Consider the following 455982-nt stretch of genomic DNA (forward strand, 5'->3'; position numbering starts at 1 on the left):
CTTGCCGCCGTTGTATTGCATGACGATCAGGCGCGGTGGCTGGGCGCTGCCCTGGCCGACGGCGTAGAACGAGCCCATGCCCAGGTCCTTGATCTTCTTCTCATCGAGGACTTCGACTTTCAGGCTCTTGAATTCCTTGCCCAGGTTCTTGGCTTGTTCGCCGAGGAACGTCGGGTGGCAGATGTTCGGCGGCAGGTTACCCAGGTTACGGGTGAAGGCCATGCCGTTGGCGATGGCGGTGGCGTGGGCCACGGCGCGCTCGACTTCGGCCTGGGCGGCCTTGATGGTCACCAGGGTGACTTTTTTCAGGGCGCGGGGTTCGGCTTTCTGGCTCTTGAACTGGTCGAAGGTGTATTCGCCGTCCACCAGGGTTTCGGCCAGCAGGCGGGTCTTGCCGTAGCTGTCGCGGCCCTTGACCACGATTTCATCCAGGGCCAGCACGGCATCAACGCCACCCAGGCCTTTAAGGGTATTGAGGATGCCGGCGATGATTTTACGGAACGGGCGGTCGCCCAGCTCTTCGTCCTTGCCCACGCCTACCAGCAGAACGCGGTCGGCCTTGAGGTTCGGCAGGCTGTGCAGCAACAGGCTCTGGCCGACTTTGCCGGCCAGGTCGCCGCGCTTGAGTACGGCGCTGATGGCGCCACCGCTCAGTTCGTCGAGCTGTTTGGCGACGGCACCAAGTTTGCGGCCTTCGCCGACGGCGACTACCAGAGTGGCGGTTTTCAACGTTTCTGGGTTAACGCTTTTTACAACCAGTTCCATGTCCGGGTCCCTGAATTAGGTCAACACGCAGCGTTCCACGGTGTGCGCAAACGTCTGCTGCTATAGATGAAAAGACAGATAGAAAGACGCAGGTCACGGCCCGCGACAAAGGCCGCAGTTTGAACCTCGCCACCAGCGCCTGACAACCCTCGGTTGTACGATCTTCGATGCTTTGGGCACGTGCTTGAGCATGCGCAGTGACAGGCGCACCCAATCACAGGATAATGCGCCATCTTTTTCGGCGGCCCTGCCTTGCGGGCCGGTCGATACGTTTGTTTGTTTGGCCGCCTTAGCCTGACAACCCTGGAGTGTCTGGTTTGATCGTCTTCCGTTATCTATCCCGCGAAGTCCTGTTGACCTTGAGCGCCGTCAGCGCCGTGCTGCTGGTCATCATCATGAGCGGTCGCTTCATTAAATACCTCGCGCAGGCGGCTTCGGGCCAACTGGACCCGAGCTCGCTGTTCCTGATCATGGGCTTTCGCCTGCCGGGTTTCCTGCAACTGATCCTGCCATTGGGGCTGTTCCTCGGGATCCTGTTGTCCTATGGCCGGTTGTACCTGGAAAGCGAAATGACCGTGCTGTCGGCCACCGGCATGAGTCAGCAGCGTTTGTTTCGTATCACCCTGTTTCCGGCGACCCTGGTGGCGCTGGTCGTGGCGTGGCTGAGTCTGAGCCTGGCGCCGCAAGGGGCCAACCAGTTCCAGTTGCTGCTGAACAAGCAGGACGCCCTGACCGAGTTCGATACCCTTGAGCCGGGTCGCTTCCAGGCGTTGCGCGACGGTACGCGGGTGACCTACACCGAAACCCTGACGGACGACCGTATCAACCTGGGCGGCGTGTTCATTTCGCAAAAGAATATTTCCTCCGATCAGAAGGACCGCGGGATTTCCGTACTGGTGGCCGAGAAGGGCCGCCAGGAAATCCGTCCTGACGGCAACCGCTACCTGATTCTCGACAACGGCTACCGCTACGACGGCAACCCGGGGCAGGCCGACTACCGCAAGATCAAGTACGACGAATACGGCGTCTTGCTGCCCAAGCCGGATGTCAGCGACGAAGTGACCGACCGTGACGCCATGACCACCAGTTCCTTGCTGGGCAGCGATGACATTCGCTCGCGCACCGAACTTCAATGGCGCCTGTCCCTGCCGTTGCTGGTCTTCATCGTGACCCTGATGGCGGTGCCGCTGTCGCGCGTCAACCCGCGCCAGGGCCGTTTCCTCAAGCTGCTGCCGGCGATTCTTCTTTATATGGCTTACCTGACCATCCTGATTGCCGCACGCGGCGCCCTCGAAAAGGGCAAGATTCCGCCGGCGCTGGGCTTGTGGTGGGTCCACGGGATCTTCCTGGCCATCGGCCTGGTCTTGCTCTACTGGGAGCCGATGCGCTTGAAACTGGCGAGTCGCCGCGATGCGCTGGAGGTGGCTCGTGGTTAAGCTCGATCGCTACATTGGTAGCAGCGTTTTCGTGGCGATCCTGGCGGTGCTGGGGATCATTCTCGGCCTGGCGACGCTGTTCGCCTTCATCGATGAAATGAGTGACGCCAGCGACACCTACACCTTGATGGATGTCCTGAGCTACGTGCTGCTCACCGCGCCACGGCGTCTGTACGACATGTTGCCGATGGCCGCGCTGATCGGTTGCCTGATCGGCCTCGGCAGTCTGGCCAGCAACAGTGAGCTGACCATCATGCGCGCCGCTGGCGTGTCGATTGGGCGGATCGTCTGGGCGGTCATGAAGCCGATGCTGGTCTTGATGGTGGTTGGGGTGCTGATTGGCGAGTACGTGGCGCCAGCCACAGAAGTGACCGCTCAGGCCAACCGTTCCCTGGCCCAGGGCAGTGGCGACGCGCAAAGCGCCAAGCACGGTCTGTGGCATCGCCAGGGTGACGAGTTCATTCACGTCAACTCCGTGCAGCCCAATGGCCTGCTGTATGGCGTGACCCGCTATCACTTCGACAAAGAGCGGCACATGCTCTCGGCGAGCTTCGCCAAGCGTGCGGAGTTCGACAAGGACCACTGGCAGCTGAGCGATGTGACGACCACGCTGTTTCATGAAAAGAACACCGAGGTCGTTAACACGCCAGTCGAGCGCTGGGAAATTGCCCTGAGCCCGCAACTGCTGAGCACCGTGGTGATGGCGCCCGAGTCGCTGTCGATCAGCGGCCTGTGGGGCTACATCCATTACCTGGCGGACCAGGGCCTGGCCAACGGTCGTTACTGGCTGGCATTTTGGGTCAAGGTGTTGCAACCGCTGGTCACTGCCGCGCTGGTGCTGATGGCGATTTCTTTCATCTTCGGTCCGTTGCGTTCGGTGACCCTCGGTCAGCGGGTCTTCACTGGCGTGCTGGTGGGCTTCACCTTCCGTATCGTCCAGGATTTGCTTGGGCCTTCAAGCCTGGTGTTCGGTTTCTCGCCGCTGTTCGCGGTGCTGGTGCCGGCCAGTGTCTGTGCACTGGCCGGGGTCTGGCTGTTGCGTCGGGCCGGTTGATTCCGGGGTTTTCCTGACCTTGCCGTTGGCAAAAAACGCCCTTGTCGCAAGACCGGGGCGTTTTTGTATTCGCCGTCTGACCTGCGAACGTGACGCTTGCGCCGTGGATCAGGTACAATTCCCGGCTATTTTTCGGCGGGCTATGCCTGCAGCCTTTTTGAGTGTTGATCCGTGAGTGATTTGAGTCATATCCGCAATTTCTCCATCATCGCCCACATTGACCATGGCAAGTCGACGCTGGCCGATCGCTTCATCCAGATGTGCGGCGGCCTTGCCGAGCGCGAAATGGAAGCCCAGGTCCTGGACTCCATGGACCTGGAACGTGAACGCGGGATCACCATCAAGGCCCACAGCGTCACCTTGTATTACACCGCCAAAGACGGCATCAAATACCAGTTGAACTTCATTGACACCCCGGGCCACGTCGACTTCACCTATGAAGTCAGTCGGTCGCTGGCGGCCTGTGAAGGTGCGTTGCTGGTGGTCGATGCCGGTCAGGGTGTCGAAGCGCAATCGGTAGCCAACTGCTATACGGCGATTGAGCAGGGCCTGGAAGTGATGCCGGTCCTGAACAAGATCGACCTGCCACAGGCTGATCCGGATCGCGTCAAAGAAGAAATCGAAAAAATCATCGGCATCGATGCCACCGACGCGGTCGAGTGCAGTGCCAAGACTGGCCTGGGCGTCGACGAAGTGCTCGAGCGCCTGGTCAAGACCATTCCCGCGCCGACCGGCAACTACGAAGATCCGCTGCAAGCGTTGATCATCGACTCCTGGTTCGACAACTACCTGGGCGTTGTCTCCCTGGTACGTGTGCGTCACGGTCGTGTAAAGAAGGGCGACAAGATTCTGGTCAAGTCCACCGGCAAGATCCACCTGGTGGACAGCGTCGGTGTCTTCAACCCGAAACACACCGCCACCGTTGACCTGAAGGCCGGCGAAGTGGGCTTCATCATTGCCGGTATCAAGGACATTCACGGTGCACCGGTGGGTGACACCCTGACCTTGAGCTCCACCCCCGACGTTGACGTGCTGCCCGGCTTCAAACGCATTCAGCCGCAGGTTTACGCCGGTCTGTTCCCGGTCAGCTCCGACGACTTCGAAGATTTCCGTGAAGCCCTGCAAAAGCTCACGCTCAATGACTCGTCCCTGCAATACACCCCGGAAAGCTCCGACGCCCTGGGCTTCGGCTTCCGTTGCGGGTTCCTCGGCATGCTGCACATGGAAATCATCCAGGAGCGCCTCGAGCGCGAGTACGACCTGGACCTGATCACCACGGCGCCGACGGTAATTTTCGAGCTGTTGCTGAAAACCGGCGAAACGATTTACGTCGACAACCCGTCCAAGCTTCCGGACCTGTCCTCGATCGAAGACATGCGTGAACCGATCGTGCGGGCCAATATTCTTGTGCCGCAAGAGCACCTGGGCAACGTCATTACCCTGTGTATCGAAAAGCGTGGCGTACAACACGACATGCTGTTCCTCGGAACTCAGGTCCAGGTGACCTATGATTTGCCGATGAACGAAGTGGTCCTGGACTTCTTCGATCGTCTGAAATCCACCAGCCGCGGCTATGCTTCGCTGGATTACCATTTCGATCGTTATCAATCAGCTAATCTGGTGAAACTGGATGTGCTGATCAACGGTGACAAGGTCGACGCCCTGGCGTTGATCGTGCACAAGGATAACGCGCACTACAAAGGTCGCCAGTTGACCGAGAAGATGAAAGAGCTGATTCCGCGCCAGATGTTCGACGTCGCGATCCAGGCCGCCATTGGCGGGCAGATCATTGCGCGGACCTCCGTCAAGGCACTCAGAAAGAACGTATTGGCCAAATGCTACGGCGGTGACGTTAGCCGTAAGAAAAAACTGCTGGAAAAGCAAAAGGCCGGTAAGAAACGCATGAAGCAAGTGGGCAACGTGGAAATTCCACAAGAAGCCTTCCTTGCAGTGCTCAGGTTGGATAGTTAGGTCCTATGTCACTAAATTTCCCGCTGTTGCTGGTCATCGCCGTGTTCGTCTGCGGCCTGTTGGCGTTGCTCGATCTGGTTTTCCTGGCGCCGCGTCGGCGTGCCGCCATTACCTCCTATCAGGGCAGCGTCAGCCAGCCCGATGTGGTGGTGGTCGAGAAACTGAACAAAGAGCCGCTGCTGGTCGAATACGGCAAGTCGTTCTTTCCGGTGTTGTTCATCGTGCTGGTGCTGCGTTCGTTCCTGGTGGAACCGTTCCAGATTCCTTCCGGTTCGATGAAACCGACCCTGGACGTTGGCGACTTCATTCTGGTGAACAAGTTTTCTTACGGGATCCGCCTGCCGGTGATCGACAAGAAAGTCATCGAAGTCGGTGATCCGCAGCGTGGCGATGTGATGGTGTTCCGCTATCCGAGCGATCCGAACGTCAACTACATCAAGCGTGTAGTGGGCCTGCCGGGCGACCAGATTCGCTACACCGCCGACAAGCGCCTGTTCGTCAACGGTGAGTCGATCGCCGAGCAACTGGTCGGCTCCGAGCCGGGCACGTTGGGCAGCGCCGAACTGTACGAAGAAAAACTCGGTGCAGCGGAACACCAGATCCGCAAGGAAATGAGCCGCTACCGCGCCACGCCGGACCATACCTGGACCGTGCCTGCCGGGCACTACTTCATGATGGGCGACAACCGCGACAACTCCAACGACAGTCGCTACTGGGATGATCCGAACATTCCCAAGGATCTGCTGGGCATGGTTCCCGACAAGAATATCGTCGGCAAGGCCTTCGCAGTCTGGATGAGCTGGCCGGAACCCAAACTCAGTCACCTGCCGAATTTCTCGCGGGTTGGCCTGATCAAGTAATCACACACGGCGCTGTTGAACACAGCGCCGAATGCATTTCTGGAGTCGCCACAATCGACCCCGAAGGCATGAAGCCAATGATATTCAGGACGTAATTTTTGAACACAGCGTTAATTGTCCCAGGCCTGCGCCGCATCACGGCGATGGCGGTGGAATCCAACCACGAACTCAGCGTGGGTAAACCGTGAGCGCCTCCTTAAGTCGTCTAGAGCGTCAGCTCGGCTACACCTTCAAGGACCAGGAACTGATGGTCCTGGCCCTGACTCACCGCAGCTTTGCCGGGCGTAACAACGAACGCCTGGAATTCCTCGGTGATGCCATCCTCAACTTCGTCGCCGGCGAGGCGCTGTTCGATCGCTTCCCGCTGGCCCGCGAAGGCCAGTTGTCGCGTTTGCGCGCACGCCTGGTGAAAGGTGAGACCCTGGCCGTACTGGCCCGCGGTTTCGATCTGGGCGATTACCTGCGTCTGGGTTCCGGCGAATTGAAGAGCGGCGGTTTCCGTCGCGAGTCGATTCTGGCCGATGCCCTGGAAGCGCTGATTGGTGCGATCTACCTGGACGCTGGCATGGACATGGCGCGTGAGCGCGTGCTGGCCTGGCTGACGGGTGAGTTCGAGGGCCTGACCCTGGTCGACACCAACAAGGATCCGAAAACCCGTCTGCAGGAATTCCTGCAATCCCGGGGCTGTGAGCTGCCACGTTACGAAGTGGTGGATATCCAGGGTGAGCCGCACTGTCGAGTCTTCTTCGTCGAATGCGAAATCACCTTACTGAACGAAAAAAGCCGAGGTCAGGGTGTGAGTCGTCGTATTGCCGAACAGGTAGCGGCCGCAGCAGCACTGATTGCCCTGGGTGTGGAGAATGGCAATGACTGATTCAACCGCAACACGCTGTGGCTATGTTGCCATCGTCGGCCGTCCCAACGTGGGCAAGTCCACGCTGCTGAACCATATCCTGGGTCAGAAGCTGGCGATCACCTCGCGCAAGCCGCAGACCACCCGTCACAACATGCTGGGCATCAAGACCGAAGGCGCCATCCAGGCCGTCTATGTCGACACCCCGGGCATGCACAAGGGCGGCGAAAAGGCCCTGAACCGCTACATGAACAAGACCGCTTCGGCGGCGTTGAAAGACGTCGACGTGGTGATTTTCGTGGTTGATCGCACCAAGTGGACCGACGAAGACCAGATGGTTCTCGAGCGCGTGCAGTACGTGACCGGCCCGTTGATCGTGGCGCTGAACAAGACCGACCGCATCGAAGACAAAGCCGAACTGATGCCGCACCTGAGCTGGTTGCAGGAACAGCTGCCGAACGCGCAGATCATGCCGATCTCGGCCCAGCACGGGCACAACCTCGAAGCGCTGGAGCGGGTGATTGCCGGTTACCTGCCGGAAAACGAGCACTTCTTCCCGGAAGACCAGATCACCGACCGCAGCAGCCGTTTCCTCGCCGCCGAACTGGTGCGCGAGAAAATCATGCGCCAGATGGGCGCCGAGCTGCCGTACCAGATCACCGTCGAAATCGAAGAGTTCAAGCAGCAGGGCAAAACCCTGCACATCCACGCCTTGATCCTCGTCGAACGTGACGGCCAGAAGAAGATCATCATTGGCGACAAGGGCGAGCGCATCAAGCGTATCGGCACCGAGGCGCGCAAGGACATGGAGCTGCTGTTTGACTCCAAGATCATGCTCAACCTTTGGGTGAAAGTGAAAGGCGGCTGGTCCGATGACGAGCGCGCACTGCGTTCGCTGGGTTATGGCGACCTGTAACACTCGGTTTTGAAACACCGCAGTACCCCTGTGGGAGCGGGCTTGCTCGCGAATACGATGTAACATTCAGCATTGATGTTGACTGTTGCACCGCTTTCGCGAGCAAGCCCGCTCCCACATTGGTTTTGGGTTGCCTGAAAAACTGCATTCCTTCATTGAGATCTCCATGTCCCAACCCCTCGGCCAACTCGCCTACGTGCTCCACAGCCGCGCCTACCGCGAGACCAGTGCGCTGGTGGATTTCCTCACGCCGCAAGGTCGGTTGCGGGCGGTGTTGCGCAGTGCGCGGGGCAAGGCCGGGACGCTGGCGCGGCCATTTGTGCCGCTGGAAGTCGAGTTCCGTGGGCGTGGCGAGCTGAAAAATGTCGGGCGCATGGAGAGTTCGGGGACGTCGACCTGGCTGATCGGTGAAGCACTGTTCAGCGGTCTCTACCTCAATGAACTGCTGATTCGCCTGCTGCCGGCGGAAGACCCGCACCCCGGTGTCTTTGATCACTATGCGGCAACGCTGCTTGCGCTGGCCGAAGGCCGTCCGCTGGAGCCGTTGCTGCGCTCCTTCGAATGGCGCCTGCTGGATGATCTCGGCTACGGTTTTGCGCTGAGCACCGACATCCACGGCGATCCCATCGCGTCGGACGGTCTCTACCGTTTGCAAGTGGACGCCGGGCTGGAACGGGTTTATCTGCTGCAACCCGGTCTGTTCAACGGCACCGAACTGCTGGCCATGGCCGAAGCCGACTGGACTGCGCCCGGTGCGTTGTCCGCTGCCAAGCGTCTGATGCGCCAGGCCTTGGCCGTTCATCTGGGCGGTCGTCCTTTGGTCAGTCGCGAACTGTTTCGCAAGCCCTGATCACCCCGTATGCTGTGCGCCGAATCTTTCAATTCAGGAGCGCTTCCGTGACCACCAGCAATCGCATTCTTCTTGGCGTGAACATCGACCACGTTGCCACCCTGCGTCAGGCCCGGGGCACTCGCTATCCGGACCCGGTCAAGGCAGCACTGGACGCGGAAGAGGCGGGCGCTGACGGCATCACCGTGCACCTGCGCGAAGACCGCCGACACATCCAGGAGCGCGACGTGCTGCTGCTCAAGGACGTGCTGCAAACCCGCATGAATTTCGAAATGGGCGTCACCGAAGAAATGATGGCGTTCGCCGAACGCATCCGCCCGGCGCACATTTGCCTGGTGCCGGAAACCCGCCAGGAACTGACCACCGAGGGTGGTCTGGACGTCGCCGGGCAGGAAGCGCGGATCAAGGCGGCGGTGGAGCGCCTGTCGAAGATCGGCTGCGAAGTGTCGCTGTTCATCGACGCGGACGAGCGGCAGATCGCGGCGTCCAAGCGTGTTGGCGCGCCAGCTATCGAGCTGCACACCGGCCGTTATGCCGATGCCGAGACGCCGACCGAGGTCGCCGAAGAACTCAAGCGAGTCGCCGATGGCGTGGCGTTTGGTTTGACCCAGGGCTTGATCGTCAATGCCGGTCACGGTTTGCACTATCACAACGTCGAAGCCGTGGCGGCGATCAAGGGCATCAACGAACTGAACATCGGCCATGCGCTGGTGGCCCATGCGTTGTTCGTCGGGTTCAAGTCGGCTGTTTCGGAGATGAAAGCGCTGATTCTGGCGGCGGCACTCAAGGGTTGAGATAGGCGGCGCTACCTTCGCGGGCAAGCCTCGCTCCTACAGGTTAGGTGATCTCCTGTAGGAGCGAGGCTTGCCCGCGAAAGCGTCATTGAATACACCAAAGATTTAAAGCGGCGGCGTTTCCTGGCTCGGCTTGGACTTGTCGATCCCGGGCACATGCAGGTTGCCTTCGGCCACTTGATCGCCTTCAAGCTGCGGCTGTGTCACCCAGGTCAGGATGTCGTAGTAGCGACGGATGTTCGCCACGAAGTGCACCGGCTCGCCGCCACGGGCGTAGCCATAGCGCGTCTTGCTGTACCACTTCTTCTCGGACAGGCGCGGCAGGATCTTTTTCACGTCCAGCCATTTGTCCGGGTTCAGCCCTTCCTTGGCCGCCAGTTTGCGTGCGTCATCCAGATGGCCGCTGCCCACGTTATAGGCCGCCAGGGCAAACCAGGTGCGATCCGGTTCCTGGATCGATTCGTCCAGTTGATCCTTCATGTAGGCCAGGTACTTGGCGCCGCCCATGATGCTTTGCTTGGGGTCGAGGCGGTTCGAGACGCCCATGGCTTGCGCGGTGTTCTGGGTCAGCATCATCAGGCCACGCACGCCGGTCTTGGACGTGACCGCCGCTTGCCACAGCGATTCCTGATACCCGATGGCCGCCAGCAGGCGCCAGTCGACTTTCTCTTTCTTGGCGTAGTTCTTGAAGTGCTGTTCGTATTTGGGCAGACGTTGCTGCAAGTGCTGGGCGAAGGTGGTGGCGCCCATGTAGCCGAGGACATCGACGTGGCCGTAATAACGGTCTTTCAGGCGTTGCAGGGTGCCGTTCTTCTGCACCTTGTCGAGGTAGGCGTTGATTTCGTTGAGCAGGCTGTTGTCTTCGCCAGCGGCCACGGCCCAGCTCTGGTTGCTGGCGTCACCCAGGTCGAAGGCAACCTGGATGTTGGGGAAGTAGACCTGGTTCATTGCCACTTCATTGGAGTCGACCAGGGTCAGGTCGATCTGGCCTTCATCCACCATCCGCAGCAGGTCGACGACTTCAACGGCGTCGGACTCCTCGTATTCAATGCCGGGGTATTTCTTTTTCAGCTCCGCCAATTGCTCGGCGTGGGTGCTGCCCTTGAGTACCATGATCTTCTTGCCGACCAGATCACCCGCATCGGTAGGCCGGGACTGGCCGTTGCGGTAGATGACTTGGGGGGTGACTTCCAGATAGGAGTGGGAAAACCGTACCTGCTTTTTGCGTTGTTCGCTGCTGACCAGGCCGGCAGCCGCCAGGACCGGGCCTTTGGGCTTGCCCACCTGGTTGAACAGGTCGTCGAGGTTGTCGGCGGTTTCGATTTCGAGCTTGACCCCCAGATCTTCGGCAAAGCGCTTCACCAGCTCGTATTCGAAGCCGGTTTCGCCGTTACGATCCTGGAAGTAGGTGGCGGGGCTGTTCCGGGTGATCACCCGCAGCACGCCATCCTCCTTTACGCGCTCCAGCGTGTTGGGTTTATCAACACAGCCACTGAGCATCAGGAAGAGTCCGGTTGCGATCAGCCATTTGGCGTACCGCGGACGCAAAGCCGTTGGGGAAAACATCTGCGCAGTATACGCAAAGGACCACGAGCGCCATATCTCGACAGCGAAGGGCGAGTCTGCTAGAGATTCGAAAACCACCCCGGAGCCCGCAGGAATGGGGCCGGACGGCATTTTGTGACAGAAAAAATAAGCCCTGGTATGCGCCTGTTTTGGGCCCGAATCCACGGCCCGACGTTCGGGTACGGCCGTGCGTACCGTTTCGGGTGATGTCGCGGGCGGTTTAGGCTAGAATGCACGGCCTCAAAGCACACCCCTTCCCGAGGCTGTCCCGAAGATGTTGATCCTGCGCGGCGCTCCTGCCCTTTCTGCCTTTCGCCACAGCAAACTCCTTGAGCAACTGAGCCAGAAAGTTTCGGCTGTCAGCGGCTTGTATGCTGAATTCGCTCACTTCGCCGAAGTTACCGGCGTCCTGACCGGCGACGAACAGCAGGTGCTTGCGCGCCTTCTGAAGTACGGCCCAAGTGTCCCGGTGCAAGAACCGACCGGTCGTCTGTTCCTGGTGTTGCCGCGTTTCGGCACCATCTCGCCATGGTCCAGTAAAGCCAGCGACATCGCTCGCAACTGCGGCCTGAGCAAAATCCAGCGCCTGGAGCGCGGCATTGCGTTCTATGTGGCTGGCCAGTTCAGCGACGCCGAAGCGCAACTTATTGCTGACGTGCTGCATGACCGCATGACGCAAATCGTGCTGGGCAACCTCGAACAGGCCGCCGGTCTGTTCAGCCACGCCGAACCCAAGCCCCTGACCGCGATCGACGTGTTGGGTGGCGGCCGCGCCGCGCTGGAAAAAGCCAACACCGAGCTGGGCCTGGCCCTGGCCGAAGACGAGATCGACTACCTGGTCAACGCCTTCGTCGGCTTGAAGCGCAACCCCCACGACATCGAACTGATGATGTTCGCCCAGGCGAACTCCGAGCACTGCCGTCACAAGATCTTCAACGCCAGTTGGGACATCGACGGCCAGAGCCAGGAAAAAAGCCTGTTCGGCATGATCAAGAACACCTACGTGATGCACAGCGAAGGCGTTCTGTCGGCTTATAAGGACAACGCTTCGGTGATCGTCGGCAACGTCGCCGGCCGTTTCTTCCCGGACCCTGAAACCCGCCAGTACGGCTCGGTGCAGGAACCGGTGCACATCCTGATGAAAGTCGAGACCCACAACCACCCGACCGCGATTGCCCCGTTCCCGGGCGCATCCACGGGTTCCGGTGGCGAGATCCGCGACGAAGGCGCGACCGGTCGCGGCGCCAAGCCCAAGGCTGGCCTGACCGGTTTCACCGTCTCCAACCTGCAAATCCCGGGCTTCGAACAGCCGTGGGAAGTGCCGTACGGCAAGCCTGAGCGCATCGTTACCGCGCTGGACATCATGATCGAAGGCCCACTGGGTGGCGCCGCGTTCAACAACGAATTCGGCCGTCCAGCCCTGACCGGTTACTTCCGTACCTTCGAACAGTCGATCACCACCCCCCGTGGTGACGAAGTTCGCGGTTACCACAAGCCGATCATGCTGGCCGGCGGCATGGGTAACATCCGTGCCGAACACGTCCAGAAAGGCGAAATCACCGTCGGCTCCAAGCTGATCGTGCTCGGCGGCCCGGCGATGCTGATCGGTCTGGGCGGCGGCGCGGCTTCCTCCATGGCCACCGGCACCAGCTCGGCGGACCTGGACTTCGCTTCGGTGCAGCGCGAAAACCCTGAGATGGAACGTCGCTGCCAGGAAGTCATCGACCGTTGCTGGCAACTGGGTGACAAGAACCCGATCAGCTTCATCCACGACGTGGGTGCGGGCGGTCTGTCCAACGCCTTCCCGGAACTGGTCAACGACGGTAACCGTGGTGGCCGCTTCGAACTGCGCAACATTCCAAACGACGAGCCGGGCATGGCCCCGCACGAAATCTGGAGTAACGAATCCCAGGAACGCTACGTTCTGGCGGTGGGCCCGGCGGACTTCGAACGCTTCCAGGCGATCTGCGAACGTGAGCGTTGCCCGTTTGCCGTGGTCGGCGAAGCCACTGCCGAACCGCAACTGACGGTCACCGACAGCCACTTCGGCAACAGCCCGGTGGACATGCCACTCGAAGTGCTGCTGGGCAAAGCCCCGCGCATGCACCGTTCGGCCGTTCGTGAAAACGAACTGGGCGACGACTTCGATCCTTCGACGCTTGAGATTGCAGACTGCGTTGAACGCGTTCTGCATCACCCGGCCGTGGCGAGCAAAAGCTTCCTGATCACTATCGGCGACCGCACCATCACCGGCCTCGTGGCCCGTGACCAAATGGTCGGCCCGTGGCAGGTTCCGGTGGCTGACGTTGCCGTGACCGCCACCAGTTTCGACGTCTACACCGGTGAAGCCATGGCCATGGGCGAGCGTACTCCGCTGGCCCTGCTGGACGCTCCGGCGTCGGGCCGCATGGCCATCGGCGAAACCCTGACCAACATCGCGGCTTCGCGCATCAACAAGATCTCCGACATCAAGTTGTCGGCGAACTGGATGTCGGCGGCCGGTCACCCGGGTGAAGACGCGCGTCTGTACGACACCGTGAAAGCGGTCGGCATGGAGCTGTGCCCGGACCTGGGCATTACCATTCCGGTGGGCAAGGACTCCATGTCCATGGCCACACGCTGGACCGACGAAGGTGTCGACAAGACCGTCACCTCGCCAATGTCCCTGATCGTGACCGGTTTCGCGCCAGTGGCTGACATCCGTCAGACCCTGACCCCGGAACTGCGCATGGACAAGGGCACCACCGACCTGATCCTGATCGACCTCGGCCGTGGCCAGAACCGCATGGGCGCCTCGATCCTGGCCCAGGTTCACGGCAAGCTCGGCTCGCAAGCGCCGGACGTCGATGATGCCGAAGACCTGAAAGCCTTCTTCGCCGTGATCCAGGGCCTCAACGCCGACGGCCACCTGCTGGCGTACCACGACCGTTCCGACGGTGGTCTGCTGACCAGCGTCGTGGAAATGGCCTTCGCCGGTCACTGCGGTTTGAGCCTGAACCTCGATGGCCTGGCAGAAACCTCCGCCGACATCGCCGCGATCCTGTTCAACGAAGAACTGGGCGCCGTGATCCAGGTTCGCCAGGACGCCACCCCGGACATCCTCGCGCAATTCAGTGCGGCAGGCCTGGGCGACTGCGTGTCGGTGATCGGTCAGCCGATGAACAACGGTCAGATCAACATCACCTTTAACGGTGAAACCGTGTTCGAAGGCCAGCGTCGTCTGCTGCAGCGCACCTGGGCGGAAACCAGCTACCAGATCCAGCGTCTGCGTGACAACGCGGACTGCGCCGAACAAGAGTTCGACGTGCTGCTGGAAGAAGACAACCCGGGCCTGAGCGTCAAGCTGAGCTACGACGTCAACCAGGACGTCGCCGCGCCTTACATCAAGAAAAACATCCGCCCACAGGTTGCCGTACTGCGTGAGCAGGGCGTCAACGGTCAGGTGGAAATGGCCGCAGCCTTCGACCGCGCCGGTTTCAACGCGATCGACGTGCACATGAGCGACATTCTGGCCGGCCGTGTCGACCTGAACGACTTCAAGGGCATGGTCGCTTGCGGCGGTTTCTCCTACGGCGACGTACTGGGTGCCGGCGAAGGCTGGGCCAAGTCCGCGCTGTTCAACAGCCGTGCTCGCGATGCGTTCCAGGGGTTCTTCGAACGTAACGACAGCTTCACCCTCGGCGTGTGCAACGGTTGCCAGATGATGTCCAACCTGCACGAACTGATCCCGGGCAGCGAGTTCTGGCCGCACTTCGTGCGCAACCGTTCCGAGCAGTTCGAAGCCCGCGTGGCAATGGTTCAGGTCCAGGAATCGAACTCAATCTTCCTGCAAGGCATGGCCGGTTCGCGCATGCCAATCGCCATCGCACACGGTGAAGGTCATGCCGAGTTCGAAAGCGAAGAAGCCCTGCTGGAAGCCGATCTGTCCGGTTGCGTGGCAATGCGTTTCGTCGACAACCACGGCAAAGTCACCGAAAACTACCCGGCCAACCCGAACGGCTCGCCGCGTGGGATCACCGGGCTGACCAGCCGCGATGGTCGCGTAACGATCATGATGCCGCACCCGGAACGCGTATTCCGCGCCGTGCAGAACTCGTGGCGTTCGGAAGACTGGAACGAAGACGCACCTTGGATGCGTATGTTCCGTAATGCTCGGGTCTGGGTAAATTAAGAGCGGGTGAACTAGGCCTGTGTACAAGCTCTGCTTTTTTGTTCCAACCAGTCACGTCGAAGACGTGAAAAGTGCCGTATTCGCCGCCGGTGGCGGGCGGATCGGCGCTTATGGTCACTGCGCATGGCAGGTGTTGGGCCTGGGTCAGTTTCGTCCACTGGATGGCAGTCAGCCGTTTATTGGCGAAGCGGGCCAGGTCGAGCAGGTTGAGGAATGGAAGGTTGAGCTGGTGGTGGCGGATGAGTTGATCGTGGCCGCAGTGGCTGCGTTGAAACTCAGCCATCCGTATGAGACGCCGGCTTATGAAGTGTGGCGGCTGGAGGATTTCTGATCCTACCGGCTCGCTGAAATGAGAAACCCGCTGATGCAGATCAGCGGGTTTTTTATTGCCCGCAGGTATGAACCTGTGAAGGTCAGCGGGCTTTTGATTTTGTAGTGTTTGTCAGGGCCTCTTCGCGAGCGAGCCCGCTCCCACAATGGTTCGGTGTACATAGCGCCAATGTAGGAGCGGGCTTGCTCGCGAAGGCGGACCATCAGGCGCCAGGGATCTTCACGGTGCGGGGACCAGGTTCACCTCCTGTTCGAGCATGTCGAGCAGGTCGAGCAGGTGTTTGAACCGGCGCGCCTGCTTGCCCCAGCGATTGATAAAAAACAGCCCGTTATCGTCGATCTCGATCGGGGTCGAAACGATGTCCCCGGATTTGGATTTGTGCAGCAAATTGATCTCTGCCGTGGACGGGCGTTCGATCAGGTAGTGCCCGGCGTGGATCAGTCTTGACCTGTCGACAGGGACGATGGCCGCCGCTCTTGGCATGGCGGCAATGCCCACTTCCAGTGTGTAGTCGCTGCGCAAAGCCCTCGTCGTCAGTGACTTGAGGTCGGTTTCCCAGAAGCCACGGTGGATGCTCCTGGCCCGTGCCAGCGTGGTATCCCTGACATGCAGGCTGGCCGCGCCGAGCATTTCCGCCAGCCCCGGGACCCCAAGGTTACTGTTGGTGTGGGCGCTGCCGACGAAGGCGATCCATTTGTGCTGGCCCTGTGTCGTCTGATCGGCGCGGATGACCTGGGCGGCGAAGTAGCTGAACATCTGGTTGCGGGCAAAATCCCCGTCCTCCATGCCTTTGATGTGATAGCTGGCGGTGCAGTCGATGGCCCTGACGCGGATGCCGTACTTGCCGGCCGCCTGGATCACTTGCGAATAAGTATCGGGGCCGCTGTAGAAGGGACCCATGTGGCCCACGTCCTGGTTTCTGAGGTAGGTCTTGAGCCGGTTGGGCATTTGTTGGGTCAGGTGAAATGCATCCAGGTGGGCCTGGTGCAGGTCGGTCAGCAGGTGTTCCACGTAAAGTGTTTTGAATCCCAGCTTTTTCAGGTTTTTCATCTGCTTTCTGAGCAGAGCCTTGCTCGACTCATGGCCATGGCCCTCGCCGATCACCAGCCCCGTCAGTGGGCTGTCGGCCACCTGTCTCAAAAACGATTCCACCGTTGTATTCGCCGTGACCTCGGGCAGTTCCGGCCTGGCGGGCGGCACGTAGTCGGCGAAAAAGCGCTCGGCGGTGGTTTTCAGGCTGGAGCGTCGCTCGAGAAAGGCCACGAACGGAACTTGCCCACTCTGACTCAAAGGCGCGTAACGGCTGTCCAGGCCATGGGGCCTGCTCGATAGGCGAGCAATGTCTTCCCGCAAGGGCGGGTCGATATCGAAATCGCTGAAATGCTGAACGCCGGGTTCGGGTGCGATGGCTGCTGGCGGGGTGCTCGGCTCGGGCGCCTTGTACGCAGTGGGCAGTGTCATGCGGTAGTCACCTTTGGCCAGTGCATCCCCGGGTATCGCGCCTGGGGTGTCGACCCAAATGCCCGCAGGTTGATCCAGCCCAACGTCTTCGACTCGCAGCGCCACAGCGTCTTGCAGGTCCGCCAGGCCAGGTGTCTGTTTGAATGTGCGCAGGCGCGACTGTTCAACCAGGGCGATCCAGCGTTCATCCGGGGTGTCGGCGACATCGGCGGCAATGACTTTGTGGGAATAGAAATTCCTCACGCCGTTGTCCCGTGGCGTGGTGGGCGAGGTCTCGCCCATGAGCAGGGCATCCTCCAGTTGATAACAGGTCGAGGCGTCCAGGGCGCGTATTTGCAAGCCCTTGTCCCTGGCCTTGCGCACCAGGGCGAGGTAGGAATACTCCGCGTCCGCCGCGTAACCGAGGGCTTTGTCCATGGCTTTGAGGTGCTTCTCGATGTGCTGCCAGGATTTGCCCGAGTTGAGTTTTTCCAGTTTTGCCGGGAAGACGTCACCCGGCAGGTATTCGACGTACAGACGCTTGAATCCCTTTTCGATCAGCCCATCCATATGCGCGATCAACAGCTGTTTGCTGGCAATGGAGCCCGGTACGGCGCCGATGATCAGGCTCTTGTTGCCGCTAAAGGTGTCGCTGGCGAGCCACTGCGCCATGGACAGGTCGGTCGGGACAGGTGGAACCTGGGTGACGGCGGGCAGGGGGACGTAATCCCTGAAAAACGCCCGGGCGTCTGTGCTCAGGCGCTCGACCTGTTGCAGGTAGGCGATGCGCGCATTGCCCAACTGTTTAACGGCGCTGTCCAGTACCGGTTGCGCCGAGGGGAACATCGATTCGCCCATATTGAGGATGCCGGCCCTGAACTGCGGGTCCAAGACGCCTTCAAGCTGATCCCGGTGTTGCGTCGGTATCCCATAGTCTTTGTGCGGCCCAGGGGTTTCCTGCACCGGTTGATATTTCGGTCGGCCGCCGGACACACCGCTGCGCACCAGATTACCGTCGGCATCCGGCGTGACCAGGCGCCCGGTCGAGGCCAATTGACCGTGCGGGTCCAGGCGATACAGCAAGTAGCGGCCGATGGCATCCGGGGTGTTCGTCGTCCAAAGGGCCCGCCCTTCGAAAAATACCGGGCGTATCTGCGTAGGGTGCAGCGCGGCGGGTTCCAGTTGGTGGATCAGTTGCATCGCGCGGCTTTGCTCGGCACTGGCGCTACTCAGGCGCAGCGATCGCGCCACGGGTTTGAGTGAGCGCAGGGCGGGACGCAAGTCGGTGAACAACGCGCCGGCACTGTTGAGCAGGTAACCGGCGAAATGCTCAAGCGCCGCCGACGTATCGCCCTGGTTGTACGCATGCAACGCGAGCATGGCGTCCTTGAACGCCAGCAGCAGGCCGGCGCTCAGGCTCAGGATCGGGAAGGGCGCGGTGGCAATCGCGGTCACCCATTCGACGCAAGTCCAGAGGATGCCGCCGATCATCTGGGCGCGGTTGGCGGTGGTCGCGGCAACGTCATCGATCTTGCGTTGCAGCTTCATGTTGTACAGCGCGTTGCGCAGGTCGGGCACCGGGGCCACCGTGCGGGTCGAATCGTAGCGCGCAGGGCTGACGCTGGTGCTGTCCAGTTGTTCGGGCAGTTGTTGTTTGGCGTCCTCCAGAAAGGCGCGAACCCGGGTCTGGGATTGCACGCCGACCCGTTGGGTGAGGTAGGCGAGCATGCCGGACTGTTTTTTCAGCAGGTAGTTGAACAGCCTGGCTTGGCGGAAGCCGATGCCGTCGGGGGCCTGCGGGGTGTAGAGCAGGACCGGGTTGTCGCCATGGCTGAACAGCCAGGTGTCGATGACCCATTCACCGTCGATCATCAAACGATGGACTGCGTAGCGGTGGCGCGTTTGCGGCGAGGTCTCGCCGAGGCTGGCGATGCTGCGCTCGAGCCATTGCAGGTCGGCGCTGCTGAGGTGTCCTTGTTGCTGGCACTCCAGCGCGGCACATTGCATCTGGTGCTGGGTGATGACCAAGGTGACGTTGCGTCTCAAGTCATAGCCGGGGCTTTCAGGGCTTTGCAGTTCAGCCTTGACCTTGTCGATGTAGCGCTGGCCGATCCACACGCCGGTGATCGAACGCGCAACTTTTTCGGCAGTCAGCAGACTCAGGTCCACACCCGGCGGGCCTTTGAATCGTGCCGAGCGCGAGAATTTTTCATCGAGAAAACCCACGCCGTCGGCGTAGCCATCGCGGTACAACTGGGTATACGTCAGCGGTGCAGGTGTCCAGTTGCCGACAATCGCGGGTGGCGACAAGGCCCACACGGTATCTGGATCGACATCATTGGCGGTGCGCTGGAGCAGTGCGTTCAAGCTTTTCCTGGCCTGCTCATGCAGGTAAGCATCGAAGCCCGGAAAGCGCTTTTGCGACAACGGATGATCGTCGAAGGTACGCAAGGTACCTTCGGCGTCCTCGGCCAGTGTCGCGAGCTTGCGCCGGGTTTCGACGCTGGCCGAGCGATACCAGAGCGGCGTGCTGAAGTCGTAGTCGTCGACCCGCGTGGCCAACAGATGGGCGGCCATCGACTTCAGGCAATCACCCTGGCTGGCGGCCACCGCGAAGGTGACCTCGTTTTGCTGCTGCGCCCCCGGCTTGTCGCTGAGGCCGGACAAGACCTGTTGCATGCTGTGACGAAACCGCAGGGGGGCGCGGCTGATCAAGTAGTCGCCCATGCCGCCAACTGCGACGTCCCGGGCCCAGCCGAGCAGATGCTGCTGACAGGCGAGCTCAGTGTCGAAAGCCTGGAATTGCTGGTCCCGTGGCGCCTGCGGCGTGCAAAGCAGCAGGCGCGTGATCGCCCCGCCGGCGTCAACCTGGCGCAGCACCCACAAGTCCTGAAGCTGCGCGCCGTGCAGTGACAGCGTGCCCGCGCCGAGGGTGGCGGCGCTCAGTTGCGGATCGCTGCCGGCGCGCAGGCGCTGGATCAGCTGGAAGTCATCCTCCTGCAAATGACCTTGCATCACGGCGGTGAAGGCCAGGGCATTGATCCGCTGATCGAGCATATGTTCGATGGCTTGCTGGAGTTCGGGCCGGGCATGCAGTTGTGTTTGCACGTTGGCAAAGTCGACTCGGGGTTGCAGGGTCGCCAGTTGTTGCGCGAGCCACGCCGGGGTCAGGTCCTTGTACGACTCGGGCAAGGACGCGTCGCGGTAGCGCAGGGTGGTTTTTTCCAGGAAGTCCGACCCCGGGAGGTCGTCGCCGGTGTGCAGGCCACGCAGGGCCAGGTCGATCAGGTTGTGCTGATGTTCATAAACGCCGAAACCGGGGACGTGACGACGGGTGCTGATCCACAGGTGTTGCGGCTCCAGGTCATGAATCTCCAGATCATCGCCGAGCCGTTCAAGCCATTGGTGACGGGCCAGGGATTGAGGATCGGTTGCCGGCCCCAGCAGATCCAATAGACCCTGGCGCGCCTGATTGTAGTGCCCGAGGTGAACGGCCAATTCAGCCCGCCGGGTTGCACTGGCGCTGCGATACCAGTCCGGTGCGCTCATTCGCAAGCTCCGTTCGAGCAGGGTTTGCGCACGCAATTCCAGACGCAGGGTGAGGTCCGGCAGGGACGAACCGATGGCGCGGTCGAGGGCGCTGGTTAACCGGGCCGGGTCTTGCTCCAGGTTGTCGTTGAAACTCAACGCCCGCTCGATGTCCTGAGTGCGCTTGGCAATCTTGGCGTCGTACAGGTGTTCAAACAACGGCGCGCTGTCGATGGGTGACAGCTGCAACGGCCTGATCCCCGCCGCACTCAAGGCGTGAAAGCGTACAGGCAGCATCTGCAGGAATTCGTCCCGGGCGGCGGCGTGCAGCATGTGTTGCTGCAGATGACGGTCCAGCTCGGCCAGGGAATCGAAGGACTCAATCCCCCGCGAGGGCGTGAACAGCAAGACATGGCCAACGTTTTGCGCGTCGGACAAGTCGTTTACCACCGGGCTGTTTTTTTCCGTGGCGACAAAGGCACCGGCCAGTTCGACGGTGTGGTCCTGATAACTGAACTGCAAGGCGTACAGACCTGGACGCAGGGGCGGCGCCAGCGTCAGGCTCGCCAGCATCTGGCCGGCCTGGGGATGCAGCAGGCGATCCTGCACGTCCAACCGGGCTTCGTTTTCGATGGCGGTGAACCCGGCCTCAAAAATCATGAATGACTTGGCGGGCTTGCCATCGATCAGCTCGCGCAGGTCCATGTTCGCCAAGTGCGTGTTGAGCGAGGTCTTGACGGTGGCGAGCAGCGCCTTGCCCGCCGCGCTTTGCAGGTCGCTGCCTGCCAGCGCTTGATAGTGGGTACGGCTGCGACGCATAAACTGCTCGCGGTAATTCTTCAAAAGCCCGTTCAGGCGATTCAGGTAGACCTGCTCGGCCGAAGGTTTCGGGTCGGGCAGCAATGGGGTTTCGGTCTTGAGCAGATGATGACCGATCTGATTGAGATAGCCCTTGATCTCTTCAAAGGACGGTGCGGCGGTGGGTGTGCTCATCGGCACAATCTCCAGGCTGGTGGGAATTACCTTCAGCTTGGAGTGGGGGGCGTGGGCGATGGCGGTACATAGTTACCGCCATTTGCTGCTTGGGATGTGTATGTCAGACGGTTAAACATCGGTTGTTTAAAACGTGTTCGAAGTTACTTCCCGAGACCTACAAAATCTTGCGCCGTTGCCTACGGCTACGCCAGAATCCGCCGGCTTGTGCGCCTCGGGGCTGCTCGGTAACTTTATTCCCGTCACTGCCCATCAGTGATCGGGTTTAGCAGCCCGGGAGATTTATCTAACAAGTTGCACAAGCGCCATCAGTCAGGCATCCCCACGCTTGCACTCAATGGTAGCTGTGCGCAGGGCGCCTTCGGGCGCGCCGGCTTTGTTAGATTCCCCGGTCTGCTAACCTGCGTACAGCTGCCTCCCTCTCGTTTAGCAGCAGGAGGGCTGGCACCGCATCAGAGAGAATCTGACCTATGTCTGAAGTGACCCCCGATCCGCCAGAAACCGACCCGACATCCCCGCAACAACCCGAATCACAACCACGCGACATCCCCTCATTCGCCGACATCAAAGCCACACCGCGCAAACCCTGCACCCTGTTTGCCGTTAATCCAAACGCCAGCAGCGAAACCCTGATGACCTACCTGGTCGAGACACTGGCCTCGGTCGACGTGATGGTCCACAACCTGGTGGACCTGCTGGACGGCAGCTCACGCAACGCCCTGCTGGGCATCTCCAACAGCGTGATGCTGGCGGAAATCACCGCGAACCGGGTGCTGGATCAGATCGACCCGCGTGAATAGACCCGGCCCCTTCGCGAGCAAGCCCGCTCCCACATTTGTCCGGTGTACGCAGTTCCAATGTGGGAGTGCTCAGCACTCTCACCAATATCCTGCAAGACTACCTGGAGACCACAGATGGCAACGCCCCATAGCGGTCACATCCTTTCATCCGCCTTGGACACCCTGGTCAAAAAGCCTTTGAATCAAGCCGATGACGCGGCACTGGTGAGTGCAGCTAAGGTTGTCTGGTATTCGAAGGATGATCTGGTGAGTGAAGTCGAAACCTTCCTCAGTCGTCACGGGGATGAGCTCGAAGTTCGCCGTGCTGGGTACTTGCTTGAGCGGTTCACGCGCTTTGCGTGTGTTTCTGAAAGCCGTGTATTGGAAACTTTCGGCGCTCTTAAGCTTTTTTTAAGCTCGACACCCAGGCTGGAGGTGCGGTCGCAGGTAGCGGCTGTTCCGCTTCGCAGGCGGCGCGATGAACTGGCGGTTTCCTGGGGGCTGAGTGAGGGGTTGGGGCTGAAGGCTCAGACGCTGATGCCTTTCCAGACTCGACATTACGAAGCTGAGCAGCATGCGTCGTCTGTTTGAGCTGATCTGCCTGGAGGTTTCGGTGTTGGTCAGGGCCCCTTCGCGGGCAAGCCTCGCTCCTACAGGGGAATGCAATCAACCTGTAGGAGCGAGGCTTGCCCGCGAAGACGGAGGGTCAGGCGCCGAAGATCTAAACCTTTGCACTCACCTCACTGCGATTGACCAACGCCTCCAACGCCCCACTCAAACTCTGTGCCTTGTCGCCAATCAGCAGATGCCAAACCCCACCCTCCAACTGGCTGACACCCTGGCAGCCCAGCTCCTTCAACTGACACTCCGACAACGCCTTGCCATCCGCCAGGTGCAGGCGAATCCGGGTCATGGCGACGCAATCCATTTGCAGCACATTGTCGCCACCGCCCAAGGCATTCAGCCATTGCTGCGCTTCCGGCACGGCGACAGGTTTTGCCTCTTCGACTATAGCGGCAGGGGTGCTGATCACTGCGCGACCCAACGCCGGCATCGCCAGTCGAATTTCATCGGCAATGCTGTCCGCCATGGGGCCGACCACCACCTGCAAACTCCCGCCCTTGCCCGGACGCACCACGGCCATCGCACCCAGTGCTTTCAACTCGGCATCGTTGGCCTTGTTGCGATCCACCATGTCCAGGCGCAAGCGCGTGGTGCAGGCGCCGACGGTGATCAAGTTCGCAGCACCACCCAACGCCTTGATATAGGCCCCGGCGCGCTCGTTTTCCGTGAACACGACCCGCTCGGCTGAAGCCACGTCTTCACGCCCCGGCGTCTTCAGGTTGAAGCGACGAATGCAGAAATCGAACACCAGGTAGTAGATCGCCGCATAGGCCAGCCCGACGGGAATCACCAACCAGCCATTGGTGGATTTACCCCAGCCCAGCACCATATCGATGAAACCACCGGAGAAGGTAAACCCGAGGTGGATGTTCAGCATGTTGGTGATGGCCATCGACAAACCGGTCAGCACGGCGTGCACCAGATACAGCATCGGCGCAAGGAACATGAACGCAAACTCAATCGGCTCGGTCACACCGGTCAGGAACGAGGTCAGCGCCATCGACAGGAAGATCCCGCCCATGACTTTGCGCCGCTCCGGCAAGGCATTGCGGTACATCGCCAGGCACGCGGCGGGCAGGCCGAAGATCATCATCGGGAACATGCCGGTCATGAACTGGCCGCCCTTCGGATCGCCAGCAAAGTAGCGCGACAGGTCGCCGGTGACGATGGCGCCGGTGGTCGGGTCGGTGAAGTTGCCGAACACGAACCACGCCATGTTGTTAAGGATGTGGTGCAGGCCGGTGACGATCAGCAAGCGGTTGAACACGCCGAAAACGAACGCGCCGAAACTGCCGCTTTCCATCATCAGCGCACCGAAACTATTGATGCCTTGCTGGATCGGTGGCCAGACCAGGCCGAAGACCAGGCCCAGGCCGACGGCGGCAAACCCGGTGACAATCGGCACGAAACGCCGCCCACCGAAGAACGCCAGGTACTCCGGCAATTTGATGTCCTTGAAGCGGTTGTACAGCGCGCCGGCCATCAAGCCGCTGACGATCCCGGCGAGCATGCCCATGTTGATGCTGGCATCGAGCACCTTGAGGGTCGAGACCATCACCAGGTAACCAATGACCCCGGCCAGACCCGCCGTGCCGTTGTTGTCCTTGGCGAAGCCGACCGCGATGCCGATGGCGAAGATCATCGCCAGGTTGGCGAAGATCACCTGGCCGGCGTCGTGGATGATCGCGATGTTCAGCAGATCGGTGTCGCCCAGGCGCAGCAACAGACCGGCGATGGGCAAGATCGCGATCGGCAGCATCAGCGCGCGACCGAGGCGCTGCAAGCCTTCAATGAAGTATTGGTACATGGCGTTTCTCCCTGGATTCTTGTTTTAGTTGTTCAGCTCAGAGGCCAATGTTGGTGGCAGGCGTGACGCACCGCGCTGGCGCTGCTCAACTTGAGCAAGCCTTGGCTGATGCGTCGGCATTCGCTGGCGTCCAGGTGCCGGACGCGGTCCTTGATTTCACCGATCTGCACCGGGCTCACCGACAACTCGCTGACCCCCAGACCAATCAGTACCGGCGTGGCCAGCGGATCGGAGGCGAGTGCGCCGCACACTCCGACCCAACGGTTGTGCACCGCCGCGCCGGCGCAGGTCTGCGCGATCAATCGCAGCAACGCCGGGTGCAAGGCATCGACCCGGGAGGCGAGGCCGGCGTGGTCGCGGTCCATGGCCAGGGTGTATTGGGACAAATCGTTGGTGCCGATGGACAGGAAGTCCGCATGCTCGGCCAGTTGCTCGGCCAGCAGCGCGGCGGCCGGGACTTCGATCATCACGCCAAGCTCCGGGCGTTGAGTCAGCTCCAGCTCGGTGCACAAGGCATCGAGGCGTTGGCGGATATGCAGCAACTCATCGACTTCGGTGACCATCGGCAACAGGATCCGGCAGCGCGACAACGGGCTGACGTGCAGTAGCGCCCGCAGTTGCTGATCGAGCAGTTCCGGGCGGACCTGGGCCAGGCGAATTCCGCGCAGGCCGAGCACCGGGTTCGCTTCGGCGGGCAGGGGAAGATAGTCGAGCTGCTTATCGCCGCCGACGTCGATGGTGCGGATGATCACCGACTTGTCGCCCATGGCGTCGAGTACGGATTGATAGGCGAGGCGTTGTTCCTGCTCGTCCGGCGCGGTGTTGCGATCCACGAACAGAAACTCGGTGCGCAACAGGCCGACGCCATCGGCGCCGTTGGCCAAGGCATCTGCCGCTTCCGCGCTGGAAGCGACGTTGGCCGCGACCTCGACGTGCAAGCCATCGAGGGTCAACGCCGGGGTGTGGGCCTTGGCTTGTTGCTGGGCGCGGCGTTGTTGGTGATCGAGTTGCGCCTGCTGCACCTCGGCCAGACGTTCGGTGCTCGGCGTCAGTTCGAGGCGCCCGCCGTCGGCATCCAGCACCACCGCTTGGGCTTGCACCTGATCCAGCAGCGTCGAACCCAATGCCACTAGGCATGGCAAGCCTTTGCCCCGCGCCAGAATCGCCACATGAGAGGTCGCACCACCAGCCGCCATGCACAGGCCCGCAACGCCATGCTGACTGAGTTGCAGCAAGTCGGACGGGGTCAGTTCATGGGCGGCGACGATGGCGCCGGGCGGAATGTCGTAGTGCCAGGTTTCCCCCAGAAGGGCGCGCAGCACCCGTTGCTTGAGGTCGCGCAGATCGTTGGCGCGCTCGGCCAGCAATGGGCTGCCGAGTTGCTGCAGCACCTCGCACTGCACGTCGATGGACTGGCTCCAGGCGTGAGTCGCGGCGCTGCCTTGGTCGATGGAGTGCGCCGCTGCGTCGAGCAGTGCCGGGTCTTCGAGCAAAGCGAGGTGCGCGGCGAAGATCGCTTCTTCGTCGGTGTTTTTGTGCTTGCGGGCCTGGGTCAGGGTGTGGTCGATTTCGCTGCGCACGACGCTCAATGCCGTGTCGAGGGCTTGCAGTTGTTGCGCGGGATCGTGGCTGCCGGCGTCCACCGGCAGGCTGATTGCGTTCAAGCGAAACAGCGGCCCGGCGACCAGACCGGGTGCGGCGCAAACGCCGTGCAACACGCCCGCTTCGGCAGGGCGATTGCGCTGGGCAATCGGCGCTGGCGCAGCGGTGTGACTGTCCTGCGCGAGTGCTGTGGATAACGCGGTCAACAACGCTTGCAACGCCGCTTCGGCATCCGGCCCCTGGCTGCTGACCTGGACTTCTTCCTGCTCGCCGACGGCCAGGCTCATGATCCCGATCAAGCTGTCGCAGGACGCCGACTTTCCAGCGAAATGCAGCTGCGACTTGCTCTTGAAACCTTGCGCGGTCTGCCGAATCAACGCCGCTGGCCGGGCGTGCAAACCACCGCGATGGGCGATGCGGATATGGCCGTGGACCTCGGCGCCGGACAAGTCAACTTCAACCGGCACGCCACTGGCCAGTCGCCGCACGATATGCAGTAACGGATCGCCGACCTTCACCGATTTCAACGTGATCGGCCGCGCCTGGAAGTCCTGGCTGTTGGTCAGGATCATCAGGCTGACCAGGCTTTTGCACTGCTGCGCGACCTTGTCCAGGTCATAGCGCAACAGCGGCTGGCCGTTGGCGACGCGTGCGCCTTCCTTGACCAACATCGAAAAGCCTTCTCCCTGCAACTCGACGGTGTCGAGGCCCAGGTGCAGCAGCAGCTCGGCACCGTTGTCGGCGCGCAAAGTCACCGCGTGGCCGGTACGGGCGACGTGTACTACCACCCCGGCGCAAGGGGCGTGGAGGGTGTCGTTCAATGGATCGATAGCAATCCCGTCACCCATGGCGCCACTGGCGAACACCGGGTCCGGGACTTTGGCGAGCGTGAGCACCGGGCCGCTGAGCGGGGCGCTTAAGGTCAGCTCTTTATTATTGTTGTGCATGGCTCGGTACTCATCATTAAACAATTCGGTTCGGATAAACGCGTCCCCGTAGGAGCTGTCGAGTGAAACGAGGCTGCGATCTTTTGATTTTGATGTTTAAAAGCAAGATCAAAAGATCGCAGCCTTCGGCAGCTCCTACGGGTTATTCATCCGCCATCAAAGACGCGATCGACTCAATGGGTGCGGGTCACTTTGCTCAAGTACCGTGGCTGGTCCGGGTCCATGCCCCGGGCGACGGCCAGACCGGCGGCCATGACGTAGAAGCTCTGGATCGCCAGGATCGGATCGAGGACCGGGTGTTCGGCGCGGGTCAGGGTCAGGTCGCGTTCAGTGACGTCATCGGGTGCGGCCAACAAGACGCGGGCGCCGCGCTGGCGCATGTCGGCGGCCAGGCTGAGCAAACCGGCCTGTTCGGCGCCACGCGGGGCGAACACCAGCAATGGGTATTGCTCGCCGATCAACGCCATCGGGCCGTGACGCACTTCGGCGCTGCTGAAGGCTTCGGCCTGGATCGCCGAGGTTTCCTTGAATTTCAGTGCGGCTTCCTGGGCGATGGCAAAACCGGCGCCACGGCCGATCACCATCAGGCGCTGGCAGTCGCGCAGGGCGTCGATGGCCAGGCTCCAGTCCTGTTGCGCCGCTTCGCGCAAACCTTCCGGTAGAGCATTGCCGGCTTCGAGCAATTCCACGTCGTCTTTCCAGTGCGCGATCAACCGGGCGCTGGCGCTGAGGGTGGCGATAAAACTCTTGGTCGCGGCGACGCTGCTTTCGGTGCCGGCCAGCAGTGGCAGGCTGAATTCACACGCGGCTTCCAGTGGCGAGTCCGCCGCGTTGACCATGGAAATGCTCAGGGCGCCACGCTTGCGCAACAGGCGCAGGCTGTTCACCAGGTCCGGACTTTGCCCCGATTGCGAGAAGGCGAACGCTACCTGACCGCTGACCTTTAACGGCGCCTGCTGCATGGTCACCACCGACATCGGCAACGACGCCACCGGAATCCCCAGTTGCTGCATGGTCAGGTAGGCGAAGTAACTCGCCGCATGGTCGGAGCTGCCACGGGCCACGGTCATCGCCACTTGCGGCGGCTGACGGCGCAGGCGCCCGGCGATTTCGATCATCTGCGGGTCGAGTTGCTGCAGTTGGGCTTGCACGGCCTCGAACGAGGACAGCGCCTCTTCAAGCATTTTTGAAGTCAATGTCTTCTCCTTCGACCATGACGGCGGTCAGTGTGAGTGAGCGATCCAGCCGCACGCAGTCGGCCCAGGCGCCGGGTTGCAGGCGTCCGCGTTCGGTGATGCCGAGGTAGTCGGCGGGGAATTGCGAAAGGCGTTGCGAGGCTTCGGCGATGGGCAAACCGATCTTCACCAGGTTGCGCAACGCTTGATCCATGGTCAGGGTGCTGCCCGCCAGCGTGCCGTCGGCCAGGCGCACGCCGCCCAGGCATTTGGTCACGGTGTGGCTGCCGAGCTTGTATTCACCGTCGGGCATACCGGCGGCTGCGGTCGAATCGGTGACGCAATACAGGCACGGGATCGAGCGCAGGGCCACGCGCATGGCGCCGGGGTGTACGTGCAGCAAATCCGGAATCAGCTCGGCGTATTTGGCGTGGGCGAGGGCTGCGCCGACGATGCCGGGCTCGCGGTGATGCAGCGGGCTCATGGCGTTATAGAGGTGGGTGAAACTGCTGGCGCCGGCCTCCAGCGCCGCCACGCCTTCCTCGTAACTGCCCAGGGTGTGGCCGATTTGCATGCGCACACCGCGAGCGCTGAGGGCGCGGATCAATGCGTCATGGCCGGCGATTTCCGGGGCGATGGTGATCACGCGAATCGGCGCCAAGGCCAGGTACGCTTCGACTTCGGCCATCAGCGCGGTGTGGGCGAAATTCGGTTGGGCCCCGAGTTTGCCGGGGTTGATGTACGGGCCTTCAAGGTGCACGCCGAGGACCCGGGCGCTGCCAGTCGGGCGCTGCTCGCAATACTCGCCGACGGCTTTGAGCACGCTGGAAATCTCTTCGCTCGGCGCAGTCATGGTGGTGGCCAGCAGCGAGGTGGTGCCGAAACGCACATGGGTTTTGGTGATGGTTTCGAAGGCCGCGGCGCCTTCCATGATGTCTTTGCCGCCGCCGCCGTGAACGTGCAGGTCGATGAAACCCGGCAGCAGGTAAGGCAAGTCGTTGTCCGCCGGATCGCAGGGCACGCCTTCGATGGACACGACTTTGCCGTGTTGGTGAATCAGCCGGCCGCGAACCCAGCCGTGGGCGGTGAGGATGTTGTCTTCGGACATGATCGGTTCTCGGTAGCGTACTTAGCGGCGAAGCTCTGCGACAAAGTCGTAGTAGTCGTTGCGGCAATAGGTGTCGGTGACTTCGATGGGCGTGTTGTCTTCCAGGTAGCCGACCCGGGTCATCAGCAACATGGCGGTGCCCGGCGCGATGCCCACCAGCGCGGCGAATTCGTCCGAGGCGTTGATCGCCTGGATGTGTTGCAAGGCGCGGACAATCGGTTTGCCGATGCCGTCGAGGTATTCGTAGAGGGAATCGCCCACCGCTTGCGGCTTGGGGATGATCGAAGCGGGCAGGGTGCTCATCTCGATCGCCATCACCGTGTCGTCGGCTTTACGCAGGCGTTTGAGCCGCGCGACTTTGTCGTTGGGCGAGAGGCCGAGGCGGATCAGTTCTTCGTGGGTCGGCGGGGTGATTTCCCGCTCCAGCCATTGCGAACCGGGGACGAACCCCTTGAGCCGCAGCATTTCGCTGAACCCGGAGAGACGCGACAGCGGTTGTTCAAGGCGTGGGGTGATGAAGGTGCCGGAACCCTGGTTACGGCGGATCAGGCCTTGCTCGAACAGCACTTCCAGCGCCTTGCGTGCGGTGACGCGGGAGATGCCCAACGATTCGCAGAGGCTGCGCTCCGACGGCATCGCCTGCTCGGCTTTCCATTGGCCGGCGTGGATCGCCGCTTCCAGATTGCGCGCCAGTTGCAGGTACAGCGGCGTCGGCTGGGTCTCATCAGGACGTAGGGCCTGGATGTCATTCATGTAGGTCTTTTCCGATGCGGATATTGGATTGTTGTCGCCCGGTTGTAGGACGGAAGCTAATACCACTTAAATACCATGTCAATGAGACCACTTTCCTTCAGGCTTAGGAAAACCGGGCCTGTTGGGCTTGTTTAGAGGGGGGTGGTTTTAAGTGGTATTAGCGGTGGGGGTTTTTGAGGCAAAGATCGCAGCCTTCGGCAGCTCCTACGGAGGGAATTGGTATCAACCCTGTAGGCGCTGCCGATGGCTGCGATTTTTTGATTTATTTTTTCGAAGGGCGACGGAAGGTAGCGGGCAGACCACGATTGTTGAGTCTGCGCAGGACTCTGTGGCGAGGGAGCTTGCTCCCGCTGGGGCGCGAAGCGGCCCTGAAATCAGCGAATGCGGTGCCAGATCAGATTGGGGGGCCGCTTCGCAGCCCAGCGGGAGCAAGCTCCCTCGCCACAGAAGCTCACTCGCCATTTGCGAAGGGGATTACGGCCGAATCTCGATCATCGTGCCATCCGGCACCAATCCCCATACTTCGCGCATGTCCATGTTGCGCATGGCGATGCAGCCGTCGGTCCAGTCCAGGGTGTGGAACAGGTTTTCCGGGTAGTCGTAGGTATCAGGCGTGCCGTGGATCATGATCATGCCGCCGGGATTGACCCCTTCGCGCCGGGAGCGGTCGGCATCGTCGCGGTTCGGGTAGGAAATGTGCATCGCCAGGTTGTAGCGGTCACTGACCTTGCGCCAGTCCACCCAGTAAAAGCCCTCGGGCGTGCGCTTGTCGCCTTCCATCAGCTTGGTGCCCCGGGGGTTTTTACCCAGGGAAATGCGGTAGGTCCGCAGCGGTTTGCCGTCGGCGATCAATTGCAATTGATGGGCGGATTTGAGCACCAGCACTTTTTCGATGGGTTTGCCGTCCAGGGTGACCACGGTGGAGGCCTGGGACACCACAACGAACGACAGGCAAAACAGGGCAAGCAACCAGCGCATTGAAACGATATCCCTAGAGGTGTCGCGACTATTTATAAGGTGCAGCTAATTAAGAGCTTAGATGATGGCTGGTTGCGCAAGCGGCGGAATCGACTCGGAACGCACCGGGTAGACCTCCGTCTGCCGGTCAGCGAAGAAGCATTCTAAGGTACGGCCCACCGTGCGGAAAGCCAGCTCAGACCAAGGGATGTCGGCTTCATCGAACAGCATGACTTCCAGGCTCTCGGGGCCGGCGGAAAAATCCAGGTCCACCAGTTCGGCGCGGAAGAACACATGCACCTGGCTAATGTGCGGCACGTCGATCAGCGTATAGATGCTCAGGTTGCGCACCCGGGCGCAGGCTTCTTCGGCGGTCTCGCGCACGGCGGCCTGCTCGATGGTCTCGCCGTTTTCCATGAAGCCGGCGGGCAGGGTCCAGTAACCGAGTCGCGGCTCGATGGCGCGGCGGCACAGCAACACCTTCGAGCCCCAGGTCGCCACGCAGCCGGCGACGATATTGGGGTTCTGATAGTGAATGGTCTGACAGCTGTCACAGACAAATCGCAGACGCGAATCGCCTTCGGGAATGCGCTGGGTGACCGGGTTACCGCACTGACTGCAAAATTTCATGCTTGGGTTCCTGGAGACTGCGCCTATCTTGGCGTGCGGCGGTATCAGTCGGCAAGTTGTCGTTTCGCGACATGGGTCGGATATGGGGTTGGGCGGTCGTTAGGTTTGGTGCATGATGCAAGGTAGCCAACAGATCGAGAAGACTCATGCTGGACGAGCTATTGCACCGGGTTAGCAACCACACGCCACGCACCCTTGAAACCGACAAGCGTTTCCCCGAGGCTGCAGTTTTGGTGCCGATCACTCGCAGTGATGAACCGGAACTGGTTCTGACCTTGCGCGCCAGCGGGCTCTCGACCCATGGCGGCGAAGTCGCTTTCCCCGGCGGACGACGCGATCCCGAAGACCCTGACCTGATTTTCACCGCCCTGCGCGAAGCCGAAGAAGAAATCGGCCTGCCGCCGGGTCTGGTGGAAGTGATCGGCCCGCTGAGTCCGCTGATCTCGCTTCACGGCATCAAGGTCACGCCTTATGTCGGCGTCATTCCCGATTACGTCGAATACCTGGCCAACGATGCGGAAATCGCGGCGGTGTTCAGCGTGCCCCTGGAGTTTTTTCGCGAGGACCCGCGAGAACATACCCACCGCATTGATTACCAGGGCCGCAGTTGGTACGTGCCGAGCTACCGTTATGGCGAGTACAAGATCTGGGGTTTGACGGCGATCATGATCGTCGAACTGATCAACCTGCTGTACGACGCCGACATCAGCCTGCACCGCCCCCCGAAAAGCTTTATCAATACCTGAATCCGAACCCGCGGCTGCCTGAGCCTTGAGGACAACAAGATGAAATATCGCCTGGGCGATGCCCGCGTCGAAACCCATCCGCAGAGCTGGGTCGCCCCCAACGCCGTGCTGGTGGGCAAGGTCAAACTGGAAGAGGGCGCCAACGTCTGGTTCAACGCCGTGCTGCGCGGCGACAACGAACTGATCCTGATCGGCAAGAACAGCAACGTCCAGGACGGCACCGTGATGCACACCGACATGGGCTACCCGCTGACCATCGGCACTGGCGTGACCATCGGCCACAACGCCATGCTCCACGGCTGCACCGTGGGCGACTACAGCCTGATCGGCATCAACGCGGTGATCCTCAACGGCGCCAAGATCGGCAAGAACTGCATCATCGGCGCCAATTCGCTGATCGGTGAAAACAAGGAGATTCCCGACGGTTCATTGGTCATGGGCTCGCCGGGCAAGGTCGTGCGCGAGCTCACCGAGCCACAGAAAAAGATGCTCGAAGCCAGCGCCGCTCACTATGTGCACAACTCGCAGCGCTATGCCCGCGACCTGGCCGAGCAAGAAGAATGAACACCCCCGAACGACCGGTGCTATCGCCCTGCGTAAATATCTGCGCGCTGGATGACGACGACATCTGCACCGGGTGCCAGCGCACGGTGGAAGAGATTACCCGTTGGAGCCGGATGGACAACGAAGAGCGGCGCAGGGTGTTGGGGTTGTGTCATGAGCGGGCGAAGTCCAGTGGATTGATCTGGATGTTGCCGTCCAAATCCAATAATTGAGGTGCTGCCTTCGCGAGCAAGCCCGCTCCCACATAGGGTCGCGTCCGCCAAGACAACTCGGTCTACTGTGGGAGCGGGCTTGCTCGCGAAGAGGCCATTACCTTCACCGCCTCTCTTGGCCCACTTCACTTGTCTGAAGTACCCTGTGCGCCAAACTGACAGGTATTCCCAAGCCCCCATGCTCTTCCTGATTTCGTACATCAGCAGCGTCGTGCTGATCAACTACGCCTTTTCCACCGCCCCGCACCTGGACATCATCTGGTCGGCCTGGGGTGGCTTGGTATTCGTGCTGCGGGACATGGTGCAAACCCGCTACGGCCATGGCGCCATCGCGGCGATGCTGGCGGCGCTGGTGCTGTCCTACGTCACCTCCGATCCGTCCATCGCCCTGGCCAGCGCCACGGCGTTCGCGGTGTCCGAGTGCATCGACTGGCTGGTGTTCAGCATCACCAAGCGTCCGTTACACGATCGCCTGTGGATAAGTTCGGCCCTGAGCATTCCCCTCGATACCTTCATCTTCTTCGGCATGATCGACGCCTTTACCCCGGCCGTGATCCTCACCGCCATGGGCTCGAAGTTCGCTGGCGTGACGGTTGTCTGGCTGATCATGGCCTGGCGCCTGCGCAAACAGGCCGTCGCCGGCTGAAGCCAAACCCCGCAGTTCATGTAAAATGCCGCGCTTTCTCCCCATGGGAAGCGCGCCCGGCGCCGCGACCCTCGATGATCCGCTTCTTTGAGGACCTTCAGATGACCCGTATCGGAACTCCATTGTCGCCCACCGCGACCCGCGTATTGCTGTGTGGCTGTGGCGAGTTGGGCAAGGAAGTGGTGATCGAGCTGCAACGCCTGGGCGTTGAAGTGATCGCCGTCGATCGCTACGCCAACGCGCCGGCCATGCAAGTCGCGCATCGCAGCCATGTAATCAACATGCTCGACGGCGCCGCCCTGCGTGCGGTGATCGAAGCCGAGAAACCGCACTTCATCGTGCCGGAAATCGAAGCCATCGCCACCGCGACCCTGGTGGAACTGGAAGCCGAAGGCTTCACCGTGATCCCGACCGCCCGCGCCACGCAACTGACCATGAACCGCGAAGGCATCCGTCGCCTGGCCGCCGAAGAGCTGGACCTGCCGACCTCGCCGTACCACTTCGCCGACACCTTCGAGGACTACAGCAAAGCCGTTGAAGACCTGGGCTTCCCGTGCGTCGTTAAACCGGTGATGAGTTCCTCGGGCAAAGGCCAGAGCCTGCTGCGCAGCACCGCAGACGTCAAAACCGCCTGGGATTACGCCCAGGAAGGCGGGCGCGCCGGTAAAGGTCGGGTGATCGTCGAAGGCTTTATCGATTTCGACTACGAAATCACCCTGCTGACCGTGCGCCACATTGGCGGCACCACGTTCTGCGCGCCGGTCGGTCACCGCCAGGAGAAGGGCGACTACCAGGAATCCTGGCAGCCGCAAGCCATGAGCCCGATTGCCCTGGCTGAATCCGAGCGCGTCGCCAAAGCGGTGACCGAAGCCTTGGGTGGTCGGGGTCTGTTTGGTGTCGAGTTGTTCATCAAAGGTGATCAAGTGTGGTTCAGCGAAGTCTCGCCCCGCCCACATGACACCGGCCTGGTGACCCTGATTTCCCAAGACCTGTCGCAATTCGCGCTGCACGCCCGGGCGATCCTGGGCCTGCCGATTCCGTTGATCCGTCAGTTCGGTCCATCGGCGTCGGCGGTGATCCTGGTAGAAGGGCAGTCGACCCAGACCGCTTTCGCCAACCTGGGCGCGGCGTTGAGCGAGCCGGATACTGCATTGCGTTTGTTCGGCAAGCCTGAAGTCAACGGCCAGCGCCGGATGGGCGTGGCGTTGGCGCGGGATGAGTCGATTGAAGCGGCGCGTGCGAAAGCGACCCGCGCTTCTCAGGCGGTTGTTGTAGAGCTGTAACCGAGGCGCGCCCTTCGCGAGCAAGCCCGCTCCCACATTGGATCTGTGTTCACGCGCGATCAGTGTAGGAGCGAGGCTTGCCCGCGAAGCTTTTTCTGTCAAACCACCCGATTCAAATCGTTATGCCGCGTCTCTTTCAGGCACAGCACCGCGATCAAACTCAGCACCGCCGCCCCCGACACATACCCCCCGACATAACTCAAACCGCCCATCGCCACCAGTTTCTGCGCGAAGAACGGTGCCGCGGAGGCCCCGACGATGCCGCCCAGGTTGTAGGCCGCCGACGCCCCGGTGTACCGCACGTGGGTCGGAAACAGCTCCGGCAGCAATGCGCCCATCGGTGCAAATGTCACGCCCATCAGAAACAGCTCAATGCACAGGAACAGCGCCACGCCCCAGGTCGTGCCGTGGGTCAGCAGCGGTTCCATCAAGAACCCGGACAAGATCGCCAGCACGCCACCGATGATCAGCACCGGTTTGCGTCCGTAACGGTCGCTGGCCCAGGCCGACAACGGCGTGGCGGCGGCCATGAACAGCACGGCGAAACACAGCAGGGCGAGGAAGGTTTCCCGGGTGTAGCCGAGGGTGGAAACCCCGTAGCTCAGGGAAAATACGGTCGAGATGTAGAACAGCGCGTAGCACACCACCATCGACCCGGCCCCCAGCAACATCGGCGCCCAGTACTGGCTGAACAGCTCGACCAGCGGAATTTTCACCCGCTCCTGGCGCGCCATGGCATTGGCGAACACCGGGGTTTCGTGGAGTTTAAGGCGCACGTAGAGGCCGACCATCACCAACACCGCGCTCAACAGGAACGGAATGCGCCAGCCCCACGAGCGGAACTGCGCGTCATCCAGGGTCATGGCCAGGGTCAGGAACAGACCGTTGGCGGCCAGGAAGCCAATCGAAGGGCCGAGTTGCGGGAACATGCCGAACCAGGCGCGTTTGCCCTTCGGCGCATTCTCCGTCGCCAGCAACGCCGCGCCACCCCATTCACCGCCCAACCCCAGTCCTTGGCCGAAACGCAGCACGCACAGCAGGATCGGCGCCCAGGCCCCGATGCTGTCGTAACCCGGCAACACGCCGATCAACGTGGTGCACACGCCCATCAGCAGCAGCGAGGCGACCAACGTCGATTTACGCCCGATACGATCGCCGAAGTGGCCGAACAGTGCCGATCCCAGCGGCCGCGCCAGGAAAGCGATGCCGAAGGTGAGAAACGCCGAGAGCATCTGTGCCGTGCCCGACGTCTGCGGGAAAAATACCGGCCCGATCACCAGCGCCGCGGCGGTGGCATAGACGTAGAAATCGTAAAACTCGATGGCGGTGCCGATGAAACTCGCGGTGGCCACTCGCGTGGCGGAATTCGTTGGCTGGGCAGGCGTGGTGTCGCTCAAAGCGGTGCTGGTGGTCATGCGGTGATCCCTGACAGTCATGCTCCAGTGGAGCGAATTATTATGGTCGAACACCCAGGGATGTGGGTTTGCAGCAGCGTGCGGGTAGCACTGGGGTAGGGCGGCGCTTGGGTAAGCGGCTCGATTATAGGAAGGCGGCTAACGATTCAACAAGGGGCTTGAGGCTGGCGAGGTTTTTTGTGGCGAGGTGAAATCCATGTGGGAGCGGGCTTGCTCGCGAAGGCCGACTCTCAGTCAATATCTCTGCCGAATATGAATTCGCCTTCGCGAGCAAGCCCGCTCCCACAGGTTTTGTGCGTGTCAGATTTTGGAGAGCGCCGGAACCGAACTGGTATGCCAGACCATCACCCGCGTCACGCGGTTGTCCTCGGTCTCCAGAATTTCCAGCCGATAGCGCCCGATCTTCAGGCAAACCGCGCTCTCCGGAATGGTTTCCAGCGCTTCGGTCACCAGGCCGTTAAGGGTTTTCGGGCCATCGCTGGGCAGGTGCCAGCCCAGGCTCTTGTTCAGGTCGCGAATCGATGCCGCACCATCGATCACCAATCGGCCGTCGGCCTGGGGGTGGATGTGCGGGTTGTCCAGGCTGTGCTCGCTTTCGAATTCGCCGACGATTTCTTCGAGGATGTCTTCCAGGGTGACGATGCCGAGCACTTCGCCGTACTCGTCCACCACCATGCCCAGGCGCCGTTGTTGCTTGTGGAAATTGAGCAGTTGCAACTGCAGCGGGGTGCTTTCCGGCACGAAGTAGGGTTCGTGGCACGCCGTCATCAAGGCTTCTACGGTCAGGCTGGCATCCGCCAGCAGATGACGGATCTGCCGGGTGTTGAGCACTGCTTCGACCTGGTTGATGTCGCTGTGGAACACCGGCAGGCGCGTGCGTCGGTTGTCGCGCAGTTGTTCGATGATCTCGCCGAGGGAATCGTCGAGGTTGATGCCGTCGACGTCACTGCGTGGCACCAGGATGTCGTTGACCGTGATGTTATCCAACGCATGGATACCCGACAGGGCATGCGGGCGGACAGGCGCGTGGTCGTGTTCGTCGTGGCGATCGGTTGGGGCTTCGTCTTCGCTCTTTTGCACCACTTTGACCTTGCGCGCGAACGGGCGCATCAGCAATTGGCTGAAACCGTTGAGCAGCCACGCAGCGGGGTAGATGATTTTCAGTGGAGCGCCGAGCAGGGTATTGCCCAGGCTCAGGATGGCATCCGGATAGCGCACGGCGAGGGTGCGCGGCAGGTAGTCGGCGAACACCAGCAAGATGATGCCGGCGCCGATGCAAGCAGCCCATGGCCCGTTTTCCGCCCAGGTGAAAATCGCCAGCAAGGTGCTGATGACCATGACCAGGGCACGGCACAGGGTGTTGCAGAGGATCAGGCTGTTGAGCGGGAAGCTCAGCTTCGCCACCGGCTTGTCGCTTGAGCGCGAGGCGGTGCGTTGGGCCAGCAAATGCTGTTGTGCGACTTCGATGGCGGTAAACAGCCCCGACCACAAAATCAGCAGGGCGATCACTGCGAGCATCGGCCCTATGGGCAAGTCGTCCATTATTGCCGCCCGTCAGATGTGCAGAATGTATTCACGAACCAGCTTGCTGCCAAAATAGGCCAGCATCAGCAGGCAGAAACCGGCAAGGGTCCAGCGGATCGCCTTGTGTCCGCGCCAGCCGAGGCGGTTACGGCCCCACAGCAACACGCTGAACACGATCCAGGCCAGGCAGGCCAGCAGGGTTTTATGCACCAGATGCTGGGCAAACAGGTTCTCGACGAACAGCCAGCCGGAAATCAGCGACAGCGACAGCAGGGTCCAACCGGCCCACAGGAAACCGAACAACAGGCTTTCCATGGTTTGCAGCGGCGGGAAGTTCTTGATCAGCCCGGAGGGGTGCTTGTGCTTGAGCTGATGATCCTGCACCAGCAGCAGCAAGGCCTGGAACACCGCGATGGTGAACATGCCGTAGGCCAGGATCGACAAGAGAATGTGGGCGAGAATGCCCGGTTCTTCGTCGATGATCTGCACGGTGCCGGCGGGAGCGAACTGCGCCAGCAGCACCGTTGCCAGCCCCAGCGGGAACAGCAGGATCAGCAGGTTCTCCACCGGAATCCGGTAACAGGCGAGCAGGGTCAGGGCGATGACCGCTGCGGCGATCAGGCTGGCGGCGCTGAAGAAGTCCAGGCCCAGACCGATCGGCGTCAGCAGATGGGTGAACAGGCTGGCGCTGTGAGCCAGCACGGCCAGCACGCCGAGCGTGACCAGCAGGCGTTTGTTCGCCTTGGTGCCGTTGGCCAGGCGAGTGCCCTGATAGATAGTCGCAGCGGCATATAAGCAGGCGGCGGCGAGGGTGGTAAGCAAACTGGGTGACAAGGGGAGCATAAATCCTGTTAGGCAAGCCCGAAAGGCGCTGAGTTTGGCATAGAACCCACGCGACACGAAAGACCATCCAATCTGACAGCGAGGTGGGCGCCAGACGCAGTCTTCGCTATAATCCGCGACCTGCCCACGCCGCAGGCTCGCCGAGCACATGTTTATTCCGGTCTGGGCCGCCATTATCCCGGTCTACACAGGGCCTGAAAGGATCGCGCAATGTTTGAAAACTTAACCGACCGTCTCTCGCAGACGCTGCGCCATGTCACCGGCAAGGCCAAGCTGACCGAAGACAATATCAAAGACACCCTGCGCGAAGTGCGCATGGCGTTGCTCGAAGCCGACGTCGCCCTGCCGGTGGTCAAGGACTTCGTCAATTCGGTCAAGGAACGCGCCGTCGGCACCGAGGTGTCGCGCAGCCTGACGCCGGGCCAGGCCTTCGTGAAGATCGTCCAGGCCGAACTCGAAAGCCTGATGGGCGCGGCCAACGAAGACTTGAACCTGAGTGCCGTTCCGCCCGCCGTCGTGCTGATGGCCGGTTTGCAGGGCGCGGGTAAAACCACCACCGCCGGCAAACTTGCGCGCTTCCTTAAAGAGCGCAAGAAGAAGACGGTCATGGTCGTGTCCGCGGACGTTTACCGTCCGGCGGCGATCAAGCAGCTGGAAATGCTCGCCGGTGAAGTGGGCGTTACCTTCTTCCCGTCCGACCTGAGCCAGAAGCCGGTCGAGATCGCGCAAGCGGCTATTAAAGAAGCAAAACTGAAATTCATCGACGTGGTGATCGTCGATACCGCCGGTCGCCTGCACATCGACGAAGAGATGATGGGCGAGATCAAGGCGTTGCACGCCGCGATCAACCCGGTCGAAACCCTGTTCGTGGTCGACGCCATGACCGGCCAGGACGCCGCCAACACGGCCAAGGCCTTCGGTGATGCACTGCCGCTGACCGGTGTGATCCTGACAAAAGTCGACGGCGACGCCCGTGGCGGTGCGGCCCTGTCGGTGCGCGCCATCACCGGCAAGCCGATCAAGTTCATCGGTATGGGCGAGAAGAGCGAAGCGCTCGAACCGTTCCACCCCGAGCGTATCGCGTCGCGCATCCTCGGCATGGGCGACGTGCTCAGCCTGATCGAACAGGCCGAAGCGACCCTCGACAAGGACAAGGCCGACAAACTGGCCAAGAAGCTGAAAAAGGGTAAGGGCTTCGACCTCGAAGACTTCCGCGATCAGTTGCAACAGATGAAGAACATGGGCGGCCTCGGCGGCCTCATGGACAAACTGCCGAACATCGGCGGCGTGAACCTGGCGCAAATGGGCAATGCCCAGGGCGCGGCAGAGAAGCAATTCAAGCAGATGGAAGCCATCATCAATTCCATGACCCCGGCCGAGCGTCGTGACCCTGAGCTGATCAGCGGTTCGCGCAAACGCCGGATCGCCATGGGTTCCGGCACCCAGGTGCAGGACATCGGTCGCTTGATCAAGCAGCACAAGCAGATGCAGAAGATGATGAAGAAATTCTCCGCAAAAGGCGGAATGGCCAAAATGATGCGCGGCATGGGCGGTATGTTGCCCGGCGGCGGCATGCCCAAGATGTAAAGATTCCGCGCCGGCAGTCATGTCGGCGCAGACCCGCAGCAATGCGGGAACTCCAGCAAACCCGCACTTGGCGGGAGCTGACTGGCCGTTTTCAACGACGGCTCTATAGCAAATCTTGATGGCGACCGGAAGGCCGCCGGAAAAAGACATTTGCAAAAGTCCGGATATTCCTTAGAATATGCGGCCTTTCGGGCACCTATGCCCGCTGTGCCTTTAGATTTGCAGCACCGACTACAGGAACGATGTTCACATGCTAACAATCCGTCTTGCCCTTGGCGGCTCCAAAAAGCGCCCGTTTTACCACTTGACCGTAACCGACAGCCGCAACCCGCGCGACGGTTCGCACAAGGAACAGGTTGGTTTCTTCAACCCTGTTGCTCGTGGTCAAGAAGTTCGTCTGTCCGTGAACCAAGAGCGCGTAGCCTACTGGCTGAGCGTTGGTGCACAACCTTCTGAGCGTGTTGCTCAGTTGTTGAAGGACGCTGCTAAGGCTGCGGCCTGAGCAATATGAACGCGACGCCTGCTGTTGCTGATGATTTGATCGTTATCGGCAAAATTTATTCTGTTCATGGCGTTCGCGGCGAAGTGAAGGTGTATTCCTTTACTGATCCAACAGAAAACCTGTTGCAATACAAAACCTGGACGCTCAAGCGCGAAGGCAGCGTAAAGCAGGTTGAGCTGGTCAGCGGACGCGGGAACGACAAGTTCCTGGTCGCGAAGCTCAAGGGTCTCGATGATCGTGAAGAAGCGCGTCTTCTGGCCGGTTATGAGATCTGCGTGCCACGCAACCTGTTCCCTGAACTGACCGACGGCGAATACTACTGGTATCAGCTGGAAGGTCTGAAGGTCATTGACCAACTCGGGCAATTGCTCGGGAAGATCGATCATCTTCTGGAAACCGGCGCCAATGATGTAATGGTGGTCAAGCCTTGCGCTGGCAGCCTGGACGATCGCGAACGCCTGTTGCCCTATACGGAGCAATGCGTGCTGGCCGTCGACCTTGCCGCAGGCGAGATGAAGGTGGAATGGGATGCGGACTTCTAAGCGTGGCTAACTTGCGCGTAGAAGTGATCAGTTTGTTTCCCGAGATGTTCTCCGCCATCAGCGAGTACGGCATCACCAGTCGTGCGGTGAAACAGGGGCTGTTGCAGCTCACCTGTTGGAATCCGCGAGACTACACGACGGATCGACATCACACTGTGGACGATCGCCCATTTGGCGGTGGCCCGGGCATGGTGATGAAGATCAAGCCCCTGGAAGATGCTCTGGTTCAGGCCAAGGCAGCAGCCGGGGAGGCGGCGAAGGTTATTTACCTGTCCCCCCAAGGCCGTCAACTGACTCAGTCGGCGGTACGCGAGTTGGCGAATCTGGATGCATTGATCCTGATTGCCGGCCGCTATGAAGGCATTGACGAGCGTTTTATTGAAGCTCATGTCGATGAAGAGTGGTCGATTGGCGACTATGTACTGTCTGGCGGCGAGCTGCCGGCGATGGTCCTGATCGATGCGGTTACACGACTGCTGCCTGGAGCTTTAGGGCATGCGGACTCCGCCGAGGAAGATTCCTTTACGGATGGTTTGCTGGATTGCCCGCATTACACCCGACCGGAGGTGTATGCGGATCAGCGTGTTCCCGACGTGTTGCTAAGTGGCAATCACGCGCATATCCGGCGTTGGCGTTTACAGCAGTCCCTTGGTAGGACCTTTGAACGACGCGCCGATCTTCTGGAAAGCCGCTCGCTTTCTGGAGAAGAGAAGAAGCTGCTCGAGGAATACATCCGCGAGCGGGACGATAGTTAACAACGTATCGATGGTAAATCCGACGATTTACCTTAGGAGCACAGCATGACTAACAAAATCATTCTTGCACTCGAAGCAGAGCAGATGACCAAAGAGATCCCTACCTTTGCCCCGGGCGACACTATTGTCGTTCAGGTGAAAGTGAAGGAAGGCGACCGTTCGCGTCTGCAAGCGTTCGAAGGTGTTGTTATCGCCAAGCGTAACCGCGGCGTAAACAGTGCATTCACCGTTCGCAAAATCTCCAACGGTGTTGGCGTAGAGCGTACTTTCCAGACCTACAGCCCGCAAATCGACAGCATGGCCGTTAAACGTCGCGGTGACGTACGTAAAGCCAAGCTGTACTACCTGCGTGACCTGTCCGGTAAAGCAGCTCGCATCAAGGAAAAACTGGCTTAAGTCCAGCTTCCGATGCAAAAAAAAGCAGCCTGCGGGCTGCTTTTTTGTTGCCTGCGATTTATTGGTTGTGCCGGGTATGCGTGCCGGGATCGGGACCGCGTCGCGGCATTCGCGGGCAAGCCTCGCTCCTACAGATCGAAGAGCGAATCGGTCCTGTAGGAGCGAGGCTTGCCCGCGAACCGATCTACCCGTCACCGCAATTGCATCAGGCTCTATAAAGCCACGACAGGCTATGAAAGACTTGCCCTCAGTTTTCCCGTGACCTGAGCCTCTATGCCCGCCATCGACCACCCACTGATAGATCAATTCCTCGACGCCCTATGGCTGGAAAAAGGCCTCTCCGATAACACCCGCGATGCCTATCGCAGCGATCTAGCCTTGTTCAATGGCTGGCTACAGGAAAAGAACCTGGAGCTGATCAACGCCGGCCGCGAATTGATCCTCGATCACCTGGCCTGGCGCCTCGAGCAAAACTACAAACCCCGTTCCACCGCCCGATTTCTCTCCGGTGTGCGTGGCTTTTATCGCTATCTGCTGCGGGAAAAGCTGATCGCCGTCGATCCGACCTTGCGCGTCGATATGCCCCAGCTCGGTAGGCCATTGCCCAAATCACTGTCGGAAGCCGACGTCGAAGCCTTGCTGAATGCACCGGACCTGAGCGAAGCCATCGGCCAGCGTGACCGCGCCATGCTCGAAGTGCTTTACGCCTGCGGCTTGCGGGTGACCGAGCTGATCAGCCTGACCCTGGAGCAGGTCAACCTGCGTCAAGGCGTGCTCCGGGTGATGGGCAAGGGCAGCAAGGAACGGTTGGTGCCGATGGGTGAGGAGGCGATTGTCTGGGTCGAGCGTTACCTGCGTGACGGCCGTGGCGAGTTGCTCGGCGGGCGGCCCAGCGATGTGATGTTCCCGAGCCAGCGCGGCGAGCAGATGACCCGCCAGACCTTCTGGCACCGCATCAAACACCAGGCCAAGGTCGCCGGGATCGGCAAGTCGCTGTCGCCGCACACCCTGCGCCACGCCTTCGCCACGCATTTGCTCAACCACGGCGCCGACCTGCGGGTGGTGCAAATGCTGCTCGGCCACAGCGACTTATCCACCACCCAGATCTACACCCACGTCGCCCGTGCCCGCTTGCAAGACCTGCACGCCAAACATCACCCACGCGGCTGATCGTATCCCCCTTGTGGGAGCGGGCTTGCTCGCGAATACGCTGTGTCAGCTTAAGATGATGTCGACTGACCCAACGCCTTCGCGAGCAAGCCCGCTCCCACTGAAAAGGGGGACACCCTTGATGTCGTGCATCACCCGCATTCGGCCCCACCAGCCTTATGTGGTAGGCTTTGCCGGTTTGCACGATGGGCGATTATGACCCGGTGTTTCGGCACGGGCGTTCTGATCGTCCCATTTGTCCGCCTTCAGGAGTTCTCATGCGTCTGACCCAGATTTTCGCCGCCGCAGCCATTGCGTTGGTCAGCACCTTTGCCGTCGCCGATGACGCGGCCGACAAAGCTATTCGTAAAAGCCTGGAAAGCCTCCAGCTGGAAACCCCGATCGACAGCATCAGCGCGAGCCCGCTGGCCGGCCTGTACGAAGTGAAACTCAAAGGCAGCCGCGTGCTCTACGCCAGCGCCGATGGCCAGTACGTGATGCAGGGCTACATGTTCCAGCTCAAGGACGGCAAACCGGTCAACCTGACCGAGAAAACCGAGCGCCTGGGCGTTTCCAAACTGATCAACGACATCCCGGTTGCCGAAACCGTGGTCTACCCGGCGATTGGCGAAACCAAGTCGCACATTACCGTGTTCACCGACACCACCTGCCCGTACTGCCACAAGCTGCACGCCGAAGTGCCTGAGCTGAACAAGCGCGGTATCGAAGTGCGTTACGTCGCGTTCCCGCGCCAGGGCCTCGGCTCGCCGGGTGACGAACAACTGCAAGCGGTCTGGTGCTCCAAGGACAAGAAAGCGGCCATGGACAAGATGGTCGATGGCAAGGAAATCAAGGCCGCCAAGTGCGATAACCCGGTTTCCAAGCAATTCGCCCTGGGTCAGTCGATCGGTGTGAACGGCACGCCGGCCATCGTTTTGGCCGACGGTCAGGTCATTCCGGGCTACCAGCCTGCGCCACAAGTCGCCAAACTGGCGCTGGGCGCGAAATAATTCGCATCGTCACGGTCAGCCGTTGACGATCATGGCCGGGCGGTCACCCGCCCGACCATTAATAGAGAGCCGCTAGCTTGCGGCTGTTTTCACGGCCGACCTTGCGTCGGCCGTTTTATGGGGAGTTCACAGTGAAACCGGTCAAAGTAGGCATCTGTGGGTTAGGGACCGTCGGTGGCGGGACCTTCAACGTACTTCAGCGCAACGCCGAGGAAATTGCTCGTCGTGCCGGGCGTGGAATCGAAGTGGCACAAATTGCCATGCGCACGCCAAAGCCTCAGTTCCAGACGACCGGTATTGCGATTACCAACGATGTGTTCGAAGTGGCCACGAACCCTGAGATCGACATCGTGATAGAGCTGATGGGCGGCTACACCGTTGCCCGCGAGCTGGTACTCAAGGCCATCGAGAATGGCAAGCATGTGGTCACCGCGAACAAGGCACTGATTGCCGTTCACGGTAATGAAATTTTCGCCAAGGCGCGCGAGAAGGGCGTGATCGTTGCGTTCGAAGCGGCCGTGGCTGGCGGTATCCCGGTAATCAAGGCGATCCGTGAAGGCCTGTCCGCCAACCGTATCAACTGGGTCGCCGGCATCATCAACGGCACCGGCAACTTCATCCTCACCGAAATGCGTGAGAAGGGCCGCACCTTCGAAGACGTCCTCGCCGAGGCGCAAGCCCTGGGTTACGCCGAGGCCGATCCGACTTTCGACGTTGAAGGCATCGACGCGGCCCACAAGCTGACGATCCTGGCGTCTATCGCGTTCGGCATCCCGCTGCAATTCGACAAGGCCTACACCGAAGGCATCACCAAGCTGACCACCGCTGACGTGAACTACGCCGAAGCCCTGGGTTATCGCATCAAGCACTTGGGCGTGGCCCGCAGCACCGCCGCCGGTATCGAGCTGCGCGTACACCCGACGCTGATCCCGGCCGATCGCCTGATCGCCAACGTCAACGGCGTGATGAACGCGGTGATGGTCAACGGTGATGCGGCCGGTTCGACCCTGTTCTACGGCGCCGGCGCCGGCATGGAGCCAACCGCTTCGTCAGTGATCGCCGACCTGGTGGACGTGGTTCGCGCCATGACCTCCGACCCGGAAAACCGCGTACCGCACCTGGCCTTCCAGCCGGATTCGCTGTCGGCCCACCCGATCCTGCCGATCGAAGCCTGCGAAAGTGCCTATTACCTGCGGATTCAGGCCAAGGACCATCCAGGCGTGCTGGCCCAAGTGGCGAGCATCCTGTCGGAGCGCGGCATCAACATCGAATCGATCATGCAGAAGGAAGTCGAAGAACACGACGGCCTGGTGCCGATGATCCTGCTGACCCACCGTGTGCTGGAACAGCACATGAACGACGCGATCACCGCCCTGGAAGCCTTGGCGGGTGTCGTTGGGCCGGTTGTGCGGATCCGTGTCGAACATCTGAATTAACAGCAGTTGCAAGCTTTAAGCTGCAAGCTGCAAGTAAAAAGCCAAACTGCTTTTGTCTTGCCGCTTGTAGCTTGCAACTTGTAGCTCAAACCAAAGGTTTGCCCCTATGCGCTATATCAGTACCCGCGGCCAGGCACCGGCCCTGAATTTCGAAGACGTCCTGCTGGCCGGTCTGGCCACTGACGGCGGCTTGTATGTGCCGGAATGCCTGCCACGTTTCACCCAGGAAGAAATCGCGTCCTGGGCCGGCCTGCCGTATCACGAGCTGGCCTTCCGGGTGATGCGCCCGTTCGTCGCCGGCAGCATCCCCGATGCCGATTTCAAAAAGATCCTCGAAGAAACCTACGGCGTGTTCGCCCACAGCGCTGTGGCGCCGTTGCGTCAGTTGAACGGCAACGAATGGGTGCTGGAGCTGTTCCACGGCCCGACCCTGGCATTCAAGGACTTCGCCCTGCAACTGCTCGGTCGCCTGCTCGACTACACGCTGGAAAAACGCGGCGAGCGCGTGGTGATCGTCGGCGCCACCTCCGGTGATACCGGTTCGGCCGCCATCGAAGGCTGCAAGCACTGCGAAAACGTCGACATCTTCATCCTGCACCCGCACAACCGTGTGTCCGAAGTGCAGCGTCGGCAGATGACCACCATCTTCGGCGAGAACATCCACAACATCGCCATCGAAGGCAACTTCGATGACTGCCAGGAAATGGTCAAGAACAGCTTCGCCGACCAGAGCTTCCTCAAGGGCACGCGCCTGGTGGCGGTGAACTCGATCAACTGGGCGCGGATCATGGCCCAGATCGTTTACTACTTCCACGCAGCGCTGCAATTGGGTGGCCCGGCACGTTCGGTGTCGTTCTCGGTGCCTACCGGCAACTTTGGCGACATCTTCGCCGGTTACCTGGCGCGCAACATGGGCCTGCCGATCAACCAGTTGATCGTCGCCACCAACCGCAACGACATCCTGCACCGCTTCATGAGCGGCAATCAGTACGTCAAGGAAACCCTGCACGCCACGTTGTCGCCGTCCATGGACATCATGGTCTCGTCGAACTTCGAACGCCTGCTGTTCGACCTGCACGGTCGCAACGGCGCAGCGATTGCCGGCCTGATGGACAACTTCAAGCAGGGCGGTGGTTTCAGCGTCGAACAAGAACGTTGGACCGAAGCCCGCAAGCTGTTCGATTCCCTGGCCGTGGATGACGCACAAACCTGCGAAACCATCGCCGAGGTCTACGAGCAGACCGGCGAGGTGCTGGACCCGCACACTGCCATCGGCGTCAAGGCTGCCCGCGAGTGCCGTCGTAGCCTGGACATCCCGATGGTGATCCTCGGCACGGCCCATCCGGTCAAATTCCCGGACGCTGTGGAAAAAGCCGGTGTAGGAAAAGCTCTCGAACTACCTGCACATCTTTCTGATTTGTTTGAGAGAGATGAGCGTTGCACCGTGTTGCCAAATGACCTGAAGGCCGTGCAGGCCTTTGTCAGTCAGCATGGCAACCGCGGCAAGCCGCTCTAAGCCGCAAAACCTGTCACATTTTGAAGCCCGTCTCCTGACGGGCTTTCTTGTTTCTGCGTGCCACACTTGTCGCGTTTTCGCCCATGAAGGACGGGCGAGTTGATCACGAAGGAAGTGGCAATGTTGTTTTTGAGAGGGTTGAAACCAGCCATGTGCTGGGTTTTTTTGCTCGGCGCGATGGGCTGTGGACAGTGCGCGTGGGCGGCACAATTGATGGCTTATGAGGCGACCGTCAGCACCATTGAACTGAATGCCGAAGAACAGCAATGGATGCGCGCTCACCCGCAAGTCATCGTGGCATCGAAGCAGTACCCGCTTTACCAGTTCAAGGACGAGCACGGTCAATGGATCGGTTTGAACATCGATGTGTTGAGCCGCATCAGCGCAATGACGGGGCTGAGTTTCGTCCATGAAGAGTCATTTTCCACCGAGCATTTGCTTGGTCGCCTGGAAAGCGGCGCGGCGGACATGACCACGACCCTGGCGATGAATGACGAGCGCAAGCTGTTCCTGGATTTCAGCCATGCCTTTGGCGGTTCTCCCTGGGTGTTGGTCGGGCGGGCCGGGGCTCCGCTTTTACATTCCCTGGAGCAACTGTCGGGACGGATTCTGGTATTGCCGGCCAGGCACGCCATGGAGCAAACCATTCGGCGTGATTACCCGGCCATCGACTTGCGCACGGTCAAGACCTACGCCGAAGCCAGGGCGCTGGTCGAAAGCGGCGAAGCCTATGCCACCATCGAGAACGAAACCGGGGCGCAGCTCTACCCGACCGGGCAGTTGAAGATAGGGCATACGGTAGAGGGGTCGTGGGAAGCCGACCATTTGGCAGTACGAAAAGGGCAGCCGCAATTGTTGAGCATCCTCAACAAGGCACTCGAAGCGTTCCCGCCGGCCGAGTTGCGGGCCATTCGCCTGAAATGGCTCGATGGCATTGCCCCCAGACCCACGCTGTCGTTCTGGCAGCGGGCCACCCAGTGGGGCTGTTGGGGCATGTTTATCGTCAGTCTGTTCGGTCTGCTGTCCTTGCTCTGGAATCGACGGCTCGCGGCGCTGATCAGGCAGCGCCGGGACGTCGAGAAAGACCTCAGCGATCAACTCGCCTTCCAGTATGCGTTGATCGACGCCATGCCCGATCCGATGTTTGTACGTGATCTGCAGGGGCATTTGATCATGTGCAACAAAAGCTATGAGGAGGGCTTGTCGATCCGTTTCGATCAGGTACAGGGGCGGCGATTGATCGAGGTCGACGTCCTGCCCAGGGAGACGGCGGAGCTGTTGCACGCCGAGTTCATCGTCCAGCTCGAAACCCGCAAGCCCCGGTTCACCAAACGTCAGTTGAAGTTCAATAACGGGGTAAGGGATATCTATCAGTGGACGGTGCCGTTTTACGGGGCGGACGGGCAGGTACGCGGGTTGCTGGGCGGATGGACGGACATCGGGCGGCGCAAGAGCGAAGGGGAGTGCCAGTGTCCTAAGTGAGTTTCGGAATTGTCCTATAGGATGCGGCTACTTTTCCGATGGGAGGCTGAAGGATGCTGTCCTAGAGTGGTCGACAACTGCGGTGAGAGCCCGCGTGTGTCGTTCCAGAGGCCGCTTATGCGCACGCTGAAAACCCTGATTCTAGAACCCAATCCATTCCAGATGATTGCGTTGCACCAGATGCTCAACGCCATCGGTGTCTATGACGTGCTCACGGCGCCGTCGATGTCGGCGGCGCTGTGCTCCCTGGGACGGCGGGGCATGGTGGATATCGCGTTTTGCGATCCGCAACTCAAGGGCGGCGATGGGCTGGCGCTGGTGCGACATCTGGCGGAGCAGCGGGAGGCGCGGGCGCTGATCCTGCTTGGCAACGTGGTGCCGAGTGTCATGTCGGACGTGCAGGCGATGTTGGCGGACAGCGAGGTGAAACTCCTGGGGCACCTGCACACACCGGTGTCGGCGGTGTTGATGCGCCGGCTGCTGGACGTCTACCTGCTGGAGTCGATGCTTCAAGCCCGGGCCTGAAGACGGCTGTTTTTTCCCTGTCATCTTTGCGGTGCATGCTCAATTTCCCCAGAGATGCATGTACCGCTGCCATGCGGTATTCAGAACTTTCTTCTCGGGCCAAGGGTCATTAACTGTAGACACGCCCTCCCAGGCACTTCGTTTTCGGACTATTGAGTGGTGATCGCGAGATGGAAAGTATCAGTCTATTGCTCGGTGAGGCTCTGAGCCCGTATCAAGTTTCGTTGACCCCGTCGGGCGCCCATGGTGAATGCCTGGTGACCTTGAAGAATGCCGTCGGCGCGATTGTCGTGGAGCGTGAATTCAATCAGGCGCAGTTGAGCGACAAGTGGCAACTGACCGATGTCGTCGACGGATTGCATCGTGATGTGCTGATCGCTGAAGGTCGCCTGGAGCCCTGTGTGATCGCGGCGTTGCGCAACGCGGCCCAGGACAAGATCCTGGCCAATCGAAATTGAATTGTTTTTTGTGGGAACCTTCCTGCTCCAAGGTCAGTCAGACCATGTAACAGCAGGATCAAGCATTGTGCTCCGGTGCTTGTAGCTTGCTGCCACTGGTCTTTATGTAGGCCACGTTTAACCCCGAGTCGTCTCCCCACTTCTCGGGGTTTCTTTTTGCCCGAATTTTGTCATTGCCCGGCCTGTTGATCGAAAAACGCCTTGGCCGCTTCCAGGTAATCGACGCGCCGTTCCGGATCCAGCCAGTCGGCATACGCGTTGGCCAATCGCTCGTGGGGCAGGGTGCGCAACAGTTGATTGATCTCACTGATGGCTTGCTTGCCCTGGGCGGTATTGGAGCAGCCGATGTAAGTGGAGATGTACTTGCCCGTGCCCTTGATCGGATAGAACACCAGCTCGTTATCGGCAATTTTTTCTTGCTGGGCCAGGTAGCGGATTTCCGGCCAGTAGCCCAACACCCCCAGCAACCGCCCCAGGCGCTGCATCTGCAACAGGCTGCCGAGTGCGTCGTTGCCATAATGCAGGGTCAGGGTATTGGCAGGTGCCTGCTTCAATTCGGCGTCGAGGAACTGCCCGTAACTGCGCTCCGCCACCGCACCGAGCTTCTGGCTGCCATCGGCCAGCAGCGCCGCCAGATCAACTTCCCCGTCCACCAGAAACGGCTCCAGTTGCGGGCGATCTTCCTGCCGCACCGCAAGGCCATTAGTGACCGCCCGAAACACCGGAATGGAAAACGCGATCCACTGCTCCCGCTCCTTGCTCCAGATCAGCGAGGGATCACAGGTGAAGGATTCTTCGCGCAGCATCTGCATGCCACGGGCGCGATTGACCCGCATCAGCGTGTGATCGTATTGCGGCATACCGGCGATCAACAATGGCATCAGTTGATCGATGACTCCCTGGCCTTTTTGCGGACCCTCGAAGATTGTCACCGGCGGCAAATCCCGCAGCAGCCAGATCAACGTTTCTTTCGGTTGGGCTCCGGCGGCTGAACTCAATCCGAGCAACAGCGTCAGTACACACGGCCCGCGGGCACGTTTAATGAAGGCTGAAAGCAGGCGCTTCAGTTTAGATGGCCCCGTCTTCACGCAGCTTTGCGATCCGTTCCTTGTCATAGCCAAGATCGTTGAGCACCTGCGCATTGTGTTCACCCAACTGCGGTCCGACCCATTCGGACGTGCCGGGTGTCTCAGAGAGTTTCGGCACGATCCCCGGCATCTTGAAGGCTTTGCCGTCCGGCAGCTTGGCCTGCAGGAACATTTCCCGGGCCAGGTACTGCGGGTCGCTGAACATGTCTTCGGCGCTGAAGATCCGGCTGGCCGGGACGTCGGCCTGGTTCAACTGCTCGATCACGCTGTCCAGTGGCAGCGAATTGACCCAGCGATCGATCACCCCATAAATTTCGTCGCGACGGCTGTCGCGGCCATCGTTGCTGGCCAATACCGGGTCGTTGGCCAAATCTTCGCGACCGATGATCAGCATGAAGCGCTTGAAGATCGCATCGCCGTTGGCGCCAATCTGCACATGTTTGCCGTCGGCGCTGGTGTGGATGGAGGAGGGCGTGATGCCGGGCATGATGTTGCCGGTGCGTTCGCGGATAAAACCGAACACATCGAACTCCGGGACCATGCTTTCCATCATCGCGAAAATCGCCTCATACAGCGCCACGTCCACCACCTGGCCAAGGCCGCCGTTCACCTCGCGATGACGCAGGGCCATCAATGCGCCGATCACACCCCACAGGGCGGCAATCGAATCGCCGATGGAAATCCCGGTACGCACGGGCGGCCGGTCCTCGAAACCGGTGATGTAGCGCAGGCCGCCCATGGATTCACCGACCGCGCCAAACCCCGGTTGGTCTTTCATCGGTCCGGTCTGGCCGAAGCCCGACAGGCGCACCATCACCAGTTTCGGATTGAGGGCGTGTAAAACGTCCCACCCCAAGCCGAGCTTTTCCAACACGCCGGGGCGAAAATTCTCGATCAGGATGTCCGCTTCGCTGAGCAGTTTTTTCAGGATCTCCAGGCCGTCCGGGTGTTTCAGGTTCAAAGTCAGGGACTTCTTGTTGCGCGCCTGGACGAACCACCACAGCGAGGTGCCTTCATACAATTTGCGCCATTTGCGCAACGGATCACCGCCATCCGGGGATTCGATCTTGATCACTTCAGCGCCGAACTCGCCGCAAATGCGCGAGGCAAACGGCCCGGCAATCAACGTACCCAATTCGATGACTTTCAGACCTGAGAGCGGTTTTCCGGTGAATGGCATACGGGATCCTGTAGGACAAAGTCGTGTGAGTAGTGCGTTTTAACATAGCCGCGTGTCAGTCGCCCAAAGTTGATGGCCGTCAATTGGTTGATTGCCTACCGCATCGGTTAGACTTGCCGCCTTTCCTCGTATCAAGAAGCCCGTTCATGGCCCAGCCGTCCACGACCTACAAGTTTGAACTGAACCTCACCGACCTCGACCGTAGCGTGTACGAGAGCGTAAAGCAGACCATCGCCCGTCACCCTTCGGAAACCGAAGAACGCATGACCGTGCGCCTGCTGGCCTACGCCTTCTGGTACAACGAGCAACTGTCGTTTGGTCGAGGTCTGTCAGACGTGGATGAACCGGCCCTGTGGGAAAAGAGCCTGGATGACCGTGTCCTGCACTGGATCGAAGTCGGCCAGCCGGACGCCGATCGCCTGACCTGGTGCTCACGCCGCACCGAGCGCACCAGCCTGCTGGCCTACGGCAGCCTGCGTGTCTGGGAAACCAAAGTGATCCCGGCGATCAAGAACCTGAAAAACGTACACATCGCCGCCGTGCCTCAGGACATCCTGGAAACCTTGGCCAAAGACATGCCCCGCGTTATCAAGTGGGACGTGATGATCAGCGAAGGGACGATTTTTGTTACCGACGACCGTGGTCAGCACGAAGTCCAATTGCAGTGGCTGAGCGGCGAACGCGGCTGATTTTTCGCCGCTTTCCCGTTTCACCCGGTTTTATCCTACGTATTCAAGAGAAGCACCTGTCACCCCATGCGCATCGAACCTCGCCTGTTGCCCGACACCCTGCCATTCCTTGGTGATCTGCCGCCGTTGCTGACCCGTCTGTACGCGGCGCGGGGTGTGCAGAGCGAGGCTGAACTGGACAAGAGCCTGAAGCGCCTGATTCCATTCGAGCAGCTCAAGGGCATTGACGCGGCGGTTGACCTGTTGGTGACAGCGCTGGAACAGCGTCAGCGGATTCTGATCGTCGGTGATTTCGACGCTGATGGCGCGACCGCCAGCACCGTCGGCGTGCTCGGCTTGCGCCTGCTCGGCGCGGCGCATGTCGATTATCTGGTGCCGAACCGTTTCGAGTACGGCTACGGCCTGACCCCGGAAATCGTCGAGGTGGCGCTGACCCGCACCCCGCAACTGCTGATCACCGTGGACAACGGCATTTCCAGCGTCGAAGGTGTGGCGGCGGCGAAGAAGGCCGGGCTCAAGGTCTTGGTCACCGATCACCACTTGCCTGGCGATGAACTGCCGCTGGCGGATGCCATCGTCAATCCGAACCAGCCTGGGTGCGAGTTTCCGAGCAAGGCGCTGGCCGGTGTCGGCGTGATCTTTTACGTGTTGATGGCCCTGCGCGCACGCCTGCGCAGTCTCGGCTGGTACGAGAGCAAGCCGCAGCCGAACATCGGCGAGTTGCTGGACCTGGTGGCGCTGGGCAGCGTCGCCGACGTGGTGCCGCTGGATGCCAACAACCGGATCCTCGTGCATCAAGGCCTGGAACGGATTCGCGCCGGGCGTGCGCGGCCGGGGATCAAGGCGATCCTCGAAGTGGCCAAGCGTGAACCGGCGCGCATCACCTCCACCGATCTGGGTTTTATCGTCGGTCCTCGCTTGAACGCAGCCGGGCGTCTGGACGACATGAGCCTGGGCATCGAATGCCTGCTCACCGAAGACGCCGGCCTCGCCCGGGAAATGGCGGGCCAGCTCGACGGCATGAACCAGGACCGCAAATCCATCGAGCAAGGCATGCAGCGTGAAGCGCTGGCCCAGCTCAAGGACTTGCCGGTGGAATCGATGCCGTTCGGCTTGTGCCTGTTCGATCCCGAGTGGCACCAGGGTGTCATCGGCATCCTCGCTTCGCGGATGAAAGAGCGTTATTTCCGCCCGACCATCGCCTTCGCCGATGCCGGCGATGGCTTGCTCAAGGGCTCGGGGCGTTCGGTTCAAGGCTTCCATATTCGCGACGCCTTGAGTGTGGTGGCGGCGCAGCATCCGAACCTGATCAGCAAATACGGCGGCCACGCGATGGCGGCCGGTTTGACCTTGCCGGAAGCGAATTTCCCGCTGTTCGCCGAAGCTTTTGACGCAGAAGTGCGTAGGCAATTGCGCGAAGAAGACCTGACCGGACGCCTGCTGTCGGACGGCACCCTGGCGGTCGAGGAATTCCACCTGGAACTGGCCCGCGCCCTGCGCCACGCCGGGCCTTGGGGCCAGCACTTCCCGGAGCCGCTGTTCCACGGCGTGTTCCAGTTGGTCGAGCAGCGGGTGGTCGGTGAGCGGCACCTTAAAGTGGTGCTGAAAAGTGAATGTGGTTCGGTGAAGCTGGATGGCATCGCTTTTGGGATTGACCGCGATATCTGGCCGAATCCGACCATCAAGTGGGTGGAATTGGCCTACAAACTCGACCTCAACGAGTTTCGCGGGAATGAGACGGTGCAGTTGATGATTGCTCACATCGAGCCGCGGTGACCCCTTCGCGAGCAAGCCCGCTCCCACATTGATTTTGCGCACGACTCAGATCCACTGTGGGAGCGGGCTTGCTCGCGAAAGCGATCTCCCACGCGCCAAATATCCCCGGAACCCTCCCTCATCCCCCGTTGTCGACTAGGCTCTAAGCACTGCTTGATTGGCCTTGTGACGTCTTGTCGAATTTTTTACCCGCGGGGGCGGGTGTTGCACCTTTTCCTGTCACTCGTCGACTTTTCAAACAGAACCCTGGAGCCTGCCCACTGATTCGAGAGGTGCCCCATGAGTCTGCTGCTTGAACCCTATACCCTTCGCCAATTGACCCTGCTCAACCGCATCGCCGTATCACCGATGTGCCAGTACTCCAGCGTCGATGGCCTGGCCAATGACTGGCACCTGGTCCACCTCGGCAGCCGCGCGGTCGGCGGGGCCGGTCTGATTTTTACCGAAGCCACGGCGGTCACCGCCGATGGTCGCATTACCGCCGAAGACCTCGGCCTGTGGAATGACGAACAGATCGAACCGCTGCAGCGCATCACCCGGTTTATCGCTGCCCAAGGCGCGGTGGCTGGTATTCAACTGGCCCACGCCGGCCGCAAGGCCAGCACCCATCGCCCGTGGATTGGCAAGCACGGCAGCGTCAAACCTGACGATGGCGGCTGGACCCCGGTCGGGCCTTCGCCGATTGCTTTCGACCCTCAGCACACTCCGCCCAAGCAGCTCGACGAGGGGCAGATTGCCGAAGTCATCCAGGCCTTTGTCGAAGCGGCCCAGCGGGCGCTGACCGCCGGTTTCAAAGTGGTCGAGATCCATGCGGCCCACGGTTACTTGCTGCACCAGTTCCTGTCGCCCTTGAGCAATCAACGGCGCGATCAATATGGTGGCTCGTTCGAAAATCGCATTCGCCTGGTGCTGCAAGTCACCGAAGCGGTGCGTGCGGTCTGGCCTGAAGAGTTGCCGTTGTTCGTGCGTGTGTCGGCCACTGACTGGGTGGAGGATGGCTGGAACCCGGATGAAACCGTGGAACTGGCGCGACGCCTCAAGGACTTGGGCGTGGACTTGATTGACGTCTCGTCGGGCGGCACGGCGGCCAATGCGGAAATTCCTACAGGACCGGGTTATCAAACCCGCTTCGCTGAGCGCGTGCGTAAGGAGTCCGGCATCGCCACCGGCACCGTGGGCATGATTACCGAGCCGGCGCAGGCTGAGCACATTCTGCGGACCTGTCAGGCGGACATCATCTTCCTGGCCCGGGAGCTGCTGCGCGATCCGTACTGGCCGCTGCACGCCGATGATGACCTGGGCGGGCGCAAAGCGGTGTGGCCGGCGCAGTATCAGCGGGCGACCCATCGGGACCAGCCGATTCATGAGTCTGATTTGCGCGACTGACTGCTGCCGTAAAAACAAAAAGCCCCGGCTGAGTTGGTCGAGGCTTTTGCGTTTCTGAAGCGGGATTTTTGTTGTCGGTCAGGCCGTCTTCGCGGGCAAGCCCGCTCCCACAGGGGAATGCATTCCAAATGTGGGAGCGGGCTTGCTCGCGAAGAGGCCAGCCCAAACAACCCCCTGATATCAGGTGTACTTACGCTTCTCCGGCGCCGGCGGGAAGTACTGGTACAACCAGGTTTCACTCAACGTCCGGTCATTGGTGCGGATAAACAACCGCAGCTCCACCGGGGCCACGCTGTCATTGGTCGGGAACCAGTCAAAGGTAATCCGGTAACCCTTGATGTCATCGAGCACCAGCACGTTGAAATCCTTCACCTCGCCATTCGAGCATGTGACCACCGGTTCGATCGCCGCGCCTGCCGGCAAGCGGTCCAGACCGCCACCGGTGAAGTCCACTGCAAAGCGTCGCGCCCAGACCTCAGGGTAATGCTCACCCGGCGCCCAGCCTTCGATAAAGCCGCCCATGCCCGAACGGGTCGCATTGACCCGTGCCAGCGGCGTGCTGACCGGTGGCAATGCGCTCCAGTACAGCTTGTAGCCATAGTTCAGCGAATCACCGGCGGCCACCGGTTTTTTCGGCGTCCAGAACGCGACGATGTTATCCAGGGTCTCGCCGGTCGTAGGAATTTCCAGCAAATCGATAGAGCCTTCGCCCCACGCGGTTGTCGGTTCTACCCACAGGCTCGGACGCTTGCTGTACCAGTCCACGGTGTCCTGATAGCTGGCGAACTCGTGATCGGTCTGCACCAGGCCGAAGCCTTTTGGGTCGGTGTCGGCGAAGGCGTTGAACTGCAAAGTCGCCGGGTTGTTCAGTGGGCGGCAGATCCACTCGCCGTTGCCGCGCCACATGGCCAGGCGATCAGAGTCGTGGATTTGCGGGTGAATGGTGTCGCACATACGCCGCTCATGGGTGCCGCAGCTGAACATGCTGGTCATCGCCGCGATGCCCAGTTGTTCGATGGCAGTACGCGCATTGATGTGGGCATCGATGGCCATCACCACCTGGCTGGCCTGGCAGTCGATGTCGAAGCGGTAGGCGCCTGTGGCGCTTGGCGAATCAAGCAGGGCGTAGACCACGAAACGGGTGCTGTCCTTGTCCGGCGTCTCGAACCAGAACTTGGTGAAGTCCGGGAATTCCTCACGCTTCTTTGCGTAAGTGTCGATCGCCAGGCCGCGCGCCGACAGGCCATATTGGCCAGTAGCATCTACCGCACGGAAATAGCTGGCGCCGAGGAAAGACAGTACGTCGTGCTTGTCCAGCTCCGGAGCCTTGAACAACTTGAACCCGGAGAAGCCCAGGTCGCCCGTGAGCTGCTTGGTGTCGACCGTGGTTTTTTCATAATTGAACAGCGACGGGCGGAAGTGCACTTCCCGGGCCTGACGCGTCTTGGGATCGACGCTGTACATGCGCACGGGTTGCTTGAACCCCATGCCGACGTGGAAAAACTGCACGTCGAGCTGACCATTCAGGTCGTTCCACAGCGAGTGCTCGCCGTCGTACTGGATTGCGTTGAAGTTCTGCGGCGTCATGGTCGCCAGAGTCGGCGGCAACACCTGCTTGGTGTCCTGATAGCGGCTGCCGGCGAGCTGCTTGGCCTGGATCTTCAGCGATTCGAAATCGAACGCCTGGGCGTCGCCATCAGCGGCGCCATCCGCGGCCCAGGCACGGGCGGCCAGCAGCCCGGTGGCCGACAAACCGGTGTAGGCAGCGATAGCCATGGACGCTTTGAGCAAATTCCTGCGGTGCATAAGTACAACCTGTCGTGAACAATCCCGCGCCGTACCTGGCACTGCTGGGATCAAAAAAGGAGGTTCGGACATGCCTTCGGCCAAACGCAACGGACTCTAAACAGATGCCAAATAGCTTAAACCGTTCGGTCATCAAGAAAAAATGATTGATAGCACAACGATGTTGCGGCAATGAAACAAGACATGTCCGGTAACCTTTCCCACAGTACTTTCTGTTTTATAGGCCATTTCTGCCTTTTTCGACTAATTACTCTAAAAACCTCTTTTCAGCGCCGATTTAATTCCTATCCTATGGGCATAGCCGGTTTCGGCCCTTCAGGCCGGCGGGTTCAGCACGCACCAAGCGACGGCTGAAAAGAGTGGTAGGGCGATGCGGTTTTCTGAAGTTTTCTTTGACGTATTAGAAGGACATCGTCCATGTCGAAAGTACAAGGCATCACCGAACTGTTGGGGATTTTTCCGTGCCTGTCCATTGGTCGGCGCAGGCGTCGGCTCAATTCGGAGGAAATGAAATTGGTGGAGCGGTATAGGGAGCTGTCCGAGAGTGATCGGATTGCGATGAGGTATCTGGTGGATGCGATGAGGAGTGTTTCGAGGTTTTGAGGAGGAGGACTGTTCAGCCGTGACAATCGTGTCGCGGCTGGACTTCATTAATTACCAATCCTGAGTTCTTTCCGTGCGTTGATGTAGAACACGCAGGACCTGTATTTGACTATGCATCAGTCGATAGGGGGCAATGAACGGATAACGGCCAAGTACTAGTTCACGCACATCCGGGACAACCGATGGTCTGCCAGAACCCGGGAATCGTTCCAATTGTTGGAAAGACTGCAGAATCGTTGAAATCACCTCAAGGGCTGAGCCAGTTCCAACGACGCCGTGATAGTACTCATAAATCGCGTCGAGATCGCTTTCAGCTTTTTCAGTCAGTACTACGCTCGGCACGTTCTGCCCACTTAGCCTTCACGGCTTCCAGATCGGTAAGTTTTCCTGCATCGGCATCAGCAATGCCTTCGCTTATGGCCTGTAGATGCCATGACTCGGCTTCCACATATCGAACCAGTGCACGCTTGAGATGATACTGGCGGTCTCGATCGGTGGCGGCTGCAAGTTGGTCCAACTGTTGGGCCAAAAGCTCTTCAACTCGAAAAGACAAAACGGGCGAGGCCATGGTGGCTCTCCTGAGAGGGTGTATACGTTGTAAACGACGTAAACACCCTAGGCCGTGCCAATGTGTTCGTCAACCAATTTGGCGTGCATTGGTTGAGCAAACTTTAGCGGCAGAATACAAACCGAACAGGGGCGATGTATTTCGAAACGCAAAGATTGCCCCGGTGCCTTCAACAGCCCCGGGGCAAAATCCTTACCGACTAACCTTCCAAGCATCTCCCGCAGGCGCAGTCCCGTGGTCATACGGCTTGGCAATCCACATGTAGATCAACCCCAACCCAATCACAATCGCCGTACTCAACACCATCGCATAGTTGATATACCAAGCCGCATCCGGCGTACGCGGCCACGCCATGTTGATGATCGCGCCGACGCCGTAAACCAATGCGCCAATGTTCACCGGCAAACCCCAAGCACCCAGGGTGAATTTGCCGCTCGGTTTCCAGCCTTTCATCCGTGCGTACAGCGCGGCCAACACGATCATTTGGAACGCCAGATATATCCCGATCGCGGCGAAGCTGACGATGGTTGCCACCGCATCTTGCAGGAAGAATCCGAGCACGATGATCAACGCAGGCAGGACACCCGACACAAACAGCGCCGCCACCGGCACTTGAGTCGTAGGAGAAATCTTCTTCAGCAGTTTGCTGCCAATGACCATTTCATCCCGGGCGTAGGAATACAGCAGACGACTCGCCGCCGCTTGTAGGCTGATGACGCAGGAGATGAAGGAAATCATCACCACGCCCATCACCACTTTCGAGCCCACCGGGCCGAAGGCGTTGTTGAGGATGGTGGTGACCGGGTCTTTGTCGGTGCCGTTGATCACGGCTTGCATGTCCGGCACGGCGAGGATCAGCGCCAGGCAGGCGAACATCGCCGAGATGCCGCCGATGTAGATGGTCATGCGCATGGCAATCGGGATTTGCTTGCTCGGGTTCGGGGTTTCTTCGGCGACGTCGCCGCAGGCTTCGAAGCCGTAGTAGAGGAACATCCCGGCCAGTGAGGCGGTGAGGAAGGCCGGCAGGTAGGAGCCGTCGATGCGGATGTCGAAGGTGTTGAACAACACGCTGATGGGTTGATGGCGCTCGAAGACCAGCAGGTAAACGCCGACGACCACGGCGCCGATCAACTCGCAGAGGAAGCCGAACATGGCGATCCGCGCCAGCACTTTGGTGCCGCTGAGGTTGACCAGGGTGGCGAACAGCGTCAGGCACAAGGCGATGACGATGTTGGTGTTGTTGCTCGGTTCAAAACCCATCATCGCGGCCAGGTAAGGGCCGGCACCGACGGCCACGGCGGCGATGGTCACGCACAGCGCGATGGAGTAGATCCAGCCGACCATCCACGCCCATTTTTTGCCCACCAGGCGGCGAGCCCACGGGTAGACGCCGCCGGAAATCGGGAATTGCGACACCACTTCACCGAAGATCAGGCACACCAGCAACTGGCCGCAACCGACCAGCAAGTAGGCCCAGAACATCGGTGGCCCGCCGGCGGCGAGGCACAGGCCGAACAGGGTATAAACCCCGACGACCGGTGAAAGGTAAGTGAAGCCCAGGGCGAAGTTTTCCCACAGGCTCATGCTGCGATTGAAGTTCGAGGTGTAGCCCAGTTTGCGCAGTTGCTCGGCATCGCTGTCGGCTGCGGCGGGGGAGAGTTCGGGTGATGCACTCATGGTCTGTCAGCTCCGGAAAATCGGCAGATTTCGGATGTCCGAAACCGTGGCGGGGCCGTGAAGGCGCTGCCCGGGTCGGTGGTTATTGTTTTGGTTTGTTTGAGGTGAAGCCTGGTGGTGCTGGGTGCCGGTTTCTTCCTTGATATTGCGGTGAGGCCTTCGCGAGCAAGCCCGCTCCCACATTTGGAATGCATTCCCCTGTGGGAGCGGGCTTGCTCGCGAAGCTTTTAAGCTTTCAATGCTTGAACATCACATGCCGAACAACGGTGTAGTCCTCCAGCCCATACATCGACATGTCCTTCCCGTAACCGGACAATTTCTGACCGCCATGGGGCATTTCGCTGACGAGCATGAAGTGGGTATTCACCCACGTGCAGCCGTACTGCAAACGCGCGGCCAGACGATGGGCGCGGCCGACGTCCGAGGTCCAGACCGACGACGCCAGGCCATAGTCCGAATCATTGGCCCAACCCAGCACTTGGGCTTCATCGTTGAACTTGGTCACCGACACCACCGGCCCGAACACTTCGCGGCGAACGATTTCGTCGTCCTGTTGCGCGTCGGCCAAAACGGTCGGTTCGAAGAAGAACCCATTGCCTTCCACAGCCTTGCCGCCCGTGACCAGACGAATATGCGACTGCGCCACGGCACGCTCGACAAACCCGGCCACGCGGTCGCGGTGTTGCGCGGTGATCAGCGGACCCAACTCCGTCGCCGGGTCATCCTGCAAACCGTACTTGATGCTGCTGACCGCCGCGCCAAGCTTCTCGACGAATTTGTCGTAGATACCTTTTTGCGCATAGATGCGGCACGCGGCGGTGCAATCCTGGCCGGCGTTGTAAAAACCGAAGGTGCGAATGCCTTCCACGGCTGCGTCGATGTCGGCGTCGTCGAAGATGATCACCGGGGCTTTGCCGCCCAGTTCCATGTGCATGCGTTTAACGCTGTCGGCGGTGCTGGAAATGATGTTGGCGCCGGTGGCGATGGAACCGGTCAGCGAGACCATGCGCACCTTTGGATGGGTCACCAATGGACTGCCGACCGTAGGACCACGGCCGAACACCAGATTGAGCACACCCGCCGGGAAAATGTCCGACGCCAATTCCACCAAACGCAACGCGGTCAGTGGCGTTTGTTCCGACGGCTTGAGCACCACGGTATTACCGGCGGCGAGGGCCGGGGCGATTTTCCAGGCGACCATCATCAGCGGGTAGTTCCACGGCGCGATGGAGGCGATCACACCCACCGGGTCACGGCGGATCATCGAGGTGTGACCGGCCAGGTATTCTCCACCGGCAGAACCGCTCATGCAGCGGCTGGCGCCGGCGAAGAACCGGAACACGTCGGCAATCGCCGGGATCTCGTCGTTCAGCGCGGCGCTGTAAGGCTTGCCACAGTTGTCCGACTCCAGTTTCGCCAGTTCCTCACCGTGGGCTTCGATGGCGTCGGCGAGTTTGAGCAGCAGCAGCGAGCGTTCTTTCGGCGGGGTTTGCGACCAGGCTTCGAAGGCGTTGTCGGCGGCGCGTACGGCGGCATCGACCTGAGCTTCGCTGGCTTCGTTGATTTCCACCAGTACGCGGCCGAGGGCCGGGTTGAACACCGGTTGGGCGGGGCCTTCGCCGTCAATCAGTTGGCCGTTGATCAAGAGTTTGGTTTGCATGACATGTCCTCATCGAAACTATTGTTTTTGTCGGCTATGGAATTCGGTCCCCTGTGGGAGCGGGCTTGCTCGCGAAAGCGGTGTGTCAGGCGCCATCAATGTTGAAGGTGCTGGCCTCTTCGCGAGCAAGCCCGCTCCCACAGGGGATAGTTGTTGTCCGTGATTGATCTATTTCCCGCCACTGCCCGCCACGCTTTCACCACCTCGGGTCAGGTAATAAGCGCCGAGGATCGGCAACATGGTCACCATCATCACCAGCATCGCGACGACGTTGGTCACCGGCACGTCCCGTGGGCGGCTGAGTTGATTGAGCAGCCACAGCGGCAGGGTGCGTTCATGGCCGGCGGTGAAGGTAGTGACGATGATTTCGTCGAACGACAGGGCAAAGGCGAGCATGCCGCCGGCCAGCAACGCCGAGCCAAGGTTCGGCAGGACGATGTAGCGGAAGGTCTGCCAGCCGTCGGCGCCGAGGTCCATCGAGGCTTCGATCAAACTGTGTGAAGTACGGCGCAACCGGGCGATGACGTTGTTGTAGACGATCACCACGCAGAAGGTCGCGTGGCCGACGATGATGGTGAACATCCCCGGCTCGATCCCCAGCGTCTTGAAGGTCGCCAGCAACGCGATCCCGGTGATGATCCCCGGCAGTGCGATCGGCAGGATCAGCATCAGCGAGATGCCTTGTTTGCCAAAGAACTCCCGGCGGTACAACGCCGCCGACGCGAGGGTGCCGAGGACCATCGCAATCAATGTCGCGATGGCGGCGATTTCCGCCGACAACTTGATTGCTTCCAGCACGTCCGGCCGCGAGAACGCCACGCTGAACCACTTCAAGGTGAAGCCCTTGGGCGGAAAGCTGAACGCTGCTTCTTCGGTGTTGAAGGCGTACAAAAAGATGATCAGGATCGGGAAGTGCAAAAACACCAACCCGCCCCAGGCTGCGATGCGCAGACCTATAGAAGCTTTCTCAGAGTGCATCGAAGGCCCCCAGTCGTTTAACGATAGTCAGGTAAACGGCGATCAACACAATCGGCACCAGAGTGAACGCAGCGGCCATCGGCATGTTGCCAATCGCGCCTTGCTGGGCGTAGACCATGCTGCCCACGAAGTACCCCGGCGGCCCCACCAATTGCGGCACGATGAAGTCGCCCAAGGTCAGGGAAAACGTGAAGATCGAACCGGCGGCAATACCCGGAATCGACAGCGGCAGAATCACTTGCATAAAGGTTTGGCGCGGCTTGGCTCCAAGGTCCGCCGAAGCTTGCAAAAGCGACGGTGGCAGGCGTTCCAGCGAGGCCTGGATCGGCAGGATCATGAACGGCAGCCAGATGTAGACGAACACCATGAAACGGCCAAGGTGCGAGGTCGACAAGGTGCTGCCACCCACGCCGGGAATGCCAAGGATGAATTGCAAAACCGGCTCCAATCCCAGGTGCTGAACAAACCACTGCGCCACGCCGCCCTTGGCCAGCAGCAAGGTCCAGGCGTAGGCCTTGACGATGTAACTGGCCCACATCGGCAACATCACCGCGATGTAGAAAAACGCCTTGGTCTTGCCGGTGGTGTAGCGCGCCATGTAGTAGGCGATCGGGAACGCGACGATGGCGCTGGCGATCGACACCACAATCGCCATGCTCAGGGTTCGCAGGATGATGTCGAAGTTCGATGGCTGGAACAGTGCAGCGAAGTTCGCCAGGGTCAGGTCCGGGGTGACCGCCATAGTGAAGTCGTCGAAGGTGTAGAAACCTTGCCACAGCAGCACCAGCAACGAGCCGAGGTAGATCGCGCCAAACCACAGCAGCGGCGGCACCAGCAGCAGCGCCAGGTAAAAGTTCGGCCGGCGATACAGCAGGTTGGAAAACCGCCGCAACGGCGAACCATTGGCCGGGGTTTGAGAAATCGCCAAGGTGTTCATCTCACACCCCACCCACAACATTGTCGTGCAGCGGAATCATGGCTTCGCGAGCCCAACGGGCGCTGATGCGTTGCCCGGTCTGGTGCTGGGCGCTGGTGTCCAGCCACTGCACGTTGGCCTGGCTGATGCTGAGGACCTGGCCGTTTTCCAGCTTCACTTCATAGCGGGTGGCGCTGCCCTGGTACTGGATGTCGTGGAGCAAGCCGCTGACTTCAATTTCATGGCTGGCCAGCGGACCTTCGGCGAAACGCACGTGTTCCGGGCGAATCGAGAACGGCTGCGGGTTGCCGCTCAACTGCTTGGCCAAATCGCCGCGAATCACGTTCGATGTGCCGACGAATTCAGCGACGAAGGTGGTCGCCGGTTTCATGTACAGATTGCGCGGTGTGTCGACCTGTTCGATGCGCCCCTTGTTGAACACGGCCACGCGGTCGGACATCGACAGCGCTTCAGTCTGATCGTGGGTGACGAAGATAAAAGTGATGCCGAGCTGGCGTTGCAGTTTCTTCAGCTCGCCCTGCATTTGTTCGCGCAGCTTGAGATCGAGAGCACCCAGCGGCTCATCAAGTAACAGGACGCGGGGACGATTGACCAAAGCGCGGGCCAACGCCACACGCTGGCGCTGACCGCCGGACAGTTGCACCGGTTTGCGCTCGCCGTAGCCGCCGAGGGCGACCATGTCGAGGGCTTCTTCGGCGCGCTTCTGGCGTTCGGTTTTGCCGACACCTTTGACTTTCAAACCGTAGGCGACGTTGTCGCGAACGTTCATGTGCGGGAACAGCGCGTAATCCTGAAACACGGTGTTGACGTCACGCTGATACGGCGGCAGCCCGGCGGCTTCTTCGCCGTGAATACGGATCGAGCCGGTGCTCGGTTGTTCGAACCCGGCGATCAGGCGCAGGCACGTGGTTTTGCCCGAGCCGGAAGGGCCGAGCATGGAAAAGAACTCGCCGTCCTGGATATCGATGGAAACCCGGTCAACGGCCTTCACTTCGCCGAACTGCCGGGAAACGTTGGTGAACTGGACTGCAAGCGTCATGGTGCGGTGCTCCGAAAACTGAAAAGCCTTAAAAGCTTCGCGAGCAAGCCCGCTCCCACATTGGAATGCGATCAAAATGTGGGAGCGGGCTTGCTCGCGAAGGGGGCCTTAACGACCGCCCATAATCGCGATGTAATCCTGGGTCCAGCGGCTGTACGGCACGAACTTGCCGCCTTCAGCCTGCGGGGTTTTCCAGAAGGCGATTTTTTCGAACTGGTCGAAACCGTTGGTCTTGCATCCCTCGGCGCCGAGCAATTCACTGCCGGTACACGCCGCCGGCACCGCTGGCAACGAGCCGAACCACGCCGCTACGTCACCCTGGACTTTCGGTTGCAGCGACCAGTCCATCCACTTGTAAGCGCAGTTCGGGTGCTTGGCCTCGGCGTGCAACATCGTGGTGTCGGCCCACCCGGTGGCGCCTTCTTTCGGGATGGTCGAGGCGATTGGCTGTTTCTCGTTGATCAGGCCGTTGACCTGATACGGCCAGGCGCTGGACGCGACCACGCCTTCGTTCTTGAAGTCACTCATCTGCACGGTGGTGTCGTGCCAGTAGCGGTGGATCAGCGGTTGCTGGGCGCGCAACAGATCGAGTACGGCTTTGTATTGCGTTTCGGTGAGTTGATACGGGTCTTTGATCCCCAGTTCGGGCTTGGTGGTTTTCAGGTACAGCGCCGCGTCGGCGATGTAGATCGGGCCGTCATACGCCTGCACGCGCCCCTTGTTGGCTTTGCCGTCCGGCAGGTTTTGCGCGTCGAACACCACGCCCCAACTGGTCGGCGCAGTCTTGAACACATTGGTGTTGTACATCAGCACGTTCGGGCCCCACTGGTACGGGGTGCCGAAAGTCTGTTTGTTGACCACATACCACGGCGCATCCTTGAGACGCGGGTCAAGGCCTTTCCAGTTCGGGATCAACGCAGTGTTGATCGGCTGCACCCGCTTGCCGACGATCAAGCGCAACGAGGCATCGCCCGACGCAGTGACCAAGTCGTACCCGCCCTTGGCCATCAGGCTGACCATTTCATCGGAGGTGGCGGCGGTTTTCACGTTGACCTTGCAGCCGGTTTCCTTCTCGAAACCGGTGACCCAGTCGTAGGCTTTGTCACTCTCGCCACGTTCGATGTAGCCGGGCCAGGCCACGATATCCAGCTGACCTTCGCCGGCGCCGATGGCTTTCAGCGGTTCGGCGGCCTGGATACTGGCACTGGCGAGCAATGCAGTGGTGATTGCACTGAGCAGTGCGGTCTTGTGCACGAACATGGGGATTCCCTCTTCTTTAATTATGGTCGGGGCAGTTGTGAACGTGGTGAAGCATGCCGTTGGCGGCTTGTTATTAGCGTAGTCAGAGATGCTGGCCGTGGCGGGCCATGATGTGCCGCACCACGCTGTAGTCCTGAAGCGAATCGCTGGATAAGTCTTTGCCGTAGCCCGAACGCTTCAGGCCGCCGTGGGGCATTTCGCTGACCAGCATGAAATGGCTGTTGATCCAGGTGCAGCCGTACTGCAAGCGCGCCGCCACCTGCATGGCTTTGTCGAGGTTCTGGGTCCAGATTGACGAGGCGAGGCCGTATTCCGAATCGTTGGCCCAGTCCACGGCTTGGGCGAGTTCGTCGAAGCGGGTGACGGTGACCACCGGTCCGAACACTTCGCGCTGCACGATTTCATCGCTCTGCTTGCAACCGGCGAGCAAGGTCGGCTGGTAATAGAAGCCTGCGCCGGAATGCACCGCCGCGCCGGTGACCCGTTCGATGTGCGGCTGGCCCAGGGCGCGTTCGACAAAACTGGCCACGCGGTCGCGCTGACGGGTGCTGATCAGCGGGCCGATTTCATTGTCGGCGTCGCGTTTACCGGCGAAACGCAGGCTGCTGACCGCCGCGCCCAATTCCGCCACCAAGCGATCATGAATCCCGGCCTGTGCATAAATCCGGCACGCCGCCGTGCAATCCTGACCGGCGTTGTAATAGCCGTAGGTGCGCACGCCTTCGACCACCGCTTGAATGTCCGCGTCGTTGCAGACGATTACCGGGGCTTTGCCGCCGAGTTCGAGGTGGGTGCGCTTGAGGGTTTTTGCCGCGGCTTGCAGGATTTTTTGCCCGGTGACGATATCCCCAGTCAGCGAGACCATGCGTACCTTCGGGTGGCTGACCAAGTGGCTTCCAACCCCTTCACCGCCGCCGCAGATGATGTTGATCACCCCACGCGGCAGAATCTCGGCCAGCGCCGGGGCCAGCGCAAGGATCGACAGCGGCGTGTGTTCGGACGGCTTGAACACCAGGGTGTTGCCGGCGGCCAGTGCCGGGGCGATTTTCCAGGCGGCCATCATGATCGGGTAGTTCCACGGCGCAATCGACGCCACAACGCCAATCGGATCGCGCCGCACCATGCTGGTGTAGCCGGGCAGGTATTCGCCGCTGAGCTGGCCGGTCTGGCAGCGCACGGCACCGGCGAAGAAACGGAATACATCCACCGTGGCGCTCAAATCGTCCTGGCGGGCCAGGTGCAACGGCTTGCCACAATTCAGGGATTCGAGACGGGCGAGCAGGTCGGCGTTTTTTTCGATGGCGTTGGCAATGTCCAGCAACAGATTGGAACGTTGCTGCGGTGTGGTCCGTGACCAACTGGCGAAGGCGTGGTGGGCGGCGAGGATCGCGGCTTCGACTTGTTCGGTGCTGGCTTCGGCGATGTGCGTCAGCACTTCGCCGGTGGCGGGGTTGAGGATCGGCTCGACAAAGCCCTGGCCCTGGACCAATTCGCCATCGATCAACAACGCGGTGAACAACGGGGTCTGCGCGCCAGCCATTTTTCGGGTTCTCTTTTCTTGTGTGGCCATGGTGCTCCCAGTGACTGGGGCCCGGCCGTCTTATAAAGATGTAACAAGACTAGTGCGCGAGCCCGAGGTCGACAAATTCTAAATACTGAAGGTGGCGTTCGATTAAATAGATGGCTTGCGCCCGCCGTGGGGCTGCTCGCGGGCGACCGTCAGGAATGGATCGACAAGGGCCGGGCGCGCAGTGCCGCGCCGCCACGCCAGGCCGACGTCAAGGGTCTGGCTGAGGTCGGCAATGGGGCGGGCTTCGATGATGTCGCCCTCCAGGGACCAGGGGCGATAGGTCATGTCGGGCTGGATCGATACGCCCAAGCCAGCGGCAACCAGGCTTCGCACGGCTTCCGTGGAGGCGGTGCGCAAGGTGATGCGCGGTTGCAACGAGGCCGCCGACCACATGCGCTGGGCGTTTCGGTCCATTTCATCGACATTGAGCTGGATCAGCGGCTCTCGCGTGACATCGGCAAGGTTGATGCTGTCGTGTTCCAGCAGCGGATGCTGGGCTGGCAACCACAAGCGGTGGGGCGAGTGGGTCAGGACTTCGGTCTGCAAGGCGTGGCGATCTTCGAGGTTGGAAAGGATCAGCACGCCGACATCGATCTCGCCGCTGACCAGCAAATGTTCAATGTAGGGGCGCTCGTCTTCCATCACGCGGATTTCGACGTTGGGGTAGGCGCGCTGGAATCGTGTGAGCAGGTCCGCCAGGTAGTAACCGGCGACGAGACTGGTTACGCCAATGATCAACTGTCCGGCAACCTGATCGGTGCTTTGTTGCAGGCTGCGTTTGGCGTTGTCCACCGTCGCCAGAATCAAGTGCGCCTGACGTAGGAATTGATGCCCTTGGTGTGTCAGGGTCATGCCTTTGGCGTGTCGGTTGAACAGGCTGATGCCGATTTCCTGCTCCAGTTGCTGGATCGCCAGGGTCAGGGTGGATTGGGAAATAAATGCGGTTTGCGCAGCGGCGGAAATCGAGCCGGTCTCGGCCACGGCGATGAAATGACGGATCTGACGCAAGGTCATCATGGGAAAAGTACCCGGTGGGCGGTTTTTATAGATTTGATCGAGTGTATATCTTTTTAATCGATGGCCAGGGTTGAGGCTTCGGCCAACAAGCAACATCTCGAAGCACTCTCGTCTCCGGTTCCAAGGCACTTTCGATCTAGGCTGGTGGCCTGAATGATCCGGTTACCCCGAATTCGTGGAGGCAACAAATGAACACCCGTGGATTGCTCGATCAGCTACTCAAGTCCGGTCAGGACATGTTGCAGAACAAGTCTGGCGGTCATCAGAACAAGGCCTCCGGTGGCGGGCTGGGCGGCTTGCTCGGCGGCAGCGGTGGCGGCTCGGGTGGCCTCGGTGGTTTGCTGTCGGGCGCGGGCGGCGGGGCCCTGGCGGCAGGGGCGATGGGACTTTTGCTGGGCAGCAAGAAGGGTCGCAGTGTCGGCGGCAAGGTCCTGACCTATGGCGGCCTCGCGGCGCTGGGCGTGATCGCCTACAAAGCCTACGGCAATTGGCAGGCCCAGCAGGGCGCAGCACCGAAGATTGAACCGCGAACCGTCGACCGAGTCCCGCCGGCGCAGGTTGAACAGCACAGTCAGGCGATCCTCAAGGCTCTGGTGGCAGCGGCCAAGGCTGATGGCCATGTCGATGAGCGCGAACGCGCATTGATCGAAGGTGAATTCACCAAACTCGATAACGACCAGGAACTGCAGCACTGGCTGCACGCCGAACTCAACAAACCCCTGGACCCCACCGACGTCGCCCGCGCAGCCGCCACCCCGGAAATGGCTGCGGAGATGTACATCGCCAGCGTGATGCTGGTGGATGAGGAGAACTTCATGGAGAAGAGCTACCTCGATGAACTGGCGCGGCAACTGAAGCTTGAGCCGGGGTTGAAGGCGGAACTGGAGAAACAGGTGCGCCAGGCTTCTATGTAATCCCTTGAACCGCCCTCGCGGGCAAGCCTCGCTCCTACAGGTTGATTGCGTTCCTCTGTAGGGGCGAGGCTTGCCCGCGAAGGCGTCCTCAACCCCGACACATCCCCCCTCTATGACCATTTCACGGCCCATTTTTGCCGATACGCCACTGGCACTTTTTCCCCGAGATAGCGGAAAGTCCGCGCTCTACACCGCCGCCTTCAACGGTACGGAAACTTGATATTGCCGACGCCACAGCGCAGGCATCGCAAAGGATGCACTGCATGACCTCGCAGAATCGCCTGTCCCACCTGGATGCCCTGAGAGGCATCGCTGCATTGATGGTCGTAGTGGCTCACTTCATCGAACGAACACCGCTCAAAGACACGTTCTTTTTCACCTACGTGAACCTTGGGCAAATGGGTGTCGTCATCTTTTTCCTGCTCAGCGGGATGGTTATTCCCTATAGCCTCAAAGAAGGGAAACATGCGCTGGTTGCCTTTGGTATTTCCAGGTTTTTCAGACTGTACCCGGCTTACTGGTTCTCCATTGCACTGGCCGTCACCAGTTCGTACTGGTTTTTATCGACGCCGGTCCCGACTAAGTCCGTGCTGATCAATATGACGATGTTTCAGGCGCTCCTGGGGACGCCCGATTTATTTGGTGTCTATTGGACACTGATCATGGAGATGTTTTTTTACATGTCCTGCGCCGCGTTATTTAGCGTCGGCTTGCTGGGACGTGTCTCCGTACGTTTTGGCGCGGCGGTCGGGCTGTTGGTGGTGGCGCTGGTTTTCGCAACGGCCCGGTTCTATCTGGCGAAAAAAATCCCCGTGGGTTTGCCTTTATGCCTGTCGATCATGTTCTTTGGCAGCTTCTGGCGAGACGTCAGCCTGGGTTCCAACAGCCAGTTGGATCGCAAGTACGTCTATGCGTGGCTCGCCCTGTTCTTCGTTGCCCTGCCTTTCATTTGTTTTCTCGCCTATAACGCCAACTATGGGCACAACGAAAATCCCTATTCCTACTGGGTCAGTTACCTCGCAGGCTTGGCGTTTGCCATCGCCATGACCCTGTTTTTGCGTCGGCCAATAAAAGGCCTGGTGTATCTGGGCACCATCAGCTACTCGGTTTATCTCGTGCATCCCTTCTTTCTGGAGTGGGCGGCGTACACAACAAACCTGCCGGCGGCGTTCAACGTGGGTGTTTTTCTGTTGTACATCCTGGCAACGCTCGCGCTATCGAGCATCAGCTACGCCTTGTTGGAAAAGCCTTGCGTCAGCCTGGGAAGAACCCTCAATAAAAGGCTGCAGACCGGCGCCACACAACGGGTGCCGCCGCTGAACACACCGGCAAGTGACAGCAACGCTGGAAGGTAGGGGTTTCAGATTGAGAAGTGGCAAGTCTGCCGTCTTATAAATGAGACACCCTCAGCTATACTCCGCAGCATTTGAAAATGGCCCCGAGGACATACTGTGAAGAACTGGACGTTGCGCCAACGCATCTTGGCGAGCTTTGCGGTCATTATTGCCATCATGCTGTTGATGGTCGTCGTCTCGTATTCCCGGCTGCTGAAGATCGAGGCCAGTGAAGAAAGCGTGCGTGAAGACGCAGTGCCCGGGGTGTATTACAGCTCCACCATCCGTGGCGCCTGGGTCGACAGTTTTCTCCAGACCCAGGAAATGCTCGGCTTGAAGGAAGGGCAGGGCATCAGTGCCGAAGACGCCGCCGACTTCAAAAGCTTCGAAGCACGCGTGGTCGATGCGATGGACAGCTATCGCAAAACAGTCACCACGGATGAAGACCGGGTTGAATTCGCCGCTTTCGAAAAGCTCCATGAGCAGTACAACAAGATCCTTGCCACGGTGCTCGAATTGCATAAACGCAATGAGGAAGCCGAGGCCATCAAGATGTTCAACGAGCAACTGACCCCGACCTGGACGGCCGGGCGCATGAAGCTCAACGATATCCTGCGCGAAAACAAAGCCGTGGCCGATCAGGACATGGCCAACATCGATGACGCCGTGCTCACTGCGAAGATCATCATGGGCGTGTCCCTGCTGATCGCGGTGCTGGCCGCCGGCCTCTGCGGCCTGCTGCTGATGCGCGCGATCATGGCGCCGATGAACCGCATCGTGAAAATCCTGGAAATCATGCGCACCGGCGACCTCAGCAGTCGCCTGAACCTGGAGCGCAAGGACGAATTCAACGCCGTGGAAACCGGCTTCAACGACATGATGACCGAGCTGACCGCCCTGGTGTCCCAGGCCCAGCGTTCGTCGGTGCAGGTCACCACGTCGGTGACGGAAATCGCCGCCACTTCCAAGCAACAACAAGCCACCGCCACCGAAACCGCCGCCACCACTACGGAAATCGGTGCGACCTCCCGTGAAATCGCCGCCACGTCCCGTGACCTGGTGCGCACCATGACCGAAGTCTCCACCGCCGCCGATCAGGCCTCGGTGCTGGCTGGTTCCGGGCAGCAAGGTTTGGCGCGCATGGAAGACACCATGCACTCGGTGATGGGCGCGGCGGATCTGGTCAACGCCAAACTGGCGATCCTCAACGAGAAGGCCGGCAACATCAACCAGGTGGTGGTGACCATCGTCAAGGTCGCCGACCAGACCAACTTGTTGTCGCTCAACGCCGCCATCGAAGCCGAGAAGGCCGGAGAATACGGTCGCGGTTTTGCTGTGGTCGCCACCGAAGTGCGACGTCTGGCGGATCAGACCGCCGTGGCCACTTACGACATCGAACAAATGGTGCGTGAGATTCAGTCGGCGGTGTCCGCCGGGGTCATGGGCATGGACAAATTCTCCGAAGAAGTGCGTCGCGGCATGTCCGAGGTGCAGCAGGTTGGCGAGCAGTTGTCGCAGATCATCCATCAGGTCCAGGCGCTGGCGCCGCGGGTGCTGATGGTCAACGAAGGCATGCAGGCCCAGGCCACCGGCGCCGAACAGATCAACCATGCGCTGGTGCAGTTGGGCGATGCCAGCAGCCAGACCGTCGAGTCCTTGCGCCAGGCCAGTTTCGCCATCGATGAACTGAGTCAGGTGGCGGTCGGGCTGCGCAGCGGCGTTTCGCGATTCAAAGTCTGATGAGCGAACTCACGGCCAAACGCCACGCCGTGACAGCGACCAGACTGGCGCTGTTCCTGGTGTTTCGCGTCGGTAACGAGCGTTATGCCCTGCAAGCCATCGAGGTGGCGGAAGTGCTGCCGCGCCTGCCGTTGAAGCCGATTGCCCGGGCGCCGGATTGGGTGGCCGGGGTGTTTGCCTATCGCGGCGCGGTGGTGCCGGTGATCGACCTCAGCGCCTTGACGTTCGGTCAACCGGCCCAGGCCCGCACCAGCACGCGACTGGTGCTGGTGCACTATCGCCCGGACGAGCACGCGCCCGCGCATTTGCTCGGGCTGATTCTGGAACAGGCCACCGACACCGTGCGCTGCAACCCGGCGGATTTTCAGCCCTATGGCCTGGACAATCCCCAGGCGCCGTACCTCGGCCCGGTACGCAAGGATGCCCAGGGTTTGCTGCAATGGGTGCGGGTTGCCGATCTGCTGGACGATCAGGTGCGGGCGCTGCTGTTTCCGTCCCCGCCCCTGGACCTGGCATCGCTAGGGGAGCAGCCATGAGCAGCGACCAGCGCTTTTTTGATTTCCTCAAGGACCGCATCGGTCTCGACGTCGCGTCGGTCGGCCCGGCAATCATCGAGCGCGCCGTGCGCCAACGCACCACGGCGTCCCAGGCGCTGACCGCCGATGAGTATTGGCACACCTTGCAAGGCTCGCGGGATGAGCAGCAAGCGCTGATCGAAGCAGTGATCGTCCCGGAAACCTGGTTTTTCCGTTACCCGGAATCCTTCGCGACCCTGGCGAAACTGGCGATCAAGCGCCTGGCCGACATCAACAACATGCGCGCCCTGCGGATTCTCAGCCTGCCGTGTTCCACCGGCGAAGAGCCGTACTCCATCGCCATGGCCTTGCTCGATGCCGGGCTCAAGCCCCATCAGTTCAAGGTCGAAGGCATGGATGTGAGCCCGCTTTCGGTGGAGAAAGCCAAGCGCGCGCTGTACACCAAAAACTCCTTTCGCGGGCAGGACATCGCTTTTCGCGAGCGGCATTTCAGCGCCGAAGAGGACGGCTACCGACTCAGCGAACGGGTGCTGGAACAGGTGCGTTTGCAGGTCGGCAATCTGCTGGATCCTGCCTTGCTCGCCAGCGAGCCGCCCTATGACTTTGTGTTCTGCCGCAACCTGCTGATCTACTTCGATCAGCCGACCCAGCAACAGGTGTTCGAAGTGCTCAAGCGCCTGACCCATGTCGACGGCGTGCTGTTTATCGGCCCGGCGGAGGGCAGTTTGCTCGGGCGTCTGGGCATGCGCTCGATCGGCATCCCGCAGTCGTTTGCCTTCAGTCGCCAAAGTGCGCCGAAACCCGAGCCTCTGCCGACCTTCGTGCCGACCCCGCTGCCGGTGCGCCAACCGGTGCGCAGCGTGACCCCGCCACCAGTGCGCAGCCGCCCTTTCGCCAGCGGCGTGCCGTTGCCGACGACGGTGAAAACCGCCAACCCCGACGCCGCCTCGCTGCTGGCGAACATCGCCGCGCTGGCCAACGAAGGCAAGAGTGCCGAAGCCCGCACCGCCTGCGAAAGTTACCTGCGCAGTCACGAACCGGTGGCCCAGGTGTTTTATTGGCTGGGGCTGCTCAGCGATGTCGCCGGCCGGGCGCTGGAGGCCCAGGGTTTTTATCGCAAGGCGTTGTACCTCGAACCGCAACATCCCGACGCGTTGATGCACCTGGCGGCTTTGCTGCAATCCCAGGGCGACACGGCGGGCGCCAAACGATTGCAGGACCGCGCCGCCCGCAGTGAGCGCGCCGCCGACAGTGAGCGTAAACGATGATCGTCTCCGACACCTTGAGCGTCACCCACGAAGATGCCCAGGCCATCGACGACTGCTGGAATCGCATCGGTATCCATGGCGACAAGTCCTGCCCGTTGCTGACCGAGCACATTCATTGCCGCAATTGCGCGGTGTACTCCGCCGCCGCTACGCGCTTGCTCGACCGCTACGCCTTGCAGCAAGAAGATCACGAGCAGGTGGCGACAGCGGTCGAAACCGACGTCAAAACCCGTTCGCTGCTGATGTTCCGCCTCGGCGAAGAATGGCTGGGCCTGGCCACGCGCAGCCTGGTGGAAGTGGCGCCGCTGCAAACCATTCATTCCTTGCCGCACCAGCGCTCCCGGGCCTTGCTCGGCGTGGCGAATGTGCGCGGTGCGTTGGTCGCGTGTTTGTCCCTGGTGGAATTGCTCGGCCTCGACGCGACCAACAACGCGCCTGCCGGTGGGCGAGTGATGCCGCGCATGTTGATCATCGCCGCCCGGGGTGGCCCGGTGGTGGTGCCGGTTGACGAAGTGGATGGGATTCACGCCATCGACGAGCGCATCCTCGATGCGGCGTCCCAGTCCGGCGCCCAGGCCAGTGCGAAATACACCCGTGGCGTATTGCAATTCAAAGGTCGCAGCCTGCGTTGGCTGGATGAAGAACAGTTGTTGTCCGCCGTGACCCGGAGCCTCACATGACCCCCGAGCAAATGCGCGACGCCTCTTTGCTGGAGCTGTTCAGTCTGGAAGCCGAGGCCCAGACCCAAGTGCTGAGCGCCGGGTTGCTGGCCCTCGAACGCGATCCGACCCAGGCCGATCACCTGGAATCGTGCATGCGCGCGGCGCACTCGCTCAAGGGCGCGGCACGGATTGTCGGCGTGGATGCCGGGGTCAGCGTGGCCCATGTGATGGAGGATTGCCTGGTCAGCGCCCAGGAAGGGCGGCTGTATCTGCGGCCCGAGCATATCGATGCGTTGCTGCAGGGCACCGACCTGTTGATGCGCATCGCCACCCCACACAATGCGCCTTCGGCGGTGGAAATCGACGCCTACGTGGCGCTGATGGGGCGCTTGCTCGATCCGATGGCGCTGGCGCCGCCGATCAGCACACCGATTGCACCGTTCATGGACCAGCAACAGGCGCAGCCGCCGGCGATCGAGGTGCCGATCCCGGTGGTCGAGTCGCTGCCGATTGCACCCTCCGAGCCGCCGCGCAAGACCCGGCGCACCACCGAAAACGGTGAGCGTGTATTGCGGGTCACCGCCGAACGCCTGAACAGCCTGCTCGACCTGTCGAGCAAATCCCTGGTGGAAACCCTGCGGCTCAAGCCGCATCTGGCGACCATGCAGCGCCTCAAGCGCATACAAAGCAACGGTCTGCGGGCCCTGGAAAACCTCAACGTCCACCTCAAGGATCAGAACTTGAGCCTGGAAGCCCAGGAAGCGCTGGACGATGCCCGCCGGTTATTGGCCGAATCCCAGCAGTTGCTGGTGGAAAAGAACGCCGAACTGGATGAATTCGCCTGGCACGCCAGTCAGCGTGCCCAGGTGTTGTACGACACAGCCCTGGCCTGTCGCATGCGCCCGTTTGCCGACGTGCTGACCGGGCAGGTGCGGATGGTTCGCGACTTGGGACGTGATTTGGGTAAACAGGTGCGGCTGGAAATCGAAGGTGAAAAAACCCAGGTCGACCGCGATGTATTGGAAAAACTCGAAGCACCGCTGACCCATCTGCTGCGAAATGCCGTGGACCATGGCATCGAAACCCCGGAACAACGGCTATTGGCCGGCAAGCCAGCCGAAGGTTTGATTCGTCTGCGCGCGTCGCACCAGGCCGGTCTGCTGGTGCTGGAACTGAGCGATGACGGCAATGGCGTCGACCTGGAAAAGGTCCGCCGCAGCATTATCGAGCGCCAATTGTCCCCGGCGGACACCGCTGCGCAGTTGAGCGAAGAAGAGCTGCTGACCTTCCTGTTCCTGCCGGGTTTCAGCCTGCGGGACAAGGTGACTGAAGTGTCCGGGCGCGGTGTCGGCCTGGACGCGGTGCAGCACATGGTCCGCCAGTTGCGCGGCGCGGTGGTGCTGGAGCAGACGGCGGGCGAGGGCAGTCGTTTCCATCTGGAAGTGCCACTGACCCTGTCGGTGGTGCGCAGTCTGGTGGTGGAAGTCGGCGACGAGGCCTATGCCTTCCCGCTGGCGCACATCGAGCGCATGTGCGACTTGGAGCCGGAAGACATCGTCCAGCTCGAAGGCCGCCAGCACTTCTGGTACGAAGGCCGGCACGTCGGTTTGGTCGCGGCCAGTCAGTTGCTGCAACGTCCCGCGAGCCAGACCAGCCAGCAAACCCTCAAGGTCGTGGTGATTCGCGAGCGCGATGCGATCTACGGCGTGGCGGTTGAACGCTTTATTGGCGAGCGGACCTTGGTTGTATTGCCGCTGGATGAACGGCTGGGCAAGATTCAGGACATTTCCGCCGGGGCCTTGCTCGACGACGGTTCGGTGGTGTTGATTGTCGACGTCGAAGACATGTTGCGTTCGGTGGACAAACTGCTCAACACCGGGCGTCTGGAGCGCATTGCCCGCCACAGTAATCAGGCCCCGGAAGCGGCGCGCAAGCGGATTCTGGTGGTGGACGATTCTTTGACCGTGCGCGAGTTGCAGCGCAAGTTGCTGCTCAATCGCGGCTACGACGTGGCCGTGGCGGTGGACGGTATGGATGGCTGGAACGCCCTGCGTTCGGAGGATTTCGATTTGCTGATCACTGACATCGACATGCCGCGCATGGACGGCATCGAACTGGTGTCTTTATTGCGCCGGGACAACCGCCTGCAATCGCTGCCGGTGATGGTGGTGTCCTATAAAGATCGCGAAGAAGACCGTCGTCGTGGACTGGACGCCGGAGCCGACTATTATCTAGCCAAAGCCAGTTTTCATGACGACGCCCTGCTCGATGCAGTGGTTGAGCTCATCGGAGGAGCGCGGGCATGAAAATCGCTATCGTCAACGACATGCCCATGGCGGTGGAGGCTCTGCGCCGCGCCTTGGCATTCGAACCGGCGCACCAGGTGATCTGGGTTGCCAGCAATGGCGCCGAGGCAGTACAACGCTGTGCCGAACAAACCCCGGACCTGATCCTGATGGACCTGATCATGCCGGTGATGGATGGCGTGGAAGCGACCCGGCGGATCATGGCCGATACGCCCTGCGCCATCGTGATTGTCACAGTGGACCGCCAGCAGAATGTGCACCGGGTGTTCGAAGCCATGGGCCACGGCGCGCTGGATGTGGTCGATACCCCGGCCATCGGTGCCGGCAATCCGGCGGAAGCGGCGGCGCCGTTGCTGCGCAAGATCATGAACATCGGCTGGCTGATCGGCGACAAAGGCAACCGGGTGCGCTCGGCGCCGAGCCCGCTGCGCAGCTCGGGTTCCCGGCAAAAACTGGTGGCCATCGGTTCGTCCGCAGGCGGGCCGGCGGCACTGGAAGTCTTGCTCAAGGGCCTGCCACGGGATTTTTCCGCGGCCATCGTGCTGGTGCAGCACGTGGACCAAGTGTTCGCCGCCGGCATGGCCGAATGGCTCAGCAGCGCCAGCGGCCTCAACGTGCGTCTGGCCCAGGAAGGCGAACCGCCCCAGGCCGGCACGGTGTTGCTGGCCGGCACCAACCACCATATTCGCTTGTTGAAAAACGGGACGCTGGCCTACACCGCCGAACCGGTCAACGAGATTTACCGGCCCTCGATCGATGTGTTTTTCGAGAGTGTGGCCAGTTACTGGAACGGCGACGCCGTGGGCGTTTTGCTCACCGGCATGGGTCGCGACGGCGCGCAGGGGCTCAAGCTCATGCGTCAACAGGGCTACCTGACCATCGCTCAGGACCAGAACAGCAGTGCGGTGTACGGCATGCCGAAAGCGGCTGCGGCCATCGACGCCGCCGTTGAAATTCGCCCACTGGACAAGATAGCGCCACGATTGCTGGAGACTTTTCCCAAATGACGACTTTTCTCAGCAATCCTGGCCCAAGTAGTACTCAGGTGACCGCACATGAATGACTTACAGCTCGACGACTTCAAGACCGACGAAAACGCCGCCATGGTGTTGTTGGTGGACGATCAGGCGATGATCGGCGAGGCGGTTCGGCGCGGTCTGGCGAATCAAGAGAACATCGATTTTCACTTCTGTGCCGACCCGCACCAGGCCATCGCCCAGGCGATTCGGATCAAGCCGACGGTGATCCTGCAGGACCTGGTGATGCCCGGTCTCGACGGTTTGAGCCTGGTGCGCGAATACCGCAACCATCCGGCCACCAAGGACATTCCAATCATCGTCCTCTCGACCAAGGAAGACCCGCTGATCAAAAGCGCGGCGTTCGCGGCCGGGGCCAACGATTACCTGGTGAAACTGCCGGACAACATCGAGCTGGTGGCGCGCATCCGCTATCACTCACGCTCCTACATGACCCTGCTCCAGCGTGACGCGGCTTACCGGGCGTTGCGGGTCAGCCAGCAGCAGTTACTCGACACCAACCTCGTCCTGCAGCGGCTGATGAACTCTGACGGCCTGACCGGCCTGTCGAACCGCCGTCACTTCGACGAATACCTGGAATTGGAGTGGCGACGTTCACTGAGGGACCAGACTCAACTGTCTTTGCTGATGATCGACGTGGACTACTTCAAGTCCTATAACGACAGCTTCGGCCACCTTGAAGGCGACGAAGCCCTGCGCAAGGTCGCCACCGCCATCCGCGACGCCAGCGCCCGACCTTCGGACCTGCCGGCCCGCTATGGCGGTGAAGAATTTGCACTGGTACTGCCCAACACCTCGCCGGGCGGTGCACGGCTGGTGGCGGAAAAACTGCGCCAGACCGTGGCGGCGTTGAAGATTCCCCATGTGTTCCCGGTTGAAGGTTCGAATCTGACGATCAGTATCGGCCTGTCGACGATTACCCCGCAGGCGGGCAGCGATTGCCGGGAGTTGATCTCGGCGGCGGATAAGGGGCTGTATCTGGCGAAGAACAATGGGCGCAATCAGGTGGGGATTGAGTAACCACCGGCCTCGCTTCTAACTGTGGGAGCGGGCTTGCTCGCGAAGGCGGTGTGCCATTCAACATCCATGCTGACTGACAGGGCCTCTTCGCGAGCAAGCCCGCTCCCACAGGCTGGATTTTTTGACAACCTCGGCGGCGAGTGACTCAGGCTGCACCCAAATCATTCACCCCTAAAGCCGCCAGGCGGGCTGCCGTGACAGCTTGATTACGTTATACTCGCCGGCTTTCAAAAGTTCGCCAACGAGTGCTGCCCGCCATGGAAATCAACCCGATCCTTAACAGTATCAAGGACCTGTCCGAGCGCTCCGAAACTATTCGGGGGTATCTTTGACTACGATCAAAAGCATGAGCGTCTGACTGAAGTCAATCGCGAGCTTGAAGATCCGGCTGTCTGGAACAACCCGTCATACGCCCAGGAACTGGGGCGCGAGCGTTCGCTGCTGGCGCAGATCGTCGAAACCCTCGACGAAATGCACACCGGCCTGGCCGATGCCAAAGAACTGCTGCTGATGTCCGCCGAAGAAGAAGACCAGGGCGCCGTCGATGACGTCGCGACCGAGGTCGAGCGTCTGCGCGAATCCCTGGAAAAACTCGAATTCCGTCGCATGTTCAGCGGTGAGATGGACGCCAACAATGCCTACCTGGATATCCAGGCCGGCTCCGGCGGCACCGAGGCCCAGGACTGGGCCAACATCCTGCTGCGCATGTACCTGCGCTGGGCCGATAAACGCGGTTTCGACGCGACCATCATGGAGCTGTCCGCCGGTGAAGTCGCCGGGATCAAGGGCGCCACGGTCCACATCAAGGGCGAATACGCCTTTGGCTGGTTGCGTACCGAGATCGGCGTGCACCGTCTGGTGCGCAAGAGCCCGTACGACTCCGGTAACCGTCGCCACACCTCGTTCTCGGCCGTGTTCGTGTCGCCGGAAATCGATGACAACATCGAAATCGACATCAACCCGTCGGACCTGCGCATCGACACCTACCGCTCCTCCGGTGCCGGTGGTCAGCACGTAAACACCACCGACTCGGCCGTACGTATCACCCACGTACCGTCCAACACCGTGGTCAGTTGCCAGAACGAACGCTCCCAGCACGCCAACAAAGACACCGCGATGAAAATGTTGCGGGCGCGCTTGTACGAGCAAGAAGTGCAGAAACGCAATGCCGCCTCCCAGGCCCTGGAAGACACCAAGTCGGACATCGGCTGGGGTCACCAGATTCGCTCTTACGTGCTCGATGCGTCGCGGATCAAGGATCTGCGCACTAACATCGAACGCAGTGACTGCGACAAGGTGCTCGACGGCGATATCGACGAATACCTGGTAGCAAGCTTGAAACAAGGGCTATAAGGCACGCCCTGCAGGATCATCCTGCAGGCGCGAGGCTCGCCCGCGAACCCCGGCGAATGCCGGGGGCAACGAACCTGATGGAATATTTAAAGACATGAGCGACCAAGAACTCGACCCGCAAGCCCTGCAACAGGAAGAAAACTCCCTGATCGCCCTGCGCAAGGAAAAGCTGGCTGCCGAGCGCGCCAAGGGCAATGCCTTCCCCAACGACTTCCGCCGCGATAACTACTGCGAAGACTTGCAGAAACAGTACGCGGACAAGACCAAGGAAGAGCTGGCAGAGGCTGCAATCCCGGTCAAGGTTGCCGGTCGCATCATGCTCAACCGTGGCTCGTTCATGGTGATCCAGGACATGTCCGGGCGCATTCAGGTTTACGTCAACCGTAAAACCCTGTCCGAAGACACCCTGGCCGCGGTGAAAACCTGGGACCTGGGCGACATCATCGCCGCCGAAGGCACCCTGGCCCGTTCCGGCAAGGGCGACCTGTACGTCGAAATGACCAACGTGCGCCTGCTGACCAAATCCCTGCGCCCGCTGCCAGACAAGCACCACGGCCTGTCCGACACCGAACAACGCTATCGCCAGCGCTACGTAGACCTGATCGTCAACGAAGACGTGCGCCACACCTTCCGCGTGCGTTCGCAAGTGATTGCCCACACCCGCGCCTTCCTGATGAAGCGTGACTTCCTGGAAGTCGAGACGCCGATGCTGCAAACCATCCCCGGCGGCGCAGCGGCCAAGCCGTTCGAAACCCACCACAATGCGCTGGACATGGGCATGTACCTGCGCATCGCGCCGGAGCTGTACCTCAAGCGTCTGGTAGTCGGTGGTTTCGAGAAGGTGTTCGAGATCAACCGCAACTTCCGTAACGAAGGCGTTTCGACCCGTCACAACCCAGAATTCACCATGTTGGAGTTCTACCAGGCCTACGCCGACTACGAAGACAACATGGACCTGACCGAAGAACTGTTCCGCGAACTGGCGCAGCTGGTTCTGGGCAGCACCGACGTGCCTTACGGCGACAAAGTGTTCCACTTCGGCGAACCGTTCGTGCGTCTGTCGGTGTTCGACTCGATCCTCAAGTACAACCCTGAGCTGACCGCCGACGACCTGACCGACATCGACAAGGCCCGTGCCATCGCCAAGAAGGCCGGCGCCAAGGTGCTGGGCTTCGAAGGTCTGGGCAAGTTGCAGGTGATGATTTTCGAAGAGCTGGTCGAGCACAAGCTGGAACAGCCGCACTTCATTACCCAGTACCCGTTCGAAGTGTCGCCGCTGGCCCGTCGCAACGATGACAACCCGAACGTCACCGACCGTTTCGAGCTGTTCATCGGTGGTCGCGAAATCGCCAACGCCTACTCCGAGTTGAACGACGCGGAAGACCAGGCCGAGCGCTTCATGGCCCAGGTGGCCGACAAGGACGCCGGTGACGACGAAGCCATGCACTACGACGCCGATTTCGTTCGTGCGCTGGAGTACGGCATGCCGCCAACCGCCGGTGAAGGGATCGGCATCGACCGTCTGGTGATGTTGCTGACCAACTCACCGTCGATTCGAGACGTGATCCTGTTCCCGCACATGCGGCCGCAAGCGTAAACGTTTCAGTTAAAAAGCCGCCTAAAACAGGCGGCTTTTTATTGCCTGTCTGGTACAAACGTATCAATTGGTTACTTTTGACGTAAGAGGGAATACCTGTCGTGAATCGTGCATTGGCTCAAGAAGGTGCAGTGGGTGTCGCCACTGCGGTCGCTGAAAGTGTTCAGTACCAGGGCCGCAAGGCCAGCCGACAGGGCAGTGAGCAGCGTCGACAGGACATTCTCGATGCGGCCATGCGCATTGTCGTGCGCGACGGCGTGCGGGCGGTGCGCCACCGTGCCGTGGCGGCAGAGGCCGGTGTGCCGCTGTCGGCCACCACTTACTATTTCAAGGATATCGATGACCTGCTCACCGATACCTTCGCCCAATATGTGGAACGCAGCGCGGCCTACATGGGCAAGCTGTGGGCGAGTAACGAAGGGTTGCTGCGCGAAATGGTGGTCAGCGGCGACGGGACTCCGGAGTCACGCTCGCAATTGGCCGACGATATTGCGCGGCTGATGGCTGACTATGTTCATCGGCAACTGATCAATCGTCGCGAGCACTTGATGGCCGAACAGGCGTTCCGTCAGGAGGCGTTGCTCAACCCGCGCCTGGCGGTATTGGTGCGCTCCCATCAGCAGATCCTGTTGCAGGGCACCTGCCTGCTTTTCGAAGTATTGGGTTCCCGCGAGCCACAACAGGATGCCAAAGTGTTGACGGCCATTATCGGACGGATGGAATATCAGGGCCTGCTCAACGACGCCGAGCCTGCGACCGAAGCCGAAATGCTCGGGATCCTTACGCGCTACATGCATCTGGTATTGGCGTCGGTGTAACCCCGTAAACCTGTGGGAGCGGGCTTGCTCGCGAAAGCGGTGTGACAGTCGATATAAATGTTGAATGTTAACCCGCCTTCGCGAGCAAGCCCGCTCCCACATGGGATTGGTGGCCACATGAGGTCTGCGTTTGTTCATAGGGAGTGTTGAATGAAAGCCTGGCGCGTCGTTGTGATCGCCTTGTCGTTCCTGCTGCTCAGTGGCTGTCTGGTGACCTTCAAGGACCCGCTGCCTTCGAGCGAACCCGCGCCCAAAGGGCTGCTCGGCAAATGGACCAGCACCAACGCCTGGGGCGAACCGATGAACCTTGAGTTGACGCGCATCGGCAACAATCGCTATCAGGCCGTCAGTTATTTCAAAGCCAAGCCCCGCGAGCGCGAGGCCTATCCCTTCACGGTGTCGCGCCACGGCAGTCGCTGGTACTTGTCAGCGCCGGTGCCGGCCAGGTTCGGCGGCCACTTCACAATCGCCGGGTTCGAAGTCAACGAAAAGCACGAACTGGTGGTCTACAACCTCGACCTCGAGCAGATCAACCAGGCCATGGGGCAAAAAGCCCTTAGCGGCGAAAGCTTCCAGACCGACGACGGCGACGGTGTACTGATCAATACCAACATGGATCAGGTCTTCGCTTACCTCGATGACCCGGCCAATTCCGACGTGTTCGTCGAAGCGGTGCGCTACCAGCGCCTGGCCAAAGCCAAAGCTACAGTCAAATAAAGCCAGCACCTCACGGTTTTTCTACAGGAGTTTCGGGTGGACGATTACCAGCAGACGATACGCATTTTGTCCGATCGCATAGTGCTGGCGCAGACGCCGATTCGCGTCCTCGATGCGGTCAAGTGGGACGACAACATCCGCAAGGGTTTCCTCAAGGCCAAGGGCAAGGAAATGCCCGCCGTGGACCGTGACTATTACCTGAACCGGCCGCTGTCCTTCGACTCGAGTAAGGTGAAACTGGAATTCCAGAACATCGAGCGCGATATCACCCGCCAGCTCGGCCAGTTCAACCCGGTCGGCCAGATCATGCGCCGCATGTGCAAGGAATACCGGATGGTGGTGCGCATGCTCGAGGCGCGCGGCACCGAGGATTTCGGCCTGATTTCCCAGGAACTGTACGGCGCCGCGTCCGATGCGTTCCACGCCGGCGACCCGACCCTGGCCGATCTCGGCCTGATGATGTCCGACTACCTGAACAACATCGACGGCCGTGGCGATCTGAAGGATGAACCGAAAATCCTCACCGCCAAGGACGCCGTGCACTTGCTGCAAACCCGGCTGAACAAGGTGTTTGGCGAGGCGGAGGAAACCATTCGGGTGTTCGAGTCCGACGGGATCGTCGCCGATGCCGCGGCCGGTGCCGACTACATCAAGATCCGCACCGATGCGATGTTCAACGAGCGTGACGTGCGCGCCCTGGAAGTCCACGAAGGTCTGGTGCATGTGGGCACCACGCTCAATGGTCTGAACCAGCCGATTTGCACCTTCCTCTCCAAAGGCCCGCCATCGTCGACGGTGACCCAGGAAGGCCTGGCGATCCTGATGGAAATCATCACCTTCGCCTCTTACCCGAGCCGCTTGCGCAAACTGACTAACCGCACCCGCGCCATTCACATGGTGGAGGAGGGCGCCGACTTCTTGCAGGTGTTCGAGTTCTTCCGCGAGCAAGGCTTCGAAATGGCCGAAAGCTACGGCAATGCCAGCCGGGTTTTCCGTGGTTCAGTACCTAATGGCCTGCCATTTACCAAAGACTTGTCCTACCTCAAGGGCTTTATCATGGTTTACAACTACATTCAGTTGGCCGTGCGTAAGGGCAAGCTGGAACAGATACCGCTGCTGTTTTGCGGCAAGACCACGCTTGAGGACATGCGGACCTTGCGCCAACTGGTGGACGAAGGCCTGGTGGTGCCACCCAAGTACTTGCCGGACCAGTTCCGCGACTTGAACGCATTGTCGGCGTGGATGTGCTTCTCCAACTTCCTCAACCACCTGAGTCTGGACCGGATCGAAGCCGACTACTCCAACATTTTGTGAGAACCACACTGATCGTTCCCACGCTCTGCGTGGGAATGCCGCCATGGACGCTCCGCGTCCTCTGTGACGCAGAGCGTCACGGGATGCATTCCCACGCGGAGCGTGGGAACGATCAATCATCACTTTTTCGCGAGGTTTCAACGGATGAGAATCCTCGGCATCCTCTGCCTTCTTCTGACCTTGAGCGGTTGCAGCTCGCTGTTGTTCTACCCCGAACCCGGCCAGCCGTTCACTCCGGACAAGGCCAAGCTCGAATTCCGCGACCTCACCCTGACCACGGCCGACGGCTTGAAGCTGCACGGTTGGTGGTTGCCAGTGGCCAAAGGCGTCGAGGTCAAAGGTACAGTGCTGCACCTGCACGGCAATGGCGGCAACCTGTCTTATCACCTCGGTGGGAGCTGGTGGTTGCCGAAAGAGGGTTACCAAGTGTTGCTGGTGGACTATCGCGGTTATGGCCTGTCCGAGGGCAAACCGAGCCTGCCAGAGATCTATCAGGACATCGACGCCGCGTTCAAATGGCTTGACCAGGCGCCGGAGGTCAAGGGCAAGCCGTTGGTCATTCTCGGCCAGAGCCTCGGTGGCTCGATGGCCGTGCATTACCTGGTCCAGCACCCGGAACGCCAGCCTCAAATCAAAGCATTGGTCCTCGACGGTGCGCCCGCCAGCTACCGCGATGTCGGTCGATTCGCCCTGACCACCTCGTGGCTGACCTGGCCATTCCAGGTGCCGCTGTCGTGGCTGGTGCCGGACGGCGACAGCGCGATCAACTCCATGGCGCAGCTCAAAGGCGTGCCGAAACTGATCTATCACAGCATCGACGACAACCTCGTGCCCCTTTCCAACGGCATTCGTCTGTATCAAGCTGCGCCGCCGCCGCGGGTGCTGCAACTGACCCGTGGCGGTCACGTGCAGACCTTCGCCGACCCGGTCTGGCGCCAGGTGATGCTGCGCTACCTCGAAGACCCGCAGCATTTCAATGGTCTGCGCCGCCTGGGTGAAATCCCCAATTACCCGGTGCCCGTGAATTCAAAAGATGAACCACCAGAGAGTCCGCAATGAGTGAAGAACGTAACGCCATCCCGCTGATCATCACCGGTATCTGCACCATCCTCGGCACCGTCGGGGTGCTGTGGTACTACGGCTACCTGCACTTCGCCAAGCCTGAGGATGCGTTGCTGCTCAACGAATTCACCATGCTCAAGACCGTGCCCGGCGAAGACTACAAAGTCGCCCTGGAACCCGCCCCGCAAGTCGCCCAGTGCATCGATGGCGTGCTGGTGCTGTTCGACACCGAGCAAAAAGGCCTGACTGGCGTGTTGATCAACGGCCAGAAAAAAGCCGTGCGCTGCATGGGCCAGGAAACCCCGCAGAAACTCGAGCAGTAACCTAAATCCTGCGATCACGACGATCCAATGTGGGAGCGGGCTTGCTCGCGAAGGCGGTCTGACATTCAATATATTCGTCGCCTGATATACCGCTTTCGCGAGCAAGCCCGCTCCCACAGGCCGCTCCCACAGGGGTGAAGTGTATGCCCAGCAAAAAGCCCCGCCTGATCACTCAGGCGGGGCTTTTGTGTTTCAGCGTGACGCTTAGTTCGAGCTAACCGCCGAACGTGGCACCACTGGCTGGTTGTCGTTGGAAATGGTCACTTCCACCCGACGATTCATCGCACGGCCAGACACACTGGTGTTTTCCGCAACCGGGTATTCCTTGCCATAACCCTGGGCAACGATGCGCGCTGGATCAACACCCATCTTCACCAGTGCGGTGCGTACGGAATCGGCACGACGCTCGGACAGCGTCTGGTTGTGGCCGGCGCTACCGGTGCTGTCGGTGTAGCCTTCGACAATCACTTTGCGATCCGGGTTTTCCTGAAGGAATTGCGCCAGTTTGTTGATGTTCACCAGACCGCTGGACTTCAGGTCAGCACGGTCGGTGGCGAACAGCACGTCACCGAAAGTCACCAACGTACCGCGATCGGTCTGCTTGGCGTTCAGGCTGTCTTGCAGTTGCTTAATCTGCTGGTCGCGAGCGTCCAGACGGGCCTGGGCACGTTGGGCGGCGGCGTTTTTCAGATTGGCTTCAGCGGTGCGCAGGGCGATGGTCTGCTTGGCCACTTCCACGCGCTGGTTGGTCAGGTAAGCCAGTTGGTCAACCTTGGCCTGGTCCTGTTTGTCCTGGTAAGCCTTGTCGGCCTTGTCCAGGTAGTCACTGGCGTCTTTGGTCTCAAGGGCCGCGACTTTGCTCGCTTGCGGGTTGGCTTGCAGGCCGGAGTAGTTCACGCGGGCCTGTTCCAGGTTCGCGTTCGGCGGGGTGGAGCAGGCAGCCAGGGCGACGCTTGCGGCCAGGAGAGCGGGGATCATCAATTGTTTACGCATAATGGTTCGTCCTTTCTATCGATAAGAGCTTCAGGCGTGTGGTCCGGATGCGCGCTTACTGCACAGAGCGCTGACTTTCCTGACGCAGTTCCTGAACACCTTTCTGGGAATCCTTGACAGCCTGTTCGGCCTTCATCGCCTGGGCCTTGCGTTCAGCGACGCGAGCGTCCCACTCGGCTTGTTCGGCCAGGGTGCGGGCCTCGTCATACTTCTTGTCGTGCATGGCGATTTCGGCTTGTTTCAGTTTGTCCTGGGCGGACTTCATTTCCACGGCTGCGAATTCAGTACCACCGGCGCTGACGGCGCTGTTCACGGCGGATTGGGTCACGGCGTATTGCTCGGTCGGCGGGTTGCCAGCGCAACCGGCGAGGACGAAGGTGCTGCCGATCGCCAGTGCAGCCAGTTTCAGACCGCGCAGGTGGGTGAACGAGGATTTGGCAGTGCTGGTCTTCATGGTCTTCAACTCCATTGGATATCTCCTGAAAAACATCTAAATCCATCCTGGTGTGAGGAGCCGTAACCGAATTTTCAAAACGTGATTTGAAACGGCCGTACCAGGCGTGGTTACTGGGTACGACCCGAGGCGTTTTTCAAAAGTTCAGAGAAGATGGCCTATTGCCGAAAAAAACTTTGACCGAGCGGACAAGGCTCTAGGACGGGAACTTTCGCGGTGCGGGGAGGTATTGACGAGTTTTTGCAGGCTCGAAATCACGCCATTTTCGAGACGATATACAGGCCAATGTGGGAGCGGGCTTGCTCGCGAAAGCGGTGGGTCAGACCTATCAATATCGACTGACACCACGCCTTCGCGAGCAAGCCCGCTCCCACAGGTTCAGCGGTAAATTCAGTGTTTCGGCTTGTCGTCGTTCGCCGACAAATCATGCAAATGCCGCCGGGACAACGCGAGAAAGCGCGGGGTCGGGCCAACGTCTTCATACAGCGGATCACCTTCCTCATCGGTGGCCACCACAGTCTGTCCTTTCACGTACGGGAAGCTCGCTTCGAGTTCTTCCAGCGCCGCGCCAATCAGTTCGCCCAGCAGCTCTTCGGGATGCCGTTTGGGGTACATCTCGGTGATCGCTGCCAGCCGGGCGGCGGCTTCCACGTCCAGGTGAATCGTATAGCCAGTGTCGGTCAGGCGACCTTTGGCGTTTTCTTCCCAATGCTGGGCCAGCTCACGGATTTTCATAATGACCTCATGACGCTCCTGCTCATGGCAGGCGGTGTGAGTGTCCGGCGGTGTCCGCCGGTAAGCCGTTGTGCGGCTTACAGTTGAGACTAGCTTTAAGCCACAAGGTTTAAAGTCCCTTTGTCGTGTGGCTTGTAAGAACCGGTCTGGAGCGGCACTCTTGAAGTTCGTAGCCGCCCGGATTTTTTGCTGGAGAACTGCTGATGACCGATATTGATGCACGCTTGCGCGAGGACGTTCACCTGTTGGGTGAGCTGTTGGGCAACACCATTCGTGAACAGTATGGGGACGGTTTTCTCGACAAGATCGAGCAGATCCGCAAAGGCGCCAAGGCTGACCGTCGCGGCTCGATGGACGCCGAACTCAGCGCCAGCCTCAACCAGTTGAGCGAAGACGAGTTGCTGCCGGTGGCGCGGGCGTTCAATCAGTTTCTCAACCTGGCCAATATCGCCGAGCAATATCAGTTGATTCACCGCCGGGAAGAGTCACAGCCCGCGCCGTTCGAGTCTCGCGTGCTCCCCGAAATACTGGCCCGCCTGCGCGCCGAAGGCCACAGCGCCGAATCTCTGGCCCGGCAACTCGGTCGCCTGGAAATCGAACTGGTGCTGACCGCGCACCCGACCGAAGTGGCGCGCCGCACCCTGATCCAGAAATACGATGCCATCGCCGCGCAACTGGCCGCCCAGGATCACCGCGACTTGACCAGCGCCGAGCGCGAGCAGATCCAGGCCAAGTTGCAGCGCCTGATCGCCGAAGCCTGGCACACCGAAGAAATCCGCCGCACCCGCCCGACACCGGTGGACGAAGCCAAATGGGGCTTCGCGGTGATCGAACATTCCCTGTGGCAAGCGATCCCCAACTACCTGCGCAAGGCCGATCAAGCCCTGCACGCCGCCACTGGCCTGCGTTTGCCCCTGGAAGCGGCGCCGATCCGCTTCGCCTCGTGGATGGGCGGCGACCGCGATGGCAACCCGAACGTCACCGCGACGGTCACCCGCGAAGTGTTGTTGTTGGCGCGCTGGATGGCGGCTGATTTGTACTTGCGCGATGTCGATCACCTGGCTGCCGAGTTGTCGATGCAACAGGCCAGCGAAGCGTTGAAAGCCAAGGCTGGCGACAGCGCCGAGCCGTATCGTGCGGTGCTCAAGCAATTGCGTGAACGGCTGCGGGCGACCCGCAATTGGGCGCATGCCTCGCTGACGAAGAGCACACCGGCACCCGCCGATGTGCTGCAAAACAATCGCGACCTGCTCGATCCGCTGGAGCTGTGTTTCAACTCGCTGCACGAGTGCGGCATGGGCGTGATCGCTGACGGTCCGCTGCTGGATTGCCTGCGCCGGGCCGTGACCTTCGGCTTGTTTCTGGTGCGCCTCGACGTGCGTCAGGATTCGTCCCGACACACCGCGGCCATGACCGAAATCACCGATTACCTGGGCCTCGGTCGCTACGAAGACTGGAGCGAGGAAGAGCGCATCGCCTTCCTGATGCGCGAACAGAACAACCGCCGCCCATTGCTGCCGGCGTACTTCAAACCATCTGCTGACACCGCCGAAGTGCTGGCGACCTGCCGGGAAATCGCCGCTGCACCGGGGGCTTCTCTCGGCTCTTATGTGATTTCCATGGCCGGCGCCGCTTCCGACGTGCTTGCCGTGCAACTGCTGCTTAAAGAGGCCGGCGTATTGCGGCCAATGCGCGTGGTGCCGCTGTTCGAAACCCTCGCCGACCTCGACAACGCCGGCCCTGTGATCGAAAAGCTGTTGCTGCTGCCGGGCTATCGCGCGCGCCTGCAAGGGCCGCAGGAAGTGATGATCGGTTATTCCGACTCGGCCAAGGACGCTGGCACCACGGCGGCGGCCTGGGCGCAGTATCGGGCGCAGGAACGTTTGGTGGATATTTGCCGCGAACAACAAGTGGAACTGCTGCTGTTCCACGGTCGCGGTGGCACCGTGGGGCGTGGCGGCGGTCCGGCGCATGCGGCGATTCTGTCCCAGCCGCCGGGGTCGGTGGCGGGGCGTTTCCGCACCACCGAGCAAGGGGAAATGATTCGCTTCAAATTCGGCCTGCCGGACATCGCCGAGCAAAACCTAAATCTGTACCTGGCCGCCGTGCTCGAAGCGACGTTGCTGCCGCCACCGCCGCCGGAGCCGGCCTGGCGCCATTTGATGGATGAATTGGCCGCCGATGGCGTCAAGGCTTACCGCGCCGTGGTGCGGGAAAATCCGCAGTTCGTTGAGTACTTTCGCCAGTCGACCCCGGAACAGGAGCTCGGACGTTTGCCGTTGGGCAGCCGCCCGGCCAAGCGCCGCGCCGGTGGGATTGAAAGCCTGCGCGCCATTCCGTGGATCTTCGGCTGGACCCAGACACGCCTGATGCTGCCGGCCTGGCTCGGCTGGGAAGCGGCCCTGAGCAAGGCACTGGAGCGTGGCGAAGGTGAGCTGCTGGGGCAGATGCGCGAGCAGTGGCCGTTCTTCCGCACCCGCATCGACATGCTGGAAATGGTGCTGGCCAAGGCCGACGCCGATATCGCTCGATCCTACGATGAGCGGCTGGTCGAGCCCGATTTGCTTCCTTTGGGGGCACATTTACGCGACCTATTGTCGCAGGCCTGCGCGGTGGTCCTTGGCCTGACCGGGCAGTCGCAGCTACTGGCACATAGCCCAGATACCCTGGAATTCATTCGCTTGCGCAACACCTACCTCGACCCGCTGCATCTATTGCAGGCCGAACTGTTGGCCCGTTCCCGGCAGCAGGAAGTGGCCCAGGGCAGCCCGGTAGAACAGGCGCTGCTAGTGTCTGTGGCGGGTATTGCCGCCGGTTTGCGAAATACCGGCTAAGGTTTTCGCTGTGGGGTCAGGCACCTGGCGCGAGCACCGGGTGCCTGTGGGCGAGCAGCGCCAGATGTCTGGCAGGCGACAGTTAATGACGGGGTTGCGACTAGGGACACCTCGTTCCCGGGTCACGATGGGCGCGGGTTTCTCCGACTTTCGGCGGCTTGTGTGGTCAGGGCCTGCTGTGTATCTTGATCAGCCTTTGGCCGTTTGGGCGGCCACGACCCTATTTTTGAGATTGGCCCAACGAGGCGAATCTGACGTTATCTATATAAAAAATTGAGGAGCACATCGATGCGCGTCATTCTGCTGGGAGCTCCCGGGGCCGGTAAAGGTACTCAGGCTAAGTTCATCACCGAGAAATTCGGCATTCCGCAAATCTCCACTGGCGACATGCTGCGTGCAGCGGTCAAGGCCGGCACTCCACTGGGCGTTCAAGCCAAGGGCATCATGGATGCCGGCGGCCTGGTATCCGATGACCTGATCATCAATCTGGTCAAGGAACGTATCAGCCAGGCCGATTGCGCCAACGGTTTCCTGTTCGACGGTTTCCCACGCACCATTCCGCAGGCAGAGGCGCTGGTTACTGCCGGTGTCGAGCTGGACCACGTGGTCGAAATCGACGTTAAAGACGAAGACATCGTCCAGCGTATCGCCGGTCGTCGTGTGCATGAGGCTTCCGGCCGCGTGTACCACATCGTCTACAACCCGCCGAAAATTGCCGGTAAAGACGACATTACCGGTGAAGAGCTGGTGCAGCGCAAGGACGACACCGAAGAAACCGTGCGTCATCGCCTGTCGGTCTACCATGCCCAGACCGAGCCACTGGTGAAGTTCTACCAGGAGCTGTCCGCCGCTCAAGGCAAGCCGAAGTACAGCCACATCGAAGGTGTTGGCTCGGTTGAAGCGATCACCGGCAAAGTGCTTGAAGCGCTGAACTGAAAAGTCTGAATCGCTTCATCTTCTACGGCCCGCTTGCGGGCCGTAGTTGTTTATACTGGCGCACTTTTACTGACCTCTCTTACGGAAACATCGATGAGCACCTTGCTGGCCCTGGACACCGCGACTGAAGCTTGCTCCGTTGCCTTGCTGCATGACGGCAAAGTGACGAGCCATTACGAGGTGATCCCGCGCCTTCATGCGCAGAAATTGTTGCCGATGATCCAGCAGTTGTTGGCCGACGCCGGCACCACCCTGCAAGCGGTGGACGCCATCGCCTTCGGCCGTGGGCCGGGCGCGTTCACGGGCGTGCGGATCGCCATCGGCGTGGTTCAAGGTTTGGCCTTTGCCCTGGAGCGCCCGGTGTTGCCGGTGTCGAACCTGGCCGTGCTGGCCCAGCGCGCTTATCGCGAACACGGTGTGAGCCAGGTCGCGGCGGCCATCGATGCGCGGATGGATGAAGTGTATTGGGGCTGCTACCGCGAAACGGCAGGGGAGATGCGGCTGGTCGGCAATGAAGCAGTGTTGGCACCCGAAGCGGCGGCGTTGCCGGCGGATGCCAACGGCGAATGGTTCGGTGCGGGCACCGGTTGGGGCTATGTCGAGCGCATCGGCGTCAGCCTGAGCGGCCAGGATGCGGCGATGTTGCCTCACGCTGAAGACCTGCTGACCCTGGCGCGGTTTGCCTGGGAGCGCGGTGAGGCGATTGTCGCGGATGAGGCGCAGCCGGTGTATTTGCGCGACAAAGTCGCCACCCCGAAAGCGCGCTGATTCACACCAAACCTGTGGGAGCGGGCTTGCTCGCGAAGGCGGTTTAACATTCAACATTTATGTTGTCTGGCACACCGCTTTCGCGAGCAAGCCCGCTCCCACAGGGTTGGTGTTAACTCCTGTAGGAGCGAGGCTTGCCCGCGAAAGCGATCTAACAGAGGCCGCCAATCGTCAGTTTCTAATCCCCAGGCTTAAACCTTTTTCCTTTTATGTGTTCTAGTTATCACTCGACAGTTTGCGAAGTGGCTTGTGCGCCACTAAACTGCCATCACTGATACCGAGCATGCACTTATGCGTATAGACGGCCTTTCCTCTCAGTCGTACCCCATCAAGCGAAAGCCTCGCAAAGGCAATGTCTCGCTGGATGAATCCGTCGATGATATCGATGGCGAACTGGAAATCCCGTCCGAAGAGCAACTGGCCGCCCGTGCCGCCAAGGCTTCCGCGCAACGCTTGAGCAATCTCCCCGCCCGTCAGCAAGACATGATTTATCACCGCGCCATGAGCAAAAGCGTGGCGATGGCCCTGGCCAGCTACCTGAGCACCGCCGGTTTTGTCGATTGGGACGCTGATGTGCTGGGTCTCGACCTCTACATCTGATGTTGCTGCCTTACTACCTCGGTTGCCCGTCCTGGAGTGAAAACGCCTGGCGCGACTATCTCTACCCGCAAGACGCCAAGCCCGCCGAGTTCCTCAATCTCTATTCCCAAGTGTTCAACGCCGTTGAAGGCAATACGACCTTCTACGCGAGCCCGGCTGCCTCCACCGTGCAGCGCTGGGCCGAAACCATGCCCGAACACTTTCGCTTCACCGCCAAGTTCCCCGGTGACATCAGCCACGGCGGCGACCTGCGCGAACAACTGACCGCCGTCGATACCTTCCTGCAATTGCTCAGCCCGTTGGGCCAGCGGGTGTCGCCGCTGTGGTTGCAATTGTCGAAAAGCTTCACCCCGCAACGACTGTCCGAACTGGCCGGTTTCATCGATGCCGTGGACCGACCGCTGGCGGTGGAAGTGCGGCATGACGAATTCTTCGCCAAGGGTGACGCTGAGCGCATGCTCAACCGTTTGCTGCTGGATCGTGGCGTCGAGCGCATCTGCCTCGATCTGCGGGCGCTGTTCAGTTGCATCTCGACCGATCCGTCGGTGCTCCACGCCCAATCGAAAAAGCCCAAGGTGCCTCCGCGCCCGGCGGCGTTCACCCAGTTCCCGCAAGTGCGATTCATCGGCCATCCGCAACTGGAGGCCAACGACCCGTTCCTGGTGCCTTGGGTCGAGAAAATCGCCCAGTGGATCGAAGAAGGCCGCACGCCCTATATTTTCCTGCACACCGCAGACAACCTGCTGGCGGCGAAACTGGCGCAACGTTTTCACGCAAAACTGATGCTGCGTTTGCCTGGCTTGCCGCCGCTGCCTGAGCTATACAGAGAGCCCGCCGCCGAGCAACTTGGCTTGCTCTGAGGCGGTTTCCTTCCTTTTCTCAGGAGCCTGCCAATGGATGCGCAAACCCTTCGAGCCCAGGCGTTCAAAGCGCTGCATGAACGCGCGGGGGCTTTTGTGATTCCCAACCCGTGGGATGCTGGCTCGGCGAAGATGCTCGCCAGCCTGGGCTTCGAGGCCCTGGCGACCACCAGCGCCGGTTATGCCTTTTCCAATGCTCGTCCCGATGGCGGGTTGTCGCTGGAGGATACCTTGGCGAACGTTCGGGCGATTGTCGCGGCGACTGATCTGCCCGTCGCTGTCGATCTGGAAAACGGCTTCGCCGATGACCCTACTGAATGCGCCCAGAGCATTTTGCGTGCGGCCGAGGCAGGGGCGGTCGGCGGCTCGATTGAAGACGCGACCGGTCGTGAAGAGGCGCCGATCTACTGCTTCGAACATGCCGTGGCCCGTGTCGAAGCGGCCGTGAAAGCGGCTCGTAGCCTGCCTTTCCCTTTTATGCTGACGGCCCGCGCCGAGAATTTCCTGCACGGCAATCCTGATCTGGATGACACCATCCGCCGCTTGCAAGCGTTCGCCGAGGCGGGCGCCGACGTGTTGTATGCACCGGGTCTGCGCAGTGCTGAAGACGTGTTGGCAGTGGTTCGCGCCGTGGCGCCGAAACCGGTCAATGTGTTGATGTCCGGCGGCCTCAAATTGACGGTCGAGCAGTTGAGCGAGATGGGCGTCAAACGCATCAGCGTCGGTTCGGCGCTGGCCCTGGCGGCGTACGGCGAGTTCTTCCGCGCGGCTGAAGAGATCAAGACGTCCGGCACCTTCAGCTTTACCTCGCGTTCCATGCCCTACGCCAAGGCCAATCAGTTCTTCAAGGACTGACGATGCGGTTTGCCAAGGGATTGCTGCTGGTGCTGTTGATAATTGGGGCGGCGGGAATAAGCGTCTGGCGTGGCTGGATTCCCGTGCCCGCGCCGTGGAATCCCTGGGCATCACTGGACGTGAACGCCGCGCCGAATTTTCTGACTCGCTACAAACTGATGCGCCTGCGCAATGATCCGCAATTGTGCGACCAGGCGCTGAGCAGCTCCGGCCTGCGCGTCACGCGCCAGGCCGACAGTCCCGATGCGACGTGTCCGCTGACCAACACCCTGCGCGTGCAGGGCGGCGAGGTGGCCCTGAGCAGCAGTTTCCTCGCCAGTTGTCCGTTGGCAGTGGCGTTCGCCCTGTTCGAGCGCCACGCCTTGCAGCCGGCGTCACAGGCGGTTTACGGCCAAGCGGTGACGCGGGTCGATCACCTTGGCAGTTTCGCCTGCCGCAACATGTACAACCGCGAGAATGGTGCCCGGAGCCAGCATGCCGGCGCCAATGCGTTGGATATTGCCGGTTTTCGATTGGCGGACGGCCGAACCATCAGCGTGCTCAAGGATTGGCCCAAAGATAACCGCGACGCAGCGTTTCTGCGCCAGGTGCGTGATGGCGCCTGCGACATGTTCAATGTGGTGTTGAGCCCGGACTACAACGCCGCCCATCGCAATCATTTTCATGTGGATGTGGGGCCGTGGTGGGTGTGTCGCTGAGGGGTCAGGCGGCGATGCGCAGGTTTTGCAGAATGATCGGGCGTGCCCAGCCATTGTCGAAATCGAGTTGTTTCTGTTGCTCAACCAGTTCTTCGGGCGAGAACGGCGGGAACGGTTTGTCCAGCAAGTGCAGTTCGAATTCGGCAATCGGCAGGTGCAGTGGACGCGGCTGCGGCGCCGGGCCGGCTGCTGGCACGGGTTGACCAGCGGTGAGCACGATCGGGCGAACCCAGCCGCTTTCGAAATTCTGTTGTTGTTGCTGGGCGACGATTTCTTCCGGCGGGAACGGCGGGAAAGGTTTGTCGGCCAAGTCCATTTCGAACTCGGCAATCGGCAGGAACAGCGGCTCAGGTGGCTTGACCTGGGTTTCCGTCACATCGCATTCGCGCTGGGAAATGATGTGCGCGTAGAGCTCGCTGCCGACGGTCGGTTCTACCGGGCTTGCCAGATCCACCGGTGGAAAAGTCCCGCAGGCTGGCACCACATCGCTCGACTGTTCGGCCAGGGCCTGAGCAAAAAAATCTTGCCACAGGTGACTGACGCCGCTCAGTGCTTGGGAGTTTCGCAGGCCATAATCGCCATGACGCGATAGGTAGCCAACGGATGTGGTTTGAATGTCTGACATTTTTCTCGGTCGACGCTCAGCTCTGGCAAAATGCTCGATAGTTTTGTTATCGGACGTTTTTGGCCGATCATTAATTTTTTGAGCACCTTTTCCCATGATTGAACAACCCGCGGCCTGCCGCATCCATGTCGAGGCCTCGGCCCCGGCGTTTCAGCCACAGGCCGAGCAATGGGCCGAGCGCCTGGGCTTGCCCCTGCAGGTGGATGATGGCGAGTTTGCCTTGCAGGTGGGCGAACAGGGTTTGCAACTGCAGCAGTTGGGGCCTGACGCGCCTGGGCCGGTGCGGGTGGATTTCGTCGAGGGGGGCGCGGCCCATCGTCGGTTGTTCGGCGGCGGCACCGGGCAGATGATCGCCAAGGCCGTCGGCATCGCCCAAGGCGTGCGCCCACGGGTGCTGGATGCCACGGCGGGGCTGGGCAAGGATGCGTTCGTGCTGGCCAGTCTGGGTTGCGAAATGAGCCTGATCGAGCGTCAGCCGCTGATCGGCGCGTTGCTCGAAGATGGCCTGGCCCGCGGCGCGGAAGATTTCGACGTGGCGCCCATCGTGGCGCGCATGCGTTTGCTCAAGGGCAATTCGATTGAAGTGATGCGCAATTGGGAAGGGGAGCCGCCGCAGGTGATCTACCTCGACCCGATGTTCCCGCACCGTGAGAAAACCGCTCTGGTGAAGAAGGAAATGCGCCTGTTCCGCCCGCTGGTGGGGGATGACCCGGATGCCCCGGCGTTGCTTGAAGCCGCGTTGGCCTTGGCCAGCCATCGGGTGGTGGTAAAGCGCCCGCGCAAGGCGCCGTGCATTGCGGGGCCCAAGCCCAGTCATGCGCTGGATGGGAAATCCAGTCGGTATGACATTTATCCGAAGAAGGCGTTGAAGCCTTAGGACCGCGTCGCTCCATTCGCGAGCAAGCCCGCTCCCACAGGGGATCTATGCAACACCGTAGATCCCCTGTGGGAGCGGGCTTGCTCGCGAAGGCGCCAGACCAGACAACCCAAATCTATCCGGCTGATGCAGGCCTGTAAGCCCGCATAAACAACCCCACCACTTCCCGCACATGGCTCTCCGCCGCGTCCCCGATCAACGGCTCTCCACAGCCATACAACAATCGAAAATTCCCCGCTCCCTTGAGCAAACAAAAGAAATGCTCAGCAGCATTGCGCGGTTTATCGATGCTCAGCGCGCCGGTCTGATCGATCCGGCTCAGCAACCGCTCCATGCCATTCAGCATGCGCTCCGGCCCGGCCTCGAAAAAGATCAGTGACAGTTTCGGGTCCTGGCTGCCCAGGCTGATCATCAATCGATGCAGGTTCACCGATTCATCGCTGTTGATCAGGTGATGAAAGCCCCGGGCGATGTTCAGCAGCACCGTGTCCACCGCGATGCCGTCCGGCAATTCGAAGAACAGCGGTGGCAGTTGTTCCTCGCACTTGGCCACCACGGCGGCGGAGAACAGGGTCTCTTTGTCGTTGAAATGGCTGTAGACCGTCAGCTTCGACACCCCGGCCTCGGCCGCCACGGCATCCATGCTGGTGTTGGCATAGCCATTACTCAGGAACAGAATTTTCGCCGCATCGAGGATCGCCTGGCGCTTGGCCAGATCCTTGGGACGGCCCGGACCGTTAGGTGCTGAAAGATTGTTCGACATTATTCGCTTTTAATACTGGACTGGTGAGTTTGCTATTAATAACATACCGGCCAGTATAATTATTCCAAGCACCATTAGCGAAAGGTCGTTCACCATGTTCCGCTATGCCTTGCCCCTCGCGTTGCCAGTCAGTCTGGCTTTTTTATTGTCGGCGTGCGGTCACGAAGAGGCGCCGCAAGTCAGCGTGCGACCGGCCATGGTGGTGCAGCCAGAGCCTTCGGCCCAAGCGATGGAAAGCTATCCCGGTGAAGTTCGCGCCCGTTATGAGCCGGACCTGGCGTTCCGTATCGGCGGCAAAGTCAGCCGACGACTGGTCGAAGAAGGCCAGCGGGTCAAGGCTGACCAACCGCTTGCCGAGCTCGATCCCCAGGACGTGCGCCTGCAACTGGAAGCCACCCGTGCCCAGGTCACCGCCGCCGAAGCCAATCTGAACCTGGTCCGCGCCGAGCGGGATCGCTACAAGACCCTGATGGACCGTCAGATGGTCAGCAAATCCGCGTACGACAATTCCGAAAACCTTTACCGATCCGGTGAAGCGCGCCTCAAGCAAATCAAAGCCGAATTCAACGTCTCGACCAATCAGGCGAGCTACGCCGTGCTGCGTGCGCCCCAGGACGGGGTGGTAGCCAAGCGAGCGGTGGAAGTCGGCCAGGTGGTCGCCGCCGGGCAAACCGTGTTTACCCTTGCCACCGATGGCGAGCGCGAAGTGCTGATCAGCCTGCCGGAGCAAAGCTTCGGCCGTTTCAAGGTCGATCAACCGGTGTCGGTGGAGCTTTGGACCCAGCCCGATCAACGTTTCACCGGGCGCATCCGTGAGCTGTCGCCCGCCGCTGATCCAAAATCCCGGACCTTCGCTGCGCGCATTGCCTTCACCTCTGGGAAGGTCCCGGCCGAACTCGGCCAGAGCGCCCGGGTGTTTATCCAGACCGCCGCCGTAGTCTCATTGGCCGTGCCACTGTCTGCGGTCACCGCTGAAAACGGCGCGACTTATGTGTGGGTGGTCGGCGCCAACAACACCTTGAAGAAAGTCCCGGTGCGGGTCGGTGCCTTCGGCGAAAAAACCGTTCCGGTGCTGGAAGGGTTGAACGCCAGCGACTGGGTGGTCGCTGCCGGCGTCCATGTGCTTCACGACGGGCAGCAAGTGCGCCCGGTGGATCGCTCCAACCGCGTGGTCAATCTGGCGGACAAGGAGTAATCCCCGATGGGTTTCAATCTTTCCGAATGGGCGCTGCGTAACCGCCAGATCGTACTGTTCCTGATGCTTTTGCTGGCGATCGTCGGCGCACTTTCCTACACCAAGCTCGGACAAAGCGAAGACCCGCCGTTCACCTTCAAGGCCATGGTGATCCGCACCAATTGGCCGGGTGCCACGGCCCAGGAAGTCTCGCGCCAGGTCACCGAGCGCATTGAAAAGAAGCTGATGGAAACCGGCGAGTACGAACGCATCGTCTCGTTCTCCCGTCCGGGGGAATCCCAGGTGACCTTCATGGCTCGAGATTCAATGCACTCGGCGCAGATTCCGGAGCTGTGGTATCAGGTCCGCAAGAAAATCAGCGATATCCGCCAGACCCTGCCGCCGGGCATTCAAGGCCCGTTTTTCAACGATGAATTCGGCACGACGTTCGGCAACATCTACGCCCTGACCGGCGACGGTTTTGACTACGCGGTGCTCAAGGATTACGCCGACCGCATCCAGATTCAGCTGCAACGGGTCAAGGATGTGGGCAAGGTCGATCTGCTCGGCTTGCAGGACGAGAAGATCTGGATCGAACTGTCCAACGTCAAACTCGCCACCCTCGGCTTGCCACTGGCTGCCGTGCAACAGGCACTTGAAGAACAGAATGCGGTGTCCACCGCTGGCTTCTTCGAAACCAGCAGCGAGCGATTGCAGCTACGGGTCACCGGGAATTTTCAGACAGTCGAACAGATAAAAAGCTTTCCGATTCGGGTCGGTGATCGCACGTTCCGCATCGCCGATGTCGCGGACGTGCGTCGCGGTTTCAACGATCCACCGGCGCCGCGCATGCGTTTCATGGCCGAAGACGCTATCGGTCTGGCCGTGGCCATGAAGGACGGTGGCGACATTCTGGTGCTCGGCAAAGCCCTGGAAGTCGAGTTCGACCGCATCCAGAAAAACCTCCCGGCCGGTATGCAATTGCGCAAGGTCTCGGACCAGCCTGCTGCGGTGAAAACCGGGGTTGGCGAGTTCATCCAGGTGCTGGTCGAAGCCCTGGCGATCGTGTTGCTGGTGAGTTTTTTCTCCCTCGGCGTGCGCACCGGGATGGTGGTGGCCCTGGCCATTCCGCTGGTGTTGGCGATGACGTTCGCCTGCATGTATTACCTGGGGATCGGCCTGCACAAGATTTCCCTCGGCGCGTTGGTGCTGGCCTTGGGTTTGCTGGTGGACGACGCGATCATCGCCGTGGAAATGATGGCGATCAAAATGGAGCAGGGCTTCGACCGCATCAAGGCCGCCAGCTATGCCTGGACCAGCACCGCATTCCCGATGCTCACTGGCACGTTGATCACGGCGGCCGGGTTCCTGCCCATCGCCACCGCGCAATCGGGCACCGGCGAATACACCCGCTCGATCTTCCAGGTGGTGACCATCGCGCTGCTGGCCTCGTGGATTGCTGCCGTGGTGTTCGTGCCGTACCTGGGGGAAAAACTCCTGCCGGACCTGGCGAAAATTCACGCAGCCAAACATGGCACTGGCCACGGTCAGCCCGACCCTTACGCCACGCCGTTCTATCAACGGGTTCGGCGCCTGGTGGAATGGTGCGTGCGTTGGCGCAAGACCGTGATCACACTGACGGTCATCCTGTTCATCGCCTCCATCGTGCTGTTCCGCTTCGTGCCCCAGCAGTTCTTCCCGGCCTCGGGCCGTCTGGAACTGATGGTCGATCTGAAACTGGCTGAAGGCGCGTCTCTGAGCAACACCACCGAAGAGGTTAAACGCCTTGAAGGCCTGCTGAAGGATCACGCCGGCATCGATAACTACGTGGCCTACGTCGGCACCGGTTCGCCGCGATTTTACCTACCGCTGGATCAGCAACTTCCTGCGGCGAGCTTCGCCCAGTTTGTCGTCCTGGCCAAGACCATCGAGGAGCGCGAAACCCTGCGCACCTGGCTGATCGAAACCCTCAACGAACAATTCCCGGCCCTGCGCTCCCGGGTCACACGCCTGGAAAATGGCCCGCCGGTTGGCTACCCGGTGCAGTTCCGCGTCACCGGCGAGCACATCGAAGAAGTCCGTGCCCTGGCGCGTAAAGTGGCGGAAAAAGTTCGCGAGAATCCCCACGTGGTCAACGTCCATCTGGACTGGGAAGAACCGAGCAAAGTCGTGTACCTGAACGTCGATCAGGACCGCGCCCGGGCTCTGGGCGTCAGCACCGCCAACCTGTCGAAGTTTTTGCAAAGCTCCCTGACCGGTTCCAGCGTCAGCCAGTACCGCGAAGACAACGAGTTGATCGAAATCCTGCTGCGCGGCACCGTGCATGAGCGTACCGAACTGTCGCTGCTGCCAAGCCTGGCGGTGCCCACCGACAACGGCAAAAGCGTCGCGCTGTCGCAGATCGCGACCCTGGAATACGGCTTCGAAGAAGGCATCATTTGGCACCGCAATCGCCTGCCCAACGTGACCATCCGCGCCGACATCTACGGCAAGGAACAACCGGCCACGTTGGTGCAGCAGATCTTGCCGACCCTCGACCCGATCCGCGCCGAACTGCCGGATGGCTACTTGCTGGAAGTCGGCGGCACCGTCGAAGACTCGGCCCGCGGGCAGAACTCGGTGAAGGCCGGTGTGCCGCTGTTCATCGTCGTCGTGTTGACCTTGCTGATGCTGCAACTGCGCAGTTTCTCACGCACCGCGATGGTGTTTCTGACAGCGCCACTGGGATTGATCGGCGTGACTTTGTTCCTGATGGTGTTCCGCCAACCGTTCGGCTTCGTCGCCATGCTCGGCACCATCGCCCTGTCCGGGATGATCATGCGTAACTCGGTGATCCTGGTGGACCAGATCGAACAAGACATCGCCGCCGGGCTCAAGCCTTGGCAAGCGATCATTGAAGCGACGGTGCGCCGGTTCCGGCCAATCGTGCTCACGGCACTCGCGGCGGTACTGGCAATGATTCCGCTGTCGCGCAGCGTGTTCTTCGGGCCGATGGCAGTGGCGATCATGGGCGGGTTGATCGTCGCGACGGCACTGACGTTGCTGTTCCTGCCGGCGCTGTATGCGGCGTGGTTCAGAATCAAGAAAGACCCCGCGTGATCTCAGCGGCCCCCGGGCCGCCAGCTCTTTACAGCCGAACACGGCTCAAAATTGTGGGAGCGGGCTTGCTCGCGAAGGCAGTGTGCCAGGCAAAGTTGATGTCGACTGACACGACGCCTTCGCGAGCAAGCCCGCTCCCACAGTGGGTTTCCTTGTTCCTACAACTTTTTCAGAATGCTCTGATATTGAGTCGCAGAGGGCCAAATGCTGTACTTCTGACTCGGTTTTGATGAGTTTTTGAGAAAGTCGTAATGAAAAAGCCCCCCGCGCTCAAGGGCAGGTCAGACCCGGTGTTTGCCTTGCTGGCGCAATCACCGCACAAGGAACGCCTCACGGATTACCTGGCACTGCTAAAACCTCTGGATGAACAGGGGCGCTACCTGCCGTTTGATGAATTGCGTTATCGCTGGGCACCGGGGCTGGATAGCCATCTTTGTTGGGCGTTGGTAAAGAAGGCCCGCACCGCCCAGTACACCCACCTATTGCCATTGGGGGAGCCGATACATTGGGGCAAGTTCGTGCTGACGCCCATCTCGCAAAAAGCGATTTCGGCAGTCGATCGGCAAGCCACCACCGCCGCGCTGGAATACATGACCCGTCAGATCGGCGAGCACATGCAGTTCAGCTATCTGCTCAATGATCTGATCGTAGACGAAGCCATCAGCAGCAGCCAACTGGAAGGCGCGGCAACCACCACTCGGGTGGCCAAGGAAATGCTCAAGCGCAAGCGCCTGCCGCGCACGCCGGATGAACGGATGGTCATCGGCAACTACAAAATGATGAATTTCGCCTGGGAAAAGCGTTGTGAACCCCTGAGCGTCGAGCTGATTGCAGCGATTCATCGGGTAGGTGTCGAAGGCATCGATGACCCGCAATATGCGCCGGGTACGTTCAGGACCAGAGATGACGTCGTGGTACAGGACGGTGAGGGCAACACCGTTCATACACCGCCGCCCGCATCGGGGCTTGCGTCACGCTTGCAAGCGTTGTCGAAGTGGATCAACCAAGCCGATAACGACCCCTTGCGCAGGGACTATGTTCATCCATTGATCAAAGCCATCGCACTGCATTTTGCCTTGGGCTACGAGCATCCTTTTCGCGATGGCAACGGTCGGGTCGCCCGGGCGCTGTTTTACTGGTTCATGTTCAAGAATGACTTTTCGGCTTTTCGCTACATTGCCATCAGCACGCTGCTGCGCAATGCGCCGGTGAAGTACGGACGCTCGTATCTGTACACCGAGGCGGATGAACTGGATTTGACGTATTTCATCGATTTCCAGTGCTCGGTCGTGTTGCGGGCGGTGACTGGCTTTACCGAGGTCTACCGCACAAGCCTGACTTATTGTAGGCGCGAGCCTGCTCGCGAAGGCGTCGTGTCAGGCAATGCCTGTTCGACTGGACAACCGCCTTCGCGAGCAAGCCCGCTCCCACAGTAGATCTCCAGTGAATATGACATTTGCGTATGCCACTGAACCCTTGTGGGAGCGGGCTTGCTCGCGATGGCGTCGTGTCAGGCGATGGGTGTTCGACTGGGCGACCGCTTTCGCGAGCAAGCCCGCTCCCACAGTAAATCTCCAGTGGCCCCGGCATTTGCGTATGCCAGCGATCCCTTGTGGGAGCGAGCTTGCTCGCGATGGCGTCGTGTCAGGCGATGGGGGTTCGACTGGACGACCGCCTTCGCGAGCAAGCCCGCTCCCACAGTAGATCTCCAGTGAATATGACATTTGCGTATGCCACTGAACCCTTGTGGGAGCGGGCTTGCTCGCGAAAGCGGTGTGCCAGACAACAGAGATGTTGAATGTTAAACCGCCTTCGCAAGCCCGCTCCCACAGGGTTTTGCGCTGGGGTTTAGAGCGTGCCGAAGACTTTCTTGGCGAGGCTGGTCGCCGCTGCTGCCGGGTTCTGGCGGATGGTTTCTTCCTGTTTACCGATCATCTCGAACAAACCGTTCAGCGCTTGCTCGGTCACGTAGCTTTCGATGTTGGCGCTTTTCGCGTCCACCACGCCCAGGGTCGCGGCTTGGCCGGCGAACGAGTTGTATTGCTTAGCCAGGCCAACCTGGTCGGTGGCTTGCTTGACGATCGGCAGGAACTTGGCGCGGATCTGTTCGCGGCTGGATTTGTCCAGGTACTGGGTGGCGGAGTCTTTGCCGCCGCTGAGGATGCCCTTGGCGTCGGACACACTCATTTTTTTCACCGCATCGACGAGGATGGGCTGGGCTTGGGTCACGGCGGTTTCTGCCGCTTTGTTCATGCTGGTTTCCAGTTGATCAACCTGGGCGCCCATGCCGAAGGCTTTCATTTTGCTGGCGACTTTGCCCAGTTTGCCCGGCAGTTCGATTTTCACGTCCGGGTTATTGCTGAAACCGCCTGGTGTACCGAGTTGTTTGACGGCCAGTTGCGCGCCTTGGGTCAGTGCGTCCTTGAGGCCGCCGGTGGCATCGTTTTGCGACAGGTCATTGAGGGACAACGCCAGGGCGCTGGCGGAAATCATCAAACCTGCGCACAGGCCGGCGAAGCGAAGGGTAGGGCGGAACATGGCGGCTTCCTTGTACGAATAAGGGAAATTAGCGAACGGCGTCGACGCGGATTTTCAGTGGCTGCGGATCATTGCCATCGAGTTGCACGGCATGGTTTTCGGTGGTGATGAACATCAGTTCACCGTTCACCTCAATGCGCGCGCTGACCGAATAGCGATGGCCGGGTTTGACCTGCGCCGGGTCGTAGCTCAGGTGAAACGGCAGCGGGACCTGGCCTTTGACCGGGCCTTTCTGCTCATCGAGCACCACGGCGGGCGCGTCGGCCAGGGACACGTCCTGCAGGCTGACGCTCAAGGTGGCGCTCGGCGGCAAGGCGATGCGTTGCAGGTAGAACACTTCGCCATCGAGGCTGGTTTTGGCGCCAGGGTGCAGGGTTTGGCAGGCACCGAGCAGAGTGGTCAGGCAAACAAGCATCAGTTTTTTCATCGAGGGCCTCTAAGACGTTGGCGCCAGCAGGAACCTGGCGCCCGGGGAATTTAGCGGATTTTGCGGTGCACGTCGAAATTCAAAAAAACGGCTGGCCGACAAATGCTGATCAACGGGACGAAGCTTCTTTAAATCCAAAAGGCACTAATACCGCGAGATCAGGGTAAACAGAGATATCCCGGCCAAACCTGTTTTCCATGCCTTTCAATGTGTAACGTTTGCCGGGAACTGCTTGCGCCGGATCGTAATTGAGATAAAACGCCGTGGCTGTTTCTTCATCGCACTGTAGACGAACAAGTTCAGCGCCCGGCTCATTATGTTCATGGGCGCGGATGGTAATCGCTTGATCGCGCTCGACGGGTTTCGGCTGTTGCGCCTCGACATAAAGTTGCCCGATCGGACTCAGGTGAAGTGTCTGGTGATGGGGTGCCTTGGCGACTGTGACGAAGTAATCCAGGTCCAGCAACAGGGGAGCGCGATTATGGCTTAGTTGGACATTGACCTGATATTTGACGCTTACATCTTCATAGTTGTGCGGAATGAAAAATTCCACTGTCCGTCCGCGATGTCGGGACGAATCCAGTTCATGACGGTGATGGGGCGGGGGGTATTAATGATTTGAATGTTGATGCGTGTCTCACGCTCGCCCTCCGTCGGCACGGAATAAAAAGGCGGGAGCTTGAATGTCAGGGTGATAGTCGAGTTGTTATCCATCGCGATGTCCTTATCGTGATAATGAAAAAACTCAATTTATCCGCTAATTAACTAATAAGGAAACGTCCGTGTTTCCTTGTTAGTTGTCGGGAAGTTACAACGGGCTGGCGTCCGCCGCATCTTCACTGCGATGCAACGCCACCTGACGGATCGACAAGCGAATCTCCGCCGGCAATACGCGCTTGGCCGCGCCTTCTGCCAACTCGCCTAGCAACTCGTGGTAGCTCAGCTTGCCGGCCTCATCGCGCTTGAGTACGTCGAGGTCGAGCATGGTCTGGATAAAGTGACGGAACAGGCTCTTGTCGAAGAATTCCGGAGCGTTCAAGCCATGCAGGATCGACAAGCGCTGGGCCATGACCGTGCACAGGTCTTCCAGCTCTTCGGCGCTGATGCTGTTCTGGCCGCTGTTGAGCAGCAGGGAAACCGTCATGTAGAAACGTTGCAGGGTCTGGGCGATGCTTTTCGACAGCAGGGTCAGCAGTACGAAATGCCGCGAACTCGGCGCCGGGCGCAGGTATACGTCGTTTTCGAAACGCAGCAGGCCTTGCTCGACGAAGGCTTCGAGCCATTGATCGACCACGCCGTCCAGCTCATCCATGGACCAGCGAATGAACAGCTCCGATTGCAGGTATGGATACAGCGCCCGGGTGTAGCGCAGGATCTGTTCGCGGCTCATGCGCGACGCGCTCTGGAAGAAGCTCGCGAGCAACGCCGGCAGCGCGAAGATGTGCAACACGTTGTTGCGGTAGTAGGTCATCAGGACGGCGTTCTGCTCGTCCAGGTACAGAATCTTGCCCAGCGCATCGCTTTGCTCGGACAGCAGGTCCATGTCCTTCACGTGCTCGATCAGCGCCCGGCCGTCACCTTCCGGCAACGTGGTGTGGGGCGAGTACGGGACCTTGCGCAGCAGCGCCAGATACAAATCGAGCACCCGCGCCATCGCCCGATCATCCAACGCCAGACGGCTGGTGGACAGCAGCGCCAGCGCCACGAGGTTCACCGGGTTGATCGCCGCTGCTTCGTTCAGATGCTGTGCGACTTTCTCGCCGAGGCGGTTGGTGGTTTCGTTGAGCCAGGCCGGTTTGAACTGCGGGCCGAGTTCCTGTTGGCGCCAGTCCGGCTGTTCGCTGTCGAGGAATTCCGCGAGTTTGATCGGCTCACCGAAGTTCACCGCCACCTGGCCGAAACGCTGCTTGAGCGCGCCGATGACTTTGAAGATGTCGAAGATCGACTCTTTCTTCTTGCTCGCGCCACGCAGTTCGCCGAGGTAGGTCCGGCCTTCCAGGACACGTTCATAACCGATGTACACCGGGATGAACACGATCGGCATGCGCGACGAACGCAGGAAGCTGCGCAGGGTGATCGCCAGCATCCCGGTTTTCGGTTGCAGCATGCGCCCGGTGCGCGAACGGCCGCCCTCGACGAAATACTCGACCGGGAAACCTTTGGTGAACAAGGTGTGCAGGTATTCGTTGAACACCGAGGTGTAGAGCGGGTTGCCCTTGAAGGTACGGCGCATGAAGAAGGCGCCGCCGCGACGCAGCAGGCTGCCGATCACCGGCATGTTCAGGTTGATCCCGGCGGCAATGTGCGGCGGGGTCAGGCCGTTGCGGAACAGCAGATACGAAAGCAGCAGGTAATCGATGTGGCTGCGATGGCACGGCACGTAGATCACTTCGTGACCCTGGGCGACTTTCTGCACGCCTTCGATGTGGTTGACCTTGATCCCGTCGTAGATCTTGTTCCAGAACCAGCTCAGCACCACTTCCAGAAAACGGATCGCGGTGTAGGTGTAGTCCGAGGCGATCTCGTTGCCGTAGCGCAGGGCCTGGGCCTTGGCTTTTTCCGGCGAAATGTTCTCGCGCTCGGCTTCATCGAGGATCGCTTGCTTGACCAGGGGCTGATTGAGCAAGCCTTTGACCAGATTGCGGCGGTGGGAAATGTCCGGGCCGATCACTGCAGCTTTGAGGTTACGAAAGTGTACCCGCAGGATGCGCTGGGCCATGCGCACGGTGCGTTCGTGGCCCTTGTTGTGCTCGATCAGTTCGCGCAAATGGATCGGCGCCGAGAACTGCACCCGGGTCTTGCGCCCCAGCACGATGATGCTGAGCAAACGGCGCAGACGCCCGGTGACTGCCCAACTGTCGGCGAACAACAGCTTCCATGGGCTCGACTCGCTGTCCGGCGATTGGCCCCAGAACACGCTGACCGGGATGATCTGCGCATCTTCGGCGGCATTCTGGCTCAGAGCGCTGACCAGACGGGTCAGAGTCGGTGGCGCACCGCGCTTGTCCTGGCGGCCGAGCCAATCGGGCTCCGGCGTCAGGTAAAAGAACGCGGCAGGTTCCAGCAGATTACCCACCGACACTGGCAGCACCGGGCGCGGCAGGCCGGCCTTGGTGCACTCGGTGTCGACCACGGCCAGGTCGGTCAGTGAAGGGTTTTGCAGGACGTAGAACACCGGACGGCTGCGGTCGAGGTTGAGGGTAAAGGACGACTGGTTGATCGTCTCCGAGCGAACCCAGAGGTACAACAGTCGGCGCAGGGTGCCAAACACAAGACGGCGGAACGGGGAACGGGTCATACGGCATCTGCGTGAGTGAATAAAACCGAGCAGTTGCTCGGGGGGCTGACAGTGTGCCGTATTCGCCGAAAATCGGCAAAAAAGCACTCATCCAATCTGTAGTTGAGAGTTTTGGCGCCTGTCATATACTCGACCGCTCAAAATAAAAAGAAGAGGGACTGATACATGGCTACGCGCGAAACCGGCAGTGTGAAGTGGTTCAACGACGCCAAAGGCTACGGCTTTATTCAACGCGAGGACGGGGTGGACGTGTTCGTGCACTACCGCGCGATCCGCGGCGAAGGCCACCGTTCGTTGGCTGAAGGCCAGCAGGTTGAATATGCCGTGGTGACGGGGGAGAAGGGGCTGCAGGCTGAGGATGTTGTAGGTCTGTAAACCCGATTCCAAGATCACAAATCACCTGTAGGAGCGAGGCTTGCCCGCGAAGCTTTTAGCGCCAGTGATGACGCCTTCGCGGGCAAGCCTCGCTCCTACAGGTTTGTGGTGATGCTGGTTTTACGCGGTCTTCCAGGTGATTTCTTCTTCGCCATCAGCGCTGATACGCATCCAGCGATCCGCTGTTTCTTCACCTTCTTCCTCGACCCACGTCCCCGGCGCGCAACGCACTTCGACGTTTAGCGCGGCGAAGGCGGCGCGGGCGCAGGCGATGTCGTCATCCCATGGGGTCTGGTCGCTTTCCAGGTACAGGCTGTTCCATTTGCCCACGGCTTTCGGCAGCCAGGTCACTGGCACGTTGCCGGCCTTGCACTTGTAGGTCTGGCCCTTCTTGACCCATTCACTGCACTGGCCTAACGCGGTGCTCAGCCACTCAGCGACGGCTTTGTAGTCGACGTCGGCGTCTTTCAGGTAAATCTCGATATCGGGTTGGCGCATGGATGTCCTCACTGCGGTCTTGAAAAATCCATTCGCGGATTTAGCCGGCCTCAAGCTGTTGCTCAAGACCAAAAATTATTGAAGTACGAAGTAATCGTAACGCATCGACACGGTGACCTCGAACGGCTCGACCTGCTCGATGACCGCCGCCCGGCGTTCGGCACTGGCGCGCCAGCCGTGGGGCGTCATGGCCAATAGGTTGGCACGATCCTGACCACTTTCCAGTATCAGTTTGAACTCCAGGGTTTCGCTATGCGCCAGCGCCATGCCTTCCGGCACCAGGGCCAGGTGCTTGTCGTCGGTGTATTCACGCACTTCGTCGTACAGGCTTTCGCGCAATTCCATCAGATGGCCGCTGGTCGGCCCGACTTTCATCAAGCCACCGCCAGGGCTGAGCAAGCGCTTGGCTTCTTCCCAATCCAATGGACTGAAAACGCTGGCCAGAAACTGGCAACTGCCGGACGCCAACGGCACTCGCGCCATGCTGGCGATCAACCAGGTCAGCTCGGGGTTACGTTTGCAGGCGCGTTTGACCGCTTCCTTGGAGATGTCGAGGGCGTAGCCGTCAGCATTGGGCAAGGCTTCGGCGATTTGCGCGGTGTAGTAACCCTCGCCACAACCGATGTCGAGCCAGCGCTGGGGCGCGTACTGCGCCGCGAGCTCTGCCAGGCGCTTGGCCACTGGCGCGTAATGGCCAGCGTTCAAGAAATCACGACGGGCCTCGACCATCGCCAGGTTATCCCCAGGGTCGCGGCTGTTCTTGTGCTGCACCGGCAGCAGGTTCAGGTAACCCTGGCGCGCGCGGTCGAAACGATGCCCGGCGGGGCAGGCCACGCCGTTGTCCACCGCGTTCAGCGGTTCGCTGCAGATCGGGCAGGCGAGCATCAGGCGAGCAACTTGATCAGGGTCTGATAGTAAATTTCGGTCAGCACGTCGAGATCAGCCGCCAGCACCCGCTCGTTGACCTGATGGATCGTCGCGTTGACCGGCCCCAGCTCAACCACTTGAGTGCCCATGGTCGCGATAAAGCGCCCGTCGGACGTGCCGCCGCTGGTGGAAGCCTTGGTTTCGCGACCGGTGATGTCCTTGATGCTCGACGCCACAGCGTCCAGCAGGGCGCCCGGCTCGGTGAGGAATGGCAGGCCCGACAGCGCCCAATCCACGTGCCAGTCCAGGCCATGCTTGTCGAGGATGTCGGCCACGCGTTTTTGCAGGCCTTCCACGGTGGATTCGGTGGAGAAGCGGAAGTTGAACACCGCCACCAGATCACCGGGAATCACGTTGGTCGCGCCGGTGCCGGAGTTGACGTTGGAAATCTGGAAGCTGGTCGGCGGGAAGAAATCGTTGCCGTGGTCCCAATGCTCGGCGGCCAGTTCGGCCAGGGCCGGGGCGGCGAGGTGGATCGGGTTTTTCGCCAGGTGCGGATAGGCCACGTGGCCCTGGATACCGCGTACGGTCAGCTTGGCGCCGAGGGAGCCGCGACGGCCGTTCTTGACCACGTCACCGACCAGGGTCGTGCTCGACGGCTCGCCGACGATGCACCAGTCCAGACGTTCCTTGCGCGCGGCGAGGCGTTCGATCACAGCCTTGGTGCCGTGGTGCGCCGGGCCTTCTTCGTCGCTGGTGATCAGGAAGGCGACCTTGCCCTTGTGGTCCGGGTAGTCGGCGACGAAGCGCTCGGCGGCCACGGTCATGGACGCGAGGCTGCCTTTCATGTCTGCCGCGCCACGGCCGCAGAGCATGCCGTGCTCGTCGATCAGCGCGTTGAACGGGTCGATTTGCCACGCCGTCACCGGGCCAGTCGGAACCACGTCGGTGTGGCCGGCGAAGCACAGCACCGGGCCGTCGTGTTTGCCGTGGGTGGCCCAGAAGTTATCCACATCTTCGATGCGCATCGGTTCCAGTTGGAAACCGGCATCGCCCAGGCGCTGCATCATCTGCTTCTGGCAATCGGCGTCGACCGGCGTCACGGACGGACGGCGGATCAGGTCGATGGCGAGTTGAAGGGTCGGCGAAAGGTCGGCGTGGGCCGTCATGGAAAACTCCGAAAAACATGAATTTGGGCGCGGACTAAATGTGGGAGCGGGCTTGCTCGCGAATGCAGTGTGTCAGTCAGCATAAATGGTGATTGTTACACCGCCTTCGCGAGCAAGCCCGCTCCCACAGGGATTGGGTTCGATCGGCAAACCGTATTCCGCCAAGCCCTGCAAAATGGCGGTTATCTTAAAGCAAAACGGCGGCCATTGGCCGCCGTTTAGTGCATCTGGACTGATTTAGACGGCTGGTAGCGGCTCAGGCTCGGCGGCCGGTTTCGGCAGCGAAGACAGGAACGCCATGATCAGCGCCGCCAGGTACGGCAGCGACTGCACCAGCAGCATGATCACCCAGAAGCGGATGTCGTTGCTCGGCAGGCCCTGCACCAGGAAGATCCCCAGTGCCGCGCCCCACAACAGCAGCATGATGAACACCTCTTCCCGCGCCTCCGAAATCGCCACCCAGAAGCCGTGGTTATCGGCGTTTTTCGGCGTGCGGAAGAACGGAATGCTGCTGGTGAAGAAGCCGTACAGCACCGCTTTGGCGATGGTGTGAGACAACGCCAGCCCGGCCAGTGCGGCGCAGAATGCATCCTTCAGATTGACCCCGACCGCACGGCGGTACAGGAAGATGATCTTGGCCACTTTGAATACGAACAGCGCCAACGGCGGGATCGCGAAGATCAGCAGCGGTGGATCGACCCGTTGCGGCACGATAATCATCGCCGCCGACCACAACAGGGCGCCGACGGTGAAGAAGATGTTCATGCCATCCGCGACCCACGGCAACCAGCCCGCGAGGAAGTGGTAACGCTGGCCACGGGTCAGCTCGGTGTCCTTGCCGCGCAGCAGGCTGGCGGTGTGACGCTTGATGATCTGAATCGCGCCATAGGCCCAGCGGAAACGCTGTTTCTTGAAGTCGATAAAGGTATCCGGCATCAGGCCTTTGCCGTAGCTGGTGTGGTAATACGCCGCCGACAATCCTTTTTCGAATACCCGCAGACCCAGTTCGGCGTCTTCACAGATGCACCAGTCGGCCCAGCCCAGTTCCTCGAGCACCGAACGGCGGGTCATGGTCATGGTGCCGTGCTGGATGATCGCGTCACGGTCGTTACGGGTGACCATGCCGATGTGGAAGAAGCCTTTGTATTCCGCGTAGCAGAGCTTCTTGAAGGTGCTTTCGTTCTGGTCGCGATAATCCTGCGGCGACTGCACCACAGCGATTTTCGGATCGGCGAAGTGCGGCACCATGTGCTTGAGCCAGTTCGGGTCGACGCAGTAATCCGAGTCGATCACCGCAATCACTTCGGCATCCTTGGCGGTGTGCGGGATCAGGTAATTCAGCGCGCCACCCTTGAAGCCAGCCAGCGGGGCGACGTGGAAAAACTTGAAGCGCGGGCCGAGGGTTTCGCAGTAATCGCGCACCGGTTCCCAGACCGCCGGGTCTTTGGTGTTGTTGTCGATGATCAGGACTTCGAAGTCGGGATAGTCGAGGTTGGCCAAGGCGTTGAGGGTCTGTTTGACCATCTCCGGCGGTTCGTTGTAGCACGGTACGTGAATCGAGACTTTTGGTCGGTAGTCCGAATCCCCCACGACCGGCAGGAATTCTCGCCGGCGCTTGTGGGTCCAGACCGCTTCAGCCAATTCATGGGCCTCGGTCAGCAACACGATAAACACCCCGAGCGCACCGAGGGCAAGCAAGAAGCCCACCGTCAGGCTGAACCAGGTGCTGTATTGCTGGCTGTAGTCGTAACCGATCCACACCAGAACCGAACCGCACAAAAACGCGATAAAGGTCAGGAACGTGCGGCCCCGTTGGCGCAGGGCCGAACCGTCGATCATCAGCAAGGTCAGGGACAGCAAGGCCAGTACGGCCGAGCCGATCGCCAGCACGCGCCATTGCGGTATCGCGACCACCGGGCCTTCGAAGTTGAATTTCTGCTGGCGCGCCGCGTTGAATACGCCCCAGTAAGCGCCCACCGAACCTTCGTCCGTGGCCTTCCACGGCTGGTCAAACGCTTCGATCACGAAGTAGTTGAAGCCTTGGCGATTGAGCTTGTTAACCAACGTGCGCAGGTAGATCGCCTGGTCCGCCGGGCTCGAATCGGTGCCGCCACGCATGCGGCCGTTGCTCGGCCAGCCAACCTCCGAGAGCAGCAGCGGTTTTTTCGGGAACATCTTTTTCAGGTCCCGGGCGCGGTCGAGAACGAACTGACCAGCCTTGTCCACCGGGATGAATTCCCAGTACGGCAGAACGTGGGCGGCGATCAGGTCGACGTGCTTGGCCAGTTCCGGGTGTTCTTCCCAGACGTGCCACTGCTCGGACGTGGTCACCGGCACTTTCACGGCGGCGCGCACGCGATCAAGGATGACGCTGAGTTCGGCGGCGGTAATTTCCTTACGGAAGATCGCCTCGTTGCCTACAACTACGCGAACCACGCTGCGGGAGGTGTTGGCCAGTTCGATGGCGCGCAGGATCTCGCGCTCGTTGCGTTCCTGGTCCGGGCTGATCCAGATCCCCAGGGTCACCCGCAGGCCGAACTCTTCCGCCAGTTTGGGGATGTCCTGCAGCGTGCCGTCGACCGAGTAGGTACGGATGTTGTCCGTCAGCTTGCTCATGATCTCCAGGTCGCGACGCATTTCATCGTCGGTCGGGTACTGGTCTTTCTGTGGGTACTGGCCTTGTTGGAACGGCGAGTACGAAAAACCGGAGATCTGTTCAGGCCAGTTGGGGGCGGTGACCGGGCGGTTGATCAGCGCCCAGAAGCCGGTAAACAAGGCAGCGATGGCGAGCACCACAACCAGGTTGAGTCCAAATTTACGCGATGACATAGCTATTTCAGGTTCCAAAGGCTGTGGAACGAAGGAACGGGTCGGCGGTTGGCCAAGGGGCGCGCATCCTACACCGTGCTTTCACTTACCGTACAGCAGGCAAGGAAAAGCCTCACATTTGGCACTGAAGTTTGTCTTAAGTTCTTACACTTATAGCCGGATGGTTAAAAGTTCTCCCGTTGTGGCCCTATAATGCGCGCCGGTTTTTGGGGTAATGGTCATGAGTACAGAAGATCCGCGGTTTGCCGGCATCGCTCGGTTGTATGGCATTGAAGGCCTGGAGCGCTTGCGCGCGGCCCATGTGGCGATTGTCGGCGTCGGTGGTGTCGGTTCCTGGGCGGCGGAAGCCGTGGCCCGCTGCGGCGTGGGCGAGATTTCGCTGTTTGACCTGGACGATGTCTGCGTCAGCAACGCCAACCGTCAATTGCATGCGCTGGACAGCACCGTCGGCAAGCCCAAGGTCGAGGTGATGGCCGAACGCCTGCGCGGGATCAACCCGGACTGCACGGTGCACGCGGTGGCGGATTTCGTCACCCGCGAGACCATGGCCGAGTACATCACGCCGAATATCGACTGCGTAATCGACTGCATCGACAGCGTGAACGCCAAGGCTGCGCTGATTGCGTGGTGCAAGCGGCGCAAGATTCAGATCATCACCACCGGCGGCGCGGGCGGGCAGATTGACCCGACGCTGATCCAGGTCTGTGACCTGAACCGGACCTTCAACGATCCGCTGGCCTCGAAAGTGCGCTCCACGCTGCGCCGCGACTACAACTTCTCCCGCACCGTGACCCGCCATTACAGCGTGCCGTGCGTGTTCTCCACGGAGCAACTGCGCTACCCGAAACCGGATGGCAGCATTTGCTTGCAGAAGAGTTTTGTCGGCGATGGCGTGAAGCTGGACTGCGCCGGCGGGTTTGGCGCGGTGATGATGGTAACGGCGACGTTCGGCATGGTCGCGGCGACCAAGGCTGTGGATAAGATTGTGGCGGGCGTGCGGCGGCCGGCGGATCGGGTCAAACCCGAAGCTTGAAGTAGCCCCCTGTAGGAGCGAGGCTTGCCCGCGAAGGCGTCGAACCTGACACACCGCCTTCGCGGGCAAGCCTCGCTCCTACAGGGGCGTGGCCAACTCATTCATTCGCTGTAACACGGCATTCAAGCCATTACTGCGCGAAGGCGACAACTGCCGGCTCAATCCAAGCTGATTAAACCACTCCGGCAAATCCACCTGCTGCAACTCAGCCGCTGACAACCCATTGACCCGCGCCAGCAGCAACGCGACCAACCCGCGAATCAACCGCGCATCAATGCTTGCGGCAAACTGCCATTGGCCTTGATCCAGTGCGCCCACCAGCCACATCCGGCTTTCGCAGCCGTGCACCCGGTTGGCGTCGACCTTATCCACATCACTCAGCGTTGGCATGCGATCGCCCCATTGCAGCAGCAGTCGCGCCCGCTGTTCCCAGCTCATCGCTTTCTGAAAAGTCTCCAGCGCCAGAATGGCATCGGCCGGCAAACTCATCGCAGCAACTCCAGCGCCTGATCCAGCGCTTCAAAGAACCGCTCCAGATCCTCGGAATCGTTGTACAGCGCCAGCGACACCCGAATCGCCCCGGCCAATTCGAAGCTTTTGAGCAACGGCATGGCGCAGTGATGACCGGCGCGCACGGCGATGCCCTGTTCGGTCAGCAGATGCGCCAGATCGGAGTTATGCACACCCTCGACGACAAAACTGGCCAGCGCCAACTGTGGTTTTCCCAGCAGATGAATGCCATTGCGCGCTTCAAGACCTTTGAGCAAATAGTCATGCAACGCTTCTTCATGGGCGGACACCGCGTCCTGATCCAGGCCCGTCAGGTAATCCAGAGTCGCCCCCAGGCCGATCACGCTGGCAATCGGTGGCGTACCAGCCTCGAAACCCAGCGGTGCCGGGCGGAAGCGGGCGTCGTGGTAGTTGGCGTCCAGCACCATCTCGCCGCCGAATTGCCACGGACGCAACTGTTCAAGGGCTGCATTGCGCCCGAACAGCACACCGAGGCCATCGGGGCCGTAGAGTTTGTGACTGGAAAACACATAGAAGTCGCAACCCAACGCCTGCACGTCATGCCGGCCGTGGACCACGCCTTGGGCGCCATCGACCACGGTCAGCGCGTTGTGCGCCTTGGCCAGCGCCAGCAATTCGGGCAACGGTTGCCAGACGCCCAGTACGTTGGACAACTGACTGACCGCCAACAACCGGGTGCGCGGGCCGATCAACTGTGCGGCGACGGCAACGTCGATCACGCCGTCAGCATCCAGCGGCAAAATCACCAGTTTCAGGTCGCGGCGCAGGGCCAGTTGCTGCCAGGGCAACAGATTGGCGTGATGCTCCAGGGCGCTGATGACAATTTCATCGCCCGGATTGAAGAGGTGTTCCAGGCCATAGGCCAGGAGGTTCAGCGCGGAGGTCGCGCCGTGGGTAAAGATGATCTGCCCGCAATCGCCAGTATTGAGCCATTGCGCGACTTTGCTGCGGCTGTCCTCGAACGCCTGGGTGGCGTGGGCGCCGGGCAAGTGCTGCGCCCGATGCACGTTGGCCGCGCCATTGGCGTAGTAATGCGCCAAGGCATCCAGCAGGGCTTGAGGTTTTTGCGTGGTGGCGGCGTTGTCCAGATAGGTCTGGTCTTGCCGTTGCAGAGCGGCGATGGCCGGAAAATCGGCGCGCCAGGGAGAGGCAATCATCATGTCATTCGGCCCTAATGAACATGAGCGAGTGTACGCCTGACCTCCTGAGCCAGTAGGAGCGAAGCTTGCTCGCGAAGCCTTTGGCGGCCTCAAGGGCCCCTTCGCGGGCAAGCCTCGCTCCTACACAAGTGCAGGAAGCAGGTGATCGTTTGACGTGTTGCTTAGTTGTGAGCGTGCAGCGCTTCGTTCAGTTCGATGGCCGATTTGTGGGTTTTGCATTCCACGGCACCGGTCTCCGAATTGCGACGGAACAGCAGGTCCGGTTGACCGGCCAGTTCACGGGCCTTCACGACTTTGACCAGTTTGTTGTGCTCGTCCAGCAGCGCCACTTTAGTGCCAGCGGTCACGTACAGGCCCGACTCAACGGTGTTGCGGTCGCCCAACGGGATACCGATACCGGCGTTGGCGCCGATCAGGCAGCCTTCGCCGACCTTGATCACGATGTTGCCGCCGCCCGACAGGGTGCCCATGGTCGAGCAACCGCCGCCCAGGTCCGAACCCTTGCCGACGAACACGCCAGCCGACACACGACCTTCGATCATGCCCGGGCCTTCGGTGCCGGCGTTGAAGTTGACGAAACCTTCGTGCATCACGGTGGTGCCTTCGCCCACGTAGGCGCCCAGGCGAATCCGTGCGGCGTCAGCGATACGCACGCCGGCCGGGACCACGTAGTCAGTCATTTTCGGGAACTTGTCCACCGAGAACACTTCCAGCAGCTCGCCGCGCAGGCGGGCTTCGAGTTGATGCTCGGCCAGTTCGGCCAGATCGATGGCGCCCTGGCTGGTCCACGCGACGTTCGGCAGCAGCGGGAACACGCCAGCCAGGTTCAGGCCGTGGGGCTTGACCAAGCGGTGGGACAGCAGGTGCAGCTTGAGGTAAGCCTCAGGCGTAGAAGTCAGTTGTACGTCTTCAGCCAGAATAGTGGCGACCAGCGGTTTGTGGCTTTCGGCCAGACGGGTCAGCAGTGCGGCTTGGCCGGCATCGACGTTTTTCAGCGCTTCAGCCAGTTGCGAGGCCTGGGCGGTGCTGAACGCGATGGCCTGGTTGCCTTCGGTGTAACCCAGGACTGGCGCGATGGCCGCGACCAGCTCGGCCGACGGGTTGAGCAGTGGCTGTGCGTAAAACACTTCCAGCCAGGCGCCTTGACGGTTTTGAGTGCCGACACCGAAGGCCAGGCTGAACAGGGAATTGGACATGTTGATACCTCTAACAAAAAGGAACGGGCTGCCTTACTTGAGTGCGGCCGCGTAGATATCTGGCTTGAAGCCAATCAGGGTTCGGTCACCGAGATCAAGCACCGGGCGCTTGATCATCGAGGGTTGTGCGAGCATCAGTTCGATGGCTTTCGCTTGATCGAGATCGGCTTTGCGTTCGTCGTCGAGTTTGCGAAAGGTCGTGCCTGCACGGTTCAATACCACCTGCCAGCCGTGCTCATCGCACCATTGGCTCAGGTGTTCACGGTCGATTCCGGCCGTTTTGTAATCATGGAAGTCATAGGTGACAGCGTGTTCATCGAGCCAGGTGCGCGCCTTTTTCATGGTGTCGCAGGCTTTGATGCCGAAAAGGTGCAACGTTTTACTTGAAACGGTCAAGGAATTGCCCCCTTTACAGGTGCTGGAAAAAAATGGTGACGGATTATGCCATGGCCTTCCGGTTAAAGCGCAAAACCTGTGGGAGCCGGGCTTGCTCGCGAAGGCGGAGTCTCAGTCGCCATCAACGTTGCCTGACACACCGTCTTCGCGAGCAAGCCCGCTCCCACACGGATTTGTGGCGTTTCAGGGGGGATGCGATATTGATGCGACGGCCGGCTATCAGTCTAGGCGGCTAATATGGCACTTCAATGCTGTCGATTGCCTGGGCAAACGCTTTTTGCACGCTGGGGGGCGGCGTGAGGCGTCATCACCACAAGGGTGATGACGTAATGGGGGACCTGGATTCAGGCGAGGTCAACTGGGTCAGGTCAAATAAGGCCCAGTTCAATGGTGAATCCGGTGCTCTGTGGGGCCGGGTAAGGGTAGGCCTCGGCCATGAACGCCTTGTCCTTTTCACTGAGCACCAGATTGAGGTCAATCTTGAAGTCGCCTTCGGTCCATTCCTGCCGGATCGCGTAGTGCATGATCGACTTCGGATCATAGTTGGAATGACGGACGTCGCTGCCGTCGAGGCGCTGCAGATAATGTTCGTCAAGTACTGAGCGTGCGTAATGATCCTCGTCACTGTGTTCATCCAGGCCATGGGCCGCGTATAACGCGCCTCGGTCCCACGGGATAGTTGTCTCGGGATGCAGGTGCTCATGTTGGGCGCCCAGTACGTGGCCAAACTCGTGCATGACATTGGCGGCGAAAAAGGCTGGCGCACGCAAGTCCGGTGACAGACCCATGGTTGGCTCCTCTCCGCGCAGCAACGCATCGGTGCCGACCAGCGACCAGTAAGTACCGGGTGTGCAACTGATACGGATGTCGCCTTCATGCCCTTCGACAAAATCAAACTTCAGGTTGATGTGCGGCAACCAGTTGCTGGCGGCAGCGATAGTCGCGTCCTTGAAGGCTTGATCGCCGTCCAGAAAGGCAATGCGCAAAGTTCGGCCTGGTGCCCAGAAGTGGGTATGCCTGGCGACCGCACGTTTACCCCGACCCGATGCAGAAGCAACGCGGTTGGCGGGGTTTTCGGCGACGGCAGCTTCGTAAGACGCATTGATGTCATTGGCTTTTATAATCAGGCAGGGTACTTCGTTAAGCATATTCAAACTTCCATGTTTGTTGGGGAGTAATGCGGCGTAACGACTATCGTGTAGGTTTTGGCGTATTTCAAGGTGGCGAGTTGACTGGCTTTGGATACGCCTTGCGCATAGTTCGTCTATCGAGCTTGCTTATTCGCGTGTTGCGGCGAACTTCCCAGTCACCGAGCGTCAGCTCATTATCGATAACGTAGTGCATGATTGAATCTTTATCATAAGGTCCAAGCAGGAGATCAGTGCTCAGCGGCAAAAACAAGTTGTAATCGACATCTTCCTCGGTCCATTGAAAGTTATCTTTGTAAAATTCATACACTTTGGGTTTGTCCCAGGGGATATTGGCCTTGGGGTGCAGGTGTTCGTGTTGCAGTCCCAGCGCGTGACCGAACTCATGGAGGACGGTCAATTCAAAATCCGGGTCTTCGTGGTCAACGGCCAGTCTGAGCGTAGGCTCGTGTTCAGGAGCCAATGTTGAATCGGTGCCGACATAAGACTCGTTGGTTTGTGCATCGGCTTGAATGCGGATATCACCCTTTACGGCGTCGTTGAAAGTAAAGGTCAGGTTGGTGGAGGGTTCCCATTGCCTGATGATTTTTTCGATTATTTTTTTGATGTCCTCGGGCACTTCGTTGATAAAAGTAATGTTGAGCGTTCTACCATTCCCCCAGAACTTGTTCCATTGGCCGACCGAGCGTTTTTGCCTTCCGCCGCGCAACACTGTATTCCCGTTAAGCGGATTTTCCTCTATCGCTGATTCGTAAGAGGCTAGGGGGTTGGCTGGTTTTATAACTTTGCAAGTGTTCATTGCTAACGTCCATGTTCGCAGGAAATGTTTGGTATTTAACGAGCAATGAAAGGCTAAGCGAGATCAGGGGGCTTGTTAAGTTTAATTTGGCTGAGGCTGTTACTTGATGTTTAAAAAACCGCACGGCATTGCACCGTGCGGGCTGTTATTTGATTACTTGTTGGTAATAAAGGCGCGAATTCGTTCGGCGGCTTCAACGCATTCTGCCAGCGGTGCAACCAGGGCCATACGGATGCGCCCGGCGCCTGGATTGAAGCCATCCACATCGCGGGACAAATAAGAACCCGGCACTACCGTCACGTGTTCTTTGACGAACAAATCACGGCAGAACGCCTCGTCATCACCGTCGATATTCGGCCACAGGTAAAAACCGCCGTCCGGGCGCTGCACGTCCATGACAGGGCTGAGGATTTCCAGTACTGCATCGTACTTTTCGCGATACAACGCACGGTTCGCCCGTACGTGCACTTCGTCGTTCCACGCGGCGACGCTGGCCAGTTGCGTCTGAACCGGCATCGCGCAGCCATGGTAAGTGCGGTACAGCAGGAAGCCTTTGAGAATGTCGGCATCACCGGCGACAAAACCCGAACGCAGGCCCGGCAGGTTGGAGCGTTTGGACAGGCTGTGAAAAACCACGCAGCGTTTGAAGTCCTGGCGACCCAGTTCCACGCAGGCGCTGAGCAGGCCCGGCGGCGGGGTTTGTTCGTCGAAATAGAGTTCGCTGTAGCACTCGTCGGCGGCGATCACGAAGTCGTATTCATCGGCCAGGGCGATCAGTTTTTTCAGGGTGTCGACCGGGATCAGTGCGCCGGTCGGGTTGCCCGGCGAGCACAGGAACAGGATCTGGCAGCGTTTCCAGATGTCTGGCGAAACGGCGTCGAAATCCGGGTTGAAGCCGTTTTCGTCCAGACACGGCAGGTAGTGCGGCTTGGCGCCGGCGAGGAACGCCGCACCTTCGTAGATCTGGTAGAACGGGTTCGGGCTGACCACCAGGGCATCGTCGCCACGGTTGACCACGGTCTGGGTGAAGGCGAACAGCGCTTCGCGGGTGCCGTTGACTGGCAGCACATTGCGCGCCGCGTCGAGCCAGCCGTTCGGCACGTTGAAACGACGTTCGCACCAGGCTGCGATGGCCTCACGCAGGGCCGGGATGCCGAGGGTGGTCGGGTACACGGCCATCTGATCCAGATTGTTGGCCAGGGCTTCGGCGACAAAGCTTGGCGAACGGTGCTTCGGCTCGCCGATGGACAATGCAATCGGGCGCTTGTCCGGGTTTGGCGTTACGCTGCCGAGCAGGGCGCGGAGCTTCTCGAACGGGTAGGGCTGCAACTGGTTCAGAGCGTTGTTCATGCGGGGCCTCGTATAATGTGGGGGGCTCCAATCTCAGTCAAGACACAAAACCTGTGGGAGCGAGCTTGCTCGCGATGAGGGCGGCACATTCAACATCAATGTGTGCTGATCCGCCGCTATCGCGAGCAAGCTCGCTCCCACATGGGATTTGCTTAACTGAGCATTCTTGGGGTTGCCCATTCCCACAGGGAAAGTTTGTTAGTTCAGATACTCAGTCGCGACAATGCAATTCCGGGTTCGTGGCTGACGCTGAGCTGTTCAACGATCGCATCCTGCAAACGGCTGCACAGCAGTGGGTCGGACAGCGGCTGGTTGTGGGCGTCGGTGATGAAGAACACGTCTTCCACCCGCTCGCCCAAGGTCGCAATTTTGGCGTTCTGCAGCGACAGGTCGAACTCCAGGAAAATCGTGCCAATCCGCGCCAAAAGCCCCGGGCGATCCGGCGCGCTGAGTTCCAGCACGGTCACCGGACGCTGAGCATCGTTGTGGATCGTCACCTGGGGCGCAAACGCGAAATGCTTGAGCTGGCGCGGCACCCGGCGCTGGATGATCGTCGGGTAGTCGTCCGGGTTGCGCAGGGCTTCGGTCAGACCGTCGCGGATCTGCTTGACCCGCGCCGGGTTGTCGCCGATCGAGTCGCCGTCGGTGTCGAGCACGATGTAGGTGTCGAGGGTGAACTGGCTGCTGGAGGTGATGACCCGGGCGTCGTGGATGTTCAGGTTGAGCTGGTCCATCGCCGCCACGGTCACGGCGAAGAAGTCATGCTGATCCGGCGCATAGATGAAGATCTGCGTGCCGCCCTCGAATTCGCGCTGGGTGGTTTCCTTGATCAGCACCAGCGGCCCGCCATCGGCTGGCTGCTGCAGGATCGCGTCGCTGTGCCAGGCCACGTCGCCGGCGGTGTGGCGCAGGAAATAGTCGTCGCCCAATTGCGACCACAACTGCTCTACGTCATCCGGATCGGTGCCGCCGCGCACCAGGATGTCCAGGGCGGCGCTCTGGGTCTGGCGGATCTGCTCTTCGCGGTCCACCGGGTTTTCCAGGCCGCGGCGCAAGGCGCGCTTGGTTTCGGTGTAGAGCTGGCGCAACAGGCTGGCGCGCCAGGAATTCCACAGCGTCGGGTTGGTGGCGTTGATGTCGGCGACGGTCAGCACGTACAGATAATCGAGATGGGTTTCATCACCGACAATCTGCGCGAAATCGTGGATCACCTGCGGGTCGGACAAGTCCTTGCGCTGGGCGGTGGTCGACATCACCAGATGGTTCTGCACCAGCCAGACAATCAGGCGGCTGTCCCACGACGGCAATTGGTGGCGCTGGCAAAAGGCTTCGGCATCGACGGCACCGATGTCCGAATGATCGCCGTGGCGACCCTTGCCGATGTCGTGGTACAGGCCGGCCAGGTAGATCAATTCAGGTTTGGGCAGCTTGGCCATGAGCTTGCTGGCCAGCGGGAATTTTTCTGACACCTGGGTGTACTGCAACTTACGCAGGTGCTTGATCAGGTTCAGGGTGTGGGCATCGACCGTATAGATGTGGAACAGGTCGTGCTGCATTTGCCCGACAATAAAGCCGAACTCCGGCAAATAGCGCCCGAGGATGCCGTAACGGTTCATCCGCCGCAGGTTGCGATGTATACCGATCTTGCACTTGAACAGCTCGATAAACAGGCTGGTGTTGCGGATATCGTTGCGGAAATCGTCGTCGATCAGGTGCCGGTTTTCCCGCAGCAGGCGGATGGTATCGGCGCGAACACCTTTGATTTCCGGCTGTTGGGCCATCAGCACGAAGATTTCGAGCATGGCGAACGGCGTGCGGCGGAACACGTTGTTGTTGCGCGCCTCGATGTACCCATCGTGCAGTTGGAACCGCGAATTGATCGGCTGCGGCGGCGCTTCATCTTCCGGCGCGAGGATGACTTCCTCGAAATGCTGGATGATCAGGTCGCTGAGCTGGGCGATGCTCATGACCACCCGGTAATACTGTTGCATGAAGTTTTCGATGGCTTGCTTGGCGTCATCGCCTTCAAAACCCAGCAGCCCGGCAATGGAGCGCTGGTGGTCGAACAGCAAGCGGTCTTCGGAGCGCCCGGCGAGCATGTGCAGGGCGTAGCGGACCTTCCACAGGAATTCCTGGGACGAAGCCAGCAGGGCGTTTTCGCTCTCCACCAGAAAACCTTCGCCGGCCAGGGCCCGCAGGTTCAGGGTGCCGTACTCGCGACGGGCCACCCACAAAATCGTCTGGATATCCCGCAGGCCACCGGGCGAGCCTTTGACGTTGGGTTCCAGGTTGTATTCGGTGTCGTTGTACTTGTGGTGACGGGCCTTCTGCTCGGCGCGTTTGGCCAGGAAGAAGTCCTTGCTCGGCCACATGTGCGCGGTGCTGGTGACGTCGAGCATGCGCTGGCGCAGGCGCTCGGGGCCGCAGATGGTGCGGCTTTCCATCAGGTTGGTGACCACCGTCAGGTCGGCGCGGGCCTCGACGGCGCATTCGTCCACTGAGCGAACGCTCTGACCGACCTCCAGGCCAATGTCCCACAACAACGTGAGAAAACGCTCGATGGAATCGCGGAAAACTTCGTGGTCGGCGCTGTCCAGCAGGATCAGCAGATCGATGTCGGAATACGGGTGCAACTCACCGCGACCGTAGCCGCCGACCGCCACCAGCGCGATGTCGGCGTCTTCGCTCCAGTTGAACTGCTCCCAGGCCTTTTGCAGGATGTTATCGACGAACCAGGCGCGATCCTCTATCAGCCGGCGAATGTCGCGGCCGCTGCGAAAGCGCCCGTCGAGCACCTCGCGGGCCTGGCGAATCGCCTTCTTGAAGGCCGCGATCGGGCTGGCCTTCAGCGCCAGTTCCGCCTGGAACTGGCCACGGTCGAAGAGTTCGGGATCCACCTGCGGCATCGATTGGCTTTCCTTTCTATAAGGCTGGGAACGGTGCGGGTCGATCAGGCCGAAACGCGTGGGATGGTGTCATCGGCGCGCAGGGTGAAGATCTCGTAGCCGGTGTCGGTCACCAGCAGGGTGTGTTCCCACTGGGCGGACAATTTGCGGTCCTTGGTGATCGCGGTCCAGCCGTCGCCCAGGACCTTGGTGTCGGCCTTGCCCTGGTTGATCATCGGCTCGATGGTGAAGGTCATGCCCGCTTTCAGCTCCATGCCGGTGCCGGCGCGGCCGTAGTGCAGGATCTGCGGCTCTTCGTGGAACACCTTGCCGATGCCGTGGCCGCAGAACTCGCGAACCACCGAGAAGCCGTTCTTTTCCGCGTGCTTCTGGATCACTTCACCGATGTCGCCCAGGCGGCAGCCGGGTTTGACGATTTCGATGGCCTTGTACATGCATTCCTGGGTGACCTGGGACAGGCGCTCGGCCCAGACCGGCACGGTGCCGACGTGGAACATGCGGCTGGTGTCGCCGTGGTAGCCGTCCTTGATCACGGTGACGTCAATGTTCACGGTGTCGCCATTCTTGAGCGGCTTCTCGTTCGGGATGCCGTGGCAAACCACGTGGTTGATCGAGGTGCAGATCGACTTCGGGAAGCCTTTATAGTTGAGCGGGGCAGGGATGGCTTGCTGCTCGTTGACGATGTAGTCGTGGCAGATGCGGTCCAGCTCTTCGGTGGTGACGCCCGGTTTGACATGTTCGGCAATCATTTCCAGCACATCGGCGGCCAGTTTGCCGGCGATCCGCATTTTTGCGATGTCCTCGGGGGTTTTGAGGGTGACGGTCATACAGGCTCTCTCTGCGCTCATCGGCGCTTACTAATTCGGGATGGGCATTGCGCGATCGATCTTCGCGGCCCTGAAAAACGCGATTCTAACAGACGATCAGCGCAAATCTGAGCCTCTGTGCATCGCTTCTCTCTATAGATAGGCGCATTCTTGGGGGATTCCAAGGGCGCGGATAAAGGCGCGCGCCAGGAATTGAGAATCCGGGTTCCGTTTTTTGCAGCCCTGTGATATAAAATGCGCCGCTTTCCGGGGATACCCTGGAACGCTTAAATCCACACACGTGTCGACACGATGACCTGGGTGCCTTCAGCTGATGCTGCTGGTTGGTCATTGGGATACGTGGAGGCCAAACCCGACTTATTAAGGAACTATCATGTCCCAAGTCAACATGCGCGATATGCTGAAGGCCGGTGTGCACTTCGGTCACCAAACCCGTTATTGGAACCCGAAAATGGGTAAATACATTTTCGGCGCGCGTAACAAGATCCACATCATCAACCTTGAAAAAACCCTGCCAATGTTCAACGAAGCTCTGACTTTCGTAGAGCGCCTGGCCCAGGGCAAAAACAAGATTCTGTTCGTCGGCACCAAGCGTTCCGCTGGCAAGATCGTTGCTGAAGAAGCAGCACGTTGCGGTTCGCCGTACGTCGATCACCGCTGGTTGGGCGGCATGCTGACCAACTTCAAAACCATCCGTGCTTCCATCAAGCGTCTGCGTGACCTTGAAGTGCAAGCCGAAGACGGTACTTTCGCCAAGCTGACCAAGAAAGAAGCGCTGATGCGCACTCGCGATCTTGAGAAGCTCGATCGTTCCCTGGGTGGTATCAAGGACATGGGCGGTCTGCCAGACGCACTGTTCGTTATCGACGTTGATCACGAGCGCATCGCGATCACCGAAGCCAACAAGCTGGGCATCCCGGTTATCGGCGTAGTCGATACCAACAGCAGCCCGGAAGGCGTTGACTACATCATCCCAGGCAACGATGACGCAATCCGCGCTATCCAGCTGTACATGGGTTCGATGGCTGACGCTGTAATCCGCGGTCGCAACCACGTTGCTGGCGGCACCGAGCAGTTCGTTGAAGAAGCTCCGGTAGCAGCAGCTGAGTAATTGACGCCTTGGCGTTGACTCAGTAAGCAAAAAGGGGGCTTGGCCCCCTTTTTGCCACCTCGAAAACCATTTGTCGGCAGCGCAGCTACAGCCTTTGTAACGTGCAGCGGCTACAAGAAGGTTCGGGAAGAATTGAACGCCCGTTAGATCGGGTGGAATGGTTGAAAACCTATCCAAGAGGATTTTGAAATGGCAGAGATTACTGCAGCGTTGGTTAAAGAACTGCGTGAGCGTACTGGCGAAGGCATGATGGATTGCAAAAAGGCCTTGACCAAGGCCGGCGGCGACATCGAAAAAGCCATTGATGACATGCGTGCTTCCGGCGCTATCAAGGCTGCCAAGAAAGCTGGCAACGTTGCCGCTGAAGGCGCGATCGCTCTGAAAGAAGACGGTAAAACCGCCGTTCTGCTGGAAGTGAACTCGCAGACCGACTTCCTGGCTTTGCAGGATGACTTCAAGGCATTCGTTGCTTCCAGCGTTGAAAAAGCATTCGCTGACAAGCTGACTGATGTTGCTCCGCTGATCGAAGCTCAAGAAGCTGCTCGCCTGGTACTGGTCGGCAAGGTTGGCGAAAACGTCAACATCCGTCGCCTGGCACGCGTTGAAGGTGACGTTGTTGGTGGTTACCTGCACGGCAACAAGATCGGTGTTGCAGTTGTCCTGAAAGGCGGCACTGTTGAGCTGGCCAAGGACATCGCCATGCACGTAGCGGCGACCAACCCTGAATTCCTGCTGCCATCGGAAGTTTCCGCTGAAGCGGTTGAGCGTGAGAAGGGTGTGTTCCTGACCCTCAACGCTGACAAGATCGCTGGCAAGCCAGAAAACATCGTTGAAAACATGGTCAAAGGCCGTATCAGCAAGTTCCTGGCTGAGGCTTCCCTGGTTGAGCAGGCGTTCGTCAAGAACCCTGAAATCAAGGTCGGCGAACTGGCCAAGAAAGCCGGTGCTGAAATCGTTTCCTTCACCTACTTCAAAGTAGGCGACGGCATCGAGAAGCCGGTCGACAACTTCGCTGAAGAAGTTGCTGCCCAGCTGGCTGCCGCCAAGCAATAAGACGGTTTTTTTAACTGTCGCCCTGAAGAGGCTGCCCGCTTACGCGCGCAGCCTCTTTTCAGATGGGGCACCAATTTTTAATTGGTTTCCCTTTGGAACTGGCTTACAAAGCCGTGTTCCGATGGCGCTGAAGCAGCGCCAAGCTAGAGTGAACGCCAGCTGTAAACAGCTCGCAAAGAATTTTTAAAATACGCCGCAGGAGAGATTCGCAATGGCTCAGCAGGGCAGTGGTTATCAGGCTCGCTATAAACGCATTCTACTCAAGCTTAGCGGCGAGGCCCTGATGGGCTCGGAGGAGTTCGGGATCGACCCGAAAGTTCTGGATCGCATGGCGCTGGAAGTGGGCCAATTGGTCGGCATCGGTGTGCAGGTCGGTCTGGTGATCGGCGGCGGCAACCTGTTCCGTGGTGCAGCGCTGAGCGCAGCCGGCATGGATCGGGTAACCGGTGACCACATGGGCATGCTGGCCACTGTGATGAACGCCCTGGCGATGCGCGACGCGCTGGAACGTGCCAATATCTCGGCCATCGTGATGTCGGCCATCTCCATGGTTGGCGTGACCGATCACTACGATCGCCGAAAGGCCATGCGTCACCTGAACGCCAAGGAAGTCGTGATTTTCGCGGCCGGTACGGGCAATCCGTTCTTCACCACGGATTCGGCAGCCTGCCTGCGTGCAATCGAAATCGATGCTGATGTCGTGCTCAAGGCGACCAAGGTCGATGGCGTCTACACCGCTGACCCATTCAAAGACCCGCATGCCGAGAAGTTCGATCATCTGACTTACGATGAAGTACTGGATCGCAAGCTGGGCGTGATGGATCTGACTGCTATCTGCCTGTGCCGCGACCACAAGATGCCGTTGCGCGTATTTAACATGAACAAGCCCGGCGCCCTGCTGAACATCGTGCATGGCGGCGCTGAAGGGACCCTGATCGAGGAAGGCCAACAATGATCAACGAAATCAAGAAAGACGCTCAAGAGCGCATGAAAAAATCCGTCGAGTCGCTCTTGCACAACTTTGGCCGTATTCGTACCGGCCAGGCGCATCCGAGCATCCTCGAAGGCGTGATGGTGCCGTACTACGGTTCCGACACCCCGATCAAGCAAGTGGCGAACATCACCGTCAAGGACGCCCGTACCCTGCAAGTCGTTGCCTTCGAGCGCAACATGCTGGGTGCCGTCGACAAGGCTATCGGTAGCGCTGGTCTGAACCTCAACCCGACCAACCTGGGTGAGTTGCTGCTGATCTCCATGCCGGCCCTGACTGAAGAAACCCGCAAGGGCTTCACCAAGCAGGCTCGTGATGTCGCTGAAGACGCCCGTGTTGCCGTGCGCAACATCCGTCGTGATGCGAACAGCCAGCTCAAGGATCTGGTCAAGGAAAAGGAAATCAGTGAAGACGAAGAGCGTCGCGCCACTGGCGAAATCGACGACCTGACCAAAAAATACGTGGCTGAAATCGACGCGAATTTGGCGCAGAAAGAAAAAGACCTGATGGCCGTATAAGGGTCGATCTTTCATGGAAAAGACCAAGCAGACTGCGCCGTCCGCGGTGCCGCGCCATGTCGCGATCATCATGGATGGTAACAATCGCTGGGCGAAAAAACGCTTTATGCCGGGTGTCGCCGGGCATAAAGCGGGTGTGGATGCGGTTCGTGCGGTTATCGAAGTGTGTGCCGAGGCCAAGGTCGAGGTGCTGACGCTGTTCGCCTTCTCCAGTGAGAACTGGCAGCGTCCGGCCGATGAAGTCAGCGCGTTGATGGACCTGTTCTTCAAGGCGTTGCGTCGCGAGGCCAAGCGCCTCAACGACAACAACATCAGCCTGCGCATCATTGGCGACCGTTCGCGTTTTCACCCCGAGCTTCAAGCAGCCATGCGCGAAGCCGAGGCGATTACCGCCGGGGCCAATCGCTTTATCCTGCAGATCGCCGCCAACTACGGCGGTCAGTGGGATATCGCGCAAGCCGCGCAGCGTCTGGCGCGGGAAGTCCAGGCCGGGCATTTGCGCCCGGAAGACATCACCCCGGAACTGCTGCAAACCTGTCTGGTGACCGGCGACCTGCCGTTGCCAGACTTGTGCATTCGTACCGGCGGTGAGCATCGCATCAGCAATTTCCTGCTCTGGCAGTTGGCTTACACCGAGCTGTACTTCTCCGACCTGTTCTGGCCGGACTTCAAACACGACGCCATGCGCACCGCGCTGGCCGATTTCGCTTCTCGTCAGCGCCGCTTCGGTAAAACGAGCGAGCAGATCGAGTCTGGAGCCCGGGTTTAATGCTTAAACAACGAATCATCACCGCACTGATCCTGCTGCCGATCGCCTTGTGCGGGTTTTTCCTGCTCGAAGGTTCCGGTTTTGCCCTTTTCATCGGGCTGGTCGTGACTCTCGGTGCGTGGGAATGGGCTCGCCTGGCGGGTTTCACCGCTCAGCCGATTCGCGTCGCCTACGCGGCTGTGGTCGCGCTGATGCTGTTTGTCATGCACGTCCTGCCGGGGCTCGCGCCTTGGGTGCTGGGTGCCTCGGTGCTCTGGTGGGGCGTGGCGACGTACCTGGTGCTGACTTACCCGCGGTCCAGCGAACACTGGGCCAGCGCCGCGTGCAAGTTGGTGATCGGCCTGCTGATCCTGCTGCCGGCCTGGCAAGGCCTGGTACAGATCAAACAAGAGCCTTTGGGCAATTGGCTGATCATGGCGGTCATGGTGCTGGTCTGGGGCGCAGACATCGGGGCGTACTTTTCCGGTCGAGCGTTCGGCAAGCGCAAATTGGCACCGCAAGTCAGTCCCGGCAAGAGCTGGGAGGGCGTCTACGGCGGTCTGGCGCTGAGTCTGGTGATCACGTTGGTGGTTGGCCTGGTTCGCGACTGGACGGTGGCGCAGCTTTTTAAAGGTCTGATCGGCGCGGCGTTGATCGTGTTTGTTTCGGTGGTGGGTGACCTCACCGAAAGCATGTTCAAACGTCAATCCGGGATCAAGGACAGCAGCAACCTGCTGCCGGGTCACGGTGGCGTGCTCGACCGTATCGACAGCCTGACGGCGGCGATCCCGATCTTTGCGGTGCTGTTGTGGATGGCTGCGCCGTGAGCCGCCCTCAGCAGATTACCGTTCTGGGTGCGACAGGCTCGATTGGCCTGAGCACCCTGGATGTCATTGCCCGGCATCCCGAGCGTTATCAAGTTTTCGCGTTGAGCGGCTTCACTCGGTTGAGTGAGCTGTTGGCCCTGTGCGTGCGGCATACGCCGCGCTTTGCCGTGGTGCCGGAAGCAGCGGCTGCCCGGGTTTTACAGGACGATTTGCGCGCTGCAGGCCTGGCGACTCGCGTGCTGGTGGGGGAGGAGGGGCTGTGTCAGGTCGCTTCCGATCCAGAGGTCGATGCGGTCATGGCGGCCATCGTTGGTGCGGCGGGCTTGCGCCCGACCCTGGCGGCGGTCGAGGCTGGCAAGAAGATCTTGCTGGCCAACAAGGAAGCGCTGGTGATGTCCGGCGCGTTGTTCATGCAGGCGGTGCGCAAAAGCGGTTCGGTGCTGCTGCCGATCGACAGCGAGCACAACGCGATTTTCCAGTGCATGCCCAACGATTTCGCCCGAGGCCTGGGTGCGGTCGGTGTGCGTCGGATTTTACTGACAGCCTCTGGTGGCCCTTTCCGGCAGACGCCGCTGGCGCAATTGGCGCATGTTTCCCCTGACCAGGCGTGTGCACACCCGAACTGGTCCATGGGGCGCAAGATCTCGGTCGACTCGGCCAGCATGATGAACAAAGGGCTTGAGCTGATCGAAGCCTGCTGGTTGTTCGATGCCAAGCCTTCCCAGGTCGAAGTGGTGATTCACCCCCAGAGCGTGATCCATTCCCTGGTGGACTACATCGATGGTTCGGTATTGGCCCAGCTAGGCAATCCGGACATGCGCACGCCGATTGCCAACGCTTTGGCGTGGCCGGAGCGCATTGATTCGGGCGTACCACCGCTGGACCTGTTCGCCATTGCGCGCCTGGACTTCCAGGCCCCCGATGAAGAGCGTTTCCCGTGCCTGCGCCTGGCGCGGCAAGCAGCCGAGGCGGGTAATAGCGCGCCGGCCATGCTCAATGCGGCAAATGAAGTGGCGGTCGCTGCCTTTCTCGACGGACGGGTTCGTTACCCTGAAATCGCGAGTATCATCGAGGAAGTCTTGAATCTTGAGCCTGTGGTTGCGGTGAATGATCTCGAGGCGGTGTTTACCGCAGACGCAAAAGCGCGTGTGCTGGCCGAACAGTGGTTGAGTCGTCACGGGCGATAAGTGCTGCCGTACGTTGGCCCCATGCAGCACTGGATAGGATTGCGGAGAAAGTAGATGAGCGCGCTCTATATGATTGTCGGCACCCTGGTAGCCCTGGGCGTGCTGGTCACCTTCCACGAATTCGGCCATTTTTGGGTCGCACGTCGCTGTGGGGTCAAAGTGCTGCGCTTCTCCGTGGGCTTTGGCATGCCGCTGCTGCGCTGGCACGACAAGCAAGGCACCGAATTCGTGTTGGCCGCCATTCCACTGGGCGGCTACGTGAAGATGCTCGACGAGCGTGAAGGCGAAGTGCCGGCCGACCAGATCGATCAATCCTTCAATCGCAAATCCGTGCGCCAGCGCATTGCTATCGTCGCCGCAGGCCCGATTGCCAACTTTCTGTTGGCGATGGTGTTTTTCTGGGTATTGGCCATGCTCGGCAGCGAGCAGGTGCGTCCGGTTATCGGTGCGGTCGAGTCGGGCAGTATCGCCGCCAAGGCCGGCTTGAGCCCGAATCAGGAAATCGTCGCCATTGATGGCGAGCCGACCTCCGGTTGGGCTGCGGTGAATTTGCAACTGGTCCGTCGCCTCGGCGAGAGCGGAACCTTGCAGTTATTGGTGCGTGAACAGGGTTCTACCGCCGAGTCGCCTCGTGAGCTGGTGCTGGATCACTGGCTCAAGGGCGCCGATGAACCGGACCCGATTCGCTCGCTGGGTATTCGTCCATGGCGCCCGGCACTGCCGCCGATCCTGGCGGAGCTCGATTCCAAAGGGCCGGCGCAAGCCGCGGGCCTGAAGACCGGTGACCGGTTGCTGGCACTTGATGGCAAGGCGCTTGATGACTGGCAACAAGTCGTCGATACGGTCCGTATTCATCCTGATACCAAAATCATGCTGCGTGTCGAGCGTGATGGTGCTCAAATCGACGTCCCGGTGACCCTGGCGGCCCGTGGTGCAAGCAAAGCGCCGACGGGTTACCTGGGTGCGGGGGTGAAAGCAGTCGATTGGCCACCAGAGATGATTCGCGAGGTCAGCTACGGTCCGGTAGCCGCAATTGGGGAGGGTGCTCGACGCACCTGGACCATGAGTGTACTGACCCTCGATTCGCTCAAGAAAATGTTGTTCGGCGAGCTCTCGGTAAAAAACTTGAGTGGACCGATAACCATTGCTAAAGTGGCGGGCGCTTCTGCCCAGTCGGGCGTTGCTGATTTCCTGAATTTCCTTGCTTATCTGAGTATTAGCTTGGGCGTTCTGAATTTGTTGCCCATTCCTGTACTGGATGGGGGGCATTTGTTGTTTTATCTGATCGAGTGGGCGCGTGGTCGTCCCTTGTCAGATCGGGTGCAGGGTTGGGGGATACAGATCGGTATCAGTTTGGTGGTCGGGGTGATGTTGCTTGCTCTGGTCAATGATCTGGGTCGACTGTAACGCTTCGCTGAATTGCGAATCTGCCGCATTTTGCGGCAGTTTGTTTATTGCCAGTTGGAATAAGAAAGGACTTCATGAAACGTCTGCTGCTAACTGCGGTTCTCACCGTATTGATGATCGCCGAAGTTCACGCCGAGTCCTTCACTATCTCTGATATTCGCGTCAATGGCCTCCAGCGGGTCTCCGCGGGTAGTGTCTTTGGTGCCTTGCCGTTGAACGTCGGTGAACAGGCGGATGATCGTCGCCTGGTGGAATCCACTCGTGCGTTGTTCAAAACCGGTTTCTTTCAAGATATCCAGCTGGGTCGCGAAGGCAATGTCCTCGTTATCACTGTAGTCGAGCGGCCTTCGGTCGCCAGTATCGAGATCGAAGGTAACAAGGCCATCTCGACTGAAGACCTGATGAAGGGCCTCAAGCAATCCGGCCTGTCCGAAGGCGAGATCTTCCAGCGCGCTACCCTCGAAGGTGTACGTAACGAACTGCAGCGTCAATATGTCGCTCAGGGCCGCTACTCGGCTACCGTCGACACCGAAGTGGTGGCGCAGCCGCGTAACCGCGTCGCGCTGAAGGTCAACATCAACGAAGGCACCGTTGCCGCTATCCAGCACATCAACGTGGTGGGTAACACGGTCTTCCCGGATGAAGACCTGATCGACCTGTTCGAACTCAAGACCACCAACTGGCTGTCGTTCTTCAAGAACGATGACAAGTATGCTCGTGAGAAGCTCTCCGGTGACCTGGAGCGTCTGCGCTCCTACTACCTGGACCGCGGCTATATCAACATGGATATCGCTTCGACCCAGGTGTCCATCACCCCGGACAAGAAACACGTCTACATCACGGTCAACGTCAACGAAGGCGAGAAGTACACCGTTCGCGACGTGAAGCTCAGCGGTGACCTGAAAGTGCCTGAAGACCAGGTCAAGTCCCTGCTGCTGGTCCAGAAAGGCCAGGTGTTCTCGCGCAAGCTGATGACCACTACTTCCGAACTGATCACCCGTCGTCTCGGTAACGAGGGCTACACCTTCGCCAACGTCAACGGCGTGCCCCTGCCACACGACGAAGATCACACCGTGGACATTACGTTCGCAGTGGATCCGGGCAAGCGTGCCTACGTAAACCGTATCAACTTCCGTGGCAACACCAAGTCCGAAGACGAAGTGCTGCGTCGTGAGATGCGCCAGATGGAAGGCGGTTGGGCTTCGACTTACCTGATCGACCAATCCAAGACCCGTCTCGACCGCCTGGGCTTCTTCAAGGAAGTCAACGTCGAAACCCCGGCCGTGCCAGGTGTTGACGACCAGGTTGACGTGAACTACAGCGTTGAAGAGCAGGCTTCCGGTTCGATTACCGCCAGTGTCGGTTTTGCCCAGAGCGCCGGTCTGATCCTCGGTGGGTCGATCACCCAGAACAACTTCCTGGGTACGGGTAACAAGGTCAGCATCGGCCTGACCCGAAGCGAATACCAGAGCCGCTATAACTTCGGTTATGTCGACCCGTACTGGACTGCTGATGGCGTGAGCCTGGGTTACAACGCTTTCTATCGCACCACTGACTACAAAGACCTCGATGTCGATGTTGCAAGCTATGCGGTAGACAGCCTGGGTGCTGGTGTAAGCGTCGGTTACCCGATCAGCGAGACGTCGCGCCTGACCTTCGGCCTGACAGCGCAACAAGACAAGATCAAGACTGGCTTGTACACCGTTGACGAGATTTTCGACTTCGTTAACAAGGAAGGCGACAGCTACCTGAACTTCAAGGCGTCGGCCGGTTGGTCCGAGTCCACCTTGAACAAAGGCGTGCTCGCTACCCGCGGTCATTCCCAAAGCCTGACCCTGGAAACCACAACGCCGGGCAGCGACCTGTCGTTCTTCAAGCTCGACTACCGTGGCCAGTTGTTCCAGCCACTGAGCGAAAACTACACCATGCGCCTGCACACCGAATTGGGTTATGGCGATGGTTATGGTTCGACCGACGGCTTGCCATTCTATGAAAACTACTATGCTGGTGGTTTCAACTCGGTTCGTGGCTTCAAGGACAGCACCCTGGGTCCTCGCAGTACGCCAAGTCAGGGTAACAACCCGGGCACGGCGAAAGACCCGGATCAGGATCCACTGCCATTCGGCGGTAACGTTCTCATCCAGGGCGGCGTAGAGCTTCTGTTCCCTCTGCCATTCGTCAAAGACCAGCGGTCCCTGCGGACCTCGGTATTCTGGGACGTAGGTAACGTTTTTGACTCGCAGTGCAAAGACACCACCAACGCAAACGGTTCGTCGTCCAACACGAAGTGTAACGACATCAGCCTGAGCAACATGGCCAGTTCCGTCGGTGTCGGCGTGACCTGGGTTACCGCACTGGGCCCTCTGAGCTTCGCGTTGGCCATGCCGATCAAGAAACCGGATGACGCTGAAACTCAAGTGTTCCAATTCTCCCTCGGCCAGACGTTCTAAGCGTCTGACCCAAGATAACGACAATGGATTTTGTAGGAGTGCATCGTGCGTAAGTTGACTCAATTGGTTCTCCTGGCGACCGTACTGGTAGCAGGCCCGGCTTTTGCCGACATGAAAATCGCCGTTCTGAACTATCAGATGGCTCTGCTGGAATCCGACGCGGCCAAGAAGTACGCCGTGGATGCCGAGAAGAAGTTCGGTCCGCAACTGACCAAACTGAAAACACTGGAAAGCAGTGCCAAGGGTATCCAGGATCGTCTGGTTGCCGGTGGCGACAAGATGCAGCAAGGCGAACGCGAACGCCTGGAGCTTGAGTTCAAGCAAAAGGCCCGTGACTTCCAGTTCCAGTCCAAGGAATTGAACGAAGCCAAAGCCGTTGCCGACCGTGAAATGCTGAAGCAGCTCAAGCCGAAACTGGACAGCGCTGTGGAAGAAGTCATCAAGAAAGGTGCTTTTGACCTGGTCTTCGAGCGTGGCGCAGTGATTGATGTCAAACCTCAGTACGACATCACTCGCCAGGTTATCGAGCGCATGAATCAGCTGAAGTAATCCATGACAGCGACTATAAAGCTCGGCCAATTGGCCGAGTTCCTCGGCGCCACCCTACGTGGCGACCCGGAGAAAGAAATTACTGGGCTAGCCACTTTGCAAGAGGCTGGCCCAGCTCAGTTGAGCTTTCTGGCAAACCCTCAATACCGTAAATACCTGCCGGACAGTAAAGCTGCAGCCCTGTTGTTGAAGACGGCTGACGCTGAAGGTTTTGTCGGTAATGTGTTGGTCGTGCCTGATCCATACCTGGCGTACGCCCGGGTTTCCCATCTGTTCGATCCCAAGCCAAAAGCGCCTGCCGGTATTCATCCGACAGCGGTGGTAGCTCCGGACGCGGTGGTGGACCCGGCAGCAAGCATCGGTGCCTTCGCTGTGATCGAAAGCGGTGCGCGGATTGCGGCAGGTGTGACCGTCGGGGCGCATTGCTTCATTGGTGCGCGCTGCGAGATTGGCGAGGGCGGTTGGCTGGCTCCGCGGGTCACGCTGTACCACGACGTGCGCATTGGCAAGCGCGTGGTGATTCAATCCGGTGCCGTGCTTGGTGGTGAAGGTTTCGGTTTTGCCAACGAAAAAGGTGTCTGGCAGAAGATCGCCCAGATTGGTGGTGTGCTGGTGGGCGACGATGTGGAGATTGGCGTGAATACCGCCATCGACCGTGGCGCCCTGGCCGATACCATCCTTGGCAATGGTGTGAAGCTCGACAATCAGATCCAGATCGCTCACAACGTCCAGGTCGGTGATCACACCGCCATGGCGGCGTGCGTGGGCATCTCCGGCAGCACCAAGATCGGCAAGCACTGCATGCTGGCCGGCGGTGTCGGGCTGGTGGGGCATATCGAGATTTGCGACAACGTTTTCCTGACCGGGATGACCATGGTGACCCACTCGATTACCGAGCCGGGCTCGTATTCTTCCGGTACAGCCATGCAACCGGCTGCCGAGTGGCGCAAAAGCGCGGCACGCATCCGTCAGCTCGATGACATCGCGCGACGTCTGCGACAACTGGAAAAGCGAGTAGGGGAAGTGACCCCTGGCGGTAATGCTTCATCAGATGGCTGATACCATTTCCATATCAAGTGTGCACAGCCGCTAGACTGCCTCCTTGATTTGCTAGAGGGGTGCGCGTCCGTCGCGCGCTCCCAATCTTTACATAGGCTTCCCCCCGAAATGATGGACATCAACGAGATTCGCGAATACCTGCCTCACCGTTACCCGTTCCTGCTGGTGGACCGGGTCGTGGAACTGGATGTGGAAGGCAAGCGCATTCGCGCCTACAAGAATGTCAGCATCAACGAACCTTTCTTCAACGGTCACTTCCCTGCGCATCCAATCATGCCGGGCGTACTGATCATCGAAGCAATGGCTCAGGCTGCCGGTATCCTTGGTTTCAAAATGCTCGACGTGAAGCCTGCTGACGGCACGCTTTACTACTTCGTCGGCTCCGACAAGTTGCGTTTTCGCCAGCCTGTCACCCCAGGCGATCAGTTGATCCTCGAAGCCCGCTTCATCAGTTGCAAGCGCCAGATCTGGAAGTTCGAGTGCCAGGCTTCGGTCGACGGCAAGCCAGTCTGCTCCGCTGAAATCATCTGCGCGGAACGCAAACTATGAGTTTGATTGACCCTCGCGCAATCATCGATCCTACGGCCGTACTGGCTGAGGGTGTCGAAGTCGGCCCTTGGTCGATCGTCGGCGCAGGTGTGGAAATCGGCGAGGGGACAGTGATCGGGCCGCATGTGATTCTCAAGGGCCCGACCCGAATCGGTAAGCACAACCGCATCTACCAGTTTTCCTCGGTAGGTGAGGACACACCCGATCTGAAATACAAAGGCGAAGAAACCCGCCTGGTCATCGGTGACCACAACGTCATCCGCGAAGGCGTGACGATTCACCGTGGCACCGTGCAGGACCGCTCGGAAACCACTCTGGGTGATCACAACTTGATCATGGCCTATGCCCACATCGGCCATGACAGCGTGATCGGTAACCATTGCATCCTGGTCAACAACACCGCGTTGGCCGGCCATGTGCACGTTGAAGACTGGGCGATCCTGTCCGGCTTCACCCTGGTTCACCAGTATTGCCACATCGGCGCCCACAGCTTTTCCGGCATGGGTACTGCCATCGGCAAGGACGTTCCGGCGTACGTCACGGTATTCGGCAACCCCGCCGAAGCCCGCAGCATGAACTTCGAAGGCATGCGCCGTCGCGGTTTCAGCGAAGACGCGATCCACGCCCTGCGTCGTGCCTACAAGGTGGTTTACCGCCAGGGCCTGACGGTCGAGCAGGCACTCGCAGAATTGGCCGAACCTTCGGCGCAGTTTCCGGAAGTCGCGGTGTTCCGTGATTCCATTCAGTCTTCGACCCGCGGCATCACTCGTTAATCATGGCTAATCTGCGTATTGCGCTGGTAGCGGGTGAGGCTTCCGGTGACATTCTGGGCGCCGGTTTGATGCGTGCGCTCAAGGCCCGGCATCCGGCGGTGGAGTTCATCGGTGTCGGCGGCCCGCTGATGCAGGCTGAAGGCCTGACTTCCTACTTCCCGATGGAACGCCTTTCCGTGATGGGCCTGGTAGAGGTGCTGGGTCGCTTGCGCGAGCTGCTGGCCCGACGCAAGAAGCTGGTCGCGGACCTGATCGCCGAGAAGCCGGACGTGTTCATCGGTATCGATGCCCCGGACTTCACCCTCAATATCGAACTCAAGCTGCGTCAGGCCGGGATCAAGACCGTGCATTACGTCAGCCCGTCGGTCTGGGCCTGGCGGCAGAAGCGCGTGCTGAAGATTCGCGAAGGCTGCGACCTGATGCTGACGCTGTTCCCGTTCGAAGCGAAATTCTACGAAGAGAAAGGCGTGCCGGTACGGTTCGTCGGGCATTCCCTGGCCGATGCGATTCCGTTGCAAGCCGATCGCGCTGCGGCGCGGGCCGAGTTGGGCTTGCCCGATGGTCCGCTGGTGGCGCTAATGCCCGGCAGCCGTGGCGGCGAAGTGGGGCGCCTGGGGGCGTTGTTCCTCGACACCGCCCAGCGCCTGCGGGCCTTGCGCCCCGATGTGCGCTTTGTCATGCCGTGCGCCAGCCCCGAGCGTCGCGCCCAGCTCGAAGAGTTGTTGGCCGGCCGCGATCTGCCGCTGACCTTGCTTGACGGCAAATCCCACCTGGCTCTGGCGGCCTGCGACGCGGTGCTGATTGCTTCCGGCACGGCGACCCTCGAAGCGTTGCTGTACAAACGGCCGATGGTGGTCGCTTATCGCCTGGCACCGCTGACTTTCTGGATCCTCAAGCGCATGGTGAAAAGCCCTTACGTCTCGTTGCCGAACCTGCTGGCCCAGCGCCTGCTGGTGCCGGAGTTGTTGCAGGACGATGCCACGGTCGAAGCCCTGGCCCAGACCTTGTCGCCGCTGATCGATGGCGGAGAAGAACAGACCCGTGGCTTTGATGAAATCCACCGCACCTTGCGTCTGGATGCCTCCAACCAGGCGGCGGACGCCGTGCTGAATCTGATCGGCCAAGTACAATGAGTAAGACAAGCATGCAAATGGGGCTGGATTTCACCTTGGTCGCGGAAGTGGAAGATTTGGTTGCCGGTGTCGACGAAGTCGGTCGCGGTCCGCTCTGCGGCGCCGTGGTCACGGCTGCGGTGATTCTCGACCCGAATCGGCCGATCCTCGGCCTGAACGACTCGAAGAAGCTCACCGAAGCCCGCCGCGAAAAGCTCTACGACGAAATCTGCGAGAAGGCCCTGAGCTGGCACATCGCCCGGGCCGAAGTCGAAGAAATCGACGAGCTGAACATTCTGCACGCCACCATGCTGGCGATGCAGCGCGCCATCGAAGGCCTGCACATTCAGCCGAAACTGGCGATGATCGACGGCAACCGCTGCCCGAAACTGTCCATGCGTGCCGAAGCAGTGGTGCAGGGCGACGGCAAGGTGCCGGCCATCGCTGCCGCGTCGATCCTGGCCAAAGTCAGCCGTGACCGTGAAATGGCCGCTTTCGAATTGATCTACCCGGGTTACGGCATCGGTGGCCACAAAGGCTACCCGACCCCCGTTCATCTGGAAGCCCTGGCCCGTTTGGGGCCAACGCCGATCCATCGGCGCTCGTTCGCCCCGGTACGCCTGGCGTACGAGGCGCGGGAAAACCTGATCGAGAGTTAGTCGCAAGGCTGATGTTTTTTCCAAGGCCCGGTACAATCCGGGCCTTGTTGTTTTCATGACATAACGCAGGATCACTATGCCGGCTTCATTCGTTCACCTACGCCTGCACACTGAATATTCCCTGGTCGACGGTCTGGTGCGGATCAAACCGCTGGTCAAGACCCTGGTCGGCATGAACATGCCTGCCGTGGCGGTCACTGACCAGAACAACATGTGTTCCCTGGTCAAATTCTATAAGGCTTCCATGGGCGCAGGGATCAAGCCGATCTGCGGCGCCGACCTTTGGCTGTCGAACAAAGATCCGGACAACCCCCTGAGCCGGATCAGCCTGCTGGCGATGAACGCCGTGGGTTATCGCAACCTCACCGAACTGATCTCCCGTGGCTTCATCGACGGTCAGCGCAATGGCTCGATCATCATCGAGCGCGAGTGGGTGGCCGAAGCCAGCGAAGGCTTGATCATGCTGTCGGCGGCGAAAGAGGGCGAGATCGGCCTGGCCATGCTCGGTGGCAACCCCGCCGAAGCCGAAACCCTGGCCCGCGAGTGGATGGCGGTGTTCCCTGATCGCTTCTATCTGGAAATCCAGCGCACCAATCGCCCCAACGACGAAGAACAATTGCACGGCGCCGTGGCCCTGGCCGAGAAAATCGGCGCACCGCTGGTGGCGACCAACGACGTGCGCTTCATCAAGCAGGAAGACTTCGAAGCCCACGAAACCCGCGTTTGTATCGGTGAGGGCCGCGCCCTCGACGATCCGCGGCGTTCGAAAAACTACAGCGATCAGCAATACCTCAAAAGCGCCGAGGAAATGGCCGAGCTGTTCAGCGACATTCCCGAAGCGCTGGAAAACACCGTCGAGATCGCCAAGCGCTGCAACATCGAAGTGAAGCTGGGCAAACACTTCCTGCCCAACTTCCCGATCCCCGATGGCATGACCATCGACGAGTATTTCCGCAAGGTGTCCTTCGATGGCCTGGAAGAGCGCTTGAGCGTTCTTCTGCCCAAAGACACCACCGAAGACTACGAAGCCAAGCGTCAGGTCTACGTCGATCGGTTGAATTTCGAGCTGGATATCATTATCCAGATGGGCTTCCCCGGTTACTTCCTGATCGTGATGGACTTTATCCAGTGGGCCAAGAGCAACGGCGTGCCGGTAGGTCCGGGCCGGGGGTCGGGTGCCGGGTCGCTGGTGGCCTATGTGCAGAAGATCACCGACCTCGACCCGCTGGAATATGACCTGCTGTTCGAACGTTTCCTTAACCCGGAACGGGTATCGATGCCCGACTTCGACGTCGACTTCTGCATGGACGGGCGTGACCGGGTTATCGAATACGTGGCCGAGAAATACGGGCGCAACGCGGTCAGCCAGATCATCACCTTCGGTTCCATGGCCGCCAAGGCTGTGGTCCGCGACGTGGCGCGGGTGCAGGGCAAGTCCTACGGTTTGGCGGATCGTCTGTCGAAGATGATCCCGTTCGAAGTCGGCATGACCCTGGAAAAAGCCTACGAACAGGAGGAAATCCTGCGTGACTTCATCAAGGTTGATGAAGAGGCCGCGGAAATCTGGGAAATGGCCCGCAAGCTTGAAGGCGTTGTGCGTAACGTCGGCAAGCACGCCGGTGGTGTGGTTATCGCCCCGACCAAGTTGACTGACTTCTCGCCGATCTATTGCGATGAGGCCGGTGACGGTCTGGTCACCCAGTTCGACAAGGATGACGTCGAGGCCGCCGGTCTGGTGAAGTTCGACTTCCTCGGTCTGCGGACTCTGACGGTTATCGACTGGGCGCTGAAAACCATCAACCGTGATCGCGCCAAGGTTGATCAGCCGCCGCTGGACATCGCCTTCATCCCGCTGGATGACAAGCCGACGTACCAGTTGCTGCAAAAAGCTGAAACCACCGCCGTATTCCAGCTTGAATCCCGCGGCATGAAAGAGCTGATCAAAAAGCTCAAGCCCGACTGCCTGGAAGACTTGATCGCACTGGTGGCCCTGTTCCGTCCGGGCCCGCTGCAGTCAGGCATGGTTGACGACTTTATCAACCGTAAGCACGGTCGCGCCGAACTGGCGTACCCGCACTCGGACTATCAGTACGAAGGCCTCAAGCCGGTATTGGCACCGACTTACGGCATCATCCTGTATCAGGAACAGGTGATGCAGATTGCCCAGGTCATGGCCGGTTACACCCTCGGTGGTGCGGACATGCTGCGACGGGCCATGGGTAAGAAAAAACCCGAAGAAATGGCCAAGCAGCGCGGCGGTTTCATTGAAGGTTGCGCCACCAACAACATCGACGCCGACCTGGCCGGTAACATTTTCGATCTGGTAGAGAAATTCGCCGGTTACGGCTTCAACAAGTCTCACTCCGCCGCTTACGGTCTGGTGTCCTACCAGACGGCATGGCTGAAAACCCACTACCCGGCGCCGTTCATGGCCGCGGTACTGTCGGCGGATATGCACAACACCGACAAGGTCGTGACCTTGATCGAAGAAATTCGCACCATGAAGCTGCGTCTCGACGCGCCGGATGTGAATACTTCGGAATTCAAGTTCACGGTGAATGAGGAAGGCCGGATTATCTACGGCCTCGGCGCGATCAAAGGCGTGGGCGAAGGTCCGGTGGAAGCGATCACCGAGGCGCGTCAGGCCGGTCCGTTCAAGGATCTGTTCGATTTCTGCGCCCGGGTCGACCTCAAGCGCATCAACAAGCGCACCCTCGACGGTCTGATCCGCAGCGGTGCGCTGGATCGTCTCGGTCCTTACTTCCATGACGAGCAGAAGGCCTACCAGGCCAACATCGACCGTAACCGGGCAGTGTTGCTGAACGCCATGGAAGGGGCGATCAAGGCCGCCGAACAAACCTTGCGTACCAAAGACAGCGGTCACGTTGACCTGTTTGGCGGTCTGTTCGTCGAAGAAGACGCCGATGTCTACGCCAATAACCGCAAGGCCAAGGAACTGACCCTCAAGGAACGCCTGAAAGGGGAGAAAGACACCCTGGGCCTGTACCTGACCGGTCACCCGATCGACGAATACGAAGGCGAGATCCGCCGTTTCGCCCGCCAGCGCATCATCGACCTGAAACCGGCGCGGGACACCCAAACCGTCGCGGGGATGATCATCGCCCTGCGCGTGATGAAGAACAAAAAGGGCGACAAGATGGGGTTCATCACCCTTGACGACCGCTCGGGCCGGATCGAAGCTTCGTTGTTCGCCGAGGCGTTCCATTCCGCGCAGTCGCTGTTGCAGACCGACGCGATGGTGGTGGTCGAAGGCGAAGTCAGCAACGATGACTTCTCCGGTGGCTTGCGCCTGCGGGTCAAGCGGGTGATGAGCATGGAAGATGCGCGCACCAACCTGGCCGAAAGCTTGCGCCTGAAGCTGCATACCCAGGATTTGAAAGGCGATCAGCTACGCTGGCTGGGTGAGCTGTTCAAGCGTCACCGCGGTGCGTGCCCGATCACCATGGAGTACACCAGTCCTGATGCGAAGGCCTTGCTGCAGTTCGGCGAGACCTGGCGGATCGACCCGGCGGATGCCTTGATTCAAGCCCTGCGTGACCAGTTCGGGCGAGACAACGTCTTCCTCCAATACCGTTGACGGTCAGGCTCTGTTGAAAGGGCCTGATCTCGACCTGAATTTTTAATCTCGACCTGAACGCGCCTCTCCCTTAAGGTAGGGCGCGAATAGACAACCGGCCGGCCCAAGCTCTCTTGGATGTCGACCCAAGACGGACGCCTATGAACCCGAATTTTCTAGATTTCGAACAGCCGATCGCCGACCTGCAAGCCAAGATCGAAGAGTTGCGCTTGGTCGGTAATGACAATTCGCTGAATATCGGCGATGAGATCTCCCGCCTGCAAGACAAAAGCAGCACGCTGACCGAAGACATCTTCGGCAAGCTGACCAGCTGGCAGATCGCACGTCTGGCGCGTCACCCGAAACGTCCATACACCCTGGACTACATCGAACACATCTTCACCGAGTTCGACGAACTGCACGGCGACCGTCACTTCTCCGACGACGCTGCCATCGTTGGCGGCATTGCCCGTCTGGACGATGAGCCGGTGATGATCATCGGCCACCAGAAAGGCCGTGAAGTGCGCGAGAAGGTTCGCCGCAACTTCGGCATGCCGCGTCCGGAAGGCTACCGCAAGGCCTGCCGCCTGATGGAAATGGCCGAACGTTTCAAAATGCCGATCCTGACCTTCATCGACACCCCGGGCGCGTACCCAGGCATCGACGCCGAAGAGCGCAACCAGAGCGAAGCGATTGCCTGGAACCTGCGTGTCATGGCCCGTCTGAAGACCCCGATCATCGCCACCGTCATCGGTGAAGGTGGTTCCGGTGGTGCTTTGGCGATTGGTGTTTGCGATCAGTTGAACATGCTGCAGTACTCGACCTACGCGGTGATTTCGCCGGAAGGTTGCGCTTCGATTCTGTGGAAAACCGCCGAGAAAGCACCAGATGCCGCTGAAGCCATGGGCATCACCGCCGAGCGCCTGAAAGGCCTGGGCATCGTCGATAAAGTGATTGGCGAGCCTCTGGGCGGCGCCCACCGCGACCCGGCCGCTGCTGCTGCCTCGATCCGCGCCGAGCTGAGCTCGCAACTGGCGATGTTGAAGAAGTTCGATAACGAAGCGCTGCTCAAGCGTCGTTACGAACGACTGATGAGCTACGGTCTCTGATCTGACCTCGGCTTCAATGTGGGAGCGGGCTTGCTCGCGAAAGCGGTATAACAGTCGACTAATGTGTTGAATGTTGAGCCGCCTTCGCGAGCAAGCCCGCTCCCACATTTGATTTGTGCGAAGTGATCGATATGAGTCAGCCCCATGATTGATCTGTCTTCCAGGCTCCTGTTGAACCTCGAACCCTGGCGCACCGCCAATTCCTGGCGCATCGCCTTCTCCGGCGGCCTCGACTCCACCGTCCTGCTGCACCTTCTCGCACACCTCGCCAAAATCCATTCGCTGCCAGCGCTCAGCGCCCTCCATGTTCATCACGGTCTTCAAACTGTGGCCGATGCATGGCCGCAGCATTGCCAGTCCGTCTGTGACGCTCTCGGTGTACCGCTGCAGGTTGTCCGCGTTCAGGTTCAACCCGGCGCCAGCCTTGAGCGCGCCGCCCGTGATGCGCGTTATGGCGCCTTCATCGACGCGACTCGCGTCAATGACGTGCTGCTCACCGCCCAGCACCGTGACGACCAGGCCGAAACCCTGTTGTTTCGCCTGTTGCGCGGGGCCGGGGTGAGGGGGTTGTCGGGGATGCCGTGCGAGCGAGCCTTGGGTCAGGGGCATTTGCTTCGCCCGCTGCTGGACGTGACTCGGGCGGAGCTGGAGGCCTATGCCGCCGAGCATCAATTGAGCTGGATCGAAGATCCTTCGAACGAGGATCGGCAGTTCTCGCGTAATTACCTGCGCCATCAGGTGTTCCCGGTGTTGACCGAGCGCTGGCCGCAAGCGCATTCGACCATGGCCCGCAGCGCAGCGCATCTGCGCGAGGCCCAGGGGTTGCTCGATGAGTTGGCTTTGATCGATCTGACCGATGCGGGCAATCCCAGTGATTTCGATTGGCTGGGCTTGCGGTCCCTGGAACTGGCTTCATTGGCAAAGCTGTCCGACGCCCGTCAACGAAATGTCCTGAGTTACTGGTTGAAAACGCGAACCCGCCTGCCCGACAGCGACCATTGGTCGGGTTGGGAAAATCTTCGTGATGCCACGGGCGATGCGCGTCCGATCTGGCGACTGGCGGACGGTGAATTGCACCGGGCGGGCGGGCGAATCTGGTGGCTGTCCGGTGCCTGGTTGCGCACGCCGCCGGAGGTCGGGCGCTGGGCTGATCCCACGCTGCCGCTGTCGTTGCTCGATAACGGCCGGCTCACGCTGACCGGCCAGCTCCCCGATGGCCCGCTGCATATCCGCTATCGTGAGGGCGGTGAAATCATGATTTTGCCTGAGCGTGGTCACCGCGACTTGAAGCGTTTGCTTAATGAAAGAGGCGTACCGTTGTTTGCCCGTGGCAGATTGCCGCTGCTCTATCGCGGCGAGCAATTGCTGGCTGTGGCGGGGTTACGGGGGTTGGACGGCAGTGTGCCGGACGGCTGGAATTTGCATTGGTGGCCGCCGGGCGAAGATCAAGGTTTGAGCTGAAAGGGGCTTTCCGGTAGACTACGCTCCCTTCTTGATACAACTTCTGTGGATTCGCCTGAATTGCAGGAGTTGCCGATTACCAAGCAGTCTTTGCTGGGCGATTCCAAAAAATGTGTAGCGAGCAACGCACCGGTGTTTCATCTCCCGGTCTGTCCCAACGCGGCGGTTTTTTTGAAAGATGCACTGTGATTAATGCAGGTGATCGGGGGCTTCGGCCTTCCTTCGCTTTCCCCGGCGGCTCGGACCGCTTTAACGCAGACTTCTAGGGTTTTTCATGACGCGCTACATATTCGTCACGGGCGGTGTTGTTTCTTCATTGGGGAAAGGCATTGCCTCGGCTTCATTGGCGGCCATCCTGGAGGCGCGGGGACTTAAGGTCACCATGCTGAAGCTGGACCCGTACATCAACGTTGACCCGGGCACCATGAGCCCGTTCCAGCACGGTGAAGTGTTCGTCACCCACGACGGCGCCGAGACCGACCTGGACCTGGGCCACTACGAGCGGTTCATCCGCACGACCATGACCCAGAACAACAACTTCACCACCGGCCGTGTCTACGAACACGTGCTGCGCAAAGAGCGCCGTGGTGATTACCTGGGCGCTACCATCCAGGTGATCCCGCACATCACCGACGAAATCAAGCGCCGGATCATCAAGGGCGCCGGCGATGCCGACGTGGCCATGGTCGAGATCGGTGGCACCGTGGGTGACATCGAGTCGCAACCGTTCCTCGAAGCGATCCGTCAATTGCGTTTCGAAGTCGGCGCCAAGCGCGCGATGCTGATGCACCTGACGCTGGTGCCGTACATCGCCACCGCCGGCGAAACCAAAACCAAGCCTACCCAGCACTCGGTCAAGGAACTGCGTTCCATCGGCCTGCAGCCTGACGTGCTGGTCTGCCGCTCCGATCACCCGATTGATATCTCGTCCCGTCGCAAGATCGCGCAATTCACCAACGTTGAAGAACGTGCGGTGATTGCACTGGAAGACGCCGACACCATCTACAAGATCCCGGGCATCCTGCACTCCCAGGGCCTGGATGATTTTGTCGTCGAGCGTTTCGGCCTGCAATGTGGCGGCGCTGATCTGTCCGAGTGGGAAGCCGTGGTCGACGCCAAGCTCAACCCTGAGCACGAAGTCACCATCGCCATGGTCGGCAAGTACATGGAACTGCTGGACGCCTACAAGTCGCTGATCGAAGCGATGAGTCACGCCGGCATCAGCAACCGCACCAAGGTCAACCTGCGCTACATCGATTCCGAAGACATCGAAAACCAGGGCACCGCGCTGCTCGAAGGTGTCGACGCGATCCTCGTACCGGGTGGCTTCGGTCTGCGTGGCGTGGAAGGCAAGATCACCGCCGTCCAATACGCTCGCGAAAACAAGGTTCCGTACCTGGGCATCTGCCTGGGCATGCAAGTGGCCGTGATCGAGTTCGCTCGTAACGTGCTGGGCTGGAAAGACGCCAACTCCACCGAGTTCGATCGCACCAGCGGTCATCCGGTCGTGGGTCTGATCACCGAGTGGGAAGATGCCACCGGCGCCGTTGAAACCCGTACCGAAGCGTCCGACCTGGGCGGCACCATGCGCCTCGGCGCACAGGATTGCCTGCTGGAACCGGGTTCGCTGGTTCACGATTGCTACGCCAAGGACGTGATCGTCGAGCGTCACCGTCATCGCTACGAAGTGAACAACAACCTGCTGCCGCAAATCATGGAAGCCGGCCTGAAAATCTCCGGTCGTTCCGGTGATGGCGCGCTGGTTGAAGTGGTTGAAGCCCCGGATCATCCTTGGTTCGTCGCTTGCCAATTCCACCCTGAGTTCACCTCGACCCCGCGCGACGGCCACCCGCTGTTCACCGGTTTCGTCAAAGCAGCGCTGACTCAACACCAGAAGAAGGCATAAATCCGATGGCGCAGAAGATCATCCGTGTAGGCGATATCGAGATTGCCAACGACAAGCCAATGGTGCTTTTCGGTGGCATGAACGTGCTGGAAAGCCGCGACATGGCGATGCAGGTCTGCGAAGAGTACGTGAAGGTTACCGAGAAACTCGGTATCCCTTACGTGTTCAAGGCCAGCTTCGACAAGGCTAACCGTTCCTCCGTGACCTCTTACCGTGGCCCCGGCCTGGAAGAAGGCATGCGGATCTTCCAGGACATCAAGCAAGCCTTCGGCGTGCCGATCATCACCGACGTCCACGAGCCTGAGCAGGCCGCGGTCGTCGCTGAAGTCTGCGACATCATCCAGTTGCCGGCCTTCCTGTCGCGCCAGACCGACCTCGTGGTCGCGATGGCCAAGACCGGCGCGGTGATCAACATCAAGAAAGCCCAGTTCCTTGCGCCGCACGAGATGAAACACATCTTGAGCAAGTGCGTGGAAGCGGGTAACGATCAGTTGATCCTCTGCGAACGCGGTTCGAGCTTCGGCTACAACAACCTGGTCGTCGACATGCTCGGCTTCGGCATCATGAAGCAGTTCGAATACCCGGTGTTCTTCGACGTGACCCATTCGCTGCAAATGCCTGGCGGTCGCTCCGATTCCGCTGGCGGTCGCCGTGCCCAGGTCACCGATCTGGCCAAGGCTGGCATCAGCCAGTCGCTGGCGGGCCTGTTCCTCGAAGCCCACCCGGATCCGGACAATGCCAAATGCGACGGCCCTTGCGCCTTGCGTCTGGACAAACTGGAGCCATTCCTGGCCCAGCTCAAAGCTTTGGACGAACTGGTGAAGAGTTTTCCGACGGTAGAAACCGCGTAATCCTCATTTCTCCGGTAAAGTACCGCACGAATTAATGCTCAGGCCCTCGGGTCTGAGCCTTATCGTCCGCAAGTCTGCCCGCTGCACATTACTTGCCGGCGATACAAGATTTCCTTCAGCTGCGTCGTTTTCGTCAACTTTGGAGTGTTTACAACAATGGCAAAAATCGTCGACATCAAAGGTCGTGAAGTTCTCGACTCCCGTGGCAATCCCACCGTCGAAGCGGACGTGCTTCTCGATAACGGCATCATCGGCAGCGCTTGCGCGCCGTCCGGTGCTTCCACTGGCTCGCGTGAAGCACTCGAGCTGCGTGATGGCGACAAGAGCCGTTACCTGGGCAAGGGCGTACTCAAAGCCGTAGGCAACATCAACGGTCCGATTCGCGACCTGCTGTTGGGTAAAGACCCAAGCGACCAGAAAGCCCTCGATCACGCGATGATCAAGCTCGACGGTACTGAAAACAAAGGTTCCCTGGGCGCTAACGCGATCCTCGCCGTTTCCCTGGCCGCAGCCAAGGCCGCAGCACAGGACCAGGATCTGCCGCTGTACGCTCACATCGCCAACCTGAACGGCACGCCGGGTGTTTACTCGATGCCGGTTCCGATGATGAACATCATCAACGGTGGCGAGCACGCCGATAACAACGTCGACATTCAGGAATTCATGGTTCAACCGGTTGGCGCCAAGTCTTTCTCGGAAGGCCTGCGCATGGGCACCGAGATTTTCCATCACCTCAAAGCTGTGCTGAAGGCTCGCGGCCTGAGCACTGCCGTCGGCGACGAAGGTGGTTTCGCACCAAACCTGGCTTCCAACGAAGACGCGTTGAAAGTAATCTCCGAAGCCGTGGCTAACGCCGGTTACAAGCTGGGCACCGACGTGACCCTGGCCCTGGACTGCGCGGCCAGCGAATTCTACGAAGACGGTAAATACAACCTGGCCGGCGAAGGCCATGTGTTCACCTCCGAAGGTTTCGCTGATTACCTCAAAGGCCTGACCGAGCGCTACCCGATCATCTCCATCGAAGATGGCCTGGACGAGTCCGACTGGGCAGGCTGGAAAGTACTCACCGACAAAATCGGCGAGAAAATCCAACTGGTGGGCGATGACCTGTTCGTGACCAACACCAAGATCCTGAAAGAAGGCATCGATAAAAAGATCGCCAACTCGATCCTGATCAAGTTCAACCAGATCGGCACCCTGACCGAAACCCTGGAAGCCATCCAGATGGCCAAGGCCGCTGGTTACACCGCCGTGATCTCGCACCGCTCCGGCGAAACCGAAGATTCGACCATTGCCGACCTGGCTGTGGGCACCTCGGCTGGCCAGATCAAGACCGGCTCCCTGTGCCGTTCCGATCGCGTTTCCAAGTACAACCAACTGCTGCGTATCGAAGAGCAGTTGAACGGCAAAGCCAAGTACAACGGTCGCAGCGAATTCCGCGGCTAAGCGGTACGTGGTAAAAAAAGACACCGGATTGTGTCGGAAAAATCGCTACAGCGATGGATTTGCCACTAATCTGATGCCTTAAGAGCACAAGCCTGGGTCTACCAGGCTTCGTGCTATCAGAAGCTTCATAGTTTTGGCATGGCTGTCTTTTTTCACTGGATACCTGATATTCGATGCGCAGTCCCAATTGGTTGTTCCTCGTCTTGCTCCTGCTGCTGGCTGGCCTGCAGTACCGCCTGTGGGTGGGAAATGGCAGCCTGGCGCAAGTCGCCGAGCTGACTCAGCAGATCGCGGATCAACACGCTGAGAATGAAGGCTTGCTGGAACGCAATCGGGTGATGGACGCCGAAGTCAGCGAGTTGAAAAAAGGCATGGAGACCGTTGAAGAACGGGCTCGTCATGAGCTGGGCATGGTCAAGGACGGTGAAACCCTTTACCAGTTGGCTCAATGATCCAGACGTTACCGGCCTTCTGGGCCGTGATTCCTGCCGCGGGCGTCGGTGCCCGTATGGCCGCGGACCGTCCCAAGCAATACTTGCAACTGGGCGGGCGCACTATTCTCGAACACAGCCTCGGCTGTTTCCTTGATCATCCGTCCCTGAAGGGGTTGGTGGTCAGTCTTGCGATCGATGATCCTTATTGGCCTAACCTGGCTTGTGCTTGCGACGCTCGCATTCAGCGGGTCGAGGGTGGCGCGGAGCGTTCCGGGTCGGTGCTCAATGCGTTGCTGCATTTGCACGCGTTGGGGGCTGACGATGAGGATTGGGTGTTGGTCCACGACGCCGCCCGGCCGAACCTGGCCCGGGACGATCTTGATAAATTGCTGAGTGAACTGGCTGACGACCCGGTCGGTGGTTTGTTGGCAGTGCCTGCCCGGGACACCCTCAAGCGTGTCGACAAAAACGGGCGTGTGGTTGAAACCGTGGATCGAAGCGTGATCTGGCAGGCTTATACGCCGCAGATGTTTCGCCTGGGGGCGTTGCATCGGGCTTTGGCGGACAGTCTGGTCGCGGATGTGGTGATCACTGATGAAGCTTCTGCGATGGAATGGTCGGGGATGGCGCCGCGCTTGATCGAGGGGCGATCCGACAATATCAAGGTCACCCGGCCTGAAGACCTCGAATGGCTACGTCAGCGTTGGGCTAACCGTCCCTGAAAGATCGCAGCCTCGTTGCACTCGACAGCTCCTACAGGTGCCGTACGGTGAACGCGAACAGTGTAGGAGCTGTCGAGTGCAACGAGGCTGCGATCTTTTGATCTTCAATCCTCACACTCGGTATTCCGGCCGCTCCGCCAACCCTTCCTTCAAATAATCCACCAACTTGCGCACCTTCGGCGACAAATGCCGTTGCTGTGGATAAAGCGCCCACACCGCTGTGTTCGGCGGTTGATGCGCTTCCAGCAGTGAAATCAACGCACCGCTGTGCAGGTGCTCCAGCACGTAATAATCCGGCAACTGACACAACCCGACACCTTGCAGCGCCGCATCCAACACCGCTTGCCCACTGTTGCAGCGCCAGTTTCCCTGCACCCGTTGCGAAAATTCCCGCCCGTTCTGTTCCAGTTGCCACAGGTCCGAACTGCCGATGAGGCAATTGTGCCGGCTCAATTCCGACAAGCTGTGTGGGCGGCCGTACCGTTCCAGGTAGGAAGGTGACGCGCACAGGTACATGCGCCGCGGTGCCAGGCGTGTTGCCACGAGTCGTGAGTCTTGCAGGCGGCCGAGGCGGATCGCCAAGTCCAGGCCTTCGTGCACCAGATCGAGTTGGCGGTTGCTCAGTTCAATGTCGATGCGCAATTGCGGATAGAGCCCCATGAAGCGGGTCACCAGCGGCACGATAAATCGTTCGCCATACGCCACGGCGCAAGTCATGCGCAACATGCCCTTGGGTTCGCTGGTCAGGTCACCGACCGCGCGCAGCGCTTCTTCTCGTCCGTCCTGCAAACGCTGGCAATGTTGCAGGAAGGTTTGTCCGGCCTCGGTCAGGGTGACCCGGCGGGTGCTGCGGTACAGCAGGCGCGTCTGAAGGCGTTCTTCCAGGCGTACGATTTGTCGACTCACATGGGAGGACGAAACCCCAAGACGTTCGGCAGCAGCGGTGAACTGGCTGCATTCGGCGACGGCGACAAACTCGTCGATCCCTTCCCAGCGGTTTTCGGACATTTAGGATTATCCCTGTACGGCAATAATATTTTGCATTTGTCCCGATTATTCATCGTACGGCTGTGTATTACACTCCTTGTCTCGTTTTTATTCACTGGAGAGTCAGCATGATCAAGTCGCGCGCCGCCGTTGCCTTCGAGGCCAAGAAACCCCTCGAGATCGTTGAAGTCGATGTCGCCATGCCGAAGGCCGGTGAAGTCCTGTTGCGCGTCGTCGCTTCCGGTGTTTGCCACACCGATGCCTACACTTTGTCCGGGGCTGACCCGGAAGGCATCTTTCCGTCGATCCTGGGTCATGAAGGTGGCGCCATCGTCGAAGCCATCGGCGAGGGCGTTACCTCGGTCGCTGTCGGCGATCACGTGATCCCGCTGTACACCCCTGAGTGCCGCCAGTGCAAATTCTGCCTGTCAGGCAAAACCAACCTCTGCCAGGCCATTCGCGCCACCCAGGGCAAAGGCCTGATGCCAGATGGCACGTCGCGTTTTTCCTACAAGGGCCAGCCGATTTTCCACTACATGGGGACCTCAACCTTCTCCGAATACACCGTGCTGCCGGAAATCTCCGTGGCCAAGATTGCAAAAGAAGCACCCCTGGAAAAAGTCTGCCTGCTGGGTTGCGGCGTCACCACCGGCATCGGCGCGGTGCTCAATACCGCCAAGGTAAAACCCGGTGACACCGTGGCCATCTTCGGCCTCGGCGGCATCGGTCTGTCCGCCGTGATCGGCGCGGTGAAAGCCAAGGCTGCACGGATCATCGCCATCGACATCAACCCGGCCAAGTTCGAAATCGCCAAGCAACTGGGTGCAACCGATTGCGTGAACCCGAAGGACTTCGATCGTCCGATCCAGGAAGTGATCGTTGACATGACCGATGGCGGTGTCGACTTTTCCTTCGAGTGCATCGGCAACGTGCAGTTGATGCGTGCGGCCCTGGAGTGCTGCCACAAAGGCTGGGGCGAGTCGGTGATCATCGGCGTGGCTGGTGCCGGCCAGGAGATTTCCACCCGTCCGTTCCAGCTGGTCACCGGTCGCGTCTGGCGCGGTTCGGCGTTTGGCGGCGTGCGCGGTCGTACCGAGTTGCCAAGCTATGTGGAAATGGCCGAAACCGGCGAGATCCCGCTGGATACCTTCATCACCCACACCATGGGCCTGGAAGATATCAACAAGGCGTTCGACCTGATGCATGAAGGCAAGAGCATCCGTTCCGTCATCCATTTCTAAGAAGCAGCGGTTAGCTGCAAGCCATAAGCTGCAAGAGAGCGCGCCTCGACTTGCAGCTTTAAGCTTGTGGCTTACAGCTGGGAGCACTCCCATGAGTCTGGAAAACATCTCCTGCCAGAAAAGCTTCGGCGGCTGGCACAAACGCTATCGGCACCGCTCCGACGTGCTCGGCTGCGACATGGTGTTCGCCGTGTACCTGCCGCCGCAAGCGGAGCAGGGCGGCAAGTTGCCGGTGCTGTACTGGCTGTCCGGCCTGACCTGCACCGACGAGAACTTCATGCACAAGGCCGGCGCCCTGCGCATGGCCGCTGAACTTGGGCTGATTATCGTTGCGCCGGACACCAGCCCCCGTGGTGCCGATGTGCCGGGTGATCCGGACGGCGCGTGGGACTTCGGGCTCGGCGCCGGGTTCTATCTGAATGCCACGCAGGAACCGTGGTCCCGGCACTATCGGATGCATGACTACGTGGTGCAGGAATTGCCGGCATTGGTCGAAGCGCATTTCCCTGCTTCGGAGAAACGCGGCATCAGCGGCCACTCCATGGGCGGCCACGGTGCATTGGTCTGTGCGCTGCGCAATCCGGGGCGTTATCAGTCGGTGTCGGCGTTTTCGCCGATCAACAATCCGATGGATTGCCCGTGGGGCCAGAAGGCTTTTTCTCGCTACCTGGGCGAAGACCGTTCGAAATGGCGCGAATGGGATGCCTGCGCCTTGATCGCCGAGGCCGATGAGCAGCTACCGTTGCTGGTCGACCAAGGTGATCGTGACGATTTCCTCGCTACCCAGCTAAAGCCTGAAGCCCTGCAACAAGCGGCTAAACTGGCGGGTCATCCGCTGACGTTGCGCCTGCAACCGGGCTACGACCACAGCTATTTCTTCATCGCCAGCTTCATTGACGACCACTTGCAGCATCACGCACGCGCCCTAGGCCTTTAATGCAGGTAGAATCACGCCCTGACAAAAATCGGGGCGTTTTTTTATGCGTATTGGCCACGGCTATGATGTGCACCGTTTCGCTGAAGGCGATTTCATTACTCTGGGCGGCGTGCGAATCGCACACGGCTTCGGGCTGCTCGCTCACTCCGACGGTGACGTCCTGCTGCACGCCTTGAGCGATGCCTTGCTCGGCGCCGCTGCGCTGGGTGATATCGGCAAGCACTTCCCGGACACCGACCCGACATTCAAGGGCGCCGACAGCCGTGTGCTGTTGCGTCACGTCGTCGCACTGATCCATGCCAAGGGCTGGAAAGTCGGCAACGTCGATAACACCATCGTCGCCCAGGCGCCGAAAATGGCCCCGCATATCGAATCGATGCGCGCGCTGATTGCCGCGGATCTTCAAGTTGAGTTGGATCAAGTGAACGTGAAAGCTACCACCACCGAAAAGCTTGGCTTTGTCGGTCGCGAAGAAGGCATTGCCGTGCATTCCGTTGCCTTGTTGCTGCGCGCATGAACGAGGCACAACTGCTCGGCCCGCGTGCCTATGGCGAAGCCCTCGGCACAGCGGTACTGAAAGCCACGGCTGAAGATTTCCAGGTTGACGAAGTGCTCAATATTCCTTTGAGTGGCGATGGCGAACACCTGTGGATCTGGGTGGAAAAGCGCGGTCTGAACACCGAAGAAGCAGCACGGCGGATAGCCAAGGCTGCGGGCGTGCCATTGCGCACCGTCAGTTACGCGGGTCTCAAGGACCGTCAGGCGCTGACTCGCCAGTGGTTCAGCGTGCAACTGCCGGGCAAGGCCGATCCTGATCTGTCGGCAGCGGAAAACGATACGCTGAAGATCCTCAAGACCGGCCGGCATAAACGCAAGCTGCAACGCGGTGCTCACTCGGCCAACGGTTTCACCTTGCGTCTGACCCAATTTTCCGGTGACAAGGCCGCGATTGAAGAACGCCTGCAACTGATCGCCGAAAAAGGTATTCCCAATTATTTCGGCGCCCAGCGTTTCGGGTTCGACGGCGGCAACGTGGTCGATGCCCGGGCCTGGGCGGCGCGCAAGGCGTTGCCGGAGCAGCGCAACGTGCGTTCGCGCCTGCTCTCCACTGCCCGCAGTTTTCTGTTCAATCAAGTGCTGGCGGCACGTGTAGCGGATGGTACTTGGCAGCGTGCCCAGGTCGGCGATTTACTGGCCTTCACCGACAGCCGCAGCTTTTTTCCGGCAGGTGAAGCCGAATGCAGCGATCCGCGCCTGGCGATTCTTGACCTGCATCCGACCGGCCCGCAGTGGGGCGAAGGTGACTCGCCGACCACGGGCGCTGTCCATGAACTGGAGCAGGCAATCGCCAGCCGCGAAGCAGACTTGCGCGATTGGTTGATTAACGCCGGTATGAGCCACGAACGTCGCATCCTGCGGCTGCCCATTGGTGGGTTGACGTGGCATTATCCCGAGCCTGACATTCTGCAACTGGAATTCGTCCTCCCGGCCGGATGCTTCGCCACCGTATTGGTGCGCGAACTCGTCGATCTGGTGCCGGTGGGGCAGACGGACAGCCCATGCGTATTCTGATTTCTAACGACGATGGGGTAACCGCACCCGGTCTCGCCGCGCTTTATGCTGCGCTGGCGGATTACACCGAATGCGTGGTTATCGCCCCGGACCAAGACAAAAGCGGCGCCAGCAGCTCGCTGACGCTCGACCGTCCGTTGCACCCGCAAACCCTGGCCAACGGCTTTATCAGCCTCAATGGCACACCCACCGATTGCGTGCACCTGGGCCTTAACGGCTTGCTGGAGCGCGAACCGGACATGGTGGTTTCCGGTATCAACCTGGGCGCTAACCTGGGGGATGACGTGCTGTATTCCGGCACCGTGGCGGCGGCCCTTGAAGGTCGCTTCCTGGAGCGTCCTTCGTTTGCCTTTTCGTTGGTCTCACGGCAAATAGAGAACCTTCCCACAGCCGCCTACTTTGCGCGCAAACTGGTCGAAGCCCATGCTGACCTCCGGCTGCCACCGCGCACGGTGCTGAACGTGAATATTCCCAACTTGCCGCTGGATCATATCCGTGGCATCCAGTTGACCCGCCTCGGGCATCGCGCCCGCGCGGCGGCGCCCATAAAAGTCGTCGATCCACGGGGCAAGTCCGGCTATTGGATTGCCGCCTCAGGGGACGCCGAAGACGGCGGCCCGGGCACTGATTTCCATGCGGTGATGCAGGGCTATGTCTCAATCACTCCACTACAACTGGATCGCACCTTCAATGATGCCTTCAGAAGTCTCGATGGCTGGCTGGAGGGGCTGCGTTAATGTCTCGTGAACAAGACGATATGCTGCGTCGCGGCATCGGGATGACCTCTCAACGCACCCGCGAACGCCTGATTCAGCGGCTGTATGAAGAGGGGATTTCCAACGCCAAGGTGCTGGAAGTCATCCGCCGTACTCCGCGCCACCTGTTCGTCGACGAGGCGTTGGCCCACCGCGCCTACGAAGACACGGCGCTGCCGATCGGCAACAACCAGACCATCTCCCAGCCTTATATGGTGGCGCGCATGAGCGAGCTGCTGCTGGAGGCCGGTCCGCTGGACAAGGTGATGGAGATCGGCACCGGTTCGGGTTACCAGACCGCCGTGTTGTCGCAACTGGTGGAGCGGGTGTTTTCCGTGGAGCGCATCAAGGTGTTGCAAGATCGGGCCAAGGAACGCCTGGTGGAGCTGAACCTGCGCAACGTGGTGTTCCGCTGGGGCGATGGCTGGGAAGGCTGGCCGGCACTGGCCCCGTATAACGGCATTATCGTCACCGCCGTCGCCACGGATGTGCCCCAGGCACTGCTCGATCAGTTGGCGCCGGGCGGGCGCCTGGTGATTCCGGTGGGTTCCGGAGAGGTCCAGCAATTGATGCTGATCATCCGCGAAGAACAGGGCTTTTCCCGGCGCGTTTTGGGGGCGGTACGCTTCGTGCCATTGCTCAACGGGCCACTGGCCTGAGCATTTGTTTTGCCGCGCTGAATTCTCTGCGATTGCCCCTGTCTTACAGCGGCATCGATTCGTTAAACGGGATTTATCGGCAGGCAGCAAACGTGTGCGCGAAGCGATTTCGCTTCATTAAAGGTAAAGCCTGTTCGGCCCGTTATACTTGCGACATTTCGTGCCGGATCACGGCAATCCACATTTTCAGCCACCACAAAGGGAGCGGCGGGTGAGTCTCACAGTCATTGCGCAGCGTATGGGTACAACAAGCTTTCAGCGCCTGGTGACTGGCCTTGTCTTGAGCACGTTGCTGGCCGGTTGCTCCAGCACCAAATCGAGCACTGTAGGCGTCGTGGACCGCAACAATTCCGTCGCCCAGCGTCCGGCAGTTACTACAGGTCAATATGTCGTCCGACCTAAAGACACCCTGTTCTCGATCGCTTTTCGCTACGGTTGGGACTACAAAGCCCTCGCCGCCCGGAACAATATTCCTACGCCGTATACGATCCATCCGGGTCAGACAATTCGCTTCGATGGTCGCACCGGTTCAACGCCGACGGCAGTTGCCAGCGCCTCGGATTCAACGCCTTCTTCGTCGCTGAAAACCACGGTAATCCGACGCCAGCCGAATGGCACAACCACCAGTACTGCGGTGGTTGCACCGTCCGTCGCGAGCAAGCCGACACTCGCTCCACTGCCTCCTGCGGGCCCAGCCCCGACCGGCTGGGGATGGCCTTCTAATGGCATATTAATTGGAAAATTCTCTTCAAACGGTAGTTTGAATAAAGGAATTGATATCGCCGGAGATTTGGGACAGCCTGTTTTAGCTGCGTCTGATGGGACGGTGGTATACGCCGGGAGTGGCTTAAGGGGCTACGGCGAATTAGTCATCATCAAACACAGCGATACCTACGTCAGTGCCTACGGACATAACCGCAGGCTGTTGGTTCGGGAGGGGCAGCAGGTCAAAGTCGGACAGACAATTGCCGAAATGGGGTCAACGGGTACAGACCGGGTGAAACTGCATTTTGAGATTCGCCGACAAGGTAAACCTGTAGATCCGCTGCAATTCCTGCCACGTCGTTGATTTGTTGTCAGCCTGTTCCGTCACGTAGAGGGAACAGGCTCCAGCGTTGCCAAGGATAAAGGCGCCGCTTGGGCTTGAGGTCGAACTCACCAAAGGACTATAACAATGGCTCTCAGTAAAGAAGTGCCGGAGTTTGACATCGACGATGAGGTTCTCCTTATGGAGACCGGCATCGCTACGGATTCGATGTCGAATGATGAAGGGGCTGCACCACCTTCCGTTCGTGCCAAATCCAAACACTCCGCTTCGTTAAAGCAACACAAGTACATCGACTACACGCGGGCACTCGATGCCACGCAGTTGTATCTCAATGAAATCGGCTTTTCCCCGCTGCTCTCCCCGGAAGAAGAAGTTCATTTTGCGCGGTTGTCGCAAAGTGGCGATCCGGCAGGGCGCAAGCGCATGATCGAAAGTAACCTGCGGCTGGTGGTGAAAATCGCCCGGCGTTACGTCAATCGTGGCTTGTCGCTGCTGGACCTGATCGAAGAGGGCAACCTCGGCCTGATCCGGGCAGTGGAAAAGTTCGACCCCGAGCGCGGCTTCCGCTTCTCGACCTACGCAACCTGGTGGATTCGTCAGACCATCGAGCGCGCGATCATGAATCAGACCCGGACCATCCGGTTGCCGATCCATGTGGTCAAGGAACTCAACGTGTACCTGCGGGCTGCACGGGAGCTGACGCAAAAGCTCGATCACGAACCCTCACCCGAAGAAATCGCCAACCTGCTGGAAAAACCGGTAGGCGAGGTCAAGCGCATGCTCGGCCTGAACGAGCGGGTTTCTTCGGTCGACGTCTCGCTGGGTCCGGATTCGGATAAAACCCTGCTGGACACCCTTACCGACGATCGTCCAACCGATCCATGCGAACTGCTACAGGACGATGACCTGTCCCAGAGCATCGATCAGTGGCTCTCGGAGCTGACCGACAAGCAACGCGAGGTGGTGATACGCCGCTTCGGCCTGCGCGGTCACGAGAGCAGCACGCTTGAAGACGTAGGCCTGGAAATCGGTTTGACCCGGGAGCGGGTCAGGCAAATCCAGGTGGAAGGCCTTAAGCGACTTCGAGAAATTCTCGAGAAGAACGGCCTGTCGAGTGAGTCGCTGTTTCAATAAGCGCTCATTCAGTGGCAACAAGAAGCCCCGACTGGTTCGGGGCTTTTTGTTGCCTGGAGAAAATCTCAGGTTCGTAGTCTCGCGTTGTAAGACTTCGCTTACTCTTTCGTAAGTGTTCGTTATTTTTACAGGTTGGTAGTTGTCCATTCTTTCAATGAGATTGTTTTAACTGGCTGACTTATATAGATATTTTGTTTTATGAAGTGCATATGACAGCCAGTTTTGGCCCCGGAGTGCGGTTGCTCATGCCGGGGAATTCTCTAGTATCTGGGTTGTGTCGACGGATAGACACGCCCTTCAAGGAAGAGGGGAAGGACATCGCAGGACGCGATTCATCAGGACGATGAAAAGGAATACAGGGAATAGGGAAAAAATGTGGGCGGGTCAAACCGCCCCTTTTTTTTGCCTGTAGAAAAGCAAAAAGGCCCGCAAGGGGCCTTTTCGGGAACGCGGGGTAATTAGCGTTCGAGTTCTTTCAGCTTGCTGCCTACAGATTTGTTGAGCACGCGATCCCACTCTTCTGCACCGGGCAACGAATCTTTCTTCTCGGTGATGTTCGGCCAGATTTCGGCCAGATCAACGTTCAACTGAATGAACTCCTGCATGTCTTCCGGGACTTCATCTTCGGAGAAGATGGCCACGGCCGGGCATTCAGGTTCGCACAGGGCGCAGTCGATGCACTCATCCGGGTGAATCACCAGGAAGTTCGGGCCTTCGTAAAAGCAGTCCACCGGACAGACTTCTACGCAGTCGGTGTACTTGCACTTGATGCAGTTGTCGGTGACGACGAAGGTCATTTCTAATTCTCTCCTCAGGCGGCGGCAGCGGAGCCCCTTCACGTTGGGGTCGCCAGGTTCGGGAGCGATAGTCTGCAGGCGGGCTAAACGCCGGCAGCATCCCAAACCGCGCGAGATTCTAACAGCTTGCAGGCAAGTGCGTTAGATCCGTGTCTTTAGTGTATAGAGCATTTCCAGCGCACGACGCGGACTCATGTCGTCCAGATCCAGTTTGGCCAGCTCATCGAGCACCGGATGGGGCAGGCTGGCGAACATGTCGCTCTGCAGCGGCGCAGCCGGTTTGCCTTTGACGGGCTTCGGCACTTCGTGGGGCAGGGCGGTGGCTTCCAGCCGCCCGAGGTGCTCGCGAGCACGCACGATCACTTCGCTTGGCACACCGGCCAACTGCGCAACGGCCAGGCCGTAGCTTTGGCTGGCCGGCCCCGGCAGCACGTGGTGCAGGAACACGATGCGTTCGTTGTGCTCGGTGGCGTTCAAATGCACGTTGGCCACCAGCGGCTGGGCTTCCGGCAACACTGTCAATTCGAAGTAGTGGGTGGCGAACAGCGTATAGGCGCGCAGGTGCGCCAGTCGCTCGGCCGCGGCCCAGGCCAGGGACAGGCCGTCGAAGGTGCTAGTGCCGCGACCAACTTCGTCCATCAGCACCAGGCTGCGTTCGGTGGCGTTGTGCAGGATGTTCGCGGTCTCGCTCATCTCGACCATGAAGGTCGAACGCCCGCCGGCCAAGTCATCGCTGGAACCGATCCGGGTAAAGATGCGATCCACCAGGGACAATTCGCAACTGGCCGCCGGCACGAAGCTGCCGATGTGTGCCAGCAACACGATCAATGCGGTCTGGCGCATGTAGGTGGATTTACCGCCCATGTTCGGACCGGTGATCACCAGCATGCGCGTGTTGTCGTCGAGGCTCAGGTCGTTGGCCACGAACGGCGTGCTCAGCACTTGCTCGACCACCGGGTGACGACCCTGGGTGATGCGCATGCACGGCTCGCTGACGAAGCGCGGGCAGTTCAGATCAAGGTTCAGCGCCCGCTCGGCGAGGTTGCTCAGCACGTCCAGCTCGGCCAGTGCGGCGGCGGTGTCTTGCAGCGGTGGCAACTGGGCGATCAAGTCTTCGAGCAGCGCTTCGTAGAGCATCTTCTCGCGGGCCAGGGCACGGCTCTTGGCCGACAGGGCCTTGTCTTCGAACGCCTTCAGTTCCGGCGTGATGAAGCGCTCGGCGCCCTTGAGTGTCTGGCGACGGATGTAGTCCGCTGGCGCCGATTCGGCCTGTTTGCTCGGCAGCTCGATGAAATAACCGTGGATGCGGTTGTAACCGACTTTCAGGTGCGACAGGCCGGTACGGGCCTTCTCCCGGGCTTCGAGGTCGATCAGGAACTGCCCGGCGTTTTCGCTGAGCGATTGCAGGTCGTCGAGTTCGGCGTCGTAACCGGTTTTCAACACGCCGCCGTCACGGATGACCGCTGGCGGGTTGTCAATAATGGCTTTTTCCAGCAGCGCCGCCAGTTCCGGGTAGGTGCTGGTGGTCGCGGCCAGTTGGATGATGTGCGGGGCTTCGAGCTCGGCCATCGCCACTTGCAACTCGGGCAGTGCACCGAGGGCGTCGCGCAGACGCGCCAGGTCGCGAGGACGAGCATTGCGCAAACCAATCCGCGCCAGGATCCGCTCGATATCGCCGATTTCCTTGAGCTGTGGTTGCAGCTTTTCGAAACGGTAGCCATCAAGCAGGCAGGTAATAGAGGACTGACGCGCCAGCAGCACGGTCAAGTCCCGCAGCGGACGGTTCAGCCAACGGGTCAGCAAGCGGCTGCCCATGGCGGTCTGGCAGCGATCAACCACCGATTGCAACGTGTTCTCGCGACCGCCAGCCAGGTTGGTGTCCAGTTCCAGGTTGCGACGGCTCGCGCCGTCCAGCACCACGGTGTCGTCCAGGCGTTCATGACGCAGGCTGCGCAAGTGCGGCAGGGCGGTGCGCTGGGTTTCCTTGGCGTAGCTGAGCAGGCAACCGGCGGCGCCGATGGCCAGGGTCAGGTTCTCGCAGCCGAAGCCTTTAAGGTCTTGGGTCGAGAATTGTTGGCAAAGACTTTTCAGCGCCGTATCGCGCTCGAAATCCCACGGCGCACGACGACGAACCCCACGGCGTTTTTCCGCTGGCAGGTCTTTTGGCCAATCGTCCGGGATCATCAGCTCCACCGGATTGACCCGCTCCAGTTCTGCCAGCAGGTTTTCCCAGCCTTTGATTTCCAGCACGGTGAAGTTGCCGCTGGTGATGTCCAGCACCGCCAGACCGAACAGACGCTCGTCACCCAGCACCGCCGCGATCAGGTTGTCCCGACGCTCATCCAGCAACGCTTCGTCACTGACCGTCCCCGGCGTGATGATCCGCACCACCTGACGATCCACCGGCCCCTTGCTGGTCGCCGGATCGCCGACCTGCTCACAGATCACCACCGACTCGCCGAGCTTGACCAGTTTCGCCAGGTAACCTTCGGCGGCATGGTAAGGAATCCCACACATCGGAATCGCCTGGCCCGCCGACTGCCCACGGGCGGTCAGGGTGATGTCCAGCAACTTGGCGGCCTTCTTCGCGTCTTCATAGAAGATCTCGTAGAAGTCGCCCATGCGGTAGAACATCAGCTGGTCGGGGTGCTGATTTTTCAGGCGCCAGTATTGCTGCATCATCGGCGTGTGCGAGGACAGATCGGAGATAGCTTTATTCATCGGAAATCAGGAAAACTCGTTGAAAGGTGTAGGGCAAAGGAGGGGCATCGGCCCGGCTTTTCCGCGATGGGCGCAAGGTTACCATGGGTGGTCGGGTATCGGGTCTGGTTGGGGAGTTGCGGCCGGATGACTAGCGTTAATGGATCGCGGACGATTTTGTGTTCCCGGTTTCGCAGATGTGAGGATGTGTAAAAAACGTATAGAGGGCGGCTAGTTGAATATCTTGTTGCACAGACTGTCGAGTGACGGCCTGTTCGCTTGGGGGGTGTCGAACTACCACATAAGAGCCATAACGTTCCGTTTCTATTGTTTCAGTTTTGTGATTCTGGGTTTTGGAAGCAGTCCACTGAGGAAGTCACGGCAAGGTTTTTCTACGACTAAATGCAGTCCGATGGACATGGTTATTATCAACCCCAGAAAAATCAGCTCAAAAGCCAAGTTGATAAGGGGAGAACTTTGCGTTTTTAATGTAAATATCGGAAGGGTAATGAGATGAGTCATGTAAAACGCAAACGATGCTTCCCCCCTAGGAAAACAATATTCCTTTTTGAAAGGAACTTACTTATGCTCCCGGCTTGATCCATCGCCAACGATAGAATAATCAAGACGAACGCGCCAGCGTAGACGGCATCCCAACTATAAGCGGAGAAGTACAATTGTTTTGATGACATCACCGCTATGACTGCTGCAAGGCTGGCATATGATGTCAGTCTCCATATTCGCTCATTGGTTGCAGAGTGTAAGTGCCGGGTAAAGAATATCGCAGCCAGTATGCCCAGGCTTAAATCAAGAATGCGTGACAGTGGAAAATTGGAAAGCCAGCGATGAGCTGAGTTCGGGTCTGCGGCAGGGAGAGCGTCTCTTGGCGGCATGGAAAGGTACGCTGCCAGTCCAAACTGGATTGCGACTATCAAGACTGCCGAGCATCAGGCGGCCTTTGGACTGAATAATTTTAAATTTATCGAATAAGGGTAAAAGAAGTGGAAAAATAAGGTAGAGGAACGCTTCAACGCTAACGCTCCAAGCGGGCCCGTTTAGCCCGCCAATGACGCTTATATCTGGATGCCAAGACTAGGGCCAGCAAATAGATTGCCACCGGACCTTCAGCCCCTTGATGAAGCCAAACGAATGCCATCGTCAGGAAATAGATGGGATAAACTCTGCAAAATCTCGCCCATAGATATCGCGGTGTATTGATTAAAGGGGTGGACTCAAATCTGCCCAAGTAGTTATAGGTGATAATGAATCCGGAAAGCACAAAGAAGAAAACAACACCGGAATAACCTGAGGTTAGAAAAGTGCCGATACGATCGTTAATGCCGGAAATGGGTTAATGCGAGAAAAACACCAACAATGCGGCGAAGAAACGCAGTCCGGTGAGGGATAATTCCCGGGCGTAACGGTGAAGTCGGCATCTGGTCCTCCTAGATTTGCGCCGGATTCTACAGCAATTTGATCCCGGAATGCGCCCGTCGAGGCAGTGTCACGTGGGTACTAATGATGGGTGGCCGAACGCCGATATTCTGACGGGCCCCCGGTGTGAGTGAATTTTGCGAAGACGCCACGCCGTGAGCACGGATCAGTTGCGTGGGCGCGCGGATGTCGCGCCGGCCGCAGGTGCCGGACGCGAGCCCGCCGTAGTGAACCGGACCCTGCCAGGGAAAAACTGCGCAACGTAAGTTCTCCGGATCGTACATGACGACGCGTTGATCCTGCTGACGAGCGCCCCCCCCGGATTGACCTACTCGGAGTGTCGCCCGTACATCGATTGCCTTAGCCCACTCGCCAGCACTGCATGCTTCGTTTCAAACGGTAGCCCAAGCATGTACAATCCGCGAAAATAAGGAGCGGTTATGGATAGTAGTAGTTCAATTCGGCATGTGGCCGCTCTGGATGGTATCAGAGGGTGGGCGGCACTGGCAGTTACGTTCTTTCATGGAATACTGCATTTTAATATTGGGCTTATTGAACGTGTGCTTTATGCACCCGTCGCTGCGATGCAAGGCGGGAGGGATTTACTAAGTAAGTTTCTTCTTGCTGTTTTTAACGGCGATAGCGCTGTTATGATTTTTTTTGTATTGAGCGGATATGTACTTAGTGGATCGCTTGATAGGACTTTAGATAGAGATGGTCGACCCCTCATAAATTCTGCTGATTTTCTTGTTAAAAGATTGGCTAGGATATATCCGGCCATGTTTGGATGTATGCTTTTATATTGGGCTATCTTTCTTTTGTCCAAAGGATGGATTGTTTATCCTGCGGTCACATTTGATGTGTTTTGGAAAAGCTCTACGCTCTATGATATTACTATTCATGGGCCTTCCTGGAGCCTTCTTGTTGAGGTGTTGGCGGCACCGTTTGTTGTTGCCTTTGTCTTGTTGAGAAGGAAATACGGCTTTTTCGCCCTTGTATTAGCGACATGCTATTCCATGTTTGCGATTGATTATCCTGTATTGGTTGGATATTTGGGTAATCTTTGGCCCTATCTACTTGCCTTTGCAGTCGGAGTAGGTGTTGCCTCACCTCAAATCAAAAGCATTCGATTTGATGCTAAACCTTGGCATTTGTCGGTAGCTATTATCGCCTTTGTTTTTGCCCGCCATGTTGTGCCTAGAAGCGGAGTTTCTGGTCTGATTGCTCAGACATTTATCGGCGGCTTTGTGGTGTATTTTGCTTCGATAGTCTCAAGTGGGGCCGTGTACAGATTTTTGGTGTCCAAGCCGTCACTGTTTATGGGAAGGGTCAGTTATAGCTTCTATCTTATAAATGTACCGATTCTGTATCTTGTTTGGGGTGTGATGGAAACTTACTTTGTTCAATTTACTATCGATCATAAGCTGGCTGCAGGGTTGGGGTCGGCGATTATTTCCACGGCGATCACGATTCCGTTGTCTGTGTTTTCTGAAAGATTCATAGAGCGACCTGGGATTAAGTTTGGAAAAGTGATCACCTTCTGGAGTTCTTCACCAAGTCGACAGACTGTATAGATGCACTGGGATTAATGAACCGCCTCCGGGCGGTTTTTTATTGGGTGCGCCAGGCATGGCGCGTTGCGCGCAAGCGCAATCAGCTTGGCTGTGGTGGCCACGCTGGTGACTTGGAGGTGAAAGTCCTCTACACGCCCGGCAAGGGGAAGTGTTAGCCAGAGGCAAGGGTGTCGCGGGTGATTGCGAATCTGAAGGAAGCCCGAGGCAAAATGCTGGCCTGACGAACTGGAAGCGGATAGAGGCGGCGCAGCGGGATGAGACGGCCCAAACCGTCAAAGCCCGATACTTGCACGGAACGCTGTGCCGTAGATCCGACAGGCATAAGCAGGAAGGTCACGCGAATTACCCTGGGAGATCTGCACGTTTGCCATTGTGCTACCGAGCGTCGAGAGGCGACGGGATGAACGTGCAGAAGTCAGCTGAAGCCGTAGTAAGTGGCGAATGACCACGCCACCAAGGGCCGAACAGGTTATGCCGCCAGTAGGCGTCGAAGTCTCGTTGAATACCGAAATGCAGAAATTTCTCCCAGAGAAGACTGTTACTCCGAGTCCCGGACAGAATCCGAGGATGACGGCTGACAGCGCACAGGTATCGACGGCATCTGTGATGTGGACGAAAGCGGAGCCGGACACTCTGATGGCGCGGGTGCTTGCACCCGCCAACGCTCAAGCGTGCGTATCAACGCGTAGTCAGCCACAAGGGCGCGCCGGGTGCCGATGGCATGACGGTCGAGTATTTGTCAGGTTACGTGAAACAGTATTGGCCGATCCTTAGGGCTCGGTTGCTGGCCGGTGAGTATCACCCGCAAGGTGTGCGCGCCGTCGACATCCCCAAACCCAAAGGTGGCACAAGGCAACTTGGCATTCCCGGCGTCGTGGACCGCTTGATCCAACAGGCACTGCTGCAACAGCTCACGCCGATCTTCGACCCGCTGTTCTCGGACCACAGCTACGGTTTTCGTCCGGGCAGAAGCGCTCACCAAGCCATCGAAATAGCCCGCGCCCATGTGGCGGCGGGTCACCGTTGGTGCGTGGAACTTGATCTGGAGAGGTTCTTTGATCGGGTCAACCACGATGTCCTGATGGCCTACGTGGCGCGTCAAATCGAAGACAGGTGTGTACTCACGCTGATCCGTCGTTACTTCGAAGCGAGAACGATGTCAGGTGGACTCGTCAGTCGACGGCAGGAAGGGACGCCGCAAGGCAGCCCGCTCTCGCCGTTGCTGTCGAACATCCTGCTCAACGAACTCGACCGTGAGCTGGAACGGCGGGGCCATCGCTTCGTGCGTTACGCCGATGACGCGAACATCTATGTGCGCAGTCGCCGTGCCGGCGAACGAGTGATGGCCGGCGTCGAGCGTTTCCTGAGCCAGCGCCTGAAACTGACGTTGAACCGGGAAAAGAGCCGTGTGGCACGGCCTTGGGCCTGTGATTACTTAGGCTATGGGATGAGCTGGCATCAACAGCCGAGACTAAGAGTGGCGACGATGAGTCTAGGTCGCTTGCGCGACCGATTGAGAATACTGTTACGTCATGCTAGGGGCTGCAAAATGGCGACTGTCATCGAGCGGATAAACCCTGTACTGCGTGGCTGGGCAGGATACTTCAAACTAAGTCAGAGCAAGCGGCCGCTTGAGGAAATTGACGGTTGGGTGCGTCACAAGCTTCGCTGTGTCGTATGGCGTCAATGGAAGCGGCCCTCTACGAGGGCGCGCAACTTGATACGTTTGGGACTCGGTGAGGCACGGGCGTGGAAATCGGCAGTCAATGGCCGAGGCCCATGGTGGAACTCGGCAGCGCCACATATGAATCAGGCGCTACCGAGGAAGGCGTGGGATCGACTAGGGCTGGTCTCGATACTGAATACGATAAACCGGCTTAACCGCATAGCCTGAACCGCCGTATACGGAACCGTATATACGGTGGTGTGAGAGGACGGCGGATGTGAATCCGCCTCCTACTCGATCTGGACAACAGTGATGAGTGCAACCGATAACGACTGGGCATCCTCCCCTGCAAAATTTTTGGTGGGAGCGCAGCGAGAGCCTAGCCAGTCCGGCGGTGTCGCGACTGGCAAAAATAATCAGGCTCGGTCTGCCCGACGCCGGCATGACAGTATTGCTGCACCTTTTTTGCCTGTGTACGGGATTTATGTGGATTTTATGCAATTATGCATTTGTCTTCTGAAAAAAGATCAAGCACTATTCGCGTTATGCAAAAACGCAATGTTTCTTCAGTCTTAAGAGCGCTGCTCGATCAGCACGGGATCTCCCCCACGGAGCTTCACCGTCGCACCGGCGTGCCTCAATCCACACTCTCGCGCATTCTCAGCGGGAAGATCGTCGATCCTTCGGATAAGCACATCTCGAAGATCGCCGAGTACTTCGCCGTGAGCACCGATCAGTTGCGCGGGCGCGCCGATGTCGCGCCGGCCGGCGGTGCGGGGCGCGAGCCCATACATTCCGAACTCAAGGACATAAGCTTGTGGGACGACGATACCCCTGTCGATGACGACGAGGTCTCGGTCCCCTTTCTTCGCGAGGTTGAATTGGCTGCTGGATCAGGAAGATTCGTCATCGAAGAAAGCGAGCGCTCCAGCTTGCGCTTCGGCAAGCGCAGTCTGCGTCACAACGGCGTGCAGTTCGACCAGGCCAAGTGCGTGACGGTACGCGGCAACAGTATGTTGCCGGTGCTGCGCGACGGGGCCACCGTCGGGGTCAATGCGGGCAAATGCGGGATTGGCGACATCGTTGACGGCGACCTGTACGCCATCAACCATAACGGCCAGTTGCGGGTGAAACAGCTTTATCGCCTGCCCTCCGGCATTCGCCTGCGCAGCTTCAATCGCGATGAGCATCCGGATGAGGACTACACCTTCCAGGAAATCCAGGAAGAGCAGATCGTCATCCTTGGACACGTCTTCTGGTGGGGCATGTACGCCCGCTAACCTCACCGCTATCCGATAAAACCCGCCACCCGGCGGGTTTTTTTTCGCCTGCCGAAAACCACCAGCGCCTTTGCTGGCGGGGCTTTCATGCGTCAGCGCAAAATAAATGCATAAATAAATGCATTTACGCATTGACTGTATATGCATCCATGCATATTCTTTGTCTCAAGCCGCTCAACAAAGCGGCTCGAAACGAAGCTCTTTAGTTCCACCACAAAGGCAGCGATGAACCGGCCTCAACGGTTCAGAGGGTTGGCAACTGACCCGGGTGTGCAGCGTAAAGCACCAGAAGCAGTTATCCGGCGGGCAGGGACCGCGGTCGGAAAAACAATTTGAATGGATCCGTACCGCGCCAGTAGCGCCGAAAGATCAACGCGAAGGACCGCATTACTGAAAAGCCCGGCAAGTGCCGGGCTTTTTGGAATGCCTACCTGACACAGGCAGATCACGTCATGCCGTTTAGCGGCAACCAGTAAGGATATGCAAATGAAAAAGTACGCACGCATTGTTGATGGCCTAGTCGACAACATCTATGAAACCAACAACCCCATCACCGAAGAGTTTCCGGCTGACCAGTTCTGGGTCGAAGTGGTCGGCGATACCGTGGTTGATTATTCCTTTAAAGCCGTCAACACCAACGGCGTCTGGAGTTTCGACGGCTCCCCTTACTGGCAGTCCGAACTGGGTAACCAACTGCGCCGTGAGCGAGCAGCGCGGCTCGACAAAGTCATCAACAGCGTTACCGCCGCTGCGTTGCTCGCCAAGGTCGATCTGGGGCTCGCCACTGCGGCCGATCAAGCGTATTTGCTGGCTTACAAGCAGTACTGCGTTGCTTTCAGCGAGGTCAATAAACAGCCGGGTTTCCCGCTGACCATCGTATGGCCGGAACGTCCTTAAGAAAGGCACCGCAGACGAAAGCAGGACCGCATTACTGAAAAGCCCGGCAAGCGCCGGGCTTTTTGGAATGCCTATCTGGAGCAGTCGCCGTTTTTTTTCGATGCGCGACCAAGTATTCGGCATGCAGTTACAACAATTGAAGATTCATCAACAAGGAGTTTTACATGCGCCGATATGCACGCATTTCGCAAGACCGGGTCGTGGAGTTTTTTGAAACGGATGGCGACATAACGCAGATGTTTCCTCCGAGCCTGATCTGGGTCGAGATCACTGGAAACACGCAAATACAACAGGGTTGGGTGGCCACCAAAACAGATGGTGTCTGGACGTTTGCCGCCTATGTTCCGCCCCCGCCCACCGAGCAGGAATTGCGCGAACAGGCCGAGTTGCAGAAGTGGCAACTATTGAACGTCGCCAGTGGTTGGTTGTTGCTCAACTCTCTGCAGTTCAAGGCGGATACCGGCGTAGCGACGCCGGAAGATGAAACGCTGTTGCTTGCGCACAAGCAGTACTGCATCGCGGTCAGCGACATCGATAAACAATCCGGATACCCGGTGACTATCGACTGGCCAGTTGTTCCTTACTGACAGGCGCAAAAAACGCTGGTTTAGAGCCCGGACCGCATTGGCGAAAAGCGTGTGGCCTGAGCGGCCTTAAGTACGCATCTAGGGATCGTCACTGCAATAAGGAAGGATCCGGCATAAGCCAAAGGCATTGCAGATGTTGAAAGATTGCAGATGTGGATATTGCAAAAGACTGCTCGCCCGGTTGGGCGAGTACACCGAACTCCAGATCAAATGTTCCCGCTGCGGGACGTTGAATCATGTGAAGGCCACGAACCTCGAGTCATCGCCTGTGAGCGACATGTGCGCTGCATCCGCCGCGCACTCAACTCATTTAACTAAATAGGTGAACCATGAACGGTTTCAAAAAATACGTGGCCCCGTTGTTGCTGTCTGTTGCGCTGTTTGGCGGGGGCAACGCGGTTGCCGCCAACCTTTTGGTCAACGGCAGCTTTGAACAGCCGGGCTGCAGCGGTAGTTGCATCCTGGATACCACTGCGAAAACCAACTTCATCAACGGTTGGACGACGTTTCTGTCCGGTGCCGAGTACTTCAACATGCCGGCCTCGATCGGCGGTTCGGTAGCGGCTGATGGCGTGGTGATTGTCGACTTGGCCAACTACGTCTACGGCAACGGCGGAGGCATTCAGCAGAACTTTGCCACCACGCCAGGCGCTAAGTACCGATTGACCTTTAGTGCAGGCAACTCGCGATACGCCAGCCGCTCCGGCGAGGGTGTCATTCAGGTGAAAGTGGCCGGTCAAACCGCCTCCTTTAATACCCCGGTCGCCAAAGGCGTCACGGTCGAGTGGAGCACCATTACTTATGACTTCACAGCGAACGCGGCGCAAACGACGTTGGCTTTTTTCAACGAACAGAACCCGTACAACAACTTCGCTTTTATCGACAACGTGATCGTTGAGCGTCTTTAAACCCTTTTCGCCTGACATCACACAAGGCTGTGTGCAAAACATACAGCCCGACCACTCATCAATCACCCCCGGAGGCGTGACATGACAAACGAGCAACAAGCGTTGCTGGACATGCCGATCTGGCTTGTCATCGTCCTCGCCCTGGTGGGCGGGGTGTCTGGCGAAATGTGGCGCGCCGACAAGGAAGGCGCCCGCGGTTGGGCACTGTTGCGGCGCCTGGCGCTGCGCTCCGGAGCCTGCGTGATCTGCGGGGTGTCCGCGATCATGTTGCTGTACGCCGCTGGCGTTTCCATCTGGACCGCATGCGCATTTGGCTGCCTGACAGCGATGGCCGGAGCGGACGTGGCCATCGGTCTTTATGAGCGATGGGCGGCGAAGCGCATTGGCGTCTGCGACGTCCCGCCCCGTGATTCTCATCCGGATCAACCATAAAACGACGGCACAGGAGGTTACTAATGCCCGTTGTCATCGAAAAACCGTCGCAGCTTGTTTCCGCCATCGCCGAGGCATTGCGCATCGCCTTTCCCGGCGTGAAGGTCGGCAGCCATCAAGACTTTGACAGCACCGTCGATTCGACCTGGGTGCTGATCGCGATCGACCACGATGCGCCGGGCAACCGCGCCAATAACGGACGCATCGCCCATGTCCTGACGGTTTCGTTGCAAGTTGTGTTGCCGACGCCGGGGCCGCAAGTGTGCGACTTGGTCAGCGAGTTGAAAAACCTTGTCACCGACAATCGCTGGCAACTGCCGGCCGATCAATGCGATCTGCCACAGGACATCGATGGCCTCCCGACCACATCCCTCAGCGGCACACGGGAATACAACGCCTGGACCGTTTCATTCACCCAGACGCTGTACCTCGGGCCATTGCTGCTGGAGGACCCGACAGGCATCCCGAAATTCGCCCGCACCTGGGAAGTGTCGAACATCGACGACCCGGATCAATACACCGCACTCGAGGGCTGATCCATGTTTGACGCGCTGCTACGCATGCAACTGGGTCCGATCATCGAGCGTCTGGCGCAGATGGAGACTGAACTTGAAGACCTCTATCGGCGCGCCGACAGCTTTTGTCGGATCGGCGTGTGCCAGGAAGTCGATGCGGCCAGCAACACCTGCAAGGTGCGCCACGGTGAATTGCTGACCCCGGCCATCCGCTTTTTCAACCCGAGTGCCGGTGCTCAAAGCGAGTCGCGAATCCCCTCCGTCGGCGAACAATGCCTGTTGCTGAACCATGGCAGCGGCGAGGGCGGTAGCCAATCCGTTGCACTGTTCGGCCTTAACGGCGACCGGTTTCCACCGGCCTCGACACTGGCTTCGCTGACCCGTCGCCTCTATCAGGACGGCACGGAAAGCGGCTACGACGATGCCAGCCATGTCCTGCACTGGAACAACGGCCCGGCGGCTTTCAGCGGTTCTCGCGAATCCCTTGAGCTGAGCATCGGCCCAGCCCGATTGGCGATGACGCCCCAGGCGATCACCTTGCAACTGGGCGCGGTCGGTTTGCTGATCGACGCTGCCGGCGTGCACCTGAGCGGCCCGGTGGTGGATCACCAAGGGCGTGTCATCAGCCCCAAATAAAGGGTTTCCCATGATCGGAATCGATAGAAACACCGGCGCCACCGTCGACGACTGGCTGCAGTTTGTACAGCGCGCCACCCGCGCACTGACCACGCCGTTGGGCACACGCCAGAAACGACCACTGTATGGCAGCACACTCCCGCAGTTACTGGGCCAGAACCTCGGCGACGACGTGCTGATCCTGGCCCAGAGCCATGCGGCGCAGGCGTTCTACAACAAGCAGAACGGCATCGACGATTTTGAGCCGCAAGTCATTGTGGCCAGCCGCCAGGGCGCGGGTTTGTTGCTGCGCTTCGCCGGCACCTGGAAAAACCGTCAACAGACCTTCGAGGTGGTGACATGAGTATGTTGATCCCCGGCCAGAACCAGTTGGCCGAGCCGGCCATCGTCACCGTCGAAGCGTTTGAGGACTTGCTCGCCGAGTTCAAGACGTTCGTCGTTGAATACGTCGGCGCTCGTTCCCCCGAGAGCGCGACAAAGCTTGTGGTCAGCCTGGAAAACGAAAGTGAATTGCTGACCCTGGCCCTTGAAGCGTTTTGTGTGCGACTGCAAACCCACGAACGCAAATACAACGCCCGGATCAAGCAGATGCTGGCGTGGTGGGCCACAGGCAGCAACCTCGATGCACGGTTGGCGGACATGGGCCTTGAACGTCAACTGCTGGACCCGGGCGACCCGGCGGCATTCCCGCCGATCCCGCCGGTTTTTGAAAGCGACGACGACGCCCGGTTGCGTTATTACCTGGCGCCCCATGCCCCGGCGGCGGGTTCGCGGATGCAGTATCGCCGGGAGGTTTTTACCCTCGGCGAACGGCCTGCGGTGAAGGTCGAAACCGCTGCGGCGGGCGTGGTGACCGTCACCTACACCTTCGATCCGGACGGCTATGCCGCACAGGTTAAGGACGGCAACGGACGCCGCACTGCGCCCGGCGAGGTGATGGTCACCGTGCTGGCCAGGGAGGGCGATGGCACGCCGTCCGCAGACCTGCTCGATGGCGTTCGCCAGCATTTCGCCCGGCCTGATGTACGCCCCGAAACCGACCTGGTCACCGTGCAGGGCGCGCAAATCAAGACCTACAAAATCCGCGTCGTGGCGAAGATCAACGCCGGTCCCGATTCGGGGCTGACCAAGGTCGCCGCGCAACAGCAATTGCAGGCCTATGCCGACTCCTGTCATCGCCTGGAAGGGCGGGTGGACCCGAGCTGGATCGACTACACGCTGCACAGCGCCGGCGCGGTTCAACTGCAAATCCTTGAACCGTTGGCGCCGATTGTAACGACGGCGTTCCAGGCCCCGTATTGCACGGGTGTCGAGGTTGAGGTGGACACGTTATGAGTGACGACACACCTCGTCCGAGCCTGTTGCCGGCCAACAGTTCGCCATTGGAACGGGCGCTGGATCTCGGTTTCGGCAAAATGCTTGAGCGCATTACGCCGCCGTTTCCGAAGTTGATGAACCCCGCCGAAACACCGTTGGCGTTCTTGCCGTACCTCGGCGCGGATCGCGGTGTCAGCGAGTGGAGTTCCGAAGCGCCTGAAGCTGAGAAGCGCTTGACGGTCGAACTCGCGTGGCCCACCGCACGGCAGGCCGGTACTCGAAAGGCGTTGGAAAACGCCGCCAAAGGTTTGCGGCTCCAACCCGATGTGCGGGCCTGGTACGAACAAACACCACCGGGCGCGCCTTACAGCTTTTCCGTCAGGGCTTTTTCCGAGCAGCCCTACAGCGAAGAAATCGATGCGCGTCTTGATCGACGCCTGGCGGACGCCAAAAGTGAGCGCGACACCTTAAAGGTCTCCGTCGGCCTGAGTGCCTTCGGCAATCACGTCATCGGCGCCGCCACCGTGTGCGGCGAGCTGACCACGGTTTATCCGATTGTCATCGAAGGGCTCGAAGCCTCGGGCCAGTTCTTTATGGCCGCCGGGCTTTACGCCGTCGAAACCACCACTATTTATCCTCAGGGGTCCTAAATGGCCGACTACTACACCCTGCTTACCAACGCAGGGATCGCCTACGAAACTGCCTGCAAAGCGGCGGGCCTGCCGATCAAGTTGTCACAGATTTCCGTCGGTGACGGTGGTGGCAGCGTCTACAACCCGGCCGCCACGGCCACCGCACTGAAACGCGAAGTCTGGCGCGGGCCGCTCAATGCACTGTTCCAGGATGAGAAAAACCCGAGCTGGTTGCTCGCTGAAGTCACCATCCCGCCGGAGGTTGGCGGCTGGTATGTGCGTGAGGCCGGGATCTGGACCGATACCGGGGTTTTGTACGCCATCGTTAAATATCCGGAGTCGTTTAAACCGGTATTGGCAACGTCGGGATCGGGGAAAGAGTTTTACATTCGCTCGATTTTCGAGACCAGTAATGCGTCGTTGGTGACGCTTCTGATCGATGACACTGTAGTCAAGGCCACCCGTGCCTGGGTCATGAGCTACCTCGCCGAAGAACTCGGCAAACTCGACGGCAAGCAATCGGTTCGCGTTGCCGCAACTGGCAACCTAGTGTTGAACGGTGCGCAACAGATAGATGGTGTCGCGGTTGTTGCTGGCGATCGCGTGTTGCTGACGACGCAGACGTTGGCCAAGGACAACGGCCTTTGGGTAGTTGCCAACGGCGCCTGGGTCCGCACGACTGACGCCAACACCAGCGCCAAGGTAACGCCGGGCCTTACGGTGATGGTTGAAGAAGGAACGGCGAATGGTGACTCGCTGTGGCACCTGACCACCAACGGGCCTATTACGCTGGATGCAACTGCGCTGACGTTTGAGATGTTGGCGGGGCGGACCGGGATTCAGCCTGGCACCTACAAGAGTTTGACCGTTGATAAGTATGGACGGGCAACCGGTGGGGCGAATCCTGAAACGCTGGCCGGATTTGGTATCAAGGATACCTATACCAAGCCTGAAATCGAGGCGCTGATTGCCAAGGCTTCGGCGTTGCCGGTGGGGGCGATTGTCGCGTTCCCGGTTGATACGCCACCGCCGGGGTTTCTTGAGCTGGATAACAGCGTCAAGAGCAGTGCGGTTTATCCCGATCTGAGCGCGTATCTAGCGGGCAAATACAACAAGGGAGATGAGGGCGTCGGTAATTTCCGTTTACCTGAGTCTCGGGGTGAGTTTCTACGCGGTTGGGATCACGGACGGGGAGTAGACGCTGGCCGAGACATCGGGACGTTCCAAGGCGAAGCCTTCAAGGCACACAACCATCGCTATTTTGATGATACCGCTGCGACGTTCGATCCGGCCGGAGTCTGGCAGGGCGGTAATATTAATGGTGCACCGGCCAGTATTTCAGCCGGAGCTTTTCTGTCTGGTGTAGATAGCGGCACCACCATGCAATTGGTGAATGCTGGCAACACCGTAAACACGGGCGGGACTGAAACGCGTCCTCGTAACCTTGCCGTTATGTGGTGCATCAAAGCCTGGAACGCACCCGTCAATCAGGGTGTTATCGATGTTGCTGCACTGGTAGATGAGGTTCGAAAAGCTTCGGGCCGTTATTTGAGAACTCGGGTTATCAAGGCAAATGAGGTCTATCAGTCCGGACCCGGCACCGGAAAAATCAAGTACAGGCTGGTGGGCGGCGGAGGTGCCGGAGGCGGCGCATTTTCGACCACCAGCGCACAACTCTCCGCCGGTTGTGGCGGTGCTTCAGGAGCCTATGCAGAAGGTTGGCTTACCCAAGGATTCGACGGCCTGCAGGTGACTGTCGGCAAAGGAGGTGCAGGCGCTCTTGCTGCTATCGGTGGCAATGGAGGCCGGACCTCTTTGGGTAGCGTCGCGGCGGCCCCGGGAGGTGGAGCCGGAGGACTGGCTGCTAACGTAGCGCCTCCACTGTATTTGGGCCAATCACCCAACTCGGAACGAGCGACAGGTGGCTCGACGATCAACGCAAGCGGCAAGGGCGGTGGCGGAGTTAACGGCCCTGTGCTCACTTTTTGCACGTCTGGTGAAGGTGGCGCCAGCGTGTTTGGGGCGGGTGCGAGCCCGCGAGGTCAAACCACCGAGGGCGAAAACGCGTTCTCCCCTGGATCGGGCGGAGGTGGCGCTTTATCTAGACCCTCCTGCCCGGTAAACCTGAAGGGCGGAGATGGCGCCGACGGTGTGGTGATTATCGAGGAGTGGACTTGATGAGTATTTATGTTCATATCTTTGCCGGCACGGTTGTAGAGCAGATCGAAACAGAGGGCGACATCGATGTACCCACCGTCCCTGGTCTGGGTCTGTGTCGATAAGGTCTATCCAATGCCACTTGTAAGTTGGAAGGCTGCTCAAGTCGATGGCGAGTGGGAGTTTTTGCCCGTAAAAACAATCGTTGCTGCACCAGAGGAACGTGCCCAAAAAATTGCCGCTGAGCGTTTCATTCGTGAAGCCTCCGGTGTTTTTGTCGATGAGATGAATATTGAGACAGCCCGAGACAGCCAGGCACTGATTGCCAGCACCGGCCTCTCGGCCATCCTTGACCCTGCGTATCGCTGCAACTTCAAAACACTCGACGGTTTTTTCGAGATTGGTTCCAAGCAAATTATCGCCATCGCGAAGGCTGTTCGTGCCCATGTCCAGGCCTGCTTTGACCGCGAGCTGCATTTGCTCCGCGCCCTCGAAGCGGGAACCTATACAGATGAAATGCTCGCTGAAGGGTGGCCGGATTCAACGCTGCCCACACCGATCACCGCGCCTCAATAAACGCCCCGCACCGCCGGGGCGTTTTCTTATCCGCTACATCCCAACACCACCCGAAAGCCCCAATCGAATGGGGCTTTTTCGTCTCTGGAGAAACCCAAATGGCAGAACGCCAAACCTACACCGTCCTCGTCCCGTTCCCCGTCGGACGTGGTCACTGGTCCACCGCCGGCCAGGACCTCGACCTGCTCGACGTCGAAGCCAACGCACTGCTCAGCGCCGGTCGCCTGGAGCTGAAATCCACATCCACCAAGGCCTTGAAGGCCGCTGCCAAGAAGGCTGAATAACATGGCTGAGGTTTTGAACTTCGAGCACAACGGCATTACCGTCAATGCCACTGAATCCCCTGAGGCCATGGGTAGCCTGGGTGACAACGTCATTGGCCTGGTCGGCACCGCGCCGAAAGCCGATCCGCTGATTCCGCGTAACTCCCCATTCCGCATCAACAGCTTCACCACTCAGGCACTGCTCGATCCGACCGGCGCCGAGTCGGGCACGCTGTACCACGCGGTGTACCAGATCCTCAAAGTGGTGAAGGTGCCGGTCTACGTGGTCATCGTCGAAGAGGGCACCGCCCCGGCGGACACCATCAACAACGTGATCGGCGGCGTCGAGCCGGTGACCGGTCGCAAACTGGGTCTGGCCGCGTTGGGCGGTGTGCCGGAAGACCTGACCATCATCGGTGCGCCAGGCTTCACTGGCAGCAAGGCTGTGGCCAGTGAATTCGCTTCGTTCGGCAAACGCATCAAGGCCCGCGTAGTGCTCGACGGCAAGGACGCCGCGGTCGCTGATCAAGTGACTTACAGCCAGGAACTGGGCGGCGCCGACCTCGGTTTCGACCGTTGCCTGGTCGTGCACAACATGCCGGCCGTTTACTCCAAAGCGGCGAAGAAAAACGTATTCCTCGCACCTTCCAGCCTGGCCATCGCCGCACTGGCCAAGGTCAAGCAATGGGAGAGCCCGGGCAACCAGGTGACCTACGCCGAAGACGTGTCGCGGGTGGTGGAATACAACATCCTCGACACCTCCACCGAAGGCGATCTGCTCAACCGTTATGGCATCAGCTATTACGCCCGCACTGTCCTCGGCGGCTTCTCGCTGCTGGGTAACCGCTCCGTCACCGGCAAGTTCATCAGCTACGTCGGCCTCGAAGATGCGATCAGCCGCAAGTTGGTGAAAGCCGGCCAGAAAGCCATGGCCAAGAACCTGACCAAGTCGTTCATGGATCAGGAGGTCAAGCGCATCAACGACTGGCTGCAAACCCTGGTCGCCGACGAAACCATCCCGGGCGGCAGCGTGTATCTGCACCCGGAATTGAACAGCGTCGAGAAGTACAAGAACGGCACCTGGTTCATCGTCATCGACTACGGCCGCTACGCGCCGAACGAACACATGGTTTACCAACTCAACGCCCGCGATGAAATCATCGAGCAGTTCCTGGAGGATGTTCTCTAATGTTTACCAACCGTGTAAGACAGGCCATCGCGGCCACCCTGCAAGGCTTGCCGTTGTCGGCGACTGTGGAAGACTTCACCCCGCCGAAGATTGAATTCGACATGGAAGAGATGCGCGGCGGGCGCTTTATCGGCGAGGAGATGGCCAAGAGCGGCAAAGTGCTCAATGCCACGTTGACCCTGCAAGGCGCTGGCCCGGAAATCATGCTGGCCCTCGGTGTGACCTTGGGCGACGACATTCTGCTGAACGTCCGTGAAGCCGGCCAGGATCAGGATGGCAACACCTGGTTCACCTACCACACCGTTGGCGGCAAATTGAAATCCCTCGAAGAGACCAAGTTGAAGATGGGTGACAAGCCCACCACCACGCTCGTGCTGTCCTGCCGTACCTACAACCGCCTCGAAAACGGCATTCCGGTGATCGACATCGACGTGCGCACTCAGAAGTTCATGCTCAACGGCGTCGACATTCTCGGTGATGCCCGCCGCGCCGTGTTGATGCCGTAAACACTATCCCTGTGGGAGCGAGCTTGCTCGCGATGAGGCCGGCAGATCCAACACTGTGTTGCCTGACCCACCGCCATCGCGAGCAAGCTCGCTCCCACAAGGGGCTTTGCAATCCCTTTGATCTGCATTCTCCAATCGGCATTTACGCAACACCTCCCCATGATCCACCAAGGAATTCATTTCATGCTCTGGACGCCTCCCGTTCACGTCTTGCTGTCGCCGATCACCGCCGACAATCAGGTGCAGATCGAGCAGATTCAGCTCAAACCCTTGTTTTACGCCGCGCAGAAAGAGGCCTTGGCCCGTGCCGGTGATGATGAGGACGATCAGTTTTTCGAACTGGCGAAATTGGCCACCGGGCTGTCGGTCAAGGAACTCGACCAACTCAAGCGCCCTGACTACGTGAGCATCGCCCAGTACGTGCACGAAATGTCGACCCGCCCGGCTGCTTACTTTCTGGAACAGGAAGGGCAGGGCGAGCCATCGGCAGACCCCGATCAAGTGCAACTGCTGCAACCGCTCAATGCCGGTGGCCGCAGCATGACCGCGCTAACCCTGGAAATGCCGGTACTGCGCGCCACCAAGGCGATGAAAAAACTGAAAACCGCCAAGGAACGCGCCGAGTTCATCACTGCCCATTGCACCGGGCTGATGATTCCCGATCTGGACCTGCTGACCGTGCCCGACTGGACACAGCTTCAGGTACGCATCGACGATTTTTTAAACAAACCGGCGGACTTCTTTCGGAGCGCGACATCGAAGTAATTCTCGATGTGGTGCCGCTCATTTACCCGGTAAGTGAAGCGGAAATTCTGGAATGGGACGCCGGCAAGGCATTGCGCCGCTACGACATCGCGATCACTCGCCTTGGCGTGAAACAGGAGTAGAGCGGGATGGCGGACGATAGATATTCGCTCAAATACGCAACCCTTGATGGCAGTGGGTTGGCGTTCGGTAATACCCGCCTGGCCTCGGCCGGTACGGGCGAAATGTCAGCACAAGGCATGGGCACGTCCGCCAGGGATCAATGGTCTGGCCTCGGCCTGGCGCTGGAAAGTGTCGGGCTCAAGCTCGGTCTGTTGACGATGGCGATTGAGTCGCTGACCTTGAAAATTGCGTCGCAACGTTTGTTGTCCCAATCGATGGGAACCGGTGCCAGGAATGAGCCGGCAAGCGAGAAGAGTGCGGGCAAGTCCGGTAACCGTATCGAACCGCCGGACCTGCTCAAACCCGCGATAGAGATGGATTCGGCCATGGCCGATTTGAACCAGGCCGCGCAGTTGAGCCCGCGTCAGAGCGCGCAAATGGCGCAGTCAAACCAGCACATCGCCAGCGCTCCGCTAGTGGCGGCCGGCGGGACTAAAGCGGTTGATCTGGTGAAGATTGAAAGCCTGGCGGCCAAGGCCGGGATCGCCAGCGATCTGCCGAATGCTTCGGACCGACAGTTCGAGCTGTTGCGCTTCGCCAGTGACGCTGGCGTCACCGCGTCGGCGTTCAAAATGCCGGCGCTGGATGTCGCCGAGATGATGGCCGCCTGGCGCACGTCGATGAAGCTCAGCGGCCCTCAGGCTTTTGATCTGGCGGACGCAACCAACCATCTGGGCAAAATCCCCGGTGGTGCGAAAGCGGCGGATATCGGTGCGGTCTTGCAGCGTGACGGTGCAGCCGCTACCACAGCAGGGTTGATGCCTGCCCAAGCCGCAGCGCTGACGGCGGCATTGTTGACCACGGGGACGCAGAAGTCCGATGTCGGCACTGCACTCAATAACATCACCAGCGCCATGGCCAAGGGGGATCAGGTTTCCGCAAGCGAGCGAGCAGCCTGGCAGCAGTTGAAGCTTGATCCCGTGGAGGTGGCTGGCCTTTTACGCCAAGAGGACAAGGCGCCGGGCGCGGTCATGTCGGTGCTTGCAGCGTTAAACGCACAACCAGCCGAGAATCGCTCAACACTGGCCACTACATTGTTTGCCAACGGGGACGAAGCTGCGGTGCGTATGTCGCGCAATCTGCCTGACGTCAACCAAGCCTTCTGGCAGGTGTCCGACAACCGCCAGTACGCCACGTCGCAGTTGGGTGACAAGAGCTCGGTGAAGCAAGACGCGCTTTTAGAGTCCAAGACCCAGCAGGGTCAGTGGAATGTCTTGAATGCGCGCAATGATCGTCTGTCGGTGGCCACCGGGAATGCGCTGGCACCCACAGCTAATAGTGCGCTGGGTGCTGCCGGTTCGGTGACTGACAGGCTGAGTGAATTGGCCGAAACCCATCCGAAAACCACGGCGGCTGTCGTCATTGTCACGGCAGCCATCAAGCCGTTGGTGAGTGCGCTGTTCAAAGCCATAACGGATGAGGTGAGCAACCAGGCGGCCAAGGGGGTGTTGGGCAAAGTGGCACCTCGGCTACCTGGCCGTTTGGGGGAACTGATCTCCGAGGACTTCAGAAAAACCGGTGGCACGCCCAAACCGGATCTCAAGCTCGCGAACGCCGCCATGGCAGATGTGGAGCTCGGTCCTATGCGAGGGCTGAGCGGTTCCTTGAGCCCCGTTAAACGCTTGATACCGTTGGCGACCGCGTTAAGTGTTGCCCCCATGGTGGTGGAAGGCGCAATGAACGGAGACACCCGGACGATGGGTGCTGGCCTTGGCATCGCTGGCGGCGTCTGGGCAGGTGCTGAGGCGGGTGCTGCCATGGGCGCCATGGCGGGGGCCTTTCTCGGTCCGCTCGGCGCCGCCATTGGCGGGGTGGCCGGCGCGGCTGTCGGCGGACTGGCCGGCAGCTGGATCGGCCAGGAAACAGGTGCCTGGCTGGGTGAAAAGCTCGCCACGCCCGCCGACAAACTTCCCCCTCCGGGCCAAGCCGTCAACGACCTGACCAGTACCCAGGCAACGAGCCAGCAAAACACGGTGAACGCCAACATCTACATCAACGGCCACGATTCACCCAATGCCACTGAATTGGCCAACCTGGTCGTGCAACACCTTTCCAACCAATTCGCAATGATGACAACGACCAATCAACTCGCCGTGCGACGTGACACGGCCCTGACCGATGGGGTGGCTTGATGAGGCAGCAAATGGCACTCGGCACATTCATCTTTGGCTTGTCGAGCAACTTTGCCTACGACGGCCTGTTGCGCAAATCAGACGGTGGCTGGGTGAAGGTAGACATTCTCAGCAGCAAACCCAAGTCCAGCCAGACCGGTCAAGGCCTGCAGACCCTGACGATTAACGGCAAGGCCATGTACGCGGTGGCCATGGACCGGCTCGATGAGTTGCGCGCCTTGCAGGCGCTGCGCATACCGTTGCCGTTGGTTGATGGCATTGGGCGCAACTGGGGTTTGTGGCGGATCGACGATGTGACGGAAACCCAAAGCTGCGTGATTGATGACGGCACCGCGATGTTGATCAGTTGGACGATTACGTTGGGGGAATACGTCAATGCGTAAGGTACGAACCATTGCCGGTGACTCGGTGAATCTGTTGCTCTACCGCGAAATCGAGCGTTGTGATGATGCGGCCGAAGAAGCGCTGTGGCGCCTCAACCCGACATTGGCCGAACTCGGCCCGGTATTGCCCGCAGGCGTCTGGGTGGTGTTGCCGGAACTTGAATCCAGACCTGTGGCAAAAACGCCGGTAACGGCTTGGGATTAAGGAGGTTACATGGCACTGGGGTTCACGCCAGCGATAGAAATTTACGGGGCCAATGAGACCCTGATCAATCAACGCCTGATCAGTTGGGAGCACATCGATGCTGCCGGTATCGAGTCCGATCAACTGACTCTGGTGCTGGATCTGGAAGGCCTTGAAGGGTTGCCGAACCTGGGCGGTAAAGTCGGTTTGCGCGTGGGATATCTGGAATCAGGGCTGGTGAATAAAGGTCAGTTCCTGGTCGCCAGGCGCACGCCGACGCTGTTCCCGTTTCGTGTGTCGCTGGTGGCCACCGCCGCACCGTTCACTGCGACGGACGAAACCGGATTTCTGTTACGCCGCTCGGCCAGTCATGGCCCGACGACCGTCGGTGCATTGTTTCGCGAGCTGACGTCCAGGCACGGCTTTTCGCCAAGGGTGGATCCGGCGCTGTCGCTGATAAAGATCGATCACATGGATCAATCGAATGAGTCCGACATGGGCTTCATTACGCGTTTGGCGAACAAGTACCGGGCCGTCACCAAACCGGTTGATGAACTGTATGTGCTGGCCATGCCAGGCCAGGTCAAATCGTTGTCGGGCAAAGTGCTGGCAGACGTCAGGCTGTCGGTCACCCGCAACAATCGTCCCGGCGACCATGGGTTTATCAGCGCCACGCTTGATGACACGGCCCGAGACAAAAGCCAAGGCTGCAAAGTCAGTTGGTGGGACGCCGCAGCGGGTGTGTTTCGGGAGGTCACAGTGGGGAAAGCGCCATTCAAGGTCGTGCGCCAGGGTTGCCAGAGTGAAAACGAAGCACGGGCCGTTGGCGAAGGTGAAGTGCGCAACATGGCCCGTCAAAAACTCAAGGTGAAAATCAGCTGTCCGGGCAATCCCAACTTCTCGGCTGAAGGCCTGGTACTGCTGGACGACACCTGGCCGGACTTCATGCGTGGGCGCTGGTCGATCGACAAAGTCACGGCCAGCGGTGATCGCACCAGCAGTTATCGCTGCATGATCGAAGCAACTTGCCTCGACCCGGATGCGGTTGCCTTTGACTGATTCAAGCCTGTAGCCAACACACAGGATTCCTGTGGGAGCGGGCTTGCTCGCGAAGACGTCAGTCCATCCAGCACCGATGCCGACAGACCCACCGCTTTCGCGAGCAAGCCCGCTCCCACATTTGTTCAGTGTTTTGCACAAAAACCTGCACACAACCGAAATCCCTGTGGGAGCGGGCTTGCTCGCGAAGGCGTCAGTCCATTCAACACCGATGCCGCCAGACCCACCGCTTTCGCGAGCAAGCCCGCTCCCACATTTGCTCAGTGTTTTGCACAAAAACCTGCACACAACCGAAATCCCTGTGGGAGCGGGCTTGCTCGCGAAGGCGTCAGTCCATCCAACACTGATGCCGCCAGACCCACCGCTTTCGCGAGCAAGCCCGCTCCCACATTTGTTCAGTGATTTGCACAAAAACCTGCACACAACCGAAATCCCTGTGGGAGCGGGCTTGCTCGCGAAGACGCCATCACATTCACCATCGATGTCGTCAGACCCACCGCTTTCGCGAGCAAGCCCGCTCCCACATTTGTTCAGTGTTTTGCACAGAAACCTGCACACAACCCAAATCCCTGTGGGAGCGAGCCTGCTCGCGAAGGCGTCAGTCCATCCAACACCGATGTCGCCAGACCCACCGCTTTCGCGAGCAAGCCCGCTCCCACATTTGTTCAGTGTTTTGCGCAAAAACCTGCGTACAACCGAAATCCCTGTGGGAGCGAGCCTGCTCGCGAAGGCGTCAGTCCATCCAGCACCGATGCCGCCAGACCCACCGCTTTCGCGAGCAAGCCCGCTCCCACATTTGTTCAGTGTTTTGCACAAAAAACTGCGTACAACCGAAATCCCTGTGGGAGCGGGCTTGCTCGCGAAGACGCCATCACATTCACCATCGATGTCGCCTGACTCGCCGCTTTCGCGGGCAAGCCCGCTCCCACAGTTTCCGACCGTACTTTTCATACCACTGGAGCGCCCTCATGAAGATCACTCCGATCCTCACGCAACTGCGTGCCCAATGCCCAGCCCTGGCCAATCGCATTGCGGCGGGCATCGATCTCGCCACGCTACAAGCCAACACCCCCCTCACCACCCCCTGCGCCTACATCGTGCCTCTCGCCGATGTGGCCAGCAAAAGCCTCGCGCAGAACCTGGCTTTGCAGCCGATCCGCGACCGCTTCGAAGTGACCCTGGTGCTCGACACCACGGACGCGACAAAAGCGCTGGATCTGTTGCACGACCTGCGGGCCGAGCTGTGGCGTGCACTGGTGGGTTTCAAGCCTGGCGCGGACTACGACGCCATCGAATACGACGGTGGTGAACTGGTTTCGATCAACAGCACCCGTGCGTTGTATCGACTGGGCTTTTACGCCGAATTCCAGCTCGGCCGCAATCTGCCAAACCAACCGGCAGAGAGTTGGCACGAGCGTGAACTGGACGGTTTGTCGTCCTTTACCGGGGTCACGGTGCGGGTCGATGCCATCGACCCGGCGGACCCCAATCTGAAACGCCCAGGCCCCGACGGGCGCCTGGAAATGACTTTCTCTGGAGATGTAACCCCATGAGCAAACGCATCACCGTGCTGCCGGCCCCAGGCCGTGTCGTGCCGGACCCGGAAGCGGGCGATCTGTTGCCCCTCGAGGGCCGTGAAGTGCCGGACAACGCCTGGTGGCGTCGACGTCTGGCCGATGGCGATATCACTACCAAAGCCGTGAAAGCGGCCAAACCACAGGGAGCCAAATAATGGCGATCGGATTCAGCAACATCCCCGCGGACATTCGTGTTCCGCTGTTCTACGCCGAGATGGACAATTCGGCGGCCAATAGCGCGTCGTCGGCCATGCGCCGGTTGATCGTCGCTCAAGTCAACGACAACATCGCCCCGGCCGACGTCGGCAAACTGGTGCTGGTGTCCAGCGTTGCACTGGCCAAAAGCATTGGCGGCCAAGGTTCGATGCTGGCCTCGATGTATGAAGCCTGGCGCAAGACCGACCCGATCGGCGAGATCTGGTGCCTGCCGCTGCACAACACCACCGGCAGCATCGCCAAAGGTGTGGTGACCCTGACGGGCGCAGCGACCCAGAGCGGCGTGCTCAACCTGTACGTAGGTGGCGTTCGCGTTCAAGCGGCCATCGTCAGCGGTTTCACGGCGGCCCAAGCGGCCAGCGCATTGGCGCTGAAAATCAACGCCTCTGCCGACCTGCCGGTGTCCGCTGTTGCGGCCGACGGCATCGTGACCCTGAGCGCCAAATGGACCGGCGACAGCGGCAACGACATCAGCCTGCAGTTCAATCGCCTGGGCAAGAGCAACGGCGAAGAAACCCCGGCTGGCCTGACCTCTGCTGTTACCGCCATGACCGGCGGCGTCGGTGTACCGGATCAAGTCGCTGCCGTCGCGGCGCTGGGCGATGAGCCGTTCGAGTTCATCTGCATGCCGTTCTCGGACCTGAGCACCCTCAACACCTGGCAAGCCGTCATGGATGACAGCACCGGTCGCTGGTCCTGGGCCAAGCAATTGTTCGGTCACGTCTACAGTGCCAAGCGCGGCACCATCGGCACCTTGGTCGCTGCGGGCCAGGCGCGCAACGATCAGCACATGACCATCCAGGCCCTGGAGCCGGGCGTGCCACAGCCGTTCTGGGTCCAGGCCGCTGCATTGGCCGCACGCACCTCGGTGTTCATCTCCGCCGACGCCAGCCGTCCGACCCAAAGCGGCAGCCTGCCAGGTCTCGATCCGGCACCGGCCAGCGAGCGCTTCACCCTGACCGAGCGTCAGTCGCTGCTCAACTACGGCATCGCCACCGCGTACTACGAAGGCGGTTACGTGCGCATCCAGCGCTCGATCACCACCTACCAGAAGAACGCGTACGGCCAGGCTGACAACTCCTACCTGGACAGCGAAACCATGCACCAGTCGGCGTTCATCGTGCGCCGTCTGCAAAGCGTGATCACCAGCAAATACGGGCGCCACAAACTGGCCTCCGACGGCACCCGTTTCGGCGCCGGCCAGCCAATCGTCACCCCGAGCACCATTCGCGGTGAGCTCATTGCGCAGTACGCCAAGCTCGAACTGGAAGGCCACGTGGAAAACGCCGAGCTGTTTGCCGAGCACCTGATTGTCGAGCGCGACGTGCAGGACCCGAGCCGGGTCAACGTGCTGTTCCCGCCGGATTACATCAATGGCCTGCGGGTGTTCGCACTGCTCAACCAATTCCGCCTGCAGTACGACGACGCGGCTTGATCGCTGCGTTTGATTGCGTGATTTCAGCCCACCTCGCGTGGGCTTTTTATTTGAAGGGAGAAACACCATGGGTCAACTGATTGCGGGCACCTGCTACGTCAAAGTGGACGGCGCTCAACTGACCATCAATGGCGGCTGCGAAGCACCACTGATGTCCACCAAACGTGAAACCGTCGTGCCGGGTTTCTACAAGGAAACCGACGTCGCGCCCTCGTTCAAAGTGACGGCGCTGCACACCCCGGACTTCCCGCTCAAGCAGTTGGTGGCGGGCGTGGACATGACCGTCACTTGCGAATTCAGCAACGGCAAAGTCTACGTACTGGCCGGCGCCTACCTGGTCGATGAGCCTGCATCCAAGGGCGATGACGCCTCGATCTCGCTGGTCTTCAACGGCGTGAAAGGGACCTGGCAATGAGCGGCGCCGTGAAGCTTCAAGTTGCGATCGAAGCCCACGGCGAGCCCCTGACCGAACTCAACCTGCGCCGTCCGACGGTGCAGGAAGTGCGGGCGATCAAGGCGCTGCCGTACAAGATCGACAAGAGCGAAGAAGTCAGCCTGGACATGGACGTCGCGGCCAAATACATCGCGGTCTGCGCCGGCATTCCACCGTCGTCGGTCAACCAGTTGGACCTGGCTGACCTCAACGCGCTGAGCTGGGCCGTCGCGAGTTTTTTCATGAGTGCGGCGTCGGAGCCATCACCGACCTGATCGCAGTCGCCTATGACCTGGCCTGGTTCTGGAAGGTTGACCCCGAACAGATGATGGCCAGGCCACTGGATGTGCTCCGCGAATCCCTGGAGCACGCGCAACGGATCAATGCGATGCAGCAGGTGCAGTGATGGCAGACACAGAAACGGTAAAAAAATCGGTGCTGTTAACCGGCATTGATGAACTTTCACCCAAGCTCAACGCCCTGGTTGCCAGGGTCGACAGCTTTAAAAACAACCTTGAAAAGGCCGGCCTCGGCAAACTGGATATCAGCGGCTTGTTCAAGGGCGGTAGCGTGATCACGCCGTTCGTGGACGGGATCAAGGCGTCCGATGCGTTCAAGGGAAAATTGGTCGAGGTCGGTGAAGCGACCAAGGCTGTGGACCTGCCGGGCGCACCCGAAAGTGCCGCGCAAAGCATGAATATTTTCAGCGCATCGATGGCCAAGGTCTCGACCTCCATTGACGCCGCGCTGGCACCGGCGGTCGCGACCCTGGTGGTCGGTCTTGAGCCCTTGTTGACCGGGATCGGTAGTTTGCTCAACGACAATCCGAAACTGGTCGAAAGCCTGGCGATTGGCGCGATGGCGTTCTCGGCCATGCAAACCGCCGTGACCGGTGCGACCCAGGTGTTTGACTTGATGAACGCGGTGGTCAAGACCAATCCAATCATGCTGATTGCCATGGGCGTCGCGCTGGCGGCCGGTTTGATCATTGCCAACTGGACGCCGATTTCAGCGTTCTTCACCGGCCTTTGGGACGGCGTAAAAAACGTCGCCACGCAGGCCGTGGCGGTGTTGAGCACGGTGTTCAGCTGGACGCCGCTGGGCATGGTGATCGCCAATTGGGCGCCAATTACCGGGTTCTTTTCCGGGATCTGGGACGGCATCAAAGCCGTCACCTCAACGCTGGTGGGCTACCTGGAAACGGCTTTTTCCTGGACGCCGCTGGGGATGATCATCGACAACTGGGCCGGGTTGACCGGTCTGTTCTCGGCGATCTGGGAATTGCTCAAGGCCCTGACGGTGCCGGTGATCGATTTCCTCAAGGGCCTGTTCGACTGGACGCCGCTGGGCATGATCATCAACAACTGGGGAGGCATTACCGGCTTCTTCAGTTCGATCTGGACGGCCCTGCAACCGGCGGCCCAGGCGATCAAGGATTTCTTCGGCACGCTGTTCGACTATTCGCCGCTGGGGATGATCGTCAACAACTGGGGTGCCATCAGCGCGTTCTTTGATCCGCTGTGGGCCGCGCTGCAAGCCTCGGCGCAAGTAGTGAAGGATTTCTTCACCAGTGTGTTCGAGTGGTCGCCGATGGCGCAGATTGCGGCCAACTGGCAACCGATCAGCGAGGTGTTTTCGGCGTTGTGGGGCGTGGTGCAAGCATTGGCCGCGCCGGCGCTGGAGTTCCTGCACGGGATGTTCGAATGGTCGCCGCTGGGGCAAATCATCAAGAACTGGGAACCGATCACCGAGTGGTTCAGCGGTCTGTGGAAAAAGCTCCAGGAGGTCATCGCACCGATCAGGGAGTTGTTCGACGGCGGCTTCGCGGGGGTGATCGCCAAAGTCACCGGCAAGGTTGAAGGTTTGGCCGAGGCCCAGAAGCAAACCAATGCCGAAGGCAAGGGTGAACTGGCGCCGGCGTTTTTTGGCGCCGGCACCGAGCCGGCGTCGACGACAGAACTGGCCCCCGGAAATCTGGCGCAAAAACCGTCGATGCTGACGGGCTCGCTGACACAAAACTCCAGTGCGCTGATCCAGCAAACCGCCGCCAACAACCGCACGCAACTCGAAGGCGGCCTGACCGTGCGCTTCGAAAACGCGCCGGCCGGCCTGCGCACCGATCAGCCGCAAACCAATCAACCGGCGCTGGCGCTCAATTCGCGCATCGGCTACCGCTCACTTTCCCTGGGAGGCTCCAATGAGCTGGCGTGACCGTTTATTGCCGGCGTCCTTTCGAGGTGTCGGTTTCTGGGTCGATCAGGCGAAAACCCCGGTCGGCAAAAAAGGCCAGTTGCACGAGTACCCGCAGCGGGACTTGCCGTTTTTCGAGAACCTTGGCCAGCAGGCAAAGATCCACGACCTGACGGCCTTCATCGTCGGTCCCGATTGCCTGGAGCAGCGCGACAAACTGCTAAAGGCCCTGGAGCAGGGCAGCGGTGAACTAGTCCATCCGTGGCTGGGACGCTTGCAGGTCAAGGTCGGCGAATGCGACATGACCCACACCCTCCAGGACGGCGGGCTGGTGACCTTTGCCCTGAAGTTTTACCCGGATGAACCGCTGCCGTTTCCGACGGCGACGGTCAGTACCCAGCAAGTATTGTTGGCCTCGGCGGACAGTTTTTTAGGTTCGGCGGTGGCGCGTTTCGAAGACGCGATGACCGTGATCAAGGCTGCGCGGATTGGCATTGCCGACCTGCGCAACAGCATCAAGGACATCTACGCCGTGGTTCAGCAACAACTGCAACCGCTGATCGACCAATACAAGCAGATCAGCGATTTGGTGAAAGCAGTCAAGGAATTGCCCAAGGAAGTGGCGGCTGAATTCAAGGGATTGGTCGGCGACATCAAGGAGCTGAAAGACTTCGCCCGTGACGGTTATCGTGGCGTGATTGCCAACGTCTCCCAACAGGTCGAAGCCATCCGCAAGGCCGATGCGCCGAAGATCACCACCGGCAAGGACACCACCGCCGCAGCCCAGGCTTTGGCCAATCTGGTGCAGGACACCTTGCTGGTGCAGGCTGCCCAATGGGTCGCCGCGATGCCGGTGGCTTCGAAGGTGGTCAAGCTCGGTTCCACGCCGTCCCTGGAGCAACAAGCCGCACAACCGGTGCAGCGCCAGGCCGTGCCCGTGGCCGACGATGTGCTGGCCTTGCGCAAAGCCCTGGATGAGGCGATCCAGCAAGCGTCGAACAAGGCGGATCCGGCGCACTATCAGGCCATGACTGATCTGCGGCACAAGCTCAATGCGCATCTGACGGCGGTTGCGTCGTCGGGTGTCCGGCTGGTCAGCAAGTCGTTCCAGGAGAGTTTTCCGGCCTTGGTCATCGCCTATAAGCAACTGGGCGACGCCACGCGGGTCGAGGAAGTGATCCAGCGCAACGGCATTGTTCATCCGGTGTTCTCTCCGCCGAATGACCTGAAACTCTCGGGGGAGTAAGCCATGAGTGAAGTGGACAACAAAGTCACCCTGACCGTTGACGGGCTGGAATATGGCGGCTGGAAAAGCGTGCAGATCACGGCGGATCTGGAGCGTCAGTTCCGCACCTTCAAACTCGACATCACGTGGCAATGGCCGGGGCAGACCCTGGTGCGACGGATTCAACCCGGCGCGCCGTGCGAGGTGCGCATTGGCAACGATCTGGTGCTCACCGGCTATGTGTTCAAGGCGCCGATCAGCTATGACGGGCGGCACATCAGCCTGAGCATCGAGGGCAGTTCGAAAACCCAGGACCTGGTGGATTGCGCCGCGACCAACCGCCCCAACCAATGGCACCAGCAATCGTTGCTGAGCATCGTCGAGGCGCTGGCGTCGTCCTATTCGATCTACGTGGCCAGTGAAATTGCGGAAACCGCCCGGCTCGGCAGTCACACCATCGTGCCGGGGGAAACGGTGTTCCAGTCCATCGACCGCTTGCTCACGTTGTTCCGGGTGTTCTCCACCGACGATGCCCAGGGCCGGGTGGTCCTGGCCCGGCCGGGCAGCGGTGGGCGCGCCAGCGATGTGCTGGAACTGGGCAAGAACATTCTCTCGGCCAACGCGCCGATGGATTACAGCCAGGTGTTCTCCGAATACCGGGTGATCGGCCAGCAGAAGGGTAATGACCAGAAGAGCGGGGCGGCGGTCAGCGAGGTCGAGGCGGTGTCCGCCGACCTGGGCTTCAAGCGCAAGCGGGTCACGGTGATCAATGAAGGCGCGCAGATTACCTCCGAGCTGGCGCTGCAAAGGGCCAACTGGGAAGCCGCGACCCGCGTCGGCAAGGCCTTGACCACCACCTACCAAGTGCAAGGCTGGCGACAGTCCAATGGCGATTTGTGGCGCCATAACACGCTGGTCAAGGTCAAGGACCCGGTGCTGGAAGTGGATGGCGACATGCTGATTTCCAAAGTCACCTATTCGCTGTCGGAACAAGGCTCGATCACCACATTGCAAGTGGCACCGCCGCATACCTTCGACGCCAACCCAACACAGCCCAAGAAAACCTGAACCCAAAACCTGTGGGAGCGGGCTTGCTCGCGAATGCGGTTGAGCATTCAACACTGACGTCGCCAGATCCACCGCCTTCGCGAGCAAGCCCGCTCCCACAGGGGATCTCCTGCGCACGCAAGTAACGTGAACGACGCCGTCCAAATGTGGGAGCGAGCCTGCTCGCGAATGCGGACTGACATTCAACATCGAAGTCGACTGACCCACCGCTTTCGCGAGCAGGCTCGCTCCCACAGGGAATCTCCTGTGTACACAAGTACCGTGAACGACGCTGATCAATTGTGGGAGCGGGCTCGCTCGCGAAGACGGCCTCACATTCACCAACGATGTCGACTGATCCACCGCTTTCGCGAGCAAGCCCGCTCCCACAGTGAACCGCATTCAGCCTGATCTTGAAGGAACTCCAATGAGCCTACTGACACGCCTCCTGGCGCGCGGCACTGTCGTGCTCGCCAACTCGGCTACCAAGCTGCAATCGCTGCAAATGCGCCTCACCGCCGGTGAAGTCAACGACGACATGGAACACTTCGAACCCTACGGCTTCACCAGCAATCCGCTGGCCGGCGCCGAGGGGATCGCCACGTTCCTGGGCGGTGACCGCTCCCACGCCATCGTCCTGGTGGTCGCTGACCGCCGCTATCGTCTCAAGGCCCTGGCCCAGGGCGAAGTGGCGATCTACACCGACGAAGGCGACAAGATTCACTTCAAGCGCGGACGGATCATCGACATCCAGACCGCGACCCTGAACATCCGCGCCAGCACCGCCGTGAACATCGACACACCGACCCTGACCCAGACCGGCAAGATCGTCTCCCAGGGCGACCAGGTCGCGGGCGGCATCAGCCAGATCAAGCACGTGCACGTCGGCGTGCAGGCGGGCAGCGGCCAGACCGGCGTGCCGGCGGGAGGTCAGTGATGTTCATCAGCCAGAACCTCCACGCCGCACTGACCCGTTCGGTGCTGATCAGTCTGTTCACCTGGCGCCGCGCCGCCGATGACGATGCCCTCGATGATGAGGAACGCTTCGGCTGGTGGGGCGACACTTTCCCGACCGTCGCTGACGACCGCATCGGCTCGCGGCTGTGGCTGCTGCGTCGGGTCAAGTTGACCCGGCAAACCCAGATGGACGCCGAATTCTATGCCCGCGAAGCCCTGCAATGGCTGATCGACGACGGCCATTGCAGCGCCATCGACATCATCAGCGAACGCCTCGACGCCCAGCGCCTGAACCTGCGCACGGTCCTGACCCTGGCCGACGGCGAGCGCCTGGACATCAACCCTGATAACAGTTGGCAGGTGATCTATGCCGTTTGAAACCCCTTCGCTGCCGGTGCTGATCAAGCGCACCCAAAGCGACCTGGCCAGCGATTCGCTGCGCCAGTCCGATGCGCAAGTGCTGGCCCGCACCCTCGGTGGCGCCGCCTATGGTCTGTATGGCTACCTCGACTGGATCGCCGAGCAGATCCTCCCGGACAAGGCCGACGAATCGACCCTGGAACGCATCGCCGCCCTGCGCCTGAACCAGCCGCGCAAAGCCGCGCAAGCCGCCAGCGGCAGCGTCAGCTTTACCGCCAGCGCCGGTGCCGTGCTGGATGTCGATACGCTGCTGCAATCGAGCGACGGTCGCACCTACAAAGTGACCGCGTCGCGCACCACCAGCAACGGCCTCAACAGCACCACCATCGCCGCGCTCGACGCCGGCAGCCTGGGCAATGCGGATGCCGGCATGACGCTGATCCCGGTGCAGCCGATCCTGGGCATTGTCGGCAACAGCTTCACGGTGCTGGCCCCGGGGCTGATCGGTGGGGTTGCCCGGGAAAGCCTGGAATCCCTGCGCTCCCGGGTGATCAGTTCCTACCGCATCATCCCCCACGGCGGCTCGGCGCAAGACTACGAAACCTGGGCGCTCGAATGCCCCGGCGTGACCCGCGCCTGGTGTCGCGGCGGCCTCCTGGGGCCGGGCACCGTCAGCCTGTACATCATGCGCGATGACGATCCGCAACCGGTGCCGAATGCCGCGCAATTGGCGCAGGTACAGGCTTACATCGAGCCGCTGCGACCGGTCACGGCTGAGCTGCATGTGCTGCCACCCATGCAAGTGCCGGTCACTTACACCTTGAGTCTGACCCCCGATACCAGCGCCGTGCGTGCCGCTGTCGAAGCGCAACTGCGTGACTTGCATAACCGCGAATCCGGCTTGGGCGACACCTTGTTGCTGAGCCACATTCGCGAAGCCATCAGCAGTGCAACCGGCGAAAACGACCACAAGCTGAAGGCGCCGACAGCCAATGTGACTGCCGAAAAATATCAGCTGCTGGCCTTTGGAGGCTGCGTATGGGAGGCATAAGAACTCCGGCGCAGTACGAGGCCCAATTGCGCAGCCTGTTGCCGAGTGGTCCGGCATGGGATCCGGAGCGCGTGCCGGAACTGGAGAAAGTGCTTGAGGGTATTTCTCAAGAGCTATCGCGCCTGGATGCGCGTGCCGTTGACCTGCAAAACGAGATGGATCCGGCCGGGGTCAGTGAGTTAGTACCGGACTGGGAGCGGGTAATGAATTTGCCCGATCCGTGCCTGGGAGAGGCGCCCCTGTTTGACGACCGTCGCCTAGCCGTTCGCCGGCGCCTGCTCGCGGTTGGCAGTCAGACCATCGGTTACTTCGTCGACATCGCGCGAAGCCAAGGGTATCCCCACGCGACTGTCACTGAATTCGAAGCCCCCCGAATGGGCCGCTCGCGTTTTGGTAGTGCGCATTTCGGCAGTTGGCAAGCTCAGTTCATGTGGACCCTCAATACCGGGGGCCGGCAGTTCATCGGTCGTCGATTTGGCGCCAGTTATTGGGGTGAGCATTTCGGCATGAACCCGGGTAGTGCCCTGGAATGCCTTATCCATCGAAGCGCGCCGGCTCATACCCGCGTGTACATCAATTATGACTAGAGGTTAGAAGTATGGATTACCCAAAAAACACACCCAGTGTCGGGCTAGTGAATGGACAGTTTGTGGATGAAAACCCGGTTGCAGGAACGCCGGGTTCCTTGATTCCGGCAACGTGGGGCAACGCCGTCACTCAGGAGATCCTGAATGTGATCAAGGCGGCTGGCATCGTGCCCAAGGAGGAGGTGTCGACTCAATTACTCGAAGCGATCCAGAGTTTTGCGGCCCATGATTTCAAGAACTCGGTGCGTGCCGCGACCACGGGGACGATTGCACTCAGTGGTTTGCAGAACATCGACGGCGTGCAACTGGCGGTGGCCGACCGGGTCCTGGTGAAAGACCAGGCCAATGCCGCGCAAAACGGTGTCTATGTGGCGGCGACCGGTTCATGGTCGCGAGCGGTGGATGCGGCTCAAGACTATCAAGTGACCACCAGTTTTATTGTGGCTACCGACGAAGGCGTGGTGAACAAGTCTCGCCTCTGGCAACTGACAACACCTGGCCCGATCAAGGTGGGTGCCACCGGCCTGACCTTCGAAATGCTGGCGGGCTACACCGGCGTGGCGCCTGGCGAATACCGCAAGGTCATGGTCAATGCGCGAGGTCAGGTAACGTCCGGCACCAATCCGGTCACGCTGGACGGCTACGGTATTGCCGATGCCTATACCAAAGTGGCGGCCAATAACGCCTTCGTCAAACAGGGCGGCGGAACCGGACAACTTGGCAATGCGGTATCGATTGGCTGGGATGGCAAGAACATCCTTATCCAGGTGGATGCCACCAGTTTTGGTGCCTTGTGGTGTGCCGCAAACTTCGATCCAAACTCAAAGGCTAACGTGGCGGACGTTTACAGCAAGACGGCGGTGAACGGCTTGCTTGATGGAAAAATCGCATCGGATGCCTGTTCGGTCGCCGGTTTTGCCGGGGGCAGTTCTGCCACGCCCTACATGAGGAACAGGAACACCAACGAAGTCATCACGCTGGCTAAAACGGCGACAACGCTTGGCGGTTACGGCATCACGGATGCGCCCACTACGGCGCAAGTCAACTCGCTGCTGGACACCCGGGTTCTGCGTGATGCTATTACCTATGCGGGTTTTGCCAGTGACAACGCAACGCTGCCTTACTTTCGGCGAGCCAGTGACGGCGGTGTGTACTACTTGCAGCCACGCCTGGGGTTTCCACCGGTCCGGCAGGGAGGAGGGAACTTCCAGTCGACCAATACGGTAATGATCGGTTGGGCGGCTGATGGTTCGTCGCTCAGGGCGCAAGTGGATGCGACCGATCTGGGCAGTATCTGGACTGACGGTATCGCCAATGCCAAGGCGGTCTTCGCGCAATCGACGACGGGGGCGGGGGCGGTTGGCTCCTATGCGCTGCTGGTGGTCGGCGGTGGCGGTGGTGTGGGGGCAAGTGAGCTTGCCGCCGGCGTCAATTGCCGGTTTACAGCCACTGACGGTTCCGCTTGGGGCGGCGCTCCCGCCGGAACATGGCGACTGATGGGCGCTATTCGAAATGCGGACGGCCAAAGCCCCGACTCCACCACTCTATGCCTGAGGGTTTCTTGAAATGATGACAATACTCAATGCACGTCAGCCACGCTGGAATGACGTTGAACACACCTCGTTGAACCTGTTCGTAACGTTTGAGGAAACCAAGGACACGCTGGGGGAGGTGCCCTTTACGGCCTCGCCGAAAGACCCGGAACCCCACGGGCGTGAAGTGTTTGAACGTGCCGTTGCCCTGGAGTACGGCGATATTGCCGAGCCCTCTGAAGAAATCCTGACACGCGCTCAGCAGATGAAGTGTTCTGGGCTCTCGGCGTTGGCGACTTCGATGATTGCCAAGTTGCAGGGTGAACTCAATACGCTCCAGGACTCCGTGGCGCTGGAGATGGCCACTGAGACGGAAGTAGCATCGCTGCCGACGACCCAGGCACAACTGGACCTCTGGAGGAAATACCGAGTGTTGCTATCACGGGTAGAAACCCAGGCAACTTATCCCCATACGGTCGACTGGCCCAAACAGCCTGAGTGATCATTTTTAGTCGGTAGGAAACCGATTGCGCTTGCCTCTGATACCCCGTCAAAACTTCTTTTTAGTTGCTGGTTTAAAAGTCCCCAAGCGTCATTAACGTCTGGCGCTGGTCGGTGGGCAGGTGGGCGCAATTCGGTATCGCTGAATAAAAGCTGGAGACAATTAGATGGATTATCCAAAGGGTGTATCCCGCTCTTTAAGGGCAGGACAGTTTCAATGAAGCGTTTTATCGCTGAACGGCTTTCCCGGGGGGCGCTATGACTGTTACGCAACAGCAACTCCAAAACATAATGCCCAACGCCCGCTCCCAAGCGGGCGTTTTCATTTCCGCCCTCAACTCCGCCATGACCCACCGCAACATCAACACCCCGAAACGTATGGCCGCGTTCCTCGCGCAAGTCGGCCACGAGTCGGGGCAGTTGCAGTACGTGCGTGAATTGGGCAACAACCAATACCTGAGCAAATACGACACCGGGACCCTGGCCTTGCGTTTGGGCAACACGCCAGACGCTGACGGTGACGGCCAGAAATACCGCGGCCGTGGGCTGATCCAGATCACCGGGCTTAATAACTACCGGGAGTGCAGCCTCGGTCTGTTTGGCGATGAGCGTTTGCTGTCACTGCCTGAACTGCTGGAACAACCGCAGTGGGCCGCTGAATCCGCCGCGTGGTTCTGGGAGCAGAACGGCCTGAATGAATTGGCCGATCGCGACCAGTTCAACAGCATCACCCGGCGAATCAACGGTGGTCTGAACGGGTTGGAGGATCGCCTGCAACTCTGGGCGCGGGCGAGGGCGGTGCTATGCCAACCCTCGGTCTGATGTCCTGGCGGGTGATTGGCATTGTGGTGCTGGCCGGGTTTTCGGCGCTGTTGGCCTGGCAGGTGCAGGATTGGCGTTATAGCCGGCAGTTGGCCGAGCAGGCCAGGCTGCACGCCGAGACATTGAATCAGCTGACCCAGGCTGGCGCGACGCAACAACAGGCCGAGCAGGACAAGCGTCTGGCCCTGGAACAACGGCTGTCGGCCAGTGAACAAACCCATTATCGAGCGCTTAGCGATGCCCAACGTGATCAAGGTCGCCTGCGCGATCGTCTTGCCACTGCTGATGTGCGCCTGTCAGTCCTCCTCGATGCCAATGACGTTGCCGCCACCTGTGCAATGCCAACCGCCGCCGGCACCAGCGGCGTGGATCATGGCGCCCCAAGAGCCCGACTTGACCCGGCGCATGCTCAACGAATTATCGCCATCACCGACGCCGGCGACCGCGGATTGATTGCCTTGCAGGCTTGTCAGGCCTATATCAGGGCCTTGGCGCGCTAACATTTTGATCGAAGCTGCGTCTTGCCAGCGCGATTGGCTCGTGTACGGTGGTTCCATTCAGCCCGATCAGGAGAGGACCGTGAAAGAAATCACCCAACTGGCCGCTGAACTTGGCAGGCGCTTGCAGGTTCTCAATGCCCACGTCACCACTGCCGAGTCCTGCACCGGCGGCGGCATCGCCGAGGCGATCACCCGCATTCCCGGGAGCTCGGCGTGGTTCGAGGCCGGTTATGTGACGTACTCCAATCGCCAGAAAACCTTGCAACTGAATGTGCCTGAAGAACTGTTTACGACGGTGGGGGCGGTCAGTCGCGAAGTGGTCGAGGCCATGGTCCATGGCGCGCAGGATAAAAGCCATGCGCGTTTTGCCGTGGCGGTCAGCGGTGTCGCGGGGCCGGACGGTGGCTCTGCGAGCAAGCCGGTGGGCACGGTCTGGCTGGCCTGGGGCGTCGGCGAACAGGTGTTCAGCAAGGTCCAGCACTTCCCCGGCAACCGCGATGAGGTCCGCCGACAAACGGTGAAGGCCGCGCTAGAGGGGCTGCTGCGCCATGCCGCTGGAGAAATCTCAAATCAGGGGTAGGCGATCCTCAATCGCTGTGGAATAATACTGGCTACTTATACAGGTGTTGGCCGTCAGGCCTTATTGATTACGTGAGGACTTTAATGGACGACAACAAGAAGAAAGCCTTGGCTGCGGCCCTGGGTCAGATCGAACGTCAATTCGGCAAGGGTGCCGTAATGCGTATGGGCGATCAGGACCGTCAGGCGATCCCGGCTATCTCTACTGGCTCTCTGGGTCTGGACATCGCGCTCGGCATTGGCGGCCTGCCAAAAGGCCGTATCGTTGAAATCTACGGTCCTGAATCCTCCGGTAAAACCACGCTGACACTGTCCGTGATCGCCCAGGCTCAAAAAGCCGGCGCGACCTGCGCATTCGTCGACGCCGAACACGCCCTCGACCCTGAGTACGCCGGCAAGCTGGGCGTCAACGTCGACGACCTGCTGGTTTCCCAGCCGGACACCGGCGAGCAGGCCCTGGAAATCACCGACATGCTGGTGCGTTCCAACGCGGTTGACGTGATCATCGTCGACTCCGTAGCCGCCCTGGTGCCAAAGGCCGAAATCGAAGGCGAAATGGGCGACATGCACGTGGGCCTGCAAGCCCGCCTGATGTCCCAGGCGCTGCGTAAAATCACCGGTAACATCAAAAACGCCAACTGCCTGGTTATCTTCATCAACCAGATCCGTATGAAAATCGGCGTGATGTTCGGCAGCCCGGAAACCACCACCGGTGGTAATGCGTTGAAGTTCTACGCTTCGGTTCGTCTGGACATCCGTCGTACGGGTGCGGTGAAAGAAGGTGACGAGGTTGTCGGTAGCGAAACCCGCGTCAAGGTTGTGAAGAACAAGGTCGCTTCGCCGTTCCGTCAGGCCGAGTTCCAGATTCTTTACGGCAAGGGCATCTACCTCAACGGTGAGATGATCGACCTGGGTGTTCTGCACGGTTTCGTCGAGAAGTCCGGTGCCTGGTATGCCTATGAAGGCACCAAGATCGGTCAGGGCAAGGCCAACTCGGCCAAGTTCCTGGCAGACAACCCGGAGATCGCCGCGAAGCTTGAGAAGCAACTGCGCGATAAGCTGCTGACTCCGGCGCCGGACGTCAAAGCATCGCCAGTCAAAGAGACGGCTGATGACCTGGCTGACGCTGATATCTGATTGATCCGATGACCGCCGTACTCGATACACTCGTCGCGGTGCGGCGAACCGCCATGGACCTGCTCGCACGACGCGAGCACGGTCGAGTCGAGCTGACGCGTAAACTGCGTCAGCGCGGCGCTCTCCCTGAAATGATCGACACAGCGCTCGACCGCTTGACGGAAGAGGGATTGCTGTCCGAATCCCGTTACCTCGAAAGCTTCGTTTCCTACCGTGCCCGTTCCGGTTATGGCCCTTTGCGCATTCGCGAAGAGTTGAGCCAGCGTGGCCTGCAACGTCCCGACATCGAGCTCGCCTTGCGCGAAAGTGGTATCAACTGGCAGGAACAACTGGAAGACACCTGGCGGCGCAAATTTGCCGGGCATCTACCGATAGACATGCGGGAGCGATCCAAACAGGGGCGTTTCCTGGCGTATCGGGGGTTTTCCATGGAGATGATCAACCGCTTGTTCAGCGGTCGAGGGATGGACGATTAAATAAAAACGGCCCGCTATTTCGATAGCGGGCCGTTTTTTTTTGCCTGTTATTTACGTCACCTTGGACGGTTCCCGTGTGCGCTGGTGCGCCTGGGGTTTGGGCTGTGCCCAGTTTTCCGGCAGGTTGATGAAGTCCACCAATTCCCGCAGGCGCCCATGATCACGGGCGTTGAAGGTGAAGGCCAGCCGCGCCAGATGGCTGAACTGCGGCTCATCGTGCTCCTCGCCGCTATAGACATGCTGATGGAAATGGTCGCTCAGGCACAGGTCGGCGAATGCCGTTTGCATGTGTTCGAGCGCGCCGTCGCTGAGCGGGTGATTCATGCGAATCACGAATTGATGCTTGAGCCAGCGGCTGGAGTGGAAGTTGCTGTAGAACTGGTTGATCTGCTCCACTGCCTCTTCGGCGCTGTAGACCAGGCTCACCAACTTCATGTCAGTCGGCAGGATGTAGCGATTTTCCTCCAGTTGATGGTGGATGAAATCCAGCGCGCCCTGCCAGAACGTACCCCCCGGCGTATCCAGCAGCACCACTGGCACCAGTGGGCTTTTACCGGTCTGGATCAGGGTCAGCACTTCCAGCGCTTCGTCCAGCGTACCGAAACCGCCCGGGCACAGGACCAGCGCGTCGGCTTCCTTGACGAAGAACAGCTTGCGGGTGAAGAAGAAGTGGAAGGACAGCAGGTTACTGGTGCCTTGGACAGTCGGGTTGGCATGTTGCTCGAAGGGCAGGGTGATATTGAACCCCAGGCTGTGTTCCAGGCCTGCACCTTCATGGGCGGCGGCCATGATCCCGCCACCGGCACCGGTGATGACCATCAGGTCCGAGCGCGCCAGCGCGGCGCCGAGTTCCCGGGCCATGCCATACAGCGGATGTTCGATTGGCGTTCGGGCCGAGCCGAACACAGTGACTTTGCGCCGCCCCTTGAACTGTTCCAGCACACGGAATGCGTGCTCCAGTTCGCGCAGGGCCTGCAGGGTGATCTTGGCGTTCCAGCGGTTGTGATCTTCCTGGGCCATGCGCAGCACGGTCAGGATCATGTCGCGGTAAATCGGGATGTTGGGGCTGTTGGGTGAAACCAGGTTGAGTTGCTCTTCGACCTTGCTGGTGAGGTCGTGGCCGCTTTCTTCAAAATGGCGGCTGAGGAGGTTATTCGGTTGATAAGGCATTCAACTTCTCCTTGCATGCAGGCTGTGTTTTTTCCAACGAGTGAAAAAAACCTTCGCAACAACAAACGCATAACGGGCCGCTCCTTTTCGGCCTGACAGTCAATGTGAATACGCTAAATCTAGTTCCTCTGGATCAATTGCGCTGCCTTGATCATTGCGCCGCAAAGTCTTTCCTGGCAACCGCTTATTGACGATTTTCAAGGTGGTTTCACCGCTCGTCTGAACGCCAGCCCGGCGGCTGTGGCTCTGATTTACTAAGTTACAGGCGTGACACGACAACTTTGCGTCAAAGGCAGCGCGCAAGGTTCTAGCGGTTCAAGGATTTGAGTGTGCAGGCAGGGAGGCGGGAAACCATGGCCAGATTGATTCTGGAGATCGATGCGCAACTGTATCGATTATTGAAGTCGTCAGCCGAGACCAATCATTTGAGTCTTGAAGAAGAGTGCTGCCGGCGTCTGGGCGGTGGCGAGCGCCGTTCCCGTTATTTGCTGGCTTTGCTGGCAGAACTGCGCGCCGAGGATGAACAGCGGCGCGCCAATTCCCGATGATTATTTCTTCTTGGCCGGGGTCGCTTTCGGGCAATCCGATTCCTGATAGCTGGCGGAACCGACCGAGCGGTTGGTCTTCACTTCAGTGAAGTCGTAACGCATGACCGCGCCCTTGGCCATCAGTTTGCGGAACGACGGGTTGTTGCAGACCGAGGCGCCCAGCTGGAAATACACGGCTTTCGGATCGGCGCGCATCTTGTCGGCGTGGCTGCTTTGCACGCTCAAGTGGTTGATCAGGGTATTGCCTTCAACGGTGTAGCCCTGATCAAGAATGTCCTCGTTGATCGCCCGTGGTGTGCCGACGCTGCTTTGTACAGCGACGTTTCGCAGCTCTCTGTTGAGATTCTGCTCGCTCAAGGAAGCAGCCTGAGCGCTGAAGGACGACGCCAATAGAACGGCAGCGGTGGGAACGATAAGGCGCAGCATGAAACTCTCCTGGTTCAGTGACTGGTTGGTTCGACCCGTCACGTGACTGTGCGTTCAGTGGCGGCGGATTATAGGGGAGTGGGCCCGGACGGTACAGGCGTGCGCCGGCCGCTCTGATAAACTGCCGGCACTTTTTGCCTTGCCGAGTGTTTTTTGTGTCGATTTCCCCTGCCTGTCGGTGTTGCCGGCGATGAACCTTCAAACCCCACGCTTTGCGGCGAATGCCGTGGCCCGCTTGCGCGATGAGCGCGAAGAGGAAGGCATCAGGCCGATCCAGGCCCGTGGCTGGCGAGCGCCCCGTTGCCGTGCCTGCCGGGTGATCGAGAGCCATTGCCTGTGTGCCTGGCGTCCGCAGGTCGAGACCCGCTCCGGCGTGTGCCTGATCATGACCAGCAAGGAAGTGTTCAAGCCGAGCAACACCGGTTGGCTGATTGCCGATGTGGTCCGCGACAACCACGCGTTCATCTGGTCGCGCACCGAGACCGATCAAAAACTGTTGGATCTGCTGGCTGACCCGCAATGGCAGCCGTACCTGGTGTTTCCGGGCGAATATGTCGAGCCCGAGCGCGTGACGAATACGGTCGACATCGACAGCACCAAGCGGCCGCTGTTTATTCTGCTCGACGCGACCTGGACCGAAGCCCGGAAGATTTTCCGCAAAAGCCCTTATTTTGACCGGCTGCCGATTCTCAGCCTGCTCCCGGAAAAACTTTCCCGATATCGCTTGCGCCGCTCGACCCGCAGCGAGCACCTGTGCACCGCCGAAGTGGCGGCGCTGTGCCTGGACCTGGCGGGCGATACCGACGCGGCCTCGGCACTGGACGCTTATTTCGACGTGTTCAGCCAGCATTACCTGGATGCCAAGCATCAGTTGGATATGAATGTTGAAACCCCGGCCCACGCCGAGCTCATGCCTTTTGTGCAGAACACGGTTCCGGTCATCGGCTGATTGTCGCCCATACTGCAAAGAACCGTCGCGGCCACGCACCTTGACCACCCCGGCTTCGCTGGGCATGCTTGGCGCCGATTAGGGCGCGGCCAAAGTTTGATACGCCGACTTCTTACGTGATTAGCCATGTAATTGGCGTTGAACGTGCCCTGTTGGTGCCGCTCCGTGGCGGCACCTTGAGTTGTTTGAAAAACAGGATCATTTGAAAAATGGCCACATACGAAATCCTGATTGCCGATGACCACCCTCTTTTTCGTAGTGCACTGCATCAAGCGTTAACCCTGGGCCTGGGCCCGGATGTCCGTCTGGTGGAAGTGGCAAGCATTGCCGAGCTGGAAACCCGTCTGGACGAAAAGTCCGACTGGGACCTGGTGCTGCTGGACCTGAACATGCCGGGGGCCTACGGATTTTCCGGGTTGGTGTTGTTGCGCGGTCAGTATCCGCAGATTCCGGTGGTCATGGTCTCGGCTCAGGAAGAAGCGTCGATCATGGTCAAGTCCCGCGAATTCGGGGCCAGTGGCTTTATTCCCAAGTCGAGTGACCTGAGCGTGATTCAAAAAGCCGTGCGTGCGGTGCTCGATGGTGACGTATTCTGGCCACCCCAGGCGTTTGAAGCGGTCAGCGTTTCCGCCGAGGCCAAAGCCGCCAGCGAAGGCTTGGCCAGCCTGACGCCCCAGCAGTTCCGGGTGCTGACGATGGTCTGTGAGGGTTTGCTGAACAAGCAGATTGCCTATGAGCTAAGCGTGTCCGAAGCAACGATCAAGGCCCATGTGACGGCGATCTTCCGCAAGCTGAATGTGCGAACCCGAACCCAGGCGGCGCTACTCTTGCAACAACTTGAGTCAATTTCGAGTCACTAAGTGCGGCCGATTCACGCTTTTTTGACTTTTATTACTCTAGCTTTCCCACTTCTTTTCGGTTCAGTTGCCTACCCTATGTCACCTTTCAAAGGCCAGACCGGCCTAAAACGCATCCTCAACGCCTCCGGCTATTCACTGGACGGCCTGCGTGCAGCCTTTACCGGCGAAGCGGCTTTCCGGCAACTGGTGTTGCTTAACGTCATCCTGATTCCGATTTCGTTCTTCCTGAACGTCAGCCGGGTCGAGCAGGCGCTGTTGATCGCCGTATGCCTGCTGGCGCTGATCGTCGAGTTGCTCAATTCGGCGGTAGAAGCGGCCATCGACCGCATTTCCCTTGAATTGCACCCACTGTCCAAGAACGCCAAGGACATGGGCAGCGCCGCACAGTTCGTGGCGTTGACCATGATTGCCCTGGTGTGGGCGGTGATTCTGCTTTAAGCGATGGTAGGCAGCACGATCTCGTCGCTGCGCTGAACCCCGGCGGTGAAAGCGCGGCACAGGTCGAGGAATTCGCGCATCGCCGGCGTCTGAAATTTCTGTTTGTGCCAGATGAAATAGAACTGCCGCGCCAGGTCCAGATCCGGCGTCTCCACTGCCACCAGGCTGCCGCGGCGGAACGCATCACGCAGCGCCAGCCGCGAAATACAGCCAATTCCCAAGCCTGACTCCACCGCGCGTTTGATCGCTTCGGTGTGCTCCAGCTCCAGGCGAATATTCAGCGCGCTGCGATGGTGACGCATGGCCTGGTCGAAGGTCAGGCGCGTGCCAGAGCCTTGCTCGCGCAGGATCCACGCCTCATGACTCAATTCTTCCATGGTCGCGATGCCACGTTTGGCCAGCGGATGCTGGGGCGCGCAGAACACCACCAGCTCATCCTCGACCCAGCTCTGCACTTCGATGTCCGGGTGGCTGCAGTCGCCTTCGATTAGACCCAGATCAATTTCATAGTGGGCGACTTGTTGCACGATGTTGGCGGTGTTCTGTACATGCAGCTTCACCTGGCTTTCGGGATGGCGCTGCATGAAGCTGCCGATCAGCAGCGTCGCCAGGTAATTGCCGATAGTCAGGGTCGCGCCGACCGCCAACGAGCCGAAACCGGACTTGCCGTTGAGCAGGTCTTCGATTTCCTTGGATTGGTCGAGCAGCGCTACCGCTTGGGGCAATAGCTGTTTGCCGAGGGCGTTGAGGCTCAGTCGTTTGCCGGCGCGGTCGAACAACTGGCAGCTGGACTGGCGCTCTAGCTCGGTAATCGAGGTGCTGGCCGCCGATTGCGAGAGGTTGAGCAGACCCGCAGCACGGGATACGCTTTCCTGCTGAGCGACGGCGACGAAGACTTGAAGTTGACGTAGAGTAAATCGCATATCTATATAACCGATAACCCTTATCTTAATAATCCAGTTAACAGATATTGTGGCTGCCATTAGAATGCGATGCAATTGCGCACGGCTGGTTCTCTTTCTTTAGTAGAGCAGCGCAGACCCAATCTCCAGGAGTCCCACGTACATGAGCAACATGAACCACGAGCGTGTCCTCAGTGTTCACCACTGGAACGACACTCTGTTCAGCTTCAAGTGCACCCGCGATCCGGGCCTGCGCTTCGAGAACGGTCAGTTCGTGATGATCGGCCTGCAACAGCCCAACGGCCGCCCGCTTATGCGCGCTTACTCGATTGCCAGCCCGAACTGGGAAGAGCATCTCGAGTTCTTCAGCATCAAAGTGCCTGATGGTCCGCTGACTTCCCAGTTGCAGCATCTGAAGGAAGGCGACGAGATCATCATCAGCAAAAAGCCTACTGGCACTCTGGTGCTGGACGACTTGAAGCCTGGCAAACACTTGTACCTGCTCAGCACCGGCACCGGTCTGGCGCCGTTCATGAGCGTCATCCAGGACCCGGAAACCTACGAGCGTTTCGAAAAAGTGATCCTGTGCCACGGCGTGCGTTACGTCAACGAAGTCGCCTACCGCGAATTCATCACCGAGCACTTGCCGCAGAACGAGTTCTTCGGCGAGGCCCTGCGTGACAAGTTGATCTACTACCCGACCGTGACCCGCGAGCCGTTCGAGAACGAAGGCCGCCTGACCGACCTGATGCGCAGCGGCAAGCTGTTCAGCGACATCGGTCTGCCACCGATCAACCCGCAGGACGACCGCGCCATGCTGTGCGGCAGCCCGAGCATGCTCGACGAGACCAGCGAAGTGCTGAACAGCTTCGGCCTGAAAGTCTCGCCGCGGATGCGCGAGCCGGGTGATTACCTGATCGAGCGAGCGTTCGTCGAGAAGTAGGAACACCGCCTCACTGAAAAGCCCCCATTGCCTGTGCAGGCAATGGGGGCTTTTTTATGCCTGGCACAATCCCTGTAGGAGCTGTGTAGGAGCTGTCGAGTGAAACGAGGCTGCGATCCTTTGATCTTGTTTTTAAAAGCAACATCAAAAGATCGCAGCCTCGTTTCACTCGACAGCTCCTACATTAGTTGGAGACGGGGATGACTTCGAGGACGCGAATCACCCCGGCTTCCGGGTAGTGCCAGCGCACATCCAGATCCCAGAACTGCGCGCCGTATTCCCGTTCAGGTGTAGGAATCTGGTACGCCGGACGTGGGTCTTGTGCCAGGCATTGATCAATCAGCGCAACCAACGGCTCACCAAGGCGCTTGGCGTGCTCGTGAGCTTGTTGCAGCGCTGCCTCTGCCCACCGCACGGGAATCAACTGCGGCGAGGCGCTGGCGATGCTGTTGGAGGCGCTGTCGATGATGTCGGCGTAAGGCACGTAGGGTTTGATGTCGAGAACCGGCGTGCCGTCCAGCAGGTCGATACCGGAGATAAACAACCGATTGGCTTCGACCCTGTCCAGCTTCACCACGGATTGGCCGATGCCATTGGGCCGATGGGTCGCACGGGTGGCGAACACGCCCATGGACTTGTTACCGCCCAGGCGAGGAGGGCGGACCTTCAGTCGTGGCTTTTCTTCCAGGGCCTGATGGAACAGGAACAGTAACCAGACGTGACTGACCTGCTCCAGTCCCTGCACCGCGTCACCCTGATCGAACGGCGCCACCAGTTCCAGCACACCGCGAGCGGCCGGGGCCAGCTGCGGTTGGCGCGGGATGGCGAATTTCTCCTTGAAGCAGGAGCGCACGAAGCCGATGGGGGAAACGCTGTAGGTCATGGTTTGGGGATCGAAGCGGGGAAGAGGCGGGCATGATAACCCGATCAACCCTGGAATCGGCGGTGACAGGTAGGGCCTCTTCGCGAGCAAGCCCGCTCCCACAGGGGATCTGCGGTGTGAACTAATCTTCTGACCACCATAGATCCAATGTGGGAGCGGGCTTGCTCGCGAAGGCCGCGCCACCGATCTCAGAGACTAAACCCACCATCCAACGGAATGATATTCCCGGTCATATACGCCCCCGCCGTACTCGCCAGGCTGATCGCCAGCGCCGCCATTTCTTCCTCCCGACCCCAGCGCTTCATCGGAATCAACGCCGTATCTTCCGCCAGCGCCTGCTCATCATTGCCGATGTGCGCCGTCATCTTGCTCGGAAACCGCCCCGGCGCAATCACGTTGACGTTGATGTGCTGACTCACCAGTTCCCGCGCCAGAATTCGCGACAGTTGATGCAGGGCAGCCTTGCTCGGCCCATAGGCATATGCCTGTTCACCGAAGGAAGAAATCCCGGCCACCGAGCCGATATTGATGATCCGCGCCGGGTTGGCGGCGGAACCGGCCTTGCGCAGCAACGGCAAAAACTGCTGGATGCAATTGAACACCGAGGTCACGTTGAGCTGCATGACCTTTTCCCAGCCCTTGATCGGGTAGCTTTCCAGTGGCGCGCCCCAGGTGGTGCCGGCGTTGTTGACCAGAATATCCAGGTGATCGATCTGCTCGCCCAGGCGCGTCGCCAGTTGCAGCACGCCTTCTTCGTTAGCGAGATTGGCCGCCATGCCGTGGCAGGCGCCGAACGCACTCAACTCTTCAGCGGTTTGCAGGCAAGCCTCGGCATCCCGGGCGCAGACGAACACGGTCGCGCCGGCCTCGACGTAAGCCTTGGCGATCATTTTGCCGATACCACGAGTGCCGCCGGTCACCAGAGCGGTGCGGTCTTGCAGGGAAAAGTACGGGTGCATGGCGAATCCTGAGAACTGAAGGGTCAATACACCCTAGTCGTCAGCCGCCGGAAGCGGAGCCACTATTTTTGCGAGGAATGGAGATCTATTTGTAGGAGCAAAGCTTGCTCGCGATGGCGATCTCGAAAACGCCATCGCGAGCAAGCTTTGCTCCTACAGGGTTGGCCGCCGTTACTGCGGACGAACGCGCAGGGTCAGGCCCTTGAGGAAGTTGCGCAGCAACTGGTCACCACAGGTGCGGTAGTTGGTGTGGCCGAATTTGCGGAACAGCGCGCTCAGCTCAGGCTTGGACACCGGGAACTCGGAAGCCTTGAGGATCGCGTGCATGTCGTCTTCCTTCAGTTCGAAGGCCACGCGCAGTTTCTTCAGGATGATGTTGTTGGTCACCGGGGTTTCAATCGGCTGCGGCGGACGGCTTTCGTCCTTGCCGCGCTTGAAGATCACCAGGCCATCGAGGAAATGCGCCATGACTTCGTCCGGGCAGCGCACGAAGCCTTCCTCGTCTTCCTCTTTCTTGTCGAGGTAGGTCAGCAGGTCTTCCATGGACACGTCCATGCCGCCGATCTTGATGATCTCGATGACTTTCTTGTCGCTGATGTCGAGCATGTAGCGCACGCTGCGCAGTACGTCGTTATGAATCATGGTGTGCAATCCTGATATTCAGCAGTGGGCGCCGCATAAGCAGCGGCGCCGAAATGTAGGGCGGTGTGAAAAGTCTTAGAACTTCTCTTTGCCGGACAGGTAGCGCCATTGCCCCAGCGGCACTTTGCCGATGGACACGCCGCCGATGCGGATGCGACGGATGGCGACGACCTTCAGGCCCACGGCCTGGCAGAACAGGGCGATCACGCCCGGTTGTGGGTTCTTCATCGCAAAGCGCAGACGGTTTTCGTTCTGCCAACTGGCCTTGACCGCCGGCAGTTCCTTACCCTTGTAAGTCAGGCCATGGTTCAGGCGATTGAGGCCGTGAGCCACCATGTCGCCTTCAACCTCGACCACATATTCCTGCTCGATTTTCGCCGAATCGGCGGTGAGCTTGCGCAGGATCTTCCAGTCCTGGGTGAACACCAGCAGACCGCTGGCGTTGGCCTGCAGGTCGGTGCTGGCGGTCAGGCGCAGGAAGTGACCCTTGAGCGGACGTTTGCTGAAGCGGTGTTCTTCGCTCAGGGTCTCGGCGCTGATGGTCGCCATCGCGGTGTCCGCGTCCATGCCCACGGGCACGTTGAACAGAATGGTCACCGGCTCCGGCGCGGTGGCCTTGGCCTCCGGGTCGAGCTCGACTTTCTGGTTCTCGACCTTGAACTGCGGCTCGTCGATGACTTCGCCGTCCACGGTGACCCAGCCGCCCTCAATGAACAGCTCAGCCTCCCGACGGGAACAGCCGACGAGTTCGATGAGGCGTTTGGAGAGACGAATCGGGTCAGTCATGACAGGGCCGTAACAAAAAAGGGGTGGGCATTGTACCTGCTGGGCGCGGGTTAATCGCGGGTCCATTTGCCTCATGTGCTTTTAATGTGGGAGCGGGCTTGCTCGCGAAAGCGGTGGATCAGTCAAAACATCGGTTGAATGACAGACCGCTTTCGCGAGCAAGCCGCTCCCACACTGTTCTTGTGTTAACCGTTGCGGGCCAGTTGTTGCCCTTGGCGTAGACGCATATGCAACAGCGGATACGGCTGACCCATGCCATCAACCTCCGAGCGGCCGATCACCTCAAACCCTTGCTTGAAGTAAAACCCCAGCGCCTGCGGGTTCTGTTCGTTGACGTCCAGCTCATCGGCGTTCAGGCGTTCCAGGGCATAGCGCAGCAGTTGCTTGCCCAGGCCCTGGCCGCGATGGGCCGGGTCGATAAAGAGCATTTCGATCTTGCCCGCCGCGACGCCGGCGAACCCGGTGATGCGCTGGCGCGAGTCCTTGGTGCAGATCAGCATCACCGCGTCGAGGTATCGGGTCAGCACCAGGTTCTTCAACAGTTCGATGTAGCTGTCTGGCAGAAAATCATGGGTGGCGCGCACCGAGGCCTCCCAGACCCGGGTGAGTTCTTCGTAATCACTCTGTTTCGGTGTGTGGATGACCGAATGGTGGCGCATGCCCGCCTGCCTCTCATGGGGTGAATGATGCGAATCCTTTCTCCACAAAACGATAGACGTAAAAAAGCCCCGCATCTCGTCAAGAGAGCAGGGCTTTTCGTATTTTTTGCGTTTAGATCTGTTCAGCCCACAGGTCGTACTCGTCGGCGTCGGTCACTTTGCACCAGACTTTGTCGCCTGGCTTCAGGTTGCTGCCGTTGTCGATAAACACGTTGCCGTCGATTTCCGGGGCATCGAAGAAGCAGCGGCCAACGGCGCCTTGCTCGTCGACTTCGTCCACCAGCACTTCGATTTCACGGCCGACACGCAGTTGCAGGCGTGCCGAGCTGATGGCCTGTTGGTGCGCCATGAAGCGGTCCCAACGGTCTTGCTTGACGTCGTCCGGCACGATGGCCGCGTCCAGCAGGTTGGCCGGTGCGCCCTCGACCGGCGAGTACTGGAAGCAGCCGACGCGATCGAGCTGCGCTTCGGTCAACCAGTCCAGCAGGTACTGGAAGTCTTCTTCGGTTTCGCCAGGGAAGCCGACGATGAAGGTCGAACGGATGATCAGGTCCGGGCAGATCACGCGCCAGTTCTTGATCCGCGCCAGGGTCTTGTCTTCGAAGGCCGGGCGTTTCATGGCTTTCAGGACTTTCGGGCTGGCGTGCTGGAACGGGATGTCCAGGTACGGCAGGATCTTGCCGGCGGCCATCAGCGGGATCAGCTCGTCGACGTGCGGGTACGGGTAAACGTAGTGCAAGCGAACCCAGACGCCGAGGCTGCTCAAGGCTTCGCAGAGTTCGGTCATGCGGGTTTTCACCGGCGCGCCGTTCCAGAAACCGGTGCGGTATTTCACATCAACGCCGTAGGCGCTGGTGTCCTGGGAGATCACCAACAGCTCTTTGACGCCGGCCTTGACCAGGCGCTGGGCCTCGTCGAGCACGTCACCGACCGGACGGCTGACCAGTTTGCCGCGCATCGACGGGATGATGCAGAAGCTGCAGCTGTGGTTGCAGCCTTCGGAAATCTTCAGGTACGCGTAGTGACGCGGGGTCAGCTTGATGCCTTGCGGCGGCACCAGGTCGATCAGCGGGTTGTGATCCTGGCGCGGCGGCACGGCGTCGTGCACGGCGTTGACCACTTGCTCGTACTGCTGCGGACCGGTCACGGCCAACACGCTCGGGTGCACCTTGCGGATGTTGCCTTCTTCGACGCCCATGCAGCCGGTCACGATGACCTTGCCGTTTTCCTTGATGGCTTCGCCGATCACTTCCAGCGACTCAGCCTTGGCCGAATCGATGAAACCGCAGGTGTTGACCACCACGACATCGGCGTCCTCGTAAGTGGACACGACGTCATAGCCTTCCATGCGCAGCTGGGTAAGGATGCGCTCAGAGTCGACCAGGGCTTTGGGGCAGCCCAGGGATACGAAGCCAACCTTTGGATTGGCCGTGGCGGGAGTGGTGGACATGTCTAACCTCGGTATTTGTTGACGCCTCCAGCCGAAGTGGGCAAGGCGACAGACGGGCACTTGGTGTGCCTCTGATCAAAAAGTGCGCAATTCTAGCGATGAGAGGCGCACTTGACCAGCTTTATGCAGGGAAATACGACGAGTGCTGCGCTATGCTTCGCGCCGGTACGCTTTACCGAATTTTTACAGTCAACAAATCGTCTGTAACCTGAAGTAAAACAGCGCATGCTGCACGGCAAAGCATAGTGCTTCTTATAAGAAGTCCGGGTCTGAGTAGTAGGAGTTTTTGGATGGGGCAGGCAAGTAGTCAGGCGGCGGGCGCCGAGCATTCGGCGGCAAAACCGATCGGCATGCTGGTCGCGGCAGTCGGGGTGGTTTATGGCGATATCGGCACAAGCCCGCTGTACACCCTTAAGGAAGTGTTCTCCGGTGCCTATGGCGTACCGGTCAACCATGACGGCGTGTTGGGCATCCTGGCATTGATCTTCTGGTCGCTGATCTGGGTCGTTTCATTCAAGTACATGATGTTTGTGTTGCGTGCCGACAACCAGGGCGAAGGCGGGATCATGGCGTTGACCGCGTTGGCCCGGCGGGCGGCGGCGGGGCATCCGAAGCTGCGTTCCTTGCTGGTGGTCTGCGGGCTGATCGGTGCGGCGCTGTTCTATGGCGACAGCATGATCACCCCGGCGATTTCCGTGCTCTCGGCGATTGAAGGCCTGGGGCTGGCATTTGATGGTATCGACCATTGGGTGGTGCCGTTGTCGTTGGTCGTACTGGTGGCGCTGTTCCTGATCCAGAGCCACGGCACCGCACGCATCGGCATTTTGTTTGGTCCGATCATGGTGACCTGGTTTGTGGTGCTCGGCGCCCTGGGCGTCTACGGCATCTTGCAACAGCCGGAAGTGCTGCATGCGATGAACCCGGTGTGGGGCGTGCGTTTCTTCATCGCGCACCCAGGCATGGGCGTGACCATTCTTGGCGCTGTGGTGCTGGCACTGACCGGCGCCGAAGCGCTGTACGCCGACATGGGCCACTTCGGCCGCAAGCCGATTGCCCGTGCGTGGTTCATCCTCGTGCTGCCAGCGCTGGTGCTGAACTACTTCGGCCAGGGCGCCTTGCTGCTCGGTGATCCGGAAGCTGCGCGCAACCCGTTCTACTTGCTGGCGCCGAGCTGGGCCTTGATCCCGCTGGTCGGCCTGTCGACCATGGCCACGGTGATTGCCTCCCAAGCGGTGATTTCCGGCGCGTTCTCCCTGACCCGTCAGGCGATCCAGCTCGGTTACATTCCGCGCATGCACATCCGCCACACCTCCAGCGCCGAACAGGGCCAGATCTACATTGGCGCGGTGAACTGGTCGCTGATGGTCGGTGTGATCCTGCTGGTGATCGGCTTCGAATCCTCCGGCGCCCTGGCCTCGGCTTACGGCGTCGCGGTGACGGGCACCATGCTGATGACCACCGTGCTGGTGTCGGCGGTGATGTTGCTGTTGTGGAAATGGCCACCGTTCATCGCGGTGCCGTTGTCGATTGCTTTCCTGCTGGTCGACGGTCTGTACTTCGCCGCCAACGTGCCGAAAATCGTCCAGGGCGGGGCCTTCCCGGTGATCGCCGGTATCGTGCTGTTCGTGCTGATGACCACCTGGAAGCGCGGCAAGCAACTGCTGGTGGAGCGTCTGGACGAAGGCGGACTGCCGCTGCCGATCTTCATCAGCAGTATCCGCGTGCAACCGCCGCACCGCGTCCAGGGCACGGCCGTGTTCCTCACCGCCCGCCCGGACGCCGTGCCCCACGCGCTGTTGCACAACCTGCTGCACAACCAGGTGCTGCACGAGCAAGTGGTGCTGCTGACCGTCGTCTACGAAGACATCCCGCGTGTGCCCGCCTCCCGGCGTTTCGAGGTGGATTCCTACGGTGAAGGGTTCTTCCGGGTGATCCTGCACTTCGGCTTCGTCGACGAACCGGACGTGCCGCAAGCGCTGAAACTGTGTCACCTCGATGACCTGGACTTCAGCCCGATGCGCACCACCTACTTCCTCAGCCGCGAAACCGTCATCGCCTCCAAACTCGAAGGCATGGCCCGCTGGCGCGAGGCGTTGTTTGCGTTCATGTTGCAGAACGCCAACGGTAACCTGAGGTTCTTCAATCTGCCGCTGAACCGGGTGATTGAATTGGGGACGCAGGTGGAGATGTAATTTGGCGTTATCAAAAAGCCCCCGTTGCCGTTGAGGTGGCGGGGGCTTTTTTGTGGCCGATCACATCACTCCAATGCAATGAAGATCCCCTGTGGGAGCGGGCTTGCTCGCGAAGGCGGTGTGTCATTCAACATAGTTGTCGACTGACGGCCCCTTCGCGAGCAAGTCGAATCGTCGCACCGCCGCTCCCACATGGGGTCTGCGGCGTTACTTGCTCTCAGGCAGCTCTTCTTCAGATTCAGTCTTTGTCCGCGCAGGTCGCGGGGTCAGCACCTTCACCACATCATCGATCACGGCCTTGCCCATTGCCGTCAGGTAATGCGCGGCCCAGGCATGGCGGTCATTGTCTTTGGCGTAAGCGGCATCCTCGGCGAAGGATTTGGCGAGGAATAACAGGTCGGAGGCTTGTGACAATGCGTCAACGATGGGGAGGCCGGCGCGGACGTTGAATAATGCCTGGTTCGAGCAGTAGATGACGGGGGTGAAGCCGATGGTTTTTAGTTCTGAAATCGCGGTCGAATCAACTTTAGTCATATGTAATTCCTAATTTGAAGGGCTGTCACATTCGTTTCCAAGCGAATGGGTGACAGCTATGCGCGGGTTGGAAAACCGGGAAATTAGGAAACCGGCACGTCCGAAGACGTCCCGCGCACAGCCGCCATAACTCAAGAGCGCAAAATAAAAAGCCTTTGCGATCGTGAAGGGCACGCTGTTGCGACTAATTTCGACGGGTTTCCAAGCCCGATCGCTGAATGGTCAGCGACGTCCGGAGAGTATCCCGTCGAAGAAAAGCGCAACAAGGCATCAAAGTGCCCAAAAACCACGATTCGGAGTTTGCCTACAAGGTCTGTCGGCGTCATCTGATATTGCGATGCCGTTCAGTAAATGAAAGTAGCGTGGCAAGTGATTTTACAAGTCGAAGTTTTTTTCGTTGCAGCAGGCGAATGAGAAAAATCGAAAGTACTTGACTGTTCAATATTTGCAATGAGACAAGTGTCCACGTTTTATGGAATGTGGACACTTGAGGTTTCTAGCTCCATGAAGAGTCAAGACATTTTGCTTTTATTTAAAATGGCAAGCCTACACGCTCAGGAAGAAAATCTCTTTGGGAGGATGGAGTCTGAATCGAATTCGAACACGGTTGAGGGATTACTGAAGCCCCTGCAGTTAAACCGAATGACGGCAGGGGGAGGAGTGGGGCAGCCGCTAGTCACCTACCCTACTGACGGTGAAGAAACCGTATTCCACCGCCGGGAATACTACTCACCCATGGACGACGAAGATGGGTGGGAAGGGTGGTCAGAGCCTGTCCCTTCTGCTCCGCTGGCGAGCTGGAGTGAAGGCTACTCGTTGCGTGCGTTGTCTGCGTCACTTGGGCTCAGCAAAAGCGAGGTTTCAAACTCAATAGCCAGGTGTCGTGAATCAGGATTGCTCACCAATGACTACGACACCGGGCTTGCAAAAGTTAATCGGCGAGAGCTGCTGAAAATTACCGAGCACGCTCTGAAATACTTTTTCCCTGTGAAGCCGGGCGCAATGGTTCGCGGCATTCCAACAGGCTTCGCCGCACCAGCGCTGTCCAAAAGCATCAAGAGCGCTGGCGGGTTGATTCCGGTTTGGCCGGATGCCCTTGGAACTGAGCGAGGTCAAGCGATAGAGCCGCTCTACAAGACGGTGCCGGAAGCGGTGAAGCGGGACAGAACCCTTTATCACTATCTTGCGCTGGCTGATGCGATCCGCCTTGGTGGCCCGCGAGAGTGTGGTGTGGCGATTAACATTCTGAAGGCAGGGATGGGGCTGAAATAACATGTCATCAAACGCTGATCACAACTACGAGCTCATAGAATTTGTTGCTGACGGCTTGGGGGAGGCGTTTCTGACTGAGGTGGCTTTTGTCGGCGGTTGCACAACAGCCATGCTGGTCACGGATGCGGCTGTGCTGGACGACATTCGTTTCACTGATGATGTTGACTTGGTGATCGAGCTGGCAGGCATTAGCGCTTGGCAACACCTCATAGAACGTCTGGCGGCCAAGAACTTCAAGATCACTGGTGAAGACGAAGTCAACTGTCGCTTCCGCTTCAACGACGTCGTTGTAGACGTGATGCCTTCTGACCCCGCTGTTCTGGGATATTCCAATCGTTGGTTCGTGGAGGGACTGGCGAGGGCCGATAAATTTACGTTGCCCAGCGGGGCCGTCATCCAGATATTCAAGCCGACCTACTTTCTTGCCACGAAACTAGAGGCCTTTAGCGGTCGCGGTGGGGGCGATCCTTACCACAAGGACGTCGAAGATATCCTCATTCTGATTGATGGTCGTAAAGAGCTTTTAGAAGAAGTTCGCAGCGCTGAGCCTGAGCTCAAGGAATTCATCACCACTGGAATTCAAGAACTCACGGTTCTCAATGGTATCGACTACGTGATTGAAAGCTCAGGCTCGGTGCAGGCCAATCCGGGAAGAGGGCGAATTATTCACATGCGCATGAAGGATTTGGCCAGCGCATGAGATACACCACTAGATCAGTAATAGGGCGGACGAGGAAAGCCAACCATGACTCTGCTGGGGCTCTTTGCGACGGTGACAGAGGGCTATTCGTCGTCACGGACGGTACGTCGAAGCCCGGCAGTGGCCAACTGGCAGAATGTTTTGTAAAAGCTGTTTTAGCGGCCTGCCCGAAACACATGGATCAGAGGGGCGATATCACTGAGCATGAAGCCGTCGAGGAGGTACTTGGTTCCGTGCTGGCCGAGCTTCACGCCGCTTTGTTTGCGGACCAGGCGGGCAGCGTGTGTTACCTGATCGGTTTCGCTGCTCATGGGAAGCTCACGCTTGCGTATGAGGGTGACTGTTCGTGCGGTGTCGTGACGCCGGCAGGCATGATCGAGTGGATCACACAGCCCCACTGCAAGGCCAATTGGAGGCGCGACCGTTCGCACCGTGAGCTGGCGCAAGATCCTGCTCGAAACCAAGTAACTCGATGCCTGAAGGTTAATCGTGTTCCACACCCTGACTTTGTTTTTCACCATCTGGCCGTAGGTGAGCGACTGGTTTTCGTGACCGACGGCTTCTGGGCAGAGTTAACGGAGTCGCAGCAAAGCAGGTTGTTGTCAGCACCGGATAGCGACTTTATCGCTGTTGAAGACGACGTAACGTGGATAGATGTTCAGCTTTAGCCTTGGAAATACAGATCATCTGCATAAAGTCCGGCTAGCTGGAGTTGCTTCAAATCAGTACATGTAAAAAAGCCCCCGCAACCAAACGGCTGCGGGGGCTTTTTATCGGGCGGGGGCTCAGATCACTCCTGCGCCGTCGCCTCTTCCTTGGCCTGACGCTTGACGATGATGTCCACCAAACGCTGTGCCAGTGCCGGATAGTTTTCGTCGAAGTGGTGGCCGCCAGGCAGCTTTATAGCCTCGCCGACAGCGGTCTTGTCGGTGCAGCCGCTCTCGTCGACTTCTTCTTCGCCGTAGATGCACACCACTTTGTCGGCAGGCAACTTGGCCATTTCCGGGCCGGTGGCGGCTTCTTTGCCGGCGTTGCCGAGCCAGCCTTCGACTTCGATTTCGAAGCTGCCGGTGCGGGCGAAGGCCAGCAGGATGATTGCGTCGACCCGTTGCTGTTCCGACTCGGCCAGGCGGTTGTAGATCGCTGGCAGGACGTCGGCACCGAACGAGTAGCCGGTCAGGATGAAGCGCTTGGTGCCCCATTTCTGGCGGTAATGCTGCATCAGCTCGGCGAGGTCCAGGGCGCTTTGCTCCGGGCTCTTGTGCTGCCAGTAGTAGCGCAGGGTGTCGATGCCGACCACCGGGTAGCCGATCTTGGCCATCTCGCCCGCCACGTCGCGGTCGAGGTCGCGCCAGCCGCCGTCACCGGACAGGAACAGGGTCACGGTGTCCTTGGCCTGGCCGGCCGGGACTTCGACGACAGGAATCTGCAAGCCACCGGCAGCCTTGTCACCACCGACGAGGATCTTGCGCAGTTCGTTGTTCAGCACTTGCGGCAGGTTGATGTCGTAGTCGCTGATGCTGGTTTCGGCGTTCGGTTGATCGCGCACGAAGCCTGCGCTGGCGTCGTCCGGGTTGTCGTTCCAGGCCACCAGCCAGTGGCCGTGGGCGGCGCTTTTTGGCAGCAGGTGAGTGCAACCACCCTTTTCCAGGGCCAGGTCCACGGAAATGGCCTGGGCCTTGTCGTTCTTCTGCTCGGACAACCAGCGCCACGCCAGCACGGCGCCAGGGCCGATACCGCTGACCAGGGTCGCCGGGCCGTTCAGTTCACGCAAACCCGATTGCAGGGCACGGCTTTGCAGCAGGCAGTCTTTGGGCAGGATCACCTGGACGATCTGCGCCGCAGCGCTGCGGCTCAGGGACTTCAGTTGTTGATCGCTGAGTTTCTGTTCAGCAGTGACCGCCACCAATACCTGAGCTTTTGGCGTGGTGCCGGGAATCACCCGGGTCATGGCGGCGCCGTCGGCAGGCGTCAGCAATTCGAGGGTCGGTTCTGGTGCCGGGCGTTTCATGTACCAGTAACCGCCACCGACAATCAGGGCCAGCACTACCAGTGTGGCCAGTACGTACCGCAAGGAGCGTTGAATCATCAGCGTTTCACCAATCCAGTCAAGCCGCCCGCAATCAGGGCAGCAGTATCGGCCAGGGCAACCAGCGGATCGAGTCCGGCGGGCACGGCCATATAACGGGGTTCCCAGTCAGGCTGGAATTTGTCTTTGAAGCGGCGCAAGCCTTGGAAGTTGTAGAGCTGCTCGCCACGGCGGAAGACCATCGAGCCCAGGCGCTGGGTCAGTGGCGCGCCGCGACGGGGTTGTAGACCCGACAGCGGCACCATGCCCAGGCTGAACCTGGCGTATCCATGATTTTTATAATATTGAATCAGGCCGACCATCATGAACTCCATGGTCAGCTTCGGGGCGTCCGGGTGCGCGCGCATCAGGTCGAGGCTGGCCAGGTCATGGCCGTAGGTCTCGAGCAGGTTGGCGAACGCCACCGGGCGCCCCTCAAAACGAATCACCGCAACGCGGAAATGCTTGAGGTAGTCATCGCTGAAACGGCCGAGGGAGAAGCCTTTCTCGCGCACGTTCTTGCCGGTCAGCCAGGCATCGGAAATTGCCTTCAACTCATCCATCGGCGCGTGTCCTGGCTCATGGATCTCCAGCGACAGACCGTCACGGGTGCCGCGGTTCCAGGTGTAGCGCAGGTCTTTCATCTCTTTGCCCTTGGCTTCGAGATCAAAGCGATGCAGATCGACCCGGGCTTCTTCGCCGAGTTTGATCGCGGTCAGGCCGATGTCCATGTAGTACGGCAGGTTCTCGGCGCGCACTTGATAGAAGACCGGGCGTGCGTGGTGGATGTCGCAGAGGTCGCGGAACTGCCAGATCATTTCCGCCCGTTGCTGGGTCGGGCCGATCGGGTCGTACAGCGCCACCAGGCTGCGGCCACGGCGGGCGTACATCAGGAACGCCTCGTCGTTGGGGTGGAACAGCAACGCCTTGTCACCGGTCAATGCGAGGCCGCCGTCGGGTTGCGACGAGGCCATGAGGATCTTTACGGCGCGGTCCAGTTCGTCCGGGGTCGGCAAGTGAATGATCGGGCGTGCGGTGCGCAGCAGCCAGGTCAGCGACACCACTACCAGCAACACGGCTGCACCTAAAAGCGAACGCAAGCCACGGGGCGCGTCAGCGTCGAGGGTGAACTGCCACCAGAGTTGATGGCTGTACGGAACGTCCTGATAGGCAAACAGCAGCAGCCAGATCGACGCGCCGAGGACGCAAAGACTGGCGACCAGGTACAGCGGCGAGAACGGCAACTCGGTCAGGCGACTGGCGCGGTAGAACGAGCGCCGGAACACCCCGAGCAGGCTCGCCGTCAGGGTCATCAGGCAGGCTTCTTCCCAGTCGAAACCCTTGAGCAGCGAGAGCACGGCGCCCACCAGCAACAGAATGGTGGTCAGCATCCACGCGGCGGAGAGACGGCGGCGCAAGCCCTGGGCCAGCAATAGGCACAGCACGCCGATCAGGCTGGCGCCGAAGTGCGAGGCGTCTACCAGTCGATGAGGAATCAGGAAACCGATGTGTTCCAGGCGCGTGTCGATTTCCGGGGTCGCACCGGAGAACAGCAGCACCACGCCCGACAGGAACACCAGCAACGCCAGAATCGGCGCCGCCAGACCCGAAGCCGCCCGCAATGACTGCCGGGACTGGAATAGGCGCTGGCCTTCGTTGATCAGCAGGAACACGCAGGCCACCAGCAACGGCAGCACGACATAGATCAGGCGATACAGCAGCAGCGCAGCGGCCAATGGTGCGGCGCCAAGGGTGTCAGCGAACGCCGCGAGCAGAATGGCTTCGAACACCCCGACACCGCCGGGCACATGGCTGAGCACACCGGCGGCCAGGGCCAGCAGGTAGATCAGCAGGAACGCGCCGAAGGGTGGGGCTTCCGGCAGCAATAGATAAAGCACGGTGGCAGCGGCGGCCACATCGAGGGCGGTGATCACCAGTTGCAGGAACGTCAGGCGGCGGCCCGGCAGGCGCAGGGTACGGCGTCCGGCCTTGACCAGCAGGTTGTCCGGGTAAGGTTGCTCCGGCAGGCGACGGCGATAGATGCCGATGACCAGCACGGTGGTAAGCAGCAACACGGCGGCGGCAATCAACCCGAGCAAGGTCTCGGAGAGGCCGAGGGCGGAGGAGGCGGCGGGCAGGTTGCTCAGGGTCGCCAATGCCGCCAGCGGGGGCAGGGCGCAGCCCAGAGAGAGGCTGGCGAACAGGGTCATGTGCGCAACGTCGGCAGCCCCGAGGCCGTGACGTGCATATAAACGGTAGCGAACCGAGCCGCCCGACAACATCGACAGACCGATGGCATTGCCGATGGCGAAAGCGGTGAAGCCGCCCAAGGCCAGGGTACGTGGCGCCAGGGTCACACCGGCGTAGCGACTGGCGGACCATTCGTAGCCCAGCAGAATAATGAAGCCGACGACGGTCGCGCCCAATGCGCCAATCAAGGCCGGTTTCGGGACTTCCAGGATCGAGTCGTGAAGCGCATACAGATCGAGTTCGCTTAATAGATGGCGACAGGCAATCAGCGCGATAGCGAACAACAGCAAGGTGACGGCCAGACCAATCGGCTGGCGGTATTTGCTGACCAGATCAAGCAGGCGCAAACGCTCGGCCTTGATAGGTTGTGTCGCTGTGACGGTGTCTTGTGGATCAGACGAGTTGGCGCGCATCAATCACCTCTTGGATTGTGCGCGACAGGATGGAGGTATCGAGCCAAGTTACCAATCCCTGTAGAAAAAAATAATCACAAATATTAACGCTTCTCGCGGCATTGCGGCGATGGCGCGTCATCGGTCGTAGAGGGCCTGCCTGGCACAGAGCATAGTCTGAACTCAGAGCCTTGGTGATCCCGAACGGTTCACTGCACGGTGACAGATCATTGTTGCGAAAGGACTTTTTCAACAGATACAAAAAAGGCCACTCTTTCGAGCAGCCTTTTTTGATGTTTGGTTGCGGGAGCCGGATTTGAACCGACGACCTTCGGGTTATGAGCCCGACGAGCTACCAGACTGCTCCATCCCGCGTCTGTGTGGCGGCATTCTATAGAGATACGCTTGGGTGTCAACCGTTAATCCCGAGATAGGTCAAATAAGCGTGAATTAGTGTCGAACGGTAGCAGGGCAAAGGTAAGTTTCGGAATCAGAACGATTTCTTATTTCTGCCCGGTGCGCGGATGAGCGGTGTATTCCACAAAACAGACGCGCACAAAAAAGGCCACTCTTTCGAGTAGCCTTTCTTGATGTTTGGTTGCGGGAGCCGGATTTGAACCGACGACCTTCGGGTTATGAGCCCGACGAGCTACCAGACTGCTCCATCCCGCGTCTGTGTGTCGGCATTCTACAGAGGAACGCTGGGGTGTCAACCTTCAATGTGAAGAAAACCTGTTCCTGTTCAATCGCTTAGCTGAAAAACGGGCAGGGCGGCAGCGCTGGAAGTCAGGCGCGGCAAGGCTTGCAGCTCTATCGACAGGTGTTATTCGATTGAGAAAATAAATTCATCCGGCCATTTCCTACAGCAGATAAAGAAGATTCAGAGTACTGGTGCTATATACAGGTGTCAGTGAGATACTGCCGATCCGGCTAGTCATCACGTCATTTCCTTGCCATGAACACCGCTTTTATATGACTCAACGCAAAATCATCCACGTCGACTGTGACTGTTTCTACGCCGCCATCGAGATGCGTGATGACCCGCGCCTGGCCGGCAAGCCACTGGCGGTGGGTGGGTCGGCGGACCGGCGTGGGGTGATTGCCACCTGCAATTACGAGGCACGGGCCTATGGCGTGCGCTCGGCGATGTCCTCCGGGCACGCCTTGAAGCTGTGCCCGGACCTGACCATCGTCAAGCCGCGCATGGACGCCTATAGAGAAGCGTCAAAGGAAATTCATACGATCTTCAGCGATTACACCGACCTGATCGAACCGCTTTCCCTTGATGAGGCCTACCTGGACGTGTCGGACAGCGCGCATTTTGGCGGCAGCGCCACGCGGATTGCCCAGGACATCCGCCGTCGCGTATCCAATCAGTTGCACATCACGGTCTCTGCGGGGGTGGCGCCGAACAAGTTCCTGGCCAAGATCGCCAGCGATTGGAAAAAGCCCAATGGCTTGTTCGTCATCACCCCGGACCAGGTGGAAGATTTTGTCAGCGGTTTGCCGGTGAGCAAGCTGCACGGTGTGGGCAAGGTCACCGCCGACAAGCTCGCCAGACTCGGCATCATTGATTGCGCGCATCTGCGTGAGTGGAACAAGTTGGCGCTGGTTCGCGAATTCGGCAGTTTTGGTGAGCGATTGTGGAGCCTGGCCCGTGGCATCGATGAGCGACTGGTGCACAACGACAACCGTCGGCAATCCATCAGCGTTGAAAACACCTACGACGTGGACCTGCCGGATTTGGTGAGTTGCCTGGATAAGTTGCCTGAGCTGCTGGAGACCCTGGCCGGGCGCATGGCGCGCATCGACAGCAGCTATCGGCCGGGCAAGCCGTTCGTCAAAGTGAAATTCCATGACTTCACCCAAACCACGCTGGAGCAGGCCGGGGCAGGGCGGGACTTGGGGAGTTATCAGTTGTTGCTGACTCAGGCATTCAATCGCGGCGGCAAACCGGTGCGGTTGTTGGGAATCGGGGTAAGGCTGGAGGATTTGCGGGGTGGGTTTGAGCAGATGGAGTTGTTTGAGCGATAGCGGCAGGGTGTAAAAGTCGTGGTGAATGTGAGGCCGTCTTCGCGAGCAAGCCCGCTCCCACATTGGATCTGCTGTGGACACATTATTTGTGAACACTTCCAAATCCCCTGTGGGAGCGGGCTTGCTCGCGAAGCTTTTAGGCTTTTGCTTTTAATTCGGATTGGGATCCGCCACCAACCGCCCCGCATCCTTGTTCAAGGACTTGAGGAATTCGGTCTGCAGCTCGGGGTCGTTACGCGTCAGTTCGATCAGGCTCTGTTCCAGCTCGCTGGCTTCTTCTTCCAGACCCAGTTCCGACAGGCGTTTGACCCGGTGTACCCACTGGCTCACTTCGTCGTCTTCGAGGTCGTCGTAAATCAACCCGTGGGCTTCGAGCAACTTGCCGCGCAAGCCGCTGCTGACCGCCAGGGACGAGTCGGTGTGCACGTCGTCCTGGGCATCGGCGACCGTGATCAGCAGTCGGCTCAGATGGTTGATGTCATGTTCAGCGAACGGACTGTCCAACAGATTCAGGCGTAACACGCCGTTTTTGTCGGTATTCAGGTCGAAGGTTTCCTTGCCGGCCTTTACCTGCACCGGACGCTCGCTCCAGGGCAAGCTCGAATATTCCGTGCGCTTATCGCGCTGGACTTCATCGATGCCCGCCAGGTTTTGCTGGGCGCGACCATGGGACTGCACGTTCATGAACGGGTTGATCCCGGCAAAACCGTAGCTCAGCCAATCCTTCGTCACGCTGTCCGGCAGGTTGCCGAGGGCGAACACGTTGACCACGTTCGCACCGACGCCTGCAACGATAGCCACCATGCCCAGCGGGATCTCGTAGACCTCCCGCCAGGGTTGGTACGGCGTGTAGCGATCGTAATGGCGCGTGACTTCAAATTCGGTGACTTCGAAGGTTTTTTGCTCGTGGATTTTCACCCGGCGTTGCGGCAGCTCAAGCACCTTGGGCTCACCGACATCGATCTGCAGGCTGTGATCGAGCAATTTGCGCTCGACCCGTTCCTCGTGCTCGCTGCGTTGTGACATTTGATTGGCACAGCCGCTGACCAGCAGGGCGCCGCACAGGGCGGCACCACCGAGGCCTAAGGTGTTTCGCTTGAACATGACTTCTCTATCTGGTGTCAGCGGCGGATACGGGCCTGGAGGAAAGACAGCACGTCAGCGACCGGCAGGGCTTGCGCCTCGGCCTCGGTGCGGCTCTTGTATTCCAGATTGCCTTCGGCGAGGCCGCGGTCACTGACCACGATCCGGTGAGGAATGCCGATCAGCTCCATGTCCGCGAACTTGATGCCCGGGCTGGTTTTCTTGTCGCGATCGTCCAGCAGCACTTCGAAACCGGCCGCCGTCAATTCGGCGTACAGCTTGTCGGTGGCTTCGCGAACCTGTTCGGTTTCGTAGCGCAGCGGCACCAGGGCAACCTGGAATGGCGCCAGTGCGTCGCTCCAGATGATGCCTTTGTCGTCGTTGTTCTGCTCGATGGCGGCAGCCACCACGCGGGACACGCCAATACCGTAGCAACCCATTTCCAGGGTGACCGGCTTGCCGTTCTCGCCCAGCACTTCGCACTTCATCGCCTTGCTGTACTTGTTGCCCAGCTGGAAGATGTGCCCGACTTCGATGCCGCGCTTGATTTCCAGGGTGCCCTTGCCATCCGGGCTTGGATCGCCGGCCACGACGTTACGCAGGTCGGCCACGGTTGGAACCGGCAGGTCACGTTCCCAGTTCACGCCGAAGTAGTGCTTGTCGTCGATGTTCGCGCCAATGCCGAAGTCGCTCATCAGCTCGACCGAACGGTCGATGATGATTGGCAGCGGCAGGTTCAGCGGGCCGAGGGAGCCGGCACCGGCGCCAATCGCGTCACGCAATTCGCTTTCCGAAGCCATGACCAGCGGGTTGGCAACGCCTGGTTGCTGGGCGGCCTTGATTTCGTTCAGTTCGTGGTCGCCACGGATGATCAGGGCAATCAGCTTGCCTGCTTCTTCGGCGTGGACCACGAGGGTCTTGATGGTTTTTTCGATAGGCAGACCGAAACCTTCGACCAGTTGCGCAATGGTCTTGGCGTTCGGGGTGTCGACCAGGCGCAGCTCTTCGGCAGGCGCGGCGCGGGATGTTTCACGCGGCACGGCTTCGGCTTTCTCGATGTTCGCGGCGTAGTCGGAACCGTTGCTGAACACGATATCGTCTTCGCCGGACTCGGCCAGTACGTGGAACTCGTGGGAGCCGGCACCGCCGATGGAGCCGTTGTCGGCTTCAACAGGGCGGAATTTCAGGCCCAGGCGCGTGAATACGTTGCAGTAGGCCTGGTGCATGCGGTCGTAGGTGACCTGCAGCGAAGGCTGGTCCGCGTGGAAGGAGTAGGCGTCCTTCATGATGAATTCGCGACCGCGCATCAAACCGAAACGTGGACGGATTTCGTCACGGAATTTGGTCTGGATCTGATACAGGTTGATCGGCAGCTGTTTGTAGCTGCTCAACTCGTTGCGCATCAGGTCGGTGATCACTTCTTCATGGGTCGGGCCGGCGCAGAAGTCGCGACCGTGACGATCCTTGAAGCGCAGCAATTCAGGGCCGTATTCTTCCCAGCGACCGGATTCCTGCCACAGTTCAGCCGGCTGAGTGCTCGGCATCAACACTTCAAGCGAGCCGGCGGCGTTCATTTCTTCACGAACGACGGCTTCGACCTTGCGCATCACTCGCAAACCCATGGGCAGCCAGGTGTACAGGCCCGAGGCGAGTTTGCGGATCATGCCGGCGCGCAGCATCAGCTGGTGGCTGATCACGACCGCGTCGGAAGGCGTTTCTTTCTGTGTGGCGAGCAAAAATTGACTGGTGCGCATGGTTGGCCGTTGTCGGTTGCTGATGACGAGAAATGACGGAGCATTGTACGGGCGAGATCCGCTGACGTACAGAAGTGCGGCCGGCGGTGTGGCTCGATGGCGGGAATCCTCCCGCCATTCGGGACGTTTCCTACGACTCTTCCACGACCGGCGTCTGCACCGGTTCAGGCGTCGGCGTCGGGCCGGCCTTGCGGCTCTCCTGGAACCAGTGCAGGGCGATCAGCAGCAGCGTCGGCACGCCAAGAAGGGCGGTGATCAGGAAGAAGTTGTGGTAGCCGTATTTCTCCACCATGACCCCGGAGTAGCCACCGATCAGGCGCGGCAGCAGGAGCATGATCGAACTGAGCAGGGCGTATTGGGTGGCGGAGAACTTGAGGTTGGTCAGGCTCGACAGGTAGGCGACGAACGCTGACGTGGCCAGGCCCGAGCTGAAGTTGTCCAGGGAAATGGTCACGATCAGCATGTTCAGGTTGGCGCCCATGTCGGCGAGCATCAGGAACAGCAGGTTGGTGGCTGCCGAGGCGATGCCGCCGATGAGCAGGATCGGCAGGATGCCAAAACGCACGATCAGCAGACCGCCCATGCCGGCACCGACCAGGGTCATGATCAGGCCGAAGATCTTACTGACGCTGGCAATCTGATCCTTGGTGAAGCCTTGGTCGATGTAGAACACGTTGGCCATCACGCCCATGACCGTATCCGACATTCGATAGGTGGCGATCAGCCCGAGCAGCAAGAACGCTTGCCAGCGATAACGCAGAATGAAGTCGTTGACTGGCGTCAACACCGGTGCCAACCCGCGGCGGCCCATGGAGGACAGGCACAGGGCGGTCAGGGTGATATAGAGAATGGCCCGCAGGAATGCGCGGTCCTCGAGCAGCAGGTCGAGCAGGCTGACGCCGCCGAACAGCACACTGGCGAAATCGGTGTTGTAGAGCTGGGTGAACATGGCCGGTACGGACACCAGCAACACGATCAACACGAACACCGAGGCCAATTGATGCACAAAACTGTAGCGTCCGGCCTGCAACTGGGTGCGCAGCGGCACCGGCGGCTCGCGCATGAACAGGGTGGTGAGCAGCGCCGGGATCATCAGGGCGCCGAACAGCACATAAGTGCCGGTCCAGGCCGAGTGCTGGTAGTTGAAGCCTGTCGAGCCAAAGCCTTCGGCGAAAAACAGCGCGCCGGCGGTGGCCAGCAACGCTGCGATCCGATAGCCGGACATGTAGCTGGCGGCCAGCGCGGCCTGGCGGCTGTCTTCGGCGATTTCCAGACGATAGGCGTCCACCGCGATGTCTTGGGTCGCCGAGGCGAACGCGACGATCACGGCGATGGCGATGAGCCAGGACAGGTGCTTTTGCGGGTCGCAGAAGCCCATGCCGATCAGGCCCAGGATCACCAGGGATTGGGCGAGCACCAGCCAGGAGCGGCGGCGGCCGAGTTTGCCCAATAATGGCAGGCGCCATTGATCGAGCAGCGGGGACCACACCCATTTAAAGGCGTAGGCCAAACCGATGAGACTTGCATAGCCAATGGTCTCGCGGGCCACACCGGCCTCGCGCAACCAGACCGACAGCGTCGAGAACACCAGCATGTAGGGCAAGCCGGCGGCGAAACCAAGCAGCAACAGCACAAGTGTTGAAGGGCTGGCATAGGCGGCGAGCGCGGCGCGCCAGGTTTTACGGGGCATGGGCTGAAGTCTGCCTCAAGATTACGGAAACAAAGCGCGCACTCTAACCGCTGTGCTCTACCGGGCGCCAGCCATGACGCTGAATATCAACACGATTGTTCAGGATACTGATGCCCTCACTGCGCAAACGTGCCCTTTGTTCATCCCCCGAAGCGGTGCCCACCGGCAGGCTGATCCGACCGCCGGCACCGAGCACTCGATGCCAGGGCAACTTGGTGTCGCCAGGCAATTGGCTCAGGGTGCGACCGACCCAGCGCGCCGCACGGCCCAGCCCCGCCAATTCGGCCAATTGTCCGTAACTCACGACTTTGCCCTCGGGCACTTGGGCCAGGGTCAGGTAGAGCGCCGTGCGTCGGATTTGCGCCGGGCTTTCGGTTTCGCTGGTCGCGTCTGTCACGTCCGCAGTTCCTGTAGGAATGGGTTTTGCTGCCTGTAGGTTAAGTCCTGAAGTAACAATTGAGAAAGGAACTCAATAGAAATAGTCGGGTCAGTCCTTGCTAGCGCCTTATTCCTTGGGATAATGCCGACTTTTTTTCGCAAACCAGAGCCTTCGATTTGCTTATGTTCCCCAGAACCTTGCTGTGCCTCGCTGTTTTCAGTGCTTCCACACCTTTGCTCGCCGATACCGTCTGGTTGAAAAACGGTGACAAATTGAGCGGCAAGATCACCGTGTTCGATGGCGGCAAGCTGCTGATCCAGACCGAATACGCCGGTGCGGTCCCGATTGACTGGAAACAGGTCAAGACCCTGGAGAGCGATCAGGAATTGCTGGTCAAGCAGGATGCCTATAACGGCGAGAAGGCCAAGTCGTTGAAGGCCGCAGAAGATGGCAAGGTCACCCTGGCCAATGGCGAGGCGCCGAAAACCGTCGAGCTGGCGAGTATCCAGCAGATTCTCAAGCCCAAGCCGGTCGTCGAAGACCTGGTATGGAAGGGTAATGTCGACATGGCGCTGGATTACCAGCGCGCCGAGCGCGATACCGATGATTACGATGTCGGCTTCAAGACCACGGCCCGTCATGGTCGCTGGCGCCATACCGCAGAAGGTGAGTACAACCGCGAGTTCCAGGATGACGTGGTTACCACCGACAACTGGCGGGCCGAGTATTCCCTTGACCGATTCCTCACCGAACACTGGTACTGGGATGGTCGCGTGAACTACAAGCGCGACAAGGTCGAAGACCTGTCCCGTCAGCGCGTTGTCGGTACGGGTCCGGGGTATCAGTTCTGGGATAACGAGCTAGGCGCGTTCTCCCTCGGCTCTCTGATCAACCGTACGGATTACGAGTACCGGGATGGTGGCAAGGACAACTTCTATTCCGTGGCCATGAAGTGGGACTACAACCGTTATCTGATTGGAAAGAAGGTTGAGTTCTTCACTAACGGCGAGGTGGGCAAGCCGTTGTCCGGCGTGGCCGATTACTCGCTCGATGCGGAAATGGGCCTGCGTTACAAGGTCACCGACTGGGCGTCGCTCAACCTTAAAGCCGAACGGGACGTCATCAGCGGCACCAACGATGCTGATTTGAACAAGACGCGCTATACCGCAGGGTTTGGCGTGGCTTGGTAATACGCTGGACGAAAAAGATCGCAGCCAAGGCTGCGATCTTTTTTTGTGCGGGCAAAAACAAGCGCCCACAAAAAAGCCCCGCTTTTAAGGGCGGGGCTTTTTACTAAAGCAAGTACAAGTTAGATAACTTGAACTTCTTCAGCTTGCATGCCTTTCTGACCGCGGGTAGCGATGAAAGAAACCTGTTGGCCTTCTTTCAGGCTTTTGAAGCCGTCGGATTGGATAGCTTTGAAGTGAACGAACAGATCGTCACCGGATTGTGGAGTGATGAAGCCGAAGCCTTTTTCATCGTTGAACCACTTAACAGTACCAGTTTGGCGATTAGACATGGTGTAACTCCTTGAACAAAGATAACTGCGACGCAGGAAGAACCCTGGCCGAGACTGAGTGCAAAGAGCAGGAAAAATTCTTGTAGATGGTTGGATCGAAATTCAACATATCGTGTAGAGATTCTCAGTGACACAAGCAGCACAGTGGCGCCACCTTAACCCTTTTTCCGTAACGTGCCAATGCTTCCTGCGAAGGTTTCTCTATTTTCGTGACTGACGGTGCATCTTATTGGCGCCAAGGCCCGGCAATCAGGGGGGATCGGCGAGAATTAATACCTGCGCTTTGAACCCTGGGCGTGCGCCTAGTAAGATGCCGGACAGAATTTTTCCACCTCGCTATTCAGGACACCCGCCATGAGCATCAAATCGGACAAGTGGATTCGCCGCATGGCGCAAGAGCACGGCATGATCGAACCGTTCGTCGAGCGCCAGATGCGCGGCGAAGGTGCCGAGCGGCTGATTTCCTACGGTGTGTCGAGCTACGGCTACGACGTGCGTTGCGCCGGTGAATTCAAGGTGTTCACCAACATCAACTCGGCGATCGTCGACCCGAAGAACTTTGATGAAAAGAGCTTCGTCGACGTAACCAGCGATGTCTGCATCATCCCGCCGAACTCCTTCGCCCTGGCCCGCACCGTGGAATTCTTCCGCATTCCACGCAACGTGCTGACCATTTGCCTGGGTAAAAGCACCTACGCCCGCTGCGGCATTATCGTCAACGTGACGCCGCTCGAGCCGGAGTGGGAAGGCCACGTCACATTGGAGTTCTCCAACACCACGACCCTGCCGGCGAAAATCTACGCCAATGAAGGCGTCGCACAGATGTTGTTCTTCGAATCCGACGAAGAGTGCGAAGTCTCCTACAAGGACCGTGGCGGCAAGTATCAGGGCCAGCGCGGCGTCACCTTGCCACGCACCTGATCCGTCCATCTGACAGTTCCCGGGAATTCTTGAGCGGGTAGACACTCTATTGGGTGTACTGCCCGGTTCGCGCACAGCGGACGGGGCCATCGCTCAGGAGTGCTCTATGAAGATCGATCCCCGAATAAGTGCCGAACTGGCAAGGCTTGAGCCCAATCAGATTGGCGTTTTGGCCTGGTCCTTATTGGCACATCCGCCAATCAACATGGCAGGGGGCATCCCCGGCCAGCCCGATCCCGATACCCCCAACGAACAACCCACCGAGCCCGGTGAGCCCACCCTGCCGGATGAGCCGCCTCCCGCTCCGGTTGCCTGACACCTGCTCTCGCGCCGTATCAACGTGTAGGAGCAAAGCTTGCTCGCGAAGGCGTCGTATCAGCCAACATCATCGTTGGATGGACAGCCGCCTTCGCGAGGAAGCTTTGCTCCTACAGGGTGAACGTCAGTTCACTGGCCATATTTCGTGGTCGCCGATGACGAAGATCCGACAACTCTCGTCCATATCGACCTGATACCCGCCGGTAAACGCGCCGAACGCGGGCAATAAACTGATTTCCATCCCCAGCCTGAAACACGCCAGGCGCAAGCTTTGACGGCCTCTGCCGTTCAGCCGATAGACCGGATGCACATGCCCCGCCAGAACATGACGGCTCGCGTGCGGAGCCGGTTCATGCTGCAGGGCAAACGGTCCCAGCAGTAAAGGCTCGGGCACCACGCGGATGTTCAGCGAGGCCGGCGGATCCCCCGCCCGTTTGTCATGATTGCCCCGAATCAGTGTCATCGGCAGATCGCGATGGCGTTCTCGCCAGGCTGCCAGCGCCATCAAGGTGTCCACCGCGTGCGAACCGGGTCCGTGGAGAAAGTCGCCGAGGAAAATCAGCTGACGGCAGGGCAGGGCGGCCAGCAACCCGTCCAGTATCGTGATGTTTTGCGCGGTCGTGCCCCGTGGCACGGGCTGGCCGAGGCTGCGATAGGCCGCAGCCTTGCCGAAATGCACATCGGCGATCAGCAGGGCTTGCTGGGCAGGCCAGTAGACCGCTTTCTCGGGTAGCAACCAGAGTTCTTCGCCGGCCAGGCGCACAGGATAAGGCGCGCCCATCAGGCTTTCCCGGTCTGGGCGGTTTTCTCGAGATCGCCGACCATTCGCCGGATGCGATCCGCCAGTTTCTCGGAGCTCATGCTTTCGCGCACCCGCTCCACCAGCAGCGGAAAGCCCAGGGGCGTAGGACGTTTGATCTGATGCAGATCGAATTTAAGACGGTTGATGCGTGCCAAGGTCTGCTCCAGTCGCCGAATATCCAATTCTTCCCGTAGGACTTCTTCCCCGGCCTGGGCCAGCAGCAGGTTGTCGGCGTCGTATTGCTTGAACACTTCAAAGAACAACCCACTCGATGCCTGAACCTGTCGCGTACTTTTCGGCGCGCCGGGGTAGCCGGCAAACACCAGCCCGGCAATCCGTGCGATTTCCCGAAAGCGCCGCAGCGCCAGTTCACCGGCATTCAGGCTCGCGAGCACATCCGCCAGCAGAGCCTCGGCGCTGAACAATTGGGGATTCAGGTGCCGTGACCAATCGACTTCGGTAGCACTCAGCAATTCGAGGCCGTAGTCGTTGACCGCAATCGAAAACGTCACCGCCTGCCGTTGACTGATCCGCCAGGCCAGCAGGCTCGCCAGCCCCAAATGCACCTGGCGTCCGGCGAACGGATAGAGGAACAAGTGCCAGCCCTCGCGGGATTTGAGCGCTTCCGCCAGCAGGGAATCAACGGTCGGCAATCCGGACCAGCGTTGCTGCACCTCCAGCAATGGCCGCACGGCCATCATTTCCGGGCCGACAAACTGACTCGATGCCGCCGCACTGAACCGCGCCACCACCGCTTGGGCCAACTCACTGGACAGCGGCATGCGCCCGCCATTCCAGCGCGGCACCGCGGCTTTTTTCACGTTGCTGCGCCGCACGTACGCGGTCATGTTTTCCACGCGCACCAGTTCCAGCAAACGCCCCGCGAACAGAAACCCGTCACCGGGCTTGAGCCGGGCGATGAACCCTTCCTCGACACTGCCCAATTGCTTGCCGCCACCACCCTTGCTCCAGAATTTCAACTGAATGCTCGCATCGCTGACGATGGTGCCAATGCTCATGCGATGCCGCCGCGCCAGTCGCGCATCGGGGACACGCCACACGCCCTGTTCATCGGGTTCGACCCGGCGATAATCCGGATACGCCGTCAGGGAAAGTCCGCCGTGGCGTACGAAAGCCAGCGCCCAGGCCCAATCCGCCAGCGTAAGGTCCCGATAAGCCCAGGCGCCGCGGACTTCTTCGTACAGCTCATCGGGCAAAAAACCACCGCCCAGCGCCATGCTGACCAGGTGCTGCACGAGCACGTCCAGCGGTTTGTAGGGCGATTCGCGCGGTTCTATTCGACGTTGCGCCACGGCGTCCTGCGCGGCGGCGGCTTCGATCAGCTCCAGGCTGTGGGTCGGCACCAGCGTCACCCGCGAAACGCGCCCCGGCGCATGCCCTGAACGCCCGGCCCGCTGCATCAACCGCGCCACACCTTTGGCCGAGCCGATTTGCAGCACCCGCTCCACCGGCAGGAAATCCACGCCCAGATCCAGGCTGGACGTGCAGACCACGGCTTTGAGTTGGCCGTCCTTGAGGGCGCGCTCGACCCAATCGCGGGTGTCTCGCGACAACGAACTGTGATGCAAGGCGATCAACCCGGCCCAATCCGGGCGCGCTTCAAGTAACGCTTGATACCAGATCTCCGATTGCGCCCGGGTGTTGGTGAACACCAGCGTGCTGGGGCTGGAATCGAGTTCGGCGACCACCTGCGGCAACATTTTCAAGCCGATGTGTCCCGCCCAGGGGAAACGCTCGATGGTCGGAGGCAGCAGCGTATCGACCCGCAGTTCCTTGCCGTTCTGGCCCTGGACGCTGATGCCGCCACCTTGTGGGATCAATACCTGCTCGGCGTGGGACTGGTTACCCAGCGTTGCGGAAACGCCCCAGACGATCAGTTCCGGATGCCAGCGACGCAAACGAGCGAGGGCCAGTTGCAGTTGCACGCCGCGTTTGTTGCCGAGCAATTCGTGCCATTCATCGACCACTACCATGCGCAGGGTCGAGAGCGCCGTTTGTGCATCGGCGCGGGCGAGCAGCAGGGTCAGGCTTTCGGGGGTGGTGATCAGTGTCGTCGGCAGGCGCCGGCTCTGACGGGCGCGTTCGCTGCTGCTGGTGTCGCCGGTCCGCAGGCCGACGCTCCACGGGATCTGCAAATCGGCCAGTGGCGTTTCCAGGGCGCGGGCGGTGTCGGCAGCCAGGGCACGCATGGGGGTTATCCACAGCACTGTCAGCGGTGGCGCGACCGGTTTGCGTTTTCGGGAAGTTTCAACGGGCGCGACAGCCGAGGCAAAGCGATTGAGCGCGCCGAACCACACCGCGTAGGTTTTACCGGCACCGGTGCTGGCATGCAGCAACCCGGACTCACCGCGCTTGATTGCCGCCCACACTTGTTTCTGAAAGGCGAACGGCTTCCAGCCGCGGGCGGCGAACCAGTGTTTTGCGTAGTCGGGGGAGGTTCCCATGCCGGCGGTGTGCGCTCTGAACGTGTTCCTTCAGTGACCGCGGCGGCATGCGAAAGGTTTAATGGCAATACACGGTCCTGTAGGAGCCGGGCCTGCGTGTCAACTGTCAGGGTTGACAGTTGCCCGGCATTTTTATGCGTGTTTTTCTGCGCTTGTCTGACGGCCAGCCGTATCCGCCGTCGGTTGATGTTAATCAATCAAAGGTGGATATCGGTATGACGGACTTTAACGATGTGAACGATACGGTAGCGGTGGACCTGCCGGGTCGCCTGGACGCTACGGCTTCCAGCAAGGATCTCTCACTCGTATTCGATCAAAACGACACGGTGGCCTACCGCGTTGTTGATGATGTGGGACTGCAATTTATCGACTCTCGCCCGGTGGGCCCTGGTGATCCCACAAGGCAGTTTCGGTTGAATATCGGGGTCAGTATCAATGCGACACCCAAGGAATACCTCATCAACGATGCAACGACGGACGCTCTCGTGATGTTCAGGGGCCAAGGCGGAACTAATAAGGTCATTGGTGGCCTGCGCGTAATCAAGAATGACGCTACCGGCTTGGCTGGGGAATTCAACGGGACCTGCACCCTGGGTGACAGTCAATACAAAATAATGTGCCCTGAGTTCAGGGTTGATAAATAGCGCAACTGAGCGTCGGAGTATTGGCGGGTCGGTCCCACGATCCGCCCATACGTCCAGTATCAAAACAGCCCTATTTCAAATTGCCGCTCAGAAACTGCTTCAACCGCTCGCTCTTCGGACTGCCCAACACATCCTCCGGCGCCCCTTCTTCCTCCACCAGGCCCTGGTGCAGAAACAACACCTGACTCGACACCTTACGGGCGAAGCTCATTTCGTGGGTCACCATGATCATGGTCCGGCCTTCTTCGGCCAGGCCCTGAATGACCCGCAGTACTTCACCCACCAGTTCAGGGTCGAGGGCCGAGGTCGGCTCGTCGAACAGCATCACTTCCGGCTCCATCGCCAGCGCGCGGGCAATCGCTACACGCTGTTGCTGACCACCGGAGAGGAACGCCGGGTACTGATCAGCAACACGTGCCGCCAGGCCAACCTTGTCGAGGTAGCGCCGGGCGCGGTCTTCGGCTTCCTGTTTACTGCAACCCAGCACCCGGCGCGGGGCCATGGTGATGTTTTCCAGCACGGTCATGTGGCTCCACAGGTTGAAATGCTGGAACACCATGGCCAGGCGCGTGCGGATGCGCTGCAGTTCATCGGCATCGGCCACGTGCATGCCATGGCGATCCTGGATCATGCGGATGTTCTGGCCGTCCAGGCTCATTGCGCCGTCGTTGGGCTGTTCGAGAAAGTTGATGCAGCGCAGAAAGGTACTTTTGCCCGAGCCACTGGCGCCGATCAGGCTGATGACGTCGCCGGTCTTGGCCTTGAGCGAAACACCTTTGAGCACTTGGTGGTCGCCGTAGCTTTTGTGCAGGCCTTCGATGGTCAATTTATACATGGGGCATGCATCCTCAAGGCGAAAGTAGGTAGCCGCTGCGATAGGCTTCGGTGCCCGCGACGTGGGCGATCACCATGCCGGCAGTGGCCATGCGTCGCAGCGAACGGGCGTACATCAGCCCGGCGGCGGTGCAATGGATAGGGGTGACCTGATCGTTGATCGGGTCGATGACTTCGGCAATCAACTGCCCGGCTTCCAGGTATTGGCCCGGCACTGCGGTGAACACCAGCAACCCGCCCACCGGCGTGGCCACCGGTTCCACCCCGGCCAGCGGAGTGGCCGGGTAGGGCAGTTCGGGCAGAGGCGCGGCTTCGCCAGCGATGGCGCCGAAGTGAATCAGGTAGTCGATCAGCGCCTGGCAATCCTTGCTGGCCAACGGGTGATACACATCGCCCTGGCCGCGCAATTCAACGGTGACCGAGAAACTGCCCAGCGGAATATCGAAATGCTCGCCGAAGCGCTCCTTCAATTGCCACCAGAGCAGGGTGAAGCATTCATCGAACGACTGGCCGCCGGAGTCGGTGGCCAGCAAACTCGCCTCGGCGCCGATATAGCGCGCCAGCGGCTCGACCTGAGGCCAGGCCTCGGGCGTGGTGTAGAGGTGGGCGACCGCTTCGAAATCGCAATGCAGGTCCAGCACCATGTCCGCGTCGCAGGCCAGCCGTTGCAGGGTCAGGCGCTGGGATTGCAGTTGCGTGGCGGCCGTCTGGCGGGCGAGGGCGTGGCGCAGGCTGCGGCGGATCAGCACGAGGTTGTGGTGCGGATCGTCGCCGAGCTGGCCTTCGATCTCGTTGCCCACCTCTTCGCTCAAATCGAGGAACCAACGGTTGAAGTTCTGCCCGCTCTCCAGCTCATAGCGGCCCAGGGGCACGTCCATCAGCACCTGTTCCAGGCCCACCGGGTTGGCGACCGGCACCAGCACGATTTCGCTGCGCAGGCGGCCAGCGGCTTCCAGCTCCGCCAGGCGTTGCTTGAGGTGCCAGGCCACCAGCATGCCGGGCATTTCATCGGCGTGCAGGGACGACTGGATGTAGATCTTGCCCGCGCCATTGGCCGGGCCGAAATGGAAGCTGTGGATTTGTCGTGCGGTCCCCGGCAGCGGGGCCAGCAAGTCATGTTTCTGGTGGCGCATTGTGTGAAAAATCCTAGTGAGTCGGCCCGAGGAAGGCCAGCCATCGGCGTTCGGCAAGGCGGAACAGGCCGACCAGGGCAAAGGTCACGGTCAGGTAGATCAGCGCGGCAATGCCGAACGACTGAAAGGTCAGGAACGTTGCCGAGTTGGCATCCCGCGCAACTTTCAGGATGTCCGGGATGGTCGCGGTGAACGCCACGGTGGTCGAGTGCAGCATCAGGATCACTTCGTTGCTGTAATAAGGCAACGAGCGACGCAGGGCCGACGGCATGATCACGTAGGCATACAGCTTCCAGCCTGTAAGACCATAAGCCTTGGCCGCTTCGACTTCACCGTGGTTCATGCTGCGGATCGCCCCGGCGAAAATCTCCGTGGTGTAGGCGCAGGTGTTCAGGGCGAAGGCGAGGATGGTGCAATTCATCGCATCGCGGAAGAAGGCGTCCAGCACCGGTTGCGCCCGGATGGCGGCCAGGCTGTAGATCCCGGTGTAGCAGATCAGCAACTGGATGTAGAGCGGCGTGCCACGGAACAGGTAGGTGTAAAACTGCACCGGCCAGCGAATGTAGAAGTGCGGCGACACCCGGGCGATGGACAGCGGGATCGACACCAGGAAACCGATGAAAATAGAGGCGCTGAGCAGCCACATGGTCATGGCCAGGCCGGTGATGTGGTAACCGTCGCTATAAAGGAAGGGTTTCCAGTATTCCTGCAAGAGTTCGATCATCGTACGGCCTCCCGGGAGCCGGCGGCGTAGCGGCGTTCAAGCTTGCGCAGGACGAAGTTGGAAGCGCTGGTGATCAGCAGGTAAATCAGCGCTGCCAGGACCAGGAAGTAGAACAGTTGATAGGTGCTTTTACCCGCATCCTGGGCAGCCTTGACCAGGTCGGCCAGGCCGATGATCGACACCAGGGCGGTGGCCTTGAGCATCACCATCCAGTTGTTGCCGATGCCCGGCAGGGCGAAACGCATCATCTGCGGGAACACCACGATCCAGAAGCGCTGGCCGCGTTTGAGGCCGTAAGCGGTGGCGGCTTCGACCTGACCCCGCGGCACGGCAAGGATCGCCCCGCGGAAGGTTTCAGTGAAGTACGCGCCGTAAATGAAGCCCAGGGTGATGACCCCGGCGCTGAATGGGTTGATCTCGATGTATTCCCATCCCATGTATTCGGTGAACGTCGTCAACCAGGTTTGCAGGCTGTAGAAGATCAGCAGCATCAGCACCAGGTCCGGCACGCCGCGAATCAGCGTGGTGTAGAGCTGGGCCGGCAAGCGCAACAATTTGGATTTCGACAGTTTGGCACTGGCGCCCAGCAAGCCGAGTAAAACGGCGACCAAGAGCGACAACGCCGATAATTTGATGGTCATCCAGGTGCCTTCCAACAGCAAAGGACCGAAGCCCTTGAGGCTGAAGGCTGAGAGCCCCAGGCTTTGTAATAGGTTTTCGAACATAAATCAGCAACCTGATCGAGTAAAAAAAGCGCCCATCGCGAGATGGGCGCCGGGCATTATTTGCCGCTGTACAGATTCAGATCGCCAAAGTGTTTCTTCTGAATGGTGGCGTAGGTGCCATCGTCGTGTAACGCTTTGATACCTTTATCCAATAGTGCCTTGAGGTCTTTGTTACCTTTAGAGATACCGATAGCTGTTTTGGCTGGCAGCAGGGGCGCATCAATCGGCTTGCTGACTTCGTAATCGGCACCTTGTGGCGACTTCAAAAAGCCCAGTTCGGCTTGCAGCATGTCCTGGACACCCGCGTCGAGACGACCGGAAGTCAGGTCGGAATACACCTGATCCTGGTTCTGATAGGCCTGGGTTTTCACGCCAGCCTTGTCCAGCACGGCTTTGGCGTAGGCTTCCTGGATGGTGCCTTGCTCGTAGCCGACGGTTTTGCCCTTGAGCGAAGCCACGTCGGTGGTAATGCCAGAACCTTTCTTCGATACGTAAGCGGTTGGGCCGGAGAACAGCTCGCTGGAGAAGTCGATGACTTTTTCGCGGGCTTCGGTGACGGTCATCGAAGAGATCACACCGTCGAATTTATTGGCCTTGAGGCCCGGAATCATGCCGTCGAAATCGCTTTCGACCCATTTGCACTTGACCTTCAGCTCGGCGCAAATCGCATTGCCCAGATCGATGTCGAAGCCCACCAGGCTACCGTCAGCCGCTTTCGACTCGAATGGCGCGTAGGAAGGGTCAACGCCAAAACGCAGTTCTTTGTACTCCTTGGCCAGCGCGGAGCCGGCAGCCATGCACAACGCCAGTGCAGAAAGAGTCAGCAATGCTTTTTTCATTATTCAATCCCTAAGAACCAATATGAGCGCTTGTGGCGCAGAATTATTGTTACTGGAAAGCGTAAGACCTAATGAAAGTAGCAATTTCCGAACCAGAGTCCCGAACAAGCGTTTTAAAAGGTGATTAAAGAAAAGGATGTGACGCATTTGTGCACGAAAATGGGCGATGGGAATTTCTTGCACCAAGATGGTTCAGGTCACCGCAAAAACCTGTGGGAGCGGGCTTGCTCGCGAAAGCGGTGTGTCAGTCAAATTATGATTGCCTGATACACCGCTTTCGCGAGCAAGCCCGCTCCCACAGTTTTGATTGGGTTTAGGTCAGGAGGTCTTGCAGGGTTGCCAGGCTATCGGCCTCTTCCACGGATTTATCCTGGCGCCAGCGCAACATCCGTGGAAACCTCACCGCAATCCCGCTCTTGTGCCGCCGCGACAGGGCGATGCCTTCAAATCCCAGTTCGAACACCAGGCTCGGCTTCACACTGCTCACCGGTCCGAATTTCTCCACGGTGGTTTTGCGTACGATGCCGTCGACCTGGCGCATTTCTTCGTCGGTCAGCCCTGAATACGCCTTGGCGAAGGGCACGAGCGTCCGTTCGCTGGCGTCGGGCGGGCCGTCCCACACCGCGAACGTGTAGTCGCTGAAGAGACTCGCCCGGCGGCCATGACCCCGTTGCGCGTAGATCAACACCGCATCGACGCTGAACGGGTCGACTTTCCACTTCCACCACACGCCCATGTCTTTGGTCCGGCCCACGCCGTACAGCGCCTCCCGGGCCTTGAGCATCATGCCTTCGACGCCGAGTCGGCGGGACGCTTCCCGTTGCCGGGCGAGGTCGAACCAGTCATCTCCGGTCAGCACGGGCGAGGCCAGTAGCACCGGGCTGTTGCAACTGGTAATGACCTGCTCCAATTGGGTGCGCCGTTCGGCCTGAGTGTGGTTGCGCCAGTCCTCGCCTTGCCATTCGAGCAGGTCGTAGGCGAGTAACACCACCGGCACGTCGTCGAGAATTTTCTTGCCCAGGGTTTTACGGCCGATCCGTTGTTGTAGCAGGGCGAAGGGTTGTACCGCCGGGGGCGTTGTTGATTGCGGGTCGAAGGCGTCCTCGGTGACGGGATGGGTGGATTTCCAGACGACGATTTCGCCGTCGATCACCGTACCGTCCGGTAAAGCGTGGGTCAGCGTTTGCAGTTCAGGGAAACGTTCGCTGACCAATTCTTCGCCCCGAGACCAGATCCACAGCCGACCCTCGCGCTTGACTACCTGGGCACGGATGCCGTCCCACTTCCATTCCACCTGCCATTGGCTGGGCGGGCCGAGCAGCGCCTCGAACTGGTCCACCGGTTGTGACAGAGCGTGGGCGAGGAAAAACGGATAAGGCTGACCGCCCCGTTGGGCATGTTCGTCGCTGGAGGGCGGTGCGATGAGTTTGAGGTAGTGGGCCGCCGTCGGGCGGTTGGACAGGTCGGTGTAACCCACCAGGCGCTGGGCCACCCGTTTGCTGTCGAGCCCGGCCATGGCCGCCAGCGCTCGTGTAACCAGTAATTTGGAAACCCCGACGCGAAAACTGCCGGTGATCAATTTGATGCACAGCATCAGGCTCGGGCGATCCAGTTGCGCCCACAGGGCAGGCAGTCGCCGGCTCAGGAACTCCGGGGTTTCACCGCGCAGCGGCAGCAGTTTTTCTTCGATCCACACGGCCAGGCCATCGGTAGAACTGTGGGGCGTTTCGGGTAGCACCAGGGAAATGGTTTCTGCCAGATCCCCTACCGCTTGATAGCTCTCCTCGAACAACCACAACGACAGCCCGGAAACCTCCACTGCCAATTCCCGCAGCGCCCGCACCGGCACCAGTTGTCGGGGCCGGCCTCCGGATAAAAAGTACACCGCCCAAGCGGCGTCTTCAGGCGCGGCCTGGGCGAAGTAAGCCTGCATCGCCGCGAGTTTGGCGTTGCTCGAGGTGGTGGCGTCGAGTTCCGCGTATAGCTCGGCGAAGGCCTTCATGGCTGTACCTCGACGGGCTCCGGGGTGACGGCGGCATGGTCTTCTTCATCGTCGCCGTATTCGGTGCTGAAGCCTTGGGCATCCAGGCCTTTTTCCCGCAGATGCCGCACCAGTACACCGACCGAACCGTGGGTGACCATCACCCGTTCGGCGCCGGTCTGTTCGATGGCCCAGAGCAGGCCGGGCCAGTCTGCGTGGTCTGACAAGACGAAACCGCGATCCACGCCACGCCGCCGCCGAGTGCCGCGCAACCGCATCCAGCCGCTGGCGAAGCCGTCGCTGTAATCGCCGAAGCGGCGCATCCAGGTACTGCCACCGGCCGAGGGCGGGGCGAGGACCAGGGCATGGCGCATGATCGGGTCGCTTTTCTTGACATCGCCGGCGTAAATCGTGGGCGGCAGGTAAACCCCAGATTCGCGATACACCCGGTTCAGCGGTTCCACCGCGCCATGCACCAAAATGGGGCCGATGTGCGCGTCGATGCCGTGGAGAATGCGCTGGGCTTTACCGAAGGAATAACAAAACAGCACGCTGGCTTTCTCGGCCGCGATATTTGCCTGCCACCACTGATTGATCTCGCTAAACACCTGGGCCTGGGGCTGCCAGCGGTAGATCGGCAAGCCGAACGTCGATTCGGTGATGAAGGTGTGACAACGCACCGGCTCGAACGGCGCGCAGGTGCCGTCGGGCTCGATCTTGTAATCCCCCGAGGCGACCCAGACTTCGCCGCCGTATTCCAGGCGCACCTGGGCCGAACCGAGGACGTGGCCGGCGGGGTGAAAACTCAGGGTGACGCCGTGGTGCAGCAAGCGATCGCCGTAAGGCAGGGTTTGCAGGTTGATGTCCTGGCCCAGGCGTGTGCGCAGGATCCCTTCGCCGGGGGCGGCGGCCAGGTAATGCTGGTTACCGGTGCGGGCGTGATCGCCGTGGGCATGGGTAATCACCGCGCGCTCTACCGGACGCCACGGGTCGATATAGAAATCCCCGGCTGGGCAATACAAACCTTCAGGGCGCGCAATAACAAGATCCATGTTGTGACCAAAATGGAGTGATTTGTTAGCTATGAGGTTTGTGCGAGCGCAGAAGTTCTATCGGGTTTTAGCGAGTGATCGTTCCCCATTGTGGGAGCGGGCTTGCTCGCGAAGGCGTCGTGTCAGTCAACATCATCGTTGCCTGACACACCGCTTTCGCGAGCGAGCCCGCTCCCACATGGGGTTGCGGTGAAGCTTATTTACCGGGTGTCAGGGTCAACCGCGCCTTGCCATACGCCTTGTCAAAGTTCTGCGGCTGCATCGGCAGGCTCAGGTATTGGCCCTTGAGCCACGGGTCGATGCTGTCGAGGTAATTCGAGCTGGCCGGGTTGCCGGACTGGCCCGTACCGTTCTGCCCCATCAACGGTTCGGTCTGGCCGAAGTCGACGATGAAGCGCATCGACGGCGCCAGGGTGGTGTTGAAATCCTGGCCCCAGGCAAACGCCGCGGTGTTCAACGTGGTGTGATCGCCGCCGGCGGCCAGCGGACCGCGCACGGTCTGGCCACTGGCATTTTTCCACTCGTAGCGATGCAGTTTGCCCCACTGCCAGGCCTTGTGATCGCCACCCAACTGACTGTCGCCGGCACTGATGGCCGCTGCCAGGCTGCGGGCGAGGATCGCCGGTTTGTCTTCTTTCTGCGGGGTCCTCGCGTCATCCCAGAACGGGCTGTCTTCGCGTCCCAGCAGGTGATCGGCCTGGGCCGCGTAGGACAATTTGCCGTTGGCGACAAAGGCTTTCCACGCCGGGCTGCTTTCCGGGCCGAGTTCGTCGAGGAAAATCTGCTTGGCGCTTTCTTGCAGGAACAGCTCATAAATCGCCGCATCAGCGGAGGTCGGGCTGAGCTTGCCGTCGAACGCCATCAAGCGCGCCAACGCTTCGCGGGCCTTGCTGCGATCGGCTTCAGGCAATGTTTCGATGGCCTGTTTCAGCGGCTGGGCCATTCCCGGCGCGGCAAACATTTTTTTCAGTTTGGCGGCGAAGGTGGTGGTCTGGTCGTACTGCATGGCGATCAGGCTGCGGCTGTCGTGCTTGCCGGCGCCGGCCAGTTCAGCCATGCGCTCGCCACGTTCCGGGGCCGACCAGGAGTTGGACAACTGCATGCCATAACCATGGGGGATGACCCGCTGGTTGGCGGTGCCGAGCCAGCCCTGGGCCGGGTCCTGGTCGTAGGGGTGCAGCATCGGGTCGGCGTAACCGTCCCAATCGTAGCGACCTTCCCAGCCCGGCGACGGCAGCAGGCCTTCGCCTTCGCGACGGTTCGGGTAACGACCGGTGACTTGCCAGCCGATGTTGCTGGCGTCGGCGAAGACCAGGTTGAGGGCGATGGCGCGGATTTCGCGGCTGGCGTCCGAGGCTTTCTCGACGGTTTGCGCCCGGGACAGGTCGAAAAACGCGTCCAGGGTTTTGTCGTCGGTGAAGCTCGGGGTTTGCAGGGCCAGGCCGAAACCGTTGGCCATGCTCAGGCCCTGGGCACTATTGAGCAGCGGCCCGTGACGGGTTTCGTACACTGCTTCGCGCAACGGGCGCTGGCCTTTGGCGAAGTAGGTTTCGTTGCGCACCACCACTGACAACCATTTGCCATTGGCTTCATAGGTCAGGCCGTTGCCCTGGCGTTTGATTTTTTCCAGGAACAGGTCCTGGTTGTCGCCCATGACCGTGGTCATGCTCCACGCCACTTTGCCGTTGAAACCGCCGAGCACCATCGGCAGGCCGGCGATGCTCACGCCCGCCGCCTGATACTTCGGCGCACGGATCTGCACGTAGCTGAACAGCGACGGCACGCCCATCGGCCCGTGGCTATCGCTGGCCAGCAGGCTTTTACCGCTGCGGCTGCGTTGCGGGCCGATGGCCCAGTTGTTCGACGAGGTGGCGCCGAGCAGATTCAGATCCGACAGTTGCCCGGTGGCCTTGGTGATTTCCGACAGGCCCGGGATCGCGCCGTTGAGCTTGATGCCCTGGAGCTTGTCGGCTTCGCCCAACGGCAGTTTTTCGTCGGGAGCGGATGGCGTCAGCCACGGCAATTTGTCGGTGGTGACGGTTTGTGCCAGCACCAGCGAGGAGATTTCTTCCGGCAGGTTGGCCGACTGGCTGAAATTCAACAGGCAGAAAATCAGCGCCGAATCTTCCGGCTTCCAGTATTCAGGCTTGTAGCCAGTGGCCGCGAGATCCGCCGGCAGCTTGTCGCGGTAGCGGAACAGGTAGGCGTTGACGCCCCGGGCATAGACTTCGAAGAAGCGTTTGAGCCGTGGTGAAGAAGCTTTGTACAGCTCGCCGGCGTTTTTCTTCAGGTTGACCGCGCGCATGTAGCGGTCGGCGTCGAGCAGGTCCGGGCCGGACATTTCCGCCAGACGGCCTTCGGCCAACAGGCGCATGGTGACCATTTGCGTGAGGCGGTCGCTGGCGTGGACGTAGCCGAGGGTGAACAGCGCGTCGTGGAAGCTGTTGCTTTCGATCAACGGCATGCCCATGGCATTGCGTCGCACCGACACGTTCTGCGCCAGGCCCTTGAGCGGCTGCACGCCGGAGGCGGGCGGGAGGGTGTCCTGGGTGTTCCAGGTCTGACAACCGGTCAGGCTCAAAACACCGGCCACTGCTGCGGCAACGCCGAACCGGGGAAGAAAATGTGTGAGGGCTGGCGAGGCCATGGCAAAGCTCCTGCGGGGGTAGTAACGCAATAAAGGCGCTACGTTAGTGAGCAGGAGGTGGGCGCGCAAGCGGGGCGCAGGGTTATTTCAGGATTTGTCCGATAAACCGCTAATCCGCAGGCACTGGTGACCCCTGTGGCGAGGGAGCTTGCTCCCGCTCGGCTGCGAAGCAGTCGTCATTCGTGCACCTCGGTTTATCTGACATAGCGAGGTGTCTGGGATGGGAGTGCTGCGCACTCCAGCGGGAGCAAGCTCCCTCGCCACAGGGGATTGCGTCGTTCTTAAGGTTTCGGTGGATTGACCTTCGCCGCCAGCGCATACGCCTTCACCGTCGCCGGGCGGTTCTGGATGTGGGTGAACCAGCGCAGGACGTTGGGAAAGTCTTCCAGGTTCTGGCTCTGCCACTTGTGGGAAACGATCCACGGGTAAATCGCCATGTCGGCAATGCTGTATTCGCTGCCGGCGACGAATTCATTGTTCGCCAGTTGCTTGTCGAGCACGCCGTAGAGGCGGGCGGTTTCGTCGATGTAGCGTTTGATCGCGTAGGGGATTTTTTCCGGAGCGAACTGGCTGAAGTGGTGATTCTGCCCGGCCATCGGCCCCAGGCCGCCCATCTGCCAGAACAGCCATTGCAGCGCTTGCTGGCGCCCGCGCAGGTCCTTGGGCAGGAACTTCCCGGTCTTCTCCGCCAGGTACAGCAGAATCGCCCCGGATTCGAACAGCGCCAACGGCTCGCCACCATCGGCCGGTTCGTGATCGACGATGGCCGGGATTTTGTTGTTCGGGGAAATCTTCAGGAATTCAGGCTTGAACTGGTCGTTCTGGCTGATGTTGATCGGATGCACGTCGTACTTGAGGCCGGCCTCCTCGAGGAAAATCGAGATTTTGTGGCCGTTGGGGGTGGTCCAGTAATACAGGTCGATCATGGAGTACTCCAGAAATGGACGTCATTAGGTACGCACAGCAGCCGCTCGCATCAGGTCGTCCCGTTTGCACCGCAAACTTGCCTGTAGGAAGAGGTGATGCTGAAGTGCGTGAAATTCAATGACCCGACGTGAGAAAAGTCAGTATGGAGCTCAAGACCAACGCGGCACTGATCATCATCGATCAACAAAAAGGTATTCTGCAGCCGCGGTTGGGCCGTCGAAATAATCCTCGGGCTGAGGAGCGAATCGTTGATTTGCTGGCGCATTGGCGGCTGACCGCACGGCCGGTGATCCACGTGCAGCACCTGTCCCGCTCACCGGACTCGGTGTTCTGGCCGGAGCAATCGGGGGTGGAGTTTCAAGAACGGTTTCAGCCATTGGCCGGTGAACGACTGATCCAGAAGCACGTGCCGGATGCGTTTTGCGCGACAGGGCTGGAGGTGGGGTTGCGTGAAGCGGGGATCGAGCAATTGATCATCGTTGGTGTGGCGACGAACAACTCGGTGGAATCCACGGCGCGCACGGCGGGCAATCTGGGGTTTGACGCGTGGGTGGTGGAGGATGCGTGTTTTACCTTCGACAAGGCTGACTTTTTTGGCCATCCCCATTCAGCCGAAGAGGTTCACGCCATGTCGCTGGGCAACCTGCATGGCGAATATGCAACGGTTATCAACACAACGCAGGTTCTTACGGCTGGCTAAATTCCCGTAGGAGCGAGGCTTGCCCGCGAAGAGGGCGCCTCGGTCAATCAGGCAAACCGCGTCATCGTTCTTCGCGGGCAAGCCTCGCTCCTACAGGAGGCTATGTCGTTCACAAAACCCATGTGGGAGCGAGCCTGCTCGCGAAGGCGATTCAACCGGCGAAGCCAATCTTCGCCCGAAGCATCAAGCCCCGTGGCACTTCTTGAATTTCTTGCCGTTGCCGCACGGGCAAGGGTCGTTGCGGCCGACGTCTTTCAGGGCGTTGCGCACCGGTTCCTGGTGGGCGTGGCCGCAGTTCGGGCCGTGGACATGGCCATGGTCGTGATCATGGTGGTCATGGGCATGATCATCATGATCGTGATTGCAGTCAGGGCCATGGACATGAGGTTGTTGGGTCATCGGGGTTACTCCGGAATTAAATCGGCGGGGATTATCACGCCATTACGCGCCAGGTGCACGTAGTGCGCGATGAATAAACCGGTTTCCAATTCACCTTCCAGACGATAGGGGATGGGTTGCTTGGGGCTTTTGAGCATTTTCACCAGGTCGCGCACCTTGGGCCACAGATTGGTGCGGATCGGCACCTTGAAATAAGCGCTGCGCTTGGGGCCGACCGTGAACCAGTGCTCGTGCTCGCCTTCGGTCAGCAGCATGTCGCCCAAATGAATGCGGTATTCCAGGCTGCGCACGGTCAAGTCACTGTCGTTGGGGTTGTCGACGCGAAAGTGCAGGAGGAATTTCTGCTCCAGCAATTTGGCCCGCACCACCTCGACCTTGACCAGATGCACCTGCGGGTCCGGTTCGTCGTCGCTGAACCACGACGCGCAGCCGCCGAGCGCCAGGAACAGGAGCAGGGTAAATAGATGAGTGAAATGGCGTTGACGGTTCATGGTGATGTTTCTCCTTGAACCCCAGTCTAGCCCCTGTAGGAGCGAGGCTTGCCCGCGAAGAGGCGGTAACATCCAACTTCTATGTTGGCTGACACACCACCTTCGCCGGCAAGCCTCGCTCCTGCAAAAGCAAAAAATCCAAAGCGCCGCTATCTCAAGCGCCGAAATACCCCGCACAACACTTCTTGAATTTCTGCCCGCTCGCACACGGGCAGGCGTCGTTGCGCCCGGCCTTGAGTTGCACGGTCGGGTCAATGAAGTACCAGTGGTCGGCATTCTGCACAAACGAGGAGCGCTCGCGGTGGCTGTGTTCGCCGGTGCCATCGTGCCAGCGGGCGGTGAAGGTGACGAAGGCGTGCTCCGGTTGGCCGCCGAACACCTCGGAGCTTTCCACCTCAAGGCCCAGCCAGGTGCTTTGCGCACTCCAGTCGCTGATGGACTGGCGATCCAGGCCGGACTGTTGGGCGGGCAGGGTGGTTGCCACCAGATAGTCGACAAGCCCCAGCACATAAGCGCTGTAGCGCGAACGCATCAAGGCCTCGGCGCAGGGGGCCGGATGGCCGGCATGGTAATGGCCGCAGCAGGCGTCAAGCAGGGTGCCGCTGCCGCAAGGGCAAATGGATGTACTCATTGCGTTACCACCAATATTTCCCGAAGTTTTCCGGATTGGCCCAGAACCGTGCGTTGAGCCAGTCGGGCACTTGTTTATAGTCGAGCAGATCATAGGTGAACAGCGTCAACACCTGTTCATCGCGCTTGAAACGTTCGCTGGCTTGCAGGGCCAGGGAGAAAAAATCGGTTTCCTGCCAGCCGCTGGCCGGCAAGTCCGCCAGCACCGCGATGCGACTGGCGTTGAGGTTACGGATCCCGCCCAGCAGGTTCAGGCCATCACGCTTGGGCAGGTGCTCCAGGCAATCGACCACCAGCGCCAGGTCAAAACGCCGCGCCGCCAGCTCTGTCGGCAATGGCCCGGGCTCGGCGTGGGCGACGCAACTGTCCGGGTGCGCGAGCTTGAACGCCTCCAGCGCCGGGAACTGGCTGGCGCCGATCAGCAACAGACGCGCCGGGGCGTAGCGGTCAAGCAAAGCGGCCAACGCTTGCTGGGGCGTGCGCGAAGAAATACCTGCAATCATCGAAGATCCTCAATCAGAGCTGCCAAGACTAGCCTGCCCCAACGCTCGGGCCTAGGGCCACCGCGTGGCAAAAGTGCCGATCTGCCGTGAACGCGGGGCAAAACGGCAATGGCCTATTGCTGGCGGAGATTAAAACTCCGGTCTTTACTCCCTGAATCGGTTTTAAGCCGATCCCTCAGGAGAAAACTAGATGAGCATAGTTCGGACAGCATTACCCTTGGTTCTGCTAACCAGTGTGTTGACTGGTTGCGCAGGTTTGCAGAAAACCGACTGGCCGACCTGTGCGGCAGTCGGCGGCGTCGTCGGTGCCGGTCTCGGTGCTACCGAAAGTTCGGCGTGGGCGGGGTATGGTGCGCTGCTGGTCGGCGGCACCGCAGCCGCTTATTGCTGGGTGCACGGTGATGGCGACGAAGACGGCGATGGCGTGCCGGACAGCCGCGACAAATGCCCGCATACGCCTAAAGGCGTGCAGGTCGATGCCGACGGTTGCCCTCCACCTGTAGCCCCTGCGCCAGTGGTTGAAGAGGCCGTGGTGGTCAAGGAAGAAACCATCGTCATCCGCGATGTTCACTTCCAGTTCGACAAAGCCACCCTGACCCCTTCCGACAAAGAGGTGCTCGACAAGGTCGCGACTCGCCTGAAGCAGGAATCCTCGACCGCGCGCCTGACCGTGACCGGCCATACCGACAGCGTGGGCAGCGATGCCTACAACCAGAAACTGTCGGATAAACGTGCGCATTCGGTGGTGGAATACCTGATCCACGACGGCGTACCGCGCAGCAGCTTCGTCTCGGTAACCGGTAAAGGCGAAAGCCAACCAGTGGCCGATAACAAAACCGCTGATGGCCGCGCAATGAACCGTCGCACCGAAATCAAAATCGAGCGTTAAAGCCCCTTCCGCTCCGCGGCTTGTGCAGTCGCGGATGCGGGTCTTTACTCCTGTGTAACCGGTATGGGCCGGTAACACAGGAGCATTCACAAATGAGCGTTTTCACACGGACCGTCTTACCGGTTCTGCTGCTTGGCAGCCTGTTGACCGGTTGCGCCACTCACAGCGATGGCACTGCCCCCCTGAATCAACGTACCTGGCCGATTTGCAGCGTCATTGGCGGCTTGGTCGGCGGCGGCCTGGGGGCCCTCGAAAGTGGCGGTTGGGCGGGCGGTGGCGCGGCGCTCGGTATCTTGACCGGTGGCTTGATCTGCTACGCCCAGGATGGCGATGAAGATGGTGACGGTGTATTCGACCGCCGCGATCGTTGCCCCGATACGCCGGCCAATACCCCGGTCGATCATCGCGGCTGTCCGTTGCCGCAATACCCGGCCAGCGTGAAACCCGTCGAGCCTGCACCGGTCTCCGAAGTCATCACTCTGAGCGATGCCGGCAACGTGCTGTTCGCGTTCGACAAGTCCGACCTGACGCCGGCGGCCCGCAGCCAACTGGACGGCCTGATGGCCAAGTTGCAGAACGCCGATGTGGTCAGCATCAAGGTGGTGGGCCATACCGACAGCAAAGGTTCGGATGCCTATAACCAGGCATTGTCGGAACGTCGCGCCAGCAGCGTGGCGGCCTATCTGCTGAGCCAGGGCCTGTCGCCGAACAAACTCACCAGCGAAGGCAAGGGCGAAAGCGAGCCGGTGGCCGACAACGAAACCGAAGAAGGGCGGGCGCAAAACCGTCGCGTGGAACTGCACATTAACCGTTGATGCATGACGCAGAGCCTCGATCTAGAGCCGCCGGGCGATAAAAATCGTCGATCCGGCGGCCCTGATGAAGAATTTTCTCTCGCCCACTGGCGCATTCCTTGTGGAAGCCGTTACTGTGCGCTCAAAGAATAATTCTCAACGGGGGAGCGTATGAAGGTGTTTTGGGGGCTGGGGAAACTGTTGACCCTGCTGTTCTGGTTGGTGGTGCTGGTCAATCTGCTGATCCCGTTGATTCATCCGCTGCACCTGCTGCTCAACATGGCCGGTGCGTTGCTGGCGTTCATCCATATTCTCGAAGTGCTGCTGTGCAACCGCAGCCTCAAAGGTCGCGCCCATCCGTGGCGTGATCGTCTGAAAATCCTGTTCTTTGGCGTTTTCCATCTGCAAACCATTCCGGCCCCGGCCGTACCAGGGGCTTCCCATGCGTAAACTCTGTCTGCTCGCTGCACTCATCAGCCCACTGGCCTGCGCCCAGGTGGTGAGTGTCGAAACCAATTCCCTGATGCGCCTGCCCAACACCGCCAGCACTTTGCAGCTGGAAAAACTCGAAGTCGCCGATTACGGCACCTTGCTGATTCCTTCGAACGTGACCGAAGTGACGGTTGGTGAACTGCACCTGGGACGCGACGCGCGTATCGCCATCGTGCCGGGCGAGCAGGCGCTGGACTTGAAAGTCAGCCGCGCCAACCTGTCCGAAGGCAGCCTGATCACTGCACGCGGTGCGCCGGGGACTTACCTCAAGGCCGCCCGTTCGGGACGTAACCTGAATTTGCAGATCAAAGCGTTGAACGCGCCGAAACTGATCGTCGACGCTCGCGGTGGGGCGGGTGCGCCGGGGTTTGTCGGGCTGGACGGTGCCAACGGTGAAGAACCGGGTTGCACCTGGGGCCAGGCCGGTCGCGGGTTCGACGGCAGCAATGGCAGCGACGGCCAGCCGGGGGCGGCGGGTGCGCTGGTGCGTTTGGAAGTGCCGCGTGATTACCCGGCGGAGCAGATCAAAGTCCAGGTGGCCGGCGGTGCCGGTGGCCTGGCCGGTCCCGGTGGCAAACCGGGCGCGGGCGGCAAGGCCAAAGGTTGCCTGGTGTACAAGGCTGATGGCGGCAAGAGTGGCAAACCGGGGGCTGATGGCCAGCCGGGACCTGCCGGAGCGGCGGGGGCGGTGACGGTTCAGCGGTTGTAAGCTGGTTCTGAAATCTGTGTAGGCTGATCGATAGTCTTCGCGGGCAAGCCTCGCTCCTACAGTTTTTGCGCCGTCGCGGTAGCCGCGAACGACATAAATCCTGTAGGAGCGAGGCTTGCCCGCGAAGCTTTTAAAACATCGGCCGCGCCGCCGCAATCGCCACCAACACCAACCCGACAATCAGATTTATCCCCACCAATTTGCGAATCTTCCCCAGCGCCGCCGCACCCGCCGGCCAATCCTGCGCCTGCACCGCCGTGCGCAACTCAGGCAACAACAACGCTTGAATCCGGATAAACAGCGCGGTCATCACCACGTACAAGCCCATCATCACCTGCACATAACGCGGCGCGGCTTCAAAGCCGGTGTATTGCAGATGAATCATGCCCACACCGCTGATCGGCAAAAGCACCACGGCCACCCAGACCCAGCGGAAAAAACCTTGAAACACTTCTACCCACAGCTTCAACCGGCCGGGGCCTTCCAAGGCCTTCATCGCCGCCGGGCGCAGGACCATCCAGGCGAAAAACATACCGCCCACCCACACCAGGGCGGACAGGACATGCAGGGTATAAACGAGGCTAAAAGCGGTCATTGAGGTACTCCGTTCTGCGCGGGATTAATTAGCGCGGTATGATAGCCGCCATCCGAAACCACTGAAAATTTATCCAGCGTTTTTTGCGCCCGACAATCCATGATCAGCACCGAACTCAAAACCACGATCCAGGGCGCCTACACGCGTTTTCTTGAAGCCAAGAGCCTCAAGCCGCGCTACGGCCAACGCCTGATGATCGCCGAAATCGCCAAAGTCCTCGGTGACATCGACACCGACGACGAAGGCCGGCGCAGTAGCGACCCCGCGATTGTCGCGGTGGAAGCCGGCACCGGTACGGGGAAAACCGTGGCCTACAGCCTGGCGGCGATCCCGACTGCGAAGGCGGCGGGCAAACGCCTGGTGATCGCCACGGCCACCGTGGCCCTGCAAGAGCAAATCGTCTACAAGGATTTGCCCGACCTGATGCGCAACAGCGGGCTGAATTTCACGTTCGCCCTGGCCAAGGGCCGCGGGCGCTACATGTGCCTGTCCAAGCTCGACATGTTGCTGCAAGAAGGTCACGCACAAACCGCCACTGCACAGTTGTTCGAAGAAGAAGGCTTCAAGATCGAGGTCGATGAGGCCAGCCAGAAGCTGTTCACCAGCATGATCGAAAAACTGGCCGGCAATAAGTGGGACGGCGACCGCGACAGTTGGTCCACCGCGTTGGAGGACGCCGACTGGGCGCGCCTGACCACCGATCACAGCCAATGCACCAACCGTCATTGCCCGAACTTCGGCCAGTGCGCCTTCTACAAGGCCCGCGAAGGCATGGGCAAGGTCGACGTGATCGTCACCAACCACGACATGGTCCTGGCCGACCTGGCCCTGGGCGGCGGCGCCGTGCTGCCGGACCCCCGCGACACCATCTACGTGTTCGACGAAGGCCACCACTTGCCGGACAAGGCCATCGGTCACTTCGCCCACTACACGCGCCTGCGTTCCACCGCCGACTGGCTGGAAACCACTGCGAAGAACCTGACCAAACTGCTGGCCCAGCACCCGTTGCCGGGCGACCTGGGCAAGTTGATCGAACAAGTGCCGGAGCTGGCGCGGGAGATCAAGACTCAGCAGCAGTTCATGTTCACTGCGTGCGAGCAGGTCGCCGATTTCAAACCCGGTGAAGACGTCGAGGGCCGTGAGCGGCCCCGTCATCGCTTCGTCGGCGGGGTGATTCCCGAGCACATGCGCGAGATGGGTGTCGAGCTGAAGAAAGCCTTCGCCCGCCTGACTGATCTGTTCACTCGTCTCACCGAGCTGCTCAAGGAAGGCATGGACGGCGAGGTCAACATCGGCATCGCCAGCAACCAGGCCGAAGAGTGGTATCCGCTGTTTGGCAGCCTGTTGTCCCGTTCTTCCGGCAACTGGGAGTTGTGGACTGCGTTTACCGCTGAAGACCCGGAAGACAACCCGCCGATGGCCCGTTGGCTGACCCTGGCCGAAAGCGGTTCGCTGTTCGACATCGAGGTCAACGCCAGCCCGATCCTCGCGGCAGAAATGCTCCGTCGTAATCTGTGGAACGTGGCTTACGGCGCCTTGGTGACCTCGGCGACCCTGACTGCCCTCGGCACCTTCGACCGCTTTCGCATGCGCGCCGGGCTACCGAAAAAAGCCGTGACCGCCGTGGTCCCGAGCCCGTTCCACCACGCCGATGCCGGCGTGCTGCGGGTCCCGGACCTCAAGGCTGATCCACGGGATGCACCGGCCCACACCGCCGCGATCATTCGTGATCTGCCGTCACTGGTGGAAGGCTCTCGCGGCACCTTGGTGCTGTTCTCCTCGCGCAAACAGATGCAGGACGTGTTCGACGGCCTGGATCGCGACTGGCGCAAGCAAGTGTTCATTCAAGGCAACCTGTCGAAACAGGAAACCCTGAACAAGCACAAGGCGCGGGTCGATGGCGGGGATTCGAGCGTGCTGTTCGGCCTGGCGAGTTTCGCCGAAGGCGTGGATTTGCCCGGCGCCTATTGCGAACACGTGGTGATCGCCAAGATTCCGTTCTCGGTGCCCGACGATCCGGTGGAAGCCGCGTTGGCCGAGTGGATCGAAGCCCGGGGCGGCAATCCGTTCATGGAAATCTCCGTGCCGGACGCCTCGCTGAAACTGGTCCAGGCCTGCGGTCGCCTGCTGCGCACCGAAGAGGATCGCGGCACCATCACTTTGCTTGATCGACGCCTGGTGACCCAGCGTTATGGCAAAGCGATCCTCAATGCGTTGCCACCCTTCCGACGTGAAATTTCCTGATACACGCGTGGGCAATTTTGCCCACCGCGTTGTCTATCTCTCTGTCATCGCTTTTCCACTGGCCATTGTTGGTCGTTAGGGAGAATTTCGTTCTCATGATTCGTCGTTCGTTGCCTGCTGTATTTGCCCTGTTGTTCGCAACGCCCTTGCTGGCTGCCCCTGCGGGCCAGCAGACGCTGTTCAACTTTGTGCGCCCCGCCGATGTGGTTCAGGTGGCGACCCAGGACTCCAGCCTGCCGCAATCCAACGCCGAGCAAACGGCCGAAGGCGAAGTGCTGCGCCGGGTGACCTTCAACCCGGTAGCCAAGCCCACCTTGCGCCTGACCCCGCAAACCGGCGCCTGGGACTGGTCGCAGTCGGGAGTCATGAGCCTGCGGGTCCAGAGCGCGATGAACTGGGCCTTGACCCTTTACGTGACCATCCAGAGCAACGATGGCAAGACCCTCGTCAGCCGCGTCGATCTGCCCGCCGGCCCGGCGCAAACCCTGCTGGTGCCGCTGGTGGCGAGTTCGCCGTTGAGCCAGGGCATGAAAGCCGGGCCGCCGATGCCGATGACTGTCGACGGCCAGCGCGTGTTGCTCGCCAGCAGCAGCGGTGAGCTGGATCGCAGCCAAGTGGTCTCGGTGAGTTTGTCGATGGATCAGCCGAACGTGGCCCAGAGCATCCTGCTGGAGCGCTTCGGTGTGCAGGACGCTGAGGACGTGAGCAAAGCCGTGTATGGCGCTCTGGTGGACGCTTACGGTCAATCGACCCGGGCCAAGTGGCCAGAAAAAGTCAGCAACGACGAACAACTGAAAGCCGCCGCCGCCAAGGAACAGCAACAACTGAAAACCTGGCTGGCCGAGCGCGAGAAGTCGTCCCTGGACAAGTTCGGCGGCTGGAACAAAGGCCCGGCGTTCAAGGCCAGTGGCTTTTTCCGCACCGAAAAGCGTGACGGTCGCTGGTATCTGGTGACGCCGGAAGGGCATCCGTTCTATTCCCTGGGGGTGAACACCGTGGCCCCGGACGTTGATCAAACCTACGTCGCCGGTCGTGAATGGATGTTCGAAAACCTGCCCAAACCCGATGAACCGCTGGCCAGCCACTTTGGCGAAGGCGACAACCGTGGCGGCAACGGCGCCGATCAGGGGCGGGCCTTCAATAACGGTCGTTGGTTCGACTTTTACGGCGCCAACCTGCAACGCCTCTACGGTTCGCCCTGTGCGGTGACCAGCGAAACCAAGGCCGGTGTCGCCGAAGCGGCCAAGGCTGACGCGGTGGCGCAGACGGCGGAAAAAGCCGCTGAGCAACCTGTCGCGCCGACGACGGCTGAGTCCGGTATCGCCGAAGCAGCCAAGTCGGGTGCCACCGAAGCGACAGTCGCCAAAGCGGTAGAACCCTGCAAAGCCGTGGTGGATGAGCAACGCTGGACCACGCACACCCTCGATCGCCTGCAAGCCTGGGGCTTCAACACGGTCGGCAACTGGAGCGCCCCGGCGCTGGCCAACGCGGATCGCGTGCCGTACACCTTGCCGCTGTCGATCGTCGGCGATTACGCCAGCATCAGCACCGGCACCGATTGGTGGGGCGGCATGCCCGACCCATTCGACCCGCGTTTCGCCATGGCCACCGAGCGTGCCGTGGCTATCGCCGCCCGGGATCACCGCGACGATCCGTGGCTGATCGGCTACTTCGCCGACAACGAACTGGCCTGGGCCGGTCCCGGCGATGATCCGAAGTCCCGTTACGCCCTGGCTTACGGCACGCTGAAAATGACCACCGACGTGCCGGCCAAACGCGCGTTCCTCAAGCAATTGCGCGACAAGTACCGCAACCAGGCGGGCCTGTCGAAAGCCTGGGGCATTGACCTGCCGGCGTGGGAATTGATGGAAGACCCGGGCTTCGAAGCGCCGCTGCCCAGCGCCGATCACCCGGAAATCGAAGCCGACTTCAAATATTTCCAGAAGGTCTTTGCCGACACCTACTTCAAGACCATTTCCGATTCGCTGAAATGGCACGCGCCGAACCAGTTGCTGCTCGGTGGCCGTTTCGCCATCAGCACCCCGGAAGCGGTCGAGTCCTGCGCGCAGTATTGCGATGTCTTGAGCTTCAACATGTACACCCTGAAACCTCAGGACGGTTACGACTTCGCCAGGTTGCGCAGCCTGGATAAACCGGTGCTGATCACCGAATTCAACTTCGGCTCGGCGGATCGCGGCCCGTTCTGGGGCGGCGTGACGCAACTGGCCAAGGAAGAAGACCGCGGCCCGGCCTACGCCAACTTCTTGAAACAGGCGATGAGCGAACCGTCGATTGTCGGCGTGCACTGGTTCCAGTACCTCGATCAGCCAGTGACCGGTCGTCTGCTGGATGGCGAGAACGGCCACTTCGGTCTGGTGGGCATTACCGATGTGCCCTTCCAGGGCTTTGTCGACAGCGTGCGAAAAAGCAACCTGGCGACCGTCGATCAACTGGGCAAAGAGGCCGAGAAGGCCAGGGCTGAGGCGGATAAGGCCAGTCACGAAGCCGAGGGCGGCCGCAAAGGTGACGCCGGTAAAGGCCCGGGGCAGGGCGCCGGGCATGCGGGTGGGCATTCGGGCAATGGTCATTAATAGTTGAGACCCCTGTGGCGAGGGGGCTTGCCCCCGTTCGGCTGCGAAGCAGTCGTAAACCAATGCATGCGGTGTATCTGATACACCTTGGTTGCAGGTTTTGGGGCCGCTTCGCAGCACAACGGGGGCAAGCCCCCTCGCCACAGGTGCTGTGTTTGCCCTTAAATATCGACACATGTTTTCTGAACAAATCTATGGGCGGCTACACCGCCCAGCCCGCCCCTGTTCCCAAATCCCTCCAGGGCTGGAACAATGCGGGCCACTTTGTAGAGCGTTTATCCGGGGGAGTTGCGTTTGCAGATTCAGGGTCATTACGAGCTTAAGTTCGAAGCGGTGCGCGAGGCCTTCGCCGCACTGTTCGACGATCCCCAGGAACGTGGCGCTGCGTTGTGCATCCAGGTCGGCGGTGAAACCGTCCTCGACCTCTGGGCCGGCACCTCTGACAAGGACGGCACTGAAGCCTGGCACAGCGACACCATCGCCAACCTGTTCTCCTGCACCAAGACCTTCACCGCCGTCACCGCGCTGCAACTGGTGGCCGAAGGCAAGCTGCAACTCGATGCCCCGGTGGCCCGCTACTGGCCGGAATTCGCCGCCGCCGGCAAAGAATCCGTGACCCTGCGCCAATTGCTCTGCCACCAGGCCGGTCTGCCGGCCCTGCGCGAATTGTTGGCTCCCGAAGCCTTGTATGACTGGCAAACCATGACTGACGCGCTCGCCGCCGAAACGCCATGGTGGACGCCGGGTGAAGGCCACGGCTACGCGGCGATCACCTATGGCTGGCTGGTGGGCGAATTGCTGCGCCGCGCCGATGGCCGAGGCCCCGGCGAATCCATCGTCGCTCGGGTCGCCAAACCGTTGGGCCTGGATTTCCACGTTGGCCTGGCGGACGAAGAATTTCACCGCGTGGCGCACATCGCCCGGGGCAAGGGCAACGTCGGCGACGCCGCGGCCCAGCGTCTGCTGCAAGTGACCATGCGCGAGCCGACGGCCATGACCACCCGGGCGTTCACCAACCCGCCGTCGATCATGACCAGCACCAACAAACCAGAATGGCGGCGCATGCAACAACCCGCCGCCAATGGCCACGGCAACGCGCGCAGCCTGGCCGGGTTCTACGCCGGTTTGCTGGACGGCAGCCTGCTGGAAAGCGAAATGCTCGATGAGCTGACCCGCGAACACAGCCTCGGCGACGACAAGACCTTACTGACCCGGACCCGTTTCGGCCTGGGCTGCATGCTCGATCAACCCGACGTGCCGAACGCCACCTACGGCCTCGGCCCCAGGGCTTTCGGCCATCCGGGTGCGGGCGGTTCCATCGGTTTTGCTGACCCGGAGCATGATGTTGCCTTCGGTTTTGTGACAAATACCTTGGGGCCCTATGTGTTGATGGATCCACGGGCGCAGCAGCTCGCCAGGGTACTTGCCACTTGTCTGTAAAACTTTGCTGAAATTTCCTACACAGGAACCTCGTAACCTTTTTCGATTCAAAGCGTCTGTTTATGCGGTCCGATTGGGGCCTGTGTTTATTACTTCATTTTGTGGATATCCAATGTCATCCAATAAAACTCTCGCTTTGGCACTGTGCTTCGCCATCACCGGTTGCGCGCAAACTCCGCAAAATGACGCCGAGGGCGGCAGCCACTGGTGGCAGTTCGGTTCTTCCGACAAAGTCGCCGCCAAAGAGCCGGCCCCGGCCACTGCACCCGTGAAAGCAGCCATCACCGCGCCCGTGGTCAAGGCTGAAAGTAGCAGCCATTGGTACTGGCCGTTCGGTTCCGATGAAGGTGCGGACAAGCCAGTGGCCAAGGCCGAGGTGAAACCTGAAGCCAAACCTGCCGATGTCGCCAAGGCTGACGCCGATGCGGGCGGCAAGTGGTGGTGGCCGTTCGGCGGCAAAGAGCAGAGCACCGCCAAAGCGGTGCCGATGCCTGATCCGAAAGTCACCCAGGCCTGGCTCGACGATTACGAACCGCGCCTGCGTGAAGCGATCAAGGACAGCAACCTGCAACTCGAGCGCCGTGACAACGTATTGGTTGTAATCGCGCCAGTGGACAGCTCGTTCAACCCGGATCGCCCGGCCATGCTGCTGCCAAACACCCTGGGGCCGTTCAGCCGCGTCGCGAAAATCCTTGAAGTCGATCCGAAGACCGCTGTTTTGGTGCTCGGTCATGGCGACACATCGGGCGCAGCCCCGGCCAACGTCAAGCTGAGCCAGGAACGTGCCCAGGCCGTGGCCGCGATCTTCCGCCTCAGCGGTTTGCAGCGTGATCGCCTGATGTTGCGTGGCATGGGCGGTGAAGCCCCGCGTGCTGCCAACGATAGCAATGAAGGCCGTGCCTTGAACCGTCGCGTGGAATTGCTGGTGACCCCGCAAAACACCATGGTGGCGTTGCTGAGCAAGTACAACATGCCAGCCCCGGCGCCGGTCACCATGGTCGCGGCTCAAGATGTCAAGCCAGTGGTCAAGCCTGTTACACCGGCGCCAGTGACCAAGAAAGCCGCAGCGCCCGCCGCTAAAAAAGCCCCGGCCAAAAAAGCCGCCGCCAAGGCTCCAGCCAAGAAAGCGCCAGCCAAAGCCGCGACCCCGGCGAAAAAGCCTGCGCCGGCCAAAGCTGCGGTTGATCCGAAGAAAGCCGTCGCCGCGGATGCTGCGAAGAACTGATCGTTAACCAGAAGGAATGTGCCATGACCCAGGCCCTGGCTGATATGCGTCGCGACTACACCCGTGATGGCCTGACCGAGGCGCAAGCCCCGGCCGAGCCGTTTGCGCTGTTCCATCAGTGGTTCGCCGATGCGGTGAAAACCGAACAGGTGCCGGTCGAGGCCAACGCAATGACCCTGGCCACCGTCGATCTTGACGGTCGGCCCCATTGCCGCATTCTGCTGCTCAAGGGCCTGGATGCTCAGGGCTTTACCTTCTTCACCAACTACGACAGCGCCAAGGGCCAGCATCTGGCGGTGAACCCGTTCGCCGCCATGACGTTCTTCTGGCCAACCCTCGAGCGCCAGGTACGCATCGAGGGGCGGGTGGTGAAGGTCTCGCCCGAAGAGTCCGACGCCTACTTTCAGGTCCGGCCTCTTGGCAGCCGTCTCGGCGCCTGGGCGTCGCCCCAGAGCCGGGTGATTGCCGATCGCGGTGAGCTGGAAGAGTTGCTGAAAATCACCGAGCAACGCTTCAGCGATACTCAGCCACACTGCCCGGAACACTGGGGTGGTTACCGTTTGCTCCCCGAGCGCATCGAGTTCTGGCAAGGCCGTCCGAGCCGCCTGCACGATCGCCTCAACTACCGCTTGCAGGGCGCCGACTGGATTCTTGAACGTCTGGCACCCTAAGCAGTCTACCGACCGGGATAGCCTGCCGCAGCGGCCTCAAGCCACTGCGGCAGGTCCCGACGCTTGATCTTTTGCGCTTGAGCGTTTGCCAGTTGCTGGAGCATGAAGGCTTTCTTCTGCTCGTCCTTCCCGGCCAGGGCTAACGCCAGATCGCGGTCCATCCAGCGTTTGATCCGTACGTACAACCATCCATGGAAGTACAAACCGACCGCCGTCGTGACGACAATGATGAAGTAATCCATGAAAAATCCTTGGGTCAACGGCGCAGCTTTTGGTATTTGCCGCTACTGTGGTGTGAGTTCAGAAGTGTCTGTACCGGGCCTGAATGAAACCAATTTTATCCGGGCGATGCCGTGACAGGCGTCAAGCTGCGGAGTTTAATGAATACCTGTCCTTTGGAGTTGATGCTATGCGTAAGTCTGTTTTGCTGGTTGCTTCCTTTTCCACGATGGCGATGTTGCTCACCGGCTGCCAATCCAGCCTGACCGGTGACTCCTACTCCCGTGACGAAGCGCGTCGCGTGCAGACGATTCGCATGGGCACCATCGAATCCCTGCGCCCGGTGAAAATCGAAGGCACCAAGACCCCGGTCGGCGGTGTTGCCGGTGCCGTGGTTGGTGGTGTTGGCGGCAGCGCCATCGGTGGTGGTCGCGGCAGTATCGTTGCTGCGGTGATCGGTGCCGTCGCGGGTGGCTTGATTGGTTCGGCCACCGAAGAAGGCCTGACGCGTGCACAAGGCGTAGAAATTACCGTGCGTGAAGACGACGGCAGCATGCGTGCCTATGTGCAGCAGGTTCAGGAGAATGAAGTGTTCCGTGTTGGCGAGCGGGTGCGGATTTCTACTGTTGGCGGGACTAGTCGCGTTTCGCACTAAGCGGGAGCGAGTACACGAAAACCCCGATCAGGTGACTGGTCGGGGTTTTTTGTTTGTATGAGCAAAAGAATCACTCGATTACGTAGTTGCGCAAAGTCACTCTGTGCACACCAGTTGCACGATGTGATTTGCACACGTGAGGGATTTCCCTGTCCAGTCTTCCAGCACTCGGATTTGTTCTGAAGACAAGTTGTAACCGTCGAATTCATCCTCGGGGTGTTGCCAGTCCATTAGAACCTTCAATGCTTCATGTCGACCGTCGGGGACTTCAACGCTAAGAAGCAGATCTTCGGTCTGACGGTCGAAAACCTCTACGGTGTGTTTCATTCCCTACTCTCCGGGTCGGGATAGCGGGCTCTGCCTACCCTCGACAGTCGTTAGCCGCATGAGGTCAAAAACAAATCCAAATCCCTTGGTAGCTCTAGAGAGCATGCTTTTTCTATTCTGACTATTTGCAGCTCGGTGAGGCGATAGTCATGAAATGATTCTTCATCATTCACCCATCCCATAATCAGTTTAAGTTCGATGGTGGTAATAGGAATCTGTTTCTCAAATGAAGGAAAGTCCTCACCTTTCGGAACTCCCATAATTAAATGCTTCATGGCTCTACCTTTCTTGTTGGGTCCGCTGGTTTATTCTGAGTGCCGGTTTCATGGTCGAACTCGCCCAAGTGTTTTCCGCGTTTGTTGTATTTTTCAACGGCCCCATGCTGGAAGTCCCACTCGTAAATTGTTCCGCTCCTATCCTTCCAGCGTGGCCGCAATCCTCCTCCACCCTTTATGGAGGTTTTTGGGGATGCCCATTTAGCATCTGGAAAAGCTGCTAAAAAATCAGGTTTTTGATGGTAGGTACGCTGAGGCATGCTCAGGACGATGTAAACCGGCCTAACCCCCGACCCCACCGGAAACACAAGAATGAAATCCTTGTACTCCGGCGGATAAACCGGGTTCACGATGATGTTATTCGCAGCCTCAGTCGGCGGATAAACCCAGATATGCGGCGCTTGCGGCGCGGCTTCCAAAGCAGGAATACCAAGGATGTCGGAACCATCCACCGCCGGGGTCCAGATCAGCTCAACGCCATCCCCCAGATCCGCCACCTGCTGACTGCCGCGCAACTCGAACTGCGCGACGTCGACCATTTCCCAATCGCGGTTTTTGCCGGTGTAGAAGCCGTAACCCTTGAGACTGCCGTCCGCCTGTTGCTCGACCCTTAACCGAACACGCGTGCGAGCCTGTTTGAGTGCGCGCAATTGATCTTCGGTGTAGAGCGCGCTATCGCCCAGGCTTGGCGTCCAGAACACCGCGACCAAAGCCGCCAACACGGTGGCACTTGCCGCGCCTATTGCCGATGCGACGGGTATCGCTGGGGCGCGTAACGCAACTTGTCCGATGCCGAGGGGCAGGGCATTGCTGCTGATCGTCTGCAGATTCAGCAGCCCGGCCTCATCCGCTTCGCGAGCACCCAGCCAGGCGACTTCCCCGTAATCCTTCAGGCTGTCGGTGGGCACCATCCCCGAAGGATTGGAGTAATCGATGATCGCGTCCGGCAGCTTGCAGGACTTGGCGAAGACGCAGCCCGCGCGAACGGTTTCGTCTTTGGAGGAGGTGATCGGAAGATTGCGTTCGAAGGCTGCTTGCCTGGCGAGCATGTCGTCGTAGGCTTGCTGCCGGGCGTCCCGCTCGGCCAGTTCAGTGGCGCTCATGAAGCGGTGGGTGACGCGATGCCCGTCACCTGACGGCGGGTTTTTAACCCGTGGGATGTCCTTGTTGCCAGCCACTGATCGTCCTTGAAATTCGTTCGTCGACAGCCCCAGGAAAGGGGCTGAACGACGTTAACGAATGTGGCTGATCGTGGCTGTAGGACGAGTCTCTGATGGTCCTAGGAGTGTTCTCTGTTACTCAGGATTGCAGTGCGACGCGCTTGCGACTCGCCGCCGCCGTCACTGCATACCCAATCAACGCCGCCAATATCGACCCGGTCAAGATCCCCATGCGGTCCATCCCGGCGTAGTCACTGGCGCCCGGCACGAAGGCCAGGGAGCCGACAAACAGGCTCATGGTGAAACCAATCCCGCAGAGGATTGCCACGCCCAGCACCTGACCCCAGTTGGCGCCCTGGGGCAGGGCGGCGATGCCGGTTTTTACCGCCAGCCAGGTGAGGCCGAACACGCCCAGGGTCTTGCCCAGCAGCAGGCCGGTGGCGATGCCCATCGGGACGTGGTGAGTGAAACTCTCCGGGGTCACGCCGCTCAGGGACAGGCCGGCGTTGGCGAAGGCGAACAACGGCAGGATGCCGTAGGCGACCCATGGGTGCAGGGCGTGTTCGAGGGTCATCAGTGGCGACGGTTCGGCATTCTTGGTGCGCAATGGAATGCAGAACGCCAGGGTCACGCCGGCCAGTGTCGCGTGGACACCGCTCTTGAGCACGCACACCCACAGGATCAGTCCGATGATCATGTATGGTCCGAGCTTGACCACGCCGAGCCGGTTCATCGCGATCAGCGCGACGATGCAGGCGCCGGCCAGTGCCAGGGACAATGTCGACAATGTGCCTGAGTAGAAAATCGCGATGACGATGATGGCACCGAGGTCGTCGATGATCGCCAGCGTCATCAAGAACAGCTTCAGCGATACCGGCACGCGTTTGCCCAGCAGGGCCAGCACGCCGAGGGCGAAGGCGATGTCGGTGGCCATCGGGATCGCCCAACCGCCCAGCGCCGCCGGATCGTCACGGTTGATGAACCAGTAGATCAACGCCGGCACCACCATGCCGCCAATCGCCGCCGCGCCGGGCAGGACGATTTGCGACGGTTTCGACAATTGGCCGTCGAGCACTTCGCGCTTCACTTCCAGGCCGATCAGCAGGAAGAACAGGGCCATCAGGCCATCGTTGATCCATAGCAGCAAGGGCTTGGCAATTTTCAGTGCGCCGATCTGGGCGACCACGGGGGTGTCCAGAAAGCCGTTATAGAGCCACGACAACGAGGAGTTGTTGATGATTAAAGCCAGGGCTGCGGCGGCGATCAGTAACAGACCGCTGGCAGCTTCCAACTGAAAGAAACGCGTGAACGTGCTACGCAGAGGCAAGGTCGCTCTCCATCGATGGATTCAAAAGGTGGCACACCCTAACCCGTACCGTTAGTTGTTAAAACAAAAGTTATATTCTTTTTTGTTATATGCCGTTGCGACGCTAATAGTAGCGAAGCGCAACGAGGACTGAGCCTAGCAGTTGCCGGACGTATTGAACCTCAGCTGTATCTGTGCGTGATGTAGGTTTTTTCCTAAGCTTAGGGGCTGAGCCTTGCAACAAGGCCGACTATTCAACGAGATCACCACCATGAGCGACACCCGACAGTGGGCCCGCGAAGCCATCCGGATCATCGAAGCCGACTTCCAGCGCAGCGCCGACACCCATCTGATTCCCTTGCCGCTGCCGGGTTTGCCGGGCATCGAGTTGTATTTCAAGGATGAGTCCAGCCACCCCACCGGTAGTCTGAAACATCGGCTGGCCCGTTCGCTGTTCCTCTACGCGCTGTGTAACGGCTGGCTCAAGCCTGGCGCGCCGGTGATCGAGGCGTCCAGCGGTTCGACGGCGATTTCCGAGGCCTACTTCGCCCGTTTGCTGGGCTTGCCGTTTATTGCGGTGATGCCGGCGACCACTTCCAAAGAGAAGATTGCGCAGATTGCTTTCTACGGTGGCAAGAGCCATTTGGTGGACGATCCCACCCAGATCTATGCCGAGTCCGAGCGCCTGGCCCGGGAACACGATGGCCATTTCATCGACCAGTTCACCTACGCCGAACGCGCCACCGACTGGCGGGCGAACAACAACATCGCCGAGTCGATCTTCCAGCAGATGCGCTTCGAGCAACACCCGGAACCGAGCTGGCTGATCTCCAGCCCCGGCACCGGCGGCACCACCGCAACCCTCGGTCGTTACGTACGTTACCGCCAGCATTGCACCCGCGTGCTGTGCGCTGATGCGGAGCGTTCGGTGTTTTTCGATTATTACCAGACCGGCGACGCGAGTTTGCGCCTGGACTGCGGTTCGCGGATTGAAGGGATTGGCCGGCCACGGGTGGAAGCGTCGTTCCTGCCCAAGGTGATCGATGCGATGGTCAAAGTGCCGGATGCCTTGTCCCTGGCGGCCATGCACTACCTGGCGCAACGCCTGGGCCGGCGCGTGGGCGGGTCGAGCGGGACCAACCTGATCGGCGCCTTGATCGCCGCCCAGCAAATGGTCGCGGCGGGGGAGTCGGGGTCAATCGTGGCGATTTTGTGCGACGGCGGCGAACGTTACGCCACCACCTATTACGACCAGGCTTGGCTCAAGGGCCAAGGGTATGAATTGAGCGGGTTGATCGATGCCGTGGCGGCAAGCGTCGAACGCGGCGAACCGCTACCGGCCACCGTACTGCGCGCCAATATCTGACGTGATGATCGTTCCCATGCTCTGCGTGGGAATGCCTCACCGGACGCTCTGCGTCCGCTTTTGGGACGCGGAGCGTCCCTGGCTGCATTCCCACGCAGAGCGTGGGAACGATCATCAAAAACCAATGTGGGAGCGGGCTTGCTCGCGAATGCAGTGGATCAGCCAACATTTCTGTTGAATGAAAGACCGCTTTCGCGAGCAAGCCCGCTCCCACAGGGTTTAGCAGTGGTTCAGGGATTGCCGATCAGGCTTCGAGACCGAGAATGTCGCGAGCAACGGCCTCGGCAATCCGAATCCCATCCACACCCGCCGACAGAATCCCGCCGGCGTAGCCCGCGCCTTCACCCGCCGGGAACAGGCCTTTGACGTTCAAGCTCTGCATCGATTCGTTACGGGTAATCCGCAGCGGCGACGAGGTGCGGGTTTCGATCCCGGTCAACACGGCGTCATGCAGCGAGTAACCACGAATCTGCTTCTCGAACGCCGGCAAGGCTTCGCGAATCGCTTCAATGGCAAACGCCGGCAAGGCCAGGGCCAGATCCCCCAGGGCCACACCCGGTTTGTAGGACGGTTCAACGCTGCCCAGTTCGGTGGACGGCTTGCCCGCAATAAAGTCGCCGACCAGTTGCGCCGGGGCTTCGTAGTTGCTGCCGCCGAGCACAAAGGCGTGGGATTCCAGGCGTTCTTGCAACTCGATGCCGGCCAGCGGGCCGCCCGGATAATCGACTTCCGGGGTGATGCCGACGACGATCCCGGAGTTGGCGTTGCGTTCGTTACGCGAGTACTGGCTCATGCCGTTGGTGACCACGCGGCCCGGCTCGGACGTCGCCGCCACCACAGTGCCGCCCGGGCACATGCAGAAGCTGTAGACCGAACGGCCGTTCTTGGCGTGGTGCACCAGTTTGTAGTCGGCGGCGCCGAGTTTCGGGTGGCCAGCGTATTTGCCCAGGCGTGCGCGGTCGATCAGCGACTGCGGGTGTTCGATGCGGAAACCCACCGAGAACGGCTTGGCTTCCATGAACACGCCACGGCCGTGGAGCATGCGGAAAGTGTCACGGGCGCTGTGGCCGAGGGCCAGGATCACGTGTTTGGAATGGATCTGCTCGCCGCCGTTAAGCTCGACGCCGACCAGTTGCCCGTCCTCGATCAACACGTCGGTAACCCGCTGCTGGAAACGCACTTCGCCGCCCAGCGCACGAATCTGCTCGCGCATGTTTTCCACCACGCCGGTCAGACGGAACGTACCGATGTGCGGTTTGCTGACGTAGAGGATTTCTTCCGGCGCACCGGCCTTCACGAACTCATGCAGGACCTTGCGGCCGATGAATTTCGGGTCCTTGATCTGGCTGTAGAGCTTGCCGTCGGAGAACGTCCCCGCGCCGCCTTCACCGAACTGCACGTTGGATTCAGGGTTGAGCACGCTTTTGCGCCACAGGCCCCAGGTGTCCTTGGTACGCTGGCGCACTTCGGTGCCGCGTTCGAGGATGATCGGCTTGAAGCCCATTTGCGCCAGCAGCAAACCGGCGAAAATCCCGCACGGGCCGAAACCGACGACGATCGGCCGTTGCTGCAAATCGGCCGGTGCCTGGCCAACGACTTTGTAGCTGACATCCGGAGCGACGTTGACGTTACGGTCATCGGCGAACTTGTGCAGCAACGCCGCCTCATCCTTGGCGGAGAGGTCGATGGTGTAGATGAAGCACAGTTCGGAGGATTTTTTGCGCGCATCGTAGCTGCGCTTGAACAAGGTGAAATCGAGCAGGTCATCACTGGCGATGCCCAGGCGCTGCACGATGGCAGGGCGCAGGTCTTCTTCGGGATGGTCGATCGGCAACTTGAGTTCGGTGATTCGTAACATGACAGGACCCGGTTCGCGGGGCGCACAACTGCGCCAAGGCGTTTGAAGGCGGCGATTATAAGCCCCAAACGCCGGTCCCGTGAGGCAAAAACGATCAGTCGTTACGCGAGCCGCCGAAATACCCGCAGCCGCGCTGCACTTGGCCGTCGATCCGCAGTTCGGCACTCATGTGCTGGATGCTGCCGGTGCTGCTGTCGACGCAACGATTGGGCGCGACCCACAGTTCAATGTGCTTGCCATTGGCTTCGCTGCTGAGGTTGAAACGCCCATCGCCCAGTTGCTCTTCGACGTAGGGCACCGCCAGTGGTGGCTCGCCGGCACGGTCGATGGCCATGCCCTTGCCGCTGACCTTGACGTTCCACTCAGGGCCATGGCCGGCGGCGCGCAGGATCAACAGTTTGAAATTGGGATCGTCGCACGCCGTGCCCGAACGTTCGACGCGGTACAACTGCGCAAGGTCGAGGCTGCTTCCATTGATCTTGCCACGCACGTCGGCGAACAACTTGCCCTGGTCATCCGCCAGGCTCGCGGCCTCTTGCAGCACGCTGGTGCCGCCCGTGTCGTTGACTACTAGGCTGCGCGATTCATTGCACGGCTGGAACATCAGCTTGCCGTCCGCCGCAGTCAACTGTCCCTGCATGCGGGTCTGCCCCGCGTGAGAGACGCTTTGCCGCGGACCATCAAACAACTGGCACGCGGCAAACAACGGAAGCAGGGCAACGAGGACAAGGGAACGGGCAACACGCATCTTTGGTTCTCCAGACAAGTGCCGCCACGTTACGCAGCATGACCGTTCATCACAACCCCGCCTTTCGACGATCCCCCTGTAGGAGCGAAGCTTGCTCGCGAAGGCGGCTGAACATTCAACATGGATGTTGGCTGACACACCGCCTTCGCGAGCAAGCTTCGCTCCTACAGGGATTGGGGTGGTCTTAGCCGACGTGAAAAGTCTGACCGGTCTGCAGGCCTTCGACACTTTTGGCGTAGGCCAAAGCCACATCGGCTGCCGGAACCGGCTTATAGCCGCGGAAGTACGGGGCGTAGCTGCCCATGGCTTCCAGCAGCACGGTCGGGCTGATCGAGTTCACGCGCAGGCCACGGGGCAATTCGATGGCGGCGGCGCTGACGAAGCTGTCCAGCGCGCCGTTGACCAGGGCCGCCGAAGCGCCGCTGCGGATCGGGTCGTGGCTGAGTACGCCGGTGGTGAAGGTGAACGAGGCGCCGTCATTGGCGAATTCGCGGCCGATCAGCAGCAGGTTGACCTGGCCCATCAGCTTGTCTTTGAGGCCCAGGGCAAAGCTGTCCGAGGTCATTTCGTCCAGCGGGGCGAACGTCACGTTGCCGGCGGCGCAGACCAGTGCATCGAACTTGCCGGTTTGTTCGAACAGCTTGCGGATCGAGGCGCTGTCGCTGATATCCACATGAAAATCACCACTGTTGCGGCCGATGCGAATGACTTCGTGACGTTGCGACAACTCTTTGTCGACCGCCGAACCGATGGTGCCGCCGGCGCCTATCAAAAGAATTTTCATCGTGCTGTTTCCTCGAAATGGTTGAACGAGGTTTCAGTCTAGAGTGGATTTTTCCATTGATAAGCGCGCTAATGGGCAACCTTTGGTTTTCAAATGGAAACAATCCTTGAGCGAAATGGATGACCTGGCGGCGTTCGCCATGTTGATCGAAGCCGGCAGTTTTACCCTGGCCGCCCAGCAATTGGGGTGTAGCAAGGGGCAGCTGTCCAAGCGGATCAGCCTGCTGGAATCGCGGTTTTCCGTGGTCTTGCTGCAACGCACCACCCGCCGCTTGAGCCTGACTGCAGCGGGAGCGGCTCTGTTGCCCCAAGCCCAGGCGCTTGTCGTCCAAGTGGAGCGGGCGCGTCAGGCTTTGGCTCGACTGAAGGATGACATGGCCGGTCCGGTGCGGATGACGGTGCCGGTGTCGTTGGGAGAAACCTTCTTCGATGGCCTGCTGCTGGAGTTCTCCAGCAAATACCCCGAAGTGCAGATCGAGCTGGACCTGAGCAACAATTTTCGCGAGTTGTCCCGGGACGGATTTGACCTGGCGGTTCGCTCAGAAGTGGGTAACGACGAACGCCTGGTGGCCCGGCCGCTGCTGGCCTGGCACGAAATGACCTGCGCCAGCCCGGCCTACCTCGAGCAATTTGGCGAACCGCTAACGCCACAGGCGTTGGCCGAACACCGTTGTGTGCTCAACAGTCACTACAGTGGCCGCGAAGAATGGCTCTATCACCAGCAACACGAACTGCTTCGGGTTCGGGTGTCCGGACCGTTCGCCAGTAACCATTACAGCCTGCTGAAGAAAGCCGCGCTGGCCGGCGCCGGCATTGCGCGGTTGCCGTCGTACCTGCTGCAAGCGGAATTGGCTGACGGCCGTTTGCGCTGGCTCCTGCGCGATTATCAGACCCGTCGTATGCCGATGTACCTGGTGCATCCGTATCAGGGTGGGTTGCCCAAGCGTACGCAAGTGCTGGCGGACTATTTGATCGGCTGGTTCAAGCGCAGTGGTGAGGCGTTGGACAGACTCCAACACACCCCATAACCCTGTGGGAGCGGGCTTGCTCGCGAAGGCGTCGTGTCAGGCAACATCTACATTGACTGACCCACCGCTTTCGCGAGCTCACCCGCTCCCACATTTGGATTTGCAAATAGGTTGATGGAAGTGTTCGGAATAAACAGAAATTGCTGATCGTGAAAGGTTATCCAGACCTGTTATTTCTGACAGTAGAAAACCACCGCAACGGGCAATACAGTGATGTCAGGCGAAAACGCCAGGTCGGAGGGCGGGTCATCGGATGAACAGGGAGTCAAAAAAATGGAAAGCGTGGAAGAGCGTATAAAACAAATAACGTGTGAGTTATTGGGTATAGAACCAAAAGACCTGACGAATACCTCCAGTTTTGTTGAAGACTTGAAGGCAGATTCCCTGGACGCCGTTGAACTTGTCATGACTTTTGAAGAGGAATTCTTGATAACGATCCCGGATGAAGAGGCTGTAAAACTCACAACCGTTCAGAAAGTAATCGACTACATAGAGCACCAGTTGAGCCTGTAGCGGCTGCAAGTTGCAGCGAAAAAAAACGGCCCTAAGGCCGTTTTTTTGTTCACCGCAAAACCTCAACCACCCAAGTACGCTTCCCGCACTTTCGGGTCAGTCAGCAGCGCTTCACCCGTGCCTTGCATCACCACCCGGCCGTTCTCCAGAACGTAGGCGCGGTCAGCAATCTTCAGCGCCTGGTTGGCGTTTTGCTCCACCAGGAACACCGTCACACCGTCCTTGCGCAGTTGTTCGATGATGTCGAAGATCTGCTGGATGATGATCGGCGCCAGGCCAAGGGACGGTTCGTCGAGCAACAGCAGCTTGGGCTTGCTCATCAGCGCACGGCCGATGGCGAGCATTTGCTGTTCGCCGCCGGACATGGTGCCGCCGCGTTGGGCAAAACGCTCTTTCAGGCGTGGGAAAAGTCCGAGGACCTTGTCCATCTGTTCCTGATAGTCGCCCTTGTCGGTGAAGAAGCCGCCCATGGCGAGGTTTTCTTCCACGGTCAGGCGCGCAAACACCCGACGACCTTCCGGCACCACCGCAATGCTCTTGCGCATGATTTGCGCCGAGCTTTGCCCCACGAGTTCTTCACCCATGTACTTGATGCTGCCGCTGTGGGCTTGCGGTGAACCGCACAGCGTCATCAGCAGGGTCGATTTGCCCGCGCCGTTGGCGCCGATCAAAGTGACGATTTCGCCCTGGCGGATTTCCACGTTGACGTTGTGCAGGGCCTGGATCTTGCCGTAGAAGGTGGAAACGTTTTCGAATTGCAGCATTTACGCTTCCCCCAGGTAGGCTTTGATCACTTCAGGATTGTCGCGGATCTGTTCCGGCGTGCCGTTGGCCAGGGGCGTGCCCTGGTTGATCACGACGATGTGGTCGGAAATGCTCATGACCAGCTTCATGTCGTGTTCGATCAGCAGCACGGTGACATTGTGCTCTTCACGCAGCATGCCGATCAGCGCCTTGAGGTCCTCGGTTTCCTTCGGGTTCAGGCCGGCCGCCGGTTCGTCGAGCATGAGGATCCGCGGACGGGTCATCATGCAACGGGCGATTTCCAGGCGACGTTGCTGACCGTAGGCCAGGGTTCCGGCGGTACGGTTGGCAAATTCCTTGAGGTTGACCTTGTCCAGCCAGTACTCGGCGAACTCCATCGCCTCGCGTTCGCTCTTGCGGAACGCAGGGGTCTTGAACAGGCCGGCCAGGAAGTTGGTGTTCAAGTGACGGTGCTGGGCGATCAACAGGTTCTCGACCGCCGTCATGTCCTTGAACAGCCGCACGTTCTGGAAGGTCCGCACCACGCCTTTGCGGGCGATCTCGTGGCCGGGCAGGCCCTCGATGGCCTGCCCGTCGAGCAGGATGCTGCCGCCGCTCGGCTTGTAGAAACCGGTCAGGCAGTTGAACACGGTGGTCTTGCCGGCACCGTTCGGGCCGATCAATGCCACGACCTGTTTTTCGTGCACGGTCAGGGCTACGCCGTTGACCGCCAGCAAGCCGCCGAAGCGCATGCTCAGATTTTCGACTTTAAGGATCTCGCGGCTCATTTGCGCAGCTCCATGTGAGGACGTTGCATGGGCAGCAGACCCTGAGGACGCCAGATCATCATCAGCACCATCAAGGCGCCGAACATCAACATGCGGTATTCACTGAACTCACGCATCATTTCCGGCAGCAGGATCATCACCACGGCGGCGAGAATCACGCCGAGCTGCGAGCCCATGCCACCCAGTACGACGATGGCGAGAATGATCGCCGACTCGATGAAGGTGAAGGACTCCGGGGTCACCAGACCCTGACGGGCTGCGAAGAAACTGCCGGCAAAACCGGCGAAGCTTGCACCCAGGGTGAAAGCCGACAGCTTGATCACCGTAGGGTTGAGACCCAGCGCACGGCAGGCGATTTCGTCTTCACGCAGCGCTTCCCATGCACGACCGATCGGCATGCGCAGCAGGCGGTTGATGACGAACAGCGCGCCGAGGGCCAGCAACAGGGCAACCAGGTACAGGAAAATCACCTTGTTGATCGAGTTGTATTCCAGGCCGAAGTACTCGTGGAACGTCTGCATGCCTTCTGCCGCTTTACGCTCGAAGGTCAGGCCGAAGAACGTCGGCTTCTCGATGTTGCTGATGCCGTTCGGGCCGCCGGTGATGTCGGTCAGGTTACGCAGGAACAACCGGATGATTTCACCGAAGCCCAGGGTCACGATCGCCAGATAGTCACCGCGCAAGCGCAGTACCGGGAAGCCGAGCAGGAAGCCGAACGTTGCCGACATCAGGCCGGCAATCGGCAGGCAGACCCAGAAACTCCAGCCCAGGTAGTGCGACAACAGCGCATAGCTGTAGGCGCCGACGGCGTAGAAACCGACGTAACCCAAGTCGAGCAGACCGGCCAGACCGACCACGATGTTCAGGCCCAGGCCGAGCATCACGTAGATCAGGATCAGGGTCGCGATGTCCACCGCGCCGCGTGAACCGAAGAATGGCCACACCAGGGCACCGATGATCAACGCAATGATGATCCAGCGCTGGGTAGTCGGCAGGGTCAGGAAGTTACTGGCCTTGGCCGGAATCAACGGCATGTTGGGCGAGGATTTCCAGGCCTTGCTGATCGGGTCGTTGAACATCACCCGCAGGAACATCAGTACCGAGCAGATCGCAATGATCGCCAGGGTCATGTTGCTGGTGCCGTGCACTTCAAGATTGATGCCGACGATGGTCAGTTTCAGACCGAGTACCGGGTAGGCCACAGCCCAGACCAGCAGAGCGCTGAAGAGCGCCTGTTTGAGATTCCTAGTCATACTTTCTCAACCTCCGGACGGCCCAGAATGCCGGTCGGACGGAATAACAGCACCAGAACCAACAAGCCGAATGCCACGACGTCCTTGTACTGGTCGCCGAAGATGTCGGCACCAAAGGCTTCCGCCACCCCCAGCACCAACCCGCCGAGCATGGCGCCGGGGATGCTGCCGATACCACCCAATACTGCGGCGGTGAAGGCCTTGAGGCCGACGAGGAAACCGGCGTTCGGGTTGATCACGCCGTATTGCATGCTCAGCAGCACGGCCGCGATGGCCGCCAGCGCAGCACCGATGACGAAGGTCAGGGCGATGATGTTGTTGGTATTGATCCCCAACAGGTTGGCCATCTTGATGTCTTCGGCACAGGCGCGGCAGGCGCGACCCAGGCGAGAGCGGGAGATGAACAGCGTCAGGCCGAGCATGGCGATCAGGGTCACCACGAACACCACGATCTGCATGTAGGAAATCAGCACTTCATGTGCGCCACCTGGCCCGAAGGAAAGATTACCGGGGATCAGGTTGGGGATGGATTTGTCCTTGGAGTCTTGCGCCAGCAGAACGGTGTTCTGCAGGAAAATCGACATGCCGATGGCCGAGATCAGCGGAATCAGACGGTTGCTGCCACGCAAGGGGCGGTAGGCAATCCGTTCGATGCTGTAGCCGTAGGCACTGCAGACGACGATGCTCGCGATAAAACCGGCGGTCATCAAGAGAGGGACACTGTCGAGTCCCATCATGGCCAGGCCTGCGATGGCGATGAACGCCACGTAGGAACCGATCATGTACACCTCGCCGTGGGCGAAGTTGATCATTCCAATGATGCCGTAAACCATCGTATAGCCGATGGCGATCAAGGCATACGTGCTGCCAACGGTCAGGCCGTTAACCAGCTGCTGGAAGAAGTGATAGATGTCAGGCATTACAGCGCTCCTAAAAACCTGATACGCATTTCACTGGTGGAGTCATTTTCCCGCTCGAGCCCCGTGGATCTGCATCCACTTCGAATTCGAGGTTTGCCAGCGAACCGCTGATGACGGTTTTGAGATTTTCAGGTGGGGAGACTGGCGGATCACGCCAGCGCGGCCCAATACGTTCGTAAAACAAAGCCCACGGCACGCCGTGGGCTTTATTGGCAGTCAGTCAGGCAACGCCTTACTGAGGCGAAACTTCAGTTTTAGGTTTGCCGAAGTGCCACTCGTAAACCACGAATTTGAAGTCTTTCAGGTCGCCCTTGGCGTCGAAGCTCAGGTCGCCAGTCGGGGTTTTGAACGAACCTGCGTGGATGGCAGCAGCCACTTTGGCAGGGTCTTCGCTCTTGGCAGCAGTGATACCACCGGCGATGACTTCAACAGCCGAGTAGGCCGGGAACACGAACGGACCGCTCGGATCTTCTTTCTTGGCTTTGAACGCGTCAGCCAGGGCGACGTTGGCCGGATCCTGGTCGAAGGATTTCGGCAGGGTCACCAGCAGGCCTTCGGAAGCGTCCTTGGCGATCTGCGAAATGGAGTCGTTACCCACGCCTTCCGGACCCATGAACTTGGCTTTCAGGCCTTTTTCCTGGGATTGACGCAGGATCAGACCCAGCTCCGGGTGGTAGCCGCCGTAGTAGACGAAGTCGACGTTGGCTTGCTTGAGCTTGGAGATGATGGAAGAGAAGTCTTTGTCGCCAGCGTTGATACCTTCGAATACGGCAACTTTTACGTTTTTGCTTTCGAGGGTTTTCTTCACGGCGGTGGCGATGCCTTCACCGTATTGCTGTTTGTCGTGCAGCACGGCAACGATTTTCGGTTTGACGTGATCGGCGATGTAGTTACCGGCGGCAGGGCCCTGGGCGCTGTCCAGACCGATAGTACGGAAGATCATTTTGTAACCACGGGCGGTGATGTCCGGGCTGGTGGCAGCCGGGGTGATCATGATCACGCCTTCGTCTTCGTAGATGTCCGAAGCGGGTTGGGTGGAGCTGGAGCACAGGTGACCGACCACGAACTTGACGCCGTCGTTGACGACTTTGTTCGCTACAGCCACGGCTTGTTTCGGATCGCAGGCATCATCGTATTCAACAGCTTCGAGCTTCTTGCCGTCGACGCCGCCCTTGGCGTTGATTTGTTCGATGGCCATTTTGGCGCCACTGAACTGCATGTCGCCGTATTGGGCTACCGGGCCGGTTTTAGGGCCGGCGATACCGATCTTGATGGTGTCAGCTGCGAACGAATGGCTGGCAACCCCGGCCAGAACCATAGCGGCAAACAGTTTGGAAATCTGCTTAGTAGCCTTAGTCATAGTGCTCCACTCTTACTGTTGTAGTTTTTATAGTCCTGGCGCCGTAGCAGCAGAACCGGGTCAGATATCTTGGATATCCTCCGGAAAATGCCCCCGGCAACTGTACCGGTACAGTGTAGAGCGCCGATTGTCAGCCTGGGAAGGCAGCGCCGGGGGGCAAAACCTGAGGGTGTCGCTTTTTTGAAAGAAATATACAGAAATGCGGCGGGTTGTTAGCTGGCTAATCGCTTGATTCATCAGCATTCCTTGGCTTTCCTGCGCTTTTCGTTCGGTGACTCAATTGCATCCGGGTTTTTCTGCCGGACCACCGACGTTATCATTCGCGTCGATTTCTTTTCCGGACAGGACCCATGACTCAAGAACCTAGCACCCTCTATGCCAAGCTGCTTGGTGAGACCGCATCTATTACATGGAAGGAACTGGAACCGTTCTTCGCCAAGGGTGCCCTATTGTGGGTCGACCCAAGCCTGGATTTGATCGCCGCCGCCGAGGCCGTGGCCACGGATGAAGGCGAGAAAGTCGCTGCCTGGCTGGCCGCCGACAGCCTCGCCAAGCTCTCTGAAACGCGGGCGCTGGATCTTTTCGAACGCGATCCCGAGCTGTGGGCGGTGGTGGTTTCGCCGTGGATTCTGATCCAGGAAAGGGCGACGAGCTGACATCGCGCACCAAACAAGTGCGCTGCTCTGCCGGTTAAAAGTGTGTAGGCGAGTAGCGTGATGGCATGTTGCCGTAGAGAAAGGCCACAGAAGGGTCTTGAAGAGGGTGACGTAAGCGTAACGGGAACAGTTTTGAGAGCAGCCTGAGGGCTGCTTAATTGTTTCTGGATGTGATCGTTGTGATCGTTCCCACGCTCCGCGTGGTAATGCAGCCCGGGACGCTCCGCGTCCCAAAAGCGGACGCGGAGCGTCCATTGATGCATTCCCACGCAGAGCGTGGGAACGATCAAATTAGCGGTGAAGTTGAGGCCGCCATCGCGAGCAAGCTCGCTCCCACAGGGACCGCGTTCCGTCTGGAGGAATGCGCTCCTTGTGGGAGCGAGCTTGCTCGCGATTGGGGCGACTCGGTCTTGCGCTTGGTTTAGAAGGTTTTACCAGTGTGGTTATTGAGGGAAATAACCTTGGTCTTGCCAATCCGGTGCCGGTAGATCTCACGCAGGTACTTGATCGCTTTCTTCACGCAATCCCGTGACAGGCGAATGTCGTTGATCGACACAAACTTGTCCTTGTCGCTGATCAGCTCGCGGTACTTCTTCTCGTACATCGGCTTGATCGCGTACCAGTTGGTATCGAGGATCTTCGCCGGGTTTTCGAATTCGTTAAGCAACTCGTCAATCAAGTCTTCGTTGAAGTCTTCATGGATGATGAAGTCGAGGATCGAGTTGTCCAGGGTTTCGTCGAAGCGGTACGGGTTCTTCGCGAAGCAGCGCTTGATGAAGGCCACGATCAGGGTCAGGAAGTCGTCCGACAGGCACGGGCTCTTGGCGATCAGCGTGGTCAGGGACAGGTTGGCCGAGGCGCCGATCACCAGTGCATAACGCTTGAGCGTGGTGTTCGGGAACAAACTGTTGAGGTGGGTCTTCAAGCGGTTGAGGTCCATGTAGGACAGCTTGTAGTCCTTGGGCAGCGACACGATCGACACCACCGACGAGCAGTTCTTGAAGAAGTGCAGGTCGTGCAACGCGGCCGCGTCATAACCGGAATTCTTGTACTGCTCCAGCGAGGCGCGATAGCGCTTGGATTCGATCGGCAGCAGGCTGATGCCTTCGATGGCCTGGGTGACCTTGTTGAAGTGCGGCAGGTCGATGGAGCGGAAGAACAGGTCGTCGATGTTCAGGCGCTGCGGCTCTTTATCGAACACCTTGAACTTGTCGCTGCTCGGCGCCGGAGTTTCCGGCACCACGGACTCGGCGTAGGCAATCGCCACCGGGCCGGCCAGGCTCATGAACAGGTCGTTGGCATCCAGGCGAATGGTTTCGCCGATGTCGATGCCGGCGCGTCGGAAATAGTTCTGGTCGTAGTCAGTCGTGACCGCTTGCGCCGTCAGAATGTTGAAGATCTGCTGCGAGATGTATTGGTTGGCGTGCTTTTCCATCGCATTGACATCAATGTTCTGGATGTTGCCGTCATCGCTTTCTTCGGCGTAACGCATGATGTCGTTGGAGATCAGCATCATCGCGTTCCAGGGGCGGATCCGCCCCATGACGCTGGCTTCGCTGCTGTCTTCATTGTCGAAGTTGTACGAAAAGTCCCATTCCTCCGACAGGTATTTGCACAGCAGGCGCCCGGCGTTGATGTGCAGCGCCTCGGACATTTCGCTGCGGTGGTCGGAAATGTTCGGCAGCACGCAGATGCCGCTGGTGAAGATCGGCTCGAAGACAAAGGCGTGGCCGCTTTTGCTGTCGTGCTCGTCCATCGGCTTGGTGTCGAACGTCTTGTTCATGTAGGAGTGTTGCTGGGCCAAGCCGAATTCCGAGGCCATGCCCGAACCCGTACCGCCGCCGGCGCTGAAGATCGAGAAATACAGGCGCGACTGGTTGGCCTTGATCCCGCAGCTGTCGATCAGGTACGAGTGGATCATCTTCCAGTCCGGGCTGGAAAAACGCTGGGTGTCCTTGTTCAGGATGATCTTGGCCAGGTACTGGCCGAGGATCGGCGCGTTACCGGCGCCACCGGCGTGGACTTCCGACAAGTCCATGATTTTCATTTTGCTGTAGTCGCGCAGGAAGCCGCTTTTTTCGCCCTTGCGCGAGAAACGGATGCGCCCGGCGATGTCTTTGTCCAGGTCGCCGAGCATCACCAGCGGTTCGACCAGGAACACCGGTTTGGTGGCCTTGTTCGGCCCCAGGCGCAGGTTGTTACGAATCCACTGCGCCGGGCTGTAGCCTTTTTCGGCGTAGCGTTTGTCCGGCGACAGGCGATCTTCGTTGTTGAATTCGTTGAGGTAGAACTTGCGCGCGTTGTACACCAGTTCGGCGACGTCCAGCGCGATGTTCGAACCGCAGCGGCCGAGGCCGATCAGGCACACCGACGGGAATTCCTGTTCGCTGTGCTGTTCGCTGTCGCCTTCCAGGTGCGGTGGACGCGGGAACACCATGTCGCGCAGGCCATCGAGGTTATCGAGGATGCGGTCGGTGTTGGTTTCGGTGAAGTACAGGTACTGCTGGGTTGCCAGCGGACGCGATTGGATTAATGGCTTCGACGATGACGGGCTGTTGGCCGCCGGGCTCAAGGTCAGATCGGATACCGCAGTGGCCGGATTGTTTTTAGAGGTCATTGTGCGCCATGTACCTGGACTGGTTGGCTCGACGACAAGGCGTCATCGAACTTCACGGAATGGGATCTCGCGTCTTTTTGCGCGCGTATTTTGCCCAAGCGACAGGGCGTTGGCTGGTGCGCCGCTCGGGGGAGTCCTTTCCTGATTTATGATGGATCGGCCAGTATTCGGCGATCTTTAATCAAAAGGAGGCAAAATGATGGCCGCTCTACCTTCACTGGGATTCGCCGGGATTGGCCTGATGGGCTTGCCGATGTGCCGGCGCTTGCTGGCCGCGGGCTATCCGCTGACGGTGTGGAATCGCAATCCCGACAAGTGCGCGCCACTGGTGGAAGCGGGGGCGCGGCAGGTGGCGACGCCTGCTGAGCTGTGCGCACAGGCAGATGTGGTGATGCTGTGCCTGGCTGACACAGCGGTGGTGCGCGAAGTGGTGTTTGGCCCCAATGGCGTTGCCGCCGGTGGGAAAAGTGGACAGTTGCTGGTGGATTTTTCCAGCCTGGAACCCACCGCCACCCGGGAAATGGCGACGGCGCTGGCCAGTCAATCCGGCATGGCTTGGCTGGATGCGCCCGTGTCGGGCGGGGTGGTCGGCGCGGAGGCGGGGAGCCTGGCGATCATGGTCGGCGGCGATGCGACGGATCTCGAACGCGTGCGGCCGGTTTTGCTAAGCCTGGGCCAACGCGTGACGCACATGGGCGCCGTCGGTGCCGGTCAGGTGACCAAGGCTTGTAATCAGATGATCGTCGCCTGCAATGCCCTGGTGATTGCCGAAGTGGTGGCTCTGGCGGAACGTTCCGGGGTCGATGCCAGCCTGATCGCCCAAGCGTTGGCCGGCGGTTTCGCCGACTCAAAACCCTTGCAGATCCTCGCCCCGCAAATGGCCGAAAGCCGTTTCGAACCGGTGAAATGGCACGTGCGCACGCTGCTCAAGGACCTGGACACGGCAGTGAAGTTTTCCCGGGAACAGGGCTCGGCCACGCCAATCAGCGGATTGGCCGCACAATTGATGCGCCTGCATGGGGGCCAGGGCTTTTTGGAAAAGGATCCGTCAACGTTAGTGCAGTTATACCGCGAGCCAGGGTCAACGGACTGAGTACGTGGGATTGCTTGCGCTGGTTGATTTCGTTCAGCACCGGGCGCAGTTCTTCCAGCGGCACCGGGCGGCTGAGCAGGTAACCCTGGACGAAATCGCAGCCATGGCGTTCAAGAAATTCGTATTGCTCTTGAGTCTCGACGCCCTCGGTCACCACCTGCAAATGCAGGGTGTGGGCCATGACGATGATCGCCTGGACGATCTCCATGTCCGGGGTGGCCTTGGGGATGTCCTGGATAAACGAGCGATCGATCTTCAGCGTATTGAGCGGCAGGCGCTTGAGGTAGGCCAGGGATGAATAACCGGTGCCGAAGTCGTCGATCGACAGCGACACCCCGAGGGCGCGAATCTGCCGCAGCAGCACCAGGGTATTGGCGATGTTGCCCATCAGCGCGTTTTCCGTGACTTCCAGTTCCAGGCGTTCGGGCGCGACACCGGTGATGCGCAGGACTTCTTCGATTTCGTCGGCCAGGTCTTCCCGCGCCAGGTTCAGCGGCGAGCAGTTCACCGCGATTTTCAGGGCTTCGCAGCCACTGCGGGATAACTCGCCCAAGTCTTCGCAGGCCTTGCGCAGCACCCAGTTGTCCAGTTCGGCGATCAACCCGTTGGCCTCGGCGATGGCGATGAAACGGTCCGGGGCGAGCAAACCATGGATCGGATGTTGCCAGCGAATCAGCGCTTCAAGCTTGGTGACCTGGCCGCTTTTGAGCTCATAGATAGGCTGGTAATACAGCTTCAGCCCGGTGTCTTCGCGCAGGGCATGGCGCAGTTCTTCTTCCAGTTGCAGCTCCAGGGTGGCCCGGGTGCGCAGGTTGGGGCTGAAAAAATGCAGGCTGTTGCGCCCGCTGCCCTTGGACTGGTACAGCGCCAGGTCAGCGTTTTTCAGCAGTTCTTCACAGGTCTTGCCGTCTTCGGGAAACACGCTGATACCGATGCTGGTGGTCATGACCATGCGCCGGCCGGACAGCTCGATGGGCTCCTTCATTTTCAGCATGATGCGCTGGGCCATCTGCCGGGCTTCTTCACGGTCGTGCAGGCCGATAAGGATGCAGAACTCGTCGCCGCCGAAGCGCGCCACCACATCGTCATGGCTGCGTACCGAGCCTTTGATGTGGCTGGCCAGGACCTTGAGCAATTCATCGCCGGCGTCATGGCCCAGGCTGTCGTTGATGCGTTTGAAATGGTCGATGTCGAGGAACATCACCGCCAACATGCCGCCTTCACTGGTTTTCTCGATCAGTTTTTCGGCAAAGATCTGATTGAAGCCACGGCGGTTGATCAGGTTGGTCAGGGCGTCGTAGTGCGCCACCTGTTGCAGGGACATGCGCGCCTGGTCCAGTTGACTGAGCAGGGTGTTGACCCGGCGCAGGTCGTGTTCCTTGTTTTGCAGTTTTTTGTCGGCCAGGGCCGCGCTGATGCAACTGCCGATGATCAACAGGGTCATGATCGCCACCGTCAGGCCCAGTTGCATATGGTTATTGTCCCCGGGCAGCGCCGGCAGGCTGCCAGCGGGCAGCACCAGGGTCAGTGCTGCCATGCCGGTGAAATGCATGCTGACAATGCCGGCACCGAGCACCAGGCTGGCGGTGAATTTGAGCAATTGATGATACAAACCGGTGCCATCGCGCAGTCTGCTGGAAATCAACAGGGCGGCGAGACTGGCGCCGATGGCAATGACGATGGAGAGGCCGAACAGGAGCGGGTTGTAGTAGGCCGTCGCCACCGAACGCATGGCGGTCATGCCCACGTAGTGCATGGTCGCGATGCCCAGGCCGATCCACACCGCGGCGCGCAGGTATTGCCAGAAACCGAGGTCAGGATGGCTGAGCGTGTGCATCGCCAGCCACGAAGCGGTCAGGGCGAATATCAGCGAAAGCAGGGTGACGGGCAGTTGGTAGTGAATTTCCACCGGTGCCTGGAACGCCAGCATGCTGATGAAATGCATGGCCCAGATACCGCCCGCCAGACAGCCGGCACCGACCCAGCGCCAGAGCCGCTGGGAGCCTGGCTTTTCCACATGGCCGACCCGTTCGGTCATGTCCAGCGTGGCGAAGCCCGCCGCACACGCGACCACATAGGCCAGCAGCACCAGAAAGGGGTTGTGGGTGCAGTTGAGTACGACTTGCCCGCCTTCTGGCAGCTCGGTAAGGAACTGCAAACCAAGCCACTCCATTGCATGCCCCGTCTCTGAGTCATCCTGGTCGGCGCCATGGGCGCCGGCGAATGCTTTGGAGTATAGAGGTCATGTACAGAGCGCAAGCCGTGATGGCACGGTGACGCCAATGATTTCGGTATGAGGTTGATAGCGATTGGCGCTAAGCGTCAGGCGCTCTGTTCATAGGGTATTTCAAACTCCGGTTGCAGGGCTGGCAGCCCGAATGCCGCCCGCGCGGCATCGCAATCTACGTTCGCCTCGCCGTTGGCCCACGAGGCATCGAACTCCCGGCAGGTGCTGGAGCGCTGCTCGTAAATCGAGCACTGCACGGTGCTGCCCACTTCCCCGACCAGGGCGGTGCAACGGGTCGGCTTGCAGTCGGTGCCGAGCATGGCGACCCGGCTGGGACTGATCGGCGCGACCAGATCGTCTGGCACCGTCCCCCCCGCCGAGGTGCATTCACCCCAGAAAAAAGACACGCGAAAATGAGAACAGCAGGCACCGCAATTCAGACACGGACTGGCTTCGGACATGGGCGATAGTCAAAGAGGGATGGGGGCAACGGTGGGGCGGATCAGGTCGCTATTCTAGGCTTCGGCCTGGACTTGGGAAGGGGGGCGCACAGGTATTTTTCAATGCCTGGTCGAGCCTTCCCAAACACCACCATTCCCCTGTGGGAGCGGGCTTGCTCGCGAAAGCGGCGGGTCAGTCAATGATGATGTCGCTGACACGACGCCTTCGCGAGCAAGCCCGCTCCCACAGTGGGCATGCGGTGTATGGGAAATTGCGGTTGGCATGGCTTGATATCAGGCTGGCGAATGATGACAGACACACCGCGCGCGCCTGACTAGATTGCAGTTTCCGGGGGCAGCGACGCCTTCATAACAATAAAAGAGACGGACCCCATGCAGAACTCGACCCAAGCGGCGAATGCCTGGCGCATTCTGTTCCTGCTGTTCCTGGCCAACCTGTTCAACTTCTTCGACCGCACCATCCCCGCCATCATCATCGAGCCCATTCGCATGGAATGGCACCTCAGCGACTTTCAACTGGGGATCATCGGCACGGCGTTCACCATCGTTTATGCGATTGCCGGCCTGCCACTGGGGCGCATGGCCGATACCGGTTCCCGGGCCAAACTGATGGGTTGGGGCCTGGCGGTGTGGAGCGGGCTGACCGCCGTCAATGGGCTGGTGGGCAGTTTCTGGAGTTTCCTGCTGGTGCGCATGGGCATCGGCATCGGCGAAGCCAGTTACGCACCGGCCGCCAACTCGCTGATCGGCGACCTGTTCCCGGCGCACCGTCGCGCCCGGGCCATGGGGATTTTCATGCTCGGGCTGCCGCTGGGCCTGCTGCTGGCGTTCTTCACCATCGGTTGGATGGTCAAGACCTTCGACAGTTGGCGCGCACCGTTCTTTATCGCGGCGGTGCCGGGGCTGGTCCTGGCGATCTTCATGTTCTTCATCAAGGAACCGAAACGCGGCGCGGCGGAAACCGTACAGGTTTCCCAAGAGCGCGTGGACCGGCCGATCCGCCGGGTGCTCGCGGTGCCGACGTTCCTGTGGCTGGTGCTGGCAGGGCTGTGCTTCAACTTCGCGACCTATGCCTGCAACTCGTTCCTGGTGCCAATGTTGCAGCGCTACTTCCTGATGCCGTTGCATGAAGCGGCGGTGGCCACGGGAGTGATCGTCGGCGTGACCGGGCTATTCGGCCTGACATTGGGCGGCTGGGTCGCCGACAAAATTCACCAGCGGGTGGCCAATGGGCGACTGTTGTTTGCTGCGTTCAGTTTGATCATCTCGACGGTGTGCACGGCGTGGGCGCTGCACGCCGGGCGCATCGAGATCGGCATGTTTGTCGCGGTGTTCAGCCTGGGATGGCTGTTTGCCTATAACTTCTACACCTGCGTTTATACGGCGATCCAGGACGTGGTCGAACCGCGCCTGCGGGCCACGGCGATGGCGCTGTTTTTTGCCGGGTTGTATTTGCTGGGCGGTGGCTTGGGGCCGGTGGTTGTGGGTGGCTTGTCCGATCACTTCGCCAACACGGCGATGCTGGCGGCGGGCGCCGAACAGATGACCGAAGCGTTCAAGGCTGTGGGCCTGCATGACGCGATGTACCTGATCCCGGTGGCGCTATTTTTCACCATGGTGTTTCTGTTCATGGCATCGCGGTGTTTTGTGCGCGATGCCAAGCGGATGAAGGATGGGTTGGTGGCGGTGAGTGAACCTGAGGGAGCAGTGGCGACTGCATAACCGCCTTCGCGAGCAAGCCCGCTCCCACTGATCGTTCCCACGCTCTGCGTGGGAATGCAGCCAGGGACGCTCCGCGTCCCAAGAGCGGACGCAGAGCGTCCGGGGAAGCATTCCCACGCGGAGCGTGGGAACGATCGGCAGATAAAAAAAGGCCCGCATCGCTGCGGGCCTTTTTTGTTTCAGCGGTGGAGCAGGGGGCTTAACCCGCCACCAACACCCGAATCGCTTCCAGTCGCAGCGCAGCCTTGTCGAGCATGGCCAAACCTTGCTCGCGTTGATTGCGCAGGGCCACCAGTTCGCTGTCGCGCACGGTTGGGTTGACCGCTTGCAACGCGGTCAGGCGCGCCAGTTCTTCGTCGGTGTCAGCCGCCAGGCGACGTTGCGCCTCAGCCACGCGCTCGGCGTGACGCGGGGCGATTTTCTCTTCGCCGGCGTTGATCCGTGGCGTCAGCTGATCGCGCTGGGCCTGGATAAATTTGTTGGCGCTGGCGCGGGGCACGCTTTCCAGTTGATCGTTCAGGGTTTCGAACGACACCCGGCCCGACAGGTCATTGCCATTGGCATCCAGCAGGCAGCGCAGGGCGGCCGGCGGCAGGTAACGGCCCAGTTGCAGCGAGCGCGGGGCAACCACTTCGCTGACGTAGAGCAGTTCCAGCAACACGGTGCCAGGCTTCAAAGCCTTGTTCTTGATCAGCGCCACGGCGGTGTTGCCCATCGAACCGGACAACACCAGGTCCATGCCGCCCTGCACCATCGGGTGCTCCCAGGTGATGAACTGCATGTCTTCGCGAGACAGCGCCTGGTTGCGGTCGTAGGTGATGGTCACGCCTTCGTCGTCGCCCAGGGGGAAGCTGGCGTCGAGCATTTTTTCGCTCGGCTTGAGGATCAGCGCGTTTTCCGAATGGTCTTCGCTGTCGATGCCGAAGGCGTCGAACAGGGTTTCCATGTAGATCGGCAGGGCGAACTGATCGTCTTGCTCAAGGATGTCCTCGACCAATTGATCGCCTTCGCCAGCACCGCCGGAGTTGAGTTCCAGCAAACGGTCGCGACCGGTGTGCAGCTCGGCTTCCAGACGCTCACGCTCGGCGCGGGCCTCGTCGATCAGCGCTTGCCACTCGCCATCATCGGCGTTTTCCAGCAGCGGCAGCAGGCGCGAGCCGAACTGATGCTGCAAGGCGTTGCCGGTCGGGCAGGTGTTGAGGAAGGCGTTCAGCGCTTCGTGATACCACTGGAACAGCCGCTCTTGCGGGCTGGTTTCCAGGTACGGCACGTGCAATTCGATGATGTGCTTCTGGCCGATCCGGTCCAGACGCCCGATCCGCTGCTCCAGCAGGTCCGGGTGCGACGGCAGATCGAACAGCACCAGGTGGTGCGAGAACTGGAAGTTGCGACCTTCACTGCCGATTTCCGAGCAGATCAGCACTTGCGCGCCAAATTCCTCGTCGGCGAAGTAAGCGGCTGCGCGGTCACGTTCGAGGATGTTCATGCCCTCGTGGAACACCGTGGCCGGAATGCCGGAACGCACGCGCAGGGCGTCTTCCAGGTCCATGGCGGTTTCGGCGTGGGCGCAGATCACCAGCACTTTGGTGCGCTTGAGCATCTTCAGGGTGTCGATCAGCCACTCGACACGCGGGTCGAATTTCCACCAGCGTTCTTCTTCGTTGGCGTCCGGCTGAGCCTGGAAGCTGACTTCCGGGTACAGCTCGGCGTGATCGCCCAGGGGCAGTTCGAGGTATTCGTCGGGGCACGGCAGCGGGTACGGGTGCAGTTTGCGCTCCGGGAAACCCTGCACGGCGGCGCGGGTGTTGCGGAACAGCACGCGGCCAGTGCCGTGGCGGTCGAGCAGTTCGCGCACCAGACGGGCGCTGGCTTCGACGTCGCCATCGTTGACGGCGGTGAGCAGGGCTTCGCCTTCGTTACCGAGGAAACCGTGGATGGTCTTGTGCGCTTCAGGCGACAGGCGCCCTTTGTCCAGCAACTCCTGAACGGCTTCGGCCACCGGGCGATAGTTTTCGCTCTCGGCGCGGAAGGCGTGCAGGTCATGGAAACGGTTCGGGTCAAGCAAACGCAGACGCGCGAAGTGGCTGTCCTGGCCCAGTTGTTCCGGGGTGGCGGTGAGCAGCAGCACGCCGGGAATGACTTCGGCCAGTTGCTCGACCAGCGAATATTCCGCGCTGGCCTTCTCTTCGTGCCAGACCAGGTGGTGAGCTTCGTCGACCACCATCAAGTCCCAACCGGCGGCGAACAGCGCGTCCTGGGCCTTCTCGTCGTCCACCAGCCACTCCAGCGCCACGAGCGCGAGTTGGGTGTCTTCGAACGGGTTGGCGGCATCGCTTTCGATAAAGCGTTCTTCGTCGAACAGCGCGACTTGCAGGTTGAAGCGGCGGCGCATCTCTACCAGCCACTGGTGTTGCAGGTTCTCTGGCACCAGGATCAGCACGCGATTGGCGCGGCCCGAGAGCAGTTGACGATGGATCACCAGGCCCGCTTCGATGGTTTTACCCAGGCCTACTTCGTCCGCCAGCAATACCCGCGGCGCGATACGGTCAGCGACTTCACGGGCGATGTGCAATTGGTGCGCGATCGGCTGTGCACGCACGCCGCCCAGGCCCCAAAGGGACGACTGCAACTGGCGGCTGGTGTGTTCCAGGGTGTGGTAGCGCAGGGAGAACCAGGCCAGCGGGTCGATCTGCCCGGCGAACAAACGGTCGCTGGCCAGACGGAACTGAATGAAGTTCGACAGTTGGGTTTCCGGCAGGGTCACCACTTCGTTCTGCGCGTTGAGGCCGTGGTAGACCAGCAGGCCATCGACATCGTCGACTTCCTGTACGGTCAGTTTCCAGCCTTCGAAGTGGGTGATCGAGTCGCCCGGCGAGAACCGGACACGTGTGAGGGGCGCATTCCGTAGCGCGTACTGACGAGTGTCGCCAGTGGCCGGATAGAGCACGGTCAACAAGCGGCCGTCCTGTGCCAGAACGGTGCCCAAACCCAGCTCGGCTTCGCTGTCACTAATCCAGCGTTGCCCCGGTTGATACTGCTGCGCCATGCTGCCTGACTCCCACCTTGAAAAAGCGGGCTATCTTAACGGAATGAGACCCTGAGGCCAAAGAATAACGCGCGTAGACACACGTAGGAGCTGGCGAAGCCTGCGATCTTTTGATCTTCGGGAACACCTGAGATCTACGGTGTCCGATTAAAAGATCGCAGCCTTCGGCAGCTCCTACAGTGCCAACCGGTTCACAAGTTTGCGACCGATGGCTCAAGTCGCCGCAGCAGCAGCCGACAGCCTGATGACAGGAGACCAAAAATTATGCTGCAACCGATGCTGCCCTTGAGTGCCGTGCCGATCACCTCACAGCAGGACCCGATCCGTCAGCGCCCGGACATTCCACCGGTCGTGCCGGTGCAGGAAAGCTCCAGTGAAAGCACGATCGACCTGCAAAAACGCGACCCGGAAGAGGCCGCCCTGCAACTGCGCGAGGAACAACGCCGTCGCCAGGAACAGGATCGCCGCCGCCATGAAGCCGATCAGGATCCGGAGGCACACCTGGCGATTCCCGGTGACGAACTCAATGCCGACAACACCGTACCGGTCGCGCCGCTCATTGAAGACGAGCCGCGCCAGGGACTTTGGGTCGATATCCAGATCTAGCTTGGCGCTTTGCACCTGCTGCGGGTCTTGAATTCCTCGCAATCCACCGTAGGAGCTGCCGAAGGCTGCGATCTTTTTCAGACGCCGCCGTCCCCGGCCAACTCCCGCAAGCTTCCGAGCAGCACCTCAATCTCTTCTTCGGTATTCAAATAACTCACGGCAATCCGCGCAATGCTCTCCAGCCCTCTGGCCTGCATATCCAGCGGCGTATACGCCACGCCATTGGCGCCGATATTAATGCCGCTTTGTGCCAGCCTCAGCTTCAACTCGACACTGCCCCAGCCCCTGAGCGTGAACGCGATCAACCCGGATTGATGGTCTGCCGGGCCGAGGGTGTGCAGTGTCAGGCCGGGAATCGTTTTGAGCCGTTCGCGCACATACCGGCTCAGCGAGTCGATCCGTTTACGAATGACTGACAGGCCCAACCCATTGCATTCCTCAAGTGCATTCGCCAATCCGGCCAGCAACGCCACGGACACTTCGCTGGTTTCAAAACGCCGGGCATCGTTGCGCAGTGCAAAACCTTCGCCGTCCCACGGTGCCGACAGCACATCCAGTTGTGTAGGCTCAAGCCGCTGCATAAATGCCGGCCGTATATAAAGCAGCGCGGTCCCACGCGGCCCGCGCAGGAATTTGCGCCCGGCGCCCTTGAGCACGTCGCAGTTCAGTGCCTCCACATCACAGGGCAATTGCCCCAGGGCCTGGCCGGCGTCGATGAAATAGGGAATGCCATGCTGTCGCGCCACCGCGCCAATGGCCTCGGCGGGGTTGATCAGGCCACTGTTGGCGGGCAGCCAGGTCAGCGCGATCAGTTTCACCCTAGGATCGATCATTTGCTCAAGTGCCGTCACAGATACCGCGCCTGACTTGTCGCAAGGAATCACCTCCAGTTGCGCCCCGGCGCCGACGGCCCGGGCGATGCAGGCCAGATTGCCGCCCCATTCGTGGCGGCCGATCAGAATCCGGTCACCGCTTTGCCACGGTCCCAGCGCATTGAACGCCATGCCCCAGGCCGCCGAGCCACTGCTGGCGAAGGCCATGGCCTCGGGCACGGTGTTGAGCAGGGCGGCCGCCGCTGCCCGGGCGCGGGCCTGGATGTTTTGATCGGCGGCCTCCATCGGACCGCCGAGGGCTTCGCGTTGCAGTTGACCAAGGATGGCGTCGAGGGTCGCCTGACTGGGCAACGAGGCACCTGCGTGGTTGAAGTGAATCACGCTGGCGCAACCCGGGGTGGCCCCCCGCAAACGTTCCACTTCGGCGAGGTTCATGGTTTTAGCTCGAAGATCGCGTCGACCTCAACCGCCACGCCGGCGGGCAGGCTGGACACACCGACCGCCGTGCGGACGTGTTTACCTTTTTCGCCGAGGGCGTTGACCAGCAGGTTGGACGCACCGTTGGCCACCGCGCTTTGGTTCTTGAAATCACCGGCGCTGGCGATGAACACGCCGAGGCGGATGATGCGCACCAGTTTGCTCAGGTCGTCGCCCAATACGTTGCTGAGTTGTGACAACAGCCCGAGGGTGGCAAGTTGGGCAGCGCTGGCCCCTTCTTCGTCGCTGATCGATTCACCCAAGCGCCCTATAAACGCTGGCTTGCCGTCGAGCAACGGGATCTGCCCGGAAATGAACAACTGGTTCTGGCTGACCACATGATTGACGTAGTTGGCGGCCGGCTGGCTCGGGGTTGGCAGGGCCAGTCCCAGTTGCTGAACACGTTGGATGAGAGAGTCGGTCATGTTGAATCCTCCTGAATGAAGGCTCAGCATGTTGGCGCGGCGTGGGCGCGACAAACGGATAGATTTAATCCGATGTATTCAAATAACTCATGCGTCGGCGATTTCTTCCAGCCATTGGGCGAAGGATTCGGCGGCGTGGCTCGGCGGGCGATTCGGAGTGACCAGCCAATAGCCGATTTCGTTGGTGAACGGCGGGGTGTCGAAGGCGGTGACCAGTGCACCTTCCTTGAGCCGGCGCTCGATCAAGTGCTGGCGACCCATGGCAATGCCCTGGCCTCCCACGGCGGCTTCGACCACGATGTTGTAATCGTGGAGCATGACGCTGGGATAGTGAGTGATATCGACGGCGTTGTGCGTGCTCCAGTCGATCCATTCGAACGGCTGGTAGGACTTGGCCATCAGCAGCGGGCCATTTTCCACACCTTGGGCCTTGAACGCCGGGCTGCACACGGGCGTGAGGGTTTCACCCATGAAGCGACGGGCCACAACCTTGGGCCAGCCACCCTTGCCGTAACGGATGGCGAGGTCCACTTCGCCGCCATTGACGTCAGCCAGTTGCACCGAAGGCAGCAGTTCCACATGAATGTGTGGGTGCCGAGCATTGAAACCGGCCAGTCGCGGTGCCAGCCATAACGTGGCGAATGAGGCGAGCAGGCCGATGCGCAGGGTGGTTTCCTGTTGCTCATCGCTGCGCAGCTCACGGGTGGCGGAGGCGATGGATTCCAGGGCAGGTTGAATTCGGCGGTAGTACGTTTCGCCTGCGGGGGTCAGATCAATGGCCCGAGTTCGACGGATAAACAGCCGCTGATTGAGGAACTGCTCAAGTTTCTGCACCTGATGGCTTATCGCACTTTGGGTCACCGACAGCTCATCGGCTGCCTTGATAAAACTCAAATGCCGAGCCACGGCCTCAAAGGCGCGCAGGGCCATCAAGGGCGGCAGATCCTGATGCAATTCCACGGTGGAGTCCTTTGGGGTGGTCGCGATGCGCCGATTGTGCGGTGAAAATCCGCTGGAGCACATATTTTGTTAAGGCCTGGTTGCGCCGGTGGCTGGTCAGCGCGGGCGCCAGACCGCATTATTGCGGCAATCCCGACTGAACGTCCTTTTCCAGCGATGCACTGAACGCCATGAGCCAAGACGACAAACTGATCGACCTTAATGCCGAACGCGCCAAGCGGGTTCACGACCTCAACGACAAGCGCCTGAACGAAGTGCGCCAGGCCTTCGAACAGGCCATGCCGTTGGGTAAAGCGAAGAAAAAGCCGAAAAACAAACCGAAAAAGCGTTGATACCCCCTGCATCGATTGATGCAGGTCAGTTATTTCCCCTCCTTTACGCCCAGTCTCGGGCGACATTGATCCCGGTCAATTTTCTCTCCTGCCTGATTGGTTAACTTAGCCCCATCGCAACAGGGCAAGTGCAGGAGGCCAGTCATGTTTTTCGACAACGTGGTGATCGCCGGAGTGCTGACAGTCGGCCTCATGGTTCTGTTTTTTGCAGGGTTTGGATATTTCATCTGGAAGGATTCGCATAAGCGCAAACCGTAGGTCTTTCCAGAGCAATGAGCACGCAAGGCATTTTGGGCAACTTCGGTTGCCCTTTTTTTTGTCCACGATTTAAAGACAGCACACCAAAACCCTGTGGGAGCGGGCTTGCTCGCGAAGGCGGTGTGTCAGTCGATATCCATGTTGCCTGACACTCCGCCTTCGCGAGCAAGCCCGCTCCCACAGGGGAATTGCCGTGTTTGGGGGAAAGTGGGAGGCATGAAAAAGGCGCGAACCTTACGGAACGCGCCTTTTTCGTTGCAGCGACGGATCAGCTACCCAGTGCCTTCGACGCCAGCCAGAACAGGCCGGCCGACAGGCCTACGGTGGCCGGCAGGGTCAGGACCCAGGCCAGCAGGATGGTCTTGACGGTGCCACCTTGCAGGCCGCTTTTGTTGGCGACCATGGTGCCGGCCACGCCCGAGGACAGGACGTGGGTGGTGGACACCGGCAGGCTGAAGATGTTGGCCAGCCCGATCATGCAGGCGGTGGTGATCTGCGCCGACATGCCCTGAGCGTAGGTCATGCCTTGCTTGCCGATCTTCTCGCCGATGGTCAGCACTACGCGTTTCCAGCCGACCATGGTGCCCAGGCCCAGGGCCAGAGCAACTGCCAGAATCACCCAGAACGGCGCGTATTCGGTGGTGGTGGTCAGGTCTTTGCGCAGTTTGTCCAGGTCAGCCTTTTCACGGGCGGCCAGGGTTGGCAACTTGCTGACTTTCTTCGCCGTGTCATCCAGGCAGAGCAGGTAGCGACGCACTTCGATGCGGCTTTCGGCCGTCAGCGAGTGGTAATCGGCTACACCCTTGAGGGTATCGAGCAGGGCGCTGATGGTCGGTTCGGTCTGTTGCGGGTTGCAACGGAATTTCTCCGGCAGATCGCCTTCCACGCTTTTGCCCAGGGCCAGGAACTCACCCAGGGTGTCGGCGTTGCGCTTGTAGAACTGGCTCAAGTGCAAGGTCGCATCGCGGGTACGTTCGATCTGGTAAGTGGTGCTGCTCAGGTCGAGCACGAACTGCGCCGGCACGATACCGATCAACACCAGCATGATCAGGCCGATGCCTTTCTGGCCATCGTTGGAACCGTGCACGAAGCTCACGGCCATGGCCGAAATCACCAGTACAAGGCGGTTCCAGAACGGCGGGTGCTTCTTGTCGTCGAGCTTGCGGCGCTGGTCCGGCGTCTTGTGCATCTTCGACAGCGGGCGCCACCATTTAAGGCCAAGCAACACCAGTGCGGCGACAATAAAGCCTGCCATCGGCGAGAACACCAGGGACGCGCCGATATCGATCGCCTTCTGCCAGTTCACGCCATCGGCCAACGGAATGTCGTTGATCAAGGCGTTGGCCAGGCCGACACCGAGGATCGAACCGATCAGCGTGTGGGAGCTGGAGGCGGGGATACCGAAGTACCAGGTGCCCAGGTTCCAGGTAATGGCGGCGGCGAGCAACGAGAACACCATGGCCAGTCCGTGTCCGGTGTTCACATTGATCAGCAGCTCTACCGGCAGCAAGTGGACGATGGCATACGCCACGCCCACACCGCCCAGCAGCACGCCAAGGAAGTTGAACACACCGGAAAAGAACACCGCCAGGTGAGGCGGCATGGCTTTGGTGTAGATAACAGTGGCCACCGCGTTTGCAGTGTCATGAAAGCCGTTGATGAACTCGAAGGCGAGGACAAAGGCCAGGGCGAGCAAGAGGCTCACAAGCACCCAAGCATCCAGTCCGCTGAATAAATCGATCATGAAGGTTTTCTGACCCGGTCGTAAGGGGGCGCGATTATGCCAGAAAAGACTGGAAATCGATGCACTAGCTGCTCATCGGTAACATTCTTCAACGAATTAGTTTGTAGCAAAGCCCTAAGCCCCAGGTTTTTACTGGGTTTTGCAACTCGTTGATTTTATTTGAAAAGCTAGCAGCCACACGGGTTTCGCTCGAAGGCGCGAGGGGCGCAAAAGGTTGTATGAAATATCTGAGAAGAGGGTCGGACATGCGCCATTTGCCTCATCCGGTGGGTGAGGTGGCCGCTGCCCGCTTGTAGCGGGCGCGAAAGGCATGGTCGATACACCGCGCTTTTAGCGGATGCAGACGCAGACCCTTGAAGGGTTCAGGCCGGGCCGGTCAAGGCTCTTCGGCTTTGAGTTCCTTTTCCATCTTCTGCAGTTCCTGGGTGAAGGCCTGATCCTGAACGGTGGCGCGTTTACGCCAGGGCTTGCGTTCCGGTTCGGGCTGGGCGGCGTAGGTGGTGACTTCCCCGCCGTAAACTTCCTTGTAACGTTGTTCCTGGCGCTCAAGTTCCGCGCGCAGTTCGTCTTTCGTCACAGTGCTACCTGATTGAGTTGAGATAAATTCTGGTGAATCGCACTGCATCGAGTTAATTGACCACGTTCGTCGAAAGGACAATACCTGAAGGGGCATCGGCTTTTTAACGACCTAATGATCAACAGTTCCATGTTGCAGGCGGCCACGGCACCAGATAAATACAGCTGACGTAGCTTCAGTATCCTGTTTCAGCCAGCGCGTTGGCGGTGCATATCAAATGAACGTCAGGCGCTTGCTGCGGGCGGCGGCGATGGGACATCGCGCTCCGGGTGGCGTAATCGGCAAGTAAGAAACCGGGGGCCACTGAGGTGCATTATAGCCGTCGATTCGAAGAACACTATCACCCGAGAGTTAAAAGTGCTGCCTGATGTGTGATGATTTTGTTACTCGTAACTTTTAGCGGTAATAAGGGTACGACTTTTCAGCGACCTGTTTCTGACGCCAACAAGTCGGGCAAGTTCGGTTCATTACTTCAGCCCTTTAAGTCTGCAACGGTTCAAGAGTAAGAATATTTAACAGCACGCCTGCGACAGGCAGGCGATTGCGATTATCGGTCGACGGTTCGATAATCGCCCAATCTTGCTGCCTGCCGCTTGTGCATCAACCGGGAGCCGCTTGTAATAGCCATTGATCCGTGTAGGAAAAGGACCTGATATGAACGATCAACTGCGCAACTCCTTCGCTTCAGTGGCGCCGCCGATCGTGGCCTCGCCGGCCAAGCGTATCCAGGCCATGACCGGTGACCCGGACTTCATGACGTCCCTGGCTCGTGGCCTGGCGGTGGTGCAAGCGTTCCAGGAGCGCAAGCGCCACCTGACCATCGCCCAGATCAGCCACCGCACGGAAATTCCCCGCGCTGCGGTGCGACGTTGCCTGCATACCCTGATCAAACTCGGCTACGCCACCACGGACGGTCGCACCTATTCGCTGCTGCCCAAAGTCCTGACCCTGGGCCATGCCTACGTGTCTTCGACGCCGCTGGCGGTTTCTGCCCAGCCGTATCTGGACCGCATGAGCGAGCAACTGCACGAGGCGTGCAACATGGCGACCCTGGAAGGTGATGACATTCTGTACATCGCCCGCTCGGCAACCACTCAGCGCCTGATTTCCGTGGACTTGTCGGTCGGTGGGCGTTTGCCGGCCTATTGCACGTCCATGGGCCGGATTCTGCTCGCGGCCCTGGACGACACGACCCTGGGCGAATACCTCGATCACGCGGAGTTTCAAGCCAAGACCAGCCGCACCCTGCACACCCCCGAGGCCTTGCTCGAATGCCTGCAAGAGGTGCGTCAGCAAGGTTGGTGCATCGTCGATCAGGAACTGGAACAAGGCCTGCGCTCGATTGCGGTTCCGGTGTATGACGCGTCCGGCCAGGTGGTGGCGGCGCTGAATGTCAGTACCCATGCCGGGCGGGTCAGCCGCAACGAGCTGGAGCAAAGGTTCTTGCCGGGTTTGTTGAGTGCCAGCCGCGATCTGAGCGCGCAGCTCTTTGCCTAAGCTGTTCGATAAACGCACAGAGTTGCGTTTATCGAATTGACGCTGTTTCCCTCGGATCATTAATGTCGCGGCAGCGTCATCCGGCGCGGTCGACCTCGGTCACGCCGGACGATGACCCCCCATAATAATGAGAAGAGGCCACGCGTTCGTTGCGTGGAATAAAAATAATGAACCAGCCTCAGTCCGCTGTTGGTAACTGCCTCGACGTGCAGTCCTTTATCAATGCCCAACCCATCTCGCGCTACCAGTGGCGAGTGGTGATCCTGTGTTTCCTGATTGTCTTCCTCGATGGCCTCGACACCGCGGCCATGGGCTTCATCGCGCCGGCTCTGTCCCAGGACTGGGGCATCGACCGCGCCAGTCTCGGCCCGGTGATGAGTGCCGCGCTGATCGGCATGGTCTTCGGCGCACTGGGTTCCGGACCATTGGCTGACCGCTTCGGGCGAAAAATCGTACTGGTGGGCGCGGTATTTCTGTTCGGCATTTTCAGCCTGGCCTCGGCCTACAGCAGCAATGTCGATCAATTGCTGGTGCTGCGTTTCCTCACCGGCCTGGGCCTGGGCGCCGGCATGCCCAACGCCACCACGCTGCTGTCGGAATACACCCCTGAGCGCAAGAAATCCCTGCTGGTGACCAGCATGTTCTGCGGCTTCAACCTCGGCATGGCGGGGGGCGGGTTTATCTCGGCCAAGTTGATCCCGGCATTCGGCTGGCACAGCCTGTTGTTGATCGGTGGAATTTTGCCGCTGATCCTTGCCGTCGTGCTGTTGTTCTGGCTGCCGGAATCGGCGCGCTACCTTGTCGTGCGTAACCGCGGCACCGACAAAGTGCGCAAGACCCTGGCGCCGATTGACCCCGTGGTGGTTGCCCAGGCCTCGAGTTTCAGTGTGCCGGAACAGAAAACCGTGAAAGCACGCAATGTGTTCGCGGTGATTTTCTCCGGCACCTACAGCACCGGCACCTTGCTGCTGTGGCTGACCTACTTCATGGGCCTGGTGATCGTTTACCTGCTGACCAGTTGGTTGCCGACACTGATGCGCGACAGCGGCGCGAGCATGGAGCAGGCGGCGTTTATTGGCGCGTTGTTCCAGTTCGGCGGGGTGCTGAGCGCCGTTGGCGTGGGCTGGGCGATGGACCGGTTCAATCCGCACAAGGTGATCGGCACTTTTTACCTGCTGGCCGGGGTGTTTGCCTACGCGGTGGGGCAGAGCCTGGGGCATATCACGGTGTTGGCGACGTTGGTGCTGGTGGCCGGGATGTGCGTCAACGGCGCGCAATCGGCGATGCCTTCCCTGGCGGCGCGGTTTTACCCGACCCAGGGCCGGGCGACCGGGGTGTCGTGGATGCTCGGGATCGGCCGCTTCGGCGCGATCCTCGGGGCGTGGATGGGTGCAACGTTGTTGGGCCTGGGCTGGAATTTCGAACAGGTGCTGACGGCGCTGGTGATCCCGGCGGCATTGGCGACCACGGCGGTGGTGATCAAGGGCATGGTCAGTCATGCGGATGCGACCTGAGGGCAGGATCCAAAAGGGGCGTTGACGGTTAGGGCCTCTTCGCGGGCAAGCCTCGCTCCTACAGGGAAATGCACATCCCTGTAGGAGCGAGGCTTGCCCGCGAAGCTTTTAAGGATCGATAGCCAGACAACAATCTGTTCGATAAACGAACACTCAGTCGATTATCGGATTGTTTGGCGATTTTGAGCGGCTTACTCTTCAGTGACTCCGGCGCTGAACCTCGCGCCTTTTTCTTCCACTGTCGATCCACACCAAACGGAGCCTGCCCCATGGCTGAAATCCTTTCGCTGCACGATGCGGTGAAGCAATTCGTCAACGACGGCGATACCGTCGCGCTCGAAGGCTTCACTCACCTGATTCCGACGGCGGCGGGTCATGAAATCATTCGCCAGGGCAAGAAAGATCTGACGCTGGTACGGATGACACCTGACCTGATCTACGACCAGTTGATCGGCGCCGGGTGTGCCCGCAAGCTGATCTTCTCCTGGGGCGGCAACCCTGGCGTGGGCTCGCTGCACCGTTTGCGTGATGCCGTCGAGAAGCAGTGGCCGCACCCGCTGGAAATCGAAGAACACAGCCACGCTGACCTGGCCAATGCCTACGTCGCTGGCGCCTCCGGCCTACCGTTCGCCGTGTTGCGGGCCTACGCCGGTTCCGACCTGCCGAAGGTCAACCCGCTGATCAAAACCGTGACCTGCCCGTTCACCGGCGAAGTGCTGGCCGCCGTGCCTTCGGTGCGGCCGGACGTCACCGTGATTCACGCGCAGAAAGCCGACCGCAAAGGCAACGTGCTGCTGTGGGGCATCCTCGGGGTGCAGAAAGAAGCAGCGCTGGCGGCCAAGCGTTGCATCGTTACCGTCGAGGAAATCGTCGACGACCTCAACGCGCCAATGAATTCCTGCGTGCTGCCAACCTGGGCCTTGAGCGCGGTTTGCCACGTCCCTGGCGGCGCGCATCCGTCCTACGCCCACGGTTACAACGAGCGCGATAACCGCTTCTACCAGGCCTGGGACCCGATTGCCCGGGACCGCGACACCTTCACCGCGTGGATCAACGAGTACATCCACGGCTGCGCTGACTTCAGCGAGTTCCAGGCCAAGCTGGCCGCTGCTTCGGAGGCCAAGTAATGACCTACACCACCAATGAAATGATGACCGTCGCCGCCGCCCGCCGTTTGAAGAACGGTTCGGTGTGCTTCGTCGGCATCGGCCTGCCGTCGAAAGCGGCCAACCTGGCGCGGCTGACTTCCTCGCCGGATGTCGTCCTTATCTACGAATCGGGTCCGATCGGTGCCAAGCCAAGCGTACTGCCATTGTCGATCGGCGACGGTGAGCTGGCGGAAACCGCCGACACGGTGGTGCCGACCGGTGAGATTTTTCGCTATTGGTTGCAGGGCGGACGCATCGACGTCGGTTTTCTCGGTGCGGCGCAGGTTGACCGCTTCGGCAATATCAACACCACGGTCGTCGGCGATTATCACCAGCCGAAAGTCCGCCTGCCGGGTGCCGGTGGCGCGCCGGAAATTGCCGGTTCGGCCAAGAGCGTGCTGATCATCCTTAAACAGTCGGCGCGTTCGTTTGTCGACAAACTCGACTTCATTACCTCGGTCGGCCACGGCGAGGGCGGCGATTCGCGCAAGCGTCTGGGCCTGCCCGGCGCCGGGCCGGTGGGCATCATTACCGACCTGTGCATCATGGAGCCGGAAGCTGAAACCCATGAATTCGTGGTCACCGCGCTGCACCCAGGCGTGACCCGGGAACAAGTCACGGCGGCCACCGGTTGGGCGATTCGATTTGCCGAGCACGTTGAAAACACCGCCGAGCCCACCGAGACTGAACTCAAAGCGCTTAGGGACCTGGAAGCCCGCACCGCTGCGGCCCACGGCCAAGCACCCGGAGAAGCCTGATGCGTGACGTTTATATCTGCGATGCGATTCGCACCCCCATCGGCCGGTTCGGCGGTGGCTTGTCGGCGGTTCGTGCCGACGACCTGGCCGCCGTGCCGATCAAGGCGCTGATGGACCGCAACCCCTCGGTGGACTGGAGCGCGGTGGACGAGGTGTTTCTGGGCTGCGCCAACCAGGCCGGCGAAGACAACCGCAACGTGGCGCGCATGGCGCTGTTGCTGGCAGGGCTGCCGGAAAGCATTCCCGGCGTCACCCTCAATCGCCTCTGCGCTTCGGGCATGGACGCCATTGGCACCGCGTTCCGCGCCATTGCCAGCGGCGAGATGGAACTGGCGATTGCTGGCGGCGTCGAGTCGATGTCCCGCGCACCCTTCGTGATGGGCAAGGCCGACGCGGCGTTCTCGCGCAACATGAAGCTGGAAGACACCACCATCGGTTGGCGCTTTATCAACCCGTTGATGAAAGCCCAATACGGCGTCGATGCGATGCCGCAAACCGCCGATAACGTGGCCGACGATTACGAAGTATCCCGGGAGGATCAGGACGCGTTCGCCCTGCGCAGCCAACAGCGCACCGCCGCCGCTCAGGCTGCAGGATTTTTCGCCGAAGAAATCGTTGAAGTGCGGATTGCCCACAAGAAAGGGGAAGCGGTCGTCACCCAGGACGAGCATCCTCGTGCCGATACCACCCTGGAAACACTGGCCAAACTCAAGCCAGTCAACGGCCCGGACAAAACCGTCACCGCCGGCAATGCCTCGGGCGTGAACGACGGCGCTGCGGCGATGATCCTGGCGTCTGCTGAAGCGGTGAAAAAACATGGTCTGACCGCCCGGGCCAAAGTGCTCGGCATGGCCAGCGCCGGGGTTGCCCCTCGCATCATGGGCATTGGCCCGGTGCCGGCGGTACGCAAACTCACCGAGCGCCTGGGCCTGGCCGTCAGCGATTTCGACGTGATCGAACTCAACGAAGCTTTCGCCAGCCAAGGCTTGGCGGTGCTGCGTGAACTGGGGCTGGCGGACGACGCGGCTCAGGTCAACCCGAACGGCGGCGCCATTGCCTTGGGCCATCCGTTGGGTATGAGCGGCGCGCGGCTGGTCCTGACCGCGTTGCATCAACTGGAAAAGACCGGTGGCAAGAAAGGTCTGGCGACCATGTGTGTCGGCGTCGGCCAGGGTCTGGCGTTGGCGATTGAACGCGTCTGAGCGCCGCCGACTAATAAGAACAGAGGAAAAGCGAAATGACTGACAAGCCTGGTTACCGTCGTCCGAAGGAAGGCACTCAGCCGGAATATCTGCACCCGACCTATCAATCCACCAACAAGCGTTCGCCGTCCAAGCCACTGGTGTTTTTGCCCCATTCGCTGTCGGAAATCACCGGGCCGACCATTGGTGCCGAGCGCATCAACGAACGCGATAACGACCTGACCGCCCAGCACAAGGGCGAGCCACTGGGCGAGCGCATCATCATTCACGGCCGCGTGCTCGATGAAGACGGTTTGCCAGTGCCGGGAATACTGGTGGAGATCTGGCAGGCCAACGCCGCCGGCCGTTACAACCACGCCCGGGACCTGCACGACGCGCCGCTGGACCCGAACTTCACCGGCACCGGCCGCACCGTGACCGACGCCGATGGCTGGTATCAATTCCAGACCATCAAGCCCGGCGCTTACCCGTGGGGCAACCACCACAACGCCTGGCGCCCGGCGCACATCCATTTCTCGTTGTTCGGGCCGAGCATCCTGACGCGGCTGGTGACCCAGATGTATTTCCCGGGTGATCCGCTGCTGGCCTATGACCCGATCTACAACTGCGTGCCAGACACCAGCGCCAAAGAGCGTTTGATCGCCACGTTCGATCTGGAAAAAACCATCCCTTCCTATGCCCTCGGTTACCGCTGGGACATCGTCTTGCGCGGCCGCGACGCCACGCCGATGGAGAAATAAGATGACGCTGAACGCGACCACGTCCCACACCGTCGGGCCGTATTACCACATCGGCCTGACCTGGCTGAACCGCGAAGACCTGACTGTCGAACAAACCCTGGGCCAGCGCGTGGCGATCACCGGGCAAGTCATCGATGGCAATGGCGATGTGGTGAACGACGCCATGCTGGAAGTCTGGCAGGCCAACGCCGCCGGCAAGTACGACCACCCGGAAGACGACCAGGACAAACCCCTGGACCCGCACTTCGAAGGCTTTGGCCGGGTGCCGGTGGACGGGGATGGGCGGTTTCGCTTTACCACGATCAAACCCGGCACAGTCGAAGGCCTGAACGGCACGACCCAGGCGCCGCACTTGGTGGTATTGGTGTTCGCGCGGGGGTTGGTGAAGCACCTGTTGACGCGGATTTACTTTGATGGCGAGCCGGCGAATGTGGCGGATCCGTTGCTGGAGTGCGTGCCGGCGGAGCGCCGCAGTACGTTGCTGGCGAAGCAGGATGCGTCGGGTGTTTATCAGTGGAATGTGATTTTGCAGGGCACCGATGCCGAGACGGTGTTCTTCGATTACTAAGTAACGCTATCCAACTGTGGGAGCGAGCCTGCTCGCGAAGGCGTCGTATCAGTCACCATCAATGTTGCCTGTGCCGACGCTTTCGCGAGCAGGCTCGCTCCCACAGGGCCTATGTTGCGTTCAGCTAATGTAACTGTGGAACAGGACTGTTGCGAAGTGTGTCTAGACTCTCACTGTCCCCATTGAGTGAAAAACAATGACAACGACTACTGTTTCAACAGAGCACTACACCGGGGAAGAGCGCAGCAAGCGCATCTTCGCCATTGTCGGCGCCTCGTCCGGCAACCTGGTCGAATGGTTCGACTTTTATGTGTACGCCTTTTGCGCCATCTATTTCGCGCCTGCGTTTTTCCCGTCCGACAACCCCACGGTGCAGTTGGTTAATACGGCCGGCGTGTTCGCTGCCGGGTTCCTGATGCGGCCCATCGGGGGCTGGATTTTCGGTCGACTAGCGGACAAGAAGGGCCGCAAGACGTCAATGATGATTTCAGTGCTGATGATGTGCTTCGGCTCGCTGCTCATCGCCTGCCTGCCGACCTACGCCAGCATCGGCGTCTGGGCACCGCTCCTGCTGTTGTTCGCCCGTTTGCTCCAGGGCTTGTCGGTGGGCGGCGAGTACGGCACCACCGCGACCTACATGAGCGAAGTCGCGCTCAAGGGCCAGCGCGGGTTCTTCGCCTCGTTCCAGTACGTGACACTCATTGGCGGGCAACTGTTGGCGGTGTTGCTGGTGGTGATCCTGCAGCAGTTCCTCTCTGAAGATGAGTTGCGCGCCTATGGCTGGCGGATCCCGTTTGTGGTCGGTGCGCTGGCGGCGTTGATTTCGCTGTTCCTGCGTCGTTCGCTGAAAGAAACCGCCAGCAAGGAGATGCGTGAAAACAAGGACGCCGGCAGTATTCGTGCGTTGTTCCGCGACCATAAAGCAGCATTCATCACCGTGCTCGGCTACACCGCCGGCGGCTCGCTGATTTTCTACACCTTCACCACCTACATGCAGAAATATCTGGTGAACACCGCCGGTATGCACGCCAAGACCGCCAGCTACATCATGACCGGCGCACTGTTCCTTTATATGTGCATGCAGCCGCTGTTCGGCATGCTCGCGGACAAGATCGGCCGGCGTAACTCGATGCTCTGGTTCGGTGCCCTCGGCACGCTGTTCACTGTGCCGATCCTGCTCAGCCTGAAAAGCGTCAGCAGTCCATTCCTGGCCTTTGTGCTGATTACCGTCGCGCTGGCCATCGTCAGTTTCTACACCTCGATCAGTGGCCTGGTAAAAGCCGAGATGTTCCCGCCGGAAGTGCGCGCATTGGGCGTCGGCCTGGCGTACGCGGTGGCGAATGCGATCTTCGGCGGTTCGGCGGAATACGTGGCCCTGAGCCTGAAAGCCGTGGGCATGGAAAACTCGTTCTACTGGTACGTCACGGTGATGATGGCGGTGGCGTTCCTGTTCAGTCTGCGCCTGCCCAAACAAGCGAAGTATTTGCACCACGACCTTTGATCCATATGCGTGGGCCTGTTCGGCCCACGCTTCCAAGGACTTTTTATGAACCAGCGACCGAACAATCAATTGTTCGATGCCTATTTCACTGCCCGCGATATGCGTGAGGTGTTCTGCGATCAGGGCCGGGTCCAGGCCATGCTCGACTTCGAAGCAGCGCTGGCCCGGGCCGAAGCGCGGGTCGGGTTGATCCCGCAGACTGCCGTCGCGGCCATCGAAGCCGCGTGCCAGGCCGGACATTACGACTTTTTCGCCCTCGGCGAGGCAATTGCCACGGCGGGCAATTCGGCGATTCCACTGGTCAAGGCCTTGGGCAAACAGATCGCGGCGAAGGATGCCGAGGCCGAGCGTTATGTGCATTTGGGCGCCACCAGTCAGGACGTGATGGATTCCGGTCTGGTGCTGCAATTGCGCCAGGCTCTGGCGTTGATCGAAAGCGATCTGGCACGACTGGGGGAAATCCTCGCGACCCAGGCCTGGCGCTACGTCGCCACACCGCTGGCCGGGCGGACTTGGTTACAGCACGCGACGCCGGTCACCCTGGGTATGAAGATCGCTGGATGGCTCGGTGCCGTGACCCGCAGTCGTCAGCGCCTGCGCGAACTCAAGCCGCGTCTGCTGGTGCTGCAATTTGGCGGCGCTTCCGGGACTCTCGCGGCACTGGGTGATCAGGCCATGCCGATTGCACAGGCCCTGGCCGAAGAACTGAAATTGACGTTGCCGGAACAACCCTGGCACACCCAGCGTGATCGCCTGGTGGAATTCGGCGCGGTGCTCGGTCTGATCGCCGGCAGCCTCGGCAAATTCGGCCGCGACGTCAGCCTGCTGATGCAGACCGAAGCCGCCGAAGTGTTCGAGCCGGCGGCGCCGGGCAAGGGCGGCTCCTCGACCATGCCCCATAAGCGCAACCCCGTCGGTGCGGCAGTGTTGATCGGCGCGGCGGCCCGGGTGCCGGGGTTGCTCTCGACCCTGTTCAGCGCGATGCCGCAAGAACACGAGCGCAGCCTGGGCTTGTGGCATGCCGAGTGGGAAACCCTGCCGGAGATTTGTTGCCTGGTGTCCGGCAGCCTGCAACAAGCGCTGCTGCTGGCCGATGGCCTGGAAGTGGACGCGGTGCGCATGGCCCGCAACCTGGATCTGACTCAAGGCCTGGTGCTGGCGGAAGCGGTGAGCATCGTCCTGGCACAACGGGTCGGCCGCGATAGCGCCCATCATCTGCTGGAGCAATGCTGCAAGCGTGCGGTGGCGGAGCAACGTCATCTGCGCGAAGTCCTCGGCGATGAACCGCAAGTGACGGCACAACTCTCGGTCGCTGAACTCGATCGTCTGCTGGACCCTGCCCACTACCTCGGCCAGGCCCATACCTGGGTCGAGCGCGCCGTGGCTGAACATTTTGCGTTGACTGCCTGAAGGAGGCTGCCGTGGCATTCGTACAACTCGCCGAGGGCGAACTGCACTATCAAATTCAAGGGCCGCAACTCGATGGCCCGGAAGAGGCGCCGGTGCTGGTGTTGTCCAACTCGTTGGGCACTGACCTGCATATGTGGGACGCGCAGATTCCGGCGTTCACCGAGCATTTCCGGGTGCTGCGATTCGACACTCGCGGCCATGGTCAATCGTTGGTCACTCCGGGGCCGTACAGCATCGAGCAACTGGGCCACGACGTGCTGGCGCTGCTGGATGCGTTGCATATCGAGCGCGCGCATTTCTGTGGCCTGTCCATGGGCGGGTTGATCGGCCAGTGGCTGGGGATCAACGCCGGCCATCGACTGAACAAACTGATCGTGTGCAACACCGCGGCTAAAATCGGCGATCCGTCGGTATGGAACCCGCGAATCGAAACCGTGCTGCGGGACGGCCCGGCGGCGATGGTCGCGTTGCGAGATGCCTCGATTGCGCGCTGGTTTACCCCGGATTTTGCCGAGGCCAATCCGGCGGCGGCGAAGAAAATCACCGACATGCTCGCCGCCACTTCGCCTGAAGGTTATGCGGCCAATTGCGCCGCCGTGCGCGATGCCGATTTCCGTGATCAGTTGTCCTCGATCAAGGCGCCACTGCTGGTGATCGCCGGCACCGAAGACGCGGTGACACCGCCGTCCGGTGGGCACTTTATCCAGGCACACGTGCCGGGCGCCGAGTACGCCGAGTTCTACGCCGCGCACCTGTCCAACGTCCAGGCCGGCGCTGCGTTCAGCGAACGGGTACTGGGGTTTTTGTCGAAGCATTAAGGGGAAATTTGTGGACGAGAAACAACGTTATGACGAGGGCCTGGAAGTGCGCCGCGCAGTACTCGGCGATGCCCACGTCGACCGCAGCCTGAACGCCCTGACCGAGTTCAACTCGGAGTTCCAGGAAATGATCACCCGCCACGCCTGGGGTGACATCTGGACCCGCCCGGGCCTGCCGCGCCACACCCGCAGCCTGATCACCATCGCCATGCTGATCGGCATGAACCGCAGCGAAGAACTCAAACTGCACCTGCGCGCCGCCGCCAACAACGGCGTGACCCGCGGCGAGATCAAGGAAGTGATCATGCAGAGCGCGATCTACTGCGGGATCCCGGCGGCGAATGCCACGTTCCACCTGGCGGAATCGGTGTGGGATGAGTTGGGGGTTGAGTCGCGGGGGTGAGTAGACCTCACCATCGGTCCCATCGGGTTTGCGGGTACTGAATATTCTGGCTATATTTGGCCAGAATATTGGAGGTGCTTATGATTACCGTGCCGTTGGGTGAAGCCAAAAACAACTTGTCGAAATTAGTCGATGATGCCGCCGCCGGGCAGATCATCACGATTGCCAAACATGGCCGGGCACTCGCCCGGCTGGTTCCTGTGGGTAAATCTTCCGGGCGGCGAATTGGCGCAATGAAAGGCAAATTAATTTTGCCTGATGACTTTGATGCGCCGTTGCCTGACGACCTGCTGGATGCGTTCGAAGGTGTTCACGAATGAGGGTGTTACTCGATACCCATATTTTGCTCTGGACCTTGAGTGATGATCCAAAACTGTCAGGTAAGGCCAGAAAGCTCATTGAAAATGCTGCCGAGGTCTACATCAGCGCCGCCACCTTTTGGGAAATGTCCATCAAGGTCGGACTTGGAAAGCTGAATGTTGACCTTGAGGAAATCCGCGGCTTTTGTCTTGAGAGCGGATTTATCGAGCTACCGGTTACTGCTGAACATGCGATTGCAGTGAAAGATCTGGAACACCATCATCGTGATCCTTTCGATCGCCTGCTTGTCGCCGCCGCTATGACTGAGCCCATGAAACTGCTCACTGCTGATCCATTGGTGGCCAAATACACATCGTTAGCCATTCTGGTTTGATTCCTTGAAAAGACCGCAGCCTTCGGCAGCGCCCACAAACACGTAGGCGCTGCCGAAGGCTGCGATCTTTTGATGTTTACACCGTCGCCACAATGAAAATCCGCTTGAACGGAAACAACGTGCGCCCGTCACGCTCCGGCGGGTAGTGCTGATGCACGCGCATCAGGTAGTGATAAATGAATCGCGCCTGTTCCTCAGCCTTCAATCCCATCATCACGGGGCGCAAGGCCGAGACCTTGACCCAGTCGTAGATCGGCGATTGGCCGTCCACCACCTGCAACTGTTCGGTTTCCCAGATATCCAGGGTTCGGGTGATCGGCGCGAGCAGTCGGTAGTAACTTTCCAGTGACAACAAAGGGCGTGCGGCCATCGAACGGCGTAGCGCTGGCGTTCCCAGTGGCGTGCCATCGAGGCCGGCATCGTCCAGGGTGTCGAGCATCAGTTGATACCACAAAGCATCCCGCCAGTCGGGCATGTGCACCGCCAGGCAACCGCCCGGATTCAGATGGTTAAGCAGGCTGGGCAGCAACCGTTCGTGATCGTCGATAAAGTGCAGCACGGCGGCGGCGAACAGCAGGTCTGCCGGTTGCTCCGGTTGCCAGTCCAGCAAATTGCAGTGTTTCCACAGCGCCTTGATGGGCAGGGCGCGGGCCTCGGCGAGCATTTGCTCGGAGCTGTCCACGCCCATCAACCGGGCACGGGGCCAGCGCTTGGCCAGCAATTGTGTGGCAATGCCGGTGCCGCAGCCCAGGTCATAAATGCGCTTGGGCCGTTTAAGCTCGATGCGGTCGAGCAGTTCGTTGACGGGGCGTTGCCTGAGGTTGGAAAACTGCTGGTACGCCTTGGCGTCCCAAGCGGTATCGCCGGGTTTGAGTCGGGTGATCATGAGGTGGTCCTCCGGTGATCAGCGGTGTCTTCCGATGACAGCCTGGCTCGAGTCTTGGGGACCAACATCAACAGATAACGGAAGTAGGGTGTATGGAAAATGCCTGAGTCCTGTCAGGTTTTTTCACTGTAATAGAAGGGCCGCGAAGTGCCACCCGGGCTGACGGGTGGCACTGAACCAGTGTGGGAGCGGGCTTGCTCGCGAAGGCGTCGTGTCAGTGGATATAGGTATTGCCTGACACGACGCCTTCGCGAGCAAGCCCGCTCCCACATTTGCACAGTGTTACAGCAGGCTGATCGGGTAACTGACGATCAAGCGGTTCTCATCAAACTCGTTGTTGCTGAAATCCCGGCGCATGGTCGAGTTGCGCCATCTGAAGTTCAAATCCTTGAGCGTGCCGCTCTGCACGGTGTAGACCAGTTCGCTCTCGCGGCCCCATTCCTTGCCGTTGGTGATGGCGCCGGTGTGTACGTTGTCGCCGCTGATGTAGCGGTTCATCAGGGTCAGGCCGGGGATGCCGAGGGCGACGAAGTTGTAGTCGTGGCGCAACTGCCAGGAGCGTTCCTGGGCGTTGTCGTAGCTGTTGTTGTAACTGTCGTTGGCCAGGGTCCCGCCGCTGGTGCCATTGACGCGCATCCAGGCGCTGTCGCCGGTGAGCTTTTGCAGGCCGACGTAGAAGGTGTTGCCGCCGTACTTGGCCGAGAACATGCCCGACCAGGTCTTGTTGTCCAACTCGCCGGCCCGGGCGCTGCCGTCATCTTTGCCGTAGAAGAAGCCGAGGTTGGCGCCGAGGGTCCAGTCGCCGATAGGCTGCGTGTGGATCAGGTTCACAAATTGTTGGCTGTAGATGTCCTTGAGTTCAGCATTCCACAGGCCGATCTGGGTGTGTTTGTCGTTGAACACATATTCGCCGCCCTGGAAATTGAAGCGGTCCGAGGTGAACGCCGCTTTGCCGACCATCGACATGTCGCTCATGCTGCTGTCGTCCCGTGGGCTGTTGGCGCGGAACTGGCCGCCGTAGAGCGTCAGGCCATCGATTTCCTTCGAGGTGATCTGCCCACCCCGGAAGGTTTGCGGCAGGGAGCGGCCGTCATCCGAACGCAGGATCGGCAGCACCGGCATCCACTCGCCGACCTTCACTTCGGTCTGGGACAACTTGGCCTTGAACGCCACGTTGGTGCGGCCAAAGTTGTCTGCCGGGCGCCCGTCGTGGTCCAGCGGCAGCAGTTGCGTACCCCCGGTGCCTTTGCCGCCGTCGAGTTTTACCGAGTACAACCCCAACACGTCCATGCCGAAACCGACCGTGCCCTGGGTGAAACCGGACTTGGCGTCGAGGATGAAGTTTTGCGTCCATTCCTCGGCCTTGCCCTGGGCCTTGGTCGGGTTGGTGAAGTTGCGGTTGATGTAGAAATTGCGCAGGTTCAGGTTGACCTTGGCCCCTTCGACAAAACCCTGCTCCTCGGCCACAGCGGGCAGGGCGCTGCCGGCCAGGGCGGCGGTGATCAGGCTGGGAAACAGGTACTGCGCGGTGCAAGGCTTCATGGGCTCGGGTCTCTCTAATTGTTAGGGGTGAAACGGGGCGCTGCCGCAACCTGGGGGTGCAGACACAAGGGGTGAATCGAAAGGAAGAACGGGAGGAATCAGCCGGACAGGGCAGGGCGCGGGGGCATGGTGTCGAACCTGTTGTTATTGGTTTTGTGGGGCGAATGGTGCGGGGGATGGGCGGGGGGATTCAATCGGCCGGAGCGGGTTTTGGGCGATTATCGAACGTAAGATTGGCTGGGGATTTGTGTTGTATTGGCTGGCCTCTTCGCGAGCAAGCCCGCTCCCACATTCGACCGAATTCCTTCAGAGAGAACGCGGTCGAATGTGGGAGCGGGCTTGCTCGCGAAGGGGCCAGACCAGTCAAAGCACCTTTTCCCGCAGCCAACAAAAAGCCCACCAATGCGGTGGGCTTCTTGTGGTTCAAAGCGCTATCAGAACAACTTCAACTTCGGCGCTTCTTCTTTCAACGGCTCGTTCTTCGCCGTTTGTTCGTTCCAGCCACCACCCAGCGCTTTGTACAGATTGACGGCGCTGTTCAACTGCGCCAGACGGTCGGTGATCAGTGTCTGTTGGGCACTGAACAGCTGACGTTGGGCGTCGAGGAAGGTCAGGTTGCTGTCGACACCAATGCGATAGCGACGCTCGGCCAGACGGTAGTAGTCCTGGTTGGCGGCGACGAAATCGCGCTGGGCCTGCAATTGCTCGGTGTAGGTCTGGCGGGCTGCCAGGCCGTCGGCGACTTCCTGGAAGGCCGTTTGAATGGACTTCTCGTAGTTCGCCACGCCGATGTCTTTCTGGATTTTCGAGTAATCCAGGCTGGCGCGCAGGCTGCCGGCGTTGAAGATCGGCAGGTTGATCTGCGGCGAGAACAGCCAGGTCCCCGAACCACCCTTGAACAGACCGGAGAGGTCAGGGCTCAGGGTGCCGGCATTGGCGGTCAGGCTGATGCTCGGGAAGAACGCAGCCCGGGCCGCGCCGATGTTGGCGTTGGCAGCTTTCAGGTTGTATTCGGCCTGAAGGATGTCCGGACGACGTTGCAGCAAGTCCGACGGCAAGCCGGGCGGTACGTCGCTCAGCAGGTCGTCAGACAATGGCTTGGCCGCTTGCAGGTTGGCCGGGACGCCGGTGCCGAGCAGCAGCACCAGGCTGTTTTCATCCTGGGCGACCTGACGGGTGTACTTGGCCAGTTGCGCCCGGGCGTTTTCCACCGAGGTACGCGACTGCGCCAGGTCCAGGGCCGAGGCGACACCGACTTCGTTGCTGCGCGAGGTGAGCTTGTAGCTCTCCTCGAAGGCGCCGAGGGTGTCCTGGGTCAGCTTCAGCAGTTCCTTGTCGGCCTGCCAGGTCAGGTAGGCGTTGGCCACACTGGCCACCAGGCTGATCTGCGTGCTGCGCCGTGCTTCTTCGGTGGCGAAGTACTTCTGCAGGGCTTCTTCGCTCAGGCTGCGAACCCGGCCGAACAGGTCGAGTTCATAGGCGCTGATACCAACCGTGGCCGAGTAGGAACTGGTAATGCCCGCCTGACCGGTTTGCGACATGTCCGCCGGAACACGCTGGCGACTGCCGCTGCCAGTGGCCGAAACGGCCGGGTACAGATCGGCACGCTGGATGCGGTACTGAGCTGCGAAGGCGTCGATGTTCAGGGCCGCGACACGCAGGTCACGGTTGTTTTCCAGGGCCACCTGGATCATCTGTTGCAGCGCCGGGTCATGGAAAAACTGCTTCCAGCCCTGTTCGGCGGCGGCCTGGCTCGGCGCCTGGGCCGGCGAATACGCCGGACCTTGCGGGAACTGGCCTGCCACGGGTGCCGCAGGCTGCTGATAGTCAGGAATCAGCGAGCAGCCACCGAGCACGAAAGCGGCAACAGCTAGGGAGAGTAGCGACTTGCTCATTGGCCAGCCTCTTTAGGAGTTTCATTGGCGTCTTCCTCGTCAGCTTTATTGCGCTGGCCGATGGACGACACGGTGACGAAGAACAGTGGGACCCAGAAGATCGCCAGGATCGTGGCGGTGATCATACCGCCAATTACCCCGGTGCCAATCGCATGCTGGCTACCCGAACCGGCGCCGGTGGAAATGGCCAGTGGCACCACACCTAGCACGAAGGCCAGGGACGTCATGATGATCGGTCGCAAACGCATGCGGCAGGCCTCGATGGCTGACTCGCGCAGGGATTTTCCTTGCTCGTGCAGCGCCTTGGCGAACTCGACGATCAGAATGGCGTTTTTCGATGCCAGACCGATGGTCGTCAACAGGCCCACCTGGAAGTACACGTCGTTGGACAGACCCCGCAGGCTGGTGGCCATCAATGCACCGATGATCCCCAGCGGCACCACGAGCATAACCGCGATCGGAATCGACCAACTTTCATACAGGGCCGCCAGACACAGGAACACCATCAGCAGCGACAGGGCATACAGCGCTGGCGCCTGGGAACCGGACAAGCGTTCCTCATACGACAGACCGGTCCAGGAAATACCCACACCTGCCGGCAGTTTCTTGGCAATGGCTTCGACTTCGGCCATGGCTTCACCGGTGGAGTAGCCCGGCGCCGGAGCCCCGAGGATTTCCATCGCTTCCACGCCGTTGTAACGGGCCAGTTTCGGCGAACCGTACACCCACTCGCCCTTGGCGAAGGCGGAGAACGGCACCATGGTCCCCGCGCTGTTGCGCACGTACCACTTCTTCAAGTCTTCCGGGCTCATCCGCGAGCCTGGCTGGCCTTGAACGTAAACCTTCTTCACCCGACCACGGTCGATAAAGTCGTTCACGTAGCTACTACCGAAGGAGATCGACAGCGTGCTGTTGATGTCGGAGAGCGTCAGACCCAAGGCACTGGCTTTCTCGTCGTCGATTTCCAACTGGTATTGCGGCTCGTCGTTCAGGCCGTTCGGACGCACCTGATACAGCACCTTGCTCTGTGCCGCCATGCCGAGGAACTGATTACGCGCAGCCATCAGCTTGTCGTGACCGATACCGGCACGGTCTTGCAGGAACACGTCGAAACCGGTGGCGTTACCCAATTCCAGTACCGCCGGCGGTGCGAAGGCGAACACCATCGCGTCGCGGAAGGTAAAGAAATGCTGCTGGGCGCGGCCCGCCAGGGCAAACACGCTGTTGCTCGCGTCACGCTGGTCCCAAGGCTTGAGCATGATGAACGCCAGGCCCGAGCTCTGGCCGCGACCGGCGAAGTTGAAGCCGTTCACGGTGAACACCGAGGCCACCGCGCCGGATTCTTTCTCCAGCAGGTAGGAACGCATCTCGTCGATCACCACTTGCGTGCGTTCAGCACTGGAACCGGCCGGGGTTTGCACCTGGGCGAACAGTACGCCCTGGTCTTCTTCCGGCAGGAACGCGGTCGGAATGCGGGTGAACAGCCAGATCATGCCGACGATGATCAGCAGGTAAGCCAGCAGGTACGGGATCTTGTGCTTGAGCATGTTCCCGACACCGCGCTCGTAGCTTCTGAGGCCACGGTCGAAGTTGCGGTTGAACCAGCCGAAGAAGCCGCGTTTCGGTGTGCCGTGCTCGCCTTTCGGAATCGCCTTGAGCATGGTGGCGCACAGCGCCGGGGTGAAGATCAGGGCAACCAATACCGACAGGGCCATGGCCGAGACGATGGTGATCGAGAACTGTTTGTAGATCACACCGGTGGAGCCGCTGAAGAACGCCATCGGCAGCAGTACCGCCGACAGTACCAGCGCAATACCGACCAGCGCGCCCTGGATCTGCCCCATGGATTTCTTGGTGGCCTCCTTGGGCGACAGGCCTTCCTCGCTCATCACCCGCTCGACGTTTTCCACCACAACGATGGCATCGTCCACCAGCAAGCCGATGGCCAACACCATACCGAACATGGTCAGGGTGTTGATGCTGAAACCGAACGCCGCGAGGATCCCGAACGTACCGAGCAATACCACGGGCACGGTCATCGTGGTGATGATGGTGGCGCGGAAGTTTTGCAGGAACAGGAACATCACCAGGAACACCAGCACGATCGCTTCGACCAGGGTTTCAACCACACCCTTGATCGACTCGGTCACCACCGGCGTGGTGTCGTACGGGAACACCACTTCCATCCCTTGCGGGAAGAACGGTTTCAGGTCGTCGATGGTTTTACGCAGGGCCTTGGCCGTGTCGAGGGCGTTGGCGCCGTTGGCCAGTTTCACCGCCAGACCGGAAGCCGGTTTGCCGTTGAACTGCGCCGCGATGCTGGAGTTTTCACCCCCCAGGCCGACATCGGCGACATCACCGATACGTACTTGCGAACCGTCCTTGTTGACCTTCAGCAGGATCGCCTTGAACTGCTCGGCGGTCTGCAGACGGGTCTTGCCGATGATCGTGGCGTTCAACTGTTGGCCAGGCAGGGCAGGCAAGCCGCCCAGTTGGCCGGAGGAGATTTGAACGTTCTGTGCCGAGATCGCGGCACTCACATCGGCCGGGGTCAGGTTGTAGTTGTTCAACTTGGCCGGGTCGAGCCAGATCCGCATCGCGTACTGGGCACCGAAGACCTGGAAGTCACCGACACCGGCGGTCCGGGAGATCGGGTCCTGCATGTTCGACACGATGTAGTTGGACAAGTCGTCCTTGGACATACTGCCGTCTTGCGAGACCACGCCGATCACCAGCAGGAAGTTTTTCACTGCCTTGGTCACGCGGATCCCCTGTTGCTGCACTTCTTGCGGCAGCAGTGGGGTGGCCAGGTTCAGTTTGTTCTGGACCTGAACCTGCGCGGTGTCGGAGTTGGTGCCCTGCTCGAAGGTGGCGGTAATGGTCATGCTGCCGTCGGAGTTACTTTCCGAGGACACATAACGCAGGTTATCGATACCGTTGAGCTGTTGCTCGATGACCTGAACCACGGTGTCCTGCACGGTTTGTGCGGACGCGCCTGGGTAGGTCACCTGGATCGCAATGGCCGGAGGCGCAATGCTCGGGTACTGGTTGATCGGCAGTTTGAGGATCGATAGAGCCCCGACCAGCATGATCACCAGGGCAATTACCCAGGCGAAAATCGGACGGTCGATAAAAAATTTCGACATGGTTTACTCCCCTTTGCCGCTGTAAGCCTTATCAGCTGTCTGAGCGGGGGCCGGGTTCTTGCCTACGTTGGTGGCTTCGGTGGGCTTGACTTCAACGCCAGGCTTGACGAATTGCAGGCCTTCGGTGATCAGGCGGTCGCCTGCCTTGAGCCCGTCTTCGATCAGCCACTGGCTACCGACGGTGCGGCTGGCCTTCAACTGACGCAGCTCGACCTTGTTGTCCGGACCGACGACCAGTGCGGTCGGGGTGCCTTTGAGGTCGCGGGTCACACCTTGTTGCGGCGCGAGGATCGCTGCGCTGTTCACACCGGATTGCAGCTGGGCGTGCACGAACATGCCCGGCAGCAGGGTGTGATCAGGGTTGGGGAACACGGCGCGTAGGGTCACGGAACCGGTGGTCTGGTCAACCGAGACTTCGGAGAACTCCAGTTTGCCGTCCAGTTTGTACTGGCTGCCGTCTTCCAGGGTCAGCTTGACCGCGGCCGAGTTGTCGCCAGCCTTTTGCAGGCGACCGCTTTCCAGTTCGCGGCGCAACTCAAGCAGCTCGACCGAAGACTGGGTGACGTCGACGTAGATCGGGTCCAGTTGCTGAATGACCGCCATGGCGTCGGTCTGGCCGCTGGTGACCAGCGCGCCTTCAGTCACCGAAGAGCGGCCGATACGACCGGTGATCGGCGCGTAGACCTTGGTGTAGCGAACGTTGATCTGGGCCGATTGCAGGGACGCTTCCGACTGCAAGCGATTGGCCGTGGCCGTGTCGTATTCCTGACGGCTCACGGCTTGCTCGTTGACCAGTTGCTTGTAGCGATCGGAGATCGATTTGGTCTGTTGCAGGTTGGCTTCGGCGCTTTTCAGGGTGGCCTCATAGACCGACGGATCGATCTGATAGAGCTGCTGGCCAGCCTTGACGTCGCCGCCTTCCTTGAACAGGCGCTTGAGAATGATGCCGTTGACCTGCGGGCGAACTTCGGCGATGCGGTACGCGCTGGTACGGCCTGGCAGTTCGGAAGTCAGGGTAAAGGCTTGTGGTTGCAGGGTGACGACGCCGACCTGAGGGGCGGGAGGGGCAGGAGGTGCCTCTTCCTTTTTGCATCCGCTGAGCAGTGATGCCAGGGCGACGGCAGTGACCAGAGCGGTAACAGCTGGCTTGAATTGCATGAAAATCCTCGGGTCAGGCGCGCAAAATGCGCACTAGAAAGGTGGAAGGGTAAAAAATGTGCGCTGAGTGGATAAGTAGCTTGCTAAGGAATATACTTACGTTCATGGTTGTTTGTAAATACCTTGGCTGCGTACCCACTGCGTTACAAAAGCCGTTCAAAGGTTTGAATTGTAGGCCGGAGACGACGCCCAAGAGCGTTCGCCCCACTTTTATTCAGCGCCTGTTCAGACATCGCTGAAGCATCCTGATTGAGGTTGTACTGCCATGGTCCGTCGTACCAAAGAGGAAGCTCAAGAAACCCGTAGCCAGATTCTCGAAGCGGCAGAGAAAGCCTTTTACGAAAGGGGCGTGGCGCGCACGACGCTGGCGGACATCGCGACCCTGGCCGGCGTGACTCGCGGGGCCATCTACTGGCATTTCAGCAACAAGGCGGATTTGGTGCAGGCCATGCTCGATACCCTGCATGAGCCGCTGGATGAAATGGCCAAGGCCAGCGAGAGCGAGCATGAACTCGATCCGCTGGGCTGCATGCGCAAGCTGCTGACTCATTTGTTTCATCAAGTTGCCCTGGATCCGAAAACCCGTCGCATCAATGAGATTCTGTTTCATAAGTGCGAATTCACCGATGAAATGTGTGACCTGCGTCAGCAGCGCCGCGCGGTGAGTCTGGACTGTAATGTGCGAATTGCCCTGGCCCTGACCAATGCCGTGAATCGCGGTCAGTTGCCGGCCGATCTCGACACGGCCCGAGCGGCGATCAGCCTGCATGCCTACATCGACGGCATTCTGTACCAGTGGCTGCTGGCCCCGGACAGCTTTGAGCTGCACATCGAAGCCGAGCGCTGGGTCGATACAGGGCTGGAAATGCTGCGCCTGAGCCCCAGCCTGCGCAAATGAAACAAAATGCGGAATTGGGGCCGGTTGTGTCAACTCGGCACATGGGCTCAAGCAAGACTTCTTGTCGTGCAGTCCTTTTATATACGGACTAGTAGCAGGTTGATAGGTAGCGAGCTACGTATTTTGTAGGGATTTTGTGTCCGTACTGTGAACACCTGTGACAAACAGTGAAAAAAAAGCCCCGGCTCTTTCGAGTCGGGGCTTTTTCATGACGGCTGGCGCAGGGTTTGCACCAACGGACATCCTTACAGCGTTGGGTAGTCGATATAACCGACCGGACCCTTGGCGTAGAACAGTTCTGGACGCGCTTCGTTAAGCGGTGCATCGGCTTTCAAGCGCGCCGGAAGATCCGGGTTGGCGATGAACGGCACACCAAACGCGACCGCATCGGCTTTTCCTGAGGCGAGCCAGGCATTGGCGCTGTCCTTGGTGAAGCGCTCGTTGACGATGTACGGGCCGCCGAAGGCTGCCTTCAACTGTGGACCCAGGCTGTCGCCGTCTTCTTTCTCTCGCGAGCAAATGAACGCAATGCCACGTTTGCCCAGTTCGCGAGCGACGTAGGTGAAGGTTTCGGACAGGTTGTCGTCGCCCATGTCATGCAGGTCGGCGCGTGGCGACAGGTGTACACCCACGCGGCCAGCGCCCCAGACTTCGATCGCGGCGTCGGTGACTTCCAGCAACAGGCGAGCCCGGTTTTCCAAGGAACCGCCATAGCTGTCGGTGCGCTGGTTGGTGCTGCTTTGCAGGAACTGGTCGAGCAGGTAACCGTTGGCGCCGTGGATTTCCACACCGTCAAAACCAGCGGCCTTGGCGTTCTCTGCGCCAACACGGTAAGCGTCGACGATGTCGGCGATTTCAGCGGTTTCCAGGGCACGCGGCGTTGGGTAGTCGGCCAATGGGCGAACCAGGCTGACGTGGCCTTTTTGCTGAATAGCGCTCGGTGCGACCGGGGTTTCACCGTCCAGGTACAGCTCGTGGGACACCCGGCCGACGTGCCACAGTTGCAGGAAAATCTTGCCGCCCGCGCCGTGGATCGCTTTGGTTACGTTGGCCCAGCCACGCACCTGGTCGTTGGACCAGATACCCGGGGTGTCCGGGTAGCCGACGCCCATCGGCGTGACCGAGGTGGCTTCGCTGAGAATCAGGCCGGCCGAGGCGCGTTGGACGTAGTACTCGGCCATCAGCGCGTTTGGCACACGGCCTTCGTCGGCGCGGCAGCGGGTCAGCGGCGCCATGATGATGCGGTTGGCCAACTCGAGGTCGCCCAGTTTGATCGGATCGAAAATAGTCGTCATGAAATAGCTCTCTTTTGAAGATCAATGAGTAGTGGCAGGGGCCAGTTCGGGATCACCGCTCTGACGGAAAGTAATCAGGGTCACCAGCAGGGCGAGTACCGCCAATGCGGCGGCCGCGAGGGGCACGCTGGTCAGGCCGAAGCCATGGGCGATGACGCTGCCGCCGACCCAGGCTCCGAGTGCGTTGCCGACGTTGAAGGCGCCGATGTTCAGGGTCGAGACCAGGTTGGGTGCGGCTTTGCCGAAGGTCACCACGTTCACTTGCAGGGCCGGGACGGCGGCGAAGCACGCGGTGGCCCAGAGGAACAGGGTGATTTCGGTCGGGATCACGGCCACGCTGGTCCAGGTCAGCACGGTGGACACCACCGCCATGGTGATGAACACGCCGATCAGCGTTGCCGCCATGCCTTTGTCAGCCAATTTGCCGCCGATGATGTTGCCGATGGTCAGGCCGAGGCCGATGAGCATCAGGGTCCAGGTCACGCCCCGTGGCGAGACACCGGTGACTTCGCCCAGTAGCGGGGCAACGTAGGTGAACAGGGTGAAGACCGAGGCGGCGAACAACGCGGTCATGCTCAGCGACAGCCAGATGCCAGCGCCTTTGAGGGCGCGCAGTTCGGCGCGCATGTCGAGTTTTTCCTCATCGCGCTTGGCCGGCAGGAAGCGGATCAGACCGATCAGTGCGATCACGCCGATCACGGTCACCGCCCAGAAGGTCGAGCGCCAGCCGTATTGTTGGCCGAGCGCCGTGCCCAGCGGTACGCCGAGGACGTTGGCCAGGGTCAGACCGGTGAACATCAAAGCCACCGCCGACGCGCGTTTGTTGGCCGGCACCAGACCCGCCGCCACCACCGAACCGATACCGAAGAACGCACCGTGGCACAGGGCGGTGACCACCCGGGCGAACATCAACACGTTGTAGTCACTGGCCAGGGCGCACAGCAGGTTGCCGACAATGAAAATCCCCATCAACGCTACCAAAGCGGCCTTGCGCGGGAGTCGGGCGGTGGCCAGTGCCATGAACGGCGCACCGATGGCCACGCCCAGGGCGTAACCGGTCACCAGCCAGCCGGCGCCGGGGATCGACACACCGAGGTCGGCCGCCACATTGGGCAGCAGGCCCATGATGACGAACTCGGTGGTGCCGATGGCGAAGGCGCTCAGGGCCAGAATGAGTAGCGAGAGGGGCATTGATTAATTCCTTGTCGGAGCGCTGAGCTCTTTGACGATGGCGTCGAGGGCCGCCTGGATCACGTCCTCGTTGCGTTTGAAGAAGTGCCATTGACCGGCTTTCTGGCTGCTGATCAGACCCGCACGTTGCAACGTCGCCAAATGCGCGGACACCGTCGACTGCGACAGGCCGCAGCGTTGATCGATCTGCCCGGCGCAAATGCCGTATTCGTGGTTGTGGATCTGTTCCGGGAACTCGACCTTGGGGTCTTTCAGCCAGATGAGGATGTCTCGGCGTACTGGGTGTGCCAGGGCTTTTATTATTTCGTCGAGGTCGATGGTCATGGTTTGGGCTCGTGATGAGTAAAACGCTATATCGCGATGGGGCGAACTTTAAATCGCTATAACACGATATACCAATATGATTTTGGTCTGATGACCGTGCAAATCGGTATATCGGGTTATAACGATACGTAGGGTGTAACGATACGAATGGGCAGTGCTAAGCTGCGCGACATGAATTATCTCGCACATCTGCACCTCGGTGGCCAGCGCCCCGGTCAATGGCTCGGCAGCCTGTATGGCGATTTCGTCAAGGGACGGCTGCAAGGGCAGTTCGACCCGGAGATCGAAGCGGCCATCCAGCTGCATCGCAGCATCGATGTATTTACCGACCGCCATCCGTTGGTGGACATCGCATTGTCACGGTTTTCCATCACCCGCCGGCGTTATGCCGGGATCGTCCTCGATGTGTTTTTCGACCATTGCCTGGCCCGGGATTGGACGCTCTATTCGGATCAGCCGCTGGCGCAGTTCACCTCGGACGTTTATCGAGTGCTGTCCAGCGAGCCGCAGTTGCCGGAACGCCTGGCGCAAATCGCGCCGCACATGGTGACCAATGACTGGTTGGGCTCTTATGAGGATTTCGAGGTGCTGGCGCAGGTGCTGCGGGGGATTTCCCGGCGGTTGACCAAGCCTGAGGAACTGGCCGGGGCGATGCAGGAGTTGCGGGGGTTGTATGAGCCGTTGAGTGAAGACTTTCGGTTGTTCTATCCACAGCTGCAGGATTTCGCCCAAAACTACCCAACACCATAAAACCAATGTGGGAGCGGGCTTGCTCGCGAATGCGATGGTCAGTCAATGATGATGGCGACTGACCCACCGCATTCGCGAGCAAGCCCGCTCCCACAGGGAAATTGTGTTCTTCAGGGGATTTGCGTCAGGCCGCGATAGCGGGGCGCATCGGCACTTGCTGTTTTTCCGGAATCGCCCCAAACAACGCCCTCTGCACCGCCTGCTGCGCCTCGAACGCCAGCGCCGCACGCTCGCGACCTTCGCAGGCAATTGGCTTGAGCACGTGAATCTCCACGTCCCCCCGATCATTGGCAAACAAACGCATCAGGTGCGACAACAAATCATCATCACCAATAAACGGCGCCAGCGAGTCGATTTCCCCGTCGCGCAGATACCGGATCGCCACCGGCTGCATCGGCACTTGCGCATCAATCGCCGCTGACAGCAAACGCCCGTGGAAAGTACGCAACGAGCGGCCATCGGTGGTGGTGCCTTCCGGGAACATCAGCAGTGGATGCTGCTGCTCCAAATGGCGAGTCATCTGTTTACGGATCAATTGGCTGTCACCCGAGCCGCGACGGATAAACAAACTGCCAGCCTTGGCCGCCAACCAACCGGCCACCGGCCAGGTGCGCACTTCGGCCTTGGACAGGAACGACAGCGGCGTGATCATGCCCAGCAGCGGAATGTCGGTCCATGACACATGATTGCTGACCCACAGCATCGGCGTCTTTGGCAGCTCGCCATGCACGGTCACGCGAAAGGGCAGGGCGTTGCTCAACCGCGCCATGAAAAACCGCGACCAGCGTTGACGCCGGACCATCGAATGGGCAATCCCTGCGCGTTCGAACACGCCGAACACGCTGGCCATGGTCAAGCCCAGCGCCACCACAAACAGCACTCGCGCAATTCGCGCGTACACCCGAAGACGGCTCATTACATGGCCGCCTTGAAGTGTTTGGCGTAGCGCGGGCAGAGTTCGTCGCGCTTGAGCAGGATGAACACGTCGGCGACCTGGAAGTCTTCGTCCCAGCACGGCTCGCCACAGATCTTCGCGCCCAGGCGCATATAGGCCTTGAGCAGTGGCGGCATTTCCGCGATCACGTTGGAAGGCAGGTCTAACACAGGCAGCGGCTTCTTCGGCTCCGCCCGCAGATGTTCGGTGCACAGGTAGCGTTCGCGCAGGCGCTGCATGATCGCGTGGGCCTGGATGCCGCCGTCCTGCATCGGGATGCTCGCGCAACCCATCAAATAGCTGTAGCCGCCCTGGTTCAACACTTCGGCCAGTTCACCCCAGAGCACGGCGATGGTGCCGCCGTTGCGGTAGGCCGGGTCGACGCAGGTGCGGCCGATTTCCAGGATCGGGCCTTTAAGAGAAACCAGGCCGTGCAAGCTGAATTCTTCTTCGCTGTAGAACTTGCCCAGGCTGCTGGCGGCGGCGTGGTCGAGCAAACGAGTGGTGGCCACCAGACGACCGGTGTTCAAGTCACGCACGCCGATGTGGGCGCAGTGAACATCATAATCATCCATGTCCAGACCGCGTTCCGCGCCTTTCAGCTTGGCGTTGAATTCGCCGCTGAACACGTTGAAGCGCAAGGCCTGGGCTTCCTGCAAGGCCTCGCTGCCGATCAGGCGTTCGGCTTGCAGGCGGCGTTCATTGCCGGTGTCGCTGATGCGGGCGATCTGAGTCATTGTGAATCTCCGTACGGGCCGTGCACCCGTCGTGGGTTGCAGCCGATCGACTTTCTTTATGCAGCCGTGTTGTGCAAAGTCAGGCTATGTAGCCCCGGTGTCATCGCCATGAAGCTTTGGTGATGCTTATATGACAGCCCACAAGGAGCCTCTTATGCCCTGGCACACCCTGTTGAACCGCCGCGAACGCCTGCCCGCCAACGCGGACCTGGCCGAAGGCTTCGCGAGCTTGTTGCATCAATTGGGCGCGGTCACACCGTTCGAACTGGCGGTGGCCGGCGCACGCTTGATGGCGACGCCGGGGCTGGCGTTTCTGGTGGGCTATCAGGCGGCGTTGCGGGTGCTGTGGCCGAGCGCGCCGCAGAGTCTCGGCGCCCTATGTGCGACCGAGCAACGCAGCCTGCGGGTGGCGGACATGCAGACCCGTCTTCAGGATCTGCGCCTCAATGGACGCAAGGATTTCGTCACGGCCGGCGATGCCGCCGACTGGCTGCTGATTGCCGCCCGCAGCGAAGAGCTAGGGGAAAAACCGCGACTGAGTCTGGCGGTGGTGTATCCCGGCGAACCGGGCGTGCGCCTGGAAAAACTTCCGGCCATCCCGTTGATGCCAGACATCAGCCACGGCCGGGTGTTTCTCGACAACGCCTTCTGCGAGTTGCTGGCGGGGGATGGCTGGGACGCCTACGTCAAACCGTTCCGCACCCTGGAAGACATCTATGTGCTGAGCGCCATGACTGCTTGGTTGTATGGCGTCGGTCAGGACAGCGATTGGCCGCAAGGCCTGCAACTGCGGTTGCTGGCGCTGTTGGCCGGGTGTGCGGAAGCCAGTCGCCAGGCGCCGAACAGTCCGGCCGGGCATGTGTTGTTGGGTGGGTTGTTTGCGCAGTTTGACGGGCTCAAGGCTGAGGTGGATCAGGCGTTGGCGGAAGGGCCGCCGTTGTGGGCGGCGATGTGGCAGCGCGATCAAGCGGTGATGGACCTGGCGGCGGGGGCGCGGGGGAAGCGGTTGGCCAAGGCCTTGGCATCTTCGCTGGAGTGACTGGCCTCTTCGCGAGCAAGCCCGCTCCCACAGGGGGATCTCCAGTGATCACAAATTTTGTGTAAAGAAGGAGATCCCCTGTGGGAGCGGGCTTGCTCGCGAAGGCGGCCTAATTAACACCGCAACCTCAAAAACTGTAACCAACCTCAACTAACCTCAGCCTGTCCATCCCCCGAGCCCCCACCATGTTCAAAGGCTTGTCCCTGCTTTTTATCCTCCTGCTCAGCCAAACGGCCCACGCCGAAAACTGGCCCGCCGAGCAATGGTCCCGAGGCCCGAAAATCACCGGCCCGGCCCTCGAAGCCCTGGAAACCTACGCCTTCCCACCCCGCGATGACGCCACCCGAACCGGCATCCGCACCGACGCCTTGCTGGTGATCCGCGACGGTCAACTGATCTACGAACGCTACGCCGGCCCGACCACTGCCGACACCCCGCACCTGACCTGGTCCATCAGCAAAAGCCTGATGGCTGCGGTGCTCGGCGTGGCCTATGGCGAAGGCTTGTTTACCCTGCAAGACCCGGCGGTGAAGTTTTACCCTGCGCTGGAAAACCACCCGGCGATCACCCTGGCCGACCTGCTGCACTGGGCGTCAGGTCTGGACTGGCAGGAAGACTACGAATACGCACCGCTGAAATCCTCGGTGGTGGCCATGCTCTACACCCGTGGCCACTCGAACATGGCCGCGTTCACCGCCGGGCACGATGAATATGCTGCGCCGGGCCAGGCGTTTCGCTATTCCAGCGGCGACAGCAATTTGCTCGCGGCGGCGCTGAAAAACATCGTCGGCCCGAGCCGTTATGCGGATTACCCGTGGACCGCGTTGTTCGAGCCTTTGGGGATTCGCCACGCCGTTTGGGAAACCGACGCCACGGGCACGTTCGTCGCCTCATCCTATGCCTACCTCACCGCCCGGGACCTGGCGCGGGTCGGACTGTTGATGGCTCGCGACGGCCGTTGGGGCGAGCGCCAATTGCTGCCCAAGGACTGGGTCGCCTTCAACCTCAAACCTTTTGCCGGTTACCGCGCTCATCAAGACGAAGCCGTCCCCGGCGGCCAGTGGTGGCTCAATCGTGCAGTGGACGGCGCGGAGCAGCCCTGGCCCGCAGCGCCGGCCGATACCTTCGCTGCGCTGGGGCATTGGGGCCAGGCGCTGTACGTGATCCCCAGCGAAAACCTGGTGATCGTGCGTTATGGCGATGATCGCGACGGGACGTATCGGCACAACGAATTGCTCAAGCTTGCGCTGAAAGCGTTTGCCGGGCAGGTGCAGCCATGAGCCGTTTTGTGCGTCGCCGTCCGTTCTTCAGCATCTTTTTAATAATGCTGGTTTTGCTGCTCGGCTGGGTCTGGCAGGAACGGGTGGCGCTGTGGGCGTTCCCGGACATCATCAGCGCCTACACCGCCAAGGAATATTGCTCGTGCCGCTACGTGATGAACAATGACGCCGGGTATTGCCGGGGTTACGTGAAGCAGTGGTTGCCGTTCAGTGGGTTTACCGATGATGACGCTGCCAAACGTGTGACGGTCAGTGGCATGGGGCGCAGCAATAGCGCGCAGTGGATCGGCGAGCGTCAGGGCTGTCGTCTGCAGCCCTGAGACGATCGTATTTTTTGTAGGAGCAAGGCTTGCCCGCGATGGCATCCCTGAGGTCGCTATCGCGGGCAAGCCTTGCTCCTACCGGTTTCGGTTTGCAACAGGCCCACGCCCGGTTAAGGTTCGCTCAGGTTTATCTGCCCCACGAGTGTCTATGTTCAACCGCTCCCTCTGCAAAACCCTCGCCTTCCTGCTGCTGACCGGCGCCACGCTGTCGGCCCACGCCGATTGGTATCTCGATGGCGAGTCGTCGCGGCTGTCATTCATCAGCACCAAAAACGCCAACATTTCCGAAGTGCAGCGCTTTCTCGTACTGCACGGCAAGGTCGATCCCACGGGGCTGGCGCAGGTGGAAGTCGAGATGGATTCGGTGAACAGCGGCATCCCGCTGCGGGACGAGCGGATGCGCAAGGACCTGTTCGAGATCCAGACCTTCCCCGACGCCCTGATCACCGCGCAAATCGACCTGCGCCCGATCAACGACCTGGCCCCCGGCGCGCAGCTGGAATTGCGTTTGCCGCTGACGGTCAGCCTTCACGGCAAGCAACACCAATACAACGCCGAACTGCTGGCGACCCGGCTCGATGACCGGCGCTTTCAAGTGGTGACCCTGGAGCCGATGGTAATCAACGCCGAAGATTTCGACCTGGCCCCGGGGCTGGAAGGTTTGCGCAAGGTCGCCGGTTTGTCGGCCATCAGTCTGTCGGTGCCGGTGAGTGCGGTGCTGATTTTCACGGCGCGCTGACATGGCCGGTGCCGTATTTCCGTGGCGTGAAGGCAATCACTTTGAATTGCTGATCGACGGCCCGCAGTTCTTTCCGCGCATGTTGGTGGCGATTGCCCGGGCTGAAGAACAGGTCGAACTGGAACTGTATCTGGTGGAGGCGGGGGCCTGCGCCGAGGCGATGGTCCAGGCGTTGGTGCAAGCCGCCGAGCGCGGTGTGCGGGTGCGCTGCCTGTTCGATGACTATGGCAGCCTGGCGTTTACGCTGAACCTGCGCCAACGCTTGATGGCGGCGGGTGTGGAACTGCGTTTCTACAATCGCCTGAGCTGGCGGCGTTGGGTCGGCAATTTCTATCGCGATCACCGCAAGCTGTTGTTGGTGGACCAGAGCCTGGCGGTGGTCGGTGGCACGGGCGTCACAGATGAGTTCTGGACGCCGGGCGAAGACACCAGCGAATGGCACGAAGTGATGGTCGAAATCACCGGGCCGCTGGTGCTCGACTGGCAATTGCTGTTCGACCGCCAATGGATCGCCAACCGCCACCGTCGCGCCTGGAAACCCGCCTCGCACTTCGGCCTGCCACGACTGCCCCGCGTGCCGCCGATGGGCGAGGGCATGGGCCGCGTCGCCTATGCCGACGCCCGCCAGCACCGGGACATTCTGCAATCGTTATTCCGTGCCTTGAACAGCGGGCAGAAACGCATCTGGCTGGCCACGCCGTATTTCCTGCCGACCTGGAAAGTCCGCCGCTCCTTGCGCAAGGCCGCCGCGCGGGGTATCGACGTGCGCCTGCTGCTGACCGGTCCACGCACCGATCACCCCTCGGTGCGCTACGCCGGGCATCGCTACTACCCGCGACTGCTCAAGGCCGGGGTGAAAATCTTCGAATACCAACCGTGTTTCCTGCACCTGAAAATGGTCCTGGTGGACGACTGGGTGAGCATCGGCTCCTGCAATTTCGACCACTGGAATTTGCGCTTCAACCTGGAAGCCAACCTCGAGGCGCTGGACCGCGGATTGACGGCGGCGGTGGTGGCGAGTTTCGAAAAGGACTTTGCACAGAGCCAGGAAGTCAGCCTGGAAGAGTGGCAACGCCGGCCATTGTGGCGGCGGGTCAAGCAGCGGGTGTGGGGATGGGTGGATCGGCTGGTGGTGAACCTGCTGGATCGGCGGGGCTAATCGATAACCCGACGACCCCTGTAGGAGCGAGGCTTGCCCGCGAATGCGGTGTGTCATTCAAAATTGATGTCGACTGACACACCGTCTTCGCGAGCAAGCCCGCTCCCACATGGGAATTGGTGTCGAGCACAAAATCTCGCTGCAACACCAAACAACTGTGGGAGCGGGCTTGCTCGCGAAGGCGGCATAACAGTCAACAGAGATGTTGAATGTGACGGCCTCTTCGCGGGCAAGCCTCGCTCCTACATGGGATTTGCGTTGGGCGCAAAATCTGACGGCAACCCGAAACAACTGTGGGAGCGGGCTTGCTCGCGAAGGCTGTTTAACATTCGACGACGATGTTGAATGTGACGGCCTCTTCGCGGGCAAGCCTCGCTCCTACAGGGGATTTTTGTTGGGCACAAAATCTGATGGCAACCCGAAACAACTGTGGGAGCGGGCTTGCTCGCGAAGGCTGCTTAACATTCGACGACGATGTTGAATGTGACGGCCTCTTCGCGGGCAAGCCTCGCTCCTACAGGGGATTTGCGTTGGGCGTAAAATCTGATGGCAACCCGAAACAACTGTGGGAGCGGGCTTGCTCGCGAAGGCTGCTTAACATTCGACGACGATGTTGAATGTGACGGCCTCTTCGCGGGCAAGCCTCGCTCCTACAGGGGATTTGTGTTGGGCACAAAATCTGACGGCAACCCGAAACAACTGTGGGAGCGGGCTTGCTCGCGAAGGCTGCTTAACATTCGACGACGATGTTGAATGTGACGGCCTCTTCGCGAGCAAGCCTCGCTCCTACAGGGGATTTGTGTTGGGCACAAAATCTGATGGCAACCCGAAACAACTGTGGGAGCGGGCTTGCTCGCGAAGACGGCATAACATTCAATAAACATTTTGAATGTCAGACCGCTTTCGCGAGCAAGCCCGCTCCCACAGGTTTTTGTGGTGTTTGGACTAGAGCAGTTCGAAGCTCTGCTGCGTCACTTCCTGTGAATCCAAACCAATCTGCACATTGAACTTGCCAGGCTCGGCAGCGTATTTGAGCTGGGCGTTGAAGAACTTCAGGTCGTCCTCGGTAATGGTGAAGTGCACGACTTTCTGTTCGCCGGCCTTGAGCATTATTTTCTGGAAGTTCTTCAGTTCCTTGACCGGGCGGATCATCGAGCCGGTGACGTCCTGGATGTACAACTGCACCACGGTTTCGCCGTCACGTTGGCCGGTGTTTTTCAGCATGACGCTGGCGTCGAGCTTGCCGGTTTTGTTCAGGGTGGTCGAAGACAGCGCCATGTCGTCCACGCTGAACGTGGTGTAGCTCAGGCCGAAACCGAACGGGAACAGCGGCCCGGTGGTGTCATCGAAATACTGCGAGGTGTAGTTGCCCGGTTTGCCCGGCGTGAACGGCCGGCCAATGCTCAGGTGGTTGTAGTAGGTCGGAATCTGCCCCACCGAACGCGGGAAGGTGATCGGCAGTTTGCCCGACGGGTTGTAGTCGCCGAACAGCACGTCGGCGATGGCGTTGCCACCTTCGGTGCCGCTGAACCAGGTTTCCAGAATCGCGTCAGCCTGATCTTTCTCTTCGAGAATCGACAGCGGACGGCCGTTCATCAACACCAGCACCAGCGGTTTGCCCGTCGCTTTCAACGCCTTGATCAACTCGCGCTGGTTGGCCGGGATGTTCAGGTCGGTGCGGCTCGACGATTCGTGGGACATGCCACGGGATTCGCCGACCGCTGCCACCACCACATCTGCATCCTTGGCCGCTTTCACCGCTTCGTCGATCAGCACCTGGGCCGAACGCGGATCATCCACCACTTCCGGCGCATCGAAGTTCAGGAAGTTGAGGTAGTCGAGGACTTTCTTGTCGCTGGTGATGTTGGCCCCACGTGCGTAGAGCAGGGTGGCTTTGTCGGCCACGGCGGCGTTCATGCCGTCGAACAGGGTGACCGACTGTGCCGGCTTACCGGCAGCGGCCCAACTGCCCATCATGTCGATCGGTGCCTTGGCCAACGGACCGACCAGAGCGATCTTCGCGGTTTTCTTTAGCGGAAGGGTGTCGTTCTGGTTTTTCAGCAACACCAGGCTGCGGCGCGCAACGTCGCGGGCCTCGGGGCGGTGCAGACGGTTTTCGGCGTAGGTGTCGGCCGGGTCATCTTCAGCCTTGCCGATGCGCAGGTACGGGTCCTTGAACAGGCCCATGTCGTACTTGGCAGCCAGCACTTCACGCACGGCGTTATCGATGTCTTTCTGGTCGATTTCGCCAGCCTTCAACAGCCCCGGCAGCTCTTTGCCGTAGAGGGTGTCGTTCATGCTCATGTCGATGCCGGCCTTGATCGCCAGCTTCGCCGCTTCACGACCGTCCGCCGCGACACCGTGCTTGATCAGCTCGAAAATCGCCCCGTGGTCACTGACCGCCAGGCCCTTGAAGCCCCATTCCTTGCGCAGCAGGTCGTTCATCAGCCAGGTGTTGGCGGTGGCCGGCACGCCGTTGATCGAGTTCAGCGCAACCATCACCCCACCGGCACCCGCGTCGATGGCGGCGCGGTACGGCGGCAGGTAGTCCTGGTACATCTTGACCGGGCTCATATCGACCACGTTGTAGTCGCGACCACCCTCGACCGCGCCGTACAAGGCGAAGTGCTTGACGCTGGCCATGATGCTGTCGGCCGCGTTGGCGCCCTGGCCCTGGAAGGCCTTGACCATCACCCCGGCAATCCGCGAGACCAGGTAAGTGTCTTCGCCGAACCCTTCGGAGGTACGACCCCAGCGCGGGTCACGGGAGATATCGACCATCGGCGCGAACGTGATGTCGAGGCTGTCGGCAGCGGCTTCCTTGGCAGCGATGCGCCCGGAGCGGCCGATGGCGTCCATGTCCCAGCTCGATGCCAGGGCGATGGGGATCGGGAAAATCGTGCGGTGGCCGTGGATCACGTCATAGGCGAAAAACATCGGGATCTTCAACCGGCTGCGCATGGCCGCGTCCTGCATCGGACGGTTTTCCGGGCGGGTGATCGAGTTGAACGTGCCACCGATGTTGCCGGCCGCGATTTCCTTGCGGATCAGCTCCCGGGGCATTTCCGGGCCGATGCTGATCAGGCGCAACTGGCCGATTTTTTCATCGAGGGTCATTTGCTTCATCAGGTTGCTGATGAAGGCGTCCTTGTTCTCCAGAGGTGCGGGGGTCGTGGCGGCCAGTACGGTATGACTGGCCAGACTGACGAACAGGCCCAGCAAACACAGCTTCTTCATGAATAGTTTTCTCAAAGGCCTAAACGGCAGTGAATACGCGCCGGTCAGCCAAAATTTAGGGAGCGACTATTGTTGTTCGGGCGTTGTTCAGGAAAATGCAGCACACTTCTGAACTCTTTTTCGCGCTGGGCATCTTTTAGCCCATTGGCTCGATGCAATCCAGTGGTGGCGGCAGATTATGCCTCATCCGCCGGGTTTGAAGGTCGCAGGTTGTTTTTCAACGGAATGTGCACGGGAGCACCCACTACATGAATGTACGACTCAACTATCGCTCGAGCCTGCAAGTCGCGGCGCTGATGCTGCTGACCACGCTGCTGGCCGGCTGTGGCATCAACAACATCCCGACCCTCGACGAACAGGCCAAGGCGGCCTGGGGCCAGGTGCAGAACCAGTACCAGCGCCGCGCCGACCTGATCCCCAACCTGGTGGAAACCGTCAAGGGCTACGCCAAGCACGAAGAAGACACCCTGACCGCAGTCATCGAAGCCCGGGCCAAGGCGACGTCGATCCAGGTCGATGCCAGCACCCTCGACAACCCGGAAAAACTCAAACAGTTCCAGGCCGCCCAGGATCAACTGACCGGTGCCTTGAGCCGTTTGATGGTGGTGTCCGAGCGCTACCCGGACCTCAAGGCCAACCAGAACTTCCTGGCCCTGCAATCGCAACTGGAAGGCACCGAAAACCGTATCGCCGTGGCCCGCCGCGACTTCATCCTCGCGGTGCAGAAATACAACACCGAAATCCGCACCTTCCCCGGTCGCCTGTGGCACAGCGTGATGTACAGCGATTTGCCGATCCGCGAAACCTTCGAAGCCACCAACCCGGACGCCGACAAAGCGCCGCAAGTTAAATTCTGATGGGCGGCGTACAGCGCGTGCTGCGAGGCACGCTGCTGTCGCTGTGGCTGGTAACCAGTTGCGCCGTGATGGCGCAGCAACAGGCTCCAACACCCACGGACGGGTTAGCGTTGCGTCAAGCGCAACCCGTTTCGCAGGTCGAGCCAACACCGGCCACCGCAACGGCAGCACCCCTGGAAAGTCTTTTTCCCAAACTGACCGGAAGAGTCGTCGACACGGCTCAGTTATTGACACCCTCGGCGGTGGTTTACCTTGAGCAGATGCTTGAGCGGCTGGAACTGGCCACGACTGATCAAGTGGTGGTCGTCACGGTCCCCAGCCTGGGGGGCTACAGCATCGAGGAGTTCGGCGTGCAGTTGGGCCGGCATTGGGGCATCGGGCAGAAGGACAAGAACAATGGCGTCCTGCTGCTGGTGGCGCGCGATGACCGCAAGGTACGGATTGAAGTAGGGTACGGTCTGGAGGGACAGCTCAATGACATGTGGGCTGGCTTCATCATCAATGACTCGATCGTTCCCTATTTCAAGGATGAACTGTACTCATCAGGGATCATTGCCGGCACCACCTCGATCGTCAGAATGCTTGGGGGCGCCTCACTACCCAGGGTGGTCAGTCGTTCCGTGCCAAGGAGCTGGTTCGATTCGATTGACTGGATCTGGTGGGTAAAGCTCGGATTCTTTGGTGTCTTTCTGGGATTTCCGATCGTGGGATTTCTCAGTTCGTGGCGAGAGCAGGAATACTTCCCGCCCGAGCCTGACAAATACACGCCGGCCGCAGACGACAGTCCGCCGCGACGGGAACCGAAGGCTGACCAGGAATCGAGTTGGAGCTGGAGCAGCAGTTCGAGTACCTCTGACGATTCCAGCAGCAGTTCGAGTTCCGATTCGGACTCGGACCGTTTCTCGGGCGGCGGTGGCAGTTTTGGCGGCGGCGGGGCTTCCGGCAGTTGGTAGTACGCCGGGTGAATGATTAAGGAAGGGGTGCTGATGGGAATCTTCAAATCCAGTCTGGTGCTGTTGCTCTGGGTGGTTGCAGTCACGGCTCAGGCCGAGTTGAAGTTCCCGCCGCTGACCGGGCGGGTGGTGGACAACGCGCAGTTGATCGAGCCGGCGGTGCGCGAGCAGTTGACCCAACAACTCCAGGCCCATGAAGCCGCGACCGGCGAGCAGTTGGTGGTGGTGACGCTGCCGGACTTGCAGGGCACTGACATCGCCGATTTTGGCTATCAACTGGGTCGCGCCTGGGGCATCGGCCAGAAGGACAAGAACAACGGCGCGTTGCTGATCGTGGCCCGGGATGAGCGCAAGCTGCGGATCGAAGTCGGTTATGGCCTGGAAGATCGCCTGACCGATGCCCAGAGTTCGGTGATCATCAACCAGGTGATCACCCCGGCGTTCAAGACCGGTAATTTCAGCAAGGGCATCAGCGACGGGGTCGCGGCGATGCTGGTGGTGTTGGGCGGCAGTCCGCTGGATGAACCCTCGACGGTCTATGAGCCGCGAGGGGATGAGGACAGCGATTTCGTCTCGCGCCATCCCGGTGTGTTCATCTTTCTGGTCATGTTGTTCATCCTGACTATTTTCATCTGCCAGATGCTCGGTATCCTGCCGACCGGCCGAGGCGGCTCCGGTGGTTCGGGAGGCGGTTTCGGTGGTGGAGGGTTTGGCGGCGGCGGTGGAGGCGGGGGCTTCAGCGGCGGCGGGGGCAGTTTCGGGGGCGGCGGTTCGTCGGGCGGCTGGTGATGACAATAACAATGAGCAGGCATTCCTAAACATGGCATTACTGACTGAACACGAACAACGCAAAGTCGCCGAGGCGATTGCCCGGGTCGAGCGCGAGACTGACGCCGAACTGGTCACCGTGCTCGCGGCCCGCGCCGACGACTACGCGTACATCCCGCTGCTGTGGGCCAGTCTGCTGGCGCTGGTGGTGCCCGGTGTCGTGCACTACCTGACTGGCGTGCTGACCATGCACAGTCTGTTGCTGGTGCAATGGGCCAGTTTTATCGTGCTGTGCCTGGTGTTCCGGATTCCGAAAATCACCACGCATTTGATCCCGCGCCGGGTTCGTCACTGGCGCGCCTCGAACCTGGCCCGGCGGCAGTTCCTGGAGCAGAACCTGCACCACACCGTGGGCGGCACCGGGATGTTGATCTTTGTTTGCGAGGCCGAACGTTATGTGGAAATCCTGGTGGATGAAGGGATTTCCAAACGGCTGGATAACAAAAACTGGGAAGGGATCGTTGCGGCGTTCACCCAACAGGTGAAACAGGGCCAGACATTGCAGGGGTTCGTCACCTGCATCGAGGCCTGCGGCGAATTGCTCAAGGTGCATGTGCCGGTGACGCAGGTGAGGAATGAATTGCCGAATCGGTTGGTGGTGTTGGGCTGATTTCCCCCTGGAGTTGACCCACATTATTGTGGCGAGGGGGCTTGCCCCCGTTGGAGTGCGAAGCGCTCCCAGCATTCTTTCAGGCATACCGAGTCGGCAGGTCTACGACTGCTTCGCAGCCGAACGGGGGCAAGCCCCCTCGCCACAGGGATCTCACTTCGACTCCGGATTCGCACCGTTCGGGAAATTACCCGTGCCCTCGCACCCCATCCCCCCTAAAATACCCGCCATTCCCCGATTCGCACCGCCCGAGGCCGTTTTCCCCATGTCCGCTACCGCCACTCCCGCCAGCCTCGCGCCGGATCACCACGCCCAGTTCATCGATCTGTTGCAAACCAGCCTCGACGCCAATGCCTTCATCAAACTGGTGCTGGCCAAGTACGTCGGCAGCGAAGTGGATTTGCAGCGGCTGATCATCAAGCAACTCACGGTCAAGGATCAGCCTTGCCTGTCCTTCGTCTACCGCTACAAAACCCGCGACATCACCAAGAACTTCCCGCTAGCCGAAGGCGTGGCGACCATCGCTGCGTTGTTGCCGGAGTCGTTCAAAAATGCGCATTTACTGTCCCTGACCGACGAAGCCCAGCTCGAATACAGCAAAAAGGGCAAGTCTTCGCTGTTCAAGAGCAAACCCCAGCAATTGCGCGAAGTGCCGTCCGCCGAGCATAACCGCGAGAAAAACCGCTTCCTCGACCTGAGCCGGCCGTTCCTGGCTGACTTGGGCGTGACCAACAGCAAGCACGAGCTGATCCCGGCGATGTCGCGCAAGTGGAAGCAGATCAACAAATTCATCGAAGTGTTCAGCCATGCCCTGACCACCTCGCCGCTGGCGCTGGACAAACCGGTGCGGGTGGCGGATTTCGGGTCGGGCAAGGGTTACCTGACGTTTGCAATACACGATTACCTGCGCAACACCTTGAACGCTGAAGGCGAAGTCACCGGTGTCGAGTTGCGCGAAGAAATGGTCAACCTGTGCAACGCCGCGGCGGCGAAGCTCGATCATCCGGGGCTGGTGTTCAAATGTGGCGACGTGCGCAGCGTGGCGCCGAGCGAACTGGACGTGATGATCGCCCTGCATGCCTGCGACATTGCCACCGACTACGCGATCCACACCGGCATTCGTTCCGGCGCCTCGATCATCATGTGCTCGCCGTGCTGCCACAAACAGATTCGCCTGCAAATCCAGAGCCCGGCGCTGCTCAAGCCGATGCTGCAATACGGTTTGCACCTGGGCCAGCAGGCGGAAATGGTCACCGACAGCCTGCGCGCGTTGTTCCTTGAGGCCTGCGGCTACGAGACCAAGGTGTTCGAGTTCATCTCGCTGGACCATACCAACAAGAACAAGATGATCCTGGCGGTCAAACGTGCCGAACCGGTGGACCCGGCACAGTTGCTGGTGAAGATTCAGGAACTGAAGGATTTCTACCAGATCAGCGAGCATTGCCTCGAAACCCTGCTGCGTTCCGACGGCCTCCTCTAATCCCCTGTGGGAGCGGGCTTGCTCGCGAAGGCGTTGGGTCAGTCAACATCGATGTTGACGGTCAGTCCGCCTTCGCGAGCAAGCCCGCTCCCACATGAGGTTTTATGGCGGTCTTGCGGCCAAGCATCACTGTCACAATCACCCCCGCCGCAAACAGCCAGGTAATCGGCTCGATGTGTTCGCCAAAGAACAACGCCGAAAACGCAATCGTGAAGAAGATCTGCAACAACTGAATCTGACTGACCCGTGCAATTCCGCCCATCGCCAACCCGGCGTACCAGGCAAAGAAACCGATGAACTGCGAGAACAGCGAGACATAGCCAAACGCCCACCAGGTCTTGGCCGAGATCTCGCCCTGATGCTGCAACGCCAGGTACGTCACCGGCCCAATCAGCAACGGCGTCGACAGCACCAGCGCCCAGCAGATCACCTGCCAACCGCCCATCTCCTTGGCCAACCGGCCACCCTCGGCGTAACCCAGGCCGCCCACGGCAATCGCCCCGAGCATCAGCAAATCCCCGGCCTGAATGCTGCCGGCGCCGCTGATCAGCGCATAACCGAGCACCAACGCACTGCCCAACGCGGCGCAGGCCCAGAAGGCTTTTGAAGGGCGTTCATGGGACAACCACGCGGCATACAGCGCCACGCACAGCGGTTGCAGGCCGTTGACCAGGGCGCCGTGGGACGCCGGCAAGGTTTGCATGGCCCAGGCCGACAACACCGGAAAACCGAGGATCACCCCGGCGATCACCAGCGTCAGGCCCTTGACCTGTTTCCAGGTCGGCCACTTCTCCCGCCGCCACAGCAACAGCATCGCCGCCGGCACCGCCGCGAACAACGCACGGCCCAGGCCGTTGAGCAACGGGTGGATTTCCTGCACGACGATGCGGGTGAAGGGCAGGGTGAGGCTGAAGATGACGACGCCAAGCAGGCCGAGGGCCATGCCGGTGTTTTCGCGGGAGGACATGAGGGCAACCAGAGTCGAGGGTGGCGGGAAGAGTGTTCATATAGCCATAAACATTGGGTTTGCCCCTGTTACAGCTAGGATCAGAATTATCCGTACAGTTTGAGGACGCCTTCGCGGGCAAGCCTCGCTCCTACAGGTTTTCGGTTGATCATTGATTTGCGTTCGACGCAAAACCCTGTAGGAGCGAGGCTTGCCCGCGAAGAACGATAACGCGGTCCGTCAGGTAGTAACCGGTTATTACCTGACCCCGCAGATTAGGACTACCTTGAATACTCCTGCACGCCCACGTATTCCCAGAGGAGTCCTCCCCATGGCTGCCAAGAAAATCCTGATGCTGGTCGGCGATTACGTCGAAGACTACGAAGCGATGGTGCCGTTCCAGGCGCTGCTGATGGTCGGCCACACCGTGCACGCCGTGTGCCCGGACAAAACCGCCGGCCAGACAGTGCGCACCGCGATCCACGACTTTGAAGGCGACCAGACCTACAGCGAAAAACCCGGTCACCTGTTTGCCCTGAACTTCGACTTCGCCAAAGTGAAAGCCGCCGATTACGACGCGCTGCTGGTGCCCGGCGGTCGTGCGCCGGAGTACCTGCGCCTGAATGAAAAAGTCCTGGAACTGGTGCGAGATTTCGACAAGGCCGGCAAGCCGATCGCCGCCGTGTGTCATGGCGCGCAACTGCTCGCTGCGGCCGGGATTCTTGAAGGTCGCGAGTGCAGCGCCTACCCGGCCTGCGCCCCGGAAGTGCGTTTGGCGGGCGGTACGTTCATCGATATCCCGGTGACGGAAGGCCACGTTCAAGGCAATCTGGCCACTGCTCCAGCGTGGCCGGCGCACCCGAACTGGCTCGCTGGTTTCCTCGGGTTGCTGGGCACCAAAATCACCCTGTAACGAGGCACGATTCCATGTGCGAGCTCTACGTCAAAGCCGATCCGATCCTCTACGAATCGCGCTCCCGCTCGCTGCGCATCTGCGGGGTGGTCACCACCCTGCGGCTGGAGAACCAGTTTTGGGACATCCTCAGCGAAATCGCCGAAGTCGACGGCATGACCACCAACCAGTTGATCGCCAAGCTGTATGAAGAGGTGATGGACTATCGCGGGGAAGTGGTGAATTTTGCTTCGTTCTTGCGGGTGAGTTGCATGCGGTATTTGAGTCAGCGGCGGGTGATGGCGCCGGAGTTGTCGGTGGTTCGTACAGTGGTGAAATAGTCCGGTCCGTGTTGACCCCTTCGCGAGCAAGCCCGCTCCCACATTGGAATGCATTCCACCTGTGGGAGCGGGCTTGCTCGCGAAGGGGTCCGATAGGCCAATACAAATCCCGGATCAGAAGAACCGCGTCACACTCACCTTGGCATTGCGCCCCTGGCTATACGCCCGATCCCCACTCAACGCCGGCCGGTAATCCTCATTGAACAGGTTATCCACCGTCAGATTCACCTCGGTCCCCTTCAGATAAGCCTGCTGCGGTTTCCAGTTCGCAAACAATCCCTGCACGTTGTAACGATCATTGGCGTACTGGTCGTAAAACACATCGCCCACCGTGTTTTTGCTCGACCCGTACTTGTCGCTCGGCAAACGATCCGTCTGGCGCACAAACTCACCCTGCCAACCGACCTGGGCATCCCAGCTCGGGATTTTCACCCCCAGCACTGCGATCCATTTCGGTGACGGGATGTCGCGCGCCCAGACGTCCGGGCCCCACGGGTTGGTGTAGGCGCCTTCGTGCTTGCCGGTCATCCACGAGTAGGACAGCGAGCCGAACAGGTACGTGGAGTCGTAGAAACTTTCCACTTCGAAGCCCTTGATCGTCAGCCCACCAATGTTGCGGTAGTTGCCCATGGGCCCCGAGCCCTTGCAGTCCGAGGCGATGGTGCCGCCCTTGATTGCCTGGTTTTCGCAGCCGACACCGGTGGCTTTGAAAATCTCATCGTCGAACTTGTTGCGGAACAGCGTGGTGCGGATTTGCACGTTGTCGTGGTCCTGGAACACGTTGGCAAAGTTGCTGATGTTGCCGGCGCGCCAACCGGTGACGCGTTCCGGGTCGAGGTCGACGCTGGTGGCGGTGCGGCTGCCAAGGCCCTGGACTTCGTACTGTTCGTCGATCACCGGCGCACGCCAGGTTTTGCTGTAGTCGACAAAGAAGCCGACATCCGGCGTGACCCGCCAGAACGCCGACAGGCGCGGCGACCAACCGGTGTAGGTGCGGTCGCTGTAGTCGTGACCGAAGCTTGGGTCCGGGTTGTTGTAGTACGGCGCGTCGTTGGCCTCGCCACGGTTGCGTACGTGGTCGTAGCGCACCGACGGCGTGAGGGTGAAGTCGCCCAAGGTGATGGCGTCTTGCAGGTAGGCACTGTTGGTGTCGACCTTGCCTTGGGGCATGAAGCTGGGCTGGAAGTAGCCGTAATTGTATTTGGGCACATCGTAGGTCTTGCCCGGCATCCACATTTCGGTGTCGCGGCTGTGTTTGCGAATTTGCACGCCGGTGGTCACCGCGTGGGCCAATACGCCGGTGTCGAACAGGCTGATGTTGCTCGCCTCGACGAAGCGGTCCTTGTAGGCAGTGTCCATTTTGCGCCCGCCAGTGGAGGTCTGGAAAAACGCCGTGGCGTCGCGCTCGTCGGTCTGGTCGGTGTTGGACTCCGAGTAGCTGAGCTTGAGGTCGATCAGCCGATTGTCCAGCGGCTGGTATTGATACTTGGTCGACCAGGTGGTGTCGATGGTTTCGCGGTTGGCCAGGAATCGCTTCAAGGCATTTTCATAACCGTACTGTTTGATGTTCGACTGGGTCGGTGGCGTTGGATAACTGGCGGACGAGAACGGTGTCCAGCGCTCACTTTGCGAACGCGAATACGACAGGCCGACGCTGTGCTCATCGTTGAGGTGCAGGTTGAATTTGAGCAACTGGCCGTCCAGATCCTGGGCACTGTTGGGCAGGCGCTGGGGATTGATCGGGTAGCTGTTGTCCGGGTCGGGCGGGGTGCCGGCGAGTTTCATGTCGTCGCCATCGCGTTTGGTCAGGTACACCAACGCATCGGCGCGACCGTCGTCGGTACGACCGAACACAGCACCGCTGTAGGTTTGCTGATGGTCGTTGCTGGCGTAGCCGTATTTGACCATCGCGCCGCTGTTGCGCCCTTCCTGCAACAGGTCCGGGGCGTCCTTGGTTTCCATGTGCACGGTGCCGCCGAAACCGCCGTTACCGGTGAGCATCGAGTGCGGGCCTTTTTCCACTTCGATGCGTTTGATCAGCTCCGGCTCGATGAAAATCGTGCCTTGCTGGTAGCGCTCGAAACCGCTTTTGGTCGCGCCGTCCACGGTCAGTGGCACGTCCTCGGCGTCGCCCAGGCCCCAGATGTTGATGGTCTGGCCGCCGGGTTTCATCGAGCCGCCCATGCTGACGCCGGGCAGGGTCGCCAGCAGGCTGGGGATGTTGCTCGGTTGGTGGCGGTCGATGTCGGCCTGGGTCAGGGTCGAGCGGCCGACGGTGCTGGCGTCGACCTCGGTGCCGCTGCCGATCACGCTCAAGGCGTCGAGCTGGATGCCGTCGCTGCTGCTGGTCACCGGTTCTTCGGGGCGCACCACGTAAGTCTGGTTGACCTTGATCAGGCCGAACTGGCTTTTATCGAGCAACTGGCGGATCGCCGCTTCGGCGCTGTAATCGCCATCGATGGCCGGGGCCTTGAGGTTGCGCAACTGCGCTTCGTCGAACAACAACTGGATGTTCGCCTGCCGGGCAATCTGGCTCAGCGAGGTGGCCAGCGACTGCGCCGGCAGGTGCAGGTTGATGGACTCGGCGTGGGCTTGCAGGCTGAACGACAGGCAGGCGGCGAGCAGGGTCGGGCGAAGGCAAACGAGCGGATAAGACGAAGACGCGCGAAACATTGAATCCCCCAGGGCGGCGAAAATGGCCAAAAAGGCCTGCGTACACAACGCAGACCGGAGGAAGACGCGGCAGGCAAAAAAAACCTCACATGCGAATGCAAAATATTCTCATGTGAGGTTTTTTCAGCGCGCTTCGATGCGTATTTGGCCGTCGGCGAGTGCGACGGTTTTCACCGGAATCAGCGCCGGCAGCGCGTTGAGCAAGGCGTCGGGATCGTTGACGTCGAGGTTGCCGGAGACCTTGAAGCGCCCCAGTTTGGCGTCGGCCAACAGCACCGGGCGGGCGCGATACAGGTTCAACTCATCCACCAGGCTGGCCAGTTCGCGATTGCGAAACGACAGGTGACCGCTGCGCCAGTCCGCCACTTGTGCGTCCGTCAATGTCTGCTGTTGCAGGGTGCCGCTGGCCAGGTCGAGCGAGGCCTGCTGCTGCGCGCCGAGCAGGGTTTGGGTCTTGCTGTCGGGGGCAAATGCAACTTGGCCGTGGGCGACACTGACCACCACTTGCTTGGGCGTGCGCCGCACATCAAAACCGGTGCCGACCACCCGCACCGTCGATTTGCCGGTATGCACCCACAGTGGGCGCTCCTTGTCCGGGGCCACTTCCAGATAAATCTGGCCCTGATCGAGATAAACCTGACGCTGCTGGCCGTCGAAATCGATGCGCAAACGCGTATTGGCATTGACCGACAAGGTGCTGCCATCTGGCAGATTGAAGGTGCGCGAGCCTTTGGCCTGGGCCGCGATCTGTTGCTGATAAACCCCATGGGGCGTGCCGAGGTTGAATGCCAGCACCGCACAGACCAGCGCCGCCGCAATCGCCAGGGCCGGGCGCCACACATTCGGTTTACGCCGCACGCTGATCGGCACCGGTTGGTTCTGTTGCTTGAGTTCGGCCAGATCGGCCCACAGCTCTTCGAAAGCGCGGTAGGCCTTGGTGTGTTCAGGCACACACATCCACAACTCGAAAGCCTCGCGGTCGACGCTGCCGTGATCCTGGCGATTGCGCACAAACCAGCTCGCCGCCTGGGTGTCGATGCCGTCGTCCGACAGCTCGCTGTCGATCTCGTGTTGGCGGGTCATTCTGGCTGCTCCATGCCGTTGTCGTGGTCCAGGCGTTGCTTGCAATACAGCAGGGCGAAGGCGATGTGTTTTTCCACCATGCTCAGGGAAATGCCCATGCGTTCGGCAATCTGTGCCTGACTCAGGCCTTCAAAGCGGTGCAGCGTAAGGGCTTCTCGACGGCGCGGCGAGAGTTCGGCGAGAACACTTTTGAGTTGCTCCAGGCGTTGCAGGCGCTGGGCACCGGCCAACGGGTCGTGCTGGTCGTCGGTGACGGGCTCCGGGGCTGCCTCGTGATGGGGCTGCACGATGTGCCGTACCTTCTGCCGCCGCCAGTGATCACGCAGCAAGTTGCGCGCCATCTGGAACAAAAACGCCCGGGGCTGTTCGACCTTGGCGCGGTCGCCGTAATCGAGCCATTGGGTGAACACGTCCTGGGTCATGTCCGCCGCGTCGCTGGGGTTATCCGTGCGTTTACGCAGGTAATGCAGGATGTCCCCGTAGAACCGGCGAAAGGAGTCAGCCGACAGCGGGTCGGGCGTGAGGCGAGACATGGATATCCTTCTTGACGAAGCGCGGCGCAGAAAGTCGCAAATGATATCGAGAATTATTGCTATTTGTCTCTCGACAAATGATGCCCGTCGTCCGGCGGTGGATAAACCCGGTGGAGCGTCTTTACTGTCAGGCAACTTTATCGACAGGAGCAGCACCATGTCTGGATGGTACGAGTTGAGCAAAACCAGCAGCGGGCAGTTTCGCTTTGTGCTGAAAGCAGCCAATGCCGAAACCATTCTGACCAGCGAGACCTACACCAGCCGCAACGCCGCCGACACCGGCATCGCCGCGGTGCAGAAAAACAGTCCGCTGGACGAGCGCTACGAGAAAAAGAACACCAAGGACGGCCATCCTTACTTCAACCTCAAGGCCGGGAATCACGAAATCATCGGCAGCAGCGAGGCCTATTCCAACGACGCCGCGCGGGAGAAAGGGATTGCCAGCGTGAAGGCCAACGGACCGACGACCGTGATCAAGGACAAGACATTGCCGGTGCTCTAACTACATCGAAATTCTAATGTGGGAGCGGGCTTGCTCGCGAAAGCGGTGTGTCAGACAACCTCTTTGTCGACTGACACGCCGTCTTCGCGAGCAAGCCCGCTCCCACAGGGGAATGCATTCCAACTGTGGGAGCGAGCCTGCTCGCGAAAGTCGCGCCACTAAACTTCGACTGGAACCGTCAGCTTCGGGCTACCCAGCGCATGCGTCTTGGAATCAAAAAACCTCAACTCAACCCCCGTCCCCTCAAACACCTTCGCGTAATGCCGTTTCTGATGCTGGATAAACGCCTTGCTGCGCGGATAGATCGACACCGCTACCACCTTCGGTTTCGCCTGGCGCAACGCATGGATGATGTGGCTGTCCTGCTCACCCAACCCATGCCCGAAAATGCACAACCCCTCGCCATGCCCCAGTAACTGGTCATAGCAAAACGACAAATAGTCCGAGCTGCGAATGGTCTTGAGCTTGTCCTGGGCTGGGCCTTCGTTGACGAACAGCGGCACGTCGTCCAGGGTTTTGATCGTGTTGTTGATCGCAAAACTGCCGAGCAACGTGCCCTCGGTGGACATCAATTTGCGTGCCGTGCCGTCCTGGTTGCGCACCAGATGCAGCCCGCCGTGCAGGTACAGCAGACGTGGTTTGTCGGTGGCGCTGGCGCTCAAGTCGAAGCTCGGCTCGGTGCCTTGGAACAGGTCGGTGATGGCCTCCGGCTGGTGCTGGATCGCCCAGTTGCCGAGCAGATCGTAGTTGGTGGTGAACACCGTTTGATAGCGGCCCATCTCTTGATTGATCGTCGCCAGGGTCGAGGGCACCACCAGCCGCCACGGGATGTGCACCGCGTGCACGGTGTTGATCAGCGCTTCCTTGATCGCGTAGTAGCGATTGCGCGGCGCGGCGGAGCTGACGGCCAGGGCCTTGTTGACGCGGCTGGTGATTTTCAGCGCGCTCAGGACCTGCTCGAAACTGCGGGTTTGCAGGGCATCGAACACACTCAGCTCCGATTGGCTCAGGGGCTTTTCTTCGACGGTGCGGGCGTTTTCGAACAGCGAGTCATAACCGAAGTCATCCCACACCGCACGGCTGGCGCCGTTGCCCAGCAGCAGGCCGCTGAACGAAGCGCTGGTGCGCAAGGCGTTCCAGTCTTCAAGTTGGGCGTCGACATCCTGGAAATCGGTCATTGCGTTGGTCGTCTCAAAAAGCGAAGGGTCTGATGGGCGGCGACTTTATCACGACCGGGGGTTGAGCCAGATCAACATGCGCCGTGACTGATCGGTCGATCCTGTGTTCATCCGCTGAATCGGAGCTGTCGATTCGGCCCCTCGCAGGAGATTCGCCATGAGCAGCACGTTTTTCATCCCCGCCGTGAACATCATGGGCACCGGGTGCCTCGACGAAGCCATGGACGCCATTCGCAAATACGGTTTTCGCAAGGCGCTGATCGTCACCGACGCCGGGCTGGCCAAGGCCGGCGTGGCGGCGATGATCGCCGGGAAACTGGCGATGCAGGACATCGATTCGGTGATTTTCGACGGCGCCAAGCCCAACCCGAGCATCGCCAATGTCGAGAGCGGCCTGGGCCTGCTCAAGGAAAGTCGCTGTGATTTCGTGGTGTCCCTGGGCGGCGGTTCGCCCCACGACTGCGCCAAGGGCATCGCCCTGTGCGCGACCAACGGCGGGCAGATCCGCGACTATGAAGGCGTCGACCAATCCGAGAAGCCGCAACTGCCGCTGATCGCCATCAACACCACCGCCGGCACCGCCAGTGAGATGACCCGTTTCTGCATCATCACCGACGAATCGCGCCACGTGAAAATGGCCATCGTCGACCGCAACGTCACGCCGCTGCTGTCGGTCAACGACCCGGCGCTGATGGTCGCCATGCCCAAGGGCCTGACCGCCGCCACCGGCATGGACGCGTTGACCCACGCCATCGAAGCCTACGTTTCCACCGCCGCCAACCCGATCACCGATGCCTGCGCGCTGAAGGCCATCACCCTGATCAGCAACAACCTGCGCCTGGCCGTGCGCGACGGCAGCGACATGGCCGCCCGGGAAAACATGGCCTACGCGCAGTTCCTCGCCGGCATGGCCTTCAACAACGCGTCCCTCGGCTACGTCCACGCGATGGCCCACCAGTTGGGCGGTTTCTACGACTTGCCCCACGGCGTGTGTAACGCGGTGCTGTTGCCCCATGTGCAAAGTTTCAATGCGCTGGTGTGCGCCGATCGCCTCACCGATGTGGCCCACGCCATGGGCGCCGAAATTCGCGGGCTCAGCGCGGAAGAGGGCGCACAAGCGGCCATCGCAGCGATCCGCAGCCTGGCCAAGGACGTGGAAATCCCCGGCGGCTTGCGCGACCTCGGCGCCAAGCTCAATGACATCCCGATCCTCGCCACCAATGCCCTGAAAGACGCGTGCGGTTTGACCAACCCGCGCGCAGCGGATCAGCGGCAGATCGAGGAGATTTTCCGCAGCGCGTTCTAAGCGGTTTTGCGGCCCGGCGCGAACCTCACGCAGAGCATCGCGCCCAGGGCCAGCAAGGTGCACAGCAGCGATAACGGCCAGGCCTGCTGACTGGCGATCAGACTGGCAATGCCGCCAATCATGGCGGCCATCAGTTGATGGATGAAACCGCTCAACGCCATCGCATAAGCCCCGCTGACCGGCGAACCCTCGTTGGCCAGCGACAGGCTGATGGGGTAATTCAGCGATTGGCCGAACACCGCAAAGCAGTAAGGCAGCCAGAACAGCAGCGCCACCGACGTCCCCGCGACACTCCCCAGCAACATCACCCCGGCGCCAGCTAAAACCAATCCAACACCCAAGGTCATCAGCCGATGCTGACCGGTGCGCACGACGAATCGATTGACCCCCAGCGCCCCGAGAAAATACGCCACGCTGATTGGCCATCCCAACAATCCGTATTCAACGGGCGACCAGTTGAACGGCCCTTGCAGGATCAACGGCGCCGCCGTGTTGAACGCGATGATCACGCCGTAACCGAGGCCGCCAGCAAGGGCCGGCAGCAGGAAGGCGCGATGTCGCAGGATGCGCCCATAGCTCGACCAACTGGAGGCTGGACTGCTCTCGTCGGTCAGCACCGGGAACGCGACCCGCGCCACAATCCCGGCCATCACCAGGCTCACGGCCCCCAACATATAAAAGATCGAGGGCCAGCCAAACGCGACCTGAATAATCGACCCCAGGTACTGGCCAATCCCCAGCGCCACGACGAAGGAAATCGAAATCCACGACAACGCCTTGGCCAGCAGGTCACCACGGAAACTGTCGCGGATCAGCACCCGCGCCATCACCGAAATCCCGCTGGCACCAACACCCTGAAGCAAGCGAAAAAACAGGAATGATTCCAGGGTCTGGCCCAAGGGCAAGGCAAGGTTGCCGACGCCATAGATGCCAAGCGCCGCCAGCAACACCGGTTTACGCCCGATGCGCTGGCCAAGGCTGCCCCAGAACAACATCGGCAACGCCATGCCGATCAGGTACACCGCCAAACCCCAGGACACTTGCGCCGCATCGGCGGACAAATGCCGGGCCATCTCCGGCAACGCGGGCAGGTAAATGCTCATGCCCAATTGCGCGAGAAAAACCGTGCTGCAGGTGACAAGGAGGGTGGTGCGGCTGTTCATGGAATCTTCTCTGGGTTTCAGCAGCCGACATCATGGCCGTGAGTGCGCAAAAGCTCGGTGACGAGTTCACAAAAGTGGCGGATCAACGGGGCGTCCATGTCGGCCCGCAGGGTAATCCGGATGGCCGCCTGACCTTGGGCGACCACCGGGAAAAACACCGCCGAGGTGAAGAAGCCGAGATTGGCCAATTCGGTCGCCACGCTGTTGGCCAGCGCCACTTCACCGCAGCGGATCAAGCGGATCGCCATGTTGCTGCCGCGCTGTTCGGTGCGGATCAGACGGTCAAAGAGCTGGATATTAACCTGAAGTTTGTCCTGCAACCCGGCGAATTCCGGGGTGCTGTGCAGCTTGATCGAAGCCCTGCCGGCGCCGATGGCCGCACTGTTCAGGCTTTGCGACCAATTGCTAGGGCCGCCATAGCGCTGGATCAGCTTGCGCTGCCGTTCATTGCCGAACATCACCACGCCGCCACTGGCGCCAAACGACTTGGCCAGTGACGCGACGATCAGGCAATCATCCTCCAGGGCTTGCAACCTGGGCCGCACCAGACCGGCACCGTGGGTTCCGACAGCGGAGAGGGCATGGGAATCGTCGAGGTAGAGAAACAGCCCATAGCGATCCTTCAGGTACAACAGACTGTCCAGGTCCGCCACCCCGCCCATGCTGTAGGCGCCGTCGGCGACATAGGCGACCGTGCCGTTTTGCTGACACTGGGTTTCCAGAAAATCCATGTCGTTGTGGGGGCTGGTCACCACCCGGGTTTCGTCGGCGCACGCGGCTTTGAGGTGGTTCATCGAGTAGTGGGCCAAGCGGTCGAACACCATCACCGGCGGGCGGTTTTCGGTGAACACGCCGCTGGCCAGCAACGGCAGGATCCCGGCACTCGCCGCGCTGCACGACAAGGTGCTCAGGCAATGGGCGCCGAACAACCCGGACAGTTCCGATTCATAGCGTTCCAGAATCGCCAGTTTGCAACGGTTTTTCGAGTTGGCGACCCGCAGCGTGCCGGTTTCCCACAATGCGCTCATGGCCCCTTTGAGCAAGTCGGGGTGGTGATCCAGGCCCAGGTAGGAGGTGGTGCAGAAGTGATGAAACGCCCTTCCGAACTGGTCAACCATGCGGTTGGCGCTGCGGATGTCGACGTTGAGCCCCGCGACTCTCCCGGCTTCGGCGGTTTCCCAGTCGTAATCGGCCAGGGCGATCAGTTTTCGATAGTTGGTGAAGGTGTTGGCTGTCTGGTCCATATAAACGTGTTGCTCCTTGGGTGGGTGTTGCTGTCCTTGTGTATCGAGATTTTACGGAGCGCAGCGCCGGCCTAGAATCGGCCGATTCCTGCATGTTTGAGTGTTACAAGAGATTTATGTGTAGGAAGGTGTCATGTGAGGCTGTGGGCCAAAACCGGCTATCCTGCCGACTCAGCCGAATCCGAGCATCGAGCCCCCCATGCTGCAAAAAAGCCTGATCCGCCGCCTCGACCTGATCACCCTCCAGCTCTTCGTCGCCGTCCACGAAGAAGGCACGCTGACCCGTGCCGCCACCCGTGAAGCCATCGCGGTGTCGGCGGCGAGCAAGCGTTTGATGGAGCTGGAGGAAGCGTTCGGCATCAGCCTGTTCGTGCGCCAGGCCAAGGGCATGACCCTGACGCCGGCCGGGGAAACCCTGCTGCACCATGCCCGGCAAATGCTGTTCAACGTCGAGAAAATGGGTCTGGAACTGGGGGAGCACAGCCATGGAATTCGCGGCTATGTGCGGATGCTGGCGAACCTGTCGGCGATCATTCAGTTTTTGCCCGAAGACCTGCGGGATTTTTCCGAGCGTCATCCGCAAGTGAAGACCGACCTCGAAGAGCGGCCCAGCAGCGGCGTGATTCAAGGGGTGCTGGATGGTGTGGCGGACCTCGGCATTTGCTCCAGTGACAGCGACGTCAAAGGCCTGCACAGCGTGCTCTATCGCCAGGACAAACTGGTGGTGTTGATGCCGCCGGATCATCCGTTGGCCAGTCGCCAGACCCTGGCCTTCGCCGACACGCTGGGCAGCGATTACGTCGGCTTGCATGCGGCCAGTTCGATCAACATGCGCACCCACGCCGCCGCACGCAAGGCCGGGAAGGTGTTGCGATTGCGGATTCATGTGCCGGGGTTTGATGCGATGTGCCGGATGGTCCAGGCCAACATGGGCATCGGCATCCTGCCGCAAAAAGCCTATGAACTGTTTGGCCGGGCGCTGGGGTTGCATGCGGTGCCGTTGACCGATGACTGGTCGGATCGGGCGTTGATACTGGTGGTGCGCGATGAAGCGGGATTGTCGCCGGTGAGTCGGATGTTGTTTGAGCAGTTGCGGGGAGAGGTCTGATAGATCTTTGTTGGATGGGCCGGCCTCTTCGCGAGCAAGCCCGCTCCCACAGTTGATCTTCAGTGAATGTAGTTTTTGTATCCACAGCAAATCCCCTGTGGGAGCGGGCTTGCTCGCGAAGGCGGCCCTGAGGTCGCGACAATCTCCCAGAGCATTCGCGTTTCACGAACGCCCCTTGCCAACTGAAGGTTGGATTCCCCACCCCCCGGTCCTCTAGCCTTGGCGCATATTCCAAGAATAAGAGGGACCCCGCGATGACTGCCCCCCTGAGTGCAATCAAAGTAATCGAGATCGGCACGCTGATCGCCGCGCCGTTCGCTGCGCGCATGCTCGCCGAGTTTGGCGCCGAGGTGATCAAGATCGAAGCCATGGGCCAGGGCGATCCCCTGCGTAAATGGCGAAAGCTGCACGAGGGCACCTCGCTGTGGTGGTACTTGCAATCGCGCAACAAGAAATCCCTGGCGCTGAACCTGAAATCCCCTGAAGGCATTGAACTGGTCAAGCAACTGGCGACCAGCGCCGACGTGCTGATCGAAAACCTGCGCCCCGGCGCCCTGGAAAAACTCGGCCTCGGTTGGGACGTGTTGCACGCCCTTAACCCCAACCTGACCCTGGTGCGGATTTCCGGCTACGGCCAGACCGGCCCCTACCGCGACCGCCCAGGCTTCGGCGCCATTGGCGAAGCCATGGGCGGGATTCGCTACACCACCGGCACCCCCGGTTCGCCGCCGGCCCGGGTCGGGGTCAGCCTCGGCGATTCCCTGGCGTCGTTGCACGCGGTGATCGGCGCGCTGATGTCGTTGTTGCGGGTCAAGACCGGGCAGGGCGGCGGGCAAGTGGTGGACGTGTCCCTGGCCGAAAGCGTGTTCAACGTCATGGAAAGCCTGGTGCCGGAATACGACATGCAGGGCCATATCCGCGAACGCAGCGGCGGCGCGCTGCCGGGCATCGCACCGTCCAATACCTACCTGACCGCCGATGGTGCTTATGTGGTGATCGCCGGCAACAGCGATCCGATCTACAAGCGCTTGATGAACTTGATTGGTCGCAGCGATCTGGCCGACGCCCCGGAATTCGCCCACAACGACGGCCGCGCCTTGAAAAGCAATGTGCTCGACGCCGCCATCACCCACTGGACCAGCAGCTTGCCCATCGATGACGTGCTGGCCGCGCTCGAAGCCGCCGAAGTCCCGGCCGGGCGCATCTATTCGGTGGCCGATATCGTCGCCGATCCGCACTACCAGGCGCGGGACATGCTGCTCAACGCCGACCTGCCCGGCGGCGCCACGGTGAAGATGCCGGGCATCGTGCCCAAACTCTCGGAAACCCCAGGTGGGGTGAACTGGTCCGGGCCGCAATTGGGTCAGCACACCGACGGTATCCTCGCCGGGCTGGGCCTGACCGGTTCCGACATCGAACGGCTGAAAGCCGCAGGAGTGGTGCAATGATCACTGACTTTTCCCAGACCCTGATCGTGCAAGAAGTCTCGCCCCGGGACGGTTTGCAGATTGAGCCAACGTGGGTGGAAACCGCCGACAAGATTGCCCTGATCGATCAGCTGTCGCTGGCCGGGTTCAGCCGTATCGAGGCCGGCTCGTTCGTCTCGCCGAAAGCCATTCCGGCGTTGCGCGACGGCGAGTTGGTGTTCAAGGGCATCACCCGGCAACCGGGGGTGATCTATGTCGCGTTGATCCCCAATTTGAAAGGCGCGCAACGGGCATTGGCGACAGGGGCGGATGAACTGAACCTGGTGATGTCCGCCAGCCAGACCCACAACCTGGCCAACATGCGCATGCGTTGTGAAGACTCATTGGCCGCATTCGGCGAGATCGTGCAATTCGTCGGCGGTACGCAGGTGCGGCTCAACGGCAGCATCGCCACCACGTTTGGCTGCCCGTTCGAAGGCAAGATCGACGAGGATCGCGTGCTGCAAATCGTCGAGGCTTATCAGGAGCTCGGGATTCAAGGCATCACCCTGGCCGACACCACCGGCATGGCCAATCCACGACAGGTGGATCGATTGGTGCGGCGGGTGTTGCAGCGGGTTTCGCCAGCGGACCTGACCCTGCATTTCCACAACACCCGTGGCCTCGGTTTGTGCAACGTGCTGGCCGCCTACGAGGCCGGTGCCCGACGCTTCGACGCGGCCCTCGGCGGCCTCGGCGGTTGCCCGTTTGCCCCGGGCGCCTCGGGCAATATCTGCACCGAAGACCTGGTCAACCTGTGCGATGAAATCGGCATTCACACCGGCATCGACTTGCCGCTGTTGCTGAAGCTGTCCCGAGGCTTGCCGGCGCTGCTGGGCCACGAAGTGCCCGGTCAACTGGCCAAGGCCGGGCGCAATTGCGATTTGCACCCAAGCCCCTCCTGACACCACCGAATACTCCCTGTAGGAGCGAGGCTTGCCCGCGAAGAGGCCCTCACATTCAACATCATCGTTGACTGACACACCGCCTTCGCGGGCAAGCCTCGCTCCTACAGAAAAGCGCGCATCAACGCACCTCAACCAGACAACAAAAACAATCGGACACCCACGGGAAGTCCGCCTGGAGGAAACACATGAGCCTTAATGTACTGGAGGCGGACGCCAGCCCGTCCGTTAGCCACGACGCCGAAAAAGCCCTGGTCAGCAAAGTCGCCTGGCGCCTGATGCCGCTGATCATGGTCTGCTACCTGTTCGCGTTTTTCGACCGCATCAACATCAGCTTCGCCAAGTTCCAGCTGCAAACCGACCTGAGCCTGAGCGACACAGCCTATGGCCTCGGCGCCGGGTTGTTCGTGGTCGGTTACGTGCTGTTCGAAGTGCCGAGCAACATGATGCTGTACAAGGTCGGCGCCCGGCGCTGGATCGCCCGGATCATGATGTCCTGGGGCGTCGCCACCGCCCTGATGGTCTTCGTCAACAGCGAATGGCAGTTCTACGCGCTGCGCTTTGTGATCGGCGCGATGGAGGCCGGTTTCGCACCGGGCGTGCTGTATTACCTGACGCTGTGGTTCCCGCAGCACTATCGCGGGCGCATCACCTCGATGCTGTTTTTGTCGTCGGCGTTTGCCGGTCTGGTCGGCGCGCCGTTCTCCGGTCTGGTGCTGCAACACCTCGACGGCTTTATGGACATGCGCGGCTGGCACTGGCTGTTCCTGCTCGGCGGCGTGCCCTGCATCGTTCTCGGTTTGCTGGTGCTGAAGTTGCTCAAGGACCGCATCGAAGACGCCCATTGGCTGACCGCTGCGGAGAAAACCTTGCTGGCCAGCCGCATCGCTCACCATGAACCGCACAAGGGCGGCGGCTCGCTGCTCGCGGCGTTGAAAATTCCGGGGTTCCTGACCTTGGGGTTGATCTATTTCCTGATCCAGGTCGCGTCCTACGGCTTGAATTTCTGGGCGCCCCAATTGATCCGCAGCGCGGGGACGGAAAGCCCGGTGATGATCGGTTTGCTCACGGCGATCCCCTACATTTGCGGAGCGATCAGCATGGTGGTGATCGGGCGCCTCTCGGACTCGACCGGTGAGCGGCGCAAGTTTGTCGCCGGGCTGGTGGTGGCCGGTGCGGTGGGGTTCTTCTGCGCCGGGATCTTCGCCAACCACACGACGTTCCTGATTGTTGCGCTGGGCTTGCTCGGTGCCGGGATCATCGCCAGCATCCCGAGCTTCTGGACCCTGCCGCCGAAACTGCTGGCCGGCGCGGGTGCCGGTGCGGCGGGCGGGATTGCGGTGATCAACACCCTGGGACAATTCGGCGGCATCGTCAGCCCGGTGATGGTGGGGCGGATCAAGGACCTGACCGGCAGCACCACCCCGGCGCTCTACGTGATCGGCGTTGCCGCGTTGATTGCGGCTGCGTTGCTGATGTGGGGGTTGCCGCAGAAATTGCGCACGCTCGATAAGTTCTGATATTTACGGCTTCAGACAGACCGCTTTCGCGAGCAAACCCGCTCCCACAGTTGATCTCCAGTGAACATAAATTGGGTGTTCACAAAAAACCTCCTGTGGGAGCGGGCTTGCTCGCGAAGACTGACTCACAGCCGATAAATCTCTACCGGTCTACCTTCAACCCGCTGCCACCAAAACCTTGCCCGGCACCGCACTCATCTGAATCAACACCACCCCACCCACGACCAGCAGCGCGCCCGCCAGCCTAGGCAACGTCAGCTCCCGCTCCACCAACCCAAACAACCCGAAATGGTCGAGCACCATCGAGGCCATCACCTGCCCGGTCAGCGCCAACACCACAAAGCCCGACGCACCGAGTTTCGGCAGCAACATCACCGCCAGCGCCACAAAGCACACGCCGAACACGCCGCCGGCCCACATCCACAACGGCGCCTTGCTGATAAACGCCAACGACGGCAGCGGCAAACGCAGGGCGAGGATGATCGGCAGCAGCACCAGCAAACTCACCAGCAACGAGGCCAGCGTCGCCCATAACGGATGCCCCAGGCCTCGGCTCAGGTTGGCATTGATCGCACTCTGAAACGGCACCACCGCCCCGGCAATCACCGCCAACCCCAACAGTCCGGCCCACTGCAATGTACTCATGCTCATGACTCCAACAGGTTTTGCTGGACTCTAGGGTATTCGTCGCGCAAATTTAAATTCCATTTTGCTATCCAGAACATGCAGCAGATGAATGATCTCCGACGTATCGACCTCAACCTGCTGGTGATCCTCGACGCCTTGCTCAGCGAGCAACACGTGACCCGCGCCGCCGAACGCCTGCACTTGAGTCAACCGGCGGTCAGCCATGCCCTGGCGCGGCTGCGCGATCTGCTCGGTGACCCGTTGCTGGTGCGCGCCGGCGCCACACTCGTGCCGACCCCCAGAGCGCTGGAGCTGATCGCACCCTTGGCCGAAGCCCTGGCCCAGGTGCAATCGCTGCTGGCGCCCAACACCTTCGATCCGGCCACCGCCAAGCGCACCTTTCGCCTGGCGATGTCCGACTACGGCGCGGCCATCATCCTGCCGGGGCTGATCCGCACCCTGCGCCGGGAAGCGCCGGGCATCGACCTGCAAATCATCCATGCCAGCCGCGAAGGCATGCTCGATGGCGTGCTGAACGGTGACATCGACGTTGCGGCCGGCGTATTCCCGGAATTGCCCAACGAACTGCGCAGCACGCCGCTGTTCGACGAGCACTACGCCTGCCTCGTCGACCGCCACAGCCTGCCCGCCGACGGCACACTCGATCTACCGACCTACCTGGCCCGGCCCCACGTCCTGCTGGAAATGCGCGGCAGCGGCACTCCGGAAATCGAACGGGCGCTGACTGCCCTGCGCGAACGCCGTCGGGTCGCAATCAGCCTGCCGCACTGGAGCGTTGCACCGGAATTCATCGCCGGCACCGATTTGATCCTCACGGTGGCCTCGCGTGGATTGCGCGACGTTGATGAACAGTCATTGATCGTCGTGGCGCCGCCGTTTCATATTCCGTCGTTTACCTTTGTGTTGGCCTGGCATAAACGGCGGGGCGGGGATCAGGCGTTGAATTGGTTGAATGGGCGGATTGAGCAGGGGATAGTGCGCGCCTGAATCTGGATGATCTTTTGAAACTCACAAGGAACAGGGAATGACATTGAAGTCTGGCTGGATGGGGTTTGCGACGCTGTGCGGTCTGGTGATGACGACGCAGGCATTTGCTGCGTGTGAGAAACCGCCGTTTTATGGGGATTTCGGCTACTCGGTCTGTAAGGACTGGCCGGCTTATCCGGGGCTGACGATTACGGCGTTGTCGCAGTTTGAATCGAGCTATTCGGCGAGCGATTCCGGGCCTGATGGGAAATATGATCTCGACCTGGCCGTTGTCTCGGCGGGTGATTCGAAGCCGTTGGCGACCTATCACAAGTCTGATGCTTTTGAGTCGGATGCCTTTGTCTTTGAAGACCTGCAACTTGATACCGCACGTTACACGCTCACACCCGAGCTGCGAGCCTTTGGCGTGCGTGCCACATTCAAAGGCTCGTCAAGCGTCAATCCTTTGAACGAAACATTGCTTTCGCTTTACGTCAAAGAGGGCAACACGCTCCGTCCGGTCATGGAGGGGCTCATCACCTATAAGTACGGTGGTGAATGGGATGGCAATTGCGCAGGTGAGCGTTATGAAATCACTCGAACCCTGGAAATCGGTAAAACCAGTTCACATGGCTACGCGGACTTGATCGTCAAAACGGTATTGATGGAAACGGTTGGCAAGGGTAAGGGGGAGGCTTGTAAGTCCAACTCCGTTACTGCCAAACCCGTGCAGACAATCCTTCGTTACGACGGTAAAAACTACGTCGTGCCAGAAGCACTCAAAGGTTAATCACCCATGCTCACCGGCCTCAACCACCTGACCCTCGCCGTCACCGACCTGAACCGCAGCGTGGCGTTTTATCAAAACCTGCTGCAACTGCGCCTCGACGCGACCTGGAACACCGGCGCCTATCTCTCGTTGCCGGGCCTGTGGTTGTGTCTTTCCCTGGATCCATTGCGCCAATCCGAGCCCGTGGCCGATTACACCCACTACGCTTTCACTGTCAGCGCAGCGGACTTCGCCGTGTTCGTGGAAAAGCTGCGCTCGGCCAAGGTGCAGGAATGGCGTGACAACCGCAGCGAAGGCGCGTCGTTTTACTTCCTCGACCCGGACGGACACAAGCTCGAAGTCCATGTCGGGGATCTAGCCTCGCGGCTGAAGGCCTGTCGGCAAAAGCCCTATGCAGGCATGAAGTTCTTCGACGATCAGTCCGTTGAACCCCAGGACCTGAGATAGACTTGCGACCCATCGCCCCAAACAGGACTTCCCCATGACTCCATCGCTGCTAATGGCCGTTCTCGCTTCCGGCTTCATCTATGGCATCACCCCCGGTCCGGGCGTGCTGGCGGTGTTCGGGATTGGCGCGGCCCGTGGTCGACGGGCGGGGGCGGGGTTTCTGTGCGGGCATTTGCTCGGGGATGTGGTCTGGTGCAGCACGGCGTTGATCGCGATTGTCGGTGCCCGGGAAATCGGCAGCACGGCGTTTGATGTGTTGGGCGTGCTTAGCGGGCTCTATCTGTTCTGGCTCGGTTTGCGGGCGATTCGCGCTCGCCGCAGCAGTGCTGAAACCCCGCAAGGGCCGGCGCGGCAGCCGTTCTGGCACGGCATTCTGTTTGGCCTGACCAATCCGAAAGCTTACCCGGTGGCGGTGGCGACGTTCACCGCGTTGCTGTCCAGCCGCGCCGAGTTGCTCCATTGGTCGATGCTGCCCTGGCTGATTGCCCTGAGCTTCGTGGGCGGATTGCTGGCGTACGCTATTCTCATTGGCATCGTCGGTGCGCGGCAGGTGCGCACGGTGTATCAACGGCATGAACTGTTGATCACCCGGTTGTGCGGGGTGATGTTCATCGGTTTCGCCATCAACGCCCTGGCGCATGCATTGCCGGGATTGGTCACGAACAAGGCTTGAGGCTGATCGCAGGGACGCGTCAGCGGCACCGGTCAAGGAGGTTTTTTTATCGCTACATTGCCGGGACACGCACCCTGCACCATGGCTACCCGAAATTCCGCGCCTTTGGCGAGCTATATCGACCTGTTGCTGGACGCCGTCTGTGCGGTGGATAGACAAGGTCGCTTTGTATTTGTCAGCGCGGCCTGCGAGCGTATTTTCGGTTACACCCCGGAAGAATTGATCGGCCAGCCAATGATCGACCTGGTGCACCCCGGCGACCGCCAGCGCACCCTCGATGCGGCGCGAGAAATCATCGGCGGCGAGCCCAAGCTCAACTTCGAAAACCGCTACCTGCGCAAGGACGGCCGGGTGGTGAACATTCTGTGGTCGGCGCGCTGGTCGGAAGTCGATCAACTGCGCATCGCCGTGGCCCGGGACATCACCGAACGCAAGCAGGCCGAGTCGCGCCAAGCGGCGTTGTACGCGATCTCCGAAGCGGCCCATGCGGCGGAAGACCTGCTGGCGCTGTTCAAACGCATCCACACCATCATCGGCGAATGGCTGCCGGCGCTGAATTTTTCCGTCGCGCTGTACGACGAACACTGCGCGCAGCTGAATTTTCCGTATCACGTCGATGACCGCGAGCATCAGCCCGAACTGCCTGGCACCGTCACCGGACGCCTGTGTGCCGAGGTGATTCGCAGCGGCCAGTCGATATTGCTGACCCCAGAACAGGATGAACTCCCCGAAGGCTTCAAGGCGCTGGTGGCGGGGCAGGATTCCCCGTGCTGGCTCGGCGTGCCGCTGAACTCGCAAAACGGCACCATCGGCGCGCTGATCGTCAAAAGCGAGGCGGGTGGCGAACGCTACACCGAGCAAGACAAAGAATTGCTGCAATACGTCTGCGCCCAGGTGGCGACGGCTATTGAGCGCAAGCAGTTGCACGCACGGCTGCAACACATGGCCCAATACGATCAACTGACCCAATTGCCCAATCGCGAATTACTGCGTGACCGGCTCAAGGCTTCATTGGCGCTGGCTCGCTCCGAAGGCGGGCGGATGGCGTTGTTGTATGTCGACCTCGACCGTTTCAAACAGGTCAACGACACCCACGGCCATGCGGTCGGCGACATGCTGCTGCAAGCGGTGGCCAATCGGCTCAAGGGCTGCGTGCGGGACAGCGACACGGTGGCACGCATCGGCGGCGATGAGTTCGTGGTGTTGCTGCACAGCATTCATGCCGCAGAAGACGCTGACAGCGTCGCCGGAAAAATCCGACAGGTGCTGTTGCAGCCCCTGCGCCTGGACGGCCACAGCCTGAACATCGAACCGAGCATCGGCGTGGCGCTCTACCCTGAGCATGGCACGGAAGAACAGCAGTTATTCCGCTATGCCGACGAGGCCATGTACGCTGCCAAACGTCTGAGTCAGCGGCCGCTTGAAGCCTGACATTCGCCACCGTTCGTCGCAATATCCCTGTTTTTTTCTAAACCTTTGGCCGGATCGGAATTCTCATCCTATGCGGGCTTTTGCTCGCCGCGATCATCACCAAGAGGAAGAGAATCATGCCTAACTCAAGAAACTCGAACTCGGACAACCATGCCCATGATCGAACGAAGGCGTCTGAAGCAGGTCGCAAAGGTGGGAAAACCACCACCACGACTGTCGACAAAGACCCTGCGAAACCCGATATGGGCCGCAAAGGTGGTCAGAAATCCAAGTAGTGGATGAAGGTGGTTTTGATTGAGAGGCGGGAGCGAAAGCTCCCGTTTGAATTTTTTCGAAAGGAGGGCGCGACCATGAGCCGGATGGCCACCCGTTTACGCAATGCCAGTTTTGCCACGTTATTGGGCCTGTGCGCCAGCAGCGCTTTTGCCCAGTCGCCTGCCGACTTCATCAACGAGGCGTCCGCCAAAGGCATGGCCGACATCGAAGCCAGTCGCCTGGCGCACCAGAAAACCGAATCCAAGGAGGTCAAGGACTACACCGTCGTGGTCATCAACGACCTGACCACCGCCAACCAGCATCTGGCGAAAATCGCCAAGAAGCTCGACCTGCCGGTCGCACCTCGCGAAGAAGTGATCGACAAGTCCAAAACCATGATCCCTGAAGTCAAGGATGGCCCGACTTTCGACCAGGCCTACGCGGCCAGTCAGGTGCAAAACACCCAGGCTGCTATCGACCAGATCCAGCAGGAAGCGCAGACCACCGACGTACCTGAAATCAAGGCGTTCGCCGAAGAGACCTTGCCCAAACTGCAAAACCATCTGCAGATGGCCAAGGCCCTGCAAGCCAGCCGCTAGCCTCTATGCAGCGCGGGTGACCAAGGTCACCCGCAGAGGTTTTCAGCACTGATCCAGGTTCGACTTCGGCTTGTCGCCGCTGGGGGCGATGTTCATGGAAATCGTCTCGCCTTCGCCGATCTTGCGATACTGCTTGCGCAACTCTTCCAACTGCTTCAAATCCAGCGACTCCAGCCCCAGCATCGCGTTCTGCGCCTCTTTCGTCACCCGCAGCAACTCATCGATCTTCAAATGCAAGATATCCGTATCGCGGTTCTGAGTGTTCTGGATCAGGAACACCATCAGAAAGGTGATGATGGTGGTCGAGGTATTGATGATCAGTTGCCAGGTGTCGTTGTAACCAAAAATCGGCCCGGTTAACCCCCATACGGCAATCAGAATGATCGCGATCAAAAACGTCGTGGGACTGCCGGCCCACAGCGCGAGTTTCTGCGAGACTTTTGCGAATTTCATTGCCGTGTTCCTTATAGGGATGCGCCTGAAGTTCAGACAGCGACGGCTTGCTGAAAATTCTATTGATCCAAGGAAAACCGGGCACACCGCAGAAACTGTGGGAGCGGGCTTGCTCGCGAAAGCGGTGTGTCAGCCAACATGGATATTGGATGGGAGGGCCGCTTCGCGAGCAAGCCCGCTCCCACAGGGTTTGCGCTTAGTTTTTAAGGCTGGGTTCTCCAGCCGAAAGCTTCACCTCAACCTCCCAACTGAAATACCCCACCACTTCACAACGCTGGTCAACCAGCATGAAGCTCAGTTCGCAGGCGGCGGTGCCCGGGGTCAGTTGCGAGCATTCCCAATAGTGGTCATCGGCCTGGTGGCTGCCGGGTTGTGTAGGGTTTGCGGGGTCGGGGGCCGGTACGGTGAGGTCGTTGTGAACCTGCAGTTTTGGCTGCGACAGCACTTGAGCATCGCCCACGGCCATGTTGTAGAAAACCACGCTGTGTTCGGCGATCAAACTCACGGTTCTGCCGCGAATGTGGAAGGTTTTTCCGTTGCTGGCGGTCAATGTCAATTTGCTGTCATTTTCAACGGTTTTAGTGGTGTCCGTTCCGCTGGAGACAAAGATAAAGCCATCCTCGATAGTCGTCGGATTGTCCGCCTCCAGACTCGGTTCTGGGTACTTGTTCAGCAGCGATTCCGCATCAACCACCAACAGCACATTATTGGCAGTCGCGACACTGGGTGAAGGCGATTTGATCGGTTCGGAAGTCATCATGGATTCCTTTCATGATGTTGGCACGAGAGGACAGCCGCTTCGGTTCATGCAAGACATCCTGTTCCTGCCGAAACGGCAACGAACGGGGAAGGCCCCTTGTTGCCAAGGGGCCAGCCTTCGTCAGTTGCGGATGGTAATGAACGGATCCCACGAGCAGCAGCCGACGATTTTGCAGTCGCGATCGACGATCAGGAAATGGAAGTGATAGGTCACGCTACCGCACGCCAGCGTTTCCGAAGACCAGTAATGGTTGTCGACTTTCTGGCAGCTCGGCACCGAGGGGTTGCTGGTGTTAGGGACGGCGACGCAGGCTGTAGCCTTGCGCGGCGTTGGGGTGGAGATCAATTCGTTGCCGACGTTGCCGATGAATTTGTAGAAAATCACCGCCGTCTCGAAGCTCTGGGACAGGCTGGTTTCACGCCAGCGAATCAAGTCGCCTACCTGCGCTTTCAGGTTGAGCTCACCACCGGCCTGGCCATTGATCACGTTGTCCCGGTTGGTCACCATGTACACATGATTGACGTCGATCATCGTTGGCGACGCGGGGTTTTTGCTGATGTTCGGGTAGTTTTTCAGAATGGTTTCGGTGTCGATAGAGACCAGCACATCCGTGACTCGAGACATAGTAAAGCTCCTTGTTCATAGTGATTGCCCGGACTTTCCAGGCATGACAACGCTTGCTTGCCTTACGGCCGTTGCTGAAACACTACGGGCGGAACCCTGCTTGCACGAGGCACGAGTTGGCCTTGCTCCTTGCGTGCAAATTAACAGGTCGGGTTCCTTCCGACTGGCCGCGATTAGGACTATAGATGCGAAATGTAGGCTGTCAAAATTGCTTGGCGATTCGCAAGACGAACGGTCGATTTGGTTATGGTTGGTGATCATTTGGCGATAAGAAAATCCTGCTTCAGATCCACGGTGTTACATAAGTCGAATAGGGCTGGCGCGTGGGTAGGGGTATGGTAGCAAACCAGTTGTCCGGCCATGCCAGGGCACCCCTTCGACAGGAGAACGCAATGAGTTGGTCCGCCAAGCAATACGTCGCTTTTGAAGATGAACGCACCCGTCCGGCCCGGGATCTGCTCGCAGCGATTCCGCCGGTGGACGCGCGCTCGGCCATCGACATCGGCTGCGGCCCCGGCAATTCCACGGAGTTGCTGGTGGAGCGTTTCGACAATGCATGGGTGCGCGGCGTGGACAGCTCGCCCGACATGATCGAAGCCGCCCGCAAGCGCCTGCCACAAGTGAAGTTCGACACCGTTGACATCGGAACCTGGAACGATAGCGGCCCGTTCGACGTGATCTTCGCCAATGCGGTGTTGCAGTGGTTGCCCGATCACGCAGCGTTATTGCCTTCGTTGGCTGGCAGATTGACCAAGGGTGGCAGCCTCGCTATTCAAATGCCCGATAACCTCAACGAGCCTTCCCACCGTTTAATGCGCGAAGTCGCCGCCAATGGCCCGTGGGCCGGCAAACTGGCGGACGCCGCCGGGCAACGGACGGAAATGGCCAGCGCCAGCGCTTACTACTCGATGCTGCGACCGCACTGTAAGCGTGTCGATGTGTGGCGCACGACTTACCATCATCCGCTGGCGGGTGGTGCTTCGGGCGTGGTTGAGTGGTTCAAGGGGAGCGGGTTGCGGCCGTTTCTCGATCCGTTGGACGAGGGGGAGCGGGCGGAGTATCTGAAGCGGTATCTGGCTGAGATTGAACAGGCTTATCCGGCGTTGGAGGATGGGACGGTGTTGTTGCCGTTTCCGCGGTTGTTCATCGTCGCGACGCGGTAAGGGCCAAATGAGCTAGTCACTTGAAATGCAGAACCTGTGGGAGCGGGCTTGCTCGCGAAAGCCATCTCACATTCAACACATGTGTTGTCTGTCAGTCCGCTTTCGCGAGCAGGCTCGCTCCCACAGGTTTTGCGCTATTAGTCAGTTCATAATTTCAGCGCTCAACCGCCACCAACATCATCATCGGCCGCTCCCGTTCCTCCGCCAGAGCCGGCTGCGCTGCAACCTGCGCATCGCTCGGCCCCCATTCATTGACGTGTCGAATCGTGAATCCCGCTGCGATCAGCGTATTCAGCAACGTCCCTACCGTGCGGTGTTGTTTGATCACACCCTCCGCCAGCCAATTAGTCACCCGCTCACCTTCCAATTGATAACTGTCCAGCGGCCAACGCTTGTGACCTTCGCCATCGATCAACCAACCCGGATTACGCGGCGCCATGAAAATCGGGTGTTCGATGGAAAACACAAAACGCGAACCGGGTTTCAGTGCTGCGTAAATGTTGGCGAACAGGCCGGGTAGATCCTTGATGTAGTGCAACGCCAGAGAGCTATAGGCCAGGTCGAAACTTTCTTTGCTCAAGTCGAGATGTTCCAGATCGGCGCGAGCGTACTGGATGTTGTCCGCAGCCGTCGTCTTGCGCGCCTGCTCCAGCATCTTCTCCGACACATCCAGACCCAGCACGCTGTGAGCACCTTGTTCACTGGCCCAACGGCTGAACCAGCCATAACCGCAGCCCAGGTCCACCACCTTCAGACCTTGCATCGGTGGCAGCATGGATTGAAGCGCTGGCCATTCAGGCGCGGCGTCCAAACCACCGATGGAACGGCCCATCTGGCTGTAACCCTGGAAAAACTCCGGATCGTCGTAAATGTTTTGCGTCATGTTCGAATTGCTCTGTTGAGTTCGTCACGGGCGGCACCGGTGGTGCGGCCGATTGGTTTCCCTCGAAGAGTTGTGGCGCGTATTCGTTGATGGCCGCGCAGGGGGAGGGGGGTTGTAGATGGAAGAGATGCTAGCGGGGCCAGTGGAGAAGGGAAATGGTACGTGCGTTGGGGATTTGTAAGCACTGCGGCGGTTAACGCCGATCAGTTACGGCGTGAACACCAAAATCCCTGTGGGAGCGAGCTTGCTCGCGATGACGGTTTGACATTCAACAGAAGTATTGCCAGGCAGTCCGCTATCGCGAGCAAGCTCGCTCCCACAGGTTTGACCTTTGGTTGATCGGGATTAGTCATCCGTGTCCGCTAATGCCAAAGAAAAAGGCGCCCCAAAAGGCGCCCAATCTAACCGTCAGAACTATTCCGTATCCATGCGTCGAGCGATCACGTCCAGAACATCGCAACCGTCGCGCAAGGGCACGCAGCAGAGCAATGCAAAGTCGCTGAGGATCACCGAGTCGGACGTGATATCACCTCGCATCGCGAGGTTTTCCAGGAGCTGCGTCACGGCGCGGATTCTGTAACTGGCGGTGCTGAGCAGGGAGTGCAGCGGTTGGGTGGTATTGACGAACAGGGAAGGTAGATCGTCGGCGTTGCTGGTTAAAGCCATGTATTCGTTCATGAGTGATTACCGGTTGTAGGTTAAAGACCTACCACTCAATCGTCGCCAAACAAAAGGGTGGTAGCTGTACGCGGGTTGGCGAACCGGACAACGGTAAAACCGGCAGACCCGAAGATCTCCCACGCACAGCCACCAAAAAAAGCGCAGCAAAGTGCAGTCAGAAAACTCCGCAAAATCTCGAAGCTCTCTGGGTCGTTGTCATCAAGTCGCCAAACTCGATACGCCATTTGGGCGCGGATCGACTATAGGCCTCGTGACAAAGACACAGCAATCCGCAAGTCTACGGACAATTCCTAGAGTAGTGTAGGACGTTGCTTTTTTGAAAAATCGACTGATAAAGAGAGAGCTGAGTAGGGGGAGGAGGATGTGAACCGTGAGTAAAAAATTACAGCGTTTTATAAAGACCTGAGCATTTTATTCACTGGCGTCGAGAGCTCTCAAACGCTTCACCCATCTAGGTCCAGCTATGGTGCATATTCAGGATTCAATTGAGTAACGCTATGAAGATTGAATTTCGAACAAAAATCTACCTTGGTGTGGCCCTGCTGATGTTTTCCACGGCAGTCCTTGCCGAGTCCTGTGAAACGATCCTTGCTGCACTCAAGGAGGAGCGTCACTTAACGCAAATAAAACAGGCAGTAGATAAACAAAATACTGAATATCGAGATGGCCCGAATATCACGCTGTCCGTAAATTGCGCGCTCGGTAAGCCTAATGTGTACGTATTGTGGGACGGCCCAAATCCCGATCAGCAGTTCTATGAGTTGCTCGGTCGTGTTGGCGTTCTGGTTTCGTCGCGATCTGCGGCTGACGTTGTTAAGTTTTCGAAGCAATGCCGTCAGCAGGCAATTGAGGATAGCGGCGAAATCGCAACGGTTGAGGACAAAGGATTAGCTATTGAATGTCAGGCGTTTGCCCGAGAGGGTGGTGGAACTAGCATTTCTCTGTTTGCTGAGTGACCCTACGCTCTGATCCCCCAGAACTATGATCAAGCCCAGCTCGTTGAGCTGTTAACAGAGGTATGGAATTGATGAGTACAGCCAAGCTTGAGAAGACCAGTGCTTTGACAGAGTTTTTCTCTAAAACCTCCCCTGAGACCCGGCGTGACATTTTGATGGCCGTCATCAGCAAGGCTAACGCCTCTCAACGCGAAGTCGTACAGAAAGCTGAGGCAATCAAAGCCGCAAGGAATGAATCTCCGGCGATTTGATTTTTCGTACTGCCTAAACTCCAGACACAAAAAAACCGGCCACCTGGACCGGTTTTTTTCTATCTCTACATCCTCCGTCAAAAATCAATGTGAGACCAAAATTCAATTGGAGCGGGTGAAGGGAATCGAACCCTCGTTATCAGCTTGGGAAGCTATGGCGGGTGGAGTATCAGGGAGACACGTAAGGTATGCTCGTATGCGTTTAAGCCAGCAGAATCAAGGCTTTGCGCGAAGTGGTCAGTTTCATACTGTTCCACCGGTTGCCCCCATATTTCGGCCTAACGGCCCCCAGATACGGCCCCCAAATGCTCACGGACAAACAGATCAGGGCAATGAAGCCTGAGGAACGGGAATACACGGTTTCGGATGGACGCAGTGCGAGAGGCGAAGGCGTCTTGATGCTGCGAGTACGACCAACCGGCACCAAGGAGTTTTATTTCCAGCGTCGACTGGATGGAAAAAAGATCAAAACCAAACTCGGTACATGGCCAGCGATGACTCTGACTGGCGCACGAGATCTATGCCGAGTTGAAAAAGAGGTGGTGATTGCCGCCGGCACCTTTCAGAACCTGCTGGATGCGTACACGAACAAACTAGAGGGCGAAGGTGCCGCCTCTGCCTCAGACGTGAAGTGGTCGTTGAAGCATTACGTCTCTGACCCGTTTCCCAATTTGGCGTCACGGCCTGCCGCGTTGATCGGGCCTGGTGAGATCCGCGACATCCTGGCCAAGATGATCAATGCCGGTGTCACCACGTACTGCAATAGAGTCCGATCACAGCTGCACGCTGCGTTCCAGGTGGGGCTGGAGCAAGAGTTCAACCCCCGCAGCTACCAGAAAACAGCATTGAAGTTCGGCCTCACCAGCAACCCGGTGGCCAGTGTGCCTGTTCAGGCCGACTGGGAACGTCCTGGTGATCGAGCACTATCCACAGACGAGTTGGCCAGGCTCTGGCAAATGCTGCCGGAACACCTGACGCTGGTGACGTCGGAGTTGCTTAAGTTTCTGATTGCTTCAGGAGGACAGCGTCCGGAGCAGCTGCTAGCGAGTGAGCGTCGGCACTACTTCAAAGACCACCTGGTCATTCGGAACAAGAAGGGAAGGGAGGGTGAGCGGTCGCTGCGTGCAGTGCCGTACAACACGCTGATGCGCCGTAGTTTGAAGGTGATGGACGAGATCTGCGAAACCAGCATCTACCCGTTCGAAGGCAAGGTGGAAGGGAAGGCCCTACACACGCAGTCGTTATCCCGAGCTGTCACCAAGCTGTACGGCCGCCATACCGATAAATTCAATGGACCGTTCACTTTGCGTGACATACGGCGAACCTGCAAAACCCTGATGGGCGTTGCTGGATTGAGTAAGGAGGTGCGCGATCGAATTCAGGGCCATGCATTCAACGATGTCTCGTCTAAGCATTACGACCGTCACGACTACTTCAAAGAGAAGCGGGAAGGCTTGCTGCGATGGTCTGTGTGGCTACATAGGCATGTGGTAAATACGAAATTGCACTCCACTTGACCAACTGTTTACTTCCGACCTGACCAATCACTTGCATTCGTTCTGACCACCGATTGCATCAGGATTTGACCAGTACGCTTTTTATCCATGATCGGCAGAGAACGGCCATAAGCGGTCATCTCGGTCTGCCACCAGACACCGAATACTCGGGGAAAAGCTGTTTGACCAACGGCTACTGTGAACTTTCCCGAGTGGTCTTGCTTCCCAAAGCCATCCCACTCAGTGGGGATTTTCCCCCGGTGTTGGTTGAACCATCCGGAGTCAGAACTGCTCCGATTGCAACCGCGCTCAGCTGGAGGTTAACGAACTATACCCTGAACCAGGACATCGTTTTCTGGCATGGGGAATGCCTGCAATGGACTAGGTGTTGGCGCTGATACGAATTTGACCCAGGCTGCTGGAATTCATTGACCCGCCCGAATACTCAGCAACCGATGACCTTGCTCGGGATTTCAGAGGCTGCGTATGGGTCATTCAAAATTAGCCGCCGGGGTCAAACTCGTATCAGATCCAAGAGACCGACGATGCGCAGCACAGATGACAGGTGAAAAGGGCGCCTATGGAGAGCGCCCTTTATTTTGCTTACAGGTGGTCGCGGTAGATCCGTAATTGTGCATCGACAACTTGACGCAGTGCGTCCTCATTCCCACAAAACATAACCATCTTTTCTGTCCGTTCAAGTCGTGACGACACCGACAGCTCGAATTGGGTGCCCCCCTGTGAGTGCTGCACGGCGCGGACGATGCAGTTGGAGCTTGGCTCTTGCTGTGCTGGCCCCAGAAAGAACGCCCAGCCGTCCGGGTCGTTGTGTTCCACGGCGACTAGCTCGGGGAATTTTCGGGCGAGGAAATCACGAATTTCATCAGGCGACATTATGGGGCCTTGCGGCGCCTGCATCTGATTGAAGTATTCCTGAAGGTTACCAAGTCGAATGCGCATGTCATCTACTAAAACCAGGTGATCTTCGAGGCGTTTTTCTTGCCCCTCGATACTGCTGCCTTGACCTAGGATCGCATTGATGGACATCGTCCCTACTCCCTGCGAGGTACCGGCTTTTTTTGCGCTAGCCATGATTTGCCGGAAGCTTGAGCTTTGTACTTGCTCCGGGAGCGTTTCATTAATCTTTTTTATCTTCGGCCGGAGCACGTCGAGGACCGCATCCCCGTATTTTAAAGCCTCTTCTCGCGATGGGATTTTGCCTTTGTGGATTACCTCGTTTCTAAACGTGATCAAACCTGTGGGCAACAGCAGAGGGGTTTCTTTGAAGTGGTTAGCCCAAAGAAATATGAATGCACCGAGCTGCCGCTCTGACATGTTCGAGACATTTTTCCAGGCCGCCTGGAAAAGATCGTCACTACCCGAAGATTTTTCGAGGAATATTCGGATTGTGTATTCGTAGAAGCGCTCGAGGCTGGAGGTAAAAGACGAAACCGCCTCTCGATAGTATCCATCCAGTATCGCGTGGGCGCCAATTTCAAACAGAACTTCGAATTTGTGCTGCTGAAGGACGGTCACGGTCTTATGGCCAGACAGGCAGGTTGCTATGTAGCAACCATCGTCCCGAACTTCGATTTGCGAAGCACCTCCTGGGCGTCCGTTTTCTTGCAAGCACTGCATGCATGACAGCGTTAACCGCATGGGCCATTTCCTCTATGTGAGCGATGCACCATCCCTTGCTGCGGTTGGCGATGCTTCTCGACGGGTAGTGTCACTGCATTGGAGCGTGTTGCGCGGTAGATGTCGAGTTTGAGGTGGTATTCCAAGCAAGTATGAGTGAAGCCGCTTACGCGGCTTCGATTGGGTCAGACGATGTCCATTTCTGCGGGTCTTGTTGCCAGTTTGCGATCGAGGATTCACGCCAACCGACTCGTCCCGGGGAGATGGCCACCGCCTTTGGAAACTTCCCCTGTTTGATAACGCGCCAGAGGGTAGTTCTGGATAGGGATGTGACCTCGAGGACATCCCTTTCCCGCATGAAACGATCCAACTTACTCACACCTTAACCCCTCTTTCGCTTCTGAAACCGCGTGGCTTGACCTTGCACACCATCAAATCGGCCGGAGAGTGGGCTAGCCCAAAACACCTGATTTTTTTTCACTCCAAGAGCCTTTGCTTTGCCATGTACAGCACTCAGGGGCCGACCGAGGCAAGCCGCGACGTCGACCGTGGCGAGATCTGGATAAAGGCGTTCAAGTAGTGCGACTTCGTGGGTGGTCCAAAAACGCTTGGTCGTGGTGTAGCTAATCATAGGGTTGCTCCAAATGTAGTGGGCTTGGCCAGCAGCTTGGCCACAACAGCAGCCTCGGTTGCAGTGAGGTCACCGAGCAACTGAGCCATGGTCGTTAGGGACTCGAGGCGGATCTGCCGCGAGCTGGCCGCCGTGCTGGCCAACCCGTTACCGCTGAACCTGCGTCACGTCGATCTGCGCGCCGTGCTGGCCGAAGTCAGTGAACAGACCGGGCTGCGCTTTCGTGTCCCCGATCGTCCCTACGCCAGCGTCAAGGCACCGTTCTTTTACAGCCTGGCCGCCGGTTATCAGGCGATGGACAGTCTGGCCCGGGTTTTCAACATTCCCGACTTCACCTGGCACCAGTTGGGCGACGGAGAAGTATTCGCCGGCAGTTGAGCCGACAGTTTTTTCGGCGCCCGGTCGCCGCTTCAAATCCCCACGGAACTGTTCGACGGCTACCAGGGCAACCAAAGCGCGATGATTGCGGCCCTTCCCGGGTTACGACCAGGCGCAACGATCAACCACGGCGAGCGCATCACCAGTGTGGCCCTTGCCAATGACCAGATGGCCATCCGATGGAAGACGCAATCCGCCGTGCTGTAGAGCGCCAATTCCCTGAACTGACTGGCGGCTACCACCTGCCGCGTTTTGCCCGGGTTATCGCCGTGGCTGACGCCCCGGCCGGCGCCGGTATCTGCGACGACTTCCGGCCGCGTTATGCCGTTGACATTGAATTGCTTGGTCCAGATGGTGAAGTCGATCCCCAGTTGCCGCAGCTCGCCGGCGTACCGCTGCCACTGCCCACCGGTGGCGAGGAAATGGGCATGTATGCCTTTCCGGAGGAGGGCACCCAAGTGGTGGTGTGCTTCGCCTATGGCCTGCCTAACAAACCCTACATTCAAACGATTCTGCCGCATGGGCTGAGCATGCCCCGGGTTCCGAAAGGTGACCAGGTGTGGCAGCACAGCGAGGCCGCCCAGCAGCGCGTCGATGCCGACGGCAACTGGCTGCGCCAGACCGATGGCAAGATCCAGGACAAGGCGATAGAACGCGAAGTGGAGGCCCTGGAGAACCGCGAGCAGTTCCAAAACCACACCCAGACGATTGACGATCATTCAACCGAGACAGTGGGTGGGGTGAAAACAATCGAGGCGCTGGGCGCGCTCAAGCTGATGTCGGGCGGGTCCGCGAGCCTGGCGGCGGTGGATGATCTTCACCAGGCAACTGGGCGGGATTTGAACCTGGTGGTGGGGCAGAAGCACAACGCCACGGTGGGCGGCGATATGCAGGAACGGATTGAGGGCTTGCGCCAATGCGTATCCGGAATTAGTCAGCGGATGCAGGCGCCGAAAAACTGGATCGGGTCCGGTGGCGTGAATCTGTTCCAGGTGGTGTGCGACACCCTCGATCTGTTGCAGCAGATGAACACACAGCTCGCGTCACATACCCATGTGCGTGGCCCAGCTCCGAATCCAAGTGATGCCGCAGCTTTTACGGCAAAGGCAGTTAAAGCAGAAACACTCGCAGAAAAGTTGCGACTCATTACTTTATAAAAAGATATCTCTGCTCAATTTATAGAGTGCCGAATACTCTTAAGGGACTCAGTAGGGCCTTTTGAGGGCCTCATTAGTGTCGCTATCTCTTGATATCTTTTATCATTAAAAAATAGCCGCATACCGCCTGTCTGAAATATTGTTTTGCAGTTATTCCATTTAACGGAACTATAGCCCGTCAGGTTTTTTTAGCGCTCGCTAAGAAGTTTTCGGCGGAGCCCGCGGAAATGCTGGAGCGGTGGGAGTCGATTGCAGTCGCGCTACGATAGCAGCTAGCCAGAAACGGCGAAGCCCGCACGGATGCAGGCTTCGTTGTGTTCCTCGGTTGCGCCGCTTCTGGTTGGTTATTGCCAGAAACGCTGTGTTACGACCGGCTCACCGACCTGAAGCTGTACTTCTTTGTTACTCGCATTTCGAAGCGTATGGCTATGTGACGAACCCGTCAACCCCAAAGGGTTGACCGTATATGGCTAAAGTTGCGTAAGTTACTTTTTCGTAATTGATGCGATTGCAAGTAAATCTTGTAAATACAGCATTTACAAAATTTACAGGGTGACTCGCTAAATTAGGTGGGGAAGTGCTGTGAGTCTTCTTGTGGACACACAGTTTTTTCAGTTTTGTTTCCCCTTAGGAGCTTTAGCCAATGAAGTCATTCATTAGCCGATACCTTCCTGAAGAGCTGATTCGAGCGTTGCAGACCGCGTATTGGTCGATCCGCTTGATCAGAATCCTCCAGCAGTTGTAATGCAGCACAGCAGGGGCCATAGGCCCCTGCTTTCGTTTCCATCCACCGATACTCATTTACTCAGTCAACATAACCAGACTTCGAAACGGCCGCTCGGCCGAAAACAGCCGGTCGCGAACGGCAACATTCGGCCAGAAGCGGATCTTGATGGAAATCTCCTTTCGCACTATCGTTTGACCGTCGGATTTGTCTATAAAACCAGGAGCGGTTCAATTTAGCGCGAGGTTGGCCGGTCACACAGGTCTATGACGTTATGCTGTTGGTAATTTGAGTTCAAATCTACTTGCTAGGTCGGTATATCTATTGATCTGATCTAAAATCAGAAAACCCACTAATGACGATTTTCGGTTCAATGCAGAGCTGGGTGTCACTCCATGTCCAATGGTATTTCTACTGACAAAATCGCCGACGTTTGAAACGTCAAAGTCTTTGAAGTAGTGTTTGAGTATGTACTCACCAAACTGCTCCGGGAATAATCTCGTTATACTGTGAGTATGCTGTGTAACGGAGGTTGGAATGTGCTTTGAAAGAATATCTTGACGACGACCTTCTTTTGCTGGGTTTGCGCGAATGAAATCTTCACGCAACAAAGCTTCTATCCTTGGATATAAAATGTGTATGGATGCATCATATTGCTTATTGATGTGATACTTGAGCGCTCGCCCTATAATATCTAAGTGTAGCGTTATTTTTCATTGTTAGAGATTTTAACTAGCCATGCGTCGCAATCATTGCAAAACTGATCATCGATCTTTGCTTCGATTTCGTCGGTTTTCCAATCAAATTTTATGTGGTTAAATAAATCTTTTTGCTGTTCATATCCAAGATAGGAGAATGGGAACCACCCGGATGAGATTATCTTTTGCCACTCACTATTATCCAAATCAAAAATATCATTATAGATTGATGCGGAAAATCCGGCGCCCAAAAAACGGCCCACGTCATAATCAATCAGATGAAGGTTTTCTCCTGAGTTGAGCGGGCCAAAATCATATAAAAAAATCCGATCCCAGCCGTTGCTAAGAATCACAATGTACCCACAGTCCTTAGGGAACTCTAAGTCTTTAAATATAATTCTATCGAAATGATAGATGTCGCTCTTTCTCACTGGGTCGCCTTCGCTCACCGCGTTCGCAACCAAAGCTTCGCCAAATATCTCAAGTTCATTTAAATAAGTTTCAACCTTTAAATCTTTGTGGATGATGGCCACAAAGCTTCTTAAGTCCGAAGCATGGAAGTTTTCATGGGCAAGCTGTAAGATTTTATCAAGGAAACCTTCTATCTTTCTTATAAAATCTTTGCCGTCTGAGGAAAGCGAGACTCCACGAAATTGGATCTGTACAACGCCTTCCCCTTGAGCGGACGTCATGCAATAACCAACGGGGATTGCGTCCAAGTAAACAATTTTCATGCTGTTGGCCTCAGTTATTTAATAAAAAGGTCGGGCTATGCCGGGTCTAATCCTCTTAGAACATGAATGTCGTTCGATTTATTATGGTCTGCTACTCATTGCCTGAGTAAAAGTTATCGTATTTTTTGACGCTGATATTGATTAGCTTTTCAGAGTTTTTTGGTACAACAGAGATATTCCCATCGAAGCTATTATCTTTAATTCCGCCGAGTACAAATCTATCGCCATAGCCCGATAGTATTACATAGTTTTTGCCATCCATAGTGAACGTAGGATAAGCCGATTTGAACTTTGCGACGCCTTTTCCAACCCCCTGTATCATCAGCGCGAGCACTGTAAACAGGAACAGTACAATAATGCAAGCAAGGAGTTTGTCCCAGACTCTCGGCGGTTTCGAAGCAGGACGCTGTCCGCTAAACTCTTTTATACCTTCCGAGTCTGCGGCTTTCTCAAACGCTTCTTTCCATCCTATTTTTCGCGCTCTCCAAGCGACATTCATAACAGCAATACTACCAAAGGCCAATGCGAGTCCTAGGCCAGCGTACGCGAGATAAGACGTGAAGCCACTTACATAAATTGACATCAGCATTGGTAACACCATTATTAATTGTATGGCCCACCAACGAATTACTCTTTCTCTCCTAGTGCCTAAATGAAATAGAAAATAGCTACAGCTAATGAATGGGATAAATGCAAAAAGCACGACGATTGCAGAGATGATCATCCCTCTGAGGTCAACGTCTATCAATTCATGTGATATGCCAAACGCGTCGGCGTAACCGGTTTCAAACATTAACGCCACACCAAACGCTATAACCGGTGCGACAGCAAGCATAACGCCTTCCCTAAACAAAATGCTCATATGAACTCTCAATTGGCTGTTTTACGGTCTGGCTACTAGTCAAGCAGTATCATGTCTATTCCACAAGATCAGGATTTTAGGAATATTTCGACTATTAATCCTATTTCAAGGCACACACGTGGCCGCATTGCCATCGCTGCGAAACATTCTCACTTTCTGCGAATATGAAGGTGATGCTCGGAGGCTGATAAACGCAAGCTCGTCACAACACCGCTACCATCCTGAGTCTGAGAAGGATGAACGACAAAATTAACTGCAAAAAAAAATCTGGTGAAAAAGCACTTATCCCCCTCCCGCCGACGGGCTTTACGTCTGTTTTTTGTGCAAATACGGATGTAGTGCAATCGAACCTGCAGCCCAGGCGGGCCGTGGGGCTCTGCAGGCGATCGGGATTTTCACAGATTGCAAAATTTTGAAGGGAAATGCAGCGGCATTGCACTGCGGTGTTCAGGGCGGTCACGGACGGGATAGCGCTGTACCCCCCGGTTTCATTGGGCGACAACTTATAAAACGTAGGTTTTAGCGTCTTTTATGATTTTTAACTGCTCCCAATTCTGATTTTTTATGGGCCGGCGTTGGGATGGTTAAGACGCCTGCAACCCTTAGCTGGCAGGCATCTCCGGGATCCTGTTGTTTTTCAGTCGCTCACCAACGATTAATCGGCGTGGCGAGGGCGGCTGCTAACTTGGGATGCTGGCGCAGGTCGATCCATTGGGGTGTAGAGGTAGCTAACAACCAAAGCAGGAATTCCGCGGCTCGCGATCTCGAGAAGCCTCGTATCTTCGGATGACGCAAGAAATGACGAGGTCAGGTGCGCAAGGCCCTTATTAGCAATGCGGAAGACGGAGAGAAGAGCTTGCTCTGCTTCGGCCGCATCTCCAGGGTAGCGAGAGAGCACCTGCGCCAGGGAAACATGGGTAAGGGAACCACTGGCATTTTCAAAGTGTTCAATGCCGATATCGTCTCCTCTACGCGCGTGAGTTAGATTTTGCAATCGGCCGGATGCGCTGGTGAGACCAAGAAATTCCAGAAGTGCTCTGCAGTGAATGACGCCGGCCTCAATTGCAGCATTTGTGAAGGCATTCGAGTTGCCCTCAATGGTGAGTTCGTCATTGATGAGTATTTTCATTGGTTGGGCATCGCCCCAGTCTGTCTGCAGACGGAGAGCAATGTTGAGCGCTTCAATTGCGCCGAGACTGTGCGGAATGAAGTGGTTAAGCGCATCCGCTAAAGAATCTTCGCTTGGCATGGTTACTGGCTCCATTTGGAAGAACTTCAGCATAGCAGCGACAGCGTGGGGGATCAGGAACCGAAATCGTCGTTTTTAATGAGAGCAATTCTTAAAGGCGGGGGGAGTTTTCAAAAAGAGCGATATCAGCGATACCAGATCGCTAGCGGGTCTAGAAACCTCGGATTTACTGGGCTTTCGGTATTACAAAGGAAGGTAATACGAAGCGATATGAACAGTAATATTTTGGCCAACCCCCCGGATTCATTGGGGTTTAAAGAATGGAAATATAGCTTTATAGAAAAGTAATTCTATCGCCTTCCTATCGCTTAAATATCGCCTTTCCTACAAACCGCTGTAGGCCTTGGTCTATAAGGGTTGTGGCTGATTTTCGGAGGGGATATTACTGATATTACTTTTTTTTCAAACCCCCATAGATTTTAGGATTGGCACCTATACGGGGATTGGGGTGAGGCTAAACGGCTCTTTGCCTCAGCTTGCATCAAACGGCCCCCAATACGGCCCGCAGTGGGATGCAGTAAAGGATGAACCGAGCTACAGGCCTTGAAAATAGTGGAGCGGGTGAAGGGAATCGAACCCTCGTTATCAGCTTGGGAAGCTGGAGTAATGCCATTATACGACACCCGCTCAGAGCGGCTGACTTTGTACCAGATGTGCGCGCGGATTTGAAGTTTTTCTTTATGTGCGCTGCATTTAGCACAGGTGAAACGACAATTCGGCCATTCGCGGGCAAGCCTCGCCCCTACAGGTTTGCGTTAGCAGTGCAGGAGTGGGCTTGCTCGCGATGACTCAATTTCAGATTGCCAGTGCATGGTGGTCCTGGACGTAGTGGTAACGCGGTCGGCTGGCGTATTGCTCGGGTTTCAGGAAGCCCAGCAGTGCGTTTTGGCTGTCTCGGCAGGCGGCTTTGTGTTCCATGTCGAGAAAGTGCCCGGTGGCTTGCAGGGTGCTGAAGGTGGCGTGTTGCACGTGGTTGGCGAATAGCCGGGCGCCGTCGGCGGCGGTGTATTCGTCCCATTCGCCGTTCATGAACAGCACCGGCACGTTGATTTTCTCGGCAGCCTTGAGGAAGCACTGGCGATCGCTGTGCAGCAGGTCGTTGATGTGGAAGTGCATCTGCCCGTATTCGTGCTCGGCCAGGTTGCTCACGTGGCGATAGTTGAAGCGCTTGAACAGCGACGGCAGGTGTTTGCCGATGGTGCTGTTGACCAGGTTGCCGACCCGGTCGCCATCCCGGCTGCCGAGGTAGTCAACGCCGCGTTCCAGGTAATCGCGCATGTGCTCGTTGATCTCCGGGGAGAACGAGCTGATCACGGCTTTTTCGATGCGTCGTGGCCGTTGGGCGAGGGCGACCAGGGTCGCGGCGCCACCCCAGGAAAACGACAGCACGTGTTCGGCGGCGAAGTGGTCGATCAGCTCCAGCAGGATCTGGCCTTCGACTTCCTTTGTGAGCAATTTCTCATGCCTGTTGTGGGCTTTTGACTTGCCCGCGTAGGGCTGGTCGTAGCACACCACATTGAACTGCGGGTGCAGGTTTTTTACGGTCTGAGCAAACGACGCAGTCGTGGCCATCGAGCCGTTGACCAGAATAATGGTCTTCTCTGCGGCGTCTGCGCGATAGAACTCCGTGTAAACCCGATACTGACCCTGTATATCCAGCACAGCGATTTCTGGCCTCATGTCATAAGACTCCTGGGCAAGCGGGTATGCGCGCAAATGAGATTGCACGAGCTTTGTGACAGGTAGGCATACGCCTGGAATTTGGAGGCCCATGTCGATCCGGTAAGGCAGGTCGACGGGTATTGTTATTGGCGGGCAGTCTGTCGGCGGAATGCGGAACCTGAGGGTTCCTGGCCGACAAAAAGTTTCTTAGAAGTATGTTGTGACTCGTCGGTCACAATTTGGCCGACGTCCTGATTCAAGCAGGGGCGGCGGCATCGCGCAAGTGTCATTGGTAAATTGTTCGACAACTTCTGCTGAGCGGTCGCCTGCTTAGATCAAATGAATCTCTTCGGTGCGCAACGGGCGGTACTCGCCCGGTTTTAGCGCGTTATCGAGCAGCAACGGGCCCATGCTTTCGCGGTGCAGGCGCAGGACCTTGTTGTCGAAATGGCCGAACATGCGCTTCACCTGGTGATACCGGCCTTCGACAATGCTCAGCCGCGCCGCCTTCGCCCCAAGCAGCACCAGCTCGGCGGGCTGAGTCGTCAGGTCTTCGAAAGCGAAGTACAGCCCTTCGTTGAAGGTGACTGCATACTCCGGGCCGATGTCCTGTTCGGTCTCGACGTAATACACCTTGGGCAGCTTGGTCTGGGGTTGGGTCAGGCGTCGCGACCAACTGCCGTCGTTGGTGATGATCATCAGGCCGGTGGTGTTGAAGTCCAGGCGCCCGGCGATGTGCAGGTCGTCCTTGTCTGGCTCGTGGATCAGGTCGAGCACAGTCGGGTGTTGCGGATCGCGGGTGGCGCTGACGCAGCCGGGCGGTTTGTTGAGCATGAAGTAGCGTGCGGGTTTGCCGACTTGCAGCACCTCGTCGTCGACCTCGACGCGGCTGAATTCCAGCACTTCGCTGTGAGGATCGCTGACGACTTTTCCGTCAATCCGCACGCGTTTTTCCACCAGCAACAGACGAACCTGCTTACGGTTGAAGCGCGGCAGGTTGCTGAGGAAACGGTCTACACGCATGGGTTAAAAATCGGACGGAAAAGGGCCGCGCATCTTACGTGATCGGCCGGGCGGCTGCTTGCAGCTGCGCTTCGACTTGCGCACAACGCGGGCACAGGCAGGAGAGGTCACGCAGTTCCGCCGGCAGCGCTTCAAGAACCGCCGGGTCGATGCTGACGCCGTAGCACCAGCAGGCGCGGTCGGCGGTTCGTGGGTCGGCCAGGCTGCAGTCGTTGGGCGCGCCGCAGGCCGGGCAGAGGTCAGGCTTGTTCATCAAGGTTATTCATAAACGGAGTGAGGCATTTCCACGCAGGTGCGATTGCGGCCGGCTTGCTTGGCCCGGTACATCGCATGATCGGCCCGGGACAGCAGGGTATGCAAGGTTTCATCCGGTTGCAGGGTGGTCAGGCCGATGCTGACGGTCAGTCGCAGCTCCTTGCCGTTGTAGGCATAACGCTGCTTTTCCACATGTTGGCGAATTTTCTCGGCGATTTTCTGACCGGTCTCACCGTCGGTGTCTTTGAGCAGCACGATAAATTCCTCGCCGCCCCAACGGCAGACGATATCGGCATGACGCAGGCAGCTTTCCAGGTCACGGGCGAACCCGATCAGCACCTGATCGCCGGCGAGGTGACCGTAGGTGTCGTTCAGCACCTTGAAATGATCGAGGTCGAGCAACAACGCCGTCAGCGGTTTCGGTTCGCGCTCGGCCTCGTGCATCGCCTGTGCCGCCAACAAATCAAAGCCGCGGCGGTTGGGCAGTTCGGTCAGGCTGTCGAGGGTGGCCTGGGCCTGGATTTTGTCCTGATAGCGTTTGATCACGCGGTTGAGCAGGATCAGCACAATCGAGGTGACGAGCAGGCAGATCAGCAGGTTGAGGTACAGAGACTGGCGGATTTCACTGAGGGCGCCGTCTTCGCGTTTGTCGACAAACAAGTACCAGTTCAGCTCCGGAATGAAGCGCACGTTGAGGAAATGTCCCTGACCCTGGCCGGAATATTCGTAGCTGCCGCTGTGGGGTTTGGGCAACTGGCTGACCAGGCCTTTCATGCTGCTGAGCTCGCTCAGGCTCTGGCCGGCCCGCGCACCGTCGGGGCCGCCCTCGGCGCCGGTGAGCACCAGTCGGCCGAAGGTGTCGACGAAGTACACGTTGCGTTGATAGCGCTGCTGATATTTGTCGATCAACTTGATCACCGCATCCACCGTCAGCCCGACGCCGGCTGCACCGATGAAGCGTTTGTCGTAGTCGTAGACCTTGTAGTTGATGAAGAACGTCAGGTTGTCCCTGTTGGCCAGGTCCGGGTCGACGTTAATCTCGTAAGGCTCTTTCATGTCGCGAACGCGGAAATACCAGGCGTCCCGTGGCTCGTCGATCTAGACCTGCTTGAGCACGCCTTTGGCGTGGTAGTAAGTGAGGCTGCTGTTGGAGATGAAGAACGCGGTGTAGGCGCCGTAGTGGGTCATGACCTCGTTGAGGTAGCGGGTCATCTGGTCGGGGTTGTGCTCGCCGTTGACCACCCAGTCGCGCATGAAGGTGTCACGGGACATCATCGAGGAAATCAGGATCGGCCTGACGAGGTCTTTCTGGATTTCCGAGTAGACCGTGTCGGAGGTCAGCGGCAATTCGGTGTTGACGATGTTGTCGCGGATCGACGCTCGCGAGGCGTAATAACTGAGAAACGAAGTGGCGAGGAAACCGGCGCCCAGCAATGCGATCAGCGTGAGCACCAACGAGCGTTGGGAATACAGCGGCGAGCGAAGCGGCATGGTGGTTCCGTTGGCAGTGACCCGATGGCATGCATTCTAGTGGCCTCGAGCGGAAATAACTGCTGGATTTACACGGTGGGCCGCCGTGAAAACCTCCTTCGTCTGGTAGGGCCTCTTCGCGAGCAAGCCCGCTCCCACAGGGGAATACATTCCAATGTGGGAGCGGGCTTGCTCGCGAATCGTGAGATCAACGCCGATCTGTCAGATAAGCCCGCCACCCGCCGAGATGACTGATATCCACCGCGCCCTCAAGCCCGTAAGCCTCACAAATAAACCCGCTCTCCCATCGCCCATCCGCCAGTTGCACCTTGCCCAACCCCAATGGCGCCGGAATCCCGGTCAAAAACGAGCCCAACTCACTGCTCGGCAATTCCCAAACCTCCACCGCAATCGCCACGCCACCGTCCTTCACCCGCACCATTCCCGGACGAAACGGCGGGCCACCGGCCAATGCATACAACTGATAATCCGGCGAACTGAACGTCGTCTCGACCAGACGAGCCCCACGCTGCTTGAGTTGCCAGTTCAACGCCAGACCCTCCAGGTGCGCGCCACACACCACCAGCCGTGCGCGGTCATTGCGGGCAACGGCCGCTGGCGCAGGCGAGCCTGGTTGCCGTTGAAAAGCATCCGCCACGCTCAACAGGTACTGATCGGTAAACGCCCGGCCAAACAGCGTCACGCCCCACGGCAAACCGTTACCCATGAAACCGCTGGGCACGGCGACGGCGGCGTAGTCGAGCAGGTTCATGAAGTTGGTGTAGTAGCCCAGTTCCGAATTGCGTAGCACGGGTTCGGCGGCCAGTTCCGCCAACGTCACGGGGCGGCCAATGGTCGGCGTGAGCACACAATCGAGGCCGTCCAGCAACCGGTCGCACAGCGCCTTCAGTTCTTGCAGTCGATATTGTGCGCGGAAGGTCTGCACGCCGGTCACCGCCGGGGCCTTGGCCAGTACGGCGCGGATCACCGGCAACACCGCTTGCGGGTTTTGCTCCATCAATTCGCCGGCCACGCTATAGCGTTCGGCGACCCACGGGCCTTCATAGAGCAACTGCGCGGCCTCGAGGAACGGTGACAGGTCCAGTTCAACCGCTTCACCGCCCAGGGCCTTGAGTTGATCGATGGCGTCGCCGAACAACAACGGGCCTTCAGGGCAGCCGAAGAACTCCAGGTCTTGGGCACGCGGCACGCCGAAGCGGAAGAGCCGAGGCGCACCGAATGCCGAGCCGTCATTCCACAGCGGATTGCTGCGGCTGTAGGCGTCCCGTGGGTCGACGCGCGCTGTCAGCGCCAGCAACTGACTGGCCTCCCGCGCGGTGGCGGTGAAGGTCGTAACGCAATCAAGCGTGCGACACGCCGGCACCACACCGCCCGTGGAAATCAGCCCTTTGGTGGCTTTCAAACCCACCAGATTATTCAGCGCCGCCGGCACTCGGCCGGAGCCCGCCGTGTCCGTACCCAACGAAAAACTCACCACGCCCAACGCCACCGCCAACGACGACCCGGCACTGGAACCGCCCGCCGGATACTCCGGCAACACGCTGTTCGGGCAGGCGCCATACGGCGAGCGACTGCCATTCAATCCCGTGGCGAATTGGTCCAGATTGGTCTTGCCCAGGGGAATCGCCCCCAGCGCCAGCAACTGCTCGACGATGGTCGCCGAACGCTCCGGCACATAGGCGAACGCCGGGCACGCCGCCGTGGTCGGAATGCCCGCCAGGTCGATGTTGTCCTTGATTGCGAACGGCACGCCATACAGCGGCAGACTGTCGAGGTCGCGACCGTCGAGGGCGGCGAGGTACGGTTCCAGTTCCTCGACACTGAGCAAATGAATGAACAAGTGATAATCCGGGTTCAGCGCCGCGGCTTTGTCCCGCAGGCTCAGCAGCAGTTGCCGAGGCGTGGTGTGGCCGTCGCGATAGGCGCTGCGCAGGGCGTCGAGTTGCAGATTGAAATTCATGACTTGATCCTTTTCAAAATGAGTTCAGTCGAGGTCCAGCACCACGACCCGCTGCCCGGCGCGCACCGCCGAACCCGGTTGCACGAGAATCTTGCGCACCACCCCGGCCATCGGCGCCAGCAGGGGGATTTCCATCTTCATCGACTCCAGAATCACCAGCACATCCCCGGTCTCAACCCGTGTGCCGGTTTCAACCTGGACCTGCCAGAGGTTGCCGGCGATGTGGCTGTCGACGCTCTGTTGACCGCTGGCCAGCGGCGCGTCTTCGGTCGCTTCGGGGATCAGTTCTTCACTGTCGAAATGTGCCTGGCCGCTGGCGATCCAGCGTTCCCGTTCGGCGTTGAACGCCGCTTTTTGCTGATCGCGAAACGCCGCGATGCTCTCGGCTTCTTTCGTCAAAAAAGCCTGGTAATCCGCCAGGTTCAACTGACTGTGTTCGATGTTCAGCTCGAAGCGCCCGAGGGGGAAATCCCGGCGAATGCGCAGCAGCTCATCGGCGCTCACCGGGTAAAAACGAATCTGATCAAAGAACCTTAGCAGCCACGGTTTGCCGTCGAACGCCGCCACTTCGCGGTAGCGATTCCACATCTGCAAGGTGCGCCCGACAAACTGATAACCACCAGGGCCTTCCATGCCGTACACGCACATGTAGGCGCCGCCGATGCCCACCGAATTTTCGGCAGTCCAGGTGCGCGCCGGGTTGTACTTGGTGGTCACCAGACGATGGCGCGGGTCGAGCGGGGTGGCGACCGGTGCGCCGAGGTAAACGTCGCCCAAACCCATCACCAGATAGCTGGCATCGAACACCGTGCGCTGCACTTCGTCGAGGTTCGGCAGGTCGTTGATGCGGCGGATGAACTCCAGGTTGCTCGGGCACCACGGCGCGTCCTTGCGCACGGTGGTCATGTATTTTTCGATTGCCAACTGACAGGCCGGATCGTCCCAGGACAGCGGCAAATGCACGATGCGCGATGGGACTTGCAGGTCCTTGGCGGCGCACACCGCGTCCCATTCACCGGCGATGATGCCGAGCAGATCGGTCAGCGGTAGTTGTTCGGGGTGGTAGTGGACTTGCAGGGAGCGGATGCCGGGCGTGAGGTCGATGACGCCGTGGAGGTGTTTGGTTTCCAGGGCTTGCATCAAGGCATGGGCGCGGAAGCGCAACACAAGATCGAGCTCTGGTGCGCCGATTTCCAGCAGCAGATGAGTATCGCCCGACAGTCGCGCTACCAGCCGCGTATCCCCCTGACCCAACTCCAACACCACAGGCGACTCAACCCCCTGTGGGAGCGGGCTTGCTCGCGAAGGCGTCGTGCCAGTCGATATTAATGTGTCTGATACACCGCTTTCGCGAGCAAGCCCGCTCCCACAGGGGGTATCCCATTTCAGGGCGAGATTGCGGGCGGTTTTGAGATCGACCGGTTGGAACTGCACCTTATCCCCAGCCTTAAGCTGCCCCAACTGCCAAAGGTCCGCCTCGATCACCGTCACCGGGCACACAAACCCGCCCAGGCTCGGCCCATCCGGCCCGAGGATCACCGGCATGTCCCCGGTGAAATCCACCGCGCCGATCGCATACGGATTGTCATGGATATTCGACGGATGCAGTCCCGCCTCTCCACCATCGGCCCGCACCCATTCCGGCTTCGGCCCGATCAGCCGCACGCCGGTGCGACTGGAGTTGAAATGCACTTCCCACTGGGTGGCAAAGAAAGTACCCATGTAGTTTTCGGTGAAATATTCCGGTGCGCCGTGGGGGCCGTAGATCACCCGAATTTGCCGCACGGCTGGCAGATCAGCGATGTCAGGCAGTTGTTCTCCGGCCCTACGATCATTCAGCGCCGGCACATGCAGCACATCACCGGCCCGCAGCGCCCGCCCGCCATGTCCACCAAACTGGCCGAGGGTGAAGGTGCTTTTGCTGCCCAGGTAGTCCGGCACTTGCAGCCCACCGCGCAGGCACAGGTAGCTGCGGGCGCCCGCACCGGCGATCGTGCCGAGGCTCAATGTGGCCCCTGCCGGAATCAACAATGCGGTGTTCATCGGCACCGCTTCACCGTTCAACGTCAACGGAATCACCGCCCCGGTCACCGCCACCACGGCGTCACAGTTGAAGCGCAGCAACGGCCCGCTCATGGTGATTTCCAGTGCCGCAAAACCCTCGTCATTGCCCAGCAATCGGTTGCCCAAACGCAACGCCCGACTGTCCATCGGCCCCGACGGCGGCACGCCGACCGCCCAGTAGCCGAGGCGACCGGGATAGTCTTGCACGCTGGTTTGCGTCCCGGCGCTGAGCACTTCGAACGTGTTGGCGTGATACACCAGACCTTCCAGGCACCGCGTCCACGGCTGGCCGCTGGCGAACGGTGCGTCGAGCAAAATCTGCCGCAGGTAATCGCGGTTGGTTTCCACGCCGTAGAGCAGGCTGTCGCCCAAGGCCTGATGCAAATCTGTAAGCGCCAGCTCCCGAGTCGGCGCCCAACTGATGACCTTGGCAATCATCGGATCGAAGTACGGCGGGATCTCGCAACCGGCCTCGACCCAGGTGTCGATGCGCAGGTGTTTGCCGTCAGTGGCGGGGAAGTTCACCGCCGTCAGCAGGCCCGGACTCGGCTGAAAATCCCGGCCCGGATCTTCCGCATACAACCGTGCCTGAATCGCATGACCGTGCGCGTTCAAACCTCTGCTTAATTCATGAAGCGGCGGTAAATCGCCCGCCGCCAGTTCGACCATCCAGCGCACCAGATCCACGCCCCACACCTGTTCGGTAACGCCGTGCTCGACCTGCAAACGGGTGTTCACTTCCAGAAAGTAGAACTGCTGATCTTCACTGTCGAAGACAAATTCCACCGTCCCGGCGCTGCGGTAATTCACCGCTTTCGCCAGTTTGATCGCCGCCGCACACAACGCGTCTGCCATCCCTTCGGGCAGGTTCGGCGCCGGGGTTTCTTCGAGGACTTTTTGGTTGCGCCGCTGCACCGAACAGTCGCGCACGCCGAGGGCAATCACCTCGCCCAAACCATCGCCAAACACCTGCACTTCCAGATGCCGGGCGCGCTGGATGTACTTCTCGATGAACACCCCGGCGTCGCTGAAATTGTTCTGGCCCAGGCGTTTGACCGCTTCGAAGGATTCGCTCAGCTCCGCAGCGCTGCGGCACACGCGCATGCCGATGCCGCCACCGCCGGCGGTGCTTTTGAGCATCACCGGGTAGCCCACGTGTTCGCCGGCAATCATCGCCGCGTCGAGGCTGTCGAGCAGTTCAGTGCCTTCGAGCATCGGCACGCCGTGTGGCTTGGCCAACGCACGGGCGGTGTGCTTGAGGCCGAACACTCGCAATTGTTCCGGCGTCGGGCCGATGAAGGCGATGTTGGCCGCTTCACAGGCTTCGGCGAATGCGGCGTTTTCAGAGAGAAAACCGTAGCCGGGATGAATCGCCGTGGCGCCGGTGGCTTGGGCGATGGCGAGGATTTTATCCACCGCCAAATAGGTGCCGGCCGCCGCGCCTTCACCGAGGCTGTGGGCTTCATCGGCCTGCAAAATGTGCAGGCTTGCGGCATCGGCTTCGGAGTACACGGCAACGCCCTTGACCTGCAAATCACCCAAGGTGCGCAGGATGCGGCAGGCAATGGCGCCACGGTTGGCAATCAGGACTTTTTCAAACATGGCAAAACCCCCGGAGGCGATAACGCATCAGCCTCGACCTGGGATGCGGGCCGTCCCGCAGTTTTTCGATAGGCGCCGAGGTCGTCCCCGGGCGGAAAAACAATCTACAAAACACCGAAAATCCACTGTGGGAGCGGGCTTGCTCGCGAAGGGGCCAGCACCTTCACCATGGATGTCGACTGACACACCGCTTTCGCGAGCAAGCCCGCTCCCACAGTTGGATCAGTGGTGTTTTTGGGGGTTTAGGCACTGGCCCGAACGCGCCTGGCACAGGGCAAACAACCACCGCCGCAATCGCAACAATTTCAGTTCCATACCAGTAACTCCGCAGGCGTAGGGTTGTAGGCATTGCACGGGTTGTTCAATTGCGGGCAGTTGGAAATCAACACAATCACATCCATCTCCGCCCGCAGATCCACGTACTTGCCCGGCGCTGAAATCCCGTCTTCAAACGTCAATCCACCGTCGGCCGTGACCGGCACGTTCATGAAGAAGTTGATGTTCGGCCCGATGTCGCCCTTGCCCAGTCGTCCGTCGTGGACGCAGGCTCGCAGGTAGTTGTCGCGGCAGCTGTGCATGTAGCGTTTCTCCAATGCGTAACGCACGGTGTTGCTCTCTTGCGCGCAGGCGCCGCCGAGGGTGTCATGGCGCCCGCAGGTGTCGGCGACGATGGTCAGCATCGGTTTGCCGAGGTTGGAATAGAGCACGCTGCCGGTGCTGAGATAGACGCTGTTCTGCCGGCGCAAGGTGCGTTGCACGTCGTAGCGTTCCTTTGGGTTGGCGAGGCTGTAGAACAAGGTGTCCACGGCTTGATTGCCTTCCAGGTCGAGGATGCGCAAGGTCTGGCCGGCCTTGACCTCCATCAGCCAGGGTTCGCCGGCGGGGATGGTGGCGCGGTATACGGCGTTCTCAGGCTGCTGGTGTGAAGTAGCGATGGCGAGTGACATGGCAGCAATCCTCAGGCGAACAAACGGTCGGTGTTGATAAAGCCGCGCTCGTTTTCCGGGCGCGAGGTGCGGCAGTGTTCGGCGACGCTGGCGTCGGCGTTCATCCAGCTCAGTTTCAGCGGTTTTGGCGCGTAGTCCGGCGACGGATCCATCGGATGTTGCAGCGCGGTGAGCACCACCAGGGTGTCCATCGGTGCGTACAACTCGATGTAGTCGCCGGCCTTGGAGTTGCCCTCGACGAAGTGGAAGCGTCCGGCCTCATCGACGTTCACGCGGCTGAACAGGTTGAGGGTCATCAGCAAATCCGACAGGCCCAACCCCCACTTGCCCAGCTCCACCAACAGGTTGTCGGTGCCGTTGCGGAAGAAGCCGTTGCGCAGTTCCTGATAGCGGCCGGCGCCGTATTTTTCCGCTACTTCTTCAGCGCAGAGCACACCACCGAGGCTGTCGCTCCAGCCGCAGGTGTCGGCAGTGATTGCCGCCAGCACCCGGCCCATGTCCGAGTACAAACAATGGCCGGCAGTGAGCTTGGCGGTGTGTTGGCATTTGAGGCTGTCGGGCAGGTTCAGGCGTTCGGTTTTTTCGTTGGCGTTGAGCAGCGTCAGGCTGACATTGGCGCCGCCGCGCAGGTCGGTCAGGCGCAGCAGTTGGCCGCGTTTCAATACGAAGGAACGATGGCCGCCGCCGGGGAGCATTTCTTCGGCGAAGGGCGGGAACAGTTGGGTTGAATCAGTCATTTTCAGATTCCTCTAAGCGATACGAAGCGTGCCTGCCAGCTCAGCCGGCAAGGCATCGACGGCGGCGCGGGTGGCGCGGCGGTCGCTGTTCAAAGGGATGTCGTAGGTGATGCGTGCGCCATAGGCGCCGGGGGCGTGCGGGTCGAGGCGGACCTTGTCGAACACCAGCAAACGGGTGCCGAGGCTGAAACCTTCGGACAGGTCGTGGGTAACCATGAACACCGTCAGTCGGGTCTCGCGCCACAGCTCCAGCAGCAGAACATGCATGTCTTTGCGGATCCCCGGATCGAGGGCGCCAAACGGTTCGTCGAGCAGCAACACTCGTGGCTTCATGATCAACGCCTGGGCGATGGCCAACCGTTGTTGCATGCCGCCGGAGAGCTGCGCCGGGTACTTGTCCAGCGAGTGGCCGAGGCCGACTTTGTGCAACAGCACCGAGGCCTGTTCGCGGGCGTCTTTTTTGGCGTTGCCGAACAAGCGCCCGAGCAGCGCTGAGCGGGGCAGTTCGAGGCCGAGGGCAACGTTGTCCAGCACCGTCAGATGCGGGAACACCGAGTAGCGCTGGAACACCACGCCACGGCTCGAATCCGGTTCGCCGGCCAGGGCTTGGCCATCGAGCAGAATCTCGCCGCGACTGGCCTTTTCCTGGCCCAGCAGCAGGCGCAGGAAGGTCGATTTACCGCAACCCGAGGCGCCGACCAAGGTGCAGAACTCACCTTCGTTGACGTTCAGATTCAGACCTTCGAGCACCACCTGATCGGCGTACTGCTGCCAGACGTTTTTCACCGTGATGAAGCTCATGCGCGGGCTCCTTCATACCAAGGGAAGGCGCGCTGAGTCAGGCGCTTCAAACCCCAATCCATCAGCCAGGCAAGCAGGGTGATCCACACCACGTAGGGCAGGATCACGTCCATCGCCAGATAACGCCGCACCAGGAAAATCCGATAGCCGAGGCCATCCGTTGAAGCGATGGCTTCAGCGGCGATCAGAAACAACCACGCCGAACCGAGCATCAGCCGCAGGGAAATCAACAGCCGTGGCAGCAATTGCGGCAGCACCACGCGCAGCATCAAGGTCCAGGTCGAAGCGCCCAAGGTCTGGGCCTTGATCAGCAACTCGACGGGGATCTCCCTCGCACGCTGTTCCAGATCCCGGGCCAGCGCCGGGGTGATGCCGATCACGATCAGCATCACTTTCGACAACTCACCCAAGCCAAAAACGATGAACAGAATCGGCAGGATCGCCAGGGGCGGCACCATCGACAGCACCGTCAATAACGGCGACAACGGCGCGCCGAACAGCGGCAACGTCCCGGCTGCCATGCCCAGGCACAACCCGGCCAAGGCGCTGATGCCGAGGCCGATCGCCAGCCGTCGCAGGCTGGACGCGCTGTCCTGCCAGAGCAGGTAGTCACCGGTGCGGCTGTCGGCGACGAAGGCCAGGCGTTTCACCGCATCGGTCATCTGCACGGCGCTGGGCAGCAGTTTGTCGTTGGGGTTGTCCGTCAGCCGCTCGGCCGAGCCCAGGAAGTAGGCGAGCAGCACCAGGGCGAACGGCAGGATCACCAACAGCAAGCGACTCGGGCGATCCGGGTGGCGATTGATCAGGCGCATGGCCAGGTCCTCCAGTCTTACAACTTGGCGTCAGCGGCCATCTGCACGTAGCTCGGGTCGAAGCGCAGCTTGAGGTTGCCTTTGTCGCCGCTGGTCACGCCGTTGGCGAAGGCCATGCCCACGGCGCTGGTGTCCTTGGCGCCTTCACCGAGCAAGCCGTGCTGGAAGGAAAATTCGGCGACCTTGCGCATGGTTTCCGGCAATTGCTTGCTGGTAGAAAACGCCAGGGCTTCCTTGGGCGTGGCAAACAATTTGGTGGTGTCGAGTTGCGACTGGAAACCCGCCAGATCGGTGCCCGAGGCTTTGGCCATGTGTTCGAGGGCGGCTTTGCTCGCGGCGTTTTTCGCGTTCATCAACTCCACCACTTCGAACCAGGCGCCAGTCAGGGCTTTGCCGAGCGCCGGGTTGTCTTTGAGGGTGGCGCTGTTGACCACCATCATGTCCATGATTTCGCCGGGGATCTGGCTGGAGTTGAAGACTTCGGTCACGCCGGGTTTGGCCTTGATGTCCGAGAGCATCGGGTTCCAGGTGGTGACGGCGTTGACCTGTTCGGTGTTGAAAGCCGCCGAGATGTCGGCGTCGGAGGTGTTGACCACTTTCAGGTCTTTCTCGGTGAGGTCCACCGAATCCAGGGCCCGGGCCAGCAGGTAGTGGGAAACCGACAGCTCCACCAGATTGACGTCCATGCCCTTGAGGTCGGCGACTTTCTTGCCTTCGCCCTTGAGCACGACGCCGTCGTTGCCGTTGGAGAAATCGCTGACGATCAGCGCGGTGCTGTCCACGCCGCCAGCCGCCGGAATGGTCAGCGCGTCCATGTTGGTCATGGTGCAGCCATCGAACTGGCCGGCGGTGTATTGGTTGATCGATTCGACATAGTCGTTGAGCTGCACCACATCGATCTTGATGCCGTACTTCTTCGCCCATTTGTCGACGATGCCTTGGCTGCCGGCGTATTCCCAGGGCATCCAACCGGCGTAGATGGTCCAGCAGACGCTGAAGTGGTCTTTCTGGGCGGCGTGGGACGAGACGCTGACGAGGGCGGCGAATGCGGCGGCGAGCAGGGTGGGTATACGGAATCGGGTCATGGGATGGTTCTCCAGTTGATCAAGGGCGGGCAGGAGTCAACGCGGCACCGCGAACGGTGGCTTGTCTCCCGGGCTTTTGTCCCGCCGTGTAACCTCAACTGGAGGTCGCCAACTCTCGGACCAGCCACTCGCCTAAGCGAGCCGGAACCCTAGTCAGCCATTGCAAATTGTGGTGCCGCGAACCTGTGATGACTCCTGCACGCCTTTACTAAAGCGAGAGCCGTGCCAAGTCGGTGCGAGGCGTCTGGGCCGGGGGATGACGGTAATGGGCTGATGTTGGAGGGCGTTTGGTTGCCTTGTCATGGTGCGACGGCGCACCGCAATGGGCCGCTGATCAGGAGGCTTTTGCCGACACGCACTCGGGGCCGGATTCACAGTCAAAACAGGTGTGAGTCGGCCTGTGCCGACTGCTGTCGCGGGTCTTTCAGGAGGCCGCCATGAAGTATCAAAAACTGCTTCGTCGATTACTGCTGGGCGCGGTGTTGGGTCTGGGATTGTCCGGTTGCTATTACTACGCCGGCACGGCAGATGTGTACGCCACACCGTATTACTACCCCGGTTATTACTACTCGCCTTATTACTACGGCTATTCCTACCCCCGGTATTACGGGCGCTATCGCTACTATTACTACGGCAACCACGGGTATTACGGCGGTCGCGGGCCGGGTTATTACCACGGTGGCGGCCGCTACGGTCGGCATTGATCAGCGCGGCGCTGCCATGGATGGCGGCGCCGTTTTTCATGGGAAAGATGAAAAACCTTTCATCGGGGACTTGTTTCAATGTGTTTCATAAACGCACCAGATTCCGAAATCGATGTCTGATCTTTCGACAGTCGCCAACAATTGGCTGTCGCCTGCCAGCGTCGCTGGTGTGGCTACTCGCGGTCCAGGAGGCCGCCATGTATCGCCGAATTCTTCTGCTGGTCGTGTTGAGTTTTTCCCTTGGTGCATGCGTTCCCTATTCCTACGGAGATGGAGGCAGCTACTACAGTTCTGAGGTTTACTCGTCCCCCGCGCCGGCTTACTACTCGGGCGGTGGCAGCTACTACTCGGCGCCACGCTATTACCAACCGGCGCCGCGTTACTACCAACCAGCGCCGCGTTATTACCAGGCGCAACCGCGCTACTACCAGTCCTACAACCGTGGCTGGCAAGGCCATGATCGAGGCGGTTGGGATGGCCGCAATCGGGGCAACTGGGACAATGACCGCCGGGGTCATGACGGGCGCGATCACCGGGGTGGTGGGCGTGGCGATCATGACGGGCGCGGTGGCCGGGGTGGTCACCGGTAGTTCTTCATAACAGCCAGCTACAAAAAAGCGGCGCATTGAGCGCCGCTTTTTTTGTGCCCGGATTTCAGTACTCCGACAAATCCGCCAACGGATGCCGTCCTTCCCAGACTTTATGGAAATGCGCCTCGACCACCGCATCCGGCACGTTATTGATGTCCGGCCAGTGCCAGTGAGGCTTCTGGTCCTTATCAATCAATCGCGCCCGCACGCCTTCGCTGAATTCCGGGTGACGGCAGCAGTTGAGGCTCAGGGTGTATTCCATCTGGAAAACCTGGGCCAGTGACATGTGCCGGGCCCGGGCGATTTGTTCCCAGACCAGGTGCGCGGTCACCGGCGAGCCTTCGCTCATGGTTTTCGCCGCTCGGCTGAGCAGTGGGTCGGTGGAGTCGCGCAAATGGCTGATGGCTTTCCAGGCGCAGCGCACATCGCTGACGTCCAGCAGTTCGTCGATCTGCTGACGGCGTGGCAGCCATTGTGCCTCGGGCATCTGCGCGACCGCCTCCTGCTGCAAGGCCTTGAGCAGGCTGTTGAGCTGCATCGCGGTCTGTTCCTGCCAGTTCAATTGCAGCAGGCCTTCGACCAGTTCTTCCTGTTGCTCTTCCAGCAGGAAGCGGTCGGCCAGATCCAGGTCGATCGCGTCCCGCGCATTCATGTGCGCGCCGGTCAGGCCGAGAAACAACCCGAGTTTGCCGGGCAGTCGCGACAGGAACCAACTGGCGCCAACGTCCGGGTATAAACCAATGCTGATTTCCGGCATCGCCAAGCGGCTGCTCGGCGTGACAATGCGGATGCTCGCCCCTTGCAGCAGGCCCATGCCGCCGCCGAGTACGTAGCCGTGGCCCCAGCAGATCAGTGGTTTGGGGTAGGTGTGCAGCTTGAAGTCCAGGCGATATTCCGCGGCAAAGAATTGCGCGGCCAGGGGCGGCACTTCTCCGGGATGTTGGCGACAGGCTTCGACCAGACTGCGCACCTCGCCGCCGGCGCAGAAGGCCTTGGCTCCATTGCCGCGTAGCAAGACGCAGACGATTTGCGGATCCTTGGCCCAAGTGTCCATTTGATCGCGCAGGGCGTTGATCATCGGCAAGGACAGCGCGTTCAGCGATTTTTCGGCATCCAGGCTGGCGATGCCGATGCGGGCGCCATCGGTGCCGGTGAGTTCTTCGAAGTGCAGATTCATCGTGACCTCGATCGGGAATTTGAGCGTTCAGTATGATCGCATTGCAGGAAAGTGCCGGTTCTGTGTCAGATCAATTGACAAGCCTGCCCAGCTTTCCTAGGGTTCGCCCCATTGTTTTTGCCGGGTATGACCATGACTGCTGACGACCGTATCAAACTCGAACCGAGCTGGAAGGAGGCACTGCGTGCTGAATTCGACCAGCCCTACATGGCAGAGTTGCGCTCATTCCTGCAACAGGAGCGTGCGGCGGGCAAGGAAATCTACCCGCCAGGACCGATGATTTTCAATGCGCTCAATTCGACGCCGCTGGACAAGGTCAAGGTCGTGATCCTCGGCCAGGACCCGTATCACGGCCCCGGCCAGGCCCATGGTTTGTGCTTCTCGGTGCAACCGGGCGTGCCGGCGCCACCGTCGCTGGTGAACATCTATAAAGAGTTGAAACGCGACCTGAACATCGACATCCCGAGCCACGGCTGCCTGCAAAGCTGGGCCGACCAGGGCGTACTGATGATCAACACCACCATGACGGTCGAACGCGCCAACGCCAATGCACACAAGGACAAGGGCTGGCAGTACTTCACCGATCGGATCATTGAAGTGGTCAGCGAACATCAGCCGCATCTGGTGTTCATGCTGTGGGGCGCCCATGCACAGAGCAAGCAGAAGCTGATCGACGCGACCAAGCACTTGGTACTGACCTCGGTGCATCCATCGCCGTTGTCCGCTTATCGCGGGTTTTTTGGCTGTGGGCACTTCAGCCGCACCAACAAGTTTCTGGAACAGAATGGCGAAACGCCGATTGAGTGGCGGTTGCCGCCGGTTGGCTAACAGTAATTGCTAGTCCGGCAATGGGATGGCCGTTCGTCCATTACCATTGGAAATCCGGGAGTACCTGTTATTTCTGACAGTAGACGGAGCGTTGCGGGGGCTGTTCAATCAATGGCCGGTAGTCTTGAAGTGTTCAAGTTTCGCCGGCCTATCGATTCCAGAACAGGAGTTCGTCATGAAAGAGTTAAGCATTGAAGAAATCAAAGCCCTGCCTGCCGCGACTGGAAAATTCTCCGCAGAGGTATCGAGCCGGCCAAATGAGTCTTTTGTCGCTCAGGAAGTTATATTCAGGCAGGACCCGGTCTATGAAGATCAATACCGAGTCGGCGGGCGAATTGAAACAGCTGAGCAGTTCACTACGGTAATTTTCAACATACCGAAGAACATTCAAGATGGTGAACATGACATTGGCTTCGAAAGTAGCGTTACAGCGATTTACGCGGATGATCGGGATTTCGACGGTCATGCCGTACCCGCGGTAAGCGGAAAGATAAACCTCAAGTTTGATCGCGAAAACAATACGATCAGCGCTTCAGATTTTCGTTTCCGGACACCGGGAACCCCAGGTTTAGAAGTTTACTTAGGGAAATTCAGTATTAGGATGTGAGCGACTTGAATGAACCCACCCAGGGTTATCCTGGGTGGGGTCAAAAAGTAAAGCGTGTTACCGCTCGGGCATCTTGTCCCAATACTTGAACAACGGCTCCGCCAGAAACAACACGAACAACAACCGCATCACCTGCATCGCCGTCACCAGCGGCACCGACAATTGCAGCGTCTCCGCCGTCAAACTCATCTCCGCAATCCCGCCGGGCATCATGCCCAGGGTCAGTGAACGCAGATCCAGATGGGTCAGCGCACTCAACCCCAATGCCGCCGCCGTGGCGATCAACATGGTCAACACCGTGCCGATCAACGTGCGCCCCATAAACGACGGTGCCCGGCGGAAGAACTGCCGATTGAAGTGACACCCCAACCCGCTGCCGATCAGCCACTGGCCAATCTGGCTGCCGCCGTTGGGCAAGCCGATGTGCAAGTCCCAACCAATGCTCACCGCCGCGCTCACCAGCAACGGCCCGAACAGCCATGGGTTGGGCTGGCGCAAACGTTGCCAGATCCAGGCGAGCAGGGCGCCCGCCGGGAACAGAATCGCCAGCCAACGCCAATCAACGAGTGTGGAATGACCGATCGGCGTGCCGTCCCCGAGCAAATACTTGAACGCCGCCGGGACACACAGCACCACCACCAGCACCCGCAGGCTTTGCCCCGCCGCGACGCGGCTGATCACCGCGCCATTGCGGGCGCCGAGGTTGACCATCTCCCCCGAACCACCCGGCATGCTGGAGAAAAACGCCGTGGCGCGGTCCTCCCCGGTGCGCCGCATCAACCAGACCCCGACCACACTGGACAGGCTGGTGACCAGCGCGCCGAAGAAAATCAAACCGAAATGACTGAGCACCTGTTCCATCACCACCGGGGTGAAGTGCAGGCCGATGCCGATGCCGACGATCCACTGGCCGCACTTGCGCCCGCCAGGGATTTCCGCCAATTGCCACGGGGTGAGGCAGCGCACCAGAATAATCGCCAGCAACGAGCCGACCATCCACGGCAGCGGCCAGCCGACCTGGCTGGCGAGGTAACCGCCCAGCAGGCCGACCAGCGGTGTTCCCCACCAGGTTTTGAAGGGACGATCAGACATCTGCAATGACGCGCCTCGCAACCGAACGTTTGCGCCAGATCCGCAGGATCGGCATCAGCAGCATGATGGCCGTGAGCATCCATACGCCAAAGGTGATCGGGCTCGACCAGAGGATTTCCAGCGCACCGTTGGAAATCGACAGGGCGCGCCGCAGGTTCTGCTCCATCAAGCCGCCAAGGATGAAGCCCAGCAGCACCGGCGACAATGGGAAATCCAGTTTGCGCAGGATGTAGCCGAAGATCCCGATGCCGACCATCAGAAACAGATCGAAGGTGGTGGCGTGTACGGCGTAGACGCCGATCCCGGTAATGATCGCGATCACCGGCACCAGTGCCCAGTTCGGCACGGCGAGGATGCGGGTGAAGATGCGGATCATCGGGATGTTGAGGATCACCAGCATGATGTTGGCGATGAACAACGAAGCGATCAGGCCCCAGACGATGTCCGGTTGCTGTTGGAACAACAGCGGGCCTGGGGTGATGTTGTACAGCGACAGCGCGCCGATCATCACCGCTGTGGTGCCCGAACCGGGTACGCCGAGGGTCAGCATCGGCACCAGGGCGCCACAGGCCGAAGCACCGATAGCCGTTTCCGGGGCAGCGAGGCCGCGCATGTCGCCCTGGCCGAACGTGCCTTTGGCGCCGGCGATGCGTTTTTCGGTCATGTAGGCCACAGCGCTGGCCAGCGTCGCGCCCGCACCCGGCAACACGCCCATGATGAAACCCAGCAAGCCGCAACGGATGTTCACCACGAACACCGACGACGCTTCCTTGAAGTTGAACATCATGCGCCCGGTGGCTTTCACCGCTTCCTGACCGCGATGGGTTTTCTCCAGCAGCAGGAGAATTTCGCTGATGGAGAACAGGCCCAGCACCAACACGACGAACTGAATGCCGTCGGTCAAATGGATGTTGTCCCCGGTGAAACGGTACACGCCGCTGTTGGCATCGATGCCGACGCTCGACAGAAACAGGCCGATCAGCGCTGCGATAAAGGTCTTTAGCGGACGATCACCGGCCATGCCGCCGAGGCAGACAATCGCGAACACCATCAACACGAAGTATTCCGCCGGGCCGAAAGCAATCGCCCATTTCGCCAGCAGCGGGGCGAACAGCACCATGCCGCAAGTGGCGATGAAGGCGCCGATGAACGAACTCCACGCCGACAGCGACAGCGCCACGCCGGCCAGGCCTTTGCGGGCCATAGGGTAGCCGTCGAGGGTGGTCATCACGGTGGACGCTTCGCCCGGAATGTTCAGCAGGATCGAACTGATTCGTCCGCCGTATTCGCAACCCAGGTACACCGCCGCCAGCAGGATCAGCGCCGATTCCGGCGGCAGACCCAGGGCGAAGGCAATCGGGATCAACAGCGCCACACCGTTGATCGGGCCCAGGCCCGGCAACAGGCCAACCACGGTGCCGATCAAAGTGCCGCACAGCGCGGTCACCAGGTTGTACGGGCTCAGCGCGACGCCGAAACCCTGGCCCAAATAGCCAAACGTATCCATATCAGTTCTCCAGAACGTCGAGCAGCCCGAGTGGCAGCGGCACGTCCATCAACTTGTCGAACAGCAGGTAGAGGCCAACGCTCATCAGCGTGGTGACGACGATGCCGGGCAGCCAGCGCCCGCCGTACAGGCGCGCCATCGGGATGCCGATCAGGATGCTGCTGAGAATGAAGCCCAAGGGTTCGAACAGCCCGGCGAAGATCAGCAGCAGGACGATGCAGATGCCGATCTTGTTCAGGGTTTCGCGGTCGAGTTTCGGATCGTCTTCACTGTGCACGATCGGCGTCGGGCGAAACAGCATGTACAACAAACCGAGGCCCATCAGGCCCAACATCAACAGCGGAAAGGCCCGTGGGCCTACAGGTTCATAGGAAAAAGCCGCTTGATACGGCCACGCCATCAGCGCCAGGCCGACACAGACCGCCAGCAGCACCGAAGCAAAAATGCGTTGTACGAGCATGGGAAACTCCTGGGCCGCGACCCCGGGCAAACGGGGCCGCAGCCGCTAGACAGGGGCGATCACTGGATCAGGCCGAACTCTTTGGCCAGCACTTTGTAGTCGGCGACTTGCTTCTTCACGTAGGTGTCCAGCTCCGGGCCGGTCATGGCGAACGGGAACAGTTCACGCTGATCGCGCAGCTTGGCGAAGTCGTCGGAAGCCAGCAGTTTGTCGAAGGCGTCTTTCCACCAGGCGTAGTCTTCGTCGCTGACCTTCGGCCCCAGGTAGAAACCGCGAACCACTGGCCAGACGATGTCGTAGCCTTGCTCCTTGGCGGTCGGGATGTCTTTCATTTCCGGCTCGTCCAGGCGCTTCTCGGAGAACACCGCGAGCAGGCGCATGTCACCGCTCTGGATATGCGGCATGGAGTCGGAGATATCCGTGCTGCCAACCTGGATGTGGCCGCCGAGCAGTGCGGTGGCGATTTCACCGCCGCCTTCGAGGGCGACATAACGCAGGTCCCGGGGGTTGATCCCCGCTGCCTTGGCGATCAGCGCGGTTTGCATCCAGTCCTGGCTGCCGACGGTGCCGCCGGAGCCGATCACTACTTTGCTCGGATCTTTCTTCAACGCCTGAACGAGATCGTCGAGGGTCTTGTAGGGCGAATCGCTTTTCACTGCGATAGCGCCGTAGCTGGTGCCGACCGCTGCCAACCAACGCACGTTGGTTTCATCGAAACGCCCGAATTTGCCTTGGGCCAGATTCAGCAACGAGCCGCTGGACCAGGCTACGAGTGTGCCGGCATCCGCCGGGCGCTGGGCGACCACCGCGTTATACGCCACCGCGCCGACACCGCCGGGCATGTAGGTCACGCGCATCGGTTTGGTCAGCAATTTTTCGTTGAACAGCGCGCTCTGCGCCAGTTTGCAGGTCAAGTCGAAACCGCCGCCGGGGGAGGCCGGGGCGATGCATTCCGGGCGCTTGGGCTCGGCCATCAGTTGGCCGGCGAACAGCATGCAACTGGCGGCGAGGGCGAAACGGCGCAGTGATCGATTCATTTATTGTCTCCAAGGGAGTTGTTGTTTTTGGGGATGTTTCAGGTGCGGCGGTTTCGCGTCGCGCAGCCGGCAAGAGCGCGGGCAAGCGTAAACGAAAGGGATCGGGAATAGGGCTGGGGCGGGCAAACCTGGAGCTGTATGGACAGCATGGTGCAGTACCTCGTTATTGTTCTTATTGGCGAAAACGCATCGGGGCGTTTTTCGGGAGCTACATTTCAACGCACGATCGATGGCTTGCAGTCGAAGCCATCCGTGGCTGACTCTAACGGTCGAACCTTTCACTAACCTTTCAGCCGACTTTCACGGTTTTCGGGCTTCACAGCGGCGGATGCGGCTGTAAACTCCGCGCCAAAGAATGGCGTCGACCATCCCTGAATGAGGTAAGTCTCCATGCGTGTCCTGCTCGTCGAAGATCACCTGCAGCTCGCCGAAAGTGTCGCCCAGGCGCTCAAGAGCACCGGGTTGACCGTGGATGTTTTGCACGACGGCGTGGCGGCCGACCTGGCGCTGAGCAGCGAGGAGTACGCCATGGCAATCCTCGACGTCGGCCTGCCGCGCATGGATGGTTTCGAGGTGCTGGCGCGCCTGCGGGCACGGGGCAAGAACCTGCCGGTGTTGATGCTGACCGCGCGCAGCGACGTCAAGGATCGGGTTCATGGCTTGAACCTCGGTGCCGACGATTACCTGGCCAAACCGTTCGAACTGACCGAACTCGAAGCCCGGGTCAAAGCCTTGCTGCGCCGCAGCGTGTTGGGCGGCGAACGCCAGCAGACCTGTGGCGTGCTGGCCTATGACCTCGACACCCGGCGCTTCACCCTCGGCGAAGAATTGCTGACCCTGACCTCCCGCGAGCAAGCGGTGCTCGAAGCGCTGATCGCCCGTCCCGGCCGGGTGATGAGCAAGGAGCAACTGGCGTCCCAGGTGTTCGGCCTGGATGAAGAGGCCAGCCCTGACGCCATCGAAATCTACGTCCACCGCTTGCGCAAGAAACTCGACGGCCAACCGGTGGCCATCGTGACCTTCCGTGGCCTCGGCTATTTGCTGGAAAGCCGCGATGCATAAGCCCAGCAGCCTGCGTTGGCGGTTGCTGTGGAACCTGGCGTCGTTGCTGGTGGTGTTGATGCTGGCCAGTGGTTTGAGCGCTTACTGGAATGGTCGCGAAGCCGCCGACACGGCTTACGACCGCACCTTGCTGGCCTCGGCGCGGACGATTGCCGCAGGGGTGTCCCAGCGCGACGGCACCCTCAGCGCCGACGTGCCGTACGTGGCCCTCGACACCTTTGCCTACGACAGCGCCGGGCGGATTTTTTATCTGGTCAACGACATTCACCAGAACCTGATCTCCGGTTACGAAAACCTGCCGCCACCACCGCCCGGCACGCCACGCACCGATGACTATCCGGCGTTGGCGCGGTTCTACAACGCTGTTTATCGCGGGCAGAACGTTCGTGTGGTGAGCCTGCTCAAACCGGTGAGCGAGCCGAACATGAACGGCATGGCGGAAATCCGTGTCGCCGAAACCGACGAGGCCCGGGTCAGCATGGCCCGCAGCCTGGCGGCGGACACCTTGCTGCGCCTGGGCATGTTGGCGATTGGCGCATTGTTGCTGGTGTGGTTCGCGGTCAGTGCCGCGTTACGGCCGCTGGAGCGTTTGCGCACGGCGGTGGAAGAGCGACAGTCGGATGACCTGCGGCCCTTGCCATTGGTGGAGGTGCAGCGGGAGTTGTGGCCGCTGGTGCGGGCGCTCAATCACTTTACCGAACGCCTGCGCGGGCAGTTCGAGCGTCAGGCGCAGTTCATCGCTGATGCGGCTCATGAGTTACGCACACCATTGGCGGCGCTCAAGGCGCGACTCGAACTGGGCTTGCGCGCCAGCGAACCACAAACCTGGCGCAGCACCCTGGAAACCGCTGCCCAGGGTACGGATCGCCTGACACATTTGGCTAACCAGTTGCTGTCCCTGGCACGGGTCGAAAACGGCGCACGGGCGATTGCCGAGGGCGGCGCGCAATTGTTGGACCTTAGCCAGTTGGCCCGGGAACTGGGCATGGCCATGGCGCCGTTGGCCCACGCACGGGGCGTGGCGCTGGCACTGGAGGCGGAAGAACCGGTGTGGCTGCGGGGTGAGCCGACGCTGTTGAACGAATTGCTGAGCAATCTGGTGGATAACGCCCTGGCCCACACGCCGCCGGGTGGCAACGTAATTTTGCGTGTGACGGCGCCAGCGGTGCTGGAGGTCGAGGACGACGGACCGGGCATTCCACTGGAGGAGCGCGATCGAGTGTTCGAGCGCTTTTACCGGCGCAACCAGCAGGTTGCGGGGTCCGGGTTAGGTCTGGCGATTGTGGGGGAAATTTGTCGTGCGCATCTGGCGCAGATCAGTTTGCATGACGGGGAGAAGGCGGGGTTGAAGGTTCGGGTGAGTTTTATTGCGGGGGAGTGAGGGTGATTGTGCTGGCCCCTTCGCGAGCAAGCCCGCTCCCACATTTGATCTCTGTTATGCACAAAATCGGTGATCACTGGAGATCCAGTGTGGGAGCGGGCTTGCTCGCGAATGAGGGCGACTCGGTCTTATCAGTAAAACATCGACCGTGACTCTTCCAGATCCCGGCACATCGCCTCGTTCTCCGGATCGATTCCCAGTTTCTTGAACGCCGGCACATTGAACACATCAATACGCGCCAGCGGATGGTCGGTGCCCTTGTGGCAATACAGGCTGGCGACCTGCACCAGATCGACATAATCGATTTTTTTGGACTCGCGCTTGAAGTCCAGGTACTGCCCCGGCAACTTCACCAGCATTTCCGGGAACTCCCAGACACTGAGCAATTTGTCGCCCAGCAGTGGGTGAATGCGGTCGATCACATGGTTGAGGCTGACCGGGTCCGAGAGCAATTCGTAGTGATCTTCGGCGTAGGTCAGGATCGGCAGTACGCCAATCTGATGCACCAGCCCACCGAGCGCGGCTTGATCAGGTTTGAGTTGGGTGTAACTGCGGCACAACGCGTAGCTGACCCCGGCGATTTCCAGGCTTTTGCGCCAGACTTCGCGCATTTTCTGCTCAACCACCTCGGAGCTGGCGTGGAAAATCTGCTCCATCACCAGGCCGATGGCCAGGTTGCTGCTGTAGTTCACGCCGAGCCGGGTGATGGCGGTGTGCAGGTCGGTGACTTCCTGGGTGGCGCGCAGCAACGGGCTGTTGACCACTTTGATCAGGCGCGCCGACAGCGCGGTATCGCGGCCGATGACTTTACTCAGGGTGCTCACGCTGATTTCCGGATCTTCAGCAGCCTTGCGAATCTGCAGGGCCACTTCCGGTAATGTTGGCAGAACCAGGTCATCGTTATCGATGGCCTCAACCAAATCCTGTTGGACCTTATCCGCCAGCTCACTCATTTCTGTTCTCTAGGGTCTTGCAAAAAAATACTGCTCTCAGCGCTGGATTTCTTTATCGCGATCCAGTGTGTAAGGCAGGTCCAGCAAGTGCAGGGCAGGGCCTTCGAGCGCCGCCAAGTGGATGTCGCCACCCTCTGCTGCTTCGGCTTGCAGCACGGCCAGGAGTTCAATGTTTTGTTCGCCCCGTGCAGCGATCACCACTTCGCCGATGGAACTGTTGTGGCTCGGCGCGAACAGTTGGGTGCCGGGCTCGGGCAATTCATTGCCATCGAGTTGCAGGCGATACAAGCGACGCTTGAGTTTGCCCAAGTATTGCATCCGCGCGACGATTTCCTGGCCGGTGTAGCAGCCTTTCTTGAAGCTCACGCCGCCAACGGCTTGCAGGTTGAGCATTTGCGGGATGAACAGCTCGCGGGTGCTCGGCATGACTTGGCCGATCCCTGCGCGGATCTGGCCCAGCAGCCATTGATTGAGCTCGCCTTCGGGCAGCAGGGCGCAAAGCTTGCCCTTGATGGTGTCGGCCTGATCGGCGGCGACCCACAGTTCGGCGCGCTGAGGCGAGACACGAATGGCGATCAAGCCGTCATTGCGCACCACGCTGTCGGTGTCGGCCGGCAGCTCAAGCCCCAGGCTGCTCAGGGCTGCATCGCCATGATCGAGGCCGAAGCGCACCCAGGCGGCGCTTTCGTCGGTCAGTTTGGATTTGGAGAACACCGCGTATTTTTTCAGGTCCGCCAGTTGCGGCTCCAGCAATTCGCTGGCCATGGCCAGGAGCACGCCGTCGCCCTGCAGCAGAATGCGGAAACTCGACTGCATCCGTCCTTTCTGGGTGCAGCGGGCACCGAGGCTGGCCTGGGTGTCACTCAGGTAATTGAGGTTGCAGGTCAATTGGCCCTGCAGGAATTTGCCGGCATCCGCGCCGCGGACCGCCAGAACGCCTTCGTGTGACAGGGTGCAGAAAAAAGCAGAATCGGCCATGGGTCATCGCAGGGTAAAGAGTCTGGGGGACATCATAAGGGGGCGCCCTTGAAATGGGTAGTTCACAAAAGGACAGAAGGGCCGACCAAAGCCGACTGTTCGCCCAGGCGTTGGGCTGTATACTTGCCGCCTATTTGAGGAGCGCTCCATGGTCGAAGATGTTGAACTGAATCGCCTCTACTGGCACAGCCGCCGCGGCATGCTTGAGCTTGACGTGTTGCTGGTGCCATTCGTGAAAGAGGTCTACCCGCACCTCAATGATGTCGACCGCGATTGCTACCGCAAGCTGCTCGAATGCGAAGATCAGGACATGTTCGGCTGGTTCATGGAACGTGCCGAATCGGAAGATCCGGAGCTTCAGCGCATGGTTCGCATGATCCTGGACCGTGTCCAGCCCAAGTAACGCGTTCGAATGCCGCTGGCATGCCTCACGGCAGTTGCTGGCGGTTTACGTTTTGGCCCAGCTGTTCGCGCTGGGTTCGCTGCTTCTTCTATCTATACCCGTCTGGGCCAGCCTGCTCGGCGTTGTGCTGTGCGCGGTTCATGGCGCTTGGGTGTTGCCGCGACAGATTCTATTGACGCATGCCCAGGCATTTCGCGGTTTTCGCCGCGATGCCGATGGCTGGCAGGTGTGGAATCAGGCCCGGGGCTGGCAGCCGGTGCAACTGCGGCAGGACAGTCTGGCGCTACCGTTGGTTGTGGTGCTGCGGTTTCGGCTGCGGGGCGAGCGGCAGGTCAGGACGATCTGCGTGCCCCGGGATGCGCAAGCGGCGGATTTGCACCGACGCCTGCGGGTTCGGCTGAAATTCAGTCGGCGTAGGTGGGCGGCACCAGAATAGTGTCCAGCGCCTCCGGCAGCAGGTTCGGGTAGTCGAGGGTGTAATGCAGGCCGCGACTTTCCTTGCGTTCCATTGCTGAGCGGATCATCAATTCGGCCACCTGGGCCAGGTTACGCAACTCGATCAAATCCCGGCTGACTTTATAGTTGCTGTAGAACTCGTCGATTTCGTCCAGCAACAACCGCACCCGATGCTGGGCTCGTTGCAGACGCTTGTTGGTGCGCACGATGCCGACGTAGTCCCACATGAAGCGCCGCAGCTCATCCCAGTTGTGCGCGATGATCACGTCTTCGTCGGAGTCGGTCACCTGGCTCGCATCCCAGACGGGCAGGGCGATGGGGATCGAAATCTGCGGCAACTGCTCAAGAATGTCCGCCGCCGCCGAACGCGCATAGACGAAGCATTCCAGCAGCGAGTTGCTGGCCATGCGGTTGGCGCCGTGCAGGCCGGTGAAGCTGGTCTCGCCAATGGCGTACAGCCCCGGCACATCGGTGCGGCCCTGCTGATCGACCATCACGCCGCCGCAGGTGTAATGCGCCGCCGGTACCACCGGGATCGGTTGCTTGGTGATGTCGATGGAAAATTCGAGGCAACGCTCGTAGACCGTCGGGAAGTGGGTCTTGATGAACGCTTCGGGCATGTGGCTGATGTCCAGGTAGACGCAATCGACCCCTAGACGCTTCATTTCATGGTCGATGGCCCGGGCTACGATGTCCCGTGGCGCGAGTTCGGCCCGGGGGTCGAAGCGCTGCATGAAACGTTCGCCGTTCGGCAGCTTCAGGTGCGCCCCTTCGCCGCGCAGGGCCTCGGTGATCAGGAAGCTCTTGGCCTGTGGGTGATACAGGCAGGTGGGGTGAAACTGGTTGAATTCCAGGTTCGCCACCCGGCAGCCCGAGCGCCAGGCCATGGCAATGCCATCGCCGCAAGCGCCGTCGGGGTTGCTGGTATAGAGGTAGACCTTGGCGGCGCCACCCGACGCGAGGATCACGAACCGTGCGCCGTAGGTGTCGACTTCACCGCTGGCCCGGTTGAGCACGTAGGCGCCGAGGCAGCGGTCGCCGTCCAGGCCCAGACGTTTTTCGGTGATCAGGTCGACCGCGACCCGTTGTTCGAGCAGTTCGATGTTCGGGCGTTTTTTCGCCTGGTCGAGCAAGGTTCTGAAAATTGCTGCGCCCGTGGCATCGGCTGCATGGATGATGCGCCGATGGCTGTGGCCGCCTTCGCGGGTCAGGTGAAACTCGAAACCACCGTCTTCGGTGCCCGACTGTTCATCGCGGGTAAAAGGCACGCCTTGGTCGATCAGCCACTGGATGGCCTCTTTACTGTGCTCGACGGTAAAGCGCACGGCGTCTTCATGGCACAGGCCGCCGCCGGCATTGAGGGTGTCATCGACGTGGGACTCAACGGTGTCGGTGTCATCGAGGACGGCCGCGACGCCGCCCTGGGCCCAGAACGTCGAGCCGTTGGCGAGATCGCCTTTGCTCAATACGGCGATGCGCAGATGACCGGGCAGGGTCAGCGCAAGGCTCAAACCGGCAGCGCCGCTGCCAATCACCAGGACATCGTGTTGATACTGTTGGCTCATTTCAGGATTCCGCTCAAAGCGACCCGGGTCGGGGTTGGCGCAAGACACCTGGATCGGCGAGTCAGGCAGCCACACAGCCCACTAGTATATAGAGGGGGGGAGCGGCACAATAGCCGGGCCACCATGGCATTGTGAAACTACAGTGACAGAAAAGACTGGACGCTTCGTCGGATGTTTTTTTCGCCGGTTCGGCGACAAGACGACTGTATCGTGGATTTAACACTCTTTTTCGCTTCACGGTTGCACAATGTCGGTAGCACCCCGCTATAAATAATTGGAACTTTTGCCAGAGGCCCAAGATCAATAGCGGGTTGCCTGTATCAAGGGACAGTGTCGGCTTCAGCGCGGGACCTGCGTTTTGGTCCACGCCGGCGAATCCGATGACAAGATTATTCGCGTGGCCGGGTTGTCCCGAGCTGCGCTTTTCGTGCGTGCCAAATCAGAGAGCCCGCAGGAAACTTGCTTGGAGGGGGAGAACTTTTGCGAAAAGCCCGAGTCTATGTTTGCAAGTCTGGTCGTTTAGTTATGCAAGCCTCCTTCGAGCTTATCGAGGAGTGTTCATGCTAACCCAGGAAGAGGATCAGCAGCTGGTTGAGCGCGTACAACGCGGCGACAAGCGAGCTTTCGATCTGCTAGTGCTGAAATACCAGCACAAAATTCTCGGGTTGATCGTGCGTTTCGTGCACGACACCCATGAAGCCCAGGATGTGGCACAGGAAGCCTTTATCAAGGCGTACCGTGCACTTGGTAATTTCCGCGGAGACAGCGCGTTTTACACGTGGCTTTACCGCATCGCCATTAACACGGCGAAAAACTATCTGGTTTCACGCGGCCGTCGGCCGCCGGATAGTGATGTCAGTTCCGAAGACGCAGAGTTCTACGACGGCGATCATGGCCTCAAGGATCTCGAGTCGCCAGAACGCGCATTACTGCGGGATGAGATCGAAGGCACCGTCCATCGAACCATCCAGCAACTTCCAGAAGATTTGCGTACGGCCTTAACTTTACGTGAATTCGATGGTCTGAGTTACGAGGACATTGCGGCAGTCATGCAATGTCCGGTGGGGACCGTACGCTCCCGGATTTTCCGGGCTCGGGAAGCCATCGATAAAGCCCTGCAGCCGTTGTTGCAGGAAAACTGAGACAGCGGCGACAGCCAAGAGAGGAACGCCATGAGTCGTGAAGCCCTGCAGGAATCGCTGTCCGCAGTGATGGATAACGAAGCGGACGAGCTGGAATTGCGTCGGGTACTGAATGCCTTTGACGATGTTGAAACCCGCGATACCTGGGCTCGTTACCAGATCGCTCGGGCAGTCATGCATAAGGATCTGCTGCTTCCACGTCTGGACATCGCTGCGGCAGTCTCTGCTGCGCTGGAAGACGAAGCCGTCCCGGCCAAGGCATCTCGCGGTCCATGGCGCAGCCTGGGTCGTCTGGCCGTCGCTGCTTCGGTGACCGTTGCTGTATTGGCGGGTGTTCGTCTGTACAACCAGGACGAAATTGCTGGTGTAGAACTGGCGCAGCAATCCACTCAGTCCACCCTGGCGGTTCCACAAGTCAAGGGTCCGGCTGTATTGGCAGGCTATAGTGAGAGTTCGGAAGCCACTGGCCCTATGGCCAACGGCGTATTGCAAGGTCAGCCGGGCTGGCACGATCAGCGTCTGCCAAGCTACTTGCGCCAACATGCTCAACAGGCTGCACTGAAAGGCACTGAAAGCGCTCTGCCTTACGCTCGTGCAGCAAGCCTGGAAAACCGCTAAGGAGGATCATGCGCGCCATACCTTTACTTACGCTTCTGCTCGGTGGCTGGTTTGTTGTTCCAGCCCACGCCGATGAAGCCCAGGACTGGTTGACACATCTGGGCCAGGCCGAGCAACAGCAAAGCTTTCACGGTACTTTTGTTTACGAGCGTAACGGTAGTTTTTCTACCCATAACATCTGGCACCGCGTCCAGGATGGCAAGGTCCGCGAGCGTTTACTCCAGCTCGACGGCTCGGCGCAGGAAGTCGTGCGCATTGATGGACATACTCAATGCGTCAGCGGCACCCTGATCGCAGGGCTGGGGGACTCTCCCAACTCTGCCGCTCGTGCACTCGATCCACAAAAGCTCAAGAATTGGTACGACCTTGCCGTCATCGGCAAGTCGCGTGTGGCTGGGCGTGCGGCGGTAATTGTTTCACTGACGCCGCGCGATCAGCATCGTTATGGTTTCGAGTTGCATTTGGACAAGGAAACCGGTTTGCCCCTCAAGTCATTGCTATTAAATGACAAAGGGCAATTGCTGGAGCGTTTCCAGTTCACTCAGTTGGACACCACCGAGGTGCCGTCTGACAGCGATTTGCAGGCAGGTTCTGATTGCAAGGCGCTCACGTCCAACGCAGATAAAGCCACTGCCCTCAAGGCCGCAGATGAGTGGCATTCGGACTGGCTGCCGCCAGGTTTCGAACTTAGCAGCAGTTCTTCGCGCAAAGACCCTGAAACCAAAACTCAAGTCAGCAGCCTGATGTTCGACGATGGCCTGGCTCGTTTCTCGGTGTTCCTTGAGCCATTGAACGGCGCAACAGTCACCGATACGCGTACTCAACTGGGTCCAACCGTCGCCGTTTCCCGGCGCTTGACCACCCCCCAGGGCGAGATGATGGTGACCGTGGTCGGTGAAATTCCGATTGGCACCGCCGAACGAATTGCGCTGTCCATGCGCAATAGTGCTACAACGGCCAAACAGTGAGCTGAATCGTGATGCTCATGGATCGGCGATTTGATTGTGCGAGAGGTCCGCGATGCCCATCCCACTATTGAGATGTCGAAATGTTTGGTGAGCATTTCAATTTGCAAATCCCCCCGAATTTTTTTATAGGTCAGAGCCTCTCGGCTCTGGCCTTGTTTGTTGTTCCCGGAACAAAAATACCGGCGTATCGTTCCCGGTGTTCCTTGCTCCATATCGCTTAACCATGCTCGTCGTAACGGGAGCCGTATGTCGATACCACGCTTGAAGTCCTACCTTTCCATTTTTGCCACCGTGCTCGTGCTCGGTCAGGCGGTCCCTGTTCAAGCGGCCGAATTGCCTGACTTTACGCAACTGGTCGAACAGGCCTCGCCTGCGGTGGTGAATATCAGTACCACGCAAAAGCTGCCTGATCGCAAAGTGTCGGGACAGATGCCGGACCTTGAAGGCTTGCCGCCCGCGCTTCGCGAGTTTTTCGAACGGGGCATGCCGCAACCGCGTTCGCCCCGTGGCGATCGTCAGCGCGAAGCCACGTCCCTGGGCTCGGGTTTCATTATCTCGCCTGACGGCTACATCCTGACCAACAACCACGTGATCGCCGATGCCGACGAAATTCTCGTTCGCCTGGCTGACCGCAGCGAGTTGAAAGCCAAGTTGATCGGCACCGACCCGCGTTCCGACGTGGCACTGCTGAAAATCGAAGGCAAAGACCTGCCCGTTCTGAAACTCGGCAAATCCCAAGACCTGAAGGCCGGCCAATGGGTTGTCGCCATCGGTTCGCCCTTTGGTTTTGACCATACGGTGACCCAAGGCATCGTCAGCGCCATCGGTCGCAGTCTGCCGAACGAAAACTATGTGCCGTTCATCCAGACCGACGTGCCGATCAACCCGGGTAACTCCGGTGGCCCGCTGTTTAACCTGAACGGCGAAGTGGTCGGCATCAACTCGCAGATCTACACCCGTTCGGGCGGCTTCATGGGGGTGTCGTTCGCGATCCCTATCGATGTGGCGATGGACGTGTCCAATCAACTGAAAAGCGGCGGCAAAGTCAGCCGTGGCTGGTTGGGTGTGGTGATCCAGGAAGTGAACAAGGATCTGGCCGAATCGTTCGGCCTGGAGAAACCGGCCGGTGCGCTGGTGGCTCAGATCCAGGATGACGGCCCGGCTGCCAAGGGTGGCTTGCAGGTCGGTGACGTGATCTTGAGCATGAACGGTCAACCGATCGTCATGTCCGCAGATCTGCCGCATCTGGTCGGCGCGCTCAAGGCAGGCTCCAAGGCCAATCTTGAAGTGATCCGCGAGGGCAAGCGCAAGAATGTCGAGCTGACCGTCGGCGCGATCCCGGAAGAAGGCAAGGAGCTGGACGCCGTGCCGAAAGCCGGTGTCGAGGGCAGCAGCAACCGCTTGGGCGTTTCTGTCACCGAGCTGACCGATGAACAGAAGAAAACCTACGACCTCAAGGGCGGTGTGGTGATCAAGGACGTTCAGGATGGTCCTGCTTCGCTGATCGGCTTGCAGCCTGGTGACGTCATTACGCACCTGAACAACCAGGCGATCGGCTCCACCAAGGAGTTCACCGAGATCGCCAAGGCGCTGCCGAAGAACCGTTCGGTGTCGATGCGAGTCCTGCGTCAGGGGCGCGCCAGCTTCATCACCTTCAAACTGGCTGAATAAACCGGTTGTTGGCTGAATAAAAAACCGCCTCGAAAGAGGCGGTTTTTTTGTGTCCGCGTTTTGTTGAAATTGAAGATCAGCCCATCATGTCTTTGATCATGCGTTCCTGTTCCATCAGCTCCCGTTGCCGTGCATCGATCCGCGACGACAGCGGGAAATTGCTGCCGGCCTTGCGCTTGGCGAAGTCCAGTTGCTGGATGGCCTGGCGGTAGTCGCCGACCAGTGCGAAATATTCGGCGCGAGCCTGGTGCAAGCCAATGATGTTGCCCGACAGACCACGAGTCTCCGCCACCATGTACCAGACGTCCGGATCGTCCGGACGGGATTTGAGCAGGTTTTCCAGGGCTTTTTCCGCATCGGCGGTGCGGTTCTGCTTGAGCAGCAAGTCGACCCGCACTTGGTTCAGCGGGTAGTTGCCCGGGAACTGGGTGAGCAATCGATCAACCCGGGATTGGGCGTCCGGCAGGCGATTGTTGGTGATGTCCAGATCAACCTGGGCCAGGTTGTAGATGATCTCGTTCGGCGCCGTAGCCAGCAGTTGCTTGAGATTCTCCCGGGCTTCATTCAACTGGCCACCCTTGATCTGGGCGATAGCCAAGCCATAACGGGCGACATCGTTTTTCGGGTTTTCATCGAGCTGGACGCGGAAGCGTTTGGCGCCCAGGCCGGGAGTTTCTTCATAGATCAACTGCACCCGTGCGCGAATCAGTTGATAACGCACGCTGTCTTCGATACCGCCGATTTTGGCTTGCTCGGCGCGGTTGCGGGTGTCGGCGATCCGGGATTCGGTCACCGGGTGAGTCAGCAGGAATTCCGGCGGTTTGGCGTCGAAGCGGTACTGGCGCATCAAGCGTTCGAACATATTCGGCATCGAGCGCGGATCGTAACCAGCCTTTTCCAGGTTAATGATGCCGATCCGGTCGGCCTCTTGCTCGTTCTGACGCGAGAAGCGTCGCTGTTCCTGAATCGCGGCGGCCTGGGTGCCGGCAATGGTGGCGATCCCGGCATCGCCTGCACCGGCGGCGGCAATCACAATCCCTGCAAGCAGGGCGGCCATCATCGGCACTTGCATGCGTTGCGAGGCTTCAACACCACGGGCGAAGTGGCGTTGCGACAAGTGAGCCAATTCGTGGGCCAGTACCGACGCATATTCGCCCTCGGTCTGGGCATTGAGGAACAAGCCGCCGTTGACCCCGATAATCCCGCCAGGCGCAGCAAAGGCGTTCAGCTCCGGACTGTTGATCAGGATGAATTCCAGGCGTCGGTCATTGACCTGGCTGGTCTCGACCAATTTGTAGACACTGGATTCGACGTAATCCTTGAGCTGTGGATCATTGAGCTGCTGGACCTGGCTGCGCAACATCGCCAGCCACGCGCGACCCAACTGGTATTCCTGTTGCGGCGAGACAATGGCAGAACTGGCATCACCAAGTGACGGCAGGTCGTCGGCGAAGCCTGGTGAGGCGAGCAGGCAAGCGAGCGTCAGCAGGGTAGGGCGCAAAAAAGTCATGCACAAAGCCTTAGTCGACAAAGACCTTACTGTAGCCGGACAGTGGGCTTCGGACCAGATATTCTAGGCCGCTCAACCACCTGACCCGGAGTGATGCAATGACAGAAGCGGTAGCCCACGACGTTGAGCTGGACGCCAGCGGTCTGAATTGTCCGTTGCCATTGCTCAAGGCCAAGTTGGAGCTCAATCGGATGGCCAGCGGTGCGGTACTCAAGGTGATCGCCACGGATGCCGGTTCCCAGCGCGACTTCCGCACCTTTGCCCGGTTGGCCGGTCATACGCTGCTGCTCGAAGAAGACGAGGCGGGTGTCTACCGCTATTGGTTGAAAAAAGCCTGAAACCGGCTGCGTTCGTTACTAAGGATTATTGATGTTCAAAGTGTTACGGGACTGGATTCAGCGCTACTTCTCCGATGAAGAAGCCGTGGTGCTGGCGGTGCTGCTGATCCTCGGGTTCACCGCCGTGCTCACGCTGGGCGGCATGCTCGCGCCGGTATTGGCCGGGATGGTGCTGGCGTATCTGATGCAGGGGCTGGTCGTCACCCTCGAGCGTTTACGCATGCCCGGTGGCGTGGCCGTGGGGCTGGTTTTCGCGTTGTTCATGGGGGTGTTGCTGGTGTTCATCGTGGTTGTGGTGCCGTTGCTTTGGCATCAGTTGATCACGTTGTTCAACGAGTTGCCCGGCATGCTCGCCAAGTGGCAGTCGCTGCTGTTGCTGCTGCCTGAGCGCTATCCGCACCTGGTTTCCGACGAGCAGGTGCTGCAAGCCATCGAAGTGGCCCGGGGCGAGATCGGCAAGTTTGGTCAGTGGGCGCTGACCTTCTCGTTATCGAGCCTGCCGCTGCTGGTCAACATCATGATCTACCTGGTGTTGGTGCCGATCCTGGTGTTCTTCTTCCTGAAAGACCGGGAAATGATCGGGCATTGGGTTCGCGGCTACCTGCCGCGTGAGCGGGCGCTGATCACCCGCGTCGCCCATGAAATGAACCGGCAGATCGCCAACTACATTCGCGGCAAGGTCATCGAGATTTTCATCTGCGGTGGCGTGACGTACATCGGTTTCGTCGTGCTGGGACTTAACTACGCGGCGCTGCTGGCATTGCTGGTGGGCGTATCGGTGGTGGTGCCTTACGTCGGCGCCGTTGTGGTGACCGTGCCGGTGATGCTGATCGCGTTGTTCCAGTGGGGCTGGAGTGATCAGTTCATCTACCTGATGGCGGTTTACGGGATCATCCAGACCCTGGACGGCAACGTGTTGGTGCCGCTGCTGTTCTCGGAGGCGGTCAACCTGCACCCGGTGGCGATCATCTGCGCAGTGTTGTTGTTTGGCGGGTTGTGGGGCTTCTGGGGGGTGTTCTTTGCGATTCCCCTGGCGACGCTGTTCAAGGCTGTGCTGGATGCGTGGCCGCGCAAGGAGCCGGTGGTGGCGCCGCTGCTCTAGCTGGTTCTGCTATTTATGTGGCGGGGCTAAGGGCCTCTTCGCGAGCAAGCCCGCTCCCACATTAGATCGCCGTCTAATGTGGGAGCGGGCTTGCTCGCGAAGGCGCCGGAACAGGCGCCAACAAAATCAGGCTTTATTGAGGGCCTGAGCCGCAGCCAAAACCGCATCCACATGCCCCGGCACCTTCACGCCGCGCCATTCCTGACGCAACACACCGTTCTTGTCGATCAGGAACGTGCTGCGATCAACGCCCATGTATTCCTTGCCGTAGAGCTTTTTCAGCTTGATCACATCGAACAACTGGCAGAGCGCTTCTTCCTTGTCGCTGATCAGCTCGAAGGTGAATGCCTGCTTGGCCTTGAAGTTCTCGTGGGACTTGAGGCTGTCGCGGGACACGCCGAAGACTTCGGTGTTGGCCGCTTTAAAGGCGTCCAGTTGATCGCGAAAGCCCTGACCCTGGGTCGTGCAGCCCGGGGTGCTGTCCTTCGGATAGAAGTAAATCACCACTTGCTTGCCTTTGAGGCTCGCCAGGCTGACGGTCTGCCCGCTGGTGGCGGGTGCTTCGAAGTCGGTAACCGGTTGGTCGATAGCAACGGCCATGAAAGCTTCCTTACATTGGGTTTTGTGGGCGCCACGGTTCGATCAGGGCGTCCAGGTTCAGCGCGTCGGCGAAATCCAGGAACTGATCGCGCAGCCAGCTGATTTGCACGCCGGCCGGCAGCGTCACGGTGAACGTGGCGTTGAGCATGGTGCCGCCGGTTTGCGGTGCCTGATACGTGTCGCAGGTCAGGTTTTCCAGCTCGACATTGTGATCCATGAAGAACTGGCACAACTCGTTGATGATGTCCGAGCGATAGGCCGAGCTGACATAGGCGACGTAAGGGAGGGCCTGTGGGCGGTTTTCCAGCGCTGCGCTACGCACCACGTTGACCGTGAAGGCGTGCTTCTTGGCGAGGATCGGCAGGCTGCCTTCCAGGCGGGCCAGGGCGTCCCAGCTGCCGGAGATCTCGAGGATCAGGGCACTGCACTCGCCATGACGGGTCAGGCGAGAAGTGACCACGGCGCAGCGGTTTTCATGGCTGGCGCGGCACAGGACGTTAGTCAGCTCCATGGGGTTGGCGCCGAGGGCACTGATGACAAGGAATTGTTCGCGAACTGTGGGGGTGGACATGCAGCATTCCTAAAGCGATGAGCGGTCGATACTTCTACGGGCTTTTACGACCGGGGGCGACCCTGCGCAGACGAATTCAGAAAACCCGGTCCGAAGGTTGCAACGTGTTCCAGAGTGGCGGGAACGAAGGGTGGCAACGCTGGATCGGGGCTTGTGATGCCGAAAATGGAGGCTGGAACCCGGCGTACGAGCTTATCAGTACCGATCAAAGTCTGAAGGGTAGCGAAAAGCAGCGCCAAGGGGAATGGCAGCAGCGCAGTACTTCGCTTGTACAAGCATCTTGGCGCCAGTACCATTACGGCTCTCTTTTTCCGGCAGGAGCGGTTGCATGATTGCGGGCAGTATGGTGGCACTGGTCACACCCATGGATGCACAAGGTCGTCTCGACTGGGACAGCCTGAGCAAACTGGTGGACTTTCACCTGCAAAACGGCACCCACGCCATCGTGGCGGTCGGCACGACAGGTGAATCGGCCACGCTAGACGTGAACGAACACATCGAAGTGATTCGTTACGTGGTCAAGCAGGTGGCAGGGCGCATCCCGGTGATCGCCGGCACGGGTGCAAATTCCACGCGCGAAGCCATCGAGCTGACCACCAACGCCAAGAGCGCCGGCGCCGACGCCTGCCTGCTGGTCACGCCGTACTACAACAAGCCGACCCAGGAAGGCTTGTATCAGCACTTCAAGGCCATCGCCGAAGCTGTCGATATCCCGCAGATCCTTTACAACGTGCCTGGCCGCACCGCGTGCGACATGCTGGCCGACACCGTGATCCGCCTGTCGACCGTGAAAAACATCATCGGCATCAAGGAAGCCACCGGCGACCTGAGCCGCGCCAAGGCGATCATCGACGCTGTGAGCGAAGATTTCCTGGTGATCTCCGGCGACGACGCGACTGCGGTCGAGCTGATCCTGCTGGGTGGCAAAGGCAACATCTCGGTGACCGCCAACGTCGCCCCCCGTGACATGGCCGACCTGTGCAACGCCGCGCTCAAGGGCGATGCCGTGACCGCCCGGGCCCTGCACGAAAAACTGATGCCGCTCAACAAGACCCTGTTTATCGAATCCAACCCTATCCCCGTGAAATGGGCACTGCATGAAATGGGCTTGATGCCGGACGGTATCCGTCTGCCGCTCACCTGGCTCAGCGCTGCCTGTCACGAACCGCTGCGGCAGGCCATGCGCCAGTCCGGCGTCCTGGTTTAATTGAGGAAGTACAACGCATGAAGCGAATGGCCGGACTTTCCGCACTTGCCTTGATTATCTCCAGCACCAGTGGCTGTGGATGGATCTGGGGCCCGGAAGGTTACTTCCGTGACCGTGGTAGCGATTACCTGGAAGCGCAACAGACAGCACCGATGCAACTGCCACCGAATGTCAGCACCGCCAAGCGTCTGGATCCGCTGTTGCCGATCCCGCGTAACGTGGCCGATGACACCGCCAAGGGCGAATACATCGTGCCGCGTCCGCAGCCGCTGTCGGCGATTGCCGACGCCAGCGACTACACCTTGCAAAAAAGCGGTGATTCGAGCTGGCTCATGGGGCAGCATCCACCCGCCGAAGTCTGGCCAGTGGCTGTGCAGTTCTTCCAGGACAACGGTTTCCGCCTGGACGAACAACGCCCGCAAACCGGTGAATTCACTACCACCTGGCAGCATTCCGATGAACTGTCCGCCGCCATGGCCAAGCGCCTGAGCGCATCCGGTATCAGTGCCGACAGCGAAACCCGCGTGCGGGTCCGCATCGAGCCAGGCGTGCAGCGCAACACCAGTGAAATCTACGTGGTCAGTGCCCAGCGTCCTGCCGGCAGCACCGCCAACGTCGATTTCACTAACCGTTCGGTCAACACTGGCCTGGACGCGGCACTGGTGGACGACATGCTCGCTAGCATGAGCCGTATTTCCGAGAAGGGCGGTTCGGTCTCCATGCTGGCTTCCCAGGATTCCGACAAGCCAAACCGCGTCAGCCTGAGCGAAGACGGCAGCGGCAACCCGATCCTGAACGTCGGTCCGGACCTGGATCGCGCCTGGTCGAGCGTCGGTCGTGCGCTGGAACAGGGCGAATGGCGCGTTGAAGACATCAACCGCAGCCTGGGCCTGTACTACATCAACCTGGCGGAAAAAGCCGAGAAGAAAGACGAGAAGCCTGGTTTCTTCAGCAGCCTGTTCGGCAGCAAGCCGAACAAGGAAGAAGTTGAGGCCCGTGCCGAGCGTTATCAGGTTCGCCTGAGCAAGGTTGGCGAGAACGTTCAGGTCACCGTCGAGAAGAACATCAACACCGTCGCGCCTGCTGATGTGGCGCGCAAAGTGTTGAGCGTGATTCAGGACAACCTGGGCTGATCTCATGCGTTTTGCCGTTCTCGGCAGCGGTAGCCAAGGGAACGGCACGCTGATAGCCAGCGCTGATACGTACGTGCTGGTGGATTGTGGTTTCTCCCTGCGGGAAACCGAAAAACGCCTGTTGCGCCTCGGGGTAAACCCGGCGCAACTGAGCGCGATACTCGTGACCCACGAACATGCCGACCACGTGCATGGCGTGGGTTTGCTGTCTCGGCGCTACAATCTGCCTGTCTACCTCAGTCGCGGCACCCTGCGCGGGATGCGCAAACCGATCGAACCCGCAGGCTTCCTGGCCGGCGGCGAGCAATTGCAAATCGGCGCCCTGAACATCGAAGTCATTGCCGTGGCCCACGATGCGCAAGAGCCGACGCAATACGTGTTCAATGACGGTGAACGGCGCTTCGGCCTGTTGACCGACCTGGGCTCGTATTGCAACAAGGTGCTGGACGGCTATCGGGACCTCGATGCGCTGATGATCGAGTCCAACCATTGCCGTGACATGCTGGCTCGCGGTCACTACCCGTACTTTCTGAAGCAGCGGGTGGGCGGTGAACTGGGACATTTGAACAACCACCAGGCGGCATTCCTGGTGTCCGAGTTGGGCTGGCAAGGCCTGCAACACCTGGTCCTGGCCCATCTGAGCAGCAAGAACAACCTGCCGCAGCTGGCCCGGCAATGTTTTGTCGACACCCTCGGGTGCGACCCGGACTGGCTGCAACTGGCCGATCAAGATTCAGGGCTCGACTGGCGACACATCGCCTAGCCCACCTACTTAGCAAGCGGAGCCCATCATGGAAAAACGTGAAGAACTCTACCGCGGCAAAGCCAAATCGGTTTTCAAGACCGACGACGCTGACCGCTTGATCCTGCTGTTTCGCAACGATACCTCGGCGTTCGACGGCAAGCGCATCGAACAGCTCGACCGTAAAGGCATGGTGAACAACAAGTTCAACGCCTTCATCATGCAGAAACTCGAAGCCGCCGGCGTGCCGACCCAATTCGACAAACTGCTGGGCGATAACGAATGCCTGGTGAAGAAGCTCGACATGATCCCGGTCGAGTGCGTCGTGCGTAACTACGCCGCCGGCAGCCTGGTCAAGCGCCTGGGCGTCGAAGAGGGCATGAAGCTCAACCCTTACACCTTCGAACTGTTCCTCAAGGACGACGCCAAGGGCGACCCGTTCATCAACGAATCCCACGTCGTGGCGTTCGGTTGGGGCACCGCCGAGCAACTGGTTCGCATGAAAGAACTGTCGCTCAAGGTCAACGAAGTCCTGAGCAAACTGTTCGACGATGCCGGCCTGCTTCTGGTCGACTTCAAACTCGAATTCGGCGTGTTCTCCGACGGCTCCATCGTCCTGGGCGACGAATTCAGCCCGGACGGCTGCCGCCTGTGGGACAAGGCCACCGGCAAGAAAATGGACAAGGACCGCTTCCGCCAAGGCCTCGGTGACGTCATCGAAGCCTACGAGGAAGTCGCCAATCGTCTGGGCGTACCGCTTTAATCGACGCAAGCATCTGATAGCACGGAAAAATTTCGCTTAGGGGGTTCGCTTCCTGCGAAAGTGTTGTTATGATGCGCGCCGTTGGAGAGATGCCAGAGTGGCCGAATGGGACGGATTCGAAATCCGTTGTACCTTCACCGGTACCTAGGGTTCGAATCCCTATCTCTCCGCCATACATAGAAAAAGCCCCGTAGATGAAAATCTACGGGGCTTTTTTGTTTGGGCCATTTTTCAGGGCCGAAACGGAAGCTGGTGAGGAGTCCGTGTCTCTTGAGCATCCATCATACGGATTCGATGAAAAGCCCCTGAAATCGCTAATGAATTTTAGGGGCTTTTTCGTTTGTCGCCGTTAGCTCAGCGCTTGTTCAGGGGAGAGAAGCCTCGAGCAACTGTTCCTGATAGACCTCTAAATCTCCTTGACTGGAGTCTCCCCATGCACCCCCTTGATCAATTCAATCACATGCAGACAATCCGACTTGTTCACATACGACTCTCCACTCGCAACCGTCTCGTGATTCCCCGCCCGTAACCGCCAGCGCCATTGCCCTTTGCCTGTACTCGGGGTGCCTTTCGATTGCCTGTAAATCTCAAAATACATTCAGCTCGCTCCATGCGATTCGTTATTTGCGACAACCTGTGTGCCGCATGTCAGCAAGCCTAGCGGAGCTGGTTTTTTTGGCCATTGGGCATTTGTTTCCAATGATTTGAAGGCTTTTCCTACAGCTAGGTGAGGCCTGACAGAATGGCCAAAACCGCCGTAGTTTCGCCCTTGCATCACCTTCCTCGCTCCTGCTTAATACGGGTCAGCTCATGGCGCCGGAAAATACCCCGGTGACCGAAGATCGTTGAAAATCACTATAAAAAAGAGCAATCCATTGACTCATCAGCACGGAATGGAACTGGCTGGGCATGTGACGCTATCGCTCGTCATCCCGGTATTCAATGAAGCGGCGGCTATTGATTTGTTCATCGCGCGGATTACTGACGTCTTCAAGGACCAGGCGCTGGTGGAGCTGGAAATGGTGTTTGTCAATGACGGCAGCACCGACGCGACGCTGGAGTTGCTTCTGGAGCGCCAGCAAGGCGACCCCCGTGTGCGGATCGTCGATCTGAGCCGTAACTTCGGCAAGGAGGCGGCGTTGACGGCCGGTTTGCAAACAGCCTCCGGTCAGGTGGTGGTGCCGATCGATGCCGATCTGCAGGATCCGCCGGAAGTGATCCTGCAAATGATTGCCCTGTGGCGACAAGGCTATGAGGTTGTGCTGGGCCATCGTGTGAGTCGCAAGACCGACTCCTGGGCCAAGAAAACCTCGGCCAACTGGTTCTATCGCCTGCACAACAAAATCTCTGATCAACCGCTGCCCAAGGATGTCGGTGATTTCCGGCTGATGGACCGCTGCGTGGTCGATGCCTTGCAGACGTTGCCTGAGTCCCGGCGCTTCATGAAAGGTCTGTTCGCCTGGGTCGGGTTTCGCACCACCCATGTCGATTACGAGCGACCGGAACGTGTGGCGGGGGAGACCAAGTTCAACGGCTGGCGCCTGTGGAATTTTGCGCTGGAGGGCATCACTAGTTTCAGTACCGATCCGCTCAAGGTCTGGACGTACCTGGGGCTGTGCGTGTCCGTGGTGTCTTTTGCCTTCGCCATTTTCATTGTGCTGCGTACATTGTTTACCGGGGTCGATGTGCCGGGCTACGCCTCGCTGATGGTGGCCGTGACCTTTCTCGGTGGCCTGCAGTTGATCGGCATCGGCGTGCTCGGCGAATACCTGGGCCGCACCTACATCGAATCAAAACGTCGACCGGTTTATCTGGTGCGTCGTGTCTATAACGCCAAGGACTGAACTATGGATCTCAAGGAAACCGACATCCTCGGTTCAAGCATTGACCAGCACTGGTATTACTCGTCAAAAGCGGCGGCGACCCAGCGGCTGCTGGGCGATGCGCCAATCCGGAAGATTCTCGATGTCGGCGCCGGGTCGGGTTTTTTTACCCATCACCTGCTGACTCACACGGCCGCGAACGAAGCCTGGTGCGTCGACATCAGTTACGACACGGATTCCGATGCCAGCACCTCAGGCAAACCGGTGCATTACCGGCGTGGCATCGATGCGGTGGATGCCGATCTGGTGTTGCTGATGGACGTGTTGGAACATGTCGACGATGACGTCGGGTTGCTCAAGGCTTACGTCGATAAGGTCCCGTCCGGCAGCCGTTTCCTGATGACGGTGCCGGCGTTCCAGTTTCTCTGGAGCGGCCACGATGACTTTTTGGAACACAAGCGTCGCTACACCTTGGCGCAATTCGAAACAGTCGCCCGGGATGCCGGTTTGACGGTGAAGCAGGGTGCCTACTATTTCGGCGCGGTGTTCCCGATTGCGGCGACCCTGCGGCTGTTGCCCAAAGGCACGCAACCGTCACCGCCGCGTTCGCAGCTCAAGCAGCATCATCCGGTGGTCAATTCGATTCTGAAGACCTTATGCAGCATCGAGTTGCCGTTCATGGGCGCCAATCGCCTCGCCGGCCTGACGGTGTTCGTGCTGGCGCAGAAGCCGTGACGTCAGCTGAAAAATCCGCATTGATCAAACGCGCACTGCGATTTGCCGTGACCGGGTTGTTTGTCACGGCGCTTCACGCGGTCGTGGCTGTGATGTTCATCAACTTCGTGATGCCGATGCCGCCGCTGGCCAATGGTGTGGCGTTTGCCGTGGCGACGGTAGTGTCCTATTTGATCAATACGACCTGGAGCTTTTCCGCGCGACTGCATGGCCGCACGCTGCTGCGTTTCATGATGGTCTCGGGTGCCGGTTTCCTGCTGGCGATGTTCGTGGCCTGGGCGGCGCAAACCGCCGGGCTCAATTATTTGCTGGGGATTGGCGCGGTGGCGTTGACCCTTCCGGCCTTCACCTTTGTATTGCATAACTTCTGGACGTATCGATGAAGGATTCGGGAAAGCGCTGGGCTGTCACGTTGCTGCCACTGCTGATTGGGGTATTGGCTTTTTTCATGGTTATCGGGCCGCGTGCCCTCAACCCACAGAACATTGCCTGGTTGGGCACTGGTGACCCTGCCACGCATTATCTGGGCTGGGTATTTTTCAGGCAGTCGCCATGGACCTTTCCGATCGGCCTGAACCCTGCCTACGGCCTGGAGTTGGGCAATGGCATCATTTTTTCTGACTCCAATCCGCTGCTGGCTTTTTTGTTCAAGCCGTTTGCCGCGCTATTGCCTGAGCCTTTCCAGTATTTCGGCATCTGGTTCCTGGCCTGTTTCGTGTTGCAGGCGTGGTTCGCCTGGAAACTGGTGGGCCTGATTACGCCCAGCGTCGCCATGCGTGCCGCCAGTACCGTGTTGTTTGTGTTTGTACCGCCAATGATCATGCGCATGCCGGTGCATCTGTCGTTGGGCGGGCATTTCCTGATTCTCGCCGCGTTGTACTTGAGCCTGCATCCGCAATTGAACAGACGACGCCTGGCCTGGGGCGCGTTGCTGGCAGCGGCGGCGTTGATCCATGCGTATTTTCTGGCCATGGTCGCGCTGATCTGGATCGCCGATCTCGCCGCCAAATACATCAAGCAAAAACTGACCTTGCGAGCGGTGCTCATCGAGTTTGCATTGCTGTTTTCACTGGTCAGTTTCTGCTGCTGGCAAGCGGCGTATTTCTCCGTAGGGGGTGACGGCGCGATTTCCGATGGCTTTGGCCTGTATCGCGCCAACCTGCTGTCGTTGTTCGCCCCTGTCACCTGGTCCTACTTGTTGAAGGACATTCCAGGCGCACCGGGAGACGGCGAAGGGTATGGTTTCCTCGGGCTGGGGCTGCTGTTTCTGGCGATCTGTGCCTTGCTCGGCGGGTTGCAGGGCAACACCGGGTTTGGCGCGGCCGTACGCAAACGGCCCTTTTTGTTGCTGGCGTTGATTGGGCTGGGGATTTTTTCCGTTTCAAACCACATCGCTTTCGGATCGTTGGAGTTTGCCTATCCACTGCCTTCGGCGGTCATCTCCATCGCGAACATTTTCCGTGCTTCAGGACGGATGTTCTGGCCGGTGTACTACGCCGTTATCCTGGCCATCATTTTCCTGGTGATTCGTTCCAATCGGCCACGAGCGGCGACGTGTCTGCTGATGATCGCGGTACTGATCCAGGTGCTCGACACCCACAGCGGCTGGTCGATGATTCGCAAGAGGCTGATGGCGCCCCCGGCGTCCGAGTGGGCCAGCCCCTTTGTCGACCCGTTCTGGAACAGTGCGGCGTCCCATTACCGGAAAGTGCGCTGGATCGTGCCGCAAAACCTGTCGCCGCAATGGATGAACGTTGCCGCGTTCGCGGGTAAACATGGTTTGCCGACCGATGCGGTATACCTGGGGCGCATGGACCTCAATCAATGGCGCCAGGCCTACCAGAAGGCGAGCAGGGCGTTTGCGACGGGGCAATATGAGGCGGACTCGTTGTACCTGCTCGACAATCGTGCATTGCTGCAGGCGGTCCCGACGGTCAATACCCAGACCGATCTCCTCGCCAGAATCGATGGTTTCACGGTGTTGGCGCCTGGCTGGAAGCAATGCGCGGATTGCCCGCAGACAATTGCGCAGGTTCCACCCGTCGATTTGCTTCCGGCGATCGAGCCCGGGCATAAAAAACTGTTCAATGTGGGGGGCGAAGGAAAGGCGTTGCTGGCCAATGGCTGGTCCGAGTCTGAGCTCTGGGGCACTTGGTCCGAAGAGGCCAGCGCAGAAATAGTGTTTCGAGTTCCCCCCTCCGCACGTACGCTGCGCCTTGAAACCACGGCGTTTCTACCTCCAGGCCATGCCAGGCAAGGGGCCGTCATCAGCATCAACGGCCTGTCGGCATTGACGACCATGCTGGATAAGGCGGATGGTAACGTGATCGACGTGAACCTGACCGAGGCGATGAAGCAACGCGTCTCCAGCCAAGGGATGTTGCGTCTGCAGTTCCAGTTCGCCGACGCGGTCAGTCCATCAAAGTCCGGCCTCAGCCGTGACCCGCGTAAATTGGCGATGGGCCTGAAAGCCCTGACGGTCAATTGATCGTTGGTACACGTAGACGCACTTGCTGCGCCTTTCTACACTGCCTCCAGTCTTGGGGATCGGGGTGCCGTGGATGAATCGCAATGAACTACGCAAGGCCGACATCAACTTGATGGTGGTGTTCGAGACATTGATGCTCGAACGCAACGTGACCCGGGTGGCGGAGAAGCTGTTTCTCGGCCAGCCGACCATCAGTGCCGCGCTCAACCGCTTGCGCACGATGTTCAACGACCCGCTGTTCATTCGCGTCGGCCATCGCATGGAACCGACGGCCCGGGCCGAGGAAATCATCCAGCACCTGTCGCCGGCGCTGGATTCGCTGTCGGTGGCCTTGAGCCTGACCCACGATTTCGACCCTGAAAGCAGCACTATGACCTTTCGCATCGGGCTGTCGGACGATGTCGAATTCGGCCTGTTGCCGCCGCTGCTGCGCGCCTTGCGCCAGGAAGCGCCGAAGGTGGTGTTCGTGGTGCAACATGTCGATTATTGGCGGATTCCTGACCTGTTGGCTTCCGGCGACATCACGGTCGGCATCAGCCAGACCCGCGGCCTGCCGGCCAATGCCAAGCGCAAACTGCTGCGGCATATCCTGCCCAGCGTGCTGCGCGCCGATGCGTCAGATACACCGTTGACCCTCGATGAATATTGCTCACGGCCGCACGTGCTGGTGTCCCATACCGCCAACGTCAGCGGTTACGCCGATGAATGGCTGGCGGAGATCGGTCGCAAGCGCCACGTTGTCCTGTCCGTACCGCAATACAGTTCGTTGCCGGCCTTGCTGGCGGGCACCGACCTGATCGCCAGTCTGCCGGACTACACCGCCAGTGCCATGGCAGCCTCCGGTCATTTGTTCCAGGAGCCATTTCCGTTCAAGACCCCGACCCTGGACCTGTCTATGGTCTGGCTCAGCCACGTCGACACCGACCCGGCCGAACGCTGGTTGCGTTCGCGCCTGGAGGCGTTCATGAGTGATAACGGCCTGGCCGACAAGCCTGGCGTGGAGAAAGCCGCCGAAAAATAGGGCTGCGCTGTGATATATGTAGACCCTTTCCGCCAAACCTCTGGAGCATCGTCATGCCGCACCTGCACCTGGAATACACCGCCAACCTGCCCGAGCTGAACGCCGACGTGGCGCTGATCCGGCTCAACAATACGCTGGTGGGCTCCGGTCAGTTTGCGGCGGAATACGACATCAAGAGCCGCGCCGTGAAGGTCGAAACCTTCAAGGTCGGCACCGGACTGGGTGAGCGGGCGTTCGTCCACGTGAAGCTGGCATTGCTGAGCGGGCGTTCGGACTCGATCAAGAAGCAACTGTCCGAAAGCCTGTTGGCCGTGGTTCAGGATTTGTGCGAATGGCCGGCGGGGGTTGAAGTGCAGCTGTGTGTGGAAGTCCTCGACATCCATCGCGAATCCTACGCCAAGACCGCCATTGGCTTCTGAGTGTCAGGCGGCCTGCTGCTCGGCGCAGGCCTTGACCACTTGCTCGCGCAGCCAAGTGTTGGCGCTGTCCTGATCAACCGTTTGGCTCCACTGCATGTCGAGGGTGAAACCCGGCAAGCCGTTCGGCGCTTCGCAATGATTGAAAACGGCCTCGTTGGCCAGCAGACGCTGGATGCGCCGGGGCAGGGTGAGGATGAAGTCAGTGCCGGTGATCATCTTCAACGCCGCGCTGTAGTTGTTTGAACGCTTGATAATCTCGCGCTTCTGCGCCTGGCGCGCCAGCCAGCCATCGACCCTGTCGGTGATGGACGGCCACGGTGTCGAAAACACATGCTGGCGTTCGGTGAAGGCTTGCAGACTCAGGCGCGGCTCCAGTGGCGTGGCGCGTTTGTCGAAGACACAGACCAGATCGTCTTCCAGCAGCATGCGTGATCGCAAGTCCGCCTGACCCGCGTGAACGTTCGGGCCAAAACAGATCACCAGGTCGAGGTTGCCGTCGCGCAACTCTTGGGCCGGGATATCGGTTTCCAGCTTATGCAGGTTGACCATCACCGGCAGGTCAGCGTAATCGAAGGTCTGCAACAGGCGCGGCAGGATCAACTGCTCGAAGTATTCCGGTGCGCAAATATTGAAGGTGATGGGCTGCGAGGTTGGATCGAACGCCTGGGCGCTGGCGTGACACAGGTTGATGCTTTCCAGGATTTTCAGCACATGGCCATACATGGTGCAGGCCTTGTGGGTGGGGCGCATGCCGGTGCGGGTGTTGATAAACAGCTCGTCTTCGAAACTGGTGCGCAATTTTTTCAGGCAGTAACTCACGGTGGATTGACTGACGAAGAGTGACTCCGACACACCGGTGACGCTGCTTTGCTCATACACGGCGGTGAACACCATGAGGTCCTGCATATCGAGCTTTCTAAGCAAGTTACTGTTCAGCATCCGTTCTGTCTCGCTCTGCTCCTTGCGCTGACGGTGCGCAAACGTGTGCGAACGATCCTAACGGAACGATGGTGCCAAGAGAATGGTTTGTAGGAGACTTCAGTGTCAGATGTGGGACACATCATGTAGGGAACACGACCTGCTGGCATAAAGCGATCAGCGGCGGCCAGTCAAGCGCGGATCGACGAGCCAAGTGCAGAGTTGCCTCCAGGCACTTGGCATTAATCCCTCAGAAAATGTTGAAAAGGGCGCGATAACAATTCTTATTACAACAACCCATCTTGTGCACAAACGCTGACAATTTGTTCGCGAAACCAATTATTGGCACTGTCCTGGCCTGGTTTTTCGTTCCACAACATGTCCAGGGTAAAGTTGGGTAAACCGGTCGGTGGTTTGCAATGGGCGAATTTATCTTCGCTGCTGATCAACATCTGGATACGCCGAGGCAAAGTCAGTACGAAATCGGTCCCCGGAATCATGTTCAGTGCTGCCACATAACTGTTGGCCCGGGCGACGATCTGGCGGCTGTAAGCCCATTTGCTGAGCCAGCCGTCGATCATGTTGGTGTCTGAGGTCCAAGGGGTCGGGAAGATGTGCTGGCGCGCGACAAAGCTGTCCAGGCTGAATTCGCCATCTGCCGGCGCGGAATTCTTGTCAACGACACAGACCAGATCATCTTCCAGCAGTATTTGTGATTTCAGACTTTTTGAACTGCGATGAAAGTTCGGGCCAAAACAAATCACCAGATCGAAGCGGCCGTCAATAAGTTCTTCGATTGGTATATCCCTGTGGAACTTCTGGATATTAACGATTACCGGAAAGCTGCTGCCGATAAAGCGCTTTAGTAAATTAGGTAATATAAGAAGTTCGAAGTATTCGGGGGCGCAGATATTAAACGTGATTTCTTTTTGCGTGGGGTCGAAAGCGTGTAAGCCGGAATGACATATGTTTATGCTTTTAAGAATCTTGAGCACATGGCCATACATCGTGGTGGCCTTATTGGTAGGCCACATGCCATTACGGGTGTTGATGAACAGCTCATCGTCGAAGCTGGTGCGCAGCTTCTTGAGGCAGTAACTGACGGTGGACTGGCTGACGCAAAGGGTTTCGGAGACCTCGGTGACGCTGCTCTGCTCGTACACGGCGACGAACACCATCAAATCCTGCATATCCAATTTTCTGAGCAAATTACTATTAAGCATAAAATCCGTCTCGGTGAAAATCCATGTGCGTCACTATCTTTTATTTTTGTGACAAGGTTATTTATTTATATATTAGCGGAAGCAATTGGTTTTTTAAATAGTCTGTCGGACATTTCCTCAATATATTCTCGCTCACTTTAAAAGGAGTCCTGAATAGGGACAGGGAGGTCGAAGTGTTGGTTCGTGTCACTGAAAGTCAGACACCGTTATGGGTGCAAGCCACTGAAGTTGTGAAAGAAAAGTTTCGCAGTTCTTATAAGGCCACCGTAGAGCCAAGCCCGCAGTATTTTGCGGTGACTCTGGACAATGAGGAACGCATTCTTTCTTGTGCTGGTATAACTTTTGCCGACCACCGCACACTCTTCTCCGAACAATACCTGTCGCAACCGATAGAAACGATACTGTCCGAGCGCTTTGAAAAGCCGATCGATCGGTCAACTATCGTCGAGATCGGTAGTTTGATTTCCCATCACCTGACAGCGGGCATGATCATGGTCAACATGATCCCGTTGTTAGCCTGGTGCATGGGTGGCCACTATCTGTTGTGCACCGTTACCCCTCGGGTCCGGGAGATGATGGAAAGTTGCCAGATCGACTTCGAACCGCTGCTAACCGCTGATCCAGAGCGGTTGGCTAATGATGGCGGGAAGAACTGGGGCTCTTATTATTCGAAGTTGCCGGTCACCGGTTTTATCCGCGTCGATCCGAAACGTTCCCGTTTCGCGGCCATGACCCTGGGCACCTTGTTCACCCAATTGTCGACTGATCTGCCAGCCAGGGCGCAGCCATGAGCGGCCGCTTCATTGCGGACCTGCGCCAGGCATTGCAGGTAAATCGTCTAAAGGTCTGTGCTGTCGATTGTGCCGCGACTGGGCTGGAACACGCCACGGTCATGACATTTGGCGAACTGGAGTCCCGGTCGCTGAACCTGGCGGCGGAACTGCAACGGCGTTTCGACACCCCGGCCCATGGCGACCACGTCGTGCTGGGGATCGCGACCCGCAACAGCAGCGACTGGCTGGTGGCCGACCTGGCGTGCCTGTTCGCCGGGATTACCGCACTGCCTTTGCCGCTGGCGTTCAGCCAGTCCCAGGCCGAACACTTGGCCGAACGCTGCGACGGTTTCCTGGTGGATGCCGCCGGGGAGCGCACCCTGGCCGAACGCTGGATGCTCGATTTCCCCGAGAGCCGCTTAAGGCGTCTGAGCGATCCGGCCATTGAACAACCCTTGCTGCATGAGCCCGATGGCGTCAGCGACTGGATCTGCAAAATCATTCACACCTCGGGCACCACCAGTCGGCCCAAAGGCGTGCGCCTGAGTACAGCGGCGGTGGGGGCGGTGTTGACGTCACTGCGCGAGGGAATGCCGGCCGATGCCCATCGTCGTTACCTGTCGCTGGTGCCGTTGAGCCTGCTGCTGGAGCAAGTGACCGCCGCCTATCTGCCGCTGCTGGCCGGTGGCACCGTGCACTTTTTGCCGGAAGGCGAGCCGCTGTTGGGCGAGCCGGGCACCTCACCGCAACGCTTGATCGAGTGGATTCTGCGAGTCGAACCGACCGCCCTGACCGTGCCACCGGTGATGCTCAATCGTTTCTACGAGCAACTGGCCCAAGGCGATGCGCAGAGCGAGCGGCTGTCGCGATACCTGCATTCGGGTGTGCACATTACCTGCGGCGGCGCGGCGGTCAGCATCGATATCTTGAACGCCCTCGCCGAGGACGGCATCCCGGTGTTCCAGGGGTATGGCCTGTCCGAAAACGCCTCGGTGGTCAGCATGAATACCTTGCAGCACCAACGCCTGGGCAGCGTGGGCAAACCGTTGCCCCACGTGCAGGTACGCATCGGCGCCGACCAGACCATCGAGGTCAAGAGCACTTCGCTGTTCAGCGGCTACTCGGGCAAGGACCCGAGCGCCTGTTCCATGTCCGACGACGGCTGGATGGACACCGGCGACCTCGGTGAACTGGATGCCGATGGCTACCTCTACGTTCGCGGGCGCAAGAAGAATGTGATTTGCCTGCCCAACGGCCGCAACGTCAGCCCGGAGCAAGTCGAGCTGGAGTACCGCGAATACCCCGGCGTGCGAGATGCCGCGGTGTTCTTCGATGAAACCCATGGTCTGGTGGCGTTGCTGTGTGTCGAGTCGGCGCCGGATCGCGACGAGTTGGCCCGTTGGTCGACCCGACGCTTTTCCGACATCGAACGACCGAGCCGCCTCTGGTTGCTGACCAAGGACGACCCGCTGCTTGAGCAGCTCTATACCGTCACCGGGCGCCCGAAGCGCGCCGATATCGCCACTGTTTTCGCCGATCTGCAAGGGAATGCCGCTGATGAACACGCCTGCCTATCACTGTGAAAATCCTGACATCTCGATCATCGAGCCGCATCATTTCGCCAGCCTGGGCAAGTCCGAGCTGTACGAATTGCTGGGCCACTACGGTGTCGTGCTGTTGCGCAACTGCATCCACAATCCGGAAGATTTCAGCAGCTATGTGCGCCAGAACAGTTCGCGGCTGAGCCTCGACCCGGCGCGGGTCATGGTCGGTGGCGCGGCGCAATTGGTGGATGCCGGGCACCAGGCCATCGGTCTGCACTGCGAGAACGGCAACTCGCCATTCTGGCCGGACATCACTTGGTTCTATTGCCAGGAAGCGCCGCGCAAAGGTTCGCAAACCACCCTGTGCGACGGTGAAAAAGTGTTGGCGAAACTGTCGCCGGCCTGCCGCACGTTCTTCGAGCAAAACCCGATTCGCTACAGCCGCACCGTGGCCGGCGACAAATGGCGACGCCTGGTTTGCCACTACTCGCCAGCGCTCTCGGACCCGGCGGCAGTCAGCATCAACGATTTGATGCAGATCGTCGGCAACGATCCGCAGACCGTGATCACCTTCAACCCTGACGACGATTCGATCCACTACGCCTTTGGCACGTCGGCGATTCTGCTCTCCGAGTTCAGCCAGCGCCCAGCGTTTGCCAACAGCATCCTCGGCCCGTCCTTCAACTACGAAGTGCCGGTGATCGACACGGTGTCCGGGCAATCGATTCCTCCTGAGTTCCTGGCGGAAATCGCCGCCGTGTCGGCGCAGTACACCTACCCGGTGGGCTGGCGCGACCACGACATGGTGATGATCGACAACCGTCGAGTGATGCATGGCCGTGAAGCCATCGTTGACGAGCGTCGACGCATTTTCAACGCCTTGAGCTACCGCTGAGACCTCTTTATGAAAACCTCAAACAAACAGATTCTTTCGGGTCAGTACGAGACGTACACCGACGGCGACGGCCGCCAGATCATCGACCTGGCCGGCGGCTTCGGCTTCCAGGTGCCGTCGGTGATCGCGGCGGTCAGCCAACAGGCCGATCGCATGGGCCTGTCCAACCGCGTGCTGATGTCCGAGCCGCTGATCGCGTTTTGTCGGCGTTTGGCCGAGTTGCTGCCGGCGCCGCTGGTCAGCTCCTACATTTGCAGTTCCGGCGATGAGGCGTTCGAAGGCGCCTTGAAGTTGTGCAAAGGCCTCAAGCCCAAGGGCAACACCATCGTCTATATCCAGGGCGGTGACTATGGCTCGCTGAGTTACGGCCGTTGCCTGGGTGCGGCGCAAGACTATCAGGAGATCCGGCGCTTTCTGGGCTTCAACCTGGTGGCGGTCAGTGATGCCCGGGACCTGGCGACAGTGGACTGGAACGACTGCTTTGCGGTGTGCCACACCAGCACCGTGATCGATGACGACGGGCGCCTGCGCCTGATCGACCAGGGTTTGCTCGATCAACTCTATACCGCCGCCGCCAAGGCTTCGGCGCCCGTCATCGCGGTGGATGTGCAAAGTTGCCTCGGCAGCCTGGGCACGCTGTTCGGTTTCCAGCGCTACCACAACACCCCGGACATCGCCGTGCTCGGCGGCGCCTTGGGCGGCAGTGCGATTCCCATCGGCACTTACACCTGCAGCGAGCAGATGGCCTATCAGGTTTACGGTCGCAGCAGCCCGGCCAAACACGGCAGCACCACCGCCGGTAACCCGATGGCCTGCGTCGCCGCGATGGCGGCACTCGATTATGTGCAGGCTCACGGCTCGGCCAAACAATGCTTCAACAACGGCCAGGTCCTGGAACAAGCGCTCGTGGCCTTTGGCGCGGTGGCCTGCGGTGCCTGGGTCAGCTTGCCGCTGGCTGCCAGCGTCAACCCGGTTCGCCTCTGCGAAGAACTTTATCAGCGTGGCGTCTATGTCAGCCCGCCCCGTGGCCGCGAGTTGATCCTGCGTTGCCCGGTCACCGCGCGCGCCGAACAGATCCAGCGTGCATCCACCATCATCAAGGAGACTTTCAGCCATGTCCTTAACCATGCCGCATGAACAACTGCTGGATGATTGCCAGCGGCATTGGAGTGCTTCGGCGACCAAGCTCTACCGCATGGGCAAGACCAGCGTCGAGCAGGAAGCCGATGGCATCTACGTCACCGACCATACCGGCAAGCGCTTTATCGACTGCGCCTGTAGCTACGGGGTGTTTATCGTCGGCCATCGCAACCCGATGGTGCGAGAGGCGGTGCAGAACCAGTTGCACCAGATGGCCTGGGTCCCAGAAGGTCGGGTGCACCCGGTACAAGGGCAACTGACCGAACGCCTGCGCGAATTGGTGCCGGGCGAGTGGGGCGATGTGCAGTACATGGTCTCCGGTGCCGAAGCCATCGAACAGAGCATGCGTTATGTGCTCAAGGTGCAGAAGCACCGGCGCGGGATCGTGGTCATGAGCGATTCCTACCACGGCAAGACGCTGGCGGCGATGAGCATCCTCGGCCAGCAACAGCACCATCGCAGTTACGGCACCGCCGCGTCGGAAGTGACCTACGTGCCTTATGGCGATTTCGCCGCGTTGCACAAAGCGGTGGGCGAGGGGGTGTGTGCGGTGTATGTCGAGCCAATCCTCGGCGGCGCGCATTTGCAGGTGCCGCCGGTGGGCTACATGGCGAACATCCGTGCCCTGTGCGATGCCACCGATACCTTGCTGATCGCCGACGAAATCCAGACCGGTTTCGGCCGCTGCGGCAAATGGTTCGCCGTGCAATACGACGACGTGGTGCCGGACATCATGATCCTCTCCAAAGGCCTGACCGGCGGCTACACCTCGTTCGCCTGCGCGATGTACAGCCAGCGCCTGAGCACGCAGCACCCGTTGCGCGAGATCGAGCCGGACCAACGCACCAACGGCGGTCATCCGGTGGGTTGCGCCTCGGCACTGGCCGCCATCGACTTCATCGAAAAGCACAACCTGGTCGAGGCCTCGCGCGTCAATGGCGGCTTGTTGCGTCATGGTCTGCAACGACTGGCCCAGCGTTATCCGCAGATTGTCGAGGACGTGCCGGGCGTCGGCCTGATGACCGGTTTGCGTTTGCGCGGCTCGGTCTATGAAGCATTGATGAGTATGGAATTGGGCAAGCGTGGCGTGCACGCCGGGCATTCGATGAATGAAAAAGCCGAGCACCCGGTGCTGCGTTTTTACCCGCCGCTGAACATCACCCCCGAAGCCCTGCGGCATGTGCTGACCATGACCGAAGAAGCCCTGGAAGCCATCGCCCGCCGGCCGAAACTGGCGGTCAAGGCGTTCTCCCTGGTGGTGCGCAACATGTACCACATCCCTAACAAGCTGCTACGCAGCAAAGCGGAGCGCTGATGAGCATTTTCAATCCGGACACCCTGACCCTGCGCGAAATGGCCGGCCTGCTGCGACGCGGCGTGCTGACCAGCGTCAGCCTGCTGGAGTTCTACCTGCAACGCATTGCCGAGCGTAACCCGCAGATCAACGCGCTGATCCAACTGGAGTCCGCCGACGAATTGCGTCGCCAGGCCCGGGAAGCCGATGAGATGGCGCGCATCGGCAATATTCGCGGCCCGTTGCACGGCATCCCGATGACCATCAAGGACGTCTGCCATGTGCGTGGCTTCCGCATGTCCCGGGGCCTTGAAGAATTGCTCGGCGCCGCCAGCGAGCAAGACGCCACGGTAGTTGCGCGACTGCGCGAGGCCGGCGCGATCATCCTCGGCATCACCAACGTGCCCGAGCTGTGCATGGCGTTTGAAACCGACAACCTGTTGTATGGCCGCACGCTCAACCCCTACGACCCGCAACGCTCCGCCGGCGGCAGCAGTGGCGGTGAAGCGGCGGCGATTTCGGCCGGTTGCTCGCCGGCCGGGCTCGCTTCCGATGCCTGCGGCAGTGTACGCATCCCCGCGCACTTCAACGGCGTTTGCGGGTTGAAACTGACCCAGGGCCGCGTGCCGTTGACCGGGCAGTTTCCCAACGACCGTTCGGGGCTGTTCCACTTGACCTCGGCGTTTGGCGTGATGGGGCGTTATGTCGATGACCTGGCGTTGCTCGGGCAACTGATCAGCGGTGCCGACGGTCTTGATCCGGACACCGTCGACGTGCCGTTCAACGAGAGCAAGCCGTTGGCGGAACTGCGGGTCGCGTTGTCCTGGGAATCCGCACGGACCGAAGTCAGCCCGGCGGTGAAGCAGGTGTTGCAACGGGTCGAGGCGTGCTTGAGCAGTGTGGTCGCGGACGTGACCTCGACCACGCCGCCAATGCTCGACGACGCCAGCGATGTGCTGTGGCGGGTGTTCATCACCGGCGCCGATGCCGGGCGTGGCTGGAAAAAGCTGTTTGCCTCGATGAACAAACAGCGCTACACGCCGGCCACTTCGGAGCTGATCCGCTTGAGCGAAGAGGTGGAATTGACCGTCGATGAAATGAAGCGCGACTGGATCATGATCGACACCTTTCGCTATCAACTGGCGAAGTTCTTCACCCAGCACGACCTGTTCATCTGCCCGGTGTTCCCGGACGTGGCGTTCGCCCACGGCGAGTCACTGCTGGACCGTGATCGCTATGCCTTCGTCTTCCCGTTCAGCCTCTCGGGTTCGCCAGCGGTGGTCATCCGCGCCGGACACGACCCGGTCACGGGATTGCCGATCGGCATCCAGATCATCGGCCCGCACTGGCAAGAAGAACGCCTGCTGGCCGTGGCCAACTTCCTCGAACGGGAAATGACGCGGTGGAGTCCGGTGACCCCCGCCATGCAGTGATCCCCTGTGGGAGCGGGCTTGCTCGCGAAAGCAATCTGTCATCCAGCATTGATGCCGACTGACCCACCGCCTTCGCGAGCAAGCCCGCTCCCACATTTGGTCCAGGGTGAATTCGATATCTACCATCCAACCAAGATCCCCTGTGGGAGCGAGCTTGCTCGCGAAAGCAATCTGTCATCCAGCATTGATGCCGACGACATGGCGCCATCGCGAGCAAGCTCGCTCCCACATTTGTTCCAGGGTGAACTCGATAATTGCATCCAACTCTGGTTTCTGTGGGAGCGAGCCTGCTCGCGAAAGCGTCCTGTCAGTCACATGGATATCGACTGACCCACCGCCTTCGCGAGCAAGCTCGCTCCCACATTTGTTCCAGGGTGAATTCGATATCTACCATCCAACCCCGATCCCCTGTGGGAGCGGGCTTGCTCGCGAAAGCGTCCTGTCAGTCACATGGACATCGACTGACCCACCGCCTTCGCGAGCAAGCCCGCTCCCACATTTGTTCCAGGGTGAATTCGATATCTACTATCCAACCCCGCTCCCCACTGATCGGCTCTCAAGCTGTAACCGCTTTCACATTCCGGCTGCTGATCACCAGCGCCAACATGCCAACTCCTACCAGCACGGCCCCGCACACTTCGATCAACGCCGGTTGCTGGCGCAGCCAGAACCAGTGGAACAGCGTGACGAACAAGGTGTTCAGGTAGACATAGGAAATCACCGTCGAAGGCGATATCACCCCGATTGCCCGGTGCAGCAACCAGAAGGTTGCCAGGGTGCCAAACAGCGCCAGGTACACCAGCCACAACATGTCGCTCACCGCCAGTTGCGCGCCGCTGCGCCAGCCGCCGCTGAACAGGCAGAACACCAGCAGGAAACCCGAGCCAAACAACATGTTCCAGAACGTCATCGCTACCGGGTCACGGCCCTTCAACGTCTTGGCCTTGAACCGCTGGCTCAGGGGCGAATAGAGCGCCATCGCCAGGCACCCGATACCGAAAACCAGCACCGGATACAGCGCCGGCAATTCCCCTGGCGCCGAGCCCTTGAGGATCAGCAGTACCGCGCCGAGTGCTGCAATCAGCATCGGCAACAGACGGGTTTTAAGGCTTGGGCTGGGCAGCAGGAACACTTCGAAGAACAGCGTCATCAGCGGCACCAGCGTATACAGCGTCGCAGTGTTGACCGCCGTGGTGTAGCGCAACGCTTCGAACAGCGAGCCAAAGTACGTCGCCAGCAACAACCCGAGCACGGCATGGGCGAGCAAGCCTTTGGCCGAGATCGGGGAGTGGTTTTTCAACAGCAGCAGCGGCAGAAACATCAACGCCGAGAACAACAGGCGCAGCCCGGTCAGCAGAATCGGATCGATCCCCTGGCTGACCTCGGCCGCGGCAAAGAACGACGCGGCGATCAGCATCGCCCAGATCAACATGCCCCAATGGGCTGCTGCAAAACCGACTTGTTTCATGTGTGCTCCCCGAGCGTTTGACTGCCAGACGCCATCATAGGTAGGCCGGCCTGCGGGCACGGGCGAGTTTTTAAATACCTGACCGCAATTACTTGCAGCGCGCGAAGCGGTCCTTTCAAGGACATGGCCGGACAGCCAGGAGGCAGGCCTTGAAAGGACAGGCGACGGTTATTGAATGTGTTGCGCGTAACGTTTCGGATTGAAGCGCAGCACCATCACCAGCATCACTGCCATCACGGCCGCGAGTGACCACCAGGCCCATTCGAAGCTGCCCAACTGGTCGCGAATCATCCCGGCAATCAGCGGCGACAGCCCGGCGATCAAGTAGCCGATGCCTTGCACGAAAGCGGTCAGGCCGCCGGCGCGGCGCGGGTTGTCGAGGTGATCAAGGGACACGATCAGGCTCATCGGGAACAGACCGCCGATGCCCAGGCCCAGCAGGCACGGCCACAGCAGGCTGAAGCGTTCCGGGCTGAGGATCAGGCCGCAGAAACCGGCCATGATCAGGGCGAGCAACACCGCCAGTACCAGGCGTTTGTCCTGGCTGCGGTTGGCAATCGCCGGGGTGACCAGGCCGGAGATGACTTCCATCGCGGTCAGGAACCCGAGCAGCAAACCGGCGTTCTGTTCGCTCCAGCCTTTTTCCACGTAATACGGCGCGAGCCAGGCCAGCACGCAGGTGTACGACGCCGTGCCCAAACCAAAGAAAATCGCCAGCAGCCAGGCCCGTGAGTTACCGGCGAACGATTCCTGGCGACCCTTCGGCGCGGCCGGCAATTGTGGAATGGCCGAGCGCTGGGCAAACCAGAAACCCAGGGCCAGCAGCGCCAGCAATGCCCAGATCGCCAGGCCCATGCGCCAACTGCCGGTTTGCGCCAGCACGAACGGCGAGAACGAGGCGGCAATGGCCGCGCCGCCCATGATCGACGTGACGTACAACCCCATGAACAGCGAGACGTTATCGCTGAAGCGCGATTTGATCAGCGCCGGCATCACCGCCTGAATCAGCGCGATGCCAACCCCGGCCAGGACCGCGCTGAGGATCAGCTCAAGGGTTGTGTCCAGGTACAACCGCGAGACCGTGGCCACACCGATGATCACCAAGGACAGGACAATGGTGCGGTGCTCGCCGAAGCGCTGCGCGACACGCATGCCGAGGAACATCGCCAAACCCATGGCCATGACCGGCAACATGGTCAGCAGCGAAGCCGTACTGAAACTCAGCGGGATGTCCCCGCGAATCGCCGACAGCAAAGGGCCGACCGCCGCCATGGACGGGCGCAGGTTGAGAGCGACGAGGATGATGCTGGCGATCAGCCAGAGGGCGGGGCGGGTAGTTGCGCGAACGTTTTCCATAAGCAAGCCTTCAAGAACAAGGTCTTGATTAGGCGCGAGGGGCAGGGCAGCGGCAAATCAGAAAGTCTGGGGCGGTATCGAGAAATTAAATAAACCGCCATCCGGTGGGAGCGGGCTTGCTCGCGAAGGCGCCGGGTCAGTCGACATCTTTGTTGAATGACACTGCGCCTTCGCGAGCAAGCCCGCTCCCACAGGTTTTGTGGCGCGTGTAATGTTTAGCCAGTCTGCAACCAAAGTTCTCCAATTGCCGATTTAACGGAGCATCCACCCATGTAACGCTGCTGCTCATCTGTTTTCTGCGGTTTCTTCTATGGACGGTTGGCCAATCGCACTTCCCTCCGAACTGGCCTTCTGGGCGCTGTGGCATTGCCGTCATGCGCGCCCGCCGGACTCCTGCGTTTCCCGTTGATTGTTCCTACAGGTCCCACGCCATGCGTCGGGATCAAACCGGCGGCGCCCGCGCGTTTGCCTGACACGGAAAAACGAGAATTCCCATGAGTTGTGCCACGACTTCCTTCGCCACACAGCAAGAAGCCCTGACCTTTCTGGAACAGAACCCGGATATCGAGATGTTCGAGTTGTTCATCGTCGACAACAACGGCGTGCCCCGGGGCAAATTGCTGCATCGCGATGAACTGTTGGCGGTATACGAAAGCGGCCGGCCCTTGCCGAGCACCATTCTTGGCCTGACGATCAATGGCGATGACGTGGAAAACTCCGGCCTGGTGTGGGACGTCGGCGATATCGATTGCCGCGCCTATCCGGTCAGCGGCAGTTTGCAGCGCATGCCTTGGCGGCTGATTCCGACAGCGGCGGTGCAGGTCAGCATGCACCCCACCGAAGGTTTGCCGGCGACCATTGCCGACCCGCGTCACTTGCTGGCGAAGGTGATCGTGGGTTTGCAGGCCGACGGTTATTACCCGGTGATGGCGGCGGAGCTGGAGTTCTATTTGCTGGATCAACAGCGCGACAGCAACGGTCGGCCACAACCGGCCCGGGACGTTGACGGACAGCGGCCACGTGCGACTCAGGTTTATGGCTTGCGCGAACTGGAGCAGATCGAGCCGTTCCTCGCCGACCTGTATAGCGCCTGCAAACTCCAGGGCATACCGGCACGCACGGCGATTTCCGAATACGCGCCGGGCCAGGTGGAAATCACCCTGGAGCACCGCGCCGACGCCTTGCAGGCGATGGACGAAGCGGTGCGTTACAAACGCCTGGTCAAAGGCGTGGCCCACAAGCACGGGATGGCCGCGTGCTTCATGGCCAAGCCCTTTGATGACCTGGCCGGCACCGGCATGCACATGCACGTCAGCCTGGCGGACAAGGACGGCAACAACCTGTTCGCCAGCGAAGCTGCCGACGGCACGCCGCTGCTCCGGCACGCGGTGGGCGGCATGCTCGGCACCTTGCTCGATTCGTTGCTGCTGTTCTGCCCGAACGCCAACTCCTATCGGCGCTTCCAAACCAACAGCTACGCGCCGCTGGCCCCCACCTGGGGCGTGGACAACCGCACCGTGAGCCTGCGCGTCCCCGGCGGCCCGGCGTTCTCCCGGCACATCGAGCACCGCATCTGCGGCGCCGACGCCAACCCGTATCTGGCCGCAGCGGCGATCCTCGCCGGCATTCATCGCGGCATCCGCGAGCAACTCGATCCCGGCGCCCCGGTAGAAGGCAACGGCTACGCCCAGGCCACCGAACGGCTGCCCACCGATTGGCTGACCACGTTGCGCGCACTGCAAGCTTCGACCTGGGCCCGGGAAGCCTTCGGCGGTGAATTCCTCGGCGTGTACCTGGCGGTCAAGCGTGCCGAATATCGGCAGTTCATGGGCGAGGTCGGAGAGCAAGACTGGCGCTGGTATCTGAACCAGGCCTGACCGTTTCGCAAATACTTTAAAAGTTTCATGTTTATACCGGGAGCCAACTAATCGTTGGCTTCTTTTTCACGAAAAATTGATGGTTCGCTGCTTAAAGTTTGTGCTGTCGCGGAAAATGAAATTTTCACATTTTGCCGGCGGCACTTCTTTTCAGGAACAGTCGACCCGCATGTTGAAATTCAAAGCCGTGCGCCCCGAGTGGGTGACACTGATTGCCAGCGCCTTCCTATTGGCCGGGTTTAACCTGGTTCTGTGGCAGCACCTTTTCGACATCACCGCCTCGAATGCCCAGGGTATCGTCATGCGCGTGGCGTTTGGCGTCATGGTGCTCGGTGCATTCAACATCGTTCTGACCTTGCTGGCGTTCCGGCCGGTGCTCAAACCGCTGCTGACGTTGATCTTCCTGATCAGCGCCGGCGTGGCTTATTTCATGAGCCAATATGGCGTATTAATCGACGCTGGCATGTTGCGCAACTTCGCCGAAACCAATGCCACGGAAGTGCGCGACTTACTCTCGATAAAGTTGCTGGGCTATGTTGCTCTTCTGGGTGTTTTGCCGTCGTGGTTGTTATGGAAAACACCGATCAATTATCGCGTCTGGCATCGTGATCTATTAAGTAAAGCATTGGTGAGCATTGCCTCAGTGGCGGTGATCGGTGGCGTTGCCTTGGTTAATTATCAGGGGTTGTCGTCGCTGTTTCGCAATCACCATGAATTGCACTTGATGGTCGTGCCAAGCAACTACATCGGCGCGTCAGTGGGATATCTGCGTGAGCAAGTAGCCTCGGCGCAACAACCCTTCGTCAAGATCGGCGAAGACGCCCGCAAAGACCTGACCTGGCAGGCCCACGGCCGCAAATCCCTGACCGTGCTGGTCGTGGGCGAAAGTGCCCGGGCCGAGAACTTCGGCATCCTCGGCTATGATCGCGACACCACCCCCAAACTGAGCCAGGAGGCGGGCCTGATCGCCTTCACCGACGTGCATTCCTGCGGCACGGAAACCGCCGTGTCGGTGCCGTGCATGTTCTCCAACATGGGCCGCAAGGATTACAACGCCAGCAAGGCGAAGAACGAAGAAGGCCTGCTGGACGTGCTCCAGCGTGCCGGCCTGGACGTGATCTGGCGCGATAACCAGTCAGGCTGCAAAGGCACGTGTGATCGAGTAACGATCGATGATGTGAGCAATTTGAAAGACCCGGTGTTGTGCTCCAGCAGCGAATGCCGCGATGAAATCCTCTTGCAAGGTTTGCAGCACTTTATCGACACACTGGATAAAGACACCGTGCTGGTCCTGCACCAGATGGGCAGCCACGGCCCGGAATACTTCAAGCGTTATCCCAAAGAGTACGAACACTTCACGCCGGTGTGTGAAAGCAATGCACTGAATAATTGCAGCCGCGAAAGCATCGTCAATGGCTACGACAACACCCTGGTGTATACCGATCATGTGCTGTCGACCCTGATCGATGTGTTGCGCAGCAACCAGGATAAAGTCGATACCGCGATGCTTTACCTGTCCGACCACGGCGAATCCCTGGGCGAGTACAACCTGTTCCTCCACGGCACGCCGTACATGATGGCGCCGGAACAACAGAAACACGTGGCCATGCTGGCGTGGTTTTCCGACAGCTATCAACGTTCGTTCTCGGTGGACACTCACTGCCTGCAACTCAGTCGTGAAAAACCCCTGAGCCAGGACAACCTGTTCCATTCGATGCTCGGTTTGCTGGAGGTCGACAGTAAGGTCTACAACCCGGACCTGGACATGTTTGCCGGCTGCCGCAGCACTGTGATAGACGGCGTGCTGGCTAAAAAATGAAGGTTTCGACTTATTTTTCACGGGCCGGTCGCTAACCTGCGACCGGTAGATATTCCAACAAGAGCCCCTGAACATGTCCGCGTTGCCTCCATCTGCCATCGAGCTTGAGTTTGCCCGGCGCTACGATCAGGAACACGCCCGCGTCTGCCTGCAGCCGCAACCCCGTGGCCTGGTCGGGCGCCTGGCGTTCTGGCGCGCCGAGCATCTGGTGCGCAGCGCCCTCAAGATTGCCGGCGAGCCGGGTTTGCTCCTGGACGTGGCTTGTGGCTCCGGGCGCTTCTGGCCGGTGCTGGCCGAGCATGGCAACCGGGTGATCCTGGCGTCGGACCCGTCCCAGGACATGCTCGACCACGCCCGCACCCATCACCCGCAGCTGTTGCTCGAACGGATCAAGACCTTTCAGAGCTCGGCGTTCACCATCGGTCTGTCGGCCAATGCGGTGGATTGCATTATTTGCATGCAGTTGTTTCAGCATATCGCCAGCCCCGAGCATCGGCTGGCGATGCTCCAGGAGTTTCATCGGGTCAGCCGTGACACGGTGATTGTCTCGGTGCGCCTTGAGCGCCACGTCAAGCGCCTGTCCCGCTCTGCCAGGGGCGTTGAGCCCGAACCACTGGTGAGCAAGGCGCTGGTGGAAGCGGAGTTCCGGCGGGCGGGTTTCGCCCTGGTCAGCCATCAGGATTTCTTTCCCGCGTGCTCGCGGCTGCGGGTCTACGTGCTGCGTAAGACCGGATAACCTCCCTTCGTCAGACATTTCTTGCCTTTAAGTGGGCATTTTCGCTAAAGCTCTTGTTCAGTGGATGCGCGGAAATCGCCGGGGGCGATATATACTGCGCGCCATTCTTCAAGGGAGAGCCGTGTGGCCATCGATATTCACTGGATTCGCGACAACGATAGCCTCGGTCAGTTTTGCGCCGAGTGGCAGCAGCTGCCATTCGTTGCCCTCGACACCGAATTCATGCGGGTCGACACCTTTTATCCGATTGCCGGCCTGTTGCAGATCGGCGATGGCGTACGCGCTTACCTGATTGATCCGCTGACCATCGATAACTGGCAGCCCCTGGCCGCGCTGCTGGAAAACCCGGCCGTGGTCAAAGTCGTGCATGCCTGCAGCGAAGACCTCGAAGTCCTGCTGCGCCTGACCGGCAGCCTGCCGGCGCCGCTGTTCGACACGCAACTGGCTGCGGCTTACCTGAACCTCGGTTTCTCCATGGGCTACTCGCGGCTGGTCCAAGAGGTGCTCGGCATCGACCTGCCCAAGGGCGAGACCCGCTCCGACTGGCTGCAACGTCCACTGTCCGAGACCCAGATCAGCTACGCCGCCGAAGATGCCCTGCACCTGGCGGAAGTCTACGTGCGTCTGCAACCCAAGCTGTCTGAAGACAAATACAGCTGGGTGCTGGAGGACGGCGCCGAACTGGTGGCCAACCTGCGCCGCGAGGTCGATCCGTACGAGGTCTACCGCGAAGCCAAACTCGCCTGGAAACTGTCCCGCGCCCAACTCGCGGTCTTGCGTGAACTGTGCGCCTGGCGCGAGCACGAAGCCCGCGCCCGGGATCTGCCGCGCAACCGCATCGTGCGTGAACATTCCCTGTGGCCGCTGGCCCGGACTCAGCCGGACAACCTCGGCGCGCTGGCGAAAATCGAAGACATGCACCCGCGTACCGTGCGTCAGGACGGCGAATTCCTGCTGGACCTGATCAAGCGTTCTGCCAGTGTGTCGCCTGAACAATGGCCGCCTGCGGTGCCGGAGCCATTGCCGGTGGACGCCGCCGTGCTGGTCAAGCAACTGCGAGCCATCGGCCAGGCCGAAGCCGAGCGCCTGAACATCGCGCCAGAATTGATGCTGCGCAAGAAAACCCTGGAAGCGCTGCTCAAGAGCGGCTACCCCAACGGTCCTTACCAATTGCCTGATTCGCTGCGTGGCTGGCGCCGCGAATTAATGGGCCAGGCGCTGCTCGACAGCCTGGCCACCGCCGGAGAACAGCCTTGAAACGTATTTGCTCCATTTACCGCAGCCTGAAGAAAAACGAGATGTACCTCTATGTGCTCAAGAGCGATGCACTGGAGCGCGTCCCGGAATCGCTGATGGCGGCGTTCGGCAAGCCCCATCACGCCTTCGACCTGGTGCTGACCCCCGAACGCAAACTGTCCCGCGAGGACATCACCGTGGTCCTGGAAAACCTTGAGAAACAGGGTTACCACTTGCAGATGCCGCCGGCCGAGGACGAGTACATTGAACACTTGCCCGAAGAGCTGCTGCGCCGCAACGACCCGATGTGATCGGCAGACAGGTTCCGTTCAGAACCTGTGTGAAAGACTGGAATGATTTTTATGATGGCCGCGGCGATGGAGTGATACTCCGTCCGCGGTCGTCTGCACTGTTTTGAAAGGTTTGAACCATGCGCGTTCTGATTGCTGAACACGACCACCCTGTGTACGCCCAGCTGCTGCGTCAGGCAGCGCCCGAGCTGGAAGTGCTGACCAGCGGCGACTCCGCCGAACTGGCGCGCCAGGCGGCTGATTGCCCGATCTGGCTCGGCCAGCCGGACTTGCTGGCGAACCTGCTGCGTCAGGGGCATCAGCCACAATGGCTGCAATCGACCTGGGCCGGCATCACGCCGCTGCTGGCCGACGGTTTGCCACGCCACTATCGCCTGACCCGGGCGGTGGGGATTTTCGGCCAGGTCATGGCTGAATACGTGTTGACCTATATGCTCGGTCACGAACGCGAGGTGCTGGCGCGGTTGGTCAGCCAGGTCGAGCGCAAGTGGGACAGTCGTCAGGGCCAGAGTCTGGCGGGGCGCAAAGTGTTGATCGTCGGCACCGGCGACATCGGCCAGACCGTGGCGAAATTCCTCGTGCCGTTTGGCGTGGAGTTGTACGGCATCGCCAGCGAAGCCCGGGAGCAGGCACCGTTTGTTGAAGTGGCCGCACTGGCCGACCTGCCGCGTCTGGTCGGTGAAGTGGATTACGTGATCAATCTGCTGCCCAACACCCCGAACACCCACGACCTTTACGACGCGGCGCTGTTCAAGCAATTCAAGCCGACCGGCGTGTTCATCAACGTCGGGCGGGGTGTGGCGGTGGTCGATGCGGACCTGGTGGAGGCCTTGAAAGAAGGGCATCTGGCGGGCGCGGTGATCGACGTCTGCCGTCAGGAACCCCTGCCGCAACGCCACCCGTTCTGGACCGCCTGGGGCCTGCTGCTGACCGGCCACAGCTCGGCACCGACCTCACCGACGATGATGGTCAACCTGTTCGTCGAAAACCTGCGGGCCTACGAAGCGGGCGAAGCGCTGCGCGGGGAAGTGGACTTCAATCGCGGGTACTGAATCCACCACCGCTTGAATCATGTGCAAAACCAACTGTGGTAGCGGGCTCGCTCGCGAAAGCGGTCTGTCAGTCAACATTGATGTTGAATGTGCCGCCCCCTTCGCGAGCAAGCCCGCTCCCACATGGGTTTTGTGGTGTCACTCAGAATTCGTGAACGCCCGAGATCACCTGTGGGAGCGGGCTCGCTCGCGAAAGCGGTCTACCGGTCAACATTGATGTTGAATGTGCCGGCCCCTTCGCGAGCAAGCCTGCTCCCACATGGGGTTTATGGTGTCACTCAGAATTCGTGAACGTCCGAGATCAACTGTGGGAGCGGGCTCGCTCGCGAAAGCGGTCTGCCAGTCAACATCGATGTTGAATGTGCCGGCCCTTTCGCGAGCAAGCCCGCTCCCACATGGGTTTTGTGGTGTCACTCAGAATTTGTGAACGCCCGAGATCACCTGTGGGAGCGGGCTCGCTCGCGAAAGCGGTCTACCAGTCAACATTGATGTTGAATGTGCGGGCCCCTTCGCGAGCAAGCCCGCTCCCACATGGGTTTTGTGGTGTCACTCAGAATTCGTGAACGCCCGAGATCACCTGTGGGAGCGAGCCTGCTCGCGAAAGCGGTCTGCCAGTCAACATTGATGTTGAATGTGCCGGCCCCTTCGCGAGCAAGCCCGCTCCCACATGGGTTTTGTGGTGTCACTCAGAATTCGTGAACGCCCGAGATCACCTGTGGGAGCGGGCTTGCTCGCGAAAGCGGTCTGCCAGTCAACATCGATGTTGAATGTGCCGGCCCCTTCGCGAGCAGGCTCGCTCCCACATTGGCATCTGCTGTGAACTCATGATTTGTGTACGCCCGAGATCACCTGTGGGAGCGAGCCTGCTCGCGAAAGCGGTCTGTCAGTCAACATTGATGTTGAATGTGCCGCCCCCTTCGCGAGCAAGCCCGCTCCCACCGTTTGGTTTTGCGGTGTGGGTTAGAGGGTGAAGTTGCCTTCCGCCGCGAGTTCGCTCAACGGGCGGCGCGGGCTTGGTTCTTCGCGGGCTTGCAGGTATTCGGCCAGGGTTGCCTTGTCGCCCAGCTTGCCAACGGCGACCGCTGCGTGCAGCGCATAGCCTTCGGGAATGTTCAGCTCCTTGCGGGTCAGTTCCTGGTCGAAACCGGCCATGCCGTGGGTGTGCCAGCCGCTGAGGCTCGCTTGCAGCGCCAGGTGGCCCCATGCCGAGCCGGTGTCGAAGGTGTGCCACAGCGCCGGGGTTTCTTCGGTGGCGCCGGGTACGGCGAAGGTGGTTTTCGAGATCACGATCACCAGCGCCGAGGCGTGTTGCGCCCAGCCGCGATTGAACTCGTTCAGCAGACCCAGGAAACGCTCCCAGTTCGGCGTGTCACGGCGCGCGTACAGAAACCGCCAAGGCTGCGAGTTGTAAGCCGACGGCGCCCAGCGCGCCGCTTCGAAGAAGCTCAGCAGGGTTTCTTCCGGGATGGCTTCGCCGGTGAAGGCCCGTGGCGACCAGCGATCAGTGAACTGTGGGTGAATGGCGTAATCGGCAACGCGTGGATTGGCACTCATGCAGAGGTTCCTTTGCTACGTTTGGGACAGGGAGTCGAATAAAAACCAGCGGCCGCAGTTGAGCTGAGCGATGAGGTTTTCGTGAGCCGTGGCAATTCACCGGAATGCAACGCGGTTGCGCGTTAATGGCCTTCAGGTTTGGCTCGTTGCGACTGGCAAAGCTACTTCGCGGCGCGGCAACTGACAAGTGAAGTTCTACCGACAGTCGCCAACGCTTGGCCCGCAAGGCCTGGGGCACTAGACTGGCGGCCTTTTCACCACCTGATGCTGATGCTTGAACCATGGCCGCCAAAGTCGAACCGTTCTGGATGCGCAAAACCCTCGATCAACTCGATCCCCAGGAATGGGAATCGCTGTGCGACGGCTGTGGCCTGTGCTGCCTGCAAAAGCTCGAGGACGAAGAAGACAACAGCGTCTACTACACGCGCATCGCCTGCAAACTGCTGGACCTGAACACCTGCCAGTGCACGGACTACCCGAACCGTCGCACGTTTGTGCCGGACTGCATCCAGCTCACCCCGGGCAAGGCTGAAGAGTTCCAGTGGTTGCCGCCAACCTGCGGCTATCGGCTGGTCAGCGAAGGCAAGGATCTGCCGCTGTGGCATCACCTGGTGTGCGGCGACCGCGAGGCGGTGCACCACGAACGTATTTCCCAGTCCGGGCGCATGTTCGCCGAAGGCAGCGTGCCGGAAGACGACTGGGAAGATCACCTGATTTTCCGGGCGGGTTAATTGTGGTTAGGGAGCTTGCTGTGGCGAGGGAGCTTTTCGGATCGCCGCACCGTCCCGCTTGAGTGCACAGCACTCACAAAAAAATAGGCAGTGATTATTGCCACAAGGAGTGTGTATGGCTGTGGGATTGCGGCTGGCGTTGGCCGTCGGGGCGTTGGCCCTGAGTTCATCGGTGTGGGCGGCGAAGAAGGTCGATCTGGATTACCACGTGCGCCTGTTGCCGCAAAGCGATCAGGCCGAAGTGCGCCTGACTCTGGCCCAGGGCTCGGCGGTGCGCAGCCTCGATTTTGATCTGGGCGACGGCAGCCACTACAGCGACTTCAAGGCCGACGGCCAATGGCAGCTCACACCGGGCAAAGCCGCCCGTGGCGTCTGGCATCCCGCCGCCGACAAGGCCAGCCTGACCTACCGCGTGCGCATCAGCCACGGGCGCAAAAACGGCAGCTTCGACACGCGCATGACCCCGAGTTGGGCGTTGATGCGGGGCGACGACCTGGTGCCACCCGCCAAGCTCGACCAACAGGACGGCATCGAGTTGGTGTCACGCCTGGAATTCGAATTGCCCAACGGCTGGAAAAGCGTCGAAACCGCCTGGCCGCGCATCGGCAAGAATAAATTCCGCATCAACAACGTCTCCCGGCTGTTCGACCGGCCCACTGGCTGGATGCTCGCCGGCCACCTCGGCAGCCGCCGCACGCGCCTGGGGGAAACCGAAGTCACCGTCGCCTCGCCGCTGGGGCAGGGCATGCGCCGCATGGACGTGCTGACGCTGCTGACCTTTATCTGGCCCCAGGCCCAGGCCGTATTCCCCCGTCACCCGAGCAAACTGCTGATCGTCGGCGCCAACGACCCGATGTGGCGCGGCAGCCTCGCGGCGCGGGAATCGATCTACCTCAACAGTCGCTTGCCGCTGGTCAGCGAAAGCGGCACCAGCCCGTTGGTGCGTGAGTTGGCTCAAGTGTTCGGGCGGGTCAATGACCGCCAGCACAGCGACTGGATCAGCGAAGGCCTGGCCGAGTTCTACGCCATCGAACTGGTGCGCCGCGCCGGTGGCATGAGTGATGAGCGTTATGAAAGTTTGCAGAAGAAACTGGCCAAGGACAGCCAGAAGGTGACGACCCTGCGTGGCTCGCAGATCAGCCCGGCGCAGATTGCCAGGGCTGTGTTGCTGCTACAGGAACTGGATCGGGAGATTCGAATCAAGACCCGCAACAAACGGTCGCTGGATGATGTGCAGCGCGGGGCGATGCATTTGGAGAGCGTCGATACCAAGGAATTCGTGCAGCTTGCCGAGAGCGTGATTGGCGAGTCTTCCAAAGTCCTCGATACCGAGTTACTTCAGTAACAACGCCTTCGCGAGCAAGCCCGCTCCCACAGTTGAATGCATTCCCCTGTGGGAGCGGGCTTGCTCGCGAAGAGGCCATCAGCCTCATCGCAACCTCCGAATCAAACTCCGGTTTTAGGCGATTTCAACGAATCATTACCCGTCACGGTGGCGGTCTTGGTCGCCGCCTCGGCATTGGCCTTCAACCGATTCAACTCCTCACCGGCGCGCTGAATCTTCGCCCGCACGTTGTTCATGTCCTGACGGCTTTTCTCCAGCAGGCTTTTCACCGAACTGTGCCCGGTAATGCCACGGGCCAGGGCCACGCCGCCAATCGCTACTTGAATCAAGCCAAACACACCACCGCGACGCAGGCCTTTGCCCATCATCACCACGCCACCGGCCAGGGAACCGATGCGCTCCCAGCCCTCGACGTTCTGTTCGTGGCGAGTCTGGAACGGGGTGGATTCGATGCGTTCTACGCGTTTGAGTTCGTTCATGATCTGTCTCCAGGCGTTCAGGAATGATAGTTAGCTGACTGCCGGGGGCGGCCGGTTGTTCCATCCAATGTGCGGTGATTCAGCGGAATTTCGCCCCCGAGCGGGTGTTCAGCCCCTTGGCCATGCGGTCGTAGAGCACAACGTTGACCGTGGCCGCCAGGTTCATGCAACCAGTGGTCGGGATGTAGACCACGTCTTCGCACCAGTCGCGGATCTCTTTATCCAGCGAACCGTCTTCCGGGCCGAAGATATAGAGGGCGCGGTCCGGATGGGTGTATTCCGGCAGCGAACGGGCGCCTTCCACCAGTTCCACGGCGACCGGCACGCAGCCCAGGGGCAGGATCTTTTTCAGATCGTCGATGCCGATCAGCGGGATGTCGTAGTGCACGCGCTTGGTGTCGGTGACGAAATCGGCGGCGCGCTCATAGCGCTTGCCGGTGTAAAACACTGACGCCACGCCATAACAGCCCGCGGCGCGCATCACCGAACCGACGTTCTCCGGTGACTTGGGGTTATACAAACCAATGCAGCTGTACCGTTTGTCTGCCACGAGCGGGGTGCCTTCGGGAAAAAGAGGGCGATTATACGGGGATTGGCCTGGAGCGGGCAGTTTCGGGATTGGCGGTGCCTGGGCGGCCGCCATCGCGAGCAAGCTCGCTCCCACAGGGAAATGTGGGGCGAGCAGAAATAGGTCGCCCGGCGCAGCACCCCTGTGGGAGCGAGCTTGCTCGCGAAAGCGGTGGGTCATCCAACAGGGATGGCGACTGACACGGCCCCTTCGCGAGCAAGCCCGCTCCCACAGGAGATTTGGGGCGAGCACAAATATGGCGCCCGGCGCAGCACCCCTGTGGGAGCGAGCCTGCTCGCGAAAGCGGTGGGTCATCCAACAGAGATTTCGACTGACACGGCCCCTTCGCGAGCAAGCCCGCTCCCACAGGGAAATGTGGGGCGAGCACAAATATGGCGCCCGGCGCAGCACCCCTGTGGGAGCGAGCTTGCTCGCGAAAGCGGTGGTTCATCCAACAGGGATGGCGACTGACACGGCCCCTTCGCGAGCAAGCCCGCTCCCACAGGGAAATGTGGGGCGAGCACAAATATGGCGCCCGGCGCAGCACCCCTGTGGGAGCGAGCCTGCTCGCGAAAGCGGTGGTTCATCCAACAGGGATGGCGACTGACACGGCCCCTTCGCGAGCAAGCCCGCTCCCACAGGGAAATGTGGGGCGAGCACAAATATGGCGGCCGGCGCAGCACCCCTGTGGGAGCGGGCTTGCTCGCGAAGGGGCCCGCCCAGCCAACATCAATCTGCGTCGTTGTTCCACCCCCCACCCAACGCCACGACCAGCCCGACACTCGCCTGCAACTGCCGTGTCTGCAACGTCTGCAACCGCCGTTGCGCTTGCAGCGCCGAGGTCTGGGCCGTCACCACATCCAGATAATTCACCGCCCCCGCTTCATAGCTGTTCATCGCCAAGGTCTGCGTACGCTGCGCCGCGTCAACGGCCGCTTGCTCGTCCTCCGCTTCCCGTTGCAGGTCGCGCAGTTGCCCGAGGTTGTCTTCGACCTCGCGCACCGCCCGCAGCACCTGACTGCGGTAATGCGCGGCAGCCTCTTCAAACTCAGCCTTGGCCTGGCGTTCATTGGCATCGAGGCGACCGCCATCGAAGATCGGCAAATTGACCAACGGCCCCAACGCCCAATAGCGATTGCCAGCGGCCAGCAGATTACCGCCGCCCGCCGTTTGCCCGCCGAGCAGCCCGGTCAGGCTGAAATCCGGATACCACGCGGCGCGGGCGACGCCGATGTTGGCGTTGGCGGCAAACACCCGGCGTTCGGCGGCGGCGATGTCCGGGCGGCGTTGCAGCAGGGTGCTGGGCAGGGCGCCGGGGACTGTGGGCACATTCAACCCTTGGTCGCTTGCACTGAGCTGGAAAACACTCGCCGGCTCACCCACCAACTCTCCAATCGCATGCTCGGCCAGATCCCGCTGCGCCCGCACATCGTCCAGTTGCGCCCGGGCCTCGGCCAGTTGGCTTTGCGCCCGGGTCAGGTCCAGTTCCGAGGCGATGGCGCCTTCGTAGCGGTCGCGGGTCAGTTGCAGGGCCTGGGTGTAATCGTCCAGGGAACTGGCGAGAATTTTCTGCTGGGCATCCAGGCCATTGAGCTGGATATACAGCGTCGCCAGTTGCTGTTGCAGGCTCAACCGCGCCGCCGCCAAATCGTCCGCCGACGCCTGGGCCTGGGCATCACCCGCCGCCACCTGGTTGCGAATTCGCCCCCACAAATCGAGGTCGAAATTCAGCGCAAACCCGGCGGTGTCGCTGTTGTACACCGACCGCTGATTACTGCCGCGCAACGGTTTGCCGTCCGACTGACGCTGGCGTAACGGCTGGGCGCTGGCGGTGATCTGCGGGAACAACCCGGCATGCAACTGACCGGCATACGCCTGCGCCGCATCGAAGTGCGCGAGGGCCGCCGCCAGGTCCGGATTGGCTTTTAGCAATTGCTGTTGCAGGTCGTTCAGGCGCGAATCCTGATAAATCTGCCACCAGTCCGGGCTCGACTCCTGAACCTTAGCCAGGTGCCACGGCCCATCGCTGGTCTGCTCGCGATACTGCGCGGGCAAGTCGATGGTCGGCGCCTTGTACGCCGGCGCCATTGAACAACCTTGCAGCAGCAACGCCATCGCTATTAGTTCAAGCCTTGGGCGCATGCACACCCCCAGCGTCGGCCAGTTGCACGACATCGCCTTCACGCAGGGCATCCGGCGGGTTATCCACCACCCGATCCGCCGGTTTCAGGCCCTGATCGATCACCAGCCGCTCCCCCAGATCCAGACCGATATGAATGTCACGCAAGTGCACATGGTTATCCGGATCGAGCACTGCCACCTGCGTGCCCTGGGCGCGGAAAATCAACGAACTGGCGGGAATGCTCACACTATGGGTATCCGCCGGAATCTGCAACGTCGCCTCGGCATAGTCGCCGGGCAACAACGCGCCGTCGGGGTTGTCCGCGACAAACTGCGCAAGCAAGGTTCCGGAACGCCGATCCACCGCTGTGGAGTCGCCAATCAACCGCGCACTGAAATGCTGTCCGGGATGTTCCGGCACGATCAATTCAGCCTGCATGCCCGGGCGAATCACACTTGCGTAGTTCTGCGGCACCGGTACGTAGAGGCGCAGTTGATGGGTGTCGGCGATGTCGAACAGTTGCGGATCGCTGTCATTGTCGGCCTTGATCAACTGGCCGATGTCGGTGTTGCGGGCGGTGATGGTCCCGGCGAACGGCGCACGGATGGTTTTGTAATCCTCCAGCGCCGACAGCCGGGCGTAATCAGCCGCAGCGGCATCAGCGTTGGCCTTGGCGGCGGCTGCGTTGGAGCGTTTTTCATCGGCTTCCTGACGCGACACAGAATGTGTCGCCAACAGGTTTTGCCAACGGCTGGCGGTGGTTTCGGCCAGGCGTGCGTTGGCCTGTTCCTGGATCAGTCGTGCGTGGGTTTGTGCCACTTGTTGATCGAGGTCCGGGCTGTCGATCTCGGCCAGAATCTGCCCGGCCTTCACATGGGCGCCGATGTCGGTTTTCCAGTCCTTGAGGTAACCGCTGACCCGCGCATGGATCGGCGCTTTGCTCCATGCCTCCAGATGCGCCGGCAAACGCAGGCTGTCGCCGTGCACGTTCTGTTGTGGCTGGAACACGCTGACCAACGGCATGGCGGCGGTTTCGGTCCACGCGGCCACGGCTTTCTCGTGGCGAGTGCGGGCCGCCAGACCGTTGGCCACCAGCAACGCGGCCAGGGTCAGGCCGCCGACCCCGACCCACATCAGGCGTTTGCGCGAGGGTTTTTGATCAGACATGAGTGCTTTCCCCAGAAAGGTTTTCTTCAGCAACAGCGCGAGAGGATTGACGTCCGTGAACCAGGCTGAACACCACCGGTACGAACAGCAGCGTGGCGGTGGTGGCGAGGATCAGGCCGCCGATCACAGCGCGGCCCAATGGCGCGTTCTGTTCCTCGGACAGGGCCAGCGGCAGCATGCCGATGATCATCGCCAGGGCGGTCATGCACACCGGGCGAAACCGGGTGTAGCCGCCTTCGAGCGCAGCCTTGAGCGCGTCGCCGTGTTCGGCCAGGCGTTCACGGCAGAAACTCACCACCAGAATCGAGTTGGCCGTGGCCACGCCCATGCACAGGATCGCCCCGGTCAGGGCCGGCACCGACAGCGAGGTGCCGCTGAGAAACAGCATCCACACAATCCCGGCCAGCGCGGCGGGCAGGGCGGTGATGATCACGAACGGATCGACCCAGGACTGGAAGTTGACCACGATCAGCAAGTAGATCAGCACCACCGCGCCGAGCAGGCCGAAGCTCAAACCGCTGAACGCTTCGTGCAGCGCATCGATCTGCCCGTGCAGGCTGATCACCGCGCCTTTGGGCCGCATGGACGCGGTGTCATCCAGCACTTTTTGAATGTCCTTGGACACGCCGCCGAGGTCACGGCCCTGCACATTCGCGTACAAATCCAGGGTCGGCATGATGTTGTAGTGACTGACCACCGCCGGGCTCTGCACCCGGGAAATGCTCGCCAAACCGCCGAGGATTTGCGATTGCCCGTCATTGCCGGTCACCGGCAAGGCTTCCAGCGACGGCAGGCTGTCGAGGCGATATTGCGGGGTGGCGGCGACCACCCCGTAAGACACGCCGTTGGCCGGGTTGAGCCAGAAGGTCGGCGCCGTCTGTGAGCTGCCGGCCAGGGACGCGACCATGCTGTTGGTCACGTCGCGCTCGGTAATGCCGAGGCCATTGGCCCGCAGTCGATCGACATTGACCTGCAACGACGGATAACCGGTGGACTGCTGGATGCGCAAATCCGCGACCCCGGCCACATGTTGCAGGCGTCGTTCCAGCTCCACGGCGTAGGCGCGGTTGGCTTCATCGTTCGGCCCGGAGATTTTCACGTCCAGCGGTGCCGGGGCGCCGAAGTTGAGGATCTGGCTGCTGATGTCTGCCGGCAGGAACGCAAAGTGGCTGCCGGGAAAACTTTCCGGCAAGGCTTCGCGCAGGCGTTTCACGTAATCGGCGGTGGGGCTGTGGTCGGTTTTGAGGCTGACCTGGATGTCGCCATCCTGGGGGCCGATGGTGCCGCTGTTGCTGTAGGCCATGTCGATGCCGCTCAGCGGAATGCCGATGTTGTCGACAATGGTGTCCAGTTCCCCGGCAGGAATGATCTCGCGAATCCGCGATTCGATGCGGTCGAACGCCGCCGCGCTTTCTTCAATGCGCGTGCCCAGGGGTAAGCGCACATGCAGCGACAGTGCACCAGCGTCGGTGGCGGGGAAGAAGTCTTCGCCCAGGCTCGGCAACAGCGCAAACGACGCCAACACACAGGCGAGGAACCCGAACAGGAAACGCTTGCGGTATTCCAGCGCCAGTTCCAGCAATCCGAAATAAGTGTCGCGCAGGTTGGAGAAATGCCGCTCGAAGCCCTGCTGAAAATTCAGCAGCCGTTGCAGCAATGGATGGTGGGTTTTGCGGTGTTGTTCACCTTCGTGATGGTTGATGAATTCATCTTCCGGGTGATGCCCCGGACCTTGTTCCGGCACATGGGGCTTGAGCAAAAACATCGCCAGGGTCGGCACCAAGGTGCGCGACAGAATGAAGGAACTGGCCATGGCAAACATCACCGCCAGCGCCATCGGCCGGAACAGGTAACCGGCGATGCCCTGCAACAGGAACATCGGCACGAACACGATGCAAATGCACAGCAGCGAGACGAAGGCTGGGCCGACAATCTGTTTCGCGCCGTCGAGGGTCGCGGTCTTCACCGCTTTGCCTTGCTCCAGATGCCAGTTGATGTTCTCGATGGTCACCGTGGCGTCGTCCACCAGAATCCCCACCGCCAACGCCAGCCCGCCGAGGGTCATGACGTTGAGGGTCTGGCCGCTGGCGGCGAGCAGGGCGATGGCCGACAACACCGCCAGGGGGATCGACGCCGCGATGATCAATGTCGAACGCCAACTGCCGAGGAACAGCAGGATCATCGCGCTGGTCAGCAATGCGGCGATGATGCCTTCCTTGGCCACGCTGCCCACCGACTGTTTGACGAACACCGAGGCGTCGCCCAGCAGGGAAGTCTTGAGCGACGGCGGCACGGTTTCGTTGATGCGCGGCAGCATTTGCCGAATGCCGTCGATGATCGACAGCGTGGAAATATTGCCGTTCTTAAGCGCCGGCATCAGCACCGCGCGGCGACCATCGACTCGCACGATGTTGGTCTGCGGCGGCGAGCCGTCACGCACGTGGGCCACCTGGCCGATGGTGATCAGCGCGCCGTCGACGGTTTTGATCGGCAGGTCGTTGAGTTCGTCGATGGCTTTCGGGCTGTTGTTCAGCAGCACCGTGTATTCGTTGGGGCCGAGCTTGGCGGTGCCCACCGGGATGATCTGGTTTTGTGCCGCCAGGGCGTTGCCGACGTCCTGGGCCGAGAGGCCTTTGGCGGCCAGGGCCTGCGGGTCGAGGTCGAGGGTAATCTGCCGCTGTTTGCCGCCCATCGGCGTGGGAATCGCCAGGCCCGGCACCGACGTCAGGGGCAGGCGAATGTTGTTCTGCACCAGGTCGCGGATTTTCGCTTCCGACAGCGTGGGGCTGGAGAACGCCATTTGCAGGATTGGCACGGTCGAGGCGCTGTAGTTGAGGATCAGCGGCGGGGTGATGCCCGGTGGCATCTGTTTGAGCACAGTCTGCGACACCGCCGTGACCTGGGCGTTGGCGGTGCGGATATCCACGCCGGGCTGGAAGAAAATCTTGACGATGCCCATGCCCGGCAAGGATTGCGACTCGATGTGCTCGATGTCGTTGACCGTGGTGCTCAGGGAGCGCTCATAGGTGTAAATCACCCGCCCGGCCATGTCCTGGGGCGCCAGGCCGTTGTACTGCCAGACCACCGCGATCACTGGAATGCCGATGTCGGGAAACACATCGGTGGGCGTACGCAGGGCCGCCATCGGCCCGATGATGCAGATGAAAATTGCCAGCACGATAAACGTGTAGGGCTTGAGCAGTGCAGTCTTTACCAGCCCGAGCATGCCGTAAACCTCCGAGGTCTTGAAATGCAATTGCCGGGCAGTCTTGCGCTTGCAACTTAAAGATTTGCCTTCACGGGGATGAAGAAATTTTTAACGTTTTCCTGAAAATCCTTTCATGGGCTTTCATTTGTCCGAACCGCTCTAGCCCGCCACTCTTCACCTCAAGCCGACTGCCCGTTGTCACACCTGGCGGCGGCGTCGGCGTCCATTTTGCGAGGTGTTTTTCCATGACATTCAAACCCCTTTTACTGATCCCGGGTCTAGGCCTGATGTGTCTGTTGTCGGCGTGTGCGGGACCGATGCCCAAGGCTGACCCGAGCGAAGCCTTTATTGGTCTGGAACAACCGGGAAGTGCCGATTTGCTCGCGCAGCGGATCGATGGCCAGCAGGTCAGTGACGGGCGTTACTTCGAGGTCAAGCCGGGCGCGCATCGGTTGGACATGACGCTGATCAGCGGCGCGGACGGTAATTCGCTGGACCTCAGTTGCACAGGGCACCTGAGCTACAGCGAGTTCAAGGCCGGCGAGCACTACCAGATCAATGCGTCGAGCGAGGGGCTGAAAGCGGGTGTCAGCCTGGTGGATTCCCAGGGCAAGCAGGTGGCGCAGAGCAGGGGCTTTCTGTGCTCCTAAACCTGCACAAAACCTGTGGGAGCGAGCTTGCTCGCGATGAGGCCCCCACATTCAACATCTCTATTGACTGACCCGCCGCTATCGCGAGCAAGCTCGCTCCCACAGGGGACGGCGGTGTATGAAGGAATTCATTCCAATGACATTTAAACAACTACTGTTGATTCCCGGCCTGAGCGTGGTTTGCCTGTTGTCTGCCTGCGCTGGCCCGATGCCAAAACCTGATCCGGGTATGGCCTGGATCGGGCTACAGGAAGAGTCGCCCAATGACATGCTGGCGGAGCGGGTGGATGGCCAGCGCATTGATGACGGTCGCTTCTTTGAAGTCGCTCCCGGCGCCCACGATCTGGCGGTGACGTTGTTTGAAATGCCGAGTGGCGATTCGAATCAGGAGGATTGCGAGGGCAAGGTGCATTTCACGCAGTTCAAGGCTGGCGAGCATTATCGGTTGGTGGAGTCGAGCCTGGGGCAGGAGGTGAGTGCGCGGCTTGAGGATTCCCATGGCAAGCAAGTGGCGCAGACCGGCGATTTCCAGTGCATGCCGGGCTAAACACCAAACCGTAGGAGCAAAGCTTGCTCGCGATGGCGTCCTCGAAACCGCTATCGCGAGCAAGCTTTGCTCCTACGGGCGATGGTGTTGTCGAAACCGCTATCGCGAGCAAGCTTTGCTCCTACAAGGGCATGGCGATTGGACGGTTTAGAGCGGTTCGGCAATCACATACCCCGACCCACGCATGGTGCGGATCAAGGGCGGCATTCCGGGCGGGTCGATTTTCTTGCGCAATCGGCCAATGTGCACGTCGATCAGGTTGGTGCCCGGATCGAAGTGATAACCCCAGACCTCTTCGAAAATCATCATCCGTGACAGGATCTGCCCCGGATTGCGCATCATGAATTCCAGCAGTTTGTATTCGGTGGGCAGCAGGCTCAGGGGCTGGTTGGCACGATTGGCCTCATGGCTGATCAGGTCCAGTTCGAGGTCGGCGATGCGCAGGGTGGTTTCGAAAGCCTTGGCCGGGCTCTTGCGCCGCAGCAACACTTCGACCCGCGCCGCCATTTCGTCGGTGGCGAACGGTTTGGCCAGGTAATCATCGCCCCCGGCGCGCAGGCCACGCACCCGTTCATCGACGTCGGAGAGGGCGCTGATCATCAGGATCGGCGTCGCCACGCCAATGGCGCGCAACGTGGTGACAATGGCCAGGCCGTCGAGCTCGGGGAGCATGCGATCGAGGGTGATCAGGTCGTAATTGCCACTGACTGCACTCACCAGCCCTTCGCGGCCATTACTCACCCAATCCACTTCAAAGCCATGGCTCTGCAACTCGGTGACGATTTCCTGGGCGGTCACGGCATCGTCTTCGATGGTCAGAATTCGGGACATGTCGGTTACCTTTCAAGCATTCCGGATGCCGCGATTCTGCCAAGAAACGGTGAGTGACTTGCTGAGGAAAGTTTCATGTGGGGAGGGGAGGAAATGCGCTAGGTCCTCCCTGGACTGCACTATCCCTTGTGGGAGCGGGCTTGCTCGCGAAGGGGTCGTGTCAGCCGACATCAATATCGACTGACCCACCGCATTCGCGAGCAAGCCCGCTCCCACAGGGATCTGATTGTCATGGCGGGTTACTGGGTGGCTGGCAGCATCGCCTTGAGCTTGTCCATCATCGAGCTCGGTGCATCGGTGATCTTGTTGCCCGCCGGGTCCTTGCTCCCCGAGCCGCTGGTATCGACGCCCGCGAGGATTTCCGCCAGGTTATTGAAGTGCCCGTCTTTCTTCTTGCCCCCGGCGACGGCATCGCCCTTGTCGTACTGGGTCAGGGCGTCTTGCAAGGTCTGGTGCTGGGTCAACCATTCCGGCTTGGTCTTTTCCTCGGGGCTCATGTTGTCGAGGAAATTCAGTGCAGCCTTGGCGCGACCGATCGGGTCATTGGCGAACGGGTCTTTCCAGTTTTTCTTCTGATCTTCCGGGCCGCTGTAGTGCCCCGACGCCAGCCGCGCCTGCTGTTGCATCAGGGCCTTGGCCGCTTCCTGCTCATCGCTGGAAAACTTGCCGCCCTCATTGGTGGCCACGGCGTTCAGCGAACGGCGATCGAGGTCGCCCATCAACGCATTCTTGTCTTCAACGCTGCCGGTGTAAGGCTTCTCGCCGGCCTTCATCTGCGCGTACTTGTCGTCCATGCGTTTGCGCGCATCCACGGCCACATCGGCGAAGGACTTGTCCTTGGAACTGGACACTGCGCCAGGCTGGGTCACGCCCAGCACCAGGGCGTCGGCGTTCATGCCCGCACGCACCGGAAAGTACGGCGCGTTGTTGCCGATCGAACCGCTGTAGTCGGTGGATTTTTTCGAAAGGCTGACCGCGTCATCGGTCTTGGCGTCTTTGGCCGCCTGCTCGGTGGCGCCGGTCTTGGCCTTGGCCTGGGCGGCGGCGCCATAAGCCAGCATCGCCGGGCTGTTGAAGGTGGAGGTGACGTTCATCGTTCACTGCCTTGAGTGTATTGATGCTGATACATCGCAAGAACAGTGCCATCAGGGTGAGTCGCAGTTTATGTGCCGGTTTGTAGCGGTTTTGACATGTATGCGCTGCGACAAGGATTGCCGGGAGCGGCAATTTATTGCCGCTTGGTACACCAAACCCCTGTGGGAGCGGGCTTGCTCGCGAAGGCGGTGTGTCAGGCAATATTTTTTTGACTGACACACCGCCTTCGCGAG

At 59.8% G+C, this 455982-nt stretch carries 424 protein-coding genes, 4 tRNA genes, 3 pseudogenes and 1 riboswitch (1 of these 432 only partly in view); of the genes and pseudogenes, 255 read left to right on the plus strand and 176 right to left on the minus strand.

The window, feature by feature from the left end:
* Positions 1-765: the 5' portion of a leucyl aminopeptidase gene (locus BK665_RS11520; protein ID WP_123405540.1), read on the minus strand. The gene continues 726 nt to the left of window position 1, outside the view; 765 of the gene's 1491 nt are visible here — the first part of the coding sequence; the start codon lies at positions 763-765; its stop codon lies off the left edge, out of view.
* Positions 766-1082: 317 nt separating this feature from the next.
* On the opposite strand from BK665_RS11520, the gene lptF (BK665_RS11525) reads away from it, so the two are divergent.
* The 8 genes from lptF (BK665_RS11525) to pdxJ all read left to right on the plus strand — a co-directional run bounded on the left by lptF (BK665_RS11525) (position 1083) and on the right by pdxJ (position 9499).
* Positions 1083-2201 carry an LPS export ABC transporter permease LptF gene (lptF, locus tag BK665_RS11525; protein ID WP_123405542.1) on the plus strand — a complete coding sequence of 373 codons (1119 nt, stop codon included), beginning with the start codon at positions 1083-1085 and terminating at the stop codon, positions 2199-2201.
* Complete coding sequence (gene lptG, locus BK665_RS11530) at positions 2194-3255, plus strand: LPS export ABC transporter permease LptG (RefSeq protein ID WP_123405544.1); 1062 nt, start codon at positions 2194-2196, stop codon at positions 3253-3255. The genes lptF (BK665_RS11525) and lptG overlap by 8 nt, the downstream gene beginning before the upstream one ends.
* A gap of 171 nt (positions 3256-3426) precedes the next feature.
* Positions 3427-5226 carry a translation elongation factor 4 gene (lepA, locus tag BK665_RS11535; RefSeq protein ID WP_059403403.1) on the plus strand — a complete coding sequence of 600 codons (1800 nt, stop codon included), beginning with the start codon at positions 3427-3429 and terminating at the stop codon, positions 5224-5226.
* 5 nt (positions 5227-5231) lie between these two features.
* A complete protein-coding gene (lepB, locus tag BK665_RS11540) occupies positions 5232-6086 on the plus strand; it encodes a signal peptidase I (protein ID WP_123405546.1) in 855 nt (284 codons plus the stop codon).
* Positions 6087-6270: 184 nt separating this feature from the next.
* Positions 6271-6960, plus strand: coding sequence for a ribonuclease III (gene rnc / locus BK665_RS11545; protein ID WP_123405548.1), 690 nt, complete (start codon positions 6271-6273; stop codon positions 6958-6960).
* Positions 6953-7855, plus strand: a complete 903-nt coding sequence (gene era / locus BK665_RS11550; protein ID WP_123405550.1) for a GTPase Era — start codon at positions 6953-6955, stop codon at positions 7853-7855. The genes rnc and era overlap by 8 nt, the downstream gene beginning before the upstream one ends.
* Positions 7856-8021: 166 nt before the next feature.
* Complete coding sequence (gene recO / locus BK665_RS11560) at positions 8022-8705, plus strand: DNA repair protein RecO (RefSeq protein ID WP_375538929.1); 684 nt, start codon at positions 8022-8024, stop codon at positions 8703-8705.
* A 47-nt stretch (positions 8706-8752) separates the two neighbouring features.
* Entirely contained in the window at positions 8753-9499 is a 747-nt protein-coding gene (gene pdxJ / locus BK665_RS11565; protein WP_123405554.1) for a pyridoxine 5'-phosphate synthase, read from the plus strand.
* 105 nt (positions 9500-9604) lie between these two features.
* Here pdxJ and mltF read toward each other — a convergent pair whose 3' ends face one another.
* Positions 9605-11065: a membrane-bound lytic murein transglycosylase MltF gene (gene mltF / locus BK665_RS11570; RefSeq protein WP_123405556.1), complete on the minus strand. Its 1461-nt coding sequence runs from the start codon at positions 11063-11065 to the stop codon at positions 9605-9607.
* 274 nt (positions 11066-11339) lie between these two features.
* Between mltF and purL the strand changes: the two genes are divergently transcribed.
* Together purL and BK665_RS11580 are read left to right on the plus strand one after the other, a co-directional pair.
* Entirely contained in the window at positions 11340-15236 is a 3897-nt protein-coding gene (purL, locus tag BK665_RS11575) for a phosphoribosylformylglycinamidine synthase (protein WP_123405558.1), read from the plus strand.
* A 19-nt stretch (positions 15237-15255) separates the two neighbouring features.
* Complete coding sequence (locus BK665_RS11580; RefSeq protein WP_123405560.1) at positions 15256-15567, plus strand: YqfO family protein; 312 nt, start codon at positions 15256-15258, stop codon at positions 15565-15567.
* A gap of 219 nt (positions 15568-15786) precedes the next feature.
* On the opposite strand, the gene BK665_RS11585 is transcribed toward BK665_RS11580, so the two are convergent.
* Positions 15787-21528 carry a membrane-targeted effector domain-containing toxin gene (locus BK665_RS11585; protein WP_123405562.1) on the minus strand — a complete coding sequence of 1914 codons (5742 nt, stop codon included), beginning with the start codon at positions 21526-21528 and terminating at the stop codon, positions 15787-15789.
* Between the two features lie 470 nt (positions 21529-21998).
* On the opposite strand from BK665_RS11585, the gene BK665_RS11590 reads away from it, so the two are divergent.
* A complete protein-coding gene (locus tag BK665_RS11590; RefSeq protein ID WP_123405564.1) occupies positions 21999-22328 on the plus strand; it encodes a DUF6124 family protein in 330 nt (109 codons plus the stop codon).
* A 114-nt stretch (positions 22329-22442) separates the two neighbouring features.
* Positions 22443-22898, plus strand: a complete 456-nt coding sequence (locus BK665_RS11595; RefSeq protein WP_123405566.1) for a hypothetical protein — start codon at positions 22443-22445, stop codon at positions 22896-22898.
* Between the two features lie 130 nt (positions 22899-23028).
* On the opposite strand, the gene nagE is transcribed toward BK665_RS11595, so the two are convergent.
* The 7 genes from nagE to BK665_RS11635 form a co-directional block, all read right to left on the minus strand.
* A complete protein-coding gene (gene nagE / locus BK665_RS11600; RefSeq protein ID WP_123405568.1) occupies positions 23029-24738 on the minus strand; it encodes an N-acetylglucosamine-specific PTS transporter subunit IIBC in 1710 nt (569 codons plus the stop codon).
* A 32-nt stretch (positions 24739-24770) separates the two neighbouring features.
* A complete protein-coding gene (gene ptsP / locus BK665_RS11605) occupies positions 24771-27287 on the minus strand; it encodes a phosphoenolpyruvate--protein phosphotransferase (RefSeq protein ID WP_123405570.1) in 2517 nt (838 codons plus the stop codon).
* A gap of 173 nt (positions 27288-27460) precedes the next feature.
* Positions 27461-28483, minus strand: coding sequence for an SIS domain-containing protein (locus BK665_RS11610; protein ID WP_123405572.1), 1023 nt, complete (start codon positions 28481-28483; stop codon positions 27461-27463).
* Positions 28464-29570 carry an N-acetylglucosamine-6-phosphate deacetylase gene (gene nagA / locus BK665_RS11615; protein WP_123405574.1) on the minus strand — a complete coding sequence of 369 codons (1107 nt, stop codon included), beginning with the start codon at positions 29568-29570 and terminating at the stop codon, positions 28464-28466. Before nagA ends, BK665_RS11610 begins: the two co-directional genes overlap by 20 nt.
* Before the next feature lie 21 nt (positions 29571-29591).
* Positions 29592-30323, minus strand: coding sequence for a GntR family transcriptional regulator (locus tag BK665_RS11620; protein ID WP_123405576.1), 732 nt, complete (start codon positions 30321-30323; stop codon positions 29592-29594).
* Between the two features lie 474 nt (positions 30324-30797).
* The gene (locus BK665_RS11630) at positions 30798-31301 is read right to left on the minus strand and encodes a L,D-transpeptidase family protein (RefSeq protein ID WP_123405578.1); all 504 of its coding nucleotides are present in this window, start codon (positions 31299-31301) and stop codon (positions 30798-30800) included.
* Positions 31302-31358: 57 nt separating this feature from the next.
* A complete protein-coding gene (locus BK665_RS11635; protein WP_123405580.1) occupies positions 31359-31910 on the minus strand; it encodes an NUDIX hydrolase in 552 nt (183 codons plus the stop codon).
* 146 nt (positions 31911-32056) lie between these two features.
* Here BK665_RS11635 and BK665_RS11640 point away from each other — a divergent pair, with 146 nt between their 5' ends.
* From BK665_RS11640 to purT, 5 genes are all read left to right on the plus strand, one after another.
* Complete coding sequence (locus BK665_RS11640; protein ID WP_123405582.1) at positions 32057-32656, plus strand: CoA pyrophosphatase; 600 nt, start codon at positions 32057-32059, stop codon at positions 32654-32656.
* A 39-nt stretch (positions 32657-32695) separates the two neighbouring features.
* The gene (locus tag BK665_RS11645; protein WP_123405584.1) at positions 32696-33220 is read left to right on the plus strand and encodes a gamma carbonic anhydrase family protein; all 525 of its coding nucleotides are present in this window, start codon (positions 32696-32698) and stop codon (positions 33218-33220) included.
* A complete protein-coding gene (locus BK665_RS11650; protein ID WP_123405586.1) occupies positions 33217-33432 on the plus strand; it encodes a DUF1289 domain-containing protein in 216 nt (71 codons plus the stop codon). The genes BK665_RS11645 and BK665_RS11650 overlap by 4 nt, the downstream gene beginning before the upstream one ends.
* Before the next feature lie 178 nt (positions 33433-33610).
* Entirely contained in the window at positions 33611-34078 is a 468-nt protein-coding gene (locus BK665_RS11655) for a 7-cyano-7-deazaguanine/7-aminomethyl-7-deazaguanine transporter (RefSeq protein WP_123405588.1), read from the plus strand.
* Between the two features lie 101 nt (positions 34079-34179).
* Positions 34180-35361 (plus strand): formate-dependent phosphoribosylglycinamide formyltransferase, encoded by a 1182-nt coding sequence (gene purT, locus BK665_RS11660; protein ID WP_123405590.1) that lies wholly within the window; start codon positions 34180-34182, stop codon positions 35359-35361.
* 98 nt (positions 35362-35459) lie between these two features.
* Here purT and BK665_RS11665 read toward each other — a convergent pair whose 3' ends face one another.
* From BK665_RS11665 to BK665_RS11680, 3 genes are all read right to left on the minus strand, one after another.
* Positions 35460-36776 (minus strand): MFS transporter, encoded by a 1317-nt coding sequence (locus BK665_RS11665; protein WP_123405592.1) that lies wholly within the window; start codon positions 36774-36776, stop codon positions 35460-35462.
* Positions 36777-37076: 300 nt separating this feature from the next.
* Complete coding sequence (locus tag BK665_RS11675) at positions 37077-38318, minus strand: HlyC/CorC family transporter (protein WP_123405596.1); 1242 nt, start codon at positions 38316-38318, stop codon at positions 37077-37079.
* Positions 38319-38330: 12 nt separating this feature from the next.
* Entirely contained in the window at positions 38331-39143 is an 813-nt protein-coding gene (locus BK665_RS11680; RefSeq protein WP_123405598.1) for a cytochrome C assembly family protein, read from the minus strand.
* A 210-nt stretch (positions 39144-39353) separates the two neighbouring features.
* On the opposite strand from BK665_RS11680, the gene ffh reads away from it, so the two are divergent.
* From ffh to BK665_RS11745, 12 genes are all read left to right on the plus strand, one after another.
* On the plus strand, positions 39354-40730 hold the full coding sequence (gene ffh / locus BK665_RS11685; protein WP_054054731.1) for a signal recognition particle protein: 1377 nt from the start codon (positions 39354-39356) through the stop codon (positions 40728-40730).
* A 250-nt stretch (positions 40731-40980) separates the two neighbouring features.
* On the plus strand, positions 40981-41232 hold the full coding sequence (gene rpsP / locus BK665_RS11690) for a 30S ribosomal protein S16 (protein ID WP_007944872.1): 252 nt from the start codon (positions 40981-40983) through the stop codon (positions 41230-41232).
* A 5-nt stretch (positions 41233-41237) separates the two neighbouring features.
* Complete coding sequence (gene rimM, locus BK665_RS11695) at positions 41238-41774, plus strand: ribosome maturation factor RimM (protein ID WP_010565276.1); 537 nt, start codon at positions 41238-41240, stop codon at positions 41772-41774.
* The gene (gene trmD / locus BK665_RS11700) at positions 41756-42529 is read left to right on the plus strand and encodes a tRNA (guanosine(37)-N1)-methyltransferase TrmD (RefSeq protein WP_154503229.1); all 774 of its coding nucleotides are present in this window, start codon (positions 41756-41758) and stop codon (positions 42527-42529) included. The genes rimM and trmD overlap by 19 nt, the downstream gene beginning before the upstream one ends.
* Positions 42530-42574: 45 nt before the next feature.
* Entirely contained in the window at positions 42575-42925 is a 351-nt protein-coding gene (gene rplS, locus BK665_RS11705) for a 50S ribosomal protein L19 (protein WP_003175895.1), read from the plus strand.
* 273 nt (positions 42926-43198) lie between these two features.
* Positions 43199-44095 carry a site-specific tyrosine recombinase XerD gene (gene xerD, locus BK665_RS11710; RefSeq protein WP_123405600.1) on the plus strand — a complete coding sequence of 299 codons (897 nt, stop codon included), beginning with the start codon at positions 43199-43201 and terminating at the stop codon, positions 44093-44095.
* 257 nt (positions 44096-44352) lie between these two features.
* A complete protein-coding gene (gene dsbC / locus BK665_RS11720; protein WP_123405604.1) occupies positions 44353-45084 on the plus strand; it encodes a bifunctional protein-disulfide isomerase/oxidoreductase DsbC in 732 nt (243 codons plus the stop codon).
* Between the two features lie 131 nt (positions 45085-45215).
* Complete coding sequence (locus BK665_RS11725; RefSeq protein ID WP_123406326.1) at positions 45216-46520, plus strand: homoserine dehydrogenase; 1305 nt, start codon at positions 45216-45218, stop codon at positions 46518-46520.
* 106 nt (positions 46521-46626) lie between these two features.
* Entirely contained in the window at positions 46627-48036 is a 1410-nt protein-coding gene (gene thrC, locus BK665_RS11730; protein WP_123405607.1) for a threonine synthase, read from the plus strand.
* A gap of 120 nt (positions 48037-48156) precedes the next feature.
* Positions 48157-49518: a transporter substrate-binding domain-containing protein gene (locus BK665_RS11735; protein WP_123405609.1), complete on the plus strand. Its 1362-nt coding sequence runs from the start codon at positions 48157-48159 to the stop codon at positions 49516-49518.
* A gap of 117 nt (positions 49519-49635) precedes the next feature.
* A complete protein-coding gene (locus tag BK665_RS11740; RefSeq protein ID WP_123405611.1) occupies positions 49636-50043 on the plus strand; it encodes a response regulator in 408 nt (135 codons plus the stop codon).
* 170 nt (positions 50044-50213) lie between these two features.
* Positions 50214-50501: a DUF3509 domain-containing protein gene (locus BK665_RS11745; RefSeq protein ID WP_123405613.1), complete on the plus strand. Its 288-nt coding sequence runs from the start codon at positions 50214-50216 to the stop codon at positions 50499-50501.
* Between the two features lie 170 nt (positions 50502-50671).
* Here the strand turns inward: BK665_RS11745 and BK665_RS11750 are convergent, their stop codons facing one another.
* Positions 50672-51616: a TIGR02285 family protein gene (locus tag BK665_RS11750; RefSeq protein WP_123405615.1), complete on the minus strand. Its 945-nt coding sequence runs from the start codon at positions 51614-51616 to the stop codon at positions 50672-50674.
* Positions 51570-52769 carry a CaiB/BaiF CoA transferase family protein gene (locus BK665_RS11755; RefSeq protein ID WP_123405617.1) on the minus strand — a complete coding sequence of 400 codons (1200 nt, stop codon included), beginning with the start codon at positions 52767-52769 and terminating at the stop codon, positions 51570-51572. The genes BK665_RS11750 and BK665_RS11755 overlap by 47 nt, the downstream gene beginning before the upstream one ends.
* A 146-nt stretch (positions 52770-52915) precedes the next feature.
* Here BK665_RS11755 and BK665_RS11760 point away from each other — a divergent pair, with 146 nt between their 5' ends.
* The 3 genes from BK665_RS11760 (at position 52916) to BK665_RS11770 (ending at position 56620) form a co-directional block, all read left to right on the plus strand.
* Positions 52916-53458, plus strand: coding sequence for a YaeQ family protein (locus BK665_RS11760; protein ID WP_010462971.1), 543 nt, complete (start codon positions 52916-52918; stop codon positions 53456-53458).
* A 66-nt stretch (positions 53459-53524) separates the two neighbouring features.
* The gene (gene recJ, locus BK665_RS11765) at positions 53525-55234 is read left to right on the plus strand and encodes a single-stranded-DNA-specific exonuclease RecJ (protein ID WP_123405619.1); all 1710 of its coding nucleotides are present in this window, start codon (positions 53525-53527) and stop codon (positions 55232-55234) included.
* A gap of 279 nt (positions 55235-55513) precedes the next feature.
* The gene (locus tag BK665_RS11770; RefSeq protein WP_123405621.1) at positions 55514-56620 is read left to right on the plus strand and encodes an NADH:flavin oxidoreductase/NADH oxidase; all 1107 of its coding nucleotides are present in this window, start codon (positions 55514-55516) and stop codon (positions 56618-56620) included.
* A 180-nt stretch (positions 56621-56800) separates the two neighbouring features.
* Here the strand turns inward: BK665_RS11770 and BK665_RS11780 are convergent, their stop codons facing one another.
* Positions 56801-58426 (minus strand): glucan biosynthesis protein D, encoded by a 1626-nt coding sequence (locus BK665_RS11780; protein WP_123405623.1) that lies wholly within the window; start codon positions 58424-58426, stop codon positions 56801-56803.
* A gap of 417 nt (positions 58427-58843) precedes the next feature.
* Between BK665_RS11780 and BK665_RS11785 the strand changes: the two genes are divergently transcribed.
* Positions 58844-59029: a hypothetical protein gene (locus BK665_RS11785; RefSeq protein ID WP_123405625.1), complete on the plus strand. Its 186-nt coding sequence runs from the start codon at positions 58844-58846 to the stop codon at positions 59027-59029.
* Between the two features lie 51 nt (positions 59030-59080).
* Here the strand turns inward: BK665_RS11785 and BK665_RS11790 are convergent, their stop codons facing one another.
* The 10 genes from BK665_RS11790 to BK665_RS11840 form a co-directional block, all read right to left on the minus strand.
* A complete protein-coding gene (locus BK665_RS11790; RefSeq protein WP_123405627.1) occupies positions 59081-59371 on the minus strand; it encodes a type II toxin-antitoxin system RelE/ParE family toxin in 291 nt (96 codons plus the stop codon).
* Positions 59349-59597 (minus strand): CopG family ribbon-helix-helix protein, encoded by a 249-nt coding sequence (locus BK665_RS11795; RefSeq protein ID WP_123405629.1) that lies wholly within the window; start codon positions 59595-59597, stop codon positions 59349-59351. The genes BK665_RS11790 and BK665_RS11795 overlap by 23 nt, the downstream gene beginning before the upstream one ends.
* A 192-nt stretch (positions 59598-59789) precedes the next feature.
* Positions 59790-61274, minus strand: a complete 1485-nt coding sequence (locus BK665_RS11800; protein WP_123405631.1) for an APC family permease — start codon at positions 61272-61274, stop codon at positions 59790-59792.
* Between the two features lie 235 nt (positions 61275-61509).
* Positions 61510-62934: a gamma-aminobutyraldehyde dehydrogenase gene (locus BK665_RS11805; RefSeq protein ID WP_123405633.1), complete on the minus strand. Its 1425-nt coding sequence runs from the start codon at positions 62932-62934 to the stop codon at positions 61510-61512.
* A 168-nt stretch (positions 62935-63102) separates the two neighbouring features.
* Positions 63103-63912 carry an ABC transporter permease gene (locus BK665_RS11815; protein WP_123405635.1) on the minus strand — a complete coding sequence of 270 codons (810 nt, stop codon included), beginning with the start codon at positions 63910-63912 and terminating at the stop codon, positions 63103-63105.
* Positions 63902-64849: an ABC transporter permease gene (locus BK665_RS11820; RefSeq protein ID WP_123405637.1), complete on the minus strand. Its 948-nt coding sequence runs from the start codon at positions 64847-64849 to the stop codon at positions 63902-63904. The genes BK665_RS11815 and BK665_RS11820 overlap by 11 nt, the downstream gene beginning before the upstream one ends.
* 1 nt (position 64850) lies before the next feature.
* On the minus strand, positions 64851-65888 hold the full coding sequence (locus BK665_RS11825) for an ABC transporter ATP-binding protein (protein ID WP_123405639.1): 1038 nt from the start codon (positions 65886-65888) through the stop codon (positions 64851-64853).
* A 108-nt stretch (positions 65889-65996) separates the two neighbouring features.
* Positions 65997-67148, minus strand: coding sequence for a putative ABC transporter substrate-binding protein YdcS (gene ydcS, locus BK665_RS11830; RefSeq protein WP_123405641.1), 1152 nt, complete (start codon positions 67146-67148; stop codon positions 65997-65999).
* A gap of 82 nt (positions 67149-67230) precedes the next feature.
* Positions 67231-68688 (minus strand): gamma-aminobutyraldehyde dehydrogenase, encoded by a 1458-nt coding sequence (locus BK665_RS11835; protein ID WP_123405643.1) that lies wholly within the window; start codon positions 68686-68688, stop codon positions 67231-67233.
* Positions 68689-68820: 132 nt separating this feature from the next.
* On the minus strand, positions 68821-69735 hold the full coding sequence (locus BK665_RS11840) for a LysR family transcriptional regulator (RefSeq protein ID WP_123405645.1): 915 nt from the start codon (positions 69733-69735) through the stop codon (positions 68821-68823).
* 188 nt (positions 69736-69923) lie between these two features.
* Between BK665_RS11840 and BK665_RS11845 the strand changes: the two genes are divergently transcribed.
* From BK665_RS11845 to BK665_RS11925, 16 genes are all read left to right on the plus strand, one after another.
* Entirely contained in the window at positions 69924-70649 is a 726-nt protein-coding gene (locus BK665_RS11845; protein ID WP_123405646.1) for a tellurite resistance TerB family protein, read from the plus strand.
* Positions 70650-70912: 263 nt separating this feature from the next.
* On the plus strand, positions 70913-72004 hold the full coding sequence (locus BK665_RS11850; protein WP_123405648.1) for an acyltransferase family protein: 1092 nt from the start codon (positions 70913-70915) through the stop codon (positions 72002-72004).
* 96 nt (positions 72005-72100) lie between these two features.
* On the plus strand, positions 72101-73723 hold the full coding sequence (locus BK665_RS11855; RefSeq protein ID WP_123405650.1) for a methyl-accepting chemotaxis protein: 1623 nt from the start codon (positions 72101-72103) through the stop codon (positions 73721-73723).
* On the plus strand, positions 73723-74259 hold the full coding sequence (locus tag BK665_RS11860) for a chemotaxis protein CheW (protein ID WP_123405652.1): 537 nt from the start codon (positions 73723-73725) through the stop codon (positions 74257-74259). The genes BK665_RS11855 and BK665_RS11860 overlap by 1 nt, the downstream gene beginning before the upstream one ends.
* Complete coding sequence (locus BK665_RS11865) at positions 74256-75527, plus strand: CheR family methyltransferase (RefSeq protein WP_123405654.1); 1272 nt, start codon at positions 74256-74258, stop codon at positions 75525-75527. The genes BK665_RS11860 and BK665_RS11865 overlap by 4 nt, the downstream gene beginning before the upstream one ends.
* Positions 75524-76207, plus strand: a complete 684-nt coding sequence (locus BK665_RS11870; protein ID WP_123405656.1) for a chemotaxis protein CheW — start codon at positions 75524-75526, stop codon at positions 76205-76207. Before BK665_RS11865 ends, BK665_RS11870 begins: the two co-directional genes overlap by 4 nt.
* On the plus strand, positions 76204-78495 hold the full coding sequence (locus tag BK665_RS11875; protein ID WP_123405658.1) for a hybrid sensor histidine kinase/response regulator: 2292 nt from the start codon (positions 76204-76206) through the stop codon (positions 78493-78495). The genes BK665_RS11870 and BK665_RS11875 overlap by 4 nt, the downstream gene beginning before the upstream one ends.
* Positions 78492-79502: a chemotaxis response regulator protein-glutamate methylesterase gene (locus tag BK665_RS11880; protein WP_123405660.1), complete on the plus strand. Its 1011-nt coding sequence runs from the start codon at positions 78492-78494 to the stop codon at positions 79500-79502. The genes BK665_RS11875 and BK665_RS11880 overlap by 4 nt, the downstream gene beginning before the upstream one ends.
* Positions 79503-79550: 48 nt before the next feature.
* Positions 79551-80552, plus strand: a complete 1002-nt coding sequence (locus BK665_RS11885) for a response regulator (RefSeq protein ID WP_123405662.1) — start codon at positions 79551-79553, stop codon at positions 80550-80552.
* A gap of 257 nt (positions 80553-80809) precedes the next feature.
* Positions 80810-81905, plus strand: a protein-coding gene (gene prfB, locus BK665_RS11895) for a peptide chain release factor 2 (protein ID WP_123405666.1) whose coding sequence is annotated in 2 segments (ribosomal slippage) — positions 80810-80881 and positions 80883-81905 — 1095 coding nt in all. Because the reading frame shifts where the segments join, the coding sequence is not laid out codon by codon here.
* 94 nt (positions 81906-81999) lie between these two features.
* Positions 82000-83502: a lysine--tRNA ligase gene (gene lysS, locus BK665_RS11900; RefSeq protein WP_123405668.1), complete on the plus strand. Its 1503-nt coding sequence runs from the start codon at positions 82000-82002 to the stop codon at positions 83500-83502.
* Positions 83503-83603: 101 nt separating this feature from the next.
* Entirely contained in the window at positions 83604-84320 is a 717-nt protein-coding gene (locus BK665_RS11905; RefSeq protein ID WP_123405670.1) for a TetR/AcrR family transcriptional regulator, read from the plus strand.
* A 150-nt stretch (positions 84321-84470) separates the two neighbouring features.
* Positions 84471-85037 carry a hypothetical protein gene (locus BK665_RS11910; protein WP_123405671.1) on the plus strand — a complete coding sequence of 189 codons (567 nt, stop codon included), beginning with the start codon at positions 84471-84473 and terminating at the stop codon, positions 85035-85037.
* Positions 85038-85073: 36 nt separating this feature from the next.
* Positions 85074-86351 (plus strand): flavohemoglobin expression-modulating QEGLA motif protein, encoded by a 1278-nt coding sequence (locus BK665_RS11915; protein ID WP_123405673.1) that lies wholly within the window; start codon positions 85074-85076, stop codon positions 86349-86351.
* Positions 86352-86495: 144 nt separating this feature from the next.
* The gene (locus tag BK665_RS11920; RefSeq protein WP_123405675.1) at positions 86496-87410 is read left to right on the plus strand and encodes an alpha/beta hydrolase; all 915 of its coding nucleotides are present in this window, start codon (positions 86496-86498) and stop codon (positions 87408-87410) included.
* Complete coding sequence (locus BK665_RS11925) at positions 87407-87736, plus strand: PA3694 family proteiin (RefSeq protein WP_123405677.1); 330 nt, start codon at positions 87407-87409, stop codon at positions 87734-87736. Before BK665_RS11920 ends, BK665_RS11925 begins: the two co-directional genes overlap by 4 nt.
* Before the next feature lie 204 nt (positions 87737-87940).
* Here BK665_RS11925 and lptF (BK665_RS11935) read toward each other — a convergent pair whose 3' ends face one another.
* The 3 genes from lptF (BK665_RS11935) to BK665_RS11945 all read right to left on the minus strand — a co-directional run bounded on the left by lptF (BK665_RS11935) (position 87941) and on the right by BK665_RS11945 (position 89918).
* Positions 87941-88729 carry a lipotoxin F family OmpA-related lipoprotein LptF gene (gene lptF / locus BK665_RS11935; protein WP_123405679.1) on the minus strand — a complete coding sequence of 263 codons (789 nt, stop codon included), beginning with the start codon at positions 88727-88729 and terminating at the stop codon, positions 87941-87943.
* Positions 88730-88784: 55 nt separating this feature from the next.
* On the minus strand, positions 88785-89198 hold the full coding sequence (locus BK665_RS11940; protein ID WP_123405681.1) for a DUF4398 domain-containing protein: 414 nt from the start codon (positions 89196-89198) through the stop codon (positions 88785-88787).
* Positions 89199-89573: 375 nt separating this feature from the next.
* Positions 89574-89918, minus strand: coding sequence for a pilin assembly protein (locus BK665_RS11945; RefSeq protein ID WP_123405682.1), 345 nt, complete (start codon positions 89916-89918; stop codon positions 89574-89576).
* 203 nt (positions 89919-90121) lie between these two features.
* Between BK665_RS11945 and ppc the strand changes: the two genes are divergently transcribed.
* From ppc to BK665_RS11980, 7 genes are all read left to right on the plus strand, one after another.
* Positions 90122-92752: a phosphoenolpyruvate carboxylase gene (ppc, locus tag BK665_RS11950; RefSeq protein ID WP_123405684.1), complete on the plus strand. Its 2631-nt coding sequence runs from the start codon at positions 90122-90124 to the stop codon at positions 92750-92752.
* A 288-nt stretch (positions 92753-93040) separates the two neighbouring features.
* Positions 93041-93688, plus strand: coding sequence for an adenylate kinase (adk, locus tag BK665_RS11955; RefSeq protein ID WP_123405686.1), 648 nt, complete (start codon positions 93041-93043; stop codon positions 93686-93688).
* A 93-nt stretch (positions 93689-93781) separates the two neighbouring features.
* Positions 93782-94456: a tRNA (adenosine(37)-N6)-threonylcarbamoyltransferase complex dimerization subunit type 1 TsaB gene (gene tsaB, locus BK665_RS11960; protein ID WP_123405688.1), complete on the plus strand. Its 675-nt coding sequence runs from the start codon at positions 93782-93784 to the stop codon at positions 94454-94456.
* A 291-nt stretch (positions 94457-94747) separates the two neighbouring features.
* Positions 94748-95056: a hypothetical protein gene (locus BK665_RS11965; protein ID WP_123405690.1), complete on the plus strand. Its 309-nt coding sequence runs from the start codon at positions 94748-94750 to the stop codon at positions 95054-95056.
* Positions 95056-95916: a DUF72 domain-containing protein gene (locus tag BK665_RS11970; protein ID WP_123405692.1), complete on the plus strand. Its 861-nt coding sequence runs from the start codon at positions 95056-95058 to the stop codon at positions 95914-95916. The genes BK665_RS11965 and BK665_RS11970 overlap by 1 nt, the downstream gene beginning before the upstream one ends.
* Positions 95917-95949: 33 nt before the next feature.
* Complete coding sequence (locus BK665_RS11975) at positions 95950-96771, plus strand: isocitrate lyase/PEP mutase family protein (RefSeq protein WP_123405694.1); 822 nt, start codon at positions 95950-95952, stop codon at positions 96769-96771.
* Between the two features lie 2 nt (positions 96772-96773).
* On the plus strand, positions 96774-97469 hold the full coding sequence (locus BK665_RS11980; RefSeq protein WP_123405696.1) for an extensin-like domain-containing protein: 696 nt from the start codon (positions 96774-96776) through the stop codon (positions 97467-97469).
* A gap of 4 nt (positions 97470-97473) precedes the next feature.
* Here BK665_RS11980 and BK665_RS11985 read toward each other — a convergent pair whose 3' ends face one another.
* Positions 97474-98094, minus strand: coding sequence for an energy transducer TonB (locus BK665_RS11985; RefSeq protein ID WP_123405697.1), 621 nt, complete (start codon positions 98092-98094; stop codon positions 97474-97476).
* Positions 98095-98188: 94 nt separating this feature from the next.
* Here BK665_RS11985 and BK665_RS11990 point away from each other — a divergent pair, with 94 nt between their 5' ends.
* A complete protein-coding gene (locus BK665_RS11990; protein ID WP_123405700.1) occupies positions 98189-98971 on the plus strand; it encodes a class I SAM-dependent methyltransferase in 783 nt (260 codons plus the stop codon).
* A 115-nt stretch (positions 98972-99086) separates the two neighbouring features.
* Here the strand turns inward: BK665_RS11990 and BK665_RS11995 are convergent, their stop codons facing one another.
* Positions 99087-99734 (minus strand): TetR/AcrR family transcriptional regulator, encoded by a 648-nt coding sequence (locus tag BK665_RS11995; protein WP_123405707.1) that lies wholly within the window; start codon positions 99732-99734, stop codon positions 99087-99089.
* 94 nt (positions 99735-99828) lie between these two features.
* Here BK665_RS11995 and BK665_RS12000 point away from each other — a divergent pair, with 94 nt between their 5' ends.
* The 3 genes from BK665_RS12000 (at position 99829) to BK665_RS12015 (ending at position 105443) form a co-directional block, all read left to right on the plus strand.
* A complete protein-coding gene (locus tag BK665_RS12000; protein WP_123405709.1) occupies positions 99829-100929 on the plus strand; it encodes an efflux RND transporter periplasmic adaptor subunit in 1101 nt (366 codons plus the stop codon).
* Positions 100930-100935: 6 nt separating this feature from the next.
* Complete coding sequence (locus tag BK665_RS12005) at positions 100936-104007, plus strand: efflux RND transporter permease subunit (protein WP_123405711.1); 3072 nt, start codon at positions 100936-100938, stop codon at positions 104005-104007.
* 251 nt (positions 104008-104258) lie between these two features.
* Positions 104259-105443 carry a Fic family protein gene (locus tag BK665_RS12015; RefSeq protein ID WP_123405713.1) on the plus strand — a complete coding sequence of 395 codons (1185 nt, stop codon included), beginning with the start codon at positions 104259-104261 and terminating at the stop codon, positions 105441-105443.
* Positions 105444-105855: 412 nt separating this feature from the next.
* On the opposite strand, the gene BK665_RS12020 is transcribed toward BK665_RS12015, so the two are convergent.
* The 5 genes from BK665_RS12020 to plsB form a co-directional block, all read right to left on the minus strand.
* On the minus strand, positions 105856-106545 hold the full coding sequence (locus BK665_RS12020) for a DUF4197 domain-containing protein (RefSeq protein ID WP_123405715.1): 690 nt from the start codon (positions 106543-106545) through the stop codon (positions 105856-105858).
* A gap of 28 nt (positions 106546-106573) precedes the next feature.
* Positions 106574-106972, minus strand: coding sequence for a YbaY family lipoprotein (locus BK665_RS12025; RefSeq protein WP_123405717.1), 399 nt, complete (start codon positions 106970-106972; stop codon positions 106574-106576).
* A gap of 109 nt (positions 106973-107081) precedes the next feature.
* Positions 107082-107525, minus strand: coding sequence for a hypothetical protein (locus tag BK665_RS34265; protein WP_148053215.1), 444 nt, complete (start codon positions 107523-107525; stop codon positions 107082-107084).
* Positions 107489-107686: a hypothetical protein gene (locus BK665_RS34430; RefSeq protein ID WP_123405718.1), complete on the minus strand. Its 198-nt coding sequence runs from the start codon at positions 107684-107686 to the stop codon at positions 107489-107491. The genes BK665_RS34265 and BK665_RS34430 overlap by 37 nt, the downstream gene beginning before the upstream one ends.
* Positions 107687-107780: 94 nt before the next feature.
* Entirely contained in the window at positions 107781-110270 is a 2490-nt protein-coding gene (gene plsB, locus BK665_RS12035) for a glycerol-3-phosphate 1-O-acyltransferase PlsB (protein WP_123405721.1), read from the minus strand.
* Positions 110271-110435: 165 nt separating this feature from the next.
* Here plsB and BK665_RS12040 point away from each other — a divergent pair, with 165 nt between their 5' ends.
* Complete coding sequence (locus BK665_RS12040) at positions 110436-110645, plus strand: cold-shock protein (protein WP_123405723.1); 210 nt, start codon at positions 110436-110438, stop codon at positions 110643-110645.
* Between the two features lie 120 nt (positions 110646-110765).
* On the opposite strand, the gene BK665_RS12045 is transcribed toward BK665_RS12040, so the two are convergent.
* The 4 genes from BK665_RS12045 to BK665_RS12060 form a co-directional block, all read right to left on the minus strand.
* Positions 110766-111143 (minus strand): hypothetical protein, encoded by a 378-nt coding sequence (locus BK665_RS12045; RefSeq protein ID WP_123405725.1) that lies wholly within the window; start codon positions 111141-111143, stop codon positions 110766-110768.
* A gap of 75 nt (positions 111144-111218) precedes the next feature.
* The gene (locus tag BK665_RS12050) at positions 111219-112028 is read right to left on the minus strand and encodes a putative RNA methyltransferase (RefSeq protein ID WP_123405727.1); all 810 of its coding nucleotides are present in this window, start codon (positions 112026-112028) and stop codon (positions 111219-111221) included.
* Positions 112028-113179, minus strand: a complete 1152-nt coding sequence (dapE, locus tag BK665_RS12055; RefSeq protein ID WP_092272637.1) for a succinyl-diaminopimelate desuccinylase — start codon at positions 113177-113179, stop codon at positions 112028-112030. Before dapE ends, BK665_RS12050 begins: the two co-directional genes overlap by 1 nt.
* 237 nt (positions 113180-113416) lie before the next feature.
* Complete coding sequence (locus BK665_RS12060) at positions 113417-116008, minus strand: glycosyltransferase (RefSeq protein ID WP_123405729.1); 2592 nt, start codon at positions 116006-116008, stop codon at positions 113417-113419.
* Between the two features lie 214 nt (positions 116009-116222).
* On the opposite strand from BK665_RS12060, the gene tcdA reads away from it, so the two are divergent.
* Positions 116223-117041 (plus strand): tRNA cyclic N6-threonylcarbamoyladenosine(37) synthase TcdA, encoded by an 819-nt coding sequence (gene tcdA, locus BK665_RS12065; protein ID WP_123405731.1) that lies wholly within the window; start codon positions 116223-116225, stop codon positions 117039-117041.
* Positions 117042-117119: 78 nt separating this feature from the next.
* Here the strand turns inward: tcdA and BK665_RS12070 are convergent, their stop codons facing one another.
* The 9 genes from BK665_RS12070 to map all read right to left on the minus strand — a co-directional run bounded on the left by BK665_RS12070 (position 117120) and on the right by map (position 127354).
* Complete coding sequence (locus BK665_RS12070; protein ID WP_123405733.1) at positions 117120-117530, minus strand: SufE family protein; 411 nt, start codon at positions 117528-117530, stop codon at positions 117120-117122.
* Positions 117527-118732 (minus strand): aminotransferase class V-fold PLP-dependent enzyme, encoded by a 1206-nt coding sequence (locus BK665_RS12075; RefSeq protein WP_123405735.1) that lies wholly within the window; start codon positions 118730-118732, stop codon positions 117527-117529. The genes BK665_RS12070 and BK665_RS12075 overlap by 4 nt, the downstream gene beginning before the upstream one ends.
* A 161-nt stretch (positions 118733-118893) precedes the next feature.
* Entirely contained in the window at positions 118894-119928 is a 1035-nt protein-coding gene (dapD, locus tag BK665_RS12080; RefSeq protein ID WP_123405737.1) for a 2,3,4,5-tetrahydropyridine-2,6-dicarboxylate N-succinyltransferase, read from the minus strand.
* A gap of 33 nt (positions 119929-119961) precedes the next feature.
* Positions 119962-120324: an ArsC family reductase gene (locus BK665_RS12085; protein WP_123405739.1), complete on the minus strand. Its 363-nt coding sequence runs from the start codon at positions 120322-120324 to the stop codon at positions 119962-119964.
* Between the two features lie 368 nt (positions 120325-120692).
* Positions 120693-121472 (minus strand): zinc metalloprotease, encoded by a 780-nt coding sequence (locus BK665_RS12095; protein ID WP_123405743.1) that lies wholly within the window; start codon positions 121470-121472, stop codon positions 120693-120695.
* 67 nt (positions 121473-121539) lie between these two features.
* On the minus strand, positions 121540-122271 hold the full coding sequence (locus BK665_RS12100) for a M12 family metallopeptidase (protein ID WP_123405745.1): 732 nt from the start codon (positions 122269-122271) through the stop codon (positions 121540-121542).
* Between the two features lie 153 nt (positions 122272-122424).
* Entirely contained in the window at positions 122425-123621 is a 1197-nt protein-coding gene (dapC, locus tag BK665_RS12105; RefSeq protein WP_123405747.1) for a succinyldiaminopimelate transaminase, read from the minus strand.
* A gap of 203 nt (positions 123622-123824) precedes the next feature.
* On the minus strand, positions 123825-126527 hold the full coding sequence (locus BK665_RS12110) for a [protein-PII] uridylyltransferase (RefSeq protein ID WP_123405749.1): 2703 nt from the start codon (positions 126525-126527) through the stop codon (positions 123825-123827).
* 44 nt (positions 126528-126571) lie between these two features.
* Positions 126572-127354 (minus strand): type I methionyl aminopeptidase, encoded by a 783-nt coding sequence (gene map, locus BK665_RS12115; RefSeq protein ID WP_123405751.1) that lies wholly within the window; start codon positions 127352-127354, stop codon positions 126572-126574.
* 373 nt (positions 127355-127727) lie between these two features.
* On the opposite strand from map, the gene rpsB reads away from it, so the two are divergent.
* The 23 genes from rpsB (at position 127728) to ispD (ending at position 153853) form a co-directional block, all read left to right on the plus strand.
* Complete coding sequence (rpsB, locus tag BK665_RS12120; RefSeq protein ID WP_003219330.1) at positions 127728-128465, plus strand: 30S ribosomal protein S2; 738 nt, start codon at positions 127728-127730, stop codon at positions 128463-128465.
* A 189-nt stretch (positions 128466-128654) separates the two neighbouring features.
* Positions 128655-129518 carry a translation elongation factor Ts gene (gene tsf, locus BK665_RS12125; RefSeq protein WP_123405753.1) on the plus strand — a complete coding sequence of 288 codons (864 nt, stop codon included), beginning with the start codon at positions 128655-128657 and terminating at the stop codon, positions 129516-129518.
* A gap of 211 nt (positions 129519-129729) precedes the next feature.
* Positions 129730-130473, plus strand: a complete 744-nt coding sequence (gene pyrH, locus BK665_RS12130; protein ID WP_003172271.1) for a UMP kinase — start codon at positions 129730-129732, stop codon at positions 130471-130473.
* The gene (frr, locus tag BK665_RS12135) at positions 130470-131027 is read left to right on the plus strand and encodes a ribosome recycling factor (protein WP_084322273.1); all 558 of its coding nucleotides are present in this window, start codon (positions 130470-130472) and stop codon (positions 131025-131027) included. The genes pyrH and frr overlap by 4 nt, the downstream gene beginning before the upstream one ends.
* Before the next feature lie 13 nt (positions 131028-131040).
* A complete protein-coding gene (gene uppS, locus BK665_RS12140; protein WP_123405754.1) occupies positions 131041-131796 on the plus strand; it encodes a polyprenyl diphosphate synthase in 756 nt (251 codons plus the stop codon).
* A complete protein-coding gene (locus BK665_RS12145) occupies positions 131796-132602 on the plus strand; it encodes a phosphatidate cytidylyltransferase (protein WP_123405756.1) in 807 nt (268 codons plus the stop codon). Before uppS ends, BK665_RS12145 begins: the two co-directional genes overlap by 1 nt.
* Positions 132599-133789, plus strand: coding sequence for a 1-deoxy-D-xylulose-5-phosphate reductoisomerase (gene ispC, locus BK665_RS12150; protein ID WP_123405758.1), 1191 nt, complete (start codon positions 132599-132601; stop codon positions 133787-133789). Before BK665_RS12145 ends, ispC begins: the two co-directional genes overlap by 4 nt.
* A gap of 54 nt (positions 133790-133843) precedes the next feature.
* Positions 133844-135196: a sigma E protease regulator RseP gene (rseP, locus tag BK665_RS12155; RefSeq protein WP_123405760.1), complete on the plus strand. Its 1353-nt coding sequence runs from the start codon at positions 133844-133846 to the stop codon at positions 135194-135196.
* Positions 135197-135270: 74 nt separating this feature from the next.
* On the plus strand, positions 135271-137646 hold the full coding sequence (bamA, locus tag BK665_RS12160; protein ID WP_123405762.1) for an outer membrane protein assembly factor BamA: 2376 nt from the start codon (positions 135271-135273) through the stop codon (positions 137644-137646).
* Between the two features lie 45 nt (positions 137647-137691).
* Positions 137692-138195 (plus strand): OmpH/Skp family outer membrane protein, encoded by a 504-nt coding sequence (locus tag BK665_RS12165; RefSeq protein ID WP_054047181.1) that lies wholly within the window; start codon positions 137692-137694, stop codon positions 138193-138195.
* A gap of 3 nt (positions 138196-138198) precedes the next feature.
* The gene (gene lpxD / locus BK665_RS12170) at positions 138199-139254 is read left to right on the plus strand and encodes a UDP-3-O-(3-hydroxymyristoyl)glucosamine N-acyltransferase (protein WP_123405764.1); all 1056 of its coding nucleotides are present in this window, start codon (positions 138199-138201) and stop codon (positions 139252-139254) included.
* Between the two features lie 108 nt (positions 139255-139362).
* A complete protein-coding gene (gene fabZ, locus BK665_RS12175; RefSeq protein ID WP_017336708.1) occupies positions 139363-139803 on the plus strand; it encodes a 3-hydroxyacyl-ACP dehydratase FabZ in 441 nt (146 codons plus the stop codon).
* Complete coding sequence (lpxA, locus tag BK665_RS12180; RefSeq protein WP_123405766.1) at positions 139800-140576, plus strand: acyl-ACP--UDP-N-acetylglucosamine O-acyltransferase; 777 nt, start codon at positions 139800-139802, stop codon at positions 140574-140576. Before fabZ ends, lpxA begins: the two co-directional genes overlap by 4 nt.
* 2 nt (positions 140577-140578) lie before the next feature.
* Positions 140579-141709 carry a lipid-A-disaccharide synthase gene (lpxB, locus tag BK665_RS12185; protein ID WP_123405768.1) on the plus strand — a complete coding sequence of 377 codons (1131 nt, stop codon included), beginning with the start codon at positions 140579-140581 and terminating at the stop codon, positions 141707-141709.
* An 11-nt stretch (positions 141710-141720) separates the two neighbouring features.
* Entirely contained in the window at positions 141721-142347 is a 627-nt protein-coding gene (gene rnhB, locus BK665_RS12190) for a ribonuclease HII (RefSeq protein ID WP_054047172.1), read from the plus strand.
* A 76-nt stretch (positions 142348-142423) separates the two neighbouring features.
* Complete coding sequence (gene dnaE / locus BK665_RS12195; protein WP_123405770.1) at positions 142424-145945, plus strand: DNA polymerase III subunit alpha; 3522 nt, start codon at positions 142424-142426, stop codon at positions 145943-145945.
* A gap of 140 nt (positions 145946-146085) precedes the next feature.
* The gene (locus tag BK665_RS12200; RefSeq protein ID WP_123405772.1) at positions 146086-147033 is read left to right on the plus strand and encodes an acetyl-CoA carboxylase carboxyltransferase subunit alpha; all 948 of its coding nucleotides are present in this window, start codon (positions 146086-146088) and stop codon (positions 147031-147033) included.
* A gap of 144 nt (positions 147034-147177) precedes the next feature.
* Complete coding sequence (tilS, locus tag BK665_RS12205) at positions 147178-148494, plus strand: tRNA lysidine(34) synthetase TilS (protein WP_123405774.1); 1317 nt, start codon at positions 147178-147180, stop codon at positions 148492-148494.
* Between the two features lie 274 nt (positions 148495-148768).
* Entirely contained in the window at positions 148769-150400 is a 1632-nt protein-coding gene (gene pyrG / locus BK665_RS12210; RefSeq protein ID WP_123405776.1) for a CTP synthase, read from the plus strand.
* A gap of 5 nt (positions 150401-150405) precedes the next feature.
* Positions 150406-151251, plus strand: coding sequence for a 3-deoxy-8-phosphooctulonate synthase (gene kdsA / locus BK665_RS12215; protein WP_054047163.1), 846 nt, complete (start codon positions 150406-150408; stop codon positions 151249-151251).
* Positions 151252-151407: 156 nt separating this feature from the next.
* On the plus strand, positions 151408-152697 hold the full coding sequence (gene eno, locus BK665_RS12220) for a phosphopyruvate hydratase (RefSeq protein ID WP_123405778.1): 1290 nt from the start codon (positions 151408-151410) through the stop codon (positions 152695-152697).
* 173 nt (positions 152698-152870) lie between these two features.
* A complete protein-coding gene (ftsB, locus tag BK665_RS12225; RefSeq protein WP_008028992.1) occupies positions 152871-153149 on the plus strand; it encodes a cell division protein FtsB in 279 nt (92 codons plus the stop codon).
* Positions 153146-153853 carry a 2-C-methyl-D-erythritol 4-phosphate cytidylyltransferase gene (gene ispD / locus BK665_RS12230; protein ID WP_123405780.1) on the plus strand — a complete coding sequence of 236 codons (708 nt, stop codon included), beginning with the start codon at positions 153146-153148 and terminating at the stop codon, positions 153851-153853. The genes ftsB and ispD overlap by 4 nt, the downstream gene beginning before the upstream one ends.
* A gap of 111 nt (positions 153854-153964) precedes the next feature.
* On the opposite strand, the gene BK665_RS12235 is transcribed toward ispD, so the two are convergent.
* On the minus strand, positions 153965-154861 hold the full coding sequence (locus BK665_RS12235; protein WP_123405782.1) for a LysR family transcriptional regulator: 897 nt from the start codon (positions 154859-154861) through the stop codon (positions 153965-153967).
* Between the two features lie 107 nt (positions 154862-154968).
* Between BK665_RS12235 and BK665_RS12240 the strand changes: the two genes are divergently transcribed.
* The 8 genes from BK665_RS12240 (at position 154969) to rpoS (ending at position 162186) form a co-directional block, all read left to right on the plus strand.
* Positions 154969-156081, plus strand: a complete 1113-nt coding sequence (locus BK665_RS12240; RefSeq protein WP_008054058.1) for an S-(hydroxymethyl)glutathione dehydrogenase/class III alcohol dehydrogenase — start codon at positions 154969-154971, stop codon at positions 156079-156081.
* Between the two features lie 91 nt (positions 156082-156172).
* Positions 156173-157018 carry an S-formylglutathione hydrolase gene (gene fghA, locus BK665_RS12245; protein WP_123405784.1) on the plus strand — a complete coding sequence of 282 codons (846 nt, stop codon included), beginning with the start codon at positions 156173-156175 and terminating at the stop codon, positions 157016-157018.
* Positions 157019-157061: 43 nt separating this feature from the next.
* Positions 157062-157535, plus strand: a complete 474-nt coding sequence (ispF, locus tag BK665_RS12250; RefSeq protein ID WP_010462780.1) for a 2-C-methyl-D-erythritol 2,4-cyclodiphosphate synthase — start codon at positions 157062-157064, stop codon at positions 157533-157535.
* Positions 157532-158590: a tRNA pseudouridine(13) synthase TruD gene (gene truD, locus BK665_RS12255; protein ID WP_123405786.1), complete on the plus strand. Its 1059-nt coding sequence runs from the start codon at positions 157532-157534 to the stop codon at positions 158588-158590. The genes ispF and truD overlap by 4 nt, the downstream gene beginning before the upstream one ends.
* Entirely contained in the window at positions 158578-159327 is a 750-nt protein-coding gene (surE, locus tag BK665_RS12260) for a 5'/3'-nucleotidase SurE (RefSeq protein ID WP_123405788.1), read from the plus strand. The genes truD and surE overlap by 13 nt, the downstream gene beginning before the upstream one ends.
* A gap of 41 nt (positions 159328-159368) precedes the next feature.
* Complete coding sequence (locus BK665_RS12265) at positions 159369-160004, plus strand: protein-L-isoaspartate(D-aspartate) O-methyltransferase (RefSeq protein WP_173860469.1); 636 nt, start codon at positions 159369-159371, stop codon at positions 160002-160004.
* Positions 160005-160215: 211 nt separating this feature from the next.
* A complete protein-coding gene (locus BK665_RS12270; protein WP_123405790.1) occupies positions 160216-161073 on the plus strand; it encodes a peptidoglycan DD-metalloendopeptidase family protein in 858 nt (285 codons plus the stop codon).
* Positions 161074-161178: 105 nt separating this feature from the next.
* The gene (gene rpoS / locus BK665_RS12275; RefSeq protein WP_054047143.1) at positions 161179-162186 is read left to right on the plus strand and encodes an RNA polymerase sigma factor RpoS; all 1008 of its coding nucleotides are present in this window, start codon (positions 161179-161181) and stop codon (positions 162184-162186) included.
* Positions 162187-162644: 458 nt separating this feature from the next.
* Here the strand turns inward: rpoS and fdxA are convergent, their stop codons facing one another.
* Both fdxA and mutS read right to left on the minus strand, forming a co-directional pair.
* Entirely contained in the window at positions 162645-162983 is a 339-nt protein-coding gene (gene fdxA / locus BK665_RS12280) for a ferredoxin FdxA (RefSeq protein ID WP_123405792.1), read from the minus strand.
* A gap of 141 nt (positions 162984-163124) precedes the next feature.
* Positions 163125-165692: a DNA mismatch repair protein MutS gene (gene mutS / locus BK665_RS12285; protein WP_185076508.1), complete on the minus strand. Its 2568-nt coding sequence runs from the start codon at positions 165690-165692 to the stop codon at positions 163125-163127.
* A 1865-nt stretch (positions 165693-167557) separates the two neighbouring features.
* On the opposite strand from mutS, the gene BK665_RS12290 reads away from it, so the two are divergent.
* The 42 genes and pseudogenes from BK665_RS12290 (at position 167558) to recX (ending at position 203562) form a co-directional block, all read left to right on the plus strand.
* Positions 167558-168691: an acyltransferase family protein gene (locus BK665_RS12290; RefSeq protein ID WP_123405796.1), complete on the plus strand. Its 1134-nt coding sequence runs from the start codon at positions 167558-167560 to the stop codon at positions 168689-168691.
* 471 nt (positions 168692-169162) lie between these two features.
* Positions 169163-170585, plus strand: a pseudogene (gene ltrA / locus BK665_RS12295) (group II intron reverse transcriptase/maturase).
* A 317-nt stretch (positions 170586-170902) separates the two neighbouring features.
* Positions 170903-171637, plus strand: coding sequence for a LexA family transcriptional regulator (locus tag BK665_RS12305; RefSeq protein WP_123405800.1), 735 nt, complete (start codon positions 170903-170905; stop codon positions 171635-171637).
* A 486-nt stretch (positions 171638-172123) separates the two neighbouring features.
* Positions 172124-172534, plus strand: coding sequence for a tail fiber assembly protein (locus tag BK665_RS12310; protein WP_123405802.1), 411 nt, complete (start codon positions 172124-172126; stop codon positions 172532-172534).
* A 164-nt stretch (positions 172535-172698) separates the two neighbouring features.
* Complete coding sequence (locus BK665_RS12315; RefSeq protein ID WP_123405804.1) at positions 172699-173121, plus strand: tail fiber assembly protein; 423 nt, start codon at positions 172699-172701, stop codon at positions 173119-173121.
* Between the two features lie 133 nt (positions 173122-173254).
* Positions 173255-173443, plus strand: coding sequence for a Com family DNA-binding transcriptional regulator (locus BK665_RS12320; RefSeq protein WP_123405806.1), 189 nt, complete (start codon positions 173255-173257; stop codon positions 173441-173443).
* A gap of 7 nt (positions 173444-173450) precedes the next feature.
* On the plus strand, positions 173451-174029 hold the full coding sequence (locus BK665_RS12325) for a DUF642 domain-containing protein (protein WP_123405808.1): 579 nt from the start codon (positions 173451-173453) through the stop codon (positions 174027-174029).
* A gap of 81 nt (positions 174030-174110) precedes the next feature.
* Positions 174111-174461 carry a phage holin family protein gene (locus BK665_RS12330; protein ID WP_123405810.1) on the plus strand — a complete coding sequence of 117 codons (351 nt, stop codon included), beginning with the start codon at positions 174111-174113 and terminating at the stop codon, positions 174459-174461.
* Between the two features lie 23 nt (positions 174462-174484).
* Complete coding sequence (locus BK665_RS12335; protein WP_123405812.1) at positions 174485-174997, plus strand: hypothetical protein; 513 nt, start codon at positions 174485-174487, stop codon at positions 174995-174997.
* A 3-nt stretch (positions 174998-175000) separates the two neighbouring features.
* Positions 175001-175612 (plus strand): phage baseplate assembly protein V, encoded by a 612-nt coding sequence (locus BK665_RS12340; RefSeq protein ID WP_123405814.1) that lies wholly within the window; start codon positions 175001-175003, stop codon positions 175610-175612.
* Positions 175613-175622: 10 nt separating this feature from the next.
* Positions 175623-175955 carry a phage baseplate protein gene (locus BK665_RS12345; protein ID WP_123405816.1) on the plus strand — a complete coding sequence of 111 codons (333 nt, stop codon included), beginning with the start codon at positions 175623-175625 and terminating at the stop codon, positions 175953-175955.
* Entirely contained in the window at positions 175952-176947 is a 996-nt protein-coding gene (locus BK665_RS12350; protein WP_123405818.1) for a baseplate J/gp47 family protein, read from the plus strand. Before BK665_RS12345 ends, BK665_RS12350 begins: the two co-directional genes overlap by 4 nt.
* Entirely contained in the window at positions 176944-177579 is a 636-nt protein-coding gene (locus BK665_RS12355) for a phage tail protein I (protein WP_123405820.1), read from the plus strand. The genes BK665_RS12350 and BK665_RS12355 overlap by 4 nt, the downstream gene beginning before the upstream one ends.
* On the plus strand, positions 177580-179739 hold the full coding sequence (locus BK665_RS12360) for a phage tail-collar fiber domain-containing protein (RefSeq protein WP_259699599.1): 2160 nt from the start codon (positions 177580-177582) through the stop codon (positions 179737-179739).
* Between the two features lie 66 nt (positions 179740-179805).
* Entirely contained in the window at positions 179806-180294 is a 489-nt protein-coding gene (locus BK665_RS12365; RefSeq protein WP_123405822.1) for a DUF4376 domain-containing protein, read from the plus strand.
* Positions 180295-180392: 98 nt separating this feature from the next.
* Positions 180393-180578: a hypothetical protein gene (locus BK665_RS12370; RefSeq protein WP_123405824.1), complete on the plus strand. Its 186-nt coding sequence runs from the start codon at positions 180393-180395 to the stop codon at positions 180576-180578.
* A 1-nt stretch (position 180579) separates the two neighbouring features.
* Positions 180580-181746 (plus strand): phage tail sheath protein, encoded by a 1167-nt coding sequence (locus BK665_RS12375; RefSeq protein ID WP_123405826.1) that lies wholly within the window; start codon positions 180580-180582, stop codon positions 181744-181746.
* Complete coding sequence (locus BK665_RS12380; protein WP_123405828.1) at positions 181746-182252, plus strand: phage major tail tube protein; 507 nt, start codon at positions 181746-181748, stop codon at positions 182250-182252. The genes BK665_RS12375 and BK665_RS12380 overlap by 1 nt, the downstream gene beginning before the upstream one ends.
* Positions 182253-182435: 183 nt before the next feature.
* Complete coding sequence (locus BK665_RS12385; RefSeq protein ID WP_123405830.1) at positions 182436-183017, plus strand: phage tail assembly protein; 582 nt, start codon at positions 182436-182438, stop codon at positions 183015-183017.
* A 179-nt stretch (positions 183018-183196) separates the two neighbouring features.
* On the plus strand, positions 183197-185311 hold the full coding sequence (locus BK665_RS12390) for a phage tail tape measure protein (RefSeq protein WP_259699600.1): 2115 nt from the start codon (positions 183197-183199) through the stop codon (positions 185309-185311).
* Positions 185311-185694: a phage tail protein gene (locus BK665_RS12395; RefSeq protein WP_123405834.1), complete on the plus strand. Its 384-nt coding sequence runs from the start codon at positions 185311-185313 to the stop codon at positions 185692-185694. The genes BK665_RS12390 and BK665_RS12395 overlap by 1 nt, the downstream gene beginning before the upstream one ends.
* Complete coding sequence (locus BK665_RS12400) at positions 185687-185899, plus strand: tail protein X (protein ID WP_123405836.1); 213 nt, start codon at positions 185687-185689, stop codon at positions 185897-185899. Before BK665_RS12395 ends, BK665_RS12400 begins: the two co-directional genes overlap by 8 nt.
* A 9-nt stretch (positions 185900-185908) precedes the next feature.
* Positions 185909-186937, plus strand: coding sequence for a phage late control D family tail protein (locus tag BK665_RS12405; protein ID WP_123405838.1), 1029 nt, complete (start codon positions 185909-185911; stop codon positions 186935-186937).
* Between the two features lie 968 nt (positions 186938-187905).
* A complete protein-coding gene (locus BK665_RS12420; protein ID WP_123405842.1) occupies positions 187906-188490 on the plus strand; it encodes a phage tail terminator protein in 585 nt (194 codons plus the stop codon).
* Positions 188487-188669 carry a DUF2635 domain-containing protein gene (locus tag BK665_RS12425; RefSeq protein ID WP_007907211.1) on the plus strand — a complete coding sequence of 61 codons (183 nt, stop codon included), beginning with the start codon at positions 188487-188489 and terminating at the stop codon, positions 188667-188669. Before BK665_RS12420 ends, BK665_RS12425 begins: the two co-directional genes overlap by 4 nt.
* Positions 188669-190165 carry a phage tail sheath subtilisin-like domain-containing protein gene (locus BK665_RS12430; RefSeq protein WP_123405844.1) on the plus strand — a complete coding sequence of 499 codons (1497 nt, stop codon included), beginning with the start codon at positions 188669-188671 and terminating at the stop codon, positions 190163-190165. Before BK665_RS12425 ends, BK665_RS12430 begins: the two co-directional genes overlap by 1 nt.
* A gap of 67 nt (positions 190166-190232) precedes the next feature.
* On the plus strand, positions 190233-190580 hold the full coding sequence (locus tag BK665_RS12435; protein WP_123405846.1) for a phage tail tube protein: 348 nt from the start codon (positions 190233-190235) through the stop codon (positions 190578-190580).
* Entirely contained in the window at positions 190577-190873 is a 297-nt protein-coding gene (locus BK665_RS12440; protein ID WP_054047093.1) for a phage tail assembly protein, read from the plus strand. The genes BK665_RS12435 and BK665_RS12440 overlap by 4 nt, the downstream gene beginning before the upstream one ends.
* 130 nt (positions 190874-191003) lie before the next feature.
* The gene (locus tag BK665_RS12445) at positions 191004-192809 is read left to right on the plus strand and encodes a phage tail tape measure protein (protein ID WP_123405848.1); all 1806 of its coding nucleotides are present in this window, start codon (positions 191004-191006) and stop codon (positions 192807-192809) included.
* Positions 192796-194034 carry a DNA circularization protein gene (locus BK665_RS12450; protein ID WP_123405849.1) on the plus strand — a complete coding sequence of 413 codons (1239 nt, stop codon included), beginning with the start codon at positions 192796-192798 and terminating at the stop codon, positions 194032-194034. The genes BK665_RS12445 and BK665_RS12450 overlap by 14 nt, the downstream gene beginning before the upstream one ends.
* Before the next feature lie 3 nt (positions 194035-194037).
* On the plus strand, positions 194038-195081 hold the full coding sequence (locus BK665_RS12455) for a phage baseplate assembly protein (RefSeq protein WP_123405851.1): 1044 nt from the start codon (positions 194038-194040) through the stop codon (positions 195079-195081).
* A 406-nt stretch (positions 195082-195487) separates the two neighbouring features.
* Positions 195488-195997, plus strand: coding sequence for a phage baseplate assembly protein V (locus tag BK665_RS12470; RefSeq protein WP_123405853.1), 510 nt, complete (start codon positions 195488-195490; stop codon positions 195995-195997).
* Positions 195997-196395, plus strand: coding sequence for a phage GP46 family protein (locus tag BK665_RS12475; protein WP_038979177.1), 399 nt, complete (start codon positions 195997-195999; stop codon positions 196393-196395). The genes BK665_RS12470 and BK665_RS12475 overlap by 1 nt, the downstream gene beginning before the upstream one ends.
* Positions 196385-197428, plus strand: coding sequence for a baseplate J/gp47 family protein (locus BK665_RS12480; protein WP_123405855.1), 1044 nt, complete (start codon positions 196385-196387; stop codon positions 197426-197428). The genes BK665_RS12475 and BK665_RS12480 overlap by 11 nt, the downstream gene beginning before the upstream one ends.
* On the plus strand, positions 197416-198015 hold the full coding sequence (locus BK665_RS12485; protein ID WP_123405856.1) for a YmfQ family protein: 600 nt from the start codon (positions 197416-197418) through the stop codon (positions 198013-198015). Before BK665_RS12480 ends, BK665_RS12485 begins: the two co-directional genes overlap by 13 nt.
* 11 nt (positions 198016-198026) lie before the next feature.
* Positions 198027-199580 (plus strand): phage tail protein, encoded by a 1554-nt coding sequence (locus BK665_RS12490; protein WP_123405858.1) that lies wholly within the window; start codon positions 198027-198029, stop codon positions 199578-199580.
* Position 199581: 1 nt separating this feature from the next.
* On the plus strand, positions 199582-200049 hold the full coding sequence (locus BK665_RS12495) for a tail fiber assembly protein (RefSeq protein ID WP_259699601.1): 468 nt from the start codon (positions 199582-199584) through the stop codon (positions 200047-200049).
* A 257-nt stretch (positions 200050-200306) separates the two neighbouring features.
* A complete protein-coding gene (locus tag BK665_RS12500; RefSeq protein ID WP_123405860.1) occupies positions 200307-200870 on the plus strand; it encodes a glycoside hydrolase family 19 protein in 564 nt (187 codons plus the stop codon).
* Positions 200852-201370, plus strand: coding sequence for a lysis system i-spanin subunit Rz (locus BK665_RS12505; RefSeq protein WP_123405862.1), 519 nt, complete (start codon positions 200852-200854; stop codon positions 201368-201370). The genes BK665_RS12500 and BK665_RS12505 overlap by 19 nt, the downstream gene beginning before the upstream one ends.
* 79 nt (positions 201371-201449) lie before the next feature.
* Positions 201450-201950 carry a CinA family protein gene (locus BK665_RS12510; protein WP_123405864.1) on the plus strand — a complete coding sequence of 167 codons (501 nt, stop codon included), beginning with the start codon at positions 201450-201452 and terminating at the stop codon, positions 201948-201950.
* A gap of 83 nt (positions 201951-202033) precedes the next feature.
* The gene (recA, locus tag BK665_RS12515) at positions 202034-203086 is read left to right on the plus strand and encodes a recombinase RecA (protein ID WP_007907270.1); all 1053 of its coding nucleotides are present in this window, start codon (positions 202034-202036) and stop codon (positions 203084-203086) included.
* Positions 203087-203094: 8 nt separating this feature from the next.
* Positions 203095-203562 (plus strand): recombination regulator RecX, encoded by a 468-nt coding sequence (gene recX / locus BK665_RS12520; RefSeq protein WP_123405866.1) that lies wholly within the window; start codon positions 203095-203097, stop codon positions 203560-203562.
* A gap of 51 nt (positions 203563-203613) precedes the next feature.
* Here the strand turns inward: recX and BK665_RS12525 are convergent, their stop codons facing one another.
* Positions 203614-204732, minus strand: coding sequence for an LOG family protein (locus tag BK665_RS12525; RefSeq protein ID WP_123405868.1), 1119 nt, complete (start codon positions 204730-204732; stop codon positions 203614-203616).
* A gap of 353 nt (positions 204733-205085) precedes the next feature.
* On the opposite strand from BK665_RS12525, the gene BK665_RS12530 reads away from it, so the two are divergent.
* Positions 205086-205280 (plus strand): hypothetical protein, encoded by a 195-nt coding sequence (locus tag BK665_RS12530; RefSeq protein ID WP_123405870.1) that lies wholly within the window; start codon positions 205086-205088, stop codon positions 205278-205280.
* Here BK665_RS12530 and BK665_RS12535 read toward each other — a convergent pair whose 3' ends face one another.
* Positions 205281-205706 carry a PA3611 family quorum-sensing-regulated virulence factor gene (locus tag BK665_RS12535; RefSeq protein WP_123405872.1) on the minus strand — a complete coding sequence of 142 codons (426 nt, stop codon included), beginning with the start codon at positions 205704-205706 and terminating at the stop codon, positions 205281-205283.
* Between the two features lie 190 nt (positions 205707-205896).
* Between BK665_RS12535 and BK665_RS12540 the strand changes: the two genes are divergently transcribed.
* The 3 genes from BK665_RS12540 to BK665_RS12550 all read left to right on the plus strand — a co-directional run bounded on the left by BK665_RS12540 (position 205897) and on the right by BK665_RS12550 (position 207953).
* Positions 205897-206655 carry a tRNA-uridine aminocarboxypropyltransferase gene (locus BK665_RS12540; RefSeq protein WP_123405874.1) on the plus strand — a complete coding sequence of 253 codons (759 nt, stop codon included), beginning with the start codon at positions 205897-205899 and terminating at the stop codon, positions 206653-206655.
* 209 nt (positions 206656-206864) lie between these two features.
* Positions 206865-207515, plus strand: coding sequence for a response regulator transcription factor ErdR (gene erdR / locus BK665_RS12545; protein ID WP_010462704.1), 651 nt, complete (start codon positions 206865-206867; stop codon positions 207513-207515).
* Positions 207516-207590: 75 nt separating this feature from the next.
* Positions 207591-207953, plus strand: a complete 363-nt coding sequence (locus tag BK665_RS12550) for a diacylglycerol kinase (RefSeq protein WP_007947182.1) — start codon at positions 207591-207593, stop codon at positions 207951-207953.
* Here the strand turns inward: BK665_RS12550 and BK665_RS12555 are convergent.
* The gene (locus BK665_RS12555) at positions 207950-208876 is read right to left on the minus strand and encodes a LysR family transcriptional regulator (RefSeq protein WP_166656010.1); all 927 of its coding nucleotides are present in this window, start codon (positions 208874-208876) and stop codon (positions 207950-207952) included. The two genes, BK665_RS12550 and BK665_RS12555, sit on opposite strands and share 4 nt — an antisense overlap.
* A gap of 142 nt (positions 208877-209018) precedes the next feature.
* Here BK665_RS12555 and fpr point away from each other — a divergent pair, with 142 nt between their 5' ends.
* Positions 209019-209798, plus strand: a complete 780-nt coding sequence (fpr, locus tag BK665_RS12560; RefSeq protein WP_003443014.1) for a ferredoxin-NADP reductase — start codon at positions 209019-209021, stop codon at positions 209796-209798.
* 184 nt (positions 209799-209982) lie between these two features.
* Here the strand turns inward: fpr and tsaA are convergent, their stop codons facing one another.
* The 6 genes from tsaA to rimO all read right to left on the minus strand — a co-directional run bounded on the left by tsaA (position 209983) and on the right by rimO (position 215177).
* Complete coding sequence (gene tsaA / locus BK665_RS12565; protein ID WP_123405878.1) at positions 209983-210681, minus strand: tRNA (N6-threonylcarbamoyladenosine(37)-N6)-methyltransferase TrmO; 699 nt, start codon at positions 210679-210681, stop codon at positions 209983-209985.
* Between the two features lie 188 nt (positions 210682-210869).
* Entirely contained in the window at positions 210870-211640 is a 771-nt protein-coding gene (locus tag BK665_RS12570) for an SDR family oxidoreductase (RefSeq protein WP_123405881.1), read from the minus strand.
* A gap of 171 nt (positions 211641-211811) precedes the next feature.
* Positions 211812-212282, minus strand: coding sequence for a YehS family protein (locus BK665_RS12575; protein ID WP_054047039.1), 471 nt, complete (start codon positions 212280-212282; stop codon positions 211812-211814).
* Between the two features lie 75 nt (positions 212283-212357).
* Positions 212358-213068 carry an rRNA pseudouridine synthase gene (locus BK665_RS12580; protein ID WP_123405882.1) on the minus strand — a complete coding sequence of 237 codons (711 nt, stop codon included), beginning with the start codon at positions 213066-213068 and terminating at the stop codon, positions 212358-212360.
* A gap of 185 nt (positions 213069-213253) precedes the next feature.
* Positions 213254-213727 (minus strand): acetyltransferase, encoded by a 474-nt coding sequence (locus tag BK665_RS12585; RefSeq protein ID WP_123405884.1) that lies wholly within the window; start codon positions 213725-213727, stop codon positions 213254-213256.
* Between the two features lie 112 nt (positions 213728-213839).
* On the minus strand, positions 213840-215177 hold the full coding sequence (rimO, locus tag BK665_RS12590) for a 30S ribosomal protein S12 methylthiotransferase RimO (RefSeq protein WP_123405886.1): 1338 nt from the start codon (positions 215175-215177) through the stop codon (positions 213840-213842).
* Between the two features lie 290 nt (positions 215178-215467).
* On the opposite strand from rimO, the gene BK665_RS12600 reads away from it, so the two are divergent.
* A complete protein-coding gene (locus BK665_RS12600; protein WP_123405888.1) occupies positions 215468-217369 on the plus strand; it encodes a potassium transporter Kup in 1902 nt (633 codons plus the stop codon).
* Positions 217370-217576: 207 nt separating this feature from the next.
* Here BK665_RS12600 and BK665_RS12605 read toward each other — a convergent pair whose 3' ends face one another.
* Positions 217577-217903: a DUF3077 domain-containing protein gene (locus BK665_RS12605; protein ID WP_123405890.1), complete on the minus strand. Its 327-nt coding sequence runs from the start codon at positions 217901-217903 to the stop codon at positions 217577-217579.
* A gap of 504 nt (positions 217904-218407) precedes the next feature.
* Here BK665_RS12605 and BK665_RS12610 point away from each other — a divergent pair.
* The gene (locus tag BK665_RS12610) at positions 218408-219175 is read left to right on the plus strand and encodes a MarR family transcriptional regulator (protein WP_123405892.1); all 768 of its coding nucleotides are present in this window, start codon (positions 218408-218410) and stop codon (positions 219173-219175) included.
* A 1-nt stretch (position 219176) separates the two neighbouring features.
* Positions 219177-219875 carry a hypothetical protein gene (locus BK665_RS12615; protein ID WP_123405895.1) on the plus strand — a complete coding sequence of 233 codons (699 nt, stop codon included), beginning with the start codon at positions 219177-219179 and terminating at the stop codon, positions 219873-219875.
* A gap of 155 nt (positions 219876-220030) precedes the next feature.
* On the opposite strand, the gene BK665_RS34435 is transcribed toward BK665_RS12615, so the two are convergent.
* From BK665_RS34435 to BK665_RS12640, 5 genes are all read right to left on the minus strand, one after another.
* Entirely contained in the window at positions 220031-220186 is a 156-nt protein-coding gene (locus BK665_RS34435) for a hypothetical protein (RefSeq protein WP_185076502.1), read from the minus strand.
* Between the two features lie 479 nt (positions 220187-220665).
* A complete protein-coding gene (locus tag BK665_RS12625) occupies positions 220666-221964 on the minus strand; it encodes a virulence factor family protein (RefSeq protein ID WP_123405899.1) in 1299 nt (432 codons plus the stop codon).
* Positions 221964-224606, minus strand: a complete 2643-nt coding sequence (gene mprF / locus BK665_RS12630) for a bifunctional lysylphosphatidylglycerol flippase/synthetase MprF (protein WP_123405901.1) — start codon at positions 224604-224606, stop codon at positions 221964-221966. Before mprF ends, BK665_RS12625 begins: the two co-directional genes overlap by 1 nt.
* Before the next feature lie 277 nt (positions 224607-224883).
* Positions 224884-224960 (minus strand) — tRNA-Met (locus BK665_RS12635).
* Between the two features lie 220 nt (positions 224961-225180).
* Positions 225181-225257: transfer RNA gene (locus BK665_RS12640), tRNA-Met, on the minus strand.
* A gap of 300 nt (positions 225258-225557) precedes the next feature.
* On the opposite strand from BK665_RS12640, the gene dinB reads away from it, so the two are divergent.
* A complete protein-coding gene (gene dinB, locus BK665_RS12645) occupies positions 225558-226619 on the plus strand; it encodes a DNA polymerase IV (protein WP_123405903.1) in 1062 nt (353 codons plus the stop codon).
* Positions 226620-226769: 150 nt separating this feature from the next.
* On the opposite strand, the gene BK665_RS12650 is transcribed toward dinB, so the two are convergent.
* The 4 genes from BK665_RS12650 to BK665_RS12665 all read right to left on the minus strand — a co-directional run bounded on the left by BK665_RS12650 (position 226770) and on the right by BK665_RS12665 (position 231543).
* Positions 226770-227723, minus strand: coding sequence for a hypothetical protein (locus BK665_RS12650; protein ID WP_123405904.1), 954 nt, complete (start codon positions 227721-227723; stop codon positions 226770-226772).
* Positions 227724-227740: 17 nt separating this feature from the next.
* The gene (locus BK665_RS12655; RefSeq protein WP_123405906.1) at positions 227741-229456 is read right to left on the minus strand and encodes a proline--tRNA ligase; all 1716 of its coding nucleotides are present in this window, start codon (positions 229454-229456) and stop codon (positions 227741-227743) included.
* 130 nt (positions 229457-229586) lie between these two features.
* Positions 229587-231146 carry an AmpG family muropeptide MFS transporter gene (locus tag BK665_RS12660; RefSeq protein WP_123405908.1) on the minus strand — a complete coding sequence of 520 codons (1560 nt, stop codon included), beginning with the start codon at positions 231144-231146 and terminating at the stop codon, positions 229587-229589.
* Between the two features lie 43 nt (positions 231147-231189).
* Complete coding sequence (locus BK665_RS12665; protein ID WP_123405910.1) at positions 231190-231543, minus strand: MGMT family protein; 354 nt, start codon at positions 231541-231543, stop codon at positions 231190-231192.
* Positions 231544-231707: 164 nt separating this feature from the next.
* Between BK665_RS12665 and BK665_RS12670 the strand changes: the two genes are divergently transcribed.
* Positions 231708-232715 (plus strand): DUF481 domain-containing protein, encoded by a 1008-nt coding sequence (locus tag BK665_RS12670; protein ID WP_123405912.1) that lies wholly within the window; start codon positions 231708-231710, stop codon positions 232713-232715.
* Between the two features lie 119 nt (positions 232716-232834).
* On the opposite strand, the gene BK665_RS12675 is transcribed toward BK665_RS12670, so the two are convergent.
* Positions 232835-233044: a cold-shock protein gene (locus BK665_RS12675; RefSeq protein WP_002554837.1), complete on the minus strand. Its 210-nt coding sequence runs from the start codon at positions 233042-233044 to the stop codon at positions 232835-232837.
* 354 nt (positions 233045-233398) lie between these two features.
* On the opposite strand from BK665_RS12675, the gene dcd reads away from it, so the two are divergent.
* Together dcd and BK665_RS12685 are read left to right on the plus strand one after the other, a co-directional pair.
* A complete protein-coding gene (gene dcd / locus BK665_RS12680; RefSeq protein ID WP_054047011.1) occupies positions 233399-233965 on the plus strand; it encodes a dCTP deaminase in 567 nt (188 codons plus the stop codon).
* 106 nt (positions 233966-234071) lie between these two features.
* Positions 234072-234281 carry a hypothetical protein gene (locus tag BK665_RS12685; protein WP_123405914.1) on the plus strand — a complete coding sequence of 70 codons (210 nt, stop codon included), beginning with the start codon at positions 234072-234074 and terminating at the stop codon, positions 234279-234281.
* Positions 234282-234407: 126 nt separating this feature from the next.
* On the opposite strand, the gene pdeM is transcribed toward BK665_RS12685, so the two are convergent.
* Together pdeM and BK665_RS12695 are read right to left on the minus strand one after the other, a co-directional pair.
* Positions 234408-235064 (minus strand): ligase-associated DNA damage response endonuclease PdeM, encoded by a 657-nt coding sequence (pdeM, locus tag BK665_RS12690; protein WP_123405916.1) that lies wholly within the window; start codon positions 235062-235064, stop codon positions 234408-234410.
* A complete protein-coding gene (locus BK665_RS12695) occupies positions 235064-237550 on the minus strand; it encodes a ligase-associated DNA damage response DEXH box helicase (RefSeq protein ID WP_123405919.1) in 2487 nt (828 codons plus the stop codon). Before BK665_RS12695 ends, pdeM begins: the two co-directional genes overlap by 1 nt.
* A gap of 134 nt (positions 237551-237684) precedes the next feature.
* Between BK665_RS12695 and BK665_RS12700 the strand changes: the two genes are divergently transcribed.
* A complete protein-coding gene (locus tag BK665_RS12700) occupies positions 237685-238194 on the plus strand; it encodes a hypothetical protein (RefSeq protein WP_148053217.1) in 510 nt (169 codons plus the stop codon).
* Positions 238195-238264: 70 nt separating this feature from the next.
* Here BK665_RS12700 and BK665_RS12705 read toward each other — a convergent pair whose 3' ends face one another.
* From BK665_RS12705 to BK665_RS12750, 9 genes are all read right to left on the minus strand, one after another.
* Complete coding sequence (locus tag BK665_RS12705; protein WP_123405923.1) at positions 238265-239029, minus strand: ABC transporter ATP-binding protein; 765 nt, start codon at positions 239027-239029, stop codon at positions 238265-238267.
* A gap of 13 nt (positions 239030-239042) precedes the next feature.
* The gene (locus tag BK665_RS12710) at positions 239043-240161 is read right to left on the minus strand and encodes a succinylglutamate desuccinylase/aspartoacylase family protein (RefSeq protein WP_123405925.1); all 1119 of its coding nucleotides are present in this window, start codon (positions 240159-240161) and stop codon (positions 239043-239045) included.
* Positions 240162-240174: 13 nt separating this feature from the next.
* A complete protein-coding gene (locus BK665_RS12715) occupies positions 240175-240885 on the minus strand; it encodes an ABC transporter permease (protein WP_123405927.1) in 711 nt (236 codons plus the stop codon).
* A complete protein-coding gene (locus BK665_RS12720; RefSeq protein ID WP_123405929.1) occupies positions 240882-241610 on the minus strand; it encodes an ABC transporter permease in 729 nt (242 codons plus the stop codon). Before BK665_RS12720 ends, BK665_RS12715 begins: the two co-directional genes overlap by 4 nt.
* Before the next feature lie 56 nt (positions 241611-241666).
* Positions 241667-242449: a transporter substrate-binding domain-containing protein gene (locus BK665_RS12725; RefSeq protein WP_123405931.1), complete on the minus strand. Its 783-nt coding sequence runs from the start codon at positions 242447-242449 to the stop codon at positions 241667-241669.
* Between the two features lie 313 nt (positions 242450-242762).
* Positions 242763-244451 (minus strand): ATP-dependent DNA ligase, encoded by a 1689-nt coding sequence (locus tag BK665_RS12730; RefSeq protein WP_123405934.1) that lies wholly within the window; start codon positions 244449-244451, stop codon positions 242763-242765.
* Positions 244448-245482, minus strand: coding sequence for a ligase-associated DNA damage response exonuclease (locus BK665_RS12735; RefSeq protein WP_123405936.1), 1035 nt, complete (start codon positions 245480-245482; stop codon positions 244448-244450). The genes BK665_RS12730 and BK665_RS12735 overlap by 4 nt, the downstream gene beginning before the upstream one ends.
* Positions 245483-245678: 196 nt before the next feature.
* Complete coding sequence (locus tag BK665_RS12745) at positions 245679-248129, minus strand: penicillin acylase family protein (protein ID WP_123405938.1); 2451 nt, start codon at positions 248127-248129, stop codon at positions 245679-245681.
* A 281-nt stretch (positions 248130-248410) separates the two neighbouring features.
* Positions 248411-249055, minus strand: a complete 645-nt coding sequence (locus BK665_RS12750; RefSeq protein WP_123405941.1) for a glutathione binding-like protein — start codon at positions 249053-249055, stop codon at positions 248411-248413.
* 143 nt (positions 249056-249198) lie between these two features.
* On the opposite strand from BK665_RS12750, the gene BK665_RS12755 reads away from it, so the two are divergent.
* Positions 249199-249756, plus strand: a complete 558-nt coding sequence (locus BK665_RS12755) for a cysteine hydrolase family protein (protein WP_123405943.1) — start codon at positions 249199-249201, stop codon at positions 249754-249756.
* A gap of 183 nt (positions 249757-249939) precedes the next feature.
* Here the strand turns inward: BK665_RS12755 and BK665_RS12760 are convergent, their stop codons facing one another.
* The 4 genes from BK665_RS12760 to BK665_RS12775 all read right to left on the minus strand — a co-directional run bounded on the left by BK665_RS12760 (position 249940) and on the right by BK665_RS12775 (position 251779).
* A complete protein-coding gene (locus tag BK665_RS12760; RefSeq protein ID WP_054046981.1) occupies positions 249940-250155 on the minus strand; it encodes an SEC-C metal-binding domain-containing protein in 216 nt (71 codons plus the stop codon).
* A gap of 5 nt (positions 250156-250160) precedes the next feature.
* The gene (locus BK665_RS12765; RefSeq protein WP_123405945.1) at positions 250161-250646 is read right to left on the minus strand and encodes an LEA/WHy family protein; all 486 of its coding nucleotides are present in this window, start codon (positions 250644-250646) and stop codon (positions 250161-250163) included.
* Between the two features lie 154 nt (positions 250647-250800).
* Positions 250801-251277 (minus strand): YchJ family protein, encoded by a 477-nt coding sequence (locus BK665_RS12770; protein ID WP_123405947.1) that lies wholly within the window; start codon positions 251275-251277, stop codon positions 250801-250803.
* Positions 251278-251281: 4 nt separating this feature from the next.
* Entirely contained in the window at positions 251282-251779 is a 498-nt protein-coding gene (locus tag BK665_RS12775; RefSeq protein WP_123405949.1) for a DUF6231 family protein, read from the minus strand.
* 190 nt (positions 251780-251969) lie between these two features.
* Between BK665_RS12775 and BK665_RS12780 the strand changes: the two genes are divergently transcribed.
* The 4 genes from BK665_RS12780 (at position 251970) to BK665_RS12795 (ending at position 254663) form a co-directional block, all read left to right on the plus strand.
* Positions 251970-252668, plus strand: coding sequence for a PA1041 family peptidoglycan-binding anchor lipoprotein (locus BK665_RS12780; protein ID WP_123405950.1), 699 nt, complete (start codon positions 251970-251972; stop codon positions 252666-252668).
* A 92-nt stretch (positions 252669-252760) separates the two neighbouring features.
* Positions 252761-253483: a PA1041 family peptidoglycan-binding anchor lipoprotein gene (locus BK665_RS12785; protein ID WP_123405952.1), complete on the plus strand. Its 723-nt coding sequence runs from the start codon at positions 252761-252763 to the stop codon at positions 253481-253483.
* Positions 253484-253633: 150 nt separating this feature from the next.
* Complete coding sequence (locus BK665_RS12790; RefSeq protein WP_123405954.1) at positions 253634-253912, plus strand: DUF1145 domain-containing protein; 279 nt, start codon at positions 253634-253636, stop codon at positions 253910-253912.
* Complete coding sequence (locus BK665_RS12795) at positions 253905-254663, plus strand: collagen-like protein (protein WP_123405956.1); 759 nt, start codon at positions 253905-253907, stop codon at positions 254661-254663. The genes BK665_RS12790 and BK665_RS12795 overlap by 8 nt, the downstream gene beginning before the upstream one ends.
* A gap of 130 nt (positions 254664-254793) precedes the next feature.
* Here BK665_RS12795 and BK665_RS12800 read toward each other — a convergent pair whose 3' ends face one another.
* Entirely contained in the window at positions 254794-255258 is a 465-nt protein-coding gene (locus BK665_RS12800) for a CopD family protein (RefSeq protein ID WP_123405958.1), read from the minus strand.
* A gap of 99 nt (positions 255259-255357) precedes the next feature.
* Here BK665_RS12800 and dinG point away from each other — a divergent pair, with 99 nt between their 5' ends.
* From dinG to pdxH, 5 genes are all read left to right on the plus strand, one after another.
* Positions 255358-257502, plus strand: a complete 2145-nt coding sequence (gene dinG / locus BK665_RS12805) for an ATP-dependent DNA helicase DinG (RefSeq protein ID WP_123405960.1) — start codon at positions 255358-255360, stop codon at positions 257500-257502.
* Between the two features lie 95 nt (positions 257503-257597).
* Positions 257598-260093 carry a beta-agarase gene (locus BK665_RS12810; protein WP_123405962.1) on the plus strand — a complete coding sequence of 832 codons (2496 nt, stop codon included), beginning with the start codon at positions 257598-257600 and terminating at the stop codon, positions 260091-260093.
* A gap of 294 nt (positions 260094-260387) precedes the next feature.
* Positions 260388-261533 carry a serine hydrolase domain-containing protein gene (locus BK665_RS12820; RefSeq protein ID WP_123405963.1) on the plus strand — a complete coding sequence of 382 codons (1146 nt, stop codon included), beginning with the start codon at positions 260388-260390 and terminating at the stop codon, positions 261531-261533.
* Positions 261534-261645: 112 nt separating this feature from the next.
* On the plus strand, positions 261646-262758 hold the full coding sequence (locus BK665_RS12825) for an OmpA family protein (RefSeq protein ID WP_123405965.1): 1113 nt from the start codon (positions 261646-261648) through the stop codon (positions 262756-262758).
* 23 nt (positions 262759-262781) lie between these two features.
* Positions 262782-263429, plus strand: a complete 648-nt coding sequence (pdxH, locus tag BK665_RS12830) for a pyridoxamine 5'-phosphate oxidase (RefSeq protein WP_054046956.1) — start codon at positions 262782-262784, stop codon at positions 263427-263429.
* Positions 263430-263434: 5 nt separating this feature from the next.
* Here the strand turns inward: pdxH and BK665_RS12835 are convergent, their stop codons facing one another.
* Positions 263435-263671 (minus strand): hypothetical protein, encoded by a 237-nt coding sequence (locus BK665_RS12835; protein ID WP_123405967.1) that lies wholly within the window; start codon positions 263669-263671, stop codon positions 263435-263437.
* Positions 263672-263838: 167 nt separating this feature from the next.
* On the opposite strand from BK665_RS12835, the gene BK665_RS12840 reads away from it, so the two are divergent.
* Positions 263839-264303, plus strand: coding sequence for an outer membrane lipoprotein (locus BK665_RS12840; protein WP_123405969.1), 465 nt, complete (start codon positions 263839-263841; stop codon positions 264301-264303).
* A 96-nt stretch (positions 264304-264399) separates the two neighbouring features.
* On the opposite strand, the gene BK665_RS12845 is transcribed toward BK665_RS12840, so the two are convergent.
* The 4 genes from BK665_RS12845 to nhaA all read right to left on the minus strand — a co-directional run bounded on the left by BK665_RS12845 (position 264400) and on the right by nhaA (position 267392).
* On the minus strand, positions 264400-264630 hold the full coding sequence (locus BK665_RS12845) for a DUF7683 domain-containing protein (protein WP_123405971.1): 231 nt from the start codon (positions 264628-264630) through the stop codon (positions 264400-264402).
* A 50-nt stretch (positions 264631-264680) separates the two neighbouring features.
* Positions 264681-264905 carry a hypothetical protein gene (locus BK665_RS12850; RefSeq protein WP_123405973.1) on the minus strand — a complete coding sequence of 75 codons (225 nt, stop codon included), beginning with the start codon at positions 264903-264905 and terminating at the stop codon, positions 264681-264683.
* Complete coding sequence (locus BK665_RS12855; RefSeq protein WP_123405975.1) at positions 264902-266083, minus strand: colicin E3/pyocin S6 family cytotoxin; 1182 nt, start codon at positions 266081-266083, stop codon at positions 264902-264904. The genes BK665_RS12850 and BK665_RS12855 overlap by 4 nt, the downstream gene beginning before the upstream one ends.
* A gap of 121 nt (positions 266084-266204) precedes the next feature.
* Complete coding sequence (gene nhaA, locus BK665_RS12860) at positions 266205-267392, minus strand: Na+/H+ antiporter NhaA (protein ID WP_123405977.1); 1188 nt, start codon at positions 267390-267392, stop codon at positions 266205-266207.
* Between the two features lie 250 nt (positions 267393-267642).
* Between nhaA and BK665_RS12865 the strand changes: the two genes are divergently transcribed.
* Positions 267643-268737: a PLP-dependent cysteine synthase family protein gene (locus tag BK665_RS12865; protein WP_123405979.1), complete on the plus strand. Its 1095-nt coding sequence runs from the start codon at positions 267643-267645 to the stop codon at positions 268735-268737.
* A gap of 244 nt (positions 268738-268981) precedes the next feature.
* Here BK665_RS12865 and BK665_RS12875 read toward each other — a convergent pair whose 3' ends face one another.
* From BK665_RS12875 to BK665_RS12885, 3 genes are all read right to left on the minus strand, one after another.
* Complete coding sequence (locus tag BK665_RS12875; protein ID WP_123405981.1) at positions 268982-270595, minus strand: NAD(P)/FAD-dependent oxidoreductase; 1614 nt, start codon at positions 270593-270595, stop codon at positions 268982-268984.
* A 94-nt stretch (positions 270596-270689) separates the two neighbouring features.
* Positions 270690-271343, minus strand: a complete 654-nt coding sequence (locus tag BK665_RS12880; RefSeq protein ID WP_123405983.1) for a COG3650 family protein — start codon at positions 271341-271343, stop codon at positions 270690-270692.
* Between the two features lie 184 nt (positions 271344-271527).
* Positions 271528-272127 (minus strand): short chain dehydrogenase, encoded by a 600-nt coding sequence (locus BK665_RS12885; RefSeq protein WP_123405985.1) that lies wholly within the window; start codon positions 272125-272127, stop codon positions 271528-271530.
* 106 nt (positions 272128-272233) lie between these two features.
* Here BK665_RS12885 and BK665_RS12890 point away from each other — a divergent pair, with 106 nt between their 5' ends.
* Both BK665_RS12890 and acpP read left to right on the plus strand, forming a co-directional pair.
* Entirely contained in the window at positions 272234-273154 is a 921-nt protein-coding gene (locus BK665_RS12890; RefSeq protein WP_123405987.1) for a LysR family transcriptional regulator, read from the plus strand.
* Positions 273155-273427: 273 nt separating this feature from the next.
* Complete coding sequence (gene acpP / locus BK665_RS12900) at positions 273428-273667, plus strand: acyl carrier protein (RefSeq protein ID WP_123405989.1); 240 nt, start codon at positions 273428-273430, stop codon at positions 273665-273667.
* Positions 273668-273729: 62 nt separating this feature from the next.
* Here the strand turns inward: acpP and BK665_RS12905 are convergent, their stop codons facing one another.
* The 5 genes from BK665_RS12905 to BK665_RS12925 all read right to left on the minus strand — a co-directional run bounded on the left by BK665_RS12905 (position 273730) and on the right by BK665_RS12925 (position 278732).
* Positions 273730-274431 (minus strand): ABC transporter ATP-binding protein, encoded by a 702-nt coding sequence (locus tag BK665_RS12905; protein ID WP_092272120.1) that lies wholly within the window; start codon positions 274429-274431, stop codon positions 273730-273732.
* The gene (gene livG, locus BK665_RS12910) at positions 274432-275199 is read right to left on the minus strand and encodes a high-affinity branched-chain amino acid ABC transporter ATP-binding protein LivG (protein WP_123405990.1); all 768 of its coding nucleotides are present in this window, start codon (positions 275197-275199) and stop codon (positions 274432-274434) included.
* Positions 275196-276452 carry a high-affinity branched-chain amino acid ABC transporter permease LivM gene (locus tag BK665_RS12915; RefSeq protein WP_123405992.1) on the minus strand — a complete coding sequence of 419 codons (1257 nt, stop codon included), beginning with the start codon at positions 276450-276452 and terminating at the stop codon, positions 275196-275198. The genes livG and BK665_RS12915 overlap by 4 nt, the downstream gene beginning before the upstream one ends.
* Positions 276449-277372 (minus strand): high-affinity branched-chain amino acid ABC transporter permease LivH, encoded by a 924-nt coding sequence (livH, locus tag BK665_RS12920; protein WP_054046925.1) that lies wholly within the window; start codon positions 277370-277372, stop codon positions 276449-276451. Before livH ends, BK665_RS12915 begins: the two co-directional genes overlap by 4 nt.
* Positions 277373-277604: 232 nt before the next feature.
* The gene (locus tag BK665_RS12925) at positions 277605-278732 is read right to left on the minus strand and encodes a branched-chain amino acid ABC transporter substrate-binding protein (protein WP_123405994.1); all 1128 of its coding nucleotides are present in this window, start codon (positions 278730-278732) and stop codon (positions 277605-277607) included.
* A 350-nt stretch (positions 278733-279082) separates the two neighbouring features.
* On the opposite strand from BK665_RS12925, the gene BK665_RS12930 reads away from it, so the two are divergent.
* Complete coding sequence (locus BK665_RS12930; RefSeq protein WP_123405996.1) at positions 279083-279388, plus strand: DUF2288 domain-containing protein; 306 nt, start codon at positions 279083-279085, stop codon at positions 279386-279388.
* A 421-nt stretch (positions 279389-279809) separates the two neighbouring features.
* On the opposite strand, the gene BK665_RS12940 is transcribed toward BK665_RS12930, so the two are convergent.
* Positions 279810-282005 (minus strand): hypothetical protein, encoded by a 2196-nt coding sequence (locus BK665_RS12940; protein WP_123406000.1) that lies wholly within the window; start codon positions 282003-282005, stop codon positions 279810-279812.
* Positions 282006-282201: 196 nt separating this feature from the next.
* Between BK665_RS12940 and BK665_RS12945 the strand changes: the two genes are divergently transcribed.
* Positions 282202-283098, plus strand: coding sequence for an NAD(P)-dependent oxidoreductase (locus BK665_RS12945; RefSeq protein ID WP_123406003.1), 897 nt, complete (start codon positions 282202-282204; stop codon positions 283096-283098).
* On the opposite strand, the gene BK665_RS12950 is transcribed toward BK665_RS12945, so the two are convergent.
* On the minus strand, positions 282989-285271 hold the full coding sequence (locus BK665_RS12950; RefSeq protein ID WP_123406005.1) for a putative bifunctional diguanylate cyclase/phosphodiesterase: 2283 nt from the start codon (positions 285269-285271) through the stop codon (positions 282989-282991). The two genes, BK665_RS12945 and BK665_RS12950, sit on opposite strands and share 110 nt — an antisense overlap.
* 149 nt (positions 285272-285420) lie before the next feature.
* Positions 285421-285786 carry a YkgJ family cysteine cluster protein gene (locus BK665_RS12955; protein WP_123406007.1) on the minus strand — a complete coding sequence of 122 codons (366 nt, stop codon included), beginning with the start codon at positions 285784-285786 and terminating at the stop codon, positions 285421-285423.
* Between the two features lie 372 nt (positions 285787-286158).
* On the opposite strand from BK665_RS12955, the gene BK665_RS12960 reads away from it, so the two are divergent.
* Positions 286159-287508, plus strand: coding sequence for a spinster family MFS transporter (locus BK665_RS12960; RefSeq protein ID WP_123406009.1), 1350 nt, complete (start codon positions 286159-286161; stop codon positions 287506-287508).
* Between the two features lie 199 nt (positions 287509-287707).
* Here the strand turns inward: BK665_RS12960 and rapA are convergent, their stop codons facing one another.
* The gene (rapA, locus tag BK665_RS12970; RefSeq protein WP_123406013.1) at positions 287708-290554 is read right to left on the minus strand and encodes an RNA polymerase-associated protein RapA; all 2847 of its coding nucleotides are present in this window, start codon (positions 290552-290554) and stop codon (positions 287708-287710) included.
* A 264-nt stretch (positions 290555-290818) separates the two neighbouring features.
* Here rapA and BK665_RS12975 point away from each other — a divergent pair, with 264 nt between their 5' ends.
* Entirely contained in the window at positions 290819-291160 is a 342-nt protein-coding gene (locus tag BK665_RS12975) for an aspartate-semialdehyde dehydrogenase (RefSeq protein ID WP_123406015.1), read from the plus strand.
* 77 nt (positions 291161-291237) lie between these two features.
* Here BK665_RS12975 and BK665_RS12980 read toward each other — a convergent pair whose 3' ends face one another.
* From BK665_RS12980 to BK665_RS12990, 3 genes are all read right to left on the minus strand, one after another.
* The gene (locus BK665_RS12980) at positions 291238-292428 is read right to left on the minus strand and encodes an aminotransferase class V-fold PLP-dependent enzyme (RefSeq protein ID WP_123406017.1); all 1191 of its coding nucleotides are present in this window, start codon (positions 292426-292428) and stop codon (positions 291238-291240) included.
* The gene (locus tag BK665_RS12985; protein WP_123406019.1) at positions 292425-292895 is read right to left on the minus strand and encodes a RidA family protein; all 471 of its coding nucleotides are present in this window, start codon (positions 292893-292895) and stop codon (positions 292425-292427) included. Before BK665_RS12985 ends, BK665_RS12980 begins: the two co-directional genes overlap by 4 nt.
* Before the next feature lie 87 nt (positions 292896-292982).
* Complete coding sequence (locus BK665_RS12990) at positions 292983-293855, minus strand: LysR substrate-binding domain-containing protein (RefSeq protein ID WP_123406022.1); 873 nt, start codon at positions 293853-293855, stop codon at positions 292983-292985.
* Positions 293856-294025: 170 nt separating this feature from the next.
* On the opposite strand from BK665_RS12990, the gene BK665_RS34440 reads away from it, so the two are divergent.
* Positions 294026-294187, plus strand: coding sequence for a hypothetical protein (locus BK665_RS34440; protein WP_008016476.1), 162 nt, complete (start codon positions 294026-294028; stop codon positions 294185-294187).
* Positions 294188-294331: 144 nt separating this feature from the next.
* Positions 294332-294445 (plus strand): cytochrome c oxidase subunit CcoM, encoded by a 114-nt coding sequence (gene ccoM / locus BK665_RS35160; RefSeq protein ID WP_054046898.1) that lies wholly within the window; start codon positions 294332-294334, stop codon positions 294443-294445.
* A gap of 268 nt (positions 294446-294713) precedes the next feature.
* Here the strand turns inward: ccoM and BK665_RS13000 are convergent, their stop codons facing one another.
* Together BK665_RS13000 and BK665_RS13005 are read right to left on the minus strand one after the other, a co-directional pair.
* Positions 294714-296189, minus strand: coding sequence for an inorganic phosphate transporter (locus tag BK665_RS13000; protein ID WP_123406024.1), 1476 nt, complete (start codon positions 296187-296189; stop codon positions 294714-294716).
* 376 nt (positions 296190-296565) lie between these two features.
* Entirely contained in the window at positions 296566-296766 is a 201-nt protein-coding gene (locus tag BK665_RS13005; protein WP_007935837.1) for a hypothetical protein, read from the minus strand.
* A gap of 654 nt (positions 296767-297420) precedes the next feature.
* Here BK665_RS13005 and pcaR point away from each other — a divergent pair.
* The 13 genes from pcaR to BK665_RS13085 all read left to right on the plus strand — a co-directional run bounded on the left by pcaR (position 297421) and on the right by BK665_RS13085 (position 309019).
* Entirely contained in the window at positions 297421-298263 is an 843-nt protein-coding gene (pcaR, locus tag BK665_RS13015; protein ID WP_054046895.1) for a pca regulon transcriptional regulator PcaR, read from the plus strand.
* 167 nt (positions 298264-298430) lie between these two features.
* Positions 298431-299777, plus strand: a complete 1347-nt coding sequence (gene pcaK / locus BK665_RS13020) for a 4-hydroxybenzoate transporter PcaK (RefSeq protein ID WP_123406028.1) — start codon at positions 298431-298433, stop codon at positions 299775-299777.
* Between the two features lie 269 nt (positions 299778-300046).
* On the plus strand, positions 300047-300904 hold the full coding sequence (locus BK665_RS13030) for a CoA transferase subunit A (RefSeq protein ID WP_123406032.1): 858 nt from the start codon (positions 300047-300049) through the stop codon (positions 300902-300904).
* Complete coding sequence (locus BK665_RS13035) at positions 300904-301683, plus strand: CoA-transferase subunit beta (RefSeq protein WP_123406034.1); 780 nt, start codon at positions 300904-300906, stop codon at positions 301681-301683. The genes BK665_RS13030 and BK665_RS13035 overlap by 1 nt, the downstream gene beginning before the upstream one ends.
* Positions 301680-302885: a 3-oxoadipyl-CoA thiolase gene (gene pcaF / locus BK665_RS13040; protein ID WP_185076512.1), complete on the plus strand. Its 1206-nt coding sequence runs from the start codon at positions 301680-301682 to the stop codon at positions 302883-302885. Before BK665_RS13035 ends, pcaF begins: the two co-directional genes overlap by 4 nt.
* Positions 302886-302920: 35 nt before the next feature.
* On the plus strand, positions 302921-303625 hold the full coding sequence (pcaH, locus tag BK665_RS13045; RefSeq protein ID WP_123406038.1) for a protocatechuate 3,4-dioxygenase subunit beta: 705 nt from the start codon (positions 302921-302923) through the stop codon (positions 303623-303625).
* A 1-nt stretch (position 303626) separates the two neighbouring features.
* Complete coding sequence (gene pcaG, locus BK665_RS13050; RefSeq protein ID WP_123406041.1) at positions 303627-304193, plus strand: protocatechuate 3,4-dioxygenase subunit alpha; 567 nt, start codon at positions 303627-303629, stop codon at positions 304191-304193.
* Between the two features lie 196 nt (positions 304194-304389).
* Positions 304390-305694: an MFS family transporter gene (locus BK665_RS13060; RefSeq protein WP_123406043.1), complete on the plus strand. Its 1305-nt coding sequence runs from the start codon at positions 304390-304392 to the stop codon at positions 305692-305694.
* 45 nt (positions 305695-305739) lie between these two features.
* The gene (locus BK665_RS13065; protein ID WP_123406045.1) at positions 305740-307104 is read left to right on the plus strand and encodes a 3-carboxy-cis,cis-muconate cycloisomerase; all 1365 of its coding nucleotides are present in this window, start codon (positions 305740-305742) and stop codon (positions 307102-307104) included.
* A gap of 11 nt (positions 307105-307115) precedes the next feature.
* Entirely contained in the window at positions 307116-307922 is an 807-nt protein-coding gene (pcaD, locus tag BK665_RS13070) for a 3-oxoadipate enol-lactonase (RefSeq protein WP_123406047.1), read from the plus strand.
* Between the two features lie 10 nt (positions 307923-307932).
* Positions 307933-308325, plus strand: coding sequence for a 4-carboxymuconolactone decarboxylase (pcaC, locus tag BK665_RS13075; RefSeq protein WP_123406049.1), 393 nt, complete (start codon positions 307933-307935; stop codon positions 308323-308325).
* An 80-nt stretch (positions 308326-308405) separates the two neighbouring features.
* Positions 308406-308645 (plus strand): type II toxin-antitoxin system Phd/YefM family antitoxin, encoded by a 240-nt coding sequence (locus tag BK665_RS13080; RefSeq protein WP_123406051.1) that lies wholly within the window; start codon positions 308406-308408, stop codon positions 308643-308645.
* Positions 308642-309019 carry a type II toxin-antitoxin system VapC family toxin gene (locus BK665_RS13085; RefSeq protein WP_123406053.1) on the plus strand — a complete coding sequence of 126 codons (378 nt, stop codon included), beginning with the start codon at positions 308642-308644 and terminating at the stop codon, positions 309017-309019. The genes BK665_RS13080 and BK665_RS13085 overlap by 4 nt, the downstream gene beginning before the upstream one ends.
* A gap of 76 nt (positions 309020-309095) precedes the next feature.
* Here the strand turns inward: BK665_RS13085 and BK665_RS13090 are convergent, their stop codons facing one another.
* The 5 genes from BK665_RS13090 to emhA all read right to left on the minus strand — a co-directional run bounded on the left by BK665_RS13090 (position 309096) and on the right by emhA (position 317646).
* Positions 309096-309905 carry a methyltransferase domain-containing protein gene (locus tag BK665_RS13090; RefSeq protein WP_123406054.1) on the minus strand — a complete coding sequence of 270 codons (810 nt, stop codon included), beginning with the start codon at positions 309903-309905 and terminating at the stop codon, positions 309096-309098.
* Positions 309906-310187: 282 nt separating this feature from the next.
* Positions 310188-311447, minus strand: coding sequence for an OprD family porin (locus tag BK665_RS13095; RefSeq protein WP_123406056.1), 1260 nt, complete (start codon positions 311445-311447; stop codon positions 310188-310190).
* A gap of 434 nt (positions 311448-311881) precedes the next feature.
* Entirely contained in the window at positions 311882-313342 is a 1461-nt protein-coding gene (emhC, locus tag BK665_RS13100) for an efflux RND transporter outer membrane subunit EmhC (RefSeq protein ID WP_123406059.1), read from the minus strand.
* Positions 313339-316488 carry an efflux RND transporter permease subunit EmhB gene (emhB, locus tag BK665_RS13105; RefSeq protein WP_123406060.1) on the minus strand — a complete coding sequence of 1050 codons (3150 nt, stop codon included), beginning with the start codon at positions 316486-316488 and terminating at the stop codon, positions 313339-313341. Before emhB ends, emhC begins: the two co-directional genes overlap by 4 nt.
* A 3-nt stretch (positions 316489-316491) precedes the next feature.
* On the minus strand, positions 316492-317646 hold the full coding sequence (gene emhA, locus BK665_RS13110; protein WP_123406062.1) for an efflux RND transporter periplasmic adaptor subunit EmhA: 1155 nt from the start codon (positions 317644-317646) through the stop codon (positions 316492-316494).
* Between the two features lie 265 nt (positions 317647-317911).
* On the opposite strand from emhA, the gene emhR reads away from it, so the two are divergent.
* Positions 317912-318544 carry an efflux system transcriptional repressor EmhR gene (gene emhR, locus BK665_RS13115; protein ID WP_123406064.1) on the plus strand — a complete coding sequence of 211 codons (633 nt, stop codon included), beginning with the start codon at positions 317912-317914 and terminating at the stop codon, positions 318542-318544.
* 245 nt (positions 318545-318789) lie between these two features.
* On the opposite strand, the gene BK665_RS13120 is transcribed toward emhR, so the two are convergent.
* The 3 genes from BK665_RS13120 to BK665_RS13130 are packed head-to-tail and all read right to left on the minus strand — an operon-like array spanning position 318790 to position 321354.
* The gene (locus BK665_RS13120; protein ID WP_123406066.1) at positions 318790-319839 is read right to left on the minus strand and encodes an alkene reductase; all 1050 of its coding nucleotides are present in this window, start codon (positions 319837-319839) and stop codon (positions 318790-318792) included.
* A gap of 21 nt (positions 319840-319860) precedes the next feature.
* Positions 319861-321030: an MFS transporter gene (locus BK665_RS13125; protein ID WP_123406068.1), complete on the minus strand. Its 1170-nt coding sequence runs from the start codon at positions 321028-321030 to the stop codon at positions 319861-319863.
* 3 nt (positions 321031-321033) lie between these two features.
* On the minus strand, positions 321034-321354 hold the full coding sequence (locus BK665_RS13130) for an ArsR/SmtB family transcription factor (protein ID WP_123406070.1): 321 nt from the start codon (positions 321352-321354) through the stop codon (positions 321034-321036).
* A 171-nt stretch (positions 321355-321525) separates the two neighbouring features.
* Between BK665_RS13130 and BK665_RS13135 the strand changes: the two genes are divergently transcribed.
* On the plus strand, positions 321526-322104 hold the full coding sequence (locus tag BK665_RS13135; RefSeq protein WP_123406332.1) for an acyl carrier protein phosphodiesterase: 579 nt from the start codon (positions 321526-321528) through the stop codon (positions 322102-322104).
* Positions 322105-322228: 124 nt separating this feature from the next.
* Here BK665_RS13135 and BK665_RS13145 read toward each other — a convergent pair whose 3' ends face one another.
* Complete coding sequence (locus BK665_RS13145; protein ID WP_123406072.1) at positions 322229-323020, minus strand: lysophospholipid acyltransferase family protein; 792 nt, start codon at positions 323018-323020, stop codon at positions 322229-322231.
* On the minus strand, positions 323020-323775 hold the full coding sequence (olsB, locus tag BK665_RS13150) for an L-ornithine N(alpha)-acyltransferase (protein WP_123406074.1): 756 nt from the start codon (positions 323773-323775) through the stop codon (positions 323020-323022). Before olsB ends, BK665_RS13145 begins: the two co-directional genes overlap by 1 nt.
* 154 nt (positions 323776-323929) lie before the next feature.
* Between olsB and BK665_RS13155 the strand changes: the two genes are divergently transcribed.
* The 5 genes from BK665_RS13155 (at position 323930) to BK665_RS13175 (ending at position 328315) form a co-directional block, all read left to right on the plus strand.
* Positions 323930-324814 (plus strand): acyl-CoA dehydrogenase middle domain-containing protein, encoded by an 885-nt coding sequence (locus tag BK665_RS13155; RefSeq protein WP_123406076.1) that lies wholly within the window; start codon positions 323930-323932, stop codon positions 324812-324814.
* 185 nt (positions 324815-324999) lie between these two features.
* Positions 325000-326094: a serine hydrolase domain-containing protein gene (locus BK665_RS13160; RefSeq protein ID WP_123406078.1), complete on the plus strand. Its 1095-nt coding sequence runs from the start codon at positions 325000-325002 to the stop codon at positions 326092-326094.
* Positions 326091-326414 (plus strand): amidase, encoded by a 324-nt coding sequence (locus BK665_RS13165; RefSeq protein ID WP_123406080.1) that lies wholly within the window; start codon positions 326091-326093, stop codon positions 326412-326414. Before BK665_RS13160 ends, BK665_RS13165 begins: the two co-directional genes overlap by 4 nt.
* Before the next feature lie 151 nt (positions 326415-326565).
* Entirely contained in the window at positions 326566-327156 is a 591-nt protein-coding gene (locus BK665_RS13170) for a YceI family protein (RefSeq protein ID WP_123406082.1), read from the plus strand.
* Between the two features lies 1 nt (position 327157).
* Positions 327158-328315, plus strand: a complete 1158-nt coding sequence (locus tag BK665_RS13175) for a phospholipase D-like domain-containing protein (protein ID WP_123406084.1) — start codon at positions 327158-327160, stop codon at positions 328313-328315.
* A 945-nt stretch (positions 328316-329260) separates the two neighbouring features.
* Here the strand turns inward: BK665_RS13175 and bglX are convergent.
* Complete coding sequence (bglX, locus tag BK665_RS13185) at positions 329261-331552, minus strand: beta-glucosidase BglX (RefSeq protein ID WP_123406086.1); 2292 nt, start codon at positions 331550-331552, stop codon at positions 329261-329263.
* Between the two features lie 248 nt (positions 331553-331800).
* Between bglX and BK665_RS13190 the strand changes: the two genes are divergently transcribed.
* From BK665_RS13190 to BK665_RS13215, 5 genes are all read left to right on the plus strand, one after another.
* Entirely contained in the window at positions 331801-332409 is a 609-nt protein-coding gene (locus BK665_RS13190) for a LemA family protein (RefSeq protein WP_123406088.1), read from the plus strand.
* A complete protein-coding gene (locus BK665_RS35165; protein WP_123406090.1) occupies positions 332409-333362 on the plus strand; it encodes a TPM domain-containing protein in 954 nt (317 codons plus the stop codon). The genes BK665_RS13190 and BK665_RS35165 overlap by 1 nt, the downstream gene beginning before the upstream one ends.
* Positions 333363-333395: 33 nt before the next feature.
* Positions 333396-334151, plus strand: coding sequence for a TPM domain-containing protein (locus tag BK665_RS13200; RefSeq protein ID WP_123406092.1), 756 nt, complete (start codon positions 333396-333398; stop codon positions 334149-334151).
* 31 nt (positions 334152-334182) lie between these two features.
* Positions 334183-334800, plus strand: coding sequence for a TPM domain-containing protein (locus tag BK665_RS13205; protein WP_123406094.1), 618 nt, complete (start codon positions 334183-334185; stop codon positions 334798-334800).
* A 265-nt stretch (positions 334801-335065) separates the two neighbouring features.
* Positions 335066-336280 (plus strand): class I SAM-dependent methyltransferase, encoded by a 1215-nt coding sequence (locus tag BK665_RS13215; protein ID WP_123406096.1) that lies wholly within the window; start codon positions 335066-335068, stop codon positions 336278-336280.
* Between the two features lie 61 nt (positions 336281-336341).
* Here the strand turns inward: BK665_RS13215 and BK665_RS13220 are convergent, their stop codons facing one another.
* Complete coding sequence (locus BK665_RS13220) at positions 336342-337247, minus strand: DMT family transporter (protein WP_123406098.1); 906 nt, start codon at positions 337245-337247, stop codon at positions 336342-336344.
* A 310-nt stretch (positions 337248-337557) separates the two neighbouring features.
* Between BK665_RS13220 and BK665_RS13225 the strand changes: the two genes are divergently transcribed.
* Entirely contained in the window at positions 337558-338139 is a 582-nt protein-coding gene (locus BK665_RS13225; protein WP_123406100.1) for a DJ-1/PfpI family protein, read from the plus strand.
* 14 nt (positions 338140-338153) lie between these two features.
* Positions 338154-338459, plus strand: a complete 306-nt coding sequence (locus tag BK665_RS13230; protein WP_123406102.1) for a ribbon-helix-helix domain-containing protein — start codon at positions 338154-338156, stop codon at positions 338457-338459.
* Positions 338460-338573: 114 nt separating this feature from the next.
* Here the strand turns inward: BK665_RS13230 and BK665_RS13235 are convergent, their stop codons facing one another.
* From BK665_RS13235 to BK665_RS13245, 3 genes are all read right to left on the minus strand, one after another.
* Positions 338574-341132: a TonB-dependent receptor gene (locus BK665_RS13235; RefSeq protein ID WP_123406104.1), complete on the minus strand. Its 2559-nt coding sequence runs from the start codon at positions 341130-341132 to the stop codon at positions 338574-338576.
* Between the two features lie 123 nt (positions 341133-341255).
* The gene (locus tag BK665_RS13240) at positions 341256-342215 is read right to left on the minus strand and encodes a FecR family protein (RefSeq protein WP_123406106.1); all 960 of its coding nucleotides are present in this window, start codon (positions 342213-342215) and stop codon (positions 341256-341258) included.
* Positions 342212-342748: an RNA polymerase sigma factor gene (locus tag BK665_RS13245; protein WP_123406108.1), complete on the minus strand. Its 537-nt coding sequence runs from the start codon at positions 342746-342748 to the stop codon at positions 342212-342214. The genes BK665_RS13240 and BK665_RS13245 overlap by 4 nt, the downstream gene beginning before the upstream one ends.
* A 157-nt stretch (positions 342749-342905) precedes the next feature.
* Here BK665_RS13245 and BK665_RS13250 point away from each other — a divergent pair, with 157 nt between their 5' ends.
* Positions 342906-343250, plus strand: coding sequence for a YegP family protein (locus BK665_RS13250; protein WP_123406110.1), 345 nt, complete (start codon positions 342906-342908; stop codon positions 343248-343250).
* A gap of 158 nt (positions 343251-343408) precedes the next feature.
* On the opposite strand, the gene BK665_RS13255 is transcribed toward BK665_RS13250, so the two are convergent.
* A complete protein-coding gene (locus tag BK665_RS13255; RefSeq protein WP_123406111.1) occupies positions 343409-344428 on the minus strand; it encodes a DUF4917 family protein in 1020 nt (339 codons plus the stop codon).
* A gap of 157 nt (positions 344429-344585) precedes the next feature.
* On the opposite strand from BK665_RS13255, the gene yiaY reads away from it, so the two are divergent.
* Positions 344586-345734, plus strand: coding sequence for an L-threonine dehydrogenase (gene yiaY / locus BK665_RS13260; protein ID WP_123406113.1), 1149 nt, complete (start codon positions 344586-344588; stop codon positions 345732-345734).
* On the opposite strand, the gene BK665_RS13265 is transcribed toward yiaY, so the two are convergent.
* On the minus strand, positions 345731-346897 hold the full coding sequence (locus BK665_RS13265; RefSeq protein WP_123406115.1) for an MFS transporter: 1167 nt from the start codon (positions 346895-346897) through the stop codon (positions 345731-345733). The genes yiaY and BK665_RS13265 overlap by 4 nt on opposite strands.
* Before the next feature lie 17 nt (positions 346898-346914).
* Entirely contained in the window at positions 346915-348141 is a 1227-nt protein-coding gene (locus BK665_RS13270) for an aminotransferase class I/II-fold pyridoxal phosphate-dependent enzyme (RefSeq protein ID WP_123406117.1), read from the minus strand.
* Between the two features lie 199 nt (positions 348142-348340).
* On the opposite strand from BK665_RS13270, the gene BK665_RS13275 reads away from it, so the two are divergent.
* The 4 genes from BK665_RS13275 to BK665_RS13290 all read left to right on the plus strand — a co-directional run bounded on the left by BK665_RS13275 (position 348341) and on the right by BK665_RS13290 (position 353140).
* Positions 348341-349249, plus strand: coding sequence for a LysR family transcriptional regulator (locus BK665_RS13275; protein WP_123406120.1), 909 nt, complete (start codon positions 348341-348343; stop codon positions 349247-349249).
* 254 nt (positions 349250-349503) lie between these two features.
* Positions 349504-350697: a CaiB/BaiF CoA transferase family protein gene (locus BK665_RS13280; RefSeq protein WP_123406122.1), complete on the plus strand. Its 1194-nt coding sequence runs from the start codon at positions 349504-349506 to the stop codon at positions 350695-350697.
* The gene (locus BK665_RS13285; protein ID WP_123406124.1) at positions 350694-351620 is read left to right on the plus strand and encodes a hydroxymethylglutaryl-CoA lyase; all 927 of its coding nucleotides are present in this window, start codon (positions 350694-350696) and stop codon (positions 351618-351620) included. The genes BK665_RS13280 and BK665_RS13285 overlap by 4 nt, the downstream gene beginning before the upstream one ends.
* A 188-nt stretch (positions 351621-351808) precedes the next feature.
* Positions 351809-353140 carry an MFS transporter gene (locus tag BK665_RS13290; protein WP_123406126.1) on the plus strand — a complete coding sequence of 444 codons (1332 nt, stop codon included), beginning with the start codon at positions 351809-351811 and terminating at the stop codon, positions 353138-353140.
* 156 nt (positions 353141-353296) lie between these two features.
* On the opposite strand, the gene BK665_RS13295 is transcribed toward BK665_RS13290, so the two are convergent.
* Positions 353297-353785, minus strand: a complete 489-nt coding sequence (locus tag BK665_RS13295) for a DMT family transporter (RefSeq protein ID WP_123406128.1) — start codon at positions 353783-353785, stop codon at positions 353297-353299.
* Between the two features lie 78 nt (positions 353786-353863).
* Here BK665_RS13295 and BK665_RS13300 point away from each other — a divergent pair, with 78 nt between their 5' ends.
* From BK665_RS13300 to BK665_RS13330, 7 genes are all read left to right on the plus strand, one after another.
* A complete protein-coding gene (locus BK665_RS13300) occupies positions 353864-354775 on the plus strand; it encodes a LysR substrate-binding domain-containing protein (protein ID WP_123406131.1) in 912 nt (303 codons plus the stop codon).
* A 37-nt stretch (positions 354776-354812) separates the two neighbouring features.
* Complete coding sequence (locus BK665_RS13305; RefSeq protein ID WP_123406133.1) at positions 354813-355544, plus strand: PA3715 family protein; 732 nt, start codon at positions 354813-354815, stop codon at positions 355542-355544.
* Between the two features lie 6 nt (positions 355545-355550).
* Complete coding sequence (gene fos, locus BK665_RS13310) at positions 355551-355991, plus strand: fosfomycin resistance glutathione transferase (protein WP_123406135.1); 441 nt, start codon at positions 355551-355553, stop codon at positions 355989-355991.
* Between the two features lie 34 nt (positions 355992-356025).
* Positions 356026-356664 carry a LysE family translocator gene (locus tag BK665_RS13315; RefSeq protein WP_123406138.1) on the plus strand — a complete coding sequence of 213 codons (639 nt, stop codon included), beginning with the start codon at positions 356026-356028 and terminating at the stop codon, positions 356662-356664.
* A gap of 81 nt (positions 356665-356745) precedes the next feature.
* Positions 356746-358095 carry a sensor domain-containing protein gene (locus tag BK665_RS13320; RefSeq protein ID WP_123406140.1) on the plus strand — a complete coding sequence of 450 codons (1350 nt, stop codon included), beginning with the start codon at positions 356746-356748 and terminating at the stop codon, positions 358093-358095.
* 116 nt (positions 358096-358211) lie between these two features.
* Positions 358212-358370 carry a KGG domain-containing protein gene (locus BK665_RS13325; RefSeq protein WP_123406142.1) on the plus strand — a complete coding sequence of 53 codons (159 nt, stop codon included), beginning with the start codon at positions 358212-358214 and terminating at the stop codon, positions 358368-358370.
* Positions 358371-358445: 75 nt separating this feature from the next.
* Positions 358446-358949 carry a DUF4142 domain-containing protein gene (locus BK665_RS13330; protein ID WP_123406144.1) on the plus strand — a complete coding sequence of 168 codons (504 nt, stop codon included), beginning with the start codon at positions 358446-358448 and terminating at the stop codon, positions 358947-358949.
* 42 nt (positions 358950-358991) lie between these two features.
* On the opposite strand, the gene BK665_RS13335 is transcribed toward BK665_RS13330, so the two are convergent.
* From BK665_RS13335 to BK665_RS13345, 3 genes are all read right to left on the minus strand, one after another.
* Positions 358992-359402, minus strand: a complete 411-nt coding sequence (locus BK665_RS13335) for a low affinity iron permease family protein (RefSeq protein WP_123406146.1) — start codon at positions 359400-359402, stop codon at positions 358992-358994.
* Between the two features lie 196 nt (positions 359403-359598).
* The gene (locus BK665_RS13340) at positions 359599-360159 is read right to left on the minus strand and encodes an AidA/PixA family protein (RefSeq protein WP_123406148.1); all 561 of its coding nucleotides are present in this window, start codon (positions 360157-360159) and stop codon (positions 359599-359601) included.
* Positions 360160-360282: 123 nt separating this feature from the next.
* Positions 360283-360786 (minus strand): inclusion body family protein, encoded by a 504-nt coding sequence (locus tag BK665_RS13345; RefSeq protein ID WP_123406150.1) that lies wholly within the window; start codon positions 360784-360786, stop codon positions 360283-360285.
* A 392-nt stretch (positions 360787-361178) separates the two neighbouring features.
* Between BK665_RS13345 and tam the strand changes: the two genes are divergently transcribed.
* Complete coding sequence (tam, locus tag BK665_RS13350; protein ID WP_123406152.1) at positions 361179-361949, plus strand: trans-aconitate 2-methyltransferase; 771 nt, start codon at positions 361179-361181, stop codon at positions 361947-361949.
* A 154-nt stretch (positions 361950-362103) separates the two neighbouring features.
* Here tam and BK665_RS13355 read toward each other — a convergent pair whose 3' ends face one another.
* Together BK665_RS13355 and BK665_RS13360 are read right to left on the minus strand one after the other, a co-directional pair.
* Positions 362104-362832 carry a class I SAM-dependent methyltransferase gene (locus BK665_RS13355; RefSeq protein ID WP_123406154.1) on the minus strand — a complete coding sequence of 243 codons (729 nt, stop codon included), beginning with the start codon at positions 362830-362832 and terminating at the stop codon, positions 362104-362106.
* A gap of 414 nt (positions 362833-363246) precedes the next feature.
* Positions 363247-363510: a short-chain dehydrogenase gene (locus BK665_RS13360; RefSeq protein ID WP_123406156.1), complete on the minus strand. Its 264-nt coding sequence runs from the start codon at positions 363508-363510 to the stop codon at positions 363247-363249.
* 500 nt (positions 363511-364010) lie between these two features.
* Between BK665_RS13360 and BK665_RS13370 the strand changes: the two genes are divergently transcribed.
* From BK665_RS13370 to BK665_RS13380, 3 genes are all read left to right on the plus strand, one after another.
* The gene (locus tag BK665_RS13370) at positions 364011-364469 is read left to right on the plus strand and encodes a hypothetical protein (RefSeq protein WP_123406160.1); all 459 of its coding nucleotides are present in this window, start codon (positions 364011-364013) and stop codon (positions 364467-364469) included.
* A gap of 71 nt (positions 364470-364540) precedes the next feature.
* Positions 364541-364720 (plus strand): hypothetical protein, encoded by a 180-nt coding sequence (locus tag BK665_RS13375; protein WP_123406162.1) that lies wholly within the window; start codon positions 364541-364543, stop codon positions 364718-364720.
* 305 nt (positions 364721-365025) lie between these two features.
* Positions 365026-366237: a tyrosine-type recombinase/integrase gene (locus BK665_RS13380; RefSeq protein WP_123406334.1), complete on the plus strand. Its 1212-nt coding sequence runs from the start codon at positions 365026-365028 to the stop codon at positions 366235-366237.
* Positions 366238-366819: 582 nt separating this feature from the next.
* Here the strand turns inward: BK665_RS13380 and BK665_RS13385 are convergent.
* The gene (locus tag BK665_RS13385) at positions 366820-367875 is read right to left on the minus strand and encodes a hypothetical protein (protein WP_123406164.1); all 1056 of its coding nucleotides are present in this window, start codon (positions 367873-367875) and stop codon (positions 366820-366822) included.
* Between the two features lie 145 nt (positions 367876-368020).
* Positions 368021-368212 (minus strand): helix-turn-helix transcriptional regulator, encoded by a 192-nt coding sequence (locus BK665_RS13390; protein ID WP_123406166.1) that lies wholly within the window; start codon positions 368210-368212, stop codon positions 368021-368023.
* Between the two features lie 384 nt (positions 368213-368596).
* Between BK665_RS13390 and BK665_RS13400 the strand changes: the two are divergent.
* Together BK665_RS13400 and BK665_RS13405 are read left to right on the plus strand one after the other, a co-directional pair.
* Positions 368597-369070, plus strand: a pseudogene (locus BK665_RS13400) (hypothetical protein); the annotation flags it as partial.
* The gene (locus tag BK665_RS13405) at positions 369043-370020 is read left to right on the plus strand and encodes a phage baseplate assembly protein V (protein ID WP_123406170.1); all 978 of its coding nucleotides are present in this window, start codon (positions 369043-369045) and stop codon (positions 370018-370020) included. The pseudogene BK665_RS13400 and the gene BK665_RS13405, both read left to right, overlap by 28 nt.
* Before the next feature lie 996 nt (positions 370021-371016).
* Here the strand turns inward: BK665_RS13405 and BK665_RS34270 are convergent.
* The 16 genes and pseudogenes from BK665_RS34270 to BK665_RS13480 form a co-directional block, all read right to left on the minus strand.
* The gene (locus BK665_RS34270) at positions 371017-371355 is read right to left on the minus strand and encodes a hypothetical protein (RefSeq protein ID WP_148053218.1); all 339 of its coding nucleotides are present in this window, start codon (positions 371353-371355) and stop codon (positions 371017-371019) included.
* A 95-nt stretch (positions 371356-371450) separates the two neighbouring features.
* Entirely contained in the window at positions 371451-372176 is a 726-nt protein-coding gene (locus BK665_RS13410; RefSeq protein ID WP_123406172.1) for a hypothetical protein, read from the minus strand.
* Between the two features lie 91 nt (positions 372177-372267).
* Complete coding sequence (locus BK665_RS13415; protein ID WP_123406174.1) at positions 372268-373038, minus strand: hypothetical protein; 771 nt, start codon at positions 373036-373038, stop codon at positions 372268-372270.
* Between the two features lie 655 nt (positions 373039-373693).
* Positions 373694-374287 (minus strand): hypothetical protein, encoded by a 594-nt coding sequence (locus BK665_RS13420; RefSeq protein ID WP_123406176.1) that lies wholly within the window; start codon positions 374285-374287, stop codon positions 373694-373696.
* 553 nt (positions 374288-374840) lie between these two features.
* Positions 374841-374914 (minus strand) — tRNA-Gly (locus tag BK665_RS13425).
* Positions 374915-375082: 168 nt separating this feature from the next.
* Complete coding sequence (locus tag BK665_RS13430) at positions 375083-375967, minus strand: alpha/beta fold hydrolase (protein WP_123406178.1); 885 nt, start codon at positions 375965-375967, stop codon at positions 375083-375085.
* A gap of 312 nt (positions 375968-376279) precedes the next feature.
* Positions 376280-376972, minus strand: a complete 693-nt coding sequence (locus BK665_RS13435) for a pseudouridine synthase (protein WP_123406180.1) — start codon at positions 376970-376972, stop codon at positions 376280-376282.
* A 34-nt stretch (positions 376973-377006) separates the two neighbouring features.
* Complete coding sequence (locus tag BK665_RS13440) at positions 377007-377225, minus strand: cysteine-rich CWC family protein (protein WP_123406182.1); 219 nt, start codon at positions 377223-377225, stop codon at positions 377007-377009.
* 5 nt (positions 377226-377230) lie between these two features.
* Positions 377231-378718: pseudogene (locus BK665_RS13445) on the minus strand (sensor domain-containing diguanylate cyclase).
* Between the two features lie 187 nt (positions 378719-378905).
* A complete protein-coding gene (atzF, locus tag BK665_RS13450) occupies positions 378906-380678 on the minus strand; it encodes an allophanate hydrolase (RefSeq protein WP_123406184.1) in 1773 nt (590 codons plus the stop codon).
* A 24-nt stretch (positions 380679-380702) separates the two neighbouring features.
* A complete protein-coding gene (gene uca / locus BK665_RS13455) occupies positions 380703-384344 on the minus strand; it encodes an urea carboxylase (RefSeq protein ID WP_123406186.1) in 3642 nt (1213 codons plus the stop codon).
* A 305-nt stretch (positions 384345-384649) separates the two neighbouring features.
* On the minus strand, positions 384650-385291 hold the full coding sequence (locus BK665_RS13460; RefSeq protein ID WP_123406188.1) for an urea amidolyase associated protein UAAP2: 642 nt from the start codon (positions 385289-385291) through the stop codon (positions 384650-384652).
* 11 nt (positions 385292-385302) lie between these two features.
* Positions 385303-386028: an urea amidolyase associated protein UAAP1 gene (locus BK665_RS13465; protein ID WP_123406189.1), complete on the minus strand. Its 726-nt coding sequence runs from the start codon at positions 386026-386028 to the stop codon at positions 385303-385305.
* Positions 386029-386040: 12 nt separating this feature from the next.
* Positions 386041-386829, minus strand: coding sequence for an ABC transporter ATP-binding protein (locus BK665_RS13470; protein WP_123406191.1), 789 nt, complete (start codon positions 386827-386829; stop codon positions 386041-386043).
* Positions 386826-387641: an ABC transporter permease gene (locus BK665_RS13475; RefSeq protein WP_054615877.1), complete on the minus strand. Its 816-nt coding sequence runs from the start codon at positions 387639-387641 to the stop codon at positions 386826-386828. Before BK665_RS13475 ends, BK665_RS13470 begins: the two co-directional genes overlap by 4 nt.
* Positions 387642-387658: 17 nt before the next feature.
* Positions 387659-388726 carry a putative urea ABC transporter substrate-binding protein gene (locus BK665_RS13480; protein ID WP_123406193.1) on the minus strand — a complete coding sequence of 356 codons (1068 nt, stop codon included), beginning with the start codon at positions 388724-388726 and terminating at the stop codon, positions 387659-387661.
* A gap of 63 nt (positions 388727-388789) precedes the next feature.
* Positions 388790-388890, minus strand: a riboswitch (guanidine-I (ykkC/yxkD leader).
* Between the two features lie 273 nt (positions 388891-389163).
* Here BK665_RS13480 and BK665_RS13490 point away from each other — a divergent pair.
* Both BK665_RS13490 and BK665_RS13495 read left to right on the plus strand, forming a co-directional pair.
* Entirely contained in the window at positions 389164-389430 is a 267-nt protein-coding gene (locus BK665_RS13490) for a hypothetical protein (RefSeq protein WP_123406195.1), read from the plus strand.
* Between the two features lie 197 nt (positions 389431-389627).
* Entirely contained in the window at positions 389628-390020 is a 393-nt protein-coding gene (locus tag BK665_RS13495) for a hypothetical protein (protein ID WP_123406197.1), read from the plus strand.
* Between the two features lie 64 nt (positions 390021-390084).
* Here BK665_RS13495 and dspII read toward each other — a convergent pair whose 3' ends face one another.
* Positions 390085-391197: an enoyl-CoA hydratase/isomerase DspII gene (dspII, locus tag BK665_RS13500; protein ID WP_123406199.1), complete on the minus strand. Its 1113-nt coding sequence runs from the start codon at positions 391195-391197 to the stop codon at positions 390085-390087.
* Between the two features lie 132 nt (positions 391198-391329).
* On the opposite strand from dspII, the gene ung reads away from it, so the two are divergent.
* Positions 391330-392025 carry a uracil-DNA glycosylase gene (gene ung, locus BK665_RS13505; RefSeq protein WP_123406336.1) on the plus strand — a complete coding sequence of 232 codons (696 nt, stop codon included), beginning with the start codon at positions 391330-391332 and terminating at the stop codon, positions 392023-392025.
* Between the two features lie 175 nt (positions 392026-392200).
* The gene (locus tag BK665_RS13510) at positions 392201-392632 is read left to right on the plus strand and encodes a hypothetical protein (RefSeq protein WP_123406201.1); all 432 of its coding nucleotides are present in this window, start codon (positions 392201-392203) and stop codon (positions 392630-392632) included.
* Between the two features lie 57 nt (positions 392633-392689).
* Here the strand turns inward: BK665_RS13510 and BK665_RS13515 are convergent, their stop codons facing one another.
* Genes BK665_RS13515 through BK665_RS13530 form a run of 4 tightly spaced genes read right to left on the minus strand, consistent with a single transcriptional unit; the run spans position 392690 to position 396728 of the window.
* A complete protein-coding gene (locus tag BK665_RS13515; protein ID WP_123406203.1) occupies positions 392690-393724 on the minus strand; it encodes an AbrB family protein in 1035 nt (344 codons plus the stop codon).
* Positions 393717-395231, minus strand: a complete 1515-nt coding sequence (locus BK665_RS13520) for a tripartite tricarboxylate transporter permease (protein WP_123406205.1) — start codon at positions 395229-395231, stop codon at positions 393717-393719. Before BK665_RS13520 ends, BK665_RS13515 begins: the two co-directional genes overlap by 8 nt.
* A gap of 1 nt (position 395232) precedes the next feature.
* A complete protein-coding gene (locus tag BK665_RS13525; RefSeq protein WP_123406207.1) occupies positions 395233-395691 on the minus strand; it encodes a tripartite tricarboxylate transporter TctB family protein in 459 nt (152 codons plus the stop codon).
* Between the two features lie 59 nt (positions 395692-395750).
* Positions 395751-396728 (minus strand): Bug family tripartite tricarboxylate transporter substrate binding protein, encoded by a 978-nt coding sequence (locus BK665_RS13530; RefSeq protein WP_123406209.1) that lies wholly within the window; start codon positions 396726-396728, stop codon positions 395751-395753.
* A gap of 390 nt (positions 396729-397118) precedes the next feature.
* On the opposite strand from BK665_RS13530, the gene tctD reads away from it, so the two are divergent.
* Together tctD and tctE are read left to right on the plus strand one after the other, a co-directional pair.
* Entirely contained in the window at positions 397119-397790 is a 672-nt protein-coding gene (gene tctD, locus BK665_RS13535) for a two-component system response regulator TctD (protein ID WP_123406211.1), read from the plus strand.
* Positions 397783-399171, plus strand: a complete 1389-nt coding sequence (gene tctE, locus BK665_RS13540) for a two-component system sensor histidine kinase TctE (protein WP_123406213.1) — start codon at positions 397783-397785, stop codon at positions 399169-399171. The genes tctD and tctE overlap by 8 nt, the downstream gene beginning before the upstream one ends.
* Before the next feature lie 131 nt (positions 399172-399302).
* Here the strand turns inward: tctE and BK665_RS13545 are convergent, their stop codons facing one another.
* Both BK665_RS13545 and ygfZ read right to left on the minus strand, forming a co-directional pair.
* On the minus strand, positions 399303-400124 hold the full coding sequence (locus tag BK665_RS13545; protein ID WP_123406215.1) for an HDOD domain-containing protein: 822 nt from the start codon (positions 400122-400124) through the stop codon (positions 399303-399305).
* 36 nt (positions 400125-400160) lie between these two features.
* Positions 400161-401102 carry a CAF17-like 4Fe-4S cluster assembly/insertion protein YgfZ gene (gene ygfZ / locus BK665_RS13550; protein WP_123406217.1) on the minus strand — a complete coding sequence of 314 codons (942 nt, stop codon included), beginning with the start codon at positions 401100-401102 and terminating at the stop codon, positions 400161-400163.
* Between the two features lie 148 nt (positions 401103-401250).
* Between ygfZ and BK665_RS13555 the strand changes: the two genes are divergently transcribed.
* Both BK665_RS13555 and BK665_RS13560 read left to right on the plus strand, forming a co-directional pair.
* Positions 401251-401505, plus strand: coding sequence for an FAD assembly factor SdhE (locus BK665_RS13555; protein ID WP_007944081.1), 255 nt, complete (start codon positions 401251-401253; stop codon positions 401503-401505).
* Positions 401489-401941, plus strand: a complete 453-nt coding sequence (locus tag BK665_RS13560) for a protein YgfX (protein ID WP_123406219.1) — start codon at positions 401489-401491, stop codon at positions 401939-401941. The genes BK665_RS13555 and BK665_RS13560 overlap by 17 nt, the downstream gene beginning before the upstream one ends.
* Here BK665_RS13560 and nadB read toward each other — a convergent pair.
* Positions 401910-403526 carry an L-aspartate oxidase gene (gene nadB / locus BK665_RS13565; protein WP_123406221.1) on the minus strand — a complete coding sequence of 539 codons (1617 nt, stop codon included), beginning with the start codon at positions 403524-403526 and terminating at the stop codon, positions 401910-401912. The genes BK665_RS13560 and nadB overlap by 32 nt on opposite strands.
* A gap of 560 nt (positions 403527-404086) precedes the next feature.
* On the opposite strand from nadB, the gene rpoE reads away from it, so the two are divergent.
* The 4 genes from rpoE (at position 404087) to BK665_RS13585 (ending at position 407925) form a co-directional block, all read left to right on the plus strand.
* Positions 404087-404668, plus strand: a complete 582-nt coding sequence (gene rpoE, locus BK665_RS13570) for an RNA polymerase sigma factor RpoE/AlgU (protein WP_007944079.1) — start codon at positions 404087-404089, stop codon at positions 404666-404668.
* Positions 404669-404698: 30 nt separating this feature from the next.
* Positions 404699-405286, plus strand: a complete 588-nt coding sequence (locus tag BK665_RS13575; RefSeq protein ID WP_123406223.1) for a sigma-E factor negative regulatory protein — start codon at positions 404699-404701, stop codon at positions 405284-405286.
* 8 nt (positions 405287-405294) lie between these two features.
* Positions 405295-406254 carry a MucB/RseB family sigma factor regulatory protein gene (locus tag BK665_RS13580; protein WP_123406225.1) on the plus strand — a complete coding sequence of 320 codons (960 nt, stop codon included), beginning with the start codon at positions 405295-405297 and terminating at the stop codon, positions 406252-406254.
* Between the two features lie 246 nt (positions 406255-406500).
* Positions 406501-407925 (plus strand): DegQ family serine endoprotease, encoded by a 1425-nt coding sequence (locus tag BK665_RS13585; RefSeq protein ID WP_123406227.1) that lies wholly within the window; start codon positions 406501-406503, stop codon positions 407923-407925.
* Positions 407926-408001: 76 nt separating this feature from the next.
* On the opposite strand, the gene BK665_RS13590 is transcribed toward BK665_RS13585, so the two are convergent.
* Complete coding sequence (locus BK665_RS13590; protein WP_123406229.1) at positions 408002-409435, minus strand: M48 family metalloprotease; 1434 nt, start codon at positions 409433-409435, stop codon at positions 408002-408004.
* A gap of 98 nt (positions 409436-409533) precedes the next feature.
* On the opposite strand from BK665_RS13590, the gene BK665_RS13595 reads away from it, so the two are divergent.
* Positions 409534-409773, plus strand: coding sequence for a sulfurtransferase TusA family protein (locus BK665_RS13595; RefSeq protein ID WP_123406231.1), 240 nt, complete (start codon positions 409534-409536; stop codon positions 409771-409773).
* 31 nt (positions 409774-409804) lie between these two features.
* Entirely contained in the window at positions 409805-410875 is a 1071-nt protein-coding gene (locus BK665_RS13600; RefSeq protein WP_123406234.1) for an AI-2E family transporter, read from the plus strand.
* A gap of 126 nt (positions 410876-411001) precedes the next feature.
* Here BK665_RS13600 and BK665_RS13605 read toward each other — a convergent pair whose 3' ends face one another.
* Both BK665_RS13605 and BK665_RS13610 read right to left on the minus strand, forming a co-directional pair.
* Positions 411002-411475, minus strand: coding sequence for a peroxiredoxin (locus BK665_RS13605; protein ID WP_123406236.1), 474 nt, complete (start codon positions 411473-411475; stop codon positions 411002-411004).
* Positions 411476-411485: 10 nt separating this feature from the next.
* A complete protein-coding gene (locus BK665_RS13610; RefSeq protein WP_054046705.1) occupies positions 411486-412046 on the minus strand; it encodes a glycine cleavage system transcriptional repressor in 561 nt (186 codons plus the stop codon).
* 328 nt (positions 412047-412374) lie between these two features.
* On the opposite strand from BK665_RS13610, the gene dapA reads away from it, so the two are divergent.
* The 5 genes from dapA (at position 412375) to BK665_RS13640 (ending at position 416064) form a co-directional block, all read left to right on the plus strand.
* Positions 412375-413253, plus strand: coding sequence for a 4-hydroxy-tetrahydrodipicolinate synthase (gene dapA / locus BK665_RS13620; RefSeq protein WP_123406240.1), 879 nt, complete (start codon positions 412375-412377; stop codon positions 413251-413253).
* 17 nt (positions 413254-413270) lie between these two features.
* Positions 413271-414386, plus strand: coding sequence for an NlpB/DapX family lipoprotein (gene bamC / locus BK665_RS13625; protein WP_123406242.1), 1116 nt, complete (start codon positions 413271-413273; stop codon positions 414384-414386).
* 4 nt (positions 414387-414390) lie between these two features.
* The gene (locus BK665_RS13630; protein WP_123406244.1) at positions 414391-415149 is read left to right on the plus strand and encodes an MBL fold metallo-hydrolase; all 759 of its coding nucleotides are present in this window, start codon (positions 414391-414393) and stop codon (positions 415147-415149) included.
* A 28-nt stretch (positions 415150-415177) separates the two neighbouring features.
* Positions 415178-415891 (plus strand): phosphoribosylaminoimidazolesuccinocarboxamide synthase, encoded by a 714-nt coding sequence (gene purC, locus BK665_RS13635; protein WP_008034929.1) that lies wholly within the window; start codon positions 415178-415180, stop codon positions 415889-415891.
* A gap of 83 nt (positions 415892-415974) precedes the next feature.
* Positions 415975-416064, plus strand: a tRNA-Ser gene (locus BK665_RS13640).
* A gap of 233 nt (positions 416065-416297) precedes the next feature.
* Here BK665_RS13640 and BK665_RS13645 read toward each other — a convergent pair.
* Positions 416298-416489 carry a YegP family protein gene (locus BK665_RS13645; protein ID WP_054046694.1) on the minus strand — a complete coding sequence of 64 codons (192 nt, stop codon included), beginning with the start codon at positions 416487-416489 and terminating at the stop codon, positions 416298-416300.
* 295 nt (positions 416490-416784) lie between these two features.
* Here BK665_RS13645 and BK665_RS13650 point away from each other — a divergent pair, with 295 nt between their 5' ends.
* The 6 genes from BK665_RS13650 (at position 416785) to BK665_RS13675 (ending at position 422377) form a co-directional block, all read left to right on the plus strand.
* Complete coding sequence (locus BK665_RS13650) at positions 416785-417735, plus strand: glycosyltransferase family 2 protein (RefSeq protein ID WP_123406246.1); 951 nt, start codon at positions 416785-416787, stop codon at positions 417733-417735.
* 3 nt (positions 417736-417738) lie between these two features.
* Positions 417739-418449, plus strand: coding sequence for a class I SAM-dependent methyltransferase (locus BK665_RS13655; protein WP_123406248.1), 711 nt, complete (start codon positions 417739-417741; stop codon positions 418447-418449).
* Positions 418446-418832, plus strand: a complete 387-nt coding sequence (locus BK665_RS13660; protein WP_123406250.1) for a GtrA family protein — start codon at positions 418446-418448, stop codon at positions 418830-418832. Before BK665_RS13655 ends, BK665_RS13660 begins: the two co-directional genes overlap by 4 nt.
* Complete coding sequence (locus BK665_RS13665; protein ID WP_123406252.1) at positions 418829-420937, plus strand: DUF6311 domain-containing protein; 2109 nt, start codon at positions 418829-418831, stop codon at positions 420935-420937. The genes BK665_RS13660 and BK665_RS13665 overlap by 4 nt, the downstream gene beginning before the upstream one ends.
* 73 nt (positions 420938-421010) lie before the next feature.
* Positions 421011-421958, plus strand: coding sequence for a LysR substrate-binding domain-containing protein (locus BK665_RS13670; protein WP_123406254.1), 948 nt, complete (start codon positions 421011-421013; stop codon positions 421956-421958).
* Positions 421959-422011: 53 nt separating this feature from the next.
* Complete coding sequence (locus tag BK665_RS13675) at positions 422012-422377, plus strand: 5-carboxymethyl-2-hydroxymuconate Delta-isomerase (protein ID WP_123406256.1); 366 nt, start codon at positions 422012-422014, stop codon at positions 422375-422377.
* Positions 422378-422380: 3 nt separating this feature from the next.
* Here BK665_RS13675 and BK665_RS13680 read toward each other — a convergent pair whose 3' ends face one another.
* Both BK665_RS13680 and BK665_RS13685 read right to left on the minus strand, forming a co-directional pair.
* A complete protein-coding gene (locus BK665_RS13680) occupies positions 422381-423316 on the minus strand; it encodes a LysR family transcriptional regulator (protein ID WP_123406258.1) in 936 nt (311 codons plus the stop codon).
* Positions 423317-423582: 266 nt separating this feature from the next.
* Positions 423583-424518: a LysR family transcriptional regulator gene (locus BK665_RS13685; protein ID WP_123406260.1), complete on the minus strand. Its 936-nt coding sequence runs from the start codon at positions 424516-424518 to the stop codon at positions 423583-423585.
* A 173-nt stretch (positions 424519-424691) separates the two neighbouring features.
* Between BK665_RS13685 and BK665_RS13690 the strand changes: the two genes are divergently transcribed.
* Genes BK665_RS13690 through BK665_RS13715 form a run of 6 tightly spaced genes read left to right on the plus strand, consistent with a single transcriptional unit; the run spans position 424692 to position 431597 of the window.
* Positions 424692-425309, plus strand: coding sequence for a thermostable hemolysin (locus BK665_RS13690; protein ID WP_123406262.1), 618 nt, complete (start codon positions 424692-424694; stop codon positions 425307-425309).
* On the plus strand, positions 425306-426874 hold the full coding sequence (locus tag BK665_RS13695) for an AMP-binding protein (RefSeq protein WP_123406264.1): 1569 nt from the start codon (positions 425306-425308) through the stop codon (positions 426872-426874). Before BK665_RS13690 ends, BK665_RS13695 begins: the two co-directional genes overlap by 4 nt.
* A complete protein-coding gene (locus BK665_RS13700; RefSeq protein ID WP_123406266.1) occupies positions 426849-427730 on the plus strand; it encodes a TauD/TfdA family dioxygenase in 882 nt (293 codons plus the stop codon). Before BK665_RS13695 ends, BK665_RS13700 begins: the two co-directional genes overlap by 26 nt.
* A 9-nt stretch (positions 427731-427739) precedes the next feature.
* Entirely contained in the window at positions 427740-428867 is a 1128-nt protein-coding gene (locus BK665_RS13705) for an aminotransferase class III-fold pyridoxal phosphate-dependent enzyme (protein WP_123406338.1), read from the plus strand.
* Positions 428845-430185, plus strand: a complete 1341-nt coding sequence (locus tag BK665_RS13710; protein ID WP_123406268.1) for an aspartate aminotransferase family protein — start codon at positions 428845-428847, stop codon at positions 430183-430185. Before BK665_RS13705 ends, BK665_RS13710 begins: the two co-directional genes overlap by 23 nt.
* Positions 430185-431597: an amidase gene (locus BK665_RS13715; RefSeq protein WP_185076504.1), complete on the plus strand. Its 1413-nt coding sequence runs from the start codon at positions 430185-430187 to the stop codon at positions 431595-431597. Before BK665_RS13710 ends, BK665_RS13715 begins: the two co-directional genes overlap by 1 nt.
* A gap of 556 nt (positions 431598-432153) precedes the next feature.
* Here the strand turns inward: BK665_RS13715 and BK665_RS13720 are convergent.
* A complete protein-coding gene (locus tag BK665_RS13720) occupies positions 432154-433065 on the minus strand; it encodes a DMT family transporter (RefSeq protein ID WP_123406270.1) in 912 nt (303 codons plus the stop codon).
* Between the two features lie 168 nt (positions 433066-433233).
* Positions 433234-434421, minus strand: a complete 1188-nt coding sequence (locus BK665_RS13725) for a cyanate transporter (protein ID WP_123406272.1) — start codon at positions 434419-434421, stop codon at positions 433234-433236.
* 494 nt (positions 434422-434915) lie between these two features.
* On the opposite strand from BK665_RS13725, the gene BK665_RS13735 reads away from it, so the two are divergent.
* The 6 genes from BK665_RS13735 (at position 434916) to BK665_RS13760 (ending at position 441452) form a co-directional block, all read left to right on the plus strand.
* The gene (locus BK665_RS13735) at positions 434916-436298 is read left to right on the plus strand and encodes a glutamine synthetase family protein (RefSeq protein ID WP_123406274.1); all 1383 of its coding nucleotides are present in this window, start codon (positions 434916-434918) and stop codon (positions 436296-436298) included.
* A gap of 169 nt (positions 436299-436467) precedes the next feature.
* Positions 436468-438117, plus strand: coding sequence for a phosphoethanolamine transferase (locus BK665_RS13740; protein WP_123406342.1), 1650 nt, complete (start codon positions 436468-436470; stop codon positions 438115-438117).
* A 73-nt stretch (positions 438118-438190) separates the two neighbouring features.
* Entirely contained in the window at positions 438191-438853 is a 663-nt protein-coding gene (locus BK665_RS13745) for a class I SAM-dependent methyltransferase (RefSeq protein WP_123406276.1), read from the plus strand.
* Positions 438854-438976: 123 nt separating this feature from the next.
* The gene (gene rnd / locus BK665_RS13750; protein WP_123406278.1) at positions 438977-440110 is read left to right on the plus strand and encodes a ribonuclease D; all 1134 of its coding nucleotides are present in this window, start codon (positions 438977-438979) and stop codon (positions 440108-440110) included.
* Positions 440107-440400, plus strand: a complete 294-nt coding sequence (locus BK665_RS13755) for a YcgL domain-containing protein (RefSeq protein WP_007898694.1) — start codon at positions 440107-440109, stop codon at positions 440398-440400. The genes rnd and BK665_RS13755 overlap by 4 nt, the downstream gene beginning before the upstream one ends.
* Positions 440401-440519: 119 nt before the next feature.
* The gene (locus BK665_RS13760) at positions 440520-441452 is read left to right on the plus strand and encodes a D-2-hydroxyacid dehydrogenase (RefSeq protein ID WP_123406280.1); all 933 of its coding nucleotides are present in this window, start codon (positions 440520-440522) and stop codon (positions 441450-441452) included.
* Between the two features lie 960 nt (positions 441453-442412).
* Here BK665_RS13760 and BK665_RS13780 read toward each other — a convergent pair.
* Positions 442413-443006, minus strand: coding sequence for a nitroreductase family protein (locus BK665_RS13780; protein ID WP_123406286.1), 594 nt, complete (start codon positions 443004-443006; stop codon positions 442413-442415).
* Between the two features lie 281 nt (positions 443007-443287).
* Between BK665_RS13780 and BK665_RS13785 the strand changes: the two genes are divergently transcribed.
* Entirely contained in the window at positions 443288-443737 is a 450-nt protein-coding gene (locus BK665_RS13785) for a YcgN family cysteine cluster protein (RefSeq protein WP_123406288.1), read from the plus strand.
* Between the two features lie 115 nt (positions 443738-443852).
* On the plus strand, positions 443853-445082 hold the full coding sequence (locus tag BK665_RS13790; protein WP_123406290.1) for a hypothetical protein: 1230 nt from the start codon (positions 443853-443855) through the stop codon (positions 445080-445082).
* Between the two features lie 101 nt (positions 445083-445183).
* Here the strand turns inward: BK665_RS13790 and BK665_RS13795 are convergent, their stop codons facing one another.
* From BK665_RS13795 to BK665_RS13820, 5 genes are all read right to left on the minus strand, one after another.
* Entirely contained in the window at positions 445184-445561 is a 378-nt protein-coding gene (locus BK665_RS13795; protein ID WP_123406292.1) for a YgaP family membrane protein, read from the minus strand.
* A gap of 79 nt (positions 445562-445640) precedes the next feature.
* The gene (locus BK665_RS13800; RefSeq protein ID WP_010462134.1) at positions 445641-446111 is read right to left on the minus strand and encodes an RNA methyltransferase; all 471 of its coding nucleotides are present in this window, start codon (positions 446109-446111) and stop codon (positions 445641-445643) included.
* A gap of 747 nt (positions 446112-446858) precedes the next feature.
* The gene (locus BK665_RS13810) at positions 446859-448271 is read right to left on the minus strand and encodes an efflux transporter outer membrane subunit (protein WP_123406294.1); all 1413 of its coding nucleotides are present in this window, start codon (positions 448269-448271) and stop codon (positions 446859-446861) included.
* Entirely contained in the window at positions 448255-449418 is a 1164-nt protein-coding gene (locus BK665_RS13815) for an efflux RND transporter periplasmic adaptor subunit (RefSeq protein WP_123406296.1), read from the minus strand. The genes BK665_RS13810 and BK665_RS13815 overlap by 17 nt, the downstream gene beginning before the upstream one ends.
* Positions 449411-452644 (minus strand): efflux RND transporter permease subunit, encoded by a 3234-nt coding sequence (locus BK665_RS13820; RefSeq protein ID WP_123406297.1) that lies wholly within the window; start codon positions 452642-452644, stop codon positions 449411-449413. The genes BK665_RS13815 and BK665_RS13820 overlap by 8 nt, the downstream gene beginning before the upstream one ends.
* Before the next feature lie 227 nt (positions 452645-452871).
* Between BK665_RS13820 and BK665_RS13825 the strand changes: the two genes are divergently transcribed.
* Both BK665_RS13825 and BK665_RS13830 read left to right on the plus strand, forming a co-directional pair.
* Complete coding sequence (locus BK665_RS13825) at positions 452872-453276, plus strand: PA0061/PA0062 family lipoprotein (protein WP_123406298.1); 405 nt, start codon at positions 452872-452874, stop codon at positions 453274-453276.
* A 136-nt stretch (positions 453277-453412) separates the two neighbouring features.
* Positions 453413-453823, plus strand: a complete 411-nt coding sequence (locus tag BK665_RS13830) for a PA0061/PA0062 family lipoprotein (RefSeq protein ID WP_123406300.1) — start codon at positions 453413-453415, stop codon at positions 453821-453823.
* A 147-nt stretch (positions 453824-453970) separates the two neighbouring features.
* Here BK665_RS13830 and BK665_RS13835 read toward each other — a convergent pair whose 3' ends face one another.
* Together BK665_RS13835 and BK665_RS13840 are read right to left on the minus strand one after the other, a co-directional pair.
* Positions 453971-454654, minus strand: a complete 684-nt coding sequence (locus tag BK665_RS13835; protein ID WP_123406302.1) for a response regulator transcription factor — start codon at positions 454652-454654, stop codon at positions 453971-453973.
* 239 nt (positions 454655-454893) lie between these two features.
* Positions 454894-455748: a hypothetical protein gene (locus tag BK665_RS13840; RefSeq protein ID WP_123406304.1), complete on the minus strand. Its 855-nt coding sequence runs from the start codon at positions 455746-455748 to the stop codon at positions 454894-454896.
* Between the last annotated feature and the right edge of the window lie 234 nt (positions 455749-455982).

This window comes from Pseudomonas frederiksbergensis (assembly GCF_003732665.1).
Classification (GTDB): Bacteria; Pseudomonadota; Gammaproteobacteria; order Pseudomonadales; family Pseudomonadaceae; genus Aquipseudomonas; species Aquipseudomonas frederiksbergensis_G.

Excerpts from the sequence above, each read along its gene's own strand:
- BK665_RS12095 (WP_123405743.1), bottom strand. The coding sequence starts at position 121,472 with ATGCTTAACGAAGTACCCTGCCTGATTATAAAAGCCAATGACATCAAT.
- BK665_RS12340 (WP_123405814.1), top strand. The coding sequence starts at position 175,001 with ATGTTTGACGCGCTGCTACGCATGCAACTGGGTCCGATCATCGAGCGT.
- BK665_RS13215 (WP_123406096.1), top strand. The coding sequence starts at position 335,066 with ATGTCCGCTACCGCCACTCCCGCCAGCCTCGCGCCGGATCACCACGCC.
- BK665_RS12420 (WP_123405842.1), top strand. The coding sequence starts at position 187,906 with ATGAAGATCACTCCGATCCTCACGCAACTGCGTGCCCAATGCCCAGCC.
- BK665_RS13545 (WP_123406215.1), bottom strand. The coding sequence starts at position 400,124 with ATGAGTGAGCTGGCGGATAAGGTCCAACAGGATTTGGTTGAGGCCATC.
- BK665_RS12540 (WP_123405874.1), top strand. The coding sequence starts at position 205,897 with ATGAACCTTCAAACCCCACGCTTTGCGGCGAATGCCGTGGCCCGCTTG.
- BK665_RS13125 (WP_123406068.1), bottom strand. The coding sequence starts at position 321,030 with ATGCCCCTCTCGCTACTCATTCTGGCCCTGAGCGCCTTCGCCATCGGC.
- purC (WP_008034929.1), top strand. The coding sequence starts at position 415,178 with ATGGAAAAACGTGAAGAACTCTACCGCGGCAAAGCCAAATCGGTTTTC.
- BK665_RS12110 (WP_123405749.1), bottom strand. The coding sequence starts at position 126,527 with ATGCCGCAGGTGGATCCCGAACTCTTCGACCGTGGCCAGTTCCAGGCG.
- BK665_RS13735 (WP_123406274.1), top strand. The coding sequence starts at position 434,916 with ATGAGTTGTGCCACGACTTCCTTCGCCACACAGCAAGAAGCCCTGACC.
- fabZ (WP_017336708.1), top strand. The coding sequence starts at position 139,363 with ATGATGGACATCAACGAGATTCGCGAATACCTGCCTCACCGTTACCCG.
- BK665_RS11940 (WP_123405681.1), bottom strand. The coding sequence starts at position 89,198 with ATGGAGTTGAAGACCATGAAGACCAGCACTGCCAAATCCTCGTTCACC.
- lysS (WP_123405668.1), top strand. The coding sequence starts at position 82,000 with ATGAGCGACCAAGAACTCGACCCGCAAGCCCTGCAACAGGAAGAAAAC.
- BK665_RS12240 (WP_008054058.1), top strand. The coding sequence starts at position 154,969 with ATGATCAAGTCGCGCGCCGCCGTTGCCTTCGAGGCCAAGAAACCCCTC.
- BK665_RS13230 (WP_123406102.1), top strand. The coding sequence starts at position 338,154 with ATGTGCGAGCTCTACGTCAAAGCCGATCCGATCCTCTACGAATCGCGC.
- BK665_RS12370 (WP_123405824.1), top strand. The coding sequence starts at position 180,393 with ATGGCAGAACGCCAAACCTACACCGTCCTCGTCCCGTTCCCCGTCGGA.
- BK665_RS11805 (WP_123405633.1), bottom strand. The coding sequence starts at position 62,934 with ATGCAAACCAAACTCTTGATCAACGGCCAACTGATTGACGGCGAAGGC.
- BK665_RS12020 (WP_123405715.1), bottom strand. The coding sequence starts at position 106,545 with ATGTTCCGCCCTACCCTTCGCTTCGCCGGCCTGTGCGCAGGTTTGATG.
- BK665_RS13480 (WP_123406193.1), bottom strand. The coding sequence starts at position 388,726 with ATGACCCGATTCCGTATACCCACCCTGCTCGCCGCCGCATTCGCCGCC.
- BK665_RS13320 (WP_123406140.1), top strand. The coding sequence starts at position 356,746 with ATGGCTACCCGAAATTCCGCGCCTTTGGCGAGCTATATCGACCTGTTG.
- BK665_RS13510 (WP_123406201.1), top strand. The coding sequence starts at position 392,201 with ATGAAAGAGTTAAGCATTGAAGAAATCAAAGCCCTGCCTGCCGCGACT.
- dapE (WP_092272637.1), bottom strand. The coding sequence starts at position 113,179 with ATGACGGCCCACGCCGACCTTTCGCCGACCCTTCAACTCGCCATCGAC.
- BK665_RS12905 (WP_092272120.1), bottom strand. The coding sequence starts at position 274,431 with ATGCTGCAATTCGAAAACGTTTCCACCTTCTACGGCAAGATCCAGGCC.
- BK665_RS12795 (WP_123405956.1), top strand. The coding sequence starts at position 253,905 with ATGCGTAAACTCTGTCTGCTCGCTGCACTCATCAGCCCACTGGCCTGC.
- BK665_RS12310 (WP_123405802.1), top strand. The coding sequence starts at position 172,124 with ATGAAAAAGTACGCACGCATTGTTGATGGCCTAGTCGACAACATCTAT.
- BK665_RS11585 (WP_123405562.1), bottom strand. The coding sequence starts at position 21,528 with ATGAGCACACCCACCGCCGCACCGTCCTTTGAAGAGATCAAGGGCTAT.
- BK665_RS13605 (WP_123406236.1), bottom strand. The coding sequence starts at position 411,475 with ATGGCCGTTGCTATCGACCAACCGGTTACCGACTTCGAAGCACCCGCC.
- BK665_RS11970 (WP_123405692.1), top strand. The coding sequence starts at position 95,056 with ATGTTGCTGCCTTACTACCTCGGTTGCCCGTCCTGGAGTGAAAACGCC.
- livH (WP_054046925.1), bottom strand. The coding sequence starts at position 277,372 with ATGCCTGACATCTATCACTTCTTCCAGCAGCTGGTTAACGGCCTGACC.
- BK665_RS12450 (WP_123405849.1), top strand. The coding sequence starts at position 192,796 with ATGAGCTGGCGTGACCGTTTATTGCCGGCGTCCTTTCGAGGTGTCGGT.
- BK665_RS12750 (WP_123405941.1), bottom strand. The coding sequence starts at position 249,055 with ATGATCGACCTGTATTACTGGACCACCCCCAACGGCCACAAAATCTCG.
- BK665_RS12550 (WP_007947182.1), top strand. The coding sequence starts at position 207,591 with ATGTCACCTTTCAAAGGCCAGACCGGCCTAAAACGCATCCTCAACGCC.
- BK665_RS13190 (WP_123406088.1), top strand. The coding sequence starts at position 331,801 with ATGAATGTACGACTCAACTATCGCTCGAGCCTGCAAGTCGCGGCGCTG.
- BK665_RS12005 (WP_123405711.1), top strand. The coding sequence starts at position 100,936 with ATGGGTTTCAATCTTTCCGAATGGGCGCTGCGTAACCGCCAGATCGTA.
- BK665_RS12000 (WP_123405709.1), top strand. The coding sequence starts at position 99,829 with ATGTTCCGCTATGCCTTGCCCCTCGCGTTGCCAGTCAGTCTGGCTTTT.
- BK665_RS13130 (WP_123406070.1), bottom strand. The coding sequence starts at position 321,354 with ATGACCATCGACCTCGACGAAATAATAAAAGCCCTGGCACACCCAGTA.
- BK665_RS13470 (WP_123406191.1), bottom strand. The coding sequence starts at position 386,829 with ATGAGCTTCATCACGGTGAAAAACGTCTGGCAGCAGTACGCCGATCAG.
- BK665_RS12325 (WP_123405808.1), top strand. The coding sequence starts at position 173,451 with ATGAACGGTTTCAAAAAATACGTGGCCCCGTTGTTGCTGTCTGTTGCG.
- BK665_RS12060 (WP_123405729.1), bottom strand. The coding sequence starts at position 116,008 with ATGTCATCGCGTAAATTTGGACTCAACCTGGTTGTGGTGCTCGCCATC.
- yiaY (WP_123406113.1), top strand. The coding sequence starts at position 344,586 with ATGAGCAGCACGTTTTTCATCCCCGCCGTGAACATCATGGGCACCGGG.
- dapC (WP_123405747.1), bottom strand. The coding sequence starts at position 123,621 with ATGAACAACGCTCTGAACCAGTTGCAGCCCTACCCGTTCGAGAAGCTC.
- BK665_RS11975 (WP_123405694.1), top strand. The coding sequence starts at position 95,950 with ATGGATGCGCAAACCCTTCGAGCCCAGGCGTTCAAAGCGCTGCATGAA.
- purL (WP_123405558.1), top strand. The coding sequence starts at position 11,340 with ATGTTGATCCTGCGCGGCGCTCCTGCCCTTTCTGCCTTTCGCCACAGC.
- BK665_RS12755 (WP_123405943.1), top strand. The coding sequence starts at position 249,199 with ATGGAGCTCAAGACCAACGCGGCACTGATCATCATCGATCAACAAAAA.
- BK665_RS11680 (WP_123405598.1), bottom strand. The coding sequence starts at position 39,143 with ATGCTCCCCTTGTCACCCAGTTTGCTTACCACCCTCGCCGCCGCCTGC.
- plsB (WP_123405721.1), bottom strand. The coding sequence starts at position 110,270 with ATGACCCGTTCCCCGTTCCGCCGTCTTGTGTTTGGCACCCTGCGCCGA.
- era (WP_123405550.1), top strand. The coding sequence starts at position 6,953 with ATGACTGATTCAACCGCAACACGCTGTGGCTATGTTGCCATCGTCGGC.
- BK665_RS13275 (WP_123406120.1), top strand. The coding sequence starts at position 348,341 with ATGCTGCAAAAAAGCCTGATCCGCCGCCTCGACCTGATCACCCTCCAG.
- BK665_RS13600 (WP_123406234.1), top strand. The coding sequence starts at position 409,805 with ATGTTCAAAGTGTTACGGGACTGGATTCAGCGCTACTTCTCCGATGAA.
- BK665_RS11620 (WP_123405576.1), bottom strand. The coding sequence starts at position 30,323 with ATGAATGACATCCAGGCCCTACGTCCTGATGAGACCCAGCCGACGCCG.
- BK665_RS13430 (WP_123406178.1), bottom strand. The coding sequence starts at position 375,967 with ATGAGGCCAGAAATCGCTGTGCTGGATATACAGGGTCAGTATCGGGTT.
- pdxH (WP_054046956.1), top strand. The coding sequence starts at position 262,782 with ATGACCCAGGCCCTGGCTGATATGCGTCGCGACTACACCCGTGATGGC.
- recO (WP_375538929.1), top strand. The coding sequence starts at position 8,022 with ATGTCCCAACCCCTCGGCCAACTCGCCTACGTGCTCCACAGCCGCGCC.
- bamA (WP_123405762.1), top strand. The coding sequence starts at position 135,271 with ATGAAACGTCTGCTGCTAACTGCGGTTCTCACCGTATTGATGATCGCC.
- BK665_RS12960 (WP_123406009.1), top strand. The coding sequence starts at position 286,159 with ATGCAGAACTCGACCCAAGCGGCGAATGCCTGGCGCATTCTGTTCCTG.
- BK665_RS13785 (WP_123406288.1), top strand. The coding sequence starts at position 443,288 with ATGGCCGCCAAAGTCGAACCGTTCTGGATGCGCAAAACCCTCGATCAA.
- BK665_RS11590 (WP_123405564.1), top strand. The coding sequence starts at position 21,999 with ATGTCTGAAGTGACCCCCGATCCGCCAGAAACCGACCCGACATCCCCG.
- rapA (WP_123406013.1), bottom strand. The coding sequence starts at position 290,554 with ATGGCGCAGCAGTATCAACCGGGGCAACGCTGGATTAGTGACAGCGAA.
- BK665_RS12495 (WP_259699601.1), top strand. The coding sequence starts at position 199,582 with ATGATGACAATACTCAATGCACGTCAGCCACGCTGGAATGACGTTGAA.
- BK665_RS34435 (WP_185076502.1), bottom strand. The coding sequence starts at position 220,186 with ATGAGCAGCGAAACCGATCAGGTAACACACGCTGCCCGCCTGGTCCGC.
- lpxA (WP_123405766.1), top strand. The coding sequence starts at position 139,800 with ATGAGTTTGATTGACCCTCGCGCAATCATCGATCCTACGGCCGTACTG.
- BK665_RS11995 (WP_123405707.1), bottom strand. The coding sequence starts at position 99,734 with ATGTCGAACAATCTTTCAGCACCTAACGGTCCGGGCCGTCCCAAGGAT.
- BK665_RS13585 (WP_123406227.1), top strand. The coding sequence starts at position 406,501 with ATGTCGATACCACGCTTGAAGTCCTACCTTTCCATTTTTGCCACCGTG.
- BK665_RS13715 (WP_185076504.1), top strand. The coding sequence starts at position 430,185 with ATGAGCATTTTCAATCCGGACACCCTGACCCTGCGCGAAATGGCCGGC.
- BK665_RS13060 (WP_123406043.1), top strand. The coding sequence starts at position 304,390 with ATGACAACGACTACTGTTTCAACAGAGCACTACACCGGGGAAGAGCGC.
- BK665_RS13370 (WP_123406160.1), top strand. The coding sequence starts at position 364,011 with ATGAAGATTGAATTTCGAACAAAAATCTACCTTGGTGTGGCCCTGCTG.
- BK665_RS13160 (WP_123406078.1), top strand. The coding sequence starts at position 325,000 with ATGTTCAAAGGCTTGTCCCTGCTTTTTATCCTCCTGCTCAGCCAAACG.
- BK665_RS11665 (WP_123405592.1), bottom strand. The coding sequence starts at position 36,776 with ATGACCACCAGCACCGCTTTGAGCGACACCACGCCTGCCCAGCCAACG.
- BK665_RS12745 (WP_123405938.1), bottom strand. The coding sequence starts at position 248,129 with ATGGCCTCGCCAGCCCTCACACATTTTCTTCCCCGGTTCGGCGTTGCC.
- tilS (WP_123405774.1), top strand. The coding sequence starts at position 147,178 with ATGATTGATCTGTCTTCCAGGCTCCTGTTGAACCTCGAACCCTGGCGC.
- BK665_RS13175 (WP_123406084.1), top strand. The coding sequence starts at position 327,158 with ATGGCCGGTGCCGTATTTCCGTGGCGTGAAGGCAATCACTTTGAATTG.
- BK665_RS12605 (WP_123405890.1), bottom strand. The coding sequence starts at position 217,903 with ATGACTAAAGTTGATTCGACCGCGATTTCAGAACTAAAAACCATCGGC.
- tsf (WP_123405753.1), top strand. The coding sequence starts at position 128,655 with ATGGCAGAGATTACTGCAGCGTTGGTTAAAGAACTGCGTGAGCGTACT.
- BK665_RS13795 (WP_123406292.1), bottom strand. The coding sequence starts at position 445,561 with ATGAACGAACTCAAACGCGTAGAACGCATCGAATCCACCCCGTTCCAG.
- BK665_RS12445 (WP_123405848.1), top strand. The coding sequence starts at position 191,004 with ATGGCAGACACAGAAACGGTAAAAAAATCGGTGCTGTTAACCGGCATT.
- BK665_RS13760 (WP_123406280.1), top strand. The coding sequence starts at position 440,520 with ATGCGCGTTCTGATTGCTGAACACGACCACCCTGTGTACGCCCAGCTG.
- BK665_RS11885 (WP_123405662.1), top strand. The coding sequence starts at position 79,551 with ATGAATGACTTACAGCTCGACGACTTCAAGACCGACGAAAACGCCGCC.
- fpr (WP_003443014.1), top strand. The coding sequence starts at position 209,019 with ATGAGCAACATGAACCACGAGCGTGTCCTCAGTGTTCACCACTGGAAC.
- BK665_RS12315 (WP_123405804.1), top strand. The coding sequence starts at position 172,699 with ATGCGCCGATATGCACGCATTTCGCAAGACCGGGTCGTGGAGTTTTTT.
- BK665_RS13705 (WP_123406338.1), top strand. The coding sequence starts at position 427,740 with ATGAAAACCTCAAACAAACAGATTCTTTCGGGTCAGTACGAGACGTAC.
- recX (WP_123405866.1), top strand. The coding sequence starts at position 203,095 with ATGACCGCCGTACTCGATACACTCGTCGCGGTGCGGCGAACCGCCATG.
- atzF (WP_123406184.1), bottom strand. The coding sequence starts at position 380,678 with ATGAATTTCAATCTGCAACTCGACGCCCTGCGCAGCGCCTATCGCGAC.
- BK665_RS13475 (WP_054615877.1), bottom strand. The coding sequence starts at position 387,641 with ATGCGCCTGATCAATCGCCACCCGGATCGCCCGAGTCGCTTGCTGTTG.
- BK665_RS12615 (WP_123405895.1), top strand. The coding sequence starts at position 219,177 with ATGTCATCAAACGCTGATCACAACTACGAGCTCATAGAATTTGTTGCT.
- BK665_RS13650 (WP_123406246.1), top strand. The coding sequence starts at position 416,785 with ATGGAACTGGCTGGGCATGTGACGCTATCGCTCGTCATCCCGGTATTC.
- dsbC (WP_123405604.1), top strand. The coding sequence starts at position 44,353 with ATGCGTCTGACCCAGATTTTCGCCGCCGCAGCCATTGCGTTGGTCAGC.
- eno (WP_123405778.1), top strand. The coding sequence starts at position 151,408 with ATGGCAAAAATCGTCGACATCAAAGGTCGTGAAGTTCTCGACTCCCGT.
- erdR (WP_010462704.1), top strand. The coding sequence starts at position 206,865 with ATGGCCACATACGAAATCCTGATTGCCGATGACCACCCTCTTTTTCGT.
- BK665_RS12530 (WP_123405870.1), top strand. The coding sequence starts at position 205,086 with ATGGCCAGATTGATTCTGGAGATCGATGCGCAACTGTATCGATTATTG.
- BK665_RS12505 (WP_123405862.1), top strand. The coding sequence starts at position 200,852 with ATGCCAACCCTCGGTCTGATGTCCTGGCGGGTGATTGGCATTGTGGTG.
- BK665_RS12365 (WP_123405822.1), top strand. The coding sequence starts at position 179,806 with ATGTACCCACCGTCCCTGGTCTGGGTCTGTGTCGATAAGGTCTATCCA.
- BK665_RS12730 (WP_123405934.1), bottom strand. The coding sequence starts at position 244,451 with ATGAAGGCCTTCGCCGAGCTATACGCGGAACTCGACGCCACCACCTCG.
- BK665_RS13810 (WP_123406294.1), bottom strand. The coding sequence starts at position 448,271 with ATGCGCCCAAGGCTTGAACTAATAGCGATGGCGTTGCTGCTGCAAGGT.
- BK665_RS11910 (WP_123405671.1), top strand. The coding sequence starts at position 84,471 with ATGAAAGCCTGGCGCGTCGTTGTGATCGCCTTGTCGTTCCTGCTGCTC.
- BK665_RS12335 (WP_123405812.1), top strand. The coding sequence starts at position 174,485 with ATGCCCGTTGTCATCGAAAAACCGTCGCAGCTTGTTTCCGCCATCGCC.
- BK665_RS11870 (WP_123405656.1), top strand. The coding sequence starts at position 75,524 with ATGATCGTCTCCGACACCTTGAGCGTCACCCACGAAGATGCCCAGGCC.
- BK665_RS13000 (WP_123406024.1), bottom strand. The coding sequence starts at position 296,189 with ATGATCGATTTATTCAGCGGACTGGATGCTTGGGTGCTTGTGAGCCTC.
- BK665_RS13085 (WP_123406053.1), top strand. The coding sequence starts at position 308,642 with ATGAGGGTGTTACTCGATACCCATATTTTGCTCTGGACCTTGAGTGAT.
- BK665_RS13520 (WP_123406205.1), bottom strand. The coding sequence starts at position 395,231 with ATGGATACGTTTGGCTATTTGGGCCAGGGTTTCGGCGTCGCGCTGAGC.
- rpsB (WP_003219330.1), top strand. The coding sequence starts at position 127,728 with ATGTCCCAAGTCAACATGCGCGATATGCTGAAGGCCGGTGTGCACTTC.
- BK665_RS13720 (WP_123406270.1), bottom strand. The coding sequence starts at position 433,065 with ATGAAACAAGTCGGTTTTGCAGCAGCCCATTGGGGCATGTTGATCTGG.
- BK665_RS13255 (WP_123406111.1), bottom strand. The coding sequence starts at position 344,428 with ATGACCGATTTCCAGGATGTCGACGCCCAACTTGAAGACTGGAACGCC.
- BK665_RS13155 (WP_123406076.1), top strand. The coding sequence starts at position 323,930 with ATGCCCTGGCACACCCTGTTGAACCGCCGCGAACGCCTGCCCGCCAAC.
- BK665_RS12655 (WP_123405906.1), bottom strand. The coding sequence starts at position 229,456 with ATGCGCACCAGTCAATTTTTGCTCGCCACACAGAAAGAAACGCCTTCC.
- BK665_RS12725 (WP_123405931.1), bottom strand. The coding sequence starts at position 242,449 with ATGAAAAAAGCATTGCTGACTCTTTCTGCACTGGCGTTGTGCATGGCT.
- ydcS (WP_123405641.1), bottom strand. The coding sequence starts at position 67,148 with ATGTTCGTGCACAAGACCGCACTGCTCAGTGCAATCACCACTGCATTG.
- BK665_RS11875 (WP_123405658.1), top strand. The coding sequence starts at position 76,204 with ATGACCCCCGAGCAAATGCGCGACGCCTCTTTGCTGGAGCTGTTCAGT.
- BK665_RS13415 (WP_123406174.1), bottom strand. The coding sequence starts at position 373,038 with ATGAGCATTTTGTTTAGGGAAGGCGTTATGCTTGCTGTCGCACCGGTT.
- BK665_RS11985 (WP_123405697.1), bottom strand. The coding sequence starts at position 98,094 with ATGTCAGACATTCAAACCACATCCGTTGGCTACCTATCGCGTCATGGC.
- uppS (WP_123405754.1), top strand. The coding sequence starts at position 131,041 with ATGGAAAAGACCAAGCAGACTGCGCCGTCCGCGGTGCCGCGCCATGTC.
- BK665_RS12865 (WP_123405979.1), top strand. The coding sequence starts at position 267,643 with ATGAGCGACACCCGACAGTGGGCCCGCGAAGCCATCCGGATCATCGAA.
- BK665_RS11980 (WP_123405696.1), top strand. The coding sequence starts at position 96,774 with ATGCGGTTTGCCAAGGGATTGCTGCTGGTGCTGTTGATAATTGGGGCG.
- BK665_RS12350 (WP_123405818.1), top strand. The coding sequence starts at position 175,952 with ATGAGTATGTTGATCCCCGGCCAGAACCAGTTGGCCGAGCCGGCCATC.
- BK665_RS13220 (WP_123406098.1), bottom strand. The coding sequence starts at position 337,247 with ATGTCCTCCCGCGAAAACACCGGCATGGCCCTCGGCCTGCTTGGCGTC.
- BK665_RS13525 (WP_123406207.1), bottom strand. The coding sequence starts at position 395,691 with ATGCTCGTACAACGCATTTTTGCTTCGGTGCTGCTGGCGGTCTGTGTC.
- purT (WP_123405590.1), top strand. The coding sequence starts at position 34,180 with ATGACCCGTATCGGAACTCCATTGTCGCCCACCGCGACCCGCGTATTG.
- BK665_RS12380 (WP_123405828.1), top strand. The coding sequence starts at position 181,746 with ATGTTTACCAACCGTGTAAGACAGGCCATCGCGGCCACCCTGCAAGGC.
- BK665_RS11645 (WP_123405584.1), top strand. The coding sequence starts at position 32,696 with ATGAAATATCGCCTGGGCGATGCCCGCGTCGAAACCCATCCGCAGAGC.
- lptF (WP_123405679.1), bottom strand. The coding sequence starts at position 88,729 with ATGCGTAAACAATTGATGATCCCCGCTCTCCTGGCCGCAAGCGTCGCC.
- adk (WP_123405686.1), top strand. The coding sequence starts at position 93,041 with ATGCGCGTCATTCTGCTGGGAGCTCCCGGGGCCGGTAAAGGTACTCAG.
- BK665_RS12200 (WP_123405772.1), top strand. The coding sequence starts at position 146,086 with ATGAACCCGAATTTTCTAGATTTCGAACAGCCGATCGCCGACCTGCAA.
- BK665_RS11735 (WP_123405609.1), top strand. The coding sequence starts at position 48,157 with ATGTTGTTTTTGAGAGGGTTGAAACCAGCCATGTGCTGGGTTTTTTTG.
- thrC (WP_123405607.1), top strand. The coding sequence starts at position 46,627 with ATGCGCTATATCAGTACCCGCGGCCAGGCACCGGCCCTGAATTTCGAA.
- pcaR (WP_054046895.1), top strand. The coding sequence starts at position 297,421 with ATGAACGATCAACTGCGCAACTCCTTCGCTTCAGTGGCGCCGCCGATC.
- fghA (WP_123405784.1), top strand. The coding sequence starts at position 156,173 with ATGAGTCTGGAAAACATCTCCTGCCAGAAAAGCTTCGGCGGCTGGCAC.
- BK665_RS12555 (WP_166656010.1), bottom strand. The coding sequence starts at position 208,876 with ATGCGATTTACTCTACGTCAACTTCAAGTCTTCGTCGCCGTCGCTCAG.
- livG (WP_123405990.1), bottom strand. The coding sequence starts at position 275,199 with ATGAGCCGCGAGATCCTTAAAGTCGAAAATCTGAGCATGCGCTTCGGC.
- BK665_RS11880 (WP_123405660.1), top strand. The coding sequence starts at position 78,492 with ATGAAAATCGCTATCGTCAACGACATGCCCATGGCGGTGGAGGCTCTG.
- BK665_RS13840 (WP_123406304.1), bottom strand. The coding sequence starts at position 455,748 with ATGAACGTCACCTCCACCTTCAACAGCCCGGCGATGCTGGCTTATGGC.
- BK665_RS13205 (WP_123406094.1), top strand. The coding sequence starts at position 334,183 with ATGGCATTACTGACTGAACACGAACAACGCAAAGTCGCCGAGGCGATT.
- BK665_RS13405 (WP_123406170.1), top strand. The coding sequence starts at position 369,043 with ATGGAAGACGCAATCCGCCGTGCTGTAGAGCGCCAATTCCCTGAACTG.
- BK665_RS12785 (WP_123405952.1), top strand. The coding sequence starts at position 252,761 with ATGAGCGTTTTCACACGGACCGTCTTACCGGTTCTGCTGCTTGGCAGC.
- BK665_RS13420 (WP_123406176.1), bottom strand. The coding sequence starts at position 374,287 with ATGCCAAGCGAAGATTCTTTAGCGGATGCGCTTAACCACTTCATTCCG.
- BK665_RS12045 (WP_123405725.1), bottom strand. The coding sequence starts at position 111,143 with ATGCGCCAACCCGATATCGAGATTTACCTGAAAGACGCCGACGTCGAC.
- BK665_RS13700 (WP_123406266.1), top strand. The coding sequence starts at position 426,849 with ATGAACACGCCTGCCTATCACTGTGAAAATCCTGACATCTCGATCATC.
- BK665_RS13225 (WP_123406100.1), top strand. The coding sequence starts at position 337,558 with ATGGCTGCCAAGAAAATCCTGATGCTGGTCGGCGATTACGTCGAAGAC.
- lpxD (WP_123405764.1), top strand. The coding sequence starts at position 138,199 with ATGACAGCGACTATAAAGCTCGGCCAATTGGCCGAGTTCCTCGGCGCC.
- BK665_RS12360 (WP_259699599.1), top strand. The coding sequence starts at position 177,580 with ATGGCCGACTACTACACCCTGCTTACCAACGCAGGGATCGCCTACGAA.
- nagE (WP_123405568.1), bottom strand. The coding sequence starts at position 24,738 with ATGTACCAATACTTCATTGAAGGCTTGCAGCGCCTCGGTCGCGCGCTG.
- BK665_RS12015 (WP_123405713.1), top strand. The coding sequence starts at position 104,259 with ATGAAAAAGCCCCCCGCGCTCAAGGGCAGGTCAGACCCGGTGTTTGCC.
- BK665_RS11965 (WP_123405690.1), top strand. The coding sequence starts at position 94,748 with ATGCGTATAGACGGCCTTTCCTCTCAGTCGTACCCCATCAAGCGAAAG.
- BK665_RS12320 (WP_123405806.1), top strand. The coding sequence starts at position 173,255 with ATGTTGAAAGATTGCAGATGTGGATATTGCAAAAGACTGCTCGCCCGG.
- BK665_RS13745 (WP_123406276.1), top strand. The coding sequence starts at position 438,191 with ATGTCCGCGTTGCCTCCATCTGCCATCGAGCTTGAGTTTGCCCGGCGC.
- BK665_RS12930 (WP_123405996.1), top strand. The coding sequence starts at position 279,083 with ATGACTCAAGAACCTAGCACCCTCTATGCCAAGCTGCTTGGTGAGACC.
- BK665_RS13035 (WP_123406034.1), top strand. The coding sequence starts at position 300,904 with ATGACCTACACCACCAATGAAATGATGACCGTCGCCGCCGCCCGCCGT.
- dcd (WP_054047011.1), top strand. The coding sequence starts at position 233,399 with ATGAGCATCAAATCGGACAAGTGGATTCGCCGCATGGCGCAAGAGCAC.
- xerD (WP_123405600.1), top strand. The coding sequence starts at position 43,199 with ATGCCCGCCATCGACCACCCACTGATAGATCAATTCCTCGACGCCCTA.
- BK665_RS12660 (WP_123405908.1), bottom strand. The coding sequence starts at position 231,146 with ATGCCCCGTAAAACCTGGCGCGCCGCGCTCGCCGCCTATGCCAGCCCT.
- BK665_RS13095 (WP_123406056.1), bottom strand. The coding sequence starts at position 311,447 with ATGAAGCCTTGCACCGCGCAGTACCTGTTTCCCAGCCTGATCACCGCC.
- BK665_RS13685 (WP_123406260.1), bottom strand. The coding sequence starts at position 424,518 with ATGCTTAATAGTAATTTGCTCAGAAAATTGGATATGCAGGATTTGATG.
- BK665_RS11850 (WP_123405648.1), top strand. The coding sequence starts at position 70,913 with ATGACCTCGCAGAATCGCCTGTCCCACCTGGATGCCCTGAGAGGCATC.
- BK665_RS13815 (WP_123406296.1), bottom strand. The coding sequence starts at position 449,418 with ATGTCTGATCAAAAACCCTCGCGCAAACGCCTGATGTGGGTCGGGGTC.
- BK665_RS13645 (WP_054046694.1), bottom strand. The coding sequence starts at position 416,489 with ATGTATTTTGAGATTTACAGGCAATCGAAAGGCACCCCGAGTACAGGC.
- BK665_RS12070 (WP_123405733.1), bottom strand. The coding sequence starts at position 117,530 with ATGAGTTTGCCGGCCGATGCCATTCTGGCGCTGGAGACTTTTCAGAAA.
- BK665_RS13665 (WP_123406252.1), top strand. The coding sequence starts at position 418,829 with ATGAAGGATTCGGGAAAGCGCTGGGCTGTCACGTTGCTGCCACTGCTG.
- rnhB (WP_054047172.1), top strand. The coding sequence starts at position 141,721 with ATGCAAATGGGGCTGGATTTCACCTTGGTCGCGGAAGTGGAAGATTTG.
- BK665_RS35165 (WP_123406090.1), top strand. The coding sequence starts at position 332,409 with ATGGGCGGCGTACAGCGCGTGCTGCGAGGCACGCTGCTGTCGCTGTGG.
- BK665_RS13435 (WP_123406180.1), bottom strand. The coding sequence starts at position 376,972 with ATGCGTGTAGACCGTTTCCTCAGCAACCTGCCGCGCTTCAACCGTAAG.
- BK665_RS13380 (WP_123406334.1), top strand. The coding sequence starts at position 365,026 with ATGCTCACGGACAAACAGATCAGGGCAATGAAGCCTGAGGAACGGGAA.
- BK665_RS13245 (WP_123406108.1), bottom strand. The coding sequence starts at position 342,748 with ATGTCTCGCCTCACGCCCGACCCGCTGTCGGCTGACTCCTTTCGCCGG.
- BK665_RS11780 (WP_123405623.1), bottom strand. The coding sequence starts at position 58,426 with ATGCACCGCAGGAATTTGCTCAAAGCGTCCATGGCTATCGCTGCCTAC.
- BK665_RS13270 (WP_123406117.1), bottom strand. The coding sequence starts at position 348,141 with ATGGACCAGACAGCCAACACCTTCACCAACTATCGAAAACTGATCGCC.
- BK665_RS12980 (WP_123406017.1), bottom strand. The coding sequence starts at position 292,428 with ATGAACCTCGCCGAAGTGGAACGTTTGCGGGGGGCCACCCCGGGTTGC.
- BK665_RS11675 (WP_123405596.1), bottom strand. The coding sequence starts at position 38,318 with ATGGACGACTTGCCCATAGGGCCGATGCTCGCAGTGATCGCCCTGCTG.
- BK665_RS13610 (WP_054046705.1), bottom strand. The coding sequence starts at position 412,046 with ATGTCCACCCCCACAGTTCGCGAACAATTCCTTGTCATCAGTGCCCTC.
- BK665_RS11760 (WP_010462971.1), top strand. The coding sequence starts at position 52,916 with ATGGCCCAGCCGTCCACGACCTACAAGTTTGAACTGAACCTCACCGAC.
- mprF (WP_123405901.1), bottom strand. The coding sequence starts at position 224,606 with ATGCGCGCCAACTCGTCTGATCCACAAGACACCGTCACAGCGACACAA.
- BK665_RS13300 (WP_123406131.1), top strand. The coding sequence starts at position 353,864 with ATGCAGCAGATGAATGATCTCCGACGTATCGACCTCAACCTGCTGGTG.
- BK665_RS11745 (WP_123405613.1), top strand. The coding sequence starts at position 50,214 with ATGGAAAGTATCAGTCTATTGCTCGGTGAGGCTCTGAGCCCGTATCAA.
- BK665_RS11635 (WP_123405580.1), bottom strand. The coding sequence starts at position 31,910 with ATGAAATTTTGCAGTCAGTGCGGTAACCCGGTCACCCAGCGCATTCCC.
- emhA (WP_123406062.1), bottom strand. The coding sequence starts at position 317,646 with ATGCAATTCAAGCCAGCTGTTACCGCTCTGGTCACTGCCGTCGCCCTG.
- surE (WP_123405788.1), top strand. The coding sequence starts at position 158,578 with ATGCGTATTCTGATTTCTAACGACGATGGGGTAACCGCACCCGGTCTC.
- BK665_RS13170 (WP_123406082.1), top strand. The coding sequence starts at position 326,566 with ATGTTCAACCGCTCCCTCTGCAAAACCCTCGCCTTCCTGCTGCTGACC.
- BK665_RS13595 (WP_123406231.1), top strand. The coding sequence starts at position 409,534 with ATGACAGAAGCGGTAGCCCACGACGTTGAGCTGGACGCCAGCGGTCTG.
- BK665_RS13515 (WP_123406203.1), bottom strand. The coding sequence starts at position 393,724 with ATGTCTGATCGTCCCTTCAAAACCTGGTGGGGAACACCGCTGGTCGGC.
- BK665_RS12625 (WP_123405899.1), bottom strand. The coding sequence starts at position 221,964 with ATGATTCAACGCTCCTTGCGGTACGTACTGGCCACACTGGTAGTGCTG.
- BK665_RS12470 (WP_123405853.1), top strand. The coding sequence starts at position 195,488 with ATGAGCCTACTGACACGCCTCCTGGCGCGCGGCACTGTCGTGCTCGCC.
- BK665_RS12580 (WP_123405882.1), bottom strand. The coding sequence starts at position 213,068 with ATGACTGACCCGATTCGTCTCTCCAAACGCCTCATCGAACTCGTCGGC.
- BK665_RS12810 (WP_123405962.1), top strand. The coding sequence starts at position 257,598 with ATGATTCGTCGTTCGTTGCCTGCTGTATTTGCCCTGTTGTTCGCAACG.
- ppc (WP_123405684.1), top strand. The coding sequence starts at position 90,122 with ATGACCGATATTGATGCACGCTTGCGCGAGGACGTTCACCTGTTGGGT.
- BK665_RS11755 (WP_123405617.1), bottom strand. The coding sequence starts at position 52,769 with ATGCCATTCACCGGAAAACCGCTCTCAGGTCTGAAAGTCATCGAATTG.
- ispD (WP_123405780.1), top strand. The coding sequence starts at position 153,146 with ATGATCCAGACGTTACCGGCCTTCTGGGCCGTGATTCCTGCCGCGGGC.
- BK665_RS11925 (WP_123405677.1), top strand. The coding sequence starts at position 87,407 with ATGAGTGAAGAACGTAACGCCATCCCGCTGATCATCACCGGTATCTGC.
- BK665_RS12385 (WP_123405830.1), top strand. The coding sequence starts at position 182,436 with ATGCTCTGGACGCCTCCCGTTCACGTCTTGCTGTCGCCGATCACCGCC.
- BK665_RS13030 (WP_123406032.1), top strand. The coding sequence starts at position 300,047 with ATGGCTGAAATCCTTTCGCTGCACGATGCGGTGAAGCAATTCGTCAAC.
- olsB (WP_123406074.1), bottom strand. The coding sequence starts at position 323,775 with ATGACTCAGATCGCCCGCATCAGCGACACCGGCAATGAACGCCGCCTG.
- BK665_RS12735 (WP_123405936.1), bottom strand. The coding sequence starts at position 245,482 with ATGGATCTTGTTATTGCGCGCCCTGAAGGTTTGTATTGCCCAGCCGGG.
- BK665_RS12840 (WP_123405969.1), top strand. The coding sequence starts at position 263,839 with ATGCGTAAGTCTGTTTTGCTGGTTGCTTCCTTTTCCACGATGGCGATG.
- tam (WP_123406152.1), top strand. The coding sequence starts at position 361,179 with ATGAGTTGGTCCGCCAAGCAATACGTCGCTTTTGAAGATGAACGCACC.
- ygfZ (WP_123406217.1), bottom strand. The coding sequence starts at position 401,102 with ATGGCCGATTCTGCTTTTTTCTGCACCCTGTCACACGAAGGCGTTCTG.
- BK665_RS11650 (WP_123405586.1), top strand. The coding sequence starts at position 33,217 with ATGAACACCCCCGAACGACCGGTGCTATCGCCCTGCGTAAATATCTGC.
- BK665_RS34430 (WP_123405718.1), bottom strand. The coding sequence starts at position 107,686 with ATGGATAACAACTCGACTATCACCCTGACATTCAAGCTCCCGCCTTTT.
- BK665_RS13790 (WP_123406290.1), top strand. The coding sequence starts at position 443,853 with ATGGCTGTGGGATTGCGGCTGGCGTTGGCCGTCGGGGCGTTGGCCCTG.
- BK665_RS13385 (WP_123406164.1), bottom strand. The coding sequence starts at position 367,875 with ATGCGGTTAACGCTGTCATGCATGCAGTGCTTGCAAGAAAACGGACGC.
- ccoM (WP_054046898.1), top strand. The coding sequence starts at position 294,332 with ATGTTTTTCGACAACGTGGTGATCGCCGGAGTGCTGACAGTCGGCCTC.
- BK665_RS11785 (WP_123405625.1), top strand. The coding sequence starts at position 58,844 with ATGTCGAAAGTACAAGGCATCACCGAACTGTTGGGGATTTTTCCGTGC.
- BK665_RS11595 (WP_123405566.1), top strand. The coding sequence starts at position 22,443 with ATGGCAACGCCCCATAGCGGTCACATCCTTTCATCCGCCTTGGACACC.
- BK665_RS12435 (WP_123405846.1), top strand. The coding sequence starts at position 190,233 with ATGGGTCAACTGATTGCGGGCACCTGCTACGTCAAAGTGGACGGCGCT.
- acpP (WP_123405989.1), top strand. The coding sequence starts at position 273,428 with ATGGAAAGCGTGGAAGAGCGTATAAAACAAATAACGTGTGAGTTATTG.
- dinG (WP_123405960.1), top strand. The coding sequence starts at position 255,358 with ATGATCAGCACCGAACTCAAAACCACGATCCAGGGCGCCTACACGCGT.
- BK665_RS11865 (WP_123405654.1), top strand. The coding sequence starts at position 74,256 with ATGAGCAGCGACCAGCGCTTTTTTGATTTCCTCAAGGACCGCATCGGT.
- BK665_RS34440 (WP_008016476.1), top strand. The coding sequence starts at position 294,026 with ATGAGCCAAGACGACAAACTGATCGACCTTAATGCCGAACGCGCCAAG.
- BK665_RS11640 (WP_123405582.1), top strand. The coding sequence starts at position 32,057 with ATGCTGGACGAGCTATTGCACCGGGTTAGCAACCACACGCCACGCACC.
- tctE (WP_123406213.1), top strand. The coding sequence starts at position 397,783 with ATGCATAAGCCCAGCAGCCTGCGTTGGCGGTTGCTGTGGAACCTGGCG.
- BK665_RS13145 (WP_123406072.1), bottom strand. The coding sequence starts at position 323,020 with ATGAGCCGTCTTCGGGTGTACGCGCGAATTGCGCGAGTGCTGTTTGTG.
- tsaB (WP_123405688.1), top strand. The coding sequence starts at position 93,782 with ATGAGCACCTTGCTGGCCCTGGACACCGCGACTGAAGCTTGCTCCGTT.
- BK665_RS12375 (WP_123405826.1), top strand. The coding sequence starts at position 180,580 with ATGGCTGAGGTTTTGAACTTCGAGCACAACGGCATTACCGTCAATGCC.
- BK665_RS13360 (WP_123406156.1), bottom strand. The coding sequence starts at position 363,510 with ATGAACGAATACATGGCTTTAACCAGCAACGCCGACGATCTACCTTCC.
- BK665_RS12040 (WP_123405723.1), top strand. The coding sequence starts at position 110,436 with ATGGCTACGCGCGAAACCGGCAGTGTGAAGTGGTTCAACGACGCCAAA.
- nagA (WP_123405574.1), bottom strand. The coding sequence starts at position 29,570 with ATGTCCGAAGACAACATCCTCACCGCCCACGGCTGGGTTCGCGGCCGG.
- mltF (WP_123405556.1), bottom strand. The coding sequence starts at position 11,065 with ATGTTTTCCCCAACGGCTTTGCGTCCGCGGTACGCCAAATGGCTGATC.
- BK665_RS12475 (WP_038979177.1), top strand. The coding sequence starts at position 195,997 with ATGTTCATCAGCCAGAACCTCCACGCCGCACTGACCCGTTCGGTGCTG.
- BK665_RS13555 (WP_007944081.1), top strand. The coding sequence starts at position 401,251 with ATGGTCGAAGATGTTGAACTGAATCGCCTCTACTGGCACAGCCGCCGC.
- BK665_RS12485 (WP_123405856.1), top strand. The coding sequence starts at position 197,416 with ATGGGAGGCATAAGAACTCCGGCGCAGTACGAGGCCCAATTGCGCAGC.
- lpxB (WP_123405768.1), top strand. The coding sequence starts at position 140,579 with ATGGCTAATCTGCGTATTGCGCTGGTAGCGGGTGAGGCTTCCGGTGAC.
- tcdA (WP_123405731.1), top strand. The coding sequence starts at position 116,223 with ATGGTCATGAGTACAGAAGATCCGCGGTTTGCCGGCATCGCTCGGTTG.
- BK665_RS13830 (WP_123406300.1), top strand. The coding sequence starts at position 453,413 with ATGACATTTAAACAACTACTGTTGATTCCCGGCCTGAGCGTGGTTTGC.
- BK665_RS12430 (WP_123405844.1), top strand. The coding sequence starts at position 188,669 with ATGGCGATCGGATTCAGCAACATCCCCGCGGACATTCGTGTTCCGCTG.
- BK665_RS12480 (WP_123405855.1), top strand. The coding sequence starts at position 196,385 with ATGCCGTTTGAAACCCCTTCGCTGCCGGTGCTGATCAAGCGCACCCAA.
- BK665_RS12915 (WP_123405992.1), bottom strand. The coding sequence starts at position 276,452 with ATGACTAGGAATCTCAAACAGGCGCTCTTCAGCGCTCTGCTGGTCTGG.
- rpoE (WP_007944079.1), top strand. The coding sequence starts at position 404,087 with ATGCTAACCCAGGAAGAGGATCAGCAGCTGGTTGAGCGCGTACAACGC.
- ffh (WP_054054731.1), top strand. The coding sequence starts at position 39,354 with ATGTTTGAAAACTTAACCGACCGTCTCTCGCAGACGCTGCGCCATGTC.
- BK665_RS13575 (WP_123406223.1), top strand. The coding sequence starts at position 404,699 with ATGAGTCGTGAAGCCCTGCAGGAATCGCTGTCCGCAGTGATGGATAAC.
- BK665_RS13090 (WP_123406054.1), bottom strand. The coding sequence starts at position 309,905 with ATGATCACCCGACTCAAACCCGGCGATACCGCTTGGGACGCCAAGGCG.
- BK665_RS13630 (WP_123406244.1), top strand. The coding sequence starts at position 414,391 with ATGCGTTTTGCCGTTCTCGGCAGCGGTAGCCAAGGGAACGGCACGCTG.
- BK665_RS12405 (WP_123405838.1), top strand. The coding sequence starts at position 185,909 with ATGGCACTGGGGTTCACGCCAGCGATAGAAATTTACGGGGCCAATGAG.
- BK665_RS13240 (WP_123406106.1), bottom strand. The coding sequence starts at position 342,215 with ATGACCCGCCAACACGAGATCGACAGCGAGCTGTCGGACGACGGCATC.
- ftsB (WP_008028992.1), top strand. The coding sequence starts at position 152,871 with ATGCGCAGTCCCAATTGGTTGTTCCTCGTCTTGCTCCTGCTGCTGGCT.
- BK665_RS13465 (WP_123406189.1), bottom strand. The coding sequence starts at position 386,028 with ATGACTGATTCAACCCAACTGTTCCCGCCCTTCGCCGAAGAAATGCTC.
- dapA (WP_123406240.1), top strand. The coding sequence starts at position 412,375 with ATGATTGCGGGCAGTATGGTGGCACTGGTCACACCCATGGATGCACAA.
- BK665_RS12305 (WP_123405800.1), top strand. The coding sequence starts at position 170,903 with ATGCAAAAACGCAATGTTTCTTCAGTCTTAAGAGCGCTGCTCGATCAG.
- rimM (WP_010565276.1), top strand. The coding sequence starts at position 41,238 with ATGAACGCGACGCCTGCTGTTGCTGATGATTTGATCGTTATCGGCAAA.
- BK665_RS13345 (WP_123406150.1), bottom strand. The coding sequence starts at position 360,786 with ATGTCTCGAGTCACGGATGTGCTGGTCTCTATCGACACCGAAACCATT.
- rseP (WP_123405760.1), top strand. The coding sequence starts at position 133,844 with ATGAGCGCGCTCTATATGATTGTCGGCACCCTGGTAGCCCTGGGCGTG.
- BK665_RS13305 (WP_123406133.1), top strand. The coding sequence starts at position 354,813 with ATGACATTGAAGTCTGGCTGGATGGGGTTTGCGACGCTGTGCGGTCTG.
- BK665_RS12670 (WP_123405912.1), top strand. The coding sequence starts at position 231,708 with ATGTTCCCCAGAACCTTGCTGTGCCTCGCTGTTTTCAGTGCTTCCACA.
- BK665_RS11770 (WP_123405621.1), top strand. The coding sequence starts at position 55,514 with ATGAGTCTGCTGCTTGAACCCTATACCCTTCGCCAATTGACCCTGCTC.
- BK665_RS13490 (WP_123406195.1), top strand. The coding sequence starts at position 389,164 with ATGAAGTATCAAAAACTGCTTCGTCGATTACTGCTGGGCGCGGTGTTG.
- BK665_RS12800 (WP_123405958.1), bottom strand. The coding sequence starts at position 255,258 with ATGACCGCTTTTAGCCTCGTTTATACCCTGCATGTCCTGTCCGCCCTG.
- BK665_RS12685 (WP_123405914.1), top strand. The coding sequence starts at position 234,072 with ATGAAGATCGATCCCCGAATAAGTGCCGAACTGGCAAGGCTTGAGCCC.
- BK665_RS12760 (WP_054046981.1), bottom strand. The coding sequence starts at position 250,155 with ATGACCCAACAACCTCATGTCCATGGCCCTGACTGCAATCACGATCAT.
- BK665_RS12775 (WP_123405949.1), bottom strand. The coding sequence starts at position 251,779 with ATGATTGCAGGTATTTCTTCGCGCACGCCCCAGCAAGCGTTGGCCGCT.
- BK665_RS13375 (WP_123406162.1), top strand. The coding sequence starts at position 364,541 with ATGAGTACAGCCAAGCTTGAGAAGACCAGTGCTTTGACAGAGTTTTTC.
- BK665_RS11630 (WP_123405578.1), bottom strand. The coding sequence starts at position 31,301 with ATGCGCTGGTTGCTTGCCCTGTTTTGCCTGTCGTTCGTTGTGGTGTCC.
- BK665_RS13460 (WP_123406188.1), bottom strand. The coding sequence starts at position 385,291 with ATGTCACTCGCCATCGCTACTTCACACCAGCAGCCTGAGAACGCCGTA.
- BK665_RS13580 (WP_123406225.1), top strand. The coding sequence starts at position 405,295 with ATGCGCGCCATACCTTTACTTACGCTTCTGCTCGGTGGCTGGTTTGTT.
- rimO (WP_123405886.1), bottom strand. The coding sequence starts at position 215,177 with ATGTCCACCACTCCCGCCACGGCCAATCCAAAGGTTGGCTTCGTATCC.
- BK665_RS12610 (WP_123405892.1), top strand. The coding sequence starts at position 218,408 with ATGAAGAGTCAAGACATTTTGCTTTTATTTAAAATGGCAAGCCTACAC.
- BK665_RS13710 (WP_123406268.1), top strand. The coding sequence starts at position 428,845 with ATGTCCTTAACCATGCCGCATGAACAACTGCTGGATGATTGCCAGCGG.
- BK665_RS12235 (WP_123405782.1), bottom strand. The coding sequence starts at position 154,861 with ATGTCCGAAAACCGCTGGGAAGGGATCGACGAGTTTGTCGCCGTCGCC.
- BK665_RS11845 (WP_123405646.1), top strand. The coding sequence starts at position 69,924 with ATGAACACCCGTGGATTGCTCGATCAGCTACTCAAGTCCGGTCAGGAC.
- BK665_RS12780 (WP_123405950.1), top strand. The coding sequence starts at position 251,970 with ATGAGCATAGTTCGGACAGCATTACCCTTGGTTCTGCTAACCAGTGTG.
- uca (WP_123406186.1), bottom strand. The coding sequence starts at position 384,344 with ATGTTTGAAAAAGTCCTGATTGCCAACCGTGGCGCCATTGCCTGCCGC.
- BK665_RS13740 (WP_123406342.1), top strand. The coding sequence starts at position 436,468 with ATGTTGAAATTCAAAGCCGTGCGCCCCGAGTGGGTGACACTGATTGCC.
- BK665_RS11800 (WP_123405631.1), bottom strand. The coding sequence starts at position 61,274 with ATGAGTGCATCACCCGAACTCTCCCCCGCCGCAGCCGACAGCGATGCC.
- BK665_RS13330 (WP_123406144.1), top strand. The coding sequence starts at position 358,446 with ATGAGCCGGATGGCCACCCGTTTACGCAATGCCAGTTTTGCCACGTTA.
- BK665_RS13820 (WP_123406297.1), bottom strand. The coding sequence starts at position 452,644 with ATGCTCGGGCTGGTAAAGACTGCACTGCTCAAGCCCTACACGTTTATC.
- BK665_RS12700 (WP_148053217.1), top strand. The coding sequence starts at position 237,685 with ATGCGTGTTTTTCTGCGCTTGTCTGACGGCCAGCCGTATCCGCCGTCG.
- BK665_RS12145 (WP_123405756.1), top strand. The coding sequence starts at position 131,796 with ATGCTTAAACAACGAATCATCACCGCACTGATCCTGCTGCCGATCGCC.
- BK665_RS13410 (WP_123406172.1), bottom strand. The coding sequence starts at position 372,176 with ATGAAAATTGTTTACTTGGACGCAATCCCCGTTGGTTATTGCATGACG.
- rpoS (WP_054047143.1), top strand. The coding sequence starts at position 161,179 with ATGGCTCTCAGTAAAGAAGTGCCGGAGTTTGACATCGACGATGAGGTT.
- pcaG (WP_123406041.1), top strand. The coding sequence starts at position 303,627 with ATGACGCTGAACGCGACCACGTCCCACACCGTCGGGCCGTATTACCAC.
- BK665_RS12880 (WP_123405983.1), bottom strand. The coding sequence starts at position 271,343 with ATGCGTGTTGCCCGTTCCCTTGTCCTCGTTGCCCTGCTTCCGTTGTTT.
- rpsP (WP_007944872.1), top strand. The coding sequence starts at position 40,981 with ATGCTAACAATCCGTCTTGCCCTTGGCGGCTCCAAAAAGCGCCCGTTT.
- BK665_RS13835 (WP_123406302.1), bottom strand. The coding sequence starts at position 454,654 with ATGTCCCGAATTCTGACCATCGAAGACGATGCCGTGACCGCCCAGGAA.
- BK665_RS11840 (WP_123405645.1), bottom strand. The coding sequence starts at position 69,735 with ATGATGACCTTGCGTCAGATCCGTCATTTCATCGCCGTGGCCGAGACC.
- BK665_RS13390 (WP_123406166.1), bottom strand. The coding sequence starts at position 368,212 with ATGCGGGAAAGGGATGTCCTCGAGGTCACATCCCTATCCAGAACTACC.
- pcaK (WP_123406028.1), top strand. The coding sequence starts at position 298,431 with ATGAACCAGCCTCAGTCCGCTGTTGGTAACTGCCTCGACGTGCAGTCC.
- BK665_RS13165 (WP_123406080.1), top strand. The coding sequence starts at position 326,091 with ATGAGCCGTTTTGTGCGTCGCCGTCCGTTCTTCAGCATCTTTTTAATA.
- BK665_RS11750 (WP_123405615.1), bottom strand. The coding sequence starts at position 51,616 with ATGACAAGGAACGGATCGCAAAGCTGCGTGAAGACGGGGCCATCTAAA.
- BK665_RS12720 (WP_123405929.1), bottom strand. The coding sequence starts at position 241,610 with ATGTTCGAAAACCTATTACAAAGCCTGGGGCTCTCAGCCTTCAGCCTC.
- BK665_RS12695 (WP_123405919.1), bottom strand. The coding sequence starts at position 237,550 with ATGGGAACCTCCCCCGACTACGCAAAACACTGGTTCGCCGCCCGCGGC.
- tctD (WP_123406211.1), top strand. The coding sequence starts at position 397,119 with ATGCGTGTCCTGCTCGTCGAAGATCACCTGCAGCTCGCCGAAAGTGTC.
- bamC (WP_123406242.1), top strand. The coding sequence starts at position 413,271 with ATGAAGCGAATGGCCGGACTTTCCGCACTTGCCTTGATTATCTCCAGC.
- BK665_RS13590 (WP_123406229.1), bottom strand. The coding sequence starts at position 409,435 with ATGACTTTTTTGCGCCCTACCCTGCTGACGCTCGCTTGCCTGCTCGCC.
- BK665_RS13335 (WP_123406146.1), bottom strand. The coding sequence starts at position 359,402 with ATGAAATTCGCAAAAGTCTCGCAGAAACTCGCGCTGTGGGCCGGCAGT.
- BK665_RS13290 (WP_123406126.1), top strand. The coding sequence starts at position 351,809 with ATGAGCCTTAATGTACTGGAGGCGGACGCCAGCCCGTCCGTTAGCCAC.
- BK665_RS13280 (WP_123406122.1), top strand. The coding sequence starts at position 349,504 with ATGACTGCCCCCCTGAGTGCAATCAAAGTAATCGAGATCGGCACGCTG.
- BK665_RS13200 (WP_123406092.1), top strand. The coding sequence starts at position 333,396 with ATGGGAATCTTCAAATCCAGTCTGGTGCTGTTGCTCTGGGTGGTTGCA.
- BK665_RS12395 (WP_123405834.1), top strand. The coding sequence starts at position 185,311 with ATGAGGCAGCAAATGGCACTCGGCACATTCATCTTTGGCTTGTCGAGC.
- BK665_RS12025 (WP_123405717.1), bottom strand. The coding sequence starts at position 106,972 with ATGAAAAAACTGATGCTTGTTTGCCTGACCACTCTGCTCGGTGCCTGC.
- BK665_RS12330 (WP_123405810.1), top strand. The coding sequence starts at position 174,111 with ATGACAAACGAGCAACAAGCGTTGCTGGACATGCCGATCTGGCTTGTC.
- BK665_RS11795 (WP_123405629.1), bottom strand. The coding sequence starts at position 59,597 with ATGGCCTCGCCCGTTTTGTCTTTTCGAGTTGAAGAGCTTTTGGCCCAA.
- pcaH (WP_123406038.1), top strand. The coding sequence starts at position 302,921 with ATGACTGACAAGCCTGGTTACCGTCGTCCGAAGGAAGGCACTCAGCCG.
- BK665_RS12075 (WP_123405735.1), bottom strand. The coding sequence starts at position 118,732 with ATGATGATTGCCTCTCCCTGGCGCGCCGATTTTCCGGCCATCGCCGCT.
- BK665_RS13355 (WP_123406154.1), bottom strand. The coding sequence starts at position 362,832 with ATGACGCAAAACATTTACGACGATCCGGAGTTTTTCCAGGGTTACAGC.
- BK665_RS12455 (WP_123405851.1), top strand. The coding sequence starts at position 194,038 with ATGAGTGAAGTGGACAACAAAGTCACCCTGACCGTTGACGGGCTGGAA.
- BK665_RS12850 (WP_123405973.1), bottom strand. The coding sequence starts at position 264,905 with ATGAAGCATTTAATTATGGGAGTTCCGAAAGGTGAGGACTTTCCTTCA.
- BK665_RS12770 (WP_123405947.1), bottom strand. The coding sequence starts at position 251,277 with ATGAGTACATCCATTTGCCCTTGCGGCAGCGGCACCCTGCTTGACGCC.
- BK665_RS13655 (WP_123406248.1), top strand. The coding sequence starts at position 417,739 with ATGGATCTCAAGGAAACCGACATCCTCGGTTCAAGCATTGACCAGCAC.
- dspII (WP_123406199.1), bottom strand. The coding sequence starts at position 391,197 with ATGAATCTGCACTTCGAAGAACTCACCGGCACCGATGGCGCCCGCATC.
- BK665_RS13235 (WP_123406104.1), bottom strand. The coding sequence starts at position 341,132 with ATGTTTCGCGCGTCTTCGTCTTATCCGCTCGTTTGCCTTCGCCCGACC.
- BK665_RS13315 (WP_123406138.1), top strand. The coding sequence starts at position 356,026 with ATGACTCCATCGCTGCTAATGGCCGTTCTCGCTTCCGGCTTCATCTAT.
- ptsP (WP_123405570.1), bottom strand. The coding sequence starts at position 27,287 with ATGCACAACAATAATAAAGAGCTGACCTTAAGCGCCCCGCTCAGCGGC.
- fdxA (WP_123405792.1), bottom strand. The coding sequence starts at position 162,983 with ATGACCTTCGTCGTCACCGACAACTGCATCAAGTGCAAGTACACCGAC.
- rplS (WP_003175895.1), top strand. The coding sequence starts at position 42,575 with ATGACTAACAAAATCATTCTTGCACTCGAAGCAGAGCAGATGACCAAA.
- BK665_RS11825 (WP_123405639.1), bottom strand. The coding sequence starts at position 65,888 with ATGACGCTTGCAGTCCAGTTCACCAACGTTTCCCGGCAGTTCGGCGAA.
- BK665_RS12535 (WP_123405872.1), bottom strand. The coding sequence starts at position 205,706 with ATGCTGCGCCTTATCGTTCCCACCGCTGCCGTTCTATTGGCGTCGTCC.
- truD (WP_123405786.1), top strand. The coding sequence starts at position 157,532 with ATGAACGAGGCACAACTGCTCGGCCCGCGTGCCTATGGCGAAGCCCTC.
- BK665_RS13080 (WP_123406051.1), top strand. The coding sequence starts at position 308,406 with ATGATTACCGTGCCGTTGGGTGAAGCCAAAAACAACTTGTCGAAATTA.
- BK665_RS12355 (WP_123405820.1), top strand. The coding sequence starts at position 176,944 with ATGAGTGACGACACACCTCGTCCGAGCCTGTTGCCGGCCAACAGTTCG.
- BK665_RS13780 (WP_123406286.1), bottom strand. The coding sequence starts at position 443,006 with ATGAGTGCCAATCCACGCGTTGCCGATTACGCCATTCACCCACAGTTC.
- BK665_RS13285 (WP_123406124.1), top strand. The coding sequence starts at position 350,694 with ATGATCACTGACTTTTCCCAGACCCTGATCGTGCAAGAAGTCTCGCCC.
- BK665_RS12440 (WP_054047093.1), top strand. The coding sequence starts at position 190,577 with ATGAGCGGCGCCGTGAAGCTTCAAGTTGCGATCGAAGCCCACGGCGAG.
- BK665_RS12950 (WP_123406005.1), bottom strand. The coding sequence starts at position 285,271 with ATGGAGTGGCTTGGTTTGCAGTTCCTTACCGAGCTGCCAGAAGGCGGG.
- BK665_RS12825 (WP_123405965.1), top strand. The coding sequence starts at position 261,646 with ATGTCATCCAATAAAACTCTCGCTTTGGCACTGTGCTTCGCCATCACC.
- BK665_RS12955 (WP_123406007.1), bottom strand. The coding sequence starts at position 285,786 with ATGTCCGAAGCCAGTCCGTGTCTGAATTGCGGTGCCTGCTGTTCTCAT.
- BK665_RS12400 (WP_123405836.1), top strand. The coding sequence starts at position 185,687 with ATGCGTAAGGTACGAACCATTGCCGGTGACTCGGTGAATCTGTTGCTC.
- BK665_RS12710 (WP_123405925.1), bottom strand. The coding sequence starts at position 240,161 with ATGCGCCACCAGAAACATGACTTGCTGGCCCCGCTGCCGGGGACCGCA.
- BK665_RS11990 (WP_123405700.1), top strand. The coding sequence starts at position 98,189 with ATGATTGAACAACCCGCGGCCTGCCGCATCCATGTCGAGGCCTCGGCC.
- lepB (WP_123405546.1), top strand. The coding sequence starts at position 5,232 with ATGTCACTAAATTTCCCGCTGTTGCTGGTCATCGCCGTGTTCGTCTGC.
- recJ (WP_123405619.1), top strand. The coding sequence starts at position 53,525 with ATGCGCATCGAACCTCGCCTGTTGCCCGACACCCTGCCATTCCTTGGT.
- BK665_RS13265 (WP_123406115.1), bottom strand. The coding sequence starts at position 346,897 with ATGAACAGCCGCACCACCCTCCTTGTCACCTGCAGCACGGTTTTTCTC.
- emhB (WP_123406060.1), bottom strand. The coding sequence starts at position 316,488 with ATGTCGAAATTTTTTATCGACCGTCCGATTTTCGCCTGGGTAATTGCC.
- BK665_RS12500 (WP_123405860.1), top strand. The coding sequence starts at position 200,307 with ATGACTGTTACGCAACAGCAACTCCAAAACATAATGCCCAACGCCCGC.
- BK665_RS12575 (WP_054047039.1), bottom strand. The coding sequence starts at position 212,282 with ATGATTCATAACGACGTACTGCGCAGCGTGCGCTACATGCTCGACATC.
- BK665_RS13340 (WP_123406148.1), bottom strand. The coding sequence starts at position 360,159 with ATGACTTCCGAACCGATCAAATCGCCTTCACCCAGTGTCGCGACTGCC.
- BK665_RS12715 (WP_123405927.1), bottom strand. The coding sequence starts at position 240,885 with ATGATCGAACTCTTGCAGGAATACTGGAAACCCTTCCTTTATAGCGAC.
- BK665_RS12490 (WP_123405858.1), top strand. The coding sequence starts at position 198,027 with ATGGATTACCCAAAAAACACACCCAGTGTCGGGCTAGTGAATGGACAG.
- BK665_RS12050 (WP_123405727.1), bottom strand. The coding sequence starts at position 112,028 with ATGCTCGCCTGCCCGATCTGCAGCGAACCGCTGAACGCGGTGGACAAC.
- BK665_RS12425 (WP_007907211.1), top strand. The coding sequence starts at position 188,487 with ATGAGCAAACGCATCACCGTGCTGCCGGCCCCAGGCCGTGTCGTGCCG.
- map (WP_123405751.1), bottom strand. The coding sequence starts at position 127,354 with ATGACCGTCACCCTCAAAACCCCCGAGGACATCGCAAAAATGCGGATC.
- BK665_RS12940 (WP_123406000.1), bottom strand. The coding sequence starts at position 282,005 with ATGACCTCTAAAAACAATCCGGCCACTGCGGTATCCGATCTGACCTTG.
- dnaE (WP_123405770.1), top strand. The coding sequence starts at position 142,424 with ATGCCGGCTTCATTCGTTCACCTACGCCTGCACACTGAATATTCCCTG.
- pyrH (WP_003172271.1), top strand. The coding sequence starts at position 129,730 with ATGGCTCAGCAGGGCAGTGGTTATCAGGCTCGCTATAAACGCATTCTA.
- BK665_RS12650 (WP_123405904.1), bottom strand. The coding sequence starts at position 227,723 with ATGTTCAAGCGAAACACCTTAGGCCTCGGTGGTGCCGCCCTGTGCGGC.
- BK665_RS13670 (WP_123406254.1), top strand. The coding sequence starts at position 421,011 with ATGAATCGCAATGAACTACGCAAGGCCGACATCAACTTGATGGTGGTG.
- nadB (WP_123406221.1), bottom strand. The coding sequence starts at position 403,526 with ATGAGCCAACAGTATCAACACGATGTCCTGGTGATTGGCAGCGGCGCT.
- recA (WP_007907270.1), top strand. The coding sequence starts at position 202,034 with ATGGACGACAACAAGAAGAAAGCCTTGGCTGCGGCCCTGGGTCAGATC.
- emhC (WP_123406059.1), bottom strand. The coding sequence starts at position 313,342 with ATGAGCAAGTCGCTACTCTCCCTAGCTGTTGCCGCTTTCGTGCTCGGT.
- BK665_RS12975 (WP_123406015.1), top strand. The coding sequence starts at position 290,819 with ATGCTGCAACCGATGCTGCCCTTGAGTGCCGTGCCGATCACCTCACAG.
- emhR (WP_123406064.1), top strand. The coding sequence starts at position 317,912 with ATGGTCCGTCGTACCAAAGAGGAAGCTCAAGAAACCCGTAGCCAGATT.
- BK665_RS12765 (WP_123405945.1), bottom strand. The coding sequence starts at position 250,646 with ATGAACCGTCAACGCCATTTCACTCATCTATTTACCCTGCTCCTGTTC.
- BK665_RS13495 (WP_123406197.1), top strand. The coding sequence starts at position 389,628 with ATGTATCGCCGAATTCTTCTGCTGGTCGTGTTGAGTTTTTCCCTTGGT.
- BK665_RS12705 (WP_123405923.1), bottom strand. The coding sequence starts at position 239,029 with ATGTATAAATTGACCATCGAAGGCCTGCACAAAAGCTACGGCGACCAC.
- trmD (WP_154503229.1), top strand. The coding sequence starts at position 41,756 with ATGGGATGCGGACTTCTAAGCGTGGCTAACTTGCGCGTAGAAGTGATC.
- bglX (WP_123406086.1), bottom strand. The coding sequence starts at position 331,552 with ATGAAGAAGCTGTGTTTGCTGGGCCTGTTCGTCAGTCTGGCCAGTCAT.
- ung (WP_123406336.1), top strand. The coding sequence starts at position 391,330 with ATGACTGCTGACGACCGTATCAAACTCGAACCGAGCTGGAAGGAGGCA.
- BK665_RS11655 (WP_123405588.1), top strand. The coding sequence starts at position 33,611 with ATGCTCTTCCTGATTTCGTACATCAGCAGCGTCGTGCTGATCAACTAC.
- BK665_RS11945 (WP_123405682.1), bottom strand. The coding sequence starts at position 89,918 with ATGAAAATCCGTGAGCTGGCCCAGCATTGGGAAGAAAACGCCAAAGGT.
- kdsA (WP_054047163.1), top strand. The coding sequence starts at position 150,406 with ATGGCGCAGAAGATCATCCGTGTAGGCGATATCGAGATTGCCAACGAC.
- BK665_RS12675 (WP_002554837.1), bottom strand. The coding sequence starts at position 233,044 with ATGTCTAATCGCCAAACTGGTACTGTTAAGTGGTTCAACGATGAAAAA.
- BK665_RS12525 (WP_123405868.1), bottom strand. The coding sequence starts at position 204,732 with ATGCCTTATCAACCGAATAACCTCCTCAGCCGCCATTTTGAAGAAAGC.
- BK665_RS11820 (WP_123405637.1), bottom strand. The coding sequence starts at position 64,849 with ATGAACACCTTGGCGATTTCTCAAACCCCGGCCAATGGTTCGCCGTTG.
- BK665_RS12835 (WP_123405967.1), bottom strand. The coding sequence starts at position 263,671 with ATGGATTACTTCATCATTGTCGTCACGACGGCGGTCGGTTTGTACTTC.
- BK665_RS13135 (WP_123406332.1), top strand. The coding sequence starts at position 321,526 with ATGAATTATCTCGCACATCTGCACCTCGGTGGCCAGCGCCCCGGTCAA.
- BK665_RS12845 (WP_123405971.1), bottom strand. The coding sequence starts at position 264,630 with ATGAAACACACCGTAGAGGTTTTCGACCGTCAGACCGAAGATCTGCTT.
- BK665_RS12790 (WP_123405954.1), top strand. The coding sequence starts at position 253,634 with ATGAAGGTGTTTTGGGGGCTGGGGAAACTGTTGACCCTGCTGTTCTGG.
- ispF (WP_010462780.1), top strand. The coding sequence starts at position 157,062 with ATGCGTATTGGCCACGGCTATGATGTGCACCGTTTCGCTGAAGGCGAT.
- BK665_RS13675 (WP_123406256.1), top strand. The coding sequence starts at position 422,012 with ATGCCGCACCTGCACCTGGAATACACCGCCAACCTGCCCGAGCTGAAC.
- BK665_RS11920 (WP_123405675.1), top strand. The coding sequence starts at position 86,496 with ATGAGAATCCTCGGCATCCTCTGCCTTCTTCTGACCTTGAGCGGTTGC.
- BK665_RS13530 (WP_123406209.1), bottom strand. The coding sequence starts at position 396,728 with ATGAATCGATCACTGCGCCGTTTCGCCCTCGCCGCCAGTTGCATGCTG.
- fos (WP_123406135.1), top strand. The coding sequence starts at position 355,551 with ATGCTCACCGGCCTCAACCACCTGACCCTCGCCGTCACCGACCTGAAC.
- BK665_RS13680 (WP_123406258.1), bottom strand. The coding sequence starts at position 423,316 with ATGCTGAACAGTAACTTGCTTAGAAAGCTCGATATGCAGGACCTCATG.
- BK665_RS13325 (WP_123406142.1), top strand. The coding sequence starts at position 358,212 with ATGCCTAACTCAAGAAACTCGAACTCGGACAACCATGCCCATGATCGA.
- BK665_RS11835 (WP_123405643.1), bottom strand. The coding sequence starts at position 68,688 with ATGGCTGGCGCGCAGACCCCGTTGTTCACCGCGTTGTTGATCGATGGC.
- BK665_RS12600 (WP_123405888.1), top strand. The coding sequence starts at position 215,468 with ATGGGGCAGGCAAGTAGTCAGGCGGCGGGCGCCGAGCATTCGGCGGCA.
- frr (WP_084322273.1), top strand. The coding sequence starts at position 130,470 with ATGATCAACGAAATCAAGAAAGACGCTCAAGAGCGCATGAAAAAATCC.
- BK665_RS12945 (WP_123406003.1), top strand. The coding sequence starts at position 282,202 with ATGATGGCCGCTCTACCTTCACTGGGATTCGCCGGGATTGGCCTGATG.
- BK665_RS12570 (WP_123405881.1), bottom strand. The coding sequence starts at position 211,640 with ATGCACCCGTACTTTTCCCTGCAAGACCGCACCGCTCTGGTGACCGGC.
- BK665_RS12265 (WP_173860469.1), top strand. The coding sequence starts at position 159,369 with ATGACCTCTCAACGCACCCGCGAACGCCTGATTCAGCGGCTGTATGAA.
- pyrG (WP_123405776.1), top strand. The coding sequence starts at position 148,769 with ATGACGCGCTACATATTCGTCACGGGCGGTGTTGTTTCTTCATTGGGG.
- BK665_RS13725 (WP_123406272.1), bottom strand. The coding sequence starts at position 434,421 with ATGGAAAACGTTCGCGCAACTACCCGCCCCGCCCTCTGGCTGATCGCC.
- BK665_RS11740 (WP_123405611.1), top strand. The coding sequence starts at position 49,636 with ATGCGCACGCTGAAAACCCTGATTCTAGAACCCAATCCATTCCAGATG.
- BK665_RS12875 (WP_123405981.1), bottom strand. The coding sequence starts at position 270,595 with ATGTTACGAATCACCGAACTCAAGTTGCCGATCGACCATCCCGAAGAA.
- BK665_RS12345 (WP_123405816.1), top strand. The coding sequence starts at position 175,623 with ATGATCGGAATCGATAGAAACACCGGCGCCACCGTCGACGACTGGCTG.
- BK665_RS13295 (WP_123406128.1), bottom strand. The coding sequence starts at position 353,785 with ATGAGTACATTGCAGTGGGCCGGACTGTTGGGGTTGGCGGTGATTGCC.
- BK665_RS12290 (WP_123405796.1), top strand. The coding sequence starts at position 167,558 with ATGGATAGTAGTAGTTCAATTCGGCATGTGGCCGCTCTGGATGGTATC.
- tsaA (WP_123405878.1), bottom strand. The coding sequence starts at position 210,681 with ATGACCTACAGCGTTTCCCCCATCGGCTTCGTGCGCTCCTGCTTCAAG.
- dapD (WP_123405737.1), bottom strand. The coding sequence starts at position 119,928 with ATGTCCAATTCCCTGTTCAGCCTGGCCTTCGGTGTCGGCACTCAAAAC.
- BK665_RS12885 (WP_123405985.1), bottom strand. The coding sequence starts at position 272,127 with ATGAAAATTCTTTTGATAGGCGCCGGCGGCACCATCGGTTCGGCGGTC.
- BK665_RS12925 (WP_123405994.1), bottom strand. The coding sequence starts at position 278,732 with ATGACTAAGGCTACTAAGCAGATTTCCAAACTGTTTGCCGCTATGGTT.
- BK665_RS12100 (WP_123405745.1), bottom strand. The coding sequence starts at position 122,271 with ATGAACACTTGCAAAGTTATAAAACCAGCCAACCCCCTAGCCTCTTAC.
- BK665_RS12585 (WP_123405884.1), bottom strand. The coding sequence starts at position 213,727 with ATGCGCCACCATTCGGTCATCCACACACCGAAACAGAGTGATTACGAA.
- BK665_RS13825 (WP_123406298.1), top strand. The coding sequence starts at position 452,872 with ATGACATTCAAACCCCTTTTACTGATCCCGGGTCTAGGCCTGATGTGT.
- pdeM (WP_123405916.1), bottom strand. The coding sequence starts at position 235,064 with ATGGGCGCGCCTTATCCTGTGCGCCTGGCCGGCGAAGAACTCTGGTTG.
- dinB (WP_123405903.1), top strand. The coding sequence starts at position 225,558 with ATGACTCAACGCAAAATCATCCACGTCGACTGTGACTGTTTCTACGCC.
- BK665_RS13250 (WP_123406110.1), top strand. The coding sequence starts at position 342,906 with ATGTCTGGATGGTACGAGTTGAGCAAAACCAGCAGCGGGCAGTTTCGC.
- BK665_RS13120 (WP_123406066.1), bottom strand. The coding sequence starts at position 319,839 with ATGACGACTATTTTCGATCCGATCAAACTGGGCGACCTCGAGTTGGCC.
- BK665_RS11860 (WP_123405652.1), top strand. The coding sequence starts at position 73,723 with ATGAGCGAACTCACGGCCAAACGCCACGCCGTGACAGCGACCAGACTG.
- BK665_RS13065 (WP_123406045.1), top strand. The coding sequence starts at position 305,740 with ATGAACCAGCGACCGAACAATCAATTGTTCGATGCCTATTTCACTGCC.
- BK665_RS12985 (WP_123406019.1), bottom strand. The coding sequence starts at position 292,895 with ATGACCGACTCTCTCATCCAACGTGTTCAGCAACTGGGACTGGCCCTG.
- BK665_RS13695 (WP_123406264.1), top strand. The coding sequence starts at position 425,306 with ATGAGCGGCCGCTTCATTGCGGACCTGCGCCAGGCATTGCAGGTAAAT.
- BK665_RS13440 (WP_123406182.1), bottom strand. The coding sequence starts at position 377,225 with ATGAACAAGCCTGACCTCTGCCCGGCCTGCGGCGCGCCCAACGACTGC.
- BK665_RS11815 (WP_123405635.1), bottom strand. The coding sequence starts at position 63,912 with ATGCACTCTGAGAAAGCTTCTATAGGTCTGCGCATCGCAGCCTGGGGC.